Origin of the sequence: Candidatus Sphingomonas phytovorans (assembly GCA_029202385.1) — a bacterium.
GTDB lineage: Bacteria > Pseudomonadota > Alphaproteobacteria > Sphingomonadales > Sphingomonadaceae > Sphingomonas > Sphingomonas phytovorans.
The window spans coordinates 5,090,570-5,454,146 of the sequence record CP119314.1 but is presented as its reverse complement, the minus strand read 5'-3'; the positions used below and the strand labels follow the sequence as shown (position 1 = coordinate 5,454,146).

Below are 363,577 nucleotides of genomic sequence, written 5' to 3'. Positions count from 1 at the left end.
AAAAACGTCTGTTTTCCTTGACTTACGGGCCTGCAGCGCCTTCTGCCGGGTGAGTCCAGACTAGGCCACGCGCCATTGCGGGGGATTCGCCGGGGCCGTCAGTAATGACATAGAAACTGCCGCCAGTTCGAAGACCGGCTCTCAGTCTCCCGGCACGCCAATATAATCAGGCCCATAGACGGCATCGCGAATATCGTGATGCAATGACCCGTCGAAGGGCCTGACCTGGACGAAGAACACCACGGCCATATCGTTGGCGGGATCGACCCAGAACAGGGTCGTTTCTGCACCATCCCAGAAGAATTCGCCGACGGAGCCGCGATTCTCTGCGGCCGTGCGGGGTTGCGCCGTCCGCACGGCGACATCGAGACCGAAACCGACCGCTCCCTTCCCCGGCAGGAAGAACCGTCGGGTGATTCGCGGATCGAGTTGGTCCGTCGACATCAGCCGAATCGTCGACGGCGCGAGGATGCGTATTCCATCCAGCGTGCCGCGACCGAGCAGCATGCGGGCAAAGCGCATGTAATCGTCGAGTGTCGAGGCCAGCCCTGCCCCACCCATCGTCAAGCGGCGCGGACCGAAATTGAGGGCGCGCGTCTTCTCGTCCGGTTGCCGGACGAGCGTACCATCCGCCTGTCTCACATAGCTCGCGGCGAATCGAGCAAGGCGCTCCGGGGGCTGAGTCCAGCCGGTGTCGTGCATGCTGAGTGGATCAAGGATGGTGCGCCTGACATGCTGCTCGAACGGCTCACCCGTCAGACGCTCGACGAGCAAGGCCTGGACATCGACGCCCGCACTGTAGCTCCACTCCGCGCCGGGATCGAACAGCAGCGGCACGTGCGCCAGCTTGTCGCCCATCTCCTCGAGACTGTTGGTCAGCGCGAGCGGATTGATCTGATGGAAGATGACATCCGCGGCAGTGTCGCGCATGCCATAGGAGAAGCCGGCCGTATGCCGCATGATATCGCGGATCGTGATCGGTCGTGCCGGAGCGCGGAGGACGGGGTTGCCGCCGGCGCTCGTGCCATCGATCACCTTGGCCTCTCCAAAGGCCGGCAAGTAGCGGGCCAGCGGATCATCGAGGCCAAACTTGCCCTGTTCCCAGAGCTGCATCAGGGCAACGCCGGTCACCGGCTTGGTCATCGAGAAGATCTGGACAAGCGTGTCGCGTTTCATCGGCCGATGGGCCTCGCGATCGGCCTCTCCCGCCGCGCCGAAATAGCGTTCTACCCCCTGCTGCCAGATCAGCGCCGATGCACCCGCCGCTCGTCCCCCGGCGACCATTTGACGAAGCGCTGCATCGATCCGCATATGATCGAGGGTGAAGGCCGCTGCCCCGACGGGTTCGCGTGCCCAGGCACTCCGCGGCGTGGCCAGCCCCAGGACGATCGTCGCCAACGCGCTGCGTCGCTGCATTTCAGCTTCTCCCCTATTATGCTTGATGATAACGTTCACAAGATCGGCTTTACAAGAGAATTAGCAGACGCCGGCTTTGGTCGGGAGAGGAGTGTCGCATGATGAGTCAACTCGTCCTGATGACTGCGCAGGCGACGAGCCTGGCGGCGACCAACTACGCGGTCGACGCGCCGATGCAGCGCCCTTCCTCGCCACCAAGCTGGGCCGACGAGTTCGACGGCACGCGGATCGATCCCGACGCATGGCGATACGACACGGAGCGCAATGCGCAGGGCTGGTTCAATCACGAGCTTCAATATTATGCCGCCACCCGGCCCGAGAATGCGCGGATCGAACACGGCGCGCTGTTGATCGAGGCTCGCCACGAGACGTTACGGGCGCAGCACGACTGGGGCGGACAAGCCTATAGCTCGGCGAAGCTCGTGACCCGGACAGCGCGAGGCTATGGCTTCTACGAGGTTCGTGCGAAGCTGCCCTGCGCACGCGGCACCTGGCCCGCGATCTGGTTGCTGCCGTCTGGCGGGACATGGCCAGATGAAGGCGAGATCGACATGATGGAAATGGTCGGCTGGCAACCGGAGGTGGTTCACGCAACGCTCCATTCCGGCGCGTTCAACCATCGCCTAAGGACTCAGCGCGGCGCCGCAAAACATGTGCCGACAAGCTGTTCGGCATTTCATCGCTACCAGCTCGACTGGCGCCCGGATGCGATCACCATCGGGGTCGACGACCGCGTTTATATGCAGGTCAGGAACGACCAGGCGGGCGGCAAGGCGGCGTGGCCGTTCACCCGCCCCTATAACCTGATCCTCAACCTCGCGATCGGCGGCGACTGGGGTGGCGCGAAGGGCGTTGACGACGCCGCGCTCCCGCAACGGATGACGATCGACTATGTACGCTACTGGCGCAGGGCGCCGCAATAATGAGCACGCCCGATATCACGGTGCACCATCTGGGCCGCGAGAAGCAGCCGCTCGTCGTCATCGACAATTTCGCGCCCGACCCCGACGCACTCCGTGCTGCCGCCGTCGCCGCCCGCTTCAGCCCGGCCGAGCATTATTATCCGGGCATCCGCGCGCCGCTTCCGGCGGGATATATATCAGGGCAACAGCCGATCATCGCGACCATCGTCGCCGATGCCTTCGGCCAAACCGGCCTTGCCCAGGTGATCGACGCCAGCTTTTCGATGGTCACATCGGAACCTGCCGCCCTGTCGGTCACCCAGCGCCTGCCCCATTGCGATGCCTTCGCCGTCGAACGGATCGCGCTCCTGCATTATCTCTCGCCCGAAGGAAGCGATGGCACCGCCTTTTTCCGCCACCGGTCCACCGGATTCGAGACGGTCGACCAGGCCCGCGCGCCGATCTATTTCGATCAGCTCAGCGCCGAAATCCGTTACGGCGGGGAACCACCCCTCGCCTATGTCGCCGGAGACACTCCCCTGTTCGAGCGCACGATGCTGGTGGAGGCGCGCTACAATCGCGCGCTGATCTATCGAAGCTATCTACTGCACAGCGGCGCGATCTCGCCAGGCGCCCTGTTGTCGCCCGATCCGGCCAGCGGCCGGCTGACGATCACGGCGTTCCTGTCGATCGAACAAGAGGAGACGCGCTGATGGACGCATATCAGCCAACGCGCCGGTCGGTAGTGGCGGGACTAAGTGGAGCGGCGGTCGCCGCGGTGACGGCGGGCGCTGCGGCCCGCCCTGCCCGCTCGTCGGATCCAGATCTCGGGCCGAATGTCCTGATCGCCGATCCGTCCATGCCGCGCGCCGTCCTCCAGCAGCGGGTCGATGCCATCTTCCAGTCGATGGAACGCGCCCATTTCACCGACGCTCGCCACGCGATCCTGTTCAAACCCGGTCGATATGATGTTGACGTCAATGTCGGCTTCTTCACCCAGGTCGCCGGTCTCGGCGCGATGCCCGGCGACGTCGCGATCGACGGGCACGTCCATGCCGAAGCCGACTGGGCAAAAGGCATGGCGCTGGTGAACTTCTGGCGTGGCGTCGAGAATCTGGAGGTCCGCCCGCCCGACGGCGCCGACCGCTGGGCGGTGTCGCAGGCGGCACCGTATCGCCGGGTCCATCTGGGCGGAGACCTCGCGCTGGACGATGGCGGCTGGTCGAGCGGAGGCTTCATCGCCGACTGCCGGATCGACGGCACCATCCGCTCGGGAAGCCAGCAGCAATGGTTCACCCGCAACAGCGAGATACGGGGCTGGAATGGCGCGAACTGGAACATGATGTTCATGGGCGTCGACGGTGCCCCGGCGACGAGCTTTCCAGAACCACCCTATACGACCATCCCGGCCGTTCCCGTCATTCGAGACAAGCCCTTCCTCCACATCGACACGACTGGTGAGTGGAAGGTGTTCGCACCGGCCCTGCGGCGGGCGGCACGAGGCGTCAGTTGGGGGGACCGGAAACCCGAAGGCAGGTCCATTCCGCTGTCGCGCTTTTTCATCGCTCGTCCCGACATGCCGGCACGGCAGATCAATGCTGCCCTGGCGCTCGGGCGGAATCTGTTGCTGACGCCCGGAGTCTATCACCTCGACACGCCACTCAGGATCGATCGCGCGGACACCATCATCCTAGGGCTCGGCCTCGCGACCTTGCTGGCGGAAGGCGGCAGCAAGGCGATCGTCGTGGCGGATGTGCCGGGCGTCACGATCGCGGGACTGATGATCGATGCCGGACCGATCCTCTCCCCGGTGCTGGTGGAGATAGGCCCCAGGGGCGCCTCACACGATCACCGCGCCAATCCTACGCTTCTGTCCGACCTTTTCTTCCGCGTCGGCGGAGCGAGCACCGGCAATGCCGAGACCTGCCTGGAGATCAACAGTCACCATGTGATCGGCGATCATCTGTGGATCTGGCGTGCCGATCATGGCGACCGGGCAAGCGGCCGAGTCCATGTCGGCTGGGATGAGAGCGTCGGCAATCAGGGGCTGGTGGTGAACGGCGATGATGTGACGATGTGTGCGCTCTTCGTGGAGCATTTCCGTCGCTACAACACGCTCTGGAACGGAGAACGCGGGCGGACCTGGTTCTATCAGAACGAGCTGCCCTATGATCCGCCGAACCAGTCCGCCTACATGGCCGGCACGACGCGCGGCTGGGCCGCCTACAAGGTTGCCGACAGGGTCGACGATCATGAAGCCGTTGCGCTGGGCATCTACGCAAACTTCACCGCCGACCCCGGCATCGTCGTGGAAAGCGCGATCGAGGCGCCGCGCAAGCCGGGCGTCCGCTTCTCCAGCGTCACGACGATCTCACTCGGCGGCGGCAAGGGAACGATCGCGCATCTGGTCAACGAGGCTGGCGAGGCAGCGCGGCCCGGAGCGATCAGGCAGACGCTCGTCAGCTATCCACCCCATCCCTAACGCCGGCCGCGCACCCCGAGAACGCAGAGGCCGCCGCACAAGGTCAGTACCACCAGCGCAAGCATGACGGCGCTGAAATCATGCGGTGTCGCCAGCCACCAGGTAAGCAATGGGCCAAGCAACGATGGAAGCGTGTTCGTCAAATTGATCAGCCCCAGGTCGCGACCGCGATGCTGCGGGTCCGGCAGCAACTGCATCGAGAAAGCCGCGTGCAACGGCAGGAACACGCCGGAACCGACCGCATAGACGCCGAACGCCAGCGCACCCGTCCCCCAGTCGCGCGCGAACGCCATGCCGAGGAGGCCGATGGCAGCGACGACGGCGGCCGCGACCAGAAACGGCTTGCGACGATCAAGTCGGTCGGACAGGCGACCGGCCAGCACGGCGATCGGCAGCGGCAGGATGAACGATATCGTCAACAGATGGCCGACGCGCAACGCGAGGTCGCGATGCGGTTCGTTCGGGGTGACGCTCTCGAAATAATAGAGCAGGTACAGCGAGAGGACCACGCCGGCGATTTGCATGAAGAGCCGCGCACCCCACGCGGCGGCAAGGTCATGGCGTTGGGAAATAGCCAACCGGCCCGGCTCGATCACAATCGGAACCGGGCGTGCGCGAGCGAACAGCAGCGGCGTCACGCATACGGCGATCGCCAGCACCACGATCGCGAGTTGCGCTGCCTGGCCGAGCGTGCCGACACTCACCACGATCGCGAGCACGGCCGATGCCGACGGGTTGGCCAACGCAAGCAGGCCGCCGGTAAAACCCTTCTGGGCGTCAGGTATCTCGTCCGCCATGATTGCCGCGAGCGGCCCCAGCATCGCGTTGAGCGCAGTCTGGAAAACGATCGTCGCCACGATGATCGCGCAGGGCGTCGACGCGGCATCGATCAGTGCATAGGACATGGCCGTCGCGACCAGGCCGCCGGCCACCCACTTGCGACGCCCCTTCCCCGCCGCCACCGAGCCATCGCTGAGCCAGCCGAACAAGATGCTCGACAGGCTCGCCGCGATCGCGCCGCTGGTCACCGTCGCGGTGAACACACCAAGCCTCGCATCGCCCGCCACCGCCTCGATCTTCATCGGCAGCAACAGGCTGAGGAGCGGCAAATAGCCCATCACCCCGCCGACATGGGCGATCGCGTAGATCAGCAGGAAGCCGACCGCGCGATGGCCATCGCGCGGTCGGCCCGCAAGCGAGGAGAGCAAGGGGAAAGGCATCGGCTATCGCCGTTTATTGCGCCCGCCAACGGCGATCGGCAACACGCGCGATGCCTTCAGGTCACGGCTTCATCGTCGCCGGTTCGAGTGTCGCGGTCGAGACCATCGAGCGATCGGTCGCGTCACGCGCCAGCGCGACACGGTAGCGGCCGCCGGCGATCCGCCAGCCCGGCAGCTTCAGATCATAATCGGCGACGACACGAGGCTCCGCGGTCAAAGTCACGCGACGCGATTCCCCCGGCTTCAGTGTGACACGCTTGAACGCAGCAAGCCGCATCGGCGCATTCGATCCGTCGCGCGTGACATATATCTGCGGCACGTCCGTACCGGCGCTGCGACCGGTATTGACCACGTCGAACGAGATGCTCAGCACCTTGCCACCGGTCACGACCGGGTGGCGATACGTGAAACTGGTGTAGCTGAGCCCATGCCCGAACGCGAACAGGGGCTGCTGGCCCTTCTTCTCGTACCAGCGATACCCGACATCGGCCCCTTCGACATAATCGACCGGGAAGCTGCTGAGCCGATACTTGCCTGCGCTGGCGGGATCGGCCGCGGCCTGCGCCTCGAGCGAGGTCAGCGTATCCAGCCCGACCGGCGCCGGGCGCGGCGCCTGTGACGCAGCGGCAAGGAAGGTGATCGGCAAGCGGCCGGACGGGTTGACCCGGCCGCTCAGGATATTGGCAATCGCCTCGCCACCACGCTGCCCGGGATACCAGGCCTGGACAACCGCCGGCACGGACTGAATCCAGGGCATCAGCACAGGCCCGCCGGTTTCCAGCACCGCAATGGTCCTGGGCTGCGCCGCGGCCACGGCCGCGATCAACGCATCCTGCCCGTCCGGCAGGGAAAGGTTCGGGACATCCTGGGCCTCGGTCGTCCATTGAGTCCCGAACACGATCGCGATGTCGGCGGCACGTGCCGCCGCTGCCGCGGCGGCAGCATCCTTTCCGTCGACGAAGCTGATCTGCGCCTGCGGCATGGCGGCGCGCAGTGCGTTGAGCGGTGAGGAAGCGTGGTAGGTAAGGCGAGCGAAGGACATCGCCGCACCCGAGGTCAGCGGGATCTCGATCGGCGCCCCGCCAACCGAGCGCACCTGGCTCGACCCGCCACCGGACAGCACGCCGACATCGGCATGTCCGCCAATCAGCACAATGCGCCTGGCCGTGGCCGCGAGTGGCAACAGGCCACCCTCATTCTTGAGCAGGACGATGCCTGCCTCGGCCGCGCGCTGCGCCACATCGGCATGCTGCTCATAAGGGATCGCCTGTACCTTGTCCGGCACTGGTGAATCGTACAGGCCAGTCTCGATCAGCCCGGTTAGATAGCGCACGACCATATCGTCGAGCCGGGTCGCCGGCACCTTGCCCGATTCGACATCGACCTTGAGCCGGTCGCTGAAGAAGATCTCGCTATCCAGCTCCTGGCCCGATTCCTGGTCGAGCCCCGCATTGGCTGCCTTGGCGGTCGAATGGACTCCGCCCCAGTCGCTCATCACCCAGCCGCGATAGCCCCAGTCGCGCTTCAGCACATGGTTCAGCAGGAAATCATTCTCGCACGCCCAGTCGCCATTGACCTTGTTGTACGAGCACATGACCGACCCGGGCTTCCCCCGCTCGATCGCGATCTGGAAAGCGAGCAGGTCGCTCTGCCGCAGGCTGGCCTCGTCGATCCGCGCATCGACGACCATCCGCCCGGTCTCCTGCGCATTGAGCGCGAAATGCTTGACCGTCGAGACGATGCGGTTCGACTGAACCCCGGCGATATGAGCGCCAGCCATCTCGCCCGACAGCAGCGGATCCTCGCCCAGATATTCGAAATTGCGCCCGTTCCAGGGATCGCGTGTCAGGTTGACGCCGCCGGCGAGCAGCACGCTGAAACGCTTGGCACGTGCCTCGGCCCCGATCATGGCGCCGCCGGCATGGGCAATATCCGGGTCGAAGCTCGCCGCCGTCGCCAGGCTCGACGGCAGCGCCGTCGCGACATCGCCCTTGCGCTGCTCGACCTGGTTGGCGACGCCCAGAGAGGCATCGCTCTCGCGGATCAGCGGAACGCCGAGTCGCTGGATACCGTCGATATGGCCGGCCGAGGGGATCAGCTCATTGGCCGTCTTGCCCTTGGCCATGGGTGGGAACAACCCGTGGACAAGCCCGATCTTCTCGTCGAGGGTCATCCGGGCGACGATGCTCCGGGCACGGGCCCGCGCATCATGCGAGGGTGCGGATGCCGAGGTACGAGACGGCACCGATTGCGCGCTCGCCATTGCAGCAAGCGACACGCTGAGCAGCGCCACGGCGATACGTTTCGACATCATCTCTCTCCTCCTTTTACCGGCCCGCCGACAGGGGATCGGACCGATCCATCGTCAACATTCCGCTCACGCCTATGCGTCGATCGACCACCAACAGCACAGTTTGAGAACGTTCTCAACTGACTTGACACGAATTGTCCGACGAGTCATGAGAACGTTCTCAAATCAAACGCGAACTGAATCGCGTTACAACAAGTCGGCGTGACAACGTTGACAAAAATGGGGGAGGATCGATGCGCAGCTTCAATGCCAGCTCGCTTTCGCGGCTTTTGGTGAGTGTTTCGGCAATCGGGATTGCGGCCGTGCCATATGCGGCAGCGGCGCAGGAAGCATCGGCAGCCGGCGAATCGCGAATCCAGGCAGATGCACCGGAGGGCGATATCGTCGTCACCGGCATCCGCGCCAGCTTGCGCCAGTCGCTCGATATCAAACGGGACTCGCAGGGCGTCGTCGATGCCATCTCGGCCGAGGAGATCGGTAAATTCCCCGATACCAACCTCGCCGAATCGCTCCAGCGCATCACCGGCGTGTCGATCGACCGCTCCAACGGCGAGGGCTCGCTCGTCACCGTTCGCGGCTTCGGCCCTGAATTCAACCTGGTGACGCTCAACGGCCGCCAGATGCCGACCGCGCTGATCGGCGACGGCGGCAGCGCGCCGTCGTCACGTTCGTTCGACTTCGCCAACCTTGCCTCCGAGGGCGTCGCAGCGGTCGAGGTCTACAAGAGCGGCCGCGCGTCGATCGAATCGGGCGGCATCGGCTCGACCATCAATATCCGTACCCCGCGCCCGTTCGACCGGCCGGGCACCCGCGGCAGCCTCGCCGTCAAGGGCGTGATGGATACCTCCCAGAACGGCAAGAACGACGTCACGCCGGAAGTCTCGGGCATCTTCAGCACGACCCTGGCTGACGACCGTATCGGCTTTGCGGTCATCGGCTCCTATCAGAAGCGCAAGGCGAGCACGAACCAGGCGATCGTCGGCTGGCGTGACGGCTATCTCGGCAACGAGAACAACTGGGGCTCGCTGGCGCCGCCGGGAACGCCGCGCGCCGCGAACATCACCAACCGGCCGGGCCCGACCGACGTCTATCAGGTCCCGCAGAATGCGTCGTATGAGTTCAACAACATCAATCGCGAGCGCATCAACGGCCAGGCGGTCCTGCAATTCCGCCCGACCGATGCGCTGACCGCGACGATCGACTATACCTATTCACGCAATACCGTCGAAACCCGCAACAGCAATGTCGGCATCTGGTTCAACCATGACGACACGTCGAGTTCCTGGACCAATGGTCCAGTTGCCGGCCCGGTCTTCTATACCGAGCGCTTCGCCGCGCCGGATGCCGGCTGCGTGGCGCCGTCGACGACCTGCAACGTCGGCAAGGACCTTTCCTATAGCGGGTCGCTCACCGCCAACCGCGCGGAGAACAAGTCGCTCGGCGGCAACCTGGTGTGGAAAGCGCCGGGCGGGATGACGGTGACGCTCGATGCGCATCACTCGACCGCGGAAGTGAAGCCGACCAACAAATACGGCTCGAACATGTCGGTCGGCACGGCGATCTTCGGCGTCCAGAACCAGACGATCAACTTCGACCATGACCTGCCGGTCATCTCGTACAATATGGCCCCCGGCATCGATCCGCTCAACGCCGCGCTGGTCACGCCAACCGGCAGTGCTTTCCGCAACGCCTATTTCAGGGACGAGATCAACCAGGTCCAGTTGAGCAGCCACTATGATCATCAGGGCGGCTTCCTCGACAGCCTCGATTTCGGCGTCTCCTATGTGCAGAACAAGGTACGTTCGGCCTTCGGCACCATCCAGAACGACACCTGGGGCGGCATCGGCCCTGCGTCCTCGCTTCCCGACAACATGCTCTCGCTCGCGACGCTGCCGAACCTGTTCCCAGGCCTTGCGCAGTCGGGCATGGCCCAGAAATTCTACACCTTCAATTTCGAGCAGATGGTCGATCTGCTTGAATCGAAGTTCCAGGCGTGCAGCAAGCCGCGATCGGGTACTGCCGCTCCCGGCACCTGCCTTGCGGATTTCAATACAGACCGGCGCATCACCGAAAAGACGATCGCACCCTATCTGCAGGTAGCGACCAAGTTCGACGCGTTCGACAATCCGGCGCACATCGTCGCCGGCCTGCGCTACGAGACGACCAACGTCTCGTCCTCGGCGCTGGTGCCGGTGCCATCACGCACCCAGTGGGTGTCGGACAACGAGTTCAACGTCGTCCTCTCAGGCGACAGCACCTTCACCCAGTTCCGGGGCCAGTACCAAAACTGGCTGCCGTCGGTCGATTTCGATATCTCGCCACTTCACAACGTCAAACTGCGCGCATCGTACAGCCACACGATCACTCGCGCCGCCTATGACGTCATGCAGGGCGGGCGAACGCTGGACGGACTGTTCCGTGTCGGCGGAGGCACCGGCGCGCAAGGCAATCCGGGCCTGATCCCGTACAAGTCGAAGAATATCGATCTGTCGGCCGAGTGGTATTATGGTCGCGACAGCTATATTTCGATTGGCTACTTCCACAAGAACGTCGCGAACTTCATTTCGACCACTCGCGTCGATACCACCGCGTTCGGCCTGACCACCCCCGTGGGCGGTCCGCGCTACAATGCGGCGCTCGCTGCACTCGGGGCGAATGCGACGGCCACCCAGATCCGCCAGTATATCTTCGCCCATTACCCGCAATCGTCGAACGCGGCGCAGGGCCTGATCTACGCCCTGCCCGAGGATCCGGCGCTCAACTTCCAGATCACCACGCCGGTGAACAGCGATCAGACCGCTTCGATCCATGGCTGGGAATTCGCCGTCCAGCACAGCTTCTGGGATACCGGCTTCGGCGCGATCCTGAACTACACGATCGTCGACGGCAGCGCGAAGTACGACAACAGCAAGCCTGCCACCGTCACACAGTTCGCGCTGACCGGCCTCAGCAACAGCGCGAACGCGGTCGCGTTCTTCGACAAATACGGCATACAGGCGCGTGTCGCGTACAACTGGCGCGGCGAATTCCTGCAGGCGACGGGCCCCAACCCGACCTATACCGAGGCCTATGGCCAGGTGGACGCGAGCGCGAGCTACGAGTTCAGGAAGGGGATGAGCGTCTTCGCCGAGGCCATCAACCTGACCGGCGCAGGTCGGCGCCAGCATCAGCGGTCCGATCGCAACGTCACCCTCGTCTCGCCGGGGTTCGCCCGTTACGCGGTCGGCGTTCGAGCGGCGTTCTGATCCGGGCCCGCCGGAAGACTGTAGACGACGGAAAAGCCACCCTCCAACGAGGGTGGCTTTTCCTCTTCCCGCACGGCAAGCTGCCGGTTGTGAATGAAGGCGCGTAGCGTGGACAAGGCTGTCTCCAGCATCGTGATCGTCGGCGGCGGCACCGCCGGCTGGCTGGCGGCTTGCCTCATCGCTGCTCGCGCCAATCCGGCAACCCGGGCGCCCATTACGGTGACGCTGATCGAATCGCCGGATATTCCGACCATCGGCGTCGGCGAAGGCACCTGGCCGACGATGCGGCGGACGCTCGAACGGATCGGGATCAGCGAAGCCGAGTTCCTTGTCGCCTGCGATGCCTCGTTCAAACAGGGTTCCCGCTTCGTCGGCTGGCGCACCGGCGGCGCGGGCGACGACTATCTCCACCCCTTCGTCGCTCCGATCGACGGTGATCCGCGCGACGTGGTGGCGGCATGGCGCGACCAGGGCCCCGACCTTCGCTTCGCCGAGATGGTCACGCCCCAGGCACGTCCATGCAGGCTCGACCTGGCCCCGCGCCAAAGGACGATGCCCGACTATGCGGGCGCGCTCAACTATGCCTATCACCTCGACGCAGCGAAGCTGGCGATCTTGCTCGCCCGGCACGCGACCGAGCGGCTCGGCGTGCGCCATGTGCGAGACCACGTGGTCGGCGTCGATCGGACGGAGGACGGGGATATCGCGGCGGTCCATACGCGCACCTCGGACGACATCGCGGGCGACCTGTTCATCGATTGCACCGGACACGCCGCGCTACTGATCGGCGAGCAATATGGCGTCGATTTCCTCGATCGAAGCCGCGAGCTGTTCAATGATCGAGCGCTGGCGGTGCAAGTGCCGGTCGCGCCCGACAGCCCGATCGCATCGCAGACCAATGCCACCGCGCACGGCGCCGGTTGGATATGGGATATCGGCCTGCCGACCCGGCGCGGCGTCGGCTGCGTCTACTCCTCGCGGCATGCGAGCGACGAGGCGGCCGAAGCGACCCTCGCCGCCTATCTGCGCCACGCCCTGCCTGGAGCCGATACCCAGGGCCTCTCGTTCCGCCGCCTGACGTTCCGCTCGGGCCATCGCGAACGTTTCTGGGAACGCAACTGCCTAGCGATCGGGCTGTCGGCGGGCTTCCTCGAACCGCTCGAAGCATCGGCGATCGTGCTGGTCGAGCTGTCGCTTGAGGCGCTGCTCGACAATTTCCCTGCGACCCGCGAAGTGATGGACATCCATGCGGGTCGCTTCAACACATTGTTCCGCTATCGCTGGGACCGGATCGTCGAGTTCCTCAAGCTCCATTATGTGCTGAGCGAGCGTGACGAACCCTATTGGCGCGACCATCGCGATCCCGCATCGATTCCGCCGCGGCTGGCCGAACTGCTGCGCCTCTGGCGCGACCAGCCGCCATCGCGCGCCGACCTGCCGTCGGCAGAGGAGATCTTCCCGGCGGCGAGCTATCAATATGTACTTTACGGCATGGGCTTCCCTGCCCCGCCCATCGGCCAGATCCGGGGCGCGCCCGGAGATGGCGTGACGCACCAGCTTCGCCAGGTGGAGCAGCGGGCGCGCGTGCTCGCCGCCAGCCTGCCCACCAACCGCGCCTATCTCGATGCACTCCGCGCGCATCCGGATATGGCGCCATCCATGGAAAACACTCGCTGATATGTCCGAACACGCGCTTCTCACCACCGAAGATCATCGCGAGCTACGTGTACGCACCGGGCGCGATGCCGAACTGGGCGATGCAGTGATGTGCAGCATCGCAGTGCCGGGCGAGTTCCGCCGGGTGCAGGACGAATATCCGATCCTGTTCCGCCTCAACGACGAGCGCGACCGCTTCACCGCGCTGGCGATGTTCGGGTTCGAGACAGGCGAGAACCTGTTCCTCGACAACGGCAACTGGGACGCGCGCTACCTGCCGCTGGCAGTCGACATCCAGCCCTTCCTGATCGGCGGGTCGCCGTCCGGGCACGGCGACAAGCAGGTGCATATCGACCTCGCCAGCCCGCGCATTGGCGCGGACGGTGTTCGATTGTTCGACGAGGACGGGCGGCCGAGCCCCTATCTTGAATCGATCAGCGAAAAACTGGGCGCGCTTGATGAAGGCTATCAGGCGTCCGAAAGCTTTTTCTCTGCGCTTGAGCGCCACAAGCTGCTCGAACCGCTGACGCTGGAGATCACGCTCGACGACGGATCGACCAATCGCCTGGTCGGTTTCCACGGTATCGACGAGGATCGGCTGCGCGAGCTCGACGCAACCACATTGGGCGAGTTGCACGCCGACGATCATCTGATGCCGATCTTCATGGCGATTGCCTCGCTCGGCCGATTGAGCGAACTGATCGCGCGCAAGAACCGCCGGATCGGGCATGGCTGAAGCCGATCCCGCGATCTTCGAAGCGCTGGCGACCGTGCCCGAAGTCACGGTCGCCGACACGGCGGCGCTGGACTCGCTGCTACGCGACGCCGATCGTCCTTTCCTGGTGCGGGGGCTGGTCGCTGATTGGCCGCTGGTGCAGGCCGGCCGGCGATCGAGCAGGGACGCGCGTGCCTATCTGCTTGGCCGGCACCGCGACGTTCCCTTCACGGTATCGGTGGGTTCCCCGGCATCGGGGGGGCGACTATTCTACGACGAGGCGATGGGGATGAACTTCCATACCCTGCGCGCCCGATTGCCCGAGATTTTTGCAAAGATGGAGGCCAACGAAGGCCGTACCGACGCGCCGCCGATCTATCTCGGCTCGGTTGACGTTCATCAGTTCTTTAGCGGCCTGCACGAGGAGAATCATGTCGATCTCGGCGACCGCTCGCCGATCGCCAGCATCTGGATCGGTACACCTACGCGGATCGCGGCGCATAATGACCTTCCGCACAACCTCGCTTGTGTCGCAGTCGGCCGGCGGCGCTTCACGCTCTTCCCGCGCGAGCAGTTCCGCAACCTCTATCTCGGCCCGATCGACAATACGCCCGCCGGCCGTGCGATCAGCATGGTCGATTTCCACGCCCCCGATTTCGATCGTTTCCCCCGTTTCCGCGAAGCACTGCCCCACGCCCAGGTCGCCGAGCTCGACGCGGGCGACGCTCTCTACATCCCGGCGCTGTGGTGGCATCATGTCGAGGGGCTCGAGCCGTTCAACGTGCTGGTCAATTACTGGTGGCGCGAAACGCCGCGCTGGCTCGGCCAGCCGCAGGATGCGCTCAACCATGCAATGATGTCGATCCGCGACCTGCCCGACGACCAGAAGGTCTATTGGCGCGACCTGTTCGACTATTATGTGTTCGGCAGTGCCGACGACGTCGCCGCGCATATTCCCGAAGAAGGGCGCAGTATCCTCGCCCCGTTGACCCCCGAAAGCGCCGGCCGTATCCGCGCCTTCCTGCTGAGGCAATTAAGCCAATGACCGATGGCATCCCGCACCCACGACGTATCGTCATCGCCGGCGGCGGCACCGCCGGCTGGATGGCTGCCGCGGCCATTGCACGTACCCTGGGGCGGACAGCCGATCTGACCCTGGTCGAATCCGATGCGATCGGCACGATCGGCGTCGGCGAATCCACCATCCCGCCGCTCGTCGTCTACAATCGCCTGCTCGGTATCAACGAAGCCGAGTTCATGCGGGCAACCCAGGCGACCTTCAAGCTGGGCATCTTGTTCGACGACTGGAAGCAGGTCGGCGATCGCTATTTCCATTCGTTCGGGGCGACCGGCAAGGACCACTGGTCTGCCGGCTTCCAGCATTTCTGGTTGTACGGACGCACCAGGGGGCATGACCAATCCTATGACGACTATTGCCTTGAGCTGATCGCAGCGCTTCAGGGCAAGTTCGCGCATCTCCCGGACGACGGGATGAACTACGCCTACCAGCTCGATTCCACCCTCTATGCGAAGTTCCTCCGCACCATGGCCGAGGGCGACGGCACGAAGCGCGTCGAGGGCAAGATCGCTCGGGTCGATCTCGACGGCGAGAGCGGGAATATCGCGGCACTGGTGCTTGAATCGGGCATGCGCATCGAAGGCGACCTGTTTCTCGATTGCACGGGTTTTCGCGCGGTGCTGATCGAGCAGGCGTTGCACGCGGGCTTCGACGACTGGACTCACTACCTGCCGTGCGACAGCGCCATCGCGCTCCAGACCGAAAATGTCCGCCCGCCTGTGCCCTATACGCGCGCGATGGCGCACGACGCGGGCTGGCAATGGCGCATCCCGCTCCAGCATCGCAGCGGCAACGGCCTCGTCTATTGCAGCCGCTATCTCTCGCACGACGATGCGCTCGAACGGCTGCTCGGCAATGTCGAGGGCGAGGTGCTGACGGAGCCCAATTTCCTCCGCTTCACCACCGGTTCCAGGCGGCGCCAATGGTACCGCAACTGCATCGCCATCGGCCTGTCGGGCGGCTTCATGGAGCCGCTCGAATCGACCAGCATCCACCTGATCCAGCGTGCCGTACTGCGGCTGATCCGGATGATGCCAATGGGGGATATCAGCGCCCGCGACGTGGCCGAATTCAACGACCAGCAGGACGAGGATACGCGGCAGATCCGCGATTTCCTGATCCTGCACTACAAGGCTACCGAGCGCCGCGACAGCCCCTTCTGGCGCCAGTGCGCGGCGATGCCGATCCCCGACACCCTCGCCCAGAAGATCGAGCTTTTCCGCGAGACCGGCCGCGTCTTCCGCAAGAATGAGGAGCTGTTCGCCGAGAACAGCTGGGTTCAGGTGATGATGGGTCAGGGCATCACGCCCCGGACCTATCATCCGATCGCCGAGAAGCTGCGCGACGACGAGGTCGACAAGCTGCTCGGCACGATCCGCGACAATGTGTCCCGCACCGTCGCGTCGCTGCCTCAGCACGGTGCCTATGTCGCCCGCTATTGCGCCGCGGCGACTCCGACGACACGGGGCTGAGCAGGATGGCACGGCGACGGCAGGCCGTCACGATCAAGCACGTTGCGGCCGATGCCGGCGTTTCGCTGCAGACGGTCAGCCGGGTGATCAACAAGGAACCCAACGTCCGGCCCGAGATGACGCTCCGGGTACAGGCCTCGATCGACAAGCTCGGCTATGTGCCCTCAATCGCTGCGCAAAGGATGAGCGGGTCGCGTTCCTATCTCATCCTCGCCCTCAACGACCGCGAGCGCACCATCGCCGACTGGCGGAAGCGCGAGGGCACAGACTGGGTCGATCAGATGCTGCTCGGCGGCATGCTCACCTGCGCCGAATATGGCTATCGCATGATCGTCGAACTGGTCGATACGCATAGCGACCATATCGAGCGCGAGCTGCTCGGCGCGATCGCCGCGCTTCAACCCGATGGCGTGATCCTGACGCCACCCCATTCGCAGAACCCCCTCATCACCAATCTTCTCGACGCACAGAAGATCAGCTTCGCCCGGATCGGCTCACTGACGGAGGGACCGGGCTTCGCCCTGACGATGGACGACGAGCGCGCCGCACGCATGGCAACCGAGCATCTGATCGGGCTTGGCCACCGCCGGATCGGCTTCATCGCCGGTTCGCTCGAATATGAACTCAGTGCCTGGCGCGTCCATGGCTGGCGTGCTGCGATGGAAGAGGCAGGCCTGGAAACCGCCGACCTGCTCGCCGAAGGCGATTTCAGCTACGTCTCGGGCAGGAGCGCGGCAATCCGCCTGTTCGATCTGGGCATTCCGCCCACCGCGATCATCGCAAGCAACGATCAGATGGCGCTGGCGACGCTCGAAACGGGTCGCGAGCGCGGCATCGATGTGCCGCGCGACCTGTCGCTGGTGAGCTTCGACGATACACCGATCGTTCGCTTCACGCACCCACCGCTGACCGCTGTGGTGCAGCCCATCGCCGACGTCGTCGCGCGAGCCGTCGAACTGATCATCGCTGACCAGGCCGGGCGCGATGTTCCCGATATGCCGGTCGCGGTCCCGGCGACGCTGGTGCTGCGCAGCTCCACGGCACCGCCCCGGCACGGCTGATCGACTATATGGCACGCCCCCGCATCGGGATCGCAATCCGACGATCCGAACCCGGAGACGGCCAGGGACAGGAGCATGACGCGTGAACCAGCAACGGTCGCGGCGGCAACGAAACGCCGCCACCATCAAGGATGTCGCCCGCAAGGCCGGCGTATCCCCGATGACGGTATCCCGGGTGCTCAACGCGAAACATAATGTACACCCGACGACCCGCGAGGCGGTCAACGCCGCGATCACGGCGCTCAGCTACACTCCCAATGCCGCAGCGCGCAGCCTCTCCGGTGCCGCACCGGTGCGGATCGGCCTGCTCTACAGCAACCCCAGCGCCGCCTATCTCAGCGAGTTCCTCGTCGGCAGCCTCGACTATGCCAGCCGCGCCAACATCCAGATCATCGTCGAAAAATGCGATGGGCCCGAACAGGCGCAGGAAGCCGCCACCCGCCTGCTGCGCGGCGGCGTCGAAGGGATCGTGCTGCCACCGCCCCTGTGCGATTCGTTGACCCTGCTCGAGGCCCTGCGCGAGGCCAATGGCCTGGCCGTCACCGTCGCCAGCGGCCATCCCGCCCCGGGCTTCTCCGCCGTCAGCATCGACGATCACCGCGCCGCCTTCGAGATGACCCGACACATCGCCGCGCTCGGCCACCAGCGCATCGGCTTCATCATCGGCAATCCCGACCAGACCGCCAGCGAACGCCGCCTCGCCGGATATCGCGACGCGCTCGACGCGGTCGGCCTGCCCTATGACGCCGACCTCGTCGCCCAAGGGCTGTTCACCTATCGCTCCGGCCTCGACGTCGCCGAGCAGCTGCTCGACCTTGCCAACCCGCCTTCCGCCATCTTCGCCAGCAACGACGACATGGCCGCCGCCACCGTCGCCGTCGCCCACCGGCACGGCCTCGACGTCCCCAACGACCTCACCGTCTGCGGCTTCGACGACACCGCCCTCGCCACCACCATCTGGCCCGAACTCACCACCATCCACCAGCCCATCACCGACATGTCCCTCGCCGCCGTCGACCTGTTGATGAAGGAGATCCTCGATCGTCGCGCCGGGCACCGTCAGGCAGCGCGACACCTCCAGCTTGGCTTCCGGCTGGTGCGGCGACAATCCGATGCAGCGCCCCGCCGGCGGCCACTGGCGACCACTCTTCGCCTTGCCTGATGAAGCCGCAGGCAAAGCCGCGCGGGCGACAGACCGATCGCGCGACGATTACGCCGCGCGTCAACCCTTCTCGCGAGAACCCCGGATCCAGGTCGCCAGCGTCCGCCCGCTCGAATCGAGGGTTACCAGGTCGGCACTCCAGCCTGGAGCAATGCGACCATGGCTGCCTTCCAGCCGAAGGAAACATGCCGGGTGGCGGCCAGCCATGTTCAGTGCCCGTGCCTGCGATACGCCCAGCATGGTTTCCGCGTTGCGCACCGCCTGCGCCATGTCGAGGTCCGACCCGGCGAGCGTGCCGTCCTCGTTGACGCAGACACCGTCGACCACGTCGACCCGGTGCCCCTGCAGCATGAAGCTCTTCTCGCTCTGCCCGACGCTCGGCATCGCATCGGTGACGAGCATGATGCGATCGCCCTTGGCATTCAGCGCCACGCGCATCGTCGCTGGATGGACGTGCCGCCCGTCCACGATCAGCCCGCACCAGCTGCCCCGATCCTCAAGTGCGGCGCCGACGGCGCCAGGCTCTCGCGATGCAAGCGGGGACATCGCGTTGAACAGGTGGGTGAAACCGGTCATCCCGACGTCCAGAGCGCCCCGGATGGCCTCGTAGCTGCCATCGGTATGGCCGGCGGCGACGATCACGCCGGCGGCGACAAGCCGCGCAACCATCGCCGCACTGGTCTTTTCGGGCGCCAGGGTGACGAGCGTGCGACCGCGCTTCAAACCAATGACGGCCGCATAGCCTTCATCGTCGAGCGTGATGATCTTGTCGGGATCGTGGATGCCCTTGCGATCGATATTGAGGAACGGCCCTTCGATGTGAATGCCGAGAACGCCGGGAACGCCTCGTTCGATCGCCTCGTCCACGGCCGCGATACCCGCCCGTACCGTTGCCAGGTCGTCACTGATCAGTGTGGGCAGGAACCCGGTCGTGCCGAATCGGCGATGCGCCGCGCCGATGGTCGCAATGGTTTCGACCGTCGGCGCGTCGTTGAACAGCACGCCGCCGCCGCCATTGACCTGGGTATCGATGAATCCCGGCGCCAGGATCGCGCCCTTCAGGTCGAGTCGTCCGGCCGACGAAGGGATTTCCGCCTCAGGCAGGACGGCGGCGATGGTCGTGCCGTCGAGGATCACGGCCATGCCATCGACCAGCGCGTCGTCAAGCAACGTGCGGCAGTTGAAGAGTGCGGTTGGCATCAGACGGTTTCGGTCACTTTGCGCAGGTGGGGCGGCGAATCGGGATCGAACCCCCGCCGCACGGATAGCGCGTTGACCGCGCGGTAGAAGGACTGGATCTGCAACATCGGCTGGATCGCGGACGATGCGTCGATCGTCGGCAACGTCACCGCACCGGGAATCGCACTGCCGGCGCAATAGACGACGCCCCCCTGCCCCAGTGCCTCGCTGACCAGCGAATCGACACCTGCGGCCGTTTCATCGTCCTGGCGAAACACGAGGACCGGGAAATCCGGCCCGATCAGGGCCATCGGCCCGTGCCTCACCTCGGCCGCGCTGAATGCCTCGGCATGAAGACCGCAGGTTTCCTTGAACTTCAACGCAGCTTCCTGTGCGACTCCCAGACCGAGGCCGCGCCCGATGACATATAGCCCGCGCGCATTGGCAAGCCCCTCAACCAGAGGACTCCAGTCCACCTCCCAGGATCGGGCGAGCAGCGCCGGCGCTTCGTCCAGCGCGACGGACAGCGCCTCATCCTGCGCCCAGGCAGCGACCAGGCCAAGGATCGCCGCCAGGGAAGCGATATAGCTCTTCGTCGCGGCGACGCTCTTCTCCGCGCCGGCACGAAGCGGGAGGGTCGAATCGGCCATGTCGGCCAGCGGCGACTCGGCATCGTTGACCATCGCGGCAAGATACGCGCCGCCCGCCCGGCCCGCCTGGACCACGCTCAGCAGATCCGGACTGCGGCCCGACTGCGAGATTGCCAGCAGCAGCGTGTCGTCGAGCCGTGCGGCAGCGTGATAGACCGAGGCAACCGACGGTGCGGCTGAACTCACCGGTACGCCGATCACGGTTTCGATCAGATATTTGGCGAACGTCGCTGCATGATCCGAGGAGCCGCGAGCACAGGTCGACACGGCACGCGGCGGTGCATCGCGCAATCGCACGGCAAGCGACTCGACCAGGGCTCGGTTCGCGGTGCGCTGACGCGCGATGACGTCTGCGGCTTCCGCGGCCTCGGCGAACATCAGCGTGGATTCGGGGGCAATGCTCATGCGAGCGCGTTCAATTCTGCAACGAAATCATATGTATCGCCACGATACCAGCTATGAGTCATCTCGATCGCGCGTCCGTCTTCCAGAAAGCCCCGGCGTTCGATGAACAGCCCGGGTGCACCAGCCTCGATGTCGAGCAGTTTCGCTTGCTCCTTATCGAACAGCACCGCCCGCAGGCGCTGCAACGCGCGCACCGGTCGATGGCCGGCAGCGTCCAACGCTTCGTAGAGCGACGCGCCGACCGCCTCCAGCCCCGGCAGGCCGAACCCGGGGATCGTCGAATATTCGAGCGCCATGGGCTGGTCGTCGGCGTACCGGATGCGGTGAAAGCGAAACACGCGTGAGCCGGGGCTAAGGCCCAGGGTCAGCGATTCGTCCGGGTTCACCGAGCTCTCGATCTGGGTGATCCATTCGCTGCGCGCGGTACGACCCCGCGCGGCCATGTCCTCGGTAAAGGAGGTAAGCTTCGAGAACTGCTTTTCGACCCGTCCACCCACGAACGTGCCGGCGCCCTGCCGCCGGGTCAGCATGCCATCGGCCACCAACCCGTCTACCGCCTTGCGCACCGTAATGCGCGAGATACCGAACTCCTTGGCGATATCGCGCTCGGGCGGCAGCGCCTCTTGCGGGCGCAACGCACCTCCCTCGATTCCGCGCCGCAACGCATCCTGCATCTGTTGATAGAGCGGGGCGCGCGCATTGCCGTCGAGCATACCGATCTTGTCGGTCAGGTTGGTCATCCGTGCATCCCTGTTCTCAGCGCCGACCGGAGCCGGCACGACCTCTATAAGACCAATCAAATACCATTTTCCACAAGAAAATTGCACCAACTCGACTGGACTTGCAAAAAACCCGCTTGACGCTGCGATTGGTATGACACATGTTTCACAAATTGGTATGTGATTGGTCATCAACTGACAGGCCAACAGAAATAAAATGGGGAGAACGGCAATGACCGCAATACGACTTCTGGCTGCATCCGTGAGTTCGTTGGCATTGGCCGCCACTGCGCACGCGCAGAGCACCAATGCTCCCAGCAACACAGCGCCGTCGGGTGCAACCCAGACAGCGCAGAACGATCCGGGCAGCGAGGCTGACATCATCGTCACCGGCATTCGCGGATCGATCCAGGCATCGATCACCGCCAAGCGCGACTCGAGCGTCATTTCCGACGTCCTCACCGCCGAAGACATCGGCAAATTCCCCGACAAGAACGTCGCCGAGGCGCTGCAGCGCATTCCCGGCATCGTCATCAACCGCGAGTTCGGCGAAGGCGAGCGCGTGTCGCTTCGCGGCACCGCGCCGAACCTGACCAAAACGCTGGTCAACGGCCATTCGATCGCCACCGCCGACTGGTTCATTCTCGACCAGGTCGCCTCGACGCGCAGCTTCAACTATCTGACGCTGCCTGCGGAGATCGTCGGCCAGCTCGAAGTGTACAAGAGCCCGCAGGCGGATGTGGAGGAAGGCGGCGTCGGCGGGACGATCAACGTCCACACGCGCAATCCTCTCGACCTGAAGCCGCTCACCCTGTCGGCATCGGTACAGGGCGTCTATTCCGACCGGTCGGGGAAATTCGATCCCCAGATTTCCGGCCTTGTGAGCTGGAAGAATGCCGACGAGACGTTCGGCATCCTGATCGGCGGCATCTACCAGAAGCGGCAGACACGGCGCGACGGTATCGAGGTCTTCGGCTACGCCCCCTTCGCGGTCAACGGCGGGACGGCGAACGTGCCGACACTCATCGGCTCGACTATCTTCAAGCAGGATCGCGAACGCTACGGCGGCAATATCGGCGTGCAGTTCCGTCCGTCGGACACGCTGGAGATCAATGTCACCGGTCTCTATTCTCGTTTCGGCGCGAACAATTTCAACCAGAACTACATCGCCTGGGCCGAGCGGGCGCTCGGCACCGGGGGAACGATCACCAACGCGACCGTCCAGAACGGCCTCGCGGTCGCCGGCACCGTCACGTCGACCAACAACGCCGCCAGCGGCGCGCGCGCCATGGTCTTCGACGCGATCGACCGCAAGGCGTTCGCTGAAACCTATTCGGCCGATCTCGACTTGATCTACAAACCCACCGAGCAGCTGACCGTCCACCTCAAGGCAGGGTGGACCAAGGCGACCGGCGCAACCTCGAACGAGAACTTCCTCGAGACCGCGTCCACCGGCTCGTTCAGCTACGATCTGCGCGGCAAGGCCCCTCAGGTGACTTTCACCTCGCCCAATCCGACCTCGCCGGCGAATGCGCTCATCGATTTCGCGCGCATCCAGTCAGTGACCAACGACGACAAGGAAAAATACGCCTATCTCGATCTGGAACAGCAGGTCGACTGGGGCCCGATGAGCGCGCTGAAGGTCGGCGTGAAATATACCGATCACGACCGTTCGGCCCTTCGTCTCGCCACCAATGGCGGCGTGCTGACACCAGGGCTGGTCTGTGGCGGTGCGCCGTGCACCGCCGCCAGTTTTGCGAGCGGCCAGGGGACGCCTGACGATTTCCTCGACAATATCGCGGCCCCGGGAACCCTGAAGAACTACTGGACCGTGGATCCGACCCGCCTTGCCCAGATCTATGGATCGCAGGCGGCGGCGTTGACCGCGAAGTTCATCGTCCCCGGCAACACCTATTCGATCAACGAAAAGACCTATGGCGGCTATGCCATGGCCAAGTTCGGCGGCGATGGCTGGCGCGGCAATGTCGGCGTCCGGGTGGTCAAGACCGACCAGATATCGACCGGCAGCCTGATCGGCGGCGCGAATCCGCAGTTCACCAATCCGTTTGGCGGCTTCACGCCGATCACGTCGAGTCGATCCTATACCGATGTGCTGCCAAGCGCGAACCTGTCGATCGATCTCTCGCGCAAGGTCGTGCTGCGCTTCGCCGCGGGCAAGACGGTCACGCGGCCCGACTTTGTCGATATCACACCGGGCATCGACCTCAATGGCACGCTGCTGACCGGGCAGGGCGGCGATCCCAACCTGCAGCCTTACCGCGCCAACCAGTATGACGTGTCGCTCGAATGGTATCCGGATGCCGAAACGATCGTGGCACTGGCTGCATTCTACAAGGACATCCAGTCGTACATCGTCAACCGGACGTCGACGGAAATCCTGCCAGGACAGTTCGTTCCCGGCACCCAGCCTGCTTCCTGCACGCTTGCGCCAGGCAGCAATCCGAACCTGTTCAATTGCCCATACCAGATCAACCGCCGGTCCAACGGCACCGGCGGCCGGAACCAGGGCTTCGAATTCCAGGTTTCGCGGCCGATCTGGGGCGGCTTCGGCGCGATCGCCAACTATACCTACTCGGACGCAAAGGCGAGCAACGGCGACCAGATCCCCGGAAACAGCAAGCATTCGGTGAATCTGACTGGTTATTACGAGAATGATCTGCTCAGCGCCCGGGTCTCGTACAGCTATCGGTCGGCCTTCTTCATCGACATCGATCGTGCGGCACCGCTCAACCAGGCCGCGCTGTCCTCGCTCGATGCGTCGCTCGGTATCAACGTGACCAAGAATGTCACGCTGACGGCTGATGCGGTGAACCTGACCAACAAGAAGATCGTGCAATATTCGGGCACGCGCGACCGCGTGCGGGCGATCTACGACAACGGACGTCAGTTCTACGTTGGCGCGCGCTTCAAGTTCTGATCTGAATAGGCGGGCCGGCCATGCCGGCCCGCTATCCTAGGTTCGTAAAGGTGCCCGGCGTGTCGAGCATTCAGATCTTCCGCAGGGCCGTCCCCTTGTTTGCCGGGGCCCTGTTCTCTTCCGCCGCGATCGCAGAGCCCGCCGCGCTCCTGCCAGCACCAAAGTCGCTGAGCGTTGCGGAAGGCGGCTTCACGCTGACCGCGACGAGCGGGATCTCCGTTCCGGCAGGTGATAGCGGCGCGCGCAACGCAGCAGAGCGGCTGGCGGAGCTGCTCTCCCGCACCGGCGGCCCCAGGCCCTTGATCGGCGCCGGCGGTATCGTCCGGCTCGAACGCGTGGCGAATATTCCGGCCGAGGGGTATCGCCTCACCACCTCCGCGACCGGCGCCACGATCAGCGCGAGTGACGATGCCGGCCTGTTCTACGGCGCGGTGACGCTCTGGCAGCTCGCCCGGCCGCAGAAGCACGGCGTCTTCGTCCCTGCCGTCACGATCGACGACGCCCCCCGTTTCAAATGGCGCGGGCTCATGCTCGACAGCGCGCGGCATTTTCAATCGCCCGACTTCGTCAAGCGCGTGATCGACGCGATGGCCGCGAACAAGCTCAACACGCTGCACTGGCATCTGGTCGACGATCAGGGCTGGCGTATCGAGATCCCGAAATATCCAAGACTGACGAGTGTCGGTGGCTGGCGCTTCCCCGCCACCGCGCCGGGGGCCCCCTCCCTGCCCCGCACCGGCGGCTTCTACACCGGCGCGCAGATCCGCGATATCGTCGCCTATGCAACGAAACGTGGCGTCACCATCGTGCCCGAGATCGAGATGCCCGGTCATGCGCTGAGCGCCATCCGTGCCTACCCACGCCTGGGCATGGGCGTCCCGATCCCGCCTGGGACGGAGAGCGACTGGGGCGTGTTCCCGTGGCTCTACAATACCGACGAGGCGACCTTCGGTTTCCTGCAGGACGTGCTCGACGAAGTGATGAGCCTGTTTCCCTCGCGCTACATCCATGTCGGTGGCGACGAGGCAGTAAAGGACCAATGGGCCGCGTCACCCGTGATCCAGGCGAAAATGAAAGCCCTCGGCATCACGTCCGAGGACAAGCTGCAGAGCTGGTTCGTGCAGCGCATCGGCCGCTATCTCGCCGCGCATGATCGACGGCTGATAGGCTGGGACGAAATCCTCGACGGCGGCATTACGCCGGATGCGACCGTCATGTCGTGGCGCGGGCTCGATGGCGCGGTCGCCGCCGCAAAAGCTGGCCATGACGCTGTCCTCAGTCCCGAGCCGGTTCTCTACCTCAATTATCGCCAAGGCGTCTCGGCCGCGGAGGGCACTGGTCGAGGCAAACTCATGACGCTCGCCGACGTCTACAGTTTCGATCCCGCCCCACCCTCGATCCCGGCCGACCAGCAACGCCATATCCTGGGCCTGCAGGGTAATGTCTGGACCGAGCACATGCGGACTGAAGCCGCCGTGGCAGCGGCCATGTTCCCCCGCGCCACGGCGGTGGCCGAACTGGGCTGGTCGCCGGCGGGCCCGCGGGACTTCGGCAATTTCGTTCGTCGCCTGGCGCCGCAGATGCAGCGCCTGACGAAACTCGGCATTGAACCGAGCGAAGCACTGTTCCGCCCGGTGGCAACGCTATCCCCGGTCGGCACCAAGGCGCAGGTGACGATCACCGGCCAGTCCGGATTGCCTCTGCGCTACACGACCGATGGTACCCTGCCTGGCCCGACGTCCACGCTTTACGCCGGCCCCCTGGCGCTTCCGATGCCGGCACGCCTGCGCGTCGCGACCATCCTCGACGGCAGGGCGATGCCGGGCGCCATCGACCTCGCCCTGACTCCCGCTACCGTCCGCCACCGCGACGATACGCAGCTCAGGCTCTGCTCCGAAGGCATCCCCTTGCGACTGACCGACGATGCCCCGGCGACCGGTCCCCGCGCGGCATTCCTGCTCGACATCGCGAACCCCTGCTGGATCTACGACGCCGCGCCGATGGAAGGGGTGCGCTCGATCGCGATTTCGGTCGGACAGCTTCCCTTCAACTTCCAGATCGGCCGGGACGTGGACAAGATCACATTCCGCCCGCCCGTCACTCCTGCGGGAGAGATGGAAGTGCGCGACGGTTGCACTGGCCCACGCCTAGCCACCTTGCCGCTCGCCCCCGCCGTCCACCAACCCGGAGTGACCCGGCTGACCGCGCCGATCGCCCCCGTCACGGGCGCTCATGATCTCTGCATCACCTATACGGCCAGGGGCGTGAATCCGCTCTGGGCGGTCAGCGCAGTGCAACTCGTGACCGCGCCGTGATCGTTCGGCTTCACGCGCCGATGGCAGGCTGGGCACTCGACCTTGGACAGGTGCCCGACCCGGTCTTCGCCGACCGCATGATGGGGGAAGGTTTCGCCATCGACCCGCTCGACGGGGTGATCCGGGCGCCGTGCGACGCCACCGTCATCGCCGTCGCCCCGACCCGTCACTCGATCACGCTGAAGCTGGCGAACGGGGCCGACCTGCTCATCCATGTCGGGCTCGAGACGGTCGCACTGGCCGGGGACGGTTTCACCGCCAGGGTGAGCGATGGGGAGCCAGTCGTCCTTGGCCAGGTGCTGCTGGAGGTCGATCTCGATCCCGTCGCGGCGCGGGCCAAGAGCTTGGTCACCCCTATCACCGTGACCAGCGAAGGATTTGCCGTCACGGTGCACGGGACCGATACCCGTGTGAAGGCAGGCGACCCGCTCGCTGAGGTCGCGCCACTTGCAGCCGCCGAGACAGCCAGCGATCTCGGCGAGGACACGGCGCGTTGCACGATCCGCGTCCCGCTGCCCAGCGGCATCCATGCCCGCCCGGCCGCGCGGATCGTCGCCGCGCTCAAGCCGTTCGCGGCCGAGATGACTCTCTCTGCGCACGGCAAGACCGCCAATGCGCGCAGCATCGTCGCCCTGCTTTCCGCCGGGATCCGCCATGGCGACGAGATCGAGATTGCCGGTCGCGGGCCGGATGCCCGCGCCGCCACCGCTGCGATCGCCGCGCTGATCGAACAGGGCATGGGTGAGGAAGCGCATCAATCTCCCGCGCCCGTCGCGGTGCCAGCCGCCGATGGCCTCATCCACGGTGTCCGCGCAGCGCCGGGCCTGGCAATCGGCCGCGTCTTCCAGTTCCGCGCCTCCGACATTGCCCTGACGGAGCAAGGCAATGGCCCGGCCGCCGAAAGCGCCGCCCTTGCCGCGGCACGCCAGCGGCTGCTGGCCATTACCGAGGACAGCACAGGACCCGGCGCCGACATCGCGGCGGCCCACCACACCCTGATCGACGACCCGGAGCTTCTCTCCGCCGCCGAGCACCTCATCGTCGAAGGCAAGAGCGCCGCCTTTGCCTGGCGCGGCGCGATCCACAGCCATGCAAACGCAATCCGCGCGACCGGCGACCGGTTGCTGATCGAGCGGATCGCCGATCTGAAGGACATCGAGCGCCAGATGATCGCACTGCTCGTCGGCGCCGATACGGCCATGCCGCTGCCGCCGCCCGGCGCGATCCTGATCACCGACGAGTTGCTTCCCTCTCACTTCGCACCGATTGCCGCAGCGCAAGTCGCAGGTATCTGCACTGCCTTTGGCGGCCCAACCGCGCACGCCGCCATCCTCGCAGCGTCGGCCGGAATTCCGATGCTGGTCGCGGCAGGCTCCGGCGTGCTCGACCTGCCGGACGGCGATGATGTCGTGCTCGACGCGGATCGCGCCATGCTCGACCCGGCACCCAGGACCGCTGCCCGGGAAGCGGCCGCGGCGCGGCTGATTCATCTGCGCGACCGCAACGCTGCGGACGCGAGCGCCGCGCGGCAGGATTGCGTCATGGCCGACGGCACCCGGATCGAGATCTTCGCCAACCTGGCGGCGAGCACGGAAGCGGCCCCGGCGGTATCGCTGGGCGCCGAGGGCTGCGGCCTGCTGCGCACCGAGTTCCTTTTTCACGACCGCATGTCCGCCCCTGACGAGGACGAACAATGCGCCGCCTATGCGGCAGTCGCCGAGGGATTGGCAGGCCGTCCGCTGATCGTCCGCACGCTGGATATCGGCGGCGACAAGCCGGTCGCCTATCTGCCCTTTCCGCATGAGGAGAATCCGGCGCTCGGCGCGCGGGGCATCCGTTTCTCGCTCTCCAACCCGGGCCTGCTCGCCACACAGTTCCGCGCGATCCTGCGCGGGGTGCCCGCTGTGCAATGCCGCATCATGCTGCCGATGGTGGTCGACGCGGGGGAGCTCGCCGCCACCCGCACGATCCTCGACCAGGCACGAGCCGACCTTGGTATCGAAACCCCGGTTCCGCTCGGCGTGATGATCGAGACGCCGGCAGCGGCCCTTCTCGCCACGAGCCTCGCGCGCGACGCCGATTTCCTGTCGATCGGCAGCAACGACCTTACTCAATATGTGCTGGCCGCCGATCGCGGCAATCCCGCCGTGGCGGCAATGGTCGACGCGCTACACCCGGCGGTACTCCATCTCATCGCGCGGGCGGCGGAAGGCGCACGCACGCATGCACGCTGGCTCGGAGTGTGCGGCGGAATAGCCTCCGATCCCGCCGCCGCGCCGATCCTGATCGGGCTCGGCGTAACCGAACTCTCGGCGACACCCGCCGCGATCCCGGCGCTGAAGGCGGCCGTCCGGACACTCGACATGCCGACATGCCGCACGCTCGCTGCAAAGGCGCTGTCCGCCGCGACCGCCGCCGAGGTGCGCGCGCTGCTCGAAGGAACCGAATGATGCGCATGCGGATAGACGCCTTTCAGCCACTTGGTCGCGCACTCATGCTGCCGATCGCGGTGCTGCCGGGCGCCGGGCTGCTGCTTCGCCTCGGGCAACCGGACATGCTCGACATCACCTTCATCGCCGCGGCGGGCGAAGCGATCTTCTCCAATCTCGGGCTGATCTTCGCGATCGGCGTCGCGGTCGGCCTTGCGCGCGAGAATAACGGCGCAGCCGGCCTCGCCGGTGCGATCGCCTTTCTCGTGACCATCGAGGGCGGCAAGGCGCTGCTCGCGGTACCACCGGCCGTGACCGCCGCCTTTGCCGACCAGGCCGCCCGCGACCTGGCCACAGCAGCATGGAAGGCGAAGGAACTCGCCAAGCTGAGCGTGCCTGCCGGAATTCTCTCCGGCCTTGTCTCCGGCTGGCTCTACAACCGCTATTCGGGGATAAAGCTGCCCGACTATCTCGCCTTTTTCGGCGGCCGCCGCTTCGTGCCGATCGCCGCGGGGTTCGCCGGCCTGGTCGGGGCAGCGGTGTTCGGTCTCGGCTTCCCTGTCCTTGAGACCGCCATCGACACGCTGAGCCGCTGGGTCGTGAACGCCGGCCCGGTCGGCCTGTTCATCTACGGCACGCTCAACCGACTGCTGATCGTCACCGGCCTCCACCATATCTTGAACAACATCGCCTGGTTCTTCCTCGGCGATTTCCATGGCGCAACCGGCGACCTGAAACGCTATTTCGCCGGCGACCCGAGCGCCGGCGCGTTCATGAGCGGCTTCTTCCCGGTGATGATGTTCGGCCTGCCCGCCGCCTGCCTCGCCATGTATCGTTCGGCCCTGCCGGGACGGCGCAAGGCGGTCGGCGGCATGCTGCTCAGCCTCGCCCTCACCTCGCTGCTGACCGGCGTCACCGAGCCGATCGAGTTCACCTTCATGTTCCTCGCGCCCCTGCTCTACGCAGTGCATGCCGTGCTGACCGGCCTCGCCATGGTGATCATGGACCTGCTCGACGTCAGGCTTGGCTTCGGTTTCTCGGCCGGGCTGTTCGACTATGTCCTGAACTACGGCCTCGCGACGCGACCGCTGCTGCTGTTCCCCGTCGGCGCCGTCTATTTCGGCATCTATTATGCGACCTTCCGGTTCTGCATCCTTCGTTTCGACCTGAAGACGCCCGGGCGCGAACCGGAGATTGCGGACAAGCCAGCAAGCGCCAACGCGCCCGAGGATCTGGCGGCGGGGCTGGTGCACGCCCTGGGCGGGACCGGCAATCTGCGGTCGATCGACGCCTGCACGACTCGCTTGCGGCTGGTGCTGGCCGATCCGGCGAAGGTGGATGAGGCCCGCCTCAAGGCGCTGGGCGCGCGCGGGGTGGTGCGTCCGGGGGGCAACGCGGTGCAGGTCGTACTCGGCCCGATCGCCGATCGGGTGGCCGGCGAGATGCGGGCCCTCGGCAGGAATACGACGGAGGCCGGAGAAGACGGCAAGGCGCGCTGGATAGCGGCGCTCGGCGGTGGCAGGAACGTCCTGGAGATCGCGATCAAGGCCGGAAGGATGCGGGCGCGCATCGCCGACGTCGAGGCGATCAACCGAACAGTGATGGACAAGACAGCAAGACGGGGCTGGCACGAGGTTTCGCCCGGCGTGGTTCACGCGCTGGACTGACGAGCCGGCGGCGTCGCGAAGTCCGGAACTCAGTCCTCGCGCAACGCCAGCGCTGGTCGCACATTCAGTACAGGCAGGCTCCCAAGCACGCCAATGCCAAGCGTCATGACGATCGATGCCGCCAGCGTCATGGCAACGACACCCCAGTCAGGCGCCCAGGGCAGAGTGAACACCTGCACGATGACATACCATCCGGCGCCAGCCCCGATCGCCAGCGCGACAGCCGCCAGCAACAGCCCGAGCATGGCATATTCCATCGCCTGAACGGCAAGGATCTGCGCCCGGCTGCCGCCGAGCAGCTTAAGGATGACGGCGTCGAGACGCCGGGCGCGCGCCGAGGCGGCGACCGCGCCGACCAGCACGGCGATCCCGGCGGCGACGGTGACGGCCGCCGCCGCGCGGACGGCGAAAGCGATACGGCCGAGCAGTTCGCCGATCTGGCCGATCACGTCACCCACCCGGATCAGCGTGACCGAAGGCAGGGCGGCACCTACCTCTCGCGCGATCGGTCCGTCCCGATCGGCGGGGGAGTAGACGCTGGCGAGCAGGCTGTGCGGTGCTTCCTCGATCAGGCCCGGCGAGAAGACGATCGCGAAATTCAGGCCGAGCCCGCTCCAGTCGATCGTCCGCAGCGCCGCGATCCGCGCCGGCACGTCGACGCCGAGCACGGCCACGGTGATCTCGTCGCCAATCTTCAGCCCGAGCGAGGCGGCCGCCTTGTCCTCGATCGATACGAGAGGCGGCCCGCGATAGTCCGACGGCCACCATTTCCCGGCGCTGATCGTGTTCCGCGCCGGCAGGGTCGCCGCCCAGGTGATGGTGCGGTCACCGCGCAACACCCAGGCATCCTCGGGCAGGTTCTTCATGTCAGCCACTCGCTGCCCCCTGAGCGCGACGATCGATCCGCGCAGCGACGGCGTCGCCTCGAACCGGGCACCGGGGGCGGCGCGCAGGACCGCAGCGCGGAAGGCCCCGGTATCTTCAGGCTGAAGGTCGATGGCGAAGAAGCGCGGCGCCTTTGCGGGCGCGGCGTTGGTCATCTCGCTCGACAGGCTGGTATCGATCGTCGCCAGCGCGACGAACAGCGAGAAGCCAAGCCCCAGCGCGACCACCAGCCGGTCGGTCTGCGCACCCGGCCGGTGCAGGTTGGCGAGCGCCATGCGCAACAACGGCCGGCGCGGGCGCGGCAGTTTCGCCATGCCGCGTCGGATCGCCAGCCCGATCAGCCATAGCGCGAGGATCAGCACCGCGATCGCGCCGACAAAGCCAAGCGCCAGGATCTGGTCCGACGCCGTCAGCACGGCGAGCGCGATCAGCACGGCGAGCAACCCGACCATTGCCGCGATCACCCGCCACGACGGCCACCGGCGCCGTGCGACCGCGCCGCGCAGCAACGTCGCGGCAGGCACACTGCGCGCGCGGGCGAGCGCGGGAAGAGCGAACAGGATGCCGACGATCAACCCGAGTACCGCCGCGCTCAGCAGCGGCACCGGATAGAGCGCGAGGCGGGGTGGCACCGGCAGGGCGTCGCCGGCCACCGCGGCAACGATCGCCGGCACCATCGCGCCGAGGATCAATCCGCCACCGATCCCCGCGCCGGCGACCAGCCCGAGCTGGATCAGGAACATCGCGGCGATGGTGCGCGACCTGGCGCCGAGCACCTTCAGGGTCGCGATGATCGGCGTCTTGCCGGCGAGATAGGCGCTCACGCCGCTTCCCACCCCGACCCCGGCGATGGCGAGCGCGGCGAGCCCGACGAGCAGCAGGAACTGGCCAAGCTGGGCGATGCCGCGCCGGAGCCCGCTCGCGGCGCGATCGGCAGTGCGCTCCGACCAGCCAGCACCCGGGAAACGCGCCACCAGCCGATTGCCCAATGCCTCGGCATCAGTGCCTGGCGGAAGTGTCAGGCGATAGCGGCCCTCGTACAGGCTTCCCGGCTGCACCGCGTTGGTCGCATCAAGCCCGGCCATATCGACGATCACGCGCGGGCCGAAGCTGAACCCGTCGCCGAGCGCATCGGGTTCCTCGGCAATGAGGCCGATCACCGCAAGGCGTGCCGTGCCGATCCGGATATGGTCGCCGACCTTCAGCCCAAGCCGATCAGCGAGCGCTGGCGCGATCGCCGCCTGCCGGCCATGCGGGCGCGAGGCAAGCGCACCCGGGGCAAGCCTGAACGCGCCGACGAGCGGCCAGCGATTGTCGACCCCCTTCAGGTCGACCAGGGTCGGCGTCGCGCCAGTGTCGGTCTGCACCATCGCGCGCATCCCGACCGTCTCCGACAGCCGCCCTCGCGCGGCGAAGACGGCGCTCTCCTCGACGGTCGCGCGGCGCTGCGAGATGCGCAGTTGCAGGTCTCCGCCCAGCATCGCCCTGCTCTGTCCCTCCAGCGCGGCGAGGATACTCGCGGAAAGGCTGCCGATCCCGGCCAGCGCGGCCGTGCCGAGGAAGAGGCACAGCGCGAGCAGCAACAGGCCACGCCCGCCGCGCCGGAGATCCCGCAGCGCCAGCCGCCAAGCGAGCCTCACGCGTGGCGCCGGTCGGCGACGATACGGCCGTCGGCAAGCTCGATCACCCGGGCGCAGCGCGCCGCCAGCGCGGGATCGTGCGTGATGACGAACAATGTCGCACCGGTCTCGCGGTGGCGCGCGAACAGCAGGTCCATGATCGCGGCGCCCGTCGCGGTATCGAGATTGCCGGTGGGCTCGTCGGCGAACAGCAAAGCCGGGCGCGGCGCGAGCGCCCGGGCGATGGCGACGCGCTGCTGCTCGCCGCCGGAGAGCTGGGCCGGATAGTGATCGAGCCGGTGGCCAAGGCCGACGCCCCGCAGTTCGGCCGCGGCGCGCTGGAAGGCATCCTGCACGCCGGCCAGTTCCAGCGGCACGGCGACATTTTCCAGCGCGGTCATGGTGGGAAGCAGGTGGAAGGCCTGAAGGACGATGCCGATGCGCCCGCGACGCGCTACGGCCAGCGCATCCTCATCGAGCGCGGCGAAATCCAGGCCGGCCACGCCGACGGCACCGCTGCCCGGCCGCTCAAGCCCCGCCAGGATCGCCATCAGCGACGACTTGCCAGACCCCGACGGCCCGAGGAGCGCGACGCTGTCCCCGGTCGCGACCGACAGGTCTATCCCGTGCAGGATCTGCACCCGGGCGGGCGGCTGGCCCAGGGCGAGCGTGACCCCTTTGGCAACGATCACGTTGCTTTCGGAAGGTACGGGGTTATCCGGAATGCCGGCCGATGCGGAGGAAGATGATGATGCCACGATTCCTGCGATATGGCGTGCTTCGCCGACTTGTCCAACTCGGCTTGCTCTTCGCACTGACGGCGGCCGCCCCAGCGCCGCCCAAGCCGCTGATCTGGGCGTTCGGCGACAGCCTGACAGCCGGTCTCGGCCTGCCGCCCGACCAGGGATATGTGCCGCAACTGGAACGCGCGCTCCGGCGTGCCGGTATCAATGCCGAGGTGCGCAACGGCGGCGTATCGGGCGACACCGCGGCTCAGGGCCGGGCGCGCCTGCTGTGGGGCCTGCGCGGGCTGGGGCGGAAGCCGGATCTCGTCCTGCTTGAGCTCGGCGCGAACGACATGCTGCGCGGCCTGCCGACCGACCAGGTCGCGAGCAACCTCGACAGGATCCTGACGGAGCTGAAGCGGCGGGAGATTCCGGTGCTGGTGATGGGCATGCGCGCCGCGCCCAACCTCGGCACTGCGTATCGCGATGCCTTCGAGAGCATCTATCCGCGTCTCGCCAGACGCCACGGCGTTCAGCTCTATCCGTTTTTCCTGGACGGCGTGGCGGGCAACCGCACCCTCATCCAGGCTGATGGCCTTCACCCCAATGCGAAAGGCGTCGCGATCGTGGTGCGCAGGACCTTGCCGGCCGTGCGGTCGGCACTACGGCGAACACCATAGGCTTTTCCCCGTCCCGCACGGTTAACAGGGAAGCAAACAGGAAATAAAAATTCTTCCCCTGTTATGTTGGATTTTGCCGCGATTTTTCTATCAAGATATCAATGACTTATCCGACCTATTCCCTGTTATGCGGAACAGGGGAAAAAACCGCGCATAACAGGGGCGCCGCACCCGCATGACGGGCACGACATGCGGCGTAACAGGGGATGCCCCTTTTCGTCTCCGGTCATGCGAAAGAGCTCGGCGAGTGCCCGGCGGAGAGCCTCCGGTCGGGCAACATCATGTGCGTATTTCGGCAGGGTTGAATCGATCCGGCCATTCTCCTGCGAACGGTTCCGTTTTCCGGCACGGTCCCGGAGAATACGGCCCTAGCGAACATCGATCAGGAGGATTTCGGCGAACTTGCGGGATTCGATCCGGATCTCCCTTTCGCTCGCGATGGCGGCGCCTTCAAGCGGTCCGACCGCCTGTCCATTGACCTCCACGCTACCGCCGAGCGCCATCACATAGGCCCGCCGCCCCCGAGCCAGGACATAATCGAACGCGCCCCGGGCGGGCATGCGGGCACCGAACACGCGGGCGCGCGAATGCAGCAGCATCGCCGGCCTGTCCTCCGAAAAGCCGCTCGCCAGTAGCGCGAGGCGTCCGGTGTGGCCGCGGCTCGGAAACTTCACGACGCGCCGCTGCACGCGCTCCGGCACCGTTTCCATGCGCAGCCGGATCTCGACGAATTCCGCCAGCTTCGCGCCAGGATTGCTTTGGGCGTGGACGATCCCGCGGCCGGGGCAGAGCAGTTGCACTTCCCCCGCGAGCGTCCGGTCGACGGCATCCATGTTGACCCGGTGCGCGATCACTCCCTTGCGCACGATCGTCAGGATATCGACGCCGTCGATCGGGTGAGGCGGCATATCAGTACGCGGTTCGAGGAGGTTATGGTTCAGCGTCGTCAGGGCACCCCAATGGCCCCGCGCCGCATCCTGATATTGCCCGAAGGAGAAATGATGCAACGCCTCCAGCCCGGCAAGTCGCGTGAGACCCAGTTCGTCGCGGGCGCGCAGTTCGATCATCCCTCCCTCACCCCGGGGGTGAGGCGGTAGCCAACGCCGGGCTCAGTGATCAGCAGCCGCGGATCGCTCGGATCCTCCTCGATCTTCTGCCGCAACAGGCCGACATAGACGCGCAGATACTGGCTGTCCGCGCCCTCCGACCCCCAACCGGCGGCAAGCAGTCGCTTGTGCGTGACCACCTGCCCCGCACTGAGCGCGAGGGCACGCAGCAGATCATATTCCTTGCGCGAGAGCCTGACCGGTTCCCCGTCGAGCCGGACGTGGCGCCCGACAAAATCGATTTCGAGCGGCCCGCCGCGATAGGCCTCGGGCTCGCTTTCAAGGCTATTGCCGCGCCGGATCGCGGCACGGATGCGCGCCATGAGTTCGCCGATCTCGAACGGCTTGTTGACATAGTCGTCTGCGCCATTGTCCAGCGCCGTGATCTTCTCAGCCTCCTGATGGCGCGCCGAGATCACGATGATCGGCACTTCGCTGGCGGCACGGATGCGCTTGATGACGTCCTTGCCGTCCATGTCGGGCAGGCCGAGGTCGAGCAGGACGACATCCGGCCGTGCCGACAGGGCAAGGCTGGACGCGCCGTTCCCGTCCGAGGCCACGCTGACCTGATAGCCGGCTGCCCCCAGCACGGGCTGGAGCACGGCGACAAGCGAGGGCTCGTCATCGACAAGCAGGATATGGGTCATGGCGCCCGGGTTCCTTCGGCAAGCGGCAGGCAGATGGTGATGAGAGTGCCGCGGCCCTCGATGCCCGGAACGGTCGCCCCGATGGTCCCGCCGAGCGCCTCGACAAAACCCTTGGCGATCGCGAGCCCGAGCCCGCTGCCGCGCGGGGAGGCTTCGCTTCGCGCGACGCGGTAGAAGCGATCGAACACACGCTTCGCATCCTGTTCGGGAATGCCATAGCCTTCGTCGGTGATGGCGATGCGGCAAAGGCCGTCGGCGCGGGCTATCTCGATCCGGATGCGGGTGCCGTCGTCGCTATAGGTGATCGCGTTGTCGAGGATGTTGATCAGGACGAGTTCGAACAAGGCCGGGTTCGCCGCGATCAACAGATCGGATTCGCGATCGCGCATCATGATCGCGCGCGCGCCCGCCCGCGACCGTACGCGCTGAACGGCCGCAGCGACCATCTCGGAAACGCTGAGGACCTGCAGCGGCGCAGGGCCGCCACCCGTTTCAAGCCGGCTCATCTCGAGCAGGTTCGCGGTATAGCGGTTGAGCCGCTCGCCTTCGTCGACGATGCCCCGCAACAGGCGCATCGAGGTCTCGGGATCGAGTTTTTCGCCATAGGTAATCAGGCTCGACGCCGACGCACTGATCGCCGCGAGCGGCGTACGGAAATCATGGCTGACGGACGCGAGCAGCGCGCTCTTCAATTCCTCCGCGCGTGCCGAAGCGTTCCGTTCGGTCATCTGTTCGGAGAGTGCCGCGCGTTCGAGCGCGAGCGCGACCATATTGCCGAGTGCATTGACGAAGGCGGGTTCGATGCCGCGAGGGCGAAAGGGTTCGACGACCATCGCGATCGGTGCCTCGGTTCCGCGTTCCAGGCGGCGACCGAGCAGACCCCCATCCCGAAGCATCGGCGTCGGACTGGACAGCACCGTCGCGGCGAATGCGCGCCATCGCGTATCGTGCGGGATCTGGTCGAGCGAGACCAGATCGGTTCCCTCGGCACGGAAAAGCGACACGCGCGCCCCGAGAATGTCCTGCGCGGCCTTGCCGACCGTTGCGACGACATCCTGCAAGCGAAGCGCGGATTGCAGCGCCCGGCTCAGCTCGAGCAGGCTGTTGAGCTGCAGGTTGCTGACGCGCGCAGCCTCCGCATGGTCCTTGAGCCGCCCGGCAAGCACCCCGGACACGAGCGCGCAGAGATTGAAGACGACCAGTGGCGCGGCGTCGCTGCCCGTCGCAAGCCGGAAGGTGAGCACCGGCTCGGTCAGGTAGAAATTGTAGATCAGGAAGCCGACGAGCGCGGCGATCAGGGCCGAGGCAAGGCCGCACAGCGCGCCCGCCACCGTGATCCCGAGCACGAAGACGAGCGCCGCCGCGACCTCGCTGACCTGGGAGGCAGCGAAGGAACCAGTGGCTGACAGGACGACCAGGAAGATCGTCAGCAGGAACTGCCGGGGACTCAGATGCAGTTTCACCCCGCGCATGGTGTCGAACAACGAGGTGCGGCCATCCGTCATCGATTATCCGGTTTTCCCTGCCTTCGATCCACACCCTGATGGTCCACGACGGCGGGCGCTAGCTCTTGGGAGGGGAGCATCGGGCTGCCCACCGCCGTGGTGATGGAGCGCCTCCTCCGGGGGGAGGAAAGACCGTGCGGAGGGGCCGCAACGGAGGGGCTCGCCAAATCGGGATAGGGGCACGCCGGCCGATCAGTCCATGCATAAAAAACCTATAGTAACACCCCTCCCCCGCTCCGTCCTAGGCATTGCACGACTCAACTCCCCTGGAGCGAATGATGAACAAACTGGTCCTGACCGCCGTGATCGGCGCCGCGATGCTGACGGGTTGCGCGAGCAAGCGCCTGCCGGTCGATGGCAACAGCTATGCGCCCGGCGCGGGCGAGACCCCCGTCGCGGAGAATACGCTGGCAAGCCTGCAGGCCGATCTCGCCGCGTCGGCCGGCAGCGACCGCGTATTGTTCGGCTATGATTCCTTCACTCTCACCCAGGAAGCGCGCCAGACGCTGGTTCGCCAGGCCGAGTGGCTGCGCCGGCACCCCGACGTCGCCTTCTCCATCGAAGGCCATTGCGACGAACGCGGCACGCGTGACTACAATCTCGCGCTGGGCGATCGTCGCGCCCGGGCCGCGGCTGCCCTCCTCGCCGCCGAAGGCATCTCGCCGATGCGGATCAGGACCATCTCCTACGGCAAGGAACGCCCCGAGGCGCTCGGTTCCGACGAGACGTCCTACGCCGCCAACCGGCGCGCCGTGTCGATCGTGATCGGGAACAATGGCGGCTGATCTGTTTCGCTGCCCCCATCCGCGTATCGCGCCGGCACTGATCGGGCTGTTGACCTGCCTGGCGACCGGCGCGTGCGCACCCCATGACAAAAGCGCCGTGACCACCGACGAGCGGCGATATGACTGCGATTCAGGCAGTTCCTTCTCCGCCCAATTCTCGAACGGGCAGGTGCGGATCGACACGGGCGAACGCCGCTACGATCTGGTACGGCGCCCGGCATCGCAGGGCGTCCGCTACGGTTCCGACCATGTCGCCTTTGCCCAGGACGAAGACCGTGCCGTCCTGATCGGCGCCGCTGGCGGCCCTTATAAGGGGTGTAGCGAAGTGGGCTTTCGCCTGAGCGACCAGGGCCTGACCAGTCCAGCTTGACCCATCATCCCGGATTTGGCGCCACCAGATTCCGCGTACCAACCGGTTTCGCCACCCGCCATCGGTCATGCCGGGACAAGCCCGGAATGGCCGACTGATCGACGTCACATTCCAGCGGGAAGCTCAGTCAGCGGCGATCGGCCCCTTGGGAGGCTGCGGGCGACGGGTCAGCCACACAATGCCGACCAGGATCGCGCAGAGCCAGGCCGAGACGCGGAACAGATCGGTCGAGGCGAGCAGATAGGCCTGCCCCACCATCTGCCGGGAGATCGCCCCCGCCGCCTGCAGGTCGGTCAGGCCAAGGTGCCCAAGCGCCGAGCGCGCCGCCTGCAGCGGCGATCCGGTCCCTACCGCTTCGGAAAGATGGCTCTGGTGCAGTGCCTCGCGCCTGTCCCATGCGGTGGTGATGATCGACGCGGCGAAACTGCCCGCGGTGATGCGCGCAAAGTTGGATATGCCCGTCGCCGAGGGGATGCGTTCCGGCGGAATGCCGTCAAGCGAGATGGTCACCATCGCCAGGAAGAAGGTGCTCATCGCCACGCCCTGAACAAGCATCGGCAGCATGAAATCCCACGCGCTGGCGCCCGTCGTGTAGCCCGACCGCATGTAATAGGAGATGCCGAACGCAATGAACGCGATCGACGCGAGGATGCGCGCGTCGACCTTGCCGGAGGCGCGCGCGATGAACGGCGTCAGGATGACCGCCACCGCACCACTTGGCGCAGCGACCAGGCCGGCCCAGGTGGCGGTATATCCAAGCTGGGTCTGGAGCCACAGCGGCAGGATCAGCGTGTTGGCGAAGAACACCGCATAGCCGAGGCAGAAGGCGATCGACCCGAACAGGAAATTACGGCTCTTGAACAGGGTCAGGTCGACGGTCGGGTTGGCGTCGGTCAGTTCCCAGATGACCCAGGCGACGAAACCGATCGCGGCGATCACCGCCATCACCACGATCCGCGTCGAGTTGAACCAGTCGTCGTTCTTGCCGAGATCGAGCATCATCTGAAGCGACCCGACCCACAGCACGAGCAGGATCAGCCCGACCTGATCGATCGGCAGCTTGCGCGTCGGCGTCTCGCGGGTGCGCAGGCTCCGCCAGCAGACCGCGGCGCAGAACAGACCGACCGGCACGTTGATCAGGAAGATCCAGCTCCAGTGATAATTGTCGGAGATATAGCCGCCGAGGATCGGCCCCATGATCGGCGCGACCAGCGTTGTGATCGACCAGATGCCGAGCGCGGTGGACCGTTTGTCCGAGGGGAAGATCGCGATCAGCAGCGCCTGGCTGCCCGGGATCATCGGACCGGACACCGCACCCTGCAGGATGCGGAAGCCGATCAGCGACGGCAGGTCCCAGGCGATACCGCACAGGAACGACGCGAGCGTGAACAGCAGCACTGAAACGCTGAAGGTCTTCACGACGCCGAAACGGCCCATCAGCCAGCCGGTCAGCGGCACCGCCACGCCGTTGGCCACCGCAAAGGCAGTGACGATCCAGGTCGAATTGTCGCTGCTGACGCCAAGGTTGCCAGCGATCGTCGGCAAGGAGACATTGGCAATGGTCGAGTCGAGCACCTGCATGAAGGTGCCGAGTGCCAGCGCGAACGCGGTAAGAGCTAGCGCGCCGCCCCGGAGCGGCGCCGGGGCGGCGCTGGCCATCAGCGGTTCGCCGCGATGATCTGCGCGATGCGCGCTTCCACCTTCGGATCGCCGCCGTCGGACGTGCCATCACGATAGGCCTGCCGCGCGGGCGCACCGACCCGGGCACCGGACGTATCGGCGGTATCGACCGTCGCGTTGACCGACAGGCCCACGCGGAGCGGGTTGCGTTGCAGGTCGGCGCTGTCGATCGCGATCCGCACCGGGAGGCGCTGGACCACCTTGATCCAGTTTCCGCTGGCATTCTGCGGCGGGAGCAGTGCGAAGGCGTTGCCGCTCCCGGCGCCAAGGCCGATGACATGACCGTGATAGACGATGCCGCTGCCATACATGTCAGCCGTCACCGTCGCACGCTGGCCGATGCGGATATCCTTGAGCTGGGTCTCGCGGAAATTGGCGTCGACCCACACCCGGTCGAGCGGGACGACCGCCATCAGCGGCGTGCCAGCAGCAACCTGTTGGCCGAGCTGGACCGTGCGCTGGGCGACCACGCCGTCGATCGGCGCGGTGATGTGCATATGGCTGCGCACGATCGCCGCGCGGCGATAGGCGGCGATCGCGGCGAGCACGGCTGGATTGGTCGAGACGGTCGTGCCCTGCACCCCGGTGCGCGACTGGGCCTGCTGGCTGCGCGCGAGCGCCAGGTTCGCCGAGGCGACCTTCACCGCGTCGGCGGCATGGCTAAGCTCCTCGCCCGAAACGGCGCCTTCGGCCGCAGCGCCGCGCCGCCGCGCAAGGTCGTTCTGTGCACGCGCAAGTTCGGCCTGGGCCTGAACCACTGCCGCACCGGTCTCGTTGAGCTTGGAGAAATCGGACCGGGTCGCGCGGACCGCCCGTGCCAGTTCCGCCTCGGCCGCGGCGAGCCCGACATCAACCGTGGCGGGATCGAGATCAAGCAGGGGCTGGCCGGCGCGTACCGTCTGGGTGTTGTCGGCATGAATCGCGAGGATCGTGCCCGGATCGCGCGCCGTGATCGCCACGACGTCGCCGGCGACATAGGCGTCGTCGGTCTCCTGCTCCGGTGCGGCGAGGAGGAAGTGGAACACCGCCCACACGATCGCCGCGATGAGGACGATCACCGCAAGGATGCTCAGCCCCCGCCGCCGCGCGCCCGGATTTCCGCGCACGGGCGCGGCGGGGGGCGTGTCCTGCGCGGGAGCGGCCTGCGCCTCGGTCGCCTCGATCTTTTCCATCTTGGTCATTTCACGTCCTTCGGATCGAAACCGCCGCCCAGCGCCAGGACCAGCGCGACGCGCTGGCTGGCGGCGTCGGCCGCGAGATTGGCATCGGCCTGCTGCGCGTCGAGCAGCCGCACGTCATTGTCGACAAGGCCCAGGCGGGATTCGAGCCCGCTCGACACGCGGATCGTGTTGAGCCTTCCTGTTTCGGAAAGACCCCGCACGACCTCTGCCTGACGGGCGCGATCTTCCGCCGAACTCCTGATGCGGGCGAGCGCATCGGCAGCTTCGTGTACCGCGCCAACGACCTTCCCATTGTAATCGGCAATGGCGAGATCGACCCCGGCGGTCGCGCCCTCAAGACCCGCCTTGAGCCGGCCATTGTCGAAGATCGGGAGGTGGATCGCAGCGCCGGCACCGGCAGTGCCGGCATCGGCGTTGAAGAAATTGCCGACCCCGATCGCCTGCAGTCCGGCCAGTGCCGAGAGGTTCACGTCCGGATAGAAGGCACGCCGGGCAGCGAGCCGTCCCTGCGACGCCGCATCGATACGCGCCAGCGACGCAGCGACGTCAGCCCGTCGCGCCAGCAGATCCGCCGGGATGGTCGCCGGCAATGGCAAGGCGGCATCAAGCTGCAAGGTCGCGGGCGCGATGGTTGCGGGATAATCAAGGCCGCGCCCGGCCAATGCCGCCAGCGCGTTCGCCGCCAGGACCCGCTGCGCCGTTGCGCGCACCAGCGCCTGTTGCGCCTGCGCAAGCAAGGTGTGGGCAGCCTGTGCGTCGAGATCGCTCGCCAACTTGTTGCGGATGCGGGCCTGTACCAGCCGCAGCGACCCTTCGCGTGTCGCGATCGTCCGCCCGGCGAGCGCCGCCAGCCGCTCCGCGCGCGCCAGCTCGATATAGGTCTGCACGACTGACCCGACGAGCGCGAGCCGCGCCGCGGTCACATCGAGCGCGGCGGCACGGGTCGAGGCACGGGCACCCGCGATCACCGCCTTTTGCCGCCCGAACAGGTCGAGATTCCAGTCAAGGCTTGCCTGGGCCTGGCCGATGAAGCGCGTGGTGCCGGCAAAGGGCGGCGGGATCTGATATTGACCGCTCAGGCGTGCGACTTGCGCCTGGCCGTCGAATACCGCGTTGGGCCCGTTTTCCGCACGCTGGCTCGACAGGATCGCACTTGCCTGGCGCACGCGGGCAAGCGCCGCCTCAAGCGAGGGATTGCCCGCCTGCGCATCGGCGACCAGCCGATCGAGCTGGGGATCGCCAAACGAGCGCCACCAGCCGTCCGCGATCACCGGGGTAGTGGAATCAGCGCCGCCGGACAGGCCAAGCGCTGAATCCGCAATCGGCACGACCTCGGGCCGCGACGCCGGGATGGCACAGCCGGCAAGCAAGGCAGTGGTGGCGAGAGCGAGAGCGGTCAGGCGCATGAATCGTCTCCGACGCTGGCCTCGAGCGAGGTTCGCAACCGCTGCAGATGGTTGATGAACTGTCCCGCGTCCTCGGTCGACCAGCCGTCGAGCCAGCCGTTCCACCGGTCGACCACCCCATGCATGCACCGCTCGGCGATATCCCGCCCCTTGTCGGTCAGGACGAGATTGACCACGCGCCGGTCGTCCGCGTCGCGATCGCGTGCCACGAAGCCCCGCTCCTCGAGCGTATCGACCAGGCGAGTCGTGGCGCCCTTGTCATGGCCCAGGTCATGCGCGAGCGCGCGGCAGTTCGGACCGCGATCATACCAGATCGACACGAGCGCCGACCATTGCAGATGGGAGATGCCTTCTTCCACGAAGATCGGCTCAAGCCCGACCAGCGCAGACTGGTAGATGCGCTTGGTCAGGTAACCGACCGAGACATCGGGATTGAACTCCTCGCGGGTATACACCGGCACATCGTTGCTCCAGCAATGGTTGCTTCGGCAACTAATAGGATCGCGGCAATCCCGATGCAAGGGCGCCGCGCCGGAAAAAATGCAGGCCCTATCCCTGCTTCATCCAGGCTTCCGTTACGCCCCCCGGCCGATCAGCATTCGACCACGTTCACGGCGAGGCCGCCCAGGCTGGTTTCCTTGTATTTGGAGCGCATGTCCTCGCCGGTCTGACGCATCGTCTCGATCGCCTGGTCGAGGCTGACGATATGCGTGCCATCACCGTCGAGCGCGAGATAGGCGGCGTTGATCGCCTTCACCGCGCCCATTGCGTTGCGTTCGATGCAGGGAACCTGGACGAGCCCGCCGATCGGATCGCAGGTGAGCCCCAGATTATGCTCGATCCCGATTTCAGCCGCATTTTCGATCTGCGCATTGGTCGCGCCGAGCACCGCCGCGAGACCGGCGGCGGCCATCGAGCAGGCGACGCCGACTTCGCCCTGGCACCCCATCTCGGCCGCCGAGATCGACGCGCGCGTCTTGTAGAGCATGCCGATCGCCGCCGCGGTCGACAGGAAGATCCTGACGCCCTCACGCGTCGCCGGCCCCTCGAAGGTCTCGTAATAGCGGATCACCGCGGGGATGATCCCGGCGGCGCCGTTGGTCGGCGCGGTGACCACGCGGCCACCCGCTGCATTCTCCTCATTCACCGCGAGCGCCCAGAGGCTGACCCACTGGATCGTGTGCGACGGCGCACCGCGTTCCGACCGGGAAATCAGCGCTTCATGCAGCCCCTTCGCGCGGCGACGGACGCTGAGGCCGCCGGGCAGGATACCGTCCTTCAGCATCCCCCGATCGATGCAACCGCGCATCGCATCGGCGACGCCGTCGAGTAGCGCATCAGTCTCGGCGGCGGTGCGCCATGCGGTGTCGTTGCGGCGCACCAGCTCGCTGATCGATATCCGCTCGAGCGCAGCCGCGGCCAGGAGCTCGTTGCCCGAGGTGAAGGGATGGCGCACCGCGACATTGCCCAGTTCGGGCCGCTCCCCGCCGCGCCGGATCGTTCCGCCGCCGACCGAGTAGTAGCGCTGGACGTGACTTGTTCCGTCCGGGAACCAGGCAGTCAGATCGAGGGCATTGGGGTGCTCCGGCTCGAAACGCTCGGGATGAAAATCGATTCCTCCCTGCCCCTCCAGCTCGATCCGGTATCCGCCATCGCCACCACCTTGCCCAAGCGACAGGGCGTTCTCCGCGCGGAACCCGGCGACCATCGCCGTGGCGGCTTCGGGATCGACGGTTTCAGGCTCCCAGCCAGCAAGCCCAAGCAGGACCGCCACATCGGTGCCATGGCCGATGCCGGTCAGGGCAAGCGAACCGTACAGGGCGCAACCAACCCTGGTCGCACGTTCGGGCAAAGCGAGAATCGTCCGCGCGAAATCCGCCGCCGCGCGCATCGGGCCGACCGTATGGGAACTGGACGGGCCAATGCCGATAGTGAACATCTCGGCGATGCTGATCGGACGATGGCGCGGGTCCGGAAGAGTCGAGGTCACGAGAGTTGACGTCACTGGGGCATGCTCCGTCTGGCGGCGCGAGCGCCGCGGCATGCCCCCTCTGTCCGTTTGCCTGAGATCGTTATCCCGTCGGCGGGTGCCGGGGCACCACTCTCCAGAGTGTCTGTGTCGCGCGGTCCTTCTGCCTGAGAGTTTCCGGGGCGGTTGCTCCTTCGGCGCCGGCCAAGGCCGATCTCTCCCGTGCGACGGTTCGTCCCTGAGCGAGCGCCAGCCCCGAGTCAATCGACCACGAAAGCCCCCGTCGCATATTCACCCCATCGCGATCATGGCGCCGTCAGCCGCCGCGCAGCATCTGCATGACATAGGCGCGGATCCGGCCGTAATTGTCGCGCAGCGGGCCCAATATCCCGTGCCTTTCGGGTGGCAGATGGGCAAGCGGATGGCCGTTCTCTCGAAAGACATAATGGTCGAACAGCGCTTTCCAGGCGGCGCGTTCCCCCGGCGGCCGCTCGGCGATGGCGATCATCGCGAGCAGCAGCGTCGTATGAGGAGCGTCAGGACCCGCGTTGAATGCGTCCCACCAATAGTTGACGAGCACGTTGAAGGGCGCGGTCGATTCGACCTGGTGCCACCAGAGCTTGGGAAGATAGAGCGCGTCGCCGGGCTCGAGCTCGGCGACCAGCGCCTGATCGCGCACTGCCGCGAAACGCGGATAGCGGGCATCGCCGGGCGCCGCTGCCGCGGCGAGGCTGACCGGCTGACCGGCCATGGTATGGTCGATCGGACCGACATAGAGGCTGTCGATCAGACGGGGATCATACAGCGTGAACCGCCGGCGACCGGCGGCGACGCAGGCGAGATTGTCCATCGTATCATAATGCGCCGAGACGTTGGAGGCATGCCCGATCCAGATGCGCGGTCGAACGCCCGGCAACATGGGCAGCGGGTTCTGTCCGGCAAGCCCGGGCAGATAATCCTCCGCCGCCAGCGAACCGGCATAGATGCTCCCGGCATCGGCATGATCGAGACCGGCGAGGATCGCCTCGAGCGCCTCCCGGAAACGCATCCGGCGCCGTTCGAAATTGAAACCCTGAAGCGCCTCGTCATAATAATATTTGCCGGCGATGCGTGGCGCCCCAAAAAAGGCCTCAAGCTCACGGCCCGCGTCGAAAGGCGCCAGGTACCGCGCGAACGCAGCAGGGGATTCGCGCGCGGCGGCGATTGCCGGCCAGTCGCGCACCAGGCCGCGCAAGACGACCGGGCGGCACTGCCCGACAATCTCCTCCCGGAACGTAAGCGGATCGGCGACGCGTTCGGCCGGATATTCCGCGACGTCGGGCATGGTGGATTCAGCCCTGCAAGGCGCCGACCGGGATCGGCGCGGTCAGCCGCTCGTTGCGACGACGCGCCAGCGAGGTGACCTGGTTCAGCGACCCGATCATCAGCGACGCCGCATGCAGATAACCGCGCCGAAACAGGTCGACCACCCGCGCATCGTCGAGGTTAGCCAGCGCGTCGCGATTGATGGTGTAGGCACCCTCAACGCTGCGCCGGACGCCGTCGTCGAAGCTCACCGAGATATCGACTGGCTCGACCAGCTTCAGGTCGAGCATCGTCCGGATGAACGCGCGCGTCTCTTCCATGCCGGGGCGCAGTTCGCGAAAGATGGAAATGATACGCTGCAGATAGGGCGACGGTTCTCCCGCGTCGTCGAACAGCCGCTCCCCGCCGGGACCTCCCACTCTGGGGCTGTCGAGATCGATCGCGAGGCCGGTTTCAGTCGCGAAGAAGGGGATCCGTTCCATATTCAGCGGCCGATAGCCGTCCATTCCCCCGCCCGGCCTGAGGAACAGATTCTCCTCCTCATCGAAGCCGAGCATCGCCGCGCAGAAGAAGGCGCCGGTATCGGATTGCTTGCCGAACAGGATCGGATAGTCGAGCGCGAGCAGGGCGAATTCGCGCAGCACGACTGACACCAGCTTGACGCCGTCTCCCAGCTGCCGCGACGCCGTGCCGTCGACGCGCAGGTCTCGGTGCGCGACCGTATCCAGTGGTACGACATTGCTCATCCAGTCACCCCGTCCCTTCCCGGCCGCGCCGGTCTCTCGCCGGCTTGGCATGGTGTTGCCGCGATAGACGATCACCACGCGCCGAGCATGGGAATCCTACCATCGGATCGATGATAGCCACCGCCGTCCGCTAAGCCAACGCTACATGATAGCGCACACACAAAACCTTCAATCCCGCCGCGTCGGAGTTCCACGCTGCATCTAAAATACTCCATCACGGGACGATTAGCACCATAAATGTGGCAAATATGACGCTTGCCGAACAAAAATGTTCACGCTACCAATATATGATATAGAATATGCGGAGCCGCATATAAGATATGGGGATTGGCGGGGCGCGCAACGACGCGACCTCGCCGGGAGGAGGATGTTTGGGGGCGCCAGCCGTCATTCCAAAGCGATGCGACGTTGAATCGGGTGCGATTCAGCGCGGCAGGGAGCGCGGTCAGAGCTGACCGCCTCAGAAGGCGGCGCCGATCGGTCGGACGTGCCGGCGCCAGGTGAACAAGCGATCTGACACGGAGAGAGACAAATGAAAATGAACAGGGCGGGGACACAATCGAATCGCGCGGAGGGACGGCGGCTGCGCAGCCTCCTCCTGATCGGCGCCTCGAGTTTGACGATTATCGCTGCGCCGGCTCATGCACAGGACGCGGCGCAGGCTGCACCCTCGACAGCCGAAGAGGACATCGTCGTTACCGGCATCCGCGGATCGCTCCAGCGCAACCTGGACATCAAGCGTGATTCGATCGGTGTCGTGGATGCCATTTCGGCGGAAGACATCGGCAAATTCCCGGACTCGAACGTCGCGGCCTCGCTGCAGCGCCTGCCCGGCGTGTCGATCCAGCGCGACGGCGCGCGTGGCGAAGCGACCGGCATCACGGTCCGCGGCTTCGGCGGCGACTTCAACGAAACCCTTTTTGACAGTCGGCGCATATCGACGGCGACCGGTGGCCGTTCGGTCGACTTCAGCACCGTCGGCGCCGATTTCGTCGGCCAGTTGAACGTGATGAAGACGCCTGACGTCACCGTCGGCGCCAACTCGATCGGCGCGACCGTCAACATCCTGTTCCCCAAGCCGTTCGATCACCCCGGCATGCGGCTTGCCGCCACCGTGTCGGGCTCCTGGCAGGAAGACGCCAAGAAGGTCGTTCCGACCGGCGGAATCCTGTTCAGCGACACCTTCGCCGACGATACCTTCGGCATCCTGGCCGATGTCGCCTATGCGCGTCACGACACCCAGACGAACCAGGCCTATATCAACGGTTTCGGCTTCGGCTATTTCGCGCCCTGCCAGCTGGCGGGAAGCACGGCCGCGACCTGCAGCCCGACGACCAATACCGCCGCCCCCGCTTCTCAACAGACCACCGTCCGCGGCGCGTTCGAGCAGCAATATGGCCTGAACCAGCTCTACACCAAGGACGAACGGATCGACGGGCGCCTCGCGCTGCAATGGCACCCGTCCGACGCAGTCATGGTGACCCTCGACAACAATTTCTCGCGCCAGACGGTCAACCAGGATTCGTTCGGGTTCGGCATCTGGTTCAACCAGGGCAGCCTGCGCAACGTCGTGCTGGACGGCAACGGCGTGCCGACCAATTTCACCCAGGCCGGCACCCAGACCGACTTCAATGCCACGACGAACAGCAACGTCCTGCAGACCAACCAAACCGGCCTGAACGTGAAATGGGACGTCTCCGACAATTTCAGCGTCGAGGCGGACGGCAGCTATTCGAAGAGCTGGCGCAACCCCGACGGCCGCATCAACAGCAAGAATGGTGACGTTGGCTATGGCTTCGGCATCGGCCCGTCGCTCGGCATCGTCATCGACGGCGACAGCAAGAACAAGATTCCGACGCTCAACAACTATGGCGTGAACGGCGACGAGTCCCGCTGGGCCGACACGTCGGTCATCGGATCGCACGTGACGGTGAACACCGCCAACAAGAACACCGACGTCATCAAGCAGGCGCGCCTTTCCGGCCAGTGGAAGCAGGACGATTTCTCGATCAAGTTCGGCGGGTCATATCTCGAAGACCAGTTCAAGCTGCAGACCAGCGACACCTTCGCCAACAATTTCTGGCAGGCCTATGCGGGTTACGGTCCGCCCTCGGGTGGCACGACGGGCGTTCTGCTCCCGGCAAGCCTGTTCACGGGCCAGGTCAGCACGGCGAACTTCCTGCCCGGCTATTCAGGCAACCTGCCCTCGCCCCTGCTGAAATACAGCGCAGCCGACTATCAGGCGTACCTGACCAGCCTCGGCAACCCGCAGACGAAACGAATTCCGGGATTCAACTATCTCGACCCTCAGGTCGGTCCGAACTTCACCGGCACATTCGACGTCAAGCTGAACCCCGCAAGCGTGCAGGTCATCACCGAAAAGACGTGGGCGGCGTTCGTCCGTGCGAGCTTCCAGACCGAGATCGCCGGCATGAAGTTCAACTTCAACGCAGGCGCACGCGAAGAAGTCACGCACATCACGTCGAACGGCATCGGTCAGGTGCCCCTGACGCTGACTCAGGGCATCGGCGACCCGACCTTGTTGTCGGTCGGATTCTCCCCCAGCCAGCCGGTGTCGACGAAGAGCAGCTACGCCTACTTCCTGCCCAGCATCGACATGAAGCTCAACATCACTGACAAGTTCGACATCAGGTTCGATGCGTCCCGGACGCTGACGCGGCCCAATCTGAGCTTCCTGACGCCCGTCCTGAACGTGGGCAGCGGCCAGCGCATCGGGGCCTTCACCGCAACCGGCGGCAATCCCAACCTCCGTCCCTATCTGTCCGATAACTTCGATCTGACGGCGGAATGGTATTACCAGCGCAACTCATACTTCGCCGTCGACCTGTTCGTGAAGAATGTCAGCAACTTCATCGTTGCCGGCGTGACGCGCCAGCCGATCAACAACGTCATCGATCCGACGACCGGCCTGCCCGCGCAATTCTCGGTATCGGCGCGGGTGAACGGTCCTGACGCGACGGTGCGCGGTATCGAAATCGCCTGGCAGCAGGTCTTCGGCAACAGCGGCTTCGGCTTCTCGGCGAACGGAACCTTCGTCAATACCAACAAGCCCTATAACCCGGATGACTTCACCCAGACCGGCTTCGCCGTCACCGGGCTTGCCAATTCGGCGAACTTCGTCGGTTTCTACGACAAGAACGGCTTCCAGGCCCGAATGGCCGTCAACTGGCGCGACGACTATCTGCTTCAGTTCGGGCAGGCCCAGAACAACGGCAAGTTCGGCGCCGAACCGACCTTCGTGAACCAGAGCACGCAGATCGACTTCAGCACGAGCTATGACATCACGAAGCAGTTCACCATCTTCGGCGAAGCGCTGAACCTGACCAACGAAACGTACAGCACCCGCGGCCGGTACAAGAATCAGCTGCTCAGTGCGTTCGGCTACGGACGACGCATCACGGCTGGTGTGCGTTTTCACTACTGAGGGGACCACATTCCCCGGGGCCGCCGACCATGGTTGGCGGCCCCTCTTTCCTTCATGCTAGGCAGCGTCGCCACCACGCCGAATAGAGTAGCCGCCCGATATGGTCAGTCCGGTCCGCAATATCGTCATCGTCGGCGGCGGCACTGCCGGCTGGCTTACCGCCGGCGTCATCGCCGCGCGGCACCAGGGCCGGATGGCGGGCGGCTTCACCGTAACCCTGGTCGAATCGCCCAATGTGAAGATCATCGGCGTGGGCGAAGGCACCTGGCCGACGTTGCGTACGACGCTCCAGAAGATGGGTGTCTCCGAGACGGATTTCTTCCGCGAATGCGACGCCGCCTTCAAACAGGGCGCTAAATTCGCCAAATGGACCACGGGGGCGGAGGACGACGCCTATTATCATCCGCTGATGCTGCCGCACGGATTCAGCGAGCTGAACATGGTGCCGCACTGGCTTCACGACGAACAGGGCCGGTCCTTCTGCGACGCGGTATCCCCCCAGGGGGCGATCTGCGACGCGGGGCTGGCGCCCAAGATGATCACCACGCCCGAATATGATGCGGTCGCCAACTACGCCTACCATCTTGATGCGGGGAAATTCGCCCCGTTCCTGCAGAAGCATTGCACGACGAAGCTGGGCGTGCGCCACGTGCTGGCCGACGTAACGAGCGTCAACCAGGCCGAGGACGGCGACATCGTCAGCGTCTCCACCGAGCAGGCCGGCGACATTGCCGGCGACCTGTTCGTCGACTGCACCGGCTTCGCGTCGCTGCTACTGGGCAAGGCCCTCGGCGTGCCGTTCCGCGACTGCAAGGACGTGCTGTTCTGCGATGCCGCGCTGGCGGTCCAGGTGCCGTTCGATACGCCTGAGGAAGCGCTTGCCTCCCATACCATTTCCACCGCCCAATCGGCCGGCTGGATCTGGGACATCGGCCTGCCGACGCGCCGCGGCATCGGCTATGTCTATTCGACCTCCCACACCGACGACGAGAGCGCCGAACGCGAGCTGCGTGCCTATATCGGCCCGGCGGCCGACAAATTGTCGATCCGCAAGATCCCGATCCGCGGCGGCCATCGCGAGACCTTCTGGAAGCGGAATTGCGTCGCGGTCGGGCTCGCCGCCGGCTTCCTCGAACCGCTCGAGGCGTCGGCGATCGTGCTGATCGAGCTGTCGGCCAAGCTGATCGCCGAACAGATGCCGGCCAATCGCGAGGTGATGGACATCGTCGCGCGGCGCTTCAACGAGACGACCTCCTATCGGTGGGGGCGTATCATCGACTTTCTGAAGCTCCATTATGTGCTGACCAAGCGGCGCGATTCAGCGTTCTGGATCGACAATGTCGATCCGGCGACGATCCCGGAACGACTGCGGAACCTGCTTCACCTGTGGAAATACCAGCCGCCCTGGTTCTTCGAGGAATTCGACCGGCTCGACGAGGTCTTCCCTGCGGCAAGCTATCAATATGTCCTGTACGGCATGGGCTACAGGACGGAGGTCGACACGCTCGACACCGCCACCACCGAACGAATGGCGGCGCGGCTTCGCGAGGAAAATGCCCGGATCACCGGCAGGATGACGAGCCAGCTTCCGCGGAACCGCGACCTGCTGGACAAGATCCGGCAGTTCGGATTCCAGGCGATCTAGTCGGGCAGCGTCAGCCTGAAGAGCTGATAGGCATCGGCGAATTCGGGCAGCGCCTCGCACCGCGCGGCGTGGTCCGCGAGCGCGACCCAACCGTCCATGACGAACTGGTCGGCCAGCGCCTCGCTGACGAACCGGTGCATCGTCGCGAGCAGCACGTCGGCGTGGCTCATCGTGTCGCCCAACAGCCAATCGCGTTTTGCCGCGGCGCGCTCGCGCTCAAGCAGGTCGAGCGTGTCGATCACCTGGGCACGGCAGCGCTCGACCCACATCTTCAGTCCATCGCGAAAGGCCCGCTCATAGACAAGACTGACCGCCTTCTCCGCGACCCCGGCCGCGAAGGCGCAGGTACGGAGCATCGCCCGGCGATCATCGCCGCGGCGCGAGAGGAACGCCCGATCCACACCGACCATCTCATCGATCGCGTCGACGATCGCGCTGCTGTCCGTCAGCGAGATACCGTCGTCGAACACCAGGGTCGGCACGCGCCGCAGCGGATTATAGCGCGCAATCTCCTCCACATCGCCGAAGGCCGAAAGCGGCGCGTGGCGATAGGGCAGATCGTAGAGCTTCAACGTCACCGCGACGCGCCGGACGAAGGGCGAATCATATTGTCCGATCAACAGCATGGTCCGCCCTTCCCTTCTACTTACCAGACCCTCACGCGGGCATCCGGCGCAAGGTACAGCTTCTGGCCAGGCTGCACATCGAACGCCTTGTACCACGCATCGAGGTTGCGCACCGTCTGCGCACGGAACCTGCCCGGCGAGTGCCCGTCGGTCGCGACCTGCTGGCGCATCGCCTTCTCGCGGGTCTTCTCGCGCCAGCTTTGCGCAAAGGCCAGCAGGAAGCGCTGATCGCCGGTCAAGCCGTCGATCACCGGTGCCTCCTTGCCCTCGAGCGAGGCGCGATATGCCTCGTAGGCTGCCGTCAGGCCAGCCACGTCGGCGATGTTCTCGCCAAGCGTCTGCTCGCCATTGAGGTGAAGCCCGGGGAGCGGCTCATAGGCATCATATTGCTTCGCCAGGGTCGCGCTCTGCTGCTTGAAATGGGCGAAGTCCGCAGGGGTCCACCAATTGCGGAGCTTGCCGCTCGAATCGAACTCGGCGCCGGTATTGTCGAAGCTGTGGCTGATCTCATGGCCGATCGTGGCGCCAATCGATCCATAATTCGCCGCCGCGTCAGCCTTCGGATCATAGAAGGGCGCTTCGAGGATCGCCGCCGGGAAGTTGAGCGCATTCTGCAACGGCAGGTTGACCGCGTTGACCGTCTGCGGCGTCATCCACCACTCGCCCTTGTCCGGCGCCTTGCCGATCTTGGCAAGCTGATGCCTGTATTCAGCCAGCCGCGCGCGCTCGAGATTGCCCAGCGGATCGTCAGCCTTGATCTCAAGCGACCCGTAATTGCGCCACGTATCGGGATAGCCGACGCCGACACGCATCGTCTGGATCTTCTTGCGTGCCTCGGCCTTGGTCGCGGGCGCCATCCAGGTCAGGTTCTCGACACGCTTGTCGAACGCGGCGAGGATGTTCTTCACCATGCCCTGGATGTCGGTTTTGGACGAGGCCGGGAAGAATTTGGCGACGTAGATCTGGCCGACCGCATCGCCCAGATTATTGTTCACGGCAGCGATCGCCCGTTTGTCGCGCGGGCGCGGCTGCTGTGTGCCGCTCAAGGTCTTGCCGAAGAAATCGAACGAGGCGTCGTCAAACGCCTTGGGCAGCACCGCCGTGACGGTGTTGAGATGATGAAAGGCAAGCCAGTCCCGCCACGCGTCGAGCGGTTCGCTTGCCACCAGGGCGGAAAGCTTCGTGGTCGGGGCCGGATGCCAGACGATGAAGTCCTGCTGACCGGACAGGCCCGCGGCGGCGAAGAATGCGTTCCAGTCGATCCCCGGCGCCTTCTTCGCGAAATCAGCCTGCTTCCATGCATTGTTCGCCTTGTGGACATCCTGGCTATCGACATAGCCCGCATGCGCACTGGCGATCTTCGTTTCCAGCGCCATCACCCGATCGGCACGGGCGGTCGGATCGCTCATCCCGGCCAGGCCGAAGACCTTCGTGATATACGCCTTATAGGCGGTACGGAGCTGCGCCATCTCCGGCTTGGCCGACACATAATAATCGCGCTCCGGCATGCCGATGCCGCCCTGCAGCAGATAGGGCACCGTCTGGCCCGGGTTGTCGAGCGCCTGGGTAACGAACAGGCCGAACAGATGCTCGGTGCGGAAATTGGTTGCGTTGAGCGGATCGACATCGGCGCGCAGATCGGCGCCCAGCGCCCGGGCCAGTTCAGCCTTGTCGGCGATCGCCGCGATCGCATCTAGCTCCGGCTTGATCGGGGCAAGGCCGCGCTTCTCGATGCCGGCGGTATCAAGATAGGCATTGTAGAAATCGGCGATCTTGCGCTGATCGGTCCCGGCCGCGGCATTCGCCTTGGCGGCCTCTGCGATCAGTTGCGCGTTGCGCCCTTCCGCAACGTTGAACACCTGAAGGAAGATGCCAGTGCTCGACCGGTCGGCCGGGATCTCTGTCTTCGCGCGCCAGACGCCATTGGCATAAGCATCGAAATCGTCGCCCGGCTTCAACGCCTTGTCGACTCCGGCCACATCGATGCCGATTGCCGTTCCAGCGACCGGCGCGGGCGCGCTCTGGGTGCAGGCGGTGGTGGCAAGCAGGGCGGCGAGAAAGATCGTGGGACGCTTCATGAGACAAACCTCTCCAAAGGTGTATGGCGTGAGGAGTACACCTGAGATTTCGGTTACACCAGATACCACCCGCGCAGATGCCCGCCGTACGGCGCAGCCTTATATCGCGAGCGTCGCTTCCCATTCGCGCGGTCGCTGTCTAGTCAGGAGCGCGGGATGAGGATGAAAGCATGAGCGCACCGGCATTGGAGAGCAGGGTATCGCCTGAGAACGAGGCGTTCCGGGCGAATGCGGTGCACGACCGAGGGTTGGTGGAGCGGCTGCTCGATCCCGGCCCGCCCTTCCTGCAGTCTGGCGTCTTCAGAATGTGATGACGAACGGAGTGCTTCTGTTCCTCCCGCTTCCGGGGAGGAACTTCCAGGAGATACCCAATGTCCCTGATCCTTGCCTTTCTCGCCCAGGTCACTCCAGTCCAGCCGATGCCCAAGGGCACCGGCCTTCCGCCGCCCGGCACCGACGAAGGCGCGGTGATGGCACCGATCAACGCGATGCTCGCCGGCCTCGCCGCACGAGATTCCGCCGCGATCCTCGCGCAGCTTCGCCCGGACGGCGGCGCCACCGTCGCCAATGAAGCGCCCAACGGCGTGCGCACGGTCCGCCATATGAGCTGGACCGAGTTCGCCGCGAGCGTCAAACCCGGCCCGGAGAAATATGAAGAGCGCATCAGCAATCCGGCGATCGAGATCGACGGCGATATTGCGATGGTCTGGGCGCCCTATACGTTCTTCATCGACGGCAAGGCGCATCATTGCGGCGTGGACCATTTCGACCTGGCCCGCGACACGGGCACCTGGAAGATCGTCAACATTACCTGGTCCGCGCGTGCCACGGGTTGCGAGGGCTGATCTTGATCAAATCCCTTATCGCGCCATGAGCGGCATCACCTTCCGCGCGGCCACCGCCGACGACCTTCCCGCCATCGTCGCACTGCTTGACGATGACGAGCACAGCAAGGGCCGCGAGGACCCGAGCCTGCCGCTCGACCAGCGCTATTTTGCCGCGTTCGAGGCGATCGCCGCCGATCCGAACCAGATGCAGGTCGTCGCCGAACTCGACGGTGAAGTTGTCGGCACGATGCAGCTGAGTTTCCTGCCCGGCATCGCCTTTCGCGGCAGCTGGCGCGGGCAGATCGAAGCGGTCCGTATCGCCAGCAGCCTGCGGGGCCAGGGACTGGGGCAGCAGATGATCGAATGGGCGGTCGAGCGTTTCCGCGAGCGGGGTTGCGGCATGGCGCAGCTTACCTCGATGTCGACGCGTATCGATGCCCACCGCTTCTATGAGACCATGGGCTGGAAGAAGAGCCATGCAGGGTTCAAGCTGAAGCTCTGAAGAAACAAGGCAAGGGAGTTGGATATGGCCGAGGGCTTCGATTTCACCGGCAAGACAGTGATGGTCTTTGGCGGGACCAGCGGCATCAACCTGGGCATCGCCAAGTCCTTTGCGCGACGCGGGGCGAAGCTGGGTGTCGCCAGCCGCAGCCAGGACAAGGTCGACGCCGCGGTCGCGGCGCTGTCGGATAACACACCCGCGCTCGGCTACAGCCTCGACGTACGTGACTATGAGGCGGTGAAGGCGGCGATCGACGATTTCCGTGCCCAGCGCGGCACGATCGACGTGCTGGTGTCGGGCGCGGCCGGCAATTTCCCCGTGCCGGCGGCGATGCTGAGTTCCAACGGCTTCAAGGCGGTCGCCGAGATCGACACGCTCGGCACCTTCCATGTGATGCGCGCCGCTTATGAGCACCTGACCAAGCCGGGCGCGAGCATCATCAACATCTCCGCGCCGCAAGCCTTCATCGCGACACCGATGCAGGTCCATGTCTGCGCGGCCAAGGCCGGAGTCGACATGATCACCAAGACGCTGGCGATCGAATGGGGGCCGGAAGGCGTGCGCGTGAACTCGGTCTCGCCCGGCCCGATCGCCGGCACCGAAGGCATGGAACGGCTTGCCCCCACGCCCGAGGCCAAGGCACGCTCCGCCAAAGCGGTGCCGCTCGGGCGGATGGGCACGGTGGATGATGTCGCCGATGTCTGCCTGTTCCTTGCCTCGCCCTACGCCCGCTATGTATCGGGCGTCGTGCTACCGGCCGATGGCGGCTGGACAGCAGGGCGCAGTCTTGGAGGAATCGGTTGATGGCCGGCAGATATTATGACGAATGGCAGGTGGGCGACCGGATCGTCCACGAGATCCGGCGCACAGTGACCGAGACCGACAATCTGCTGATCTCCACCCTTACCCATAATCCGCAGCCGTTGCATCTCGACGCCGACTATGCCGGCGGGACCGAGTTCGGGCGGATCGTCGTCAACGGCACCTTCACCTTTGCGCTGATGATCGGCGTGTCGGTCGGGGACACGACACTTGGCACGCTGGTGGCCAATCTCGGTTACGACAAGCTGGTGATGCCCAAGCCCGTGTTCATCGGCGACACGCTGCGCGGCGAGACCGAGGTGGTTGAGTTGCGCGCCAGCAAGTCGCGGCCCGATGCCGGGCTGGTGACGTTCCGCCACCGGATGTTGAACCAGCGGGACGAGGAGGTCTGTTCCTGCCTCAGGACCGCGCTGATGCGGAAGAAGCCGGCCTGAATTTCCCTGTTCCTGCGTCGACAACAGGGAATTTTGTTTTTTCCTGGATCGAAAATCGCCATTTCGTCCAAATTATTCTACAAGTTCATATATTTGAATAGATTTCCCTGTTATGCAGGAACAGGGAATTCTTCCGGGCATAACAGGGAAATCTCCGCCCGGAACAGGCAAATTCAGTGGCCAGCGATGAGAATGAGCGCGGTGAAGCTTTAGGTTTCACCCCGGCATGATCGTTATCCTTTTCACGCCGCGATTGAATCGATCCCCTCCGGTTACCGGGGACAGCATCGCCGAGGGAGTGACCCCGTCTGACCATCTGCGTCAGCACGCAGCCAGAATAACTCCTACCTAATCCAGCGCGCATCTCGATGCGTCTGGTGCCAAGCGCTGATCGCTTTACTCCCTTTAATCCTTCGGAAATGGCGTCGACAGCTCCATCCCCGGCACCGGCGCGGGAGGGAAGCTCCCGACAAAGCAGTCTGGTCGTTGACATCGGAAATAAATACACAGACAAATGCACGGCGCGAGAGAAAGACCAACGATCGGCGCGGGTGGTTTGTGATCCGGGGAGGATCCCTGTGGCGGGCGCGCGTCGAACGGCGCGGCCGCCGCAGCTATCCCCTTCCCCAAGAACGGACGATATCGCGAGGGGAGCCTGAAGATGAAATCGGCCTACTGCCTGGGTGCCGCAATCCTGATGTTCGTGGCGAGCCCTGGCGGCGCTCAAGTGACGACGAACGCGCCCCCGCCCGTCGCCGGCGCGCTGCCGGTAACGATCGAGCGAATCAAGATCCATTCGGCGGCCATCATGGGCAATCTGGAAGGCGAGACCGCTGACCGCGACGTGATCGTGGTGCTGCCGCCGAGCTACGCGAAGAGCCCTCGCCGCCGCTATCCCGTCGTCTATGCCCTTCACGGCTATTCGATCGGCGCTGACCAATGGACCAGGGAAATCCATGTTCCGCAGACGATCGAGGGTGGCTTCGCCAAGGGCGCGAAGGACATGATCCTGGTCTTTCCCGACAGCAAGACCATCCACAACGGATCGATGTATTCAAGCTCGGCGACGACCGGGGACTTCGAGGCCTTCGTGGCGCGCGATCTGGTCGCCTATATCGATGCCCATTATCGGACGCTGGCGCGGCGGGAGAGCCGCGGGCTGGCGGGCCATTCGATGGGCGGATATGGCACCAGCCGGATCGGCATGAAACATCCCGAGGTGTTCGGCGCGCTCTATATGATGAGCCCATGTTGCCTGTCCGCGCGCCAGGGCGGCCAGTTCAATGCGGAGGCGACAGCGGCGCTTGCGGCCGTGAAGGTGCCGACAGATTCGGCAAAGCTGCCGTTCGGGCTGAGAGCGCAGCTGGCGAGCGCCGCGGCATGGTCGCCCAACCCGAAGAACCCGCCGCTCTATCTCGACCTGCCGGTGAAGGACGGCGTCGCCCAGCCGGACGTCCTCGCGCGATGGGCGGCCAATGCGCCGCTCGCCATTGTCGACCAGTATATCGGCAACCTGCGGCAATATCGTGCGATCTCGATCGATGTCGGAGACAGGGACGGACTGAAAGTCGACGCGGAGAAGCTCCACACCGTGCTCGACAGCTATGCCATCGCCAACGGCTTCGAAATCTATCCAGGCGACCACACCAACAATGTCGCAATCCGGTTTCAGGATCAGGTGATCCCGTTCTTCAGTCGCAATCTCGTCTTCGAGAAGGGCCGTTGAAGTTGCCGACACGAAGAGAATGACCAATCCCGACCGCAATCGAACGATGATCGACCATCAGAGGAGGACAATCATGAAGCCTGGCTACGCAGCCGCCGCTATGCTGATCTTTGCGACCCCGGCCTTGCCGGCCCATGCTCAGGATTTCGATCCGATGGCGTTGGCCGACACCAACGCCGACGGCAAGGTGAGCCTGGCCGAGGCGACTGCTTTTTCCGCACAGGGCTGGACCTTCGTCGATCAGTCGAACGCGGGAAAGATCAAGAAGGATACCCTGCCCGACTTCATGCAGCCTTCCTTCGCGAGCACGAAGGCGGACGCCGAAGGCTATGTCTCCAAGGATGCTTTCCTCGCGGCCGTGCCCGATCGTTTCAAGGCAGCCGATACGAACGCGGACGGTTTCCTCAGCGACGCCGAGCTTCGAGGCTTTCTCGGAATGCCGTGATCATGCGGCATCTTCCCCGCACGCGCGGCGGGGAGATCGGATCGTTTCAGACCGTGAAGCTTTCCCCGCAGCCGCATTCGCCCTTGGCGTTGGGGTTCTGGAACACGAAGCCGGCGGTGAAATCGTCCTCGACCCAGTTCATGGTCGATCCGATCAGGTAGAGGATCGAGCCGCCATCGACGAACAGCGTCCCGCCCGGCGTCTCGATACGCTCGTCGAACGGCTTGGCCTCAGTGACATAGTCGACCGAGTAAGCGAGCCCGGAACAGCCGCGACGCGGCGTGGACAGCTTGACGCCGATCGCGCCTTCCGGGGACTTGCCCATCAGCTCGGCGATCCGCGCCTCGGCGGTCGGCGTCAGGATCAGCGCCGCGGGGCGCACGCGCGTGGTCGTCGCCATCACAGCATCCCCAGTTCGAGCTTGGCGTCGTCGCTCATCTTCTGCGGATCCCAAGGCGGATCCCAGACGAGGTTGACGTCCGCGGTACCGACGCCCGGCACGGATCCGACGCGCAGTTCCACCTCGGCGGGCATGGATTCAGCGACCGGGCAATGCGGCGTGGTGAGCGTCATCGTCACCGAGGCATGGCCTTCATCGGTTACCTCGACGCCGTAGATCAGGCCGAGATCGTAGATGTTCACCGGAATCTCGGGATCGTAGATTTCCTTCAGCGCATCGACCACCGCCTCGTACAGCGCGCCGCCCGGCTCGCCGGTGGAAAGCGCCTCGGGCTTCTGTGCCAGGAAACCTTCGAGATAATCGCGCTTGCGCTCGAACGTTTCGGTCACCCCGCCATCGACGCGCGCCTTGGGCGGCGCCTCGACCGAGGCGACCTCTTCAACCACAATCTTCCGCTCTTCGTTCATGCGAACCCTACCCGAAAATCCGTGTTACCCGCTCGATCCCGCGCACCAGCGCATCCACGTCAGCCGCGCCGTTGTAGACCCCGAAGCTCGCCCGTGCCGTCGCCGGCACGCCCAGCGCCTCCATCAACGGCTGAGCGCAATGATGCCCGGCGCGGATCGCGACCCGCTCCTCGTCCAAGATGGTGCCGATGTCATGCGGATGCACCCCCTCGATCGAGAAACTGACGATGCCGGCCGAATCCTCGGGGCCGTAGAGCGTGACCGAGTTGATCTGCAACAGCGCCTCGCGCGTCTTCGCGACCAGCGCCGTTTCGTGCGCGTGGATCGCGTCGAGGCCAATGCGCTCGACATAGTCGATCGCGGCATGGAGGCCGAGCGCACCGACGATGTGCGGCGTCCCCGCCTCGAAACGGCCCGGTGGCGGGGCGTAGGTCGTCTTCGCGAAGGTGACCCGGTCGATCATCGATCCGCCGCCCTGATAGGGCGGCATCGCCTCGAGCAGTTCCGGCCGCGCCCACAGCACGCCAATGCCGGTCGGGCCGTAGAGCTTGTGCCCGGAGAAGACGTAGAAATCGCAGTCGAGCGCCGCGACGTCCACCGCCATGCGCGGTACCGCCTGGCAGCCGTCGAGCAGGATCTTCGCGCCGACCGAATGGGCGATATCGGCGGCACGCCGCGCATCGAGCAGCGACCCGAGCACGTTCGAGACATGCGCCAGCGCGACCAGCTTGTGGGCAGGCGTGATCATCGCGGCCATCGCGTCGAGATCGATACGGTGATCGGGGGTCAGTGGGATGACGTCGATCGCGGCACCGACACGCTCCGCGGCCATCTGCCACGGGACGATGTTGGAGTGATGCTCAAGCGTCGAGAGCAGGATTCGGTCGCCCGCCTTCAACTGCTCACGCGCCCAGCATTGGGCGACGAGGTTGATGCCCTCGGTCGCGCCGCGCACGAACACGATCTCGTCGGCGCTGCCAGCGCCGATGAAGCGCGCCACCTTCTTGCGCGCCGCCTCATAGGCAAGCGTCATGTCGGCCGAGCGCTGGTACACGCCGCGATGCACGGTGGCGTAGGTTTCGGCATAGGCGCGGTCGATCGCGTCGATCACGGGCTGCGGCTTCTGCGCCGTCGCCGCGGTGTCGAGATAGGCCCAGCCCCGCGGGATCGCCGGGAAGTCGGCGAGCAGGTCGAGGAGGCGGGTGGCCGCATTCCCTCTCCCATCGGGAGAGGGAGGGAGGAGCGAAGCGACGGAAGGGTGAGGGTGACTAGCCATTGCAATCGCCCTCACCCTTCCCATCGCTCACGCGATGGGCCCCTTCCCTCTCCCGCCGGGAGAGGGAGAAAAGATGCGCGCGCCTCACAGCATCCGCTCCAGCGCAGCCTGCGCCGCCGTTTCCAGCGCCTCGCGCTCGCCCGCATCGGCGACGTCGTCGAAGACCGATCCGATGAACGCGCGCAGCAGCAGCGCCTTGGCCTCGGCCGGGGCGATGCCGCGGCTGGCGAGGTAGAAGAGCGCCATCGCGTCGAGTTCACCGACGGTCGCGCCATGCGCGCACTTCACGTCGTCGGCATAGATTTCGAGCTCGGGCTTGGCATTGGCGGTCGCGGTGCGCGTCAGCAGCATCGCCTTCACCGACTGGCTCGCATCGGTCTTCTGCGCATCGCGTGCGACCGCGACCTTGCCGAGATAGCTGCCGGTCGCGCGCGCGCCGAGCACCGAGCGGACGACCTGGTTGCTGGTCGCGTTCGGCTCGATGTGGCGCATCGTGGTCACGATCTCCAGCGTCTGCTCGCCGCCGCCGAGCATCGCCCCGCCCAGCTCGAAATGCGCGCCGTCGTGCAATGTCACGTCGATCGCCACCCGGCCGAGCTTGCCGCCGGTGTTGAGCACATGGAACGTCGCCCGCGCGCCCGCCGCGAGGGTGACGGCATAATCGCGGATCGCCACCGTATCCGTGTCAGCATCCTGCACGATGACGCGCGTGATCTCCTCACCGGGTGCGACATGGATCGTCTCCGGGGCTGCCACCGGCCAAACGGTCGCGACGGCGTCGAGATCGCTATAGCGCCACGCTTCGTCGCGGCGGGTGGGGATAGCGAGCGAGGTCATAGCGCACGCCCCATCGTCGCGCCTTCGCGTCTCCGCGTGAACACGTCATTGGATTCACGCGAAGACGCGAAGACGCGAAGGAAAAGGGAAATGCCTGCGGCGCTCACGCTGCCATCGCTCCATAGCCCTCGGCTTCGAGCTCGAGCGCCAGCTCGGGACCGCCCGAGCGCACGATCCGGCCGTCCGCCAGCACATGCACGAAGTCCGGCTTCACATAGTCAAGCAGCCGCTGGTAATGCGTGATCAGCAGCACCGCCTTGTCGGGCGCGCGCATGATACGGTTGATGCCGTCGCCGACGACGCGCAGCGCGTCAATGTCGAGCCCGGAATCGGTCTCGTCGAGGATCGCCAGCCTCGGGCCGATGATGCCCATCTGGACCATCTCGTTGCGCTTCTTCTCGCCGCCGGAGAAACCGACATTGACCGGACGCTTGAGCATGTCCTGGTCCATCGACAGCAGGTCGGCCTGGGCGCGGGCGAGCTTCAGGAACTCGCCGCCCGACAGTGGCGCCTCGCCGCGCACCTTGCGCTGCGCGTTCAGCGCCTCGCGCAGGAACTGGACGTTGGACACGCCGGGGATTTCGACCGGATATTGGAAGCCGAGGAACAGGCCCGCGGCGGCGCGCTCGTGCGGCGCCATTTCCAGCAGGTCCTCACCCGCAAAGCTGACAGTGCCGGACGTGACCTCGTAACCGGGCCGCCCGCCGAGCACATAGCCAAGCGTCGACTTGCCCGCGCCGTTCGGCCCCATGATCGCATGCACTTCGCCCGCGTTCACGCTAAGCGAGAGGCCCTTGAGGATTTCCTTGCCATCGATTTCGGCGCGGAGGTTTTCAATCTTCAACATCAATTCTGCCTCTTGGTGGAGCGCATCGCAATCACGCGTCCCAGATACTCATCCTTGCGGGCCTCGATACAGGCGGTCAGCGCCGCCGCATCCTTCGGCCTGGTCGCGGCGCACGCCACACCTGCATCGCACCAGAACCTGTCCAGTTCAGCATCGCCAACCGAATGGGTAACCCGGCACACCCGCAACCGCCCCTTGCGGTCGATCTTCATGCTCACCCCGACCCGCTTGAGCCGCTGGCCGAGCACGACGATGTCTTCGATCGGTTCTTCCGGCGGCACAGCCGGGCCAGCGAGTTGCAACGCCAAGGCGAGCATCATCACCCCACGCTCCCCTCGAGCGAAATCCCCAGCAGCTTCTGCGCCTCGACCGCGAATTCCATCGGGAGCTGCTGCAGCACCTCGCGCGCGAAGCCGTTGACGATCAGCGCCACCGCCGCCTCGGAATCGAGGCCGCGCTGCATTGCGTAGAACATCTGGTCTTCGCTGATCTTCGAGGTGGTTGCCTCATGCTCGATCTGCGCCGAAGGGTTGCGCACCTCGATATAGGGCACGGTGTGCGCGCCGCACTGGTCGCCCAGCAGCAGCGAATCGCACTGGGTGAAGTTGCGCACGCCCTCCGCCGTCGGCGCCACGCGCACCAGGCCGCGATAGGTGTTGTCGGAATGACCAGCGCTGATGCCCTTCGACACGATGGTCGAGCGGCTGCCCTTGCCGAGATGGATCATCTTGGTGCCGGTATCGGCCTGCTGGCGGTTGTTGGTCACCGCCACCGAATAGAATTCGCCGACGCTGTTCTCGCCGGCGCAGCACGCAGCTCGGATATTTCCAGGTGATCGCGCTGCCGGTCTCGACCTGAGTCCAGCTTACCTTGCTGTTCTTCCCCTGGCAGAGCGCGCGCTTGGTGACGAAATTGTAGATGCCGCCCTTGCCCTCGGCGTCGCCGGGATACCAGTTCTGCACGGTCGAATATTTGATCTCGGCATCGTCGAGCGCGACCAGCTCGACCACGGCCGCATGAAGCTGGTTCTCGTCGCGCATCGGCGCGGTGCAGCCTTCGAGGTACGAAACATACGCCCCCTTGTCGGCGACGATCAGCGTGCGTTCGAACTGGCCGGTATTCTCGGCATTGATACGGAAATAGGTGCTGAGCTCCATCGGGCAGCGAACCCCTTCCGGGATGTAGACGAAGGTGCCGTCGGAGAAGACGGCGCAGTTGAGCGCGGCGAAATAATTGTCATGCTGCGGCACGACCTTGCCGAGCCATTTGCGGACGAGATCGGGATATTCGCGGATCGCCTCGCTGATCGAGCGGAAGATCACACCCGCCGCCTCCAGTTCCTTGCGGAAGGTCGTCGCGACCGAGACGCTGTCGAACACCGCATCGACCGCGACCTTGCGCGCGCCCTCGACCCCGGCGAGCATCTTCTGCTCCTCGATCGGGATGCCGAGCTTTTCGTAGACGCGCAGAATCTCGGGATCGACCTCGTCGAGGCTGCCGACCTTGGGCTTGGCCTTGGGCTCGGCGTAATAATAGGCGTCCTGGTAATCGATCGGCGGGACGTTGAGCTTGGCCCAGTCGGGCGGCGTCATGGTCAGCCACAGGCGGTACGCCTTGAGCCGCCAGTCGAGCATCCATTCGGGCTCATTCTTCTTGGCCGAGATGAAACGGACTGTGTCCTCGCTCAGGCCCTTTGGCGCGAATTCCTGCTCGATGTCCGAATGGAAACCCCATTCGTACGTCTTGTTCGCGGCGGCATGCGCTTCTGCGTTCTTCGTGGCCATTATGCCGGCACCTGCGACAGGCTGGCGAGGCTGACGCCCGCGAGCGCGCCCTTCACCGCTCCGTTGACGACGTTCCAGTGCGGCTTCACCCGACAATTCTCCTCGATGCAGCAATCATGACTGCCCTGGTCAACACAGGCCGTCATCGCGATCGGCCCCTCGATCGCCTCGACGATATCGGCCAGGCTGATCGCCGCGGCCGGGCGCGCGAGGCGGAAGCCGCCCCCGGTGCCCCGCGCACTCTCAATCAAGCCCGCGGCGGAAAGCCGGCTGACCAGCTTCTGCACGGTCGGCAAGGGCAGCCCCGTTTCTTCCGCCAGCAGGGTCGCGTTGAGCCGCGCCGCGCCGCCGCAATGGCGGGCAGCGGCGGACATCATCACGACCGCGTAATCTGCAAGGCTGGAAAGGCGCATCTGGTCCAATCGGATTGATTCGTTCCGATTGGCCATGTGGGAGCCTCAAGCCCGAAGGTCAACCCTGTTCCTCCCCGGCCCGGGGCGGGTAGAATCACGTATCGCTGATCAGCGGGCTCACCTGGCCGCCAAGCGCGACTCGCTGGCTGATCGTCAGTTGCGACAACAGGCTGGGCTCAGCCTTGATCTGCCGCGGCGTGTAGCCAGTGAACTGCTTGACCTCGCGGATCAAGTGGGACTGATCGTAGAAGCCCCGCGCGATCAGGTCGTCCACCGACTGGCTTTCCGATACCAGGGCCACCGCGGCGCGAAGGGCGCGATATTTACGCGCGAGCAGCTTCGGCGGCGCGCCGTACAGCGCCTTGCACTTGCGCTCGACCTGGCGGCGGGAGAGCTTCGTCGCCGCCACCAGATCCTCCATCTCGGGCGACGGGCTGGCGGCGAGCCAGGTATCGACATGCCGCACGAACGCGGTCGCGCTGCGATCGCAGCCGCGCACCAGTTCCCGGATCAACTGCTCGGCGATCGCCACCCGCGCCGGGATATCGGGCGCGTCGCGCAACGCGTTGGCGGCGGCGCGCAGCCTTGGCCCGCCGAACAGGCCGGTCGCATCGATCACCCGGTTGAGCATGCTCGAGGCATCGTTGCCGACCAGCGCCGCCCATCCGCTCGCGGTCACGCCCATGCCAAGCACCAATACCGGCCCCTCGCACCTGACCCGCATCGCGCCGCTGGTCGGGCCGATGATGTGGATGTCGGTCGCCTCCTGTAATGTCCCGTCCGGGAAGCGATAGTCCGAACCACCCGGCGACAGGCGGAAACGGAACTGCGCATGATCCGCGCGCTCCATGTCCTCGAACAGCGGGACATCCGCACGAAAGTGATAGAAAAGCGTGATGTACTCGGTGAGGTCCGCGGCCGGGACCGCGTAGTCCAGCTGGATATCCGCCACTGTTGCGCCCCTTTTTATGGGAGAGGCGTAACCCGCTCTGCGCCCAATGAAAAGAGGCCCGGCCGGCAAGCCGGCCGGGCCCAAGTGAAAGAGACCCCTGTTGGGAGCTCTTCGGGTCGCAAGGTTGTTAGAACAGTGGCGGGTTCTACTGTATTGGATGAAAGCGCCACATCGGTCATATCCGTCGCAATCTCGTCGCAGGTCGAATGATTTTTGACCCGGGCGTGCCGCGCTGCCAAAGCGCCCGGATGACCTTCTTCCTTCTCCGCCCCGCCCTGTTCAGCATCGAAGCGGAGCGTGCCCATGGGCTGACGATAAGGATGCTTGAAGCCTGGGGGCAGGCTGGCACGCCGTTCGCCACCGAAACAGCCGACCCGTGCCTTCGCACGACCGTGGCCGGGCTGGACTTCTCCAGTCCGGTCGGGCTGGCCGCCGGGGTCGACAAGGACGGCCGGGCGATCGACGGGTTCTTCGCCCTCGGGCTGGGTTCGGTCGAGATCGGCACGCTCACGCCGGTGCCGCAGCCGGGCAATCCCAGGCCGCGCCTGTTCCGGCTGGTCGAGGACCGCGCGGTGATCAACCGGATGGGGTTCAACAACGGCGGGCTCGACGCGGCGCTGCCCCGCGCAGCGGCGGCCAGGCGGCGTGGCGTGCTTGGCATCAATGTCGGCGCCAACAAGGATACCGCCGACAGGATCGCCGACTATCGGGGCGGTGTGGAAAAGGCGGCCCTGATCGCGGACTATGTCACGATCAACATCAGCTCGCCCAACACGCCGGGCCTGCGCGATCTCCAGCATGGCGCGGCGCTGGCCGAACTGCTCGCCGCATCGGACGAGGCCCGCCGCCTGCCGTCGCGGCGCCCCCCGTTGTTCCTGAAGGTCGCTCCCGACCTTGAGCCCGGCGCGATCGACGAAATCGCCCGGGCCGCGATCGACCATCATATCGACGGGCTGATCGTCAGCAACACGACCATCTCCCGCCCCGGCCTGCGCTCGCCCCACGCGACCGAAACCGGTGGCCTTTCCGGTGCGCCGCTCGCCGCGCTCGCGCGCCAGCGGCTCGTCGATTTCCGCAAGGCGACCGGAGGGGCGCTGCCGCTGATCTCGGTCGGCGGGATCGGCAGCGCGGAGGAGGCCTATGCCCGGATCCGCGCCGGGGCGAGCCTCGTCCAGCTCTACACGGCCCTTGTCTATGAAGGCCCCGGCCTGCCGCGGCGCATTGCCCGCGGCCTGTCCCTCCTGCTGAAGCGGGATGGGCATGATCATATCGCTGATGCCGTCGGGGCCGGTTGACGTAACGTCTGTCACCGCTACCACATGGGCGCCATGAAGAAGCTCCTGCTCGCGCTCGCCGTCCTACTCTATTCTCCCGTCGCATCAGCCCAGGGAGTCGTCACCTCGGCCGATCCCCGCGCTACCGAGGCAGGCCGGCAGATATTGCGGGAAGGCGGCACCGCAGCCGACGCGGCGATGGCGATGATGCTGGCGCTGACCGTGGTGGAGCCGCAATCGAGCGGCATCGGCGGCGGCGGCTTCCTGATCCGCAACGACGGCAAGACCGGCAAGATGGAGACGATCGACGGTCGCGAGGCAGCGCCCGCCGCCGCTACGCCGCAGCGCTTCCTCGGCCAGGACGGCAAGCCGATGCCCTTTAGCCACGCTTTCCAGGGCGGCAAGTCGATTGGCGTTCCTGGCAATATCCGGCTGATGGCGCTGACCCACAAGAAATGGGGCAAGCTGCCATGGAAGGCGCTGTTCGCGCCCGCGATCAAGCTGGCCGAGGATGGTTTCCAGGTCACCAAACCGCTGAACGACCGGATCGCCGGCATGTCCCGGATCTGGGAGAATTTCCCGGAGATCGCCAGCCAGTATACGGTCGACGGCCAGGCCCCCGCGGTCGGCGCGACGCTCAAGAACCCGGCGCTTGCCGCCATCCTGCACAGGATCGCCGACGAGGGACCCGAGGCCTTTTATGCAGGCGACAATGCGCAGGCGATCGTTGCGGCCGCGACCGGTACCAGGATCAACACCAGCGACATCACCCTCGCCGACCTTTCCGCCTATCAGGCCAAGGAGCGGGCGCCGGTGTGCGGCACCTACCGGACGTACAGGATCTGCGGCATGGCCCCGCCATCGTCCGGCGCGGTGACGGTGCTCCAGATCCTCGGCATGCTGAGCCATTTCGACCTGAAGAAGATGGGGCCGGCGTCCCCGGTCGCCTGGCATCTGATCGGCGAGGCGATGGAACTGGCCTATGCTGATCGCGAGAAATATCTCGGCGACACCGATTTCGTGCAGGTGCCGCTCAAGGGCCTGATCGATCCGGCCTATCTCGCCCAGCGCTCCAGGCTGATCTCCACCACCGCGACGCTGCCGGTCTATGAAGCCGGCACGCCCCCCGGCGCGCAGGCGCGGACCGCCGCGGTCCAGGACGAGGTTCACGGCACGACCCATTTCATCGCGATCGACAAGGCCGGCGACATCGTCGGCATGACCTCGACCGTCGAGGGACCGTTCGGCAGCCAGTTGATGGCGAACGGCTATATCCTCAACAACGAGCTGACCGATTTCACCTTCGCCCCCGAAAAGGACGGAGCACCGGTCGCCAACCGGGTCGAGGGCGGCAAGCGGCCCTTGTCCTCGATGGCGCCGACGATCGTCTATGATTCGAAGGGCAAGCCAGTGTTCACCGTCGGCGCGGCGGGCGGCAAGACGATCATCATGCAAGTGGCAAAGGCGCTGATCGCGCATCTCGACTGGGGCATGAGCGCGCAGGATTCGATCGGCCAGGGACTGATCTATTTCAGCGGCCGGACGTTGATCCTCGAAAAGGGCACGTCACTCGAGCCGATGAAGGCACCGCTCGAGAAGCTGGGCCATCAGGTCGTCATATCGAGCCTCGGCCTCAAGGCGAACGCCGCCGAGCTGACAACCAAGGGCTGGGTCGGCGCGGCGGATCCAAGGAGCGTCGGCACCGCGCTCAGCGAGTAGAAACCCGCGCAGCCGAACACGGCGCGCCCCTCCCCGGGAGAGACCATGCGAACGCTCGAACATTTCCCCAACCTCGTCACGATGTTCTTCACGCGGGCGCGGGAAAAGGGCGACAAGCCCTTCCTCTGGCACAAGGCCGACAATGAATGGGTGGCGACCAGCTGGCGCCAGACGGCCGACAAGGTCGCGAGCCTCGCCACCGCGCTACGCGCGATCGGGCTCGAGCCCGGCGACCGGGTGATGCTGGTCGCGGAGAACCGCCCGGAATGGTGCATCAGCGACCTTGCCATCATGGCGGCAGGCTGCATCACCGTGCCGACCTACACCACCAATACCGAGCGCGACCACGCCCATATCATCGAGAATTCGGGCGCCAAGGCAGTGATCGTCTCGACCGCGAAGCTCGCCAGGACCCTGCTCCCGGCCGCGATCCGCGCGACCGATGCGAAGATCGTCATCGGCATGGAGGACATCCGTGTCGGACAGTCAGGCGCGCTGAGCGTCCATAGCTGGCACAAGCTGATTGCCGAGCATTCGACCGATCCGTCGGCGATCGTCTCGTCAGCGACGCGCGACGACACCGCCTGCATCATCTATACCAGCGGCACCGGCGGCGCGCCGCGCGGCGTGAAGCAGCATCACGGCGCGATCCTGCACAATGTCGACGGCTGCTGTACGATCATCAGCGAGGATTTCGGCTGGGACGACGAGGTCTTCCTCTCCTTCCTGCCGCTCTCGCACGCCTATGAGCATACCGGCGGGCAGCATTTCCCGATCGGGCTGGGCGCCGAAATCTATTATGCGGAAGGGCTCGACAAGCTTGCCTCCAATATCGAGGAGACGCGCCCGACCATCATGGTCGTCGTGCCGCGCCTGTTCGAGGTGCTGCGCACCCGCATCTCCAAGGCGGTGGAGAAGCAGGGCAAATTCTCCAACTATCTGCTCGGCAAGGCACAGGACATCGGCGCCAAGGAATATGAGGGCAAGATGGGGCTGCTCGACCAGCCGATGAACCTGTTCCTCAAGGCGACGCTCAAGCCCAAGATCCAGAAGCGCTTCGGCGGGCGGATGAAGGCGATGGTGTCAGGCGGCGCACCGCTGACGCCGGAGGTCGGCATCTTCTTCCAGTCGCTCGGCCTGACCTTCCTGCAGGGCTATGGCCAGACCGAGTCGGCCCCGGTCATCTCGTGCAACCGCCCGTCGGTCGGCCTGCGCATGGACACGGTCGGCCCGCCGCTCAAGAACACCGAGGTGCGCATCGCCGAGGACGGCGAGATCCTGGTGCGCGGCGAACTGGTCATGCACGGCTATTGGCGCAACGAGGCCGAGACGGCGCGGGTGCTGAAGGATGGCTGGCTTCACACCGGCGATATCGGGCTGATCGACCCCAAGGGCCGGATCAAGATCACCGATCGCAAGAAGGACATCATCGTCAACGACAAAGGCGACAATGTCGCGCCGCAAAAGGTGGAGGGCATGCTGACCCTCCAGCCGGAGATCGTCCAGGCGATGATCTATGGCGACCGCAAGCCGTACATGGTCGCGGTCCTCGTCGCCGACCCCGAATGGACCCAGGAATGGTGCGCGAAGAACGGCGATGCCTGCGATTTTTCGCGGCTCGCCGAGAATAGCAGCTACCGCACGGCGATCGGCGCGGCGGTCGAGCGGGTCAACAAGGACCTGTCGGTGATCGAGCGAATCCGCCGCTTCATCCTCGCCGACGAGCATTTCACGATCGAGAACGAGCAACTCACGCCGTCGCTGAAGATCCGGCGGCACGTGCTGAAGGAAGTCTACGGGCCGCGCCTGGACGCCTTGTACAAGGGGTGAAGACCATGCCGAGCTTTTGGCATGGCGGTGCTGAGGGCTGATCAATCCTTCTCCCCCGGGGAGAAGGTGGCGCGAAGCGCCGGATGAGGGTGACTTGAGCACCCACCTTTCACCCTCACCCTTCCCATCGTTGCACGATGGGCCCCTCCCCTCTCCCGCCGGGAGAGGGGTAAGAGGCTATTTCGTCGAGGCGATCGTTCCTGCGGCGGATTTCGGGATGACCTCCATCGTCCAGTCAGTGTCGGGCCGGAGATATTTGCGCGCCGTTTCCTGGAGCTGGGCCGACGTCATCGTCGATATGTCGCTGAGCACGCTGCGGAACGCGGCGATGCGGCGTGGATCATAGGTCGCGCCTTCGAGCTGGAGCATCCAGAACTGGTTGCCGGTCGACTGGCGCATCAGCGCCTGAGTCATCGGGCCGATCGTCCGCTTCAGCTCGTCGTCGCTGACCGGATTGGCGACCAGATCGGCGGCAATCTCGCGCGAGAGCTTGAAGAACAGCGGGAGATTGACCGGCGCGACCTGGCCCACCGCGATCAGGCGGCCGCCGCTCGGCAGGCCGATCGGCCAGCTGCTCGACACGTTGGGGCTATAGCTCGCGCCAGCCTCCGAGCGGAGGCGATCGAACAAACGGTCGCTGAAGATCGCAGCGAGCACGTCGAGCCGGCGACTCTCCGCGATCCCGTCGACCCCGCCGCCGGTCGGCCAGGCGATCACCGCCGCCGCCTGGTTCTCCGGGCCGTCATGCGTGCGGACCACGGGCGTGGCGTTGTGCGCCGGGAAGCGGACCGGGGGCACGGGCTGCGCTTCGGCCGCGCGCGGCTTCAGCGCGCCGACGGTACGCGCGACCGCGTCGATCGCCTTGTCAGTGCCGATATCGCCGAACACCTGCACCTCGATCGGGCCGGTCGCGAGCAGCGGCTCCCACAAGGCGCGGAACGCCTCGGGCGTGGTGTTGCGGATCTCGTCACGGGTCGGCGTGCCCCAGCGCGGATCGCCGGCGCGGAGCAGTCCGTCAAGATCGCGCGCGAGCACGCCGTCGGGCGAGGATTCGAGCCCGGCATAATTGGCGAGCACGGCGGTCTTCGCGCGGGCCAGCGGGCTCGGGTCCCAGCCGGGCGCGGCAAGCTTCGCGGCCATCAGACGGAGCTGATCGGACAGGTCGCGCGGCGAGGTCATGGCGGCGAGCTGGAACGCGTCGTCGTCGACGTCGAAATCCAGGCCGATGCGGCGACCCGCGGCCATCGCGTCGATATCCCCCTGCTTGAGCTTGCCGATGCCGCCGGCGATCAGCGCATAGTTCGCCGCCCAGGCGGGCGATTCACGATCGGCCGGCAGCGCGTTGAAGCCGCCGCCGAAACGCACGCGGACATAGACCCGGTCGGCCTCCGACGTGGTCGAATAGACCATCAGCCTGACGCCGTTGGAGAACTGGACCTGTTCAAGCCCGAATTCGGAAATCTTCTTGCGTGCGACCACCTTGGCCGGCGGCCCGAGCCGCGGGAGCTTCGAGAAATCCACCGCAGCCTGGGCGCTGCGGATTCCGGCGACGCCCTTCACATCGGCGCCGAGCACCGCCGCGAGCTTGGTCGCCGCATCGCTCTCCGGCTTCTGCGCGCTGACGATCGCTCGGGTGGCAGTGCCTTCGAAGATCTTCTTCGTCGAGGCGAGGATTCGCGCCGGCGAGAACATGCCCTTGCGCCGTGCTTCGAGGAACACGTTCTGGATCACTGCCGCGCTGGTCGTCGTCTCGCGGATATCGACTGCCTGGACCATGTCGTCGGCGAGCTTACTGCCGGCATCGGCGCGCGCGGTATCGACCATCGTCTTGTAGGCGATACCCTGTTCGGCCAGTTCGCGATCGATCTCCGCCTGGGATGGCGGGGCGGCCTGCGCATCAGCGATCACCGCGCGCACATCCTTCAGCGCGGCTTCCCAATCGTCGCCGACGGGCGCGACCTGAACGAAGGTGACGTTGGCCGATCGCGCCGGATCGTCAAGCCCGACCCGCGCCGAGAGATAGCTGCCGCCGGCGCGGGCGCGCGTTTCCAGCCGCCGGTTGATCACCGCGGTCGCGACCATGTCGACCAGCCGGTTCTGGTTGAAGACCACCGTATCGGCATTGAACTTCCACGGGCGCAGCACGGCCATCATCGCCATGGTCGGCAGGCCGGGCTCGACGATCGCGCTGGTGGTGGGCTCCTTCGCGCTGGGCACGCCGAAATCGGGCTCGGCCGGTGCCGGTCCGGTGCCGCGCCACGCGCCGAAATATTTGGCGACGAGCCGTTCGAACACCGCCGGATCGAGATCCCCCGAGACGACGACCACCGCGCGTTCGGGCCGGTACCAGCGATCGTGGAAGGCCTTCACCGTATCGGACGTCGCCGCCTCGAGCGTCTTGGTGTGACCGATCGGCGAGCGGTCGGCGAAGGGCTGGCCGGCGAAGAACAGGGCGTTCATCGCATCCGACAGGCGGACCTGCGGCCCGGGCTGCTCGCGCTGCTCCGCCAGCACGGCGGGGCGTTCGGCATTGAGCGCTGCCTGGGTGATATTGGGCTTGCTGACCATGCCGGCGAGGATCTTCAGGCTCTCGTCGAGCGACGCCTCGGTCGCGCTGGGCAGGTCGAGCTTGTAGACGGTCTGGGTCGGCGTGGTCTGGGCATTGCTGTCGGAGCCGAAGGTGGCGCCGAAACGCTGCCACACGCGCTTCGTCTCCCCATCCGGCACGAATTCCGAGCCACGAAACGAGAGATGCTCGATCAGATGCGCATAGCCGAGCTCGCTGTCCTGCTCCATCAGCGACCCGGCATCGATCCGTACTCGCACCGAGACCTGCCCCGGTGGGACCCCGTTCTTCCGTACCGCATAGCGCAGTCCATTGGTCAGCGTGCCGAAGCGCCAGGCGGCATCGGGCACGATGTCGCTGCCCTTGTAGAGCCAGGGATCGCGGCTCGCGATGTTGGAGCCGGATGTGGCGGCAGGAACGGTCTGCCCGCTGACCGTCGGCGACAGGCCGAGCAGGAGCGAGGCAATGAGCGACAGGCGCAACACGCGCGGTGTAAAATACATGGTTCCGATCCTAGCGGCGTAATCCGGCCGCGACCAGCGTTGGTGCGGCAAAGCTGAACCTGCCGTGAAACACCACGCCCTCGCCACGATTTGGACGAAGACGCCCGATAACCATTCAGCCTTCCCCGATCGCGGGGCGAGTTCGACAATGGCGCATATGTGGCTTTTCCGGGCCGGTGCGCTGCCGATAGTGTACGGAGGCGTGGTACCAGATGAGCGTCGAGACGAGACCGGACGCCAGCTCTTTGTGGCGCAAATCGGGCAAGATGTCCGACGGGCGCACCACGCGCATCCCCGATCTCAACGTTATTTCCGGATTGCCCAGCCCCAGCCCGACGCTTGAGGCGGAACGCAACCGGCCGCTGATCATCAAATATGGCAAGCATCTCCGCGGACTTTTCGACCGGCTGATTTCTTCCTCCTCGCTCGTCTCGAACGAGCCGGTGCTCGACGTGCGCGACTTTCCCTGGACCGCCCTGCTGCGCGAGCACTGGCACGACATCCGCGACGAGGCGATCGCGGTCGCGTTGCAGGGTGACGCCTCGCCAAGCCTCGCCACCATCTCCCCCGATCACCGCGCGATCGCGGCGGTCAATATGTGGCGCTCCTTCTTCCTGTGGGGCTATGGCTTCGCGATCGAGGACAATCTGGAGCAATGCCCGAAGACCGCAGCGATCGTCGCGCGGATTCCCGGACTGAACAGCGCTTTCTTCTCGATCCTGGCGCCGGGCACGCACATTCCCGACCATCGCGGCGTGACCAAGGGCCTGATCACCTGCCATCTCGGCCTGATCGTACCGCGCGACGGCGACGTGCGGATGCGCGTTGACGACCGGATCGTGCGCTGGTCCGAGGGCGAGACTCTGGTGTTCGACGACACCTACCAGCATGAGGTGTGGAACGACACGGCGGGCACCCGCGTGGTGCTGCTGATCCAGTTCGCGCGGCCCTTGCGCCGCCCGGGCAAATGGATCGCCGACCTGTTCCTGGGAATCGTGCGGCGATCCGCCTTCGTTCAGGAAGCGCGCGACAATATCCAGACCTGGAACGAAGCGGTGAAGCAACTGGACGTGTGATCGCGCGGCAGCGGGCCCGAACGGCCGGTCAGAATCGCTGTTGCGACGATGTCGACCCCATGGTCACACGATATTCGACCGGCGCGGTGCTGGTGAGGGTCTGCTGCCAGACCTGTCCGGCATAGAGGCGCTTCGCGGGAAGCTTGGTGCAGGGGCCGGATGGCGCCGGGTCGCATTGCTTGCCTTCATAGACCTCGACATTGCTGTTCCCCTGGTTGCGCAGGGTGAGCACATTACCAGCCCGATCGCCGACCAGTTTTGTGACCGGCGCGGCGGGGCGGTAGATCACCAGCACGTCATAGCCGACCAGCAGCTTCAACGCGGTCACCGGAGCGTTCACCGGGCCGGCGACCGGCTTCACCGTGACCCGGTAGATCCGGTCCACCGTCCCGCGCGGCACGACGGCGGCGATCCGGATGAGCTTGTGCTCGCCCGGCTGGAGGATCAGGCGCTGCGGCGTGACCAGCAGGCCGCCAACCCCCGGATCAGTGATCGGCACGCGCTTCTCGTCGGCCGCTCCTGGCGACACGATCTCCGACGGATCGACGACGACATAGGCGATTTCCTTCCCGTCGTTCGAGACGTCGATATCCTGCGCCACCGCCCCGGACGGTCCGATATCGAGGACTGCCTGGCTCAGCACGATCCCGGCATGGGCGGCGGACGCGACCGGGATCGTCGCGATCGCCGCGATACCGCCCAGTGTCCGCTTTATCTTCACGAGATGCATTTCACGTCTCCGAGAGCGGTATAGCCGTTTGTCGACCGTGCCGCGCCCAGTTTCGCGCGACAGGCCTGCCCGTCAGCGCCGCGCGCGGTAATCTCGGCATCGCCGGATGCCTGGAGCTGGAAATAGCCGCGATGATCAGTCGCGGCGACGGCCCCGTCAGTGGTGATGTCAGCATCGGCGACCGGGCTGCCGTCGGCGCGTATCAGATGGCCGAACATCGCCAGCACCGTATTCGCTTTCCATTCCAGCCCCGCGACCGTGCCGGGATAGACATCGACCGAGCGGGTCTGCGCATCGAAAGCGACCAGATCGCCGCCCACCGGAAGGATCCGCACCCTGTACCGACGATAGGGCGTCACGGCCAGGGTCAGGTGCTCGCCGGGCCGGATCTGCCCCCGCGCGGCATCGTCCACCATCACCTGGAACCGCGTGTCCCGCGCGGAACCATGGATGCCGACCGTGATGACGCTGTCATTCTGGTCATGCGTCCCGACGCGCAGCACATCATGCCCGCCGCCAAGCCCGGCCGCGATCGAGGTCTGAAGCGTCATGGCATATTGGGTGGCGTTGCCCGAACCGGCAAAGCGCTGGACCAGGCTCGCCGATGCATAGCCCATCGGACCGCGCTGATCGGCCGATGCCTGGAGCACCGTGCCGTCGGCGCTGTGCTGCACCACCGCGGCACCGGCCAGTTCGCCGCCCAAGACATTGTCGCGCTGGATCGTCGCCGCGACCTCCTCGATATCGCCGACGGCACGATTGTCGCCCCCGATGCCGGTCTGCGCCCCGGCGCGCGCGCTCAGCGTCGAACGGCCGCCGAAGATCTGCAACTGGAGCCCAAAGGCGATGGAATGTCCCTGGTTCGTCTCGGCATAGCTGCCGTCGAAGGTCATCTGCAGCAGATCATGATGTAGGATCGGCCAGCGCACGACCGGCCCGATCGCGTAGGAGGCGGCGTGCCCCTGATCATGGCGATAATATCCGGTCATCCCGATCTGCGCCCCGGCCAGGTGATAGGAAAGATTGCCGACGATCTGGGTGAAGCTCGGGCTGGATGCCTGCACGCGCGCCGCGGCGATGTCGAACGGCGATGACAGGCTGTTGATATAGTCGTCGAACGGAATCAACGCGGCCCCGTCCCCGCTGTGCACATGGCGGAAATCGAGATTGTAGCTCAGCGCGCCGCCGGTGGTCGACCCGATCTGCACGCCCTCCCCGACATCCCCGCTGCTCGACCCGAGAAGCGCCACCCTCGTCTGGACGATCGGCGAGAGATAGGTGAGACCAACCTCGGTCAGCGCCTTGTGGTCGGTCGCCATCACCACACCGTCCCAGGCAAGATGCGTCCCGAGCCGGCCGGCGATCCCGGCGCTCAGGAGCGGCGTATGCGCCACCGATACCCAGCGATCCTGGCGGTCAAGCGCCAGCAGGCCCGCATTGGCGAAGAAGATGATCCGGCCGATCGGCGCGATGGCGGCGCTTTTGGTGAAGAAGCGATGCTCGGTCCGCGTCGCACCACTCGCTTCCTCGATCCGGATATCGATGGGATAGGAGCCGTCGGGCAGGTTGCTGGTATCGAGCGTCTGGTTGCCAGCCTCGAAGCTGTGCGAACTCATCAGCTTTCCCTCGCTGTACAGATCGACGCGCGAGCGCTGCCCGAGGAACACGATGAGCGGGCTGCCAGTCAATTGCAGGCGATCCGCGCGCGTATCGAATTGCGACCCGATGCCGACGCCCAGGATTCGCCGCCGCCCGACCAGATCCGCGCCGGGCGTGTAGAACAGCCCGCCGACATAGCGAAGATCCGGCCGGTCGAGCTGGCCCGCAAGCGTATCGACGTCGAGCCCGCGCCCCGACGAAACCGACATCTCCGATATCAGGCGGCCATTGCCCGCGGCCAGCACAGCCCGGTTGCGAAAATTATAGACTGCCTGCTGCCCGGTGCCGCCGGCGATGGCGGCGCCGATCGTATCCACCAGCGATATGTTCCTGCCATCGGGTTCGAGGAAGCTGTCGGCCGATACCGGCCGAGCGAGAAGCAGTTTCGGGTTCAGATAGAGATCGATCCGGAAATGTTGCTGGTCGAACACGATCGCCGCCGCCTCGGGCGTCGGCCGCTCGCAGGCAGTCGCGGCATCCACGCACAGGAGGCGCGCATTGGGATCAAGATCCCCGCTCAGGGCACGGATCATCGCCGCGGGATCGGCGACGTCGGGGATTGCCGCCGCGACCTGGTCGGGATGAAGGATATGGACGCGCGAAGGATCGGCCTCGATCTCGAACTGGCCGATCCGCCGCCCGCCGAAATAAATGTCGGCAACCAGGTTTCGCGACTGGTTGAGATCGGCGAAGTCGCTCGGCATGCCAACGGTCACCACCGGCGTGCCGGTGCCGCGATCGGCGGCCGCGGCGGCAGTGGCCGGGCGCGGAAAGGCGACCAGTGGTGCGACCGTGCCGAGCAGGAAACAGATGGTCGCCGGAGCGCGCATCGCTCAATCCGGCGCGAGGACGATCGTGAGCGTGCCGCCATAGCCGCCCGCCGTCGCGGCGCTGAGCGAGGCAGCGCGCAGGATCACGATGAGACTGGCATTGCTCGTCTGGAGGATTGGACAGCTGAGCAGCGTGGTCTGGCCGGCAAGGGCGGCGCCGGAGGTAAGGTTGGTCCCCGATGTCTGCCCCGAGGTTGCGGACCACTGCACTTCATAGGGCAGCAGGCTCGATCCATTGGCGAGCGTGAACGCGCCCGATGCACCGGATCCACTCGCGGTGACGGTGTAGCGGCCGCCCAATATGCCACTATAGGCGCAGACCGATTCGCTCTGGAGTTGGTCAACGCCGACATTGGTGATCGTGCCGAAGGCGAGATCGCTCAGATGCGTGATCTGCACCGACTGCGCAGCCGCGGGCAAAGGCACCGCAAGGGCCCCCGGCACGACCAGCCGCAGCAATGTTCGAAACAGGGATGAGCGGCGGATCATGGTCGTTGTGCCGCGCGCGCCGCTCAGCCGGTCATTGCGGGGTCACGAGCAAGGTCAGCGTGCCGGTATAGCTGGTCCCCGCCACCATATTCTGCAGGTTCGGCGACGTGATCGACACGATCAGGCTTGACGTGGTGGTAGGGCTCGTCACGCAGGTCGGCGTCAGGGCGGTGCTGGTCTGGCCGGTCAGGGCCGTGCCGGAGGTGAGCGCGGTGCCGCTGGTCTGCGCCGCGCTCGAGCTCCATTGCACGCTATAGGGTACGCTCAGTGCGCCATTGACGAGCGTGAAGGCGCCGCTGGTGCCGCTGCCCGTGGCGGTGATGCTGTACCCCTTGGTCGCGGTATTGCTCCACACGCAATCGCTCTGCGCGCTGCTGGCATCGCTACCCGGATCGACGGCGGAGAAGCTCACGTCCGTCAGCCCGGTGATCTGCGCGCGATTGGCGACGCTGGCGGCGATGCTGACCGTGCCGGTCGAGGTCGACCCCAGCGAGCCCTGGGTCGCGGCATCGGCCGAACTGGCCATCACCAGCGAGCATGCCGCCGCGCCGGCAAGTGCCGTGTGGCGAATGGTGGAGACATCGAAGTCCTTGCTTGAACGAAAGCGCATGATTCAATTCCTGCCCTCAGCCAAAACTGCGCGGATATCGGCCAGTCCAGCCCCCGCATTTTTCCAAGAATAACGACGACGGCCTGCCCGGCCCCGTCATTGCGGGGTCACCAGCAAGGTCAGCGTGCCGGTGTAGCTGGTTCCCGCGACCATGGTCTGCAGGTTCGTCGAGGTGATCGACACGATCAGGCTGGACGTGGTGGTCGGGCTGGTCGTGCAGGTCGGGGTCAGTGCGGTACTGGTCTGACCGACCAGGGCAGTGCCGGAGGTGAGCGCGGTGCCGCTGGTCTGCGCCGCGCTCGAACTCCATTGCACGCTATAGGGCACGTTCAGCGCGCCATTGGCGAGCGTGAAGGCGCCGCTGGTGCCGCTGCCGGTCGCGGTGATGCTGTACCCCTTGGTCGCGGTGTTGCTCCACACGCAATCGCTCTGTGCGCTGCTCGCCGCGCTGCCGGGGTCGACGGCGGCGAAGGTCACATCGGTAAGCCCGGTGATCTGCGCACGATTGGCGACGCTGGCGGTGATGCTGACCGTGCCGGTCGAGGTCGATCCCAGCGAGCCCTGGGTCGCCGCCTCGGCCGAACCGGCCATCACCAGCGAGCACATCGCCACGCCGGCAAGCGCCTTGCGGCGAACGGCCGCAACATCGAAACCCGTGCTTGAACGAAAGTGCATAGCTAAATCCTGCCTTCGACCAATACCGCATGGGACCCGATCAATCTGGCACCCCGATGCGTCCATATTTACCAATGTGGATTTAACGGATTCGGGATAGGTACCTATGGATAAATGCCATAGTATTTCTACCTAGGCGAAGGTGAGTGACAATTTCATTTATCATGCAGCTTAAGGTATTCAAACCGAACAAAGACGCTCTACCCGTAACATAAAAAATCATTTCAGAAGTTGGTGTGGATGGCCACACGTGCATCCGAAGCCATCCCTCGTTCGTTCAGCCGACAGCAATCACGCCGGTGCGATGAGAGCCGTCCGGGACAACGAGTTGCATGCTTATGCCGTTGCTGCCGCTTGCCTTGTTTCCATCCCCACTTCGCCTCGGCGCCCTGGCGTCGCTCGCGCTGCTGGCCGGTGCCGCTGCGCCCCCTGGCGGCGATGGACGGGATATGGCGATAGTCGATCGGGTGACCTGGGGGACGACGCCGTCGTCCGCCGCCGCGCTGACCGGACATAAGGCCGCCGATCTGATCGACGCGCAGTTGCGCATGCCCGCCGACGCGTCGCTTCCCGCCGCGGCACAGGCACAGATCGATGCGATGGAGATCGCCCGCACGCCGATGGCGGCGCTGGTCGTCACTGTCGATGCGGAGAACCGGGCGGCCAACGCCCTGACCGATCCCGACGCGAAGAAAGCCGCGCGCGACGCCTATAACAAGCATATCGGGGCGCTCTCCACCGAGGCGGCGACCCGATCCATCCTGCGCGATCTCTATTCGCCGGCCCAATTGCGCGAGCAGATGACCTGGTTCTGGTTCAACCAGTTCAACGTGCAGGCGGCCAAGCGCGACATCCGCGCGATGGTCGGCGATTATGAGGACCAGGCGATCCGCCCGCATGCGCTTGGCCGGTATCGCGATCTGCTCGAGGCGACGCTGCGCCATCCGGCCATGCTGCGCTATCTCGACAACGACCAGAATGCAGCCGGCCATATCAACGAGAATTACGCCCGCGAGATCATGGAGCTTCACTCAATGGGTGTCGGATCCGGCTATACCCAGAAGGACGTGCAGGAACTGGCGCGGATCCTGACCGGAGTCGGCGTCGACCTGAAGCCCGATGCGCCCAAACTGAAGCCGGCGCTCCAGCCACTGCTCGTTCGCGCCGGATTGTTCGAGTTCAACCCCGCGCGGCATGATTTCGGCGACAAGGTCTTTCTCGGCCACCGCATCAAGGGGTCAGGCTTCGACGAGGTGGAACAGGCGCTTGACCTGATCGCCGCTTCGCCCGCGACGGCACACCATGTCTCCGAACGCCTGGCGACCTATTTTACCGGCGATGCGCCGCCCGCCGCGCTGGTCTCAGACATGGCCGCGACGTTCCAGCGCAGCCATGGCGACATCGCGGCAGTGCTGCGCACCCTGTTCAAATCGCGTGCGTTCGACGCGTCGCTCGGCACCGCGTTCAAGGACCCCATCCATTATGCGGTGTCGGCGGTGCGCATGGCCTATGACGGCCGGGTGATCGTCAATGCCGGGCCGATCCTGAACTGGCTCAACCGCATGGGCGAAGGCCTGTATGCGCATGAGACACCCGATGGCTATCCGCTGACCTCGGCCGCCTGGACCGGGCCGGGGCAGCTCGGCGTGCGTTTCGAGATCGCGCGGCAGATCGGCAGCAGTTCGGCCGGGCTGTTCAAGCCGCCCGTGCCCGGCGCGACCGACCAGCCGGCCTTCCCGCAATTGCAGAACGCGCTGTATTTCAACAGCCTGCAACACCGCCTGTCAGCGCCGACTCACACCGCGCTCGACCAGGCGGTCTCGCCGCAGGACTGGAACGCACTGTTCCTGTCCTCCCCCGAATTCATGCGCCGCTGATGCTGGAGGAAACGATGATCGACCGTCGCACCCTGCTCAAGACCGCAGCGATCGCCGCGCCCCTGGTGCTGGCCGGCCGCGCCTTTGCCGCCCCCCAGGCCGGCGGCGCGCGCATGCTGGTCGTGTTCCTGCGCGGCGCCTATGACGCAGCCAACATCATCGCGCCGACCGGCAGCGATTTCTACGCGACAGCGCGACCGACCCTGGCGCTGAAGAAGCCCGATCCGGCCAATCCCGACGCCGCATTGCCACTCGATGCCGACTGGAGCCTGCATCCCGCACTGAAGGATTCGATCCTGCCCCTGTGGCAGAAGAAGCAGATCGCGTTCGTGCCCTTTGCCGGCACCGACGATATGAGCCGAAGCCATTTCGAGACTCAGGACACGATCGAGCTGGGCCAGCCGATCAGCGGCACGCGCAACTATCAATCGGGCTTCATGGCACGTCTGGCCGGGGCAATCGGGACAGACAAGCCGATCGCCTTCACCGACCAGATGCCGCTGATCTTCCGCGGCGGCAGCCGCGCCATCCCCAATGTCGCGCTGAACGGTATCGGCAAGCCGGCGATCGACCAGCGCCAGGCGAAACTGATCGAGGCGATGTACAAGGGCCAGCATCTCGGCGCGAGCGATCTGGGCGGATCGGTCGCGCAGGGCTTCAGCGTGCGGGATACCGTCTACAAGTCGATTTCCGAGGAGATGATGGCGGCCAATCGCGGTGCGGTGAGCCCAAAGGGTTTCGAGCTTTCCGCGCGACGGATCGGGCGACTGATGCGCGACCAGTTCAACCTCGCCTTTGTCGATGTCGGCGGGTGGGATACGCATGTGAACCAGGGTGGCGCGCAGGGCTATCTGGCCGGGCGGATCGGCGAGCTAGGGCGTGGGCTGGCCGGCTTCGCCGACGAGATCGGGCCCGACGCCTGGGCAAGCACGGTCGTGCTCGTCGTCTCCGAATTCGGGCGGACCTTCCGCGAGAATGGTGACAAGGGCACCGACCACGGGCATGGCAGCGTCTATTGGGTAATGGGCGGCGGTGTGGCCGGCGGGCGTATCGTCGGGCCGCAGGTGAAGATCGCCGCTGAAACGCTCAACCAGAACCGCGACCTGCCGGTACTGACTGACTATCGCGCGCTGACCGGCGGACTGCTCGCCCGGCATTACGGGCTTGAGGCGCGGCGGCTGCAGATGGTCTTCCCGGGCACCGCGCCCGTCGACCTCAAGCTTGTCTGACCGGCACCCCATCAAACAAGAACCACCCATCAACAGGAGAACAACCATGTCCCGCATCGCCCTGTCGCTCGCCGCCATCGCCATGACCGCGACCGCCACCCCGGCTCTTGCGAAGGGGTGCCTGAAGGGCGCCGCCGTCGGTGCGGTTGCCGGCCACTACGTCGGCAAGGGCCATGCCGTGGCCGGCGCCGTCGCCGGATGCTGGTATGGGCATCACCGCGCCGCCGCTGCAGCCAAGGCGCAGCGCGCCCAGGCGAAGGCGCAGCACTGATAGTCTGCTCTTAGTCTGCTCTCCCCCGTTTCGCGTCGCGTTGCGACCCGTTAGGGGACACACGCCCGTCAAGCACGGTTCAGCGCTTCGCGCGAGCCGGCGAGGCGCGCGAAAGCGCCGTCGCGGCCAATGGTGGCTGCGGCGGCACATGCTGCACGAGAAGGATCTTGAAGGATGTCGATCACGATGGTTCTGGCAGCGGCGCTGGCCGCATCACCAGCCCCTGCGGACCAGCAGAGCATCGCCATCGGACGGTGGAAGACGGAGACGCGGGGCGGCATCGTGGAGATCCAGCGCTGCGGCGCATCCATCTGCGGGCGTATCATCAGCTCAGATGCGCTGCGGGCCAACCCGGCGCTGGCGGACGGCAGGAACACCAATGTCGCCCTACGCAACCGGCCATTGCGCGGGCTGCAGATCCTCAGCGGCTTCACTCCCGGTCCCGACGGCACCTGGGTCGACGGCACGATCTACAATGCCGAGGACGGCAAGACCTACAATGCGCGCGTGACCCCGGCCGGTGCAAACCAACTCAAGTTGCGCGGCTGCGTGTTCGTTCCCCTTTGCAAGACGCAGACCTGGACCCGCGTCAACTGACGCCCCCCTCCTCCGCCAATCATCGGGGCCGCTGCCGTGTCTTCCAGCGCAGGAACGCCCCTTCCGGCCACCATCGCGCGGGTTGGATGCTCGACATGCAGGGCATTGCCCACCGACGCCGGTGCTCGTGTCCGATGAAGTGAAGGATGCGCGTGCGGCGGTCCTGTCGCCGAGCGGGCGATTCACCTATTGAGCCGGGCCCTCCTGAACCCCGGCGATACCCGGTTTTCCACTTCGCGCCTTGATCCTGACGGCCGTCCGGCCCACATGCGACCCATGCTGATCGAGACCGAGACGACGCCGAACCCGGCGACCATCAAATTCCTCCCGGGCCGGATGGTCATGGAGGCGGGCACCCGCGATTTCGCGACGCCGGAAGAAGCCGAATCCTCACCGCTGGCAGAGGCGCTGTTCGGACTGGGCGACGTGACCGGCGTGTTCTTCGGACGCGACTTCATCTCCGTCACCGCAGCGCCGGGCGTCGCCTGGGAAGGGCTGAAGCCGGATGTGCTCGGGCTGCTGCTCGATCACTTCAGCGCGAACATGCCGCTGTTCCGCCCGGGCAATGCCGGCGGCATCGCGGTTCCCGCCGCAGAGGAAATGTTCGCCGAAGATCCGGAGGACGCCGATATCATCGTACAGATCAAGGACCTGATCGAGACGCGCATCCGTCCTGCTGTGGCGAATGACGGCGGCGATATCGTCTATCGCGGCTTCGACAAGGGCAAGGTCTACCTCCAGATGCAGGGCGCCTGCTCCGGCTGCCCCTCCTCCAGCGCGACATTGAAGAACGGGATTGAGCAGCTGCTCAAATATTACGTTCCCGAGGTCACCGAGGTGCGCGCGATCTGATCCGCCTCTGGATATTTGCCGCCGGATCGTGAAAAGCTGAAAACCGATATCCCCTGTTTCAGCACTGGTCGAGGAATTACGCATGAGCGAGAAGCTGTCCGACGCGGCGCTCGACACGATCTTTCGCGTCGCGCGCACCTATAACGGCTATACCGACGAACCCGTCACCGAGGCCGAACTGCACGCGATCTGGGACCTGATGAAATGGGGCCCTACCTCAGCCAACCAGCTGCCCGCCCGGCTGGTCTGGTGCGTGAGCGACGAGTCCAAGGCCAGGCTCGCCGCTTGCGCCAGCGCGCAGAACGCGCCGAAGATCCTCGCAGCGCCGGTGACGGTGATCCTCGGCATGGACACCAATTTCCACGAGCATCTGCCTGATCTGTTCCCCCACAACCAGACGGCCAAGAGCTGGTTCGACGGCAACAGCGAGCTTCGGGCAGCCTCGGCCATGCGCAACTCGAGCCTGCAGGGCGCCTATTTCATCATTGCGGCACGTGCGCTGGGCCTGGATACTGGGCCGATGTCGGGCTTCGACAACGGCAAGGTGGACTCAGCCTTCTTTGCTGATACGCCTGCCGTCCATTCCAACTTCATCTCGACGCTGGGGCACGGCGACCCTTCGACGATCTTCGATCGGCTGCCGCGGCCGGAGTTCGAACGGTTCAACACGATTGCCTGAAACGGCCCGGACCCTCGTCATCGAAACGGCCACCGCCGCCTGCTCGGTCGCACTGATCGAGGATGGGGGGGTAATTGCCGCGCGTCACGAGGTAGTCGGTCGCGGGCATGCCGAACGGCTGGTGCCGATGATCGCCGAACTGCCCGAAGGCGGCCGGGCACCGCGCATCCTGGTCGATTGCGGGCCGGGCAGTTTCACCGGCGTCCGCGTGGGGATTGCCGCCGCGCGCGGACTCGCCCTCGGCTGGGGTGCCGAGGCATTCGGCTATTCCTCGATGGCCATTGTCGCGGCGGGTGGTTTAGCGCTGAATCCGGACTGGCCGAACCTTGCCGTGGTGCTTGAAGGCGGGCATGGCGAGGTCTTCATGCAGGCCTTCGACGCTCAGCTCGCGCCCGTCTCCGCGCTCGCCTCGCTCAAGCCCGAGGCGGCGCTCGCCCTGCTGCAAGGGCGCCCCGGGATCGGCAATGGCGTGCGATTCCTCAAAGCCCTGGACGACACGGCAGCACTCACCGAAGCGCTGCCCAGCGCCGCCGACGCGGTACTGCTACCAAAGCCCCTTGCCACCTTGCCGCCCCGCCCGATCTACGGCCGGGCGCCCGACGCGAAGCCCCTCGCGCCGGCTCAATGAGTACGATGCTGCATATGATCGAATTGCGTTCCGGCAGCGTTGCCGATCTCGCCCTGGTCGATCAGCTCATGCAGGGGGCGTTCGATCCGCGCTTCGGCGAGGCATGGACTCGCAACCAGTGCCTCGGCATCCTCGCCATGCCGGGCGTATGGCTGACCATCGCGACACTGGACGGGGAGCCCGCCGGCTTCGCGCTGTCGCGCATCGTCGCCGACGAAGCCGAACTGCTGCTGCTCGCGACATTGCCCGCAATGCGACGTCGTGGCGTCGCGGCCGCTTTACTACGTTCCGTCATTGCCGATGCCATAACATCAGGTGCAGTTACTCTTCACCTTGAAGTCCGCGAGGGCAATGATGCGATCAAGCTATATCGCGGTACAGGCTTCGTTAAGGTTGGCGAGCGACGTAACTACTACCGCGGCACCACAGGACAAGCTTTCGATGCCTTTACCTATCGCCGCGACCTTCGCTGAAAACGGTTTCGATTCTACAATTGTTACTTGCACGTTGCGATTCAAAGTAGGATAGCGCGAAACACGGATGCGAGTTCAATGCAACCGAATAATGGGTCGAAAGGAATATAATGGATACGCAAAGCGAGCTGCAGGAAACCTTGATTACGCTGACCGCTGATATTGTTGCTGCACATGTCAGCAACAATAGCGTGGCCGTTTCGGACCTGCCGGTGCTGATCGCGAACGTGCACGGCGCGCTCTCCGGCCTTGGCGGCACCGCTCCGGCACCGGAAGTGAAGCAGGAACCTGCGGTTTCAGTGCGTTCGTCGATCAAGCCAGACTACATCGTCTGCCTAGAAGACGGCAAGAAGCTGAAGATGCTGAAGCGCCACCTGATGACGCACTATCAGATGACGCCGGAGCAATATCGCGCGAAGTGGAACCTGCCGGCCGACTATCCGATGGTCGCGCCCAACTATGCCGAACAGCGCCGCACCCTGGCGAAGAAGATCGGCCTCGGCACGAAGCGCCGCAAGACGCGCTGACCCCAGAATTCGGCCCCCGGAGCCCCCCGCCCCGCCCCCGGCGACGGAAAGGGGGGCTCCGGCTTATTGCGAGTCGGTTGCCCTTTATCAATAAGCCCAAAGAGACTACATGGCGTGCATGGCACGCAAGATAGACCTCGAGGCCCTGTGCAATGAAAAGGGCCTGCGCATTACCGACCAACGCCGCGTCATCGCGCGCGTTCTCTCCGAGGCCGAGGATCACCCGGACGTAGAGAAAGTCTATGCCCGCGCCTCGGCGATCGACCCGGGCATCTCGATCGCGACCGTGTACCGCACGGTGCGCCTGTTCGAGGAAGCCGGCATCCTCGACCGCCATGATTTCGGCGATGGCCGCTCGCGCTACGAGCCGGCACCTGAGTCGCATCACGACCACCTTATCGACGTCGAGACCGGCAAGGTGATCGAGTTCGTCGATCCCGAGCTCGAACAGTTGCAGAAGGCAATCGCCGAACGGCTTGGCTTCCGCCTCGTCGACCATCGCATGGAGCTTTACGGCGTCGCGCTGGACCGCAAGGCGTAGGCCTGTTGACCGAAGCCCAACCGGGGGGCGCCATCCCGATGAGCGACGCCGACCGACGACGCGCCGAGGCAGCCGCCGGTAATCCGGCGCCGATAGACGCACTCGGCCGGGCCCGGATCGTGCTGCGCGCCTCGGGGCTTGTACTCGGCCTGCTCATCACCGTTCCGCTCCATTATCTGTGGCGGCTGCTCCGTATCGGATCGCCCTGGCCCAAGGTCTTTCTCGGCTGGGCCGCGCGGTTCGCCGGGGCACGGGTCGAACGGGTCGGCGTGCCGCTGAAGCGCGATGTCTTCTACATCTCCAACCATCTGAGCTGGATCGACATCCTGGCGATCGCCGGACAGAGCGGCACCGCCTTCGTCGCCAAGGAGGAAATTCGCGCTGCGCCGGTGGTGGGGTGGCTCTCCGTGCTCAACCGCACCGTCTTCGTGAAGCGCGAGAACCGCATGGGCGTCGCGGAACAGATCAACCAGCTGCGCGAGGCGCTGGCCGAGAACTGGTCGGTGACCGTGTTCCCTGAAGGGACGACGACCGACGGCAAGTCGCTGCTGCCGTTCAAGACCTCGATGCTCCGCGTGCTCGAGCCACCTCCGCCCGGCGTGCTGGTCCAGCCGGTGCTGCTCGACTACGGCGCGATGGGCGAGGAAGTTGGCTGGATCGGCGTCGAGAGCGGTGTGGACAACGCCAAGCGCCTGCTGTCGCGGCGCGGCTCCTTCAGGATGCGGGTTCATTTCCTGGACCCCTTCGATCCGCACGACTTTCCGGGGCGCAAGGCAATCGCCGCCGAAAGCCGGCGACGGATCGAGGAAGCGCTGGTGAAAACGCTGGGCCACCCGCTCAGGCCGTTCGCCTATGATGTCGGGCCGGTGCGCTACGAGGCGCCCGCTCCTTCCCGGGATGGAGAGGATTTGCCGCCTCAATCGCCTGGACCTATAGCGCCGCCATCATGAAACCCTCCCCCAAGACCTTTCACGTCAAGTCGTTCGGTTGCCAGATGAATATGTATGACGGCGATCGCATGAGCGAGCTCATGGCCGCCGAAGGGCTGAGCGCGACCGACGATGCCAGCACCGCCGACCTGATCGTGCTCAACACCTGCCACATCCGCGAAAGGGCGACGGAGAAGGTCTATTCGGACATCGGTCGGCTGCGGAAGCACGGCCGCGAGCCGATGATCGCGGTCGCGGGCTGCGTCGCGCAGGCCGAGGGTGCCGAGATCGTGCGGCGCGCGAAAGTGGATATCGTCGTCGGCCCGCAAGCCTATCACAACCTGCCCGAGCTGGTCGCGAAGGCAGCCCGGGGCGAGGCAGCGCTCGACACCGACATGCCGGTAGAGACCAAGTTCGGCGCCCTGCCCGCCCGTCGTCGCGTGCCGCCCTCGGCGTTCCTGACGGTACAGGAAGGCTGCGACAAATTCTGCACCTATTGCGTCGTACCCTATACCCGTGGCGCCGAAGTCAGCCGGCCCTGGGCAGCGATCGTCGATGAAGCGAAGGCGCTGGTCGATGCGGGCGCGCGGGAGATCACGCTGCTCGGGCAGAACGTCAATGCCTGGACCGGCGACGATGCCACGGGCCGCACCGGCGGACTCGATGCACTGGTCCGCGAACTCGACCGGATCGAGGGGCTGGCGCGCATCCGCTACACCACCAGCCATCCCAACGACATGACCCAGGGGTTGATCGAGGCGCACCGCGACGTCGCGAAGCTGATGCCGTTCCTCCATTTGCCGGTACAGGCCGGCAGCGACCGGATCCTCAAGGCGATGAACCGCAGCCACAGCCGCGATTCCTATCTGCGCATCCTCGACCGTGTCCGCGCGGCGCGGCCCGACATCGCCCTGTCGGGCGATTTCATCGTCGGCTTCCCCGGCGAAACCGAGGCCGATTTCGCCGAGACGCTGAGCCTGGTCGATTCGGTCGGCTACGCCCAGGCGTTCAGCTTCAAATACAGCCCCCGCCCGGGCACGCCCGCCGCCGACATGGACGACCAGGTCCCGGCCGAAGTGATGGACGAGCGACTGCAGCGTCTGCAGGCAGCGCTCAACCGCGACCAGGAGGCCTTCAACAAGGCAAGCGTCGGGCGCCGCTGCGAGATATTGCTCGAGCGCAAGGGCAAGCTGCCGGGCCAGCTGATCGGCAAGAGCCCGTGGCTTCAATCGGTGCATCTCGTTTCCGGCGCCGCGATCGGCGACGTGATCGAAGTGGAGATCGAAGCGGCATGGCCGAATTCGGTGTCGGGTGTGGAGCAGGTGCGCGCGGTGGCCTGAGGCCCGCTTCTCTTCTTCGCCGGGGAAGGGAGAGTATTGGCGTGTGCGAAGATACGACACTTGCCGAAAGATCGGCGGTGTTGCTCGTTTCCCTCTGTCCTCCCCGCCCGCGCTCTGCCAAACTCGCGAGCGGATGCAGCAGACTCGCCCCCTCCCCGGAACACCGCGCCACGCGGTCAGTTCGGGTGAGTCGCCCGCCCTTTTCCTCCCGCCCGAAGGAACCGCATGAGCCGCAAGCCTGTCCAAGCCCAGTCCGGTGACCGCAGCCGTGCCGAGGTCGTGTTCGACAAGCCCCAGCTTATGCCGCAGCTCTTCGGCGAGTTCGACCAGAACCTGCTGCTGCTGGAGAACCGGATGGGGGTGTACATCACCGCGCGCGGGAACCGGGTTGGGCTCGAGGGCACGGCCGAAGCGGTCGCGGCGGCGCGCGACGTGCTGCAGAGCCTGTACAACCGGATCGTGCGCGGCGAGCGGGCCGATGCCGGACTGGTCGATGCGGTGATCGCGATGTCGGCCGAGCCGACGCTTGCCGGCATCATCCGCGCCGATGCGGACGGCGCACCGCAGGTGATGATCCGCACGCGCAAGAAGACGATCGTGCCGCGCACCCTGGCGCAGCAGCATTATATGCGCGAGCTGCTCAACCACGACATCATCTTCGCGCTTGGGCCGGCGGGCACGGGCAAGACCTATATCGCGGTGGCGCAGGCGGTGGCGCAGCTGATCACCGGCAGTGTTCAGCGGCTGATCCTGTCGCGGCCCGCGGTGGAGGCGGGCGAGAAGCTTGGCTTCCTGCCCGGCGACATGAAGGAGAAGGTCGATCCCTATCTCCGCCCGCTCTACGACGCGCTGAACGATTGCCTGCCGGCTGAACAGGTCGAGCGGCGCATCCTGTCGGGCGAAATCGAGATCGCGCCGATCGCCTTCATGCGCGGCCGCACGCTGGCCGACGCCTTCATCATCCTGGACGAGGCGCAGAACACCACGCCGGCACAGATGAAGATGTTCCTGACCCGTTTCGGCGAGAACAGCCGCATGGTGGTGTGCGGCGACCCCAAGCAGACGGACCTTCCGGGCGGCATGGCCGCGTCCGGACTTAACGACGCGGTCGGGCGACTTGAGGGCGTCGAGGGCCTGTCGATCTGCCGTTTCGGCGCGGGCGACGTGGTGCGGCACCCGATCGTCGGGCGGATCGTCGAGGCTTATGAGGGCGTCGATGCTTGAAACCGCCCTCTCGATCGAATCGCCCTGGCCGGAGAGCACCGACTGGGAGGCGCTCGCGCTGCGTGCCGCCACGGCAGCGATGGAGCGTACGCCGCACGGCGAAATGCTCACCGCCACGGCACTGATCGAAATCTCGGTCCGGCTGACCACCGATGAGGAAGTGCAGACGCTCAACGCGCAGTACCGCCACAAGGACAAGCCGACCAACGTGCTGAGCTTCCCGATGGTGCAGCCCGACCTGCTCGACACGATCGACCAGAATTCGGACGATGGCGAGGTGCTGCTCGGCGATATCGTGCTGGCGCATGGCGTCTGCCTGCGCGAGGCGGCCGAGCGGAATATCGCGATAGAGGATCATGCGACGCACCTGATCGTGCATGGCACGCTGCATTTACTCGGCTATGATCATATGGAAGATCGTGAGGCCGAGGCGATGGAGAGTATCGAAACCGATGCGCTGGCGTCGCTGGGCCTGCATGACCCTTATCTGATACGCGAGGACTGACACACCACATGCCCGAAGGCGACAGTAGCACCGGTACCGCACCCAGAACGGACACGGCCGGCTCCCAGGAAGGCAGCTTATGGCGCTCCTTCCGAGCCCTGATCTTCGGTGACCCTGGCGACGAATCGCTCCGCGCCCAGCTTGAGGAAGCGATCGACGCGCATGAGGACGATCCCGAGCCGGACGCGGCCGGCGACCTTTCCCCGCTCGAACGCCAGATGGTGCGCAACCTGCTGCATTTCGGCGAGCGCGACGCGGGCGATGTCGGCGTGCCGCGGGCCGACATCATCGCGGTCGAGGAGAAGACCAGCTTCGACGCCCTGGTGAGGCTGTTCGCGGAAGCGGGGCACAGCCGCCTGCCGGTGTATCGGGGCAAGCTCGACACGATCATCGGCATGATCCACCTGAAGGACGTGTTCAACATCCTGGCGACCGGCGCCGAGCATCCAGCGACGCTCGACGGGCTGATCCGCGAGCCGCTGTACGTGCCGATGTCGCGCGGCGCGCTCGACCTGCTGGCTGACATGCGGCAAAAGCGGGTGCATCTCGCCATCGTGCTCGACGAGTATTTCGGGACCGAGGGGCTCGTCACGATCGAGGACCTGATCGAGGAGATCGTCGGCGACATCGAGGACGAGCATGACGACGCGCCCGAGGCGCTGATCGTCCCGCTCGACGGCGGTGCCTGGGAAGCCGATGCGCGCGCCGAACTTGAGGATGTCGGCGAGATGGTCGATCCGCGGCTTGCCGAGGTCGACGGCGATATCGACACGATCGGCGGCCTGGCCGCGGTGCTCGCAGGCCATGTGCCCCATGCGGGCGAGTGCATCCACCATGACAGCGGCTGGACGATCGAGGTGATCGAGGCCGAGCCGACCCGGGTCGAGCGGGTGCGGCTGCACCCGCCGGCGAGGAGGGCCGAGCCCGAGGGGAGCTGAACGCTGGCCAGGCCAGACATCCCTATCCCATGATGCGCGCGGCCACCGCCTCGCCCACCTTGATTCCGTCCACCGCCGCCGAGAGGATACCGCCCGCATAGCCGGCGCCCTCGCCGGCCGGAAACAGGCCCGCGGTATTGAGGCTCTGGAAGTCGGCGCCGCGGGTGATCCTGACCGGCGACGAGGTGCGCGTCTCGACCCCGGTCATCACTGCATCGGGATGATCGTAGCCGGGAATCTCCCGGCCGAAGGCGACCAGCGCCTCGCGCATCGCGGTGACGGCGAACTCGGGCAGGCATTCGGCCAGGTCGGTCGGCGACACGCCAGGCAGATAGGAAGGGACGACGGCCCCCAGGCTGGTCGAGGCGCGGCCGGCGAGGAAATCCCCCAGGGTCTGGGCCGGTGCCTTGTAGGTCGAGCCGCCCGCGACATAGGCGCGCGATTCCCAATGCCGCTGGAGCGCGATGCCGGCCAGGGCATGGTCCGGATAGTCGCGCGCCGGATCGATGCCGACGACGATGCCTGAATTGGCGTTGCGCTCGTTGCGCGAATATTGGCTCATGCCGTTGGTGGCGACGCGGCCTTCCTCCGAGGTCGCGGCGACGACGGTGCCGCCGGGGCACATGCAGAAGCTGTAGACGGTGCGGCCGTTCCCGCAGTGGTGCGACAGGCTGTAGTCGGCAGCGCCGAGGATCGGGTGGCCGGCCGAATGGCCGAAACGGGCATCGTCGATCCAGGACTGGGGGTGTTCGATGCGCACGCCGATCGAGAAGGGCTTCGCCTCGACGAACACGCCCTCGTCATGGAGCATGTGGAACGTGTCGCGCGCGCTGTGACCGACCGCGAGCACCACATGTTCCGCCTCCAGATAGTCCCCGGTGTGCAGGCGCAGCCCGCGCACGCGGCGCTCCCCTTGCGCATCGGTCGCGATATCGATCCCGTCGACCCGGTGCCCGAACCGGTATTCGCCGCCAAGCCCCTCGATCGTCTCGCGCATGCTCTGGACCATCGCCACCAGGCGGAAGGTGCCGATATGCGGGTGCGCCTCGGTCAGTATCTCCGCCGGCGCGCCGGCCTTGACGAATTCGATGAGCACCTTGCGATCGAGATGCCGCGGGTCCTTGATCCGACTGTAGAGCTTGCCGTCGGAAAAAGTGCCGGCCCCGCCCTCCCCGAACTGGACGTTGGATTCGGGGTCGAGCACGCTGCGCCGCCACAGGCCCCAGGTGTCCTTGGTGCGCTGCTTCACCTCCTTGCCGCGATCGAGGATGATCGGGCGGAAACCCATCTGGGCGAGGATCAGCCCCGCGAACAGACCGCACGGCCCGGCGCCGATGACGACGGGGCGAGGACCGCTCCAGCCGGACGGCGCCCGGACGGGAAAGCGATAGCCGGTGTCTGGCGTGCGCTGGACATGGCGGTCCTTGCGGAAGCGGGCGAGGACCGGGGCCTCGTCGCGAAGGGTCACGTCGACCGAATAGACGAGCTGGATGTCGGTCTTGTCGCGGGCATCATGGGCGCGCCGGGCGACGGCGTAGCGGACCATGTCCCGCGGCGTGATGCGCAGGCGCTTGCGGATCGCGGCCGCCAGGGCTTCCTCGGGATGGTCGAGCGGGAGTTTCAGTTCAGTGATGCGGAGCATGGCCGCGCCATAGCGGGGTGCGGCGATTTCGGCCACTCGCGCGGCGTTCGCTCCTTCGCCACCCTGCCCCGACCGGTCCGGCAACGCGTTAGCACGGTATAAACGATCAATATCTATAGCTGCGCGGCGATGCGTACCGTTTCGGCCAGCCTGAAATATGTTGCGTCGGCCATCGCCGTCTGGCTGGCCCTGCTCGCCGCCCCCGCCCTTGCCTGCACCCTCAGCCCCAACGTCACCACCACGCTCGGCACCTATTCGCCCGCCGCTGTGAAGGCCGGCGTCGTCCCGGGACTGCAGACCCGCGCCGGGATCGTCTGCCCCACCAGCGTGCTGGTGCTGCTCGGCAGCAACTATATCCGCGCCAAGTTCACCAGCCAGAACAACTTCAAGCTGAAGCTTTCCGGCGGCACCGCGACGGCGAACTATATCGCCTCGGCCGATCCGGCCGGCACCTACCGTTTCGCGCAAGGCGCGACGCTGGATTACATGCAGAACAACCTGCTCAACCTTCTCGGCCTGCTGGGCGGGAGCTCGGCCGACCTGCCCTTCTATGTCACGCCCTCGTCCACCGCGGTGCTGGCGCCGGGCACCTATACCGACACGATCACGATCCACTGGGACTGGAACCTGTGCCCCGGCATCGGCGCGCTCGGCCTGTGCATCGGCGTTCCGGATACCGGCAGCGGGGATACGACCATCACGGTGACGCTGGTCGTATCCCCGCTGAACGTCGTCACGACGATCAGCAGCCTGACGACCTGGGACGGCACCAACGGCACCAGCAGGCCCAAGACGATCCCGGGCAGCCGGCGCCGTCTGACCGCCGCCGTCTCCAACCCCGACATCGTCCCGCTCGACACCGGCACCCTGGCGATCATCGTGCCGACGCCCGCCGGCTCGCTGGTGGCGCTTGACGGCGACGGCACATCCTCGGGCACGGTGTTCAGCCTGACCGAGGGCTCCCCCGCCTCCACCGTCACCCTGCGCTATGGCGGGCCGTCCGACGGCACGGACGACGTGGATTTCTCGTCTGACGGCGCGATTTCCTGGACGTACACGCCCATCGCCGGCAACCCAGCCTCGGAAGGCGCCGTCACGCATGTCCGAATCCGCCCGGAAGGGGCAATGGCGAAGCAATCGTCCTTCTCCGTATCGCTGCCCTATCTGTTGAAATAGCGGGGTACCGGGGTCTTTCGGAGAGGCGAACCGTAGCGATTCCGCGCGCTGCGCCGATGAGGAATAAATTGGCGCGCGGTTCGACCACCAGCGTAATAGCGCCCGTGATCTCGTGTTGGAAAATGCGCGAACTTTCCTGAGACCGGCGAGTATTCGCTGATTTTCGCGAGGCGATTGCGAGAGCCGCTGAAAAGCCCGCTTCTTGGATCTGGTGCAGGTTTTATTGACGAGTGCAGTTTGCGAGGCGCGCGGGGACTGAGACCTCAAGCGCAATGGGCGCAACGCTGATTGCAGTGTTATTGCCGCTCTACTTGCCGAATTTCGCGAGGGGTATCGGATTTTCATCATGCTTTTCTTCAGGCTGGAATCGACTGCTTCGCCGCTCGTTTCAGGCGAGCGGATCGAAGCGGTTCGGAGGATTTCAGCATGGAGAGGCGTCGGATTGAATCGGCACCTTTGAGGCATTGTGCTCGCAATCGGCGGCACCAGTTTCCGTTCGAGCCGAGTAGCCATCAAGTAGGCGAGCCGTATCAAAGGCGCGTATCGGAGCACGAGTGATCCGCAGGTGATCCGCGCACGACCTGTCCCTCGATACGCCATCTCGACAAGCTCGATCGCTACTCGGGACGAACGGGGCGATTCGGATTTAACGATCGGCGTTCTGGCCACAGCTTGCCAACCCACACTTCCGCCTCATGCTCATCCGAGCGATCAATGCCGCCCGGGAGCAACAGCAAGCGGTTTGGTTCAAGGTCAGCTTGACTCGCGCGAGGAAACTTCCGTTAACGTAAGATGACGTCTGGCCCCTGCTTCGTTCAGCCAGTCGTCGTGAACCGGGCAAGATCATCGACGGGGAACGCCGGGATGGGGATGAGATACTGGCTGGCATGCGCCATGAGCGTCGTCGCCGTGGGAATGCAGCCCGGCGAGGCTGTCGCATGGTCAAATCAGGGGCATATGGTCACCGGCGCGATGGCGTATGACGATCTGGCCAAGGCCGATCCTGCCCTGATTGCCAGGATCGAGGCGATCATGGCGGATCATCCCGACAAGGCGCGTTTCGAACGCGGGCTGGCGGGCTATTCGGGCGAGGCGCGCACCCGTCGTCTGTTCGAACTCATGGCGCGCTGGCCGGACGATGCGCGCGAGGGGCCCTATGATCATCCCGGCTGGCATTACTGGCTCAGGCTGATCCCGTCCCGGACCGACCCCGCCAACATCCCGCCCGCGATGCTGACGATGACCACCGGCCAGGCGGTCGAGGCGTATCGGCTCAACCTCGCAACCGTCAGCGACGCCTATGCGCCGGCAGCGGACCGGGCGGTCTCGCTGTGCTGGCTGTTCCATCTTGCCGGGGACATCCAGCAGCCGCTTCATGCGGGCCACCTGGTTTCCGGCCGCTTTCCGCTGACCGACCGTGCCGGAGGAAACAGCTTCGTCCGGGCAACGACCGGCGGGGACGCGACAAACCTGCATGCCTATTGGGACAATCTCGTCGGCGGGGACAATGAGGACGACGCCAATGTGGAGGCAGTGCGCCTCCGGCTCGGCCATGCATGGCCGCGATCCGCGCTCGGGGAACTGAGCGGGAAGGCCGATCCGGAAGCATTCCGGGCATGGGCGGACGAGAGCTTCGAGCTGGCACGGTCAGTCGCCTATGCGGGCGGAACCTATGAGGGTGCGACCACACCGGCTGCAGCCATGCCGGTTCCGCCGGGCTATGAGACGTCACGCCGAAGCACCGGTGAACGCCGTGTCGCATTGAGCGGCCATCGCATCGCCGATGCGGTCCGCGCAGCCCTGTCGAGCCAGGGCGCCTAGGACGCAAGATGGTTCGCGCAGAGGCGCTGAGCGCGCTGAGAAGGTCCGGTCAGCGGCTCGGGCCGAACACCTTTACGAGCGGGCTGCTTACCGGCGCACGACGATCAAGTCCGGAAATCATCTCCGCGTTCTCTGCGCGAACCCTCCTCTGTAACCGGGCCAAGGAGGTGGATCTCGATCCGGCCTAGAATCCGTTCCTGCAAAGCTGAAACGGTGGGGAGCGGGCCGGCACCGTTTCAGCAACGCTGAAAACGACTCTAGCGTCAGATCCGGTCCACCGGTCGAGAATCTATCGCTTGCCACCGGGAAGTGCGGGCATCACCCGTTCGGCGATGAGCGCCTCCTCGGCCTCGCAACCCTGAGGGTGCTCGCTCGCCGGGTTCGCTCGCAGTGCCGCAAGCTCGGTGCGCGCCGCTTCGAGATCAGTCTTGAACGCGGCCTTGGTCCGAACAAGTGACAGGGTCGCGCTGGCTGACGCCATCCCCGCCTCAACCGCGCTTTCATTGTGCGCACCGCAGACAAACCGGCTGTCACCATAGGCCCTGCCGCGATTGAGAATCTGCATCGCACGATCAGGCACGAGGTCAGTCAGGATGAATGCCCAGGTCCAGCCCCAGGTCGTATGGCCCGAAGGATAGTCAAAACTGTCCCCGAGTTCCGATTTGGGCTGGCAGATTTCGCCCTTGTCGATGTGGAAGGGGCGAGCGCGCTTGTAGAAATTCTTGGCGAGATTGGTCTGCGCTCCCGTGTCGATCCCGGCGCGCCCGACCACGCGCAGCACGGCCGGGGCCGTCTGCGGCGTCAGCGTAACGCCGACGGCACAGCTGAAGTCGCGCATCAGGGCGGGTGGCGAATAATCGGCGTCGCTCGTGGCAAGCGCGCCGCGCGGCGTCTTGAGCAGCGCCCGCGTCGCGACGAATATCTTGCGATCGGTCTCATACCGGGGATCGCCCTTGCGCGGCGCCGGTTCGACGATCGTCGTGACGTCGAACTCGCCCGGCGTGAGATAGCCATTATATTGTTTTTGCGCCGGGGCGGCCCCCGCCAACATGGCCAGCCCGACCGCTCCGAATAGTGCAACACGCGACATCATCGTCCCCTTTTCAGGCATAGTGCGGCGGGTACGCCGTCAGCTCAACCCTCATCTCAATAAGCGAGCGCGCATCCGTCAGCCCGCATTTCGGATGCGGCCGCGTACACCAGGCGTCCGCCATCCGGCATGAACTCGACACATTCATAGCGACCAAAGCCGCCATCCGGCTTGCCGATCGTCCACCCCATATCGGCGAGCGCCGCCTTGGTGGCATCCGGCACGCCGCTTTCCAAGCGTAGCAAGCCATTGGGCGGCAAGTCCGGCGAATCCTCGCCCATCGACTGCGACGATCCCTCGTGATGCCAGCGTGGGCTGTCGCCGGCCGCCTGCACGTCGAGGCCATAGTCCTTCCGGTTGACGATGATCTGAGTCTGCCCCTGCGGCTGCATGTCGCCGCCCATCACGCCGAAGGCGAGCCAGGGCGCCCCCTTTCGCGTCGCGAAGCCCGGGATGATCGTCTGGAACGGACGCTTGCCGGGCTGATAGATGTTGGGATGGCCTTCCTTCAAGCTGAAGAGCTGACCGCGATCCTGGAACATGAAGCCGAGCCCGTCGGCGACAAGCCCCGAGCCCATGCCGCGGAAATTGGACTGGATCATCGAGACCATCATCCCCGAGCTATCGGCGCACGAGAAATATGTGGTGTCGCCGCGGCTCGGTGCCTGTCCCGGATAGACGGGGCTCAGGATACGGTCCGGCCGGATCAGCCTGGCCCGCTCGGCGGCATATTCCTTGGAGATCAGCCATTCGACCGGCACCTTCGAAAAATGCGGATCGGCGTAGAAGCGCGCCCGATCCTCATAGGCGAGACGCTTGGCCTCGGCCTGGAGGTGGATCGACAGCGGCGACTGGAAGCCGGCGCCGCGCAGATCGAAATGCTCGAGCATGTTGAGCATCTGCAGCGTCGCGATACCCTGGGTGTTCGCGCCCAGCGCATGAACCGTCACCCCACGATAGTCGGTTTGATGCGGTTCGACCCACTCGCCATGATGGGCGGCAAGATCTTCGGCGCTCAGCCAGCCGCCGATCCTTTTGAAATAGGCGTCGATGGTGCGCGCAATCTCGCCTTTGTAGAAAGCATCGCGCCCGCCCCGGGCGATGAGGCGATAGGTGTGTGCCAGGTCCGGGTTGCTGAAGATCTGACCGGTCTTCGGCCCCACGCCGTTCAACCCGTAGACCTTCATGGCATTGGCCGTCTCCTCGACACCCGAGCCCGGCCGGCTGAAGTTCCTGAGGCTGCCGCGGATATAATAGGCGATCAGCTCCGGGACCGGCACGCCCTCGCTGGCATAGGCAATCGCCGGCTCGAAGAGTTCCGCCCATTTGAGCTTTCCATAGCGCTGGTGGAGCATCCACCAGGCGTCGAGCGCACCCGGCACCGACACCGAGACAGCGCCGAGAGGCGGAATTACACCGTTCCTGGCGCGAGAACGAACCGTCTCGAGGCTCAGGCCATGAGGGCTCCCGCCCGAGCCGGCCAGCCCCACCACCTTTTTCACCTTCGGGTCCCACAACATGCAGAAACAGTCGCCACCGATGCCGGACGAGGTAGGCTCCAGGAACCCGAGACACGCGTTCATCGCAATCGCCGCATCGACCGCCGACCCGCCTTTCTTCAGCGTCTCGATCGCCGCCAGCGTGGCCAGCGGGTGCGCCGATCCCGCGGCGCCGCCGGTTCCGTATACCGCGCTGCGCGAGGCGAAGCTGGCGCCCACCGGCCGATCCCCGGCATGGACATCGGGGCGGACGAAACGGCCGTCCCCCTCCCCTTCGAATTTCGGCAGATCGGGTGCCGCGACACGGGTTTGCGCGAGCGCCGGCAATGCCAGCGCCGCGGCCGGAATGGAGGCGATAAAATTCCTGCGAAGCATCGTGTTCTCCACTGAGCGATACCGACCAGCATTGCCTGTCACGGGAGGGCGCGCAAGCGGCGGCTTGCCCTGCGACCATAGCGGATCGCCATTCGTGGCCGGCCTGCCAGCGGCGCAATATGGTTGGCGCGGAGGCGCTCTCTGCGCCATGACGTGAATGTCGAGCCGACGCCGGTCGTAGTCTCATAGACCGGCCATTCCGGTTTCACCCCAATTATGGACATAGAAATTGACGGCGCCGACGTCACAATTTGGCTAATCTACCCTGCCGGCCCAAGCCCCACCGGGCGCGGCGAGCTCGCATCCGCACGCCCAGAGAAGCAGGGAGCTGCAAACCAAGGGTAACTATGCCGAGCGCCTCGGATTCCGGGGTATCGCCCCGTGGCAGGCAAGTGCTCCCAGCGCCAGAATGCACGCGAAAGCGAAGACATCGCCTATGCGGTTATAGATCGTGCGTCCGCGCTCGATCGGCACCGCAACCATCACGACTTGCGCCGCCCCCATGGTCGCCCGCATCGCCAGCACCCGGCCATAGCGGTCGAACGCCCCCGTCACGCCGTCGAACGTCGGCCGCACCAGCGCATAGCCGTTCTCGATCGCGCGCAGCCGGATCATCCGCATCGTATGGGCATAGGTCACTTCGGGCCAGTCCCAGCTCGGCTCCAGCATCAGATCCGCATCGACCCGCGCCAGCGCGGGAAAATCGCCGTCGAAGCAGATCAGGTTCGACACGCGGCCGAACGGCGTCTGCACGACCGGCACCGCATTGGCGAAGGGCGCGACCGGCTCCATCCCCGGCACCGGATGGTTCTTGCGATAATGCCACACCAGCGCGCCGTCCGGGCCGAACAGGAAGGTCTCGTTGCGCTGGTGGGCGATGCCGACCGCCGCGTTGACATAGACCCGCTCATCCCGCGCCACGCGCGCGACCTGCGCCAGCAGCGCGGGCTTGTCGGCTGCGGTCGTCGGCGCCGCGGTTTCCGACCAGGCGATCACCTGTGCCCCGGCCCGCGCCGCTCTGCGCGTGTCGTCGAGTAACTGCCGCACCACCACTGCCTGTGCCGCCTGCTTGGGCCTCTTGGCATCGGCCGACAGCAGATCGTCCGACGCAAGTCGCGCGGTCTTGTCCGGGATCACCGCCGCGACCGTCACCGTCTCCGCCGGCCCAACCGGGGCAAGCGCGAGGCGCGCCTGCCCCGCCGCGAGCACCAGCGCGAGCGCTCCTCCAAACACCGCGCCATATCGCTCGGCCGTCCGCGGCGTCTCGATCGCCCGGTTGGCCACCGTCGCCGCCCAGCCGATCAGGAAGGCGATCGCATAAGGCCCGGTGATCGCCGTCACCTGCAGCAACGCAAGATTCTCGCCCTGCGTGATCGCCCGCATACCCAAGGCCGTGCCGACCGGCAGCACCGACCCCGCGCCATATTCCACCGTTGCCATCGCCACCGGCAGCAGAAACAATCGCCCCGTCGTCGACAGCCGCGGGCCCAGCATCCGGTCGAGGATCGCGGGCAGCGCAAACGCGATGCTCACCGCCCCGCACAGTGTCGCCGTCAGCGGATTGAACGGGATCGCATTGAGCAGGAAATAGGCGAGGTTCTGAACCAGCGAAGCCGCAAGCAGCCCGGTGATCGCCACCGCCACCCCGCTGGTCCGGCTGAAGCGCAGCAGCAGTACCGGTGAAACCCATGCGGCGAGCGCGATGTCCCACCCGCCCCCGCATGCGAACACCGAAAGCCCGGCCCCGCCCGCCAGCCACATCCACCGCGTCCTGCCCTCGCCCGTCATGCGTCGATCCCCGCCTTGCTCTCGTCTGGGCACGGCGATAGACCTTCGACCTTAGTTGAAGGTCAAGCGACGAAATGCAGATCGGCGAACTGGCACGCGCGACAGGATTGTCCCGCTCGCGCATCCGCTTCTACGAAGCGCGGGGCATCCTCCCGCCGCCCACGCGCCGCGACAACGGCTATCGCGATTATCCGCCCGCGACCGTCGCGACGCTCACCTTCATCGATCGCGGCCAGGCGATGGGCTTCACGCTCGCCGAACTCAGCGCCGCGATTACCGCCAGCCCCAACGATCTGCCCGGCGGGGTGGAGTTGCTGCACGGTCTCCGCCGCAAGCACGCCGAACTCAGGCAGCTGATCAAGGAGGCCTCGGCCAAACGTCGGCAGGTCGGCGCGTTGATCGAGGAACTGGCGCGCTGCGCCCCTGCGTCAGCCGAGCGCGTCGAGTAAAGCCTGGCGCGCCAGGTTCAAGAAGAGCATCGAGATCAGCGGGAGCCATTTGGAGCATGGAAGCACTCACTGCCTGGGAGCGGGCAATGTCTGCTTCCCACCAATCATCGCCGTTCGGCAACAAGAACAGCGAGCGCTGTTCCTGATAGCGGACCGGCGAGTGTCGGCGGGAAGAACCGCCCGGCCGGAGGCGTCGCGATACTAGTCGCGGCGAACAGGGTGCGACACGCGCAAGCCGCCATCAAGGGCGTTCAGCCTGCCCAATCGATCGTGATCGGCGCGTCGATCCCGAGCACGGCATGGACGGGACAGGCATGAGCCGCGGCTTCCAGCTTGATACGCTGCCGTTCATCGAATTTTCCGGGGACGCGAACATTTACCGCGATGCGCGCAATCCGGCGAGGCGCGTTAGCCATCTCCTTCGTGACGATTGCAGTGGCACCGGCGATGTCAATGTTCATCGAACGAGCCGCGATGCCCATGATGCTGAGAATGCAGCTCCCCAAAGCTACGGATAGCATTTCACTGGGCGAGAAACTTTCTCCCTGCCCATGATTGTCCTTCGGTGCATCGGTAAGAACGATCGTTCCGGACTCCGCGTGCTCCGACCGGCACCGTAGACTGCCTTCGTATGAAACCACTGTTTCGAGCATTCGGATATCTACCTGACCAGGGCGTTGGCCGTCACCTTTTGATCGCAGCCGTCCGCCGTTTGCCAAGATGGTCCAAAAGCTGCCGGACGGCAAACCACCCAATGCCGGCCGACTACGCTCACAAGTTCACGACCCGATCTGAAAACGACAAAAGTTTCGCTGGCGTCATAATTTGAGGTCGAGCTAGTCTCCCCATTTCCAAACAGGGGGCATGTCATGCAGTTGTCACGGCGCGAATTGATCGGCGCGCTAGCCGCGCTTCCGGCTGTCTCGTCAGCCCGGGCGGCCGCGCCCTCGGGCTATCCCGCGCGCGACTATGATCGAGCGATCGTGATCGACGGGCTTGGCGGCCTCGTGGACCCCTATGGCAAGGACGGAGATCCGCGATTCAGCGCGCGCGGCTGGGCGGAGCTCAGGCAATCCGGCGTCAGCGCGATCCACTGCACGGTCAATGAGGTCGGCAACGAGCCAGATGTCGCCGAGAAGACGCTGCGGAACCTCGCTGCCCTGGAAGAGGTGATCGCTGACAACCCCGATATGTTCGTTCGCGCAACAAGTGTAGCCGATATTCGCGCCGCCAAGGCTGCGGGCAAGGTCGCGCTGTATTACGGCTTCCAGGACACGAGCCTGATCGGCACCGACCTCAGCCGCATCGAGCTGTATCACGGCCTCGGCGTGCGGATCATCCAGCTCACCTACAACAAGCGGAACCTTTCGGGTGACGGCGCGATCGAGCCGGCCAATGCCGGGATTTCGGATCTCGGCCGAAGGACGATCGAGGCGATCGAGGCGCAGAAGATCCTGCTCGACCTTTCCCATGGCGGGCAGCGCACCGTGGCCGAGGCGATCGCTCATGCGAAACGGCCACCGATCATCAGCCATTCGGGCTGTCGCGCGCTCAACGACAATCCGCGCAACATTTGGGACGCCGAGATGAAGGCGCTGGCCGACAAGGGTGGCGTATTCGGCATCTATTACATGCCGTTCCTCGTCGCGAACAGCAAACCGACCCGCGAAGACCTGCTGCGCCATTTCGACCATGCGCTGAACATGTGCGGCGAGGATCATATCGCGATCGGCACCGACGGCATGATCTCCAGGACGGTGATCGACGATTCAGCCCGCGCGGCGCAGCGCAGATTCCACGAGGAACGAACGAAGAAGGGTATCGCCGCGCCCGGCGAAGGGCCCGACGTCTTCAATATCGTCGCCGATTACGACAGCAACCTGCGCTTCCGCATGCTCGCGGACGATCTGTCCGCGCGCGGCTGGCCAGCGGCCCGGATCGAGAAGCTGCTCGGCGGCAATCTGGTGCGACTCTACACCGAGATCTGGGGCAGATGAGGTCGTCCTGCCGCGGTCGCTTCAGTTATCCCGGCCTGAGGTCACGACGATATATTCGGGGGCATCACTTCGGCATGCCGCTCAGTCCGCTCGCCTGACGCAGGGCCGCGCCATTGAGCCGGTAGCCGTCCAGGAAAACGGTATCGACATAGCGCAGATTGGCGAGGTTCCGTGACACATCGCCGTTGACGAGGATGATGTCCGCCGCCTTGCCGCGCGTGATCGATCCGGTACGGTCGTCCATGCCGGTCATCCGCGCGGGGACGATCGTCGCCGTCTGCAATGCCTCGGCATTGGATAGCCCCGCGTTCTGATAGAGTTCGAGTTCACGGACCAGCTCAAGCCCGTACCCGTCGGTGCCGGCCACGATCCGCACGCCAGCCTGATGGAGCCGGCCGACCAGCCCCACCATCTTGTCGAAGCTCTTGCGGAAATCGTCTCGCGTAAGGCCACCGAACAGGGGATAGCCGGCAATCTTCCATCCGCGTGCGACCGCTGGCGGTGCGATATCGACGAAAGGCGCATATTCCGGGGAGATCGCCTTTCCGTCCGAGGTCAGCAGCGGTTCCCAAACCGTCAGCGTCGGATCGATGATCGTCTTCCGCTTGGCGAGCTCGGCATAAAAAGCCTTCATCGCGGGGGAATCAAGGTCGACATCCTTGCCGTATTTCGCCGGCCCCTCGAGCCGCGCGGCCGTGTTGGCCTTGTCGACGACCTCCTGCGGCATCGCCTGCATCATGATGAAGTTGATATGGGTGACCTCGTCATAACCGGCGCGAACCGCATCGAGCGGACGCATGCCGGCGGGCACGTGCCCGTGGACGTGAAGGCCAAGCCGATGCGCCTCGGCCGCCGCCGGGGCGATCCATGCCGGATCCATCGAGGTGTAGAATTTGACGCCCCACAGCCCCGCCGCCTTGATCTGGTCGACCGCCGCCACCGCTTCCTTCGCCGAGGAGACGGTCAGCGCGCCCTGCGCGGCGAGCGGGTCCTTGCGATCGATGATCACGGAGATCTTGCCGTCGGGCGCGAGCAGATCGCCGGCCGCGCGCCGCTTGTAGATGCTGTGCGCCTCGTCGATCATCGAGCCGGGGCTGCGATAATTAGTCATGCCGGTCGCGAGGTTCTGCAACAGGTTCCAGTCGTCGCCGACATGCTGGTGCGAGTCCCACAGGCCAGGCAGAAGCGTCTTGCCGCGCCCGTCGATCACGGTCGCGCCGGCCGGTGCCCTGATCGACCCTGCCGCGCCCGTGGCCGCTACCTTTCCATCGGCGATCAGCACCGCGCGGTCGGGCAGATAGCGCCCGGCGATCGAATCGAACATCTGCACATGATCGATCAGCGTGGGCGTACGATTGGGCGGACTGAGGAACTGGCGGGCGACATCGCGCACCATGGCGGCGGTCGCCTTGTCCTGCAGGTCCTTGAGCTTCGGCCCGTTCTTCTCATAGCCTTCGGGCAGCAGCGAGATGACGCCGGCATTGCCGAAGAAATGATTGTCCTTGTCGAGCCAGACCGGGGTGGGCGCGAACCCATAGCCCCGGATGAAGGCGAGCTTGACCGTCGCCGCGCCCTGCGGCCCGTCGATCTGAACGGGTTGTCCGATGGCGATGCTGGCATGACCGGTCGGCAGAAGATCGATACCCCTGGCACCTGCGGCGACCAGCGCCTCGATATCGCGCTCACCGGCAAGCCATGGGCCGCCATAAGTGTTGTAGCGCTTGTCACCGAAGGGTGCGGAGCCGGAATCGACCGACGTCTTCCAGCGCGCGACACCGCCGGCATCGACGCTGAAATCCTCGGTGGCATCGCCCTGGTCGGTATAGCCGCGAATGGCGATCGCCGTTGGCCTGCCATCGGGCCCTGTCGTCATCACCTCATCGGTTTCAGTGACCCATCCGCGCAGCGACATCGACATGCGATAGGCGGTGTTCCCGTCCGGCAGCTTCCACGACCAGACGTCCCCATGCTTTCCGGCGGTCGAGCTGATCGTATAGTGGCGAGCCCCGGACGGGGGCGCCATCAGCTGCTCCTTCGATGCCGGCTCCGCGGCGGCAATCGATGCGGTCGCAGCAAGCAGTGACGCAAACAATATCCGGCGCATGATTGTTACCCCATTCAAGCAAGAATAGCGGGAGACTGGCAAGCTGCGGCTGCCGGCGCAATGGTTGATTGAGCCGCGGTTGCCACGCGGGGATTCACCGCCGGCGCCAACGCGGGAAAGTGCCCGAGGATCGCGGTCGGGCGCCCTGGCCTTCGCGTCCGGAACCGGCCATCCGTTCGTTTCTCCCAAGGTGGCCGGCCTGTTCCTTTCGAAGCTTCGGGCAGCGGTATCCAGGGCTTCCCCCTGGCGACACCGAACGGCGCCAGAGCGTGAGCTTGATGACAAGCTCATGAAATTCCCACCATAGCCGACTGGATTTGTTGCTGAAATGTTACATCTGCTCGATGAAATGCGATGCCCGTCGATCGGTCGATTGACCCGATGTTCCCGCAGCTCTCATATCGACGGTCAGTCACTATTACAGAGGGGTCCGCATCATGACGGGACATTCTTCCTTCGGACGGAGTGGCGCGCTGCGCCGCATGTTGTTGGTCGGAATCGCAGCAGGAAGCATGACGGCGGCTGGTGCCGCGTCCGCGCAGACAGCGGCGAACGCCCAGCCGCTGCAGCCCGGCCATGAGGAGCCGGACCAGCCCGGCAACGCCGCCGCCCCGGACGACATCATCGTCACCGCCTCGCGCATTTCGCGTTCCCCGATCGCGGCGCAGCCGACCGAGAGCATCGCGGCGTCGGAAATCGCCAAGCGCGGCTACACCAACCTGGGCTCTGCCTTGCAGGAACTGCCGGTGTTCAGCGTGCCGACCAACAGTCCCGTCGGGTCCCAAGGCACGTTCGGCGCCGGCCAGACGTTCGTCAACATGTACAATCTGGGGTCCCAGCGTACGTTGACGCTGGTCAACGGGAACCGTTTCGTGACCACAGCCACCTCGTCGATCTTCGGCGTCGTCGCGGGCAACCCCGTCGACTTCGCCTCGCTGCCGGTCAACCTGGTCGACCGGATCGAGACCGTCTCGGTTGGCGGCGCCCCGATCTACGGATCGGACGCGATTGCCGGCACCGTCAACGTCATTCTGAAGAAGAATTTCGACGGCTTGGCGTTCAACGCCCAGAACGGCATCTCCGAAAAGGGCGATGGTGGAAACTACAACCTCTCGCTCCTGGCCGGCAAGAATTTCTCCGAGGGACGCGGCAACGTCACGTTGAGCGTTCAGTACGACAAGCAGAACGGAATTCCGACGTCCGATCGATTCTATACCAGCGCCGACGGTCCTTTCTTCGCCACGGCTCCAGCCGGTTCATCGTATCGCCAGCAGCTATATTATGGCGGCCAGCGCTACGAGGTGTTCACCAACACCGGTATGCCGCTGGTCGCCGATGACGTGCCGATCTACGGCGGTACGGCGGCAGCGGGGGTTACTGACGCGCAGGGCCGTCCGCTGATCTTCAACTCGAGCGGACGCCTTACGCCTTTCGTCTTTGGCCAGCAAACGGGGAACGGCCTTATCCAGGCGGGCGGGGACGGGTTTCGCATTCGAGACTATGACAATTTCCTGGCCGACAGCAGCCGCCTCTCGGCGACGGCGCTGTTCCATTACGATTTCAGCGACCGCATCCGCTTCTCCGGCGAGGCCTGGTACGGGCGCACCATCGCGACCAACGTTCGCGCGCAACCATTCTATAACACAGCGCTATTCGCGTCCGCCGGCGAGACGAACGGCAACCTCATCATGAGCACCGCCAACCCGTTCCTGAGCGCGGCGGATCGCCAGACGATCATCAACAGCCTTGCCGCGAACCAGATGGATACGAGCACTTTCCTGCTCGCGCGCGCCAATACCGACCTGGCGACCGGCAGTTTCAAGACGACATCGAATCTGTATCGCCTGGTCGGCGGCCTAGACGGCGACTTCAATGTCGGCAGCCGTGCCTTCTCCTGGGAAGTGAAGGCGATTTACGGTCGCTCCGATACGGAAACCACCACGCGCGAGGTTGTCACCCAGAATTTCTACAACGCGCTCAACGCCGTGCGTGACGGCAGCGGCAATATCGTCTGCGCGCCCGGCTATACGAGCGCAGCGATCAAGACGATCAGTTCCACCTGCGCTCCGCTCAATATATTCGGCACCGGCCAGGCAAGCCAGGCAGCGCTTGACTATATTACGGCGATCGCGAATCCGAAGCAGCGCAATACCCAGTTCGACCTGATCGCCGACGTCAAGGGGTCGATCATCAAGCTACCGGCGGGCGACGTGAAGTTCGTGCTCGGTTACGAGCATCGCTATGAGTCGACCAATTTCCAGCCTGGCGCTTTCTATCGCGGTCACGACAATGGTGACGGCACCTATACTCAATATGGCAATACGATTCCGATCACACCGGTGGCGGGTTCCTATCACACCAACGAAGCGTTCGGCGAATTGAACGTTCCGGTCGTTTCGAGCGACATGAACATACCGTTGATCAACAGTCTCGAATTGCAGGCGGCAGGCCGATACAACAAGAACAGCATGACGGGCGGTTTCTGGGCCTATACGGGGGGCGGCAAATATTCCCCGGTTCGTGGCCTCACCCTGCGCGGTAACTATACGCGCTCATTCAGGGCACCCGCGATCACTGAATTGTTCGCGCCAGTGGGGCAGGTTTACAACACGGCGAACGACCCCTGCGATTCCCGCTACATTTCCGGCGGTCCGGATCCGGCGCGTCGCGCGGCCAACTGCACTGCCGCGGGATTGCCCGCCAATTTCGTGTCGAACGTCGTGGATTATACTGCACCGGGCTCGAGCGGCGGCAATGAAAAGCTCACCAATGAGGTTGCCAACAGCTGGACCGCGGGCGGCATATTCCAGCCGACCTTCATCCCCGGCCTTCAGATATCCGGCGATTATGTACGCATCGACGTCAAGAACGAGATTGCGCAGCTTTCCCTGACCGACGTCATGAACGCATGCTACGATTCGACGAATTATCCGAACAGCACCTATTGCAGCAGCTTCACGCGCAACGCCGCCGGGCAGGTCACCAATTTCTTTACCGGATATTACAATATCGGTATCGAACACTTCGAGGGCGTGCAGGCATCCTTCAACTATACCCTTCCGCTGTCGCGCCTGGGCATGTCCGAATCCGCCGGGAGAGTTTCCCTTGGCGTGAACTACCTTCACACGCTTCAGCATTACTACAAGATCGGAAGCGGAGACATCCAATACACCGTTGGCGGTATCCAGGAACCGAAGGACAACTTCACCGCGAACTTGAATTACGACAAGGGTGGATTCAATTTCATGTGGCAGACCATTTATTATGGGCCTGCCCGCATCAATGTGAATGTGCCCACCAGTACATACCAATATCCGACGCTTAACAGCTATTTCCTGTTCAATGCCTCGGTCGGATACGATCTATCTAAACAGTTCAACATCCGGTTCATGGTGAACAACGTCGCGAACAGATCGGTTCCTTTCCCCTACTCCCTGGGGGATTACGGGCAATCGCGTTACTATGATGCCATCATGGGCAGGTATTTCAGAGTGAATGTCGGGTTCAAATTCTGAGACCAGCCACGGCGTTATCCATGGGATGCGGTAGGACGCATCCCATGGACGACAATGCGACGATGTCTTTTCTTTAAACGCGACAGTCCCGAACGCTCTTTTTTCGGCAACGAACCAGGCGATCGCAAATGGATGGCCCCCGACGCTTGCCGCGCCGGGGGCCATCAGCGAGTTCACGCCAGATCGAACCGATCAGCGTCCATCACCTTCGTCCATGCCTTCACAAAGGCATCAACGAACGCCTTGCCCGCATCATCGGTGGCATAAGCCTCCGACAGCGCGCGGAGCTGCGAGTTCGACCCGAAGACCAGGTCGACCCGGCTGCCGGTCCATTTCTGCGCACCCGTCGCACGATCATGCGCCGCGAAGACGCCATCGCCCGATGCCGTCCACTTCATCGTCATGCTCGTCTTCAGCAGGTTGACGAAGAAGTCGTTGGTCAGGGTTTCGGGACGGTCGGTGAAGACACCCAGCGGCGATCCGCCATGATTAGCCCCCAGCACGCGCAGGCCGCCGACCAGTACGGTCATCTCCGGCGCGGTCAGAGTGAGCAGATGGGCGCGATCGACCAGCAGTTCCTCGGCCGAATAGGCCGAATTCTCGCCGACATAGTTGCGGAAGCCATCGACCTTCGGTTCGAGCGGGTCGAAGCTGCCGGCGTCGGTCTGACCGGCCGTGGCGTCGGTGCGACCCGGGGTGAAGGGCACGGTCACCTCATGGCCGGCCTTCTTCGCCGCCGCCTCTACCGCCGCCGCGCCGCCGAGCACGATCAGGTCAGCGAGCGACACCTTCCGGCCGTTGCCACCCTCGGTGCCGTTGAACGCCGCCTGGATCTCCCCGAGCTTCGCCAGCGCGCCGGCCAGTTCGGCCGGCTCGTTCACCGCCCAGTCCTTTTGCGGAGCAAGGCGGATACGCGCGCCGTTGGCGCCACCGCGCATGTCCGATCCGCGATAGGTCGAGGCCGAGGCCCAGGCCGTCTTCACCAGCCGCGAGATCGACAGGCCGGAATCGAGGATCTTCGCCTTGAGCGAGGCGATATCCGCCGAGTCGATCAGCGGATGATCCACCGCCGGAACCGGGTCCTGCCAGAGGCGCGGCTCGGCCGGGACTTCCGGACCGAGCAGGCGGTTATGCGGGCCCATGTCGCGGTGAGTCAGCTTGTACCACGCCTCGGCGAAAGCCTTGGCGAACTGGTCCGGATTCTCGTGGAAGCGCTTCGAGATCTTGCCATATTCCGGGTCGAGGCGGAGCGCGAGGTCGGTCGTCAGCATGGTCGGCCGGTGGCGCTTCGACGGGTCATGCGCGTCGGGCACCGTCTCGGCGGCATCCTTGGCGACCCATTGCTGCGCGCCGGCGGGGCTGCGAGTCAGTTCCCATTCGTGCGCGAACAGGTGATCGAAGAAGCCGTTGCCCCATTTGGTCGGCGTGTCGGTCCAGGTGACCTCAAGCCCCGAGGTGATGGTGTCCCCGGCATTGCCGGTGCCATAGCTGTTCGCCCAGCCGAGCCCCTGGAGCTCGATGCCGGCACCCTCGGGCTCAGGGCCGACATATTGATCGGGCACTGCCGCGCCATGGGTCTTGCCGAAGGTGTGGCCACCGGCGATCAGCGCGACGGTCTCCTCGTCGTTCATCGCCATGCGCGCGAAGGTCTCGCGGATATCGCGGGCCGACGCGAGCGGATCGGGGTTGCCGTTCGGCCCCTCCGGATTGACGTAGATGAGGCCCATCTGGACGGCGGCCAGCGGATTGGCGAGATCGCGTTCGCCGCTGTAGCGCTTGTCCCCGCCAAGCCATTCGCGCTCGGGGCCCCAGTTGATGTCCCGCTCCGGCTCCCACACGTCGACGCGGCCGCCGGCGAACCCGGCAGTTTCGAAGCCCATCGATTCGAGCGCGCAGTTGCCGGCGAGAACCAGCAGATCGGCCCAGGAGAGGCTGCGGCCATATTTCTGCTTGATCGGCCAGAGCAGGTGGCGGGCCTTGTCGAGATTGGCATTGTCCGGCCAGCTGTTGAGCGGCGCGAAACGCTGCGTGCCCGAGCCTGCCCCGCCGCGGCCGTCGCCGATTCGATAGGTGCCGGCGCTGTGCCACGCCATGCGGATGAACAGCGGGCCGTAATGGCCGAAATCGGCCGGCCACCAATCCTGCGATTCAGTCATCAGCGCAAAGATGTCGGCCTTGACCGCCGCTAGGTCGAGGCCCTTGAACGCCTCTGCATAGTCGAACGCCTCGCCCAGCGGATCGCCCGCGGGAGGATTCTGGTGCAGCACCGTCAGATCGAGCTGGTTGGGCCACCACAGCCGGTTGGTCATCTCGAACAGGACAGCGGCGCCGTCGACACGGCCCCCGTCCATCGGGCATTTCGCTTGCTCGTTCATGGCGTCTCCAATGCTGTTTCTGCTTGTAGCGGCGCAGACTATGTCACCCCCACCCTGATCGATGAAACGGATTAATCCGCACGCTCTGATCGAACGAGTGATTTTTGCGGCAAGCGTTTCCGGTAACCGGGACGAAACCCCGCTCGGCGACGCCGGCTCTTCCTTTAGCCCTCCCGCTGGCGTAACCTTATCTCATGCGCAAACACATCCTCATCATCACCGGGATCCTCATCGTCGCGGCGATCGCCTTCTGGTTCTGGCTTCGCCAGCCCGATGTCGCTCAACTGAAGGTGGAGGCGGTGATGGGCGCCCGGCCCGAGATCACGCCGCCGCGGGTGCAGAGTTTCCCGACGATCCAGGTCGCCGATGCGGTCGGCTGGGCGCAGGGGGCGGCGCCGACGCCAGCCCCCGGCCTGGCGGTGAAGGCGTTCGCACGCGGGCTCGATCATCCGCGCTGGCTCTATCGCCTGCCCAATGGCGACGTGCTGGTCGCCGAGACCAATTCGCCGCCGCGCAAGGGCGGCGGCATCGCCGGCCGGGTGATGGGCTATCTGATGGGCCGGGCCGGTGCCGGCGTGCCCTCAGCCAACCGGATCACCCTGCTGCGCGACGCGGACGGCGACGGCGTGGCGGAGACCCGCACGACCTTCCTGTCGGGCCTCAACTCACCCTTCGGCATGGCGCTGATGGGGGGCTATCTCTATATCGGCAACACCGACGCTGTGGTCCGCGTGCCGTACAAGGACGGCGAGACTCAGATCGCCGCCAAGCCGGAGACCGTGGTCAAGCTGAACCCGGGCGGCAACCACTGGGCGCGCAACGTGATCGCCAATCCCGACGGCAAGACGCTGTACGTGACGGTCGGATCGTCGAGCAACATCGCCGAAAACGGCATGGAGGCGGAGAAATTCCGCGCCAACATCCTGCAGGTCTATCCCGAGGCGAAGACCTTCCGCATCTACGCATCCGGCCTGCGCAACCCCAACGGCCTGGCGTTCGAGCCGCATTCGGGCGGACTGTGGGTGACCGTCAACGAGCGCGACATGCTCGGATCGGACCTCGCGCCCGATTATATGAGCCAGGTCGAGTTCGGCGACCAGTTCGGCTGGCCCTGGTATTATTGGGGCGGCTATCCCGACAATCGGGTCGAGCCGGGCAATCCCGCCCTCCAGCAATATTCGAAGCGCCCGGATTATGCGCTGGGCGCGCATACCGCCTCGCTCGGCATCACCTTCGCGGGCGATGCGAAGCTGGGCCCGCAATTCGCGAACGGCGCGTTCGTCGGCCAGCATGGATCGTGGAACCGCTACCCCGTCTCAGGCTACAAGGTGATCTTCGTGCCGTTCGGCGACAACGGCTTTCCGCTGAAAGGCGCGAAGCCGGTCGATGTGCTGACCGGCTTCCTCGACAAGGACGGCAAGGCGCAGGGCCGCCCGGTCGGCGTGATCACCGACAGGACCGGCGGCCTGCTGGTGGCTGACGATGTCGGCAACGTGATCTGGCGGGTGGCGGCAAAATAAGGCGGCGATGAACCGTCGCGATAAAGGGTGACGGATCGGAAAGTTTCGGGCTGCGGCCGGTTCCCCCCGAAACCGCCGCAGCCCGTGTCGCGTGTCCGCGGCTTGCGCCGCCCGCGCTCCTTCCCAACTTCGCTGGCCAAAACTCCCTGGCCAAAATATCTCGGCTCAAACCATTGAGGTCGAACCAGATCGGACCATCGTATAGCTTCCGTGACGCTGGCCGATAGTTTAGGGGAAAAAGATGCTACCCATTCCGGGTAGCGGGGCCGTCCCGGCCATGTCACCGGAAGGGGCAAGCCGATGAGCGAACGTGTCGTCACCAACCCGTCGAAGATGGGAGAGAATTGGCGCGTCGCCGTGTGCTCGCTGATGAACCTGTTCCTGACGATGCACCGCACGCTGGCCGCGGCTACGCCGGTCGGGCCGACCGAATTGCTGATCTACACGACCGTCTCGGTCGCCAATGTCCAGCGACTGATGCGCGAGCGGACCATCCCCGAGCATCTGGCCGGCACCGAGATCCTGCCGCGCGAATGGGTCGTGCCGATCTCACGCAATGCGATCGCCACGGCGAGCGGGCTGCCGCGCGAGACGGTGCGCCGTCATGTCGCGCGGATGATCGAAAACGGCCTGTTGATCGAGGATGTGCGCGGCGGGGTCACCCTGCCGATCGGCGTCATCCAGGATCGCGGGCTCGAGCCGTTCCTCGAGGGCATGCTCACCAATTTCGCGCGCGGCACCGAGGAACTGTTGCGGACCGGGGTAATCCGGATCGAGAACGATTAAGCGTTCGATTACCGCGTTTTCCGGGCCGCCGGCTGTTCCGGCCGCTTCGAAATCGCTAAGGGGCCGCCAATGCCCCATATACGCGAATCGAGGCCCGGGGATGGCGACCGGATCGTCGCGATCTGGCGCGCCGCCGTCGAGGCCACCCACGACTTCCTGACCCCGGACGACCTCGAGGCGATCGACTCGATGGTGCGCGTGTTCCTGCCCGGCGCGGCACTATGGCTCGCGGTTGACGAAGACGACCGGCCGATCGGGTTCATGGGCTTGGGCAAGGACCATATGGATTCGCTCTTCATCGATCCGGCTTTCCGCGCGCAGGGAATCGGACGGGCGCTGGTCGCCCACGCGCTGACGCTGCATCCGACCCTGACCACTGACGTGAACGAGCAGAATGAACAGGCGGTCGGGTTCTACGAACGGCTTGGCTTCGTCCGGACCGGGCGGTCGCCGACTGACGACGAGGGGCGCCCCTATCCGCTGATTCACCTGCGGCTGGACACGCGCGCCCGGGCCAGGGCTTCCGGTTCTATTTAAGCAGCTTCCCGCCGCTCTCGGTCAGCTTCTCGCGGATCTTGCCGGCGAACAGCCGGAGCATCGGCGGCAGGTCGAAGGTCGCGTGGATGCGGGTCTCCATCACGTCCAGCCGGCTCGCGACTCGCTGGCCCATCGCCTCCACAGTGAAGACGAGCGTGTCGCCTTCCCAGCGATGCTCGGTCACCGCGCCGCCGGGCACGAAGGAGGCAAGCTTGCCGATCCCCTTCTCGATCCGCGCGCGCGCCGCGGCGAGGCCAAGCTTGTGGGGGATATCGACGCTGATCGGATCGTTCATTGCCTGCCCCCTAGCGCGCGAACAGCATGGCGTCGTCAGCGAACGCCTTGAATTCGAGCGCGTTGCCGCTTGGATCGCGAAAAAACATCGTCGCCTGTTCGCCCACCTGCCCCTTGAAGCGGACATGCGGCTCGATACCGAAGCCGATGCCCGCCGCCTTCACGCGTTCGGCGAGCGCTTCCCAGTCGGCCATCTCAAGCACCACGCCGAAATGCGGCACGGGCACGTCATGGCCATCGACCGCATTGGCCACGGCGACCGGCTTCGCCGCCGGATCGAGATGCGCGACGATCTGATGGCCGAACAGGTCGAAATCGACCCATCCCTCGGCACTGCGGCCCTCGGGGCACCCAAGCACGCCGCCGTAAAAGGCGCGCGCGGCGGGGATGTCGTGGACGGGGAAGGCAAGGTGGAAGGGGCGAAGGACCATGGGGGTGCAATAAACCCAATTCGCCATCCCCGTCACCCCGGATCACTCGGCGAAGCTCGGGACGGGCTTGTTCCGGGGTCCACCGTTCAGCATACGAGCCGCCGACGCACTTGCGGCCCGGTGGATGCCGGAACAAGTCCGGCATGACGGAAGTGAGGAAGGCCTTGCTCGACAATCAGGTTCAGGCATTGACGCGGATGGCGATGCGCCGCCCCGCCCTGCTCTCCCTCGCGCTCGGTGCGCTCTCCGCGACGGGTTTTGCGCCGCTCGACCTCTGGCCGGTGGCGCTCGCCTGCTTCGCGCTGTGGATGTGGCTGATCCACGAAGCGCCCGGCCTCAGGTCGGCGCTGCTGCGTGGCTGGCTGTTCGGCGCCGGCCACTTCGCGGTGGGCAACAGCTGGCTGCAGCACCCCTTCCTCTATCAGGATGCCATGCCGCACTGGCTCGGCTATGTCGGCGTCCTGCTGGCGGCGTTCTATCTCGCCCTCTATCCGATGCTCGCCGCCGGCCTTGCCTGGCGGCTCGCCAGCCCGCGCGCGGCGGGCCATGCCGGGACCCGGCCGGGCCTCGCCTATCTCCTGGTGTTCGGCGCGGCCTGGATCGTCACCGAATGGCTGCGCGCGACGATGCTCAGCGGCTATCCGTGGAACCCGCTCGGCGTGATCTGGGTGCCGGTGATCGGCATCGCGCGGATCGCGGCATGGACCGGCACCTATGCGCTGTCCGGCCTGACCATCGTGATCGCCGGGATGCCGATCCTCGCGGCCGGGCGACGCTGGCCTGCGCCGGCGGCGACCTTCGCGATCCTTGCCCTGCTTGCCCTGTCCGGCATCCATCGCGAAGCCGCGCCCATCTCGCGCTCCGACGACGGGCCCCGTGTCCGCGTCGTGCAGCCGAATCTGGACGAGGAGGAACGCCCGACCCCCGATTATGCGGAGAACAGCCTGCGCGCGCTCGAATCGCTGGCCGGCACGCCCGGCGCGCATCCGCGGTTGATCGTCTGGCCGGAAGGCGCGCTGCGCTTCTTCATCGAGGACGGCTATCCGATCGACTATTACTGGAACGGCTCACCCGTCGCCATCCGCCGGCGGATCGCCGCCCTGCTCGGCCCGCGCGACCTGGTGCTGACCGGCGGGAACGCGCTTCGGTTCGACGACACAGGCACCCTGACGGCCGGGACCAATTCGATCTTCGCCATCGATGCGAAGGCAGCGATCCTGGCCCGCTACGACAAGGCGCATCTGGTGCCGTTCGGGGAATATCTGCCGCTCAGGCCGTTGTTCACCATGGTCGGGCTGCAACGGCTGGTGCCGGGCGACATCGATTTCGCCCCCGGGCCGAAGCCGCGCACCATCGCCCTGCCCGGCTTCGGCGATGTCGGCATGAACATCTGCTACGAGATCGTCTTTTCCGGCCAGGTGATCGATCCGGCGCATCGGCCCGCGGTGATCTTCAATCCCTCGAACGATGCGTGGTTCGGCGCCTGGGGCCCGCCCCAGCACCTTGCCCAGGCACGGTTGCGCGCGATCGAGGAGGGCGTGCCGATCATCCGGTCGACGCCGACCGGCATCTCGGCGGTGATCGCCGCCGACGGCCGGCTGCTCGACAGCCTGCCCCTGCACAAGGCCGGTGCGATCGAGCTTCCCCTGCCGCAGGCGGGCGCACCAACGCTGTTCTCGCGCCTCGGCAACTGGATGGCGCTGCTTGTCGCGACGGCAATGCTGCTCTTGGCCGTTGCCTTCCGCCGGGTGGCTCGCTAGGGAGCACATATAAGGAAAGCTTTATATGCGGTTTCCGGATGCCTGGGGCCGCCCTAGCCAAGGGTAGACTTGATGCGCGCTTCGTTTCTCTTCACCTCCGAATCGGTCTCCGAGGGCCATCCCGACAAGGTCGCCGACCAGATTTCCGATGCAGTGGTCGACCTGTTCCTGTCCAAGGACCCCTATGCGCGCATCGCCTGCGAGACGCTGACCACGACCAACCGGGTCGTGCTCGCCGGTGAAATCCGCTGCAAGGGCGTGTTCGAGGATCACGAATGGGCCCCGGGCGCGAAGGAAGAGATCGAGGCGGCTGTCCGCGCTACGGTGAAACGGATCGGTTACGAGCAGAGCGGCTTCCACTGGGAGAATTTCTCGTTCGAAAACCACCTGCACGCCCAGTCCGCGCACATCGCGCAGGGCGTCGACGAGAGCGGCAACAAGGACGAGGGCGCCGGCGACCAGGGCATCATGTTCGGCTATGCGACCGACGAGACCCCCGACCTGCTGCCCGCGACCCTTTATTACTCGCACCGCATCCTCGAGAAGCTTGCGCATGACCGTCACAACAAGGTCGTGCCGTTCCTCGAGCCTGACGCGAAGAGCCAGGTGACGCTCGAATATCGCAACGAGGTTCCGGTCCGCGCGACCGCGCTGGTCGTCTCGACCCAGCACGCGCCGGGCTATTTCTACGACGGCAAGGAAGGCAATCCGGAACTCTACAAGGAGCTTCGCGACTATGTCGTCGGCGTGTTCAACGACGTCCTGCCGGAAGGTTTCGTTGACGCCGACACCAAGATCTACGTCAACCCGACCGGCCGTTTCGAAATCGGCGGCCCTGACGGCGACGCCGGCGTCACCGGCCGCAAGATCATCGTCGACACCTATGGCGGCGCAGCGCCGCACGGCGGCGGCGCCTTCTCGGGCAAGGATCCGACCAAGGTCGACCGCTCGGCAGCTTATGTCGCGCGCTACCTCGCGAAGAACGTCGTCGCCGCCGGCCTCGCCCGACCGCTGCACGATCCAGCTCAGCTACGCGATCGGCATCGCCGAGCCGCTGTCAGTCTATGTCGACACGCACGGCACCGGCACGGTTCCCGAAGCCAAGCTGGAAGAGGTGCTGCCGAAGCTGGTCCGCCTGACCCCCAAGGGCATCCGCGAGCATCTGAAGCTCAACGCCCCGATCTACCAGAAGACCGCCGCCTATGGCCATTTCGGCCGCAAGCCCGATGGCGATTTCTTCACCTGGGAAAAGACCGACCTGGTCGATGAGCTCAAGGCAGCTATCGCCTGAGCCATCCGGACAAGAGCAAGCGAAAAGGCGCGGTTCCTCACGGAGCCGCGCCTTTTTCGTTGAAGGCTTGCACCGAAGCCCCACGCGGCTATGGCCCCCGACGATGAACGATCCGACCACCATCCGCCGTCTCTATGGCCGACGCCAGGGGCATAAGCTGCGCCTTGGCCAGGCTGCCCTCGTCGAGGAATTGCTGCCGCGGATCAGCGTACCAGATAGTGGACCGATCGACGCGACGACCCTGTTCGGCGAAGAGCGTCCGCTAGAGGTCGAGATCGGCTTCGGTGCTGGCGAGCATCTCGCCGGACAGGCGGCGATGCGGCCCGGCACCGGGTTTATCGGGTGCGAACCCTTTCTCAACGGTGTGGTCGGCGCGCTCAACCATGTCCGCGATGGCGACCTGGAGAATGTCCGGCTGCACATGGGCGACGCGCTCGACGTGATCGAGCGCCTGCCCGATGAATCCCTCAACCGCGTCTATCTTCTCCACCCCGATCCATGGCGCAAGGCCCGCCACGCCAAGCGGCGGATGGTCAATCACGGTCCCCTCGACCTGATTGCGCGCAAGCTGAAGCCGGGCGCCGAATTCCGCCTTGGCACTGACGACCCCACCTATTGCCGCTGGTCGATGATGGTGATGAACGCCCGAACCGACTTCATCTGGCAGGCAAAGCACCCGCGCGATTTCCTGATCCGCCCCGACGACTGGCCCGAGACCCGGTACGAACGCAAGGCGCGGCGACAGGGCCATGAGGTCTGGTACTTCCGCTACCTCAGACCCTGATCAACCCGTCTGCGCGTCCGGCTTGTCGTCGGATGCGGCATCGCGGCGTTCCCGTGCCTGGGCCTGCATCGTCGGCACCCAGCGCGCCAGCGCCTCGAACGCGATCGGATTGTCGAACGCGATGCCGGCATGCTCCTTGTCGCACCAGCGCACCGAGCCCGCGATCGGGGGCAGGCCGTTGAGCATCAGGATCAGCTTCTCCCCTTTCTCAAGCGGCTCCCCGGGCGACACCCGCCCGCCCGCCTGCGAGATGTTGCAGAGGGTGACGGCATAGTAGCGCGCGCCGACGCGGATGCGCGCCTTGACGTCGATGCCCACGCGCGGCGCGCGCGGCTGCTGCGACGACGGCGCATAATCATGGTTGTCGGCGAGGATCTTCGCCGCATCCACCGGTTCGTCGAACTTGACGCCGGCCAGGCCGTCGCGACGCCAGAGTACCCGTCCCGAGACCGACTGGCCGGACTTGAATTCGGCGGTAACCAGCTCGCCAATGTTCAGTTCGGAGTAGATATGCGCCATCAGGCCGCCGGACGAAATATTGCGGACCAGGCACAGCTCCTCGCTGCGCGGCGTCTGCAGCTTGGCGACGCGCAGCACCGTTACATGACGCCTGGCCTGACGCCGCTCGTCGGATAGTGGCGGTCGGCTGGAGAAGGAGAACGTCGTCAATTCGCCGTCATCGAAATGATCCAGCATTGGGGGCACCTCTTACGAGCGATGTTTGTACAGCATCGCCAATAGCGTGACGGGTGGTGATCACCCCCCGCGCAGCAGCGCCCCTCCCGATCCGGACTATCGTTCATAGCCCCTGCGAAATCCTTAACATTACCTCCATTTCGGCGATAATTGTATGCAAGATCGAGCAAATGGCAGGGAGCCCGGCGCAGGACGCCGGGCTCCCGTTCAGCGTCGGGATCAACGCCTGGATCAACGCCAAGATCAACGATTGTCGAGCTGCGCCCTTACCGCCGCGAGCCCGAGACGGGTGACGCGATACGGCCCTCCGTCGAGGCTGGCGATCAGTCGCCGCCGCCTGAGCTTGCGGAACAACGGCATGGTGCAATCAGCCAGCACATAGCCGTCACGGGTGAAGCAATCGACCGCGACGATGCGGCTGCTCTCCTCGTCGCGCCGGTGGACGATCCGCCCACCCTGCGCCAGCGCGTGGAGCACGCGCTGTTCGTATTTCGAGATATTCATGGGAATGTCGGCCCCTGGAAAGGGGTTGAGGCCCGCACAGCCGACCGGCCCGCCTCCCCGAAGGAGCGCGGTCAGCGGCTGCGCACAACGCCTGGCCTCGGAACCTCAGGTTCCGATCAGGCGATCAGCGGGCGACAATCTCAGACATGAACCACTCCGAACTGGAGCGCCGCTCATAGGGCGGCCTGCGAACCCTCGTCAACCGCAGGCGCCGCGGGACGCTGGCCACTGCGTTCCCACATCCCGCGCAGCCCCCGTCCCAGCAAGGCGGGAAGGCCGGGCCGCACCAGCATCCAGTCGCGGATCGCCGGCCCCTGCTCAGCTCCCATCACGCGTTTGTAGCCACTGTCGCCCGCCCCCCAGTCGACGGTGTCGATTCCATCGGCCATCGCCCGGACGAGGTTCCGGTAATACAGCAGCTTGCCCGGCGACTGTTTGGCGAAGGCGGGATCATAGCTGTTGGCGATGGCGTATTTCAGCGTGCCGGCATTCACATCGAACGAAAACGCCGCCGGCGCCCCATCGACGGTGAGCAGTGCCGCCCACAGCATCTCCGCCAGGACCGGATCGCCGGTCGCGGCGCGCCAGAAGGCACCATGGCCACTCATGGTGAACTTGGCGTCGCGTCCGTCAGTGCGGGCGGCGATCCAGCTCTTCTCCTCGATCGTGGCCAATGAATCGAAGCCGCCGGCCGCCAGTTCGGCACCCCGCAGGAACCGCCAGTCGAGCACGCCATGCTCACCCAGATGTTTTTCATGATAGCGGTTCTTGCGCAGCGTCGAGGCGCGCGGCCAGCCGCCATCGGCCTGCGCCGCGACCATATCGAGGAGATAGCTGTCGGCGACGAAGCGATCGAGCGTCACCCAGCCCCTGCCCCGTGCGGTTGCGAGCAACGGCTGGAGCGCAGGATCGCCATCGCAGACCGGCCCGATACGGAGCGCGTTCACTTCCTGGCCAAGCCGGTCGAGCAGCGCCTCGAACGCGCCGTCGCCGGCATCGACGCTCACCGGAAAGCTGCGGAAGGGCCAATAACAGCCGGGCACCGCGGCAAGCCGGGCCGCCGCCGGGCCGAAGCGGACCATTGGCAGCGCGATCACCGCATCACCGTCACGCTCGACCAGGATCGTTCGGGCCGATCCGCCATAGGCTGCGAGCGCGGCGGCGAACCATTGATAGCGCAGGAAGCGATGCGTTTCGGGCGCTGCCTGGGCGACGAGATCAATCGCGCCGGACAGACCATCGAGCACGAAGGCGCGCGTCGCCGGTGGCAGGCGCGTGAATTCGGCGAGCAGCATCGGCTTCGTCATGGCCCGGGTGTTAGCCGCCATCGGTTACCATCCGGTTCGCGCTTGACCATCCCGTCGCGCAGCCGCCACAGTCCCTCGCGTGGAATATTCGCCCGCCGTCACGACGATCGCCCAGACGATCCAGCTCTCGCTCTCGCCCGTCTTCATGCTGGCCGGCATCGGCGCATTGCTCAACGTGCTGGCGGGCCGCCTGTCGCGCGTGGTCGACCGCGCGCGGGCGGTGGAGGCGCTTCATCCCCGCTCGACCGGCCCTGAGCATGACCGGCACGTCTGGGAGTTGCGCCTGCTCGACAAGCGCATGTCGGTCATCAACGCCGCGCTGGTGATGGCGGTGTCGAGCGCGGTCATGACCTGCCTCGTCGTCGCGCTGCTGTTCGTTGCCGAACTGGCGCGGCTGCACATCGGCACCGTCGTCGCGCTGTCCTTCATCCTCGCGATGATCCTGCTGATCGCCGCGCTGGCCGCCTTCCTGATCGAAGTGCGCATGTCGCTCCGCGCGATCCATATCAGGCCCGAGCTGCTCGAAAAGGACCGGCGCTGAACATCGCCGTCGAGAAGCGGCTGCTCCAGGCGGTGGTGGCGATCGCCTGCCTGGTGCCGCTGATCGCCGGCGGGCAGAGCATCCTTCGCGGCCCGGGCTTTCTCGGCCATCCACCCGTGATCCCGACCGATCTCGACAGCCATTTCCGCTATATCTCCGGCATCTTCTTCGCGGTGGGCATTGCGTTCGCCACCTGCGTGCCGGGGATCGAGGCGAAAGGCCCGCGTTTCCGCCTGCTCGGCGCGCTGGTGATCGCGGGCGGGCTCTCGCGGCTGGTCTCGCTGATCGCGGTCGGCGTGCCCTCGACGGGACACCTGTTCGGGCTGACGATGGAACTCGGCGTCGTACCGCTGCTGCTGCTGTGGCAGGCGGGCTTCGCGAAAAGGTGGGGTGCTCCAACCTGATCTATCTTCCCCGGCAAAGGTCGGGGGAAAAAACAAATGAGCCGTTACTGCCTCCCCTCCAGCCCCGGCCCCACATCAGCCACCGGCGGATATCGCGGCGCGACCCGCGCATGGCTCGCCTGCTCATAGGCATAACCTGCATTCAGCACTGCCTGATCGCCATGGGCCGTCGCGATGAAGGACAGGCCGACCGGCAGGCCCTTCACCAGCCCCATCGGCACGGTCAGGTGCGGATAGCCGGCGATCGCCGGCAGGTCGCTCGCGCTCGGGCCGGTGAAATGATCGCCCGACACGCTGTCGCTCAGCCAGGGCAGGCCATAGGTCGGCTCGACCAGGATCGTCGCGTTCGCCTTTGCCAGCATCGCATCGATCCCCTCGGCCCCGGCCAAACGCAATGATTTCGCGCGCGCGCCGAGATATTCGGCATCGGCGAGGCCCCGCGTCTTCGCCGCGTCGAGGAAGAGCTCCTGCCCGAAGAACGGCATCTCGGCCGCCCTGTTCGCCTCGTTGAACGCAATCACCTGATCGAGCGTCCGCGTCGTCACCGCCTTTGGCGTCGTCGCGAGATAGGCGTCGAGGTCAGCCTTCAGCTCGACCTTCAGCACCTCGAATTCGGCTTCCCCCATGCCGTCGAGCTTCGGCTTCTCGACGTCGACCAGCACTGCGCCGGCCGCCTTCAATATCGCGAGCGCTGCCTCGAACGTCGCCTTAAGCCGCGCCGGCATATCCGGCCGCAGCACCGCCACGCGCAGCCCCTTCAGCGAGTCCGCCGACAGGCCAGCGGCGAAATCGCGCTTGTACTTCGCCGCGTCCTTCGTCGCAGCATCCGCTGGATCCGGCGCGACCATGGTCGAAAACAGGATCGCGACATCCTTCACGGACCGCCCCATCGGCCCCGGCGTATCCTGGCTGTGGCTGATCGGCACGACATGAGTGCGGCTGACCATGCCGATCGTCGGCTTGAGCCCGACCAGCCCGTTCATCGCGGAAGGGCAGACCACCGACCCGTCGGTCTCGGTGCCGATCGCCACCGCCGCGAAATTCGCCGCGATCGCCGCGCCCGACCCGCTGGACGAGCCGCAGGAACTCCGGTCGAGCGCATAGGGATTGCGCACCAGGCCGCCGACCGCGCTCCACCCGCTTATCGATCTGGTCGAGCGGATGTTCGCCCATTCCGAGAGGTTGGTCTTGCCGAGGATCACCGCCCCGCCCTTGCGCAGTTCAGCCACCACCGGCGCGTCGCGGCCGGTGATATTGTCCTTGAGCGCAAGACTGCCGGCGGTGGTGGCGATGGGATCGCTGGTCTCGATATTGTCCTTGATCAGGACCGGAATGCCGTCAAGCGAACCGAGCAGCCGGCCGACCTTGCGCCGGGCGTCGCTTGCCCGCGCCTGGGCAATCGCATCGGGGTTAATCGCGATGATAGCGCGCAGCGCCGGTCCGCTTCGATCCATCGTCCGGATGCGGGCGAGATACGCGCCGGTGATGGCTTCGCTCGACCTGCCCGGCGCGCCGCTCGCCATCGCCGCCTGGAGCTGGTCGATCGACTGTTCCCCGAAAGTCGATTTGACGCGTGCCGGGGATGCAAGCACGACACTCGACAACAGGGTCGCCGACAACAGGACGGCCGACAACGAAACGACAGCGAAGACGCGCATCGGATTCCCCTTTTCCGGACGACCAGAGACCTGACCGCACCAGCCCGAACATGCGGCAGCGCTTCTCGCGGAACAAGCGGGCGGAGCGGCGCAAGCGCGCCTACTCGCCGAACAGATCGCGCTGTCCCTTTTCCAGCTCCTCGGCATAGCGCCGCCGAACGAACTTCTCCGACAGCACGCCCAGCACGACCCCGTCGGGGCCCACCACGGCAAGCTCGTCGACCTGATCGGCATCGAACCGCGCCATGATCGCCACGATGTCAGCATCGGGCGCGAGCGGGGCTGACGGGACCGGCACCAGCGACGCCACCGGCGCACGCTCGTCCACGCCATCGGCATAGGCAATGGCCGGCACGACGATCCCGGCATAGCCGCCGTCAGGCCCGACCAGCACGGCCCGGCTGGCCGACCCGAGCGGGAAGCGCCGGCGGAACTCGGCGATGCCGATATCGGCCGGCGTCGCCTGCGTCTCCCGCCGCATCATCCGCCCCGCGGTCAGCGTCCTGACCCAGCCCACGTCGCGCGCGCTCTTGATCGTCTCGCCGCGCAGATGGAGCCGCCAGGTGGAGAAGGAATAGCCGAAGCGTGCCCGCACGATCGTGCTCGCGACGAGCGAGGCAGCGACCACCGCACCGGTCAGGAAAAAGTCGTGGGTCGCCTCAAGCACGAGCATCGCGACCGTCATCGGCCCGCCAACGACCGCCACCGCCAGCGCTGCCATGCCGACCACCGCCGCATCGTCCTGGACCAGAAGCGGGTGTCCGGCGACCTGGCCGAGCAGGCCGGCGAACAGATGGCCGACCAGGGTACCGATGAACAGCGAAGCGAAGAACAGGCCGCCGCGAAAGCCGAAGCCGAGCGACACGATCGAGGCCAGGCATTTCGCGGCCAGCACCAGCGCGATCAGCGACAAAGGGAAGCCGATCGCCAGATCGAGGTGCAGCGCGCCATGTCCCGACGACAATACCTGCGGCGACACCATCGCGATCGGAATCAGCAACGCCCCGCCGATCGCCGGCCGGATATGGCCGGGCAGCCGCAGCGTGCGCGTGCCCGCCTCGACAAGCGCGACGGCGCGCATCAGCCCGATGCCGAGCACGGCGCACAACGCGCCGAGCAGCGCGTAGAGCAGATAATCGACCGTCGGGACCGAAACATGCGTGGTGGTCGAGACGATATAGGGCGCGATGCCCACCGCCTGCGACAGGCTCGCACCGGCCAGCGCCGCCGCCGCGACCGGCGCGATGGCCGATGGCGTATAGGCGCCGATGACGATCTCGAACGCGTAGAAGGCGCCGGCCAGCGGGGCGCCGAACGCAGCGGCGATCCCGGCGCCCGCCCCGGCGCCCACCAGCGTGCGCAGATCGGCGCGGCGCAACCTCAGCGCCCCGCCCGCCACCGATCCCACCGCGCCGCCAAGCTGGGCATAGCCAGCCTCAAGCCCGACCGACGCGCCGAAGCCGTTGGAGATCACCGTCTGGCCGGAAATGACCAGGCTGTCGGCCATCGACATATGCCCGCCGTGAAGCGCGTTCGCCTCGACCGCGTCGACCATCGCCCGCTTCCGGGCGCGGGTGAGCCAGGTGAACCCGGCCAGCACCAGGCCGCCGAGCGGCAGCATCAGCAATTGCAGCGGACCGAGGGAGGTCAGGCTGCTCAGGCTCGTCATCGTCGGCAGCCGGAACAGCAGGTGCTGCAACGTCCGCGCGATTCCACCGAGGATGACGGTGAGAAGCCCGGCCGCGCCGCCGACGGCGATGGCAAGCACGATGAACCAGGCTTCGCTCGACCGGAATCTCCGGCGCAGACGCGCGAACCAGGTCAGCGCGATCAGACGGGGATGAAGCGACATCGCGCATCGCCTTGCGCCCGGTTCGACCCGCGAACAAGCGCCGATGGCAGAAGAATTCAGAGCCCGGATATGAAAAGAGGCTGCCGGGCCCGCAGGCCCGGCAACCTCCTGACATGGTCAGCGGCCGGATGTTCCAGCCCGGGAGACCATGCGAACCGCAGCTTCGATAGACGGCAGCGTTGATTGGAGGAAGATACCCCCCGCCGTCATCCCGATAAAGCTAGCGGTGCGTCCCCCGAACGAACTGAACCGACCCCATTGCTGAACCATGAGACATCGGATCACCTCCTTTCGCTTGTTAAAACGCCGTACCCAGGACTGGGTACGCCCCCTGTTTGAATCATCCGAATCGCATAAACAAGTCTTGTAATGTTTTGCGTTTTCGACGATTCTCCTCCGTCTGCGCCGCTTCCGCGGGAAGATGGCGGTCATGCCTTCCCGAAGGCGACGCGCAGCTCCTTCTTCGCCTCTTCCAGCACCCTCTTCTGCTTCGCGTCCAGGCTGTGCCCGGCGCGATTGATGTAGAAGGTCAGCATCGACATCGCCGACCGGAACGGCGTGCTCCTTCGCCGGGAACTATGCTCGGCGGAGCGCTTGAGCGAGGCGGCGATGCGTTTCGGGTCATTCCAGGTGAAGACCGCGCGCTCCAGGTCGAGCGCATTGCTATCGCTGGCCGCATCCTGCGACCATTTTCCGTCGGCCATGGTCAGTGCCGTTTGAAATACTGGACCTCGCGCTCGTGCTTTTCGGCGGCGGCGCGGCTGCCGAAGGTACCGAGGTTGCGGCGCTTGTGGGTTTCGGGATCGACCTTGCGCGAATAAAGCCGATATTCGCCCGATGCGAGCTTGCGGATCATGATGTTCTCCTTCCCGCAGAAACGCGCGGGATGAAGGGTTTATCCCCGGGCCAGCCGCATCCCGGCCCGCAAACCGCTTCGTTCAACCCTGGCTGGCGGGGATGTCGGTAACCAGATCCGGCTCCGGACGGCGGCGACGGCGCATCCGGTCGAGGTAGATATAGACCACCGGCGTGCTGAACAGCGTGAGCGCCTGGGAAACGACCAGCCCGCCGACGATAGCCCAGCCCAGCGGCTGCCGGAATTCCGATCCGGTGCCCTGCATCAGGATCATCGGAACGCCACCGAGCGCGGCGCAGGCCGTCGTCATCAGGATCGGGCGCAACCGCTGATGCGACGCCTGCCGCGCGGCTTCCTCGGCCGGGAGCCCGTGCTCGCGTTCGAGGCGAAGCGCGACATCGACGATCATGATGCCGTTCTTCTTGACGATGCCGATGAGCAGAATGATGGCGATGATGCCGATCACGTTGAGATCCTGCCCGACGGCCCGCAGCGTCAGCAAGGCACCAAGCCCCGCCGACGGCAGCGTCGAAAGAATGGTGAGCGGATGGATGAAGCTCTCATAGAGCACCCCCAGGATGACATAGACCGCCAGCAGCGCCCCGAGGATCAGCAACGGCTCCGAAGACAGGGATTGCTCGAACGCCTGGGCGGTTCCCTGAAAGGCACCGGTGAGCGCCACGGGCGCCCCCAGCCTGGACCGCGCCTCCTGAACGAGCTGAGTCGCCTCGCCCAGCGACACGCCCGGCGCCAGATTGAACGACAGGGTGGCGGCCGGAAACTGGCTCTGATGGCTGATCGTCAGGTTGCTGGTGGCTGACGGATCGATCTTCACGAACTGCGCCAGCGGAACCGTCTTCCCGGTGATCGGCGACAGGAGGCGCACCGCGTTGAACAGGTCGGGCGTCGCCTGAAGACCCGGCGGGCCTTCCACGACGATATGATAGCTGTTGAGCTGGGTGAAATACTGGGCGACCTGATGCTGCCCGATCAGATTGTAGATCGCCGTGTCGATATCGGTGGGGGAGATGCCGAACCGGGCGGCGGCATCCCGATCGATGGTCATGACGACGGCGCCCGCCTGGGTCTGCTGATCGGAGCTTACGTCCTTAAGCTGGGGCAGTCCCTGCAAGGCCGCTAGCAGCCGCGGTGCCCAGCTGTTCAGTTCGTCGAGATTGGCGTCGGAAAGCGTATATTGATATTGCGCCCGCCCGGCGCGGCCACCGACGTTGATGTCCTGCGCCGCCTGAAGAAAGGTCTGCACGCCGACCAGATCGGCCAGCTTCGGGCGGAGCCGGCCGATGATCTCGTCCACCGTCGCGGTCCGGCCGCTGTCCTTGGGCCTCAGGGCAATGCTGATATTCGCCTGGTTGGCGCTCGACGAGCCAATGAACATGCCGAAGGCGGCGATCCCCCGATCCTGTTGCAGGACGGCCGCCACGTCGTGCAGCTTCCGGGTCATCTTCGCGAAGGACGCATCCTGGGACGTGACCACGACACCATTGATGAAACCGGTATCCTGCTGGGGGAAGAAGCCGGTTGGCACCGTGACGTAGAGCAGGATGGTCGCCGCCATCGTCGTCAGGAAGATGACGAGCATGATCGGCATATGGCGCAGGACCATGTCGAGTGCCCGCGCATAGCCTGACTCGAGCTTTTCGAAGCCCCGTTCGAGCATCCTGGTGAAACGGTTCGAGGGCGGCGACGGGGGACGGAGGAACTGGCCGCACAGCATCGGCGTCAGGCTGAGCGACAGCAGCAGCGAGAGGACGACCGCCGCGCTCAGTGTCAGCGCGAATTCGCGCATCAGCCGGCCCACCACGCCGCCCATGAACATCAGCGGCGTGAACACCGCGATCAGCGAGATCGAGATCGTCAGGATGGTGAAACTGATCTCGCCCGCGCCGGCCAGGGCGGCGGCGAAGGGCGTTTCACCCCGTTCGATCCGCTGCCAGATCACTTCGACCATGACGATCGCGTCGTCGACCACGAAGCCCACCGCGATGGTCAGCGCCATCAGCGACAAATTGTCGAGGCTGAAGCCAAGCGCCAGCATGATCGCCGCCGTGCCGAGCAGCGCGAGCGGGATGACCGCGCTCGGGATCAGCGTCGCGCGCAGGTTGCGCAGGAACAGGAAGATGACCGCGACCACCAGGATGATGCTGATGAGAAGCGTCGTCTGCACGTCCCTGACCGAGGCGCGGATGGTCTGGGTGCGATCAGACAATATGTGAATGGAGATCGCCGGCGGGATATCCGCCTGCAGGCCCGGCAGCGCCTGGGTGATCCGATCCACCGTATCGATGACGTTGGCGCCCGGCTGCTTGTACACGATCAGGAGGATGCTCTGCCCCGCCTTCAGCCCGGGATCGGTATTCGCCTTGCCGGGGAAGGCCCAGGCGCCGATCTGGTTGTTCTCGACGCTCTGGACGGCATCGCCCACATCCCTGACGCGAACCGGTGCTCCATTCTGATAGCCGACGACCAGTTGCCTCCACACCGCCGCGTCGAGGATCTGGTCGTTGGCATAGACCGTCAGATTCTGGCTTGGGCCGACGATCGCGCCCTTTGGCGCATTGGCGGTGGCGGCCGCGATCTGGGCGCGGACGCCATCGATCTGCAACCCAAGCGCCGCGACCTTACGGGGATCGATCTGGATGCGCATGGCGGGTTTCTGCTGCCCGCCGATATTGACCAGGCCGACGCCGTCGATCCGCGAGATCTGCTGCGCCAGGATGTTGTCGGCATAGTCGCTGATCTGCGGAAGCGCGATCGTGTCGGAGCTGAGCGACAGGATCATGACCGGCGCATCCGCCGGGTTCACCTTTCGGAAGCTGGGTGCGCTGGGCAGATTGGTGGGAAGCTGGCCGCTCGCCGCGTTGATCGCCGACTGCACGTCCTGGGCGGCGGCATCGATGTTGCGCGACAGCTCGAACTGGAGCGTGATGCTGGTCGTGCCCAGCGAGCTGACCGATGTCATCTGGCTGACGCCGGGAATCAGCGAGAACTGGCGTTCGAGGGGCGTGGCGACGTTCGACGCCATGGTCTCCGGGCTTGCGCCGGGCAGGCTGGCGCTGACCTGCAGGGTCGGGAAATCGACCTGCGGCAGGGCCGCCACGGGCAGGACGAGATAAGCGATGATGCCGACAAGCAGCAACGCGATCGCGACGAGCGATGTCGCGACCGGGCGCTGGATGAAGGGACTGGACAGACTCAAACAGCTGGCCTTCCCGCGGCCGCCGGCCGGTGGATACTGACCGGCAAGCCGGGCGTCAGCGTCATCTGTCCGTCGATCACGACGGTCTCGCCAGCCTTGACGCCCGCCTCGATGACGGCGTTCCCACCCTGGTTCGAGCCGACCCTGATCGTCCGCGCCATGGCCTTGCCGCCCACGACGACATAGGCGAACGCGCCATTCGGACCCTGATTGACCGCGCCCGACGGGATCGTGACCTTCTGCTCAAGCGTCTGGAGCGTCAGCACGACATTGACGAACTGTCCGGGCCAGAGACGCCGGCCCGCATTGGCGAAGCGCGCCTTGAGCTGCACCGTCCCGGTCGTGGGATCGACCTTGTTGTCGGCGATGCTCAGCTCGCCCGACCCCAGCGACGCATTGGTCTCCTGGCTGAGCGCCACGGTCGTCAGCGGCTTGCGGAACCCGTCTGAAATATCCGAGAGGCGCTGGAAATCTCCCTGGGGAACCGTGAAGGTCACCGCAATCGGCTCGATCTGGTTGACGATGACGATCCCGGTCGTGTCGCTCGTGCTGACCAGATTGCCCGGATCGACCAGCCGCACGCCGGTTCTGCCCGTGATCGGGGAAAGGATACGGCACCAGCGGAGATTGATCTGCGCGGCGGCCACCGCGCCTTCGTCGATATGGACGAGACCTTCGTCCTGCTGGACCAGCGCGGCCTGAGTCGAAACCTGCTGGAGCGCGATCGAATCCTGGCTCTTCAGGGTTCGATATCGCTCCAGATCGAGGCGGGCGTCGCGCAGCAGGGCCTTGTCACGCTCAAGCGCGCCACGGGCCTGGAGGAGCGCCGCCTGATAGGGCCCGGGATCGATCTGGGCCAGAAGCTGCCCGGCCTGGACATCGGTGCCCTCGACAAAGGATGCGCTGAGCAGCTTGCCGTTGACCTGGGTGCGGACGAGCGCGCTCTTCCAGGCTTGCGCCGCACCGAGCGCGGTGAGGGAAACCGGCACGTCTCGTACGGTCGCGACGGCAACCGACACTGGAACGGGATGAGCTTTCGGGGGGCCGGCAGGTTTCTTGTGAAGGATTGCCCATGCAATCAGGATAACGACAACCAGGCCCAGCGCGCCGAAAGCCCAATATGACCGCCGAGGCAACGTCATAGCCAGTCATGTCCCGCGCGGGGCAACCGATGATGCCCGTGGCGCCGGGCGTAAAAGAGTTTGGAACGGATTTTGTTCCCATGACGCCAATGACCGGCAGCGGCAGTACGTGACCTGTGTTCTGCGATGCGAGATTTCGAGAAGAAACGGGCCGCCGCTAGCGCCGGCAATCCTCGGTCACGCGCTCGATCTCGGCCCAGGCGGGTATGACCAGCGTCGCGGAACCGGCCTGTTCAACCACGAAGCGGCCGCGGCTGAAACCAATCGCATCGAGCAGCCCATCGCGCGGCTGGATCGCCACCGCCACATAGGGCGGCGTGCCGCCGGTCGGCGCGGCTGAAAGCGTGCGCAACAGGGTCGAGGTGCGGATCGTCATCGCCACCGGTGCGGCGGCGGAGCCCTGGCGCGACAAATAGAGGGCGTTCGCCGCCCGGTCGCAGCGCAGCGTCAGCACTGCATCAGCGCCGGGCACGCCGAACAGCGCGATCGAGCCGCGACCATCCTGCCGATAGACCCAGTCGCCGGGCGTCACCGGCCAGTCGCGCCAGTCCTTGCCGACCGGCGTCGCGGTCGGCCTGGGAGCCGGCGGCGGCGGAGTATGGACGGGGGGCGGAACCGGCCTCGGTACTGGCCTGGGCGGCGCGGTCGGCCCGACGCAACTGGCCAGGGCGATCATCACGGCGAGAAGCGGAAGCAGACGCATCGCCATCTCTATGCGCGAAGCAGCCATGCGGCTCAACCGCCCGTCTTGCGCCCAGGCAAGATTTCGCCTTTGTTACAGTCGGGTCGTGCAAGGACACGGGTGGGGAGAGACGGCACATGGCGATCGATGCCAAGCGACTGAAATCAATCGTTGGCGGATCGGCTGGCAATCTGGTCGAATGGTATGACTGGTACGCCTATTCCTCGCTGTCGCTCTATTTCGCCGCGACCTTCTTTCCCAAGGGCAACCTGACGGCGCAGCTGATGGGCACCGGCGCGATCTTCGCCGTCGGATTCGTGATGCGCCCGATCGGCGCCTATTGGATGGGCCGCTATGCCGACACGCATGGCCGCAAGGCCGGCCTCGCGCTTTCGGTCGGGCTGATGTGCCTCGGCTCGCTGATGATCGCGCTGGTGCCGGGCTATGCCGTGATCGGCGTCGCCGCGCCGATCATCCTGGTGCTTGCCCGCATGATCCAGGGCCTGTCGGTCGGCGGGGAATATGGCGCGAGCGCGACCTATCTTTCCGAAATGGCGACGCGCGACCGGCGCGGCTTCTGGTCGAGCTTCCAATATGTCACGCTGATCGGCGGGCAGCTCACCGCGCTCGCCGTCACGCTCCTGCTCCAGGCCTGGCTGAGCAAGACGGAACTGTCGTCCTGGGGCTGGCGCCTCGCCTTCGCATTCGGCGCGGCGCTGGCGCTGATCGTCTATGTCCTGCGCCGCCGGCTGGCCGAGACCGCCTCGTTCGAGAACCAGCCAGCCGACCGCCCCAAATCCAGCCTCGCCGCCTTGTGGAAGGCGCATCCGCGCGAATTCCTGCTGGTCATGATCATCAGCGCTGGCGGAAGCTGCACCTTCTACGCCTACACCACCTATCTCCAGAAATTCCTGGTCAACACAAGCGGCTTCGAGATCCAGACCGCGACCCAGGTGATGACCGCCGCGCTGATCGTCTACATGATCGCGCAGCCGGTGTTCGGCATGCTCGCCGACACGTTCGGGCGCAGGCCGATGCTGCTGCTGTTCGGCATCGGCGGCATGATCGTCACGGTGCCCGTGTTCAGCGCGCTGGCGGTGGCGCACGATCCGCTGGTCGCCTTCGCCATCATCCTGGTGCCGCTGATGCTGCTGTCAGCCTATACCTCGATCAGCGCCCTGGTGAAGGCCGAGCTGTTCCCGGCGCATATCCGCGCGCTGGGCGTCGCCTTTCCCTATGCGATCGGCAATGCCGCGTTCGGCGGCACGGCCGAATATGTCGCGCTCTGGTTCAAGAACGCCAATGTCGAGGCAGCCTTCTACTGGTACGTCACCGCAATCCTCGCCTGCGCGACAATCGCGTTTCTCATGCTGCCGGAAACGAAGCGTACGAGTTTGATCCTCGAGGATTGACCGATTTGGAGGAATGACCATGTCCAAGAACCAGCCGCCCGTTCAACTGCTCGCCCATTCGAGCGAGGCCGATGCGATCAAGGTGAAGACCCGCGAGGGGGAGAAGGTCGGCTCGGTCCAGGAATTCCTGATCAACAAGCGGACCGGCCAGACTGCCTATGTCGTGCTGACGATCGGCGGGTTCCTCGGCATGGGCAAGGCCTTCTATCCCCTGCCCTTCAGCCTGCTCGCCTATGATCCGTCCGCCGACATCTATATCGTGCGGATCGAGCGCAGCGTGCTCGAAGGCGGGCCGAGCTGGGCGAACAATGCGCCGCTATTCGACCAGGCCTATGCCAATCGCGTGGCCAGCTATTACGGCGCCGCGCTGGAGGACCTGTCGCTTGGCTGATCGGGCCTGTCCACAGGCTGGGCCACGAGCGCCAGGGCCGGCCGGAACAGCCGGTTCGGCATGACCGCGTGGAAATATGACACTGATGCGATGCCGTCATCTGAGGAAACCGGAATTGGTGACGTCCTAGAGGTGAGGCCGATGCGATTGCGGGCGCCCAGCACCCCATCGCGCAGAACCGGGCGGTCGGCAGAAAGGACAACCATTTGAGTATTCCGGCTTTTACCACCGCGTTGCTGCTGGCCAATGCATCGGCGGGCATGGGTGACACCCAGCCGGCGACACCCGCCATGGTCCAGCTCGTTCCCGCCCCGAGCGGCCAAGACGTAGCTCAACCGGCGGTGCCGCCAGTCGCGGCGGAACCGACTCCGGGCGTTCAGCCGCCACCGGCAGAACCGGCCGCCATGGTGCCCGCTTCCGCCGTGGACCAGAACGACATCATCGTGACGGCGCGTCCGCGCTCGACCCCGGGCGATCCTCTCAGCGCGGTCAACGCCCAGTCCTTCGAGGTCACCCAGTCAGTCGACAAGGCATTCGTCGGCCCGGTCGCGCTCGCCTACAAGAAGAACATCCCCGGACCGATCCGCAGCGGCCTGCGCAATTTCCTCGGCAATCTGCGCGAGCCGGTCGTCTTCCTGAATTTCCTGGTGCAGTTAAAGCCCGGCAAGGCGGGGGAAACACTCGGCCGCTTCGCGGTCAATTCCACGATCGGCGGCGCCGGCCTGTTCGATGTCGCGAAGAAGCGCCCCTTCAACCTGCCGCGCCGCCCGAACGGCTTCGCCGACACCCTCGGCTATTACGGGGTGAAGCCCGGGCCTTTCCTGTTCCTGCCGCTGATCGGACCGACCACCTTACGCGATCTCGTGGGCGGCGGCGTGGACAGCCTGGTCCTGCCGATGTCTTTCGGAACGCCGTTCAACAAGCTCTATTTCAGCGTTCCACGCGGTGTCATCAGTGCGATCGACTATCGCGCCGAGTTCGACGAGAAGCTCAACGAACTGCGCGAGAGCAGCGGTGATCCCTATACCGCCGCCCGCACCTTTTATCTGCAGAGGCGCCAGGCCGAGATCGACGGGCTGCGCGGCAAGCGCCACAAGAGCGCCGTTCCAGCGCCCGAGCTTACCAACCCAACGCTCAATCCGCTGGGCCCAACCCCGCGGACCTCGGCGCCGGAGCACCGCGGAAGCGAAGGTAGCGCGGCTCCCAGCACGAGCCCGACTGAGACTGTCCCGTCGCCCCGGGAATAGCCGGGGTCGAGCCTCAGGAGCGGCGCCCGCTCCCTCCCATGCGCATCTTCTGGCTCTTGCCGTAGCGGGTCTTGCGGGTGCCGGGCTTGCCTTCGTTCGAGCGGCCCATCACCGGCGCGCGATGCTCGTCCGCCGGGAGCCCGAGTTCTTCCGCCTCGAGCGACCGGATCTCGTCGCGCAGGCGGCCGGCCTCCTCGAATTCGAGGTCGGCTGCGGCGGCGCGCATCTTCTTTTCGAGCTCCTCGATATAGGCGCGCAGATTGTGGCCGACCATGTGCGGCCGATCGTCGCCGATCTCGACCGTCACCTGATCGCGGCTCGACACATCCTGGATGATATCGCCGATATTGCGGCGGATCGTCTGCGGCGTGATGCCATGCTCGGCATTATAGGCGAGCTGCTTCTCGCGTCGCCGGGCCGTCTCGTTCATCGCGCGCTCCATCGAGCCCGTGATGCGATCGGCATAGAGGATCACCCGCCCGTCGACGTTGCGCGCCGCCCGGCCGATGGTCTGGATCAGCGACGTCTCGGAACGCAGGAATCCTTCCTTGTCGGCATCGAGGATCGCGACCAGCCCGCATTCGGGAATATCGAGCCCCTCGCGCAGCAGGTTGATGCCGACCAGCACGTCGTACACCCCGAGCCGCAGGTCGCGGATCAGCTCGATGCGCTCAAGCGTCTCGACGTCCGAATGCATGTAGCGGACCTTGATCCCCGCCTCGTGCATGAACTCGGTCAAATCCTCCGCCATGCGCTTGGTCAGCGTCGTCACGAGGGTGCGGTACCCGGCCTCCGCCGTCTTCTTCGCCTCGACGATCAGATCCTGCACCTGTTCCTCCACCGGCTTGATCTCGATCGGCGGATCGATCAGCCCGGTCGGGCGGATGACCTGCTCGGCGAAGACGCCGCCGGTCTGCTCCATCTCCCACCCGCCCGGCGTCGCCGAGACATAGGTGGTCTGGGGGCGCATCGCCTCCCATTCGTTGAAGCGAAGCGGTCGGTTGTCGATCGCCGAGGGCAGGCGGAAGCCATATTCGGCGAGCGTCAGCTTGCGCCGGTGGTCGCCGCGCGACATGCCGTTGATCTGGCCGATCGTGACATGGCTTTCGTCGATGAACAGCAGGGCATTGTCGGGCAGATATTCGAACAGGGTGGGCGGCGGCTCGCCCGGCATGCGTCCCGTGAGGAAGCGCGAGTAATTCTCGATGCCGGCACAGGACCCGGTCGCTGCGATCATCTCGAGATCGAAGTTCGTGCGCTGCTCGAGCCGCTGCGCCTCGAGCAATTTCCCCTCCGGCACCAGCTCCTTCAGCCGTTCGGCCAGCTCGTGCTTGATCGCCTCCATCGCCTGTTTCAGCGTCGGCCCCGGCGTGACATAGTGGCTGTTCGCATAGACGCGGACATAGTCGAGGCTGGCCACCTTCTTGCCGGTCAGCGGATCGAACTCGACGATCTCCTCGATATCGTCGCCGAAGAAGGACACGCGCCATGCGGTATCCTCATAATGCGACGGGAAAATTTCGAGCGTGTCGCCCTTCACCCGGAAATTGCCGCGCTGGAACGCAGCGTCGTTGCGCTTGTACTGGAGCGACACCAACTTGCGCACGATCTCGCGCTGGTCGACCGTCTGGCCCTTCTTCAGGTCGAAGATCATCGCCGAATAGGTCTCGACCGAGCCGATGCCGTAGAGGCACGATACCGAGGCGACGATGATCACATCGTCCCGCTCAAGCAGCGCGCGTGTCGCCGAATGGCGCATCCGGTCGATCGACTCGTTTACCGAGCTTTCCTTCTCGATGTACGTGTCGGACCGGGGCACATAGGCCTCGGGCTGATAATAGTCGTAATAGCTGACGAAATATTCGACCGCGTTCTCGGGGAAGAAGCTCTTGAATTCCCCATAGAGCTGCGCCGCGAGGATCTTGTTCGGCGCCAGCACCAAGGCCGGGCGCTGCACCGCCTCGATCACCTTGGCCATGGTGAAGGTCTTGCCCGAACCGGTCACGCCGAGCAGTACCTGGTCGCGCTCGCCCGCCTCGGTCTGCTCGACCAGTTCCGCGATCGCCGTCGGCTGATCCCCCGACGGCGTATAGTCGGAGACAAGCTTGAAGCTCTTGCCGCCCTCCGCCTTGGGCGGCCGCGCGGGGCGATGCGGGACGAAGCTGGCGCCCGTTTCGGGCTCCTCGAGGCTGGTGCGAATCTGGATTGCCATAGTCGCGGAATATGGGGAGGAACACGCCAGCCCGCAACGAACGGGAACGGCCGCGTGTCACTTCCGCATCGGAGCATAATGCGATGAACAAGTTCCGTGCCGTCACAGGAAGCCTGCTGATCAGGTGAGCAAGGGCAAGTGCCACTATACAGGCTTCAAACTGAGCGACGGGCATATCAACGGCGTGATGACCCGTCCCTTCACTGGCGGTGCCATGACGGTGACATCGAACGGCAGCTATACGACCGGTCTCGATCCCCGGGGGTACGCGGGCGGGATGCGGAGACGACGAAGAAACATATGGTCGGCCGGCGCGTCGGCTGTGCTGGCCGTGACAAGACATGAACGATCCAAGAGGGGAATGACGATGCGAATCCAGATTCTGCTGGCCGGCGCCGCGGTATCGCTCGCGGCGTGCGGCCAGCCCGCGCCGGGCGGGAACACCGCCACCATAGCCACGACGGCCAGCGCCAGCACGCCCGCCGCGCCGGTGGCCGTGAAGGTGCCCCCACGCATTCCGGGCGAGTGGGAATATCTCACGAAGGTCGAGCTTCTCGACGTGCAGGGCGGCCCGCCCGGCCTGGCCGAACAGATGCGGAAATCGTCGCCGGCCACCACACGCCGCGAGTGCATGAGCAAGGAGCAGGCCGAGGAGGATATCAGCAAGGCCGTGCAGAAGGACCAGGGCGGCTGCCGCTTCGAGCGGGTCGAGACCGTCGCCGGCAGCATCGCCGGCACCGCGATCTGCAGCAATGGCGGCATGGAAGCCACCGGCAAGATGAACGGTACGGTGAAGCCCACCGCGATCGACATGATCATCGACATGACGATGAAGCTGCCCAGCCCCGGCACGGCGGCGCCCGCCGAGATGAAGATGCGGATGACGATGGCCGGCAAGCGAGTCGGCGACTGCCCGAAATAAGCACCAAGGGAGAAAGCAGATGATCGGTTACGTGACGATCGGCACCAATGATGTGCCGCGGGCCCAGGCCTTTTACGATGCGCTGCTCGGCACGATCGGCGCAAAGCGGCTGATGGAGGTTCCGGAGCATGGCGGCTTCACCTTTTACGGCACCGGCATGGGATCGCCCGGGATCGTCATCACCAGCCCGTTCGACGGCGGCAAGGCGAGCGTCGGCAACGGAACGATGATCGCGATCCCGATGGACGAGCGCGCCAAGGTCGATTCATTCCATGCCAGGGCGATGGAACTTGGGGCATCGGACGAAGGCGCACCCGGACTGCGCAGCGACGAGGGCCCGCGGGCCTTTTACGGCGCCTATTTTCGGGATCTCGACGGAAACAAGATCTGCGCCTTCCGGATGGGCGGGGCGTGATTGAGCCTCCCCCTCCCGCCCGCCGGGAGGGGAAAGGTCAATAGATCCGCCGATACGCCACGCGCCACATCACCAGCCCGATCAAGGCGGAAAGACCGGCCAGGATCACGCTCGTCGCGACGGCGCTGATCCAGCGGAACATCAGCGTGCGCGAATCGGTCGGGGGCATCGCGAAGAGACCGAAGCCATAGGTCTGCCCACCGAGGAACAGGGCAAAGCCTGAGATCGCCCCGATCAGCGCCGCGGTGCGCGGACCGCGCCGTTGCAACGCATGCGCGACCAGCCACAATGGCCCGGCGACCGCCACAACGGTCATCGCAGTGATCACCGCGCCGACGACGAAGCCGACCGCGATTCCCAAAAGCGACGGCGCTCCGCCGATCGCGACCAGGAGGCTGGCGACAATGCCGCCCACGAGCCCGCCAGCGCCGAGCGCGAGACCGGCGCGATCCAATGTCGTGTCATATCCGCGCAGCGCGACCCGCTCGGCCAATGTCCCTACTCCCCCGGTGCGGGCTCCATATCACTGCCGCGCGCCGCACCCAAGCCCATCCGTTTGGGCCGATCCGGGCTGGAACGGCGCCAGTTTAACCCTGATGCAATGCTTCGCGCCCATCCTGCCGGATGCGAAGGGGGAAACGTCATGCGCTCATGGCTCGCCGCGATTGCGCTCACGCTGCTTGGCGGCTGCACCCCGCCCGACGACCCCGACAACATCCCCGAGCGCGGCCATTGGGAATCGAGCGTGAGGCTGGTTGCCCTGACGATCGACGATCGCGCGGTGACTCGCGAAGAAGTGCCCTTCGCCATGCCGCCTGACAAGAGAGAGGACAGGGGCTGTGTCGAACCCAGGCTGAGAACGATGGAAGAGGCCAATGCCACCATCGCCAATCTGAGCAAGATCGATTGCCGGTTCGAATCGCTCGACCTCGACGGAAACGCAATCACGGGCGGCGGGCGATGCGCGCCGCAAGCCAAGGCCGGTGTTTCAGTCGGCGCGACCTTCACCGTGAACGGCGACGAGGCCCCTGCCCGAATCCACTCCCTGCTTGAACTGAATGCCTATGCTCACTTGCAGGATGGACAGACGGTACGAGTGCACACCGCTTATGTCATCGACTGGAAACGCCTCTCCGCCTGCGGCCAATGACGATCAGCGCAGCGCCCTGACCGCCGCCGTATCGAGGCAGCGCACCATCTCGGCGCGCGTCACCATCGCCTCGGCACCGGGCGACGCATAAGGCGGGACCATTGTCGGCTGGCCCAGCGCCACCGTATCGAAACCGCGTAGCCCGGCACATTTCTCCGCCGCCGCGAGCAGCCTGGGTGGCGTATCATAGGCCTCGTACGAGAGACGGAACGTGCCCCAGTGAATTCCGATGCCAGTCGATGCGCCGAGACGGCGATAGACCTCCACCGCGTCGATCGGCCCGACATGGCTGCCCGACGCCATCTGCCCGGCCTCGAAGCGAAAGGCCCCGATCGGGATCAGCGCCAGCCGTATCGGACCCAGCGCCCGCGCCTCGTCCGGCCATTTCAGATCGCCCGGCCCAGTATCGCCGGCGAAGAAGACGTTCCCACCCGGCAGCCTGATGACGAAGCTCGACCAGAGCGCGCGATTGCGATCGGTGAACCAGCGGCTGTCCCAATGGTGGTTGCGGGTGACAAACACCTCGACACCCGGCTTCACCGCGACCTTGCCGCCCCAGTCGTGCGCGATCGAGGGCACGCCAGCCTGGCGGATGACGCTGTCATTGCCGAGCGCGGTGATGATGCGGGGATGGTCGCGATCCCACAGGCGCTTCAGGGTCGCCAGATCGAGATGGTCGTAGTGATTGTGGCTGACCAGCACGAGATCGATCTTGGGCAGGTCATCGAAGGCGATACCCGGTTCAGCGACCCGCTTCGGTCCGATACCCAGCGGCCCGGAACGCTCGGCCCAGATCGGATCGGTCAGGATGTTGAGGCCCTGGGTCTGGATCAACACCGTCGCATGACCGATCCAGGTCACGGTCATCGCCTCGCCGGCAACCCGCGCCGGGATCGCCGCGTGGCGGACGGCGACATGCCCGGGCCAGGCCGGGCGGCCGTCACTGCCCGTCAAATAGCGCGCGAAGAACCCCGCCCGGCTACCGCCCGCCGGCACACGGATCGTATCCTCATCGCCGTCCGGGTTGAAGAAGCGCTGCCCGTCGAAATGGCTTGAGACAGGCCCGCGATAATAGATTCGGTCGAGGAAATGGGGAACGATGGTGAAGGCCAGACAGATGAAGACCGTTCCGAACAGCAGCACGGTCATCAGCCACCGACCCGTGTGCGCCAAACCTCTCAGCGAATCCATCTCCGGCCCGTCCCATAACCATTGCCAGCCCGCAAGCATGTTGGGGTGCGATTGTCGGCCGTGTTGATCGCCCCGCTTCTCTCCCAGGCCACGGCTACCCGCAATCTGGAAAAGCTAGACCCGCTCAAGCCGCACCAGCAGCCACCCGCACAGCCCCGCGCCCACCGCCATCGCCGCCGCCATGATCGCCGCGGCGTGGAAAGCATCGAGCGACACCCCGCGCCCATCGCCGGTCAGCACCAGCCCCATCAGCGCCACCGCGATCATCCCGCCGATCCGCGCGGTCGCGTTGTTGACGCCTGAAGCAGCGCCGGCGTGCCGATGGTCGACCGCCGCCATCACCGTCGTGGTCAGCGGCGCCACCGCTGTCGTCATGCCGATCCCGATCAGCAGCATGCCCGGCAATACGTGCCGCGCATAGTCGATCCCCTCGCCCGGCATCGCCGCGAACAGCGCGAAGCCGGCGCCCGTCACCATCGGCCCGATCGCGAGCAGCGGCCGGGCGCCGATCTTCGCCGCGAGAGTCCCCACGCTTCGCGAGCCGAGCCCCATGATCAGCGGCAGGGGCAGTACCGCCGTGCCCGCCGCCGCCGCGCTCCAGCCGCGCGCGATCAGCAGATAGGGCAACAGCAGCAGCGCGCCCGACAGCGCGGCGTAGAGCAGGAAGGTCAGCAGGGTCAGGCCAGTGAAGGTACGTGTCCCGAACAAGGCAAGCGGTACCATCGCCCTGTCGCCCAGCCGCGCCTCAAGCGACACGAATGCGACCAGCGCGATCGTGCCGCCGCCGATCATCGCCGCGCCGATACCACGCTCGTGCGCCGTCATCAGCGTCAGGCCCCAGACAAGCAGGCCGAGCCCGACGGTCGCAAGCATGGCCCCGAACCAGTCGGGCGGGCTTGCGTCCTCATCATGGCCGCCCGGCACATAGCGCCAGCCCATGGCGAACGCCGCCACCGCGATGGGCAGGATCAGCGCGAAGATCGAACGCCAGCCGACATGATCGACCAGCCAACCGCCAAGCACCGGGCCAATCGCGCCCCCGATCGCACCCGCCGCCGCCCAGGTGCCGATCGCCCTGGCCCGTGCCGCGCCCTCGAAATCGGCGCCGAGGATGGCAAGGCTCGCCGGGACTAGCAGCGCCGCCCCGACACCCTGGCCGATCCGCGCGGCGATCAGCCACCCCAGCGTCGGCGCAACCATGCAGGCAAGCGTGGTGGCGGCGAATGCCAGCAGCCCCAAGAGGAAGGTCAGCTTGCGCCCGACCCTATCGGCCAGCGCCCCCCCGGTCAGCACCAAAGCCGACAGGGGCAGCATGAAGCCGTTGACGATCCACTGAACGCCAGTGCTGTCGGCGCCCAGGCCCCGTGCCATCGCCGGCAGCGCGACATTGACCACTGATCCATCGATCATCGCGACGCTCGATCCGAGCACGGTGGCGATCAGCGCGCCGGTGCTCCCCGTCTTGCGGCCAGCACCTGCCATCCTGTCAGTTCCCGGCTCTCATGCGATCATCGTCCCTAACGCGTTCCGGCCAGCGCGAGGATCACCCCCGTCACCACCAGGATCAGGCCAAGCCCCTCGCTGCGCATCATGCGCTCGCCGAGATAGAAACGCGAGAAGGCGAAGGTGAAAGCGACCTCGACCTGCCCGACGATCCGTACGAGCGCCACCGGTGCCGTGGCGAAGCCGGTGAACCAGCAGGCCGATCCGATCGAGGAGAGCAGCCCGACCTGACCAGCAACCCGCCAGTTGGCAAACACCGCGCGCACCTGGTCACGCTCGCGCAGGAACAGGTAGCAGCCCTGCATCGCCACCTGCAGGCATATCGTCGTCGCCAGCACGATCAGCGCGGCCCGGATAGGATCGGGCGTACCCACTTCCTGAGTCGCCCGGCGGATTCCGATCGCGGTCAGCGCGAAGAAGAAACCGGAGGCGATTCCGCAAAGCGCGGCCGGCTGGCCCAGCGCGCGGAGGAAATCCATCGGCCCCATGCGCTTGCCGCCGGTCGACAGCACCATCACGCCAAGGACACCGCAGCCGATGCCGGCCCAGCTCAGCGGGCTCAGCCGCTCGCCGAGCAGCAGGAAGGACAGGATCGCGCCCTGCACCGCCTCGGTCTTCGAATAGGCAGTGCCGACCACGAAGTTGCGATAGGAAAAAGCCATGATCAGCAGGTTCGTCGCGACGATCTGCGCCAGCCCGCCCGCGGCGCAGAACAGCAGAAAGTACCTGCCGAGCGCGGGGAAACCGCCCGATGCGAAGAACCCCTCATAGCCTGCAACCAGCAGCATCGCGAAAGGCAGGCCATAGAGATAGCGCACCAGGCCTGCGGCGTTGACAGACATGCTGTAGCTTACGCGTTTCTGCACCGCCGTGCGCCACGCCTGCACCGCGCCCGCGACGATCGTCGCGGGCAACCAGATAGGAGAAGTGATCACGTTTCTATTCCTCCCCATGCTTTGCACGGGGAGGGGGACCATTCGCCTCTTCCGGCGAATGGTGGAGGGGAAGGCGCGACAGTTGTTCGTGGCAAACCGCCAGGATCCCGCGAGCGACGGTGTCCAGGTCGTTCATCACCAAGGTTGCGGGGATGCGCAGGACACGGAGACCCCGTTCGGCGCACCATATGTCCCGGGCCTCGTCGCGCGCCGGCTGATCGCCTCGACTATGCGCCTCACCATCGACCTCAATGACAAGCTGAACTGCCGGGCAATAGAAATCCAGCACGAAGCGCCCGACCGGATGCTGGCGCCGAAACCTGCGCCTGTCACGCCCCTCACGGGTTTCGCGGTCCGATCGCCCAGCACATCCTTCAGCTTCCTGGCGATCGCGTCGGGCGCAAGCGGCGAGGTAAGGACGATGCGCCGGGCCATGGATCAGACGCCTTCCAGCAACTTCTCCCGCGCGATCTTCTCGCGCCAGACGAGCGGTGCGAGCTGGTGGACATTCTGCCCCTCGCTGTCGACCGCCACCGTCACCGGGAAATCGCTGACCTCGAATTCGTAGATCGCCTCCATGCCGAGATCCTCGAACCCGACGACCTTCGATCCCTTGATCGCCCGCGCGACGAGATAGGCCGCGCCGCCAACCGCCATCATATAGGCCGATCTGTGATCACGGATCGCCTCGGTCGCCGCGGGACCGCGCTCTGCCTTGCCGACCATCGCCAGCAGCCCCTGTTCAAGCATCATGCGGGTGAACTTGTCCATCCGCGTCGCGGTCGTGGGGCCTGCTGGCCCCACCACCTCTTCCCCGACCGGATCGACCGGACCGACATAATAGATCACGCGGCCCTTGAACTCGACTGGCAGCTCCTCGCCAGCGTCGAGCATATCCTTGATCCGCTTGTGCGCCGCATCGCGCCCGGTGAGCATCTTGCCGTTGAGCAGCAGCCGGTCGCCATGCTTCCAACTCTGCACCACCTCGGGCGTGAGCGTGTCGAGATCGACCCGGATCGCCGCCTGGTCGGGCTTCCAGTCGACATCGGGCCACTCGTCCAGCTTCGGCGCTTCCAGATAGACCGGACCCGATCCATCAAGCGTGAAATGCGCGTGACGGGTCGCCGCGCAGTTCGGGATCATCGCCACCGGCTTGGATGCTGCATGAGTCGGCCAGTCGAAAATCTTCACGTCGAGGATGGTCGAAAGACCGCCAAGCCCCTGCGCGCCGATGCCGAGCGCGTTGACCGCGTCGAAGACCTGGATGCGCAGCGTCTCGATATCGTTGCGCGGACCGCGCTGCTTGAGCTGCGCCATGTCGATCGAGCCCATCAGGCTTTCCTTGGCGAGCAGCATCGCCTTCTCGGCCGTTCCGCCGATCCCGATGCCGAGCATGCCCGGCGGGCACCAGCCGGCGCCCATTTGCGGGATCATCTCAAGGACCCAGTCGAGGATCGAATCGCTCGGGTTCATCATCTTGAACTTGGACTTGTTCTCGGACCCGCCGCCCTTCGCCGCGACATCCACCGAGACTTTCGACCCCGGCACCATCTCGACGTGAAGCACGCTCGGCGTGTTGTCCTTCGTGTTGCGGCGAGTGAAAGCCGGATCGGCCAGGATCGAGGCGCGCAGCTTGTTCTCCGGATGAAGATAGGCGCGGCGCACGCCCTCATCGATCACTTCCTGCAAGGAACGGTCGCTCTCCAGCCGGCAATCCTGGCCCCATTTCACGAACACGGTGACGATGCCGGTATCCTGGCAGATCGGCCGATGGCCCTCGGCGCACATGCGGCTGTTGGTCAGGATCTGCGCGATGGCGTCCTTGGCCGCCGGGCTCCGCTCGGCCTCATAGGCGACGCCCAGGGCGCGGATATAATCCATCGGATGGTAATAGCTGATGAACTGCAGTGCGTCGGCCACGCTCTCGATCAGGTCGGCTTCGCGGATGATGGTGGTCATGTCGGTTCCGTGAGGTAGTGAGTCGGAGATTGAATCGGGGCTGCCTTATGCCGGTGGCGGCGCGCGGCCAAGGGGCGGCGCAACCCTTCCTTCACCATCGCGCGCAAGGATTTTGGCAAGGTTCGCTCGCTATAGTCGGCGTGCATGCTTGTCGCCTTCCACCCCTTCCGCGCCCTGACCTCCACCGCCGGCGCGTTCCGGGATGATCTCGCCCCCGTGTCGGAAACGCCCGACGCGCACCTGAATGCCCTGCGCATTCAGGTCGATCAGCTCGCCGCCACCTGGCCTTTCGCGCTGGTGGCGCTGATCGCCGCACCGGCATTGCTCTGGTACGGTGCGTTCAGTGTCGATCGTCTTGACCTGCTGTCGGGCATCGAACTGCGCGGCTCGATCGGTGTCGGGCTCGGCATCTTCGCCCTGGCGCTGCTCAAAATCCCCGCTCTCGCCGAGGCCTCGCCGCACGCGCATGTCCGCGCGATGACGCTGATCGGCGCCGCCATCGCCGTCCTGCTCTTCTCGCTATTGGGCATCAGCGCGAAATTCCCCGCGAGCACTGTCCAGCTTGCCGGATTCGTCGCGATCTTCGCGACGATCGTCGTGCTTGTCGTGGTGCTTCATCCCATGCGGGCTGCGACGATCGGCTTTGCCGCGGCGCTGGTCGGGACGATCACGCTGCAGACCGGCTTCGGCATGGCCAGCGGCGTCGCCTTTGCCTTCCTGCTATGCCTGTCGATCGCCACCTACCGCCTCGCTCGTCTCGACCGCTCGGCCGCCGGAAACCGCGGCGCGGCCGAGGTCCGCGGCAGGATGGCGGCGCGCCTGGTCCATGAATTCGAAAGCCACACGACCGGCTGGTTCTGGCAGACCGACAGCCATGGCCGGCTGGTCTATCTTTCCGACAAGGTCGCGCAGGAACTGAACACCAGCGATACCCAGGCGATCGGGGAGATGCTGACCGCATTGTTCCGCATGGACAGCGCCTCGCCCGAGACCGAGCGAACCCTTGCCTTCCACCTATCCTCGCGCACGGCTTTTTCCAACTATTCGGTCCGTCCCGCCAGCACCGGCAAGCTGGAACGCTGGTGGTCGATCTCTGGCAGGCCCACGGTCGACGATCTCGGGCGTTTCCAGGGCTTTGTCGGCAGCGGCAGCGACCTGACCGAACGCCGTCGCGCCGATGCGGAAATCACGCGTCTCGCGCTGTTCGACAGCCTGACCGGCCTGGCTAACCGCCAGCGCATGCGGCTGTCGCTCGACCAGATGCTCAACCAGCCGTCGGGCACCTATCGCGCGACCTCGCTGCTGCTGCTCGATCTCGACCGGTTCAAGGCGGTCAACGACACGATGGGCCATCAGTCGGGGGACGCGCTGCTCAAGCAAGTCGGCCAGCGGCTTCAGCGCGCGGTCGGCGAGGCCGGCCTGGTCGGGCGGCTCGGCGGCGACGAGTTCCAGGTCGTGCTGCCGAGCGAGGCCAATCGCGAGCGCCTGGCCGATCTCGGCCGCTCGATCATCGCCGCGCTTTCCCAGCCCTATTTCATCGACGGTTCCTCGGTCACGATCGGCTGCTCGATCGGCATCGCCATCGCGCCGGAGCATGGCCGCGACGCCGAGACGCTGATCCGCAACGCCGACCTCGCGCTCTATGCCGCCAAGGCCGATGGCCGCGGCATCCACCGCTTCTTCCGCGAGGAACTGCTGGTCGGCGCGCAGAGCCGCAAGCAGCTCGAGGACGATCTCCGCCACGCGCTCGCGCAGGACCAGTTCCATGTCGCCTATCAGCCGGTGGTCAGCACGAAGACCGAGCGGATCGTCGGCTATGAGGCGCTGATCCGCTGGGATCACCCGACCCGTGGCGCCATCTCCCCTGCCGAGTTCGTGCCGGTCGCCGAGGATTGCGGGCTGATCGAGGCGATCGGCGCATGGGTGCTGCGGACTGCCTGCACCGAGGCGGCGACCTGGCCAAGGGACATCCGAGTCGCGGTCAACGTCTCGCCGATCCAGTTCGCCAATCCAGCGCTGCCCGCTGTGGTGACGAGCGCGCTTGCCAGATCGGGCATCTCGCCGGACCGGCTCGAACTGGAGATCACCGAAGGCGTGTTCCTCGACGAAACCGCCTCGTCCGAGACAATGTTCAAGATGCTGAAGGGCATCGGCGTGCGGCTCGCGCTCGACGATTTCGGCACGGGCTATTCGTCGCTCGGCTATCTGAAGAAGGCGCCGTTCGACAAGATCAAGATCGACCAGAGCTTCGTGCGCGGCGCCACCATCGCGGGCAACCGCAACGCCGCGATCATCGGGGCGATCGTCACGCTGGCCGATACGCTGGGCATGGAAACGACCGCCGAGGGCGTTGAAGGCCAGGACGAGATCGCGCTGATCCGCGAACTCGGCTGCAGCCATATCCAGGGCTATGTCTACGGCAAACCCGCGCGCGCCGCCGAAGTGGTAAGGCAGCTCGCGGCAGCCGGCGGCATGGCGACCGCGTCGGGCTACCGCGTCAGCCGCGCGCCGCGCCACTCGATGATCCGCAATGCGCGGATCACGGCGGGCGACGTCGCCGGCGATATCCGCATCCGCAACATGTCCTCGACCGGCGCGATGATCGACGGTATCGATGTCGACCCCGACGCGATCGGGCTCGAGATCATGATCGAGCTGCTTGAGGAGCAGATGTTCCCCGCCACGATCCGCTGGGCTACGGACGGCAAGGCCGGGCTTGAATTCGCGCAGCATTTCAACCTTGAGCGGCTGAATCCGCAGACCGCATCGGCACAGATTCCCCCGGCGCGCCGATCGGCCTGACTCTCCGGACCGTCACCCGGAACACGAGTTGCGCCCCGTCGCCGAGTTCATGCCGGAACAGGTCGGCATGATGAAGACGTTCAGTCGCGGTCGGTCGGCGCGCCCAGCGGGAAATAATGGCGATACGGCCGCGCCTCATCCAGTGCCCGCGCATAGGAAGGCCGTGCCAGCAGCCGCGCCCGATACGCCCAGACATTGGCGTATTTTTTGGGGATCGCGTAAGTCCAGTCGGCATAGAGCAGCGCCGGTGCCGCCGCGCAGTCAGCCAGGCTGAACGCCCCGCCCGCGGCCCATTCGCGACCCTCCATCCAGCCGTCGAGCCACGCATAGGCGGTATCGAGCATCGCCCGGGCCTCCTCGACATTCAGCGCGTCGCGCTTGCCTTCCTCGCGCAGGGCATCGAACACGACCCGGCTTTGCGCGTTCATCACATAATTGTCGAAGAACCGGTCCATCATCCGAACCTCGATCGCCGCATCGGGATCGGCCGGTATCAGCTTGACCGGCCCCGGATAATGCACGCCGAGATATTCGACGATCACGCTCGATTCCGGCACGACCCGGTCGCCATCGACCAGCAGCGGGAAGCGCTTGACCGGCCATAGCCGGGCGAACTCGCTCGCCACGGGCTCGCTTTGGTCGAGCATCTTGTACTCGAACGGAATGTCGTTCTCGTAAAAGGCGACCAGCGCCTTGTGGCAATAGGACGACAAAGGGTGTGCGTAGAGTTTGAGCGTCATGGCGGGCTTTCCTTATTGCTTCGTCAGAATGATGTGCGTGGCGTTCTCGCCCAGCGCCTGCTGGCTCACCGCATAGCCAAGCGCCGGCAGGTCGAGCCCCGCGAACAGCGCCTCGCCCCTGCCCAGCACGACGGGCGAGATCGCCAGATGCACTTCGTCGATCGCCCCCATGGTCAGATATTCCCGGATCGTCGCGGTGCCGCCGCCGATGCGGATATCGCGATCACCAGCCGCCTCGCGGGCAAGCCGCAGCGCCTCTTCGGCCCCCTCGGTGACGAAATGAAAGACGGTGCCGCCGTTCATCTCGACCGGCGCCCGCGCGTAGTGCGTGAGGACGAATACCGGGCAATGATAAGGCGGCGTGTCCCCCCACCAGCCCTTCCATCCATCGTCGGACCAGTCGCCACGACTGTGCGCGAACATATTGCGCCCCATGATCCAGGCACCCATGCCCTCCATCGACCGGGCGGCATAGGCTTCGTCGACGCCGGTGGAACCACCCTCCTGGCCGAACATCGTCCGAAACGTCTTCGTCGCGAACGCCCATTGGTGCAGCTCTTGCCCGCGCACGCCCAGCGGATGTTCCAGATCCTGATCGGGGCCGGCACCGAAGCCGTCCACCGATATCGAGAAAGCGCCAACCCGAACCCTGGTCATCGAACCTCTCCAGACTGCTTGCGAATCAAAATCGGTTGTTGAGTCGCACAACCGATCCTATATTGCAATCAGTCATGGCGATCCATATCGACGATCCACGTTCGGGCTGTCCGATCAACCTCACCATCCAGACACTGGGCGATCGGTGGAGCCTGATCGTCATCCGCGACATCATGTTCGGCAACCGCCGCCATTTCCGCGCGCTGCTGGGTGCATCGGAGGAAGGCATCGCTTCGAACATCCTGGCGGACCGGCTGAAGAAGCTGGTCGCGTCGGGCCTGCTCGCCATCACTGACGATCCGAGCCACAAGCAGAAGCATTTCTACAGCCTGACCGAGCCGGCGATCCAGCTCGTGCCGCTGATGGCGCAGCTGGGCGCCTGGGGGCGGCGGCATCTGCCCGTCACCCCCGACCTGGCGATCCGCGCGCAATTGCTGGAAGAAGGCGGGCCGGAGATGTGGGCGGATTTCATGGACGAGCTGCGCACCGAGCATCTCGGCACCCCGACGACCGGCCGCCCGAGCGTCGCGATGCGCCTTCAGGCGGCTTACGAAGCGATCAGGGGGGCTCAGGCCCCGGCCTGACCCACCCGGCGCCGTCACCCCGAGGCCTGCCCCGGGGTCCATGGTTCCGCACTCGCAACGGCGGCGCCTGCGGGACGGTGGATGCCGGAAAAGAGTCCGGCATGACGGTGAGCGCTGTTTTACCCCGCGCTGTTGCCGACCGGCGCCGGGGCAGGCGGCGCTACCGCGGCGGGCGGCGGCGGAGTGCCGGGACCGTCACGATCAGGCCCCTCGCGGCCGGGACCCTCGCGGCCGGGATCATCCGGCCCGCCATGTCTTCCGCCATGCCCATGGCCCATCGGCCCGAGTGCGGTCACCGTGCCGTCCGCGCCGACGAGGAAGGAGGCGCGCAGCACGCCGTTCCGGTTCCAGCCCTGCACCGTCACCGAGCTGCCGGCCGTGACGAGGCCGTCGGACCGCGGCCCGCCCTCGATCATCGTACGGCCGCTCGCATCGGCTAGGATGAAGTTCGATCCATAGACCTCCCCGACCCTGCCGCGCACGGTGACCAGGCCCTGACCGGTCTTGAGCGAGGCGATCGTCACGGGATTGAGCGGCGCCACCTCGATCGAGGGGCCGGCCATCCGCGCCGCGGTCGCGCCAACCGCGCCGCCCGCGCCCAGCAGGGCGATGGCGGCAAGGGTCATGCGAAGCGACGGCTTGCGGGCCGGCTTCCGGGTGATTTCTTCAGTCATTCGGTTTCACTCCATCGTTTCCGAGTGAAGCCGTGATAGCGATGCCCGCCCACACCCCGCTGAACCTCCCCGTTCAGTTTCGGTTTAAGCCGCGGGCCTAGCGCGGTGACGGAAAGGAGCCCCGATGCGCATTTTGCTGGTCGAGGACGACGCGGCGCTCGCCGACGGCATCGCCCGGGCGCTGCGCGCCGAGAATTTCGCGGTCGACATCGCCGGCAATGGCGAGGACGGCGCGCATCTCGGCGATACCGGCACCTATGACGCGGCGGTGCTGGATCTCGGCCTGCCGGTGAAGCCGGGCATCGCCGTGCTGCAGGAATGGCGCGCCGCCGGCCGCAGCCTGCCCGTGCTGATCCTCACCGCGCGCGACGGCTGGTCGGACAAGGTCGAGGGGTTTCGCGCCGGGGCCGACGACTATCTGACCAAGCCGTTCCGGGTCGAGGAGCTGGTGATGCGCCTGCGCGCGCTGATCCGCCGCGCCGCCGGCCATTCCGCCACGCTGATCGCCTGCGGCCCGCTCAGCTTCGACGCCCAGACCGGCCAGTTCGAACTCGACCGCCTGCCGCTCCGCCTCACCGCGCTCGAATGGCGCGTGCTCTCGGCGCTGATGCTGCGCAAGGAAGCGGTGATCGACCGGCTCGACCTGCTCGAGCATGTCTATGAAAGCGATGCCGATCCCGATTCCAACTCGCTCGAAGTGATCATCGGCCGGTTACGGCGGAAGATCGGCCGCGACCTGATCGAGACGGTGCGCGGCCGGGGCTATCGCCTGACCGGGACCCAACCGTGAGGCTGATGCCGCGATCGCTGTTCGGCCGCCTTGCCGCGCTGGCCGCGCTCGCGACGATCGCCGCGCTCGCCTTCGCCGCGCTGGCGATCGGCGCGGTGCTCGAACATTTCGTCATGCAGGGCCTCGACCAGCGCCTCGACGCCCAGGTCGCGCTGCTTGCCACCGCGGTCGGCCCCGACGGCACGGTCGATCGATCGCGCCTTGTCTCGCCCGCGCCGTTCGACCGGGCCGGCTCGGGCTGGGGCTGGCGGATCGATGCACCCGCCGGGAGCATCGCCTCGGCTGACCTCCCCCGGATCGAGCAGCCCCCGCCCCCCGACCTGCAGGATCATCGCCATCGCCGGCGCGAGGAAGGCGAGCCCCGGCCGCTCGACTGGCGCGATGCGAAGGGTGGCGCCCGCCACGCGCGCAGCATCACCGTCCGGACGAGCGCCGGCCCGGTGCGAATCGCTGCCTCGGCGCCACGCGAGATCGTCGAGCGGCCGCTGCGTGCCGCCATGACGCCCTTGCTCGGCTCGCTCGCCCTGCTCGGGCTGGCGCTCGGCGTCGCGACCCTGGTCCAGCTCCGTCTTGGCCTGCGCCCGCTCGCCTTGTTGAAGGAGTCGCTCGCCTCGGTCCGTGCCGGGCGCGCGGAAGCCGTCCCGGCCGACCAGCCAGCCGAACTTCAACCACTCGCCGACGAACTCAACGCCCTGCTCGCCGAGAACGCCGCTGCGCTCGCCAATGCGCGCGGCCATGTTGCCAATCTCGCGCACGGCCTGAAGACGCCGCTTGCCGCGCTCGCGCTGCGCCTGGGTGAGCAGGGCAGCGACCCGGACGGCATGATGGCCGCCGAGGTCTCGCGCATGGACAGGTCGATCCGCCACCATCTCGGCCGAGCCCGCGCCGATGCGTCGGGCGGCGCTGCGCGGCGGCGCACTCTGCTCGAACCGGCGGTGGACGGCGTCGCCGAGGCGCTCGCGCGAATCCATGCCGACCGCGCCATCTCCTTCTCCCGATCAATGCCAGCCGGGCTCGCACTGGCGATCGACCCACAGGATCTGGACGAGCTGCTCGGCAATCTGCTCGACAATGGCTGGCGCTGGGCGGCCAGCCGAATCACGCTGTCGGCCGAGCCCGGCCTCGCTGGCCGAGTCCGAATCAACATCGAGGATGACGGCCCGGGCATTGCCGCCGGAGACCGGGCAGAAGCCTTGCGCCCGGGCCGCCGACTCGACGAAAGCGGCGACGGTCATGGCTTCGGCCTGTCGATCGTGCGCGAACTGGCCGAACTGTATGGCGGCGCCCTGGCGCTTGAGGCAACCCCCTCAGGCGGGCTGCGCGCGATCGTCACCTTGCCGATGGCGGCAACCGGCTCGTCGTGAAAATTTAGTCGCGTTCCGCGTTCGTTCCCTTGCAATCCGTGAACCCCGCAGAACTCCACGCGTCGTTGCATCGCACCGCTTCGTCGATGCCATGAACTGACTCAAATTAGCGACGAACCGAGTCTCCCAACTGTCATTTACCGTCTTGCGATCCGGATCGAATAGGCACAATCTGTTGGGGTTGAGTTCGGGGGCGAACCCAAGAACTGGTAGAACAACCACCGCGACCCCATATTGCGGAATGTGCCAACCTCGCGTCGCAAGTCGCGGGCAGGGCAGAGTTTGTTCTCCATGGGCGCCCTCGAAAATGATATCATGGGGGTTCGCCCCCGATTCGAACGGACCGGGAACGCCAATGGGCGGGACGGTCGTGTATGTTTGATGAAAGACAGGGGCAGAGAGCGATGGATTTCAGAGATACCCAGGAGGCAAGCGTAACCATGGCCACCGATACGATCGACGCCGCGGCGAGCGCCGCGCCTGCCGCCGACACATCGAGCAAGAATGGTGGCGCCAAGCGCAAGCTGGCGGCGCGCGGCGATTCCAAGGAAGTGAAGCCACAGCTCTACCCGGTCGAGGTCGATCATTCGCGCGACGCGCTGCTCACCGATTTCGGCAAGGAGACGCTGAACGACCGCTACCTCCTTCCCGGCGAGCGGTACCAGGACCTGTTCGTCCGCGTCGCCTCGGCCTATGCCGACGATGCGGCGCATGCGCAGCGAATCTACGACTATATCTCGCGCCTGTGGTTCATGCCCGCAACGCCTGTCCTGTCGAACGGCGGCACCGGCCGCGGCCTGCCGATCTCCTGCTTCCTCAACTCGGTGCCCGACAGCCTGAACGGCATCGTCGACACCTGGAACGAGAATGTCTGGCTCGCCTCGCGCGGCGGCGGCATCGGCACCTATTGGGGCAATGTGCGCGGCATCGGCGAGCCGGTGGGGCTGAACGGCAAGACAAGCGGCATCATCCCGTTCGTGCGCGTGATGGATTCGCTCACCCTCGCGATCAGCCAGGGCAGCCTGCGCCGCGGCTCGGCCGCCTGCTATCTCGACGTCTCGCATCCCGAGATCGAGGAGTTCCTCGAGATCCGCAAACCCTCGGGCGATTTCAACCGCAAGGCGCTGAACCTGCATCACGGCGTGCTGATCCCCGACGCCTTCATGGAGGCGGTGCGCGACGGCGCCGAATGGAACCTGACCAGCCCGAAGGACGGTTCGGTTCGCGGCACGGTCGATGCCCGCGCGCTGTTCCAGAAGCTGGTCGAGACCCGCCTCGCCACCGGCGAGCCCTACATCGTCTTCTCCGACCATGTGAACAAGGCGATGCCAAAGCATCACCGCGACCTGGGCCTCAAGGTCTCGACCTCGAACCTGTGTTCCGAGATCACGCTGCCGACCGGCAAGGACCATCTCGGCAATGATCGCACCGCGGTCTGCTGCCTGTCGTCGCTGAACCTTGAGACCTGGGATCAGTGGAAGGGCGAGAAGGGCTTCATCGAGGACGTGATGCGTTTCCTCGACAATGTCCTTCAGGATTTCATCGACCGCGCCGAGCCCGGCATGGAGCATGCCGCCTATTCGGCGATGCGCGAGCGCTCGGTCGGCCTCGGCGTGATGGGCTATCACAGCTTCCTCCAGGCCCGCGGCCTCGCCTTCGAAGGCGCGATGGCCAAGAGCTGGAACCTGAAGATGTTCAAGCACATCAAGGGCCAGGTCGACGAGGCATCGATGCAGCTCGCGGTCGAGCGCGGGCCGTGCCCCGACGCGGCCGACATGGGCGTGATGGAGCGGTTCAGCTGCAAGATGGCGATCGCGCCGACCGCGTCGATCAGCATCATCTGCGGCGGCACCAGCGCCTGCATCGAGCCGATCCCGGCGAACGTCTATACCCACAAGACGCTCAGTGGCTCCTGGTCGATCCGCAATCCGTATCTGGAAAAGCTGCTGATCGAGAAGTCGAAGAATTCGGATGCGGTGTGGAACTCGATCCTGGAGCAGGGCGGTTCGGTGCAGCATCTCGACTTCCTCACCCAGGAGGAGAAGGACTGCTTCAAGACCAGCTTCGAGATCGACCAGCGCTGGCTGATCGAACTCGCCGCCGACCGCACGCCCTATATCGACCAGTCGGCCTCGCTGAACCTGTTCATCCCGGCCGATGTCGAGAAATGGGACCTGCTGATGCTCCACTTCCGCGCGTGGGAGCTTGGCATCAAGTCGCTCTATTATCTCCGCTCGAAGAGCATCCAGCGCGCGGGTTTCGCCGGCGGCGTTGAGGCCGACAACACGATCGACCTGCGCGAGATCCAGGTCGAATCGAAGGATTATGACGAGTGTCTGGCGTGCCAGTGAGGTGGTTCCGTTAAGTCCCCCTCACCCTTCCGCGCCTCCGGCGCTCCCTCCCTCTCCCACAAGGGGAGAGGGAAACGAGGAATCGCGCCTTAACTCCTCTCCCCCTGTGGGAGAGGAAGGGGCCCGCGTGGCGAAGCCGCGTGGGAAGGTGAGGGGGAATGCAGAAGGCCTGACGAAACGCCAACTGCTACCCTCGACAACGACCGCCCGTGCACGCGATTTACGCCGCGACCCGACCGAGGCCGAGAAGCTACTGTGGCGTGCGCTACGGGAAGCTTTTCCCCATGCGAAATTCCGTCGCCAGGTCCCGATGGGCGGCTATTTCGCCGACTATTGCTCGCATGCCGCCAAGCTGATCGTCGAGGCTGACGGCGGCCAGCATGCCGATGCCGCGACCTATGACGCGCAACGCACCCGCTTTCTCGAAGACGAGGGCTATCGGGTGCTGCGTTTCTGGAACAACGATGTCCTGACGAACATCGATGGCGTCATCGCAACGATAGCACCGCACATCCCTTCTCCCCCTGTGGGAGAAGGTGGCCCGAAGGGCCGGATGAGGGGGAGTCGCACGCGGTGACCTCAGCCCCCTCACCCTCCCATGCTTCGCATGGGCCCCTCCCTCTCCCACAAGGGGAGAGGGGAATTAGCTCACGCCTCTTCCTCGAACGTCACGGCGACATCGCCGTTGGCGCTGAGCCGCACCTTGTCGCCCTCGACATCGGCCACCAGGCCGAGCGAGATGAAATGATGGTGCCCCTCATGGCGCCCCTGGCCGCTGTCGGCCTTGGTCAGCTTGATCCGGTCGCCCTCGACATGGTCGACGGTGCCGACATGGACGCCGTCGGCGCCGATGACTTCCATATGTTCCCTGATTGCGCTCGCGTCGGCCATGTGCATTCCTCCTTCGTTACGGATGCCGCCACACAACGCGCGCAAAACCGATTCGATGCAAGCGACCGGAGTCCTGGCCATGTTGGTGACCATCGCCTGTTTCTGCATCTTCCTCGGCGTGCTGGTGACGATGATCGCCAGCCGCGAGGCGAAGAAGGACGCGCTCGGCCAGCGCATCCCGCCCGAACAGGCGAAGATCGTCGCGCTGGTCCCGTTCATCGTCGGCGTCGGCCTGCTCGCCTACAGCCTCTATCTGAGAGTGGTCGAATGAACAGCACCCGCCTCCGCACCCTTGCCGCCCTCGCACTCGTCGCGACCCTGTCGGCCTGCGCGCACCAGATCGGTTCCGCGGTTCAGCCAAGCGCACCCGGCTTCCTGCTTGGCGTGTGGCACGGCATCATTTTCCCGGTCGCCTGGTTCCTGTCGCTCTTCATGCCCGACGTCGCTGTCTATGCGGTGCCGAACAATGGCGGCTGGTATGATTTCGGCTATTTCATCGGCATCGTGTTCTTCGGCGTCGGATCGCACCGCGGCACCCGGACCGTCTACAGGACCGTCTATGTACGGGGCCGCAACGGGTGAACCGCGCGCCCCTCATCATGGCCGCGGTCGCGGCGACCTCCGCCGCTGGCGGGCTGTACGTGTTCACGCGACCGGCGCGCAGCGAAGGCGCCGTCTATGGCCGCCGCATCGCCGGCACCATGCTGATCGCGCTGGCGCTGCTGCTCGGCCGCTTCGCCTGGGCGCTGAATTCCTGGGGAGCGGGATCGTGAACGCGCCGACTTTCCCGGGTGCCGGGATAGCTGCCGGCATTGGGCTGGCCCTGCTGCTCCGGGCCATCGGCCATTATGTAAACGCCCCGGTCAACCGGCTGCATCGCCGCTGGCTGGAGCGCCGTCTGCGCTTCCGGCTGGCGCGTGGCACCGACCGCTATTTCGAGGAGCTTCGCTCTATCGAAACCTCGATAGCCTTGACCGACAAGGCACCTCGGCCGACGAATATGATCGATCGGGTTGTGCAGATCGCCAGCATCCCCTTCTTCGGCATCTTGCTTCTTTCCTGGTTTCTCCCCGAGGATCGGGTGCCGGATTGGACCCGTTTGATGGCACCCTGCATCTTCATCCTGGTAGGGGTGCAGACGGCATGGGGAGCCAATGATCCACCGGGCCGACCAAGGTGGGGCTTCGTCATTCTCGGCCTCGCCATGATCGCCCTGTTTTCCGTCGACCTCATTCTCGAACTCATCCGTTACACCTGAAAGGCGTACCCATGTCCCTCCTCGAAGCCCGCAAGCAGTACAAGCCGTTCGAATACCCCTGGGCGTTCGAGTTCTGGAAGCGTCAGCAGCAGATCCACTGGATGCCGGAGGAAGTGCCGCTCGGCGAGGATTGCCGCGACTGGGCGCAAAAGCTCAGCGACCATGAGCGCAACCTGCTCACCCAGATCTTCCGCTTCTTCACCCAGGCGGACGTCGAGGTGCAGGATTGCTATCACGAGAAATATGGCCGCATCTTCAAGCCGACCGAGATCAAGATGATGCTCGCCGCCTTCTCCAACATGGAGACGGTGCATATCGCCGCGTACAGCCACCTGCTCGACACCATCGGCATGCCCGAGAGCGAATATGGCGCCTTCCTCGAATATAGCGAGATGAAGGACAAGCATGATTACCTGCAGGGCTTCGGCGTCGACACCGATGAGGATATCGCCAAGACGCTGGCGATGTTCGGCGGCTTTACCGAGGGGCTTCAGCTCTTCGCCAGCTTCGCGATGCTGATGAACTTCCCGCGCTTCAACAAGATGAAGGGCATGGGCCAGATCGTGTCGTGGAGCGTGCGCGACGAGAGCCTGCACTGCGAGGGCATCATCAAGCTGTTCCACGCCTTCTGCAAGGAGCGGGATTGCCTGACCAAGGCGGTCAAGTCCGACATCCGCGAGATGTGCCAGACGACCGTGCACCTTGAGGATAATTTCATCGATCTCGCCTTCGAGATGGGCCCGGTCAACGGCATGACGCCGAAGGAGATCAAGAAGTATATCCGCTACATCGCCGACTGGCGGCTTGGCCAGCTCGGCCTGAAGCCGATCTACATGATCGACGAGCACCCCCTGCCCTGGCTCGCCCCGCTGCTCAACGGCGTGGAGCACGCCAACTTCTTCGAACAGCGCGCGACGGAATATTCCAAGGCCGCGACACGCGGGAACTGGAACGAGGTGTGGGACGGCTTCGACAAGCGGCAGAAGGCCAAGGGCGGCAAGGCGGCGAATGAGGATGCCGGGGATGGGGCTAGCGGCGGGGATATGTTCTCGCAGGCTGGCGTGGCGGCTGAATAATGCCAATAAGAGCAACCGAAGTTTTCGTACCCAGCGATTTTCCGACAATAACTTATGTAGAGCGCAGGGACGAGAGACTCGAACGAAAAGTAAGAGAGGCTATTGAGACACCAAGATCACCGATATCTATCTCTGGACCTTCAAAGACGGGAAAGACTGCACTAGTTCGGAACATCGTTGGCGAAGATAATCTCATACACATATTTGGCACTCAAATAGAATCTCAGAACGATCTATGGGAAGCGATTCTTAATTGGATGGCAACTCCAACATCGGTGAATACAACCAATGGATCTAGCGAAGCGCTAACTCCTAACGCCAGTGTGAACGCAAGGATAAGCATCCCTGGTATCGGATCCGCTGGTATTGGCGGTGGAATTTCTACAACAACCTCCGCAAATAATAACGTAACGTCAACGCAACAAAACAGAGGCATGGCAGCAGTCGCGAGAGAAATTGCCAATAGTAATTTTATTGTATTTTTAGATGATTTTCATTATATTCATCGAGATCTTCAAGAATCAATTGGACGACAAATTAAGGCAGCAGCCGAAACTGGCATACGCTTTTGCATTGCATCAGTGCCCCATCGATCAGATGACGTGGTTCGCTCCAATCACGAACTTCGCGGACGCACAATAAATATTGATACTTCCTTTTGGACCTTTGAAGATCTCACGAAAATTGCAACCCAAGGCTTCCAAGCACTGAACGCAAAAGTTGACATTGGCATAGTACAACGTTTCGCACAAGAAAGCTGCACCTCCCCTCAAATTATGCAAGGGCTCTGCCTGCAACTTTGCTTCAATTTGAAACTTCGAGAAGCGAATGATGAACTAAAAGATATCGCCGTATCCGAAGACGATCTAAGAGAAGCTCTAGAACAGACTTCAACGCGCTCCGACTATACTTCCCTAGTTAAACAAATGCACGCGGGACCGCGAGTACGAGGAACTGAACGGAAAGAGTTTTTATTTTCCGACAGAACCAAAGGAGATGCTTACCGCGCATCGCTTCTCGCCCTTAGCGAAGACCCACCATCGATGGAATTCAATTACGCAGACCTATTGGTGAGGATAACCGCGGTCTGCGTTGATGACAAGCCAGTAGGCAGCAGCATTACCGAATCACTTAAGCAGATTGCAGGATTCGCGGAACAAATGCACCCTTCCCAGAAGATAGTCGAATGGGATCCAGAAGCAGCATCAGGGACATTCGCAATTATTGATCCATACTTCTTGTTCTTCTTAAGAGCTAGCGAACTGTTGACTACCCTTGGAAAGCCAAAAGATTTGGAGCCTAAGCTTCTTTAGATTTGAATTGCAGGCGCCATATCAACAAGATAGCACACTTCTCACGGAACGATAGATCAACACAGCCACCCTTTAGCGCTGTCACGAATTACGGCGACAGTTTATTAATTAGCCGATCAAAGGTCATGCGTCAGCGCCCCTGCTCGATCTCCCGCAAAGCGCAGCTACCCCCCGGCCAAGAAAAACGAGCGCAAACGCCACCTCGCCGCGGTTCTTGGGCTCATCCTGTGGCTTGGCTAGAAGAATAATTGTGGTGACAGTGCACTTAATTACGCGGCATCGGATTATCGGATTAAGAACACCTCAAGAAACTTCGGTGCTGGCATAAACATCCTCAAATCCGCCCTCTAAAGCCGCAGGCACGATGCGCCACGACCGTCTCAATGATCCGCAGAACATCGACAGCAACGCAATCAGGTCGCTGGTTGCGGCTGGCTACACGCCCGTCGTTCAATTCTCACAGCCCGGCTACACCCCAAAGCTGCTGGGCACGCTCAATCAGCTTTGCGCGGAGTTAGGGGAGAAACTGCAGGTCCGCTTTTACGGCCACTACAGCACCGGGTTTGACGCCTCCGCGCTAGAGCATCTGCCCGACGTGCGATCGTTGCTGGTCGACTGCCTCACCACGATCACCAATGAGCATCTGATCGCGACGCTACCGGCTTTATCGGCGCTGTCCTTCGGCGTGTTCCGCTATGACAATCCCGGCTTCCTCGATCAGATCGGGACCGATCGTCTTACGAGCCTGACCTTGGTCGAAACGGCCAAACGGAACTTCGATCTCGCGCCTCTGGGTGCCGCCAGGAACATGAAACGCTTGTTGATCCACGGCCACACGCGCAATATCGAGGTGATAGCGGACCTTCCACAGCTGGCCGACCTCATGCTGGGGGCTTTCCCCAACAAGAAGGATCTTGGGTTCCTGAAAGATGCCAAAGCACTGAAATCACTCCGCGTCATCCTGGGCGGGCGATCGTCGATCGATGAGTTCAGTCATCCAGGCTTGGAGGATTTGTCCATCGTCCGGGTTCGTGGGTTGCAAACCGTCGGCGATCTCAGGCGCTTCCCGCATCTTCGCAGCTTGGAGATAGAGGATCAACTTCAGTTATTGTCGATCGATCTTGTGGGACCGCCGCTGCGGCGCGTCCTGCTGGCAAACTGCAAGAACCTCGCCGAGGTAAGGGGTATTGAAACACTGGAGCATCTCGAAAGCTTCAGGACAATGCAGACCAAGCTCGACATGGAAGCGCTCGCGACTGGTTACTGGCCGGCGTCGGTCCGGGCGATCGCGTTATATCCGGGCAGCACGAAGAGAAACCAAGCCGTGCGAGCCACCTTGGATGCGCGAGGGTATGGCGAATGGGATCCCGAAAGCTCGGCGTGAAGGGAGATTGGGGGCACCATACTTAGCTCACCGAAAGCCCGGTCAGCTGGCCACCCGATCCAAATCGGCCATCGCTTGCCCCACATCCCATCGATCCTCCGGCGTCACCATATCGAGCGCCGTTTCGATCACCCGTCGAACAGGCGCACTCATAAGCCAGCGGGCAACCTGCCGACATAAAGCGGGACTCGCTTCCTTCCAGAAGCCACCCGATACCGCCGTGGCAGAATCCAGCGGCCACTCCTCCATTCGTATGAAGGAGGACAACTGAAGCGCGGCGTTCAAAGACGTCGATCCTTCCCACAGCGTCAGCCACGGCTCAACGGGCCGATCGAGCGCCGCCAACCCACACAACCAGCTATCCGCCGTACACTCATAACCCGGCAGCATATCGAGCGACGCGCAAAATCCCGCCTCGAACACGGCCGGCACCGCACTGTACTGGTCCGTATCCCACTCTTCCCACCGCCCCATCTTCAGCTTGCTGGCTATCACCGCCGGTTCTGCCCCGAGCCATGTGTCATCGCATGCAGCAAGCTCCAGGATACGCGGCAGAAAATGGCGGTAGTCGCGTTCCGAACCTACCGTCGTGATCGCCCAACCCGAATAAGGACCGATGGCCTCGGCACTCAGGTCACGCAACGGTACTGACGTCAGGGTACGCAGGAGCCTATCCCCATTCCGCGAGGGAGCCGCACGCCATTGTGTCGGGGGTGCCTCCCGGGCAAACGCTTCATAGCTTCGCTCGACGGCAGAACGCAGAGCCTCGTCGGCAATCACCGCCCCAACCCGTCCAGCCACCGAATGATCTCGCTCTCCAGCCGGATGCGCCGGTCGGACCAGCCATGATCGGTCGCGACATGCACGGTCGACAGCTTCTTGCCCCCGGCCGCCTTCACCGCGGCGGCCAGCCGGTCGGCCTCCGGCGCGAAGCCGTCGTCGGAGGTCAGCACGAACAAATTGGTGCCGGTCAGGCGCGGCCCGGCCTTCACGAAATCGAAAGCGTCTGCATGGGCGATCGCCTCGTCCGCCATGATCGCGCCGCTCGTATCGGTCAGTGCTTCAAGGCCGTTGGCGGCGAAGAAGCCCGCCGCCGTGTCGCGCGGCATGTGGCCGAGGAAGCCGATATTGCCGGGCGAGATCATCGCGGCGCCGAGCAGCGCCGGATCATGCGCCGCCGTGAGCGCCGTCACCCATCCGCCAAGGCTGTGCCCGACGATCGCGATGCGCTTCGGATCGATGCCAAGGCGCGCGGCATTGGCCGGGGTGCGCAGCCAGGCAAGCACCGCATCGGCATCCTCGAGGTCGTTCATGAAGCGATAGCTGCCCGGGCTCCCCCAGGAGCCGCGATAGTTGAAGGTGACCACCGTCCACCCGGCCCGCCGCATCGCCTGGGCGAGATCGAGATTCTTCTCATGGCCGGGCAGGCCGTGGCACAGCACCACCACCGGATGCGGCCCCGCCCCCGCCGCGACATAGGCGAGGCCGTTGATCGCCACGCCACCGCTCGGGATATGCAGCACCTCCATACGCGCGGGATGCGTCGTATCGCGCACCGGATCAGTGAAGATCGCCGCCGGCACCTCCTGTGCCGCCGCAACTTGCCCGGTCGCCGCGATCGCCACCGCTGCCAAGGCTGTGATCCAGGTTTTCATCGGCTTGCCCCCTCTTCGGCTTGTGCCGCCAGCGTATCAGATACCGACGTTCCGAACGCGATCAAAACGGCCATCCTCACCGACCATACGCCCACCTGCTTACAGGCATGACAAAACTCACGCGCGCGAGGAGCCCGTCTTCATTCGATTCCCCTTCGTGAAAACCCGGCAAGCCCGCCGATATCCATGTCGATTTATGTCACATGTCGTCTCCACGTCGCGGGCGCGCGCGGCACCCCGGCCGGTCAAACGAACCCCGACACCGCAACAATGCTTGTCGCGCCATCCTGCCCATTGCACCCTGAACGGCATGCCCGATCCTTCAACGGTTCTGCTGATCTCCTTGATGGATCCGGACGCGCCACCGGGAGGGCGGGAGCTTCTGTGCCGGCTCAACGCGCGGGTGCTGAAGATATTGTTCGGCGAGTCCCTGACGGTTCACCGGCTGACGAAGAGATCAGTCGCCGGCCTGATCGACACCATGCGCGGGCATCCGGGCGAAGCCGACCGGCTGGAAACGGCGCGCATCCTCGCCCGGATCGGCGACGTCTCCGCAGGGCAGGTATTCGTCGACGGGTCCAGCCTCGGGCATCTCGTCCCGCCGATCAAACGCGCCTTTCCCGACGTCCGGGTGGTCACCTTCTTCCACAATGTCGAGGCGCGCTTCTTCCTGGGTGCCGTCCGGGCGAAGCGAACGGTTCTGTCGCTTCGCCTCCTCGCCGCAAACTATGCCGCGGAGCGCAACGCGGTGCGGCACAGCGACGCGATCATCTGTCTTTCAGCGCGGGATTCGGAGGGCCTGAGTCGCGTCTATGGCCGCGGCGCCGACTATATATCGCCCATCGCGGTCGAGGACGCCCTCCCCTCGCCTCGCCCCGGGCCCCTGTCCCGAAGCGAGCACTACCTGCTTTTCGTCGGCGGCGCCTTCTACGCCAACCGGCGCGGGATCGAATGGTTCTTGCGGGAGGTAGCGCCGCGATCCCCGCTGCCGGCCATGATCGTCGGGCAAGGCATGGAGGCCCTGCGCGGGGAATTCGGCTCCTCACCCACCATCCGCATCGTCGGCGCCGTTGACGATCTCGCCCATTGCTATGCCGGCGCCTGCTGCGTCGTCGCGCCGATCTTCGAGGGATCGGGCATGAAGACCAAGGTCGCCGAGGCACTGATGTTCGGCAAGCGCATCATCGGCACCAGCGAGGCCTTTTCAGGCTATGCCCCAGCCGTCGCCGCGGCCGGATGGCTGGCCGAGGACGCGACCGGCTTCCTGGCGGCGATACGGCACGCGGCCGGGGCCGACCTGCCGGCGTTCGACCCGGCGTCGCGTGCGCTGTACGATGCCTCCCACTCCTTCGCCGCCGCGATGAATCGCATGGCGACGATCATGCTTCCGGCATCGGATCGCCCCCGGGTTGCAGCCGAGACGATGGTGCGGGGAATGACGACGCCCGTTTCCTGAACGCCGCCGCGACCGGGCCGGTCCCTGTCGCGGCGGCGGATCGGATCATGCCTGCCTGAACACCGCCTCGATCCGCGTGTTGCGATCGATCGGCAGTTTGATCGACTGCCCGGTCTTCTCGACTGTCTTGCCGCCCTGGCTGACCACCCAATGGTCGATCACCGTCCCCGCACTTGCCTCGACAACCGCGATCTCCGTATCGCCCTGCTTGCCGTCGAAGATCCGATAGGTTTCCGTGAAGCCGTCAGCCGACAGGGCGGGCAACGCCAGCGCGGAGAAGCCGTCGGACGTGGCAAGATCGAGCACTATCTGCTTCGATTTCGCCTTCACGCTGCTGACGACCATCGTCAGGTCGATCCGCTTTATCTTCGGCGCCGGCTTGTTGCCGCGCAGGTTGAACGCCGCCTTCAGGGTCAGCGTCGTCCAGGCCGAGGGCATCGCCATCTTCTGTTTGATCCGGTCGTCGGCGTCGTCGAGGATCAGGTTCATCAGGTCCTTGGCCAGCGCGCTTTGCTGCGCCTTGGTGATGGTGCCGTTGGAGAAATGATAGCGATAGGACTTCACCAGCGAGACCGGCAGCCTCAGGCCATAAAGCTGGTCGTCGTTGCGCACGATCCCCAGCTCGCCGATCTCGATGATGATCTCGACATCGCCCTTGTCGGGCAGATCGGCTGGCGTCCCTTCGAAGACGATTCGATTGAGCCTGATGTCGGCCATCATCTGCCGCTGCCAGTCGGGCTCGACCGCGCCGAGCCGGAGCGTGCTGATCTCGGCGCTGACGCCCTCGTTCAGCAGCTCGATCGGATCGCCCCCGGTGTCGCCGTCGATGACCAGGTCGACGTCGCGATCGACCATGTCGAGCTTTTCCACGTCCTTGATCAGGCTCGCGCGGATATCGGCAAGGTTGCTCTTGAACAGCGGCTTCAGCGTGGCGACCCGGTCGCGAACCTCCTTGTCCGTCCATTTATGGAGCGGCTTGTCGCTCAGCAGCGTGTTGACCTGCTCGTACAGCGTATCGAGCGACCAGTTGACCTCGACCGATTTGAGCAGCGAGGATTCGAACGCCCGCACCAGATTGTACAGCGCCTCGGTCAGCGCGATCCGGGCGCGGTTGCGCATGCCAGCGATCGCGGTGAACGCATTGGCGTTGAGCATCCGGGTGCGTGCCGACGCCTCCTTGTCGAACAGGCCTGCCAGGCTGTCCATATTATCGGCGAGGTCGGCATAGCCCTGACCGACCTGCTGGCCGAGCTGGATCACCTCCTCCTGGACCGAGGCGCGTTGCTCGATGACCTCCTTGATGTCCTTGGACAGGGCCTTCCATGCCTCGTCCTTGGCGGCGAGTTTGGCCAGTTGCGCCTCGATCTCCGCTTGGGGAAGCTGCATGCTCTCATAGGCTTTCTTGAGATGCGAGGCGGCGGGGGCGAGCCCCTTGCCAACCGTCGACCAGGCCGAAGGCTTGGTTTCGGACAGCTTCTTGATGTCAGCGACGCTCAGCTTCTTGCCGCCTTCCGCGCCGGCCAGTTCCTTCGCCTCATCCTTGGCCTTCTTGATGACCTCGTCAGCGTCCTTCTTCGCCGCCTTATAGGCATCGACGGTATCGCCCAGCCTCGTCTTGAGCGAGGCCATCACGTCCTTCGGGTCCTTGTCGAGCAGGTCGGTGGCGTCCGCCGCCATCGACGCGACACCGCCAAGGATCGGCTGGCCCACCGGCACGACCTGGCACAGGGCGGCCGCCAGGTTCGCGGCGAACTTGATCTGCCCCTTCTTCGCCATGTCGTTCGAGGCCTCGTTGTAGAGGCGGGTATAGGTGACGTTGAGCTTGCCCTGGATCTCGTCCTGCGCCTTGCCCAGCGCAGTGATGCGCTGAGTCAGCGCCGCCGACTTCGCTTCGGCGCCGCCGATCTGCTCGACCAGCTTCGCATTTTCCTTGAGGATCAGCCGCGCGGCGGCCTCGCTGCTTTCGGCCCCTTCCGCCTGGGAGCGCTGCTTCTCGACCACCCAGCTGGTGAACATCAGCACTTCAAGCGCCATGTCGACCTCCATCCGATAAAGCTGGAAGGAGCTGGAAAGCGACAGCAGCGGCGTATAACCTGCTGGCTTGCCGAAATAATCGAGGTGGGAGGCGAGCCGCTGGGCAAGCGTCGCCAGCTCGGTCTGGATCGACCGCCAATAAGCGCCGTCCTTGGCTTTCCAGGCCTTGTTGGCGGTCGGGAGCGGTGACAGGAAGGCGTCGGCATACACATCGACCAGCCGCTTCGCCTCGTCGCGCTGCTCGGTCAGGTAGCTTTCGCGAATATAGCCCATCGTGAGCGGCACCAGCGTCGGATGGAGCCAGATCGCTGCGTCAGCTTCCACCACCTGCTCGGCTATCGGTGCTGCGTCGGTGCCCGCCTTCCCTTCCGCATCGCTGCCGTCCTTTGTGCTGTATTCGGTGACGGAGACCTTCGCGCTCTTCGAATTGTCGTCGTCGCCCCACAAGTGGAATTCGTGATAATAGGTGCAGTCGTAGAACACCGAAGCACGCGGCTGGCCGCCCTTCCCGCCCACGGCCTTTGGCGCGCGGGGTCCCGCCTTGCCCGGCTTGCCCGACCACAGTTTCGCGATCGCCGGCTGGTTGGTGACCAGCTTGCCGGCCGCCCCGCCATTGCCGGAATCCCCGGGGGCGATGCTCGGCTCGCCATTGGTGGGCGGCACGGTCGTGCCTTCCACATTATTGCTGCCCTCGAAGAACTCGGCCACCTTCCAGATTCGCCGGATGCCCAGCACCTGCCGGTCCCCATGCTTGTCGAGCTTGACGGCGACCGTCGTCTTCATGCCGCTGTCGATATAGGATCTCCGGTCGACATAATCGCTCGAGAGATAGAGATAGCCTGAGGCGTTCTTGCCGTCCGCGCCATTCTGCCCCTTGCCGCCGCCCTGGCCGTCCAGCCCGTCGGTGATGACGCGTTTGCGGCTGGTGCCCTTCGGGGTGACTATTTCGCTCGCATAGATGCTGGCATCGCCGCCCGCATGGCCGTTGGCGCCGTTCGCGCCGGGCGTCTTGCCGACCGAATCCTGCGCCTTGGGCGTCGCCCAGCCGGGCGGGCTGGTATCGATCCGCCCGTCGCCCTCGAACTCGATCCTGCGGGCATAGATGGTCAGGTCGCATTCGGGCAGCCACCAGTCGCATCGGACGGTCAGCGTATCGCAGATGACGGTCAGCTTCGCGACCTTCTGCCAGCCCTTTTCCCGCGCGTTGCCGGCAAGGCGGGTTTCGCGGGGTACCGAGGTGATCCCGAACAGCGTCTGCTCCGGATCCTGATCGTCCAGGATGACATGCAGCCCGGTCGCGGTCTTGTGCTTCTCGTTCTGCGTGCTGTTCTGAACGGTGACGTCGTTGATCTTCGCGATCCCGCCCGATCCCGGCATCGAATGGAAGAACCGAAGCTGGTCCTGGATCGTCGACGGCGGCTTGAGACTCATGTTTCGCATTCCCTCCCCTGGCCGGCAACATGATCGGATCGATGCGGTTCCTGCTGGCGGCGATCAGCGCCGCGAGGCCCGCTCCCTCGTTGCCGGGCAGGAATATGCAGAAATTTGCCCGCTGGCTGGGCGTTTTCGGCACCGGAATGGTGGCAATTGCCGCGCCCGCCGCACGAGGCAACGGCGCAGCGCTGCCTCATTCCTGTGCGCGGTCTCGCCGCTTGATCTTCCGCACCTCGGCGAGCTGCCCCTGCAGGATCGAGAGCGCATCCTGCTCGTCCGCGCTCAGCCCTTTGAGATCGACATGCTTCATCAGCACCTCAAGCGCGTCGCCGATCCGGCCGAGCTGGCGGCCATAGCTGCCGACCTCGTCAAGGATATCCTGCTCGACCTCCGGTTTCGGCGTCGCGCCGAGATCGATGTTGATGAAGCCATATTGCGCACCCGGCTGATAGAAGGTCATCGGGTTGATCGCCTGCCACAGCTTCTCCGGCGCAAGGGAGAATTGGAACGATTTCATTGCTGCCTCCATCCCGGGAATTCGGGAAAGCCTAGCGCGGATTCGCGCCACGACGACACGCCTTGCGACCAAAGACCGACAGGCGAGATCGGCGATCGACCATGCCCGCCATTCTGGCGGCGCGAGGATAGCCCTGTGCCGCGCCCCGCACTAACGTCGCTCGCATCCGGGGGGATCGGGCAAGGAGGGGCATGATGTCCGACGGATGGACTGAATCAGCGAAAGCCTGGATCGCCGACATGGGCGAAGTCGGGGATTTCGGCCGGGCCTGGGTGCTCGACCGGCCGATGCTCGAGCGTGTGGCCGCGGGCAGCTTCACGTCCGCGCTGGATGTCGGCTGTGGCGAGGGCCGCTTCTGCCGCATGCTCAACGCGACGGGCATTCAGGCGATCGGCGTCGACCCGATCGCCGCCCTGATCGAGCAGGCGCGGCGGAAAGACCCGGACGGCGACTATCGGATCGGCAGGGCCGAGATGCTCGACTTTCCCGAAAACTCCTTCGACCTGGTGGTGAGTTACCTGTCGCTGATCGACATTCCGGACATCGCCCGGGCCATATCGGAGATGGCGCGCGTGCTCCGGCCCGGCGGATCGCTGCTGATCGCAAACCTCACCAGCTTCAACACCGCCGGGCAGCCCGAGGGATGGGCGCGCGACGGCAAGGGGCGGCCGCGTTTCTCGATCGATCGGTATCTCGAAGAACGGGTCGACTGGGTCGCCTGGCGCGGCATCCGCATCCGCAACTGGCACCGGCCGCTCGGCACCTACATGGCGTTGCTGCTGGAGCAGGGCCTGATCCTGCGACACTTCGCCGAACCCGTCCCCTATGGCGGTGACGCCGCGCACGTCGCCCGCTACCGCCGCGTCCCCTGGTTCCTGATCATGGAATGGCACAAGCCGGCCTGCTGAGAAGCACGCCGCAGCTTATTTTCCATCAACCATGGCCACGCACCCCTCCTTAAAGGCTCGGCAATCATATAAGGTGCCGGTGTTCCGTCCGGGGGAGAATTCATGCGCCGCGACGCTCGCCTTCCGATAGCGCTCCTGCTCGCCGCGGCTCTTGGCGGGTGTGCAGCCACACCCGCGCACCGCCCCTCGGCGATCGTCGAGGTTCCCGCCGTCCCCGACAAGCAATGGCAAAGGCTGATCGTTGCCGAGGATTCGGACCGGCTCGCCACGTTCGGTACGCTCTGGTCGACCGCGCTCGCTGCCGCGACGCCGCGTTTCGCCGCCGCGCTGGCGCGGGAGGGCGCGCTGCTCGACCCCACCCGCGCGCTCGGCCACCCCGCGCTGCCGCCCGGTTCCTATCGTTGCCGCGTCGTGAAACTCGGCGGGGAAGGCCGGAGGGTGCCTGCCTACCGCACTTTCCCGGCAACCTTCTGCTATATCGGCGGCGAGGGCACCGGCCAGTCCTTCACCAAGCAGACCGGCACCGAGCGTCCATCGGGCTGGCTCTACCCGGACGATGATACCCGCTTCATCTTCCTCGGCGCCTATGCAGAGGGCAATGCCAAGGCACCGATCTATGGCGCCGAGCGCGGCCGGAGCGCGCTTGGCGTGGTCGAACGCATCGCCCCGTTCCGCTGGCGGCTGACCCTTGCTCCGGTCGACCGGTCAGCGCTGCTCACCATCTACGAGATCACGCCGGTTCCGGCCGAACAGCAGCTTGCGGAACACGAATAGCGGCGCGCAGCAAAAGGGCGGGCGCGGGCGCTGCCGCACCCGCCCTTTCACCATTGCATCACGTCGATCAGAACGCCTTTACAAGGCCTGCCATCGGCCGGAGGCTGTGCGCCGCGCCGAAGGTGTTCACCTCGCCGCGCACGCGGATGCCGCTCTTGGTGCCGACCTCCACGCCGGCGCCATAGGTCATGGCGTGATAGTCGCGGCTATTGTCGCCGAACTTGTCGAAATTGGCCCATTGATAGCCGACCTTGCCGTAGAACAGGCCGTTCTGGCCCGCGCGCACGCCGACCCGGCCCGCTGCGCCATATTCCCAGTCGATGTCACCCGAGACACCCTTGATGACATTGCCTTCGATGCCGACGAACAGGGGGCCCGCAACCGTTGCGTTCACGCCGACGACACCCTGCACGAGCGCGCCGTTCAGGCGGTCGTTGCGATTGGGCGATTGGGGAATGCCGGCATTGCGTTCGTTGTCGAACTGCTCCCAGCCGCCCATCACGCCGACATAGGGCTCAAGGCGGGAGGTCCGGGCGCCATCCGATGCCGCCGATCCATTGTCCTGCGCGACGGCTGGGATGGCGACGAACGCGGCCGCCGCGGCGGTCACGATGAAAAACTTGCGCATGGGTACACCTTTATCTGTTACTCCCCGGGTATCGGACGCCTCGCGCATCCCGACATCGCCGAGGTCCGTCCCAACCCATCAAGTCCCAAGCTGTTGCACTGCGGTGCAAATAAGCTCCACCGAGGCCGATATTGCGGCTTTCGGGCAACGGTTTCTGTCGCCCCGATGAACGAAACATGGCCGAAATCAGCCATTTTTCGGCAACCGCGAGGCGGATCTCGCTGTAACCGTGAGCCCCATTTCCGACACCGGCTACACTCCGCAGCCGTTCCGCGATTTGACTTCCCGGCGATGGATGCCCACTCTGTCACCATGCCTGTTTCAGCGCGACAGCGGCAGAGCCGCCACCATTCGGGACAACTTCCCGCGCGTACCTAGCCCGGGCTGCCGGCGGCGTTCGTCCGCCCCAGACCCGGGAAAACAAGCATCCCTCAAGCGAGCCATCCCGCGTCATGCGGCAAGGCCGCAGCATGATCTCCGCGAAACGAAAGCCCTTTCCCCGTGACCAACCCTGCCCCTGCGCGGCCGCCCGAGCGGCCGCCAATCCATGTCATCGACAGCGAATATGACGCCATCGCAGCGCTGGCTCTCCAGGCCCGGCACCGCCAGCCCGAGGTCGCCGGATTGCTGCTGGCGGAACTCGATCGCGCCGAAGTTCATACCGCCCGCGAACTGCCGGCACGCATCGTCTCCATGCATTCGGTCGTGACCTTCCTCGACCGGGGCAGCGATGCGAGCCGCACCGTCGAGCTGGTCTATCCGCAGGAAGCCGATATCGACGCCGGCAAGGTCTCGATTCTTACACCGGTGGGCGCCGGGCTGATCGGCCTTGCGCAGGGCGATTCAATCCTATGGCCGGATCGCGACGGCCATGAGCGGTGGCTCGAAATCGTCGACGTTCGCGCGCCGGGCGCCTGAGGCATGGAGGAGCTCGCACGCCACCGATGCCATGGCGACGACGGTGCGACCGTGACCGTCGTCGAATATCGCTACGTCCATATCGGCCAGTCACAGGGCGGCACGCCACGGCGCTACCCCGGCGCGCGCCAGATGGCGCTCACCACGGGGCAGGCAGTACGGTACGTCGACGCTGAAACCTTCGAGGTCGTCGGGAGCGGGGAACTGCTCGCACGAATCCGCTGAAGGGACGCCGGCGAACGCTCCCCGCGCGTCGCTATTTGCCGAGCTGACCGCGGATCGCGCCCCGGGGAAAGCTGGCATTGTGGACGTTGACATAATAGTCGCCCGGGTTCGAGGCGATCGCGCCTGAAACCTCGGCCGTCACCGGCTTGCATCCTTCGGAGCTGCCAGTCGTCGGCGGATCGAACGGCACCACCACGGGACCCGAGACCCCCGCCGCGCCCTTGTGGATATGCGCCATCGTCGCGGGCTCGATGCCCGAGACCTTGAGCGTGTAGCAGACTTCGTTCCTGTCGGTATCCACCGTCACGGTCGCGCTGCCCGTGCCGTCGGCATCGGTCTCGGCGTTCCCCGCGAGTGTCGCCTTGAGCTTGACGGGATCGGCGGCACATGCAGGCGTCACCGCCATTGTCGCCGCGAGAGTGAGCAGGATCAGTCGCATCGCGTTTCCTCCTAGGTCCGTGGCGCCGCCGGCATGGTGCGCACGCAGCCGCTATGACGGCCCGTTTGTGGGCTTGGCGCCATCGCGGGTCAATGACGGAAGGCACCACCCCGCATCGGCTCGTTTCACCCCTGCGGCGTGCCGGCGCCGCCGGGTGGCGCGATATCGACGCTGCTCAGCAGTCGATCATAACGGGATCGGCGGTGGCGCTCAGCCCCTCGGCGATCGCCAGGCCAGCGATCGCGCCGATCAGGGCCAGCACGCCGAGGCGCAACCAGGGCCCATGGGCGCGCGGTGTCGGCACCGTGGGCTTGTCCCACCCCTGCCCGCGCCCCTCGCGCGCCCGTGCCCTATGCCATTGATGGTCGTACCGCATCGCCTCGCTCTTCGGGCACGCTTCTAGGCCGGATTGGTAACCCGAATGCTAAGACCGCGATATCCTCGCCAAGAAAAGCGGCCTAGCTCAATCAGTTCGTCCGATTTATCGCAGGTTACGCCCGCGCACCCTCGGCCACGCCCCCCGAATTGTGTCTGAGCGCCTTGAGGACGGTATCGACGATGGCGTCGGCATCGAGGCCAGCCTCGGCATATTGTTTCTCGGGCTTGTCCTGGTCCTGGAAGGTGTCGGGCAGGCGCAGGGTGCGGATCTTCAGGCCAGCATCGACCAGCCCGGTGTCGCTGGCCAGCGTCAGCACATGCGCGCCGAGCCCGCCGATGGCGCCTTCCTCGATCGTGACCGCAACCTCATGCGTGCTCAGCAGCTTGCGGATCAGCGCCTCGTCGAGCGGCTTCACGAACCGAAGATCGGCGACCGTCGTCGACAGCCCCCGCGCATCGAGCGCGTCAGCCGCCTTCAGCGCCTCGCCAAGCCGCGTCCCCAGCGACAGGATCGCCACCTTGTGCCCCGTGCGCACGATCCGACCCTTGCCGATCTCCAGCAGCTCGGGAACCTCGGGCAGCGCCACCCCGGTGCCGTTGCCGCGCGGATAGCGCACCGCGATCGGCCCTGAGTCGTGATGGACGCAGGTATGCGTCATGTGCACCAGTTCCGCCTCGTCGGCCGCCGCCATCACCACGAAGTTCGGCAGGGTCGCCAGATAGGTCACGTCGAAGCTGCCCGCATGGGTCGCCCCGTCGGCCCCGACCAGCCCGGCCCGGTCGATCGCGAACCGCACCGGCAGGTTCTGGATCGCCACGTCGTGCACCACCTGGTCGTACGCCCGCTGCAGGAACGTCGAGTAGATCGCGCAGAACGGCCGCATCCCCTGCGCGGCAAGACCCGCCGCGAACGTCACCGCATGCTGCTCGGCGATGCCGACATCGAAGAACCGGTCGGGATAGGCCGCCGCGAACTTGTCCAGCCCGGTCCCCGACGGCATCGCCGCCGTGATCGCGCAGATCCTCGCATCGCTCGCCGCCTCGGCGACCAGCGCCGCGCCGAACACATTCTGGTACGCCGGCGGCCCCGGCGGCGCCTTGGCCTGCGCGCCGGTGATCACGTCGAACTTCTGCACCCCGTGATATTTGTCCGCCGCCGCTTCCGCCGGCGCATAGCCCTTGCCCTTCTTGGTCACCACATGGACCAGGATCGGGCCTTCCTCCGCATCGCGCACATTCTCCAGCACCGGGATCAGCTGGTCCAGATTGTGCCCGTCGACCGGCCCCACATAATAAAAGCCCAGCTCCTCGAACAAGGTCCCGCCCATCGCCATCCCGCGCGCGAACGAATCCGTCTTCTTCGCCGCCGAATGCAGCGGACGCGGCAGCTTGCGCGCAAAGCGACGCGCCAGCTCCCTCAGGCTCAGGAACTCACGGCTCGACACGATCCGCGACAGATAGGCCGACAACCCGCCAACCGGCGGCGCGATCGACATGTCGTTGTCGTTCAGGATCACGACAAGCCGGTTGCCCGCCCCTTCAGCGTTGTTCATCGCCTCATAGGCCATGCCCGCCGACATCGCCCCGTCCCCGATCACCGCGATCGCCTTGCCCGGCTCCCCCTTGATCTTGTTCGCGATCGCAAAGCCAAGCGCCGCCGAAATCGAGGTCGAGCTGTGCGCCGCGCCGAACGGATCATACTCGCTCTCGCTGCGCTTCGTGAAACCGCTCAGCCCGCCGCCAGCCCGAAGCGTCCGGATCCGGTCTCGCCGCCCCGTCAGGATCTTGTGCGGATAGCATTGGTGCCCGACATCCCAGATCAGCCGGTCTCGCGGCGTCTCGAACACGTAATGGATCGCCGTCGTCAGCTCCACCACGCCAAGACCAGAACCAAGGTGACCGCCCGTCACCCCAACCGCCGCTATCGTCTCCGCACGCAGCTCATCCGCCAGCTGCCGCAGCTTCGCCACAGGTAACCCGCGCAAATCCGCAGGCGTGATCACCGTATCCAACAACGGCGTTTTAGGAACGTCAGACATCATGCCCATTTAGCGAACGAGATGATGGGTGTCGATTGCTGCAACCGCTCAGATCGTTTCTTGACGAAGAGCGCACCGGATCGTGACAATAATGCAATGCATCCTCTCACCAGCCGACTCGCCGTTCCGGCGGACATTCCCGCCATCCGCGCCCTGATGGCACGGTCGATCGCGCAGTTGCAGCAGGGTTTCCTCAACCCTTCCGAAATCGCCGCGAGTCGCGCTGTGATGGGCCTCGATACGCAGCTGATCGAGGACAGGACCTATTTCATCATCGAATCCGGCGAGGCGATCGCCGGTTGCGGCGGCTGGAGCGCGCGGGCGACACTTTATGGCGGAGATCACAGCGCGGCGCTGCGTGACCCGAAACCGCTCGATCCGGCGCAAGACGCGGCGCGAATCCGGGCGATGTTCACTGATCCCGATTTCGCGCGACGCGGAATCGGACGCCTGATCCTGTCCTTGTGCGAGGGGGCTGCGCGACAGGCAGGATTCGCCCGGGCGGAAATGATGGCGACCCTGGCGGGCGAGCCGCTGTACCGGGCCTGTGGCTATGCCGAGATAGAACGCGTCACTGCACCGCCGACGGGCGGCATCGCCGTCCCACTCGTGCGCATGGGCAAACCGTTATTCTAGGCCCTTATTCTAGTCGCAGTCGGCGCACTTACCGCGCACTTCGATCACCGGCCGCACCGGCGAAAAGCCGGCAGCCTCAGCGGCGGAGCGGACTCCGCTGGTGATTCGATCATTGTCGAGATGAGTCGTCTGGCCGCAGGTATCGCAGACCAGGAAGATGCAATCGTGCAGGCAATCGGGATGCGCGTTGGCGACATAGGCGTTCGAGCTTTCGACTCGCCGCGCCAGATTTGCCCCGACGAACAGGTCGAGGATACGGTACACGCTGTTGGCGGCAACCCGCCGCCCTTCAGTCTTCGATACCGCCTCGGCAATGTCATAGGCGGAGGCCGGCTTGTCGAAACCGGCAAGCGCCTCGAAGATATGGGCACGCATCGTCGTCCACTGCTCGCCCGATTTCTCGAGCGTCTCGCGCGCTACCCTGGAAAGGTCGGCGCCCTGGGGCTCGTGATGGTGATGATGTGCGGCCATGAGAGTCAATTTAGGCATTGCCGCCCTCGGCGGCAAGCACGGTGCCGGCAAATGGGGCTAGTAAGTGGCGCGGCGGTTCAGATCATGGCCCAGGGCCAGGATCGCCACGCCGATCAGCGTCCAGATCGTCTCAGTGCCGCCGTCATGCGGCATGGTAATCGCGCCCGCCATGATGCCGAGGCCAAGCGAGCCGACCACCGCCGGCATCATATAGCCATGCGCGAAGATCCCGCGCCCCAGGGCGAGCACGCCGAAGCCGATCGCGAACGTCAGGCCGATTTCGTGGAACAGCGGATTCAACAGTAGCCCGCCGGCGGAAGCCGCCAGGGCAAGGAACACGGAGCTGGCGAGGCAATGCACCGCACATAACCCCGACAGTCCGATCGCGAACCGATCGAACCGCGACTCGAACCACGCAAAGGCGGGCGAGGAAGAATGGGCATGCGCTGTCATTGCGGGGCCCATGTGGCATAACCGCCCAAAAGTTACAATATATCATCGATATTTTTCGTCCGACCGCTCGTCACAATCCCGAATCGACGCGCGCGGGCGATGGGTCTAGGAGCGGGCCATGCTTCAGGCTTCCTCGCTCGCCCATCCGTCGCGGCCGCGCGCCCTCGCTGCGTGGCTCTTCTCGGTCGCCGGTCTTATCGTCCTGATGGTCGTGATCGGCGGCATTACCCGGCTTACCGAATCGGGGCTGTCGATCACTGAATGGAAGCCGATCAGCGGCATCATCCCCCCGCTCACCGACGCTGCGTGGCAGGCCGAGTTCGACAATTACAAGCGAATCCCGGAATATACCCAGATCAACCATGGCATGACGCTGGCCGGGTTCAAGTCGATCTTCTTCTGGGAATTCGTCCATCGCCTGCTCGGCCGACTGATCGGCCTTGCCTTCGCCCTGCCGCTGTTGTGGTTCGCCGTTCGGCGACGGATTCCACCCGGCTATGGCTGGCGGCTGGTCGCCCTGCTCGCCCTTGGCGGGCTCCAGGGCGCGATCGGATGGTGGATGGTCGCCTCCGGCCTGTCGGTGCGCACCGATGTCAGCCATGTCAGGCTCGCCGTCCATCTGATCACCGCGCTCGTGCTGCTGTCCGGCCTGGTGTGGACCGCGCTTGATCTGCGCGCGCTGGCGGAAAGCCGGCTGGCCGTGCCTGCCTCGCTTCGTCCGCTCGCCCTGGCCGCGTTGCTGCTGCTGTTCGGCCAGATCATGTTCGGCGCCTTCACCGCTGGACTCGACGCAGGCTATGCTTTTTCGAGCTGGCCGCTGATGGGCAACACCCTCTTCCCCGCCGGGGTCGCCTTCATCGAGCCGATCTGGCGCAACGCGGTCGACAATCCGGTGGTGGTGCAATTCATCCACCGCTGGTTCGCCTGCGTCGCGGCCACCGCGCTGATCATGCTTGCGCTGCGGTCGATCAGGCAGGGTGCCGGCGTCGCCGGCCGAATGCTCATCTGGCTGGTGGTGCTGCAAATCGCGCTGGGCATCGCGACCCTGCTCAGCGGCGTGCAGATCGTGATCGCCATCGCGCACCAGGCGAACGCGGCGCTGACCCTGATCGCGGCGACGTTCGCCGCCCACAGGATCGGGCGCGCAACGCGGTGAGCAGGATCCGCCTCGTCCGCACCACCTTCGGCAACGCGGACGAGGCTGCGCGCGTCGCCCGGGCGATGATCGAGGGCCGCCTCGCCGCCTGCGCGTCGCTTTCCCCGACCCACTCGATCTATCGCTGGCAGGGCGAGGTAGAGGCAGACGACGAAACGGCGGTCCTGTTCAAGACCACCCCGGATCGCGCCGCCGCGCTCAGCGCCGCGATCGAAGCGCGGCACAGCTACGATCAGCCCGTCATCGAGGCATGGGAAGCGGATGTCGACCCTGCGGTCGCGGACTGGGTCTATGCGGAAACAGCCAAGGTATCCTGATACCCGTCATGAAACCGGCCTTTCGCTTGACTTTTTTACCCCTTCCTCACATTAGCCCGCCATCAGCGCCGTCCCGTGGGGGCGGCGCATGTCGTTTGAACGAAAGAGGTCTGGCCCCATGAAGGCGCTGATGAAGACCACCAAGTCGGTAAAGCCGCACGAGGTGGAGAAGAAATGGCATATCGTCGATGCCGACGGCCTGGTGGTCGGTCGTGCAGCCTCGATCATCGCCAACGTCCTGCGCGGCAAGCACAAGCCGAGCTTCACCCCGCATGTCGACTGCGGTGACAATGTCATCGTCATCAACGCCGACAAGATCCGGTTCACAGGCAACAAGCTCAAGGACAAGGTCTATTACAAGCACACCGGTTATGCCGGCGGCATCAAGGGCGTGACCGCGGGCAAGGTGCTCGACGGCCGCTTCCCCGAGCGCGTGCTTGAAAAGGCCGTGGAACGCATGATCCCGCGCGGTCCGCTGGGTCGCGAGCAGATGCGCAACCTGCGCGTCTTCGCCGGTGCCGAGCATCCGCATGCAGCACAGAACCCTGAAGTCCTCGACATCGGTTCGATGAACCGCAAGAACAAGGTGGGCTAATTGATGTCCGACAATCGTCAGTCCCTTTCCGATCTCGCAAACCTGACCAGCCAGCCGGCGCCGGTCGCAGCCACCTCGACGGTTCTCGCCGGTGACGAATATGCACCTGCCGCTCCGGTCGTCGTGCGCGAGCCGATGCCGCTGCGCGAGCAGATCCTCGACAAGCAGGGCCGCGCCTATGCGACCGGCCGCCGCAAGGACGCCGTCGCCCGCGTCTGGATCAAGCCGGGTTCCGGCAAGATCACGATCAACGGCCGCGACCAGGAAGTGTATTTCGCACGTCCGACGCTGCGCCTCGTCATCAACCAGGTGTTCGGCGTGACCGAGCGCGAGGGTGCGTATGACGTGGTCTGCACCGTCAAGGGTGGCGGGCTTTCGGGCCAGGCCGGTGCGGTCAAGCATGGCATCAGCCAGGCGCTCACCAAGTTCGAGCCGATCCTGCGCGCGCCCGTCAAGGCCGCCGGGTTCCTGACCCGCGACAGCCGCACGGTCGAGCGCAAGAAGTACGGCCGCGCCAAGGCACGCCGCAGCTTCCAGTTCTCGAAGCGCTAAGCGTTTCTCGACTGCGCGAACAGGGGCGGTCCGGCAACGGGCCGCCCTTTTTCGTTGCCTATTTGCCCGAGTCGAGCGCGGCCACGGTCCCGTTCGCGACCGCCGCGTCCCTCATCGCGGCAGCGGCGCGCTCCGCACCCTCCATCGCCCGCAGGACGTTCCCGCCCGCCAGCTTGGCGATGTCGGCGTCACTCCAGCCGCGCCGCATCAGCTCGGCAAGCAGCGCCGGGTAGGTGGCGACGCTTTCGAGTCCCTTGGGCAGATCCGGCACGCCGTCGAAATCCGATCCGATCCCGACATGATCGGGGCCCGCGACCTTCGCGATGTGATCGATATGATCGGCAACCATCGCCAGCGTGACCACCGGCATGGGGTGCGCCTTGTCCCATTCGGCCAGCGCCGCCTTGGCCGCCGCCGGCTGGCCGAGATAGAGGCCGCTGAACGGTGGCGCGTTGTAGCTCGCGATCTCGCCCGCGCGCGCCGCATCCCAGCGCCGCCGCGCCTCGGAGATATAGCCGGGCGCGAAATTGACCATCACCACGCCGCCATTCGCCGCGACCTGGCGCAGCACCGCGTCGGAGACGTTGCGCGAATGATCGCACAGGGCCCGAGCGCTGGAATGCGAGAAGATGACCGGTGCCTTCGACACGCGCAGCGCATCGACCATCGTCGCCTCGCTGACATGGCTCAGATCGACCAGCATGCCGAGCCGGTTGAGCTCGCCCACCACTGCCTCGCCGAACTTGGTGAGGCCGTCATGCTCCGGATTGTCGGTGGCTGAATCCGCCCAGGCGATCGTGCGCGAATGAGTCAGCGTCAGGTACGAGGCACCAAGCTTGCGATAGGCACGCAGCACGGCGAAGCTGCCGTCGATCTGGCCGCCGCCCTCCACGCCGAGCATCGAGGCGACCTTGCCCTGCGCCTGGATGCGCCGGACATCGGCCGCCGTGACGGCCGGCTCGAACACCTTCGGATAGCGGGCGAAGATCTGATGCATCAGGTCGATCTGCTCGAGCGTCTCGACGACCTGCTCGGTTTCCGGCAGCCCGGCGGAGACATAGACCGACCAGAATTGGCCGCCGACATGCCCGGCACGCAGCCGATCGATATCGGTATGATATTTCGTGGGATCGAGCCTGGTCAGGTCGATGGTCCAGCGCTCGTCCCTGGCCTGCCCCACCAATGTTTCAGCCCAATCGTTATGGCCATCGATCACTGGGCTCCGGGCGAGGACGCGGGCGATCCGCGCGTCGATGTCACTGGTCTTGTCGGGAGCGGCGGCCATCAACAATGGCGCGAGGGCGAGCAGAAGGGCTGGTTTCATACCGCGAGCATAGATCGCGATGCCGGCGGCGCAAGCCGCGCTTCGCAAGCTATCGCTCCATCAATCAGCGCTCCCCTTTTTCGAAAGGGTCGATTAGCTTTCGAAGCAGGAAGGAGATGCGCATTGGCTTTGGAGGACCCCGTGACGGCTCGCATCGTGGCGTTCCTGGAGCGGATCGGCATCCCCGTCGAAACCGACACGGTGCCCGAAGGATCTTTCCTTCCCGCAATGGCGATCAGGAACGGCGCCGTGGTCTATGATCCCGCACTGCTCGAATGGCCTGGCGATCTGCTCCACGAAGCGGGGCACGTCGCGGTTACCGATCCTGCGTTGCGCCCGACCCTCAACGAGGTGCGCTCCGATCCTGCCGAGGAGATGGCCGCCATTGTCTGGTCCTATGCCGCGGCGCTCGAGATGGACCTGGATCCGGCGATCGTATTCCACGAGCACGGCTACCGAGGCGGCGGCGATTCGATCCTCGAGAATTTCACGGCCGGCCGTTATTTCGGCGTACCGATGCTGGAATATTACGGCATGACGCTGACCGAACGCTTCGCCGAGGAACGCGGGATGGCACCCTATCCGTTCATGCTCTCCTGGCTGCGCACCCGGACGAGCGCTGAATGACCGGCATGCCTGGTCACGAATGGATTGCGTTGCGCATCTTCGGATCGGGGTTTCAAAACTAGCCTCAATGGAGCAGCCGGGCCTCGCGGAAGGGATGAAGCACCGCCGCTTTCCGAGGCGCCGGCCCGCCCAGGATCGCCGCCAGCGCATCGTCGATGCGCGGATAGTGGAAACGAAAGCCGTGGAAGACCGCTTTCACCGGAAGCACCTTCTGCCCGCCAAGCATCAGCTCCCCGGCCAGATCGCCGAGTAACAGGCGAAGCGGCAGTGCCGGGAGCGGCAGGGCCGCGGGACGACCGAGCGCGCGACCGACAGCGCGGGCGAAGTCGCCATTGCTGACGGGATTGGGCGCGGTCGCATTGAGCGGGCCGCTGATCTCCGGATCGGCCGCCGCGGCGACGATGAGGCGCACCAGATCGTCACGATGGATCCAACTCGTCACCTGCCTGCCTGTCCCGATCGGCCCGCCCAGCCCGAATTCGAAGATCGGCAGCAACCCGCCCAGCATCCCGCCGCTTGAAGCGAGCACCAGCCCGGTGCGCAGCAGCACGACACGGGTGCCAGCAGCAGCAGCGGCGCGCGTGGCCGCCGCTTCCCAGGTCGCGCAGACATCCGCCGCGAAGCCCCTGCCCCGCGCCACGGTTTCGTCCAGGATCGTGCCGTCATCGATGCCGTAGAAGCCGATCGCTGAACCGCTGACCAGAACCGCGGGACGCCGATCGAGCCGTTCGAACAACAGGCCGAGCGCTCGCGTCACATCAAGCCGGGATTCGACGATCCGCCGCCGACGTGCCTCGGTCCAGCGGCCGCCCGCAATCGGCTCCCCGGCGAGATTGATCGCGACGTCGCAGCGGAAGTCGTTGGGCAGAGCCGCAAGATCGGTGACGATCCGTACCGGCGTGGCAAGCCCGAACGCATGCGCCGGATTGCGAGTCAGGACGGTCACGTCGTGGCCGGCCTCGACAAGCGCGGCGACCAGACGGTTTCCGACGAAGCCGGTGCCGCCAGTCACGAGAACCGCCTGCCGGCCCGGCAATGCTTGCGCCAGCTCAGCAGCAGGGCCATCGCCGAGCCGCTCGTTGCGGGTCGCGGCGAGCAGGTCCCGCACGCCCGAGACCACCGCGCCCGCCGCAGCGATGGCAAGCAGGATCGAGACAACGCCATGGCCGTGGAGGACGATCGCGTCAGGCAGACTCGCCCAGCCAACCAGCACCGGCACGAGCATGGCGAGCAACACACCGTAGTTGAGCGTCAGCAAGGTGTGAGTCACCCGTTCGCTCGCCGGCAGCGCCCGGATGCGATCCTCCTCGACGAAATCCCACAAGGTGATGCCCGTCTCGACCGCCAGTGCTGCCAGCAGTACCAGCGCCGGGACGCCGTGCAGTTCAGTCCAGCCCAACGCAAGGAAGACCACCGCGTAGATCAGGTTCCGCGCGCCGTGGAGACGAAGCTCGGTCGCCTGGCCCGGCTTCCAGGGCAGCCGCAGGGTCAGTTCATGATGATAGAGCGTGTCGAAACCGCCCATTGCGATCTGGAGCAGCAACAGCGCTACGAAGACCGGATCGTTCATCTCGCATCTCCCGGGCGGTATTCAGTGAACATGCCGCATTGATGGACCAGCGCGCCGAACCAGGGATGGTCGAGCGCCAGGGTGAAGGCGAACCAGCCATGGTCGCAATCCACATGACCGATGCTGAGCCGGCCGGGGCTGAGCCAGCGCGGCAGGCGCAGCCGGAGGGGGCCAAGGCGCCAGAAATAATGGTCGCTGTCGAAATACAGCGCCTCGTTCTCGACCCGCAGCCGGAGCGCGATACCGAAACCCATGCCGAGATATTCCTCAAGCCCGGTGGGGCCGGCGAAGCGCTTGGAACTGTGGATCACCTGCGGAAAGCCCGCGCGGCGACTGTACTGGCGAGTCCAGAACTGACCACCGCCGCTTGCATCCTCGGTCACGCACACCGCCGCCGCGACGCCGGTGTCGGTGCTCAGCGGCAACGGCGCGCCGACCAGGCGGCAGGCCTGGGCGAAAGCCCAGCCGAGCCTGCTCATCCGGCACTCGGCGATCTCTCCGACATAGCTGATCGTCTGCGTCGCCAGCGCCTTGCGTCCGAAGCGGGCGCGTACGGCAGGCGGCAGACTGGCCCAGCCAGTCTCGCCAAGCAACTGGCGGAAGCGCGGATCGACCATGGTGACGCCGGTACGCGGGGCATACTGCGGAATGGGGACCGGACGCGCTGCAAGGGTTGCCATCTCTTCCTCTTGTTCCGGTTATTTCTGTTAAATCAGAAATTACAGATTATGCGGACAGAGTCAAGAACCCTGCCGTGCCGAAGGGGCTGATTGCGAACCGATCGGCGTGCGTTTCTCAGACAGGTCGATCGCGACCGAACTGGCCGCTCCATCGGGCCGACCGGCCTTGCGTCGTATCGATATTGCCGTCGACGGGCGGATGATCGACAACGTCGCATCACTTCTGATCAATAGGGGAATGCCATGCGCCGTCTGTTCCTGGCTGCTTTGATTGCCACGATACCGGTTTCAGCCGGAGCCACGCCGACGAGCGATCTCAACTCAGTGATAACCGACCATTGGGCATGGTATCTGAAGTCCAATCCGATCTACGCGACCACGCTGGACGTCCATGATTATGACGACCAGATCGGGGATTTCAGCCTGGCGGAAGCAGACCGCCAGGCGGCGCAGGCGGGAGTCTTCATCAAGCGGCTCGACGCGATACCGACCGCTCAGCTCTCCCTGGAGGAACAGACCAACAAGGCGATCCTGCACCGCATCCTTTCCGAGCAGATCGAAGCCAACAGCTTTGGCGAACGGATGATCACCTTCTCCACGCTGGGAAGCTGGTTCCAGAATTTCGCCGGGCTCGCCGATGTCGTGCCGGTCCGCACCAGGGCCGATTTCGTGAGCTATACGACTCGCCTCTCCCTGTTCCCCAAGGCGAACGCCCAGGCGCTCGCGGTGACCCGGCAGGGTGTCGAGGGAGGCTATGTCCTTCCCTGCGCCGCACTCGCCGGCTTCGAGAAGACGATCACCGGCGTCATCGCCGAGAACCCCGAGGACTCGCGGTTCTTCGCACCGTTCAAGGGCAACCGGCCGGCAGGAATGACCGAGACCGAGTGGAACGCCATGAAGGCGAAGACAAAAGAACTGATCAGCGGCACGCTCAATCCCGAATATCGCAAGATCGACGATTATTATCGCACCAGCTACCTGCCGAAATGCCGGGCGACCTATGGGGTTTCGGCGCTTCCCCAGGGCCAGCAATATTACGCTTTCCAGGTTCGCCAGCAGACCACGACCGAGATGACGCCGGGCCAGATCCATGAGCTCGGCCTCGGAGAGGTGAAGCGCATCCGCGCCGAGATGGATTCGATCGCCCAAAAAGCCGGCTATGCCAGTCGCGAAGCGTTCATCCAGGATCTGCGGAGCAACCCCAAATATTACCCCAAGAGTGCCGGCGAACTGATGAGCGCGGCGGCGCTTCAGGCGAAGCTCAACGACGGCAAGATGCCGACGCTGTTCGCTACCCTCCCCCGGCTTCCTTATGGCGTGCGTGCCGTCCCCGCCGAGACCGCTGAAGGAACGACCACCGCCTATTATATGCCGGGATCGCCGCAGGCCGGTATTTCCGGCACCTACTACGTCAACACTTCGAAGCTGAATCAGCGCCCCCTGTACGAGCTACCGGCGCTCACCAGCCATGAAGCGGTTCCCGGCCATCACAATCAGATCGCGCTTCAGCAGGAAATGAGTCTCCCCGATTTCCGCAAATATGTTGCGGGTTTCAACGCCTTTGTTGAAGGCTGGGGGCTCTATTCGGAACATCTCGGCATCGAGATGGGCATCTACGACACACCCGAAAAGGACATGGGCCGCCTGTCCTACGAAATGTGGCGCGCGTGTCGCCTGGTGGTGGATACCGGGCTTCACGCGCAGGGCTGGACCAAGGAACAGGCAGTTGCCTTCATGAAGGCCAATACGGCGCTCACGGATGCGAATATCGATGCCGAGGTGAACCGCTACATCAGCAATCCTGGCCAGGCACTCGCGTACAAGCTCGGCGAGCTCAAGATCCTCGCGCTCCGGCACAAGGCGGAGTCGAAACTCGGCCCGAAATTCGACGTGCGGCGATTCCATGACGCCGTGCTTGGACAGGGCGCGGTTCCGCTCGACATTCTCGACGCGCAGATCGATCGATGGATCGCGAGCGAGCAGGGCGCCCCTTCACCGCAGAAGCAATAGATTGCCATCCCCGATTGCCCCGGCTCGCGGAAGCGGGTCGGGGCAGTCAGCCGAATTCGGGCAATCCTATTCAATCTTCTCCTTCGGCAGCACCATATCGGGCTCAGGACCGAGCCGACGGAGCACCACGTCGAAACGGCCGTTTTCGATGCGGATTTCGTTGAACGACGGCGGTGTGTCGCGAGTCCGTTCGGAGAGCGTCCCCGCCCCGATCATCCGGATCTTCCGGCCGCCAGCTTCGCGAACGACGTCGAACGGATCATGGACATGACCGGTCAGCACCGCATTCGCGCCGGCCGCGGCCAGCGCCTTGAACGCGTCAGCCCCATTGCGGGTCGAGGAGCGCATCCGCTCATGTGCCCCGATCAGCGGGTGATGACAGGCGACGAAGACCAGCGCATCCTTCGGCGCAGCCTCGACCAGCGCCAGCGCCCGTTGCAGCGCGCGAGAACTGACATGCCCCTTCGACCAGTCGAGCCGCCACTGGGCCCGCGCTGTCGTGACCATCGGCACGATCGCCACACCGGGCAAGTCGAGCGGCCGTTCGATCAGGCGTTCGATCGCGCCGATCCGGTCATAGGGGCGGAACAACCGCGCCACGGGATTGAAATAGGGCAGGTCGTGATTGCCGACCTCCACGGTGACCGGCACGCCCAGACCCTGCAGCCAGGCAAGACCGACGGCGAATTCACGACGCCGCGCGTGCATCGTCAGGTCGCCGGTCATGATCACAGCATCGGGCTTCTCGACCTGCACCAGGCCATCGAACCAGGCGATCGCGGCGCGGTCCTCGCGACCGAAATGCACGTCGCTGACGTGGAACAGGCGGATCATCCCCGCGCCTTCGTCGCGATGAACATCTCCCGTCCCATGCCACCGCGAATGACGATATCCGGATCGAGCATCACCGGCTCGCCATCGAACAGCGCCAGTGCCGGCCGGGTTCCGGCGATGCGGAACCGGGTTGCGCGGACCTGTGTCACTTCCGCTGCAGCGACCCAATCACCGGTCAGCCACTCCCAGCCGAGCGACGCGATCGACCGCCAGTCGCGTGCATCCACGGCCGCCACATCGAGATGGTCGGCCTCCGGCCGCACGAACACCGCCTGCGCATGATGGCGGAACCCGGGCACGCCGGACAGGCGGATGCCCCCTGAAAAGGTCCGGCGCCATGCCGTCCTGATCGCACGGACCAGGCCACGGACCCGGCCGGCACGCACCAGTTCGCGTGCGCGTACCCAGGTCGCGGCAGGGCCCAGGATCAGTCCGACAAAGGCACGATGCGGACCAGCTTCGACCATCGGCAAGGCGACAAGGCGTCCCTGCGTCCCGGCAGCATGGATGATCGCCACCGGCTCGGCGTCGCCATGCAGCAGCTTGGCCAGCAGGTTCATCGTGCCGCCTGGCAGGATGAGGATCGCGCCTTTCCATTCGGCCAGCGCGCAGGCAGCGGCGTTGATCGTGCCGTCCCCGGCGAACAGGACGACCGTATCGACCCCTGCCGCCTCCAGTTCCGCGGCCTGGGGCAGATCGTCCGCCGGGAAGGCGGTTCGTCCGGCCAGCGCGAGACCTTGTTCGACGAATACAGTCTCGATCGCTACCGCCTTTTCCGTCGTTGCCGTGCCGGAGGCGGTGTTGGTGATGAACCACAGTTTCTGCATGGCGATCCCAACGCGCGAGGGAGAGAATGGTGACGCATTGTCCCGGACGGGATAGGCAGCACGCGAAAACAGCGGAGAGACTCGTGCCGAACCTGTATGACCGTTTCGTCGCATGCTTTACACCCCGGCTCGACGAGCCGTTCATCGTTCGACCCGACGGCACGTCGATCACCTACCGCGATCTCCATGCCGCGACGGGACGGATCGCCAATTTGTTCGTGTCGCTCGGGATCGGACGCGGCGACCGGATCGCGATGCAGGTCGACAAGTCGGCTGAAGGGCTGCTGGTCTACCTAGCGACACTGCGGATCGGGGCGATCCACCTGCCGCTCAACCCGGCCTATACACCCCGCGAGCTCGACTATTTCCTGCGCGACGCGGAGCCGACGCTGTTCGTGTGCAGCCCGGCGAACGAGGCGGTACTCGGGCCGCTGTGCCGGGAGATCGGCATCCCCACCGTGATGACCCTGGGCAAGGCAGGCGATGGCAGCCTGCCCGAAGCGGCCGAGGCGATGCCGGCCGATTTCGCGACCGTCGATGTGGCGGGCGACGAGCTGGCCGCGATCCTCTATACCTCCGGCACCACCGGGCGCTCCAAGGGCGCGATGCTCACTCACGACAATCTCGGCTCCAATGCCGAGACACTGGTCGAGCTCTGGCGCTTCACGCGCGACGACGTGCTGCTCCACGCGCTGCCGACCTTCCACACTCACGGCCTGTTCGTCGCGACCAACATCATCCTGCTCGCGGGCGCACGGATGATCTTCCTGCCGGCGTTCGATCTCGACGCAATGATCCGGCTTATGCCGCAATGCACCGCGCTGATGGGCGTGCCGACCTTCTATTCGCGACTGCTGTCTCGACCTGAGTTCACTCGGGACCTCGTCAGCAACATGCGCCTGTTCGTCTCGGGTTCAGCGCCGCTGTCAGCCGAGGTCCACCGCGAGTTCAGCGCCCGCACCAGCCACGCCATCCTCGAACGGTATGGCATGACCGAGACCAACATGAACAGTTCCAACCCCTATGACGGAGACCGGGTGCCGGGAAGCATCGGCTTTCCGCTACCGGGCGTGGAAATCCGCATCACCGATGCGGAGGCCGCAACGCCATTGGCGCAGGGCGCAATCGGCATGATCGAGGTCCGCGGGCCTAACGTCTTCAAAGGTTATTGGCGGATGCCGGAGAAGACGGCGGAGGAGAAGCGTGCCGACGGGTTCTTCATTACAGGCGATATCGGCAGCGTCGACGAACGCGGCTATCTGTTCATCTCGGGCCGGCAGAAGGACCTGATCATCTCCGGCGGGCTCAACGTCTATCCCGCCGAGGTCGAGGCGCTGATCGACGAGATGGCGGGAGTCGCCGAATGCGCGGTGATCGGGGTGCCGCATCCCGATCTTGGCGAGGGCGTGGTCGCTGTCGTCGCGGCCAAGGCACCGGGCGCCGTGGACGCACAGGCAGTGAAGGCAGCGCTGGCCGATACGCTGGCGGCGTTCAAGCGACCGAAACAGGTATATGTGGTCGACCAGCTACCGCGTAACGCGATGGGCAAGATCCAGAAGGCCGAATTGCGCAGCACCTACGCTCGAACCTTTGCCGATTGAGCCCAGATGATGAAGGAAACCACGATGCTGCCGGCCCGTACCTATAGCGTTTCGATCGATCGCGACTGGCGCGCGCTGTACGACGAGATCTGGCGCCCCGGCTTTTTCGCGAAATGGGCGTCCGGCCTTTCCGAATCCGACCTCCGGACAGACGGCGATGCCTGGCTGGCCGATGGGCCTGAAGGTCCGATCCGCATCCGCTTCACGCCGCATAACGACTATGGTGTGATGGATCATTTCGTCGATCCGGGCACCGGCGGAGAAATCCACATTCCGTTGCGTGTCGTGCAGAATGGTGCGGGCGCCGAGGTGATGCTGACACTCTATCGCCAGCCGGACATGGACGACGAGCGGTTCGCGGCCGACGCGAAATGGATCAACCGCGATCTCAACACGCTGAAGTCGCTGTTCACGCCGCAGCGAGGTCGTTGACCGGGCGGGCACGAATGTGCGAGTGGGCGGCGGATCGGACGTAGGCGACGCCAGCCCCCGGACCGATCGCGCGGGTGTAGCTCAATGGCAGAGCAGAAGCTTCCCAAGCTTACGACGAGGGTTCGATTCCCTTCACCCGCTCCAGTTCTTCGGCTCTCCAGCCCGCATTCGGCACGCTGAGGCCAGGTCGACCGCGCCGTCAACGAACAGCGCAATGGGGGAGAAACGGGTTCAATGACGACGAACGCACCTCGAATCGTGATTCTCGGCGGCGGGCACGCCGGCGCAAATGCCGTCGCCTCGCTGCGCCAGGCCGGGCACGACGGCGAGATCGTGATGATCTCCGACGAATCGGTGCTGCCCTATCATCGCCCACCGCTTTCCAAGGCCTATCTCAAGGGCGGCTCGACGCTCGAGGCGCTCTATCTGCGCCCGGCCAAATTCTACGACACCAACAATATCGAAGTATTGCTCGACGCGCGCGCGACCGGGATCGACACGGCACGCAAGATCGTCGCGCTGGCCGACGGGCGCGAGATCGCGTGGGAATTGCTGATCCTCGCCACCGGCTCGGTCGCTCGTCGGCTCGATGGTCCGGGCGCCGACCTGGACGGCGTGCACGTGCTGCGCGACGTCAAGGACGCTGAGGCGCTTCACGCGCGGATCGGCGCGGGATCGCGGCTGGTGATCATCGGTGCCGGCTATATCGGGCTCGAAGTCGCTGCCTCAGCGCGCGACCTGGGCGCGGAGGTCACCATCCTCGAACGCGAACCGCGCATCCTGTCACGCGTGGCGTGCGAGGAATTGTCGGGCTTCTTCCATCGCTTCCATGCCGATCGCGGCGTGGTGTTCCGCACCGGCGTATCGGTCGCCGCACTTCACGGGGAGAAGGGCGAGGTTTGCTCGGTCGAGCTTTCCGACGGCGAGGTGCTGCCCTGCGACGCGGTGCTGGTCGGCATCGGCGGGTCGCCCTGCGACGCGCTGGCGATCGGCGCCGGCCTGCAATGCGACAATGGCGTGATCGTCGACCTGGCGGGACGCAGTTCGATCCCCGGCATCTACGCGATCGGCGACATGACCCGCCGGCCGATGCCGCATTATGGCGACCGCATGTTCCGGCTGGAAAGCGTGCCCAACGCGGTCGACCAGGCCAGGGCCGTGGCGGCCGACATCATGGGCAAGCCCCTGCCCGCACCCGACCTGCCGTGGTTCTGGTCCGACCAGTATGAACTGAAGTTGCAGATCGCGGGCGTGCCGTTCGACGCCGACCGCCAGATCGTGCGGCACACGCCGGACAAGGCGAACAGCTTCTCCATCTTCCACCTGAGCGGCGACCGGGTCGTCGCGGTCGAGGCGGTCAACGCGGCCGGCGATTTCGTGGCCGGCAAGAAGCTGATCATGGCCGCGCAACCAGTCGATATCGCCAGACTGTCCGATCCGTCGATCGCGGCGAAGACGCTGCTGGCGACGAGCGGCGACTGACGGCGGAAGGCCCGGCGCGATCAACCCCTTCTCCCTCCCTGGAGCAGGGAGGGATCAGTTCACCCAACCCGCTCGAAGCTGACCGTCCGCTTGTCGGGATCGGCCGCGAGCAGCTTGACCTGAAGCGCGTCGCCGGGCTCCACCTGATGCGCCACGACACGTGCCACCACGGGCAGGTCGCGAAGCTGCATGCGGGCGCCGCGATCGTCCAGGTCGGTGACGACCGCCGGGAACACCTCACCCTCGCGCCCCTGGAGCATCGTCGCCTCGGCCATGTCGATCACCGCCCGGTCGATCTGGCCGCCCAGCGCATCGGCGCGGGCCATGACAGACGGCAGTTGCGTGAACGCGGCCGTCACCACATCCGGCACCGGCTGCCCGTTGGCGATCGCCAGCGTGGCGCGCACGACATAGCGATCGGCGAGGCGACGAAGCGGCGCGGTGGCATGGGCATAGGTCGCGGCCATCGCCGCATGCCAGGGCACCACGCCTTCGCGATAGGGCACATAGCTTGCCCCCTCCCCGGCGCGGCGGATCGCCAGCATGAAGGCGGCCTGTTTCGGATTCTTGGCATCGAGCGTGCGATCGAACTGGTCGAGCGTCGCATTCTCCGGCCATGTCAGCCCGAAGGCCCGCGCGGTGAGACGCAACCGCTTGACCGCTCCCTCATTAGGCGCGGCCATCACGCGGAACAGGCCGGTGTGGTGAGCCTGGAGCGCATCGGCAATGGCGAGGTTGGTGGCAAGCGACATCGCCGCGTTGCGCACCTCCGATTCGAGCACCGGACGGAACAGCAGCTTGAAGCGGCCGTCGCCGATCGAGTCGACCTCCTGCTCGGGCGGATCGACGCGTGCCGCACCGCGCCGGTCCTCGGCGGCCTGGATACGCCGCGCGAGTTCGCCGAAATCGGCCGGGAGATCGCTGTCACCCACGCTGTCATAGGCCAGCTTCGCCCTGCTGCGGATGACGGCACGCTCGGCACCGTCGAGATTCACCGCGCCGTCGGGCGCGACGCGCACGGTGAAGATCACCGCCGGCCGTGGACCAGCCGGCAACAGGCTGGCGGCACCCTCGGCCAGCACGGGCGGATAGAGCCCGGCCTTGCCATCGGGAAGATATTGCGTCGCGCCGCGCCGCCATGCCTCGGCATCGAGCGGATCGCCGTCATCGACGAACCACGCGACGTCGGCGATGGCATAATGGAGCAGCAGGTCGGCACCGCTGCGATCGATGGCGAAAGCCTGATCGAGATCGGTCGAACTGGCCGGGTCGAGCGTGACGAAGGGCTGGTCGGTACGGTCGACATGCCCGGTCGGCGCGCGCTTCGCGGCAGCCTCGGCGGCGGCAAGCACGGCGGGAGGAAAGGAGTCCGGCACCTGATACTGGGTGCGGATCGCGGCAAGGCCGGCGGCCAGCGCGTTGTTGGGATCGGCGAGCGCCTTCATCGATGCATGCGGTACACCGTGGACGGGGCGTGGGGAAGACGGATGCTGCCAGAACATCGCGAGGGAACAGGAGGCGTGCTGGTTCGCTTAGAGAAATTCCTGCCGGCCGTTCGTCCGGCTCCCCTTTGCACGGGAGCGCCGTCGTTGAAGAAGAATTCCCTGATCCTCATCATACTGGGCTTGTTGCTGCTGGCAGTGGGTACATCGATGCAGTTTGGCGGCACCGCGCCCAAGGCCGATCCCGCGCTGGTGCAGCGATGCCAGGAACAGGCCCGGGAACGGGGCATGGACGCGGCAGCGGCCGCTCAGTGCGAGAATACGGCGTTCGCGACAGCGCTTACCGCGACCGACGCCGATGCTGCGGCGCGGGCGATCAGCGCGGCGAACGGCAGCGAGATCGGCGGCACCATGCTCGCGATGTTCCTGATCGGCCTCGGGCTGATCCTGACGATCGGCGGCGTCATAGCGCGGCGCGCGCAGCGGCGCTGACACATCATTTCAACAGACCAGGGGCATTGGGTACAAGGACCCGTCAACAGGAGAGGAAAAGCATGCGCAACATTGCAGTGATCGGGGGCCTCGCGGCGACCATATTGGCATTTTCCGGAGCGCCGCGCCTTACCGCGACGAGCGATGCCGCCGGTCTTCCCCAGGCGCGGAACGCAAGTTGCGACGACCCCAAGACCGCGTTCGACAATGTCTATTGCGAGCGCAAGGTCTATATGCAGGCCGACACTGACCTGAACGCCGCGTACAAGAAGCTTCGTACCCTGTTGAAGGTGGCGGACCGCGCCACCCTGCTCCAGTCGCAACGCACCTGGATCAGGCAGCGGGATTCGCGCTGCGGCCTGACCGAAGGCGCTTCGATCAAGATCGACCTGGTCTGCGCCAAGGACATGACGATCGAGCGCACCAACTGGCTGAACGACCGGTCGCGCGAATGCACGAGCTCCGGCTGCCGATCGAGCAAGCTGGACGAATAGGCGCGGTGCGACGCCTCCTGCCGGCGCTCTGCGCGCTGCTCCTGCTGGGCGGGTGCTGGACAGGGCTGCCATGGTTCGCCGCCTCGGAGGCGGTCACGGTCATTCCCGATGGCAGCTATCGCCTGGCAGAACCTGGCGCACCGCCGGAGGGAGCCGATGTCCTGCACATATCTCGCCAGAAGGATCGCTCGCTGCTGATCGGCGGGGCGGATGCGCCGTTGCGCGCGATCATCGTGCCGCTCGGCGGGGCCGCGGCCAATGCAAACCGCTATATCGTGCAGTTGCAGAAGCTCGATCCGCGCAGGCCGCCCAAGGCGATGTTCCTGATGCTCGACAACGAGCAAGGGCGGTACCGGATCGCCGTGCTGCGATGCGGATCGGTCGCCGCGGCGGCGGCGGAAAAATCGGGAGGCTCCGTGGTGCGCGATCCGCAATCGGCATCGACCTGCATCTTCGGGAATCGGGGCACGCTCGTCACGACTCTCCGAGCGGCGGCGGAGGCTGAACCGGCGCTTGATCTGGAGCTGGTGCGGGTTGACGGGTCAGACGCGGAGTGAGCCATTCGTCCTTGAGGCAAGGCGATGAAGACCGTGCGGACCAGCATTGTCAGACCCATGCAGTCATGTAACACCAGAGCATATCGACACAGCCAGACGGGACAGGTGTCTGCCATGACGTCCAGGATTCCCGCCCTTTGCTGGCTCATCGCCATCGTCCTGCTGGCGGCGCCTGCCGAGGCGCGAACCGGCCGGGCGAAGATCGCGCTGACGTTCGACGATCTGCCCGCGCTCACCATCCTGAACGACCAGCCCTATGTGAACTACCTGAACGATACGATCCTGCGCGGATTGAAGCGGCACAGGATCCCGGCGACCGGGTTCGTGAACGAATCCAAGCTCGACGAGATCGACCGGGTCCAGCAGATCGCGGTGCTCGGCAAATGGCTCGACGCGTCGATGGACCTGGGGAACCATACTTTTTCGCACGAATCCCCCAATAGCCTGGGTGCGGCTGGCTATATCGCCGATATCGCCAAGGGGGAGCCGGTCACCCGCGGACTGCTGGCGGCGCGGAACCGTCGCATCGGCTGGTTCCGCCACCCCTATCTGGAAACCGGGACGCCCGAAGCGGTGAAACGCGAAATCGACGAATGGTTGCGCGCGCACGGCTATCGCATCGCACCGGTCACGATCGATGCCGATGACTGGGAATTCGCCGAGCCATACGACAATGCCATCGCCCGCCGCGACGAACCGCGCCGCAAGCGAATCCGCGCCCAGTATCTCGATTACACACACAAGATGATCCGCTGGTATCGCACCGCCGCGCACGCTCTGTTCGGACGGGACATCGCCTATGTCATGCTGCTGCACGCGACGCGGCTTAACGCCGATTGCATCGATGACCTGGCCGCCATGCTCAAGCGCGAGAATTTGCAGCCGGTGAGCCTTGAAGATGCGATGAAAGACCCGGCCTATCGGACCCGCGATCCCTATGCCGGAAAGGACGGCATCGAATGGCTCGAACGATGGTCCATGGAACTGCACAAGGACCTGCCGTGGGACAGTTTTACCGATGTCCCCAAGGAGATCGAGGCCGACTATGACAAGGTCGATCGCGACCGCTGACGAGCGGATTTCGGCCCGACATTGGGATATGGTAATGTAGGCGACAGCGCGGCTCCAGCATCGCGGCGTACCGACCGGCGCCATGACCCGCCCGACCGCGCCCTTGCTTCGCCCGCTCCTGACCCTGTCGGGGCTTCTCTGCCTTGCCGCCTGCGGCGATCCGGCACCAAGCCCGACCGCGCCCAAGCCGGCCAAGGCGGAATCGGTCGCCCATGAATCCGAGCTGCTGAAACTGACCCTCGCCCCGGAGGCAGTGCAGCGGCTGGGAATCGCGACCGAGAAAGTCGAAGCGGGATCGGCGGCGCGGGTGCGGGCGACGGGCGGGGAGATCGTGGTGCCGTCCTTCGGCGCGGGCGGCGTGCCGACTAGTTCGGCCAGCAACCTTGCACAGATCGGCTCGCTACAGGCGGCGGCGGATGGGGAAATCGCGCGGACCCGGGCACAGCTGTCGATTGCGCGCATCACCTATGACCGCGCCGGCGCGCTGGTCCGCGAGGAAGCCGGCAGCGTCCGTGCCCGCGACGAGGCGGCGGCCGCGCTCGCCACCGCGCGGGCGGCAGCCGGTGCCGCAGCGGCGCAACGGCGATTGCTCGGCCCCTCTGTCCGGTCGATGAACAACCAGGATGCGCTCTGGGTACGTGTCCCCGTGTTCGGCACGGATGTCGGCGCGATCATACGCAGCCGGGCTGCGATGATCAGTCCGCTGGGCGATAGCCATAGCCGCACCTCCCGCGCCGCGCATCCGGTGCAGGCCCCACCCTCCGCCAATGCGACTGCGGGCACGGTCGACCTTTTCTACGCGCTCGACAATCGCGACCGGCATTACCGCGTCGGCCAGCGTGTGTCGGTGGCGCTGCCGCTCGACGGCGACGAGGCGGGCCTTTCCATCCCCACGGCAGCGATCGTCCGCGACATCAATGGCGGTGAATGGGTCTATATCCGGATCGCGCCGAACACCTTCCTGCGCCGCCGGATCGAGACAGTATCGAGCACTGAAGGCCGGGCGATCCTGTCGCGCGGGCTCGAGCAGGGTGCCGAGGTGGTGACCGATGGCGCCGCCGAATTGTTCGGTACCGAATTCGGGGCGGGCAAGTAGCATGCTCGCCTGGCTCGTTCGCGCCGCGCTGACTCAGCGTATCCTGGTCCTCGCCATGGCGGGGCTGCTGATCGTCCTGGGGCTGCGCGCCTCAAGCGACGTGCCGCTGGACGTCTTCCCCGAGTTCGCGCCGCCGATGGTCGAGATCCAGACCGAAGCGCCCGGCCTGTCGACCGAGGAAGTCGAAAGCCTGGTGACCGTACCGATCGAGACGGCGGTCAACGGGGTGCCCGACCTGGCGACGTTGCGATCCAAATCGGTGCTCGGCCTGTCCTCCGTCGTCATCCTGTTCGATCGCGGCACCGATGTGATCCGCGCCCGACAGTTGGTGCAGGAACGGGTGATGCAGGTGCAGGCTCGCCTGCCCGCCGCCGCGCGGGCGCCGGTGATGCTGCCGCCACTCTCCTCGACCAGCCGGGCGATGAAGATCGGCATCTCGTCGAAGAAGCTCGATCAGATGCAGCTTTCCGAGATGGTGCGCTGGACGATCCGGCCACGGCTGATGGCGGTGCCCGGCGTCGCCAATGTGGCGGTATGGGGCCAGCGCGACCGGCAATTGCAGGTACTGGTCGATCCCGACCGGCTGCGCGCGGCGGGCGTGACCCTGGCCGAGATACGCGCGGCGGCGGGTGATGCCGTGCTGGTTGGCGGGGGCGGCTTTGTCGACACGCCGACCCAGCGGCTGGCGGTGCAGCAGGCCGGATCGGTGCAGACCGCCGCCGACCTGTCGGCCGCTATCGTCAAGCAGAGCGGCGATGCGCCGGTCCGGATCGGTGATGTCGCGCGCGTGATCGACGGCCATGCCGCGCCGATCGGCAACGCCATCATCGATGACGGCCCCGGCATCATGCTGATCGTCGAGAAACAGCCGACCGCCAACACGCTTGACCTGACGCGCCAGGTAGAGGCGGCGATCGCCGAGCTGAAGCCCGGCCTGAAGGACGTGAAGATCGACACGACGATCTTCCGCCCGGCGACCTTCATCGAGCGGTCGATCGACAATCTGACACGGGCATTGATGATCGGCTGCCTGCTGGTCGCGGTGGTGCTGTTCGTGTTCACCCGCGACTGGCGGCAGGCGACGATCAGCCTGGTCGCGATCCCGCTGTCACTGCTCGGCGCCTGGCTGACCCTGTTGTGGACCGGCGCCACGATCAACACGATGGTGATCGCGGGGCTGGTCATCGCGCTGGGCGAGGTGGTCGACGACGCGATCATCGATGTGGAGAATATCGCCCGGAGGCTGCGGCTCAACCACGAGGCGTGCAATCCCAGATCGGCATTCGACGTGGTGTTCGGCGCCTCATTGGAGGTGCGATCGGCGGTGGTGTTCGCGTCGCTGATCGTGATGCTGGTGTTCCTGCCGATCTTTTTCCTGGGTGGCGTCGCCGGCACCTTCTTCCGGCCGCTCGCCATCGCCTATGTGCTGGCGATCGGGGCCTCGTTGCTGGTCGCTTTGGTGGTGACGCCCGCCTTGTGCCTGTATCTGCTGCCCAACGCGCCCTTGAAAGCGGAGCGCGACACATGGTTCGTCGCGGGGCTCAAGCGGCGCTATGCCGGAACCTTGCCGGGGATCATCACACGACCGCGACTGGCGATGGGGGTGATTGCGGGCGGGCTGCTGCTCTCGGCGGTGGGATATGCCGGCTTCAAGGACCAGTTCCTGCCCGATTTTCGCGAGACGGATTTCCTGATGCACTGGGTGGAAAAGCCCGGCACCTCGATCGCGGCGATGGACCGGATCACGATCGCGGTCTCGAAGGAACTCCGCGCGATCCCCGGCGTGCGCAATTTCGGCGCGCATATCGGGCGTGCCGAGGCCGCCGACGAGGTGGTCGGGCCGAACTTCACCGAGCTATGGATCAGCCTGGACCAGAAGGCGGATTACGACGCCAGCGTGAAGAAGATCCAGGAAGTGATCGACGGCTATCCCGGCCTGTTTCGCGACGTGCTCACCTATCTGCGCGAACGCATCAAGGAAGTGCTGACGGGTGCTGGCGCAACAGTGGTGGTGCGCATCTTCGGGCCCGACCAGATCGAACTGCGCGCGGCAGCGGAGCGGGTGAAGGCCAGGATCGCGCCGATCGCCCATATCACTGACCTGAAGGTCGAGCAGCAGGTGCTGGTGCCGCAGATTCAGATCCGTCCCCGCGCCGCCGACCTGGCGACGATGGGCCTGACCGCGGGCGAGGTACGCCGCCAGGCACAAGCGCTGGTGGCGGGTCAGAAGGTCGGCGAGATTTATCGCGACCAGAAATCCTTCGATGTGGCGATCTGGGGCGAACCCGGGGTGCGCGATGACCTGCACACGCTGGCCGACCTGATGATCCAGGCGCCAAGCGGGGCGCCCGTCCGGCTGAAGGATGTCGCCGACATCCGCATCGTGCCCGCCCCCAACGAGATCAAGCGCGAGAACGGCCAGCGCCGCATCGACGTGACGATGAACGTCAAGGGCTCCGATCTGGGCGGTGTCGCCCGCGCGGTCGAGGCGGCGGTGGCGGGCGTGCCGTTCGCGCAGGGCTATCATCCGCAGATCCTCGGCGAATATGCCGCACTGAAGGAATCGCGGCAGCGGCTGGCGATCACCGGATTGCTCTGCATGATCGGCATCCTGTTGCTGGTGTGGATCGAGTTCCGGTCACTGCGCATCACCGGACTGGTCGCGGCGAGCCTCCCCTTCGCGCTGGTCGGCGGGGTGATCGGCGTGGCGATCACCGGGGGCGTGCTGTCGCTGGGGTCGCTGGTCGGCTTCGTGACGGTGATCGGCATCGCCGCGCGCAACGGCATCATGCTGTTGTCGCATTACAACCATCTGCGCGACGAGGAGGGCGAGGATTTCGGCCCGGCGCTGATCGTGCGCGGCGCCGAGGAACGGCTGGTCCCGATCCTGATGACGGCGGCTTGTGCCGGGCTGGCGCTGCTGCCGCTGGTCGTTGCCGGCAACGCGCCGGGGCACGAGATCGAGCATCCGATGGCCATCGTCATCCTCGGTGGCCTTGTCTCCTCGACCGTGCTGACTCTGTTCCTGCTGCCGGCCTTGTACAGCCGCTTCGGGCGGGAGCGCCCGGCCAAGGATGCGTCGATCGAAGGAGTGACAGCATGATCCGCCGCCTGACGCCGTTCGCGCTGCTGCTGGCGAGTTCGGCCTGCATGACCGTGCCGGCACCCCCGCCAACCATCGCCCCGACGAGCGCCACCGGTCCATTCGATACCCTATCGGTCGCAGCGATCGCGCCGGTGCCGGACGACTGGTGGCGGCTTTATGACGATCCGGCGCTCGACCGGCTGGTGCGCGCGAGCCTCGCCGCCAATGCCGATCTGCGCGTCGCTTTCGCCAATCTCGATGGTTCCCGCGCGGCGCTGGCCCAGGCGCGGGCGGCGCGGCTGCCACAGGTGACGATCGAGAGCAGCGCCGGCATCGACAATCCTTCAGGCCAGCCCAGCGCGGCGAGCGGGGCGGCCACCGATTACGATATCGGCGCTACCGTGAACTGGGACGTGGACCTGTTCGGGCGGTTGCGCGCGGGATCGCTCGCCGCGCGGGCGGATGTCGAGGCGCATGCGGCGGCGCTGGATGGGCTGCGCGTCGCGGTGGTGGCCGATACGGTCGCGGCCTATGTCGATCTGTGCGGGGCGAACCGCGCGATCGCGGTGGCGCGCGAGGTGCTGGCGGCGCAGGACCGGTCGACAGCGTTGATCCGCGAACAGCTTGCAGCGGGCGAGGTCTCCCCGCTCGAAGTGTCACAGTCCGCATCGCTGCTGGCCTCGGCGCGTGCGGTGTTGCCTCCCTTCGAGGCGGCGCGGAAGAACGCGCTGTACCGTCTCGCCACACTGCAAGGCCTGCCGCCAGCCGAGGCGCGCGGCTTCGACCTCGTCTGCACCGCCCCGCCCCGCCTCACCCAACCGATTCCGGTCGGTGATGGCCAGGCGCTGTTGCTGCGGCGGCCCGATATCCGCGAGGCGGAACGACGGCTTGCCGCCGCGGCCGCGCGGATCGGGGTGGCCCGGGCCGATCTCTATCCCAAGGTCAATCTCGGCGGTGCGATCGGGCTGCTCTCGGGCGGGTTCGCCGCGACAGCCTCGCCCCTGATCTCCTGGTCCTTCCCTAATCAGGGCCCGGCACGGGCGAGGATCGCGCAGGCGCGGGCGAGCGAACGCGCCGCGCTCGCGGGCTGGGATGGCGCCGTGCTGCGCGCCTTGCGCGAGACCGAAACGGCGCTGGCCGCGTACGATGCCGAGGCACGGCGCAATGCCGATCTGAAGACGGTGCTCGACCAGTCGATGCTGTCCGCGCGCCGCGCCGCCGCCCGTGTCCGGCTGGGCGATGCCGCCTTCCTGATCCAATATGATGCGGAACGCACCCGCGCGACCGCCGCGCTGCAACTCGCCCAGTCCGATCTTGCGGTTGCGCAGGCGCAGGTAACGCTGTTCCGCGCGCTTGGCGGCGGGTGGCAGAATGCGCCCGTTCCCCTCGCCCCCGGAGCCACGGCGCGATAGAAGCGGATGATGCGGATCCTGATCATCGAAGATGACGCCGAAACCAGGCGCTTCGTGGCCAAGGGGCTGAGTGAGATCGGCCATCACGTCACCACCAGCGAGGACGGGCGCGACGGATTGTTCCAGGCCACCGACGGCGCCTTCGACGCAATCGTGGTCGATCGAATGATGCCCGGGCTCGACGGGCTGGCGCTGGTGCGCATGCTTCGGGCGGGCGGCACGACAACGCCGATCCTGATGCTGACCGCGATCGGCGGCATCGCTGACCGGGTCGAAGGGCTTGAGGGCGGTGCCGACGACTATCTGGTCAAGCCCTTCGCCTTTTCGGAGCTTGCCGCGCGCGTCCAGGCGCTCGGCCGGCGCCCGGCGGCGCAGGCCGAGCCCAACCGCCTCGCGGTCGGCGATATTGCGCTGAACCTCGACCGGCGCACCGTCGAGCGTGGCGGACGGCGCATCGCGTTGCAGCCGCGCGAATTCGCGTTGCTCGCCGAGCTGATGCGCAATCCGCGGCGGGTGATGACCCGCACGATGCTGCTCGAACGCGTGTGGGATTTCGATTTCGATCCGAAGACCAACATCGTCGAGACTCATCTCAGCCGCCTGCGCGCCAAGCTCAACGCCGGATTCGATACCGACGCGATCGAGACGGTGCGCGGGGCGGGCTACATGATCCGCGGCGGATGATGCGCACGCCCTGGCGATCGACCTTCGGCCTTGCCGCCTGTGTCAGCCTTGTCTTCGCGACCATCACGCTCGGCATCGGCGGCGTGGTGTATGAGGTGACTCACGAAGCGATCGAGGTACAGCTCGACCATCGCATCGCGACTGAAACCGAAGCGTTGCTGGCCGAAAGCGGCCAGGCCGGGATCGACCGGCTCGCCGCCGCGATCCGCCGGCGTGACGCCGCGTCGAGCACGGCGAGCCTTGGCTATATCCTCGTTGACCGGAACGGACGACGTGTAGCAGGCAAGCTCGATGCAGCGGCGCCGAAAGAGGCGGGATTCCGCGAGTTCCTCTATCACGAGCGTGGGACCAGGGTGGCGCAGGCCCTGACGACGTTGCTGCCGGGCGGCTTCACCCTGGTGGTCGCTGCCGACCGGGCAGTGATCGACGAGATCGACTCGACGATCCTCAAGCTGTTCGGCATCGCCCTCGGCGCGATGCTGCTGCTGGGGGTGGGTGGCGCCTGGACGGTCGGCGCCGTGACGCGGGCGAGGCTGCGGCGGATCGACCGTACTGCGCTGGCGATCATCGGCGGAGACCTGACCCGGCGCATGCCGACGGACGGATCGGGCAGCGAGTTCGACCAGGTCTCGACCACGCTCAATCGCATGCTCGACCGAATCGCCGCGCTGCTGGAAAATCTGCGCCAGGTGTCGAGCGACGTGGCGCACGACCTGCGCACCCCGCTGACCCGGCTGCACAACCGGCTGGACGAAGCGCTGGCAGACAAAGACGACGCCACGCGCCGCGAGGCAATCGAAGCGGCGGCGGCTGAATCGCGGGAACTGCTGGAAATCTTCGCCGCACTGCTGCGCATCTCCGAAATCGAGGCGTTCGGCGTGCGTAGCGCCTTCGTCACCCTCGATATGAGCGCGCTCGTCACCGAGATGCTGGACACCTATCGTCCCGACGCGGAAACGAGCGGCCATTACCTGACCGGCACGATCGAACCGGGCCTGGCGGCGGTGGGCGACCGCCGGCTGCTGCGCCAGCTGCTCGCCAACCTGCTCGACAATGCACTTCGCCATACGCCGCGCGGTACGGAGATGGAGGTCCGGCTGACATCGACCGGTCGCACGATATCGCTATCCGTCGCCGACAATGGACCTGGCGTCGATCCGGCGGAGGCCGGCACGCTGTTCCAGCGCTTCGCACGATCGGAGCGCAGCCGCTCCACACCCGGCCATGGCCTTGGCCTCTCCCTCGTCGAAGCGGTCGCAGCGGCTCACCACGGCGAGGCGACGCTGGATATGACCGACGGCTTCCGCGTCACCGTGACACTGCCCCGGCCCGGCTGAGCCCTATTTGGTCTCTTTCGCCCCGGCCTTGGTGAAATCGATCCTGATCCGCACCCAGGCGCCGATGAGCGGCTTGCCGCCGATCCGTGGCGGGCGGACGCGGAATTGCCAGGCGGCGAGGCGCATCGAGCGAGCCAGGCCTGAGCCGACCGGAGATTCACCGAGCTGGCGGCAATTCTCGACATGATAGTCGGCGATCGTCTTGCACGCGATCATCGCCCAGCTCCCGTACGGGACGCCGCTCGACGGGAGATAGGTCGAAAGCTCAGCATCGGTCGGCTCGCGATACCATTCGGCATCGTAGAGCCGTTCGCCGCCGGGCCCCTCGCCCGGCCCATAGGCGGAGCCGCTGTCCTTGCCGGCGCCGTTGTCGCCGGCGCCGGGCGCGTCATTGCCCCGCGTGGTCGGCAGTTTCGAGATATCGGCGGCGTGGAACAGATCGCCTTCGTTAAGCCACGGATTGACCGGGGTCGGCTCCGGTGCTGCCGGAGGAGTCGGCGAGGGCGGCGCTGGCGAGGCGCCACCGGCCGCCTGTTTCTTGCGCGAGACGGCGCGCGGACTTGGGTTCTTCTTGGCCTCCAGGTTGGCGTCGGGCGCGATGCTGAAGGTCTTTTCCTTTTCCTTCGGCGCCGGTGGCGCGAGATGCGGCGAGAGAGTCAACAGGCCGATCACGACCAGTATCTCGAGCACGAGCGCCAGCAGGAAGGAGGTGGCGCGGCTGCGAATCGAAGCGCGACGCCGGTCCGGCAGATCGTGGTCGGATGCCGAATCCATCGGCGGGAACGCCTAGACGCCGTGGACGCGCGCCGCAACGACCCGGTATCGACATGACATTCTTTTTAATCGCGCGCCCGGCTCGCGCTGCTCAGAACAGCCCCGGCACCTCGCGTTGCGGCGTATCCGGCCGTTCGGGCATCAGCAGCTCACGTTGCGGGCCGCCCCCGGCGACCGAGGTCCTGGCCGATTGCGCAGCCTGCCCCGTCGACTGAGTGGCTTGTCCGGCCGATGCCACCGCCGAACAGCTCCGTCCGGCAAGGAAATCGAGCGCGGAGCGAGTCGAGGCCTCAAGCGGATCGCCGAGCTGGTGGTTGAGATCGTCGGTTGCCTGGCAGCTTGCCTCCATGAAGGGCGCGAGCCCATCGAAATAGGCACCCTGGCGCGCGGCATTCTGCGTCGCGAAGGCGATCACGCGCAACCGGTCGTCGCACGCGGTGCGATCAAGCGCGATCTGGCCGACCGGCTTGCCATAGGTATTGGTGCCGATCAGCGCCGAGCGGTTGTGCAGGAAGGGCGTGAAGGCGTTGATGACGAGTTCGCTCGCCGAGGCGGTGCCCCCGGTGCCGATAAAGGCGAGCCGGGTCGGCGAGGTCGATTGCGGCTGCGGCGCGAACATGCGCGTCGCATTCTCCGACGATTTCTCCGGACGGAAGGTGACGTAGTCGAACACGTCCGAAGTCGAACGGTTACCGCCGAGCAGATCGCCCATCAGCTCAGCGATCGAGATCAGCCCGCCGCCATTGTAGCGCAGATCGACGATGATCTCGGTGATGCCCTGCGCGCGGAACTGGGCAAAGGCGGTGCGCAGGGCCGGATCGGCGGTGGTGATGAAGGTGCGCAGATTGACATAACCGACCTTGCGCCCGCCATCGTCGATCACCCGGGCGCCGTAGCGCGACGAAACCGGCGTCAGCGTGAAATCGGCCTTTGCGACGCTCACGTCGCGCGTGCCGGCCACATCAACGACACGCAGCACGCGGGTGGTGCCGACGGTATTGGGGCCAAGCGCGTTGGTCACGCCCGCCGTACCCTCCGCCGCGATGATCGAGCTGACGGTACGCAGGTTCGAACTATTGGTGCCGATCGCGAGGATCTCCGTGCCGCGATCGATGCCGGCGGCGAGGGCCGGCGCACCTTCGAAGGATTCCGTGACGGCAATGCGGCGCGCAGCCGTATCAGCGGCGAGCCGGAAGCCGAAACCGGCGCTCGACCCGGAATTATAATAGGCACTCTCCTCGGCAATCGAGGTGAGATAGGTGAAATAGCGGTCGCGGCGCTGGCTCCGCGCGGTGGCTGTCAGGGCGTCGAGATAGTCGCTGGCGGTCGCGTAGGGCGCGGGATCGAGACTGGCAGGGAGCGTCTCCGGGAAGAGATACCATTCGCGCAACTGCGCCGCGATCCAGTCCTGACGCTCGCGCAGCGAGCACCCGCTGGCCACCGGTGTCGGGGTGGGTGTCGGGGTGACCCCGACCGGCCCGCCGCCGCTGCTGGCGGTGGAGGAACCGCCCCCGCCCCCGCACGCGGAAAGCATCGCTACAATAGCCAGGAGCGCTATCGCCGGCCGGTACTTCATGAGACTTCCCCCTCACTCAAGCGGAGTACCGGGCCGAATCGGTCTTGTCAGCAGAAAGTCGAACCACCCAGCCGGATCATTGCGCTGTGTTGACGCGACATTGCCCGTTCTGCCGCTCCGGGCAGCGATTGCCCGTGAGGCCAGACCGGCATGAGGAGGCGCCAGCCGCTATCGAGGACTGGCTAGATTCCGTCGGGCACCACCGCCCTCCCCTCCGCCTCGAGCCGGGCGGTGAGATCGGCGATGCACGCATCGACCACTCGCTGGTCGGTCGAGCGCACGACGAAATTGGCCCCGGTCTTCCCCTCGCGGAAGAAGGGATAGCTGCCGATCGCCACGCCTTCATGCGCGCGCTCGACCTCGCCGAGCAGCACCGCGACCTCGCTTTCCGCGACCCAGCAGCCGATCGTGCGCGAGATCACCGGCAGGCCGCCCTCGAGCGTTCCGGTCAGCGCGTCGAGCATGCCGGCCGTGATGTGCGGCACGCCCGCCATCACGAAGATATTGGCGATGCGGATGCCCGGCGCACCCGACATGCGGTTCTCGATCAGCTCCGCCCCCTCGGGCACGCGCGCCATGCGCTTGCGCGCCTCGGTCAGCCCGCCGCGAGTCTCGTAATAACGTTCCAGCACCGCTAGCGCCTTGGGATGATGCACCACGCGGACGCCAAGCGCCTCGGCGATCGCGTCAACGGTGATGTCATCATGAGTCGGGCCGATGCCGCCGGTGGTGAAAAGATAGTCGTTGCGGGCACGCAGCACGTTCACCGCCTCGACGATCGCGGCCGTGACGTCGGGCACCACGCGCACCTCGGCGAGGCGGATGCCCTGCACGTTGAGCCACGCAGCGACCTGCGCGACATTCTTGTCCTGGGTGCGGCCGGACAGAATCTCGTCCCCGATCACCACCAGCCCGGCCGTCCAGATCCGCTCGCTCATGACGTGCGCATAGACCCGTAACCCCGCCCTCGCAAAGTCTGCCGTTGCACGCTATATCGGGCGCATGACCGATTATGTAACCGTCACCCCGGATGCGCCCGCCGGCCGCACCGGCGCGATCAAGCTCCATGGACGCGAGGCGTTCGATGGCATGCACAAGGCAGGCCGCCTCGCCGCCGAGACGCTCGACATGGTCGTGCCGCACATGGTGCCCGGCGTCACCACGGCCGATATCGACGACATGATCCGCCAGTTCATCGTCGATCGCGGCGGCGTGCCCGCCACGCTCGGCTATCGCGGCTATACCCATTCGAGCTGCATCTCGATCAACCATGTCGTGTGCCACGGCATCCCGAGCGAAAAGACGCTGAAGGCCGGCGACATCGTCAATGTCGACGTGACCCCGATCCTTGACGGCTGGCACGGCGATTCGAGCCGGATGTACCTGATCGGCGACGTGCCGATAAAGGCGAAGCGGCTGGTCGACGTGACCTATGAATGCCTGATGCTCGGCATCGAGCAGGCCAGGCCGGGCAATCACCTGGGCGATGTCGCGAACGCGATCCAGGTCCATGCGGAGAAGCATCGGTACGGCGTGGTGCGCGATTTCTGCGGCCATGGCCTGGGCCAGCTGTTCCACGACGCGCCCGAGGTGGTGCATGTCGGCCGACCCGGCACCGGGCCGGAACTGAAGCCGGGCATGATCTTCACGATCGAGCCGATGATCAATATCGGCCGCCCCGACGTGAAGCTGCTTGACGACGGCTGGACAGCGGTGACGCGGGACCGATCGCTCTCGGCGCAGTTCGAGCATTCGATCGGCATCACCGAGGATGGCTGCGAGATCTTCACGACCAGCCCCAAGGGCCTTCACCAGCCGCCCTATTCCTGAAGGCCGCGCCGGGTGAGTTCCTCGGCGACGCGCTTTTCGACACATTCGGCGAAGCGCGCGGCCTCCTTTGCCTCCCTTTGCGGCCGCTCTTCTTCCAGGCGCATGAACGCCGCCAGCCATCGCCGGGACATATCGGTCTCTTCCGGCTCCTTCTCGCCCGCCCAGGGACGGGGACGGCGACTGGCAAGCCATTGCTTCGCCGCGCCGACATCAGCCGGGACATGGATGGTGACGGGCACGACCACCGGCTCCTTCGCGCCGCCTGGGTTGAAGATCTTCACGTCCTGATACTCATAACCGCAGGCGCGCTCGTACAGCGCGCGTTCGACCCGGTCGTCCGCGAGTTCCTTGCCGGCCCTGAGCGCTTCGGCAAAGGCTTCGTGTTCGGCACGCCAGCGATAGAAAGTGCGCGCACAGACGCCGAGGATATCGGCGATCTCGCGATCGGTAGCGCCATTGCGACAGAGCTTGGAAAAACAGGCCGAGGGAGTCGGAGACTTTTGTCATGCCTATCTGCGATGTCGGACCGCCATCGCCGGGCGCGCCGGGGGCATGCCCATGACACCTCGGCGACGTCCATGCCCCGTTAGCACTACGGAAGGCTAGGCGAATAGATGCTGGTGCCAGCAGGCAGATATCTCTCGGTCCTCTCGTGCACATAGAGGGTGCGATTGCCAGCGGCATCAAACCGGTATCGCGACAGATTCCCCTGTGACATCGGTCGCATCGTAGACCGCTTTCACCCTGCCGATTGCGTCGTAATAATTTACGGATATCGAACTTGCCAATGCCGTCATCGTCGCGGAGCAAATCGCGAACGCGCCGACCAGCTTCATGCATAGGAAAATCAGCCTTTTCGAACGTAGCATTTACCATTCCTATCCCTTGAGGAAGATTGATCCAGTGTTCACTTGGCGCCACAGATAGTGGCCCACCCAAGCAGGAGGATGGCAAACCCAACTACGCAACGTTACTTTTATTAATTATTTTCCATTATTATTGCGATTATTGCACTACAAACACTACTCACATCTCCGCGATTCGGCCACCACAAGCCCTATCAAATATACTAATCGATCGATTTAACCAATCACAATATGCCTCTTGGAACTTCATCGTCCCGATTTAATCACGCAATACTTCTATTATTCGGCGACTAATCCTGTTGATGCCCGCAGTTTGCGCAAATCTTTTGCGGCCTACCCAACAAAGTTCGATAGGGATGCGCCCGATCAAAATAGATGCTCGTTCCACATTGCCGGCATCGCGTATACCAAGCCAGCGCTCCATTCAGGATGAGCCAAGCCGCAAGAGCGATGAAGCTATTGATGACTAAACCAAGGACGATCGCCACAGGAACGAACATCACCACCACGGGGCGCAACATTACAGCAGTAGTATAATTGCTCATATCAGCATCCAATGTCATAAAGCTTGGGTGTATGGAAACCGATCGCCGCTCCACCATTGACGAATCCGATAGGGCTACCAACTTTTCCGGCCGTGACACTGTTCTGCCCAGGACTGGTCCCGAGAAGCGTGCGCGTGCCCACTACGTCGAAACCATAACCACCGCCAACCTGCGTGATGACGTTAGCGGAAACAATAGCGTTGCCGCTGGATGAGGAGGTTAGGGTCGGCCCCGCCTCAGCCCCCAACCCGACACCCACAGCAAGGTACGCGTCAACACCGAACTGACCAGTTGTTAGGTCTATTTTACCACTCCCGCCAACAGATCCCCCAAATCCAGCATAAACATCCGCACCACCTCCAATGTCTATATTCCCCATAGAACAGGCAATACTTTTTCCAATATACTTTATATCACCCCATATCAATTGCGCATTTCTTACAGCATTCACAATTATTGTCTGCAACACTTTCTGAGAAGTTATAACAACCTCCGGACTGGTAGCTATACCATCATCGCCGATATAAACCGTATTAATGTCAAAATTTTGCATACTAAAAGAATTACCGCCAGAACTAAACGGATCCACGATAATCGAAGTTACGCTTTGGCGTCCGGTTACAATGATGTCGCTCTGCAATCCGCTCGGGTCGATGGCATTCACCGGGTCCCCACCAACATAGTTATACAAATTCATCCCACCGCTATACCCGATAGGATCGGTCTGCATGAACCGCCCAAGCCGCGACGAGTAAATACGAGCCTTGTAATAATAGAGCCCCAGTTCGGGTAGATAAGCCTGTCCGGTATATTGGAAACGCCCGACGTTTCCGGCAGCCGGGACGCCGTACTCGTCATAGCTGTTGATACTGATCGCCGTGCCGGCGCTGTTCGTCATCGCCACGACGGAGCCGCGTTCGTCGGTGTGCAGCCATCGCCGATCAGTCGTGCCCGCTCCCTCATACCAGACGATCGGTTCATCGGCGCCAGGCCCGAATACATAGCGCCGCGCCACCGTGGATGATGTCGTAGAAATCTCAGCCGCCATATGCACGCCATCGTAGAGGAACCGGGTCGAGCCACCACCCGGCGACACATAGTCGTACAGGCGACCGAACCCGTCATAGGACAGCGTCGCCACCCCGACCATGCTGGTCAGCGCATTTTCGGAATTATAGGTGAAGCTGGTACTACCCGTGCTGACCAGATTACCGCGTGCATCATAGGTGATGCCGGTACCGTTGACGGTCGCGAACTGGTTGAGACCATTCGACGTGTAGGGCCGATTGACGTTGACGTAGGCACCATAGGCATAGGCCTCATTCGAGCGCGTCATGCTCGCGATCTGGCTCGCAGGATTGTAGCTGAACCCAAGACCGAGATCATAGGTCGTGCCACCAAGATCTTGGCCGAGGGAAACCAGGCGGGAGACATTGTCATAACCGTAGCTGGTGCTGGTGCCGTTGCCGCGACCGATGCCGGTCCGCCGGCCGAGATCATCATAACCGTAGGTTGCCAGGACGCCCACGCCCGATGCAACGCCGCTCTCCCGGATCGCCGTGACCTCGCCGGTGACGAGATAATCATAGGTGACATAGAAACCGTCACTCCATTGCTGGACCGTACGATTGCCGGCCAGATCATATTGATAGCCCATCGACCCGTAGGGCTGCCCCTCACCGGTTAGACGGCCAAGCGCGTCATAAGTCATGCTCTGCGTAACGCCCTTGCCCGGGATCGTGGCCGAGGTCAGGCGACCTAGCAGATCATAGATATAGCCCATATCGGCATTGACCTCGGGAAGATCCTTCGACGTCATGCGGTTGAGATTATCGTATCCGTAGCCGATCGTCTGGCCGTCGCGGAGGCGGCGACTGGTGACGTTGCTGGCGGGATCATAACCGAGCTGCTCATAATCCGTGCTCGAGCTTGCCAGCGCACCTTGCGTCGTCACGGGATAACGCGTGAACGTCAGCCGGTCATAGCCGTCATAGTCATAGCCGGTGCGGTTATTCACCGCGTCCGTGACGCTCAGGACCTTGCCGTTGTCGGAATACCCATAGGTAACATCAACCGAAGCGTCGGCGGTGCCGAGGGCGTTGGTGACCTTCCAGATGCGGCCCACCGTATCATATTCGGTCTTGCTGATGCGGTCGGGACCTTGAGTCCCCGTAGTGGACAGGGTGCAGGCAGCGGGCAGCGCCCCGTAAACCGCTGGATTCATCCGCTGCGTGGCGCAATCGACACGACCAAGCGCATCATAGCTGGCTTGCGCAAGCGCATAGGTCGTCCCGCCCGAGGCAAGCGTCCGCACTATCGGCCGGGCGTTCGCGTCATAGCTCGTATCGATCGACTGGAGCGCGCTAAACGCCGCCCAGTCACCGTCCGACTGGCTGTTGACAGTGCCGTTCTCGACCCTGGTCAGCAGGCCGTTGGTATAGGTATTGCGCACGGCCCGATTCTTCAGACTGCCGCCGCCGTCCGGGTCGGGCGAGACGGTGCCGATCAATTCCCGCGCCGTATTGTACCGGTAGCGAGTGGTATCGGCAGCGCCGGCAAGCGGCCCATCCACGGTCAACAGATTCCCGAGTCCGTCGTAGGTCATGGTGCGGGTTGCGACCAGCGTTCCTGTACCGTTTCCTTTCGAGGCGCTGGTGATATTGCTATTGGCGTCATAGCCGAGGGTAGTGACCACTTCATCCGCGGTCCCTGCACAGGAGCCGGCCGTTTGGCATGCGGAAATGCCCGTCAACTGATACTCACTGTTCATCAGCGTATAGCTGTATCGCGTTTGCGGCCTCAATGCGCCGGCACTCGGCGCAGGAAGCGTTATAGCCGTCACGCCGCCATGCGTCGCATCATAGGCGTAATTAGTGGTATTTCCCCGCGCGTCGGTCGTGCTGTTCGGCTGGTTGCACGTTAGCGGATTGGCGCAGCCTGCGTCGTAGCTCGCGCTGGTCGTGATCGACGACGCCCCCGCCTTCGCCACCATCTGCGTCTGCGTGAGGTTGCCACGACCGTCGTAGCTGTACGCGGTATAGTTGCCCTCGGGTTGAGTCACGCGCGTCAAGCGGCGGCTGCCGTCATATTGATAGCTGGTGGTCTTGGTGAGCGCATTGGTTATCGAGGTCGGGCGACCGACCGTCAGATTGGAGACAACGGTGCTCGTCTGGCCAAGAGCGTTGGTCGCCGTCATCGTGGCCGTGCTGCCGCTCACGCTGCGGGCATAGCTGGTGGTGACGCCCTCCTTCACCACCGACGTGACCTTGCCGGCATTGATCGTGGCGCTGGTCGTGTCGGACGAAGCCCCCGGTCGGCGGATCGCGTTGAGGGTCGTTGTCTTGGTCACGCGCCAGACGCGACCGCCCATGTCTGTGACATCCGTCACGCCGGCCGTCGGATAGGCATAGCTTACGCTGGCAAGAGGAGCGCTCCCCGCCTGCGCATTGTAAAACGCCGCCCCCGTTCGCTGCGTGAAGGTCGCCGGTGGGCCACCGGTGCCCCCGAAGCCGTCGGAGGCATAGGAAAACACCACTGAATAGCCATAGCTGTTCGAGACCCGCTCAAGGCGTGGGGCAAAGCTGCAACTGATCGGATCGTCGGGCTGCTGCTGGCGTGAACATTGCGTCCAGAAGCCATATTCGAGCGAGACCGTCTTGCCGTTGGGCGACGTGATCAATCCCGGCAGCAGGATGCAGGACGACTGGACGGTGCCGTTGCAGTAATTGGTGATATCGGCCCCCGGCGTAGGGTCTCCGAAGGTGATCGTGGTGCCGTTGCCGTCGCCATAAACATAGGAGCTTCCCGACCCCGACAGCGTCTCTCCCCTCGCCTGCGCATCCGGAAACTTGGCGGTCCTGGTGCCGAAATCAATATAGGTACCGCTGCTGACGACATTGAGGAGAATATGGTCCCACTGGCTCGCGCCGGTCGTGCCATTGAAGCTGGTATTGCCGAGCACCCGCATCAATTCGAGAGCCGCCTGTCCCGAGCCGATCGAGCCCTCAGCGAAACTGGTCAGGAAATCGCCCTGAACCATATCAACACCATTCGCGTCGGCCTGGCGGAACTCAGGCGAACTCTGCGCCGTCGCGGGCGCGCTCAGGAAGGTCGATGTCAGCAGCGCGCAAAAAGCCGCCGCCCGAAAACGGGACGTGTGCATGGCAGTTCTCCAATGTCAGCAGATCAGGGTGCGCGGCTCTTCGCGAGCCGACGACGCTATGGCGCGCCCGTCACCTTGAGGTTCTTGCGGTTGTCAGCCTTGTCGTGGGTGTATTCGGCCTTCACACCATTGTTGACGGTGCCCGAATGCTCCACCTTCACCAGGCGGCCCTTCGCGTCATAGGTGTAGGTGATCGTCTCCGCGGCCCAAGCCTGAAGCGGTGCCGCGGTACACAGGGTCAGAAGAACTGCCGTGCCGAATATCCGCATATTACCCCCGGGCGGCACTTACAAAACACTGCCGCTATCCCTGTCGCTATCATGATGAGGGCCGATGAACCAAGGCGCAGTATATCCGATATGGCGGGAATTATATTTCGCACCCGACGCCTTCAAAAATACCGCCGGATCGTGCGCGCCAACAACAGCCAGGCAGCGACGATCAGCACGCTCGCCAGCGCGAAGGGCGCGCCGGGGAAATACACGCCCTGCGCATCAGCGAAATGGCCGAATACCCAGGTCATCACCAAGGGCCCGATGATCGAGGTCAGGCCGATCGTGCTGGCGACCGCGCCCTGCAGCTCGCCCTGCGCATCCTCCTCGATCCGGGTGGTCATCATGCCCTGGATCGCGGGGAAGGCGACGCCGGTCGCCGCGCCGATGACGATGGCCAGATAGATCATCCATCCCGTCGATGCGAAGGCGAGCAGGACATAGCTGGGCAGGCCGAACATCAGGCTGGCCAGCGCGCAGCGCCGTTCACCGAAGCGCGCGATGGCGGGGCCGGTGACCAGCCCCTGCGCGATGGCGATGGCGATGCCGAACAGCGCAACCGACAGGCCGATCTCCAGCGGCGACCAGTGGAGCCGCTCGATCAGGAAATAGCCCCAGGTCGAGAGCTGCGACTGGGCACCGAGCTGCATCAGGAAGATCGTGGCAAGACAGCCGAGCACGAAGGGATAGCGCCCCATGCGAACCAGCGTGCCGAACGGGTTGGCGCGTGCCAGGGTGAAGGGGCGGCGGCGCTCCGGCGGCAGCGTCTCGGTGAAGATGACATAGCCGACCACCGCGCCGGCCAGCGCCAGCACGCTCGCCGCGACGAAGGGCAGCCGCAATCCGATCGTGCCGAGCACGCCGCCGATCGCCGGGCCGAGCACGAAGCCCGAGGCCCCTGCCCCGCCGAGCAGCCCGAACAGCCGCCCGCGCTGTTCAGGCGGATAGAGATCGGCGATGCAGCTGTTCGCCGCCGCCCAGGTCGCGCCCATCACGCCGGAGATGATCCGCCCGGCGAACAGCCAGCCGAGCGTCGGCGCCCAGGCCATCATCGCATAGTCGACCGCGAGCACGAGGAGCGTGCCGAGCAGCACCGGACGCCGCCCGAACCGGTCGCTGAGGCCGCCGATCACCGGGGCGAACAGGAACTGCATCGCGGCATAGGCGAACAGCAATTCGCCGCCGATCAGCGCGGCATGGGCGACGTCAGTGTCGCTCAGGCTTTCGACCAGCGACGGCAGGATCGGGATGATCAGCCCGATGCCCGCCATGTCGATGAAGACGATAAATGCGATCAACGGCAGCCGATTGTCGGTTCGCGCCATTGCCATCCCCCAGAAGCGTCGCCTCCCGGACGCGCCGCCCTTATGCAGATTTCAGCGCGAAAGCCCATCGAGGAAGATCGGGACAGGATGAAGGGGCAGTGCGGGGGCCGGGATCGTTTACGAAAACGGCCCGTTATGCTAGAAAGGCGACACGCCACAGTCTGGAGATACGGTGCAGATAGCGAAGCCCAGGATCGTACCAAGCGACACCATCACCGCCCTGCGCCTGTTTGCCGGGTCGGTGTGGCTGACGGTCGCGACGACGCTTCTCTGCGCCCTTCTGCCGGTCGGCCTGCCGCACACCAGTGCGGTCGGTTCGGCATTCAATCCATCGAACAGCGTCGTCGCGCTGCGCAGCGCCGAGCCGGCGTCCCTCCTCACGCGGACCGACGCGGCACGGGTGCAGGATCTCGACACCGGGACCGCGCTGTTCGCGCCGGCCATGATAGCCGCCGTCCGGCTCGTTCCGCTTCCGGTGATTGCTCTCCATAGCCTGGGCGAACAGTCACTGGCTGCCCTCGCGCCGATCGGCTCAGCCTATCCCCGGGGACCACCTTCGCCGGCAGCCTAAGCGCGGCACTGGCCTGGCCGGATGCCGCGCGTGACATCGGGAGGCGCATGATTGACTGCCCACACGCCTGTCGCGCCTTCAGCACCATCACATTTCCGGCAAGGAGAGATCGATGGCCAGAAAGACCAAGCGACCACCCTGGTGGTTCGCGGCCGCCCTCTGGGCCGGTCTTGCGGCAAGCGCGGCGATGATCGCCGCCGTCGCAACGACCACCCCCTAGCACACAGCCGGCGGGCCTTCACGGTCCGCCGGCACCGTCCCATGTGGCGGACCCCCTATCGTCCCAGCGAGGAGAACCAATGCACCATACCCCCCTGATCGCCACCATCGTCGCGGCCCTGTTCACCGCGTTCGTCACCGGATCGATCGCGCATCGCCTGAAGGTGTCGCCGATTGCCGGCTATCTGCTGGCGGGTGTGATCGTCGGCCCGTTCACGCCGGGCTATGTCGCCGACGGGAACCTGGCCAACGAGCTCGCCGAGATCGGCGTCATCCTGCTGATGTTCGGCGTCGGGCTGCACTTCTCGCTGCGCGACCTGCTGTCGGTCCGCAAGATCGCGGTGCCGGGCGCGGTGGTGCAGATCGCCGTGGCGACGCTGCTCGGCATGGGTCTGGCGTGGCTGCTGGGCTGGGGATTGTTCGCCGGGTTCGTGTTCGGCCTGGCCCTGTCGGTCGCCAGTACCGTGGTGCTGTTGCGCGCGCTTCAATCGCGCAAGCTGGTCGAGACGGAACGCGGTCGGATCGCGATCGGGTGGCTGATCGTCGAGGACCTCGCCATGGTCCTCGCGCTGGTGCTGCTGCCGCCGCTGGCCGGCGTGATCAACGGCGCGAACGGCGCCGGAGCCTCGTCCCTGATGGTGCCGCTGCTGATCACCTTCGCCAAGGTCGCCGGCTTCATCGCGCTGATGCTGGTGGTGGGGCGACGGATCATCCCCGCGGCCCTGCACTGGGTGGTCCATACCGGCTCGCGCGAGCTGTTCCGGCTTGCCGTGCTGGCGATCGCGCTGGGTGTCGCCTTCGGTGCCGCCTATGTGTTCGACGTGTCCTTCGCGCTGGGCGCGTTCTTCGCCGGCATGATCCTGGGCGAGACCCAGCTCAGTCGCCAGGCGGCGGAAGAGACCCTGCCGCTGCGCGACGCGTTCGCCGTGCTGTTCTTCGTCTCGGTCGGCATGCTGTTCGATCCGTCCGTGGTGGTGCGCCAGCCGCTGCCGCTGCTCGCCACCGTCGGCATCATCGTGTTCGGCAAGTCGATCGCCGCCTATCTGATCGTCCGCCTGTTCGGCCACTCCAACCGCACCGCGCTCACGGTGGCGGCCAGCCTTGCGCAGATCGGCGAATTCTCGTTCATCCTCGCCAGCCTCGGCGCGGGCCTCAACATCCTGCCCCAGGCGGCGCGCGACCTGATCCTGGCCGGCGCGATCATCTCGATTTTCCTCAACCCGTTCATCTTCTCGCTGATCGCGTCGCGATTGAGCAAGGCCGATGGAGAGAAGGACGACACCCCCCGGCCGTTGCCGCGCAAGGGCCATGTCATCCTGGTCGGCTATGGCCGGGTCGGCAGCCTGATCGCCTGCGAGCTTGCCGCGCGCGGGCGCGAGATCGTCGTGATCGAGGACCAGGATGTCCCGGCGAAACGCGCGGAGGCCGATGGCGTCACGGTCGTGCAGGGCAATGCGGTCGACCCGCAGACCCTGGAGGAGGCGGGAATCCACAGCGCGGTGAAGCTGCTCATCACCATTCCGGAAGGGTTCGAGGCCGGGGCGGTCGTTGAGCGGGCGCGGGCGCTCAACCCGGCGATCCGCGTGATCGCGCGGGCCCATTCGGACGCCGAGGTGCAGCATCTGGAAAAGCTGAAGGTGGCACATGTGGTGATGGGCGAGCGCGAGATCGCGGCACGGATGCTCGAACTCGCGGCACAGGAAGCGGCCGAAGCTGATGGAGTGTCTTCGGCATCCGCGTGAATCGCGGGCAACAGCCGGAGTGATCGGCATCTGAGCCGCGACGACGCGCGACACTGCCGCAAAATAGGGCAGCCCCTGCCCATCTGCACGGGCGTTAGGCACCTGTTAACCCGTGGACCGTCACTCGCCCGGCGGCGTTCCTGGCTCGCGCGGCTGGCACGCTTGTTGTAAGGGTCGGCTACAGGCAGAGGCGCCCGCACGGATTTGGCGGCTCGGACTGGCCAACCATTTACCCGGGGGCGTACCGACGTGAAGAAGATCGAGGCTATCATCAAGCCGTTCAAGCTCGACGAGGTTAAGGAGGCGCTTCACGAGGTCGGCGTGTCCGGCATCACCGTCACCGAAGCCAAGGGTTTCGGTCGCCAGAAGGGACATACGGAACTGTACCGCGGCGCCGAATATGTCGTGGACTTCCTGCCCAAGGTGAAGCTTGAGGTCGTCGTCGAGGACGCGCTCGCTGAACGGGTGGTCGAAGCGATCGCTGCGGCCGCACAGACCGGCCGTATCGGCGACGGCAAGATCTTCGTCATTCCGGTCGAGACGGCGCTTCGCATCCGCACCGGGGAAAGGAACGAAGACGCTATTTGACGCGGCGCAGCATGATGTGACAGCAGGCCTCCGGGCGAAACATGATTCCCGACAGAGTCGGGCAAACGACATTTCCAGAAAGGACATGGGGTATATGGCGAATTCGGCGAGCGACGTCCTGAAGATGATCAAGGACCAGGAGATCGAGTGGGTCGACCTGCGATTCACCGATCCGAAGGGCAAGTGGCAGCATCTGACGATGGTCTCGTCCGTCGTCGGCGAGGACGAGCTGACCGACGGGTTCATGTTCGACGGATCGTCGATCGCCGGCTGGAAGGTCATCAACGAATCCGACATGATCCTGAAGCCGGACCTGGACGCGATCTGGACCGACCCCTTCTCGGCCACGCCGATGCTGATCCTGGTCTGCGACATCGTCGAGCCTTCGACCGGCGAGCTCTATGCGCGCGACCCGCGCTCGACCGCGAAGCGCTCCGAGGCGTATCTCAAGACCACCGGCATCGGCGACACGATCTATATCGGCCCGGAAGCCGAGTTCTTCATGTTCGACAATGTGCAGTTCGAGACGAGCTACGCGACGAGCTATTACAAGATCGACGATATCGAGCTGCCGACCAACACCGGCCGCGAATATGAGGGCGGCAATCTCGGCCATCGTCCGCGCGCCAAGGGCGGCTATTTCCCGGTCGGCCCGGTCGACAGCGCCGTGGACATCCGCGGCGAGATGGTCTCGACCATGCTCGAAATGGGCCTGCCCTGCGACAAGCACCACCATGAGGTCGCGGCCGCGCAGCACGAGCTGGGCCTGACCTTCGGCACGCTGACGCTGACCGCCGACCGCATGCAGATCTACAAATATGTCTGCCACCAGGTCGCGCAGGCTTACGGCAAGACCGTCACCTTCATGCCGAAGCCGATCAAGGAAGACAACGGCTCGGGCATGCACACCCACCTTTCCATCTGGGAAGCGGGCAAGCCGCTGTTCGCGGGCAATGGCTATGCCGGCCTGAGCGATACCTGCCTCTATTTCATCGGCGGCATCATCAAGCATGCCAAGTCGCTGAACGCCTTCACCAACCCGTCGACCAACAGCTACAAGCGGCTGGTCCCGGGTTATGAGGCACCCGTGCTGCTCGCTTATTCGGCACGCAACCGTTCGGCATCGTGCCGAATCCCGTACGGCACGGGCGCCAAGGCGAAGCGTGTCGAAGTGCGCTTCCCCGATGCGATGGCCAATCCGTATCTCTGCTACGCGGCGCTGCTGATGGCCGGCCTTGACGGCATCCAGAACCGCACCCACCCGGGCGAGGCGATGGACAAGAACCTGTACGACCTGCCGCCGGCGGAGCTCGCCCAGGTTCCGACCGTCTGCGCATCGCTGCGCGAGGCGCTCGAGGCGCTGGCGGCCGACAACGACTATCTGCTCAAGGGCGGCGTGTTCACCCCCGACCAGATCGAATCCTATATCGAGCTGAAGATGGAAGACGTGGCGCGCTGGGAAATGACGCCAAGCCCCGTCGAGTACGACATGTATTATTCCTACTGATCGACCCTGTTCGAGAGGGAGGGCGTCCGGAGCGATCCGGGCGCCCTTTTCTTTTGGCCCGCCTCCCCGCCGGCCGGCGTTTGACAGGCGACGGTTCGCGGACCATTCTCGCCCGATGCAGATTCCTGCTCGTCATCATCGCTTTCGCGACCATTCGGGGCAGCTCGCCGCACGCGGCTAGCCCGGGTCTCGCGCGGCATTGCGCGCGGCGCCCGGGTGTATCCCACCAGGACACCAGCGCCGCCGATCCGGCCGCCTGGACTTTCAGCGGATGGCCATATCGTGATTTTTCAGCCTCTACCGGCGCCTCGAACGGCGCCTGCTCCTTCGATCGACCCGGTGCGCGGAAGGGACATGCCATGTCTGTCTGGGTGACGCGCGCCGCGCCCGACAATCTCGCGACGGCACGCCGCCTGAAAGGCATGGGCTATGGCTCGGTCGTCGTGCCGGTCATCCGCACCCGGCCCATCGACCACGAACCGGTCGAAGGCCGCCCGGACGCGATCGTCTTCACCAGCGCGCATGCGGTCCGCCATCATCGACGCCCTGCGGTCAACGACACGGTTCCGGTGTTCGCGGTATCGGAGGGCATCGCGCGCGTTGCCCTGTCGACGGGCTATGCCAACGTCACCTCCACCGGGGGCGACGAGGAAATCCTGCTCGGCCTGCTCGCCCATATCCTGCCGCCCGGCGGCAGGGTGGTGGAATTCTGCTCCCCCCGCACCGCGCACGGATTGAGCCGGTCCCTTGCCGCCCGGGGTTTCCGTGTCGATCACCTGCCGGTCTACGACATGGTTACGGTCGACCCGGCGGATATGGAAGGCGCGGCAGCATTCGCTGCGGGCGTCGGCGGGATCGTCATCCATTCGCGCGCCGGCGCGCGATCCGTGCGCCGGATCATCGAGCGGAACGGCTGGCGCGGGCGGATATGGTGCATCTCGCCCGCAAGCGCGGCGCACTTGTCAGGCCTCAACGGGGTAACACTGTCCTGCGCCGCCGAGCCGACGGAAGCAGCGCTGCTCGATCTGGTCCGGCGCGAGGCACTGCCGACACGATGGCCCGCTGAAGCCACGGCGGATCGCAAGGCGCTTCTGCCCGTGCGCATGCCGATCGGCGGCAGGACCAGGCCGCGACCGGCCAATGATCCTGCACCAGCGGACTGATCGGGGCGACGATTGACGGCAGGCGGAACGAAACCGCCTGCCGGTTCGTCCTTTCAGCGATGAACATCAGCGCTGTCCTCGCCGACCGGCGATTCCATCTCGTTGCCGGCGGTATCGTGATGGTGTTTGCCGTGGCCCTGATCGCGCTGGCGATGATGCCATGGGGCATGTTCAAATCCACGATCGAGGCGAAGCTGAGCGACCGGTTCGGGCGGCCGGTGACCATCGGCGCGGTCGAACGGCTCGACAGCTTCTCCTTGTCGCCGACGATCGCGATCAGCGATCTGCGCGTGCCGCAAGCAGCCTGGGCCGGGCCGGGCAACCTGATCCGGATCGAGCGCGCGACGGTGCGCTTCCCGGTACTCCCCCTGCTGCTCGGTCGTTTCCGCCCGGGCGCGATCGAGGTCGACGGCGCGCATGTCGTGCTGGTGCGCGACAAGGATCGGCGCGTGAGCTGGGCAAAACCCGGCGCTGGTCGGGAAAGCGCCGGCGGATCGATATCGCTGCGCAGCCTGCGGATCGCGAACAGCGTCATCTCCTATCGCGACGCGTTCCAGGACCGGGCCTTCATCGCAAAAATCTCAGCCGACCCGAAAACGGGCGTGACGCTGAACGGGACCGGCACTGTCCGGGGCGAAGCCGTCACGCTCGCCGCGCGGGGGCCCGCGATCGACCAGGCACCCGACAAGCCCTGGCCGTTCCGCGCCACGATCGGCGGCGCAGCGCTCGACATGACGGCGGCCGGGACGATGGATACGCCGCTCGATATCCGCCACATGGCGCTCGACGTGACCGCCCGCGCCACCGACCTGAAATTCATCGACGCGATCATCGAGGCCGGGCTGTTCGGCACGCGCCCCGTCCATATGACAGCGCATGTCCGGCGCGATGAGGGTGTGTGGAAGGTCACCGGACTGAAAGGCACTATCGGCCGATCCGACATTGCCGGGCAGGTCGAAGTGCGCAAGGTCGACGGCCGGACGAAACTCAAGGGCACGCTTGCCTCCGAGGCGCTTGACTTCGACGATCTCTCTTCCCCTGCCGGCCACGCCGCCGCGCTCGCCAGACGCCAGGCGATCGGGCCGCGGCTCGTGCCCGATACCCGGATCAACCTGCGCAAGATCACCCGCACCGACGGGACGATCAGCTTCACGGTGAAGCGCCTGATGAGCGAGAAGCCCTCCGCACTGGCGGCGATGCGCGGCACGCTGACCATCGATCATCAATTGCTGACGATCGCCCCGTTCACCCTCGACCTGACCCGCGGGAAGATCGACGGATCGGCGCTGGTCGACCAGCGCGGCGGCGGAGCCGTGCCCATGGTGACGATCGACCTGGCGCTGCGCGGGTCGAGCATCCCTACTCTGGCCGGCGGCGACGATGTCGTCGGACGCGTCGACGGCCGGGTGCGGCTCAAGGGGCCAGGCAGCACCATCCGCGAGGCGGTCGGCAGTTCGGACGGCACGATCGGCCTGGTCGCCCGCGATGGCGCGCTGCCGGCGAAGATCGCCTCCCTGCTTGGCTTCGACGCGGCGCGCGGCCTCCTCACCGACAAGGACGAGCGCGCCGGGCTGCGCTGCGTCGTGATCCGGCTGGCGATGCGCCGGGGCGTCGGGACGGCCGATCCGTTCCTGATCGACACGACGCGCAGCCAGACCAACGGTCGCGGCACGATCAGCTTTCCGTCGGAAGCGATCGCCCTGACCCTGACGGGAGCACCCAAGGAGAAGACGATCCTGCGCTTCCCCGCGTCGGTGATCGTCGCGGGCACGATCAAGGCGCCCGACGTGCATCTCCCCGAAGGCGCGAAATCCGCGGGCTCTTTCTTCAAGGCACTCGGTCGATCGATCGCCGGCAAGCAGGGTCCCCGCGCGACCGATGCTGATTGCGCCGGACTGGCGACACGCGCGCTCGAGTAGGGTTTGGTCCCCTATTCCGGATGCTTGATGACTGACTGACCGTGGCGTCGAACCTTGCCGAAGTGCAGGGATAGATACAGACCAAGCGCGAGCCAGCCGATCGCAGCAGCCGCCAGACCGGCCATGAAGCCGCTGGCAGGTAGCCAGGCGATCATCAGCCAGGCACCGAGGAACAGGTTCGCCGATCCCCACAGGAAATTCACGAGCGGCGAGGAATCGCCAACGCCACGCGGTGTCGCGAAAGGCGACGGAAACGGATCGCCGCTCAGACCATTGGTGAGGTGGGGGATGGCATTGCAGAGCAGAGCCCCCGACAGGAACAGCAGAACCAGGCCCATTCATTGTCTCCTCGACGGCTCGCGTTGTGCCCGGGCTACGGAATGAATACCGTCGCCCCCCTGGTCTCGCCAGCTTCGAGCGCTCGGTGCGCCTCCGCGGCATCTTCGAGCGCGAAGGTCTGGCCGATCTCCGGCACGATCGCGCCTTTGGCCAGCATCTCGAACACGCGATCGGTACCTTTCTGGCGCTCCTCATGGTCGACATAATAGTCGAACAGGGTCGGCCGGGTGACGAACAGCGACCCCTTCGCGGCAAGCACCCCGAGCCCGACGCCGGTGATCGCGCCGCTTGCATTGCCATAGCTGACGATCAGGCCGCGCCGCGCCGTCGCGGCCAGCGAGACCTCCCAGGTCGCCTTGCCGACGCCGTCGAGGACGACGGGCACGCCCTGGCCGCCGGTGATCGCACGGACCTCCTTCGCGACATCGACCTGCGTATGGACCAGCACATGGTCGGCGCCGGCCGCGCGCGCCTGTTCAGCCTTGTCGGCGGTGCCGACGCTGCCGATCACGGTCGCACCGATATGCTTCAGCCAGCCGACCAGCAGATGCCCGACCCCGCCCGCGGCGGCATGGACCAGCACGGTCTGTCCCGGCTGCACCCTGGCGCAACGCTCGACCAGGAATTCGGCGGTGCACCCCTTGAGCAGCAGGGCGGCGGCGGTGCGATCGTCCACCGTATTGGGCAATGTGATCACCTGCGCCGCGGGAAGATTGCGTTCGGTGGCATAGGCACCACGGGATGGGCCGAACGTGCCGACCCGGTCGCCGATCGCGAAGCCCTCCACGCCCGGGCCGATCGCCTCGATCACGCCCGCCGCCTCGCCGCCGAGTCCTCCCGGCAATTCGGACGGATAGAGGCCGCTGCGGAAATAGGTGTCGATATAGTTCAGGCCGACCGCGGTGTTGCGCATCCTGACCTCGCCGGGGCCGGGATCGGGCAGGTCGATATCGACCCATTTGATCACCTCGGGTCCGCCGGTCTGCTCGATCCGTGCAACGCGCGCCATATGTCGGTCTCCTGATGGGATCAGTTGCAGATAGTCATCGCGTTTCAGGTTGCAACGTTTCGTATTGACCGCCATCTAGGCGGCTCAACCGTACCGCAGGTTCAAAAATCGGAGGCGAGGATGAAGAGCTACCTCAAGCAGTATATCGACGGTTCATGGGTCGAGAGCGAGGGCGGCAAGCGCCATGAGGTGATCGATCCGGCGACCGAACAGGCCTGCACCGAGATCACGCTCGGCACCGCCGCCGATGTCGACAAGGCAGTCGCCGCCGCCCGCCGCGCCTTCGAGAGCTGGTCGCAGACGAGCGTCGAGGAACGCGCCGCCCTGCTCGGCCGGATCATCGAGGAATATAAAGCGCGCATCCCCGATCTCGCCGCCGCGATCAGCCAGGAAATGGGCGCGCCGATCGGCTTCGCCACCGCCGCACAGGCGCCCAGCGGCCTCGGCCATTTCATGTCGACCCTGAAGGCGCTGAACGAATTCACGTTCGAGGAACGGCTCGGCCGCGCGCGCGTCGTGCACGAGCCATTGGGCGTCGTCGCGATGATCACCCCGTGGAACTGGCCGCTCAACCAGATCTGCGCGAAGGTCGCCCCAGCGATCGCCGCCGGCGACACGATGGTGCTGAAGCCAAGCGAGGAATCACCCGCCTGCGCGATGATCCTGGCTGAAGTGCTGGAAAAGGCCGGCGTGCCGGCCGGCGTGTTCAACCTGGTCAATGGCGACGGTCCTGGCGTCGGTGCCGCGCTGTCGAGCCACAAGGACGTCGACATGGTGAGCTTCACCGGATCGACCCGCGCCGGCATCGCCGTGGCGCAGGCCGCCGCCGCGACCGTCAAGCGAGTCCATCAGGAACTGGGCGGCAAGGCGCCCAACCTGGTGCTCGAGGGCGCCGATCTCGCCGCCGTCCTGCCGCCGACGGTCGCTGGCGTGCTCGCCAATTCGGGCCAGAGCTGCATCGCGCCGACCCGTCTGCTGGTCCATGCCTCGCAGGTGGGCGACGCGACTCAGATCGTGAAGACGATGATGGAGGCGACCCAGGTCGGCGATCCATCGGTGATGGGCGCGCATATCGGCCCCGTCGTCAACAAGGCGCAGTATGAGAAGATCCAGGGGCTGATCCAGTCGGCGATCGACGAAGGCGCGACCCTGGTCACCGGTGGTACTGGACGGCCCGACGGACGCAATGCCGGCTATTTCATCAGGCCGACGCTGTTTACCGGCGTGACCCCCGACATGCGCATCGCACAGGAGGAGACGTTCGGCCCCGTGGCGACGATCACCGCCTACGACACGCAGGACGAGGCGATCCGCATCGCCAACGATACGCCTTATGGCCTGTCGGCGACGATCTCGGGCGATCCCGCCGCTGCCGCCAAGGTCGCGCCGCGGATGCGGGCCGGGCTGGTGACGATCAACTCCTGGGCACCGGACGGCGCAGGGCCGTTCGGCGGCTACAAACAGTCGGGCAATGGACGCGAAGGCGGGAAATATGGCCTGACCGACTTCATGGAAGTGAAGACCGTCGTGGGCGAACCTGCCTGACACCCATGACCCTGACGATCGACGTGCTGATGCCCGCCGCCGCCAGCGAATATGGCGCGGCGGCGGTGGAGATTCTCGACAGGTATCGCGACGCCTTTGCGGCACACGGGATGACGCTCGCCACCCGGCCCTGGGATCAGGGACCGGGCGATGGGGCCGATGCAACGCTCGCGCTGTTCGCCTGGGGCTATCATCTCGACGTCGCCCGGTGGGAGGCGATCCTCGCAGCCTGGCCGGCGGAACGGCTGTTGCTCAACGCGCCTGCCCTGCTCGCCTGGAACACCCGGAAAACCTATCTGCTCGAGCTCGAGGCAGCAGGCGTCCCGATCGTGCCGAGCCGGTTCGGCCGGGCCGACGATGCAAGTCTTGCCGCCGCGTTCGACCATTTCGGCGCCGAGGAACTGGTGGTGAAGCCGCAGGTGTCGGGGGGCAGCTTCCGCACGGTGCGCGTCCGGCGGGGCGATCCGATCGAGCCGCTCGACGATGCGATCATCCAGCCATTCGTGCCCGCGGTTTCAGGCGAAGGCGAATTGTCCTTCCTGTTCATCGGCGGCGCCTTCAGCCACGCAGTGCGCAAGGTGGCGAAGCAGGGCGATTTCCGCATCCAGCCGCAGTTCGGTGGCCAGTTCAGCCTCTTCGAGCCTGAACCCTCGCAACTCACGCTCGCGGAGACGGTTATCGCGGCGCTGCCCGAACCGTCGCTTTACGCAAGGGTGGACCTGCTGCGCCTCGCCGACGGCAGCCTTGCGCTGATGGAGCTGGAAGCGATCGAGCCCGATCTCTACCCGCATATGGCACCCGAGCTTCCCGCCCGCCTCGCCAAGGCGGTCGCGGCTCAATGCAGTGGCCAGGTCCAGATCACCAGCGGCGTGCCAACCAGCACCACGAGGATCGATAGCGGCGCCCCAAGCCGGGCATAGTCGCCAAACCGGTACCCGCCCGGCCCGAACACCAGCGTGTTGCACTGATGGCCGATCGGGGTGAGGAAATCGCATCCTGCGCCCATCGCCGTCGCGATCAGGAAAGCCTCGGGCCGGTAGCCGAGATCATGCGCGAACACCGCGGCGATCGGTGCCATTACCAGTACGGTCGCGGCATTGTTGAGGAACGGCGTCACCGCCATCGCCGCGACCAGGATCAGCGCCACCGCCCCCCAGGGCGGCAAGGTCGCGCCGAGATGGGCGAGCCATGTCGCGATCACGTCCGACGCGCCGGTCGTCCGCAGCGAATCGCTCACCGGAATCAGCGCGCCGAGCATGATCAGGATCGGCCATTCGACATTCTCATATGCCTCGCGCACCGGCAGGGCGCCGGTGGCCATGACCAGTCCCGCCGCCGCGAAGAAAGCGACCGCGACGGGCACATAGCCGCCGGCCGTCGCGCCCATCGCAACCGCCAGGATCAGGATCGGCAGCCAGCCGCGCCTGGAATCGCCTAGCCGCAGCGACCGTTCGGCCAGCGGCAGCGCGCCGAGATCGCGAAGCCGTTCCGGCAACAGGCCGAGCGGCCCTTGCAGCACGATCACGTCACCGGCGCTGAGTATCGTCTCCCCCAGCCTTTTAGTCAGCCGCTGGCCCGCGCGGGATACCGCGATCAGGTTGACGCCGTAGCTTTGCTGGAGCCTGAGCCGGCCCGCCGTCTGCCCGATCAGCACCGATTCAGCGTTGATCACTGCCTCGATCACACCGACCTGATCTTTTTCGCTGCCTTCCGGCACATCCCGATCCTGTCCCTCGAGCTGGAGCTTGTCCCTTGCGATGACGCGTTCGAGCGAGTCCGGATCACCGCCAAGGATCAGCGTGTCGCCTTCCTGCAGGACCATGTCGTGAAGCGGCGGCGTCCGCAGCCCGGCGCGCAACAGGGTGGTGATGGTCACCTCGTGATCGTGACGCTCGACAAAGGCGGTGACCGTCTCGCCCGCCGCCGACGATCCCTCGGGAATCGAGGCCTCGGTAACATAGCCCTTGATGTCGAGCGCCTCCCCCATGGTGGGTGCGGCATGGCGGTCACGCGGCAACAGGCGGTAGGCGAAGCGCAGGAAGATCAGGCCGACCAGCAGCAGCCCGAACCCGGTCGGGAAATAATCGAACATGCCGAACGGCTGCCCGGTCATGTCCTCGCGCACGCGGCTGACGATGATGTTGGGCGAGGTGCCGACCAGGGTCATCAGCCCGCCGAGCAGCGAGGCAAAGGACATCGGCATCAGGAAGACGGACGGGCTGGTATCGTTCTTCTTGGCCATCTGGAACGCGGCCGGCATCAGCATCGCCAGCGCGCCGACATTCTTGACCAGCGCCGAGGCGATGCCGACCGATGCCGTCAGCACCAGCAACTGCGATCGCACCCGCTTCACCCGTTTCGAGACGAAGGCGAGCGCGATCTCGATCACCCCGGATCGCTGTACCGCCGCCGAGATGACCAAGGCCGAGCCGACGATGATGACGATATCGTCGGAAAAGCCGGTGAATGCCTCCTTGGGCTTGACGATGCCGAGCGCGAGCGCCGCGAGCAAGGCAAGGATCGCCGTCACGTCGTAGCGGAACCGGCCCCAGATGAAGAGCGCCATCATCCCGGCAAGCGTGGCGATCGATAGCATCTGGGGAAGTGTCATGCGGCCTCATTCATCCGGGATCTGCCCGGTCAACTCCCTGCGCCGGATTTTGGGCTCCCGACAATCGCGGAGCCGGCGCTCAGGCCGCCAGCCCCGCCGCCTTTTGCTGCTCCGGCCGCTGCAGCGCCGGGCTTGCCCGCGTGCCGGCATGGGTCACCACGTTCAACAGCTTGCCCTCATGCTCGATCAGCATGTCGCGGGCCAGGAACCAGTCGGCATGCGCGGCGAGCGCCGGGTCGAGATCCTCGCGCGTGACGGGACGTTCGAAGGACCGCAGCGCCGCGACCCTGTCAGGCGCGATGATCGTCAGGGGCTGGCGCGCGATACGGCGCGTATCGGCGATCATCGCCCCCGCCGCCGATGATTTCACGATCGCGAGCACCGGCGGCGATCGACGGTTCCATTGCTGTTTCCAGCGCTCGATCTCATCCTCCAGCGCGCGCAGCAGGACCGGGTCCCTGAGCAGTTCGGTCGAGTAGCGGCCCATGAAATGATAGGCGATCCGATCGAGCGCGGCGTCTTCGGGATAGAGCGCGCGATAGACGGGGATCGGCGTCAGATCAGCGATGCCGAAGGTCGCGGGTTCGTTGAAATAGGGGCTGAACCGGTCGATGACGATCCCGCTCATCCCGCTCGGCGCCTGGAGATGCTCGATCCGCGGCATCAGGTCCAGCACGGCGCGATAGGCCTCGGCCGTCTCGCCGGGCAGGCCATAGAGATAATTCCACACCACCCGGATCGCGAAGGAACGAGAATCGCGCAGCAGCATGATGTTCTGCAGGCCCGACACGCCCTTGCGCATCAGCCGCAGCACGCTTGACGAGAGCGATTCGATGCCGGGCTGGATCGCGTCGATCCCCGCACGGGCCATCAGGTCCAACTGCTCGTGCGTGAGATTGGCCTTAACCTCGTAAAACAGGTTCGGCCGCTCCTCGCGTTCGGCGAGCACCGGAAGCAAATCGTTCAGGTAGCGGAGCGGCATGATGTTGTCGGCGAGCATGAACCGTTTCACGCCCCACAGGTCGCCGACCGCGTCGAACTCCTCGAGGATCAGCGCGGCAGGCTTCTCGCGGAACGACATCGTCTCGCCGTTCAGGCCGCAAAAGGTGCAGTGGTTCTTCGCCCCCCACCAGCATCCGCGCGAGCTTTCCATCGGCAGCGAATAGGGCAGTTCGGGCGGGAGCTGCCGCCGGGCCTGGGCGGCGCGCAGGTCGGCGAAGAAATCGGAGAAATCGGGGGTCGGCGTCACCCGCATGTCCCTGATCGGCTCGCAATGCACTACCCGCCCGGCGGGACGCTCGCCCTTCAGGACATAGCGCTCGCAGAAATCGGGAAAGGCGGTGTCCGCCTCGCCCGAGAAGAAATGGTCGACGCCGGTGAAGATGTCGGCCAGCGCCTCCCCCATCGGCGACGCGATATTGGCCCCGCCCAGGACGATGCAGATCTCCGGCGCGGCGGCCTTGACCCGAAGCGCCAGCGCGGCGGAGGCGAGATTCTGCTGGAAGACCGACGATATCCCAAGGATGCGCGGCGCCAGGGCGACGATCTGCGCGGTCAGCGCATCGAGAAACGGCCCGACCGCCGGCTCGATCGCGTCATGCTCGGCCCGCAGCGCCTCCGGCACCGGATCGGGCTCGCCGAGCCGAGCGTGCATCGCAGGCGGATAGGCGTGATCGCGGAACAGCCGCTCGCCGACCATCTGCTTGATCGAGGAGTCGCTCACCGCGCGATAGGCATCATATCCTGACAGGCTCGCGAGCAGGATATTGCCGTGCAGAACGCGGACGCTCATCCCCCGCGCCTTGCACGCGGCGGCGAGGATCGCCGATCCGAGCGGCGGCGTCGCGATATCCGCGAAGGGCGGCACGACGATACAGAGATCGACCTTCTGATCGTCCGGCCTGTCGTCCACGCCCGCTCCCCGCAATGCCTTGTCGGGCCGGACAGCTGCCCGGTATCCGACTAATCGTCGCTGGATACCCTGATATCGGCGTCCTGTCGCCTCAATGTCAGCCAGTCGCGCGGAAACGCGCCTCTCAATAATCCTTCGACACGCGCAGATTCCCGCTCTGCCGGCCGAGCGTGGAAATGCTCGAAAGGACCGACAGCCAACGCGTCACCCGGAATTCGACCTGAGTCGCCGAATAGCCCGCGCCGTCAGTGATGATCTCCGCGAACAGCCGCCGGGTGATGTATTTGCCCGCCGCGACTGACGTACCAGCCCCGGTCTGCGGATCGGCGGGCAGGATCCGCAGCCGGTCCAGCCCCGCCGCGCGGCGCACCACATTGATCGGGTTGAGCCCGCCGCTGCCGTCGCGCAGCGCCGCGACCGCCGCCGCGAGTTGCAAGGCCTCGGGTGCTGAGAGGTTGGTGATCGAGGTGCCGAACAACAGGCGCGAGAGCAGTTCATCCTCGGGTAGCGCGGGGATGCTGGTAAAGCTGATCTCCGGTTTCTGCGCATTGCCGGTCACGCGAATGCTCGCGCTCAGCCCGGTCGAATCCGCATTGGCGGCGATGTCGAGCGACGGGTTGGCCGGCACCTCGCCCACGAAGAGGATACGCCCGCGCTCGAGCTCGAACTGGCGGCCGGCGAACTCGTAATCGCCGTGGACCAGGTCTGCCCGGCCGTTGATCGCCGGATTGTCAGGTGCACCAGCGAGCTGGAGATCGGCCGACCATTCGCTGTTGAGGCCGAGGCCGCTGACGGTGAGCTGGTTCGCCGCATGCGCCTTGATCGCGAGCCGCCAGGGCTTGCGCGGCACCTCGTCCTCCTCACCACCGCCCGGCAGGTTGATCTCGCGAATGTTGAGCTGCGGCACCGCGCTTGCCGCGCTGGCCTGACCGAGCCGGTAACGGCTCTTGTTGAGCACGAGATCGCCCGCGATCACCCCGCCCTGCCCGTCCGACTTGATCGTCAGCGGCCCGGTGACGGTCGCGCCGATATCATCGCGGTTGATCATCACCGCATTGTCGGCGCGGATCGCGAGGTCGATGCCGAAACCGTTGGCGGCGGCGAGATCGAAGGTCCCGGTGCCGGTGACCCGCCCGCCCTTGCCAGCATCCGCGGCGAATTTGTCGATTACCAGCCGCGACCCGCCGAACCGTCCGGACGCCTGCACATTGGTGAGCACGGTCCCGGTCACGCCGCCTTCGATCCGGGCGTTCTTCGCCTCGACCACGCCGCGAATCTGCGGATCGTCGACCCGTCCGCCCAGATCAGCGGCGATCGCGATCGGCCCGGTCAGGTCGAACAGTTCCATGCCCGTGAGGCGCCACAGGGTATCCGCCGGCCCGTCATAGCGAAGCTGCGCGAACAATCCGGCCTTGGCGAGCTGGCTCGCGAGATCGCCCGAACCCGACAAAGTAAGCTGCGCCTGTGCCCGGCCCACCATCTTCCCGCCGCTCTTCGCTACGGCTCGCGCCGCCGCCTTGCCCGGCTGGAGGATACCGGCGATTCCGACATCGACCGGCTGCGACGACAGAATCAGCCCCGAGCGTGTCAATCCGCGCACCGTCATGTCGACCCGACCGGTCGGGGCTGCACCATGGCCTTGCGCGAAGGAGAGCTTGCCCGATGCCGTTCCGCCGAGCCCGAGCCCGGGATAGCCGATGTCGAGGATCGATAGCGGCATGCGCGACAGGGTCGCGTCGACCGCGCTCGACGCCTCGGTGAACCGCCCGGCGAGCTGGGCCTCCCCGCCGGCGAAGCTGAGCCTGGTGGGCGCAAGCCGCCATCCGTCGCCGTCGCGGGTGAATATCGCGGGCGTCGCCAGGCGCAGCGGGCGGCGGTCGAGCGTACCCTGGGCCGAGACGGCGAAGCTGTCGGGCGTCACCTGGGTGACCGTCTGGATGTCGAAGGCGCGGCCACGCGCACCGGCGATCGAGGCGCGGATCTCGCCCCGCCCGCCGCGGAGCGACGCATTGGCGGCGAACCGCCCGAGCGACAGGGTGCCGCGACGCAGCCCGTTGCCCGTCGCCGTCGCGTCGATCGAGGTGCCGGCAGGATCGAGCAGCATGACCGCGTCGAGCCGCCCGCGACGGAGCGTAATGGCATCGTCCAGCCTGGCCGCGTCGGCCGCCAGATGCGCCTCGATCCGCTGGATCGTGCCCACTGGCCGGAACAGCAATTCACCCGAAATGCCGCCCCCCGCGATGGCGAGACGGCCTTCGAACCCGCCGGTCACGATCTGCAAGGCTCCGTTCGCCCTGGTGCCGCTGACGTTGAGCTCGTCGACCTGGATGGTACCGTCGGCACCGGACGGCAACAGGATCTCTCCCCTGCCGTCGAACGGGCCGAGCCTCGACCCGCCCCGCGCGGTGAAAGCAAAACCGCGCGGGGTCGGATCGAGATGCGCGACGACATTGCTCAGCCCCATCGTGTCATTGGGCCGTTCGAACACCAGGTCGAGCGTCGGCCGCTCGATCTTGCCGTCGAGCTTCAGGGTCAGCGGACCATAGGTCGCCTGAGTACCACGGCCTTCGAAATGGAACGTGCCGTCGCGCCGACGGATGCCGTTGCCGGCAAGGCGCAACGATGGCGAGGTCAGGACGAGGTTATTGAGGTGGAGGATGCCGTCGGGCGTTCGCTCCAGCCCGGTCGTGATCTTCGGCAGGCCGTCCGTCAACGATCGGAAAAAGGCATTGTCGAGTCGAACCATCTGCGCCGTGCCGGTGCCGATCACCCGCGCGCCGCGCCCGGCCGGGCCCGGGACCACGCGAAGGATGGATCTGACGTCGACGATGCCGAGACCGGGGATCAGATAGCGGCCGAGCACGCCGTTGACGCCCACTTCGAACTTGCCGGTCACCAGGTCGAGCGTCAGGTTGATCCGACCGGTCAGCTTGTCCGACTTGACGCGGAGATCGTCGCCGATGACGAGCTTGCTGGTGACGCGAAGCACCCCGTCGAGACTGAGATTCCTGAGGATGCCGCCAGCGACGTCGCCGATGCCCGTCACCCGCGCCGCGGTGAAGCGGATCGGCACCCTGATCGGCGACTTCGAGAAAGTGCCGGCGCCACCGGCGCGCGCGACCTCGAACCCGGTATCGTCGAAGGCGAAACGGTCGGCCTTCAGGCGATAGTCGAAATGCGCGGTGGCGAAGACACCGTCGAGGATCGCGCGGAGCTCGATTCCCCTACCGCTCATGTTCGGGAACAGCGCCTTGGGCTGGAGCAGCCGGGCATGAAGGCGCAGGTTACGGTATGCGCCCTGCCCGAGATCGACCGTTCCCACCGTATCGATCGCGAGCGCGGCGGAACGCAGGGTGAGGGTTCCGTCAAGCCGCCGGTCGGCAAGGGTCGCGGCGCCGCTGACGGCGATGCGCGGCGTCGTCAGCCGCTGCAACTTGCCCTTGGCGAGCGGCGCCGGAGTAAGGGTGCCAGTCAGCGCGTAGGTGCCCGAGCGGTTGTTCAGCGCGAGATCCACCAGTCGGACCGGACCGACATCCGCGCGCGCCATGCCCTTCCACATGGCCCAGGTTCCGTCGCCGGCGATATCGATCGCGATCGGGCGGGCGAAACCGGCGAGCTTGGCCAGCACGCCGTTCGCCGTGCCCCGGGCATGAACGCCGACATCGAATTTGTTGCGATCCGGCTCGGCATCCAGCTTCAGCGCAAGCGTATCGCTACCTTCCACCATGGCTGAAAGATCGACCAGCGCGCGACCGGCATGGATATCGGCCCGCCCGGCCAGCCGCCCGGTCCGCGCCACGCCGGTGATCTTCGGCGAAACCGCCAGCCGGTCGACGCGCAACGCACCAATGCGGATATCGAACCCCGGCAGCAACGGTCCCGCCTTGCCGGTGCGGATCGTCTGCGGAAGTTTCGCCAGGGTCGCGCGCGGAATGACGAGGCTGCGGATATGCAACCTGTTGTCGAGCCACGCGAAGGGCACCCAGCTCAGGTCGGCGCGCGGCGCGTAGAATATGAGGCCCTTCGGATCGGAGATACGGACGTCGATCAACCGTGCCCGGGAAAAGAGCGATCCCTCGATCCGCCCGACGCTGTAGCGCAGGCCGTTGGACGGCCGCAGCCCCGCAATCTGGTCAGCCACCCAGCGATGGCCGATGCTGGTATCGAGGATCGCCAGTGCCGCCGTCAGCAACGCCACGATTCCCAGAATTCCGCCAGCCAGCCAGCGCCACCAACGCCGGCGCGGCGGCGCAGCGGGCGGCGTCGTATCTTCGCTCAAAACGCCTGCCCCAGAGAGACATAGACCGCGACGCGCGAATCCCCGGGCTGACGGTTGATCGGCGTGCCGACATCGATGCGGATCGGCCCGAAACTCGAATAATAGCGCAGGCCGATACCGGTGCCGAAGCGGAACTGGGTGAATTTGGGCAGCGGCGTGGTGTAGATATTGCCGCCGTCGAGGAACGGCACCACGCCGAAATTGCCGAACGCCTTCACCCGCGCCTCGATCGAGAATTCAGTCAGGCTTCGCCCGCCGATCGGATCGTTGTTGGGATCGCGCGGGCCAATGCTCTGATAGCTGTAGCCGCGCACCGAAGCGCCGCCGCCGGCATAGAAGCGCCGCGACGGCGCGATCGCGTCGCGCGGCGCGCCGGCGATCGTGCCCAGCCGGATTCGGCCCGCCAATACCACGCTCGGTGCGACTGACTGATAGGCGCTTGCGTCGACCTGCATCCGGGCATAGCCGAACGCCGAGCCCTCGAGCGAGATTTCGGGCGACAGCCGCCCGCTCAGCCGGAATCCCTTGGTCGGATTGAGCAGGTCGTCGGATCCGTCATAGGACAGCGTGGTCGGCAGCGCGCCGATGAAGAAGGTCCGTCGCCGCGGCGCCCCGGTCGATAGGATCACGTCGCGCTCGTCCGAGGCGGCCAGTTCGGCGCCGAGCGACCAGGTCCATTTCTTCTGGAAGAAGATGTTGGTCTGCCGCTCCAGGCTGCCCGAGACCGAGAAGGTTCTCGCCTGATAGGCATCGCGCGTCAGGTTGGACGCGACGATCTGGCCGGTCAGTACCCGGTCGCGGCCCTCGAAATTATTGCGGCGGAACACGACGCTGGCCAGCTGCTCCTTGGTACCCAGCACACCGCGCAGGGTCAGCGCGCCTTCGGGCGGGAACAGGTTGCGATTCGTCCAGCTCACCTCGGCGCGCGCACCTTCGCCGGTGCCATAGCCGATTTCTCCCGCGATGGTGCGCGGGGGCGCGGGCGCGAGCGCGACATTGATATCGACGACATCGGGATCCGCGCTCTGGACCGGCTTGATCTCGACGGTCGAGACAAGGCTGGTCTGGATCAGCGCGCGGCGCAGATCGTCAAGCGACGCGGCGTTATAGGGCTCGCCTGGCCTGAACCGCGCAATCTCGAGGATATGCTTCGCGTTGAACACCTTGTTGTCGGCCGCCGTGGTGATCGTGCCGAACCGTTTCTCGCCGCCCGGCTGTATCGTCATCGAGAGCGTCGCCGTGTGGGTCGCGTGATCGACCACGATCTCCGGCTCGCCCACATCGGCGAACGGAAAGCCCTGCTCGCCGATCCTGGTGCGCAGCGACGCCTCGCCCGCGACCACCCGATCGGCATTGACCGTGTCCTGCGCCTTCAGTCCAAAGGCGTCGCGCAGCCCCTTTTCCTTGTCGCCAGCGGCGGCGACACCAGCGAGCGTGACTCCCTCGAACTTGTAGATCAGGCCCGGTTCGGCATCGAGCACGACCAGCGTCCGCCCGCCATTCTGCTCGACCCGAGTGGAGACCCGCGCGTCATAATAGCCCTCGGCGCGGAGCAGCCCGACCAGCAGAGTCGAATCCTCCCGCGCGCGACGGTCAAGCTGCGCGGCGTTGGCCGGATCGCCCTCATGCGCCTTGAGCGTGGAAAGGCCCAGGAAACGCTGATGAAGCAAGGGGCTGGTGACGGCGTCCATACCGTCGATCCGATAGCTGTAGCGGGATTCCCCGGTCATCTCGACCGGCGCGGCAGGATCGACCGGCTCGGGCGGCATCGCGTCGAGATCGGGCCACTCGACGCCCAGCCCCGGCATGGGCGCGAGCGGCGACTGCGGATCGAGGCCCGAGGATACGACAGTGGATGGAGATAAGGGGGATGGAGATAAGGGGGATGGAGGCAATGGAGACGGGGTTAACGGAGGCAGTGGCGCGGTCGCCGCTCCGCCCTCCTGCGCATCGGCGCAGGGAACGGACCAGATGAAAAGACCCGCGGCGGCGCACTGAAGCGCGGCTCGCCGACCGACCGAAAGCAACATTCGCCCGGTCTAGCCGGTCAAATCCAGAAGTGACAGTGGCTTGGCGCGCGATCTCAGTGAACCGTGCCGATGGCGGTCTCAGCCGAAAGCAGCAGGATCAGCCGCTCGATCTGCCGCCAGCGGCAGAAATGGAGATAATTGCCGATATCACGGCTCTCGTCAGCGCGCGCCGCCGCCTCGAGCCCCGCATCGTCGCCGAACATCGCGATCAGCGCGGTGGCATCGGCAACCTGACCGCGGTCGGCGAGATACGGCAGATACGACATTGAGACTCCCCGGAATGACCCCGGGAGATGCCATCAAGTCACGTGCCACATCAGCAGAATCACCAGCAACCGCGGGGGCGAGTGGTAAACGCCCCTTCTGGGACAGCCCCACCGATCCCGTAGCGGGACGCTGGCGTCCTGCCGCGGGACATGGCAGAGGCCGGCCATGGCCAGCAAACCTCCCACTCGCACCCCGCTAGCCGGCGGCGTCCTGATCGCACTCGGCGCGATGGGCGGCGCCGTGACCGGTCTCTTCCTGTACGAACCGGTTCCGGGCTTCCTGATCGGTACCGGCATCGGCATCGCCCTGGCGGTCGCGATCTGGCTGCTCAACGTGCGGCGCTAGGCACCAGCGCAGCATCACCGGCAAGAGCACACCGACACGGGACAATCAACGCAGCGCCCGTGACAACCAGACGACGCGGCCGAGCACCTCCACCTCCTCCGGCCCGCGCAACGGGATCGGCGGGAATGCCAGGTTGTCGCTCGTGACGGCGACACGGCCGCCGGTCTTCGCCACGCGTTTCACCATCAGAGCCCCGTCCAGGCGGATGACGAAGATGCCCCCGCGTGCCACGATCTGCCGGTCGCGTTCGTCGATCAGCATTCGATCGCCATCCTCGATCGTCGGCGACATCGATTCGCCCTGGGCCCGCAGCACCGCGCTCTGATCTTCCCGCACGCCGAGCGAGGCGAGCAACCGCGGATCGAACAGTTCGCCGCCCAGAAGCCGGTCGTCCTCGGCAAGCCCACCCGGCCCGGCCGAGGCAGCGACGTCAAGCCGGCGCACCTGCGCGACAGCCGGGATCGCTGGCCTCGAGGGCCCGCCCAGCAACGCCTCGTCCACACGGAAATACCCGGCGAGCAGCTTGCGGTCGCGCTCCGCCAGCAGGCGCGGCGTGCCGCGTTTCACATATTGCTGAAGATAGGCCGGGTTGCGGTGGAGCATGCGCGACAGTGCCGCATAGCTCTCCCCGCTCGCCTCGACGAGACGGTCAAGAGCGGTGCGAGGATCGGGCGCCTCCATTCCCGTTTCAATAGCATAGGAAAATTCCTAGACAAGTTGGAAATTACGGAACAGACAGTGAACACAATCAAGAGACTCGGAAAGGGCTGCGATGTCGGTGCTGGCAAAGATCGATCGGTATTTGAAGGAGACGGGAATGCCACCCACACGCTTCGGCCGCCTGTCGGTCAACGATCCGCGGCTGGTGGGCGATCTGCGCAACGGACGCGAGCTAGGGCAGCGAGTCCTCGCGCGCGTCGAGGCATTCCTGACTCAAGGGCGCGACCGGTGAGCCGCGGTCCCGATGCCGCCACCCTGCTCGTCCGCAGCCTCGAGACCGACTCGCATCGCGCCGGCTGTCCGGCACGGGTGATGGAGTCGAACTGGACTCGCTGGGCGAGCGCGACCTTCTGCGGGGCACGGCACGAGCTGAGTCTCGACGCAGAGATGTCACCCGAACTCGACCTTTGGCTCGACGCGCTGCCTGAGGCGGACCTGCCGCTTCGACGGCACCTCGTCGCCGATATCGTGGTTACTTCGGTGCGCCGCGCGGACGGTATCGCGACGATCGCGATTGAGGCGCTTACCGTGGAAGAATGAGCCTCAGCCGCGCGTGGCGAGGCGGCGCAGCGTGACCAGCGCCTCCTGCAGCGAATCCTCATTCTGCGGTGGAGCAGGCGGCATGATCGTCTCGCGACGCCCAACGCCACGCTCGAGACGGTCGAGCAATGCGTGGATACTGGCGGACGGATCGGTCTCGACCCGTGCCGAGGCACGCGGTCGCGCCGGGGCGAAGGGACGCTCCTCCTCGACCGGCCGTTCGGGGCGCAGCGGGCGGCTGGTCTTGAAGAATTGCGACGGCTCGCGCGCCGGGGTCGGCGCGAAGGCGGGTGTCGGCTCCGGCGCCACGATCGGCACCGGGGTATAGGCCGGCTCAGGCTCGCGTGCCTCGGTCGGGGCGAATGCCGGCATGGGTTCAGGCGGCGCGATCGGCGCAGGCGCATAGATCGGCCCCGACGCCTGGGTCGGTTCCAGTGCCTGGATCGGCTTGGCCACCGCCAGCGGGACAGGCGCGGGAAGCCGCTCGGGCTGCGCGACGGGTTCGAGCTCGGGCATGAAGGCGGGAGCGGGCGTGGCGTTGCGAACCAGCGGCGTGAGCTCGAACGTCTCGAAGCGCTCGCCCGGATCGAACACCTGCTGGCGTGGCTTGCTCAGCAGCGGCGCCAGTTGCGGGGACCAGTCGACCGGTTCCTCGGGGATTGCATGGGGATCATAGGCAGCGAGAGGCATGTCCAGATTGGCGGGCAGATCGCGCTCGGCGAACGACTCGTCCATCGGCAGATCGTCGATCTCGTCCTCGGGCTCGTCGGCGCGGGTGTGGACCGGGCGTTGCGCGCGTACTTCGAGGAACGGCGTACCAAGCTCGCGATTGGCCGAAAGGGGCCGGCGCGCCGGCGCATCGGGATGGGCATCGGCACGGCGCAGCACCGGCGCCTTCCCGTCATCCGCCTCACCCGATTTCTGCACGACGATTGCCCGGTCGCCCAGCAGCAGAAACAGTCCGAACCAGGCGATCAGCGCGGTGCCGCCGCCGGCCGCCAGGATCAGCACAGCGCGCGCGGTGACACCGAGCGGCGGTGCCGCCGCCGGGATGACCGCGGCAAGGCCGCTGTCGATCACGAGATCCTCGAGCAGGCCGGTCGGGATCAGGGCGAAGGCGAGTGCGATAACGCCGCCGATCACCGCCGCGACAAGCGGCGCGACCGGCAGGTTCAGGCGTTGACGGCGGGTGGAGTCGACCATGCGTTACCGGATGGCATGGTTTTGGTAAGTTTTTGGTAAACGGGAGCATAACGACCCACATTTACGGACCAGTTTCGCTCCGTTTCTACAAAGGCCCGGCCGCGTTCACGACGTGCTTCCCAGACGTCGCGATCGGCGAGCAGGCCGGCGAGGCTCCGCGCCATCGCGTCAGGATCGCCGGGTGGGAACAGCGTGCCGGTCTCGCCGTGGCGGATCAACTCGCGGTGCCCGCCGACATCGGAGGCGGCGACGAGGCGACGCTGCGCCATCGCCTCGAGCGGCTTGAGCGGCGTGACGAGATCGGTCAGCCGCATGCGCTTGCGCGGATAGGCCAGCACATCGGTCAGGCTGTAATAGCGATCGACCTCGCCATGCGGCACGCGGCCGATGAAACGGATATGGCCGGAGACCGGCGATGCCGCCGCCTGGGCACGCAGGGCCTGCTCCATCGGTCCGCCGCCGACCAGCAGCAGATGTGCCCTGGGACGCGATGCGACCAGCATCGGCATCGCGGCGATCAGATCGTCCAGCCCTTCGTAGTCGTAGAAGCTGCCGATGAAGCCGACCACCTCGGCGCCGTCGAGTCCCAGCGAACGGGCAAGTTCGTGGTCATAGGGCAGAGGCGTGCCGAACATCTCCAGATCGACGCCATTGGGCGAGACGAAGATCTTCGACTGGTCGATCCCCCGAGCCACCAGATCGCGGCGCAGGCCCTCGCAGATCACCGCGACCGCGTCAGCCTTGCGCACTGCCCAGGTTTCCAGCGCGCGGGTGGCGCGATAGCGCGGCGATCCTTCGCGTCCGGTACCATTACCGACCGCCGCGTCTTCCCAGAAGGCACGAATCTCATAGACGAAAGGCAGCTTGCGCTTCTTTGCGACGCGCAGGCCAGCAACCGCGTCGAGCACCGGCGAATGGGCGTGAAGAATGTCCGGCCGGAAGGCATCGACCACCTCATCGATCCGCCGGGCGAAGGCGTCGATCTCGCGCAGCTCGCCGAACGGGCTCGGCAACCGGCGTGGCGCGACGGTGCGGAAGAAATCGATCCCGTCGACCGTCTCCTCCGCCATCTCGCTCCTGCCGTGACGCGGCCCGGTTACCGCAGCAACGTCCCAGCCGCGCCGCATCTGGCTTTTGAGGATCGCGCGCGTGCGGAACGTGTATCCGCTCTGCAAGGGCAGGCCATGGTCGAGGATATGGAGGATGCGCATGCCATTCTCCCTGCCACGCCACTGCTTAACGGAGCCTCAACCCGCGCCGGAGTAACCATCCCATGGTCCCCGGGATGGGCTGGGCAAAAAAGGCGAAGGGCATGATCGACAATTTAGCGCTCGCCATCAGCCACGGCCTGATGCTGCTCGCCGCCTGGGTCCTGCTGCGCCGTCCCGATCTCGACAAGGAGCCCGGCCCGGAGGATTCCACGCCGGCGCCCAAGGGCGCGACACCCGAGAGCGGGAACCGCCCGGGTGCGTGATCTCGTCTTCGTCGCCTTTCTTGCTGCGCTCTTCGCCGGCGGCTTTCGCAAGCCGTTCCTGTTCGTGCTGACCTATGTCTATATCGACATCGTCTCGCCGCAGCGACTGACCTACATGCTGCTCAATTCGGTGCCGATCTCGCTGATCGCGGTGGCATTGTGCGTGCTGTCCTGGATATTGGTCGACGACAAGAAGGACAGCCGGGTGGCGCCGCGGCAGTTCATGATCCTGCTGCTCCTGCTCTATTGCTACGTCACGACGCTCAACGCCGATTTCCCGGTCGAGGCACGGGACAAATGGGACTGGGTCTGGAAGTCGCTTGCGTTCGCCGCCTTCCTGCCGCTCACCTTGCGCACCCGGCTGCGGATCGAGGCGCTGTTGCTGTTCATGATCCTGGGCGCGTCGTCGATCATCATGGTCGGCGGGATCAAGACGCTTGCCAGCGGCGGGGGCTATGGCGAGCTCAACCTGATGGTCTCCAACAATAGCGGCCTTTACGAAGGCTCGATCATCTCGACGGTCGCGATCACGATCATTCCGCTGATCCTGTGGTTCTCGCGCTTCGGCACGATCTTTCCGCCCGACTGGAAGGTAAAGGTCTTCTGCTACGCGCTGGTCTTCGCCTGCCTGCTGATTCCGGTCGGCACCTCGGCGCGCACCGGGCTGCTCTGCATCGGCCTGTGCGCGGTGCTGCTGCTGCGCGATGCGCGGCGCAAGCTGCTGTATCTGGGGGTGCTCGGCGCGATCGCTCTGGTCGCGGTCCCGTTCCTGCCCAGCGCCTTCACCGCGCGCATGGGAACGATCAAGACCTACAAGGCGGACGAATCCGCCTCGACTCGGGTCGCCGTGTGGAAATGGACCTGGGAATACGCCAAGACCCATCCGTTCGGCGGGGGCTTCGAGACCTATCGCCAGAACGTGCTGCGCTACGACCTCGTCTCGGCGTCGGGTTCCGGCAGCAACGTCACGGTCGCGAGCAAGCTGACCACCGACAAGGCACGTGCCTATCACAGCTCCTATTTCGAGATGCTTGGCGAGCAAGGCTATCCCGGTCTCGCGCTGTGGCTGGCGATCAACCTGATCGGCATTTTCCGCATGGAGATATTGCGGCACCGTTATCGGCGCGCGCCGCCGGACCAGGCCTGGGTCGCGCCGCTGGCCAGCGCCCTGCAAAGTGGACATCTGATCTACCTGCTCGGCGCCGCCTTTGTCGGCATCGCGCTCAGCCCGTTCGTCTATATGCTGATCGGGGCGCAGATCGCGCTGGACACGTATCTGGCGCGCAAGCGCAGCGAGATGGTCTGGCGACCCATCCGCGCCAGGCGCGCCACTGCCCCGCAGACCCCGGCAGCCATATGACGGTGGCTTTGCTCAACACCTACGCCTCACGTCCTTGCGAAAGATGAGATTCCCATGGCCGGATTGTTCCTAGTCCAGACGGCTGACCCTAATTTCGCCGATGCGGCACTGGCCGGCGCGCGTGCGCAGTTCGCGCTGCACGGTTTCCGGATGGCGGGCGTGGAACGGCAGCTGCCGGGCTGGCGATTGCTGCATCTGCCGCATATCGTCGGCGGCCCGGAGAACCTGCTCGTACAGGGTGACGATCTCGTCGCGATTGCCGGCACCCTGACCTTCGACGGGCTGATGGGCGAAGCGGCGCTGCGCAAGCTGCTTGAATCCGCGGCGCTGCCGACACTGGACTGGTCGCGCATCGGTGGCCATTTCGTCGCGTTCGTCCGCAAGGGCGGCCGCAACTTCCTGTTCACCGATTATTTCGCGGCCTTTCAGATCTTCCATGATCAGGGACGAACGGTCTTTTCGACCTCGTTGCTCGCCGCCGCCAGGGCGCTGCCGCGGCTGAGCTTCGATAGCCAGGGCCTCTATGAATTCGCCTTCAATGTCGTGCCGATCGGCGACGACACGGTCTTTGCCGAACTCAAGACATTGGGGCCGCGCGAGATCATCGAACTGACGGAGCGGGGATGCGTGGTGCATGCCACGACCAAGCCGTTGCCGGGCCTGCTGCGCGACATGCCGCCGGAGGAACGGCTCCGGGACAACCGCGAACGCCTGGAGAAAGTGATCGCCGCCCATGTCGGCCATTTCGGCGACCGGGTGCATTGCCCCCTGTCGGGCGGGCTCGATTCGCGCCTGTTGCTCGCGGCGCTGCGCGCGGCGGGGAGCCGCCCGGAGGTCTATGTCTATGGGCCGCCGGGCAGCCCGGACGTGGAGATCGCCCGGGCGATCGGCACTGCCCAGGGCTTTCAGGTCCGCTGGATGGACAAGCATGCCGCCGATCTCGACCCTGCCGAGTTCGTCGATCAGGTCGAGCGCAATTTCCACGAATTCGATGGCCTGCCCAATTTCGGCAACATCTTCGACAATGGCGGCAATGCCATCGCGCGCGACGCGCGCCATGCCGGCGGCGGGCTGGCCGCATCGGGCGGCTGCGGCGAAATCTATCGCGATTTCTTCTTCCTTACCGACCGGCCGATCACCGCCGCCACGGTCGCCAGCACGTTCTTCGCGCGCTTCATCCGGCGCGACACGACCGCCTTGTTCGATCCGACCCGGTTCCTGCGCCGGATCAGCGACAAGATCCGCGACGCGCTCGAAATACCCGGAGAGACCGGACCGATCCCCCGCGCGCAGATCGAGCAGATCTATCCGCGCGTGCGGTGCCGCTCGCTGTTCGGGCGGGAGATCAGCATGGAGGCGCGCTATGGCGCCTATCTCATGCCATTCCTCGATCATCAGGTCGTCGCCGGCGCGATGGCGCTGCCGATGCGCCTCAAACAGGCGGGCCGCTTCGAAGCCCGGCTTCTCGCCGCGATCGACCCGGAACTGGCGCGCCAGCCCTCGGCCTATGGCCATGACTTTGCCGGTCCGCCCAGTCGCGCGCACCGCATGTCGGAATGGTCCTCCCGAATCCGCCCGGCATGGGTACGGCGCGAGAGCTACGGCATCCGGCGGCGCCTCCGCCCGATGTCGGATGAACATGGCGGCCTGCTTGGCCCGGCCTATATGAATCGGGTGGTCGACCCCGCTTTCCCGGCGATGCGGCGTTTCTTCCGGATGGACCAGATCACCGACAGCGGCCTGTGGCGGCGTATTGCGTGTCTAGAATATCTTGCCCATCACCTTGGCTCGCACCTTGTCGACGAGGCCGGCAGCACCCGAAAGCTGCCCGCGCGACCCGACCGGCTCGATCCGGTCGGCGAGATCATTGTCGCGAACGATGATACGGTCGCCCGACCAGTTGCCGACAAAGGTCGTGTTCCAGCTGAAGCCGGGCGAGAGCCGGGCGACATTATGCTCCACGATCAATCCGGCTGAGCTGTTCTTGACGCCTTCGGGGGCGACGGTGATCATCGTCGAATGGTTTTCCTTGTCGGGACCAGCGACGAAGCTGTTGCCCGCAATCCGCCCGGTCGCGCCGTTCGACAGATCGATCATATAGTTGGTGGCGTGGCCCGCGCTGTCGTCGAAGCTGTTGTCGAGGATCTCGACCCGAGGGGCGCGAATCTTGACATAATGGCCGCCGGTGCCGCGTTCGAAGCGCGACCGCGTAATCTTCACCATGCCGAAGCCACCGACATAGACTGAATGAGCGCCATGCCCGGTCGGGTCCTTGCCCAACCCGGCAAAGGTCGAATGATCGATCGAGATGGTGCTGCCCGCGTCGTCGGCCGACAGGATGCCGCACTGGTTGTCGACGAACATGGCGTTGGTGACGACGAGATCGCCTTTCTCGATCCGGATGCCCGCGCCGTTACCGTCGTCGACCAGGACATGAGTGAAGACGATGCCGTCGACACGGGCCGAGGTGCCGCGCAGCACCAGCGTCGCCTTGCCCTCGCACACGCCGCGGTCGAACACCACGCTGCCCGGCACCTCGGCGACGAAAGCCACCCGGCCCGCGTCCTGCACCGCGCACTGATTGTAACGGCCCGGCGCGATGGTGATCGTGCCGTCAGCGCCCTTTAACGCGGCCAGCGCCTCGTCGAGGCGGCCGAAGGACTGGCGTAGTTCCGTCACGGTGAAGGGACCCCGGGCGGAAGCTTGCGGATATGCGGGGGCGGCAAGCGCGAACAGGCTCAGCACGAGCAGGGAAACGGGACGGTGCATCGGTTTCTCCGGGGGAAAAGACGTCGTCGAGGTTACTCCATGACCGATGACCGATCAGTTACCGGAACGAACGGGCACCCTCGCGCATTTTTTGGCCCATGGCGAAGATCATCTATTGCGACGACAGCGAGCCCGGCATCACCCGCAGGAAGGTCCGGCATGGCTGGGGCTATTGGGATATGGAAGGCAAGCGCATCGCCGATCGCGAGGAGATCGACCGGCTGAACGCGGTCGGCCTGCCCCCGGCCTATCGCGACGCCTGGTATTGCCCCAAACCCAACGGCCATATCCAGGCGATCGGCTGGGACGAGAAGGGCCGCAAGCAATATCGCTATCACCCGGAGTTCCGCGAGGCGCAGGAATCCGCCAAATACGAACTGTGCGCGCCGTTCGGCCGTGCCCTGCCCAGATTGCGCGCCCGCGTTGACCAGGATTTGAAGCGCCGCGGACTCGACAAGGAGACTGCCGTCGCCGCCATCGTGCGGCTGCTCGATCTCGGCCATGTCCGCATCGGCAACGAAGGCTATGTGAAGGCGAACAAGAGCTTCGGTGCGACCACGTTGCGCAAGCGCCACGCCAATCTGCGCGGCAAGACCCTGAAGCTCCAGTACAAGGCCAAGTCGGGCAAGCTGCGAATACTGACGATCACTGACGGGTCGCTCAGCCGTTTCGTCAGGAAATGCCAGGACCTGCCCGGCCAGCACCTGTTTCGCTGGATCGATTCGGCGGGCGAGGCCCATCCCGTCACCTCTTCGGACGTCAATGCCTATATCCGCGAGGCGATGGGCGAGGATTATTCAGCCAAGCATTTCCGCACCTGGGGGGCGAGCGTCCTCGCCTTCGAAACGCTGGCCGGCGCCCGTAGCGACATCAGCCTGAAGACGATGCTCGAACCCGTCACCGAGGCGTTAGGCAACACTCCTGCGATCGCCCGCAAATCCTATGTCCACCCCGCCCTGCTCGCGGCGGTGAAGGATGGTCAGGCGGCGTTACGGGCCAAGCCCCTGCCCCGCTCAACCCATTATCTCTCGCGCGCCGAACGCGGGCTGGTCGATTTCCTAGAAAACCCTGGTGCCGCGGCGCCCGCCAAGGCAGCATAATTCCATGACAGTAACGAACAACAGCCAGGCAAAGGCGCCTGTCCTTTCAGCGTCCAACGTACAGGACCAGGCGGAGGACCTGTTCACCGCCAGCTCGATCTGGATCCAGACCCATTGGTTGCAGATCATCATCGCCGTCGCCGCGGCAGCGGTGGTCGTCGCCGGGCTGATGTTCCTTCGACAGATGGGCAACAAGCTGTGCAACTTGCGGCCAGGCCAGGCCGGGTGGGGCACCGTGTTCGGCCGCGCCATCGTCAAGACCGGCAATTTCTTCATCATCATGGTCGCGGCCAAGCTGGTCGCCGGCTACGCCAATGCGCCGCGCGAGGTGACGACGACGATCTCCTTCCTGTTCACCGTCTCGGCGGTATTCCAGGCGGCGATCTGGGCGCGCGAGATCATCCTCGGCGCGATCGAACATCGCACCCATTCCGAAAACTACTCGGGCGAGGCGATCGGCAGCGCGATGGGCATCATCCGCCTGCTCGTTACCTTCGCGCTGTTCGCCATCGCGCTGATCGTCGTGCTCGACAATCTCGGGGTGAACGTGACTGGCCTCGTTGCCGGTCTCGGCGTCGGCGGCATCGCGATCGGCCTGGCCGCGCAGGGCATCTTCGCTGACCTCTTCGCGGCGCTGGCGATCCTGTTCGACCGGCCTTTCCGACGCGGCGACGCGATCACCTATGACAGCAGCTCGGGCACGGTCGAGGCGATCGGGCTGAAATCGACCCGCGTGCGCGCGGCGACGGGCGAAGAACGGATCATCGCCAACAGGAAACTCCTCGACAAGGAGATTCTCAACAACAGCCAGCGTGCCTATCGCCGCGGCCAGTTCAAGCTCGGCGTGGTGCGATGGACTCCGGTCGAGAAGATGGAACGCCTGCCCGACATATTGCAGGAAGTGATCGAGAAATGCGGCCGTACCTTCGTTCGCGCCGGTTTCATCGGCTTCGGTCAGTCGAGCTATGATTTCGATGTCGAGTTCGACTCGCCGACCGCCGCATTCGACGATTTCTTCGATGCCCGCCACGCCATCGGCCTCGGTATCGTCAGGCGCCTGAATGCTGAAGGTATCGAGCTGGCCTATTCGACCCAGGCTTCGTTCACCGCGGCAGCACTTGGCGGCCTGATCGGGCCCTATCCCGAGGCGCCGCCTTACGGCGAAAACGCGGCGCCCGTCGTCGACACCCCCACCACCCCCGAAACGGCCATGGAACTCAAGCCGTCCGGGGACCGGTCGGCCGTCGATCAGGACACGCCTCCATGACCAGGGCCGAACGCCGACCGGCTCGCTGTCGTGACGAGAAATTCGTACGGAAGAGGCCGGGAAGCTGATCCCCTTCTTCCTCCTCATCGTAGATGAAGAGGAGGAAGATCAGGCCATCTCCGGCTGGCGCTGGCCGACCACGGCCGAGGCGAGCATGGCGTTCCAGTTCCCGAGGGTCATCGCGCCGAGATATTCTCCCTGCATCACCGGAGTCAGCACCTCGATCATCCGGCTGCCCTCGACCCAGAACTCGATCACGCCGAAGGCGCCGCCGCGCTTGCTATATTTGGCCGGCCAGCCCTCACGTTCCGCGATGGCGAACACCTCGGTCGCGCCCATGTGCGTCGCGATGGCGACATGAGTCGCCGAGCGGCGATTGGGAGATCCGATCACGCCATAGGAATCAGCGTCGCCATCGGCCGGCACCAGTTCGGTCCCGCGCGGATAGACTTCGATGATGGTGTTGCGCTCGTCGCCGGCCATCGCGACCCAGCTTCCCGCGATCACCGGCGGGAAGGGCGTCGCCTGCCCATCCCACAATTCGGCGATCACCTCCGCGACATGCCGGGGATTGTCGGCATCGATCGAAACGTGAAAGATCATGTACTGCTCCAGGAAAAACAAATGCCCAAGTTCAGGCTTCTGCGGCGCCCCTATCGCGAGGATCCGGGCAAACGGTGCGGCGTTCGACGGACTCGACCAAATTGCGACCGGTATGATTCGCGAGTCGGTGCTTTTAGAAGCTCGGGTTCGCTCTCGCCGTAGTGCCTATCCACCGATTCACGCGCCATGGACGCTACGTCATCGCCCCGGTTCAAGTTTCCGGTCGGGCAAGGCTTGCGCGCGCCGGGCCGGCGTGCCTAGAGGACGCGGAAGCTAACAATATCCGAGGATATCCATGCCAACCATCACCGCGCAGGAAATGGCCGGCCGCATCGGCACCGAGACCGTCTCCGACTGGGTGGAGGTGAGCCAGGAGATGATCGACAAGTTCGCCGACGCGACGGGTGACCACCAGTTCATCCATGTGAATCCCCAGATGGCCGCGATGACGCCGTTCGGCGGCACCATCGCCCATGGCTTTCTCACCCTTTCCCTGATGCCGCTGCTCGCGTCCAAGGTCGCCGACGCGCCGCAGATCGAGGGCGTGAAGATGGGGATCAACTATGGTGGCAACAAAGTCCGCTTCCTCCAGCCGGTCCGCTCCGGCAAGCGCGTGCGCGGCCGCTTCAAGCTGATCGAGTTCGCCGAGAAGCGCCCCGGCCAGTGGCAGCAGACCAACGAATTCACCGTCGAGATCGAGGGCGAGGAAAAGCCTGCGATGATCGCCGAATGGATCAGCCAGATTTTCGTTTGAAACCCTAAAGCCCCCTCCCCGAAGGGAAGGGGCTTGAAGAAAGGACCTCTCCCATGCGTTCCGCCGTCATCGTTTCGACCGCCCGTACCCCGATCGGCCGCGCCTATCGCGGCGCGTTCAACAACACCCCCGCGCCCACCCTTGCCAGCCACTCGATCAAGGCAGCGGTCGAGCGCGCCGGGATCGATCCGGCCGAGGTCGACGATGTCGTGTTCGGCTGCGCCCTGCAGCAGGGCCATCAGGCCGGCAATATCGCGCGCACGTCGCTGCTCCGCGCCGGCCTGCCGGTCAGCGTCGCCGGCCAGTCGATCGACCGGCAATGCTCGTCGGGCCTGATGGCGATCGCTACCGCCGCGAAGCAGATCATCACCGATCAGATGGAGATCACCATCGGCGGCGGCGTCGAGAGCATCAGCCTCGTCCAGACCCCCAAGATGAACGTCGCGCCCGACCCCGAGCTCGTCGCGATGCACAAGGACATCTACATGCCGATGCTCGGCACCGCCGAGGTGGTCGCCAAGCGCTACGCCATCAGCCGCGACGTGATGGACGAATATGCGCTCCAGTCGCAGCAGCGGACCGCCGCCGCCCAGGCCGCCGGCTATTACGACAAGGAGATCGTTCCGGTCACCGCGACCATGGCGGTGGTCAACAAGGAAACCAAGGAAGTCACCTACAAGGAAGTGACTCTCTCGAAGGATGAGGGAAACCGCGCCGACACCACGCTGGAAGGTCTGAAGGCGCTCCAGCCGGTAATGGGCCCGGGCATGACGATCACCGCCGGCAATGCCAGCCAGCTGTCAGACGGCTCCTCCTCGTCGGTGCTGATGGAGGAGAAGCTGGCCGAGAAGCGCGGGCTCCAGCCGCTTGGCCGCTATATCGGCATCGCGGTGGGCGGCACCGAGCCGGACGAGATGGGCATCGGCCCGATCGTCGCCATCCCCAAGCTGCTCCAGCGTTTCAACCTGAAGATGGACGATATCGGCCTGTGGGAGCTGAACGAGGCTTTCGCGGTGCAGGTGCTCTATTGCCGCGACAAGCTCGGCATTCCCAACGAGCTGCTCAACGTCTCGGGCGGCGCGATCTCGATCGGCCATCCCTATGGCATGACCGGCGCGCGCGCGACCGGCCATGCGCTGATCGAAGGCAAGCGCCGCGGCGCGAAATATGTCGTCGTGACGATGTGCATCGGCGGCGGCCAGGGTGCCGCCGGGCTGTTCGAGGTCCTGTGACTTGACCGGGAGGGTGTCCGACGGCACCCTCCCCTTTCCCACGGCGGATAACGACGTAGACGGCATTCCGCCGGGTGAACTAGCGTCTAGGTAACCCCTGAACTCTATGGTACCGCTCACATGATCGACCCTCCCGCATAGGAGGGCGGCTTGAGAGGGTGGGCGATGACGGGCGACGACATTGGGCTGGTGGCCGATATCGGCCGCCAATCGGTACGGTTTGCACTCAGCGGCGGCACAGCGGGCATCCTGCCGCGCGACGTGCGCAGCTACCACACCGCCGAGCATGCCACTTTCACCAGCGCGCTGCTCGCCTATCTTGGCGACGTGGGAATGCGGGACGCGACTCTGCCCAGCGTTCTCGCGGTCGCCGGCGCGGCGCGCGGCGACCTGATCAACCTCACCGGCAGCCGCTGGTACATCTCGCTCTCCGGCGTCGAGGCGGTACTCCGCGCCCGGCCCCGCGCGCTCAACGAATGCGCGGCCACGGCGCTTGCCCTCACCACGCTCAACCAGAGCGCCTTCACCCCGGTGGGAACGCAATCGACCCGGCTGGTCCAGCCCGGCGGCCACTATATCGTGGTCAGCATCGGCACCGGCCTTGGCGTCGCGGCGCTGATCGCAGGATCGAACGGCAAGCTGCTGCCCGTGGCGAGCGAGGCCGGCCATATGACCTTCTCCCCCGCCACCCCGGACGAGGAGAAATTCGCTGCCCATGTGCGCGTCAGGGGCCAGCCGAGCGCGGAATCCCTGCTCAGCGCGAACGGGCTAGTCGCCGCCTATGCGGCGCTGGCCGAAGGAGGCAAGGTCGTCCGCAGCCCGGAGGAAGTTACCCGCTCCGCGGGGCGCGATCCGGTGTCCACAGCCGTCGCGCGAATGGTCGCCGGCTATCTGGGGGCATTTATCGGCGATCTTGTTCTCGCCTTCGGTGCCTGGGAGGGCGTGTATCTGACAGGCCCCATCCCCCGTGCGCTGCACATGCATCTGAGCGACCCGCAATTCCGCAAGCGGCTTGAGGCCAAGGACGCGTTTCGCCGGCAACTCGGCGAGGTGCCTGTCGCGATCGTCAACCGGTCCGATCTTGAACTGACCGGCGCCGCCGCCGCACTACGCGACGGCTAGCATGCCTCAACGATTGCCGTCGCGATCGCCATCGCCACGATGGTGGCCATGATGTCGGTCGCTGTCATGACCGGGATGACCATAGCGGCATCCCGAAACGGCCAGCCCCGCCAGCGCAAGGGCGGCAGCGAGCGCGATCTTGTTGCTACGCATCGATTCTCTCCAGAAGGATGCATATCAACGGATGGCGGAGAGTGCCTGTTCCAGCATGCCCTGATCGGACCTATTAGACCGTGAACTCATAAACGACCGCTTTTGGCATGAAGGCTGAAAGGCCGACATTGGGTGGTAAGCGGTCTGGCAGCTTACGGATTGGCAAGGACAGTAAGCGAACTTCCCTCCGATCAGCCCCTGCGGCGATCCAGAAAGTAGCGCCATGCCACCTTGCGATAGTCGGGATCGAACGTGTCGAAGGTAATCCTCTCAAAATCGCTTGTCGTCTTAAGCCATCGCTTCGACCAGGCGACGAGGCGGACCTCCTGCTCAGGCGATGTAAATATCAGAGTAAGGTCCAGCGCCCAGCAGATCGGAACCATAGTGATAAGCACACCCATCCAGATATATTTGTCTCCAAGCCGATAGAGTGGGAAGCTTTGGACGAAGCCTTGCAATCGATCGGGATAGATCAGGCTGACCGCAAGCAGCATCGTCAATACAGTCGCAATAGCCGTCAGACGGCCAATTGCTCTGATCTTTTGGTCTTGGTATTTCATCGATATCCGTCCACCACCCCCCGGTGTAGTCGTTATGGTTGCAAACGGGCATGTCGGCAATCGAGGTATAATGCGAACCGACGCTACCTCCGAAAGTGGGGGCCGACCTTTGCAGCATAGTGCAACCAAGAGCCGAAGGCAGAAACGAGGAAATCGCGAAAATCCGGGTAGGTCATAAAGAGCTTCTGAAGTTTTACAGGATCGTCTTCCCAAATGGCTTCCACCAAAAGGAGATATGGCTTCACCTGTTCCGACATCGCGAAGCTGCTTGTCACTCTCGGTCCCGTTTTCGCGCGGCTCCAGCATATCCGCAAGTAGAGCGGCAGCGGACAGGCCACTTTTAAGTCTACGCCCTAATCTTAGCCACCCTGAAACACGTTCGGCACGACGACTGGATGGGCGAGGCTAAATGACTGTCGACGCCTGGTTTCAGGCGTTCGACGCCATCCATTCTTCAAGCACCGGCGCGATCTGGTTGCGCCATTTGCTGCCGTTGAAAATGCCGTAATGGCCGGCATCGGCCACCAGATATTTCTTCTTCGCCTCGGGCAGTTCCGTTGCGAGCGTCAGCGCCGCCCTGGTCTGGCCCAGGCCCGAAATGTCGTCGCGCTTCCCCTCGATCGCCAGGATGCCGATATCGGTGATCGCCGCCGGATCGACGAGGCGGCCGCGATGAGTCATCGTACCCTTGGGCAGCGCATGATCCTGGAACACCACGTCGATCGTCTGCAGATAGAATTCAGCGGTCATGTCGCAGACCGAGCGATATTCCTCGTAGAAATCCTTGGTCGCGTTGGCGCTGTCGTCATCGCCCTGCACGAGGTGTTTGAACATCTCGTAATGCGACATCATGTGGTTGCCGAGGTTCATGGTCATGAACCCGCTGAGCTGCAGGAAACCCGGATAGACCCGCCGCCCTGCGCCAGGATAGGTCGCCGGGATGGTCGCGATGACGTTGTTCTCGAACCAGCTGTGCGGCCGCTCGGTCGCCAAGGTGTTGACCGCGGTCGGCGCTTCGCGTGTGTCGATCGGGCCGCCCATCATGGTCAGCGTCTTCGGCCGGCACGGATGCTTGTCGGCGCTCATCAGGCAGGCGGCGGCGTAGCAAGGCACCGACGGCTGGCAGACCGCGAGCATATGCGCGCCCGGGCCGATCAGTTCCATGAACTCGACCAGATAATCGATATAATCGTCCAGGTCGAAGCTGCCGTCGCTCAGCGGAACAAGCTTCGCGTCCCGCCAGTCGGTGATGTAGACGTCGGCGACCGGGAGCATCCGCTCGACCGTGCCGCGCAGCAGGGTCGCATAATGACCCGACATCGGCGCGACGATCAGCAGCTTCGGAGCGCCCTCGACACCGTCGCGCACGAAACGCTTGAGCTGGCCAAACGGCTTGCGCAGCACGATCTCCTCGACCACGCTGACGTCCTCGCCGTCAACCACGGTGCGATCGAGCCCGAAATCGGGCTTGCCGCGCGGAGCTGCGGCATGGGCGAACACTTCAAGCGCTGAACTGATGATCGAGCCGCCGCCGAAATAGGCGAAGGGATTGGCCGGATTCGACAGCATCCCCGCGCCGAAATTGGCCATCGCGCTGGCCCCCGCCAGCATCGATTTCTGCATTTCATAAGCGTTATAGAGCATCGCGTACCCAATATCGGAAAACGGTTACCTTAGACCAAGGCATAGGTGTGCGTCGCAGCATAAGCAATCGAAACGGACATACTATTGGGCGTCCCTGCCCCATAGCGGGTTGCACGCTACCATCTCACGACCATTGCAGAGGCCGGGGACAGGCCCTACTCCCCGGCCATGGCTGAGCCCTCCCCTGCATCGCCCATCGTTTCCGAAGCGAAACCCGCCGAATCGAGGCGCCAGCTCGGCAATCTCAGAATGGTCTGGGCCCATGCCGCCCGCTACCCCCGCCAGATCGCGACGGCGCTGACCGCGCTGGTCGTCACCTCAGCCGCGACCATCGCGATCCCCTATGGATTCAAGAAAGTGATCGACCGCGGCTTCGGTCCCGGCGCCGATGGGTCAGTCACCAATTCCTTCCACTATCTGCTGATGATCGTGGTCGTGCTCGCCATCGCGACGGCGGTGCGATTCTATTACGTGTCCTGGCTGGGCGAGCGCGTCGTCGCCGATATCCGCGCGGCCGTTCAGCGCCACCTCCTCACCCTGGCCCCGCGCTTCTTCGAGGAGAACCGACCGTCGGAAATCTCCTCGCGCCTGACCTCTGACACCACGCTGATCGAGCAGGTCGTCGGTACCACCGTCTCCGTCGCGCTCCGCAACAGCTTCACCGGCGTCGGCGGGATGATCTATCTGTTCGCGCTGTCGCCCAAGCTCGCCGGCATGCTGATGCTCGGCATCCCAGTCATCATCCTGCCGATCGCGCTGCTTGGCCGCCGGGTCCGCAATTTCTCGCGCACCAGCCAGGACCGCGTGGCAGATGTCGGCTCGATCGCGTCGGAGACATTGGGCGCGATGAAGGTCGTCCAGGCGTTCGGCCAGGAAGACCGCGAGGCAGCCCGCTTCGGTGCGGCGGTCAATGCCACCTTCACCGCCGCCAAGCGCCGCATCATCCTGCGCGCGTTCATGACCGCGATCGTCATCGGCCTGATCTTCGGATCGATCACCCTTGTGCTGTGGGAAGGCGCGGTCGACGTCGCCGCCGGCCGGATCAGCGGCGGATCGATCGCGGCGTTCGTGCTGACCGGCGGCCTCGTCGCCGGCGCGTTCGGTGCGCTGACCGAGGTCTATGGCGACCTGCTCCGCGGCGCTGGCGCCGCCGGCCGTCTTGCCGAACTGCTGGATGAAGTCCCCGAGATCCGCGCACCGGCGAATCCGGTCGCCCTCCCGGAGACAGCGCGCGGCGCGATCGAGTTCGACAATGTCACCTTCCGCTATCCGACCCGACCCGAAGTCTCCGCCCTGCAGGATTTCTCGCTCGCCATCGCGCCGGGTGAAACCGTCGCCGTGGTCGGCCCGTCCGGCGCCGGCAAGACGACTCTGTTCCAGCTGATCCAGCGCTTCTACGATCCCGATGCGGGCCGCGTGCTGCTCGACGGCGTGCCTTTGCCCGACGCCGATCCGGCCGATATCCGCCGCCACATCGCGATGGTGCCGCAGGAAACGGTGATCTTCGGCGCTTCGGCCCGCGACAATCTGCGCTACGGCAAATGGGAGGCTGGCGACGACGAGCTATGGGCCGCCGCCGAAGTCGCCAATGCAGCCGAGTTCCTGCGCAAGCTGCCCCAGGGCCTCGACACCTTCATGGGCGAAGGCGGCGCGCGCCTGTCCGGCGGCCAGCGCCAGCGCGTCGCGATTGCCCGTGCGGTGCTGCGCAACGCGCCGATCCTGCTGCTGGACGAGGCGACCAGCGCGCTCGACGCCGAGAGCGAGCGGCTGGTACAGGAAGCGCTCGAACGGCTGATGGAGGATCGCACCACGCTGGTCATCGCACACCGCCTCGCCACCGTCCGCGCGGCCAAGCGGATCATCGTGATGAGCGAGGGGCGCATCGTGGAAAGCGGCACGCATGGCTCGCTGATCGGCCAGAGCGGCCTCTATGCCCGCCTTGCCAGCCTTCAGTTCAGCGAGGCGGCGTAACATGAGCAAGCCTGACATCCACACCGTCGCGGTCGTCGGCGGCGGCGTGGCCGGCACGCTGTTCGGTCTGAAGCTGGCCGCCGCTCGCCCTGATTTCCGGGTCATCGTGATCGAGGCGACGCGCCGCATCGGCCGGGGCCTCGCTTATGGCGCATGCGGCCCGCAACATCTGCTCAACGTGCCGATCAGCCGGATGGAAATCGGCCTGAAACCCGGCTTCGCTGACTGGCTCCAGGCAAATCCGAACGCCCGGGAGGCGCTCTCAACCGGGCTTGAGGAAAGCAGCGGCGACCTGCCTGGCGTATTCGTGCCCCGCGCCCTGTTCGGCGCTTATCTCGAGGAACGGCTCGAGGAGGCGCTGGTCACCGACAATGGCCCTGGCCTGTCACTGGTGCGCGGTGAAGCGGTTCGGGTGCTCGCCCGCCCCGATCGCGCCGTCCGCCTGAGCGACGGTCGCGAGATCGCCGTCGATACGGTCGTGCTCGCCACCGGCAACCTCGCCCCGCGCGCGCCGGGCGGGCCGGATCAATGGTTCTACGATACGCCAGACTTCGTCCCCGATCCCTGGGCACCGGACGCGTTCGACGGCCTCACGCCCGACGATCCCCTGCTGCTGCTCGGCACCGGCCTGACGACCGTCGATATCGTGCTGAAGCTCACCGCCGCCGGCCATCGCGGCCCGATCCTCGCCACCTCGCGCCGCGGCCTGTTGCCGCAGGTCCATGCCGCCGGCGGCACCTGGCCGGCGTTCCTCGAAGCCGCCCTGCCCGCTTCGCCGCGCCGGCTCATGCGCCTGATCCGCGAGCAGGTCGCCGCCGCGGAGGCGCGCGACATCCCGTGGCAGCGCGTGTTCGATGCCGCCCGCCCCGCCATCCCCGCCGTCTGGAGCAGCTGGTCCTCGCGCGAGAAGCGCCAGTTCCTCCGCCATCTCCGCACCCGCTGGGACGTCCGTCGGCACCGCATGGCGCAGCGCATCCACGACGCGCTCGACGCGGAGACCGCGCGTGGCCGGCTGGAGATTCTCCCGGCGCGCCTGCGCAGCTATCGCCTGACGGAGAACAAGGTCGACGTCACCCTCGCCCCCCGCACCGGCGGCGAACGCCGTTTCACCGCCGCCCGCGTGGTCAACTGCACCGGCCCGCGTCGTGACGCCGGCTCCATCGCGATTCCGCTGCTCGCCGATCTGCGCGACCAGGGACTGGCCCTGCCGGACTCGCTGGGCCTCGGCCTCGAAACCGAGAATTGCGCGCTGCTCGACGTCGATCGCCGCGCGTCAGGCTGGCTGTACGCGCTTGGCGCCCTCACCTGCCCGCAATGGTGGGAAATCACCGCCGTTCCCGAGATCACGGTTCAGGTCGATCGGCTGGTGGGACAACTCGCCAATCCGGCGGCAGCACATCTGAGTGCGGGCGACTTCCTCGATCTGGGGGCTGGTATCTAGGCGGATCGGAACATGTCCGCCGGGCGGTTCGGGGGAACGTGCTGGGTGATGGAGAATGACGATGATGCGCCTGTCCCTGTTGATCGCCACCGCCATGCTCGGCATCGCTTCCGCCGCGGCTGCCAGACCGGCAAAGCCCGCCCCCTCCCCCGATTTCGCGGTCGGGCCGCAATATGATTCGACTCATGTCTATGTCGCGGCGGATGACTTCGACAGGTTCATGGCGAGCTTCATCGCGACCTTCGGCGGCACCACCAGCAAGCAGGGCGTGTTCCAGGTCACGCCGACATCAAGCCAGACCATCTCGCAGGTCGCGCTGACGCCCGTCGGGACGATTTCGGTGTTCGGCTTCAAGACGCCGATCCCCTATCCATTCGGGATCGAGCGCACCGGCTATCTCGTCACCGATCTTGACGCCGCCATCGTCGCGGCGCGCAAGGCCGGCGCGACCCGGCTGGTCGAGGCGTTCCCCGATCCGATCGGCCGCGACGTTCTGGTCCAGTGGCCGGGCGGCGTGAACATGCAGTTCTACTGGCACACCACCAAGCCCAGCTATGCGCCGCTCGCCACGATTCCGGAGAATCGCCTCTATCTGACCGCCGATGCCGCCGATGCGTTCGTCGCCAGCTGGATCGCCTTTTCACATGGTCGAATAGTCTCCGACGACAGGACGGCACCTGCCATCGAGATCGGCCGGCCCGGAAAGACCTATCGACGCATTCGCCTCAGCTCGGGCTATGGCGAGATGGCGATACTGGTGAGCGACGGCGCATTGCCATGGCCCTATGGCCGCGAGTTGACCGGCTACGCAGTCGCCGATCTGCCCGCGACGCTCGCCAGGGCGACCGCAGCCGGCGCCGAAACGCTCGTTCCGGCATATGCCGGGCAGGATCGGGTATCGGCAATGGTCCGCTTCCCGGGCGGATATATCGCCGAGATCCACGCAGCCTCTCATTGACGAAGCCAGGCAACCGGGGCCGTCAGGTCTTCTCCCGGAAGACCGCCTCGATATTGTTCCCGTCGGGATCAAGCACGAACGCCGCATAATAGCCGCGCGGATAGCCTCCGGATCGAAACCCGGGCGCACCATTGTCTTTGCCGCCCGCATCGATCGCGGCGGCGTGAAAGGCAGCGACTTCTTCGCGGCTGATCGCCCTGAAGGCCATATGCTGTCTCACGCCATGCGGATGGAAGACGTCGATCCAGAAGACAGGATAGGTCACGCCATATCCGATACCGCCGATGGTACTCTCCCGGTCGGACGCGAGGTCGCCGTCCATCGTGACGCGCATGACCCCTCGCATGCCCAGCGCGGACAGCGCCGCATCGTAGAACCGTGCCGAACGGGCGATGTCGGCGACGCCGATACCGCCATGGTCGATACGCCAGTCGTCGGTCTCACTCATAGGCTCTTCCCCGAGAAACAGTGCGCGTCAGGACATCTCAGAGCAGTGCAGCGAGCCCCGAGCGGAGCGCGTCGCCGCTGGCAGGACCGGACGCCAGATTCATGTCGATATCGCCGTGCACGCTGGTCCACACCGGCATCGCCTGCGCCAGTACCTGCTTTCCCACGTCAGTAAGGGCCAGCCGCCTGATCCGCCGGTCGACCGGATCGGCCTCCATGCGGACGAGACCGTCCCGTTGCAGCGGCTTGAGGTTGGCGGTCAGGCTCGTGCGGTCCATCGCCAGCAGGTTCGCGACCGAACTGATCGACGGCGGCACAGGTCGATTGAGCGCGTTCAAAAGCGAGAACTGGCCGCTGGTAATGCCAAAGCCGCGAAAAGCATCGTCGAATCGGCGTGACAGCGCCCGCGCTGCCCTCTGGGCAGCCAGGCACAGGCAATGATCCCGCACGAAATGCGTTTGCTCAGCTGAGACCAGGACGTGTTTTGACATTGGGAATTTATGTTGATATCAACCTATTCTGTCAAGCAGTTCATGAAGGGCGCGCCACATGCCGATCGACCCAAACGCCGATATCGAGATCACGAGCTTTGCCTGGGTGCCCGATTTCGCACGCGGGTTCGTCCGGGATCTTCGGCCACGCTGGGCGTGCGAGGAAGCTGGCATCGGCTATCGCGAGCGGCTGATCGGTTTCGAGACCGCCAAAAGCGAGGATTACCGGCGCGAGCAGCCCTTCGGACAGGTGCCCGCCTATCGCGACGATGAAGTGCAGATGTTCGAAAGCGGCGCGATGGTCCTGCGCATCGCCGAGCGTTCCGAAAAACTCATGCCCGGCGGCCCGGCGGGTCGGTCACGCGTGCTCACCTGGATCACCGCCGCGCTCAACAGCGTCGAGCCGTTCGTGTTCGACTTGGTGAATATCGATACGTTCAACAAGGACGCCGAATGGGGCAGGCTGCGCCGGCCGCAGGTGATCGACAATCTGCGCGGCCGGCTCGCGGGATTGTCGGGCTGGCTCGGTGAGAAGCCCTATCTCGAGGGCGATTTCAGCGCCGCCGATATCATCATGACGACGGTGCTGCGCGAGGTTTCGGACGACACCCTGCTGGCCGAATTCCCCAATGTGGTCGCCTATCGCGACCGATGCATGCAACGACCTGCGTTCGAGCAGGCACTGAAGGCGCAGCTGGCGTCATTTGCGCCCGACCCGGTAGCCGCATAAGCGGCTACATGGTTTCAGCCGGGTCGCACGCTAAGACAGCAGGCGACGCTCAAATCATGCCAACCGAATATCCTGTCCGGCTATTGTCGGCCGGGATTTAAAAACTGCTTGAATTCTATACCGAAGGAATGCGGATTCGAGAGACTGGCATTTCTCCGTCCGGTGACTGTCCAATCGGTTTGTTTGGGCCTCACCTTCGCCAAAGCGATTTCCCATTCTTGCCCGGTTCGGCACACTTGGCCGCCCGCAAGCGTACCGCTCTTGTTGCGCAGCGGAACACAGATGACTCGATCCTGGTCAGCTTTCGCAAGCAGGCTTTCCTGGCCCAATGCCGGCATCGGCAAAGCCCCCAGAAACGCTGAAGCGGTTACGAGCAGAGCCAAGCGACGCATCGGATATCTCCCGAAAACATGCCTTCGTGCGCCGGTTATAGCACTTGCCCGGCCTACCCACAAACAGGAGCGGCTTGATCGTTTTGAACGAAGCGACTCACAGTTGCTTGTTTCGAGCGAATGTCAGGACCCGCTATGTCGGGGAGGGCAAGGAAGAAGATCGTAGAAGCAGCATTGGGCGCGCGATGTGTCTCACCCCAAAAGGCCGCGATGGCACGGTCATCACGCCGGATCTTTCGACAGGCTCACGTCAGGCTTGTTCCGGCATCCGCCCTGCCCCACACTCTCGCCATCGCCTTCGGACAGGCGGCCCCCGGAACAGGTCCGGGGTGACGGAGGGAAAGCAAGATGCGCGACTTCGATATCATCGTATATGGCGCCACCGGCTTTACCGGACGCCTGGTCGCGGAATATCTCATCCACGCCTATCCCGGGCCCGACTCACCCCGCTGGGCGATGGCCGGACGGTCGCTGTCCAAGCTGCAGGAGGTCCGCGACGAGATCGGGGCACCGGCGAGCATCCCCTTGCTCACCGCCAATTCCGACGACCCCGCAAGCCTCAGGGCCCTGTGTGACCGCACGGCGGTGATGCTCACCACCGTGGGCCCGTACCAGCTCTACGGCAGCGACCTCGTCGCCGCCTGCGCCGAGACCGGCACCGCCTATGTCGACCTGTGCGGCGAGCCCGCCTGGATGCGCCACATGATCGACGCGCATCATGAGACCGCGAGGCGCACCGGCGCGCGCATCGTCTTTTCGTGCGGGTTCGATTCGATCCCGTTCGACCTCGGCGTCCTCACGCTCCAGGATGCGGCAAAGCTGAAATACGGCAAGCCCGCCCCCCGCGTGAAATGCCGGGTGCGCAAGATGCAGGGCGGCTTTTCCGGCGGCACGGCGGCCAGCCTCAAGGCAACGCTCGCCGCCACCGCGCGCGACCCCTCGATCCTTGGCCTGCTGACCAACCCCTTCTCGCTGACCCCGGGTTTCCAGGGCCCGAGCCAGCCCAGGGGCCTGCTGCCCGATTACGACAAGACGATCGAGGCCTGGGTCGCTCCGTTCATCATGGCGCCGATCAACACCAAGAACGTCCACCGCACCAACTTCCTGCTCGGCGAGGCCTATGGCGCCGACTTCGTCTATGACGAGATGATGGTCGCCGGCCTCGGCGATATCGGCAAGGCGGCGGCGGAGGCGATCGCGAAGATCAACCCGCTCGCCAGCGACAAGGGGCCCAAGCCCGGCGAAGGCCCGTCCAGGGAAGAGCGCGAGAACGGTTATTACGACATATTGTTCATCGGCGAGATGCCGGACGGGACCAGGGTCGACTCAGTCGTCACCGGGGACCGCGACCCGGGCTATGGTTCGACCAGCAAAATGATCGCTGAGACAGCCTTGTGCCTGGTGCAGGATGTCGCGGGAGAAGGCGGCATCTGGACGCCCGGCGCGCTGCTCGGCGAGATGCTGGTCAAACGGCTCGAGGCTAAGGCGGGACTTACGTTCCGGGCGGGGTAGCTTCTCCCGGGGGCGAACCCGATGTCGGGCCACGAATGTACGAAATGTCGCTACCCGAATTCCTCAATACTAAAGATTCGCTTGCGGTCATTTACCGGGAGCCGACGACCGGCGCGTCAAGACGATCGGCTCAAGCTGAGCCGGTAGTCGACAGTCACGCGCGAGGTCAGAACACGAAGAAGCTGTCACTCGCGTCTTGAGGGCAGATCCGGCCATCCGGGCAATTTCTTCGAGGAAATCCTTCACGGTATCCTCAAGGGCCACTGTCCGCGCTTCATTCATATCGATCAAAATGTCGAAAATCGCCGCCTGATTCAAACGCGGGTCCATCGAATCTAGAAGAATCCCAGGCCGATCCAAAGGCCGGATTGCTTGGATCAATCAGCACAGCCGCTTTCTCGAGAGAGGAGGCGAATAGCGGCTCGCGCATTTGCCAGGTGCCCGGCGAAATGAAGGTCGAAGCCCATCCGAAGTCTTTCGGATTCTTATAAAATTCATCCGCAGCCCATCCGGGCCAAGGGAGAGACCAATGCCAAACCTGTATTCAGTTGGGCTTTTTACGTCCGCCAATGGCCAAACCATTGCGTCAACCGAAAAGACCGTGATTACCACGGGCTATTCGCTCGACGGGGTCGGCGCCGAGACCTACGCATACGACTCGACGCTGACCGGGGTCTATTTGACCAAGAACCCCCGCACCTCGTTCGCGGCAGCCGATGGCCGCATTTTCAAGCTCGCGCCAATGAGCAAGCCTCTGGCCACGGCATTCGGCGCGCTGGTGCATCCCACGCCACCAGGCACAGCGATTCAGACCGCCAATAGCCAGGCGATCCAGGCAGCAATGCGCTGGGGTCCGTTCCTCCTGCCGCCCGGCACGATCTGGTGCAACGCCAGCGAAGCGATCATTCCCTGGACGCCAGCAGAACCCGGCGTGCCGGCCGGGTCTGGCACCATCCATATGGAAGGAACTGGCATCAAAGGAACGACCAACGCCAGCTTGATCCGGTGGGTCGTTGGCGACTCGCAGGAACGCCCCTGCATCTTCATTCCGGAAGGGTATATCAACGGCAGGGACAACAAGCTCTACAAGGCAGATGGCACCTTGTACGACACGGCCACCGAAGGACCGCCCACGGGTCGCCAGGTCATTTTCAAGAATGTTCAGCTTATTGCGACCTATGGGCGTTACGCGACAGTCATGTTTCTCGTGGACACGACGAACAACTATTTCGAGGGCTGCAACTTTGGCTCGACGCATCGTGGCTTGATGGACGTCTCTTCGTTCAACACGGTGTTCTCGAACTGCTCCTTCACTGGCCTGTATTACAATGCCGGTCGCACACTCAACGAGGTGGAGACCCAGTTTCGAGAAAGCTATGGACTTTATACCACAGGCCACTTCACCGTATTGAACTCCTCCTTCACAGGCTGGGGTGTCGGCATCAGTTGCGGCGGACCTGGCTCGACCATCATGAATACCCGCATGGAAGTAGGTGAATGCGCGGTTCGTCTCGGCGGCGCGACCAATTATTATTGGGTCTATTGGAACGGATCGACCTGGACCGGCGGCAATCTCGTATCAAATACGCTCAATTTCGATTCCTGCGCATTCGAAAGCAATCGATGGGGCGTCATCGCCGAAAACGTCACCGGGAGCCAATTGTCGAAGCTGGCGGTCACAGGAAGTGGCGGGGCGGTTCCGCTCGGCCGGGCACCCGCCGCGGGCATCGTGGTCGACACACCGGTTAATATTTCCACCGTATTCGACAATTGCAACGTGTCGGTCCTGGATACGATCTACGGCCCCATTATCAACGCCGGCACCGCTGAATGGCGACGCGCGGCCAATTTGCGGGGCGCTCAGGCGGCGTGGTCCGCTTCGGCGCCCCGGTGGAGAATTACGCAGTCGACACCGAACCTGCTTAAGGACGACAAGCTTGCTGCCGACAGATCGCTGGTCACCTGCGACAGTCAGATGGCGTTGCGCGGGATCACCGGCTTCGATGGGGCGAACGCGCTCGTCTTTTCGAACAATGTAGGCTCGCAAAACGTGACAGTCCCGGCCTCGGCTGCGAGCGTCGCGATCGCCTTCCCTACCGCAAAGGGCACGGGGACCGCACAGTTCACTTCCGGGCCGATCGCGGTCGCCGATGGATCTTCGACCCTTGCTCCCGCCACCTACTGGTATGCCACGACGATCCTCGGGCGGCGTGGTGAAACCGGTGTGAACTGGCGCCCGTTGTTCGAAGGTTCCTCCGGCGCTGACCTCACCTACAAGAATGTGGTGATTGCCAGCGGCCAACGCGTGGATATGAGTTGGAACAGTGCAGGCGCCGGCTATTTTCGACGTGTCTATCGCGGCACGAAGTCAGGATATTTCGATGGCTTCTGGGAGTTTCCAGGAACGCAGACATCGTTCAGCGACACCGGCTCGGTTGCATTCAACGGCCAGGATTTCCCGCCAGGGGTCAGCGGCTTCATCCCAGCGCAAGCCGAAGTGGACGCCGGCTTCGGTATCGTCGTCACGCCAAACTGGAACACGTCCTACTGGATCACTGGCAAGTCGAACACCGGCTTTACCGTGAACTTCGGAACACCCGCACCGGCCGGCGCTACGTTCGACTGGCTGCTCTACAGGGGATAAAGAATGAGCGATGCTATTCATCCACTCGAAAAGGCGGTCATCGACACGGAGAATGCAAAGGAATGCATCCTCGATCAGATACGATCAATTCACCGGGCGTCAGATGGCCCCGCGGCCGATGACAAGGCTGATCGGGACCCACGACTTACAGAGGCTTATAGCAAACTGGCAGTATGCATGGCCCGGGCTTCAGAGGCGCACATCGAATGGGCGGCCTTTCTGAGGCGGGCGACAGTGTGAAGACGAGCGGGGATCGGCGAAAGTCGGTCCCCGCTTTTCATGCGTGTGAGGCTATCGGGTAGAGGAGCCGGAAAACGCCGTGGTACACCACTCCCCTGGTGGAAACCTGGCCGCCGGAAGACTGGCCGCCTCCGTCACATCACCCCCCGCTTCATCCCCGATAGAAGAGCATCGCCACCGCAGCGATCACGACCGACACCGCGATGGCAATCGGCACCCAGCGCCGGCTGAACGCCTGAGCATCGAGGTGATAGGCGACCAAATCGAACCAGTAGCGGCCCGGCTCCGCCTCGCGCAGCGCGCCGATCCGGCGAAAGCGATCGAACCACCAGCGCTCCACGCCGTTTTTCGGCACGAAATCGATCGCGTCCTCGGGCGATAGTGCATGATGCGCCAGGAAATGCGCCGCCACTGGCCCACGGACGCGCCGGATGGCGGCCGGAAGCTGGCTCACCGCTTGCGACCCTGGTGGCGGATATTGGCCGGCCGGCCGCGCCGCTTGATCACCCGCGCCGGCCGCTTGTCGCGCTCGGGCGCCGCGCCCTTGCCGTCAACCATTTCGAAGCGAAGCGCCCCCGATACCGGATTGGCCTCGGCCAGTCGCAGTTGAAGCCGTTGGCCGCTCGCATATTCGGTGCCGGTTTCGTCGCCGATCAGCCGCCGCCCCGCCTCGTCATAGCGGAAATATTCGCCGCCGATGTCCCGCACCGGCATCAGCCCGTCGCCGCCGATGCCCTCGACCGTCGCGAAGAAGCCGAAATTGGCGACGCCGGTGATCCGCACGTCGAGCACCTGGCCGACGCGTTCGGCGAGGAAGGCGGCGACATAGCGATCGATCGTATCGCGCTCAGCCTCCATCGCGCGGCGTTCGAGCATCGAGATGCTTTCGCCGATCCGGTCCATCGACGCTGCCTCGCCCTCGGTCAGTCCACCCGGCCCGAGCTTGTAGGCGTCGACCAGCGCGCGGTGGACGATCAGGTCGGCATAGCGCCTGATCGGCGAGGTGAAATGCGCATAGCTGCCCAGCGCGAGCCCGAAATGGCCGTGATTTTCCGGCCCGTAATAGGCCTGGGTCTGGGTACGCAGCACCTGCTCCATGATCTGCGGCCGGAAATCCACATCGCCAACCTTGTCGAGGATGTGGTTGAACGTCGCCGGTCGCACCACCTGGCCAAGCGCGAACTCGACACCGAAGGTCTTGAGATACTCCTTGAGCGCGACAAGCTTCTCGCGGCTCGGCTGTTCGTGCACCCGGTACATGACCGGCGCCTTCTTCGCCTCGAGCGCCTTGGCCGCCGCCACGTTCGCGGCGATCATGTAATCCTCGATCAGCTTGTGCGCATCGAGCCGCTCGCGTGGCGCGACCGACAGGATACGCCCCTTCTCGTCGAGCACCACGCGTCGCTCGGGCAGGTCGAGATCGAGCGGGTCACGCTTCTCGCGCGCCTTGTAAAGCGCCTTCCAGCATGCCCAGAGCGGCTTGAGCGCGACGTCGGTCAGCGGGTGCTCGATCGTTCCGTCGATCGCCGCCTGCGCATCCTCATAGGCAATGTTCGCCGCGATCCGCACGATCGCCCGCGTGAAGCGCCAGCTCTTCAGCGTGCCGTTCTTCGCGATCTGCAAATGACACGCCAACGCAGCGCGATCGACGCCCTGCCTCAGCGAACACATGTCGGCCGACAATTCCTCGGGCAGCATCGGCACGACGCGATCGGGAAAATAGACGCTGTTGCCGCGCCGCCGCGCTTCGCGATCAAGCTCCGATCCGGGGCGGACATAAAAGCTGACATCGGCGATCGCCACGATCGCCTTCCACCCGCCGTCATTGGCGGGGTCGTCGTCGGGCGCCGCCCAGACCGCATCGTCATGGTCGCGCGCATCGGCGGGGTCGATCGCGACGATCGGCAGGTCGCGCAGGTCTTCGCGCCCATCCCCCAGCGGCATCTGCGCCACGCGCTCCGCTTCCTCCACCGTCTCGGGCGAAAAGACATTGGGAATGCCAAGCTTGTGGATCGCGATCAGCGAGAAGCTGCGCGGCGCGAACGGATCGCCGAGACGCTCGGTCACCCGCACCGTTATCCGCGGCGGACGCCCCGCCTTCTCCGCCAGCACGAGGTCGCCGGGCTCGGCATCGCCGGCGTCGGAGACCATGAACTCGCGCCGCTCCTTCTCCACGCCCTGCAACCAGAGCTTGCCACCTTCCTGATGCAGCACGCCAAGGACAAGCTCCTCGCCGCGCGCGAGCTGCTTCATCGGATGGGCGATCCAGCCATTGCCGGCTTCCTCGGTCCGCGCCAGCACCCGGTCGCCTACGCCCAGCGCCCCGCGCTTGCGTTCGCGCACCCGCAGCCGCGGGGCGGGCGCATCGGAATCCCAGCGCTCGGGCACCGCCCACACATTGCCGCCGTCGTCGACATCGGCGATGCGCAGCACCGTGACCTTGGGCAGCCCGCCCAGCTTATGAAAGGCGCGACCCGGGGCGCTGTCGATCAGCCCTTCGTCAGCCATGTCCTTGAGCAGCGCCTTCAGGCCGATCTTCTCCTGCGCGGTCAGGCCGAAGGCGCGCGCGATCTCGCGCTTGCCGGCGGGCGTGGCCGACGAGGTAATGAAGTCGAGAATCTGCTCGCGTGTGGGAAGGCCGGGCGAACGCTTTGGCTTGGGCATCGATCGGAGATAGGGGTTTACGCGCTCCCCGTCACCTGCCCGCGCCGCTTCAGGATCACGCCGGCCCGCCAATAGTGGAAGATCGCCCAGGGCGTCGCCACCGCGAAGACGAACATCGCCCAGCGCAGCGAATCTTCACCGAAGCGTGGTCGCAGCAGATCGCTGATCTGGCCGACCAGGGTCGGCCCGAGGCCCAGGCCGATCAGATTGATCACCAGCAGGGTGATCGCCGCCCATAGCGCCCGCAGCCGCATCGGCGCCAGGCCCTGCAGCAGCGCGAAGGTCGGGCCGAGATAGCTCGACGCGAACAGCAGCGCGAAGAAATAAGCGCCGACCGCGATGTTCGGCTCGTCGAGGAAATAGAAGGTCAGGCTGAACGGCAGTGCGATCGTCTTCAGGATCGCGACCATCCAGCTTTGCCAGTGAAGCCCGCGCTTCTTCGCCAGCCGGTCGGCCAGCATCCCGCCGGCCACGCCGGAGACGGTCGCGAAGATCGCGCCGATCGGGGCGATCACCCAGGAGATGGTCAGCAGCGGCACACCCAGCGAACGCTGGATGAAGCTCGGCCCCCATTGCGCATGGCCGTATCCGATCAGCGAGGTCAGCGTGACCGCGATCACCAGGTGGCGCGCCGCCCGATCGCGCCAGATCGAGGCGAAGCCGGCACCCAGGCTCGGCATTGCCTCGCGTTCCTGCTCGGCCTGGCTGCGGCCGTCGGACAGGCCGCGGCGCGGCTCGATCACGAAGAACCACACGATCACCGCGAGCAGCAGCCCCGGCAGCCCGACCACGAACATCGCGTGGCGCCAGCCGTAGAAATGGCCGATCGTCCCGCCGATGATGGTGCCGAACGCGGCGCCCAGCACCACGCCCAGCGAATAGATCGCCATCGCGCTGGCGCGTTCGTGCGGAGCGTAGAGATCGGCGATCATCGAATGGCTCGGCGGGCTCGATCCGGCCTCGCCCACCCCGACGCCGATCCGCGCGAACAGCAACTGGAGGAAACTGGTGGCGAGCCCGCAGATCGCGGTCATCGCGCTCCACAACGCAAGCGACAGCACGATGATCTTCTTGCGACTGGTCCGGTCAGCGAGGCGCGCCACCGGAATGCCCAGCCCGGCATAGAAGACAGCGAAGGCGAAGCCCGACAGGATGCCGAGCTGCGTGTCGGTCAGGAGCAGATCCTTGCGGATCAGCTCAAGCAGGATCGCAAGGATCTGCCGGTCCATATAGCTGAAGAAATAGACGAAGGTGAGCAGCGCGAGCGTCAGCCGGCGGCGCCGGATCGCCAGCGCATCTGCAGTTTCAGGGGCGGTTTGCGGGGCGTTTTCTGGGGAGGAAAGAGCCATGTCGGGAAATACTCGGTTACAGGCGAAAAAAGGCCCGCCGTCCCCCGGGAGCGGGACGGCGAGCCGAGGGACGTCAAAGGAGCATCAGAACTTCTTCGACAGGCCGATCTTGAAGTTACGGCCCAGCGCGCTGCCGGTGAACGGATCGTAATTGTAATCGAGCCGCGCGAACGACGGGTCGCGATCGAAGATGTTGAGGACGGACAGGGTCGCGATCGTCTCCCAGGGCAGGCGAACGCGCAGGCTGAAATCGAAGGTGTAATATTTCTCGATGTTCGCTCCCTGAGTCAGAATCGGGGAACCGGCGATATCGACACGCGGCGCGAACGGGCCCGAATTCGTGTCGGCGCGCTGGTCGTGATATCCGTCGATATAGGTCGCGGTCAGCCGTCCGTCGAAGATGCCTGCGCCAAGATCGATAAAGGCCTGGCCCTTCCATTTCGGCACCGGATAGGCCGTGGTCTGGAAATTGAGCTTGCCGCCGGCGTCGAACGCCTTCTGCACGACCACCCCGTCGACCGGCTGGTCGGCGGTCTTGTACTCGATCGTGTAGGTCGCGGTCACGCCGGCGCCGAAGCGCACGGCACCAACATCTCCGCGATAATTGGCGGAGAAGTCGAGGCCCGAATTGGTGACGCTCGCGCCGTTGATGACCTTGGTGGAGATGCGCGCCACATTGGCGATGTTGCACGCCCCGTTGAAGGTGAAGCGTGCCTGCAGCGCGGCAAAGGCGGCGTTGCCGCAATTCGCCGCGCCGGTCGATCCGAACAGCGTATTGACCATGCCGGCGACCGGCTCGAACACGATCGAATCCCGCAGCTCATAACGGAAATAATCGATGCTGGCGGTGAAGCCGCCCCCGTTGAGCAAGATGCCACCCGAATAATTGGTCGACTTCTCGGGCTTCAGTGCTGCGTTGCCGGCCACGTCGACCGGGCGGAAGCTGGTACCGACGAGCTGAAGCGACGTGACCGATCCCGGCAGGAGATTCTCGTTGCGCGGGCCGCGGAAAGTAGTGCCGACGCCGCCGCGGAAGGCGAGCCACGGTGTCGCCTGGAAACGCAGGCGCGCCTGCGGGTTGAAGGTCGAGCCTACCTGGCCGCCATAGTCCTCGTACCGTGCCGCGAGTTGCAGGTTGAGCGAATCGAAGACCGGTGCCTGAAGCTCGGCATAGGTCGCGATCACGTCCCCCGATGCCTTGGCGTTCGCGTTGGTGCCGAGAAACGCCAGGGCACCGGTCGCCGGCGGGCTCACGCCGCCGACCGTGTTGGGCAGGCAGGGGCCCAGATTGCCGGTCACCGGCGTCTCGCGGCAGGGATTGTTCGCCAGGTTGTTGTTGTTGCCATAGCGGATCGAATAGGTGTCGCGGCGATATTGCGCCCCGACGCCGAACTGGACGTCGCCGCCCGGCAGCGAAATCCCGGTCTTGCCGCTGATGCTCGCCTCCCCGACGAACAGCGACGTATCGGCCTGGCTGAACGACTTGACGAAGAACCAGCGCGCAAGCTCCGCCGAGTTGGCCACCGACGAGACATAGTTGGGGTTGGTCGCGCCGGTCGCCAGGTTTGACTGGACAGCGTTGCCGAACGGGTTGAGCCACAGGCATCCGTTCGCGCCGGGCGTCGTCCCGGTGCAGTTCGGCCCGCCAAGCCCGCGCAGCGCGAGCTGGACGCGGTCGCCGAACGCGTCATAGCCGTCGATATAGCGGTAATAATGATGATAGGTCGCGTTGACGTTGAAATCGAGGCTGTCGGTCAGCTTGCCCGACAGCGTCGCGGTAAATCGCGCGGATTCTGATTTGCGCTCGCCGATCGAGGCGCCGGGATCATTCTCGTCGCCCGCGAACATCGGGTTGCCGCCCGTCAGGAACGGCCGGTAGAGCAGTGTCGGGAACAGCGCGCCGATCGCGCCCGCGGGAAGCGCCGTCGGGTTCTGCAGCCGGTACTGGATATAGCCGGGATTGTTCGCCGGCACGAAGAAGCCGCTCTGCGTGATGCCCGTCGCCGCGGAAGGCGACTGGGTCAGCAGATAGGAGGGGGAGGTGCGGTAATGCGGCACCGTCGACCGGCCATACAGCGCCGTCACCTCGAGCTCGATATTCGGGGCGACATCGACGCCGAGCTCGACATAGGCCTGGCCACGCCGTTCGGTATCGACCAGCGCGTCATACACGCTGTACTGGGTCGCGCAGCGATTCTGCGCGGTGATCGTCCCGCCCAGCGGCACGCAGCTCGCATCAGGGGTGAAGCCGGTGATCGGCGCCCCGGTCGGGCCGAGCGCGAGGAAGGTCGCCGGGTTGCCGCCGCCGGTATAGCCACCCTCCGGATTGACGGCGAAGGGCTGCACCGCGAACTTGCGGTCCCGCGCCAGCAGTTCGCCGCGCGTCTGATAGCCCGCGGCGATCAGCACCCTGAAGCCGTTGCCCTGATGGCCGAAACTCGCCGAAATGTCGTAGTCGCCGACGCTGTCGTTGATGAACTTGTGGCTGCCCGCGACGAGGAAGCCCTTCTGGTCCGACTTGCTGATGAAGTTCACCACGCCGGCGACCGCATCCGACCCATAGGTCGCCGCCGCGCCGTCCTTCAGCACCTCGATCCGGCCGATCGCCGCCTGCGGGATCATGTTGATATCGACTGACGGAATGCCGTTGCCGGCCGAGACGAGGCGCTTGTTGTTGAACAGCACCAGGGTGCGCTGCGGCCCGAGGCCGCGAAGATTGACCGTGGCGATGCCCTCGGCGCCCTGCGAGCGGCTGTCGAACTGGTTGGAATCGCCCAGCACGCCGTTCGAAGTCGGCAGCGCCTTGAGCATCTCGACCGCGCTCGGGTTGCCCTGCTTCGAAAGATCCGCGGCCGAAATCACGTTGACCGGCAGCGCCGCGTCCTCCGGGGTGCCGCGGATCAGCGATCCGGTGACGACGATGTCGGGTGTGGTCTGGCCGGCATCGTCCTGGTCCGCCGCGAGGGCGCTTTGAGCGAAGGCCGGCGATGCAAGGCTGAGCGCGAGAGCCGAAAAGGCGCACGCGGATAAATACTGCTTCCTGAGCATATCTCTCTCCCCTTTAGGCCGGGACATTCGTGATCCCGTACCGTAAACTCGAATTGATAGAGAGATTGACGTTACGTCAAGCAAAAGAGTCGTTTCGAAACAGTACCCGTTTCATGGACAATGCGGCGAAACCAACGCAAAAGCGCCGGATCGGCCAGAACCTATATTCGAACTGGCTATATCTTCCCGCCGGGCACCGATACGAAAACAGGCGCCGCCCGGGCGGGCGACGCCTGTTCAGAACATCAGGATCGAAGGATCAGTAGCCGTTGAGCCGCGCGAAGCGCTCGCGGTGATAGGCGGCATTGCCCCACATCGTCTCCAGCACCCGCGCCCGCTTGATATAGAAACCCGCATCATGCTCGTCGGTCATGCCGATACCGCCATGGAGCTGGATCATCTCCCGACTGACCAGATGAAGCGTATCGCTCGCGACCGCCTTGGCCAGGCTCACCGCCTGGTCGACATCCGACCGGTTGGCGTCGATCGCCTCCAGCGCCCCCTCCACCGCGGACCGCATCAGCTCAAGCTCGGTGAACATCCTGGCCATGCGGTGCTGCAGCGCCTGGAAGGTCGAGAGCTGCTGCCCGAACTGAACCCGCGTCTTGAGATAGTCGTTGGTGGTCGCGAAGGCCTGCTCAGCCATGCCGAGCATCTCGGCACAGAGCCCGGCAGTGGCGCGGTCGATCACCCTTGCCGTCAGATCGGTACCGCCGAGCTTCTCGGCCCTGGCACCGTCGAACCTGACCTGCGCATGGCTGCGCGAATCCGCCATGTGCCGCGCCGAGCGCGACACGCCCTCATCGCCCGAGACGAGGTACAGCCCGTCCACCGCCGCGACGACGAACAGCGCCGCACTGTCGCCTTCCGTAACGAATTCCTTGGTGCCGCTCACCTTGCCGTCCGTTACGCTGGTCGCGATCCGTGCCGGGTCGTGCACCGGCCCCTCGTCGACGGCCAGCGTGGCGACGACCTCGCCCGAGGCGATCTTCGGCAGCCATTCAGCCCTGGCGGCATCCGATCCGCCCAGCACGATCGCGGTCGCCGCGGCGGCGGTCGACGCAAGCGGCGACGCGGCAAGGTTGCGCCCGAGTTGCTCGAGCACCAGCCCGAGCGAGAGATAGCCGAATTCCGATCCGCCGAACGCCTCGGGCACCACGATGCCCGCCCAGCCCATCTGGCTCATCTCGGCCCAGGCAGCGGCATCATATCCCGCCGCCGGCGCCGCATCGCGCATCCTGCGAAAGGCGCCGACCGGGGCCTCGTTGTCAGCCCATTCGCGCGCCATGTCGCGCAGCATCGTCTGTTCGTCGTTGAGCACAGCCATTCTAAACTCCCTCTCCCCTCGGGGGAGAGGGCCGGGGAGAGGGGCAGTCTCTCGCGTCCGGCCCGATTGGTGAAATGTCTCGACTGCCCCTCTGCCAATCCCCCTCCCGCAAAGAGGGGCGTTGACGACTATTGGTGGTCGAGCATCCCCAGGATGCGCTTGGCGATCACGTTGTTCTGAATCTCCGTCGATCCGCCATAGATCGATACTGCCTTGCCCCACAGCCAGGTGCGGGTCTGGGTCAGTTCCGCCTCGCTGAAGCCCTCGCCTTCCCAGCCGAGGCCGTTCATGCCCATGATCTCGATCGACAGTTCGGCACGGTCCTGGGTGATGCGTGCGCCGACATTCTTCATGATCGAGGTCGCGGCCGACGGCCCCTGGTTCGATTTCGCCTCCAGCGCAGCCCGGCGCAGGGTCAGGGCGAAGGCACGGCTGTCCATCTCGTGGCGGACGATGCGCATGCGCAGGTCGCTGTCGTTCACCCGCCCCTGATCGTCAGTCCCGCGATATTGCTTGGCGAGCGCGCCAATCGAGGTCCCGCCGAACAACCGGCTGAGCGACCCGCCGCCCGACAGATTCTGCCGCTCGTGCTGGAGCAGCCGTTTCCCGATCGTCCAGCCCTCGCCCTCGCGGCCGACCAGATTGCCCTTGGGCACCTTCACGTCGGTGAAGAAAGTCTCGCAGAACGGCGACGCGCCCGAGATCATCTTGATCGGCTTCACCTCGACGCCCGGCGAAGTCATGTCGATCAGCAGGAAGCTGATGCCTTCATGCTTTTTCGATTTGTCGGTCCGCACCAGCGCGAAGCATTTGTCGGCCCATTGCCCGCCCGAGGTCCAGGTCTTCTGGCCATTGACCAGATAGTGATCCCCTTTGTCCTCTGCGAACATCTGAAGGCTGGCCAGATCCGATCCGGCGCCCGGCTCCGAATAGCCCTGGCACCACCGCACCTCGCCCTTGGCGATCGCGGGGATATGCTCCAGCTTCTGCGCCTCGCTGCCATATTCGAGCAGGGTCGGGCCGAACATCATGATGCCCATGCCGCCGATCGGATTCCAGGCACCGATCCGTGCCATTTCCTCGCCAAGCACGCGCGCCTGCGCCCGGTCCAGCCCGCCGCCGCCATAGGCAGCCGGCCAGGTCGGCACGCCCCAGCCCTTCTCGCCGAACGCCTTTTTCCAGGCAGCCTCGTCGTCCGACAGGGCGGTCGGCCCTTCGACCGTCGCCATCGGGTTTTCCTTGCCCTTCAACGAAGGCGGAAAATGCGCCTCCAGCCACGCGCGCGCCTCCTTGCGGAAGGCGTCGAGCGGGCTGACGCTGGCGTCGAGGTCGGCGGCGGTCGCCATATATGCTCTCCTTCGAAAACCGAATCTGAATTTCGGGTATGGTCGAGCATGTGGCACAGATCGCAAGGCAAGCAAAGCGCGTAACGCCGCCCATGCAGCAAGACGCACTGCGCCGCGCACGGCCCTTGCAGGCCGGCGCGGTCGCACCGTGAATACCGCGGGGATACCACGGACGGCTCAGGCTCCTCGGGGGCGGCGCCTGAACCGCGGGGAGATTATTTCAGCAGGGAGAGAACGCCCTGCTGGCTCTGGTTCGCCTGGGCGAGCAGCGCCGTCGATGCCTGGCTCAGGATCTGGGCCTTGGCGAGCGCGATCGTCTCGGTCGAGAAATCGACATCCTCGATCCGGCTGCGCGCGTCGGTCAGGTTGCTGACATTGCTGGTCAGGCTGCTCACGACCGATTCGAGGCGGCTCTGGCCCGCGCCGATCGACGAGCGGGTCGTGTTGACCGACAGCAAGGCCGCATCCAGGGAATCGAGCGCACCCTTGGCGCCAGTGACAGTGGAGATGTCGATGCTGCCGACGCTGGTGAGGTTGAGCGCGGTGATCTTCAGCGCGACCTGGTCGGCCGAGCCCGAACCGGTCTGGATGTTCACCGTGACGTCGCTCGCGCCGAACAGGGTGACGCCGTTGAAGTTGGTCTTCGACGTGATGTCCGAAAGTTGCGCCGCCAGTTCCTTGACTTCGACCTGCAGGTTCTTGCGGTCGTCGTCGGAATAAGTGCCCGACGCCGACTGGACCGACAGCTCGCGGACGCGCTGCAGGATGTTGGTGACTTCACCCAGCGCGCCGTCGGCGGTCTGGGCCAGCGAGATGCCGTCGTTCGCGTTGCGGATCGCCTGGGTCTGGCCCTTGATCTGCGAGGTCAGCGAGGAAGCGATGGCGGACCCTGCCGCGTCGTCCTTCGCGCTGTTGATGCGCTTGCCGGTCGACAGGCGCTCGATGCTGGTCTGCAGCGCCTTCGACGCCGCGTTCGACGCGTTGGTCGCGCGCAGCGCGGCAACGTTGGTTCCGATAACAGTCATATTCAGTCTCCGGACGTCCTCCCGCCGCCCCCAAAGCGATGGTTCGAACCGTCCAACAGGAGAACGGCAGAGTAAATGCAGGATTAAGCAGTTTTTTCAATCGCCGCGAAATGATCCGAAAAACTGCGGGTTCCGGAGACAATTGTCCTCTTGTCCTTGGCCGCGACCTTGGGCATGTTCGGCGAATGTTCCGCCGGCGCCCGCGCCGCGACAAGCCGTGGACGCGAACGATCCGGGGGAGTGAATGCGTTTCGAACATCGAGCCGTACCGATCGTCCTCGCCGCCGTACTGATCGACACGATCGGCTTCGGCATCGTCATGCCGGTCTTCCCGCATCTGATCACCAGCATCGGCCATGTCGATCTGGAACAGGCGACGCGGATCGCCGGCTATATGCTGGTCGTGTTCGCGCTGACCCAGTTCTTCGCCGGCCCGGTACTGGGCAATCTCAGCGACCGGTTCGGCCGGCGCCCCGTGCTCATCGCTTCGATGCTGGCGTTCGGCATGGATTACGCGCTGATGGCCTGGGCGCCGACGCTTGCCTGGTTGTTCCTCGGCCGCGCCATCGCGGGCATCGCAGGCGCGGTCTATAGCCCGGCCAGCTCGGTGCTGGCCGACGTCACCCCGCCCGAAAAGCGCAGCGGCGTATTCGGGCTGATCGGCGCGGCGTTCGGCATAGGTTTCATCATTGGCCCCGCGATCGGCGGCCTGCTCGCCGATTTCGGCCCCCGCGCGCCCTTCGTCGCGGCAGCGATCCTCGCGCTCGCCAATGCGACCGTGATGATCGTCGCGATGCCCGAAACGCTGGCGCCGGCGAACCGACGTCCGTTCAAGCTGCGCGATGCCCATATCGTCGGCGCCTTCCGCCCGTTGTTCCATGCCGGCAATGCGGCGCCCCTGCTTGCCGCCTGGTTCGTCTGGCAGCTGGCGCACATGGTCTATCCCTCGACCTGGGCGTTCTGGGCCGCGATCCGGTTCAATTGGGATGCGAAGGCGATCGGCTGGTCGCTCGCCTTTGTCGGGCTGGTGATGGCGCTGGTCCAGGGCGGCCTGACCGGGAAGATCATTGCCCGGGTCGGCGAGCGGTGGGCGCTCGTCATCGGGCTCGTCTCGGCCGGCATCGCCTTCCTCGCCTTCGCCTTCATCACGCAAAGCTGGCAGGCCTATGCCCTGTTCCTGGTCAGCGCGCTCTCCGGCATGATCTTTCCGGCGATGAACGGCCTGCTCTCGCGCATGGTCGACGCCTCGCACCAGGGCGCGCTGCAAGGCGGTATCGGCAGCATGGGCAGCGTCTCCTCGATCCTCGGGCCATTGCTGCTTACCCAGGCGCTGGCGACGGGGGTCGACCATGGCTTCCCGGGCGCCGCCTTCCTGCTGGCGGGGATACTCGCCTTCGCCTCGCTCGGCATCATCGCCTGGAAAGTGCTGGACCGCGTTCCGCCGCCCAAGCCGACGGCCTAGAGCATTGAGCGTTTAATCGAACCCATATCCTGCGGCTGCGAAGTAGTTTCGGCATTCTTGTGGTGAGTAGAGGTCGCAGATGCTGCCTACGGCTCGCCAGAGGTCGTCGATGGTTCTGGCGCCCATACGTCTGAGATGGGCTTTGAGCTTCGAGAAGGCCATCTCGATCGGGTTGAGATCTGGGCTGTATGGCGGGAGGAAGAGGAACCAGGCGCCGCGGCCCTTGAGGATTGCCTTGGCCTTGTCGCTCTTATGGCTTGGCAGGTTATCGAGGATGACGACATCGCCCGTGTCCAGCGTCGGCGCGAGCTGCGTCTCGATATAAACCTCGAAGATCTCCTTGGTCATCGGCCGGTCGATGATCCAGGGGGCGGTCAGGCCGTCGCAGCGTAAGCCTGCTATGAAGGTCTGCGTTTTCCAGTGCCCGAACGGCGCGCGGGCCTTCAGGCGCTGTCCCTGAAGCGCCCGACCGCGCAGGCGCGTCATTTTCGTCGTAGTCGCCGTCTCATCGATGAAGACCAGCCGGTGCGCCTGCTCGCGCATGCGCGGCTGGCGATGCAGCCGCCATCGCCGCCGCGCCTCGCAGACATCATCGCGTCCGCACTCCGATGCCATCAGGGCTTTTTTTATATCTGAAGCCGACGGCAAGCAGCGCCCGCGAGAGCGAAGCCGGATGCGCCACCGTCTTTGTCTCCGCCTCGAGCTTTGCGGTGAGTTCCGACATGCTGATGTCCGGCTTCGCCTCGACCCAGCGGATCAGCTTGGCCATATGCGGCGCAAGCTTGCCCGCCCCCGGTGGGCGTCCCTGGCGCGCCGGAGTCGCCGACCCGGTCTTCGTTACGCGCTGGAAAAGCTTGATCGCGCAACTCGGACTCACGCCGAAACGGCGCGCCGCATCACGACGTGAATGACCAGCCGAGACATGCGCGGATATCCGATCCCGTAGATCGCTCGAATAGAACCTCCCCATGATCCACCTCCTCACGAGGGTGAATCATATTTCCAGACACAAAGGAATCCACAATACGATTCCTATTTCACGCTGAATGCTCTAGAACGCCGGGCGTTCTGCCCGGCACGAACGGAAACAGTCGGTACCGACTTCCTGTGCGCCGCGCTGGAATTTACCCCGATCGGGCAAGGCCATCGATCGATTCCGGCATGCCGGGGCGCCGGGCAAGCGTCCGGATCGGATCGATCTCTCCCGCCCGATCGATTGACCCCATACCCGTTCGCTCACTACCCTTGAGGATAGACATCCATATCGTTCAGGGGGAGCGGAACCATGGCCAGGATCATGTTCACACGGCATGCCGAAAAGCCCTTCGGGACGACCGCCGGCGTCGGCCTGGACGGCACGGCCAATCCGGACGATCTGATCGTGCTCGGCTGGCAGCGCGCGGGCGCATTGGTGCGATTCTTCGCGCCGCACGATCCGGCCAGCCTGTCACCAGGCATCGCAACGCCGACCGCGATCTTCGCCTCGGACGCCGCCAGCCCCGGCGCCAGCCTGCGCCCACAGCACACCGTGCTCCCGCTATCCCAGGAACTGGGCATCACCATCGACACGAGCATCGCCAAGAAGGACAAGAAGGCGCTCGCCGCCGCCGCCATCGCGGCCGCGGCGGCGGGCCCGGTGCTGGTCGCGTGGCAGCATGACGTCATTCCGGACCTGGTCGATCATGTCGCCGGATCGAAGATCGCACCCAGGCCCTGGCCAGGCGACCGGTTCGACATGGTCTGGGTGCTCGACCAGGCACCGGGCGCCACGACCTGGACCTTCTCGCAGGTTCCGCAGCTATTGCTCGCCGGGGACAGCGCCCAGCCGATTATCTGACGATCCAGCGGATGTTGAAGCATCGACCCGGCATCCACGGGGCGGCCGGAACCGAAGTCTCCCCGTAGAATCCCGATCGGCCCTGGCCAGCTCATCCGTTAGAGGAGCGCGAACCCCAGCGCGGTGTTGACCGCGCCGCACACTGTCGCCAGCCCGGCATTGATCGCCTGCTCGGCGGTCAGGATACCGATCCCCTTAACGGCCAGCAGCATGGTGCGCGACGTGTTCTTCTGGATATCAAGCTTCAGCCGCGCTTCCTCCGCGTCGATGACGCCCGACGCGTAGAGCTCGCCGATCTGGCGGATCGAGATGGCGATCTTCTCCGCCTCGTTCTTCGCATAGATCTCGGCGGTCTTGCCGCCGCTCACCAGCACTCCGGTCATCGCGCCGGCAATCTCCCCGGTCAGCGCGCTTACATCGATCTGCGCCATCAATTGCCTCCCAGCGGCACGCCGCGTTGCTTGGCCTTTTCGAGCATCAGGATCGCGCCCGTCGATTGCGCCAGCCCGTTGAAGTCGGGCTCCATGATCTGGGCGCTCATGCACTGCTCGGGGCCCTGTCGCGTCTCCTCCCGCCTCTTGTGCTGCGCCTCGAGCGCGCTGAGACTGCTGTCCAGCAGGCCGACCATCTCGATCGTCTGCGCGTTCTTCGCGAACACGCCGACATGGACGCGCAGATCCTCGATATCGGCATGCGCCTTCTGGTAGAATCCGGTCTGGCGCGAATAGACGCAGTCGGGCGTGCCGTAGCTGTAGAGCAAGGCCTGGCGCTCCGCGGAGAAGCTGCTCTGCAAGGCCGAGACCATCTGCTCGGTCTTGCTGTCATAGGGCGCCATCAGGGTCACGGTGCAGGCGCCGAGCAGCAGCGCGGCCATGCTCGCCGCGACGGTGCCGGCAATATGGCGGCCGTGAAGCATGAAGCGCCCTCCCCCGAAGATACCCGATCCCGACTTTATGACGCCCCCGTCGCCCTGTCGATCCAGGCTATAGCCGATCAGGTGCCAATCAGCCGCGCCGTCACAGTTCCTTCCCGGGTCGGCGCGACAACCCGACATCGAGATGCGCGCCGGCATCGAGCAGCAGCGTCTCGCCGGTCATCACCCGGTTGTCCGGATCGAGCAGCATCACGACCGGCCCGGCGATATCGTCGGCGCCGGCGGCCATCGCCATCGGTGTCTGCGCGGCGATGCGCGCGTTGAGCGCGGCGAAACCGGCCTCGCCCAGCCTCTTCTCGAACCAGCCGGTCCCGACATAGCCCGGCGCCACCGCATTGACCCGGATCGCCGGCGCCAGCGCGCGGGCAAGGCTCTTCGTCATCGTGACCAGCGCGCCCTTGGACGCGGCATAGGCGACCGACGATCCGTTGCCGAACACACCCGCCACCGAGGCGATGTTGACCACCGCGCCGATTCCGTTTTCGCGCATTGCCGGGGTGCAGGCGCGGATCATCTGGAACGGCGCGATCGTGTTCAGCCGATAGATGTCGATGAAGTCGTCGGCCGACAGCGCGTCCAGATCCTCGTGATTGGCGAATTTGGTCCGCCCGGCATTGTTGACCAGGAAATCGATCCGCCCGAACGCCTCGACCGCTGCCGCGGCGAGCGACCGGCAGGCCGAATCCTCGGCGATATCGGCCTGCACCGCGATCGCGCCGTCCACCGCCGAGGCGAGCGCTTCGGCCTCGTCCCGGCTGCTCGCATAGTTGATCACGCAGCGCACGCCCCGCGCCGCCAAGCGCCGCACCACCGCCGCGCCGATCCCGGTCCCGCCGCCCGTGACGATCGCAACCGCGCCCTTCATGCCATCGCTCATGACGCCGCTCATGCCTGGGCACTCGGTCGGGCGGAGACACGGTCGTGCCACGCGCGCAGATGTTCCTGCTCCTCGGGAATCGCGATCCCCACGAATCCCGCGAAATCGACGATCGACAGCAGCACGATATCGGCCATCGAATAGCTCTTCCCGTCCAGATACTCCCGGTCGGCGAGCGCGCGGTCGAACTCCCGCATCGCGCCGGTCACTCGTGGCCGCTGGCTCTCCCCGAACTCGGTATATTGCGGCTTCACCACGCGCGCGGTGAAGGGATGGGTGTGGACCCAGACCATCGCCAGCGGCACCATCAGCCGCAGCTCCGCCCGCCGCATCCACATATCGACCTCGGCGATACCGCGCGGCCCCGTGCCGAACATCGGCGGTTCGGGATGCATCGCCTCGAACAGGCGGCAGATCGACACGCTTTCGGTCAGTACGCCGCCATCGTCGAGCTTCAGCGCCGGAATCTGCCCCAGCGGATTCACTTCGAGGAAAGCCGCTCCCTTATGCTCCCCCGCGACGATCGAAAGCGTCTCGCTGGGCACGCTCAGTCCCTTTTCGGCGAGATAGATGCGTACACGGCGCGGATTGGGCGCCGGATTCACCGCGTCGTAGAACAGCATCGGCAACCCTCTCCATTTTTTAGAAGATTGCGTATGGCATTTGCCGCGCACCTCGCATAGCGGCGTATCATGACAGCCGCCGATATGCTCGCGACCGATTTCGCGACCCTGCCCGACCTGATCCATGCTCATGCAACTGAGCAAGGCAGCAAGACCGCCCTCGCCGCGCTGGAGGGCAGCATCGACTATGCGACACTCGACGCCCTGATGGACCGTGTCGCCGCCGCGCTCCAGCGGGACGGCGTCGTGCAGGGGCAGGCGGTCGCAATCGTGTCCGCTTCCCGAATCGAGTATGGCGTCGCCTTTCTCGGTGCACTCCGCGCCGGCTGCGTCGCCGCGCCGCTCGCTCCCTCCTCGACGCCGGAATCGCTCGCGGCGATGATCGCCGATTGCGGCGCGCCGATCGTCTTTGTCGATGCCGAAGCTGAGGCCGCGCTGGCTAACCAGCCAGTCTCCGCAACCCTGGTTCGCCTTGACACCGACGCCTTCGCCGCATGGCTCGCCCCCGAAAGAACAAAACCCGCGCCTGTTGCCATCGCACCCGGCGACGGCTTCAACATCATCTATTCCTCCGGCACCACCGGCACGCCCAAGGGCATCGTCCAGAGCCACGCGATGCGCTGGGCCCATATCAACCGCAACGCCTCGGCCGGCTTCGGCGAAGCGGTGACGATGATCGCGACGCCGCTCTATTCCAACACCACGCTGGTCAGCTTCCTGCCGACCCTCGGCTGGGGCGGCACCGCGGTGCTGATGAAGAAGTTCGACGCCCGCGGCTTTCTCGAACTCGCCCAGGCCAACCGCGCGACCCATGCGATGCTCGTGCCGGTCCAGTACCAGCGGATCATGGCGCTCCCCGATTTCGACAGCTTCGACCTGTCGGCCTTTCGCCTGAAGACCTGCACCAGCGCGCCCTTCTCCGCCGCGCTCAAGGCCGATGTCCTGGCCCGCTGGCCCGGGCTGCTGGTCGAATATTACGGCATGACCGAAGGCGGCGGCACCTGCCTGCTGATCGCCAACCTCTTTCCCGACAAGCTCCACACCGTCGGCCGCCCGATCGAGGATCACGACATCCGCCTGATCGACGAGGATGGCAAAGAAGTACCGCAGGGCGAGATGGGCGAAGTCGTCGGCCGCTCGCCGGCGATGATGACCGGCTATCACGGCCGCAGCGAGGCAAGTGCCGCGGCCGAATGGTTCGATGCCGAGGGACGGCGCTATATCCGCCACGGCGATGTCGGCCGCTTCGACGCCGACGGCTTCCTCACCCTGCTCGATCGCAAGAAGGACCTGATCATCTCAGGCGGGTTCAATATCTATCCGACCGATCTCGAGGCAGTATTGTCGCAGCATCCGGCGGTCGCCGATTGCAGCGTGATCGGGGTGCCGTCGGAGACATGGGGCGAAACGCCGGTCGGCTTCTACGTGCCGCACACCGGGATCGATGCCGGCAATGCCGAGATCCTGGCATGGACCAACGCCCAGCTCGGCAAGACCCAGCGCCTCTCTGCGCTCCACGCCATCGACGAGCTGCCGCGCAGCGCGATCGGCAAGGTGCTGAAGCGCGAGCTGCGCGACCGTCTGGCAGAGACCGCGCTGTGACGCCAATCGCCGACATCCTCAGTGGCGCCACGGCGATCGAGGACGGCTTCCGTACGGCAATCCCGGCCGACTGGTTGCAGGGCCGAACCACTTATGGCGGCCTGTCCAGCGCGCTCGCGCTCCATGCCGCGCAAGGAATCGAGCCCGATCTGCCGCCGCTCCGCTCAGCGCAGGTCTCCTTCATCGGCCCGCTCTCGGGCGACGTCAGCGTCACCGCGACCAAGCTGCGCCGCGGGCGCAACGCGGCTTTCATCCAGGCCGACATCACCTCCGAAGCCGGGCTCGGCTATCGCGCGACCTTCGTCTTCATGTCGGACCAGCCCTCGCGGATCGAGCTCGACGGTCGGTTGCACAGCGATCGCCGCCCGCCCGTGCCGGATGCAAAACTCTATACCGGGCCCGACGAATTCTTCACCGGCAACTTCAACTTCCTCGACCTGAAGGAAGAGGCGGCGGGCGAGGCTGAATGGCTGCGCTGGGCACGGCTGCGCGCGCCCGACGGGCTCGACCCGATGGTCCATGTGCTGGCCGTCGCCGATGCGCTCCCCCCCGCCGCTTTCAAGCTGCTCGGCAAGCAGCCCGCGCCGATCAGTTCGCTCACCTGGATCGTCAACCTGCTTGCCCCGGCACCCGCAACGACTGACGGCTGGTGGCTGCTTTCGGCCCAGTCGGACTATGCGAGGAACGGCTGCTCAAGCCAGGCGATGACGATCTGGAACGCCGACGGCCAGCCCATCGCCCAGGGCATGCAAAGCGTCGCGATCTTCGCCTGATCCAGGTTCGAGGCTCATCGATAGTACCGCTGTCAGGCGTCAACGGCAGTCAGTCCGCCCCTGGATGAGATCGGTCATGGCGGCGCCTCCTGGCACCGCCATTGAATCAAGCCGCACGCTTGATAGGCCCCAGACCGGGCTCGTCGGGACGTAATGTCAGCACCGACGCGCCGGAAGCCGTGACGGCGATGGTGTGCTCGAACTGTGCTGAAAGCGACCCATCCGTCGTCACGACGGTCCAGCCGTCAGCCTCGGTCCTCACGCTGCGCCGGCCCCGATTGAGCATCGGCTCGATCGTGAACACCATGCCTTCACGCAGGACAAGACCGGTTCCCGGTTTCCCGAAGTGGAGAATCTGGGGCTCCTCGTGCATCTCCCGGCCGATGCCGTGACCGCAATATTCACGCACCACGGAATAGCCATTTCGTTTGGCATGCCGTTCGATCGCCCAGCCGATATCTCCGAGCCGGGCGCCCGGGCGAACCGCCCGGATGCCCATCCACATGGCTTCGTAGGTGATCTGGACCAGTCTCCTGGCGGCAGGGTTTACCTCGCCAACCAGATAGGTCTTGCTTGAATCGGCGATATAGCCGTTCTTCTCGAGCGTGATGTCGAAATTGACGATGTCGCCGTCCCGAAGCACTGCCGATGACGATGGCACGCCGTGGCACACCACATCGTTCACCGAAGAGTTCAATACGAAGCCATACCCATATTGGCCCTTGCTCGCTGGCCTGGCCTGAAGATCATTGACGATGAAATGCTCGACCATTTGGTCGACCTGGAGTGTCGACATGCCGGCGAGCGGCGTGCGATCCAGCAGTTCGAATACCGACGCCAGCAGCCGGCCGGATTCAGCCAGCAGCGCCAGTTCCTGAGGCTGCTTCGTCATGCTTCACTTAACGCCAGTGGCTGAGCCGAAAAGCCAGCGGAACTCAGCTCGCGCTCGATGATCTCGGTGAAGCTCAGCGTCGGATTCGTCTCGCACAGCATGCCCAGCTTTATCCAGTAGGCGGCCTGCGCATTGATCGAGCGAAACGACACCTTGCTCGCCCTGCGCACCTGATCGTGCAGATCGTCATCTATGTTCACGATGCCCATCGGGACTCCAATATATGATTCATATACGTATCATATACGCCCTGCATATCGGAAAACCAAGGGCCGCGTGGAAGCATCCAGGTTCCGGGCAGGTTCCGGGGGCGCACCGCCTGATCCCGACAGGAAGCGGAACGTCGTCGGGCAGAATGCCATGATCGTCGCGACGCCGGGGAAACATGAAATATGCGACAAATTGCGACACTATTGGCCAGTCGCTGACATAGCTTCGCGACACCCTCGAGTGAAAACCCGCATCATAGCCGGCGGGACCGGGCATTCACTGGAGGAAAGTCGCATGCGGAAATATCTTCTCGCCATCGCCTTGGTCAGCACCGCGATCGGTGGCGCCGCGATGGCGGACCAGATGGGCGCAGGTCAGCCCCAGCGCGCCGACACCGACAGGGATGGCACGATCTCCCGTGCCGAATTCATGGCGCGGGCCGAACAGCGTTTCGCGAAGCTCGACGCCAATGGCGACGGCCAGCTCTCCGGCGACGAACTCGGCGGGCGCGGCGGCGGCCGCCTTATGGCCGCTGACACCAACAAGGACGGCAAGATCAGCAAGGCGGAATATATGGCGCAGGCGGCCGAGCGTTTCGCCCGGCTCGACGCCAATGGCGACGGCAAGATCTCGCCCGACGAAATGAAGGCGACGATGGAGCGCATGCGCGAAGGCCGTGGCGGCTTCGGCGGGCGCCCCGGCGGTGGCGATGGCCCCGGCATGGCACCGCCTCCCGGTGCCGGGCGCCCGATGGGTGGCCATGGCGGTATGATCGCACGGCTCGACACGAACAAGGACGGCAAGATCAGCCGCGAGGAGATGCGCGCGAGCGCAGATGCGCGCTTCGACAAGCTGGACACCAACAAGGACGGCTTCATCGACCAGGCGGAAATCGATGCCGCCCGGGCACTAAGGAAGGATCATATGGGCAAGATGCGCGGCCATGGGCGACACGGCATGACGCCGCCGCCCGGCGCCGCCGCGCCCACACCAGACGCCGGCCAGTAACCCCCGACTGGCCAGGCTGCCGGGCGGGCTGTCCCCCCTCCTCGCCCGCCCGGCATATTCCAAAGGCGACCGATCATGTTAGACGTCGATGTCATGGGAGAAACACCGCATCTTCTGCTGGTCGATGACGAACGCTCGATTCGCGAGCCGCTCGCGCAATATCTCACCAAGCAGGGCTTCCGCGTGACCCAGACGGGCGATGCCGAGGCGGCTCGCACCCGCCTCGCCGCCTATGCGATCGACCTCATCATCCTCGACATCATGATGCCGGGCGAGGACGGGCTGAGCCTGTGTCGCCATGTCCGCGAGACGAGCGAGACCCCCGTCATCCTGCTCACCGCGCGCAGCGAGGAGACCGACCGGATCGTCGGGCTGGAAATGGGCGCCGACGATTATGTCGTGAAGCCTTTCTCGCCGCGCGAGCTCGCCGCTCGGGTCAGAGGTGATCCTGCGCCGCGCCGCCGCTGGCGGGACGCGCCAGCATGCGCCCGATACCGGCTCGTTCGTCTTTGCCGGCTGGGTACTGAAATCGGGCGAGCGCGCGCTGGTCGACCGCCGAAGGCGTCTCGGTGCGCGCTCTCGACCGGCGAGTATAACCTGCTCCATGGCGCTGGTGACTCGTCCGCGCCAGGTGCTGACGCGTGACCAGTTGCTCGATCTGACCCAGGGTCGCGAGGCGGCTGCGTTCGACCGCGCGATCGACAACCAGGTCAGCCGGCTGCGGCGCAAGATCGAGACCGATCCGAAGAGCCCTGAACTGATCAAGACCGTCTGGGGCGGCGGCTATACGCTCGCATCGGAAGTCACCCGCCTGTGAGGCATGTCCGGCTGTGGCCGCGCAATCTTTCCGGGCAGATGGTATTGCTGATCGCCATCGCGCTGTTCGTGGCGCAGGCGATCAACTTCGCGATCCAGCTCCAGGATCGCCGCGCCTCGCGCTACGATCAGGCGACCGGGCCGGTCGTCACTCGAATCGTCGATGCGGTCGAGCGCGCCAATGCCGGCCGACCCGCCGACCATGACCGGGGCCATGTTCGTCTGGCCGTCATCTCGCCTGTCGATCCCGCCGGGGAGCATCAGCCCGCTGTCGAACAGGGATTGCGCACCGCGCTCGAGGAAGCAGGCCTGAAGGTCGGCCGGATCGAAACCGAGGTTCGCGCGATCAACAAGGGCGACCGGCGCCTGCGCCGCTGGGGCCCGCGCGTGGCCGAGCGGGCTCTCAAGATGGGCGGCGAGCTGGTCATCGCGGTCGAGCAGCCCGGCCAGGGCTGGCTCGTGCTCAACGCGCCCTGGCCCCGGGCCGAGGCTTATCTGATCTGGCGGCTGATCTGGCAGACGCTGGTGCTCTACGCGATCGTGCTGGTCCCCGTGCTGTGGATCGGCCGACGGATCTCGCAGCCGCTGCGCAGCCTCACCGCCGCAGCTCGCGCCTTCATGCCTGGCGAAGTCGACGTGCCCGTCGAGGAGCGCGGCCCGCAGGATCTGCGCGACGTGATCGCCGCGTTCAACGGCCTGCGGTTGCGCGTCTCGGCGATGCTCGACGAGAAAGACCGGATGCTCGGCGCGATCGGCCATGATCTTCGCACGCCGCTGGCCGCGCTCCGCGTCCGCATCGAATCGGTCGAGGACGATACCGATCGCACGAAGATGGCCGACACGATCGAGGAGATGAATCGGACCCTCGACGATATCCTTTCGCTCGCCCGGCTTGGCCGCCCGAGCGAGCCGCTGACCGAGGTCGATCTCGCGGCGCTGGTCGACGCGGTGGTCGAGGATTTCCGCGATCTCGACCATGACGTGACCTTCGAGGAAGCCGCGCGGCTCAGGATGCGCCTGCGCCCCTCGCTGATCCGGCGCGCGGTGCGCAACCTGATCGAGAATGCGATCAAATATGGCGAGTCAGCCGAGGTGCGGGTGGTGCCCGGCGAGCACGAGGTCGCCATCGTCGTCGCCGACAAGGGGCCCGGCATTCCGCCCGAGCATCTCGGCGACGTGTTCGATGCCTTCACCCGGCTCGAGACCTCGCGCAACAAGGAGACGGGTGGCATCGGCCTCGGCCTGGCGCTTGCCCGCGCGATCGTCCGCGAGGCGGGCGGCGACATCACGCTGGTCAACCAGCCCGAAGGCGGGCTGGCAGCGACGATCACCCTGCCCAGGCGCTGACCGCGCCGCACGATTCTCCAACAGGACGCGATTCTCCAACAGGAATCGGGCATTGATGCTTCCGACGCACAAATGCTGATCCGCTACGACCCATAGTTGCCGCCCCGCGCAATGCCCAACTGGTGTCCGGTTTTACTGGAGATTGAACATGGACCTCGCCCTCAACGACAAGACCGCGCTGGTGACCGGCGGCACCGGCGGCATCGGCCTGGAGATCGCCCGCGCCCTCTCGCGCGAAGGCGCCGCCGTCACCATCACCGGCCGCAGCCGCCGGACACTCGATGCCGCCATCGCCGATATCCAGGCCTCGGGTGGCGCGCCGGTGACCGGGATCGCCGCCGACGTCGCGACCGCGGAGGGCGCGGCGATCGTCACCGCGGCGCTTTCCCGGGTCGACATCCTCGTCAACAATCTTGGCATCTACGAAAGCAAGGCGTTCGGCGACATCAGCGATGCCGACTGGGCCAATCTGTTCGAAGTCAACGTGATGAGCGGTGTCCGCCTCGCGCGCGCCTACCTGCCCGCGATGCTCGAACGGAACTGGGGCCGGATCATCTTCATCTCGAGCGAATCCGCTCTCGCCATCCCGCATGACATGATCCACTACGCCACGACGAAGACCGCCCAGCTCTCCATCGCGCGCGGCCTCTCGCAGCTCACGCGCGGCACCGGCGTCACGGTCAATTCGGTGCTCCCCGGGCCGACCCGCTCTGACGGCGTGGTCGAGTTCCTGCGCAGCCAGGCCGCCGATCCGGCCGCACCGATCGAGCAGATCGAGGCCGAATTCTTCCGCGATGCCCGCCCATCCTCGATCATCCAGCGCATGATCGAGGCGAAGGAGATCGGCGATCTGGTCGCTTATCTCGCCAGCCCCCGATCCTCTGCCACCAACGGCGCCGCGATCCGCGCCGAGGGCGGGCTGGTGAATACGATCGCCTGAGGCGCCCCACCCTTCTAATATGCTGCGCTGCATGATAGTGGCGCCCGCATGCTGAATATCAATGGTATCACGGTGCGCCTCGGCGGGCGCACGATCCTCGACCGCGCGACAGCCACGCTGCCGCCGAAGAGCCGCGTCGGCCTGATCGGCCGCAACGGCGCCGGCAAGTCGACCTTGATGAAGGTGATGATCGGATCGATCGAGGCCGATGAGGGCGAGATCGAGATGCCGCGCAAGACGCGGATCGGCTATATCGCGCAGGAAGCGCCCAACGGCACAACCACGCCGATCGAAGCCGTGCTTGCCGCCGATACCGAGCGCGCCGCTCTGATGCACGAAGCCGAGGACTGCCATGATCCCGACCGGGTCGGCGAGATCCACGACCGGCTGATCGCGATCGACGCCTATACCGCCGAGGCGCGTGCCGCGCGCATCCTGGTCGGTCTCGGCTTCGACGAGGAGATGCAGGGCCGTCCGCTCGACAGCTATTCGGGCGGATGGAAGATGCGCGTCGCGCTCGCCGCCCTGCTCTTCTCCGAGCCCGACCTGCTGCTGCTCGACGAGCCCTCGAACCATCTCGATCTCGAAGCGACCCTGTGGCTCGAGAATTTCCTGAAGAGCTATCCGGCGATGATGGTCGTCATCAGCCATGAGCGCGACCTGCTCAACAATGTCGTCGACACCATCCTCCATCTCGAGGGCGGCAAGACGGTGATGTACACCGGCGGCTATGACAGCTTCGAGCAGCAGCGCGCCGAACGCGCCGCGCAGCTCGCCGCGGCCAAGGCGTCGCAGGACGCGCAGCGCGCCAAGCTGCAGGACTATATCGCCCGCAACAGCGCCCGCGCCTCGACCGCGAAACAGGCCCAGTCGCGCCAGAAGATGCTGGCGAAGATGCAGCCGATCGCGGCGATGGCGGAGGATCCGACGCTCTCCTTCGACTTCCCCAGCCCCGAGGAACTTCGCCCGCCGCTCGTCACGCTCGACATGGCGGCGGTCGGCTATACCGAGGGCAACCCGATCCTTCGGCGCCTGAACCTGCGGCTCGACCCGGACGACCGAGTCGCGCTGCTCGGCCGCAACGGCAACGGCAAGACCACGCTTGCCCGGCTGCTCGCCGCGCAGCTCACGCCGATGGAAGGCGAGATGACCGCGTCGGGCAAGATGCGCGTCGGCTATTTCACCCAGTATCAGGTGGAAGAACTCGACACCGACGACACCCCGCTCGAACATATGACGCGGATGATGAAGGGCGCCTCGCCCGCCGCCGTCCGCGCCCAGCTCGGCCGCTTCGGCTTCTCGGGCGCCAAGGCGACGACCAAGGTCGGCAAGCTGTCGGGCGGCGAGCGCGCGCGGCTGGCGCTGGCCCTGATCACCCGCGACGCGCCGCACATGCTCATCCTCGACGAGCCGACCAACCATCTGGACGTCGATGCGCGCGAGGCGCTGGTCCAGGCGCTCAACGCCTATGACGGCGCGGTGGTGATCGTCAGCCATGACCGCCACATGATCGAGCTGACCGCCGACCGGCTGGTGCTGGTCGATGGCGGTGCCGCGACCGAATATAATGGCAGCATGGAGGATTATATCGCCTTCGTGCTCTCCAGCGACGGTGCGAGCGGCGGCAGCGGTGCGGCCAAGACCAAGGTCAACAAGAAGGACGAACGCCGCGCCAATGCCGAGGCGCGCGAGAAGAGCGTGGCGTTGCGCAAGCGCGCCCATGAGGCGGAAGCGCTGGTCGCCAAGCTCTCCAAGCAGCGCAGCGCGATCGATCGCGCGATGTTCGATCCGTCGACCGCGGAGCCCTGGCTCGCCAGGATGAACATGAGCGACCTGATGAAGCAGCGCGCCGATGTCGCCGCCAAGCTGGAAACCGCCGAGGCAGCCTGGCTGGAGATCAGCGAGGAGCTGGAAACCGTCGAGGCCTGATCCGCACCGGCGCGGACCCCATGAACCCGGTCAAACCGGCCGGGATACCTTGCCGCCGGGACTGCTGACCGGAATGGGGGAATGCGCCGCCAGAACACCCCTGCCCGATATACGCGGATGGACGGTGACCGGTCTCACACGACATGCCGGCACGTCGCGATCACTTTATTGCCGCCCGGTTCTTCCGAAACCCCCGGCTCCCCTGATGAATTATCACACGCGCACCGAACGGCATTGAAGCTCACCGGGCCGGAGACGGCTGGTCAAGGATAGAAGAATTGGTGCGGGTGGTCGGAATCGAACCGACACTCCTTGCGGAACCGGATTTTGAGTCCGGCGCGTCTACCAGTTTCACCACACCCGCACGGTGCAGAACCCCACGTGCAGAGCGACTTGAGGTAGCAGGCAGCCCCCATACAACAGCAACGGCAGGATTTCCAAGTGATCTCGTCACCTCGCTGGCACCCAGGCGAGGATCGGCATTTTTGCACGCCCCACTCTTATTTCGGGTACCTCTTCCAGCAGGGGCGGCGAGCCACCCCGGCGCGTTTTCAACCCTCATCAAATCGTTGAAGCAGCCCATCCCTGTACGCTGTAATGAAGTTGCTTCGACATCTCGACAGAAGGTGGACTCCACCTCGGTGGAGATCAGGTTAGCTGCGTCAGGCGATCGTGAAATGTCCTCACCGGACAGTCGAGAATATGGTTGCCGACGCGTTGTTGTCATTCGCATCTAAGCCGATGGGCACCGACGGACTCCGTGCAGTTATGTCTGTCCCCCGCTCTTGCAAAAAAGACAGCGACAGATCGAAAAACAATTCATGCATTGCAGTTGACGGCACCGCCAATCGCGCTAATGGGCTATATATCCAGTTTGGAGGTAATTATGGCTGACGACACTTCAGATCTCAACGCAACCGAGCTCGCGACCGAGCTGACCATTGCGTGGCTCGGCAATCCCAATAACCGGGTGTCGGCTGAAGAAGTTCCGGCCTTCCTGCAGAAGATGCACGCGACCGTGACAGCACTCGCTAGCGCGACCACAGAGGAAACAGCACCGGAGGCAACGACGGAGCATGTTCCGGCCGTTACCGTGCGCAAGTCGCTCGCGTCGAAGGATCACATCATCTCATTGATCGACGGCAAGCCTTACAAGACGCTGCGCCGTCATCTTTCGGGCCACGGCCTGACGCCTGACGAATACCGTGCACGCTACGGCCTGAAGGCCGATTATCCGATGGTCGCCGAAACCTATTCGGAAGCGCGCCGTGCCATGGCCAAGAAGATCGGCCTTGGCCGCAAGCCTGGTCCGCGCAAGGCCCCAGCCGCCGCAACCGATGCGCCGGCCGGCCCCAAGGCACCGCGCGGCCGGCCGAAAAAGACCGTCTGAGGCACTTCTCGCTTACTAAGGAAGGGCGGGCAACCACGCGGTTGTCCGCCCTTCTTCGTTACAGGGCTCCCCCCACCTGGGAGATTCAGCGCGCAGCAGAGCCGGGCCAGTTGAGCATGTCGAAATCGCTGCACTCTGCGGTCGCGGCGAGTGTTGCGCGCGCACCAGCGAACACCGCTGCGGTCGAATCCTTGTTCAGACGTCGCGCGGACGAAGCGTTCAGCCGTTCTGGTCGGAACTGACCGGCAAGCCCTGTCTTACGCCGGCGACGCGTATTTCATCAGTGCGAGGCCGCTGATGATCAGGCACGCAGCGGCGATCCGCAACGGATTTGCCTGCTCGCCGAGGATGGCGACGCCCACCAGGAATGCACCGATCGCACCGATGCCGGTCCAGATGGTATAGGCAGTTCCAAGCGGCAGGGTCTTCATCGATACCGACAGCAGGCCGAAGCTCGCAATCATCGTGACGATCGTGATGACGGACGGCGTGATCCGGGTGAAGCCGTTCGACTGCTTCATGAAGAAGGCCCAGACGACCTCCAGGACACCTGCGACAACCAATAGAATCCAAGCCATGACGGCTCTCCTTTCAAAGAGCCGGGCCGTCCCGGACATGCTTCCCAACACGGGCGAGGACGTGGCCTCGGGGCCGATATCGGCACTTCCTACGTCGAGGTCAAGCCATCCGCCCGGACTGCCGCCTTTGCCCCGCGGATCGGGCCATAAGCCACCATTTTGCCTCCAACTTCGTTTCGCATGCGTCCCCTGCCTGCCTATGCTGGAAACGAGCGGGGGGATCTCACCATGTACGCCGGGGCAGCCCAATGTCTCCCGGGATCGCGAGACACCTTCAGCTCGAATTTTTCCGAACCGGCGCTCGCGGAGATGTCCGGATAGCAGGAGCAATATCATGGCCGCGACGACGCCCACCCCTTTGCCGACCCAGCAGCCAGTGGGCTATTCCGGCCTCTATCCGACGGCCGACACCGCCTGGAGCATTTCGAACGGTCAGGTGACGGTTGCGCCGGTAACTTCCGGCATTGCTGGAACGGCCGTCCCCTTCGTCTTCAAGGGCGTCCGCTACCAGCCGACGCCGCTCGACATCAACGGCGGCGCGGCCGGCACGCCGATGGGCGATTTCTACTATATCGGGATGAACGGCACTGGTCCCGACGCCACAACCATGATGATGTACCAGCCGATCTGGACTCGTGATGTCGGGCCGAACGGGCTGATCCGCCAGCTCGGTGCGAACAATATCGGCGTATATGGCAGCTTCAACATGCCGCCCTTCACCATGTCGAACTCGGACGGCTCCGGCACCGTGGTTTCCTCGGCCGGCAACAGTGCGATCGACTGGACCGCGCTCGGGCCGATCCGCTACGTCGAGGCAGGCGGCGTGGAGTATCCGACCTATATGCCGCAGGGAGCGGACGCCAAGCAGGCGCCGCCCTATTGGTATCATTATTGCCATGACGGCTTTCTTGACATGTGCTGGAACGACGGGGTCGATCCGATCTACGTGTTCCTGTCGGTCGGCGTGTCTACGGCAGCATTCTTCTCGTCGAACACAGCCCCGGCCACCGGCTATGAATATACCCAGGTCCAGCAATATTATCTCGATACGGCGACCTGGCTTGGCCAGAGCTATGGCCATCACCCGGCCCTTGCGGGATTTTACATCACCAACGAGACCAACCAGCCTGGACCCGCCGGCACGTACCAATATCGTGAATATTGGGATTTTCTGAACCGGGTCGGCAAGGCATTGAAGGCGGGGGCGCCCAACAAGCTCACCCTCGCGGCGATGCAGGACGATATCAGCACGCTGACGACTCAGCTGATGCAATATACCACGCCCCCCGTTCCGGGCGGCGGCGTGCCCGACACTCAGTTGCTCTATGTCGACAGCACAGGGCAGATCACGACGACCGCCACGAACAACCAGCCCGCTTATTCCACCGATATCTACGACCTCGACCTGTGGGGCTGGAATCTCTACGCGGCACCCGGCCCGACCACGCCGATCATCTCCTATCTCAGCCAGCGCAAGGCCGCGAACCTGCCGATGGCGCCGGTGGTGCTCAGCGAGATCGGCATTCCGCAAGCCATGCGTTACACTCAGGTCGCGGGCACCAGCTTCGGCACGATGGGTGGAAATGACCCCTATGTCGTCAATCCCAATGGCTATCAGGCGGTCTGGGGAACGACAGTCGCCGATCCGACCACCGACACACTCACGCTGCAACCCTATCTTCCCGGTACGATCCTTGGCCAGGAAAGCCTCGCGGTCGTCACCACGACCAATGCCTTGCGGACATCGTCGAGCTTCTTCACCGACAATCCGGGCTATAATGCTGGCGGGCTGGTCGCCTATGAAAGCGACACCGGCAATTATTATCTTTTCCAGGGCGTCCCGCAAAATCCGGACAGCCCGGGGTTGCCGGCACCAAGCTGGGTCCTGCTTGACGCGACGATCTACGGGACGCTGCTTGCTGACCTGATGGCATCGCCAACGCCGCTGGCGGCCGCGGGCCCCGCGGTGGCGCTCTATGCCTATCTCCAGGCGGCCAACGCCTATCAGGTAGGCAATAACGCGGTCGCTGCCGCAAACCAGCTACTCCAGGGTGTCCAGGTCTTCGAATTCTCCGACGAATGGTACAAATGGATGGACCCGTCAGTCACCGACCCGACCACGATCCAGACCGCATCCGGCGTCCACGATTTCCGCGACACCGCGATCGCCCCTTGGGGCCCGGCGAACGCGCAATTCTACACGACGTGGGAAGAGGAATGGTTCGGCCTCTGCTCAGTGTTGCCGAACGGCCGCAGCTCTACCGACCCCGCGATCAACACCTATGGCTGGCTTGCAGGCAATGGCGCCGATCTGCTTACGCCTCGCGCCAGCTACATGGTCGTGCAGCAGTTCTTCGGCCAATAGATCGGACTGCCGACGAGGGTTGATTCCCGGGGACGGCTGATGCGGCCGCCCCGGGTTTCAATTCCGCGGTGCCTGCCGACGATAACTGAGCGCCTCACCGACATGGAGGCGCCCTATCCCCTCGCTCCCCGCGAGATCGGCGATCGTCCGCGCGACGCGCAGGATGCGGGTGTAGCCGCGCGCCGACAGGCGCATCGCCTCCGATGCCTGGGCCAGCAGCTTGCGGCCCGCCTCGTCCGGCGTCGCGACTGCCTCCAGCAGCACGCCGTCCACTTCGGCGTTGGTACGGATGGGATGGTCGGCATAGCGTTTAGCCTGGATCGCGCGCGCCGCAGCGACTCGGACGCCGACCTCCTTCGATCCTTCCGACGGCGGCGGCAGGACGAGATCGGCCGCGCTCACCGCCTGTACCTCGACATGCAGGTCGATCCGGTCGAGCAGCGGCCCGGAAACCTTGGTCTGATAATCCGCCGCGCAGCGCGGGGCCCGCGAACAGGCGAGCGATGCATCCCCAAGATGGCCGCACCGACACGGGTTCATCGCCGCGATCAGTTGTACCCGCGCCGGGAAGGTCACATGCGCATTGGCCCGCGCGACGCTGATCGTGCCCGTCTCCAGCGGCTGGCGCAGCGAATCGAGCACCGCCCGCTGGAATTCCGGCAGTTCGTCGAGGAACAGCACGCCGAGATGGGCGAGGCTCACTTCGCCCGGCTTCACCTTCAGCCCGCCGCCGACCAGCGCCGCCATCGACGCCGAATGATGCGGCGCGCGGAATGGCCGCGTGCGGGTCAACCGCCCGCCGCTGAGCGTGCCGGCGACGCTCGCCACCATCGACACCTCGAGCGCCTCGGCGACATCGAGCGGGGGCAGGATGCCCGGCAGGCACGCCGCCATCAGCGATTTGCCCGCGCCCGGCGGGCCGACCATCACCATATTGTGGCCGCCCGCCGCCGCGATCTCCAGCGCGCGCTTGGCGGTTTCCTGACCCTTCACCTGGGCCAGATCCGGGCCGAATCCGACTTCCTCGATCTCGCCCGGCTGCGGCGCGGAGAGCAGGCCGTGGCCTTTGAAATGATTGAGCAATGCCAGGATGTCGGGCGCGGCCAGCACCTGTACGCCGCTCGCCCAGGCAGCTTCCGGGCCTTGTGCGACTGGGCAGACGAGCCCCTTGCCGATCTCCGACGCATGAAGCGCCGCGAGCAACACGCCAGGCGAGGAAGCCACCCGCGCGTCGAGACCCAGTTCGCCCACCACGACATAATCGGCCAGCGTCTCGGCATCGACCACGCCCATAGCCCCGAGCAGCGCCAGCGCGATCGGCAGATCGAAATGCGACCCTTCCTTGGGCAGATCGGCCGGCGACAGATTCACGACGATGCGTTTGGGCGGCAACGACAGGCCCATCGCCGCGATCGCGCCGCGCACCCGCTCGCGACTTTCCGCCACGGCCTTGTCGGCCAGGCCGACGACGTTGAAGGCGGGCAGGCCAGGGATCAGCTGGACCTGCACTTCGACGGCGCGCGCCTCGAGGCCGAGATACGCCACCGTCGATACGCTCGCGACCATATTGCCCCGTCTCCCCCGGAAGAGCGTTGTTCATACGCAGTTTTGTCCGGGAAGAAACCGGTCCCCGATCAGGAACAAGTGTCTTGTCAAACCAACACACCGAACCCACATCACACCTCATGCACAGGACACGCCATCCGACGATCCGCTTCTGCCTGTTCTGGCTGGGCGTCCTGCTGCTGATCGCGACGCCGCTCGTCGGCATACTCCCCGGACCGGGCGGTATCTTCGTCTTCGCAGGCGGGCTGGCGCTGATGCTGCAGAATTCGCGCTGGGCGAAACGGCAGTTCGTCCATGGCAAGCGCCGCTGGCCAAGGCTCGGCCGTTACGCCGACATGGGTCTCCGCCGTGCGAGCGCCCGCCGTCGCCGCGAGCGCGAGGCCCTCGAACGTTGACTAACCCGCACTCTTTGCCTAAGGGCACCCGCTACGAGGCCGTCCGCGTGGCGGCCCTTTTCTATTCAGACGACCAGGGAATGAACGATGAAGCGGACCTTTCAGCCGAGCAATCTGGTGCGCGCGCGCCGGCACGGTTTCCGGTCGCGGATGGCGACTCCGGGCGGCCGCAACGTGATTCGCGCTCGTCGCAATCGCGGCCGCAAGAAGCTGTCGGCCTGACCACTCTACGCATCCGCCGCGATTTTCTCGCGGCGAATGCGGGAAAACGCGCACCGATGCCGGGATTCGTCCTGCTCGTGCGTGATCGCGCCGATGGCGATCCATTGATGCGAATCGGGTACACCGTCACCAAGAAGATCGGCAATGCGGTTGTGCGCAACCGCATGAAGCGCCGCCTGCGCGCGCTCGCCCGTGACCTGCTGCCCGAATCGGGCATTCGTGGCGCGGATCATGTGCTGATCGGACGTAATGGTGGCATTGAACGCGACTTCGCCCAGCTCAGGGCGGATCTCGTCAAGGCGCTGACGAAGGTGGCGCGGTGACGAACTCCTCCCCCTCCGTCATGCCAGACTTGTTCCGGCATCCACTCTTCCGCAGGCGTAACGAGCGCATTTCGAGCGCTATGCGCGCTACACCGTGCGCCCCGAAACAAGTCCGGGATGACGAAGACCGGGGGTCCGCGGCATGCTGACCCGCCTCCTCGTGGCCCTTGTCCGCTTCTGGCAGATCGGTCCGTCAGTCATCCTGCCGCCGAGCTGCCGCTATCAGCCGACCTGTTCAAGCTATGCAATCGAGGCCCTTCGCCGCTATGGCGCGCTGAAGGGCGGGTGGCTGGCGGCAAGACGGATCGCGCGGTGCCATCCCTGGGGCGGGTTCGGTCACGATCCGGTTCCCTGAACAAATGCCGGATCAAACGCCTATCATGAGCGGGACATCACTCACGTGAATAACGACAACAAGAATTTCATCCTGTTCGCGGTGTTCGCCGCGCTGGTCCTGTTCGGCTGGCCGATCGTGACGGCGAAGTTCTTCCCGGCGGCCAACCCGCCCGTGACGAAGATCGAGCGCGGCAAGACCGAGATCGTCGCGAATCCCGGCGCAAGCCCGGCGGCAAACAGCAGCACCGCGACGCGTGATCGCAAGATCGTGCTGGCGGAATCCCCACGCGTGCTGGTCGAGACCTCGGAACTGAAGGGGTCGATCAACCTGAAGGGCGCGCGGATCGATGATCTGGTGCTGCTCAAATACAAGGAAACGATCGACAAGAACTCCCCCCCGATCCGGCTCCTGTCACCGTCCGGCACCAAGGACGCCTATTTTGCCGGCTTCGGCTGGTCAGGCGACGGTATCGCCGTGCCCGGTCCCGATACCGTCTTCACCGCCAGCGCTCCCGTCCTGAGCCCCGGCAAGCCAGTGACGCTTAGCTGGGCAAACCCGACCGGTCAGAAATTCGTGATCCGACTCGCGGTCGACGAGCATTTCATGTTCACGGCCGATCAGGCGGTCATGAATGGCGGTGCCGCCGCAGTGAAGGTTGCGCCCTATGCCCTTGTGTCGCGCGCCGGCCCGGGTGCCGATGTTGATACCTGGACCAACCATATCGGGCCGATCGGGACCTTCGGCAACGGCACCACCTACGACATCACCTATGATAATCTGCACGGCAAGGAGCCGAGCTTCTTCAACAAGATTTTCGGCAACAGTGGCCGACCCGGCGACAATTATTACGATACCGTGGGCGGTTGGGCCGGGTTCGGCGACAAATACTGGCTGGCGGCGCTGATCCCCGATCAGAAGGCAGCGGTTCATTCCGGCTTCCGCGCCACGGCCCCCGGAACCAATTTCCAGGCCGATGTGTCACGGGCTGCCGCGACCATCCCGTCCGGCTCGCAGATGATCACGACGACTCACCTGTTCACGGGTGCGAAGGAAGTGAACACGCTCGACCGCTATGAGGACACACTGAAAATCCCGCATTTCGGCAAGGCGATCGACTGGGGCTGGTTCGAGATCGTCGAAAAGCCGATCTTCAAATATCTCGACTGGCTGTTCCGCATGGTCGGCAATTTCGGCCTGGCGATCATCCTGCTCACGCTGACGATCCGCGGCCTGATGTTCCCGATCGCCCAGCGCCAGTTCGCCTCCATGGCTAATATGCGCGCGATCCAGCCCAAGATGAAGGCGCTGCAGGAGAAGCACAAGGACGATAAGACGCGCCAGCAGCAGGAGATCATGGCGCTGTACAAGGCGGAGAAGGTCAATCCCCTCGCTGGCTGCCTGCCGACCTTCCTCCAGATCCCGATCTTCTATGCGCTCTACAAGGTGCTGCTGCTGACGATCGAAATGCGCCACCAGCCGTTCGTGCTGTGGATCAAGGATCTGTCGGCGCCCGATCCGGCGACGATCCTCAACCTGTTCGGCTATCTGCCCTTCACGGTGCCCCATTTCCTGGCGATCGGCGTCATCCCGGTCCTGCTCGGCATCTCGATGTATTTCCAGTTCAAGCTGAACCCGGCCCCAATGGACGAGGCGCAGAAGCAGGTCTTCGCGCTGATGCCCTGGGTGTTGATGTTCGTGATGGCCCCGTTCGCGGTCGGCCTGCAGATCTACTGGATCACCTCGAACACGCTGACCATCCTCCAGCAGCGCCTGCTCTATGCGCGGCATCCGGGGATGAAAGTGGCGATAGCGAAATGACCCATGGCTGATCCCTTCGAACCCGACATGATCGAGGCCGCGCGAAAGACCTTCGCCGGCCCCGTCGCTTTCCTGAAATCGGCGCCCAAGCTGGAATTCCTGCCTGACGCGACCGTACCCGAGATCGCGTTCGCCGGTCGCTCCAACGTCGGCAAGTCGTCGCTGCTCAACGCGCTGACCGGTCGCAACGCGCTTGCCCGCACGTCGAACACGCCGGGCCGCACGCAGGAACTGAACTTCTTCGACGTGGGGGATCCCCTCGTCTTCCGGCTGGTCGACATGCCGGGCTATGGTTTCGCCAAGGCGCCCAAGGACGTCGTCAAGAAATGGCGATTCCTGGTCAACGACTTCCTGCGTGGTCGGCAGGAGCTCAAGCGTGTCCTGGTATTGATCGACGCCCGCCACGGCATCAAGGATGTCGACCGCGAGATTCTCGAGATGCTCGACAAGGCCGCCGTCAGCTACCGCATCGTCCTGACCAAGGCCGACAAGATCAAGCCAAGCGAGCTTGCCGAGATCACCGCGAAGACCGCCGAGGAAGTCCGCAAGCGGCCTGCGGCGCATCCCGATATCCTCGAAACCTCGAGCGAGACCGGCCTCGGCATCCCCGAGCTGCGCGCTGCTGTGATCGAGGCGATCGGCTGAACGGCATAATTCCCCCTCGCACTGCCTCCAATTCCGTTGCATATCGCTACCCATAAAAATGGGAGAAACGCGATGACCATCACGACCGGCCTGCAGATCAGTTCGCTGATCACCCCCGAAGGCGAGCTTCGCCTCTCGCTGGACGATGTTGCGATTCCCGCCCCTGGCGCCGACCAGATCGTCGTCCGCATGGAGGCGGCGCCGCTCAACCCGTCCGACCTTGGCCTGCTGCTCGGCCCGGCGGACCTGTCGACGATCGCGGCCAGCGGCACGGCCGAACGGCCGCTCGTGACCGCATCGGTCAACCCTGCTTTCCTCCCCTCGCTTCAGGCGCGGATCGGCGAGGCGATGGCGGTCGGCAATGAAGGCGCCGGCATCGTGGTCGACGCAGGCAACGATGCGAAGCACCTCATCGGCCGTACCGTCGCCGTGCTCGGTGGATCGATGTATTCGCAATATCGCGTCATGCGTGTCGCTGACGCGCTGGTCCTGCCTGAGGGCACCACCGCGGCACAGGGCGCCTCCTGCTTCGTCAATCCGCTGACCGCGCTCGCCATGGTCGAGACGATGCGCACCGAGGGTCATACCGCGCTGGTCCACACCGCCGCTGCCTCGAATCTCGGCCAGATGCTCAACCGAATCTGCATCGCCGACGGCGTGCCGCTGGTGAACGTCGTCCGCAGCGAAGCCCAGGCGAAGATCCTGACCGATATCGGCGCGAAATATGTCGTCGACAGCACCGCGCCGGATTTCCGTAACAAGCTTGTCGACGCACTGATGGAAACCGGCGCGACGCTCGCCTTCGACGCGGTCGGCGGCGGTCCGCTGGCGGGGCAGTTGATTGCCGCGATGGAGGTTGCCGCGACGCGAAAAATGACCTCGTACAGCCGTTACGGCTCAACCACCCACAAGCAGGTCTATATCTACGGCGTGCTCGACACGCGCCCGACCGAGATCGGCCGGAACACCGGCATGGCCTGGGGCGTGGGCGGATTCCTGCTCACCTATTTCCTGATGAAGGCCGGGCAGGAAACCGGCCAGCGCATGCGCGCCCGCGTCGCCGCCGAACTGACTACCACCTTCGCCAGCCACTACACCTCGGAAATCTCGCTTGCCGAGGCGCTGCAACCCGAGACGATCGCCGCCTATGCGCGCAAGGCGACGGGCGAGAAGTTCCTGATCAACCCGAACAAGGGCCTGTAACGACACGCCGGGCGTGGGAGTTGCCGCCCGCGCCCGGCCCGTCTATCCCCCGCCCATGCTCAAGCTCATCATCGGCAACAAGGCCTATTCCTCCTGGTCGCTGCGCGGCTGGCTCGCCTGCAAGCAGTCCGGGCTGCCCTTCGAGGAGGTGGTCGTGCCGCTGTACGATGCCGATTGGGACAAGCGCCGCGAAGGCGACGAGTTCGCTCCCTCCTCGGGCAAGGTGCCGATCCTGTGGGACGGCGATGCCGTGGTGTGGGACAGCCTGGCGATCATCGAATATCTCGCCGAAAAAACCGAGCGCGCGAAATTCTGGCCCGAGGACGACAATGCCCGCGCCATGGCGCGCTCGATGGCAGCGGAAATGCATTCGAGCTTCACTGCGCTGCGCCGCAAGCACAGCATGAACATCCGCCAGGTCTTCCCGCCCAAGCGGCCCGACGAGGACGTGCTCGCCGATCTCGGTCGTATCATGGAACTGTGGGCACAGGCACGCGCCCGTTTCGGCGGCGACGGCCAGTTCCTGTTCGGGGAGTTCGGCGCGGCCGACATGATGTTCGCGCCGGTCGTCACCCGAATCGTCACCTACAGCCTGCCCATCGCCCGCTTCGCCGCCGGCTATATGGACGCGGTACTGCAGCACCCCTTCATGCAGGACTGGATCGCCGGCGCGCAGGAAGAGGAATGGGTGATCGAGAAGTTCGAGGTGCCGGTCGCCTAATTCCACCCCAGGCAAGTCGGGGGTGGAATGGCGTTAAAAATCGCCGCCGTCCTTCCGCCGGAATCCCTTTCCGGAAAACAGGTGCATGTCGATGTCCGGGTAGTGGCAATCGGTTTCCGACGGCCGCCCGACCGCGACGAATACGCACACGGCGTCGCTGCGGTTCTGGAGCACATGACCGTTACCGTCGTCCTTCGGAAAGGCCGCGCAGTCGCCGGCGCGCATCACCGTCTCCCCATTGTCGTCGACCAGGACCGCTTCGCCGGCCAGCATCACGACGAACTCATCCTCGCCCTCGTGCCAATGCCGTTGCGAAGACCATGCGCCCGGCTCCAGCGTGACATGGCTCACCCCGAAATCGTTCAACCCCGATGCCGGCGCAAGGCGACGATACCAGCGGCCCTGGACCTTCTCGGAATGTGGCGACGGATAACCGGTCGCATTGGTCTGCGGGATTGTATCGAGATCGAGCTTGGGCAATGTCCCCTCCCATGGATGCCATGACCACAATGCCCGATGTCGTCGCCCTGACCAAGGCGCTGATCGCCTGCGAGAGCGTCACCCCCCGCGCGCGGCAGCGTGTTCGACGTGCTTGAGGCTGCTCTCGTACCCCTCGGGTTCCATGTCGACCGCTTCGTCGTCGGCGAGGCGCCGGACGGCCCCGTCGAGAACCTGCTCGCGGTGCGAGGCAATGGCGGCCCGCATTTCGCCTTTGCCGGACATCTCGATGTCGTGCCGCCCGGTGCGGGCTGGACGAGCGGGGCATTCGAGCCGGAGGTGCGTGGCGGCCTGCTCCACGGGCGCGGTGCGGTCGACATGAAGGGGGCGATCGCAGCGTTCGTCGCTGCGCTCGGCCAAGCGCCTGCCACGGGCACGCAGAGCCTGATCATCACCGGCGACGAGGAAGGCCCCGCCATCTTCGGCACGCGAGCGCTGATCGACCGAATGACCGCACGCGGCCTGAAACCGGATTTCTGTCTGGTCGGGGAACCTACGTCGGTTTCGCGACTGGGCGATATGATCAAGATCGGGCGGCGCGGTTCGGTCAACATCTGGATCGACGTGCCCGGGCGACAGGGGCATGTCGCCTATCCGCATCTCGCCGACAATCCGATCCCGAAACTGGTCGCTATCCTTGCCGAGATCGATGCCATCGTGCTGGACCAGGGCAATGAGTGGTTCCAGCCGTCTAACATCGAGGCGACTGATATCACCGTCGGCAACCCGGCGACCAACGTCATCCCGGCCCACGCCTCGGCACGTCTCAGCATCCGCTACAATGATCTGCACAAGGGTGAGGAACTCGCCGCGCGGATCGAGGAGATTGTCCACCGCCACGCCCCGGAGGCGACAATGCTCGCCCGTGTCTCGGGTGACGCGTTCCTGACGGCGCCGGGTGCGCTTTCAACGCTGATCGGCAATGCGATCGAGGCACGGCAGGGCATCCGGCCGGAATTGTCCACCACCGGCGGCACTTCCGACGCCCGCTTTCTCTCCGCGCTCTGCCCTGTGGTCGAGTTCGGCCTGATCAACGCGACGATGCACAAGCTGGATGAGGCAGTGGCGATCGACGATCTCACCGCGCTGACCGATATCTATGCCGATATCATCGGGCATATCGGCGGACTCGAATCCACCAGTTAAGCGATTCGGATGATTCGAGATTCGCCGCGACTCGCGGTGACTCCTGGCTTTTCGATGGACGAGAGTCGCACCTTGGCTTAAATACGGTTAACCAAAACGGTAACCGGACATGCCCATCGAACCCTGGTTCATTGTCGCGATCGTCTGCAGCCTGGGGGGGTATGCCGTCTATCTGACCGGCCTGCGCCGTCAGCTCGTGCAGCCCAATCGAGCCTCCTGGCTGATCTGGAGCGCGGCAACCGCGGTCGAGGCCGGCACCTATGCGGCGGTCAATCCGGGCGCGCTGCAAAGCTGGGTATTCGGTCTTGCCTCGATCGCCTGCGTCATCGTCACGCTCGGCATCTGGCGCCGCTCCAACTGGGCAGCGCCGTCGCGAGGCGAGCTGATCTGCATGGCGGCGTGCCTTGCCGCGCTCGCCGTCTGGATCGTCTCGAGCAACGCTTTCTGGGCGCATATGCTCGTCGTCGCGGCGGTGCCGGTCAGCTTCTGGCCGACCTGGGAAAGCGTATGGCAGGACCGCACCCGCGAACGCTCACCCGCCTGGGGCCTGTGGACGGTCGGCGATCTCGCCACGCTTCTGGTCGCGACCCGCAGCGGCGACCAGCATGTCGGCGAATATGCCTATCTGTTCGTCGAACTGGCCTGCCACGCCAGCGTCTGGTTCATGGTCGGCCTCGCCACGATCAACCCGCTGCGCTCGCTCGGCTTTCGCGACGGTCGTTTCTACATACTCGATGCCTATAGCCCGACCGCCAACCTGTTCTCCGTCGGCGAGACTCATCTGGGCAAGACGGTCTATGCAGCGCTCGGCTTCGCTGAGGGCGAGACGATCATCCGCTTCACCGGCCGCCGCTTTCGCGCCGACCGCATCCCCAGCCTGATGCGCGGATCGAGCGACCGCTTCGTGCAGGTGACGCCCGATCATTATATGGGCCCGTCAGGCCGGATCGACGACCTGATCAACCATAGCTGCGCGCCCAATGCCGGCCTCCGCTTCGCGGCGGGTAGCGTGTTCCTGGTCGCGGTGCGCGACATCGCGCCGGGCGAGGAGATCGCCTGGGACTATTCGACCACGCTCAAGGAATCGAACTGGCACATGATCTGCCAGTGCCGCAGCCCTGAATGCCGCCGCGTGATCGGCAATTTCGAGACGCTCAGCCCGGAACGGCAGGAATGGTTCCGCGCCCGCAACCTGGTCGCCCCCTATCTGCGGCGCAAGGACATGGTCGAGAAGCGGGACCGGGCAGCCTAGCCGTTCACACCCGCGCGATCATATCCCTGATCCGCGCCGCCAGCGCCTCCATCGAGAACGGCTTGGTCACCAGTTCCATCCCCGCGTCGAGCGGGCCGTCGCCGACCACCGCATTCTCCGCGAACCCGGTAATGAACAGCACCGGTATACCCGGCCGTGCCGCCCGGGCGGCATCCGCCACCTGCCGCCCGTTCATCCCGCCGGGCAGGCCGACATCAGTGACGAGCAGGTCGATCCGCGCATCGGACTGAAGCACGACCAGCGCCTCGGGCCCGTCGCCCGCCTCGATCGCCGCATAGCCCAGCTCGCCCAGGATCTCGGTCACCAGCATGCGCACCGCCGGCTCGTCATCGACCACCAGCACCGCCTCGCCCTTGTCGCTGCGCGGCGCCTCGCGCGCACCGCCGGCCTGGCCGTCATCGTCGATCGGACCGTCATGGCACGGCAGATACAGGCACATGGTCGTGCCCTGTCCGACCACTGACTGAATCCGCACCTGCCCGCCCGACTGACGCGCGAAGCCGTAGATCATCGACAGGCCTAGGCCTGTGCCCTGCCCCATCGGCTTGGTCGTGAAGAACGGATCGAATGCCCGAGCGATCACTTCCGGCGTCATGCCGGTGCCGGTATCGCCCACGCATAGCGACAGATACTCTCCGGGAATGAGGTCGCGTTCCTGCGCCGTCTTCTCGTCGAGCCTCACGCTGCCGGTCTCGATCGTCAGCCTGCCTCCGTCGGGCATCGCGTCGCGCGCATTGATGCACAGGTTGAGCAACGCGTTCTCAAGCTGGTTGGGATCGACGAGGGTCGGCAGTGCGCCGGCCCCCTTCACCACCTCGACCTGCACCCCCGGTCCGGCCGTGCCGCGAATCAGGTCCTCCATGCCGGCGACCAGCCGATTGATGTCGATCGGCTTCGGATCGAGCGGCTGGCGCCGTGCAAAGGCAAGCAGGCGATGGGTCAGCGCCGCGGCGCGCCCCGACGCCGTCTGCGCCGCGCCGATATAGCGGGACAGGTCGGCGATGCGGCCCTGCTTCAGCCGCATCTGCATCATTTCCATCGCGCCGGAAATGGCGGTCAGCAGGTTGTTGAAGTCGTGCGCCAGCCCGCCGGTCAGCTGGCCGACCGCCTCCATCTTCTGCGCCTGGCGCAGCCGGTCCTCAAGCTCGCGTTGCCGGGTGACGTCGACGCCCACCCCGATGGCGGTCTCGGGCAGGCCGGCCGCGTCGCGCAGCAGGTGGCTTCGCGTCATGATCCAGCGGACCGAACCGTCGGGCCGCAACAGGCGATACTCGATCTCGCCGTCCCCGATCACGTCGCGCGCATCGGCAATCGATTTCAGTACCTTGGCGATATCGTCGGGATGGATTCGTGCCAGCACCTCAGCCATCGTCACGCCGCTCGATTGCTGCGCCACATCGAACCCGTACAGCGTCGCGAAGCTCGTATCGCTGCTGAAGCGATCGGCGACCACGTCATAGGTCCACACGCCGACCCCATCCATCGCCTCCAGCACGAGCCGGGTCCGCTCCTCCGCCGCTAGCAGCACCTCCTGCCGGCGCCGTTCGTCGGTGACGTCGCGCGCCGTCGCATAGATTTTGCGGTCGACGACATTGTCTCGCCACGAGAGCGTGCGATATTCTCCCGTCCTGGTCCTGAACCGGTTCTCGAAACCCGCAATCGCTTCGCCCCGGGCAACTGCCGCAACCTGCTCCCGCGTGCGCTCGACATCGTCGGGATGGAGCATCCATGCCGAACGCTTGCCGACGATCTCGTCCGCGGACCAGCCGAGCACCCGGGTCCAGGCCGGATTGACGCTCTGCCAGACGCCATCCGCATCGGCGACGCCGAGAAGATCCTGGCTCACCTCCCAGATCCGGTCGCGCTCGGCGGTGCGCGCGACGACTTCCCCGACAAGGCTCTCGTTCATCGCGCGAAGTCCCGCGGTGGCCCGCACCCGCGCGACCGCATCCCAGCAGAGTTGCGCGGTTTCCTCGACCAGCGCGATCTCTCCCGGGGTCCATGCCCGCGGCTCTGCATGGCTCAGATAGAAGCCTGCTTCCCACCGTCCGTCGCGCACCAGCGGTACGCTGATCCCGGCCCGCGACCCGGTCGTATCGAGTGCCGCATCACTTGGCCGGAGCGCATCGGTCGGCGCGCTGAACACGAGAGTGCGCCCCGCGCGGATCACCTCGCCCAGTTCTACCCCGAAACTGGCCGACGGCACCGACCCGATCAGCGGGGGCAATCCGTCGGACCAGCACGCGCCGTAATGGATGACGGTGTCGTCGCTCACCTGGAAGAAACCCGCGCGATTCACCTTCAGCTGGCGCCCGACCGCTTCCGCGGTGAGTTGCATCACGTCGTCCGGATCCTGCTGCGTGCGTTGCCGCTCGACCAGCGCGAGGATGAACTCGCGTTCGTCCTTCGCATGGCGCAGCGCCGCCTCGTTCAGCTTGGCCTCGGTGATGTCGAGCGTGACGCCGGAAAAGCGCTCCGGCCTTCCGTCCGGGCCATTGCGGCTGCGCCCCTGCACCGCCAGCCAGCGCCCGGTGCCATCGGGCAGCGCGAGGCGATATTCGGTCGAGACCGGGCTTTCCTGCGCAAAGGCGGCCTGCATCACCTTGCTGAACGGCAGGTAATCGTCAGGATGGATATGCGCCATATAGGCGGAGGCTGGTGCCCCCTCTCGCGCATGCTTCGGATCGATGCCGTAAAGCCGCGCCATCCGTTCGTCGCCGACGACCGTGTCGCTGGCCAGATCCCATTCCCAGGTGCCGACATTGCCCGACGCATCGAGCGCCATGGTCAGCCGCTCCTCGCTCGCGCGCAGCGAGGCTTCGGCGAGCGCCTTGGCCGTGGTGTCATGGCCCTGGCTCATCACGCCCAGCACCACGCCGTTCTCGTCCCGGATCGGCGAGATGCTGTAGGTCCACCATGTATCGGTCGGCACGCCGTGCAGCACCATCGGAATATGCTGGTCGGCGGTCGAATAGCCTTCACCGGTCGAGAAGACGGTTTCAAGCCTGGAGCCGATCAGGTGCCAGCTATCGTAGCGCACGTCAGCGCCCCGCTGGCCAAGCGCCGAGGGATGCCGCTCCGCGATCACCGCCGCGGACGCGTCGTTGTAGAGCAGGCGAAGCTCCGGGCCCCAATAGAGCGCGATCGGGAAGCTCGAATGGAGGCAGAGGCTGACCGCGACCTTGATCGCCAGCGGCCAGTCCTGCGGAGGGCCGAAGGGGTGTCCCGACCAGTCGAACGCGCGAATCCGCTCGCCCATCTCGCCGCCGCCATCGAGAAAGCCGAGCGCCGGCTTCGTCGCCGGGGCGGGTTGCGCATCTTGAACAGAAGCCTTGGGCATCAGGTCTCGCAGCGATTAAGCACCGCGGCCAGCATGTCCGGCCGCTGTGACCGTGCGCACTGGTGCGGCGCCTGTCAACAATCCCCGGTGGCGTCTGCCGACCCGCATTCTTACATCGGCACCGGCGGCACCCCCGCCATGAAGTGTCTCAGGAAGCACCGGGACGAGAACCGCGGCCAGGTGACCTGAACCTCACAGTGCGGCGAGGTCGATCTCCGAATGACGGTCGAGCGCCGCGTTTGCCTCGGGCATCGGGTATTTCAGGCCCGTTGCGCAGTTGAACAGCACGACGTGCTCGTCCTCGTCGACCAGCCCGGTGCGCAACGCCTCCTTATAGGCAGCGAGCGTCGCGCCGCCTTCGGGGCAAAGCAGGAGTCCGTCCTTCCTGGCTGCATCGTCAACCGCCTTCAGGATCGCCGGATCGCCTACCGCCACGGCCTGCCCGCCACTCTCGCGTACAGCCCGCAGGATCAGGAAATCACCCACCGCCCTGGGCACGCGGATGCCGGCCGCGACCGTCGCCGCGTCCTCCCAGCGTTCCGCATGTTCCTCGCCCGCCTCGAACGCGCGGACGATCGGTGCACAGCCCGAAGCCTGAACCGCGAACATGCGCGGGCGCTGCGATCCGATCCAGCCGAGCTTCTCCATCTCGTCGAACGCCTTCCACATGCCGATCAGCCCGGTGCCGCCGCCGGTCGGATAGAAGATCGCGTCGGGCAACTTCCAGCCGAACTGGGAAGCCAGTTCCAGCCCCATCGTCTTCTTGCCCTCGATCCGGTACGGCTCCTTGAGGGTCGAGAAATCGAACCACAGCCCTTCCGCCGCACCCTTGCCGACGATCGCCCCGCAATCGTCGATCAGCCCGTTGACGCGGTAAACGCGCGCGCCCTGCAACGCGATCTCGCGCACGTTGATCTCGGGCGTATCATCGGGACAGAAGACGATCGTCTCGATCCCGCAGCGCGTCGCGTAGGCGGCGAGCGCCGCGCCGGCATTGCCGTTGGTCGGCATCGCGATCTTCTTCACGCCAAGCGCCTTGGCCATCGACACCGCCATGACGAGACCACGCGCCTTAAACGATCCGGTCGGCAGCCGCCCTTCGTCCTTGACCAGCACGTTCGGCCCGCCCGAACGCGGGATCGGCACGAGCGGCGTCTCGATCTCACCCAGGCTGACCACGTCGCGGGTCGCGCGCACCGGCAGCAGTTCGCGCCAGCGCCACAGGTCGGTCGGGCGGGCGGCGACCATCGCCCGCGGGATCATCGCGCGGAGCATGTCGAGATCGTAGCGCACGAGCAACGGCCGCCCGACACGCGACAGGCCGTGAAGCGTGTCGGCCTCGTAGCGCTCGCCGGTCATGGAGCATTCGAGGTGGGTGACGAAGCTGGCGCGGTCGGTGGTGAGATTGTCGTTCACATGCACCCCTTGCTCCTCCCTTCGAGGGAGGAGCTGTAGAAATTCAGTCCGCCTTCTTCGCCACGCCGACCAGCGCCGGGCGCAGCAGGCGATCCTTGATCATGTAGCCCGCCTGCATTTCCTGGACGATCGTGCCGACCGGCTTGTCGCTCGGCAGCTCGAACATCGCCTGGTGGAAATTGGGGTCGAGCGTCTCACCCAGGGTGCTCATCTTCTTGATGCCGTGGCGCTGGAACACCGATTCGAGCTCGCGGCCGGTCGCTTCGAGGCCGGTGATGAGGTTCTTGAGCTTCTCGTCCTCGCGCAGCTCGGCCGGGATGGCTTCGAGCCCGCGGGCGAGATTGTCGGCGACCGAGAGCAGGTCGCGCGCGAACGCCGTGGCCGCATAGGTTCGTGCGTCAGCCGCTTCCTTCTCGGCGCGGCGACGCACATTCTGCGCCTCGGCATGGGCATAGAGCAGTCCCGATTTCGCCTCGGCCAGTTCGGCCTCGAGCTTCGCCACGCGATCATGGTCGGCAAGCTCGGGAGCAGCCTGGGCGGTTTCCTCGCGCAGGTCTTCGGCGGTGGGCGATTCGATCTTTTCGTCTTCAATCATCTTGGGTCGCTTCGATCCTGTTATGGCATGAGCCGCGCCAGTGTCGCGGCAGTGAAATCCACCATGGGCACGACGCGGGCATAGTTCAACCGAGTCGGGCCGATTACGCCGACCACGCCGACCACGCGTCCATCCAGCCCGCGAAAGGGTTTCGCAATGACGGATGATCCCGAAAGCGAGAATAATTTATTCTCGGCGCCGATGAAGATGCGGGTCGCATCACCGGCACCGGCACTGTCGAGCAGCCGCGCGATCTCCTGCTTGCCCTCGAGATCGTCGAGCAGATCGCTGATCCGCTCGAGGTCAGCGGCAGCGGCGGCATCGATCAGCCGGCCCTGCCCGCGCACGATCAGCACCGGGCGGCGATTGCCGTCCTCGCTCCAGATCGCAAGTCCGCGTTCGACCAGCGCGCGCGCGACATTGTCGACCAGCGCGCGCTCCTCTCCGATCTCACGCTCGATCCGGGCGCGAGCCTGGGCAATCGTCAGGCCGGAGAGCATCGCGGTCATGTAGTTGCCCGCCTCCACCAACGCCGACGGGGATACGCCCGCGGGTAGATCGATCACGCGATTCTCGACCGCCCCGTCCTCACTCACCAGCACCGCCAGCGCCTTGTCGGCCGACAAGGGCACGAAGCTCATCTGGCGCAGCACCAGTTCGCGCTTGGGCACCAGCACCAGCCCGGCGCAGGCCGACAAGCCGGAGAGCGCCGCAGTGGTCGCGGCCAGCGCTTCCTCGACCGGCCCGACCTGCGACACGCGCGATTCGATCGCGGCGCGCTCCTCGGCCGACGGTTCCAGCGCCTGCATCATCCCATCGACGAACAGGCGAAGCCCGATCTCGGTCGGCAACCGCCCCGCGCTGGTATGGGGTGAGGCAAGCAGCCCAAGCTCCTCAAGATCCTGCATCACATTGCGGATCGAGGCAGGCGAAAGATTGAGGCCAGATAGATGCGCGATGGTGCGCGACCCGATCGGCGTGCCCGTATCGAGATAGCTTTCCACTACAACGCGAAACACGTCGCGCGCGCGATCGTTGAGCTCAGTGATGGGCGGGGCGGACATGGGTGTCATGTAAGGAGCAAGGATGCGCGTCTCAACACGGCTTGTCACCCCGTCAGTCTTCACCATTCGGTAACGGAGGCGGTTTGACCCGCTCTGAGGCGCCTGCCGTTGATCGGATTTATGCGCGCGGCGGCCAGCGCGGAGAACAAGGTATGGCGAACGCGCTGATCTTCGTAGCAGGCTCTCAGGCGTGATGACGCTACGCTACCGCGCCACTCGATGTCATAATGACTTACGCCGCGACGAATCCCACCCGAGACCGGACTCCCATACGCGTTGAGTCTTTGGTACACGTGGCAGGGTCGCCCGAACTGACGATCCCCGACAGGCCGTATTTTGGCCAGTCGCTGCCTGAAGTCGGCAAGTTCGGAGGCGCCAACAGCATATCGGTCGGTCTCGATGGCTTCCTCCCCACCCGGCTCGAAAGCGCGCCGCGTGACACTACCGTCAGTCGCGATACTCACCGAAAAGTCAGGGCAAAGCCCCAGGCAGAGATTGTGGATTGTGCGAATGCGAACGGTGACCGTGTCTGAAGGCCGCTGTGCCTGCGCCAATGCCGCCGTCGAACATATCAACGACGCCATCGCCGCTAGGACCCAAATGCGCACCATATTGTCTCCATGACCGCCACCAAGACTGGCGCGTTCTCCCTGTCGCGTCTAGGTGGCAGGGCCCAGTTCCAGGAGATTCCAGAATGCGCCCATCAGGCCGCACCCCCGATCAGATGCGCACGATCACGATCGAGCCGCGCTTCACCCGCCATGCCGAAGGCTCAGTGCTGATCGGCTTCGGCGACACCAAGGTGTTGGTGACCGCCTCGGTCGAGGAGAAGGTGCCTCCCTTCCTGCGCGGCAAGGGCGAAGGCTGGGTCACGGCCGAATATGGCATGCTGCCCCGCGCCACCCATACGCGCGGCCAGCGCGAGGCGGCCAAGGGCAAGCAGTCGGGCCGTACCCAGGAAATCCAGCGGCTGATCGGCCGTAGCCTTCGCGCCGTCACCGACATGAAGCTGCTCGGCGAGCGCCAGATCGTGCTCGATTGCGACGTGATCCAGGCCGATGGCGGCACCCGCACCGCCTCGATCTCGGGCGCGTGGGTCGCGCTGCGGCTCGCGATCGACGGGCTGCTTGCCTCGGGCAAGCTCACGGTCGATCCGCTCAGCCAGAAGGTCGCGGCGATCTCCTGCGGCATCTATAACGGCACGCCGGTGCTCGACCTCGACTATGACGAGGATTCGAACGCCGACGCCGACGCGAACTTCGTGCTGCTCGAGAACGGCAACATCGCCGAGGCGCAGGCCACCGCCGAAGGCGCGACCTATGACGAGGAAGCGCTGCTCCGCCTGCTCCGCCTCGCCCGCATCGGCTGCGCGGACATCTTCGCCGCCCAGGCCAGGGCAGTCGCGAAATGACCGACGAGGTCCAGCCCCAGGCGATCCGCAAGCTTGTCCCCGGCAAGCTCGTCATCGCCAGCCACAACCCCGGCAAGGTGCGCGAGATCCTTGAGATGCTCGGGCCGTACGGGATCGAGCCGCTGTCGGCCGCGGCGCTGGACCTGCCCGAGCCGGAGGAGACCGGCACTACCTTCCTCGCCAATGCCGAGCTGAAGGCGCTTCAGGCAGCAGACCTGACCGGCCTGCCGGCGCTGGCCGACGATAGCGGCCTGTGCGTCGATGCGCTGAACGGCGATCCGGGGATCTTCTCCGCGCGCTGGGCCGGCGAAGGCAAGGACTTCAAGGTCGCGATGCAGCGCGTCAACGACGCACTTGAGGCGACCGGCCCCGACGCCAGCCGCGATGCGCATTTCATGTGCGTGCTCGCGCTCGCCTGGCCTGACGGGCATGTCGAGTGGTTCGAGGGGCGGGTCGACGGCAGCCTGACATGGCCACCGCGCGGGACCGGCGGGTTCGGGTACAACCCGATCTTCGTGCCCGAGGGCAGCGACCAGACCTTCGCCGAGATGCCTGATGCGAAGAAGGCGATCAGCCATCGTGCGCGGGCGTTCGACGCGATGATGGCGGCGGTGCTGTAAAATTCCCTCTCCCAACGGGAGAGGGAGGGAGCAGCAAAGCTGCGGAAGGGTGAGGGTGATGCGCGCCTTGGCAACTGACGTCGCCCTCACCCTTCCCACGCCTTCGGCGCGGGCCCCTTCCCTCTCCCGCCGGGAGAGGGATTTCAGGTCGGCATCTGGCCGACGACGTTACCCGGTGGCGTGTAACGGCAAACCAGATAATCGTCCTTCGCGTTGCTCGCCATCGCGCAACCGAACTGGGTCGTGCCGCGCCAGATGATCTGGGTGTAGTGCGCGGCGTCCTCCCAGCGGCCGGTGGTGCTGAAATCCGGCGTCACGCCGCGACGGTAATAGCGGCGTTCATCGACCCAGTGGCCCGCCATTTCCTCGTAACGATAGGCCCCGCGGGTTCCAGTCCACAGATTCTCGCCCTGACGCCCGGGACCCATGGGTTGTTCCGCATGCTCGAACTTGCCGGTGCGCGCCATCTCCCGGGCGTACCGCTCGGCATCGGCCGCCAAGGCTTGGTTCCACGCCAGCGCCGGCACGCCCGCCGCCGCGCGGGCGCTGTCATGCGCCTCGATCATTGCCTGACGCAGCAGCGCCTGACCACGCGGCGCCACGCCGGAGAAGCTGCGTTCCTCGACCACGCGCTGCGGCGGGGCGGCGGCAGAACAGCCCGTCGCGAGCAACGCCAATGTCATCAGCAGAAACCGCATCTTCCCTCGCCTCGTTCGCGGCATCATATGGGGGGCGCATGAACGATCCCCAAACGCCGCCGCTCGCGCTCTATGTCCATTGGCCGTTCTGCGTGTCGAAATGCCCCTATTGCGACTTCAACAGCCATGTCCGCGCCGAGGTCGACCAGGCCGCGTGGCGCGCCGCGTTGCTCGCCGACCTGCGCCATGAGGCCGAGCAATTGCCGGGCCGGACACTCGGCTCGATCTTCTTCGGCGGCGGCACCCCGTCGCTGATGCCCCCCGAAACGGTCGCGGCGGTGATCGAGACGGCGGAACGCGCCTGGGGCTTCGCGTCCGATGTCGAGATCACGCTTGAGGCCAACCCCTCCTCGGTCGAGGCCGCCCGCTTCGCCGATATCGCCGCGGCGGGGGTGAACCGCGTATCGCTCGGCCTCCAGGCGCTCGATGACGACGCGCTGAAGTTCCTCGGCCGCGCGCACGACCAGAGAGAGGGGCTGGCCGCGCTCGACACCGCGCAGCATGCCTTCTCCCGGGTGAGCTTCGACCTGATCTATGCCCGGCCCGATCAAAGGCTGGCCGACTGGGAGGCTGAGCTCACCCGGGCGATCGGCTTCGGCACCGAACATCTGTCGCTCTACCAACTCACCATCGAGCCCGGCACGCGCTTCGCGACCGAAGCGGCGGCGGGGCGGATCGTCATTCCCGATGGCGACAGCGCGGCCGATCTGTTCGAGGCGACGCGCGCCATCACCGCGTCGGCCGGCATCCCCGCCTATGAAATCTCCAACCATGCCCGGGCGGGTGCGGAGAGCCGGCACAACCTGACCTATTGGCGCTATAGCGACTATGCCGGGATCGGGCCCGGCGCCCATGGCCGGCGCGGCGGGCTCGCCACGGTGCGCCGCAAGAAGCCAGAGAACTGGATGAGCGCGATCGAGCGCAACCAGCACGGCGCCGAAAGCGAGGAACCGCTCGCCCCGCACACCCGCGCGACCGAGGCCCTGCTGATGGGGCTGAGACTGCGCGAAGGCGTCGACCTGGCCCGGATCGCAAGGCTGGGAGAAACCAGCGTCGATGCCCTGATCCACTGGCCCGCCGCGACCCTGCTCGAAGATCAGGGGCTATTGCTGCGGGAGGGCGATCACCTGACCGTCACCGAGGCGGGCATGCTGCTGCTCGATGCGATCCTGCCCGAGATCGTCAACGACGCAGCCTGATTTTCCACCAACAGCGCCGTTTCAGCGAGTCCGTTTTTTCTTCCGCTGTTATGTTGGATTTCAGCGTCGAATTATCGCAGCATTCTCAACGGCATAAGCACCGGTTTCCCTGTTACGGAAAAACAGCGGAAAAGCAGCGGAAAAAGGCCGGAATTTTCCGCTGCTCGTACCGGTTTTACCCCGCCCCGCCACGGGCATGCGGTCTATTGGACAGGAGCGTCGGGAACACGCCGTGCCTATCCCCTCAGGGCATGTATTCTTTTTCTTCCCCGGCGGAAGCCGGGGAAGCTGACATATTCGAAGGATATCGTTGCCGAACAAGGCCGGGGTAACGATGGGATTCCATTCGGTACGTGCGTTTCGTGGCCCGTCAACCGTCTGTCATTTCATCAACCGTGAGAAAGAGCGGACCCGCACGCAAGGTGCGCGAGTCCGTTCCATGCTGCACCGCCCGGCGGGCGGGTTGAATCAGAAGCCGGTCGGCGCCGGGGAAACCACCACGGTCGTGCCGCCACGAATCTCCTGCACCTCAAGCGCACGCTCGGCGACGCTGTCGCGGCCGAAGCGGAACGGGCCGTCGATCCCAGCGAATCCGCCCGCATCGCGCAGGCGCGCCTCGGGGAACGGGCTGCCGACCGGCCAGTCGCGCGCGATCCGCACCGTCAGCAGCACCGCGTCATAGCCAAGGCTCGACAGGCGATATGGCCCTGCCCCGAAGCGCGCGCGGTATTTGGTGGCATATTGGCGGTAGAGATTGTCCGATACGCTGGCGAACCAGGCACCGTTCAGTGTCGGCCGGGTTCCGATCGAGGTTTCCAGATTCCACTGGTCGGTGCCGAGAATATGGGCGGCGGCACCACCATTCTTGCGGATCAGCGGCGCGGCGGTGGCGGCGGTCGCCCCGCTGTCAGCGATCAGCACAGCGCCGAACGGCGAATTCTGCGCCATGCGCGTGATCGCCGAGGTGATCGATCCGGGGGCACGATCATAGGTCTGCAGCGAGCGTACCTGCCCGCCCGCGCTCTCGACCGAACGCAGGAACGCGGTGGACGCGCGCTCGCCATAGGTGCCGTTGGGGACGAGCCCGGCGAAATCGGTGACGCCGCGACCCTTGGCATAGTCGACCACGCGCTCGATCGCCTGGGCGGGGGCATAGCCCATCAGATAAGCACCGTTCCCGGCCGCGGTCACGTCGTTGGAGAAGCTGATGACCGGAACGCCAGCGCGCCGCGCGATCGGCGTCACCACGCGGACATCCTCACCCAGCAGCGGTCCGAGGATCAGCCGGTTGCCTTCGGCCAGGGCGCGCTGCGCGGCGGCGGCGGCACCGCCATTGGTGTCGTAGGTGGTGATCCGCACCTTTTCGTTCCTGCTGTCGAGCAGGGCCAGCTGGGTCGCGTTGGCGAGGCTCTGGCCGACCCCGGCATTGGTACCGGTCAGCGGCACCAGCAGCGCCACGCGGTGGCGTGCGACATCGACCGGAATGCCCGGCTGGACCTGTCCGTTATCCTGCACCGGGCGGGGCGGCGGCGGTGCCACGGGACCGGGACCGCGTGGAACGACGGCTTGACAGCCGCTCAGGATCAGCGCCCCGGCAATGATTGCTGCACGAAGAAGCTTCGCTCCCCGTTGCGGTATCGATAGGGCCTCTGTCATGACTGCTCCAATGAACGCCGAACTTGCGCCCGGTCTCTATATCGTTGCCACCCCGATCGGCAATCTTGGCGATCTGAGCCCGCGCGCCGCGCATATACTCTCGAACGCCGCCGTAGTTGCGGTCGAAGACTCGCGTGTGACGGCGGGCCTGCTTCGTCATATCGGCGTCAAACGGCCAATGACACCCTATCATGATCACAATGCGGAGCATGTCCGGCCCGGCCTGATCGCGCGGATGGGCAGCGAGGCGGTCGTCCTGGTATCCGATGCGGGCACGCCGCTGATCTCCGATCCCGGCTACAAGCTGGTGCGCGACGCGCGGGCGGCGGGGCATCTGGTGGTGACGATCCCCGGGCCGTGCGCCGCGATCGCCGCGCTGACACTGGCGGGCCTGCCCACCGACCGGTTCCTCTATTGCGGCTTCCTGCCACCCAAGGCGCAGGCGCGCGCTGCGGCGATCGCCGAGATCGGCACGGTGCGGGCGACGCTGGTGCTGTACGAATCCGGGCCCCGGCTCGGGGCAACGCTGGCAGCGCTGGCCGAAGGGCTTGGCGACCGGGAGGCAGCGGTGACCCGGGAAATCACGAAGAGATTCGAGGAGGCGGTGACCGGGACATTGTCCTCACTGGCCGCGCGCTACGCCGATGCGCCGCCCAAGGGGGAAATCGTGGTGGTGGTGGCGCCACCCGGGGAGCCCGAGGCGGCCAGCGTCGACGATGCGGAGGCGGCGCTGACCGAGGCACTGACGCGGCTGCCGATGGCGAAGGCGGTGAGCGAGGTGGCGAAGAAGCTCGGGGTGGATCGCAAGGAGCTTTATGCCCGGGCGCTGGAGATGAAGGGGTGATGGCCTCTCTTTCTTCAGCCCCTCCCCTTCAGGGGAGAGGTAGGGGGCGGGGCAGCGGCGGACGGGGCTCGATGCCCCGTTCGGTACTACGATCAGGCGCCACCCTGTGACGAAACCGGAATCCCCCACCCCAACCCCTCCCCTTAAGGCGAGGGGCTTTAGAGACCGCCGTGTCGCCGAAGCCTCGGGCCGTCGGGGCGAAAGGCTGGCCGGCTGGTGGCTCCGGCTCAAGGGCTGGCGAATCCTCGACCGGCGCGTGCGCACGCCCGCGGGCGAGGTCGATCTGGTTGCCCGGCGCGGCAACCTCATCGCGTTCGTCGAGGTGAAGATGCGCAAGACCTCCGCCGACCTGGATTTCGCGATCGACGAGCGCCGCCTGTCGCGCGTCGCGGCGGCGGCGGAATATCTGATGGCGCGCTATGCCGGACCGGGCGACGATATCCGCGTGGATGTGATCCTGCTCGCCCCCGGCACACGGCCGCGTCACATCGAGAATGCGTGGATCGGGTGACTTCCGCGCGACGCCACCCTACATCGCCGCCTCCAGGGAACGAAGAAGAGGTCCATCGATGCTCACCGTCGCCGTCCAGATGGACCCGCTCGATTCAATCAACATCGCGGGCGATTCGACCTTTGCGCTGATGCTGTCGGCGCAGGCGCGCGGTCACAGCCTGTTCCATTACACCGCCGAGGACCTGAACTATTCGGACGGACGGGTCTGGACCAGGGCGCATCCGGTGACGGTGCGGCGCGTCGCGGGCGACCATTTCACGTTCGGCGAGTCGGTCAGCCTCGATCTCGGCAAGCAGGCCGATGTCGTGCTGATGCGGCAGGACCCGCCCTTCGACCTGGGCTATATCACCGCGACCCATCTGCTCGAGCGGATCGCGCACGAGACATTGGTGGTGAACGACCCGGCCAATGTCCGTAACGCGCCGGAAAAGGTCTTCGTGCTGGATTATGCGCGCTTCATGCCGCCGACGCTGGTCACGCGGTCGCTCGACGAAGCCCGCGCCTTTCTTGCGACGCATGGCGAGATCGTGGTCAAGCCGCTGCACGGCAATGGCGGCAAGGCGATCTTCAAGGTCGGCAGCGACGGCGCGAACCTTTCCGCGCTGATCGAGGTGTTCAACACCGCGTATCGCGAGCCGCACATGATCCAGGCATTCCTTCCCGACGTGGCCAAGGGCGACAAGCGAATCGTGCTGGTCGACGGTGAAGTCGCGGGGGCGATCAACCGCGTGCCGGGGGCGGGCGAGATCAGGTCAAACCTCGCGGTCGGCGGATCGGCCGAGAAGACCGTGCTGACGCCCGAGGAGCAGGAGATCTGCGCGGTACTCGGGCCGGAACTGAAGAAGCGCGGGCTGCTGTTCGTCGGCATCGACGTGATCGGCGGCAAGTGGCTGACCGAGATCAACGTCACCTCGCCCACCGGGATCGTCGCGATCGAGCGGTTCGACGGGACCGACGTGGCGGGGCTGATCTGGGAGGCGATCGAGGCGAAGGTCGGGCGTGCGTAGGGCTCCCCTCCGGTAGACGAGAAGGGGATCCTTGACCGAGTTCATCATCAACCTGACCGCCTGGGGCGGTTATTTCGGCATCTTCCTGCTGATGGTGCTTGAGAATGTCTTCCCGCCGATCCCGTCCGAGGTGATCATGGGGCTGGGCGGCATGGCGGTCGCGCGCGGGCAGATGGATATCCTGCCGCTGCTGGTGGCGGGCACCGCCGGCACCGTTCTGGGCAACTATTTCTGGTACGCGATCGGCCGGCGCTTCGGCTATCTCGGGCTGAGGCCCTGGGTCGAGCGCTATGGCCGCTGGCTGACGGTCGACTGGCACGATGTCGAGCGGCTCCACGCCTTCTTCAAGCGGCATGGCGACTGGATCGTCTTCGTGTTCCGCTTCATGCCGACCTTCCGCACCATGGTCTCGCTGCCCGCCGGCATGACGTGCATGCCGCGCTGGCGCTTCCTGCTGTGGACGGCCGCGGGAAGCGCGATCTGGAATGCCTTCCTGACCTGGGGCGGCTATTATCTCGGCGCCAATTTCCATGAGCTCGACCGCTTCGTCGGCCCCGCGACAGTGACGATCATGGCCGGAATCGTCCTGGTCTATCTTTGGCGGTTGCTGACCTGGAAGCGCGGCCAATAGTGCCGCCACCAGCCGCGGACGTGGATTACGCTGCCTGACCGGGCTACCAGTCCTCCGATGGATGACCTGTTTTTCGACCGCACCGTTCGCGAACGGGTGATGAGACGCGCCGATGTCGAGGACCTGATTCCGTCATCGTCGCCCGCCAGCCTGATCGACTGCGACCTGGAGGAAGCCGACCTTGCCGGGCTGAACCTGTCAGGCTGGACGTTCGAGCGATGCACTCTGCGCCGGGCCGATTTCGCGGGCTCGAAACTGGAGCGCACCGCCTGGCGGTCCTGCCGCGGCGCCTTCGCCACGTTCATCGGTGCCGATCTCGGCGACGCGACCTTCGTCGCCAGCGACTTCAACAATTGCGTCCTGCGTCGATCGACCCTCACCACGGCGACATTCGAACGGTGCAAGCTGACGGGTGCCGACCTGACCGATGCCAGGGCCCTTGGTGTCCGTTTCGACGAAACCCTGCTGATCCATGCGAAGCTGCCGGGATATTCCTTCCACAAGCAGACCCTGAAGAAGATCGATTTCGCGCAGGCCGACCTGCGCAAATGCGACTTCCGCGCCGCGATCTTCGAGAATTGCAGCCTCCGCGAGGCGACCATGACGGGATCGCGCTTCGAGGGTGCCGATTTGCGCGGGGCCGACCTGGGCGGCTTGCGGCTTGTCGACGCTCATCTGTTCCGCGGCGCGACGATCTCCCGCGACCAGGCCGCCCTGCTCGTCAACGAACTGGGGCTCAACGTGCTGTGACGCCGCGGGAAGCGACCGCTATGCCCGCGGATGGGCGTTCCGGTACACATCGAGCAGATGCGCGGCATCGACCGCGGTATAGATCTGGGTCGAGCTCAGGCTGGCATGGCCGAGCAATTCCTGCAGCGCGCGCAGATCCGCCCCGCGCCCAAGCAGATGAGTCGCGAAACTATGGCGCAGCGCGTGCGGCGTGGTCCGCTCGGACAGACCCAGTCGGGTCCGCGCCGCCTGGACCGACCGGCGGATGATCCCCGGCGCCAGCGGACCGCCCTTGGCGCCCCGGAACAGCGCCGCGTCGCGCGCGATCGGCCAGGGGCAGATCCCGACATAGGTCTCGATCGCCTCGCGCACCTGCGGCAGCAGCGGCACGATCCGCGTCTTGGCGCGCTTGCCGGTGACGCTGAGCGTCGGGCCGAGCGGCAGCGCGGCACCGGTCAGCCCGGTCGCCTCGCCGATGCGCAGGCCCGCACCGTAGAGCAGCATCAGCACCGCCCAGTCTCGCGCGCCGATCCATGGCTCGGCCGCATTCTCCTCGACATCCTCAGCCAGCGCGACCGCCTCGTCCGGGGAGACGGGGCGCGGCACGCCCTTCTTGACGCGCGGGCCCTTGAGGCGCGGCGTCTCACCGCCGGCAAAGGCGAGGAAGCCGCGAACCGCGGACAATTCCCGCGCGGCCGAGGCATTGCCCAGCCCCTCGCCGCGCCGCTGCGCCAGATAGGCGCGCAGGTCAGCCGAGCTGACCTTGCCCAGCGCGGCACGATCGACCGGGCCGCCCCAATGACCCGCCAGGAAATGCAGCAGCCGGTTGGCCGTCGCCTCATAGGCGCGGATCGTATGGACCGATCGCCGCCGGTCGCGGCGGAGATGATCGGCGAATTCGGGGACGAGACCGGACATCGCCTGTCCATACCGCCAAAGCCACCGCATGCGGAAGCTTTGCGCGAAGCCGCCGAGCCGCCATATGGACCCCGTGTCCCGCACCCGCGTCCTTGTCATGAATTCAGCGCTCGGCCCGCTCGATTACCGAATCCCGCACGGGATGACGGTCGAGCCGGGGTCGATCGTCGTCGCGCCGCTCGGTCCGCGCCAGCTGATCGGCGTGGTGTGGGAGCCCGAGCATATGCCGTCCGACGCCGAGGTCGGCGACAACCGGCTGCGCAATCTGGTCGGCGTGCTGCCGGCGCCACCGCTGGGGGCGCCGCTGCGCCGGCTGATCGAATGGACCGCCAATTATTATCTCGCCCCGCCCGCGTCGGTGGCGCGCATGGCGCTTGCCTCCACCTCGGCCCTCGAAGGCGGACGGACGGTTCTGGAATATCGCGCGACCGGAGAAATACCCGACCGGCTGACCCCGCAACGCCAGCAGGCGCTTGAGCGGATCGGCGAGCGCCAGGGCCTGATCCGCGAGCTGGCGCTGGCCGCCGACGTGTCCGATGCGGTGATCCGGGGGCTGGTGAAGACCGGGGCGCTCGAGGCGGTCGAGGTCGATATCGACAGCCCGTTCCCGGTGCCCGATCCGGAGCATGGCGTGCCCGCCCTGTCACCGGACCAGCGCGCCGCGGCGCAGGCGCTGGTCGCCAATGTCGAGGCGAAGGCGTTCCAGCCGACACTGCTCGACGGCGTCACCGGATCGGGCAAGACCGAGGTCTATTTCGAGGCGGTCGCCGCCGCGATCCGGGCTGGGCGGCAAACGTTGGTGCTGCTGCCCGAGATCGCGCTGACCGAGCCGTTCCTGCAGCGGTTCGCCGCGCGCTTCGGCGTGACGCCGGTCGCCTGGCATTCCGGCCTTCGCCAGTCGCAGCGCCGCCGCGCGTGGCGAGCGATCGCCAGCGGCCAGGCGCTGGTGACGGTGGGCGCGAGGTCCTCGCTGTTCCTGCCCTATGCCAATCTCGGCCTGATCGTGGTCGACGAGGCGCACGAGACGAGCTTCAAACAGGAAGAGGGCGTGCATTATCACGCCCGCGACGTGGCGGTGATGCGCGGGCTGTTCGAGAAATGCCCGGTCATCCTCGCTTCCGCCACGCCGGCGATCGAGACGCGGCAGCAGGTCGCGCTTGGCCGCTATGCCGAGCTGAAGCTGCCGGGCCGCTGGGGCGCCGCCGAGATGCCGGCGATCGAGGCGATCGATTTGATCGCCAATCCGCCCGAGCGCGGGCGCTGGATCGCCTCAGCGATCGTCAAGGGAATCGAGGAACGGCTCGAGCGGGGCGAACAGTCGCTGCTGTTCCTCAACCGGCGCGGCTATGCCCCGCTGACCCTGTGCCGGACCTGCGGGCACCGTTTCCAATGCCCTAATTGTACCGCCTGGATGGTCGAGCACCGGCTGGTCAGCCGGCTCGCCTGCCACCATTGCGGCCATGTCGAGCCGGTGCCGCGCGCCTGCCCGGAATGCGGCAACGAGGATACGCTGGTCGCGGTCGGCCCAGGCGTGGAGCGGATCGCCGACGAGGTGCGGGCGCTGTTCCCGGCGGCGAAGACCGCCATTGTCACCTCCGACACGATCTGGTCGCCGGCGAAAGCAGCCGAATTCGTCCACCGCATGGAGGCTGGCGATATCGACATCGTGGTCGGCACGCAGCTCGTCACCAAGGGTTATCATTTCCCGAACCTGACGCTGGTCGGCGTGATCGATGCCGATCTGGGGCTGGCCGGCGGCGACCTGCGCGCGTCGGAGCGGACCTTCCAGCAGATCATGCAGGTATCCGGCCGGGCCGGGCGCGGCGAGAAGCCGGGGCACGTCTATATCCAGACTCACAGCCCCGATGCGCAGGTGATGCGCGCGCTGGTGACGGGCGATGCCGAGGCCTTCTACGACGCCGAGACCGAATCGCGCCGCGACGCGGGCGCCCCGCCCTTCGGCCGCTTCGCCGGCATCGTGGTGTCGAGCGAGGACCAGGCGGCGGCGCAGGAGATCGCGACGCTGATCGGCCGCACCGCGCCGAGGCTCGAGGCGATGGAAGTCTATGGCCCGGCCCCTGCCCCGCTGGCGATGCTGCGCGGGCGCCACCGCTTCCGCCTGCTGATCCATGCGCGGCGCGCGCTCGACGTGCAGGACGTGATCCGCGACTGGCTGGGCAAGCTCGACTGGCCGTCAAAGGTGCGGGTCGTGGTCGACGTCGATCCGTACAGCTTCCTCTAGCCGGTGACCGGCGCTGCCCGGTGGGTCGGCCGAGGGTCGGTTTTTGCGGATAGCGTCGCTCCGGCGCATATTCTCTCTGTCTTCCGCGCGGTCTTCCTGTCAGAATCCGGGCATGCCTATCGCCCCGCTTCTTCGCTCTTTCCGCTACCTGTTCGCGAGCGTGCTTCTGGCCCTGACCGTGCTTGCCGCACCGGTCCGCGCCGACGACATATCCGCCACCGGGCGCGGGGTGGTGCGCATCGTCACGGTCGCGGTGGTCGACGACCAGGTGGTCGGATTCGGCCATGGCAGCGGCTTCGCCGTGGCGCCCAACCGGATCGTGACCAACGCGCATGTCGTCGACCTCGCCAAGCGCTATCCCGACAATGTCGTCATCGGCGTGGTGCCGTCCGAAGGCGCCAAGAGCTATGAGGGCAAGGTCATCGCGATCGATGCGGCGCGCGACCTGGCGCTGATCGAGTTCACCGGCACGCGGCTGCCGACGGTCGCGCTCTATACCGGGCCGGTCGACGAGGGCGCGCCGGTCACGGCGCTCGGCTATCCCGGCAATGTCGATCTCGCGACCGCGCGCTCGGCGGTCGACTATATCCATCCGCTGTCGCCGATCAGGTCCGAAGGCGTATTCTCCGGGCGGCGGACGATGTCGGGCGTCGACGTGCTGCTCCACACCGCCAACATCGCGCGGGGCAATTCGGGCGGGCCGCTGCTCGATCCGTGCGGGCGGGTGATCGGGGTGAACTCCTCCTTCGCCAAGGGCGAGGAAGGCGATGCCAGCTTCGGCTTCGCCATCGCCGATTCCGAGCTCGCGACCTTCCTGCGCAACGCGAAGCAGGAATATCCGGCCGTCGGCACGCCCTGCACCAGCATCCTCGACCGGGTGAAGCAGGACAGCGAGGCCGATGCGCGGGCGAGCGCCGCGGCGGAGGCGGCAAAGCGCGACGCCGCGGCAACGGCCGCCGCCGCCCGCGCGCAGGCGCTGGACAATGCACGCATCGCGGCCGAGCGGAACCGGGAGAACATCATGGCGCTCGCCGCAGTGCTGCTGGTGGCCGGGGCGCTGGCGATCGGCGGCGGGGGACTGCTCGAAGTGCGCCGGCGGCGGCGCGAGGCGATCTGGGCAGCCTCGGCCGGGGGCGTGCTGATGGTCGCGGCGGCCGTCACCTTCTTCCTGCGGCCGAGCGGCGAGGTGACGCTTCCGCCCGAGACCGCGCCGACCCAGGCGCCGGCGGTGTCCTCGACCGCGGCGCTGGGCAAGATGGTGTGCACCGTGGTGCCGGATCGCAGCCGGGTCGTCTCTTCCTCCATCGAGGACCTGACGATCGACTGGGGCACAGCAGGCTGCATGAACGGGCGTACCCAATATGCCGAGAATGGCAGCAAATGGGACCGGATACTGGTGCCGACCGAGGACCAGACGGTGTCGGTGCTTCAGTTCGATCCGGCGACGCGGACCTATTCGAACCAGCGCTACTTCCTGACGGCAGCGCAGATGGAGGCGCTGCGCAACATCAGGACTCAGGTGACGATCAAGACCTGCACGCCGGACGAGGCGGGACGCGCCAATCTGGCGACCCAGCAGAGTGCGATCCGCACCCTGTTGCCGCCCTATCCCAACGAGAAGATCGTCTATTCCTGCAAATCGGCTGGCTGAGCGTTACGCCCCGCGCGACCAGAAGGGCCTGACGAACCGGTCGCGGCGATGGGCCACGACCAGCAGCGCGACGCCGAAGGCAGTGCAGACGATGACCGCCGGAAGCGACGCCTCCGCGCCGAAGGAACCGCCGGTCAGCAGGTCGGAACCGCTGGTCTGCGGGATGAGCAGGCCGTCCTGCCGGAAGCCCGATACCGCGATCCCGTAGATCCCGCCCTGCGACAGGTTCCATGCCGCATGCAGCCCGATCGCAGCCCATAACCGGCGCGTCACCATGTAGAGCGCCGCAAGCATCACCCCTGCCTCGAGCGCGATGGCCGAACCGGCCAGCAGCGATGCATTGGGGTTTTTGAGGTGCAGCGCGCCAAACAACGCCGCGGACAGGATCAGGGCGATCCAGCTCCCAAGCCAGGATTCGACCAGCCGGAAGAAGATGCCGCGCAGCATGATCTCCTCGGTCACGCCCGAGGTGATCGAGATGGCGAGCACCGGCAGCAGCACGGCCGCAGGATGTTGACCGATCACCCGATAGCCGCCGAACGCAGCGATGATGCCGATGACGACCGAGAAAAGCAGCAGCCCGCCGAGCAGGCCCGCGCCGAGCTCCTTCGCCCAACCGGAAAGCGCGAACTCAGCCACGAACGGCCGGCGTTCGACCAGGCGGACGAAGGCGCAATAATAAGCGACGAAGATGCCCGCGACCAGGATCGCGACCAACACCGCCAACATGTCATTATGGGCATGCGGAATGGCGCGGCTGACCAGCGTCGCCGTCATCCCCGCGCCCATCATGAAGGCGATGCCGATCGTCAGCAGCACCAGGGGAAAATGGACGACGCGCCACACCAGACTGTTCGGCGGCGTGACGGGCTTGATCGGATTCATGGAAACCCCCTCGATTACCCGGGGAGCCTAGCGGGCATCATCGGACGACGCAAAATCAGGCGCGGTCGATCCTTGCCGCGAAACATCCGGGCTTCGCATTGTGCGCGTGCAGGTACGCCACCGCCGGATCGGCAAAGAAACGGTCGATCAGAACGCCCAGGTCGCGACCCTCGGTGAGGTCCGCAGCGGTCATCATGCCCCCCGCATCATAGGCGCGGACCGACAATGTCCGGGTCGCGAGCTGTTCGGGCACCTCATTCTCGAACCGCGCCGCTACGGTCATCCCCTCGCGCACGAAGATGGCGTGACGCTGGCGATAGGGGGAGTCGACCGGGAGGTGCTCGTAGTTGAGCAGCAGCACATGCTCCCCCGGCGCTGCATCCTCGAGCGAGATGCGGCAGGGAAAGCCCGGCTTCCTGGTGACGGCCATGCGGACCACGCCGAGGCCGGCCAGCGCGGCATCGTCGAAGCCGTAAAGCGGCACGAACGGCGCCGGATCAAGGCCGGTAATGGCGAAGCCGCTCACGCCACGCCCTCGCGCTTGAGCAGAACGACCTTGCGATCGAGCCCATAGGCATAGCCGCCGAGCGTGCCGTCGCTGCGCTGGGCGCGGTGACAGGGAATGACCACCGCCACCTGGTTCTGGCCGCACGCGGTGCCCGCCGCCCGCACCGCGCCGGGGCTACCGGCGATCGCGGCAAGCTCGCTGTAGCTGCGCGTCTCGCCCGCCGGGATGGCGCGAAGTGCCTGCCACACTGCTTCCTGGAAAGCCGTACCCTGCACGTCGAGCGGCAGATCGTGATGACGCTCCGGGGATTCGACGCTTGCCACCACCCGGGCAGCAAGGTCGGCGAGTGCAGCGCCGCCGGGTACGATCTCGGCCTTGGGAAAACGCAGCTTCAGCGCCTCCTCGCCTTCGTCGAACGACACGCGGCACAACCCCTTGTCGGTCGCCGCGACCAGCATCGGGCCGAGGCTGGTGTCGGCGACGGTCCAGCGGATCGTCATGCCCGCCCCGCCCTTGCGCCACGCGCTCGGCGTCATGCCAAGCCGTCTCGCTCCGCCTTCATAGAAGCGGCTGGGGGCCGAATAGCCCGCTTCGTAGATCGCCTGGGTGACGGTATCTTCCTCGATCAATGCCCTGGCCGCGCGCTGGGCCTTCAGGCCGCGGGCATAAGCGGCGGGCGTCACGCCGGTCGCGCGCTTGAACAGGCGGTGGAAATGATGCGGGGCATAGCCGACCCGGGCAGCGAGTTCCTCGAGCCCCATGCCATCCTCGTCCGCCTCGATCAGCGCGACAGCCTCGGCCACCGCGATGCGGTCACGGCCGACCTCGTCGGGCTTGCAGCGCAGGCAGGCACGGAATCCTGCCGCCCGCGCCTCGGCGCCGTCGCGGTAGAACAAGACATTCTCCCGCTTCGGGTGCCGCGCCGGGCAGCTCGGCTTGCAATAGATGCCGGTCGAGGTGACCGCACCGACGAAACGCCCGTCATAAGCCCGGTCGCGGCGCTCGAAAGCGGACCAGGCGGTATCGGCGTCGATGGCGAGTTGCTGTGTCATGATGGCGATATAGGCGCCGCGGCCGGCCGCTACATCCCGAGGCTTGCGGTCAAAACGAAGGCGCCTTCTTCAGGCACCCGAGCTGAGCCACTCCAGTATCTTCGATTGCGACGTGGCAAGGAAAGCAAGCTCATGTCCCGCCCCGGGGACAAGCTGGAGCCTGGCCGCGGGCTGCGCCCTGGCCAGCGCCTGGCTGTTGGCGACTGAAACCACGTCATCCGCCGTGCCGTGCAGCAGCAGGATCGGGCAGGTGACGGCGGGAAGCTTCGCGAGATTGTCGTACCGATCGCGCACCAGCAATCGGGCGGGAAAGACGGGGAAATGTTCCTGCGCAACCCGGTCCAGGCTCGCGAACCCGGAAATCAGCACCAGTCCGGCCAGCCGGTGGCGCGACGCCATTTCGGTCGCGACGCCAGAGCCAAGCGAATTGCCGACGGCGACGACCCGGCCCTGCGGTACCTCTTTCGCGGCGAGCCATGCCATCGCGGCCTCTCCGTCGCGATACAGGCCCTGCTCGTCCGGTGCCCCGGGATTGCCGCCATAGCCGCGATATTCGGGCAGCATCACGCCATAGCCGCGGGCGGAGAGCGCGCGCGTCGCATGGACGCTCGCTTCGAGATCGCTGCCATTGCCATGAAAGAAGAGCAAGGTCGGCAAGCCGGCCCGGGCGGGGCGATAAAAGGCGCGCAGCGTCAGGCCGTCGGCCGTCCTGATCCGAACATCCTCATATCCAGCCCCGGGCCCAGCAACGACCGTCTTCGGCGCTGGATAGAAGAAGTCGCGCTGGAACCAGAAGAGCAGCGCGAGCAGCACCAGATAGACAAGGAGTGCCACACCGCCGACCCAGAGGGCGATCTTGCCAACAGAGATCAACGGCCGCTCGCTCGAAAAGGTGTGAACGATGCCTGATTGGCGACACTGATATTTTGCTGGGCCAGTTCCATCCCATCATCCTCGCCAGGCGTCGGCAGGAATGCCATCTTACCATGGAAGGTAAGGCGATCCACGGACCCAATCCACGCCATGCACTTGATCAGCGGACGTCTCACGTTCATCATCAACCTCCCCGGGGGGCCCATTATCATGCATTCGCGGAGATTGAAGATCGCTGCCCTGACTCTCACCGCACTCGGGTTGGCGGCGTCAGGCGGCTGCGAAAGCCGGGAAGCCACCGCTCGGCGAACTGCCTCGGGAATCGCGTCGGAGACAGCGAAGTTGCAGCGCGATGCGGAAACGGCGTGCCTGTGCGAGCGCCGACGCGGAGCGGCGGGAAAAGGGACATGTTGGACCAGCTTCGAAAACGCGATGGCAGCAAGGCACGCCGAAGAAACAGGAGCCTCCCTGTGCGCGCCCATTTCCACCGAATCGCGGGAATGGTCGGATAACCAGGGCCAGCATTCGGTCATCTTGCGATATTACACTGTCGGGACAAGCACGCAGATGACCCTCTGCACCGTTTCCGAAGCCAGAACCTTCGAACACGCAATGAACAATGCCTGGAGCAAAAGGTCCGAGGCTGCGGTGAAGGACGCAGAAAAGCTCGCGCGTGCAATGGTCAGTGGCCAGCAATTCACTGCCGTTCCCGGCAAGCCGACCTGCGGATAACGCCCCGGCCAATTACGCCACCCGAACGTCGTCCATCAGGCGATTGATCCGGGTGCGCAGCGTTTCGACGCCGCCGGCGACTGCCTCCGCCGTGCGCGCCACATTCTCGGCGCCGCGGCGCGAGCGTTCGGCGCGCTCGTACAAAAGCTGCATGTTGGTCGCCGCGTCGGCCGTGCCGCCCTCTACCTCGGCGATGGCGGCTGCGATACGACGAGTCATGTCGCGCTGCTGCTCCACCGCGCCGGCGACATTGGCGGCGGAGCGATCGAGATCCGCCGCGAGCGAATCGACTGACTGGATCGTCTCAAGCACGGTATCGCTCGCGTGCGAAACCGCGGCGAGACGGGATTCAATCCGGCCCGCAGCGGCCTGGGTCTGGCGCGCGAGGCCCTTCACCTCGTCGGCGACCACGGCAAAGCCACGCCCGGCGTCGCCAGCGCGCGCCGCCTCGATCGTCGCATTCAGCGCGAGCAGGTTGGTCTGTCCGGCAACGGCGGAGATCAGGTCGAGCACCCCGGCGATCTCGCCGACCAGCACGCCAAGCGATTCGGCATGCGCCCGGCCTTCGAGGGTGCGCGCCCGGACATGGGCAGCGCCGGTCTTCGATTCATGCGCCTCGTCGCTGATTCGCTCGATCGCCTCCGCCAGTGCCGCGCCCGACTGAGCAATGGTGCGTGCGCTCGACGCGCTCTGTTCTGCCAACGCGGCGGTCGCGAGCGCGTGATGCTCGGTCGTTCCCGCCTCGTCGGACATCGCGTTCGCCGTCTCACGCAAGGCGGGGCCAGCCGAGATGAGTTCATGGACGACCAGGCTCGCCTCGCGCTCGAACACCGCGAACAGCGCATCGAGATCGGCCGCGCGTTTCGCACGCGCCTCATGTTCGGCAACCTGGCGGCGGTGGAGCGCTTCATTGGCGCGGTGCGATTCCTCGCTCAGGCGCCGCGCATCGCCGGATCGCGTGCGCGCAAAGGCCAGCGCGCGGGCAATCTCGCCAATCTCGTCAGCGCGGTCGAGGCCGGGGATCGGCGTATCGTCGCGCTCCAGCGTGATATCGCTGGTCGCCACCGCGATCCGCGCGAGCGGCTGCTCGATCCTAAGAGTCAGCATGCGCATGCCCCACCAGCCGATCAGCGCGGCGAGCAACGTCACGAAGGCGACCATGAGATACGCCGTCGCGAACCCCCGTTCGAGCGTCGCCCGCTCGCGCGCGGCATCAGTGCGCAGATCGTCGACCAGGCCGTTGCTGGCGACGGTCAGCGGATCGATCGCCGCATAGAGCGCGCCGCTGACGAAGAAATCGAGCTGATCGAGGTGACGGCCGCGCAGCAGATCCAGCAACCGCTCGATCGCCGCATCGGCGCCGCGGCGTGCATCGGAAACCTGCGCGATGGCGATACTGCGCCGTTGATCGGGCGCGTGGCTGGCGAAGGACTGCCAACTCGTTCGAATGGTGGCGCGCGCAGCCTCGATCACGCTGATCGCGCTTTCCGGCGAGAGATTGCCGCTCTGCACTTTCTGCGCGGTGAGCAGGGCAGTGATATAGCTGTCGTTAACCCGTTGAAGCTCGCCGATCGGATAGAGCCGGTCGAGCACCAGCGAGCGAACGCCGTGACTGGTGCTGAGCGTCGTGCCGATCAGCGCGACGGCGAGCAGCGCCTGGATGCCGAGCAGGCTCCAGACGATACGGCGAAGCTGGGAGCGGATGCTGCCACCACCCGGTCCTCGCCGCGCGATGCGGTGTTTAAAGGCCGAAAGGGCGGCGGCGATATCTGGGCGAGGCATGGCCGGGCTATGAGGACCAAGACGCAAACGCGTGGTTAACCGATTGTTACGGTTATATGAAATCGGAAAAGAAACATCGGCGGAACGTGGCTGCGAGCCCGGCTTGCGCACGCCTCTACCCATCTGCACAATCCATACGCTGCAGCGATGGCCTGCGGACGGGGGAAAACGTCAAAATGCGGAAAGTCCTGATCTGGGGCGCTCTGATGGCTATTGTCCTCGTGACGGCCATTATCTGGTACGGGACCGCAGGCTGGTTCGAGCGCAGGGCACTTCGTAAACAGGCGGTTGCATCCTGTTTATGCGAACGACGCGCGGGCTCGAACGGTAAGCAGGCATGCTGGTCAGCGTTCGAAAAGGCGATCGCGCCAAAACATGCAAAGAGTACGGCCGGCAACAAGACGTTCTGCGGCTTCGTATCCCCGGGCTATCGCTTCTGGAAGGAAGGCGACGCCGACTATGAGGTGATCACGCACTATCGTGCCGCCGGTCCGAACGGGAAAATCGTGACGCTGTGCACAAGGGCAGAAGCGGACAAGGTCGAAGAAGCAATGGAAAAGGACCTTGATGGCCCCGCAGGCCGCGTCAGCGCAGCTACACTCAAAATGGCTGAAGATATCTCGCTTGGACGACCGATCGGCGGAAGTTCCCCATGGTCATCCTGCCTGTAATCCGGAAGTCGCCATTCAGGCCCGCTCGACGGACTCGGGTTGCATCCCGTGCAACCCGATGCTAACCGCGCGGCGACCCATCAGGGGGGCCGATTCCGGCCTCCCTTTTCGTATGGGTCGCAAACAGTTTCAAACGAGGATTTCGATCGCGTGGAGACATCCGGCGGTATTCAAGCAAGCTTAAGCGGTCGCTACGCCACCGCGCTCTTCGAGCTTGCCCGCGATTCAAAGACGATCGACGCCGTCGAGGCGAGCCTGGCACAGGTGCGCGCCGCGCTGGAGCAGTCGGACGAGTTCGCCCGGCTGGTCGCGAGCCCGCTGGTGAGCCGCCAGGATGCGGCCAAAGCGGTTGCCGCAACGGCGACCGTGCTTGGCGTCGACGGCACGACGAAGAACTTCCTCGGCGTGCTGGCGGAGAATCGCCGCCTGCCGCAGTTGCCCGCGATCATCCGCGCGTTCCGCGCGCTCGCCGCCAGCCATCGCGGCGAGACGACCGCTGAGGTCACCTCGGCGCATCCGCTTTCCGCACCCCAGGTCGACGCGCTGAAGCAGCAGCTTCGCACCCGGATCGGCCGTGACGTTTCCGTCGACCTGTCGGTCGATCCCACGCTGCTTGGCGGGCTGGTCGTCAAGATCGGCTCGCAGATGATCGATTCGTCGATCAAGACCCGTCTCAATACCCTCGCGCACGCGATGAAAGGCTGACAATGGATATCCGCGCCGCTGAAATCTCGAAGGTCATCAAGGACCAGATCGCTTCGTTCGGTACCGAGGCCCAGGTCTCCGAAACCGGCCAGGTGCTGTCGGTCGGCGACGGCATCGCGCGCATCCACGGGCTGGACAACGTCCAGGCCGGCGAGATGGTCGAATTCTCGAACGGCGTGCAGGGCATGGCGCTCAACCTCGAGGCCGATAATGTCGGCGTCGTGATTTTCGGCTCTGACGCCGAGATCAAGGAAGGCGACGTCGTCAAGCGGACCGGCACGATCGTCGACGTCCCCGTCGGCAAGGGCCTGCTCGGCCGCGTGGTCGACGGCCTCGGCAATCCGATCGACGGCAAGGGCCCGATCGTTTCCGACAAGCGCAGCCGCGTCGAAGTGAAGGCACCGGGCATCATCCCGCGTACCTCGGTCCACGAGCCAGTGCAGACCGGCCTGAAGGCGATCGACGCCCTCGTCCCCGTCGGCCGTGGCCAGCGCGAGCTGATCATCGGCGATCGCCAGACCGGCAAGTCGGCCGTCGCGATCGACACCTTCATCAACCAGAAGACGGTCAACGCCGGCGACGACGAGTCGAAGAAGCTCTATTGCATCTATGTCGCGGTCGGCCAGAAGCGCTCGACCGTCGCGCAGCTCGTCCGCACGCTGACCGAGCAGGGTGCGATGGAATATTCCATCGTCGTCGCCGCCACCGCGTCCGACCCCGCCCCGCTTCAGTTCCTCGCGCCGTACACCGGCACCGCGATGGGCGAGTATTTCCGTGACAACGGCATGCACGCGCTGATCGTGTTCGACGATCTGTCGAAGCAGGCAGTCGCCTATCGCCAGATGTCGCTGCTGCTGCGCCGCCCGCCGGGCCGCGAAGCCTATCCGGGCGACGTGTTCTATCTCCACTCGCGCCTGCTCGAGCGCGCGGCGAAGATGAACAAGGACAATGGCTCGGGCTCGCTCACCGCGCTGCCGATCATCGAGACCCAGGCCGGCGACGTGTCGGCGTACATCCCGACCAACGTGATTTCGATCACCGACGGCCAGATCTTCCTTGAAACCGACCTGTTCTTCGCCGGCATCCGCCCGGCGATCAACGTCGGCCTCTCGGTCAGCCGCGTCGGTTCCGCCGCACAGACCAAGGCGATGAAGAAGGTGTCGGGCTCGATCAAGCTGGAGCTCGCCCAGTATCGCGAGATGGCCGCCTTCGCCCAGTTCGGTTCGGACCTCGACGCCTCGACCCAGAAGCTGCTCAACCGCGGCGCACGCCTGACCGAGCTGCTCAAGCAGGCCCAGTTCAGCCCGCTGCCCTTCGAGGAGCAGACCGCGTCGATCTTCGCCGGCACCAATGGCTATCTGGACGCCGTCGCCGTTCAGGATGTCGTCCGCTACGAAGCCGCGATGCTCGCCGATCTGCGCGCGAACCATGCCGATGTGCTCGGCCTGATCCGCGATACCAAGGATCTGGGTGACGAGGCCAAGGGCAAGCTCAAGGCTGCGCTCGACGCTTTTGCCAAGACGTTTGCGTAATAACGGACACACATATCCGTCACCCCGGACTTGTTCCAGGGTCCACCGGGCAACAGACCTGAGCGCTGGTGGATGAGTGGATGCCGGAACAAGTCCGGCATGACGGAAGAAGGGAAGCGGTAACGGACTGACATGGCATCTCTGAAGGCCCTCAAGATCCGCATCGGCTCGGTGAAGTCGACGCAGAAGATCACCAAGGCGATGAAGATGGTCGCCGCCGCGAAGCTGCGCCGTGCGCAGGAAGCGGCCGTCGCCGGCCGCCCCTATGCCGAGCGGCTGGAAAAGGTGATGGCGAGCCTCGCCGCCAAGGTGAGCCTCAGCGAATCATCGCCGAAGCTGCTCGCCGGCACGGGCAAGGACCAGGTCCACCTGCTGATCGTCGCGACTTCCGAGCGCGGCCTCGCGGGTGCGTTCAACTCCAACATCGTCCGTGCGGCTCGCCGCAAGGCCGAGGAGCTGATCACCGCCGGCAAGACGGTGAAGATCTACATCGCCGGCAAGAAGGGCCGCGTGCTGCGCCGCTTCTATCCGAAGCTGATCGTCGCCGACCATGAGATGGGCCATATCAAGAAGGTCGCCTTCACCGATGCGCGCGAGATCGCCGATGACGTGATCGCCCGCTTCGAGGCCGGCGAGTTCGACATCGCCCATCTGTTCTACGCCCGCTTCCAGTCGGCGCTGGTCCAGGAACCGGTTGGCCGCCAGATCATTCCGGTCGCGATTGACGTCAATGCCGCCCCGGTGGCCGATGGCGGTGCCGCCGTCGAGTATGAGCCGGACGAGGAATCGATCCTGGCCGACCTGCTGCCGCGCAACGTGGCGATCCAGATATTCCGTGCGCTGCTCGAAAACGCAGCATCGGAACAGGGCAGCCGCATGACCGCGATGGACAACGCCACGCGCAATGCGGGCGACATGATCAACAAGCTGACGATCCAGTACAACCGCACCCGCCAGGCCGCGATCACCACGGAACTGGTCGAAATCATCTCTGGCGCCGAAGCGCTCTAAGCAGTTCGAAGCAAGGAAAGAACGATGGCAACCGCAGCCCCGACCACCAAGAAGCCTGCCGTGAAGCGCGCGCCCAAGGCAGCCGCTCCGGAGACGACGGCCACCGCGACTGTCGCGACGACCAACAATGTCGGCCGCATCAGCCAGGTGATCGGCGCCGTCGTCGACGTCGCCTTCCCGCAAGGCAGCCTGCCGGCGATCCTTTCGGCGCTCGAAACCGATAACAACGGCAACCGCCTCGTCCTCGAGGTTGCGCAGCATCTCGGCGAGAACACCGTCCGCACCATCGCGATGGACGCGACCGAGGGCCTGACCCGCGGCCAGACCGTGACCGACACCGGCTCGCAGATCCGCGTGCCGGTCGGCCCGAAGACGCTCGGCCGAATCCTGAACGTGATCGGCGAACCGATCGACGAGCGTGGCCCGGTCGGCCACACCGAAACCGCCCCGATCCACGCATCGGCGCCGCTGTTCGTCGACCAGTCGACCGAGAGCGCCATTCTGGTGACCGGCATCAAGGTCATCGACCTGCTCGCCCCGTACGCGAAGGGCGGCAAGATCGGCCTGTTCGGCGGCGCCGGCGTGGGCAAGACCGTGCTCATCCAGGAACTGATCAACAACATCGCCAAGGGCCATGGCGGCACCTCGGTGTTCGCGGGCGTTGGCGAGCGTACCCGTGAGGGCAACGATCTCTACCACGAGTTCCTCGACGCTGGCGTCATCGCCAAGGATGCCGACGGCAATCCGCAGTCCGAGGGTTCGAAGGTCGCGCTGGTATATGGCCAGATGAACGAGCCGCCGGGCGCCCGCGCCCGCGTCGCGCTGTCGGGCCTGACGATCGCCGAATATTTCCGCGACGTCGAAGGCCAGGACGTGCTGTTCTTCGTCGACAATATCTTCCGCTTCACCCAGGCGGGTTCGGAAGTGTCGGCGCTGCTCGGCCGTATTCCTTCGGCCGTGGGCTATCAGCCGACCCTGTCGACCGACATGGGCGCGCTGCAGGAGCGAATCACCTCGACCAACAAGGGTTCGATCACCTCGGTGCAGGCCATCTACGTGCCTGCCGACGATCTTACCGATCCGGCACCGGCGACCTCCTTCGCCCATCTCGACGCGACGACCGTGCTCAACCGCGCGATCTCGGAGCTGGGCATCTACCCGGCGGTCGATCCGCTCGACTCCACCTCGCGCGTGCTCGAGCCGCGCGTCGTCGGCCAGGAGCATTACGAGACCGCCCGCGCCGTTCAGTCGACCCTGCAGAAGTACAAGTCGCTTCAGGACATCATCGCCATCCTGGGCATGGACGAGCTGTCGGAAGACGATCGCCTGACCGTGTCGCGCGCCCGGAAAATCCAGAAGTTCCTGTCGCAGCCGTTCCACGTCGCCGAGGTCTTCACCGGCATTTCGGGCAAGTTCGTGCAGCTCGAGGATACCGTGAAGAGCTTCAAGGCAGTGGTCGACGGTGAGTATGATCACCTGCCCGAGAGCGCTTTCTACATGGTCGGCGGCATCGAGGAAGCGATCGCCAAGGCCGAGAAGATGGCGCAGGACGCGTAAGGACCAAAAGCCCCTCCCCTTCAGGGGAGGGGTTGGGGTGGGGCCTGACCCGCACAGGGTCGCTACCACTCCCCCACCCCCTGCCCCTCCCCTGAAGGGGAGGGGGGAGAGATAGAATGCTGCACTTCGAACTCGTCACTCCCGAAAAGCTCGTCCGTTCCGAGGACGTGTACATGGTCGTCGTCCCCGGCTCCGAGGGCGATTTCGGCGTGCTCGAAGGACATGCGCCGATCATGTCGACGATCCGCGACGGCGCGCTGTCGATCTATCGTACCGAAAAGGGCGAGCCCGAGACGATCGCCATCGAGGGCGGCTTCGCCGAGGTCAGCGCCGCCGGCCTGACCGTTCTCGCCGAGCGCGCTGCCTGACTCTGCCGCCCCGGCTCATCGCATCGCGCTGTAATGCCAGCGCACCGCCCTGCTGCCGTCCAACAGTGAAATTTCCGCGTTAAGCGCAGCGCCGTCGCGCCAGTATCGGATGCGCTGCGGATAATCATGCGCCGGGTTGGCGAACACGATCTCCGTCGCGCCGCGCGATGCCATCGGGAAGGCGACACGCACCCCTCCATGCGGTGATGCCCAATAGACCAGCTTGCCCGACGAATCCGGCAGCATCTGATTGGCTTCCCAGGATGTGATGGTCGCCCCGCCGCCGCTGCGGCCGGAACCAAGCATCGTGCCGGCACGCGGCGCCGTCCAGCATTCCTCGGTCCATTTCGGCCCATCCTGCTGGATCCAGCAACCCGCCATCCATTCGGGAGGCCCTTCCGCCAGCGCGGATTGCTGCGCGACCGCAACGCCTCCGCAGAGGGCAATCGCGGTGCCTCCGCACAGGGCAACCGCCGTCATCAGCATCATCATGCGGCGCATCTCTTCCTCCCTCATTCACTCGATGGCTGACGATATCCGGGAAGCCGGGTGCTGGCTTGAACCAACGCGACATGGAATAACAGGGTCGTGGACTATGCCGAGCAGCCCTTGCCGCCGGAGCTTGACGGGCTTGTCGCCGCGATCTGGACGATCGCAGCAAACGGCCATCGCGACGACTGGATCGAGCAGAACGCCACGCCCGATGGCTGCATCGAGCTCATCCGGCGGACCGAAGGCCGATCGGTCTGGGGCGAGGAACAGCCACCACTGTTCGCGACCGGATTGAACCTGGTGCCGGTACGGTTCCGCATGAGCGGCGACGCCCGATTCATCGGGATCAGGCTCTGGCCCTGGGCATGGGCGATGCTGAGCGACATGCCCTGCCCCGATTTTGCCGGGAGATGGATCGCCATCGACCACGACACTGTGGCTGCATCGCTGCTCGCCGACCCCGACAAGGTCGTCTCCCGGCTGATCCAGGCTTTTGCCGGGACGGCACCGCACCCGATCGCGGCGCACACACTCCCGGCGACCAGCGTCGCGGATATCGCCTGGGCCAGCGGCCGCACGCATCGCACCGTGCAGCGCTGGTTCGAGCGCGAGGTCGGCCTGCCGCCGCGCAGCTATCTCCGGCTGATCCGTTTCCGCCGAACGATGGCCGATCTCGCCGGGCCGACGGACAGCTTGGCGGACCAGGCGGCGCGGCACGGCTTTGCCGACCAGTCGCATATGGCGCGCGACTTCCGCCTGCTCGCGCGGACGGCGCCGCGTACCGCGCGCATGACGGCGAAGGGCCCTTTCCTCGACGGCAAGGACTGACGCCGGGAGCGATCCGGCCCGGGCATCCTTTGGTTAGTCAATTATCAAGCCTTGGGCGGTACGCCTGTCCCCGAGCATGAGGGATCTATCGGCATGAGTGCATTTGGGCGTCGTCCGGGAGTGGCCAACGGGCCCGGGGCCCGTCCCGCGTTCGGCGTTGCCCGCCCGATGCAGGGTGGCGGCGCGGCACCGCGCGAGATCGAAACCGGCGGCGAGCAGTTTCCGCCCCTGACCAACTTCCCGATCCCCGGCGAACCCGAATCGCCTCCGGCGGGCAACCCGAACAATGCGGAAGCGCTCGCGCGGCTCGCCGACCGGCAGAACGCCTCGGGCGAGGCCGGCAGCAGCAAGGTCGAGGGTTTCGAGGCATCGATCCACAAGATCAAGGAACAGGTGCTGCCGCGCCTGCTCGAACGAGTCGATCCCGAAGCGGCCGCGACGCTCAACAAGGACGAGCTGGCCGAGGAATTCCGCCCGATCATCGGCGAGGTTCTCGCCGAGCTGAAGCTGACGCTCAACCGCCGCGAACAGTTCGCGCTGGAAAAGGTGCTGGTCGACGAATTGCTCGGTCTCGGGCCGCTCGAGGAGCTGCTGGCCGATCCGAACATCTCGGACATCATGGTCAACGGCCCCGAACAGACCTTCGTCGAGCGCAAGGGCCGGCTGGAACTGGCGCATATCCAGTTCCGCGACGAGGAGCATCTGTTCCAGATCGCGCAGCGAATCTGCAACTCGGTCGGCCGCCGGGTCGACCAGACCACGCCATTGGCCGACGCGCGCCTCAAGGACGGGTCCCGCGTCAACGTGATCGTGCCGCCGCTGTCCCTGCGCGGCACCGCGATCTCGATTCGTAAATTCTCCGCCAAGCCGATCACGCTCGACATGATGGCCGGTTTCGGATCGATGAGCCCGAAAATGGCGACCGCGCTGAAGATTGCGGGCGCCTGCCGCTTCAACGTCGTGATCTCCGGCGGTACCGGTTCGGGCAAGACGACGATGCTCAACGCCCTGTCGAAGATGATCGACCCGGGCGAGCGCGTGCTGACGATCGAGGACGCGGCCGAGCTCCGCCTGCAGCAGCCGCACTGGCTGCCGCTCGAAACCCGGCCGGCCAATCTGGAGGGCCAGGGCGAGATCAGCATCCGCGATCTCGTGAAGAACGCGCTGCGTATGCGCCCGGATCGAATCATCCTCGGCGAAATCCGCGGCAGCGAGTGTTTCGACATGCTCGCCGCCATGAACACGGGTCACGACGGCTCGATGTGTACGCTCCACGCCAACTCCCCGCGCGAGGCACTCGCCCGTATGGAGAACATGGTGATGATGTCCGACATCAAGGTGCCGAAGGAGGCGATCAGCCGCCAGATCGCCGATTCGGTCGAGATGATCATCCAGGTGAAGCGCCTGCGCGACGGTTCGCGCCGCGTGACCAACGTGACCGAGGTGATCGGCATGGAAGGCCCGGTGATCGTCACCCAGGAGCTGTTCAAGTTCGAATATCTCGACGAGAGCGCCGACGGGAAGATCATCGGCGAGTATCGCTCGATGGGCCTGCGGCCGTACACGCTGGAAAAGGCCCGGCAGTTCGGATTCGACCAGGCCTATCTCGAGGCGTGCCTCTGACCTGCCCCTTCTCCCGCCCGGAGCAGGCCACTCAATGCGTCGATCGCGATAGCTGAAAGCGGCATTCCATTTTGATGTCGACTGTCGGCCTCTGCTAATCGAGCATGGACACCAACGGCCGCGAAACCGGATGCTGCCCGGAGACCCATGTCCCCATGGACCGAACCGATCTTCCGGAAGCGTATGGACATTCCTCACCTGCTTGGATATCGGGCACTCACTTCGCCGCGCCCGGGCGCGGCCGGACAATTTCCCTACCGCAGATCAATGAGCGCAGTCGTCGTGACATGCGCAATCCGAGCCTGTGGCGTGGGAATCCGACATGAAGAAGATCAACCTTCGCGCAGATTGCGCAAGCTGCTCTGCGCTATGCTGCATGGCTCTCGCCTTCGACCGATCAAGCCTGTTCGCCATCGACAAGGCCGCCGGCGAGGCATGTCCTCATCTCGACGAATGTGGAGCATGCCTTATCCACCGCGAGCGCGCCGAGCGCGGGTTTGCCGGTTGCATCACCTTTGACTGCCTGGGCGCAGGGCAGCGGGCGACACAGTTTTTCTCCGGGGGCAGCAACTGGCGGAAGGATCCGTCGCTTGTCGAGCCCGTGTCCCGGGCGTTCGGCCAGTTGCTACGCGCGCACGAATCTCTCTCCCTCCTCGATCTGGCGGAGGCGCTCGATATTTCCGCGGCTGAGCGAGATGTTCTGGCGGAGCTGCGCGCGGCTCTCGAAGATGCAGGGATCAACGGCCGCGAAATTGCTGCCGTCCAGTCGCGGATCGACACGTTCCTGAAGAGCCTCAACGGCTATGTCAGCGAAGGAACGGCGTGCCTTCCGCATTGAGTGAATAGCGGGGCGCCGTTCACTCAATGCTCCTCTCCCGCCGGGAGCGGGGTTTTGGTATCGCTGAGCCGATGCGCTGTCTGGCCGGTCTCCTCCTGTCGCTCCTGGCCGTGCCGGCGGCCGCGCAGAAGGCTGCGCCCCAGCCGATCCTCACTCTCGCCGTCGACACCGAGGCCCGGTGGGTGCCGTTCGAGCTGACGCCACAGGACCAGATCCGCTTCACGCTGAACCTCGACGGCAGGCCAGTGACGGCGATCCTCGACACGGCGGTCAGCGTCACCGCGGTTTCGCGCGCCTATGCCGGCCGGACGAAACTCAGGACTCGCGGCGACGGCAGCGCCGCGGCGATCGGCGGCAGCGTCGGGATCGAATGGGCCGACATCGGTTCCATCGCGCTTGGCGGTCTGCGCCGCACCGGCGGCAGCGTGGCGGTGCTCGATCTGGCGCAGGCGGCGATCGGCGGCGATGCCGGTGTCGAGATGCTGGTCGGCATCGACATGGTCGGCGGCTATGCGCTCGATATCGACTATCCCGCGCGGCGGTTCCGCCTGCTGCAATCCGGGCGCCAGCCCTTCCAGGGCGCCAGCGCTCCGCTGCGCGTCGGGACCGACCTCAGCTTCTACCTGACGGAGATGTGGCTGGACGGGCTTCGCCTTCGCCCCATGGTGATCGACACCGGCGACGGCGGCACGGTCACCCTTTCGAGCGAAGCCTGGAGGACGCGAGGCCGGGCCGGGACGCGGATGACCTCGACGATGAGCCATGGCCTGGCCGGCCCCGTCGTCACCGACCTGACGATTCTGCCCGAACTCCGGCTGGGCACGCTCGCCGCGCGGGACGTCCCGCTGAACATCGAGCGGGCGGATGGCTATTCGAGCAGGATCGGCGTGGCGGGACGGATCGGGTCGGGCCTGCTCAAACGGTATCATATACTGCTCGACCCCAAAGCGGGGCACATGATCCTCGCCCCCGGCCCGGAGGCGGCGATGGTGCCCCCGCGATCGACCAGCGGCCTGCTGGTCGAGGCGCGCGACGGGGTGCTGGTCGTGCTGCATGTCATGAAGGGCGGGCCGGGCGAATCAGCCGGGTGGCGCGCGGGGGAGCGGATCTGCTCGGTCGACGGCGAATCCCCGCCGACGGGCGACTGGCTGGCGGGAGAGCCGGGACGGACGGTGACGCTTGGACTGTGCGGCGGCGGCATGCGGCGGCTGACGCTGGCGGCCTTCTATTGAAAGCTCAGATATTGACGGCGACGCTGACCAGGATCGCGGTGGCGATCAGCGCGAGCACCTGGACGGTCGGCCAGTCGACGACGCCGATCGAATCGAGATCGATGCGCCGCTTGCGCCGCCGGTCGCCAAGGCCGGCGGCAATCGCCAGGGCGAGCGTTCCGCCCGCGCCGATCCAGAACCCCGTCGCCATCGCGAAGGATCAGTCGCCGAGCTTCTCGATCTTTTCGTGAAGGCGGCTGAGCTCAGCCTTGAGCGCGGCGATCTCCTCGTCCTTCGTCGCGGCCGGGGCTGAAGCCTCGCCGGCTTTCGTCGCGGCGGGCTTGAATGCCTGGGTCGCCGCCTCGAACATCGCCATGTTGCGCTTGGCGAGATCAGCGAAGGGCGAGTTGGCGAAGGCGCCCTCGACCGCCGACTTGAACTGTTCCTGGTTGCGGCGGAAGCTGTCCATCGACGCCTCCAGATAGCCGGGCACCATCTGCTGCATCGAATCGCCGTACATGGCGATGAGCTGGCGCAGGAAGTTCACCGGGAGCATGGTCTGCCCGCGCGATTCCTCCTCCATGATGATCTGGGTGAGGATATTGTGCGTGATGTCCTCTTCGCTCTTGGCGTCGACGACCTTGAAATCGCGGCCTTCGCGAGTCATCGCGGCAAGGTGCTCAAGCGTGATGTAGGACGAGGTCTCGGTGTTATAGAGACGCCGGTTAGCGTATTTCTTGATGATCACCGGGCCGTCGCCCACATTCTGCTTCTTCATGAAGAAGGCTCCCGACCCCTGTGTTTGACCCTTCTGTATCACCCTTTCATACCGCACCGCAACACGGTCCGCGACCCCTGCCGCTGTTCCTCGACATGCTGCGCAACGAGACCGCAGCATCGCCCGAACGGCGCGCGACGGCGCTGGCCGGGCTGCGCGCCTATCAGCAGGCGCCGCGCGGCCGGACGCGGCGGCTGGCGCGGGTGCGCTTCCGCAAGGGGCGCGTGCGCCTGCGCGATTACGGCGCGAAGGGAAGCACCGAGCGGGCGGTGATCGTCATCCCGTCGCTGATCAATCCGCCCTTCATCCTCGACCTGATGCCAGAGATATCGCTGATGCGATGGCTCGCGATCCAGGGATTCAGGCCGTTCCTGCTCGACTGGGGCAGCCCCGGGCCGGCGGAGCGGAGCATGGACGTGACCGCCCATGTCGAGCGGCTGCTTCTCCCGCTGATCGCCAGGTTCGAGCAGCCGCCGGTGCTTGCCGGCTATTGCCTGGGCGGGACGATCGCGATGGCGGCCGCCTGCACGGTGCCCGTCGGCGGGCTGGCGATGATCGCCGCCCCGTGGCGCTTCTCCGGCTTCGGCGCTGCAGCACGCGGCGATATCGCCGACCTGTGGCGCGCCGCACAACCGGCCTGCGAGGCGATGGGGCTGGTGCCGATGGAGGTGCTGCAGGCCGGATTCTGGCGGCTCGACCCGGCGCGCACGATCGCCAAGTATGAGGCATTCGCCGCGATGGAGCCGGGCAGCGCCGCCGCGCGATCCTTCGTCGCGATGGAGGACTGGGCAAATGCCGGCGCGCCCCTGCCCTATGCCGCAGGACGGCAGATGTTCGACGACTTCATCGACGCCGACCTGCCCGGAACCGGTCGCTGGTCAGTCGCGGGCGGCATCGTCGATCCGGCGAGCCTCGCCTGCCCGGCGGTCGACTTCGTCTCGATGACCGACCGCATCGTCCCGGCCCGGAGCGCGGCCGACCTGCCAGACCGGCGCGACCTGGGCGCGGGCCATGTCGGCATGATCGTCGGGCGCGGCGGGCGGACTCAATTATGGGAGCCGCTGGCGGACTGGCTAAGCGCGATTCCCGGCACTAGATAGCGCCCAAACCATTCCCCAGAGGAGCGTCTACGTCATGCAGGACATCGTCATCACCGCCGCCAAGCGCACGCCGGTCGGCAGCTTCCTCGGTGCGTTCGGGTCGACGCCAGCGCATGAGCTTGGCCGGGTCGCGATCGAGGCAGCGCTCGCACAGGCCGGTGTCGAGGCGGGCGACGTGTCCGAGGTGATCCTTGGCCAGGTGCTGACCGCGGCGCAGGGGCAGAACCCGGCGCGCCAGGCATCGATGGCGGCGGGCGTGCCCAAGGAGATCCCGGCCTGGGGCGTCAACCAGGTTTGCGGATCGGGCCTGCGCGCGGTCGCGCTGGCGGCGCAGGCGATCCAGACCGGCGATTCGCGGATCGTCGTCGCGGGCGGACAGGAATCCATGTCGCTCTCCACTCATGCGCAGAACCTGCGCGGCGGGACGAAGATGGGCAATCTCGCGCTGGTCGACACGATGATCAGCGACGGCCTGACCGATGCGTTCAACAATTACCACATGGGCATCACGGCCGAGAATCTGGCCGAACAGTACCAGGTGACGCGCGAGATGCAGGACGTGTTCGCGGTCCGCTCGCAGAACCTCGCCGACGCGGCCCGCTCCTCGGGCCGGTTCAGGGACGAGATCGTTCCCGTCACGATCAAGGGCCGCAAGGGCGACACGATCGTGGCCGACGACGAATATATCCGCGCCGGCGTGACCCTGGAGAGCCTGTCGGGCCTTCGCCCGGCGTTCAAGAAGGACGGCACCGTCACCGCTGCCAACGCCTCCGGCCTGAACGACGGCGCAGCGGCGCTGGTGGTCATGAGCCGCGACGAAGCCGAGAAGCGCGGCAGCCCGATCCTGGCGCGGATCGCGAGCTGGGCCTCGGCCGGCGTCGATCCGTCGATCATGGGCATCGGCCCGGTGCCGGCGACTCGCCGCGCACTGGAAAAGGCTGGCTGGACCCTCGCCGATCTTGACCTGATCGAGGCGAACGAGGCGTTCGCGGCGCAGGCGCTGTCGGTCGGCAAGGAGCTCGGCTGGGATGCCGACAAGGTCAACGTCAATGGCGGCGCGATCGCGATCGGCCACCCGATCGGCGCGAGCGGCGCGCGCGTGCTGACCACCCTGCTCTACGAGATGGCCAAACGCGACGCGAAGAAGGGTCTCGCCACGCTCTGCATCGGCGGTGGCATGGGCATCGCCCTCTGCGTGGAACGGTAGGAGATACGCGCCGGCCGATATGATCTCGGCCGGCGCGTTCGCGCTGGCGCAACATCGATCATCAGCAATTAATTATTGCCATACGATAATTATCGTCTCATATTACCTCCAACGGAGGTGGTATGAGTCGGATGAACAACGGCAATGATCCCGCCAGCGATGGCCTGACGCCAAGCATGAAGCTCGCGCGACGCGGGCGAATCTTCTTCGCGATCGCCTGTGCCTGCATGATGGTCATGGCAGCCGCGGCGACCGTGCAGATCCTCCTGCTTCTCCTGCGGGACGGGCAGTATGCGGGACTGTTGAATGGCGGTTTCGCCTTTGTCCTCCCCGGTGACGACGCGTCGAACCTACCGGCCGATTTCGTCCCGATCTCCCATTTCGCCGTCTGGCAATCGATGCTTGCCGCGGGCCTGCTGACCCTTCGCCTCGTTCCCGGCCTGATCATCCTCGCCAGCCTGATCGGGCTGTTCCGCCTCTATGCGCGGCAACTGGTCTTCACCGCCCGGAACGAAGCCCATCTCCATCGCATCGCATGGGCGCTCATTGGATATGCCGTCGTTCCCCTGATCACTCATGCCGCCCTGTACGTGGCGGGCATGAGCACCGTGGCGATAAAGCTGGAACTGCGACAGCTCGACGCAGCGGTGCTCGGCATTCTTCTCTTCGCGTTCGTTCACGTAGTCGCCTTCGGCTCGGAAATCGATCGCGATCGGGCCGGCTTCGTCTGATGCCCATCGTGGTCCGCCTCGACGTGATGCTGGCAAAGCGCAAGATGCGGTCGAACGAACTCGCCCGCGCGATCGGCGTCACGGAAGCGAACTTGTCCCTGCTGAAATCAGGCAAGGTGAAGGGCGTTCGCTTCGAAACCCTTGAGGCAATCTGCCATCATCTCGAGTGCCAGCCCGGCGACCTGCTGGAATTCGATCCGGGCGCGGCGGAGACATAGATTTTCGGCAAGGTCGCCGCGCCAACCATCATCACTATTGGAGAAAATCAATGCGTCCGATTTCGGCGATTGCCGCGTCATGCCTGCTGCTCAGCACCCATGCCAGTTCGTCCGTCCCGCTCACGCCGGCGGGCAACGGGCACCTCGTCGTCCCGGCCTTCGTCAACGGCAAGGGTACCGTGCCTTTCATCCTCGACACCGGCGCCGACGGATCGCACGTCTATGACTGGTTCGCGAAGCAGCAGGGCCTCCCGCCCGGCATGGCGATCAGCGTCGAAGGAATGACCGGGGCGACGATGATGGCGACCTATCGGCTCGACAGCATCGCGGTCGACGGGCGCGTCATCCGGAATGTGCAGGTCTCCGGACTTCCGGACCGGAAGGATGCCGAGATCGTGGCCGGCGTCACGGGCAACGACCTGATGGACGGATCGATCGCGACGTTCGACCTTCCCTGCCGGACCGTCACGTTAACGCCCAAGTCAACATCGATACGCACGATTCTCCACTCGCGAGCCGCCGTCATCCATGGGGGATCGGTCGTCGACGGGACTCAGCTTACTTTCCCGGTCACCATCAACGGGGTCGTGGGAACCGCCGTCCTCGATACCGGGTCGCGCGGCACGCAGATCAACCCGCTGTTCGCCCGCGCGGCCGGCCTGGGCGCCGGCTTCGGCCCCGGCGAAACGCTCTACGGCGCGGCATCGAGCGCGATCGAGACGCGCGAAGGCAAGGTGGACATATCCTTCGACAACCGCACGGCAAAGGACGTCACGGTGCGGATTGCCGACCTGTCAGTGTTCGAGAGTTTCGGCATCGGCGACCGGCCCGCGATGATTTTCGGCATCAACGCGATGCAGGATGTGCGGCTGGTCTATGATCATCAGGACAAGCGCTTCTGGTTCGATCGCTCGCGCTGCAAACGGGCGGGATAAGTTTCAGTCGGGCCCTGCGGAGCGACCAGAGGCAAGCGCCTCAGCCTGTCCAAACCCGCTCGAAGCGGTCACCCAGGCTGGTCAGCAACTCATATTGCGACATGCCCGACTGCGCGGCCGCCTCGGGCAGGGCATAATCGAGCGCGAGCCAGTCGCCCTCCGCCAGCTCGGGTGCAGCGCTGACGTCGACCGCGACCAAGTCCATCGAGACGCGGCCGAGCAGTGGCAGGCGTCTGCCGTCGAGCAGCGCAGCGCCACTGTTCGAGAAGCCCCGGAAATAGCCGTCGGCATAACCAAGGTTGAGGATCGCGACCTGGGTCTCGGCGGGCGCGGTCCAGGTGGCATTGTAGCCGATCGTCTGCCCTGCGGCGACGGTGCGGCGCTGGAGGATCTGTGCCTCGGGCGCCACGACCTGTCGGATCGCGCCGAGTTCGGCCCTTGGAATGCCGCCGTACAAAGCGAGACCGGGCCGGGTCAGGTCGAAGGCATAGTCCGGTCCGAGCGCCACACCGGCTGAATTGGCAAGGCTCATCCGCTTCGCCTGCGTCCGCCCGGCGAGCGCAGCGAAAGCGACGCGCTGGCGCTCGTTCATCGCGACATCTTCATCAGCGCAGGCGAGATGGCTCATCAGCGTCTCGATCTCGAGACCATGGAGCAGCGGCAGATCATCGACCGACAGGCCGAGCCGGTTCATGCCGGTATCGATCATCACGTCGCACGCCCCCCCCCCAGCCGCCTTCCAGCGCGCGACCTGACCGGCACTGTTGAGGATGGGTCGGGCGATCCCCTGCCTCGCCATCATCATATCCTCGTCGCGCACCCCGTGCAGGACCGACACCTGCACACCAAGGGGAGCGAGCGCAGCCGCCTCCGACCAAATCGCCACGAAGAAGTCCCGGCAACCGGCTGCGGCAAGGCGCTTCACGATCTCGACCGCGCCGACACCATAGCCGTTGGCCTTCACCGCCGCACCGCATGCCGCGCTGCCGCTCATCGCGGCGAGGGTGCGCCAATTGTCGGTGAGGGCTGTGCTGTCGAGGCGGAGACGAAGGGGGGCAGTCATGCCCCTGCGGTTAGCGGGCCGACCTGCGCTACGCTAGGCAGGATCGACAAGACCCCGGCGAAGCCGTCTTTCGGCGTTTCCCTTCGACTGGATCAATCCACCGCCATTGGCATCGCCCCGGGGAAGCGACGCCACCGCGCTACACGATGCCGATCGACCACTTCATTCCGCCACGACCTGATCCATTCAATCGGCATTCGCCGTACCAGGCTTGGTCTCGTGCAGGCCGACCGCCGTCACCACCAGCGCCATCGCCACCACCGCGAAGGTGTACCACAGGCCCGCATAGGGATCGCCGGTCCTGGCCACGATATACTGGCCGATGAAGGGCAGGAATCCGCCGAAATAGCCGGTACCGATATGATAGGGGATCGACATCGAGCTGTAGCGGATGCGCGGCGGGAACATCTCCGCCAGCAGCGCGGCGACGGGGCCATAGGTCATGCCCGAAAGAGCACCCATGACGATGATCGCGAGCATGATGACGATGATGCTGCGGACGCCCGGCACGACCTTGTCGAGATTGTAGCCGGCCTCGGTCAGCGCCTTGTCCAGGCCCGCCGGGCTGGTATCGGCCACCGGCACCTGGCCGATCATGACCAGGGTCACCGGCGTATGCGCCTTGGTATAGGCGACGCCCTTCTTCGAGAAATAGTCGAGCAGCTCACCGCATTTGTCGATCTGCTTCGCGGCAAAGGGGTTGTAGTTGCAGGTCGGACCGGAGACGATCACGGGCGCATGACGTGCCGCGCGCGCCAGATCCGGGTTGGCGGCGCTGCCCAGCATCCAGAACATCGGGAAGAGCAGGCACAACGTCATCGCGTAGCCGAGAATGATCGGCGTCTTGCGGCCGACCCGATCGGACAAGCGGCCGAAGAACACGAACCAGAACAGGCTGAGCGTTGCGCCGAAGCCGACGATGAGCTGGGCGGTGGTCGATTCGACCCGCATCGTCGTCTGAAGGAAGGAAAGCACGGTGAAGGTCGCGGTGTACCAGATCACCGTCAGCCCGGCCGAGATGCCGAACAACGCGACGAACAGCCGCCTGAGATTGCCGGGATAGGTGAAGCTCTCCGTAAAGGGGTTCTTCGCCGTCTCGCCCGAGGCCTTCATCGCCTTGAACACCGGACTCTCGTTGAGCTTCAGCCGCATCCACAGCGACACGGCGAGCAGCAGCAGCGAAAAGACGAAGGGGAAGCGCCAGCCCCAGCTTTCCCAGATGGCGGGCGGCATCAGCCCCTTCGACAGGAGCACGACGATCAGGCTGAGGATGAAGCCGCCGACCACGCTTGCCTGGATGAAACTGGTGTAGAAGCCGCTTTTCCCCTTGCCGCTATGCTCGGCGACATAGATCGCCGCCCCGCCATATTCGCCACCGAGCGCCAGCCCCTGCAGGATGCGCAGGCCGATGACGATGAACGGCGCGGCGAGCCCGATCGAGGCGGCCGAGGGCACCAGCCCTACCCCCGCGGTGGCGACGCCCATCAGCGTGATGGTGACGAGGAAGGTATATTTGCGGCCCCATTTGTCGCCGAGAAAACCGAACAGCACCGCACCGAGCGGACGGAAGCCGAAGCCGACCGCGAACACCGCCCAGGCGGCAAGCGTCTGGACCAGCTCATTGCCGGCAGGGAAGAAGACACGGCCGATGATGCCGGACGCGGCGAGCGTGCCGTAGATGAAGAAATCATACCATTCGAAGATCGTGCCGAGCGACGACGCGGTGATGACGAGCTGGATGTCCTTCCGGCTCGGCTCGGGCGTTACGCCCTGTTCGGGCGCCATGTCGGCTGCCGCGGTCGTGGCCATGCTTGCTTCTCCCCTTGGGGGAGACGTTTAGCGGGATATGTGGGGGCGGCAAGATGGGGTTTGGGAGGCGATCGAAACGGGTCGCCAGACCCGCGGGGCTTTGCCATAGCTGGCGGACCGCCATGCGAGGGAATGCCATGCTGAGCGACGCATTGCTTGAGGAGATCGGCGCGCTGCATTCCGGGCCGGATCGCGGCTATCATGGCTGGAGCCATCCGCTCGCGCTGCTCAAACTGCACGACGAGGTCGAGGACCGGCTGCACGACCCGCTCGCGGTGCGATGCGCCATCCTGCTGCACGATGCGATCTATGAGCCGCGGCGGAACGACAATGAGAGCCGCAGCGCGGACCTGACGAAGAAGATGCTGAACGGCGTGGTGCCCGAAGGAACGCTGGGCCGGACGCTCCGGCTGATCGAGGCGACCGCGCGGCATGCGATTCCAGCCGACCTTCCCACGGACGAGGTTGCGGACATGGCGACCTTTCTCGACATGGACCTATCAATCCTCGGGGCCGTACCGGACGTTTTCGACGCTTATGAAGCCGGGGTTCGGCATGAGTATCGCGAGGTGCCGGAAGCGGCCTTCCGGGCCGGGCGTGCGGCCATATTGGAGGGATTTCTGGCACGCGACGCGCTGTATTTCTCCGATTGGGGACGAGCCCGCTTCGAAGCCGCGGCCCGTCGAAATCTGGCACGATCAATCGGCAAGCTGCGGGCGCCGCCCTCGCCTGGTCTTGCCTGATATTATCTTGGGCACCCCAGTTTGAATTCGCGGGATGATCTCGCCTGCGACAACCATTCATCCGACCGGATGCACGGCCGGACAGAAACGATGGAACCAGCGCATACGGCTTCAGTTGCGAGCAGGTCGTAAACCATAGGAAGAACGCGATGTCGCCATCTGTAACGAAAATTGCCCCCGCAGTCGTGATTCTGGCTGGTGCGCTGGGCCTCGGTGGCTGCGCTACCAAAGGGTATGTGAGAGACCAGATCGCTCCTGTGAGCCAGCGCGTCGACGCGCTCGAGACAAGGCTGCAGGCAACTGACGGCACGGCCAAGTCCGCGCTGGCTGAAGCACAGGCCGCGTCCGGGCAGGCGCAGAATAACGGCCAGCGCCTGGATCAACTCAATGCCCGTGTGGATGGCATCGAGCAGCGGATGCAGGAGAATCAGCGGAAGAAGCCACGCAATTGATGCCGCAGGGCAGCCAATGCTAAGCAGACCGTGATGTCCAGCGTCGGCCGCTCCTTTGGGCAGCGGCCATTTCATGTCGAGCGCCTCAATCGATGATCAATACCCTTCTGGCGCTCGCCGGATTTGCGCTGACCGTTTCCGTGCCTGTACAGGCTGCGGACCGGCATCACGCGTCTGAACCAACGCTATCGCAGCCCGGGGCTGCGGAAGATGAAAGCGCGGCGAGCCAGTCGGCTGCGACGACACGCGTTGCCGACTGGATCGCCGCGTCAGGCGATAATGCTTCCCTGCCGTACATCATCATCGACAAGAAGGCCGCCTCCCTCGTTCTGTTCAGCGCCAGGGGAAAATCGCTCGGCAAGGTTCCAGTGCTGATCGGTGTCGCCGTCGGGGACGACGCCAGCCCCGGCATCGGCAGCAAGAATCTTGCCGAGATCGGTCCGGCGGAAAAGACGACGCCCGCGGGGCGCTTCCTCGCAAAATATGGATTGGCCGCCGGAAAGCAAAAAGTGCTCTGGGTCGATTACGCCACCTCCGTGGCGCTCCATCCGATTCCCAAGGGGGCGAGCCCGAAGGAACGGCGGCGCCAGCGGATGCTGTCGCCGACCCCGGACGACAACCGCATCACATTCGGCTGCATCAACGTACCCCTGGCCTTCTACAACAAGAGCGTGCGCCCGCTTTTCCAGAAGAAGGGTGGCTATGTCTATGTGCTGCCCGACACCAAGCCGATCGAGGCGATTTTCCCTCGTTTGCGGGCCCAGCCCTTCATGAATGGCAGCATGCCCTGATCGCCTGGAGCCGCTATCCCGAGGCGAGCGCGATCCGGAAGCAGGTCAGCGGGCCCGGCTTCTCCCGCGAGCCTCTCCCCGCGCGGCGAGGCTGATCGAAAGCCCGCCAGCCGCCCGGCAATGAGCGCCCCGATTGGTTACGACGGCGGTTACGTTGAAAAACGTCGCCTGCGCAATGTTTGTTACGCAAAACTGCGGAATGGGCAGCGGCTACCTCGCCGCCGATCCTGGAATTGACAGACATGACATACCCCGACGCGTTGGGGCCCCGGTCCCGGACGCGCCGCTGGCAGCCTCCGGCAGAGATGGCCCGGTTCATGTCGCCCCCGCGGCGCAATGCGCTCGTGCGCCCGCGTCACGGCGTGGCCAGCGGAACCGCGCCCATGCCCAGGCCGTTGATTCCGACCAAGGCGGTACTGACATGACCGGTTCCCGGGCCCGAACCGACTTCACCTCCCGCATCCTTACGGCACAGGAGCAGCGCGATCGATTCGAGGAAGTGTCGGTCGAATTCGCGAGCGGCGATGCCGAAGCAAGCGACGCCATGCTCGACCTGCTGACCGGCGATGCGATCAAGGAATGGCGGATGCAGGACGCGACCTTCTGGCAGCGGGTGAAGTTCCGCTCGCACATGCTCCGCGCGATCGATCTGGGCGAGCAGCGCAAGACGCCGGGAGCGGTCGAGAAGAAGGCCGGCGGGCGATAAAAAAGCCCGTGAGGTCGTTTCCGACTTCACGGGCTTTTTAAATGGTGGGCGTGGCAAGGATTGAACTTGCGACCCCTGCGATGTCAACACAGTGCTCTACCACTGAGCTACACGCCCACGCGAGTTGGGGGCTCTAGCGAGGGTTATCGGCCCGCGCAAGCCGCCACGCGCTAAATCGTACCGGGATCAGAGTCCCCGGGTCGCATTCTCCATTTCGAACAGGCGATCGACCTCCATCACGAGGTCGCGCAGGTGGAACGGCTTGGAGAGGACTCGGGCCTGCGGCACCGTCTTTCCGGCCTTCAGCGTGACGGCGGCGAAGCCGGTGATGAACATGACGCGCAGGTCGGGGCACATCTCGCCCGCGCGCTGCGCCAGCTCGATGCCGTCCATCTCCGGCATGACGATATCAGTGAGAAGCAGGTCGAAGGTTTCCGATTCGAGCAGCGGAATCGCCGCGGTGCCGCGATCGACCGCGCTGACCGCATAGCCCGAGCGCTCGAGCGCACGCGTCAGATACTCGCGCATCACCCGGTCGTCCTCGGCCAACAATATCCTGATCATCACTGTCCCGCTCAGTCTGTGGCCCCGGTTTATGCGCGAAGCTCTTAAGATTTTCCAGCATCGCCACCACCAACGGCACCTTTCCGGAGCAAACCCCGATTGCGGCAACGGGAGGCGCATCCTAGGTTGGCCGCAATGGCCGACAGCGCCCTTTCCTTCGATCGATACGGTCCGCACGACCCGGCCAGCCCGATCATTCTTTCCGTGCCGCACGCCGGGCGCGACTATCCGCTGGCGTTGCGCGCGGCGCTGCGCGTGCCGGTCGCGGCGCTGACACCATTGGAGGATCGGCACATCGACGCCGTCGCCATCCTGGCGCGCGGCAACGAGACCATGCTGGTGCAACGGGTCGCGCGGGCATGGATCGACCTGAACCGCAGCGAGCAGGAGCGCGATCCGGGCATCGACGACGGCGCCGACCGGCAGGCGATGCCGCAGCAATCAGCGCGGATGCGCGGCGGGCTCGGCCTGGTGCCGCGTCGGGTTTCGGGCGCTGGCGACATCTGGCGGCGACGGCTCGACGGCGACGAGGTGATGGCGCGAATCGAGATGGATCACCGGCCCTATCATGCCGCCCTGACCGAGGCGCTGAAGCGCGCGCGCTCCCGCTTCGGCATCGCGATCCTGCTCGACCTTCATTCAATGCCACCCCTCACGCCTGCACAAGGCGCGGCGCGAATCGTGCTGGGCGATCGTTTCGGACGATCGGCCGCGGCGCGATTCGTCCGCCGGCTTGAGAGCGAGGCCCGGTCAGCCGGGGTCGCGACCGCGCTGAACGCGCCCTATGCCGGCGGCCATATCCTCGACGCGCAGGCGCGGCCACGAGCGGGCATCCATGCGATCCAGATCGAATTCGACCGGTCGCTCTATCTCGATCCGGCGCTCGACGGCCCCGGGGACGGCATGACGGCGATCGCGGCATTGCTGCGGCGGATGATCGATGCCGTGACGGACGAGGCGCTCGCATTGCCCGGCGCGATCGCGGCCGAATAAGCGCAGCTCAAAAAAAACCACCGCGTGCAATGCAGCACGCGGTGGCCAAGGTTCAGGGAGGAGACACACCCGAAGGTGTGCCGCACGGCCCCGCGAAAGGGGGGACACGACGCCGCGCAACACCGATATAGGAGGGCGGTTTTCGCGCTTCAAGGGCGAAAAGAGCCGCTTTGATTATGCTTAGCCGATCATCCGGGATCGCTGGCCGATGCCGAAGGCCAATCGCAGGCCATCAAGGCACCCTGGAGTGCGGGCATCCGATCGGGCGGCGGGAAACGATGCCGCAGCGCCACAATGCAGCGCAGTGCCGTCAGGCGCACGGAAAGACTGGCGGCGGCGGGATTCCGCCGGCCGTGCAGCGAGTCCCGCGCCTGCCCTGCGGGACCGGATCGCACCGCAAGGGAGCGATCGGCCCGGCAGGCGCGGGACCAGCGACGGGGTCAGACAGCCGGGAGCTGGGCCGGCACGAGGCCGAGCTGCATCTGGCGGCTGAAGATGTCGCGCATCAGCGACAGCGAGAAGAGGTGAGCGTAGAGCAACGGCAGCATGCCGTTCTTGTGGATCTTGCGAAGCTGATCGCCACGCAAATCGTTCAGCTTCTCTTCGTTCACGATGCGGAAGCCGCGATAGATGAAGGGCTGCTCGATGCCGTCCGCCTGGATGGTCGTCTCGCCGTCCATCAGCAGGTCCATCTCCTTCAGGTCGCGCATGAACTGAGCGGTGCGGGCACCGGCCTGTTCGAACGACTCGTTGAACTGCATGATGTTCTTGGTGATCTCCGAAGGCTGGCCGCCGTCGAACAGGGGCTCTCCTTCGAGATCGGCGCCGATGCCTTCGGAGGTCGGATCGAAGCAGAGCGACAATTCGTCGGCGCCGGGACGCAGGCGTGCGAGCATGAACGGATAGCGCCGGATATAGGCGGGCACGTACATCATCGGCTCGGTCAGCAAGCCCTCGGCATCGACGAACACGTTGGTGCCTTCGTTCAGGCCCATCAGCGCGAGCGGGACGGCATCGTCGCCCTCAGTGAAGACGATCGGGAAATGACGCTGGACGAGCGGGAATTCGTCGACCGTAACGGGAATGGCATGCTGCCCAACGAGGAACTTCGCCTGAGTGAGCTGGCGCATCTTGAAGTTGACGTGAGTCTCGCTCGAAAGCGGCTCGAGCGCATTGTAGAATAGCGGAAGTTGCGATTGCGGCGCGCTGGCCATGAAAACTCTCCATCGGGACTGAATTAAGCGGCTTGTGCGTGCCGACGGTGCCCGGCTCTATGGTGCCCGCGATCCCGGCGCAAGCGCCACGAGCTTGCCGGGGTTCATAAGTGCTTCCGGATCGAACGCGGACTTGATCGCCCGCAGCGCGGCCAACCGGGCCGGCGAGGACAGGCGTTCGAGTTCGGCGACCTTCATCTGGCCGATGCCGTGCTCGGCCGAGATCGAGCCGCCGGCCGCCACGACCAGATCGTTGACGAAGCGGGTCACCACCGGCGCCTCCTCGGCATACCAGCGCGCCGGATCGACGCCGCGGGGTGCGCGCACGTGGAAATGGACATTGCCGTCGCCGAGATGGCCGAACGCCATCGCCTCAGTCCCCGGGAAGCGTGCCTCGCAGGCCGCCCCGCCCTCGATCATGAAGCGCGGCATGCCCGAGACCGGCACCGAGATATCGTGCTGCACGGCCGGGCCGTTGGCACGCTCCGCCTCGGAGATCGAATCACGGATGTGCCAGAAGGCATCGGCCTGCACCTCGCTCGCCGCGATCACCGCGTCGGCGACCTGACCGTCGGCAAGTGCCGGTGCGAGCAGCCTCTCGAGCAGGTCGGCGGGTGGCTCGGCTGCCGGATCGGTCGTCACCGCCTCGATCAGCACATGCCATTTGTGCGGGCCCGCGAGCGGCAGTCGGGTGCCGGGGATATGACGCAACACCAGCGCCAGCGTATCGTCGGGCACGATCTCGAAACTCTCGATCCGGTCGGTACCCGCCTCAAGCCGCCGAAGCAGCGCGAGCGCCGTCGCCGGATCGGCCAGCCCCGCCCAGGCCACCGCCCGCGCGGCGATGGCGGGCACGAGGCGCAGGGTCGCGGCGGTGATCACGCCGAGCGTCCCTTCAGCCCCGATCAGCAGTTGGTTGAGATCATAGCCGCGATTGTCCTTTTTGAGCGCGGCCAGTCCGTCATGGACGCTGCCGTCGGGCAGCACCGCCTCGACGCCGGCAACGAGGCTGCGCATCGTACCGAAGCGCAGCACCTGGGTGCCCCCGGCATTGGTCGAGGCGAGCCCGCCGATCGTCGCGCTGCCGCGCGCGCCGAGCGTCAGCGGGAAGCGCATGCCCCGATCGATGGCGGCAGCGTGGAGATCGGCCAGGATCACCCCGGCCTCGGCGACGGCCAGGCCGTTCTCCGGCTCGATCGAGCGGATGCGGTTCATCCGCCGCAGCGACAGGATCAGCGCCGAGCCGTCGGCGGGCGGCGTCGCGCCGCCAACCATCCCGGTATTGCCGCCTTGCGGCACCAGCGGCACGCGCAGGTCGTGCGCGAGCGCCAGGATCGTCGCGACGCCGTCGCGGCTGTCCGGGGCAAGGATCGCAGGCGCCGCGCCATGATAACGACCGCGCCAATCCCGAAGCCAGGGCGCGATCGCTGCCTCGTCAGTGACGACCGCCTTCGGGCCAAGTCTTTCGCGAACCGAGTCGGTGAGGCGGCGTTGAGCCGAAGTCATCGGGGCAGGCATCATGGCCCGGCTCCTATCACGCACACCTTGGTGCGCCAATTCATGCACTGTTCAAGCATTTCGGTTAACGCCGCGAAGCAATGTCGCAGCCGGTGATTCTCGCGTTGATTCTGCTTGCCCTCGCGCCGGGTGCTTCGGTCGATGAATCGCGCCTCGACAAGGTCGAGGTCGCTCAGCTCACGGTGCACCAGCGGATCATCATCCGCATCCCCCGCCTGCCCTTCACCTCTCGCGAGCCGATCCAGGACCAGCAATCAGTGAGGTGGTCCGAGAAGAAGGGGCCGAAATGCGTGGCGATGAGCGATCTGGTCGGCGCCGCCATTTCAGCGCCGGACAGCATCGACCTGATGATCGAGGACGGATCGAGGGTGCGGGCCCGGCTCAACGATGATTGCCCGCCGCTCGATTATTATTCGGGCTATTATTTGAAACCGACCCAGGACGGCATGGTCTGCGCCGACCGCGACGCGATCCGTTCCCGCTCCGGCGGATCCTGCCGGATCAAGGAATTCAAGCGGCTCGTGGCCAAACCCGGGCGCTAAAATCGCCGCCATGCTGCCCCGACGGGCCGCAAACACCCCTTTTTCTTGACAATCGCCCCCTTATCGGCAAGCGCTCGGGGGCTGGCCGGGCATGATGACCGGGCCTTTTTCCGGACACCGCATGACCTTCGCCGACCTCGGCCTATCCGACCAACTTCTGAAAGCCGTCAACGAGTCCGGCTATACCGAGCCGACTCCGATCCAGGCGAGCGCGATCCCGAGCGTGCTGATGATGCGCGACATCATCGGCATCGCCCAGACGGGCACGGGCAAGACCGCTGCGTTCGTGCTGCCCATGATCGACATATTGGGCGAAGGCCGAAGCCGTGCGCGCATGCCGCGATCGCTGATCCTCGAGCCGACGCGCGAACTCGCCGCGCAGGTCGCGGAGAATTTCGAGAAATACGGCAAGTACCACAAGCTTTCGATGGCGTTGCTGATCGGCGGCGTGTCGATGGGCGACCAGCAAAAGGCGCTTGAAAAGGGCGTCGACGTGCTGATCGCCACGCCGGGCCGGCTGATGGACCTGTTCGGACGCGGCAAGATCCTGCTCACCGGCTGCGACCTGCTGGTGATCGACGAGGCCGACCGCATGCTCGACATGGGGTTCATCCCCGACATCGAGGAAATCTGCACCAAGCTGCCCAAGCAGCGCCAGACCCTGCTCTTCTCGGCGACGATGCCGCCGCCGATCAAGAAGCTGGCCGACAAATTCCTGAGCAATCCCAAGACGATCGAGGTCGCCCGCCCTGCGACCGCCAACACCAACATCAAGCAATGGCTGGTCCCCGTCTCCGCCTCGAAGAAGCGCGACAAGCTCGTCGAGCTGCTCGAGCATGAGGATGTGAAGACGGCGATCATCTTCTCGAACCGCAAGACGACGGTGCGCGACCTGAACAAGGCGCTGCAACGCCAGGGCTTCCGATCGAGCGAGATCCATGGCGACATGGAGCAGTCGCAGCGCATCGCCGAGCTCGACCGGTTCAAGGCCGGCGACGTCAACATCCTGGTCGCGTCGGACGTCGCGGCACGCGGGCTCGACATCAAGGGCGTTAGCCACGTCTTCAATTTCGATGCACCCTGGCACCCCGACGATTATGTCCACCGGATCGGCCGCACCGGCCGCGCCGGCGCGACCGGCGTCGCCTTCACGCTGGTGACGGCTGACGACGCCGAGAACGTCGCCAATATCGAGAAGCTGACGGGCATGAAGATCGAGCGCTACGAAGGCGCCGAGGACGAGCCCGCATCCGCCGCCACATCCCGCGGCCGGGGCAGCCGGGCCAAGCCAGCCGCCAAGGCGCCGAAGGCAGCACCCGACAAGGCCAGGACCGCAAAGCCGGAACCAGCCAGCGTGGACGCGGCGACCGAGACCGAGCGTCCAGCCCGGCCCCCACGCACGCCGCGCGACTCACGTCCGCCTCGCGAAGAGCGGCCGGCGCGCGAAAGCCGCCCGCCGCGCCAGGAGCGACCAGCCCGCGACGACCGCCCTACGCGCGACACGCAGGATGACGGCCCCGACGAGGGCTGGAACGGCCCGCTGCCCGACTTCCTGATGGCGAAGCTGACCTACTGACGGCTCGTGGGCGGGATCGTCGAAATGGTACCGGTCAAGCGACTCGAAAGCCCCTGCGTCAACATCTGCGAGATGGACGCGGCCACGGGCCTGTGCGTTGGCTGCGCGCGGACCATCGATGAGATCGCCGGTTGGAGCAGCGGCAGCACCGCGTGGCGGGATGCGGTAATGGCCGCGTTGCCGGAACGCATGGCCATCCTGCCTTAGCCCTCCCCGGAAAACGGAAGGGCCAAGGCTGGACGTCACCCCGCCGTTTCGGGCTCAGGCGCCGGCATCAAAGCGTTGTCCTTGTCGTTGGCGCGCTGATAGGCGTCGCGCGACATGATGCGCTCAAGATAGGCGTCGAAGGCATCGCGTTTCGGCAGGGTGCCGAACTGGGTGCCCCACGCGACCTGCGATCCGACATAGACGTCAGCCGCGGTGAAGCTGTCGCCCGCGATATAGGGATGCGCCGACACCGCCTTTTCCAGCGTGTCGACAGCCAGATCGTAATTGCCGTATCCGACCATGCGCTGCTGCTGGTCGCTGGGGATGAAGTTCATCGATTTGTTGGTTACCGCCTGCTCCATCGGGCCCGCCGTATAGAAGAGCCAGCGATAATAGTCGGCGCGATCCGTGGTCGACGGAGCAAGGCCAGCCTCCGGGAAACTATCAGCAAGATAAGCGCAGATCGCCGCGCATTCAGTGATGATCCGTCCATTATGGACAATCGCCGGCACCTTCCCCATCGGATTGATCGACAGATAAGGCTCCTGCTTCATCGTCGAGGCATAATCGAGCACCACCGTCTCATACTCGGCGCCGGTTTCCTCGAGCATCCAGCGCGCGATCCGCCCGCGCGACATCGGATTGGTATACAGAACCAGATCAGCAGCCATCTCATCCTCTCCGAATCACATTCGCAGAACATAAATGGAACACAGCAAGGCGCCGGCGTCAAGGCCGCGCCCTGACGCCCGCGGGGAAATCACGCCAGTCGCGAAGTCGAACCCTCAGGCAGCGACGACGCTGATCCTGCTCACCTTGCTGTTGCTGTGCGCGAGGCACTTCAGATCAGGCACCACCTTCATCATGTCGGCGACCATCGCGTCGCGGCTACTGCCCTTGAAGGTCGCGCGAAGATCCGGTGCGACGGCCATATAGCCGGCGAGCGCATAGCGACGGGCCGTCTCCTCGGCCTTCGCATCAAGGCCCGCCCCGTCGGGCATCACCACGACCACGCCAAGATTGGCCTTGCCGCGCGGCGCAGCAAAATAGCCCTCGAGCACCTTGCCACCGCGAAGCGCATAGCTGAGCTTGCGGGCATTGAGGCGGGAATCGTCAGTGGCGGCAAAGGCGGAGCCGGCAAAGCCAAGCATGCCGGACCCGGCAACGGCGGGCGCGACCGAGAGCGCCGCCATTCGGCGCACGACGCTGCGGCGACCGATGGGCGCACGGCCCAGTGCCTCGAAACCCTCAACGGGCTGCTCGTTGCTGTCTGACATGGATATCTTCCCCTGACACCGCCCTGCGCGGTTAAGAAAGGCGTAATCCTAATATATCCAAGATACAACCAAAACGAATGTAATCCGCCAGCCAGAATGCTGCATCCTTTGCTGCGGCCGGACAGGCTATCCGTAGAGAAGCCTGGAGAAACGCAGGAGCATGCTTTCCCACGCAAGCATCGTCGCCCCCCTGCCCAGCGCTCCGCGCACTGTCCCATTGTCGAACGCATGGGCAACGTCTTCAGAAGAAAACCGAATCCAGCGAAAGAACGGCGTCCGGGCGCCCCTGCTCTTCGAATCACTCCGTACCGCTCGCCTGCGTGTCAGGCTGCGCGGTACCACCAGACGCCGTCACTGACCTGCTTGACCGCCCTGCCCTCGATCTCAAGCCGGCGGAGATGCGCCAGCGCCTCGCCCGTCGCCATGCCCAGCATGTCGGGGCCGATGGCGCGGCGGAACAGCCGGCCGAAACAGTCGACCGCACGCCGTGGCTCGGCAAGGAAGACTTCGAGCTCGTCGAGGCGCTCACGATGCTCGCGGTCCATCGCGTCGAGCCGCGTATGGAGGCCAGTGAACGGATCGCCATGTCCGGGCAGGACGAGCAGATCGTGCGGAAGCAGGCGAAGTTTCGCGATCGAGGCGAACCATTCGCCGAGCGGGTCAGCCTCGGACTCCGTGATGCCGAGCGAGACATTGGGGCTGATGCGCGGCAAGACCTGATCGCCTGCGATGAGGATGCCGGCGGCTTCGTTCAGCAGGCAGGCATGCTCCGGACTGTGCCCAGAACCGACCACGATCCGCCATTCGCCACCGCCGATCGCCAGCGTGTCGCCGTCCTTGATGCGGCGATAGCTGAGCGGCATCGGCGTCACGACCCGACGGAAGCCCGCCCAGCCACGCTCGCTCGCATAGGCAACCTGCTCGTCATCCCAACCCGCGCCCCGCCAGAAGGCGATCATCTCTTCGGGCACCGTGTCGCGCGCATCGAGCATGAACAATCGCAGGGTGAGCCATTCCCCGCGCGTCATGACCAGCGGCGCCGAATGGTGAGCGCACATCCAGCCGGCAAGGCCGACATGATCGGGATGGAAATGCGTGCCGATCATCCGCGTGACGCGCATGCCCGCCAGCGGACCGCGAAACACCGCCTTCCACGCATCCCGCGCGTCAGGCAGATTCATGCCCGCATCGACCAGCGCGACGCCATCCTCATCGTCGACCAGCCAGCAATTGACGTGCTTGAGGGGTCCCGGAACGGTCAGTCGCACCCAGCGGATGCCAGGCGCCACCGCCATGACGTCACCCGCCGCCGGCTCCCGGCCACCAAAGGGATAGGTGAGGCCCTTGTGGCTGGTTGGGACGAAGCTTTCGTCAGCGACGAACGCGGCATCGGAGCGGGAAGCAGTGGCCATAGGTTGCGACTAGCAACGGAACTATGGGCAAGTCACGCGACAAATGTATGGGCCGGGAGAGCCCCCTCATCCGTTCGTTTCGAGCGACGTCGAGAAACATTAATGGAGCGCGGGCTTCGGTTTCTCGACGTCGCTCGAAACGAACGAAGAAAAGAGCAGCTTGCCCGCTCTCACCTCAACGGCGGAACAGGCTCTCCGCGGTCGGCTCGGCCGATGCCGGGGCCTCGCCCGCTTCCGCCGCTTCGGCGTCGCGTGCAAGCTGCTCGCGCTGGGCGCGCAGCTCGACGATCAGCGCCTCGCGATCCCCCTCGAGGCGGGTATCGACCGGCGCCTCGATACCGGCCGCCTTGGCCGCCTTCGCCACCGCCGCGTCAAGCTCGCGCTGAGTCGTCAGGCCGAGCGTCACGGGATCCTTCGGGGTGATGTTCGCGATGTTCCAGTGGCTGCGATCGCGGATCGCGGCGATGGTGGTGCGCGTGGTGCCGATCAGGTTGCCGATCGCGCCGTCGCTGATCTCCGGATGGTTGCGGATGATCCAGGCGATGCCGTCGGGCTTGTCCGACCGCTTCGACACCGGCGTGTAGCGCGGGCCCTTGGTGCGGCGGACCTGTTCAGGGCCCTTCAGCATGATCAGGCGATAATCCGGGTCGGCCTGGCCTTTCTCGATCTCGTCCTGGGTCAGCTCGTGCGCGCGGACCGGATCGCGGCCGGTGAGCTTGGTCGCCGCAGTATCGTCGGCGATCGCCTGGACCTCAAGGATATGCAGGCCGCAAAACTCAGCAATCTGCTCGAAGCTGAGCGAAGTATTGTCAACCAGCCAGGAGGCGGTCGCGTGGGGCATGAGCGGCTGGGCCACCGGAAACTCCTTAGAAACAATAAGGGCCGCCCCTTTCGGAGCGGCCGCACAATGTTGATGACTTAGTCCCCCTTGCGCGGTGAGGCAAGGCTCAGGCCGCAATGGCTTCGTCGGCATCGACCGGGACGAGCGCGTTCAGGAACTGGCGGGCACTTGCTTCCCAGGTGAAGGTCCGGCCGTAAGCGGCGCAGGCGCCGCGATCCCTGGTGAGCGCCGTTCCGATCGCGACGGACAAATCATCGTCCATCGCGCCGACCGCATCGGTCAATATGTCCACCGGGCCGGTGACGGGATAAGCGGCGACCGGCACGCCGCAGGCCAGCGCCTCGATCATCACCAGCCCGAACGTATCGGTGCGGCTGGGGAAGACGAACACGTCGGCGCTGGCATAGGCAGCCGCCAGATCGGCACCGAAGCGAGGGCCGAGGAACATCGCCTCCGGATAGCGCGCCTCGAGCGACGCGCGCGCCGGACCGTCCCCGACGATCACCTTGGTGCCCGGGTGATCGTTGGTCAGGAAGGCCTCGATATTCTTCTCCACGGCGACGCGGCCGACATAGAGCTGGATCGGCCGCGCCAGCCCGGCAAGGGCCGGATCCGGCGCGACGGCGGCCGAGAAGGTCGAAAGATCGACGCCGCGGCCCCAATGCCGCACGTTCTCAAGCCCATGCTGCTTGAGCGTCGCGGCGATTGACGGAGTCGACGCAAGGATCGACTGCGCGGGCGCATGGAACCAGCGGATATAGCGCCAGATCCATTCCGGGTTCACGCCGGTCCGCGCCGAGAC

Annotated in this window: 325 protein-coding genes, 3 tRNA genes, 4 pseudogenes and 2 riboswitches (1 of these 334 only partly in view); of the genes and pseudogenes, 182 read left to right on the top strand and 150 right to left on the bottom strand. The window is 65.5% G+C overall.

Annotation, left to right across the window (positions count from 1 at the left end):
• Positions 1-141: 141 nt before the first annotated feature.
• A complete protein-coding gene (locus tag P0Y59_25080) occupies positions 142-1,416 on the bottom strand; it encodes a serine hydrolase (protein WEK00126.1) in 1,275 nt (424 codons plus the stop codon).
• A gap of 101 nt (positions 1,417-1,517) precedes the next feature.
• Here P0Y59_25080 and P0Y59_25075 point away from each other — a divergent pair, with 101 nt between their 5' ends.
• The 3 genes from P0Y59_25075 to P0Y59_25065 are packed head-to-tail and all read left to right on the top strand — an operon-like array spanning position 1,518 to position 4,800.
• Complete coding sequence (locus P0Y59_25075) at positions 1,518-2,339, top strand: glycoside hydrolase family 16 protein (protein ID WEK00125.1); 822 nt, start codon at positions 1,518-1,520, stop codon at positions 2,337-2,339.
• Positions 2,339-3,031, top strand: a complete 693-nt coding sequence (locus tag P0Y59_25070) for a DUF6445 family protein (GenBank protein ID WEK00124.1) — start codon at positions 2,339-2,341, stop codon at positions 3,029-3,031. Before P0Y59_25075 ends, P0Y59_25070 begins: the two co-directional genes overlap by 1 nt.
• Positions 3,031-4,800 carry an adenylyl cyclase gene (locus P0Y59_25065; protein WEK00123.1) on the top strand — a complete coding sequence of 590 codons (1,770 nt, stop codon included), beginning with the start codon at positions 3,031-3,033 and terminating at the stop codon, positions 4,798-4,800. Before P0Y59_25070 ends, P0Y59_25065 begins: the two co-directional genes overlap by 1 nt.
• Here P0Y59_25065 and P0Y59_25060 read toward each other — a convergent pair.
• Positions 4,797-6,020, bottom strand: a complete 1,224-nt coding sequence (locus tag P0Y59_25060; GenBank protein ID WEK00122.1) for an MFS transporter — start codon at positions 6,018-6,020, stop codon at positions 4,797-4,799. The genes P0Y59_25065 and P0Y59_25060 overlap by 4 nt on opposite strands.
• A 61-nt stretch (positions 6,021-6,081) precedes the next feature.
• Positions 6,082-8,331 (bottom strand): beta-glucosidase, encoded by a 2,250-nt coding sequence (locus P0Y59_25055; protein WEK00121.1) that lies wholly within the window; start codon positions 8,329-8,331, stop codon positions 6,082-6,084.
• A 233-nt stretch (positions 8,332-8,564) separates the two neighbouring features.
• Between P0Y59_25055 and P0Y59_25050 the strand changes: the two genes are divergently transcribed.
• The 7 genes from P0Y59_25050 to P0Y59_25020 all read left to right on the top strand — a co-directional run bounded on the left by P0Y59_25050 (position 8,565) and on the right by P0Y59_25020 (position 18,720).
• Positions 8,565-11,576 carry a TonB-dependent receptor gene (locus P0Y59_25050; GenBank protein WEK00120.1) on the top strand — a complete coding sequence of 1,004 codons (3,012 nt, stop codon included), beginning with the start codon at positions 8,565-8,567 and terminating at the stop codon, positions 11,574-11,576.
• 93 nt (positions 11,577-11,669) lie between these two features.
• The gene (locus P0Y59_25045; protein ID WEK00119.1) at positions 11,670-13,253 is read left to right on the top strand and encodes a tryptophan 7-halogenase; all 1,584 of its coding nucleotides are present in this window, start codon (positions 11,670-11,672) and stop codon (positions 13,251-13,253) included.
• 1 nt (position 13,254) lies between these two features.
• Positions 13,255-13,968, top strand: a complete 714-nt coding sequence (locus tag P0Y59_25040; protein WEK00118.1) for a SapC family protein — start codon at positions 13,255-13,257, stop codon at positions 13,966-13,968.
• Positions 13,961-14,992 carry a cupin-like domain-containing protein gene (locus P0Y59_25035; protein WEK00117.1) on the top strand — a complete coding sequence of 344 codons (1,032 nt, stop codon included), beginning with the start codon at positions 13,961-13,963 and terminating at the stop codon, positions 14,990-14,992. The genes P0Y59_25040 and P0Y59_25035 overlap by 8 nt, the downstream gene beginning before the upstream one ends.
• Positions 14,989-16,497, top strand: a complete 1,509-nt coding sequence (locus P0Y59_25030) for a tryptophan 7-halogenase (protein ID WEK00116.1) — start codon at positions 14,989-14,991, stop codon at positions 16,495-16,497. Before P0Y59_25035 ends, P0Y59_25030 begins: the two co-directional genes overlap by 4 nt.
• A 5-nt stretch (positions 16,498-16,502) precedes the next feature.
• Positions 16,503-17,558 carry a LacI family DNA-binding transcriptional regulator gene (locus tag P0Y59_25025; protein WEK00115.1) on the top strand — a complete coding sequence of 352 codons (1,056 nt, stop codon included), beginning with the start codon at positions 16,503-16,505 and terminating at the stop codon, positions 17,556-17,558.
• Positions 17,559-17,640: 82 nt separating this feature from the next.
• On the top strand, positions 17,641-18,720 hold the full coding sequence (locus tag P0Y59_25020; GenBank protein ID WEK00114.1) for a LacI family DNA-binding transcriptional regulator: 1,080 nt from the start codon (positions 17,641-17,643) through the stop codon (positions 18,718-18,720).
• Positions 18,721-18,780: 60 nt separating this feature from the next.
• Here the strand turns inward: P0Y59_25020 and nagA are convergent, their stop codons facing one another.
• The 3 genes from nagA to P0Y59_25005 are packed head-to-tail and all read right to left on the bottom strand — an operon-like array spanning position 18,781 to position 21,694.
• On the bottom strand, positions 18,781-19,920 hold the full coding sequence (gene nagA, locus P0Y59_25015; protein ID WEK00113.1) for an N-acetylglucosamine-6-phosphate deacetylase: 1,140 nt from the start codon (positions 19,918-19,920) through the stop codon (positions 18,781-18,783).
• Positions 19,920-20,954, bottom strand: a complete 1,035-nt coding sequence (locus P0Y59_25010; protein ID WEK00112.1) for an SIS domain-containing protein — start codon at positions 20,952-20,954, stop codon at positions 19,920-19,922. The genes nagA and P0Y59_25010 overlap by 1 nt, the downstream gene beginning before the upstream one ends.
• Positions 20,951-21,694, bottom strand: coding sequence for a GntR family transcriptional regulator (locus tag P0Y59_25005; protein WEK02680.1), 744 nt, complete (start codon positions 21,692-21,694; stop codon positions 20,951-20,953). The genes P0Y59_25010 and P0Y59_25005 overlap by 4 nt, the downstream gene beginning before the upstream one ends.
• Before the next feature lie 256 nt (positions 21,695-21,950).
• Here P0Y59_25005 and P0Y59_25000 point away from each other — a divergent pair, with 256 nt between their 5' ends.
• Genes P0Y59_25000 through nagE form a run of 4 tightly spaced genes read left to right on the top strand, consistent with a single transcriptional unit; the run spans position 21,951 to position 31,022 of the window.
• Complete coding sequence (locus P0Y59_25000) at positions 21,951-24,611, top strand: TonB-dependent receptor (GenBank protein ID WEK00111.1); 2,661 nt, start codon at positions 21,951-21,953, stop codon at positions 24,609-24,611.
• 59 nt (positions 24,612-24,670) lie between these two features.
• Entirely contained in the window at positions 24,671-26,926 is a 2,256-nt protein-coding gene (locus P0Y59_24995; protein ID WEK00110.1) for a family 20 glycosylhydrolase, read from the top strand.
• A complete protein-coding gene (gene ptsP / locus P0Y59_24990) occupies positions 26,923-29,376 on the top strand; it encodes a phosphoenolpyruvate--protein phosphotransferase (protein WEK00109.1) in 2,454 nt (817 codons plus the stop codon). The genes P0Y59_24995 and ptsP overlap by 4 nt, the downstream gene beginning before the upstream one ends.
• Positions 29,376-31,022, top strand: a complete 1,647-nt coding sequence (gene nagE / locus P0Y59_24985) for an N-acetylglucosamine-specific PTS transporter subunit IIBC (GenBank protein WEK00108.1) — start codon at positions 29,376-29,378, stop codon at positions 31,020-31,022. The genes ptsP and nagE overlap by 1 nt, the downstream gene beginning before the upstream one ends.
• Positions 31,023-31,051: 29 nt before the next feature.
• Here nagE and P0Y59_24980 read toward each other — a convergent pair whose 3' ends face one another.
• A complete protein-coding gene (locus P0Y59_24980) occupies positions 31,052-33,547 on the bottom strand; it encodes an ABC transporter permease (protein ID WEK00107.1) in 2,496 nt (831 codons plus the stop codon).
• On the bottom strand, positions 33,544-34,218 hold the full coding sequence (locus tag P0Y59_24975; protein WEK00106.1) for an ATP-binding cassette domain-containing protein: 675 nt from the start codon (positions 34,216-34,218) through the stop codon (positions 33,544-33,546). The genes P0Y59_24980 and P0Y59_24975 overlap by 4 nt, the downstream gene beginning before the upstream one ends.
• A 59-nt stretch (positions 34,219-34,277) precedes the next feature.
• On the opposite strand from P0Y59_24975, the gene P0Y59_24970 reads away from it, so the two are divergent.
• Complete coding sequence (locus P0Y59_24970) at positions 34,278-34,931, top strand: arylesterase (protein ID WEK00105.1); 654 nt, start codon at positions 34,278-34,280, stop codon at positions 34,929-34,931.
• Positions 34,932-35,299: 368 nt separating this feature from the next.
• Here P0Y59_24970 and P0Y59_24965 read toward each other — a convergent pair whose 3' ends face one another.
• The 3 genes from P0Y59_24965 to P0Y59_24955 are packed head-to-tail and all read right to left on the bottom strand — an operon-like array spanning position 35,300 to position 38,189.
• Positions 35,300-35,998, bottom strand: coding sequence for a pirin family protein (locus tag P0Y59_24965; protein ID WEK00104.1), 699 nt, complete (start codon positions 35,996-35,998; stop codon positions 35,300-35,302).
• Entirely contained in the window at positions 35,995-36,684 is a 690-nt protein-coding gene (locus tag P0Y59_24960; protein WEK00103.1) for a response regulator transcription factor, read from the bottom strand. The genes P0Y59_24965 and P0Y59_24960 overlap by 4 nt, the downstream gene beginning before the upstream one ends.
• Complete coding sequence (locus P0Y59_24955) at positions 36,681-38,189, bottom strand: ATP-binding protein (protein WEK00102.1); 1,509 nt, start codon at positions 38,187-38,189, stop codon at positions 36,681-36,683. The genes P0Y59_24960 and P0Y59_24955 overlap by 4 nt, the downstream gene beginning before the upstream one ends.
• 278 nt (positions 38,190-38,467) lie before the next feature.
• Here P0Y59_24955 and pal point away from each other — a divergent pair, with 278 nt between their 5' ends.
• Together pal and P0Y59_24945 are read left to right on the top strand one after the other, a co-directional pair.
• Positions 38,468-38,974 (top strand): peptidoglycan-associated lipoprotein Pal, encoded by a 507-nt coding sequence (pal, locus tag P0Y59_24950; GenBank protein ID WEK00101.1) that lies wholly within the window; start codon positions 38,468-38,470, stop codon positions 38,972-38,974.
• Positions 38,964-39,344 (top strand): MliC family protein, encoded by a 381-nt coding sequence (locus P0Y59_24945; protein WEK00100.1) that lies wholly within the window; start codon positions 38,964-38,966, stop codon positions 39,342-39,344. The genes pal and P0Y59_24945 overlap by 11 nt, the downstream gene beginning before the upstream one ends.
• A gap of 123 nt (positions 39,345-39,467) precedes the next feature.
• Here the strand turns inward: P0Y59_24945 and P0Y59_24940 are convergent, their stop codons facing one another.
• The 7 genes from P0Y59_24940 to P0Y59_24910 form a co-directional block, all read right to left on the bottom strand.
• Positions 39,468-41,003, bottom strand: a complete 1,536-nt coding sequence (locus tag P0Y59_24940) for a DHA2 family efflux MFS transporter permease subunit (GenBank protein ID WEK00099.1) — start codon at positions 41,001-41,003, stop codon at positions 39,468-39,470.
• Positions 41,003-42,196: an efflux RND transporter periplasmic adaptor subunit gene (locus tag P0Y59_24935; GenBank protein ID WEK02679.1), complete on the bottom strand. Its 1,194-nt coding sequence runs from the start codon at positions 42,194-42,196 to the stop codon at positions 41,003-41,005. Before P0Y59_24935 ends, P0Y59_24940 begins: the two co-directional genes overlap by 1 nt.
• Positions 42,197-42,201: 5 nt before the next feature.
• A complete protein-coding gene (locus tag P0Y59_24930; GenBank protein WEK00098.1) occupies positions 42,202-43,611 on the bottom strand; it encodes an efflux transporter outer membrane subunit in 1,410 nt (469 codons plus the stop codon).
• Positions 43,602-44,072 carry a MarR family winged helix-turn-helix transcriptional regulator gene (locus tag P0Y59_24925; GenBank protein ID WEK00097.1) on the bottom strand — a complete coding sequence of 157 codons (471 nt, stop codon included), beginning with the start codon at positions 44,070-44,072 and terminating at the stop codon, positions 43,602-43,604. Before P0Y59_24925 ends, P0Y59_24930 begins: the two co-directional genes overlap by 10 nt.
• Positions 44,073-44,203: 131 nt before the next feature.
• The gene (locus P0Y59_24920) at positions 44,204-45,616 is read right to left on the bottom strand and encodes an L-serine ammonia-lyase (protein ID WEK00096.1); all 1,413 of its coding nucleotides are present in this window, start codon (positions 45,614-45,616) and stop codon (positions 44,204-44,206) included.
• A 42-nt stretch (positions 45,617-45,658) separates the two neighbouring features.
• Positions 45,659-45,724, bottom strand: a riboswitch (glycine riboswitch).
• A gap of 1 nt (position 45,725) precedes the next feature.
• Positions 45,726-45,813: riboswitch (glycine riboswitch) on the bottom strand.
• Positions 45,814-45,896: 83 nt separating this feature from the next.
• Positions 45,897-46,904 (bottom strand): cupin-like domain-containing protein, encoded by a 1,008-nt coding sequence (locus P0Y59_24915; protein WEK00095.1) that lies wholly within the window; start codon positions 46,902-46,904, stop codon positions 45,897-45,899.
• Positions 46,905-46,911: 7 nt separating this feature from the next.
• Positions 46,912-47,682 carry a SapC family protein gene (locus P0Y59_24910; GenBank protein WEK00094.1) on the bottom strand — a complete coding sequence of 257 codons (771 nt, stop codon included), beginning with the start codon at positions 47,680-47,682 and terminating at the stop codon, positions 46,912-46,914.
• 487 nt (positions 47,683-48,169) lie between these two features.
• Between P0Y59_24910 and P0Y59_24905 the strand changes: the two genes are divergently transcribed.
• Positions 48,170-51,076 carry a TonB-dependent receptor gene (locus tag P0Y59_24905; GenBank protein ID WEK02678.1) on the top strand — a complete coding sequence of 969 codons (2,907 nt, stop codon included), beginning with the start codon at positions 48,170-48,172 and terminating at the stop codon, positions 51,074-51,076.
• A 100-nt stretch (positions 51,077-51,176) separates the two neighbouring features.
• A complete protein-coding gene (locus P0Y59_24900) occupies positions 51,177-52,721 on the top strand; it encodes a tryptophan 7-halogenase (protein ID WEK00093.1) in 1,545 nt (514 codons plus the stop codon).
• On the opposite strand, the gene P0Y59_24895 is transcribed toward P0Y59_24900, so the two are convergent.
• Positions 52,718-53,347: a glutathione S-transferase family protein gene (locus P0Y59_24895; GenBank protein ID WEK00092.1), complete on the bottom strand. Its 630-nt coding sequence runs from the start codon at positions 53,345-53,347 to the stop codon at positions 52,718-52,720. The genes P0Y59_24900 and P0Y59_24895 overlap by 4 nt on opposite strands.
• Before the next feature lie 20 nt (positions 53,348-53,367).
• Positions 53,368-55,425, bottom strand: coding sequence for a M13 family metallopeptidase (locus P0Y59_24890; protein ID WEK00091.1), 2,058 nt, complete (start codon positions 55,423-55,425; stop codon positions 53,368-53,370).
• Between the two features lie 170 nt (positions 55,426-55,595).
• Between P0Y59_24890 and P0Y59_24885 the strand changes: the two genes are divergently transcribed.
• From P0Y59_24885 to P0Y59_24855, 7 genes are all read left to right on the top strand, one after another.
• Positions 55,596-55,736, top strand: coding sequence for a hypothetical protein (locus tag P0Y59_24885; protein ID WEK00090.1), 141 nt, complete (start codon positions 55,596-55,598; stop codon positions 55,734-55,736).
• Between the two features lie 60 nt (positions 55,737-55,796).
• Positions 55,797-56,270: a nuclear transport factor 2 family protein gene (locus P0Y59_24880; protein ID WEK00089.1), complete on the top strand. Its 474-nt coding sequence runs from the start codon at positions 55,797-55,799 to the stop codon at positions 56,268-56,270.
• 25 nt (positions 56,271-56,295) lie between these two features.
• Positions 56,296-56,754: a GNAT family N-acetyltransferase gene (locus tag P0Y59_24875; GenBank protein ID WEK00088.1), complete on the top strand. Its 459-nt coding sequence runs from the start codon at positions 56,296-56,298 to the stop codon at positions 56,752-56,754.
• Positions 56,755-56,778: 24 nt separating this feature from the next.
• Positions 56,779-57,558 carry an SDR family oxidoreductase gene (locus tag P0Y59_24870; protein ID WEK00087.1) on the top strand — a complete coding sequence of 260 codons (780 nt, stop codon included), beginning with the start codon at positions 56,779-56,781 and terminating at the stop codon, positions 57,556-57,558.
• On the top strand, positions 57,558-58,010 hold the full coding sequence (locus P0Y59_24865) for a MaoC family dehydratase (GenBank protein ID WEK00086.1): 453 nt from the start codon (positions 57,558-57,560) through the stop codon (positions 58,008-58,010). The genes P0Y59_24870 and P0Y59_24865 overlap by 1 nt, the downstream gene beginning before the upstream one ends.
• Before the next feature lie 661 nt (positions 58,011-58,671).
• The gene (locus tag P0Y59_24860; GenBank protein WEK00085.1) at positions 58,672-59,736 is read left to right on the top strand and encodes an alpha/beta hydrolase-fold protein; all 1,065 of its coding nucleotides are present in this window, start codon (positions 58,672-58,674) and stop codon (positions 59,734-59,736) included.
• A gap of 73 nt (positions 59,737-59,809) precedes the next feature.
• Entirely contained in the window at positions 59,810-60,181 is a 372-nt protein-coding gene (locus P0Y59_24855) for a hypothetical protein (protein WEK00084.1), read from the top strand.
• Positions 60,182-60,227: 46 nt separating this feature from the next.
• Here the strand turns inward: P0Y59_24855 and P0Y59_24850 are convergent, their stop codons facing one another.
• The 9 genes and pseudogenes from P0Y59_24850 to P0Y59_24810 form a co-directional block, all read right to left on the bottom strand.
• A complete protein-coding gene (locus P0Y59_24850; protein ID WEK00083.1) occupies positions 60,228-60,581 on the bottom strand; it encodes an iron-sulfur cluster assembly accessory protein in 354 nt (117 codons plus the stop codon).
• A complete protein-coding gene (locus tag P0Y59_24845; protein WEK00082.1) occupies positions 60,581-61,048 on the bottom strand; it encodes an SUF system Fe-S cluster assembly protein in 468 nt (155 codons plus the stop codon). The genes P0Y59_24850 and P0Y59_24845 overlap by 1 nt, the downstream gene beginning before the upstream one ends.
• A 7-nt stretch (positions 61,049-61,055) precedes the next feature.
• Positions 61,056-62,324: a cysteine desulfurase gene (locus P0Y59_24840; protein ID WEK00081.1), complete on the bottom strand. Its 1,269-nt coding sequence runs from the start codon at positions 62,322-62,324 to the stop codon at positions 61,056-61,058.
• Between the two features lie 84 nt (positions 62,325-62,408).
• Positions 62,409-63,161: a SufD family Fe-S cluster assembly protein gene (locus tag P0Y59_24835; GenBank protein WEK00080.1), complete on the bottom strand. Its 753-nt coding sequence runs from the start codon at positions 63,159-63,161 to the stop codon at positions 62,409-62,411.
• Positions 63,162-63,264: 103 nt separating this feature from the next.
• Positions 63,265-64,008, bottom strand: a complete 744-nt coding sequence (gene sufC, locus P0Y59_24830) for a Fe-S cluster assembly ATPase SufC (GenBank protein WEK00079.1) — start codon at positions 64,006-64,008, stop codon at positions 63,265-63,267.
• Positions 64,008-64,328 carry a hypothetical protein gene (locus tag P0Y59_24825; protein WEK00078.1) on the bottom strand — a complete coding sequence of 107 codons (321 nt, stop codon included), beginning with the start codon at positions 64,326-64,328 and terminating at the stop codon, positions 64,008-64,010. Before P0Y59_24825 ends, sufC begins: the two co-directional genes overlap by 1 nt.
• Positions 64,328-65,792, bottom strand: a pseudogene (gene sufB / locus P0Y59_24820) (Fe-S cluster assembly protein SufB). The gene P0Y59_24825 and the pseudogene sufB overlap by 1 nt, the downstream one beginning before the upstream one ends.
• A complete protein-coding gene (locus P0Y59_24815) occupies positions 65,792-66,205 on the bottom strand; it encodes an SUF system Fe-S cluster assembly regulator (GenBank protein ID WEK00077.1) in 414 nt (137 codons plus the stop codon). The pseudogene sufB and the gene P0Y59_24815 overlap by 1 nt, the downstream one beginning before the upstream one ends.
• A 94-nt stretch (positions 66,206-66,299) precedes the next feature.
• The gene (locus tag P0Y59_24810; protein ID WEK00076.1) at positions 66,300-67,157 is read right to left on the bottom strand and encodes a helix-turn-helix domain-containing protein; all 858 of its coding nucleotides are present in this window, start codon (positions 67,155-67,157) and stop codon (positions 66,300-66,302) included.
• Between the two features lie 248 nt (positions 67,158-67,405).
• Between P0Y59_24810 and P0Y59_24805 the strand changes: the two genes are divergently transcribed.
• Genes P0Y59_24805 through P0Y59_24795 form a run of 3 tightly spaced genes read left to right on the top strand, consistent with a single transcriptional unit; the run spans position 67,406 to position 71,980 of the window.
• On the top strand, positions 67,406-68,452 hold the full coding sequence (locus P0Y59_24805; GenBank protein WEK00075.1) for a quinone-dependent dihydroorotate dehydrogenase: 1,047 nt from the start codon (positions 67,406-67,408) through the stop codon (positions 68,450-68,452).
• 33 nt (positions 68,453-68,485) lie between these two features.
• Complete coding sequence (gene ggt / locus P0Y59_24800) at positions 68,486-70,150, top strand: gamma-glutamyltransferase (GenBank protein ID WEK00074.1); 1,665 nt, start codon at positions 68,486-68,488, stop codon at positions 70,148-70,150.
• 45 nt (positions 70,151-70,195) lie between these two features.
• The gene (locus tag P0Y59_24795) at positions 70,196-71,980 is read left to right on the top strand and encodes an AMP-dependent synthetase/ligase (GenBank protein WEK00073.1); all 1,785 of its coding nucleotides are present in this window, start codon (positions 70,196-70,198) and stop codon (positions 71,978-71,980) included.
• 177 nt (positions 71,981-72,157) lie between these two features.
• On the opposite strand, the gene P0Y59_24790 is transcribed toward P0Y59_24795, so the two are convergent.
• The gene (locus tag P0Y59_24790; GenBank protein ID WEK00072.1) at positions 72,158-75,049 is read right to left on the bottom strand and encodes an insulinase family protein; all 2,892 of its coding nucleotides are present in this window, start codon (positions 75,047-75,049) and stop codon (positions 72,158-72,160) included.
• A 212-nt stretch (positions 75,050-75,261) separates the two neighbouring features.
• Here P0Y59_24790 and P0Y59_24785 point away from each other — a divergent pair, with 212 nt between their 5' ends.
• Positions 75,262-76,125 (top strand): aspartyl/asparaginyl beta-hydroxylase domain-containing protein, encoded by an 864-nt coding sequence (locus P0Y59_24785; GenBank protein WEK00071.1) that lies wholly within the window; start codon positions 75,262-75,264, stop codon positions 76,123-76,125.
• A gap of 28 nt (positions 76,126-76,153) precedes the next feature.
• On the opposite strand, the gene P0Y59_24780 is transcribed toward P0Y59_24785, so the two are convergent.
• The 5 genes from P0Y59_24780 to P0Y59_24760 all read right to left on the bottom strand — a co-directional run bounded on the left by P0Y59_24780 (position 76,154) and on the right by P0Y59_24760 (position 81,118).
• Positions 76,154-76,855, bottom strand: a complete 702-nt coding sequence (locus P0Y59_24780) for a hypothetical protein (GenBank protein WEK00070.1) — start codon at positions 76,853-76,855, stop codon at positions 76,154-76,156.
• Positions 76,843-79,344, bottom strand: coding sequence for a TcfC E-set like domain-containing protein (locus P0Y59_24775; protein ID WEK00069.1), 2,502 nt, complete (start codon positions 79,342-79,344; stop codon positions 76,843-76,845). Before P0Y59_24775 ends, P0Y59_24780 begins: the two co-directional genes overlap by 13 nt.
• 3 nt (positions 79,345-79,347) lie before the next feature.
• Positions 79,348-79,833: a hypothetical protein gene (locus tag P0Y59_24770; protein WEK00068.1), complete on the bottom strand. Its 486-nt coding sequence runs from the start codon at positions 79,831-79,833 to the stop codon at positions 79,348-79,350.
• A gap of 31 nt (positions 79,834-79,864) precedes the next feature.
• Positions 79,865-80,443: a hypothetical protein gene (locus tag P0Y59_24765; protein WEK00067.1), complete on the bottom strand. Its 579-nt coding sequence runs from the start codon at positions 80,441-80,443 to the stop codon at positions 79,865-79,867.
• Positions 80,444-80,539: 96 nt separating this feature from the next.
• Positions 80,540-81,118 carry a hypothetical protein gene (locus tag P0Y59_24760; protein ID WEK00066.1) on the bottom strand — a complete coding sequence of 193 codons (579 nt, stop codon included), beginning with the start codon at positions 81,116-81,118 and terminating at the stop codon, positions 80,540-80,542.
• A 332-nt stretch (positions 81,119-81,450) separates the two neighbouring features.
• Here P0Y59_24760 and P0Y59_24755 point away from each other — a divergent pair, with 332 nt between their 5' ends.
• From P0Y59_24755 to P0Y59_24685, 15 genes are all read left to right on the top strand, one after another.
• The gene (locus P0Y59_24755; GenBank protein WEK00065.1) at positions 81,451-82,995 is read left to right on the top strand and encodes a DUF1800 domain-containing protein; all 1,545 of its coding nucleotides are present in this window, start codon (positions 81,451-81,453) and stop codon (positions 82,993-82,995) included.
• Positions 82,996-83,009: 14 nt separating this feature from the next.
• A complete protein-coding gene (locus P0Y59_24750) occupies positions 83,010-84,224 on the top strand; it encodes a DUF1501 domain-containing protein (GenBank protein WEK00064.1) in 1,215 nt (404 codons plus the stop codon).
• Positions 84,225-84,270: 46 nt separating this feature from the next.
• Entirely contained in the window at positions 84,271-84,495 is a 225-nt protein-coding gene (locus P0Y59_24745; protein ID WEK00063.1) for a hypothetical protein, read from the top strand.
• A gap of 174 nt (positions 84,496-84,669) precedes the next feature.
• The gene (locus P0Y59_24740) at positions 84,670-85,092 is read left to right on the top strand and encodes a DUF2147 domain-containing protein (GenBank protein ID WEK00062.1); all 423 of its coding nucleotides are present in this window, start codon (positions 84,670-84,672) and stop codon (positions 85,090-85,092) included.
• Positions 85,093-85,368: 276 nt separating this feature from the next.
• Positions 85,369-85,944 carry a NifU family protein gene (locus P0Y59_24735; protein ID WEK00061.1) on the top strand — a complete coding sequence of 192 codons (576 nt, stop codon included), beginning with the start codon at positions 85,369-85,371 and terminating at the stop codon, positions 85,942-85,944.
• Between the two features lie 82 nt (positions 85,945-86,026).
• Positions 86,027-86,623 carry a malonic semialdehyde reductase gene (locus P0Y59_24730; protein WEK00060.1) on the top strand — a complete coding sequence of 199 codons (597 nt, stop codon included), beginning with the start codon at positions 86,027-86,029 and terminating at the stop codon, positions 86,621-86,623.
• Positions 86,616-87,251 carry a tRNA (adenosine(37)-N6)-threonylcarbamoyltransferase complex dimerization subunit type 1 TsaB gene (tsaB, locus tag P0Y59_24725; protein WEK00059.1) on the top strand — a complete coding sequence of 212 codons (636 nt, stop codon included), beginning with the start codon at positions 86,616-86,618 and terminating at the stop codon, positions 87,249-87,251. The genes P0Y59_24730 and tsaB overlap by 8 nt, the downstream gene beginning before the upstream one ends.
• Positions 87,248-87,724, top strand: coding sequence for a GNAT family N-acetyltransferase (locus tag P0Y59_24720; protein ID WEK00058.1), 477 nt, complete (start codon positions 87,248-87,250; stop codon positions 87,722-87,724). The genes tsaB and P0Y59_24720 overlap by 4 nt, the downstream gene beginning before the upstream one ends.
• Before the next feature lie 110 nt (positions 87,725-87,834).
• Positions 87,835-88,251, top strand: a complete 417-nt coding sequence (locus P0Y59_24715; protein WEK00057.1) for a MucR family transcriptional regulator — start codon at positions 87,835-87,837, stop codon at positions 88,249-88,251.
• A 118-nt stretch (positions 88,252-88,369) separates the two neighbouring features.
• Positions 88,370-88,792: a Fur family transcriptional regulator gene (locus P0Y59_24710; GenBank protein ID WEK00056.1), complete on the top strand. Its 423-nt coding sequence runs from the start codon at positions 88,370-88,372 to the stop codon at positions 88,790-88,792.
• A 38-nt stretch (positions 88,793-88,830) separates the two neighbouring features.
• The gene (locus P0Y59_24705) at positions 88,831-89,742 is read left to right on the top strand and encodes a lysophospholipid acyltransferase family protein (protein ID WEK00055.1); all 912 of its coding nucleotides are present in this window, start codon (positions 88,831-88,833) and stop codon (positions 89,740-89,742) included.
• Complete coding sequence (gene miaB / locus P0Y59_24700; GenBank protein WEK00054.1) at positions 89,739-91,061, top strand: tRNA (N6-isopentenyl adenosine(37)-C2)-methylthiotransferase MiaB; 1,323 nt, start codon at positions 89,739-89,741, stop codon at positions 91,059-91,061. Before P0Y59_24705 ends, miaB begins: the two co-directional genes overlap by 4 nt.
• Before the next feature lie 225 nt (positions 91,062-91,286).
• Positions 91,287-92,285, top strand: coding sequence for a PhoH family protein (locus P0Y59_24695; protein ID WEK00053.1), 999 nt, complete (start codon positions 91,287-91,289; stop codon positions 92,283-92,285).
• Complete coding sequence (gene ybeY / locus P0Y59_24690; GenBank protein WEK00052.1) at positions 92,278-92,790, top strand: rRNA maturation RNase YbeY; 513 nt, start codon at positions 92,278-92,280, stop codon at positions 92,788-92,790. The genes P0Y59_24695 and ybeY overlap by 8 nt, the downstream gene beginning before the upstream one ends.
• An 8-nt stretch (positions 92,791-92,798) precedes the next feature.
• Positions 92,799-93,728 (top strand): hemolysin family protein, encoded by a 930-nt coding sequence (locus P0Y59_24685; GenBank protein ID WEK00051.1) that lies wholly within the window; start codon positions 92,799-92,801, stop codon positions 93,726-93,728.
• 22 nt (positions 93,729-93,750) lie between these two features.
• Here the strand turns inward: P0Y59_24685 and P0Y59_24680 are convergent, their stop codons facing one another.
• Entirely contained in the window at positions 93,751-95,370 is a 1,620-nt protein-coding gene (locus P0Y59_24680; protein ID WEK02677.1) for an NAD(P)/FAD-dependent oxidoreductase, read from the bottom strand.
• 129 nt (positions 95,371-95,499) lie between these two features.
• Here P0Y59_24680 and P0Y59_24675 point away from each other — a divergent pair, with 129 nt between their 5' ends.
• Positions 95,500-96,546 (top strand): protein CsuE, encoded by a 1,047-nt coding sequence (locus P0Y59_24675; GenBank protein ID WEK00050.1) that lies wholly within the window; start codon positions 95,500-95,502, stop codon positions 96,544-96,546.
• A gap of 894 nt (positions 96,547-97,440) precedes the next feature.
• Entirely contained in the window at positions 97,441-98,367 is a 927-nt protein-coding gene (locus P0Y59_24670; GenBank protein WEK00049.1) for a S1/P1 nuclease, read from the top strand.
• A gap of 289 nt (positions 98,368-98,656) precedes the next feature.
• Here P0Y59_24670 and P0Y59_24665 read toward each other — a convergent pair whose 3' ends face one another.
• From P0Y59_24665 to P0Y59_24655, 3 genes are all read right to left on the bottom strand, one after another.
• Complete coding sequence (locus tag P0Y59_24665) at positions 98,657-99,457, bottom strand: phosphatase PAP2 family protein (GenBank protein WEK00048.1); 801 nt, start codon at positions 99,455-99,457, stop codon at positions 98,657-98,659.
• 56 nt (positions 99,458-99,513) lie between these two features.
• Positions 99,514-101,331, bottom strand: coding sequence for a gamma-glutamyltransferase family protein (locus P0Y59_24660; GenBank protein WEK00047.1), 1,818 nt, complete (start codon positions 101,329-101,331; stop codon positions 99,514-99,516).
• A gap of 345 nt (positions 101,332-101,676) precedes the next feature.
• Positions 101,677-103,119, bottom strand: coding sequence for a hypothetical protein (locus P0Y59_24655; protein ID WEK00046.1), 1,443 nt, complete (start codon positions 103,117-103,119; stop codon positions 101,677-101,679).
• Between the two features lie 74 nt (positions 103,120-103,193).
• On the opposite strand from P0Y59_24655, the gene P0Y59_24650 reads away from it, so the two are divergent.
• Positions 103,194-103,568 carry a MerR family transcriptional regulator gene (locus P0Y59_24650; GenBank protein WEK00045.1) on the top strand — a complete coding sequence of 125 codons (375 nt, stop codon included), beginning with the start codon at positions 103,194-103,196 and terminating at the stop codon, positions 103,566-103,568.
• Positions 103,569-103,819: 251 nt separating this feature from the next.
• Here P0Y59_24650 and P0Y59_24645 read toward each other — a convergent pair whose 3' ends face one another.
• Positions 103,820-104,221 carry an OsmC family protein gene (locus tag P0Y59_24645; protein WEK00044.1) on the bottom strand — a complete coding sequence of 134 codons (402 nt, stop codon included), beginning with the start codon at positions 104,219-104,221 and terminating at the stop codon, positions 103,820-103,822.
• A gap of 216 nt (positions 104,222-104,437) precedes the next feature.
• Here P0Y59_24645 and P0Y59_24640 point away from each other — a divergent pair, with 216 nt between their 5' ends.
• A complete protein-coding gene (locus P0Y59_24640) occupies positions 104,438-105,565 on the top strand; it encodes a membrane dipeptidase (protein WEK00043.1) in 1,128 nt (375 codons plus the stop codon).
• A gap of 64 nt (positions 105,566-105,629) precedes the next feature.
• Here P0Y59_24640 and P0Y59_24635 read toward each other — a convergent pair whose 3' ends face one another.
• Positions 105,630-107,588 (bottom strand): amidohydrolase family protein, encoded by a 1,959-nt coding sequence (locus tag P0Y59_24635; protein WEK00042.1) that lies wholly within the window; start codon positions 107,586-107,588, stop codon positions 105,630-105,632.
• A gap of 593 nt (positions 107,589-108,181) precedes the next feature.
• On the opposite strand from P0Y59_24635, the gene P0Y59_24630 reads away from it, so the two are divergent.
• Entirely contained in the window at positions 108,182-111,184 is a 3,003-nt protein-coding gene (locus tag P0Y59_24630) for a TonB-dependent receptor (GenBank protein WEK00041.1), read from the top strand.
• Positions 111,185-111,357: 173 nt separating this feature from the next.
• Here P0Y59_24630 and katG read toward each other — a convergent pair whose 3' ends face one another.
• Complete coding sequence (katG, locus tag P0Y59_24625; protein ID WEK00040.1) at positions 111,358-113,559, bottom strand: catalase/peroxidase HPI; 2,202 nt, start codon at positions 113,557-113,559, stop codon at positions 111,358-111,360.
• Between the two features lie 194 nt (positions 113,560-113,753).
• Here katG and P0Y59_24620 point away from each other — a divergent pair, with 194 nt between their 5' ends.
• The 3 genes from P0Y59_24620 to P0Y59_24610 all read left to right on the top strand — a co-directional run bounded on the left by P0Y59_24620 (position 113,754) and on the right by P0Y59_24610 (position 116,402).
• A complete protein-coding gene (locus P0Y59_24620; protein WEK00039.1) occupies positions 113,754-115,079 on the top strand; it encodes a sorbosone dehydrogenase family protein in 1,326 nt (441 codons plus the stop codon).
• Positions 115,080-115,379: 300 nt separating this feature from the next.
• Positions 115,380-115,865: a hypothetical protein gene (locus tag P0Y59_24615; GenBank protein ID WEK00038.1), complete on the top strand. Its 486-nt coding sequence runs from the start codon at positions 115,380-115,382 to the stop codon at positions 115,863-115,865.
• Between the two features lie 69 nt (positions 115,866-115,934).
• Positions 115,935-116,402 carry an acetyltransferase gene (locus P0Y59_24610; GenBank protein WEK00037.1) on the top strand — a complete coding sequence of 156 codons (468 nt, stop codon included), beginning with the start codon at positions 115,935-115,937 and terminating at the stop codon, positions 116,400-116,402.
• On the opposite strand, the gene P0Y59_24605 is transcribed toward P0Y59_24610, so the two are convergent.
• Together P0Y59_24605 and P0Y59_24600 are read right to left on the bottom strand one after the other, a co-directional pair.
• On the bottom strand, positions 116,395-116,697 hold the full coding sequence (locus tag P0Y59_24605) for a polyhydroxyalkanoic acid system family protein (protein ID WEK00036.1): 303 nt from the start codon (positions 116,695-116,697) through the stop codon (positions 116,395-116,397). The genes P0Y59_24610 and P0Y59_24605 overlap by 8 nt on opposite strands.
• 10 nt (positions 116,698-116,707) lie before the next feature.
• Positions 116,708-117,127, bottom strand: coding sequence for a VOC family protein (locus P0Y59_24600; protein ID WEK00035.1), 420 nt, complete (start codon positions 117,125-117,127; stop codon positions 116,708-116,710).
• 203 nt (positions 117,128-117,330) lie between these two features.
• Here P0Y59_24600 and lnt point away from each other — a divergent pair, with 203 nt between their 5' ends.
• From lnt to P0Y59_24585, 3 genes and pseudogenes are all read left to right on the top strand, one after another.
• The gene (gene lnt / locus P0Y59_24595; protein WEK02676.1) at positions 117,331-118,887 is read left to right on the top strand and encodes an apolipoprotein N-acyltransferase; all 1,557 of its coding nucleotides are present in this window, start codon (positions 117,331-117,333) and stop codon (positions 118,885-118,887) included.
• Positions 118,888-118,959: 72 nt separating this feature from the next.
• Positions 118,960-120,178 (top strand): annotated as a pseudogene (gene metK, locus P0Y59_24590) (methionine adenosyltransferase).
• 103 nt (positions 120,179-120,281) lie between these two features.
• Positions 120,282-120,962 (top strand): tRNA (guanine(46)-N(7))-methyltransferase TrmB, encoded by a 681-nt coding sequence (locus tag P0Y59_24585; GenBank protein ID WEK00034.1) that lies wholly within the window; start codon positions 120,282-120,284, stop codon positions 120,960-120,962.
• Here the strand turns inward: P0Y59_24585 and P0Y59_24580 are convergent, their stop codons facing one another.
• From P0Y59_24580 to P0Y59_24570, 3 genes are all read right to left on the bottom strand, one after another.
• Positions 120,963-121,658, bottom strand: coding sequence for a PilZ domain-containing protein (locus tag P0Y59_24580; GenBank protein WEK00033.1), 696 nt, complete (start codon positions 121,656-121,658; stop codon positions 120,963-120,965). It lies immediately after the preceding gene.
• Between the two features lie 243 nt (positions 121,659-121,901).
• Positions 121,902-122,162, bottom strand: a complete 261-nt coding sequence (locus P0Y59_24575; GenBank protein WEK00032.1) for a YjhX family toxin — start codon at positions 122,160-122,162, stop codon at positions 121,902-121,904.
• A 173-nt stretch (positions 122,163-122,335) separates the two neighbouring features.
• On the bottom strand, positions 122,336-123,469 hold the full coding sequence (locus P0Y59_24570) for a GNAT family N-acetyltransferase (GenBank protein WEK00031.1): 1,134 nt from the start codon (positions 123,467-123,469) through the stop codon (positions 122,336-122,338).
• 79 nt (positions 123,470-123,548) lie between these two features.
• Here P0Y59_24570 and P0Y59_24565 point away from each other — a divergent pair, with 79 nt between their 5' ends.
• Entirely contained in the window at positions 123,549-124,010 is a 462-nt protein-coding gene (locus P0Y59_24565) for a DUF2721 domain-containing protein (protein WEK00030.1), read from the top strand.
• A gap of 32 nt (positions 124,011-124,042) precedes the next feature.
• Positions 124,043-124,414: a DUF4345 domain-containing protein gene (locus tag P0Y59_24560; protein WEK00029.1), complete on the top strand. Its 372-nt coding sequence runs from the start codon at positions 124,043-124,045 to the stop codon at positions 124,412-124,414.
• Between the two features lie 44 nt (positions 124,415-124,458).
• Here P0Y59_24560 and P0Y59_24555 read toward each other — a convergent pair whose 3' ends face one another.
• The 7 genes from P0Y59_24555 to P0Y59_24525 all read right to left on the bottom strand — a co-directional run bounded on the left by P0Y59_24555 (position 124,459) and on the right by P0Y59_24525 (position 133,842).
• Positions 124,459-126,072 carry an amidase gene (locus tag P0Y59_24555; protein ID WEK00028.1) on the bottom strand — a complete coding sequence of 538 codons (1,614 nt, stop codon included), beginning with the start codon at positions 126,070-126,072 and terminating at the stop codon, positions 124,459-124,461.
• 100 nt (positions 126,073-126,172) lie between these two features.
• The gene (locus tag P0Y59_24550) at positions 126,173-127,924 is read right to left on the bottom strand and encodes a chloride channel protein (GenBank protein ID WEK00027.1); all 1,752 of its coding nucleotides are present in this window, start codon (positions 127,922-127,924) and stop codon (positions 126,173-126,175) included.
• A gap of 428 nt (positions 127,925-128,352) precedes the next feature.
• Entirely contained in the window at positions 128,353-128,628 is a 276-nt protein-coding gene (locus P0Y59_24545; protein ID WEK00026.1) for a DUF3175 domain-containing protein, read from the bottom strand.
• 2 nt (positions 128,629-128,630) lie between these two features.
• A complete protein-coding gene (locus P0Y59_24540) occupies positions 128,631-128,780 on the bottom strand; it encodes a hypothetical protein (protein ID WEK00025.1) in 150 nt (49 codons plus the stop codon).
• 82 nt (positions 128,781-128,862) lie between these two features.
• Positions 128,863-131,997 carry an efflux RND transporter permease subunit gene (locus P0Y59_24535; protein ID WEK00024.1) on the bottom strand — a complete coding sequence of 1,045 codons (3,135 nt, stop codon included), beginning with the start codon at positions 131,995-131,997 and terminating at the stop codon, positions 128,863-128,865.
• A complete protein-coding gene (locus P0Y59_24530; GenBank protein WEK00023.1) occupies positions 131,994-133,016 on the bottom strand; it encodes an efflux RND transporter periplasmic adaptor subunit in 1,023 nt (340 codons plus the stop codon). Before P0Y59_24530 ends, P0Y59_24535 begins: the two co-directional genes overlap by 4 nt.
• Positions 133,017-133,296: 280 nt before the next feature.
• A complete protein-coding gene (locus P0Y59_24525) occupies positions 133,297-133,842 on the bottom strand; it encodes a hypothetical protein (GenBank protein ID WEK00022.1) in 546 nt (181 codons plus the stop codon).
• A 116-nt stretch (positions 133,843-133,958) separates the two neighbouring features.
• Between P0Y59_24525 and P0Y59_24520 the strand changes: the two genes are divergently transcribed.
• The 3 genes from P0Y59_24520 (at position 133,959) to P0Y59_24510 (ending at position 136,871) form a co-directional block, all read left to right on the top strand.
• Entirely contained in the window at positions 133,959-135,233 is a 1,275-nt protein-coding gene (locus P0Y59_24520) for an MFS transporter (protein ID WEK00021.1), read from the top strand.
• A 19-nt stretch (positions 135,234-135,252) separates the two neighbouring features.
• The gene (locus P0Y59_24515; GenBank protein WEK00020.1) at positions 135,253-135,624 is read left to right on the top strand and encodes a PRC-barrel domain-containing protein; all 372 of its coding nucleotides are present in this window, start codon (positions 135,253-135,255) and stop codon (positions 135,622-135,624) included.
• Positions 135,625-135,830: 206 nt separating this feature from the next.
• On the top strand, positions 135,831-136,871 hold the full coding sequence (locus tag P0Y59_24510) for an MlaA family lipoprotein (GenBank protein WEK00019.1): 1,041 nt from the start codon (positions 135,831-135,833) through the stop codon (positions 136,869-136,871).
• Between the two features lie 13 nt (positions 136,872-136,884).
• On the opposite strand, the gene uvrB is transcribed toward P0Y59_24510, so the two are convergent.
• Positions 136,885-139,083, bottom strand: coding sequence for an excinuclease ABC subunit UvrB (gene uvrB, locus P0Y59_24505; GenBank protein ID WEK00018.1), 2,199 nt, complete (start codon positions 139,081-139,083; stop codon positions 136,885-136,887).
• A gap of 367 nt (positions 139,084-139,450) precedes the next feature.
• Between uvrB and P0Y59_24500 the strand changes: the two genes are divergently transcribed.
• Together P0Y59_24500 and P0Y59_24495 are read left to right on the top strand one after the other, a co-directional pair.
• Complete coding sequence (locus P0Y59_24500) at positions 139,451-140,005, top strand: DUF3617 domain-containing protein (protein WEK00017.1); 555 nt, start codon at positions 139,451-139,453, stop codon at positions 140,003-140,005.
• Between the two features lie 19 nt (positions 140,006-140,024).
• Positions 140,025-140,420 carry a VOC family protein gene (locus P0Y59_24495; protein WEK00016.1) on the top strand — a complete coding sequence of 132 codons (396 nt, stop codon included), beginning with the start codon at positions 140,025-140,027 and terminating at the stop codon, positions 140,418-140,420.
• A gap of 37 nt (positions 140,421-140,457) precedes the next feature.
• On the opposite strand, the gene P0Y59_24490 is transcribed toward P0Y59_24495, so the two are convergent.
• Positions 140,458-140,913 carry a hypothetical protein gene (locus P0Y59_24490; GenBank protein ID WEK00015.1) on the bottom strand — a complete coding sequence of 152 codons (456 nt, stop codon included), beginning with the start codon at positions 140,911-140,913 and terminating at the stop codon, positions 140,458-140,460.
• A gap of 150 nt (positions 140,914-141,063) precedes the next feature.
• Here P0Y59_24490 and P0Y59_24485 point away from each other — a divergent pair, with 150 nt between their 5' ends.
• The gene (locus P0Y59_24485) at positions 141,064-141,570 is read left to right on the top strand and encodes a hypothetical protein (GenBank protein WEK00014.1); all 507 of its coding nucleotides are present in this window, start codon (positions 141,064-141,066) and stop codon (positions 141,568-141,570) included.
• Between the two features lie 3 nt (positions 141,571-141,573).
• Here P0Y59_24485 and P0Y59_24480 read toward each other — a convergent pair whose 3' ends face one another.
• From P0Y59_24480 to P0Y59_24460, 5 genes are all read right to left on the bottom strand, one after another.
• On the bottom strand, positions 141,574-142,719 hold the full coding sequence (locus P0Y59_24480) for an MBL fold metallo-hydrolase (GenBank protein WEK02675.1): 1,146 nt from the start codon (positions 142,717-142,719) through the stop codon (positions 141,574-141,576).
• 156 nt (positions 142,720-142,875) lie between these two features.
• The gene (locus tag P0Y59_24475) at positions 142,876-144,243 is read right to left on the bottom strand and encodes an MFS transporter (GenBank protein ID WEK00013.1); all 1,368 of its coding nucleotides are present in this window, start codon (positions 144,241-144,243) and stop codon (positions 142,876-142,878) included.
• A 35-nt stretch (positions 144,244-144,278) separates the two neighbouring features.
• Positions 144,279-145,199: a DMT family transporter gene (locus P0Y59_24470; protein WEK00012.1), complete on the bottom strand. Its 921-nt coding sequence runs from the start codon at positions 145,197-145,199 to the stop codon at positions 144,279-144,281.
• Positions 145,200-145,203: 4 nt separating this feature from the next.
• The gene (locus P0Y59_24465) at positions 145,204-145,638 is read right to left on the bottom strand and encodes a DUF559 domain-containing protein (GenBank protein ID WEK02674.1); all 435 of its coding nucleotides are present in this window, start codon (positions 145,636-145,638) and stop codon (positions 145,204-145,206) included.
• Entirely contained in the window at positions 145,638-147,158 is a 1,521-nt protein-coding gene (locus P0Y59_24460; protein WEK00011.1) for a fumarate hydratase, read from the bottom strand. The genes P0Y59_24465 and P0Y59_24460 overlap by 1 nt, the downstream gene beginning before the upstream one ends.
• 144 nt (positions 147,159-147,302) lie before the next feature.
• Between P0Y59_24460 and P0Y59_24455 the strand changes: the two genes are divergently transcribed.
• Positions 147,303-149,960 (top strand): EAL domain-containing protein, encoded by a 2,658-nt coding sequence (locus tag P0Y59_24455; protein ID WEK00010.1) that lies wholly within the window; start codon positions 147,303-147,305, stop codon positions 149,958-149,960.
• An 80-nt stretch (positions 149,961-150,040) separates the two neighbouring features.
• On the opposite strand, the gene P0Y59_24450 is transcribed toward P0Y59_24455, so the two are convergent.
• Together P0Y59_24450 and P0Y59_24445 are read right to left on the bottom strand one after the other, a co-directional pair.
• Positions 150,041-150,700 (bottom strand): glutathione S-transferase family protein, encoded by a 660-nt coding sequence (locus P0Y59_24450; GenBank protein ID WEK00009.1) that lies wholly within the window; start codon positions 150,698-150,700, stop codon positions 150,041-150,043.
• 12 nt (positions 150,701-150,712) lie between these two features.
• Positions 150,713-151,357, bottom strand: coding sequence for a dihydrofolate reductase family protein (locus tag P0Y59_24445; GenBank protein WEK00008.1), 645 nt, complete (start codon positions 151,355-151,357; stop codon positions 150,713-150,715).
• Positions 151,358-151,431: 74 nt separating this feature from the next.
• On the opposite strand from P0Y59_24445, the gene P0Y59_24440 reads away from it, so the two are divergent.
• On the top strand, positions 151,432-151,941 hold the full coding sequence (locus tag P0Y59_24440; protein ID WEK00007.1) for a helix-turn-helix domain-containing protein: 510 nt from the start codon (positions 151,432-151,434) through the stop codon (positions 151,939-151,941).
• 119 nt (positions 151,942-152,060) lie between these two features.
• On the opposite strand, the gene P0Y59_24435 is transcribed toward P0Y59_24440, so the two are convergent.
• Positions 152,061-152,615 carry a hypothetical protein gene (locus P0Y59_24435; GenBank protein ID WEK00006.1) on the bottom strand — a complete coding sequence of 185 codons (555 nt, stop codon included), beginning with the start codon at positions 152,613-152,615 and terminating at the stop codon, positions 152,061-152,063.
• A 124-nt stretch (positions 152,616-152,739) separates the two neighbouring features.
• Here P0Y59_24435 and P0Y59_24430 point away from each other — a divergent pair, with 124 nt between their 5' ends.
• The 4 genes from P0Y59_24430 to P0Y59_24415 all read left to right on the top strand — a co-directional run bounded on the left by P0Y59_24430 (position 152,740) and on the right by P0Y59_24415 (position 157,697).
• Positions 152,740-153,405, top strand: a complete 666-nt coding sequence (locus P0Y59_24430; GenBank protein ID WEK00005.1) for a response regulator — start codon at positions 152,740-152,742, stop codon at positions 153,403-153,405.
• 5 nt (positions 153,406-153,410) lie between these two features.
• The gene (locus tag P0Y59_24425; GenBank protein ID WEK00004.1) at positions 153,411-154,769 is read left to right on the top strand and encodes a HAMP domain-containing sensor histidine kinase; all 1,359 of its coding nucleotides are present in this window, start codon (positions 153,411-153,413) and stop codon (positions 154,767-154,769) included.
• Between the two features lie 404 nt (positions 154,770-155,173).
• Complete coding sequence (locus P0Y59_24420) at positions 155,174-157,120, top strand: ribonucleoside-diphosphate reductase subunit alpha (protein ID WEK00003.1); 1,947 nt, start codon at positions 155,174-155,176, stop codon at positions 157,118-157,120.
• A 148-nt stretch (positions 157,121-157,268) separates the two neighbouring features.
• Positions 157,269-157,697, top strand: a complete 429-nt coding sequence (locus tag P0Y59_24415) for a DUF559 domain-containing protein (protein WEK02673.1) — start codon at positions 157,269-157,271, stop codon at positions 157,695-157,697.
• A 71-nt stretch (positions 157,698-157,768) separates the two neighbouring features.
• Here the strand turns inward: P0Y59_24415 and P0Y59_24410 are convergent, their stop codons facing one another.
• Positions 157,769-158,011: a DUF2171 domain-containing protein gene (locus tag P0Y59_24410; GenBank protein WEK00002.1), complete on the bottom strand. Its 243-nt coding sequence runs from the start codon at positions 158,009-158,011 to the stop codon at positions 157,769-157,771.
• 55 nt (positions 158,012-158,066) lie between these two features.
• On the opposite strand from P0Y59_24410, the gene P0Y59_24405 reads away from it, so the two are divergent.
• From P0Y59_24405 to P0Y59_24375, 7 genes are all read left to right on the top strand, one after another.
• A complete protein-coding gene (locus P0Y59_24405) occupies positions 158,067-158,282 on the top strand; it encodes a hypothetical protein (protein ID WEK00001.1) in 216 nt (71 codons plus the stop codon).
• Positions 158,279-158,593, top strand: a complete 315-nt coding sequence (locus P0Y59_24400) for a hypothetical protein (GenBank protein WEJ99999.1) — start codon at positions 158,279-158,281, stop codon at positions 158,591-158,593. Before P0Y59_24405 ends, P0Y59_24400 begins: the two co-directional genes overlap by 4 nt.
• Positions 158,590-158,784 carry a hypothetical protein gene (locus P0Y59_24395; GenBank protein WEJ99998.1) on the top strand — a complete coding sequence of 65 codons (195 nt, stop codon included), beginning with the start codon at positions 158,590-158,592 and terminating at the stop codon, positions 158,782-158,784. The genes P0Y59_24400 and P0Y59_24395 overlap by 4 nt, the downstream gene beginning before the upstream one ends.
• Positions 158,781-159,269, top strand: a complete 489-nt coding sequence (locus P0Y59_24390) for a hypothetical protein (GenBank protein WEJ99997.1) — start codon at positions 158,781-158,783, stop codon at positions 159,267-159,269. The genes P0Y59_24395 and P0Y59_24390 overlap by 4 nt, the downstream gene beginning before the upstream one ends.
• A gap of 11 nt (positions 159,270-159,280) precedes the next feature.
• Positions 159,281-160,345 carry a ribonucleotide-diphosphate reductase subunit beta gene (locus P0Y59_24385; GenBank protein ID WEJ99996.1) on the top strand — a complete coding sequence of 355 codons (1,065 nt, stop codon included), beginning with the start codon at positions 159,281-159,283 and terminating at the stop codon, positions 160,343-160,345.
• Between the two features lie 257 nt (positions 160,346-160,602).
• Positions 160,603-161,658, top strand: coding sequence for a hypothetical protein (locus P0Y59_24380; protein ID WEJ99995.1), 1,056 nt, complete (start codon positions 160,603-160,605; stop codon positions 161,656-161,658).
• Positions 161,659-162,022: 364 nt separating this feature from the next.
• Positions 162,023-163,042, top strand: a complete 1,020-nt coding sequence (locus P0Y59_24375) for a hypothetical protein (protein WEJ99994.1) — start codon at positions 162,023-162,025, stop codon at positions 163,040-163,042.
• 42 nt (positions 163,043-163,084) lie between these two features.
• Here P0Y59_24375 and P0Y59_24370 read toward each other — a convergent pair whose 3' ends face one another.
• Both P0Y59_24370 and P0Y59_24365 read right to left on the bottom strand, forming a co-directional pair.
• A complete protein-coding gene (locus P0Y59_24370; GenBank protein WEJ99993.1) occupies positions 163,085-163,684 on the bottom strand; it encodes a hypothetical protein in 600 nt (199 codons plus the stop codon).
• 134 nt (positions 163,685-163,818) lie between these two features.
• Positions 163,819-164,697 (bottom strand): alpha/beta fold hydrolase, encoded by an 879-nt coding sequence (locus P0Y59_24365; protein ID WEJ99992.1) that lies wholly within the window; start codon positions 164,695-164,697, stop codon positions 163,819-163,821.
• Between the two features lie 310 nt (positions 164,698-165,007).
• On the opposite strand from P0Y59_24365, the gene P0Y59_24360 reads away from it, so the two are divergent.
• Complete coding sequence (locus P0Y59_24360; GenBank protein ID WEJ99991.1) at positions 165,008-166,153, top strand: glycosyltransferase family 4 protein; 1,146 nt, start codon at positions 165,008-165,010, stop codon at positions 166,151-166,153.
• A 45-nt stretch (positions 166,154-166,198) separates the two neighbouring features.
• On the opposite strand, the gene P0Y59_24355 is transcribed toward P0Y59_24360, so the two are convergent.
• Positions 166,199-169,618, bottom strand: coding sequence for a hypothetical protein (locus tag P0Y59_24355; GenBank protein ID WEJ99990.1), 3,420 nt, complete (start codon positions 169,616-169,618; stop codon positions 166,199-166,201).
• Between the two features lie 196 nt (positions 169,619-169,814).
• Positions 169,815-170,138 (bottom strand): hypothetical protein, encoded by a 324-nt coding sequence (locus P0Y59_24350; GenBank protein ID WEJ99989.1) that lies wholly within the window; start codon positions 170,136-170,138, stop codon positions 169,815-169,817.
• 194 nt (positions 170,139-170,332) lie between these two features.
• Between P0Y59_24350 and P0Y59_24345 the strand changes: the two genes are divergently transcribed.
• Positions 170,333-171,046, top strand: coding sequence for a class I SAM-dependent methyltransferase (locus tag P0Y59_24345; GenBank protein ID WEJ99988.1), 714 nt, complete (start codon positions 170,333-170,335; stop codon positions 171,044-171,046).
• Positions 171,047-171,148: 102 nt separating this feature from the next.
• Positions 171,149-171,820, top strand: a complete 672-nt coding sequence (locus tag P0Y59_24340; protein WEJ99987.1) for a DUF4893 domain-containing protein — start codon at positions 171,149-171,151, stop codon at positions 171,818-171,820.
• A 67-nt stretch (positions 171,821-171,887) separates the two neighbouring features.
• Here the strand turns inward: P0Y59_24340 and P0Y59_24335 are convergent, their stop codons facing one another.
• A complete protein-coding gene (locus P0Y59_24335) occupies positions 171,888-172,448 on the bottom strand; it encodes an opacity protein (protein WEJ99986.1) in 561 nt (186 codons plus the stop codon).
• Between the two features lie 501 nt (positions 172,449-172,949).
• Between P0Y59_24335 and rnk the strand changes: the two genes are divergently transcribed.
• Positions 172,950-173,366, top strand: a complete 417-nt coding sequence (gene rnk, locus P0Y59_24330) for a nucleoside diphosphate kinase regulator (GenBank protein WEJ99985.1) — start codon at positions 172,950-172,952, stop codon at positions 173,364-173,366.
• A gap of 3 nt (positions 173,367-173,369) precedes the next feature.
• A complete protein-coding gene (locus P0Y59_24325) occupies positions 173,370-173,591 on the top strand; it encodes a hypothetical protein (protein WEJ99984.1) in 222 nt (73 codons plus the stop codon).
• Positions 173,592-173,622: 31 nt separating this feature from the next.
• Here the strand turns inward: P0Y59_24325 and P0Y59_24320 are convergent, their stop codons facing one another.
• The 3 genes from P0Y59_24320 to dxs all read right to left on the bottom strand — a co-directional run bounded on the left by P0Y59_24320 (position 173,623) and on the right by dxs (position 176,447).
• Entirely contained in the window at positions 173,623-174,030 is a 408-nt protein-coding gene (locus P0Y59_24320) for a CHRD domain-containing protein (GenBank protein WEJ99983.1), read from the bottom strand.
• Between the two features lie 175 nt (positions 174,031-174,205).
• Positions 174,206-174,406, bottom strand: coding sequence for a hypothetical protein (locus P0Y59_24315; protein ID WEJ99982.1), 201 nt, complete (start codon positions 174,404-174,406; stop codon positions 174,206-174,208).
• A gap of 115 nt (positions 174,407-174,521) precedes the next feature.
• On the bottom strand, positions 174,522-176,447 hold the full coding sequence (dxs, locus tag P0Y59_24310; protein WEJ99981.1) for a 1-deoxy-D-xylulose-5-phosphate synthase: 1,926 nt from the start codon (positions 176,445-176,447) through the stop codon (positions 174,522-174,524).
• Positions 176,448-176,543: 96 nt separating this feature from the next.
• Here dxs and P0Y59_24305 point away from each other — a divergent pair, with 96 nt between their 5' ends.
• Positions 176,544-177,083, top strand: a complete 540-nt coding sequence (locus tag P0Y59_24305; protein WEJ99980.1) for a GNAT family N-acetyltransferase — start codon at positions 176,544-176,546, stop codon at positions 177,081-177,083.
• 9 nt (positions 177,084-177,092) lie between these two features.
• Here P0Y59_24305 and P0Y59_24300 read toward each other — a convergent pair whose 3' ends face one another.
• Both P0Y59_24300 and P0Y59_24295 read right to left on the bottom strand, forming a co-directional pair.
• Positions 177,093-177,554, bottom strand: coding sequence for a transcriptional repressor (locus P0Y59_24300; GenBank protein WEJ99979.1), 462 nt, complete (start codon positions 177,552-177,554; stop codon positions 177,093-177,095).
• 57 nt (positions 177,555-177,611) lie between these two features.
• Complete coding sequence (locus P0Y59_24295) at positions 177,612-178,007, bottom strand: MerC domain-containing protein (GenBank protein WEJ99978.1); 396 nt, start codon at positions 178,005-178,007, stop codon at positions 177,612-177,614.
• A 118-nt stretch (positions 178,008-178,125) separates the two neighbouring features.
• On the opposite strand from P0Y59_24295, the gene P0Y59_24290 reads away from it, so the two are divergent.
• From P0Y59_24290 to rpsI, 4 genes are all read left to right on the top strand, one after another.
• Positions 178,126-179,163, top strand: coding sequence for a COX15/CtaA family protein (locus tag P0Y59_24290; protein WEJ99977.1), 1,038 nt, complete (start codon positions 178,126-178,128; stop codon positions 179,161-179,163).
• A complete protein-coding gene (locus P0Y59_24285; protein WEJ99976.1) occupies positions 179,160-179,480 on the top strand; it encodes a divalent-cation tolerance protein CutA in 321 nt (106 codons plus the stop codon). Before P0Y59_24290 ends, P0Y59_24285 begins: the two co-directional genes overlap by 4 nt.
• A gap of 118 nt (positions 179,481-179,598) precedes the next feature.
• Entirely contained in the window at positions 179,599-180,075 is a 477-nt protein-coding gene (gene rplM, locus P0Y59_24280; protein WEJ99975.1) for a 50S ribosomal protein L13, read from the top strand.
• 3 nt (positions 180,076-180,078) lie between these two features.
• On the top strand, positions 180,079-180,627 hold the full coding sequence (rpsI, locus tag P0Y59_24275; GenBank protein ID WEJ99974.1) for a 30S ribosomal protein S9: 549 nt from the start codon (positions 180,079-180,081) through the stop codon (positions 180,625-180,627).
• A gap of 58 nt (positions 180,628-180,685) precedes the next feature.
• Here the strand turns inward: rpsI and P0Y59_24270 are convergent, their stop codons facing one another.
• On the bottom strand, positions 180,686-181,951 hold the full coding sequence (locus tag P0Y59_24270; protein WEJ99973.1) for a dipeptidase: 1,266 nt from the start codon (positions 181,949-181,951) through the stop codon (positions 180,686-180,688).
• A gap of 141 nt (positions 181,952-182,092) precedes the next feature.
• Here P0Y59_24270 and P0Y59_24265 point away from each other — a divergent pair, with 141 nt between their 5' ends.
• Positions 182,093-182,578 carry a hypothetical protein gene (locus tag P0Y59_24265; protein ID WEJ99972.1) on the top strand — a complete coding sequence of 162 codons (486 nt, stop codon included), beginning with the start codon at positions 182,093-182,095 and terminating at the stop codon, positions 182,576-182,578.
• A 64-nt stretch (positions 182,579-182,642) separates the two neighbouring features.
• Here the strand turns inward: P0Y59_24265 and P0Y59_24260 are convergent, their stop codons facing one another.
• Positions 182,643-184,148: a TIGR01777 family oxidoreductase gene (locus P0Y59_24260; GenBank protein ID WEJ99971.1), complete on the bottom strand. Its 1,506-nt coding sequence runs from the start codon at positions 184,146-184,148 to the stop codon at positions 182,643-182,645.
• Complete coding sequence (locus P0Y59_24255) at positions 184,145-184,828, bottom strand: DUF4166 domain-containing protein (GenBank protein ID WEJ99970.1); 684 nt, start codon at positions 184,826-184,828, stop codon at positions 184,145-184,147. Before P0Y59_24255 ends, P0Y59_24260 begins: the two co-directional genes overlap by 4 nt.
• Positions 184,829-185,071: 243 nt before the next feature.
• Here P0Y59_24255 and P0Y59_24250 point away from each other — a divergent pair, with 243 nt between their 5' ends.
• Positions 185,072-186,838 carry a DUF885 domain-containing protein gene (locus P0Y59_24250; GenBank protein ID WEJ99969.1) on the top strand — a complete coding sequence of 589 codons (1,767 nt, stop codon included), beginning with the start codon at positions 185,072-185,074 and terminating at the stop codon, positions 186,836-186,838.
• A 66-nt stretch (positions 186,839-186,904) separates the two neighbouring features.
• Here the strand turns inward: P0Y59_24250 and P0Y59_24245 are convergent, their stop codons facing one another.
• Both P0Y59_24245 and P0Y59_24240 read right to left on the bottom strand, forming a co-directional pair.
• Positions 186,905-187,672: a metallophosphoesterase gene (locus tag P0Y59_24245; GenBank protein ID WEJ99968.1), complete on the bottom strand. Its 768-nt coding sequence runs from the start codon at positions 187,670-187,672 to the stop codon at positions 186,905-186,907.
• Positions 187,669-188,499, bottom strand: coding sequence for a diacylglycerol kinase family protein (locus P0Y59_24240; GenBank protein WEJ99967.1), 831 nt, complete (start codon positions 188,497-188,499; stop codon positions 187,669-187,671). Before P0Y59_24240 ends, P0Y59_24245 begins: the two co-directional genes overlap by 4 nt.
• A gap of 83 nt (positions 188,500-188,582) precedes the next feature.
• Here P0Y59_24240 and P0Y59_24235 point away from each other — a divergent pair, with 83 nt between their 5' ends.
• The 4 genes from P0Y59_24235 (at position 188,583) to P0Y59_24220 (ending at position 192,014) form a co-directional block, all read left to right on the top strand.
• Positions 188,583-190,100, top strand: coding sequence for a malonyl-CoA synthase (locus P0Y59_24235; GenBank protein ID WEJ99966.1), 1,518 nt, complete (start codon positions 188,583-188,585; stop codon positions 190,098-190,100).
• 6 nt (positions 190,101-190,106) lie between these two features.
• Positions 190,107-190,532: a polyketide cyclase gene (locus tag P0Y59_24230; GenBank protein WEJ99965.1), complete on the top strand. Its 426-nt coding sequence runs from the start codon at positions 190,107-190,109 to the stop codon at positions 190,530-190,532.
• Between the two features lie 70 nt (positions 190,533-190,602).
• A tRNA-Gly gene (locus P0Y59_24225) sits at positions 190,603-190,676 on the top strand.
• 90 nt (positions 190,677-190,766) lie between these two features.
• On the top strand, positions 190,767-192,014 hold the full coding sequence (locus P0Y59_24220) for an FAD-dependent oxidoreductase (GenBank protein ID WEJ99964.1): 1,248 nt from the start codon (positions 190,767-190,769) through the stop codon (positions 192,012-192,014).
• Between the two features lie 59 nt (positions 192,015-192,073).
• Here the strand turns inward: P0Y59_24220 and P0Y59_24215 are convergent, their stop codons facing one another.
• On the bottom strand, positions 192,074-193,459 hold the full coding sequence (locus P0Y59_24215) for an RNB domain-containing ribonuclease (protein WEJ99963.1): 1,386 nt from the start codon (positions 193,457-193,459) through the stop codon (positions 192,074-192,076).
• A gap of 144 nt (positions 193,460-193,603) precedes the next feature.
• On the opposite strand from P0Y59_24215, the gene P0Y59_24210 reads away from it, so the two are divergent.
• From P0Y59_24210 to P0Y59_24170, 9 genes are all read left to right on the top strand, one after another.
• Complete coding sequence (locus P0Y59_24210; GenBank protein ID WEJ99962.1) at positions 193,604-193,948, top strand: hypothetical protein; 345 nt, start codon at positions 193,604-193,606, stop codon at positions 193,946-193,948.
• A 62-nt stretch (positions 193,949-194,010) separates the two neighbouring features.
• Entirely contained in the window at positions 194,011-194,442 is a 432-nt protein-coding gene (locus P0Y59_24205; protein WEJ99961.1) for a lysozyme inhibitor LprI family protein, read from the top strand.
• Between the two features lie 5 nt (positions 194,443-194,447).
• Positions 194,448-194,999, top strand: a complete 552-nt coding sequence (locus P0Y59_24200; protein WEJ99960.1) for a hypothetical protein — start codon at positions 194,448-194,450, stop codon at positions 194,997-194,999.
• Positions 195,000-195,023: 24 nt separating this feature from the next.
• Positions 195,024-196,070 carry a polysaccharide deacetylase family protein gene (locus P0Y59_24195; protein ID WEJ99959.1) on the top strand — a complete coding sequence of 349 codons (1,047 nt, stop codon included), beginning with the start codon at positions 195,024-195,026 and terminating at the stop codon, positions 196,068-196,070.
• 82 nt (positions 196,071-196,152) lie between these two features.
• Positions 196,153-197,166, top strand: a complete 1,014-nt coding sequence (locus P0Y59_24190) for an efflux RND transporter periplasmic adaptor subunit (GenBank protein ID WEJ99958.1) — start codon at positions 196,153-196,155, stop codon at positions 197,164-197,166.
• Position 197,167: 1 nt separating this feature from the next.
• Positions 197,168-200,269 (top strand): efflux RND transporter permease subunit, encoded by a 3,102-nt coding sequence (locus P0Y59_24185; protein ID WEJ99957.1) that lies wholly within the window; start codon positions 197,168-197,170, stop codon positions 200,267-200,269.
• Positions 200,266-201,663: a TolC family protein gene (locus P0Y59_24180; GenBank protein WEJ99956.1), complete on the top strand. Its 1,398-nt coding sequence runs from the start codon at positions 200,266-200,268 to the stop codon at positions 201,661-201,663. The genes P0Y59_24185 and P0Y59_24180 overlap by 4 nt, the downstream gene beginning before the upstream one ends.
• Before the next feature lie 9 nt (positions 201,664-201,672).
• A complete protein-coding gene (locus P0Y59_24175) occupies positions 201,673-202,347 on the top strand; it encodes a response regulator transcription factor (GenBank protein ID WEJ99955.1) in 675 nt (224 codons plus the stop codon).
• A complete protein-coding gene (locus P0Y59_24170) occupies positions 202,344-203,684 on the top strand; it encodes a HAMP domain-containing sensor histidine kinase (protein ID WEJ99954.1) in 1,341 nt (446 codons plus the stop codon). Before P0Y59_24175 ends, P0Y59_24170 begins: the two co-directional genes overlap by 4 nt.
• Positions 203,685-203,687: 3 nt before the next feature.
• On the opposite strand, the gene P0Y59_24165 is transcribed toward P0Y59_24170, so the two are convergent.
• From P0Y59_24165 to P0Y59_24155, 3 genes are all read right to left on the bottom strand, one after another.
• A complete protein-coding gene (locus P0Y59_24165) occupies positions 203,688-204,458 on the bottom strand; it encodes a hypothetical protein (GenBank protein WEJ99953.1) in 771 nt (256 codons plus the stop codon).
• A gap of 91 nt (positions 204,459-204,549) precedes the next feature.
• Positions 204,550-205,992, bottom strand: a complete 1,443-nt coding sequence (locus tag P0Y59_24160) for a S41 family peptidase (GenBank protein ID WEJ99952.1) — start codon at positions 205,990-205,992, stop codon at positions 204,550-204,552.
• Positions 205,993-206,216: 224 nt separating this feature from the next.
• Entirely contained in the window at positions 206,217-206,972 is a 756-nt protein-coding gene (locus P0Y59_24155) for a molybdopterin-binding protein (protein ID WEJ99951.1), read from the bottom strand.
• A gap of 64 nt (positions 206,973-207,036) precedes the next feature.
• Between P0Y59_24155 and map (P0Y59_24150) the strand changes: the two genes are divergently transcribed.
• On the top strand, positions 207,037-207,864 hold the full coding sequence (gene map, locus P0Y59_24150) for a type I methionyl aminopeptidase (GenBank protein WEJ99950.1): 828 nt from the start codon (positions 207,037-207,039) through the stop codon (positions 207,862-207,864).
• Here the strand turns inward: map (P0Y59_24150) and P0Y59_24145 are convergent.
• The 4 genes from P0Y59_24145 to P0Y59_24130 all read right to left on the bottom strand — a co-directional run bounded on the left by P0Y59_24145 (position 207,855) and on the right by P0Y59_24130 (position 215,034).
• Entirely contained in the window at positions 207,855-208,145 is a 291-nt protein-coding gene (locus P0Y59_24145) for a hypothetical protein (protein WEJ99949.1), read from the bottom strand. The two genes, map (P0Y59_24150) and P0Y59_24145, sit on opposite strands and share 10 nt — an antisense overlap.
• Before the next feature lie 1,131 nt (positions 208,146-209,276).
• On the bottom strand, positions 209,277-213,437 hold the full coding sequence (locus P0Y59_24140; GenBank protein ID WEJ99948.1) for a hypothetical protein: 4,161 nt from the start codon (positions 213,435-213,437) through the stop codon (positions 209,277-209,279).
• Positions 213,438-213,493: 56 nt separating this feature from the next.
• On the bottom strand, positions 213,494-213,706 hold the full coding sequence (locus P0Y59_24135; protein ID WEJ99947.1) for a hypothetical protein: 213 nt from the start codon (positions 213,704-213,706) through the stop codon (positions 213,494-213,496).
• Positions 213,707-213,828: 122 nt separating this feature from the next.
• Positions 213,829-215,034: a TCR/Tet family MFS transporter gene (locus tag P0Y59_24130; protein WEJ99946.1), complete on the bottom strand. Its 1,206-nt coding sequence runs from the start codon at positions 215,032-215,034 to the stop codon at positions 213,829-213,831.
• 172 nt (positions 215,035-215,206) lie between these two features.
• Here P0Y59_24130 and P0Y59_24125 point away from each other — a divergent pair, with 172 nt between their 5' ends.
• The 6 genes from P0Y59_24125 (at position 215,207) to P0Y59_24100 (ending at position 222,743) form a co-directional block, all read left to right on the top strand.
• Complete coding sequence (locus tag P0Y59_24125; protein ID WEJ99945.1) at positions 215,207-215,605, top strand: hypothetical protein; 399 nt, start codon at positions 215,207-215,209, stop codon at positions 215,603-215,605.
• 299 nt (positions 215,606-215,904) lie between these two features.
• A complete protein-coding gene (gene ybaL, locus P0Y59_24120) occupies positions 215,905-217,566 on the top strand; it encodes a YbaL family putative K(+) efflux transporter (GenBank protein ID WEJ99944.1) in 1,662 nt (553 codons plus the stop codon).
• Between the two features lie 249 nt (positions 217,567-217,815).
• Positions 217,816-218,154, top strand: coding sequence for a P-II family nitrogen regulator (locus tag P0Y59_24115; protein ID WEJ99943.1), 339 nt, complete (start codon positions 217,816-217,818; stop codon positions 218,152-218,154).
• A 94-nt stretch (positions 218,155-218,248) separates the two neighbouring features.
• A complete protein-coding gene (gene glnA, locus P0Y59_24110) occupies positions 218,249-219,661 on the top strand; it encodes a type I glutamate--ammonia ligase (protein WEJ99942.1) in 1,413 nt (470 codons plus the stop codon).
• A gap of 359 nt (positions 219,662-220,020) precedes the next feature.
• Entirely contained in the window at positions 220,021-220,824 is an 804-nt protein-coding gene (locus P0Y59_24105) for a uroporphyrinogen-III synthase (GenBank protein WEJ99941.1), read from the top strand.
• 59 nt (positions 220,825-220,883) lie between these two features.
• Entirely contained in the window at positions 220,884-222,743 is a 1,860-nt protein-coding gene (locus tag P0Y59_24100) for an AsmA family protein (protein ID WEJ99940.1), read from the top strand.
• A gap of 11 nt (positions 222,744-222,754) precedes the next feature.
• On the opposite strand, the gene P0Y59_24095 is transcribed toward P0Y59_24100, so the two are convergent.
• Entirely contained in the window at positions 222,755-223,081 is a 327-nt protein-coding gene (locus P0Y59_24095; GenBank protein WEJ99939.1) for a hypothetical protein, read from the bottom strand.
• Positions 223,082-223,116: 35 nt separating this feature from the next.
• A complete protein-coding gene (locus tag P0Y59_24090) occupies positions 223,117-224,091 on the bottom strand; it encodes a quinone oxidoreductase (GenBank protein WEJ99938.1) in 975 nt (324 codons plus the stop codon).
• Positions 224,092-224,211: 120 nt separating this feature from the next.
• Here P0Y59_24090 and P0Y59_24085 point away from each other — a divergent pair, with 120 nt between their 5' ends.
• Positions 224,212-225,636 carry an aldehyde dehydrogenase family protein gene (locus P0Y59_24085; GenBank protein WEJ99937.1) on the top strand — a complete coding sequence of 475 codons (1,425 nt, stop codon included), beginning with the start codon at positions 224,212-224,214 and terminating at the stop codon, positions 225,634-225,636.
• A gap of 5 nt (positions 225,637-225,641) precedes the next feature.
• A complete protein-coding gene (locus P0Y59_24080) occupies positions 225,642-226,556 on the top strand; it encodes a hypothetical protein (protein ID WEJ99936.1) in 915 nt (304 codons plus the stop codon).
• Here P0Y59_24080 and P0Y59_24075 read toward each other — a convergent pair.
• The 5 genes from P0Y59_24075 to P0Y59_24055 all read right to left on the bottom strand — a co-directional run bounded on the left by P0Y59_24075 (position 226,472) and on the right by P0Y59_24055 (position 236,734).
• Positions 226,472-228,247: an SLC13 family permease gene (locus tag P0Y59_24075; protein WEJ99935.1), complete on the bottom strand. Its 1,776-nt coding sequence runs from the start codon at positions 228,245-228,247 to the stop codon at positions 226,472-226,474. The two genes, P0Y59_24080 and P0Y59_24075, sit on opposite strands and share 85 nt — an antisense overlap.
• A gap of 79 nt (positions 228,248-228,326) precedes the next feature.
• Complete coding sequence (locus tag P0Y59_24070) at positions 228,327-230,159, bottom strand: RiPP maturation radical SAM C-methyltransferase (protein ID WEJ99934.1); 1,833 nt, start codon at positions 230,157-230,159, stop codon at positions 228,327-228,329.
• 124 nt (positions 230,160-230,283) lie between these two features.
• Positions 230,284-234,438 (bottom strand): translocation/assembly module TamB, encoded by a 4,155-nt coding sequence (locus P0Y59_24065; protein ID WEJ99933.1) that lies wholly within the window; start codon positions 234,436-234,438, stop codon positions 230,284-230,286.
• Entirely contained in the window at positions 234,435-236,246 is a 1,812-nt protein-coding gene (locus P0Y59_24060; GenBank protein ID WEJ99932.1) for a BamA/TamA family outer membrane protein, read from the bottom strand. Before P0Y59_24060 ends, P0Y59_24065 begins: the two co-directional genes overlap by 4 nt.
• Before the next feature lie 275 nt (positions 236,247-236,521).
• Positions 236,522-236,734, bottom strand: coding sequence for a hypothetical protein (locus P0Y59_24055; protein WEJ99931.1), 213 nt, complete (start codon positions 236,732-236,734; stop codon positions 236,522-236,524).
• A gap of 166 nt (positions 236,735-236,900) precedes the next feature.
• Between P0Y59_24055 and P0Y59_24050 the strand changes: the two genes are divergently transcribed.
• On the top strand, positions 236,901-237,080 hold the full coding sequence (locus P0Y59_24050) for a hypothetical protein (protein ID WEJ99930.1): 180 nt from the start codon (positions 236,901-236,903) through the stop codon (positions 237,078-237,080).
• Positions 237,081-237,125: 45 nt separating this feature from the next.
• Here the strand turns inward: P0Y59_24050 and P0Y59_24045 are convergent, their stop codons facing one another.
• On the bottom strand, positions 237,126-237,761 hold the full coding sequence (locus P0Y59_24045; GenBank protein WEJ99929.1) for a S24 family peptidase: 636 nt from the start codon (positions 237,759-237,761) through the stop codon (positions 237,126-237,128).
• Between the two features lie 91 nt (positions 237,762-237,852).
• Between P0Y59_24045 and P0Y59_24040 the strand changes: the two genes are divergently transcribed.
• Positions 237,853-238,032 carry a hypothetical protein gene (locus tag P0Y59_24040; GenBank protein ID WEJ99928.1) on the top strand — a complete coding sequence of 60 codons (180 nt, stop codon included), beginning with the start codon at positions 237,853-237,855 and terminating at the stop codon, positions 238,030-238,032.
• Positions 238,029-238,340 (top strand): hypothetical protein, encoded by a 312-nt coding sequence (locus P0Y59_24035; protein WEJ99927.1) that lies wholly within the window; start codon positions 238,029-238,031, stop codon positions 238,338-238,340. Before P0Y59_24040 ends, P0Y59_24035 begins: the two co-directional genes overlap by 4 nt.
• A 3-nt stretch (positions 238,341-238,343) precedes the next feature.
• On the opposite strand, the gene P0Y59_24030 is transcribed toward P0Y59_24035, so the two are convergent.
• Both P0Y59_24030 and P0Y59_24025 read right to left on the bottom strand, forming a co-directional pair.
• Entirely contained in the window at positions 238,344-239,543 is a 1,200-nt protein-coding gene (locus P0Y59_24030; protein WEJ99926.1) for a hypothetical protein, read from the bottom strand.
• Positions 239,513-240,754: a glycosyltransferase, exosortase A system-associated gene (locus tag P0Y59_24025; GenBank protein ID WEJ99925.1), complete on the bottom strand. Its 1,242-nt coding sequence runs from the start codon at positions 240,752-240,754 to the stop codon at positions 239,513-239,515. The genes P0Y59_24030 and P0Y59_24025 overlap by 31 nt, the downstream gene beginning before the upstream one ends.
• A gap of 101 nt (positions 240,755-240,855) precedes the next feature.
• Here P0Y59_24025 and P0Y59_24020 point away from each other — a divergent pair, with 101 nt between their 5' ends.
• Positions 240,856-241,017, top strand: a complete 162-nt coding sequence (locus P0Y59_24020) for a hypothetical protein (GenBank protein WEJ99924.1) — start codon at positions 240,856-240,858, stop codon at positions 241,015-241,017.
• A complete protein-coding gene (locus P0Y59_24015) occupies positions 241,010-242,377 on the top strand; it encodes a putative O-glycosylation ligase, exosortase A system-associated (GenBank protein WEJ99923.1) in 1,368 nt (455 codons plus the stop codon). Before P0Y59_24020 ends, P0Y59_24015 begins: the two co-directional genes overlap by 8 nt.
• A 1,761-nt stretch (positions 242,378-244,138) precedes the next feature.
• On the opposite strand, the gene P0Y59_24010 is transcribed toward P0Y59_24015, so the two are convergent.
• Complete coding sequence (locus P0Y59_24010; protein WEJ99922.1) at positions 244,139-245,146, bottom strand: right-handed parallel beta-helix repeat-containing protein; 1,008 nt, start codon at positions 245,144-245,146, stop codon at positions 244,139-244,141.
• A gap of 98 nt (positions 245,147-245,244) precedes the next feature.
• Here P0Y59_24010 and P0Y59_24005 point away from each other — a divergent pair, with 98 nt between their 5' ends.
• Positions 245,245-246,246, top strand: coding sequence for a DNA topoisomerase IB (locus P0Y59_24005; protein WEJ99921.1), 1,002 nt, complete (start codon positions 245,245-245,247; stop codon positions 246,244-246,246).
• A gap of 4 nt (positions 246,247-246,250) precedes the next feature.
• Positions 246,251-247,513 (top strand): mechanosensitive ion channel family protein, encoded by a 1,263-nt coding sequence (locus P0Y59_24000; GenBank protein ID WEJ99920.1) that lies wholly within the window; start codon positions 246,251-246,253, stop codon positions 247,511-247,513.
• Positions 247,514-247,621: 108 nt separating this feature from the next.
• On the opposite strand, the gene P0Y59_23995 is transcribed toward P0Y59_24000, so the two are convergent.
• Positions 247,622-248,116, bottom strand: coding sequence for a hypothetical protein (locus P0Y59_23995; GenBank protein ID WEJ99919.1), 495 nt, complete (start codon positions 248,114-248,116; stop codon positions 247,622-247,624).
• A gap of 295 nt (positions 248,117-248,411) precedes the next feature.
• On the opposite strand from P0Y59_23995, the gene P0Y59_23990 reads away from it, so the two are divergent.
• The 3 genes from P0Y59_23990 to P0Y59_23980 all read left to right on the top strand — a co-directional run bounded on the left by P0Y59_23990 (position 248,412) and on the right by P0Y59_23980 (position 251,224).
• A complete protein-coding gene (locus P0Y59_23990) occupies positions 248,412-248,870 on the top strand; it encodes a MaoC family dehydratase (protein WEJ99918.1) in 459 nt (152 codons plus the stop codon).
• Positions 248,871-248,923: 53 nt separating this feature from the next.
• The gene (locus P0Y59_23985) at positions 248,924-250,102 is read left to right on the top strand and encodes an acetyl-CoA C-acyltransferase (protein WEJ99917.1); all 1,179 of its coding nucleotides are present in this window, start codon (positions 248,924-248,926) and stop codon (positions 250,100-250,102) included.
• A 165-nt stretch (positions 250,103-250,267) separates the two neighbouring features.
• Positions 250,268-251,224: a glucokinase gene (locus P0Y59_23980; GenBank protein WEJ99916.1), complete on the top strand. Its 957-nt coding sequence runs from the start codon at positions 250,268-250,270 to the stop codon at positions 251,222-251,224.
• 6 nt (positions 251,225-251,230) lie between these two features.
• Here P0Y59_23980 and P0Y59_23975 read toward each other — a convergent pair whose 3' ends face one another.
• From P0Y59_23975 to phaZ, 3 genes are all read right to left on the bottom strand, one after another.
• Entirely contained in the window at positions 251,231-251,377 is a 147-nt protein-coding gene (locus P0Y59_23975) for a hypothetical protein (GenBank protein ID WEJ99915.1), read from the bottom strand.
• Positions 251,378-251,568: 191 nt separating this feature from the next.
• Positions 251,569-251,937 (bottom strand): hypothetical protein, encoded by a 369-nt coding sequence (locus P0Y59_23970; GenBank protein WEJ99914.1) that lies wholly within the window; start codon positions 251,935-251,937, stop codon positions 251,569-251,571.
• Positions 251,938-252,366: 429 nt separating this feature from the next.
• On the bottom strand, positions 252,367-253,581 hold the full coding sequence (gene phaZ, locus P0Y59_23965; GenBank protein ID WEJ99913.1) for a polyhydroxyalkanoate depolymerase: 1,215 nt from the start codon (positions 253,579-253,581) through the stop codon (positions 252,367-252,369).
• Between the two features lie 168 nt (positions 253,582-253,749).
• On the opposite strand from phaZ, the gene P0Y59_23960 reads away from it, so the two are divergent.
• From P0Y59_23960 to P0Y59_23950, 3 genes are all read left to right on the top strand, one after another.
• On the top strand, positions 253,750-255,552 hold the full coding sequence (locus tag P0Y59_23960) for an ABC transporter transmembrane domain-containing protein (GenBank protein WEJ99912.1): 1,803 nt from the start codon (positions 253,750-253,752) through the stop codon (positions 255,550-255,552).
• A 1-nt stretch (position 255,553) separates the two neighbouring features.
• Positions 255,554-256,993 carry an FAD/NAD(P)-binding protein gene (locus P0Y59_23955; protein WEJ99911.1) on the top strand — a complete coding sequence of 480 codons (1,440 nt, stop codon included), beginning with the start codon at positions 255,554-255,556 and terminating at the stop codon, positions 256,991-256,993.
• 61 nt (positions 256,994-257,054) lie between these two features.
• A complete protein-coding gene (locus P0Y59_23950; protein WEJ99910.1) occupies positions 257,055-257,951 on the top strand; it encodes a glyoxalase in 897 nt (298 codons plus the stop codon).
• Positions 257,952-257,973: 22 nt separating this feature from the next.
• On the opposite strand, the gene P0Y59_23945 is transcribed toward P0Y59_23950, so the two are convergent.
• Together P0Y59_23945 and P0Y59_23940 are read right to left on the bottom strand one after the other, a co-directional pair.
• Positions 257,974-258,399 (bottom strand): VOC family protein, encoded by a 426-nt coding sequence (locus tag P0Y59_23945; protein ID WEJ99909.1) that lies wholly within the window; start codon positions 258,397-258,399, stop codon positions 257,974-257,976.
• A 37-nt stretch (positions 258,400-258,436) separates the two neighbouring features.
• Positions 258,437-258,889: a MarR family winged helix-turn-helix transcriptional regulator gene (locus tag P0Y59_23940; GenBank protein WEJ99908.1), complete on the bottom strand. Its 453-nt coding sequence runs from the start codon at positions 258,887-258,889 to the stop codon at positions 258,437-258,439.
• A 58-nt stretch (positions 258,890-258,947) separates the two neighbouring features.
• On the opposite strand from P0Y59_23940, the gene P0Y59_23935 reads away from it, so the two are divergent.
• Positions 258,948-259,619, top strand: a complete 672-nt coding sequence (locus tag P0Y59_23935; protein WEJ99907.1) for a glutathione S-transferase family protein — start codon at positions 258,948-258,950, stop codon at positions 259,617-259,619.
• Between the two features lie 80 nt (positions 259,620-259,699).
• On the opposite strand, the gene P0Y59_23930 is transcribed toward P0Y59_23935, so the two are convergent.
• Positions 259,700-260,011 (bottom strand): hypothetical protein, encoded by a 312-nt coding sequence (locus P0Y59_23930; protein ID WEJ99906.1) that lies wholly within the window; start codon positions 260,009-260,011, stop codon positions 259,700-259,702.
• Positions 260,012-260,359: 348 nt separating this feature from the next.
• On the opposite strand from P0Y59_23930, the gene P0Y59_23925 reads away from it, so the two are divergent.
• Positions 260,360-261,523, top strand: a complete 1,164-nt coding sequence (locus tag P0Y59_23925) for a saccharopine dehydrogenase NADP-binding domain-containing protein (GenBank protein ID WEJ99905.1) — start codon at positions 260,360-260,362, stop codon at positions 261,521-261,523.
• Between the two features lie 529 nt (positions 261,524-262,052).
• A complete protein-coding gene (locus P0Y59_23920; protein WEJ99904.1) occupies positions 262,053-264,167 on the top strand; it encodes a hypothetical protein in 2,115 nt (704 codons plus the stop codon).
• Positions 264,168-264,558: 391 nt separating this feature from the next.
• On the opposite strand, the gene P0Y59_23915 is transcribed toward P0Y59_23920, so the two are convergent.
• The 7 genes from P0Y59_23915 to P0Y59_23885 all read right to left on the bottom strand — a co-directional run bounded on the left by P0Y59_23915 (position 264,559) and on the right by P0Y59_23885 (position 275,166).
• Positions 264,559-264,861 carry a hypothetical protein gene (locus P0Y59_23915; GenBank protein ID WEJ99903.1) on the bottom strand — a complete coding sequence of 101 codons (303 nt, stop codon included), beginning with the start codon at positions 264,859-264,861 and terminating at the stop codon, positions 264,559-264,561.
• Positions 264,858-267,071, bottom strand: a complete 2,214-nt coding sequence (rnr, locus tag P0Y59_23910) for a ribonuclease R (GenBank protein ID WEJ99902.1) — start codon at positions 267,069-267,071, stop codon at positions 264,858-264,860. Before rnr ends, P0Y59_23915 begins: the two co-directional genes overlap by 4 nt.
• A 17-nt stretch (positions 267,072-267,088) precedes the next feature.
• Complete coding sequence (locus P0Y59_23905) at positions 267,089-268,420, bottom strand: MFS transporter (GenBank protein WEJ99901.1); 1,332 nt, start codon at positions 268,418-268,420, stop codon at positions 267,089-267,091.
• A gap of 84 nt (positions 268,421-268,504) precedes the next feature.
• Entirely contained in the window at positions 268,505-271,468 is a 2,964-nt protein-coding gene (locus tag P0Y59_23900) for a TonB-dependent receptor (protein ID WEJ99900.1), read from the bottom strand.
• A 259-nt stretch (positions 271,469-271,727) separates the two neighbouring features.
• Complete coding sequence (locus tag P0Y59_23895; GenBank protein WEJ99899.1) at positions 271,728-272,795, bottom strand: acyl-CoA/acyl-ACP dehydrogenase; 1,068 nt, start codon at positions 272,793-272,795, stop codon at positions 271,728-271,730.
• Positions 272,796-272,923: 128 nt separating this feature from the next.
• On the bottom strand, positions 272,924-274,141 hold the full coding sequence (locus P0Y59_23890) for an acyl-CoA dehydrogenase family protein (GenBank protein WEJ99898.1): 1,218 nt from the start codon (positions 274,139-274,141) through the stop codon (positions 272,924-272,926).
• Between the two features lie 215 nt (positions 274,142-274,356).
• On the bottom strand, positions 274,357-275,166 hold the full coding sequence (locus P0Y59_23885; protein WEJ99897.1) for a flagellin: 810 nt from the start codon (positions 275,164-275,166) through the stop codon (positions 274,357-274,359).
• 244 nt (positions 275,167-275,410) lie between these two features.
• Here P0Y59_23885 and P0Y59_23880 point away from each other — a divergent pair, with 244 nt between their 5' ends.
• Positions 275,411-276,628 carry an MFS transporter gene (locus P0Y59_23880; protein WEJ99896.1) on the top strand — a complete coding sequence of 406 codons (1,218 nt, stop codon included), beginning with the start codon at positions 275,411-275,413 and terminating at the stop codon, positions 276,626-276,628.
• 12 nt (positions 276,629-276,640) lie between these two features.
• Here P0Y59_23880 and P0Y59_23875 read toward each other — a convergent pair.
• A protein-coding gene (locus P0Y59_23875) for an IS630 family transposase (protein WEJ99895.1) occupies positions 276,641-277,598 on the bottom strand; the annotation gives its coding sequence in 2 pieces (ribosomal slippage) (positions 276,641-277,246 and positions 277,248-277,598; 957 coding nt in all).
• Between the two features lie 315 nt (positions 277,599-277,913).
• Between P0Y59_23875 and P0Y59_23870 the strand changes: the two genes are divergently transcribed.
• Positions 277,914-278,465, top strand: a complete 552-nt coding sequence (locus P0Y59_23870) for a hypothetical protein (protein WEJ99894.1) — start codon at positions 277,914-277,916, stop codon at positions 278,463-278,465.
• 98 nt (positions 278,466-278,563) lie between these two features.
• Here P0Y59_23870 and P0Y59_23865 read toward each other — a convergent pair whose 3' ends face one another.
• From P0Y59_23865 to P0Y59_23850, 4 genes are all read right to left on the bottom strand, one after another.
• Entirely contained in the window at positions 278,564-278,896 is a 333-nt protein-coding gene (locus tag P0Y59_23865; GenBank protein WEJ99893.1) for a hypothetical protein, read from the bottom strand.
• On the bottom strand, positions 278,896-279,381 hold the full coding sequence (locus P0Y59_23860) for a hypothetical protein (GenBank protein WEJ99892.1): 486 nt from the start codon (positions 279,379-279,381) through the stop codon (positions 278,896-278,898). Before P0Y59_23860 ends, P0Y59_23865 begins: the two co-directional genes overlap by 1 nt.
• Positions 279,382-279,481: 100 nt before the next feature.
• Positions 279,482-280,288: an SDR family NAD(P)-dependent oxidoreductase gene (locus P0Y59_23855; GenBank protein ID WEJ99891.1), complete on the bottom strand. Its 807-nt coding sequence runs from the start codon at positions 280,286-280,288 to the stop codon at positions 279,482-279,484.
• Positions 280,285-280,899: a glutathione S-transferase family protein gene (locus P0Y59_23850; protein WEJ99890.1), complete on the bottom strand. Its 615-nt coding sequence runs from the start codon at positions 280,897-280,899 to the stop codon at positions 280,285-280,287. Before P0Y59_23850 ends, P0Y59_23855 begins: the two co-directional genes overlap by 4 nt.
• A 69-nt stretch (positions 280,900-280,968) precedes the next feature.
• Here P0Y59_23850 and P0Y59_23845 point away from each other — a divergent pair, with 69 nt between their 5' ends.
• Positions 280,969-282,501, top strand: coding sequence for a class I adenylate-forming enzyme family protein (locus P0Y59_23845; protein WEJ99889.1), 1,533 nt, complete (start codon positions 280,969-280,971; stop codon positions 282,499-282,501).
• The gene (locus P0Y59_23840; GenBank protein ID WEJ99888.1) at positions 282,498-283,274 is read left to right on the top strand and encodes a thioesterase family protein; all 777 of its coding nucleotides are present in this window, start codon (positions 282,498-282,500) and stop codon (positions 283,272-283,274) included. The genes P0Y59_23845 and P0Y59_23840 overlap by 4 nt, the downstream gene beginning before the upstream one ends.
• A 106-nt stretch (positions 283,275-283,380) precedes the next feature.
• On the opposite strand, the gene map (P0Y59_23835) is transcribed toward P0Y59_23840, so the two are convergent.
• The gene (map, locus tag P0Y59_23835) at positions 283,381-284,166 is read right to left on the bottom strand and encodes a type I methionyl aminopeptidase (protein WEJ99887.1); all 786 of its coding nucleotides are present in this window, start codon (positions 284,164-284,166) and stop codon (positions 283,381-283,383) included.
• On the bottom strand, positions 284,163-284,375 hold the full coding sequence (locus P0Y59_23830; GenBank protein ID WEJ99886.1) for a ParD-like family protein: 213 nt from the start codon (positions 284,373-284,375) through the stop codon (positions 284,163-284,165). The genes map (P0Y59_23835) and P0Y59_23830 overlap by 4 nt, the downstream gene beginning before the upstream one ends.
• Positions 284,376-284,670: 295 nt before the next feature.
• Between P0Y59_23830 and P0Y59_23825 the strand changes: the two genes are divergently transcribed.
• From P0Y59_23825 to P0Y59_23805, 5 genes and pseudogenes are all read left to right on the top strand, one after another.
• Positions 284,671-285,384, top strand: coding sequence for an EF-hand domain-containing protein (locus tag P0Y59_23825; protein ID WEJ99885.1), 714 nt, complete (start codon positions 284,671-284,673; stop codon positions 285,382-285,384).
• A 93-nt stretch (positions 285,385-285,477) separates the two neighbouring features.
• A pseudogene (locus P0Y59_23820) lies at positions 285,478-286,201 on the top strand (response regulator).
• A gap of 38 nt (positions 286,202-286,239) precedes the next feature.
• On the top strand, positions 286,240-287,547 hold the full coding sequence (locus tag P0Y59_23815) for a HAMP domain-containing sensor histidine kinase (GenBank protein WEJ99884.1): 1,308 nt from the start codon (positions 286,240-286,242) through the stop codon (positions 287,545-287,547).
• Positions 287,548-287,695: 148 nt separating this feature from the next.
• A complete protein-coding gene (locus tag P0Y59_23810) occupies positions 287,696-288,487 on the top strand; it encodes an SDR family NAD(P)-dependent oxidoreductase (protein WEJ99883.1) in 792 nt (263 codons plus the stop codon).
• 48 nt (positions 288,488-288,535) lie between these two features.
• A complete protein-coding gene (locus P0Y59_23805) occupies positions 288,536-290,416 on the top strand; it encodes an ABC-F family ATP-binding cassette domain-containing protein (GenBank protein WEJ99882.1) in 1,881 nt (626 codons plus the stop codon).
• A gap of 279 nt (positions 290,417-290,695) precedes the next feature.
• Here the strand turns inward: P0Y59_23805 and P0Y59_23800 are convergent.
• Positions 290,696-290,780, bottom strand: a tRNA-Leu gene (locus P0Y59_23800).
• Positions 290,781-291,302: 522 nt separating this feature from the next.
• On the opposite strand from P0Y59_23800, the gene P0Y59_23795 reads away from it, so the two are divergent.
• The gene (locus P0Y59_23795; GenBank protein WEJ99881.1) at positions 291,303-291,806 is read left to right on the top strand and encodes a MucR family transcriptional regulator; all 504 of its coding nucleotides are present in this window, start codon (positions 291,303-291,305) and stop codon (positions 291,804-291,806) included.
• 257 nt (positions 291,807-292,063) lie between these two features.
• Here P0Y59_23795 and P0Y59_23790 read toward each other — a convergent pair whose 3' ends face one another.
• On the bottom strand, positions 292,064-292,384 hold the full coding sequence (locus P0Y59_23790; protein ID WEJ99880.1) for a multidrug efflux SMR transporter: 321 nt from the start codon (positions 292,382-292,384) through the stop codon (positions 292,064-292,066).
• A 334-nt stretch (positions 292,385-292,718) separates the two neighbouring features.
• Here P0Y59_23790 and P0Y59_23785 point away from each other — a divergent pair, with 334 nt between their 5' ends.
• On the top strand, positions 292,719-294,749 hold the full coding sequence (locus P0Y59_23785) for a hypothetical protein (GenBank protein ID WEJ99879.1): 2,031 nt from the start codon (positions 292,719-292,721) through the stop codon (positions 294,747-294,749).
• Positions 294,750-294,806: 57 nt separating this feature from the next.
• Here P0Y59_23785 and P0Y59_23780 read toward each other — a convergent pair whose 3' ends face one another.
• Positions 294,807-296,315 (bottom strand): YifB family Mg chelatase-like AAA ATPase, encoded by a 1,509-nt coding sequence (locus tag P0Y59_23780; GenBank protein WEJ99878.1) that lies wholly within the window; start codon positions 296,313-296,315, stop codon positions 294,807-294,809.
• A gap of 119 nt (positions 296,316-296,434) precedes the next feature.
• Between P0Y59_23780 and P0Y59_23775 the strand changes: the two genes are divergently transcribed.
• The 8 genes from P0Y59_23775 to P0Y59_23740 all read left to right on the top strand — a co-directional run bounded on the left by P0Y59_23775 (position 296,435) and on the right by P0Y59_23740 (position 301,979).
• On the top strand, positions 296,435-296,710 hold the full coding sequence (locus P0Y59_23775) for a hypothetical protein (GenBank protein ID WEJ99877.1): 276 nt from the start codon (positions 296,435-296,437) through the stop codon (positions 296,708-296,710).
• An 87-nt stretch (positions 296,711-296,797) separates the two neighbouring features.
• Entirely contained in the window at positions 296,798-296,932 is a 135-nt protein-coding gene (rpmH, locus tag P0Y59_23770) for a 50S ribosomal protein L34 (GenBank protein ID WEK02672.1), read from the top strand.
• Entirely contained in the window at positions 296,929-297,255 is a 327-nt protein-coding gene (rnpA, locus tag P0Y59_23765; protein WEK02671.1) for a ribonuclease P protein component, read from the top strand. The genes rpmH and rnpA overlap by 4 nt, the downstream gene beginning before the upstream one ends.
• Before the next feature lie 142 nt (positions 297,256-297,397).
• Positions 297,398-297,610, top strand: coding sequence for a membrane protein insertion efficiency factor YidD (gene yidD, locus P0Y59_23760; protein WEJ99876.1), 213 nt, complete (start codon positions 297,398-297,400; stop codon positions 297,608-297,610).
• A 45-nt stretch (positions 297,611-297,655) separates the two neighbouring features.
• Complete coding sequence (yidC, locus tag P0Y59_23755; protein ID WEJ99875.1) at positions 297,656-299,410, top strand: membrane protein insertase YidC; 1,755 nt, start codon at positions 297,656-297,658, stop codon at positions 299,408-299,410.
• Between the two features lie 3 nt (positions 299,411-299,413).
• Positions 299,414-300,055 carry a ribosome biogenesis GTP-binding protein YihA/YsxC gene (gene yihA, locus P0Y59_23750; GenBank protein ID WEJ99874.1) on the top strand — a complete coding sequence of 214 codons (642 nt, stop codon included), beginning with the start codon at positions 299,414-299,416 and terminating at the stop codon, positions 300,053-300,055.
• Between the two features lie 72 nt (positions 300,056-300,127).
• Positions 300,128-301,258, top strand: coding sequence for a zinc-binding dehydrogenase (locus P0Y59_23745; protein ID WEJ99873.1), 1,131 nt, complete (start codon positions 300,128-300,130; stop codon positions 301,256-301,258).
• A gap of 55 nt (positions 301,259-301,313) precedes the next feature.
• Positions 301,314-301,979, top strand: a complete 666-nt coding sequence (locus P0Y59_23740) for a glutathione S-transferase family protein (protein ID WEJ99872.1) — start codon at positions 301,314-301,316, stop codon at positions 301,977-301,979.
• A 33-nt stretch (positions 301,980-302,012) separates the two neighbouring features.
• On the opposite strand, the gene P0Y59_23735 is transcribed toward P0Y59_23740, so the two are convergent.
• On the bottom strand, positions 302,013-302,459 hold the full coding sequence (locus P0Y59_23735) for a cupin domain-containing protein (protein WEJ99871.1): 447 nt from the start codon (positions 302,457-302,459) through the stop codon (positions 302,013-302,015).
• A gap of 20 nt (positions 302,460-302,479) precedes the next feature.
• Between P0Y59_23735 and dapE the strand changes: the two are divergent.
• A pseudogene (gene dapE / locus P0Y59_23730) lies at positions 302,480-303,623 on the top strand (succinyl-diaminopimelate desuccinylase).
• A 109-nt stretch (positions 303,624-303,732) separates the two neighbouring features.
• A complete protein-coding gene (locus tag P0Y59_23725; GenBank protein WEJ99870.1) occupies positions 303,733-304,875 on the top strand; it encodes an SET domain-containing protein-lysine N-methyltransferase in 1,143 nt (380 codons plus the stop codon).
• A 4-nt stretch (positions 304,876-304,879) separates the two neighbouring features.
• On the opposite strand, the gene P0Y59_23720 is transcribed toward P0Y59_23725, so the two are convergent.
• The 4 genes from P0Y59_23720 to hrcA form a co-directional block, all read right to left on the bottom strand.
• Positions 304,880-308,236: a PAS domain-containing protein gene (locus P0Y59_23720; GenBank protein ID WEJ99869.1), complete on the bottom strand. Its 3,357-nt coding sequence runs from the start codon at positions 308,234-308,236 to the stop codon at positions 304,880-304,882.
• 192 nt (positions 308,237-308,428) lie between these two features.
• Positions 308,429-309,652, bottom strand: a complete 1,224-nt coding sequence (locus tag P0Y59_23715; GenBank protein ID WEJ99868.1) for a threonine synthase — start codon at positions 309,650-309,652, stop codon at positions 308,429-308,431.
• 43 nt (positions 309,653-309,695) lie between these two features.
• Positions 309,696-310,247, bottom strand: coding sequence for a nucleotide exchange factor GrpE (grpE, locus tag P0Y59_23710; GenBank protein WEJ99867.1), 552 nt, complete (start codon positions 310,245-310,247; stop codon positions 309,696-309,698).
• A gap of 20 nt (positions 310,248-310,267) precedes the next feature.
• A complete protein-coding gene (gene hrcA, locus P0Y59_23705) occupies positions 310,268-311,311 on the bottom strand; it encodes a heat-inducible transcriptional repressor HrcA (protein ID WEJ99866.1) in 1,044 nt (347 codons plus the stop codon).
• Positions 311,312-312,005: 694 nt separating this feature from the next.
• Between hrcA and rph the strand changes: the two genes are divergently transcribed.
• On the top strand, positions 312,006-312,722 hold the full coding sequence (rph, locus tag P0Y59_23700) for a ribonuclease PH (GenBank protein ID WEJ99865.1): 717 nt from the start codon (positions 312,006-312,008) through the stop codon (positions 312,720-312,722).
• Entirely contained in the window at positions 312,719-313,342 is a 624-nt protein-coding gene (gene rdgB, locus P0Y59_23695; protein ID WEJ99864.1) for an RdgB/HAM1 family non-canonical purine NTP pyrophosphatase, read from the top strand. Before rph ends, rdgB begins: the two co-directional genes overlap by 4 nt.
• 143 nt (positions 313,343-313,485) lie before the next feature.
• On the opposite strand, the gene P0Y59_23690 is transcribed toward rdgB, so the two are convergent.
• Positions 313,486-314,040, bottom strand: a complete 555-nt coding sequence (locus tag P0Y59_23690; GenBank protein WEJ99863.1) for a CAP domain-containing protein — start codon at positions 314,038-314,040, stop codon at positions 313,486-313,488.
• Positions 314,041-314,078: 38 nt separating this feature from the next.
• On the opposite strand from P0Y59_23690, the gene hemW reads away from it, so the two are divergent.
• Complete coding sequence (gene hemW, locus P0Y59_23685; GenBank protein ID WEJ99862.1) at positions 314,079-315,239, top strand: radical SAM family heme chaperone HemW; 1,161 nt, start codon at positions 314,079-314,081, stop codon at positions 315,237-315,239.
• 468 nt (positions 315,240-315,707) lie between these two features.
• On the opposite strand, the gene P0Y59_23680 is transcribed toward hemW, so the two are convergent.
• On the bottom strand, positions 315,708-316,895 hold the full coding sequence (locus tag P0Y59_23680) for a penicillin-binding protein activator (protein ID WEJ99861.1): 1,188 nt from the start codon (positions 316,893-316,895) through the stop codon (positions 315,708-315,710).
• Between the two features lie 10 nt (positions 316,896-316,905).
• Between P0Y59_23680 and rsmI the strand changes: the two genes are divergently transcribed.
• From rsmI to P0Y59_23655, 5 genes are all read left to right on the top strand, one after another.
• The gene (gene rsmI / locus P0Y59_23675) at positions 316,906-317,739 is read left to right on the top strand and encodes a 16S rRNA (cytidine(1402)-2'-O)-methyltransferase (protein ID WEJ99860.1); all 834 of its coding nucleotides are present in this window, start codon (positions 316,906-316,908) and stop codon (positions 317,737-317,739) included.
• Positions 317,740-317,845: 106 nt separating this feature from the next.
• Positions 317,846-318,250 carry a YraN family protein gene (locus P0Y59_23670; protein WEJ99859.1) on the top strand — a complete coding sequence of 135 codons (405 nt, stop codon included), beginning with the start codon at positions 317,846-317,848 and terminating at the stop codon, positions 318,248-318,250.
• A gap of 58 nt (positions 318,251-318,308) precedes the next feature.
• Entirely contained in the window at positions 318,309-319,259 is a 951-nt protein-coding gene (gene gshB / locus P0Y59_23665; protein ID WEJ99858.1) for a glutathione synthase, read from the top strand.
• Positions 319,260-319,290: 31 nt separating this feature from the next.
• The gene (locus P0Y59_23660; protein ID WEJ99857.1) at positions 319,291-319,890 is read left to right on the top strand and encodes a DedA family protein; all 600 of its coding nucleotides are present in this window, start codon (positions 319,291-319,293) and stop codon (positions 319,888-319,890) included.
• 57 nt (positions 319,891-319,947) lie between these two features.
• Positions 319,948-320,640, top strand: coding sequence for a pentapeptide repeat-containing protein (locus P0Y59_23655; GenBank protein WEJ99856.1), 693 nt, complete (start codon positions 319,948-319,950; stop codon positions 320,638-320,640).
• Positions 320,641-320,658: 18 nt separating this feature from the next.
• Here P0Y59_23655 and P0Y59_23650 read toward each other — a convergent pair whose 3' ends face one another.
• Positions 320,659-321,537, bottom strand: coding sequence for a tyrosine recombinase XerC (locus tag P0Y59_23650; protein WEJ99855.1), 879 nt, complete (start codon positions 321,535-321,537; stop codon positions 320,659-320,661).
• 64 nt (positions 321,538-321,601) lie between these two features.
• On the opposite strand from P0Y59_23650, the gene P0Y59_23645 reads away from it, so the two are divergent.
• The gene (locus P0Y59_23645; protein ID WEK02670.1) at positions 321,602-323,779 is read left to right on the top strand and encodes a primosomal protein N'; all 2,178 of its coding nucleotides are present in this window, start codon (positions 321,602-321,604) and stop codon (positions 323,777-323,779) included.
• Between the two features lie 112 nt (positions 323,780-323,891).
• Positions 323,892-325,430 carry a serine protease gene (locus tag P0Y59_23640; protein ID WEJ99854.1) on the top strand — a complete coding sequence of 513 codons (1,539 nt, stop codon included), beginning with the start codon at positions 323,892-323,894 and terminating at the stop codon, positions 325,428-325,430.
• A 3-nt stretch (positions 325,431-325,433) separates the two neighbouring features.
• On the opposite strand, the gene P0Y59_23635 is transcribed toward P0Y59_23640, so the two are convergent.
• The 4 genes from P0Y59_23635 to P0Y59_23620 all read right to left on the bottom strand — a co-directional run bounded on the left by P0Y59_23635 (position 325,434) and on the right by P0Y59_23620 (position 328,748).
• Positions 325,434-326,315 carry a type II CAAX endopeptidase family protein gene (locus P0Y59_23635; GenBank protein WEJ99853.1) on the bottom strand — a complete coding sequence of 294 codons (882 nt, stop codon included), beginning with the start codon at positions 326,313-326,315 and terminating at the stop codon, positions 325,434-325,436.
• A 55-nt stretch (positions 326,316-326,370) separates the two neighbouring features.
• Positions 326,371-326,841 carry a DUF1203 domain-containing protein gene (locus tag P0Y59_23630; protein ID WEJ99852.1) on the bottom strand — a complete coding sequence of 157 codons (471 nt, stop codon included), beginning with the start codon at positions 326,839-326,841 and terminating at the stop codon, positions 326,371-326,373.
• Entirely contained in the window at positions 326,838-327,875 is a 1,038-nt protein-coding gene (ada, locus tag P0Y59_23625) for a bifunctional DNA-binding transcriptional regulator/O6-methylguanine-DNA methyltransferase Ada (GenBank protein WEJ99851.1), read from the bottom strand. The genes P0Y59_23630 and ada overlap by 4 nt, the downstream gene beginning before the upstream one ends.
• Before the next feature lie 69 nt (positions 327,876-327,944).
• Positions 327,945-328,748 (bottom strand): alpha/beta fold hydrolase, encoded by an 804-nt coding sequence (locus P0Y59_23620; GenBank protein WEJ99850.1) that lies wholly within the window; start codon positions 328,746-328,748, stop codon positions 327,945-327,947.
• 225 nt (positions 328,749-328,973) lie between these two features.
• Between P0Y59_23620 and P0Y59_23615 the strand changes: the two genes are divergently transcribed.
• Positions 328,974-329,480: a hypothetical protein gene (locus P0Y59_23615; GenBank protein ID WEJ99849.1), complete on the top strand. Its 507-nt coding sequence runs from the start codon at positions 328,974-328,976 to the stop codon at positions 329,478-329,480.
• 12 nt (positions 329,481-329,492) lie between these two features.
• On the opposite strand, the gene P0Y59_23610 is transcribed toward P0Y59_23615, so the two are convergent.
• Positions 329,493-331,262 (bottom strand): methyl-accepting chemotaxis protein, encoded by a 1,770-nt coding sequence (locus P0Y59_23610; protein ID WEJ99848.1) that lies wholly within the window; start codon positions 331,260-331,262, stop codon positions 329,493-329,495.
• A 206-nt stretch (positions 331,263-331,468) separates the two neighbouring features.
• On the opposite strand from P0Y59_23610, the gene P0Y59_23605 reads away from it, so the two are divergent.
• The 6 genes from P0Y59_23605 (at position 331,469) to P0Y59_23580 (ending at position 337,106) form a co-directional block, all read left to right on the top strand.
• Entirely contained in the window at positions 331,469-331,933 is a 465-nt protein-coding gene (locus P0Y59_23605) for a hypothetical protein (GenBank protein ID WEJ99847.1), read from the top strand.
• 150 nt (positions 331,934-332,083) lie between these two features.
• Positions 332,084-332,638: a F0F1 ATP synthase subunit delta gene (locus tag P0Y59_23600; protein WEJ99846.1), complete on the top strand. Its 555-nt coding sequence runs from the start codon at positions 332,084-332,086 to the stop codon at positions 332,636-332,638.
• A 2-nt stretch (positions 332,639-332,640) separates the two neighbouring features.
• Positions 332,641-334,170, top strand: a complete 1,530-nt coding sequence (gene atpA / locus P0Y59_23595) for a F0F1 ATP synthase subunit alpha (GenBank protein ID WEJ99845.1) — start codon at positions 332,641-332,643, stop codon at positions 334,168-334,170.
• A 132-nt stretch (positions 334,171-334,302) separates the two neighbouring features.
• Complete coding sequence (locus tag P0Y59_23590; GenBank protein WEJ99844.1) at positions 334,303-335,181, top strand: F0F1 ATP synthase subunit gamma; 879 nt, start codon at positions 334,303-334,305, stop codon at positions 335,179-335,181.
• A gap of 24 nt (positions 335,182-335,205) precedes the next feature.
• Positions 335,206-336,738: a F0F1 ATP synthase subunit beta gene (atpD, locus tag P0Y59_23585; protein WEJ99843.1), complete on the top strand. Its 1,533-nt coding sequence runs from the start codon at positions 335,206-335,208 to the stop codon at positions 336,736-336,738.
• Between the two features lie 116 nt (positions 336,739-336,854).
• Positions 336,855-337,106, top strand: coding sequence for an ATP synthase F1 subunit epsilon (locus P0Y59_23580; GenBank protein ID WEJ99842.1), 252 nt, complete (start codon positions 336,855-336,857; stop codon positions 337,104-337,106).
• 15 nt (positions 337,107-337,121) lie between these two features.
• Here P0Y59_23580 and P0Y59_23575 read toward each other — a convergent pair whose 3' ends face one another.
• Positions 337,122-337,607, bottom strand: coding sequence for a DUF6265 family protein (locus P0Y59_23575; GenBank protein WEJ99841.1), 486 nt, complete (start codon positions 337,605-337,607; stop codon positions 337,122-337,124).
• An 87-nt stretch (positions 337,608-337,694) separates the two neighbouring features.
• Between P0Y59_23575 and P0Y59_23570 the strand changes: the two genes are divergently transcribed.
• The 4 genes from P0Y59_23570 (at position 337,695) to P0Y59_23555 (ending at position 342,119) form a co-directional block, all read left to right on the top strand.
• Positions 337,695-338,426 carry a helix-turn-helix transcriptional regulator gene (locus P0Y59_23570; GenBank protein WEJ99840.1) on the top strand — a complete coding sequence of 244 codons (732 nt, stop codon included), beginning with the start codon at positions 337,695-337,697 and terminating at the stop codon, positions 338,424-338,426.
• Between the two features lie 93 nt (positions 338,427-338,519).
• The gene (locus P0Y59_23565; GenBank protein ID WEJ99839.1) at positions 338,520-340,049 is read left to right on the top strand and encodes a CpaF family protein; all 1,530 of its coding nucleotides are present in this window, start codon (positions 338,520-338,522) and stop codon (positions 340,047-340,049) included.
• A 322-nt stretch (positions 340,050-340,371) separates the two neighbouring features.
• The gene (locus tag P0Y59_23560; GenBank protein ID WEJ99838.1) at positions 340,372-340,887 is read left to right on the top strand and encodes a hypothetical protein; all 516 of its coding nucleotides are present in this window, start codon (positions 340,372-340,374) and stop codon (positions 340,885-340,887) included.
• 71 nt (positions 340,888-340,958) lie between these two features.
• On the top strand, positions 340,959-342,119 hold the full coding sequence (locus P0Y59_23555; protein WEJ99837.1) for an aspartyl protease family protein: 1,161 nt from the start codon (positions 340,959-340,961) through the stop codon (positions 342,117-342,119).
• 4 nt (positions 342,120-342,123) lie between these two features.
• Here the strand turns inward: P0Y59_23555 and P0Y59_23550 are convergent, their stop codons facing one another.
• Both P0Y59_23550 and phaR read right to left on the bottom strand, forming a co-directional pair.
• A complete protein-coding gene (locus P0Y59_23550; protein WEJ99836.1) occupies positions 342,124-342,309 on the bottom strand; it encodes a hypothetical protein in 186 nt (61 codons plus the stop codon).
• Positions 342,310-342,318: 9 nt separating this feature from the next.
• Positions 342,319-342,876 carry a polyhydroxyalkanoate synthesis repressor PhaR gene (gene phaR, locus P0Y59_23545; protein ID WEJ99835.1) on the bottom strand — a complete coding sequence of 186 codons (558 nt, stop codon included), beginning with the start codon at positions 342,874-342,876 and terminating at the stop codon, positions 342,319-342,321.
• Positions 342,877-342,971: 95 nt separating this feature from the next.
• Between phaR and P0Y59_23540 the strand changes: the two genes are divergently transcribed.
• The 5 genes from P0Y59_23540 to P0Y59_23520 all read left to right on the top strand — a co-directional run bounded on the left by P0Y59_23540 (position 342,972) and on the right by P0Y59_23520 (position 347,067).
• The gene (locus tag P0Y59_23540; protein ID WEJ99834.1) at positions 342,972-343,976 is read left to right on the top strand and encodes an alpha/beta hydrolase; all 1,005 of its coding nucleotides are present in this window, start codon (positions 342,972-342,974) and stop codon (positions 343,974-343,976) included.
• A gap of 34 nt (positions 343,977-344,010) precedes the next feature.
• The gene (locus tag P0Y59_23535; GenBank protein ID WEJ99833.1) at positions 344,011-345,183 is read left to right on the top strand and encodes an acetyl-CoA C-acetyltransferase; all 1,173 of its coding nucleotides are present in this window, start codon (positions 344,011-344,013) and stop codon (positions 345,181-345,183) included.
• Between the two features lie 122 nt (positions 345,184-345,305).
• The gene (locus P0Y59_23530; GenBank protein WEJ99832.1) at positions 345,306-345,914 is read left to right on the top strand and encodes a hypothetical protein; all 609 of its coding nucleotides are present in this window, start codon (positions 345,306-345,308) and stop codon (positions 345,912-345,914) included.
• Complete coding sequence (locus tag P0Y59_23525) at positions 345,914-346,132, top strand: helix-turn-helix transcriptional regulator (protein ID WEJ99831.1); 219 nt, start codon at positions 345,914-345,916, stop codon at positions 346,130-346,132. Before P0Y59_23530 ends, P0Y59_23525 begins: the two co-directional genes overlap by 1 nt.
• A gap of 50 nt (positions 346,133-346,182) precedes the next feature.
• Positions 346,183-347,067, top strand: coding sequence for a retroviral-like aspartic protease family protein (locus P0Y59_23520; GenBank protein ID WEJ99830.1), 885 nt, complete (start codon positions 346,183-346,185; stop codon positions 347,065-347,067).
• A 40-nt stretch (positions 347,068-347,107) separates the two neighbouring features.
• Here the strand turns inward: P0Y59_23520 and alr are convergent, their stop codons facing one another.
• Entirely contained in the window at positions 347,108-348,130 is a 1,023-nt protein-coding gene (alr, locus tag P0Y59_23515; GenBank protein ID WEJ99829.1) for an alanine racemase, read from the bottom strand.
• A 186-nt stretch (positions 348,131-348,316) separates the two neighbouring features.
• Positions 348,317-349,939 carry an MFS transporter gene (locus P0Y59_23510; GenBank protein WEJ99828.1) on the bottom strand — a complete coding sequence of 541 codons (1,623 nt, stop codon included), beginning with the start codon at positions 349,937-349,939 and terminating at the stop codon, positions 348,317-348,319.
• Positions 349,940-350,061: 122 nt separating this feature from the next.
• Here P0Y59_23510 and P0Y59_23505 point away from each other — a divergent pair, with 122 nt between their 5' ends.
• The 4 genes from P0Y59_23505 to P0Y59_23490 all read left to right on the top strand — a co-directional run bounded on the left by P0Y59_23505 (position 350,062) and on the right by P0Y59_23490 (position 352,631).
• Positions 350,062-350,682, top strand: a complete 621-nt coding sequence (locus P0Y59_23505; GenBank protein WEJ99827.1) for a hypothetical protein — start codon at positions 350,062-350,064, stop codon at positions 350,680-350,682.
• 149 nt (positions 350,683-350,831) lie between these two features.
• A complete protein-coding gene (locus tag P0Y59_23500) occupies positions 350,832-351,134 on the top strand; it encodes a hypothetical protein (GenBank protein ID WEJ99826.1) in 303 nt (100 codons plus the stop codon).
• A 92-nt stretch (positions 351,135-351,226) separates the two neighbouring features.
• Entirely contained in the window at positions 351,227-351,925 is a 699-nt protein-coding gene (locus P0Y59_23495) for a hypothetical protein (GenBank protein ID WEJ99825.1), read from the top strand.
• Positions 351,926-352,346: 421 nt separating this feature from the next.
• Complete coding sequence (locus P0Y59_23490; protein WEJ99824.1) at positions 352,347-352,631, top strand: hypothetical protein; 285 nt, start codon at positions 352,347-352,349, stop codon at positions 352,629-352,631.
• A gap of 42 nt (positions 352,632-352,673) precedes the next feature.
• Here P0Y59_23490 and P0Y59_23485 read toward each other — a convergent pair.
• Both P0Y59_23485 and P0Y59_23480 read right to left on the bottom strand, forming a co-directional pair.
• Positions 352,674-352,748 (bottom strand) — tRNA-Val (locus tag P0Y59_23485).
• Positions 352,749-352,817: 69 nt separating this feature from the next.
• Complete coding sequence (locus P0Y59_23480; protein WEJ99823.1) at positions 352,818-353,195, bottom strand: response regulator; 378 nt, start codon at positions 353,193-353,195, stop codon at positions 352,818-352,820.
• A gap of 135 nt (positions 353,196-353,330) precedes the next feature.
• Between P0Y59_23480 and P0Y59_23475 the strand changes: the two genes are divergently transcribed.
• Positions 353,331-354,188 carry an N-formylglutamate amidohydrolase gene (locus P0Y59_23475; protein WEJ99822.1) on the top strand — a complete coding sequence of 286 codons (858 nt, stop codon included), beginning with the start codon at positions 353,331-353,333 and terminating at the stop codon, positions 354,186-354,188.
• A 440-nt stretch (positions 354,189-354,628) separates the two neighbouring features.
• Here P0Y59_23475 and P0Y59_23470 read toward each other — a convergent pair whose 3' ends face one another.
• Positions 354,629-355,402, bottom strand: coding sequence for a SapC family protein (locus P0Y59_23470; GenBank protein WEJ99821.1), 774 nt, complete (start codon positions 355,400-355,402; stop codon positions 354,629-354,631).
• A 57-nt stretch (positions 355,403-355,459) separates the two neighbouring features.
• The gene (locus tag P0Y59_23465; protein WEK02669.1) at positions 355,460-356,920 is read right to left on the bottom strand and encodes an FAD-binding oxidoreductase; all 1,461 of its coding nucleotides are present in this window, start codon (positions 356,918-356,920) and stop codon (positions 355,460-355,462) included.
• An 80-nt stretch (positions 356,921-357,000) separates the two neighbouring features.
• Between P0Y59_23465 and P0Y59_23460 the strand changes: the two genes are divergently transcribed.
• The 3 genes from P0Y59_23460 to P0Y59_23450 all read left to right on the top strand — a co-directional run bounded on the left by P0Y59_23460 (position 357,001) and on the right by P0Y59_23450 (position 359,245).
• Complete coding sequence (locus P0Y59_23460) at positions 357,001-357,462, top strand: hypothetical protein (protein ID WEJ99820.1); 462 nt, start codon at positions 357,001-357,003, stop codon at positions 357,460-357,462.
• A 121-nt stretch (positions 357,463-357,583) separates the two neighbouring features.
• Positions 357,584-359,038, top strand: a complete 1,455-nt coding sequence (locus tag P0Y59_23455; protein WEJ99819.1) for a DEAD/DEAH box helicase — start codon at positions 357,584-357,586, stop codon at positions 359,036-359,038.
• Positions 359,039-359,062: 24 nt separating this feature from the next.
• Positions 359,063-359,245 carry a DUF1289 domain-containing protein gene (locus P0Y59_23450; GenBank protein WEJ99818.1) on the top strand — a complete coding sequence of 61 codons (183 nt, stop codon included), beginning with the start codon at positions 359,063-359,065 and terminating at the stop codon, positions 359,243-359,245.
• 35 nt (positions 359,246-359,280) lie between these two features.
• On the opposite strand, the gene P0Y59_23445 is transcribed toward P0Y59_23450, so the two are convergent.
• From P0Y59_23445 to P0Y59_23425, 5 genes are all read right to left on the bottom strand, one after another.
• The gene (locus tag P0Y59_23445; GenBank protein WEJ99817.1) at positions 359,281-359,916 is read right to left on the bottom strand and encodes a glutathione S-transferase family protein; all 636 of its coding nucleotides are present in this window, start codon (positions 359,914-359,916) and stop codon (positions 359,281-359,283) included.
• A 114-nt stretch (positions 359,917-360,030) separates the two neighbouring features.
• Positions 360,031-360,522 (bottom strand): dienelactone hydrolase family protein, encoded by a 492-nt coding sequence (locus tag P0Y59_23440; protein WEJ99816.1) that lies wholly within the window; start codon positions 360,520-360,522, stop codon positions 360,031-360,033.
• A gap of 323 nt (positions 360,523-360,845) precedes the next feature.
• On the bottom strand, positions 360,846-361,934 hold the full coding sequence (locus P0Y59_23435) for an MBL fold metallo-hydrolase (GenBank protein ID WEJ99815.1): 1,089 nt from the start codon (positions 361,932-361,934) through the stop codon (positions 360,846-360,848).
• Positions 361,935-362,109: 175 nt separating this feature from the next.
• Complete coding sequence (locus P0Y59_23430) at positions 362,110-362,790, bottom strand: DUF1013 domain-containing protein (GenBank protein ID WEJ99814.1); 681 nt, start codon at positions 362,788-362,790, stop codon at positions 362,110-362,112.
• Positions 362,791-362,881: 91 nt separating this feature from the next.
• On the bottom strand, positions 362,882-363,577 hold the 3' portion of the coding sequence (locus P0Y59_23425; protein ID WEJ99813.1) for a glycosyltransferase family 1 protein. The gene runs 330 nt beyond the window's last position; 696 of the gene's 1,026 nt are visible here — the last part of the coding sequence; its start codon lies off the right edge, out of view — the gene reads right to left on this strand; its stop codon occupies positions 362,882-362,884.

What these genes read in the sequence shown, in the direction of transcription:
- P0Y59_24475 (WEK00013.1), bottom strand. Translation starts at nt 144,243, where the DNA reads ATGGCAGGTGCTGGCCGCAAGACGGGGAGCACCGGCGCGCTGATCGCC.
- P0Y59_24375 (WEJ99994.1), top strand. Translation starts at nt 162,023, where the DNA reads ATGCGCCACGACCGTCTCAATGATCCGCAGAACATCGACAGCAACGCA.
- P0Y59_24685 (WEK00051.1), top strand. Translation starts at nt 92,799, where the DNA reads ATGCCCGAAGGCGACAGTAGCACCGGTACCGCACCCAGAACGGACACG.
- P0Y59_25045 (WEK00119.1), top strand. Translation starts at nt 11,670, where the DNA reads ATGAAGGCGCGTAGCGTGGACAAGGCTGTCTCCAGCATCGTGATCGTC.
- P0Y59_23745 (WEJ99873.1), top strand. Translation starts at nt 300,128, where the DNA reads ATGACCATCACGACCGGCCTGCAGATCAGTTCGCTGATCACCCCCGAA.
- P0Y59_23895 (WEJ99899.1), bottom strand. Translation starts at nt 272,795, where the DNA reads ATGGCTGTGCTCAACGACGAACAGACGATGCTGCGCGACATGGCGCGC.
- P0Y59_24085 (WEJ99937.1), top strand. Translation starts at nt 224,212, where the DNA reads ATGAAGAGCTACCTCAAGCAGTATATCGACGGTTCATGGGTCGAGAGC.
- P0Y59_24260 (WEJ99971.1), bottom strand. Translation starts at nt 184,148, where the DNA reads ATGAACGATCCGGTCTTCGTAGCGCTGTTGCTGCTCCAGATCGCAATG.
- P0Y59_24160 (WEJ99952.1), bottom strand. Translation starts at nt 205,992, where the DNA reads ATGCTTTCCGCGTGCGGGGGCGGGGGCGGTTCCTCCACCGCCAGCAGC.
- P0Y59_23975 (WEJ99915.1), bottom strand. Translation starts at nt 251,377, where the DNA reads ATGCGTAGCAACAAGATCGCGCTCGCTGCCGCCCTTGCGCTGGCGGGG.
- P0Y59_24360 (WEJ99991.1), top strand. Translation starts at nt 165,008, where the DNA reads ATGCCCGATCCTTCAACGGTTCTGCTGATCTCCTTGATGGATCCGGAC.
- P0Y59_24870 (WEK00087.1), top strand. Translation starts at nt 56,779, where the DNA reads ATGGCCGAGGGCTTCGATTTCACCGGCAAGACAGTGATGGTCTTTGGC.
- P0Y59_24695 (WEK00053.1), top strand. Translation starts at nt 91,287, where the DNA reads ATGAGCCGCAAGCCTGTCCAAGCCCAGTCCGGTGACCGCAGCCGTGCC.
- P0Y59_25070 (WEK00124.1), top strand. Translation starts at nt 2,339, where the DNA reads ATGAGCACGCCCGATATCACGGTGCACCATCTGGGCCGCGAGAAGCAG.
- P0Y59_23510 (WEJ99828.1), bottom strand. Translation starts at nt 349,939, where the DNA reads ATGGCCACGACCGCGGCAGCCGACATGGCGCCCGAACAGGGCGTAACG.
- P0Y59_23945 (WEJ99909.1), bottom strand. Translation starts at nt 258,399, where the DNA reads ATGAGTGAGACCGACGACTGGCGTATCGACCATGGCGGTATCGGCGTC.
- alr (WEJ99829.1), bottom strand. Translation starts at nt 348,130, where the DNA reads ATGACTGCCCCCCTTCGTCTCCGCCTCGACAGCACAGCCCTCACCGAC.
- P0Y59_24660 (WEK00047.1), bottom strand. Translation starts at nt 101,331, where the DNA reads ATGCTTCGCAGGAATTTTATCGCCTCCATTCCGGCCGCGGCGCTGGCA.
- P0Y59_23740 (WEJ99872.1), top strand. Translation starts at nt 301,314, where the DNA reads ATGCTCAAGCTCATCATCGGCAACAAGGCCTATTCCTCCTGGTCGCTG.
- P0Y59_23825 (WEJ99885.1), top strand. Translation starts at nt 284,671, where the DNA reads ATGCGGAAATATCTTCTCGCCATCGCCTTGGTCAGCACCGCGATCGGT.
- P0Y59_24605 (WEK00036.1), bottom strand. Translation starts at nt 116,697, where the DNA reads ATGAACGATCCGATCAGCGTCGATATCCCCCACAAGCTTGGCCTCGCC.
- P0Y59_24205 (WEJ99961.1), top strand. Translation starts at nt 194,011, where the DNA reads ATGCGCAACATTGCAGTGATCGGGGGCCTCGCGGCGACCATATTGGCA.
- P0Y59_23850 (WEJ99890.1), bottom strand. Translation starts at nt 280,899, where the DNA reads ATGCTGTTCTACGACGCGGTGAATCCGGCGCCCAATCCGCGCCGTGTA.
- P0Y59_24615 (WEK00038.1), top strand. Translation starts at nt 115,380, where the DNA reads ATGAGCGAACGTGTCGTCACCAACCCGTCGAAGATGGGAGAGAATTGG.
- P0Y59_23960 (WEJ99912.1), top strand. Translation starts at nt 253,750, where the DNA reads ATGGCTGAGCCCTCCCCTGCATCGCCCATCGTTTCCGAAGCGAAACCC.
- P0Y59_24750 (WEK00064.1), top strand. Translation starts at nt 83,010, where the DNA reads ATGATCGACCGTCGCACCCTGCTCAAGACCGCAGCGATCGCCGCGCCC.
- rsmI (WEJ99860.1), top strand. Translation starts at nt 316,906, where the DNA reads ATGAACGCCGAACTTGCGCCCGGTCTCTATATCGTTGCCACCCCGATC.
- P0Y59_23645 (WEK02670.1), top strand. Translation starts at nt 321,602, where the DNA reads ATGGACCCCGTGTCCCGCACCCGCGTCCTTGTCATGAATTCAGCGCTC.
- P0Y59_24570 (WEK00031.1), bottom strand. Translation starts at nt 123,469, where the DNA reads ATGACGAAGCCGATGCTGCTCGCCGAATTCACGCGCCTGCCACCGGCG.
- P0Y59_24355 (WEJ99990.1), bottom strand. Translation starts at nt 169,618, where the DNA reads ATGAGTCTCAAGCCGCCGTCGACGATCCAGGACCAGCTTCGGTTCTTC.
- P0Y59_24105 (WEJ99941.1), top strand. Translation starts at nt 220,021, where the DNA reads ATGTCTGTCTGGGTGACGCGCGCCGCGCCCGACAATCTCGCGACGGCA.
- map (WEJ99950.1), top strand. Translation starts at nt 207,037, where the DNA reads ATGACCGATTATGTAACCGTCACCCCGGATGCGCCCGCCGGCCGCACC.
- P0Y59_25080 (WEK00126.1), bottom strand. Translation starts at nt 1,416, where the DNA reads ATGCAGCGACGCAGCGCGTTGGCGACGATCGTCCTGGGGCTGGCCACG.
- P0Y59_23455 (WEJ99819.1), top strand. Translation starts at nt 357,584, where the DNA reads ATGACCTTCGCCGACCTCGGCCTATCCGACCAACTTCTGAAAGCCGTC.
- P0Y59_23555 (WEJ99837.1), top strand. Translation starts at nt 340,959, where the DNA reads ATGCGCTGTCTGGCCGGTCTCCTCCTGTCGCTCCTGGCCGTGCCGGCG.
- P0Y59_24425 (WEK00004.1), top strand. Translation starts at nt 153,411, where the DNA reads ATGCCGCGATCGCTGTTCGGCCGCCTTGCCGCGCTGGCCGCGCTCGCG.
- P0Y59_24780 (WEK00070.1), bottom strand. Translation starts at nt 76,855, where the DNA reads ATGCATCTCGTGAAGATAAAGCGGACACTGGGCGGTATCGCGGCGATC.
- hemW (WEJ99862.1), top strand. Translation starts at nt 314,079, where the DNA reads ATGAACGATCCCCAAACGCCGCCGCTCGCGCTCTATGTCCATTGGCCG.
- P0Y59_24745 (WEK00063.1), top strand. Translation starts at nt 84,271, where the DNA reads ATGTCCCGCATCGCCCTGTCGCTCGCCGCCATCGCCATGACCGCGACC.
- P0Y59_24910 (WEK00094.1), bottom strand. Translation starts at nt 47,682, where the DNA reads ATGCCAAGCCGGCGAGAGACCGGCGCGGCCGGGAAGGGACGGGGTGAC.
- ybeY (WEK00052.1), top strand. Translation starts at nt 92,278, where the DNA reads ATGCTTGAAACCGCCCTCTCGATCGAATCGCCCTGGCCGGAGAGCACC.
- glnA (WEJ99942.1), top strand. Translation starts at nt 218,249, where the DNA reads ATGGCGAATTCGGCGAGCGACGTCCTGAAGATGATCAAGGACCAGGAG.
- grpE (WEJ99867.1), bottom strand. Translation starts at nt 310,247, where the DNA reads ATGATTGAAGACGAAAAGATCGAATCGCCCACCGCCGAAGACCTGCGC.
- P0Y59_24455 (WEK00010.1), top strand. Translation starts at nt 147,303, where the DNA reads ATGCTTGTCGCCTTCCACCCCTTCCGCGCCCTGACCTCCACCGCCGGC.
- P0Y59_24345 (WEJ99988.1), top strand. Translation starts at nt 170,333, where the DNA reads ATGTCCGACGGATGGACTGAATCAGCGAAAGCCTGGATCGCCGACATG.
- P0Y59_24140 (WEJ99948.1), bottom strand. Translation starts at nt 213,437, where the DNA reads ATGCACACGTCCCGTTTTCGGGCGGCGGCTTTTTGCGCGCTGCTGACA.
- P0Y59_24580 (WEK00033.1), bottom strand. Translation starts at nt 121,658, where the DNA reads ATGCTGGATCATTTCGATGACGGCGAATTGACGACGTTCTCCTTCTCC.
- P0Y59_23925 (WEJ99905.1), top strand. Translation starts at nt 260,360, where the DNA reads ATGCGCGACTTCGATATCATCGTATATGGCGCCACCGGCTTTACCGGA.
- P0Y59_25060 (WEK00122.1), bottom strand. Translation starts at nt 6,020, where the DNA reads ATGCCTTTCCCCTTGCTCTCCTCGCTTGCGGGCCGACCGCGCGATGGC.
- phaR (WEJ99835.1), bottom strand. Translation starts at nt 342,876, where the DNA reads ATGAAGAAGCAGAATGTGGGCGACGGCCCGGTGATCATCAAGAAATAC.
- pal (WEK00101.1), top strand. Translation starts at nt 38,468, where the DNA reads ATGAACAAACTGGTCCTGACCGCCGTGATCGGCGCCGCGATGCTGACG.
- rdgB (WEJ99864.1), top strand. Translation starts at nt 312,719, where the DNA reads ATGACCGACGAGGTCCAGCCCCAGGCGATCCGCAAGCTTGTCCCCGGC.
- phaZ (WEJ99913.1), bottom strand. Translation starts at nt 253,581, where the DNA reads ATGCTCTATAACGCTTATGAAATGCAGAAATCGATGCTGGCGGGGGCC.
- rpsI (WEJ99974.1), top strand. Translation starts at nt 180,079, where the DNA reads ATGTCCGACAATCGTCAGTCCCTTTCCGATCTCGCAAACCTGACCAGC.
- P0Y59_24610 (WEK00037.1), top strand. Translation starts at nt 115,935, where the DNA reads ATGCCCCATATACGCGAATCGAGGCCCGGGGATGGCGACCGGATCGTC.
- P0Y59_23655 (WEJ99856.1), top strand. Translation starts at nt 319,948, where the DNA reads ATGGATGACCTGTTTTTCGACCGCACCGTTCGCGAACGGGTGATGAGA.
- P0Y59_24350 (WEJ99989.1), bottom strand. Translation starts at nt 170,138, where the DNA reads ATGAAATCGTTCCAATTCTCCCTTGCGCCGGAGAAGCTGTGGCAGGCG.
- dxs (WEJ99981.1), bottom strand. Translation starts at nt 176,447, where the DNA reads ATGTCTGACGTTCCTAAAACGCCGTTGTTGGATACGGTGATCACGCCT.
- P0Y59_24785 (WEK00071.1), top strand. Translation starts at nt 75,262, where the DNA reads ATGAGCGTCGAGACGAGACCGGACGCCAGCTCTTTGTGGCGCAAATCG.
- sufC (WEK00079.1), bottom strand. Translation starts at nt 64,008, where the DNA reads ATGTTGAAGATTGAAAACCTCCGCGCCGAAATCGATGGCAAGGAAATC.
- P0Y59_23550 (WEJ99836.1), bottom strand. Translation starts at nt 342,309, where the DNA reads ATGGCGACGGGGTTCTGGATCGGCGCGGGCGGAACGCTCGCCCTGGCG.
- P0Y59_23995 (WEJ99919.1), bottom strand. Translation starts at nt 248,116, where the DNA reads ATGATCTTTCACGTTTCGATCGATGCCGACAATCCCCGGCATGTCGCG.
- P0Y59_24845 (WEK00082.1), bottom strand. Translation starts at nt 61,048, where the DNA reads ATGAACGAAGAGCGGAAGATTGTGGTTGAAGAGGTCGCCTCGGTCGAG.
- P0Y59_24790 (WEK00072.1), bottom strand. Translation starts at nt 75,049, where the DNA reads ATGTATTTTACACCGCGCGTGTTGCGCCTGTCGCTCATTGCCTCGCTC.
- P0Y59_25055 (WEK00121.1), bottom strand. Translation starts at nt 8,331, where the DNA reads ATGTCGAAACGTATCGCCGTGGCGCTGCTCAGCGTGTCGCTTGCTGCA.
- P0Y59_23505 (WEJ99827.1), top strand. Translation starts at nt 350,062, where the DNA reads ATGCGAGGGAATGCCATGCTGAGCGACGCATTGCTTGAGGAGATCGGC.
- hrcA (WEJ99866.1), bottom strand. Translation starts at nt 311,311, where the DNA reads ATGTCCGCCCCGCCCATCACTGAGCTCAACGATCGCGCGCGCGACGTG.
- P0Y59_24770 (WEK00068.1), bottom strand. Translation starts at nt 79,833, where the DNA reads ATGATCCGCCGCTCATCCCTGTTTCGAACATTGCTGCGGCTGGTCGTG.
- P0Y59_24515 (WEK00020.1), top strand. Translation starts at nt 135,253, where the DNA reads ATGTCCAAGAACCAGCCGCCCGTTCAACTGCTCGCCCATTCGAGCGAG.
- P0Y59_24735 (WEK00061.1), top strand. Translation starts at nt 85,369, where the DNA reads ATGCTGATCGAGACCGAGACGACGCCGAACCCGGCGACCATCAAATTC.
- P0Y59_24855 (WEK00084.1), top strand. Translation starts at nt 59,810, where the DNA reads ATGAAGCCTGGCTACGCAGCCGCCGCTATGCTGATCTTTGCGACCCCG.
- P0Y59_24880 (WEK00089.1), top strand. Translation starts at nt 55,797, where the DNA reads ATGTCCCTGATCCTTGCCTTTCTCGCCCAGGTCACTCCAGTCCAGCCG.
- P0Y59_24525 (WEK00022.1), bottom strand. Translation starts at nt 133,842, where the DNA reads ATGCGTCTGCTTCCGCTTCTCGCCGTGATGATCGCCCTGGCCAGTTGC.
- P0Y59_24970 (WEK00105.1), top strand. Translation starts at nt 34,278, where the DNA reads ATGCCACGATTCCTGCGATATGGCGTGCTTCGCCGACTTGTCCAACTC.
- P0Y59_24445 (WEK00008.1), bottom strand. Translation starts at nt 151,357, where the DNA reads ATGACCAGGGTTCGGGTTGGCGCTTTCTCGATATCGGTGGACGGCTTC.
- P0Y59_23900 (WEJ99900.1), bottom strand. Translation starts at nt 271,468, where the DNA reads ATGCTCAGGAAGCAGTATTTATCCGCGTGCGCCTTTTCGGCTCTCGCG.
- P0Y59_24440 (WEK00007.1), top strand. Translation starts at nt 151,432, where the DNA reads ATGGCGATCCATATCGACGATCCACGTTCGGGCTGTCCGATCAACCTC.
- P0Y59_24665 (WEK00048.1), bottom strand. Translation starts at nt 99,457, where the DNA reads ATGTCGCGTGTTGCACTATTCGGAGCGGTCGGGCTGGCCATGTTGGCG.
- P0Y59_25025 (WEK00115.1), top strand. Translation starts at nt 16,503, where the DNA reads ATGGCACGGCGACGGCAGGCCGTCACGATCAAGCACGTTGCGGCCGAT.
- P0Y59_23635 (WEJ99853.1), bottom strand. Translation starts at nt 326,315, where the DNA reads ATGAATCCGATCAAGCCCGTCACGCCGCCGAACAGTCTGGTGTGGCGC.
- uvrB (WEK00018.1), bottom strand. Translation starts at nt 139,083, where the DNA reads ATGGCAATCCAGATTCGCACCAGCCTCGAGGAGCCCGAAACGGGCGCC.
- P0Y59_23500 (WEJ99826.1), top strand. Translation starts at nt 350,832, where the DNA reads ATGTCGCCATCTGTAACGAAAATTGCCCCCGCAGTCGTGATTCTGGCT.
- P0Y59_23640 (WEJ99854.1), top strand. Translation starts at nt 323,892, where the DNA reads ATGCCTATCGCCCCGCTTCTTCGCTCTTTCCGCTACCTGTTCGCGAGC.
- P0Y59_24365 (WEJ99992.1), bottom strand. Translation starts at nt 164,697, where the DNA reads ATGAAAACCTGGATCACAGCCTTGGCAGCGGTGGCGATCGCGGCGACC.
- P0Y59_23970 (WEJ99914.1), bottom strand. Translation starts at nt 251,937, where the DNA reads ATGAAATACCAAGACCAAAAGATCAGAGCAATTGGCCGTCTGACGGCT.
- P0Y59_24900 (WEK00093.1), top strand. Translation starts at nt 51,177, where the DNA reads ATGGTCAGTCCGGTCCGCAATATCGTCATCGTCGGCGGCGGCACTGCC.
- P0Y59_24955 (WEK00102.1), bottom strand. Translation starts at nt 38,189, where the DNA reads ATGACGGATGGCCGCACCTCGTTGTTCGACACCATGCGCGGGGTGAAA.
- P0Y59_23955 (WEJ99911.1), top strand. Translation starts at nt 255,554, where the DNA reads ATGAGCAAGCCTGACATCCACACCGTCGCGGTCGTCGGCGGCGGCGTG.
- nagE (WEK00108.1), top strand. Translation starts at nt 29,376, where the DNA reads ATGCGCATGCGGATAGACGCCTTTCAGCCACTTGGTCGCGCACTCATG.
- P0Y59_25065 (WEK00123.1), top strand. Translation starts at nt 3,031, where the DNA reads ATGGACGCATATCAGCCAACGCGCCGGTCGGTAGTGGCGGGACTAAGT.
- P0Y59_24400 (WEJ99999.1), top strand. Translation starts at nt 158,279, where the DNA reads ATGAACAGCACCCGCCTCCGCACCCTTGCCGCCCTCGCACTCGTCGCG.
- P0Y59_25040 (WEK00118.1), top strand. Translation starts at nt 13,255, where the DNA reads ATGTCCGAACACGCGCTTCTCACCACCGAAGATCATCGCGAGCTACGT.
- P0Y59_23855 (WEJ99891.1), bottom strand. Translation starts at nt 280,288, where the DNA reads ATGAGCGGCGTCATGAGCGATGGCATGAAGGGCGCGGTTGCGATCGTC.
- P0Y59_24325 (WEJ99984.1), top strand. Translation starts at nt 173,370, where the DNA reads ATGGAGGAGCTCGCACGCCACCGATGCCATGGCGACGACGGTGCGACC.
- P0Y59_24305 (WEJ99980.1), top strand. Translation starts at nt 176,544, where the DNA reads ATGCATCCTCTCACCAGCCGACTCGCCGTTCCGGCGGACATTCCCGCC.
- P0Y59_24650 (WEK00045.1), top strand. Translation starts at nt 103,194, where the DNA reads ATGCAGATCGGCGAACTGGCACGCGCGACAGGATTGTCCCGCTCGCGC.
- P0Y59_24295 (WEJ99978.1), bottom strand. Translation starts at nt 178,007, where the DNA reads ATGACAGCGCATGCCCATTCTTCCTCGCCCGCCTTTGCGTGGTTCGAG.
- P0Y59_24730 (WEK00060.1), top strand. Translation starts at nt 86,027, where the DNA reads ATGAGCGAGAAGCTGTCCGACGCGGCGCTCGACACGATCTTTCGCGTC.
- P0Y59_24195 (WEJ99959.1), top strand. Translation starts at nt 195,024, where the DNA reads ATGAAGACCGTGCGGACCAGCATTGTCAGACCCATGCAGTCATGTAAC.
- P0Y59_24885 (WEK00090.1), top strand. Translation starts at nt 55,596, where the DNA reads ATGAGCGCACCGGCATTGGAGAGCAGGGTATCGCCTGAGAACGAGGCG.
- P0Y59_24495 (WEK00016.1), top strand. Translation starts at nt 140,025, where the DNA reads ATGATCGGTTACGTGACGATCGGCACCAATGATGTGCCGCGGGCCCAG.
- P0Y59_24230 (WEJ99965.1), top strand. Translation starts at nt 190,107, where the DNA reads ATGATGAAGGAAACCACGATGCTGCCGGCCCGTACCTATAGCGTTTCG.
- yihA (WEJ99874.1), top strand. Translation starts at nt 299,414, where the DNA reads ATGGCTGATCCCTTCGAACCCGACATGATCGAGGCCGCGCGAAAGACC.
- P0Y59_24170 (WEJ99954.1), top strand. Translation starts at nt 202,344, where the DNA reads ATGATGCGCACGCCCTGGCGATCGACCTTCGGCCTTGCCGCCTGTGTC.
- P0Y59_23720 (WEJ99869.1), bottom strand. Translation starts at nt 308,236, where the DNA reads ATGCCCAAGGCTTCTGTTCAAGATGCGCAACCCGCCCCGGCGACGAAG.
- P0Y59_24765 (WEK00067.1), bottom strand. Translation starts at nt 80,443, where the DNA reads ATGCGCTTTCGTTCAAGCAAGGACTTCGATGTCTCCACCATTCGCCAC.
- P0Y59_24380 (WEJ99995.1), top strand. Translation starts at nt 160,603, where the DNA reads ATGGCAACTCCAACATCGGTGAATACAACCAATGGATCTAGCGAAGCG.
- P0Y59_25035 (WEK00117.1), top strand. Translation starts at nt 13,961, where the DNA reads ATGGCTGAAGCCGATCCCGCGATCTTCGAAGCGCTGGCGACCGTGCCC.
- P0Y59_24410 (WEK00002.1), bottom strand. Translation starts at nt 158,011, where the DNA reads ATGGCCGACGCGAGCGCAATCAGGGAACATATGGAAGTCATCGGCGCC.
- P0Y59_24905 (WEK02678.1), top strand. Translation starts at nt 48,170, where the DNA reads ATGAACAGGGCGGGGACACAATCGAATCGCGCGGAGGGACGGCGGCTG.
- P0Y59_24130 (WEJ99946.1), bottom strand. Translation starts at nt 215,034, where the DNA reads ATGGCGCGAACCGACAATCGGCTGCCGTTGATCGCATTTATCGTCTTC.
- P0Y59_24840 (WEK00081.1), bottom strand. Translation starts at nt 62,324, where the DNA reads ATGGCTAGTCACCCTCACCCTTCCGTCGCTTCGCTCCTCCCTCCCTCT.
- P0Y59_24680 (WEK02677.1), bottom strand. Translation starts at nt 95,370, where the DNA reads ATGCTCCGCATCACTGAACTGAAACTCCCGCTCGACCATCCCGAGGAA.
- P0Y59_23490 (WEJ99824.1), top strand. Translation starts at nt 352,347, where the DNA reads ATGACCGGTTCCCGGGCCCGAACCGACTTCACCTCCCGCATCCTTACG.
- P0Y59_24575 (WEK00032.1), bottom strand. Translation starts at nt 122,162, where the DNA reads ATGAATATCTCGAAATACGAACAGCGCGTGCTCCACGCGCTGGCGCAG.
- P0Y59_25010 (WEK00112.1), bottom strand. Translation starts at nt 20,954, where the DNA reads ATGAGCATTGCCCCCGAATCCACGCTGATGTTCGCCGAGGCCGCGGAA.
- rnr (WEJ99902.1), bottom strand. Translation starts at nt 267,071, where the DNA reads ATGCCCAAGCCAAAGCGTTCGCCCGGCCTTCCCACACGCGAGCAGATT.
- P0Y59_24420 (WEK00003.1), top strand. Translation starts at nt 155,174, where the DNA reads ATGGATTTCAGAGATACCCAGGAGGCAAGCGTAACCATGGCCACCGAT.
- P0Y59_24300 (WEJ99979.1), bottom strand. Translation starts at nt 177,554, where the DNA reads ATGGCCGCACATCATCACCATCACGAGCCCCAGGGCGCCGACCTTTCC.
- P0Y59_23810 (WEJ99883.1), top strand. Translation starts at nt 287,696, where the DNA reads ATGGACCTCGCCCTCAACGACAAGACCGCGCTGGTGACCGGCGGCACC.
- P0Y59_23565 (WEJ99839.1), top strand. Translation starts at nt 338,520, where the DNA reads ATGAGTGCATTTGGGCGTCGTCCGGGAGTGGCCAACGGGCCCGGGGCC.
- P0Y59_23465 (WEK02669.1), bottom strand. Translation starts at nt 356,920, where the DNA reads ATGCCTGCCCCGATGACTTCGGCTCAACGCCGCCTCACCGACTCGGTT.
- P0Y59_24240 (WEJ99967.1), bottom strand. Translation starts at nt 188,499, where the DNA reads ATGCAGAAACTGTGGTTCATCACCAACACCGCCTCCGGCACGGCAACG.
- P0Y59_23930 (WEJ99906.1), bottom strand. Translation starts at nt 260,011, where the DNA reads ATGCGTCGCTTGGCTCTGCTCGTAACCGCTTCAGCGTTTCTGGGGGCT.
- P0Y59_23460 (WEJ99820.1), top strand. Translation starts at nt 357,001, where the DNA reads ATGTCGCAGCCGGTGATTCTCGCGTTGATTCTGCTTGCCCTCGCGCCG.
- P0Y59_24715 (WEK00057.1), top strand. Translation starts at nt 87,835, where the DNA reads ATGGATACGCAAAGCGAGCTGCAGGAAACCTTGATTACGCTGACCGCT.
- P0Y59_24435 (WEK00006.1), bottom strand. Translation starts at nt 152,615, where the DNA reads ATGACTGAAGAAATCACCCGGAAGCCGGCCCGCAAGCCGTCGCTTCGC.
- P0Y59_24045 (WEJ99929.1), bottom strand. Translation starts at nt 237,761, where the DNA reads ATGGAGGCGCCCGATCCTCGCACCGCTCTTGACCGTCTCGTCGAGGCG.
- P0Y59_24055 (WEJ99931.1), bottom strand. Translation starts at nt 236,734, where the DNA reads ATGTCGTATCTGCCGTATCTCGCCGACCGCGGTCAGGTTGCCGATGCC.
- P0Y59_24245 (WEJ99968.1), bottom strand. Translation starts at nt 187,672, where the DNA reads ATGATCCGCCTGTTCCACGTCAGCGACGTGCATTTCGGTCGCGAGGAC.
- P0Y59_23940 (WEJ99908.1), bottom strand. Translation starts at nt 258,889, where the DNA reads ATGTCAAAACACGTCCTGGTCTCAGCTGAGCAAACGCATTTCGTGCGG.
- P0Y59_24290 (WEJ99977.1), top strand. Translation starts at nt 178,126, where the DNA reads ATGCTTCAGGCTTCCTCGCTCGCCCATCCGTCGCGGCCGCGCGCCCTC.
- P0Y59_24825 (WEK00078.1), bottom strand. Translation starts at nt 64,328, where the DNA reads ATGATGCTCGCCTTGGCGTTGCAACTCGCTGGCCCGGCTGTGCCGCCG.
- P0Y59_24850 (WEK00083.1), bottom strand. Translation starts at nt 60,581, where the DNA reads ATGGCGACGACCACGCGCGTGCGCCCCGCGGCGCTGATCCTGACGCCG.
- P0Y59_24010 (WEJ99922.1), bottom strand. Translation starts at nt 245,146, where the DNA reads ATGCACCGTCCCGTTTCCCTGCTCGTGCTGAGCCTGTTCGCGCTTGCC.
- P0Y59_23920 (WEJ99904.1), top strand. Translation starts at nt 262,053, where the DNA reads ATGCCAAACCTGTATTCAGTTGGGCTTTTTACGTCCGCCAATGGCCAA.
- map (WEJ99887.1), bottom strand. Translation starts at nt 284,166, where the DNA reads ATGACGAAGCAGCCTCAGGAACTGGCGCTGCTGGCTGAATCCGGCCGG.
- P0Y59_25030 (WEK00116.1), top strand. Translation starts at nt 14,989, where the DNA reads ATGACCGATGGCATCCCGCACCCACGACGTATCGTCATCGCCGGCGGC.
- P0Y59_24005 (WEJ99921.1), top strand. Translation starts at nt 245,245, where the DNA reads ATGGCGAAGATCATCTATTGCGACGACAGCGAGCCCGGCATCACCCGC.
- ada (WEJ99851.1), bottom strand. Translation starts at nt 327,875, where the DNA reads ATGACACAGCAACTCGCCATCGACGCCGATACCGCCTGGTCCGCTTTC.
- P0Y59_24640 (WEK00043.1), top strand. Translation starts at nt 104,438, where the DNA reads ATGCAGTTGTCACGGCGCGAATTGATCGGCGCGCTAGCCGCGCTTCCG.
- P0Y59_24095 (WEJ99939.1), bottom strand. Translation starts at nt 223,081, where the DNA reads ATGGGCCTGGTTCTGCTGTTCCTGTCGGGGGCTCTGCTCTGCAATGCC.
- P0Y59_24935 (WEK02679.1), bottom strand. Translation starts at nt 42,196, where the DNA reads ATGGAAAAGATCGAGGCGACCGAGGCGCAGGCCGCTCCCGCGCAGGAC.
- P0Y59_23795 (WEJ99881.1), top strand. Translation starts at nt 291,303, where the DNA reads ATGGCTGACGACACTTCAGATCTCAACGCAACCGAGCTCGCGACCGAG.
- P0Y59_23605 (WEJ99847.1), top strand. Translation starts at nt 331,469, where the DNA reads ATGGCTATTGTCCTCGTGACGGCCATTATCTGGTACGGGACCGCAGGC.
- P0Y59_24185 (WEJ99957.1), top strand. Translation starts at nt 197,168, where the DNA reads ATGCTCGCCTGGCTCGTTCGCGCCGCGCTGACTCAGCGTATCCTGGTC.
- P0Y59_24865 (WEK00086.1), top strand. Translation starts at nt 57,558, where the DNA reads ATGGCCGGCAGATATTATGACGAATGGCAGGTGGGCGACCGGATCGTC.
- P0Y59_24060 (WEJ99932.1), bottom strand. Translation starts at nt 236,246, where the DNA reads ATGCCGGGGCTGGGCGTCGAGTGGCCCGATCTCGACGCGATGCCGCCC.
- gshB (WEJ99858.1), top strand. Translation starts at nt 318,309, where the DNA reads ATGCTCACCGTCGCCGTCCAGATGGACCCGCTCGATTCAATCAACATC.
- P0Y59_24315 (WEJ99982.1), bottom strand. Translation starts at nt 174,406, where the DNA reads ATGCGGTACGACCATCAATGGCATAGGGCACGGGCGCGCGAGGGGCGC.
- P0Y59_23435 (WEJ99815.1), bottom strand. Translation starts at nt 361,934, where the DNA reads ATGGCCACTGCTTCCCGCTCCGATGCCGCGTTCGTCGCTGACGAAAGC.
- P0Y59_24545 (WEK00026.1), bottom strand. Translation starts at nt 128,628, where the DNA reads ATGGCCGACGGAAAATGGTCGCAGGATGCGGCCAGCGATAGCAATGCG.
- atpA (WEJ99845.1), top strand. Translation starts at nt 332,641, where the DNA reads ATGGATATCCGCGCCGCTGAAATCTCGAAGGTCATCAAGGACCAGATC.
- P0Y59_23880 (WEJ99896.1), top strand. Translation starts at nt 275,411, where the DNA reads ATGCGTTTCGAACATCGAGCCGTACCGATCGTCCTCGCCGCCGTACTG.
- P0Y59_24895 (WEK00092.1), bottom strand. Translation starts at nt 53,347, where the DNA reads ATGCTGTTGATCGGACAATATGATTCGCCCTTCGTCCGGCGCGTCGCG.
- P0Y59_23935 (WEJ99907.1), top strand. Translation starts at nt 258,948, where the DNA reads ATGCCGATCGACCCAAACGCCGATATCGAGATCACGAGCTTTGCCTGG.
- P0Y59_23680 (WEJ99861.1), bottom strand. Translation starts at nt 316,895, where the DNA reads ATGACAGAGGCCCTATCGATACCGCAACGGGGAGCGAAGCTTCTTCGT.
- P0Y59_24135 (WEJ99947.1), bottom strand. Translation starts at nt 213,706, where the DNA reads ATGCGGATATTCGGCACGGCAGTTCTTCTGACCCTGTGTACCGCGGCA.
- P0Y59_24180 (WEJ99956.1), top strand. Translation starts at nt 200,266, where the DNA reads ATGATCCGCCGCCTGACGCCGTTCGCGCTGCTGCTGGCGAGTTCGGCC.
- P0Y59_24165 (WEJ99953.1), bottom strand. Translation starts at nt 204,458, where the DNA reads ATGGATTCGGCATCCGACCACGATCTGCCGGACCGGCGTCGCGCTTCG.
- P0Y59_23870 (WEJ99894.1), top strand. Translation starts at nt 277,914, where the DNA reads ATGGCCAGGATCATGTTCACACGGCATGCCGAAAAGCCCTTCGGGACG.
- P0Y59_24270 (WEJ99973.1), bottom strand. Translation starts at nt 181,951, where the DNA reads ATGAAACCAGCCCTTCTGCTCGCCCTCGCGCCATTGTTGATGGCCGCC.
- P0Y59_23845 (WEJ99889.1), top strand. Translation starts at nt 280,969, where the DNA reads ATGACAGCCGCCGATATGCTCGCGACCGATTTCGCGACCCTGCCCGAC.
- P0Y59_24090 (WEJ99938.1), bottom strand. Translation starts at nt 224,091, where the DNA reads ATGGCGCGCGTTGCACGGATCGAGCAGACCGGCGGACCCGAGGTGATC.
- P0Y59_24550 (WEK00027.1), bottom strand. Translation starts at nt 127,924, where the DNA reads ATGTCGCTTCATCCCCGTCTGATCGCGCTGACCTGGTTCGCGCGTCTG.
- P0Y59_24945 (WEK00100.1), top strand. Translation starts at nt 38,964, where the DNA reads ATGGCGGCTGATCTGTTTCGCTGCCCCCATCCGCGTATCGCGCCGGCA.
- P0Y59_24255 (WEJ99970.1), bottom strand. Translation starts at nt 184,828, where the DNA reads ATGGCAACCCTTGCAGCGCGTCCGGTCCCCATTCCGCAGTATGCCCCG.
- P0Y59_23905 (WEJ99901.1), bottom strand. Translation starts at nt 268,420, where the DNA reads ATGGCTCTTTCCTCCCCAGAAAACGCCCCGCAAACCGCCCCTGAAACT.
- katG (WEK00040.1), bottom strand. Translation starts at nt 113,559, where the DNA reads ATGAACGAGCAAGCGAAATGCCCGATGGACGGGGGCCGTGTCGACGGC.
- P0Y59_23885 (WEJ99897.1), bottom strand. Translation starts at nt 275,166, where the DNA reads ATGACTGTTATCGGAACCAACGTTGCCGCGCTGCGCGCGACCAACGCG.
- P0Y59_23780 (WEJ99878.1), bottom strand. Translation starts at nt 296,315, where the DNA reads ATGGTCGCGAGCGTATCGACGGTGGCGTATCTCGGCCTCGAGGCGCGC.
- P0Y59_24620 (WEK00039.1), top strand. Translation starts at nt 113,754, where the DNA reads ATGCGCAAACACATCCTCATCATCACCGGGATCCTCATCGTCGCGGCG.
- P0Y59_25075 (WEK00125.1), top strand. Translation starts at nt 1,518, where the DNA reads ATGAGTCAACTCGTCCTGATGACTGCGCAGGCGACGAGCCTGGCGGCG.
- P0Y59_24405 (WEK00001.1), top strand. Translation starts at nt 158,067, where the DNA reads ATGCAAGCGACCGGAGTCCTGGCCATGTTGGTGACCATCGCCTGTTTC.
- P0Y59_24805 (WEK00075.1), top strand. Translation starts at nt 67,406, where the DNA reads ATGACCTTCTTCCTTCTCCGCCCCGCCCTGTTCAGCATCGAAGCGGAG.
- P0Y59_23950 (WEJ99910.1), top strand. Translation starts at nt 257,055, where the DNA reads ATGATGCGCCTGTCCCTGTTGATCGCCACCGCCATGCTCGGCATCGCT.
- P0Y59_24635 (WEK00042.1), bottom strand. Translation starts at nt 107,588, where the DNA reads ATGGCGCCCCCGTCCGGGGCTCGCCACTATACGATCAGCTCGACCGCC.
- P0Y59_23790 (WEJ99880.1), bottom strand. Translation starts at nt 292,384, where the DNA reads ATGGCTTGGATTCTATTGGTTGTCGCAGGTGTCCTGGAGGTCGTCTGG.
- atpD (WEJ99843.1), top strand. Translation starts at nt 335,206, where the DNA reads ATGGCAACCGCAGCCCCGACCACCAAGAAGCCTGCCGTGAAGCGCGCG.
- P0Y59_24220 (WEJ99964.1), top strand. Translation starts at nt 190,767, where the DNA reads ATGACGACGAACGCACCTCGAATCGTGATTCTCGGCGGCGGGCACGCC.
- P0Y59_24335 (WEJ99986.1), bottom strand. Translation starts at nt 172,448, where the DNA reads ATGCGCAAGTTTTTCATCGTGACCGCCGCGGCGGCCGCGTTCGTCGCC.
- P0Y59_24430 (WEK00005.1), top strand. Translation starts at nt 152,740, where the DNA reads ATGCGCATTTTGCTGGTCGAGGACGACGCGGCGCTCGCCGACGGCATC.
- P0Y59_24460 (WEK00011.1), bottom strand. Translation starts at nt 147,158, where the DNA reads ATGACCACCATCATCCGCGAAGCCGACCTGATCGAGAGCGTGGCCGAC.
- miaB (WEK00054.1), top strand. Translation starts at nt 89,739, where the DNA reads ATGAAACCCTCCCCCAAGACCTTTCACGTCAAGTCGTTCGGTTGCCAG.
- P0Y59_24670 (WEK00049.1), top strand. Translation starts at nt 97,441, where the DNA reads ATGAGCGTCGTCGCCGTGGGAATGCAGCCCGGCGAGGCTGTCGCATGG.
- P0Y59_24000 (WEJ99920.1), top strand. Translation starts at nt 246,251, where the DNA reads ATGACAGTAACGAACAACAGCCAGGCAAAGGCGCCTGTCCTTTCAGCG.
- P0Y59_23815 (WEJ99884.1), top strand. Translation starts at nt 286,240, where the DNA reads ATGGTATTGCTGATCGCCATCGCGCTGTTCGTGGCGCAGGCGATCAAC.
- P0Y59_24520 (WEK00021.1), top strand. Translation starts at nt 133,959, where the DNA reads ATGGCGATCGATGCCAAGCGACTGAAATCAATCGTTGGCGGATCGGCT.
- P0Y59_24080 (WEJ99936.1), top strand. Translation starts at nt 225,642, where the DNA reads ATGACCCTGACGATCGACGTGCTGATGCCCGCCGCCGCCAGCGAATAT.
- ybaL (WEJ99944.1), top strand. Translation starts at nt 215,905, where the DNA reads ATGCACCATACCCCCCTGATCGCCACCATCGTCGCGGCCCTGTTCACC.
- P0Y59_24705 (WEK00055.1), top strand. Translation starts at nt 88,831, where the DNA reads ATGAGCGACGCCGACCGACGACGCGCCGAGGCAGCCGCCGGTAATCCG.
- P0Y59_24645 (WEK00044.1), bottom strand. Translation starts at nt 104,221, where the DNA reads ATGCTCGAAACAGTGGTTTCATACGAAGGCAGTCTACGGTGCCGGTCG.
- P0Y59_23610 (WEJ99848.1), bottom strand. Translation starts at nt 331,262, where the DNA reads ATGCCTCGCCCAGATATCGCCGCCGCCCTTTCGGCCTTTAAACACCGC.
- P0Y59_23830 (WEJ99886.1), bottom strand. Translation starts at nt 284,375, where the DNA reads ATGGGCATCGTGAACATAGATGACGATCTGCACGATCAGGTGCGCAGG.
- rpmH (WEK02672.1), top strand. Translation starts at nt 296,798, where the DNA reads ATGAAGCGGACCTTTCAGCCGAGCAATCTGGTGCGCGCGCGCCGGCAC.
- P0Y59_23650 (WEJ99855.1), bottom strand. Translation starts at nt 321,537, where the DNA reads ATGTCCGGTCTCGTCCCCGAATTCGCCGATCATCTCCGCCGCGACCGG.
- P0Y59_24720 (WEK00058.1), top strand. Translation starts at nt 87,248, where the DNA reads ATGAGTACGATGCTGCATATGATCGAATTGCGTTCCGGCAGCGTTGCC.
- P0Y59_24250 (WEJ99969.1), top strand. Translation starts at nt 185,072, where the DNA reads ATGCGCCGTCTGTTCCTGGCTGCTTTGATTGCCACGATACCGGTTTCA.
- P0Y59_23450 (WEJ99818.1), top strand. Translation starts at nt 359,063, where the DNA reads ATGGTACCGGTCAAGCGACTCGAAAGCCCCTGCGTCAACATCTGCGAG.
- P0Y59_23865 (WEJ99893.1), bottom strand. Translation starts at nt 278,896, where the DNA reads ATGGCGCAGATCGATGTAAGCGCGCTGACCGGGGAGATTGCCGGCGCG.
- P0Y59_24600 (WEK00035.1), bottom strand. Translation starts at nt 117,127, where the DNA reads ATGGTCCTTCGCCCCTTCCACCTTGCCTTCCCCGTCCACGACATCCCC.
- P0Y59_24630 (WEK00041.1), top strand. Translation starts at nt 108,182, where the DNA reads ATGACGGCGGCTGGTGCCGCGTCCGCGCAGACAGCGGCGAACGCCCAG.
- P0Y59_25050 (WEK00120.1), top strand. Translation starts at nt 8,565, where the DNA reads ATGCGCAGCTTCAATGCCAGCTCGCTTTCGCGGCTTTTGGTGAGTGTT.
- P0Y59_23440 (WEJ99816.1), bottom strand. Translation starts at nt 360,522, where the DNA reads ATGTCAGACAGCAACGAGCAGCCCGTTGAGGGTTTCGAGGCACTGGGC.
- P0Y59_24340 (WEJ99987.1), top strand. Translation starts at nt 171,149, where the DNA reads ATGCGCCGCGACGCTCGCCTTCCGATAGCGCTCCTGCTCGCCGCGGCT.
- lnt (WEK02676.1), top strand. Translation starts at nt 117,331, where the DNA reads ATGCGCCGCCCCGCCCTGCTCTCCCTCGCGCTCGGTGCGCTCTCCGCG.
- P0Y59_23445 (WEJ99817.1), bottom strand. Translation starts at nt 359,916, where the DNA reads ATGGCTGCTGATCTGGTTCTGTATACCAATCCGATGTCGCGCGGGCGG.
- yidD (WEJ99876.1), top strand. Translation starts at nt 297,398, where the DNA reads ATGCTGACCCGCCTCCTCGTGGCCCTTGTCCGCTTCTGGCAGATCGGT.
- P0Y59_24775 (WEK00069.1), bottom strand. Translation starts at nt 79,344, where the DNA reads ATGCGCGCTCCGGCGACCATCTGTTTCCTGCTCGGCACGGTCGCACCA.
- P0Y59_24450 (WEK00009.1), bottom strand. Translation starts at nt 150,700, where the DNA reads ATGACGCTCAAACTCTACGCACACCCTTTGTCGTCCTATTGCCACAAG.
- P0Y59_23990 (WEJ99918.1), top strand. Translation starts at nt 248,412, where the DNA reads ATGCCAACCATCACCGCGCAGGAAATGGCCGGCCGCATCGGCACCGAG.
- P0Y59_24485 (WEK00014.1), top strand. Translation starts at nt 141,064, where the DNA reads ATGCGCTCATGGCTCGCCGCGATTGCGCTCACGCTGCTTGGCGGCTGC.
- P0Y59_23475 (WEJ99822.1), top strand. Translation starts at nt 353,331, where the DNA reads ATGGCCGACAGCGCCCTTTCCTTCGATCGATACGGTCCGCACGACCCG.
- P0Y59_24385 (WEJ99996.1), top strand. Translation starts at nt 159,281, where the DNA reads ATGTCCCTCCTCGAAGCCCGCAAGCAGTACAAGCCGTTCGAATACCCC.
- P0Y59_23540 (WEJ99834.1), top strand. Translation starts at nt 342,972, where the DNA reads ATGCTGCGCAACGAGACCGCAGCATCGCCCGAACGGCGCGCGACGGCG.
- P0Y59_24940 (WEK00099.1), bottom strand. Translation starts at nt 41,003, where the DNA reads ATGGCCAGCGCCGCCCCGGCGCCGCTCCGGGGCGGCGCGCTAGCTCTT.
- P0Y59_24815 (WEK00077.1), bottom strand. Translation starts at nt 66,205, where the DNA reads ATGCGCCTTTCCAGCCTTGCAGATTACGCGGTCGTGATGATGTCCGCC.
- P0Y59_24100 (WEJ99940.1), top strand. Translation starts at nt 220,884, where the DNA reads ATGAACATCAGCGCTGTCCTCGCCGACCGGCGATTCCATCTCGTTGCC.
- P0Y59_23480 (WEJ99823.1), bottom strand. Translation starts at nt 353,195, where the DNA reads ATGATCAGGATATTGTTGGCCGAGGACGACCGGGTGATGCGCGAGTAT.
- P0Y59_24540 (WEK00025.1), bottom strand. Translation starts at nt 128,780, where the DNA reads ATGATCCGCAAGCTCGCATCGGGCGAATATCGGCTTTATTCGCGCAAG.
- P0Y59_25005 (WEK02680.1), bottom strand. Translation starts at nt 21,694, where the DNA reads ATGACCAACCTGACCGACAAGATCGGTATGCTCGACGGCAATGCGCGC.
- P0Y59_23980 (WEJ99916.1), top strand. Translation starts at nt 250,268, where the DNA reads ATGACGGGCGACGACATTGGGCTGGTGGCCGATATCGGCCGCCAATCG.
- P0Y59_23690 (WEJ99863.1), bottom strand. Translation starts at nt 314,040, where the DNA reads ATGCGGTTTCTGCTGATGACATTGGCGTTGCTCGCGACGGGCTGTTCT.
- P0Y59_24835 (WEK00080.1), bottom strand. Translation starts at nt 63,161, where the DNA reads ATGACCTCGCTCGCTATCCCCACCCGCCGCGACGAAGCGTGGCGCTAT.
- P0Y59_24755 (WEK00065.1), top strand. Translation starts at nt 81,451, where the DNA reads ATGCTTATGCCGTTGCTGCCGCTTGCCTTGTTTCCATCCCCACTTCGC.
- P0Y59_23530 (WEJ99832.1), top strand. Translation starts at nt 345,306, where the DNA reads ATGAGTCGGATGAACAACGGCAATGATCCCGCCAGCGATGGCCTGACG.
- P0Y59_23860 (WEJ99892.1), bottom strand. Translation starts at nt 279,381, where the DNA reads ATGCTTCACGGCCGCCATATTGCCGGCACCGTCGCGGCGAGCATGGCC.
- P0Y59_24050 (WEJ99930.1), top strand. Translation starts at nt 236,901, where the DNA reads ATGGCCAGCAAACCTCCCACTCGCACCCCGCTAGCCGGCGGCGTCCTG.
- P0Y59_24875 (WEK00088.1), top strand. Translation starts at nt 56,296, where the DNA reads ATGAGCGGCATCACCTTCCGCGCGGCCACCGCCGACGACCTTCCCGCC.
- P0Y59_24190 (WEJ99958.1), top strand. Translation starts at nt 196,153, where the DNA reads ATGACCCGCCCGACCGCGCCCTTGCTTCGCCCGCTCCTGACCCTGTCG.
- P0Y59_24155 (WEJ99951.1), bottom strand. Translation starts at nt 206,972, where the DNA reads ATGAGCGAGCGGATCTGGACGGCCGGGCTGGTGGTGATCGGGGACGAG.
- P0Y59_24930 (WEK00098.1), bottom strand. Translation starts at nt 43,611, where the DNA reads ATGCGCCTGACCGCTCTCGCTCTCGCCACCACTGCCTTGCTTGCCGGC.
- P0Y59_23495 (WEJ99825.1), top strand. Translation starts at nt 351,227, where the DNA reads ATGATCAATACCCTTCTGGCGCTCGCCGGATTTGCGCTGACCGTTTCC.
- P0Y59_24500 (WEK00017.1), top strand. Translation starts at nt 139,451, where the DNA reads ATGCGAATCCAGATTCTGCTGGCCGGCGCCGCGGTATCGCTCGCGGCG.
- ggt (WEK00074.1), top strand. Translation starts at nt 68,486, where the DNA reads ATGAAGAAGCTCCTGCTCGCGCTCGCCGTCCTACTCTATTCTCCCGTC.
- P0Y59_23580 (WEJ99842.1), top strand. Translation starts at nt 336,855, where the DNA reads ATGCTGCACTTCGAACTCGTCACTCCCGAAAAGCTCGTCCGTTCCGAG.
- P0Y59_24795 (WEK00073.1), top strand. Translation starts at nt 70,196, where the DNA reads ATGCGAACGCTCGAACATTTCCCCAACCTCGTCACGATGTTCTTCACG.
- P0Y59_23470 (WEJ99821.1), bottom strand. Translation starts at nt 355,402, where the DNA reads ATGGCCAGCGCGCCGCAATCGCAACTTCCGCTATTCTACAATGCGCTC.
- rph (WEJ99865.1), top strand. Translation starts at nt 312,006, where the DNA reads ATGCGCCCATCAGGCCGCACCCCCGATCAGATGCGCACGATCACGATC.
- P0Y59_23890 (WEJ99898.1), bottom strand. Translation starts at nt 274,141, where the DNA reads ATGGCGACCGCCGCCGACCTCGACGCCAGCGTCAGCCCGCTCGACGCC.
- P0Y59_24585 (WEK00034.1), top strand. Translation starts at nt 120,282, where the DNA reads ATGAACGATCCGACCACCATCCGCCGTCTCTATGGCCGACGCCAGGGG.
- P0Y59_24020 (WEJ99924.1), top strand. Translation starts at nt 240,856, where the DNA reads ATGATCGACAATTTAGCGCTCGCCATCAGCCACGGCCTGATGCTGCTC.
- P0Y59_24860 (WEK00085.1), top strand. Translation starts at nt 58,672, where the DNA reads ATGAAATCGGCCTACTGCCTGGGTGCCGCAATCCTGATGTTCGTGGCG.
- P0Y59_24025 (WEJ99925.1), bottom strand. Translation starts at nt 240,754, where the DNA reads ATGCGCATCCTCCATATCCTCGACCATGGCCTGCCCTTGCAGAGCGGA.
- P0Y59_24555 (WEK00028.1), bottom strand. Translation starts at nt 126,072, where the DNA reads ATGCGCGTCTTCGCTGTCGTTTCGTTGTCGGCCGTCCTGTTGTCGGCG.
- P0Y59_23535 (WEJ99833.1), top strand. Translation starts at nt 344,011, where the DNA reads ATGCAGGACATCGTCATCACCGCCGCCAAGCGCACGCCGGTCGGCAGC.
- P0Y59_23775 (WEJ99877.1), top strand. Translation starts at nt 296,435, where the DNA reads ATGCACAGGACACGCCATCCGACGATCCGCTTCTGCCTGTTCTGGCTG.
- P0Y59_23725 (WEJ99870.1), top strand. Translation starts at nt 303,733, where the DNA reads ATGCCCATCGAACCCTGGTTCATTGTCGCGATCGTCTGCAGCCTGGGG.
- P0Y59_23785 (WEJ99879.1), top strand. Translation starts at nt 292,719, where the DNA reads ATGGCCGCGACGACGCCCACCCCTTTGCCGACCCAGCAGCCAGTGGGC.
- P0Y59_24075 (WEJ99935.1), bottom strand. Translation starts at nt 228,247, where the DNA reads ATGACACTTCCCCAGATGCTATCGATCGCCACGCTTGCCGGGATGATG.
- P0Y59_24040 (WEJ99928.1), top strand. Translation starts at nt 237,853, where the DNA reads ATGTCGGTGCTGGCAAAGATCGATCGGTATTTGAAGGAGACGGGAATG.
- P0Y59_23520 (WEJ99830.1), top strand. Translation starts at nt 346,183, where the DNA reads ATGCGTCCGATTTCGGCGATTGCCGCGTCATGCCTGCTGCTCAGCACC.
- P0Y59_24675 (WEK00050.1), top strand. Translation starts at nt 95,500, where the DNA reads ATGCGTACCGTTTCGGCCAGCCTGAAATATGTTGCGTCGGCCATCGCC.
- P0Y59_24320 (WEJ99983.1), bottom strand. Translation starts at nt 174,030, where the DNA reads ATGCGACTGATCCTGCTCACTCTCGCGGCGACAATGGCGGTGACGCCT.
- P0Y59_24030 (WEJ99926.1), bottom strand. Translation starts at nt 239,543, where the DNA reads ATGGTCGACTCCACCCGCCGTCAACGCCTGAACCTGCCGGTCGCGCCG.
- P0Y59_24480 (WEK02675.1), bottom strand. Translation starts at nt 142,719, where the DNA reads ATGACCGTGCTGCTGTTCGGAACGGTCTTCATCTGTCTGGCCTTCACC.
- P0Y59_24915 (WEK00095.1), bottom strand. Translation starts at nt 46,904, where the DNA reads ATGCCCGACGTCGCGGAATATCCGGCCGAACGCGTCGCCGATCCGCTT.
- P0Y59_24175 (WEJ99955.1), top strand. Translation starts at nt 201,673, where the DNA reads ATGCGGATCCTGATCATCGAAGATGACGCCGAAACCAGGCGCTTCGTG.
- P0Y59_23525 (WEJ99831.1), top strand. Translation starts at nt 345,914, where the DNA reads ATGCCCATCGTGGTCCGCCTCGACGTGATGCTGGCAAAGCGCAAGATG.
- rplM (WEJ99975.1), top strand. Translation starts at nt 179,599, where the DNA reads ATGAAGGCGCTGATGAAGACCACCAAGTCGGTAAAGCCGCACGAGGTG.
- P0Y59_24760 (WEK00066.1), bottom strand. Translation starts at nt 81,118, where the DNA reads ATGCACTTTCGTTCAAGCACGGGTTTCGATGTTGCGGCCGTTCGCCGC.
- P0Y59_24740 (WEK00062.1), top strand. Translation starts at nt 84,670, where the DNA reads ATGTCGATCACGATGGTTCTGGCAGCGGCGCTGGCCGCATCACCAGCC.
- nagA (WEK00113.1), bottom strand. Translation starts at nt 19,920, where the DNA reads ATGCCAACCGCACTCTTCAACTGCCGCACGTTGCTTGACGACGCGCTG.
- P0Y59_24215 (WEJ99963.1), bottom strand. Translation starts at nt 193,459, where the DNA reads ATGAAGGCGCTCGCCGATCCCAACAACGCGCTGGCCGCCGGCCTTGCC.
- P0Y59_24890 (WEK00091.1), bottom strand. Translation starts at nt 55,425, where the DNA reads ATGAAGCGTCCCACGATCTTTCTCGCCGCCCTGCTTGCCACCACCGCC.
- P0Y59_24655 (WEK00046.1), bottom strand. Translation starts at nt 103,119, where the DNA reads ATGACGGGCGAGGGCAGGACGCGGTGGATGTGGCTGGCGGGCGGGGCC.
- P0Y59_24960 (WEK00103.1), bottom strand. Translation starts at nt 36,684, where the DNA reads ATGACCCATATCCTGCTTGTCGATGACGAGCCCTCGCTTGTCGCCGTG.
- P0Y59_24710 (WEK00056.1), top strand. Translation starts at nt 88,370, where the DNA reads ATGGCACGCAAGATAGACCTCGAGGCCCTGTGCAATGAAAAGGGCCTG.
- P0Y59_23805 (WEJ99882.1), top strand. Translation starts at nt 288,536, where the DNA reads ATGCTGAATATCAATGGTATCACGGTGCGCCTCGGCGGGCGCACGATC.
- P0Y59_23575 (WEJ99841.1), bottom strand. Translation starts at nt 337,607, where the DNA reads ATGCGCCGCATGATGATGCTGATGACGGCGGTTGCCCTGTGCGGAGGC.
- P0Y59_23590 (WEJ99844.1), top strand. Translation starts at nt 334,303, where the DNA reads ATGGCATCTCTGAAGGCCCTCAAGATCCGCATCGGCTCGGTGAAGTCG.
- P0Y59_23560 (WEJ99838.1), top strand. Translation starts at nt 340,372, where the DNA reads ATGAAGAAGATCAACCTTCGCGCAGATTGCGCAAGCTGCTCTGCGCTA.
- P0Y59_24965 (WEK00104.1), bottom strand. Translation starts at nt 35,998, where the DNA reads ATGATCGAACTGCGCGCCCGCGACGAACTGGGTCTCACGCGACTTGCC.
- P0Y59_23985 (WEJ99917.1), top strand. Translation starts at nt 248,924, where the DNA reads ATGCGTTCCGCCGTCATCGTTTCGACCGCCCGTACCCCGATCGGCCGC.